This is a genomic window from Halobacteriovoraceae bacterium, assembly GCA_020635115.1.
Taxonomy (GTDB): Bacteria; Bdellovibrionota; Bacteriovoracia; order Bacteriovoracales; family Bacteriovoracaceae; genus JACKAK01.
This window is the reverse complement of record JACKAK010000003.1, coordinates 57,672-453,263: the sequence shown is the minus strand read 5'-3', so window position 1 is coordinate 453,263 and position 395,592 is coordinate 57,672. Positions and strand designations below refer to the sequence as shown.

326 protein-coding genes, 3 tRNA genes, 3 rRNA genes and 2 pseudogenes (1 of these 334 cut by a window edge) are annotated in these 395,592 nt (G+C 33.7%); 213 read left to right on the top strand and 121 right to left on the bottom strand.

The genetic code is table 11. The features are described 5' to 3' along the window. Together H6622_06500 and H6622_06495 are read right to left on the bottom strand one after the other, a co-directional pair. Nucleotides 1-725 (bottom strand): FecR domain-containing protein (locus H6622_06500; protein MCB9061153.1); only part of this gene is annotated, 725 nt, incomplete at its 3' end. Nucleotides 726-733: 8 nt separating this feature from the next. Continuing rightward, a complete protein-coding gene (locus tag H6622_06495) occupies nt 734-2,719 on the bottom strand; it encodes a transketolase (GenBank protein ID MCB9061152.1) in 1,986 nt (661 codons plus the stop codon). A gap of 195 nt (nt 2,720-2,914) precedes the next feature. On the opposite strand from H6622_06495, the gene H6622_06490 reads away from it, so the two are divergent. Further along, entirely contained in the window at nt 2,915-4,747 is a 1,833-nt protein-coding gene (locus H6622_06490; protein ID MCB9061151.1) for an adenylate/guanylate cyclase domain-containing protein, read from the top strand. Nucleotides 4,748-4,759: 12 nt separating this feature from the next. Continuing rightward, nucleotides 4,760-5,827, top strand: coding sequence for a response regulator (locus tag H6622_06485; protein MCB9061150.1), 1,068 nt, complete (start codon nt 4,760-4,762; stop codon nt 5,825-5,827). Between the two features lie 4 nt (nt 5,828-5,831). On the opposite strand, the gene H6622_06480 is transcribed toward H6622_06485, so the two are convergent. Further along, entirely contained in the window at nt 5,832-7,946 is a 2,115-nt protein-coding gene (locus tag H6622_06480) for a hypothetical protein (GenBank protein MCB9061149.1), read from the bottom strand. Nucleotides 7,947-7,976: 30 nt separating this feature from the next. Between H6622_06480 and H6622_06475 the strand changes: the two genes are divergently transcribed. Continuing rightward, nucleotides 7,977-9,707, top strand: a complete 1,731-nt coding sequence (locus H6622_06475; protein MCB9061148.1) for a hypothetical protein — start codon at nt 7,977-7,979, stop codon at nt 9,705-9,707. Between the two features lie 105 nt (nt 9,708-9,812). Continuing rightward, complete coding sequence (locus H6622_06470) at nt 9,813-10,007, top strand: hypothetical protein (GenBank protein ID MCB9061147.1); 195 nt, start codon at nt 9,813-9,815, stop codon at nt 10,005-10,007. A gap of 14 nt (nt 10,008-10,021) precedes the next feature. Here H6622_06470 and H6622_06465 read toward each other — a convergent pair whose 3' ends face one another. The 3 genes from H6622_06465 to H6622_06455 form a co-directional block, all read right to left on the bottom strand. Further along, nucleotides 10,022-10,549 (bottom strand): transcriptional regulator, encoded by a 528-nt coding sequence (locus H6622_06465; protein MCB9061146.1) that lies wholly within the window; start codon nt 10,547-10,549, stop codon nt 10,022-10,024. Between the two features lie 62 nt (nt 10,550-10,611). Then, a complete protein-coding gene (locus H6622_06460) occupies nt 10,612-11,355 on the bottom strand; it encodes a hypothetical protein (protein MCB9061145.1) in 744 nt (247 codons plus the stop codon). Beyond that, entirely contained in the window at nt 11,355-13,139 is a 1,785-nt protein-coding gene (locus tag H6622_06455) for a hypothetical protein (protein ID MCB9061144.1), read from the bottom strand. The genes H6622_06460 and H6622_06455 overlap by 1 nt, the downstream gene beginning before the upstream one ends. A gap of 173 nt (nt 13,140-13,312) precedes the next feature. Between H6622_06455 and H6622_06450 the strand changes: the two genes are divergently transcribed. Continuing rightward, nucleotides 13,313-14,437, top strand: a complete 1,125-nt coding sequence (locus tag H6622_06450) for a GHKL domain-containing protein (protein MCB9061143.1) — start codon at nt 13,313-13,315, stop codon at nt 14,435-14,437. Between the two features lie 9 nt (nt 14,438-14,446). Then, nucleotides 14,447-14,983 carry an NUDIX hydrolase gene (locus H6622_06445; protein MCB9061142.1) on the top strand — a complete coding sequence of 179 codons (537 nt, stop codon included), beginning with the start codon at nt 14,447-14,449 and terminating at the stop codon, nt 14,981-14,983. Here H6622_06445 and H6622_06440 read toward each other — a convergent pair. Further along, entirely contained in the window at nt 14,970-15,500 is a 531-nt protein-coding gene (locus H6622_06440) for an NYN domain-containing protein (GenBank protein ID MCB9061141.1), read from the bottom strand. The genes H6622_06445 and H6622_06440 overlap by 14 nt on opposite strands. A gap of 7 nt (nt 15,501-15,507) precedes the next feature. After that, a complete protein-coding gene (locus tag H6622_06435) occupies nt 15,508-18,408 on the bottom strand; it encodes a hypothetical protein (GenBank protein ID MCB9061140.1) in 2,901 nt (966 codons plus the stop codon). 241 nt (nt 18,409-18,649) lie between these two features. Here H6622_06435 and H6622_06430 point away from each other — a divergent pair, with 241 nt between their 5' ends. Continuing rightward, nucleotides 18,650-20,002, top strand: a complete 1,353-nt coding sequence (locus H6622_06430; GenBank protein MCB9061139.1) for a hypothetical protein — start codon at nt 18,650-18,652, stop codon at nt 20,000-20,002. Here the strand turns inward: H6622_06430 and H6622_06425 are convergent. The 3 genes from H6622_06425 to H6622_06415 all read right to left on the bottom strand — a co-directional run bounded on the left by H6622_06425 (nt 19,999) and on the right by H6622_06415 (nt 23,539). Beyond that, nucleotides 19,999-21,708: a hypothetical protein gene (locus H6622_06425; GenBank protein MCB9061138.1), complete on the bottom strand. Its 1,710-nt coding sequence runs from the start codon at nt 21,706-21,708 to the stop codon at nt 19,999-20,001. The genes H6622_06430 and H6622_06425 overlap by 4 nt on opposite strands. Beyond that, nucleotides 21,705-22,610: an ABC transporter ATP-binding protein gene (locus H6622_06420; GenBank protein ID MCB9061137.1), complete on the bottom strand. Its 906-nt coding sequence runs from the start codon at nt 22,608-22,610 to the stop codon at nt 21,705-21,707. Before H6622_06420 ends, H6622_06425 begins: the two co-directional genes overlap by 4 nt. A gap of 113 nt (nt 22,611-22,723) precedes the next feature. Beyond that, on the bottom strand, nt 22,724-23,539 hold the full coding sequence (locus tag H6622_06415) for an Fpg/Nei family DNA glycosylase (protein ID MCB9061136.1): 816 nt from the start codon (nt 23,537-23,539) through the stop codon (nt 22,724-22,726). A 304-nt stretch (nt 23,540-23,843) separates the two neighbouring features. Between H6622_06415 and H6622_06410 the strand changes: the two genes are divergently transcribed. The 5 genes from H6622_06410 (at nt 23,844) to H6622_06390 (ending at nt 28,520) form a co-directional block, all read left to right on the top strand. Beyond that, entirely contained in the window at nt 23,844-24,812 is a 969-nt protein-coding gene (locus H6622_06410) for a hypothetical protein (protein MCB9061135.1), read from the top strand. Nucleotides 24,813-25,290: 478 nt separating this feature from the next. Beyond that, nucleotides 25,291-25,701 carry a hypothetical protein gene (locus tag H6622_06405; GenBank protein ID MCB9061134.1) on the top strand — a complete coding sequence of 137 codons (411 nt, stop codon included), beginning with the start codon at nt 25,291-25,293 and terminating at the stop codon, nt 25,699-25,701. 140 nt (nt 25,702-25,841) lie between these two features. Next, nucleotides 25,842-26,339, top strand: a complete 498-nt coding sequence (locus H6622_06400) for a hypothetical protein (GenBank protein ID MCB9061133.1) — start codon at nt 25,842-25,844, stop codon at nt 26,337-26,339. Between the two features lie 75 nt (nt 26,340-26,414). Beyond that, complete coding sequence (locus H6622_06395) at nt 26,415-26,954, top strand: hypothetical protein (GenBank protein ID MCB9061132.1); 540 nt, start codon at nt 26,415-26,417, stop codon at nt 26,952-26,954. Nucleotides 26,955-27,083: 129 nt separating this feature from the next. Beyond that, nucleotides 27,084-28,520: a glutamate--tRNA ligase gene (locus H6622_06390; GenBank protein MCB9061131.1), complete on the top strand. Its 1,437-nt coding sequence runs from the start codon at nt 27,084-27,086 to the stop codon at nt 28,518-28,520. 17 nt (nt 28,521-28,537) lie between these two features. Here H6622_06390 and fbaA read toward each other — a convergent pair whose 3' ends face one another. Further along, on the bottom strand, nt 28,538-29,590 hold the full coding sequence (fbaA, locus tag H6622_06385) for a class II fructose-bisphosphate aldolase (protein MCB9061130.1): 1,053 nt from the start codon (nt 29,588-29,590) through the stop codon (nt 28,538-28,540). 411 nt (nt 29,591-30,001) lie between these two features. Between fbaA and H6622_06380 the strand changes: the two genes are divergently transcribed. Further along, entirely contained in the window at nt 30,002-30,556 is a 555-nt protein-coding gene (locus H6622_06380; GenBank protein ID MCB9061129.1) for a thioredoxin family protein, read from the top strand. Here H6622_06380 and H6622_06375 read toward each other — a convergent pair whose 3' ends face one another. Then, nucleotides 30,557-31,372 carry a hypothetical protein gene (locus H6622_06375; GenBank protein ID MCB9061128.1) on the bottom strand — a complete coding sequence of 272 codons (816 nt, stop codon included), beginning with the start codon at nt 31,370-31,372 and terminating at the stop codon, nt 30,557-30,559. A 183-nt stretch (nt 31,373-31,555) separates the two neighbouring features. Here H6622_06375 and pepN point away from each other — a divergent pair, with 183 nt between their 5' ends. Next, nucleotides 31,556-34,204, top strand: coding sequence for an aminopeptidase N (gene pepN / locus H6622_06370; protein ID MCB9061127.1), 2,649 nt, complete (start codon nt 31,556-31,558; stop codon nt 34,202-34,204). On the opposite strand, the gene H6622_06365 is transcribed toward pepN, so the two are convergent. Continuing rightward, nucleotides 34,201-35,877 carry a hypothetical protein gene (locus H6622_06365; protein ID MCB9061126.1) on the bottom strand — a complete coding sequence of 559 codons (1,677 nt, stop codon included), beginning with the start codon at nt 35,875-35,877 and terminating at the stop codon, nt 34,201-34,203. The two genes, pepN and H6622_06365, sit on opposite strands and share 4 nt — an antisense overlap. Nucleotides 35,878-36,026: 149 nt before the next feature. Between H6622_06365 and H6622_06360 the strand changes: the two genes are divergently transcribed. From H6622_06360 to H6622_06340, 5 genes are all read left to right on the top strand, one after another. Further along, complete coding sequence (locus H6622_06360; protein MCB9061125.1) at nt 36,027-37,850, top strand: hypothetical protein; 1,824 nt, start codon at nt 36,027-36,029, stop codon at nt 37,848-37,850. After that, nucleotides 37,847-38,512, top strand: coding sequence for a Type 1 glutamine amidotransferase-like domain-containing protein (locus H6622_06355; GenBank protein MCB9061124.1), 666 nt, complete (start codon nt 37,847-37,849; stop codon nt 38,510-38,512). Before H6622_06360 ends, H6622_06355 begins: the two co-directional genes overlap by 4 nt. 225 nt (nt 38,513-38,737) lie before the next feature. After that, entirely contained in the window at nt 38,738-43,180 is a 4,443-nt protein-coding gene (locus H6622_06350; protein MCB9061123.1) for a hypothetical protein, read from the top strand. Nucleotides 43,181-43,321: 141 nt separating this feature from the next. Next, the gene (locus tag H6622_06345; protein MCB9061122.1) at nt 43,322-48,814 is read left to right on the top strand and encodes a hypothetical protein; all 5,493 of its coding nucleotides are present in this window, start codon (nt 43,322-43,324) and stop codon (nt 48,812-48,814) included. Between the two features lie 165 nt (nt 48,815-48,979). Continuing rightward, nucleotides 48,980-53,131 carry a PPC domain-containing protein gene (locus H6622_06340; protein MCB9061121.1) on the top strand — a complete coding sequence of 1,384 codons (4,152 nt, stop codon included), beginning with the start codon at nt 48,980-48,982 and terminating at the stop codon, nt 53,129-53,131. Here H6622_06340 and H6622_06335 read toward each other — a convergent pair. The 4 genes from H6622_06335 to H6622_06320 all read right to left on the bottom strand — a co-directional run bounded on the left by H6622_06335 (nt 53,128) and on the right by H6622_06320 (nt 57,023). Continuing rightward, a complete protein-coding gene (locus tag H6622_06335; GenBank protein MCB9061120.1) occupies nt 53,128-53,481 on the bottom strand; it encodes a YbaN family protein in 354 nt (117 codons plus the stop codon). The two genes, H6622_06340 and H6622_06335, sit on opposite strands and share 4 nt — an antisense overlap. Nucleotides 53,482-53,517: 36 nt before the next feature. Continuing rightward, on the bottom strand, nt 53,518-54,468 hold the full coding sequence (gene cmoB / locus H6622_06330; GenBank protein ID MCB9061119.1) for a tRNA 5-methoxyuridine(34)/uridine 5-oxyacetic acid(34) synthase CmoB: 951 nt from the start codon (nt 54,466-54,468) through the stop codon (nt 53,518-53,520). Further along, nucleotides 54,468-55,199, bottom strand: coding sequence for a carboxy-S-adenosyl-L-methionine synthase CmoA (cmoA, locus tag H6622_06325; protein ID MCB9061118.1), 732 nt, complete (start codon nt 55,197-55,199; stop codon nt 54,468-54,470). The genes cmoB and cmoA overlap by 1 nt, the downstream gene beginning before the upstream one ends. Before the next feature lie 93 nt (nt 55,200-55,292). Then, nucleotides 55,293-57,023: a hypothetical protein gene (locus H6622_06320; protein ID MCB9061117.1), complete on the bottom strand. Its 1,731-nt coding sequence runs from the start codon at nt 57,021-57,023 to the stop codon at nt 55,293-55,295. A gap of 205 nt (nt 57,024-57,228) precedes the next feature. Between H6622_06320 and H6622_06315 the strand changes: the two genes are divergently transcribed. The 9 genes from H6622_06315 to H6622_06275 all read left to right on the top strand — a co-directional run bounded on the left by H6622_06315 (nt 57,229) and on the right by H6622_06275 (nt 68,840). Continuing rightward, a complete protein-coding gene (locus H6622_06315) occupies nt 57,229-57,966 on the top strand; it encodes a hypothetical protein (protein ID MCB9061116.1) in 738 nt (245 codons plus the stop codon). A 116-nt stretch (nt 57,967-58,082) separates the two neighbouring features. Further along, on the top strand, nt 58,083-58,772 hold the full coding sequence (locus tag H6622_06310; GenBank protein ID MCB9061115.1) for a response regulator transcription factor: 690 nt from the start codon (nt 58,083-58,085) through the stop codon (nt 58,770-58,772). Nucleotides 58,773-58,876: 104 nt separating this feature from the next. Then, on the top strand, nt 58,877-61,540 hold the full coding sequence (gene acnA / locus H6622_06305) for an aconitate hydratase AcnA (protein ID MCB9061114.1): 2,664 nt from the start codon (nt 58,877-58,879) through the stop codon (nt 61,538-61,540). A gap of 76 nt (nt 61,541-61,616) precedes the next feature. Next, nucleotides 61,617-61,985 (top strand): response regulator, encoded by a 369-nt coding sequence (locus H6622_06300; GenBank protein MCB9061113.1) that lies wholly within the window; start codon nt 61,617-61,619, stop codon nt 61,983-61,985. A gap of 179 nt (nt 61,986-62,164) precedes the next feature. Next, entirely contained in the window at nt 62,165-63,274 is a 1,110-nt protein-coding gene (locus H6622_06295) for an aminotransferase class V-fold PLP-dependent enzyme (protein MCB9061112.1), read from the top strand. Further along, entirely contained in the window at nt 63,274-64,464 is a 1,191-nt protein-coding gene (gene thiI / locus H6622_06290) for a tRNA 4-thiouridine(8) synthase ThiI (protein ID MCB9061111.1), read from the top strand. The genes H6622_06295 and thiI overlap by 1 nt, the downstream gene beginning before the upstream one ends. A gap of 78 nt (nt 64,465-64,542) precedes the next feature. Next, nucleotides 64,543-66,813: a carboxy terminal-processing peptidase gene (locus H6622_06285; GenBank protein ID MCB9061110.1), complete on the top strand. Its 2,271-nt coding sequence runs from the start codon at nt 64,543-64,545 to the stop codon at nt 66,811-66,813. 24 nt (nt 66,814-66,837) lie between these two features. Next, a complete protein-coding gene (locus H6622_06280) occupies nt 66,838-67,110 on the top strand; it encodes a hypothetical protein (protein MCB9061109.1) in 273 nt (90 codons plus the stop codon). A 125-nt stretch (nt 67,111-67,235) separates the two neighbouring features. Next, the gene (locus H6622_06275) at nt 67,236-68,840 is read left to right on the top strand and encodes a hypothetical protein (GenBank protein ID MCB9061108.1); all 1,605 of its coding nucleotides are present in this window, start codon (nt 67,236-67,238) and stop codon (nt 68,838-68,840) included. 25 nt (nt 68,841-68,865) lie between these two features. On the opposite strand, the gene H6622_06270 is transcribed toward H6622_06275, so the two are convergent. Beyond that, nucleotides 68,866-70,302: a C1 family peptidase gene (locus H6622_06270; GenBank protein ID MCB9061107.1), complete on the bottom strand. Its 1,437-nt coding sequence runs from the start codon at nt 70,300-70,302 to the stop codon at nt 68,866-68,868. Nucleotides 70,303-70,361: 59 nt separating this feature from the next. Between H6622_06270 and H6622_06265 the strand changes: the two genes are divergently transcribed. From H6622_06265 to H6622_06255, 3 genes are all read left to right on the top strand, one after another. Continuing rightward, the gene (locus H6622_06265; GenBank protein MCB9061106.1) at nt 70,362-71,357 is read left to right on the top strand and encodes a glycosyltransferase family 9 protein; all 996 of its coding nucleotides are present in this window, start codon (nt 70,362-70,364) and stop codon (nt 71,355-71,357) included. A 229-nt stretch (nt 71,358-71,586) separates the two neighbouring features. Continuing rightward, the gene (locus H6622_06260) at nt 71,587-74,007 is read left to right on the top strand and encodes an Ig-like domain-containing protein (protein ID MCB9061105.1); all 2,421 of its coding nucleotides are present in this window, start codon (nt 71,587-71,589) and stop codon (nt 74,005-74,007) included. Between the two features lie 266 nt (nt 74,008-74,273). Next, a complete protein-coding gene (locus tag H6622_06255; protein ID MCB9061104.1) occupies nt 74,274-74,486 on the top strand; it encodes a hypothetical protein in 213 nt (70 codons plus the stop codon). Between the two features lies 1 nt (nt 74,487). Here the strand turns inward: H6622_06255 and H6622_06250 are convergent, their stop codons facing one another. Next, nucleotides 74,488-76,569 carry a S9 family peptidase gene (locus H6622_06250; protein ID MCB9061103.1) on the bottom strand — a complete coding sequence of 694 codons (2,082 nt, stop codon included), beginning with the start codon at nt 76,567-76,569 and terminating at the stop codon, nt 74,488-74,490. Nucleotides 76,570-76,658: 89 nt separating this feature from the next. Between H6622_06250 and H6622_06245 the strand changes: the two genes are divergently transcribed. Continuing rightward, nucleotides 76,659-77,141, top strand: a complete 483-nt coding sequence (locus tag H6622_06245) for a YchJ family protein (GenBank protein MCB9061102.1) — start codon at nt 76,659-76,661, stop codon at nt 77,139-77,141. Here H6622_06245 and H6622_06240 read toward each other — a convergent pair. Genes H6622_06240 through H6622_06220 form a run of 5 tightly spaced genes read right to left on the bottom strand, consistent with a single transcriptional unit; the run spans nt 77,138 to nt 82,158 of the window. Then, nucleotides 77,138-78,319, bottom strand: a complete 1,182-nt coding sequence (locus H6622_06240; protein MCB9061101.1) for a hypothetical protein — start codon at nt 78,317-78,319, stop codon at nt 77,138-77,140. The two genes, H6622_06245 and H6622_06240, sit on opposite strands and share 4 nt — an antisense overlap. Next, nucleotides 78,300-78,992, bottom strand: a complete 693-nt coding sequence (locus H6622_06235) for an ABC transporter ATP-binding protein (protein MCB9061100.1) — start codon at nt 78,990-78,992, stop codon at nt 78,300-78,302. Before H6622_06235 ends, H6622_06240 begins: the two co-directional genes overlap by 20 nt. Before the next feature lie 5 nt (nt 78,993-78,997). Further along, the gene (locus H6622_06230; GenBank protein ID MCB9061099.1) at nt 78,998-80,200 is read right to left on the bottom strand and encodes an ABC transporter permease; all 1,203 of its coding nucleotides are present in this window, start codon (nt 80,198-80,200) and stop codon (nt 78,998-79,000) included. After that, entirely contained in the window at nt 80,201-81,403 is a 1,203-nt protein-coding gene (locus tag H6622_06225; GenBank protein ID MCB9061098.1) for an ABC transporter permease, read from the bottom strand. It abuts the gene before it with no gap. Continuing rightward, complete coding sequence (locus tag H6622_06220; protein ID MCB9061097.1) at nt 81,403-82,158, bottom strand: outer membrane lipoprotein-sorting protein; 756 nt, start codon at nt 82,156-82,158, stop codon at nt 81,403-81,405. Before H6622_06220 ends, H6622_06225 begins: the two co-directional genes overlap by 1 nt. Before the next feature lie 159 nt (nt 82,159-82,317). On the opposite strand from H6622_06220, the gene H6622_06215 reads away from it, so the two are divergent. The 8 genes from H6622_06215 to nqrM are packed head-to-tail and all read left to right on the top strand — an operon-like array spanning nt 82,318 to nt 89,372. Then, complete coding sequence (locus H6622_06215) at nt 82,318-83,658, top strand: Na(+)-translocating NADH-quinone reductase subunit A (GenBank protein MCB9061096.1); 1,341 nt, start codon at nt 82,318-82,320, stop codon at nt 83,656-83,658. A 5-nt stretch (nt 83,659-83,663) separates the two neighbouring features. Continuing rightward, nucleotides 83,664-84,869 (top strand): NADH:ubiquinone reductase (Na(+)-transporting) subunit B, encoded by a 1,206-nt coding sequence (locus H6622_06210; GenBank protein MCB9061095.1) that lies wholly within the window; start codon nt 83,664-83,666, stop codon nt 84,867-84,869. Further along, nucleotides 84,859-85,644: a Na(+)-translocating NADH-quinone reductase subunit C gene (locus H6622_06205; GenBank protein MCB9061094.1), complete on the top strand. Its 786-nt coding sequence runs from the start codon at nt 84,859-84,861 to the stop codon at nt 85,642-85,644. The genes H6622_06210 and H6622_06205 overlap by 11 nt, the downstream gene beginning before the upstream one ends. A 2-nt stretch (nt 85,645-85,646) precedes the next feature. Then, entirely contained in the window at nt 85,647-86,270 is a 624-nt protein-coding gene (locus H6622_06200) for an NADH:ubiquinone reductase (Na(+)-transporting) subunit D (protein MCB9061093.1), read from the top strand. A 1-nt stretch (nt 86,271) separates the two neighbouring features. Next, a complete protein-coding gene (gene nqrE / locus H6622_06195; protein MCB9061092.1) occupies nt 86,272-86,880 on the top strand; it encodes an NADH:ubiquinone reductase (Na(+)-transporting) subunit E in 609 nt (202 codons plus the stop codon). Between the two features lie 19 nt (nt 86,881-86,899). Then, complete coding sequence (locus H6622_06190) at nt 86,900-88,123, top strand: NADH:ubiquinone reductase (Na(+)-transporting) subunit F (GenBank protein ID MCB9061091.1); 1,224 nt, start codon at nt 86,900-86,902, stop codon at nt 88,121-88,123. Nucleotides 88,124-88,133: 10 nt separating this feature from the next. Then, complete coding sequence (locus H6622_06185; GenBank protein MCB9061090.1) at nt 88,134-89,123, top strand: FAD:protein FMN transferase; 990 nt, start codon at nt 88,134-88,136, stop codon at nt 89,121-89,123. A gap of 15 nt (nt 89,124-89,138) precedes the next feature. Further along, a complete protein-coding gene (gene nqrM / locus H6622_06180; GenBank protein MCB9061089.1) occupies nt 89,139-89,372 on the top strand; it encodes a (Na+)-NQR maturation NqrM in 234 nt (77 codons plus the stop codon). Nucleotides 89,373-89,384: 12 nt separating this feature from the next. Here the strand turns inward: nqrM and H6622_06175 are convergent, their stop codons facing one another. Continuing rightward, entirely contained in the window at nt 89,385-90,401 is a 1,017-nt protein-coding gene (locus H6622_06175) for a hypothetical protein (GenBank protein ID MCB9061088.1), read from the bottom strand. Between the two features lie 122 nt (nt 90,402-90,523). Between H6622_06175 and H6622_06170 the strand changes: the two genes are divergently transcribed. Beyond that, entirely contained in the window at nt 90,524-92,788 is a 2,265-nt protein-coding gene (locus H6622_06170) for a response regulator (protein ID MCB9061087.1), read from the top strand. 59 nt (nt 92,789-92,847) lie between these two features. Further along, nucleotides 92,848-93,558 (top strand): DUF1275 domain-containing protein, encoded by a 711-nt coding sequence (locus H6622_06165; protein ID MCB9061086.1) that lies wholly within the window; start codon nt 92,848-92,850, stop codon nt 93,556-93,558. Nucleotides 93,559-93,583: 25 nt separating this feature from the next. Here the strand turns inward: H6622_06165 and H6622_06160 are convergent, their stop codons facing one another. Then, the gene (locus tag H6622_06160; GenBank protein ID MCB9061085.1) at nt 93,584-94,846 is read right to left on the bottom strand and encodes a hypothetical protein; all 1,263 of its coding nucleotides are present in this window, start codon (nt 94,844-94,846) and stop codon (nt 93,584-93,586) included. A gap of 311 nt (nt 94,847-95,157) precedes the next feature. Here H6622_06160 and H6622_06155 point away from each other — a divergent pair, with 311 nt between their 5' ends. The 3 genes from H6622_06155 (at nt 95,158) to H6622_06145 (ending at nt 97,867) form a co-directional block, all read left to right on the top strand. Further along, on the top strand, nt 95,158-95,364 hold the full coding sequence (locus H6622_06155) for a hypothetical protein (GenBank protein MCB9061084.1): 207 nt from the start codon (nt 95,158-95,160) through the stop codon (nt 95,362-95,364). Nucleotides 95,365-95,373: 9 nt separating this feature from the next. Next, the gene (locus H6622_06150; protein MCB9061083.1) at nt 95,374-96,123 is read left to right on the top strand and encodes a class I SAM-dependent methyltransferase; all 750 of its coding nucleotides are present in this window, start codon (nt 95,374-95,376) and stop codon (nt 96,121-96,123) included. A gap of 151 nt (nt 96,124-96,274) precedes the next feature. Beyond that, the gene (locus tag H6622_06145) at nt 96,275-97,867 is read left to right on the top strand and encodes a hypothetical protein (GenBank protein ID MCB9061082.1); all 1,593 of its coding nucleotides are present in this window, start codon (nt 96,275-96,277) and stop codon (nt 97,865-97,867) included. 368 nt (nt 97,868-98,235) lie between these two features. Here H6622_06145 and H6622_06140 read toward each other — a convergent pair whose 3' ends face one another. Beyond that, the gene (locus H6622_06140; GenBank protein MCB9061081.1) at nt 98,236-99,144 is read right to left on the bottom strand and encodes a hypothetical protein; all 909 of its coding nucleotides are present in this window, start codon (nt 99,142-99,144) and stop codon (nt 98,236-98,238) included. Between the two features lie 167 nt (nt 99,145-99,311). On the opposite strand from H6622_06140, the pseudogene H6622_06135 reads away from it, so the two are divergent. Continuing rightward, nucleotides 99,312-99,437: pseudogene (locus H6622_06135) on the top strand (transposase). A 57-nt stretch (nt 99,438-99,494) separates the two neighbouring features. On the opposite strand, the gene H6622_06130 reads toward H6622_06135, so the two are convergent. Next, nucleotides 99,495-99,583, bottom strand: a tRNA-Leu gene (locus H6622_06130). Between the two features lie 98 nt (nt 99,584-99,681). Here H6622_06130 and nuoB point away from each other — a divergent pair. The 3 genes from nuoB (at nt 99,682) to H6622_06115 (ending at nt 102,381) form a co-directional block, all read left to right on the top strand. Next, the gene (gene nuoB / locus H6622_06125; protein ID MCB9061080.1) at nt 99,682-100,227 is read left to right on the top strand and encodes an NADH-quinone oxidoreductase subunit NuoB; all 546 of its coding nucleotides are present in this window, start codon (nt 99,682-99,684) and stop codon (nt 100,225-100,227) included. Then, complete coding sequence (locus H6622_06120; GenBank protein MCB9061079.1) at nt 100,224-101,885, top strand: NADH-quinone oxidoreductase subunit C; 1,662 nt, start codon at nt 100,224-100,226, stop codon at nt 101,883-101,885. The genes nuoB and H6622_06120 overlap by 4 nt, the downstream gene beginning before the upstream one ends. Nucleotides 101,886-101,976: 91 nt before the next feature. Next, the gene (locus H6622_06115) at nt 101,977-102,381 is read left to right on the top strand and encodes a 4Fe-4S binding protein (protein MCB9061078.1); all 405 of its coding nucleotides are present in this window, start codon (nt 101,977-101,979) and stop codon (nt 102,379-102,381) included. Between the two features lie 8 nt (nt 102,382-102,389). Here H6622_06115 and H6622_06110 read toward each other — a convergent pair whose 3' ends face one another. Both H6622_06110 and H6622_06105 read right to left on the bottom strand, forming a co-directional pair. Further along, on the bottom strand, nt 102,390-105,002 hold the full coding sequence (locus tag H6622_06110) for a hypothetical protein (protein MCB9061077.1): 2,613 nt from the start codon (nt 105,000-105,002) through the stop codon (nt 102,390-102,392). A gap of 90 nt (nt 105,003-105,092) precedes the next feature. After that, nucleotides 105,093-105,758 (bottom strand): leucyl/phenylalanyl-tRNA--protein transferase, encoded by a 666-nt coding sequence (locus H6622_06105; protein MCB9061076.1) that lies wholly within the window; start codon nt 105,756-105,758, stop codon nt 105,093-105,095. A 95-nt stretch (nt 105,759-105,853) separates the two neighbouring features. Here H6622_06105 and map point away from each other — a divergent pair, with 95 nt between their 5' ends. Both map and H6622_06095 read left to right on the top strand, forming a co-directional pair. Next, nucleotides 105,854-106,663 carry a type I methionyl aminopeptidase gene (gene map / locus H6622_06100; GenBank protein MCB9061075.1) on the top strand — a complete coding sequence of 270 codons (810 nt, stop codon included), beginning with the start codon at nt 105,854-105,856 and terminating at the stop codon, nt 106,661-106,663. Continuing rightward, nucleotides 106,650-107,477: a (2Fe-2S)-binding protein gene (locus tag H6622_06095; GenBank protein ID MCB9061074.1), complete on the top strand. Its 828-nt coding sequence runs from the start codon at nt 106,650-106,652 to the stop codon at nt 107,475-107,477. The genes map and H6622_06095 overlap by 14 nt, the downstream gene beginning before the upstream one ends. Here the strand turns inward: H6622_06095 and H6622_06090 are convergent. Further along, nucleotides 107,463-108,104 carry a hypothetical protein gene (locus H6622_06090; GenBank protein MCB9061073.1) on the bottom strand — a complete coding sequence of 214 codons (642 nt, stop codon included), beginning with the start codon at nt 108,102-108,104 and terminating at the stop codon, nt 107,463-107,465. The genes H6622_06095 and H6622_06090 overlap by 15 nt on opposite strands. 161 nt (nt 108,105-108,265) lie before the next feature. On the opposite strand from H6622_06090, the gene tatC reads away from it, so the two are divergent. The 3 genes from tatC to rfaD are packed head-to-tail and all read left to right on the top strand — an operon-like array spanning nt 108,266 to nt 110,450. Beyond that, entirely contained in the window at nt 108,266-109,003 is a 738-nt protein-coding gene (gene tatC / locus H6622_06085; GenBank protein ID MCB9061072.1) for a twin-arginine translocase subunit TatC, read from the top strand. An 11-nt stretch (nt 109,004-109,014) separates the two neighbouring features. After that, nucleotides 109,015-109,500 carry a DUF4149 domain-containing protein gene (locus H6622_06080; protein MCB9061071.1) on the top strand — a complete coding sequence of 162 codons (486 nt, stop codon included), beginning with the start codon at nt 109,015-109,017 and terminating at the stop codon, nt 109,498-109,500. Beyond that, a complete protein-coding gene (gene rfaD / locus H6622_06075) occupies nt 109,497-110,450 on the top strand; it encodes an ADP-glyceromanno-heptose 6-epimerase (GenBank protein ID MCB9061070.1) in 954 nt (317 codons plus the stop codon). Before H6622_06080 ends, rfaD begins: the two co-directional genes overlap by 4 nt. Nucleotides 110,451-110,687: 237 nt before the next feature. Here rfaD and H6622_06070 read toward each other — a convergent pair whose 3' ends face one another. Beyond that, the gene (locus H6622_06070) at nt 110,688-112,178 is read right to left on the bottom strand and encodes an ATP-grasp domain-containing protein (GenBank protein MCB9061069.1); all 1,491 of its coding nucleotides are present in this window, start codon (nt 112,176-112,178) and stop codon (nt 110,688-110,690) included. Nucleotides 112,179-112,551: 373 nt separating this feature from the next. On the opposite strand from H6622_06070, the gene H6622_06065 reads away from it, so the two are divergent. Together H6622_06065 and H6622_06060 are read left to right on the top strand one after the other, a co-directional pair. Continuing rightward, on the top strand, nt 112,552-113,082 hold the full coding sequence (locus tag H6622_06065) for an Rrf2 family transcriptional regulator (protein ID MCB9061068.1): 531 nt from the start codon (nt 112,552-112,554) through the stop codon (nt 113,080-113,082). Nucleotides 113,083-113,173: 91 nt separating this feature from the next. Next, nucleotides 113,174-114,316, top strand: a complete 1,143-nt coding sequence (locus H6622_06060; GenBank protein MCB9061067.1) for an aminotransferase class V-fold PLP-dependent enzyme — start codon at nt 113,174-113,176, stop codon at nt 114,314-114,316. On the opposite strand, the gene H6622_06055 is transcribed toward H6622_06060, so the two are convergent. The 6 genes from H6622_06055 to H6622_06030 form a co-directional block, all read right to left on the bottom strand. Then, nucleotides 114,313-114,615, bottom strand: coding sequence for a hypothetical protein (locus tag H6622_06055; GenBank protein MCB9061066.1), 303 nt, complete (start codon nt 114,613-114,615; stop codon nt 114,313-114,315). The genes H6622_06060 and H6622_06055 overlap by 4 nt on opposite strands. Further along, nucleotides 114,606-115,592, bottom strand: a complete 987-nt coding sequence (locus tag H6622_06050) for a hypothetical protein (protein ID MCB9061065.1) — start codon at nt 115,590-115,592, stop codon at nt 114,606-114,608. The genes H6622_06055 and H6622_06050 overlap by 10 nt, the downstream gene beginning before the upstream one ends. Nucleotides 115,593-115,909: 317 nt before the next feature. Next, nucleotides 115,910-116,479: an AAA family ATPase gene (locus H6622_06045; protein MCB9061064.1), complete on the bottom strand. Its 570-nt coding sequence runs from the start codon at nt 116,477-116,479 to the stop codon at nt 115,910-115,912. Nucleotides 116,480-116,491: 12 nt separating this feature from the next. Next, nucleotides 116,492-117,664, bottom strand: a complete 1,173-nt coding sequence (locus H6622_06040) for a hypothetical protein (GenBank protein ID MCB9061063.1) — start codon at nt 117,662-117,664, stop codon at nt 116,492-116,494. After that, a complete protein-coding gene (locus H6622_06035; GenBank protein ID MCB9061062.1) occupies nt 117,661-117,963 on the bottom strand; it encodes a hypothetical protein in 303 nt (100 codons plus the stop codon). Before H6622_06035 ends, H6622_06040 begins: the two co-directional genes overlap by 4 nt. Then, a complete protein-coding gene (locus tag H6622_06030; GenBank protein ID MCB9061061.1) occupies nt 117,960-118,277 on the bottom strand; it encodes a hypothetical protein in 318 nt (105 codons plus the stop codon). Before H6622_06030 ends, H6622_06035 begins: the two co-directional genes overlap by 4 nt. 210 nt (nt 118,278-118,487) lie before the next feature. On the opposite strand from H6622_06030, the gene H6622_06025 reads away from it, so the two are divergent. Together H6622_06025 and H6622_06020 are read left to right on the top strand one after the other, a co-directional pair. Then, a complete protein-coding gene (locus H6622_06025; protein MCB9061060.1) occupies nt 118,488-119,399 on the top strand; it encodes a hypothetical protein in 912 nt (303 codons plus the stop codon). A 7-nt stretch (nt 119,400-119,406) separates the two neighbouring features. Further along, entirely contained in the window at nt 119,407-120,297 is an 891-nt protein-coding gene (locus tag H6622_06020) for a hypothetical protein (GenBank protein MCB9061059.1), read from the top strand. A gap of 6 nt (nt 120,298-120,303) precedes the next feature. On the opposite strand, the gene H6622_06015 is transcribed toward H6622_06020, so the two are convergent. Then, nucleotides 120,304-121,008 (bottom strand): hypothetical protein, encoded by a 705-nt coding sequence (locus tag H6622_06015; protein MCB9061058.1) that lies wholly within the window; start codon nt 121,006-121,008, stop codon nt 120,304-120,306. Nucleotides 121,009-121,058: 50 nt separating this feature from the next. On the opposite strand from H6622_06015, the gene H6622_06010 reads away from it, so the two are divergent. After that, on the top strand, nt 121,059-122,363 hold the full coding sequence (locus H6622_06010; protein ID MCB9061057.1) for a hypothetical protein: 1,305 nt from the start codon (nt 121,059-121,061) through the stop codon (nt 122,361-122,363). Here H6622_06010 and H6622_06005 read toward each other — a convergent pair. Beyond that, nucleotides 122,353-123,213, bottom strand: a complete 861-nt coding sequence (locus tag H6622_06005; protein ID MCB9061056.1) for a transglycosylase domain-containing protein — start codon at nt 123,211-123,213, stop codon at nt 122,353-122,355. The genes H6622_06010 and H6622_06005 overlap by 11 nt on opposite strands. A 60-nt stretch (nt 123,214-123,273) precedes the next feature. Here H6622_06005 and H6622_06000 point away from each other — a divergent pair, with 60 nt between their 5' ends. Further along, nucleotides 123,274-123,852, top strand: a complete 579-nt coding sequence (locus tag H6622_06000) for a hypothetical protein (protein MCB9061055.1) — start codon at nt 123,274-123,276, stop codon at nt 123,850-123,852. A gap of 10 nt (nt 123,853-123,862) precedes the next feature. Then, nucleotides 123,863-124,672 (top strand): hypothetical protein, encoded by an 810-nt coding sequence (locus tag H6622_05995; GenBank protein MCB9061054.1) that lies wholly within the window; start codon nt 123,863-123,865, stop codon nt 124,670-124,672. Here H6622_05995 and H6622_05990 read toward each other — a convergent pair. Then, nucleotides 124,667-125,410 (bottom strand): 1-acyl-sn-glycerol-3-phosphate acyltransferase, encoded by a 744-nt coding sequence (locus tag H6622_05990; protein MCB9061053.1) that lies wholly within the window; start codon nt 125,408-125,410, stop codon nt 124,667-124,669. The two genes, H6622_05995 and H6622_05990, sit on opposite strands and share 6 nt — an antisense overlap. A 593-nt stretch (nt 125,411-126,003) precedes the next feature. Between H6622_05990 and H6622_05985 the strand changes: the two genes are divergently transcribed. Continuing rightward, on the top strand, nt 126,004-126,429 hold the full coding sequence (locus tag H6622_05985) for a ferredoxin (GenBank protein MCB9061052.1): 426 nt from the start codon (nt 126,004-126,006) through the stop codon (nt 126,427-126,429). 26 nt (nt 126,430-126,455) lie between these two features. Further along, entirely contained in the window at nt 126,456-126,884 is a 429-nt protein-coding gene (locus H6622_05980; protein ID MCB9061051.1) for a response regulator, read from the top strand. On the opposite strand, the gene H6622_05975 is transcribed toward H6622_05980, so the two are convergent. Together H6622_05975 and H6622_05970 are read right to left on the bottom strand one after the other, a co-directional pair. Continuing rightward, nucleotides 126,885-127,571, bottom strand: coding sequence for a DUF2817 domain-containing protein (locus tag H6622_05975; GenBank protein ID MCB9061050.1), 687 nt, complete (start codon nt 127,569-127,571; stop codon nt 126,885-126,887). Next, a complete protein-coding gene (locus H6622_05970; GenBank protein MCB9061049.1) occupies nt 127,571-128,071 on the bottom strand; it encodes a 6-carboxytetrahydropterin synthase in 501 nt (166 codons plus the stop codon). The genes H6622_05975 and H6622_05970 overlap by 1 nt, the downstream gene beginning before the upstream one ends. Before the next feature lie 169 nt (nt 128,072-128,240). Between H6622_05970 and rnhA the strand changes: the two genes are divergently transcribed. Continuing rightward, on the top strand, nt 128,241-128,903 hold the full coding sequence (gene rnhA, locus H6622_05965) for a ribonuclease HI (protein ID MCB9061048.1): 663 nt from the start codon (nt 128,241-128,243) through the stop codon (nt 128,901-128,903). A gap of 72 nt (nt 128,904-128,975) precedes the next feature. Further along, nucleotides 128,976-129,716 (top strand): FKBP-type peptidyl-prolyl cis-trans isomerase, encoded by a 741-nt coding sequence (locus H6622_05960; GenBank protein MCB9061047.1) that lies wholly within the window; start codon nt 128,976-128,978, stop codon nt 129,714-129,716. 1 nt (nt 129,717) lies between these two features. Here the strand turns inward: H6622_05960 and H6622_05955 are convergent, their stop codons facing one another. Next, nucleotides 129,718-131,274 (bottom strand): FAD-dependent oxidoreductase, encoded by a 1,557-nt coding sequence (locus H6622_05955; protein ID MCB9061046.1) that lies wholly within the window; start codon nt 131,272-131,274, stop codon nt 129,718-129,720. A 164-nt stretch (nt 131,275-131,438) separates the two neighbouring features. Here H6622_05955 and rpsO point away from each other — a divergent pair, with 164 nt between their 5' ends. The 6 genes from rpsO to H6622_05925 all read left to right on the top strand — a co-directional run bounded on the left by rpsO (nt 131,439) and on the right by H6622_05925 (nt 136,594). Then, nucleotides 131,439-131,705: a 30S ribosomal protein S15 gene (rpsO, locus tag H6622_05950; GenBank protein MCB9061045.1), complete on the top strand. Its 267-nt coding sequence runs from the start codon at nt 131,439-131,441 to the stop codon at nt 131,703-131,705. A 174-nt stretch (nt 131,706-131,879) separates the two neighbouring features. Further along, entirely contained in the window at nt 131,880-134,006 is a 2,127-nt protein-coding gene (gene pnp / locus H6622_05945; GenBank protein MCB9061044.1) for a polyribonucleotide nucleotidyltransferase, read from the top strand. 20 nt (nt 134,007-134,026) lie between these two features. Next, entirely contained in the window at nt 134,027-134,488 is a 462-nt protein-coding gene (gene dut, locus H6622_05940; GenBank protein ID MCB9061043.1) for a dUTP diphosphatase, read from the top strand. A gap of 13 nt (nt 134,489-134,501) precedes the next feature. Further along, the gene (locus tag H6622_05935; GenBank protein MCB9061042.1) at nt 134,502-134,783 is read left to right on the top strand and encodes a polyhydroxyalkanoic acid system family protein; all 282 of its coding nucleotides are present in this window, start codon (nt 134,502-134,504) and stop codon (nt 134,781-134,783) included. A gap of 17 nt (nt 134,784-134,800) precedes the next feature. Beyond that, nucleotides 134,801-135,346 (top strand): (2Fe-2S)-binding protein, encoded by a 546-nt coding sequence (locus H6622_05930; GenBank protein MCB9061041.1) that lies wholly within the window; start codon nt 134,801-134,803, stop codon nt 135,344-135,346. Nucleotides 135,347-135,352: 6 nt separating this feature from the next. Next, on the top strand, nt 135,353-136,594 hold the full coding sequence (locus H6622_05925) for a hypothetical protein (protein MCB9061040.1): 1,242 nt from the start codon (nt 135,353-135,355) through the stop codon (nt 136,592-136,594). Here H6622_05925 and H6622_05920 read toward each other — a convergent pair. Next, nucleotides 136,580-137,188 (bottom strand): hypothetical protein, encoded by a 609-nt coding sequence (locus H6622_05920; protein ID MCB9061039.1) that lies wholly within the window; start codon nt 137,186-137,188, stop codon nt 136,580-136,582. The genes H6622_05925 and H6622_05920 overlap by 15 nt on opposite strands. 56 nt (nt 137,189-137,244) lie before the next feature. Here H6622_05920 and H6622_05915 point away from each other — a divergent pair, with 56 nt between their 5' ends. Beyond that, entirely contained in the window at nt 137,245-137,670 is a 426-nt protein-coding gene (locus tag H6622_05915) for a hypothetical protein (protein ID MCB9061038.1), read from the top strand. On the opposite strand, the gene H6622_05910 is transcribed toward H6622_05915, so the two are convergent. Next, a complete protein-coding gene (locus H6622_05910) occupies nt 137,667-139,634 on the bottom strand; it encodes a hypothetical protein (protein ID MCB9061037.1) in 1,968 nt (655 codons plus the stop codon). The two genes, H6622_05915 and H6622_05910, sit on opposite strands and share 4 nt — an antisense overlap. 377 nt (nt 139,635-140,011) lie before the next feature. On the opposite strand from H6622_05910, the gene H6622_05905 reads away from it, so the two are divergent. Further along, the gene (locus H6622_05905) at nt 140,012-140,479 is read left to right on the top strand and encodes a TraR/DksA family transcriptional regulator (protein ID MCB9061036.1); all 468 of its coding nucleotides are present in this window, start codon (nt 140,012-140,014) and stop codon (nt 140,477-140,479) included. Nucleotides 140,480-140,488: 9 nt separating this feature from the next. Here the strand turns inward: H6622_05905 and H6622_05900 are convergent, their stop codons facing one another. Beyond that, a complete protein-coding gene (locus H6622_05900; GenBank protein MCB9061035.1) occupies nt 140,489-141,784 on the bottom strand; it encodes an aminotransferase class I/II-fold pyridoxal phosphate-dependent enzyme in 1,296 nt (431 codons plus the stop codon). 61 nt (nt 141,785-141,845) lie between these two features. Then, nucleotides 141,846-143,774, bottom strand: coding sequence for a molecular chaperone HtpG (gene htpG, locus H6622_05895; GenBank protein MCB9061034.1), 1,929 nt, complete (start codon nt 143,772-143,774; stop codon nt 141,846-141,848). A 227-nt stretch (nt 143,775-144,001) separates the two neighbouring features. Here htpG and H6622_05890 point away from each other — a divergent pair, with 227 nt between their 5' ends. The 6 genes from H6622_05890 (at nt 144,002) to H6622_05865 (ending at nt 150,820) form a co-directional block, all read left to right on the top strand. Then, nucleotides 144,002-146,386 carry a hypothetical protein gene (locus tag H6622_05890; GenBank protein MCB9061033.1) on the top strand — a complete coding sequence of 795 codons (2,385 nt, stop codon included), beginning with the start codon at nt 144,002-144,004 and terminating at the stop codon, nt 146,384-146,386. Between the two features lie 63 nt (nt 146,387-146,449). Then, on the top strand, nt 146,450-147,001 hold the full coding sequence (locus H6622_05885; protein ID MCB9061032.1) for an asparaginase: 552 nt from the start codon (nt 146,450-146,452) through the stop codon (nt 146,999-147,001). 98 nt (nt 147,002-147,099) lie between these two features. Then, the gene (locus H6622_05880; protein MCB9061031.1) at nt 147,100-148,683 is read left to right on the top strand and encodes a DUF3404 domain-containing protein; all 1,584 of its coding nucleotides are present in this window, start codon (nt 147,100-147,102) and stop codon (nt 148,681-148,683) included. A gap of 25 nt (nt 148,684-148,708) precedes the next feature. Then, the gene (locus H6622_05875) at nt 148,709-149,398 is read left to right on the top strand and encodes a response regulator transcription factor (GenBank protein ID MCB9061030.1); all 690 of its coding nucleotides are present in this window, start codon (nt 148,709-148,711) and stop codon (nt 149,396-149,398) included. Between the two features lie 86 nt (nt 149,399-149,484). Then, nucleotides 149,485-150,264 carry a thioredoxin domain-containing protein gene (locus H6622_05870; GenBank protein ID MCB9061029.1) on the top strand — a complete coding sequence of 260 codons (780 nt, stop codon included), beginning with the start codon at nt 149,485-149,487 and terminating at the stop codon, nt 150,262-150,264. 67 nt (nt 150,265-150,331) lie between these two features. Then, nucleotides 150,332-150,820 carry a dual specificity protein phosphatase family protein gene (locus H6622_05865; GenBank protein MCB9061028.1) on the top strand — a complete coding sequence of 163 codons (489 nt, stop codon included), beginning with the start codon at nt 150,332-150,334 and terminating at the stop codon, nt 150,818-150,820. Nucleotides 150,821-150,824: 4 nt separating this feature from the next. On the opposite strand, the gene H6622_05860 is transcribed toward H6622_05865, so the two are convergent. Further along, the gene (locus H6622_05860; protein MCB9061027.1) at nt 150,825-151,208 is read right to left on the bottom strand and encodes a hypothetical protein; all 384 of its coding nucleotides are present in this window, start codon (nt 151,206-151,208) and stop codon (nt 150,825-150,827) included. A gap of 225 nt (nt 151,209-151,433) precedes the next feature. Here H6622_05860 and H6622_05855 point away from each other — a divergent pair, with 225 nt between their 5' ends. From H6622_05855 to H6622_05845, 3 genes are all read left to right on the top strand, one after another. Then, nucleotides 151,434-153,365 carry a hypothetical protein gene (locus H6622_05855; GenBank protein MCB9061026.1) on the top strand — a complete coding sequence of 644 codons (1,932 nt, stop codon included), beginning with the start codon at nt 151,434-151,436 and terminating at the stop codon, nt 153,363-153,365. 63 nt (nt 153,366-153,428) lie between these two features. Then, nucleotides 153,429-154,169: a rhomboid family intramembrane serine protease gene (locus H6622_05850; protein ID MCB9061025.1), complete on the top strand. Its 741-nt coding sequence runs from the start codon at nt 153,429-153,431 to the stop codon at nt 154,167-154,169. 121 nt (nt 154,170-154,290) lie between these two features. Next, nucleotides 154,291-154,452, top strand: a complete 162-nt coding sequence (locus tag H6622_05845; GenBank protein ID MCB9061024.1) for a hypothetical protein — start codon at nt 154,291-154,293, stop codon at nt 154,450-154,452. A 6-nt stretch (nt 154,453-154,458) separates the two neighbouring features. On the opposite strand, the gene H6622_05840 is transcribed toward H6622_05845, so the two are convergent. After that, a complete protein-coding gene (locus tag H6622_05840; protein MCB9061023.1) occupies nt 154,459-154,935 on the bottom strand; it encodes a flagellar basal body-associated FliL family protein in 477 nt (158 codons plus the stop codon). Nucleotides 154,936-155,039: 104 nt separating this feature from the next. On the opposite strand from H6622_05840, the gene H6622_05835 reads away from it, so the two are divergent. Further along, nucleotides 155,040-155,957, top strand: a complete 918-nt coding sequence (locus tag H6622_05835) for a trypsin-like peptidase domain-containing protein (protein ID MCB9061022.1) — start codon at nt 155,040-155,042, stop codon at nt 155,955-155,957. Here the strand turns inward: H6622_05835 and H6622_05830 are convergent. Next, entirely contained in the window at nt 155,910-156,509 is a 600-nt protein-coding gene (locus H6622_05830) for a septation protein IspZ (protein ID MCB9061021.1), read from the bottom strand. The genes H6622_05835 and H6622_05830 overlap by 48 nt on opposite strands. Before the next feature lie 231 nt (nt 156,510-156,740). Between H6622_05830 and H6622_05825 the strand changes: the two genes are divergently transcribed. Beyond that, nucleotides 156,741-160,436 (top strand): hypothetical protein, encoded by a 3,696-nt coding sequence (locus H6622_05825; protein ID MCB9061020.1) that lies wholly within the window; start codon nt 156,741-156,743, stop codon nt 160,434-160,436. A 71-nt stretch (nt 160,437-160,507) separates the two neighbouring features. Here H6622_05825 and ald read toward each other — a convergent pair whose 3' ends face one another. Then, entirely contained in the window at nt 160,508-161,608 is a 1,101-nt protein-coding gene (gene ald / locus H6622_05820; GenBank protein MCB9061019.1) for an alanine dehydrogenase, read from the bottom strand. A gap of 85 nt (nt 161,609-161,693) precedes the next feature. Further along, complete coding sequence (locus H6622_05815) at nt 161,694-162,524, bottom strand: MBL fold metallo-hydrolase (GenBank protein ID MCB9061018.1); 831 nt, start codon at nt 162,522-162,524, stop codon at nt 161,694-161,696. A 94-nt stretch (nt 162,525-162,618) separates the two neighbouring features. On the opposite strand from H6622_05815, the gene H6622_05810 reads away from it, so the two are divergent. From H6622_05810 to H6622_05800, 3 genes are all read left to right on the top strand, one after another. After that, a complete protein-coding gene (locus H6622_05810) occupies nt 162,619-163,788 on the top strand; it encodes a hypothetical protein (GenBank protein MCB9061017.1) in 1,170 nt (389 codons plus the stop codon). Further along, nucleotides 163,785-164,885 (top strand): hypothetical protein, encoded by a 1,101-nt coding sequence (locus H6622_05805; GenBank protein MCB9061016.1) that lies wholly within the window; start codon nt 163,785-163,787, stop codon nt 164,883-164,885. Before H6622_05810 ends, H6622_05805 begins: the two co-directional genes overlap by 4 nt. A gap of 162 nt (nt 164,886-165,047) precedes the next feature. Continuing rightward, nucleotides 165,048-166,487, top strand: a complete 1,440-nt coding sequence (locus tag H6622_05800) for a GGDEF domain-containing protein (GenBank protein MCB9061015.1) — start codon at nt 165,048-165,050, stop codon at nt 166,485-166,487. Here the strand turns inward: H6622_05800 and H6622_05795 are convergent. From H6622_05795 to H6622_05785, 3 genes are read right to left on the bottom strand one after another with little or no spacing between them, the layout of a single operon-like run. Continuing rightward, complete coding sequence (locus tag H6622_05795) at nt 166,479-166,838, bottom strand: polymer-forming cytoskeletal protein (protein MCB9061014.1); 360 nt, start codon at nt 166,836-166,838, stop codon at nt 166,479-166,481. The genes H6622_05800 and H6622_05795 overlap by 9 nt on opposite strands. 11 nt (nt 166,839-166,849) lie before the next feature. Continuing rightward, on the bottom strand, nt 166,850-167,575 hold the full coding sequence (locus H6622_05790; protein MCB9061013.1) for a hypothetical protein: 726 nt from the start codon (nt 167,573-167,575) through the stop codon (nt 166,850-166,852). Between the two features lie 3 nt (nt 167,576-167,578). Next, nucleotides 167,579-168,655 carry a L,D-transpeptidase family protein gene (locus H6622_05785; GenBank protein ID MCB9061012.1) on the bottom strand — a complete coding sequence of 359 codons (1,077 nt, stop codon included), beginning with the start codon at nt 168,653-168,655 and terminating at the stop codon, nt 167,579-167,581. Nucleotides 168,656-168,800: 145 nt separating this feature from the next. Here H6622_05785 and H6622_05780 point away from each other — a divergent pair, with 145 nt between their 5' ends. The 4 genes from H6622_05780 to H6622_05765 are packed head-to-tail and all read left to right on the top strand — an operon-like array spanning nt 168,801 to nt 173,312. Further along, nucleotides 168,801-171,023: a hypothetical protein gene (locus H6622_05780; protein MCB9061011.1), complete on the top strand. Its 2,223-nt coding sequence runs from the start codon at nt 168,801-168,803 to the stop codon at nt 171,021-171,023. A 3-nt stretch (nt 171,024-171,026) separates the two neighbouring features. Then, a complete protein-coding gene (locus H6622_05775) occupies nt 171,027-172,040 on the top strand; it encodes a diguanylate cyclase (protein MCB9061010.1) in 1,014 nt (337 codons plus the stop codon). 7 nt (nt 172,041-172,047) lie between these two features. Beyond that, on the top strand, nt 172,048-173,127 hold the full coding sequence (locus H6622_05770; protein MCB9061009.1) for a metallophosphoesterase: 1,080 nt from the start codon (nt 172,048-172,050) through the stop codon (nt 173,125-173,127). Next, entirely contained in the window at nt 173,127-173,312 is a 186-nt protein-coding gene (locus H6622_05765; GenBank protein MCB9061008.1) for a hypothetical protein, read from the top strand. The genes H6622_05770 and H6622_05765 overlap by 1 nt, the downstream gene beginning before the upstream one ends. Here H6622_05765 and H6622_05760 read toward each other — a convergent pair. Continuing rightward, nucleotides 173,287-174,390 (bottom strand): hypothetical protein, encoded by a 1,104-nt coding sequence (locus H6622_05760; protein MCB9061007.1) that lies wholly within the window; start codon nt 174,388-174,390, stop codon nt 173,287-173,289. The genes H6622_05765 and H6622_05760 overlap by 26 nt on opposite strands. A gap of 157 nt (nt 174,391-174,547) precedes the next feature. On the opposite strand from H6622_05760, the gene H6622_05755 reads away from it, so the two are divergent. After that, a complete protein-coding gene (locus tag H6622_05755; protein MCB9061006.1) occupies nt 174,548-175,126 on the top strand; it encodes a hypothetical protein in 579 nt (192 codons plus the stop codon). A gap of 158 nt (nt 175,127-175,284) precedes the next feature. On the opposite strand, the gene H6622_05750 is transcribed toward H6622_05755, so the two are convergent. Together H6622_05750 and H6622_05745 are read right to left on the bottom strand one after the other, a co-directional pair. Further along, entirely contained in the window at nt 175,285-175,731 is a 447-nt protein-coding gene (locus H6622_05750) for a hypothetical protein (GenBank protein MCB9061005.1), read from the bottom strand. Between the two features lie 11 nt (nt 175,732-175,742). Then, nucleotides 175,743-177,482, bottom strand: a complete 1,740-nt coding sequence (locus tag H6622_05745) for an NAD+ synthase (protein MCB9061004.1) — start codon at nt 177,480-177,482, stop codon at nt 175,743-175,745. A 99-nt stretch (nt 177,483-177,581) separates the two neighbouring features. Here H6622_05745 and trmFO point away from each other — a divergent pair, with 99 nt between their 5' ends. The 4 genes from trmFO to H6622_05725 are packed head-to-tail and all read left to right on the top strand — an operon-like array spanning nt 177,582 to nt 181,938. Beyond that, a complete protein-coding gene (trmFO, locus tag H6622_05740) occupies nt 177,582-178,976 on the top strand; it encodes a methylenetetrahydrofolate--tRNA-(uracil(54)-C(5))-methyltransferase (FADH(2)-oxidizing) TrmFO (protein ID MCB9061003.1) in 1,395 nt (464 codons plus the stop codon). Then, the gene (locus H6622_05735; protein ID MCB9061002.1) at nt 178,973-179,869 is read left to right on the top strand and encodes a DMT family transporter; all 897 of its coding nucleotides are present in this window, start codon (nt 178,973-178,975) and stop codon (nt 179,867-179,869) included. Before trmFO ends, H6622_05735 begins: the two co-directional genes overlap by 4 nt. 8 nt (nt 179,870-179,877) lie before the next feature. Further along, nucleotides 179,878-180,834, top strand: coding sequence for a GDP-mannose 4,6-dehydratase (locus H6622_05730; GenBank protein ID MCB9061001.1), 957 nt, complete (start codon nt 179,878-179,880; stop codon nt 180,832-180,834). 9 nt (nt 180,835-180,843) lie between these two features. Next, nucleotides 180,844-181,938, top strand: a complete 1,095-nt coding sequence (locus H6622_05725) for a hypothetical protein (GenBank protein MCB9061000.1) — start codon at nt 180,844-180,846, stop codon at nt 181,936-181,938. A gap of 24 nt (nt 181,939-181,962) precedes the next feature. On the opposite strand, the gene H6622_05720 is transcribed toward H6622_05725, so the two are convergent. Beyond that, a complete protein-coding gene (locus tag H6622_05720; protein ID MCB9060999.1) occupies nt 181,963-182,451 on the bottom strand; it encodes a macro domain-containing protein in 489 nt (162 codons plus the stop codon). A 120-nt stretch (nt 182,452-182,571) separates the two neighbouring features. Between H6622_05720 and H6622_05715 the strand changes: the two genes are divergently transcribed. Together H6622_05715 and H6622_05710 are read left to right on the top strand one after the other, a co-directional pair. Next, nucleotides 182,572-184,002: a hypothetical protein gene (locus tag H6622_05715; protein MCB9060998.1), complete on the top strand. Its 1,431-nt coding sequence runs from the start codon at nt 182,572-182,574 to the stop codon at nt 184,000-184,002. Next, nucleotides 183,990-185,006 carry a succinylglutamate desuccinylase/aspartoacylase family protein gene (locus H6622_05710; GenBank protein MCB9060997.1) on the top strand — a complete coding sequence of 339 codons (1,017 nt, stop codon included), beginning with the start codon at nt 183,990-183,992 and terminating at the stop codon, nt 185,004-185,006. The genes H6622_05715 and H6622_05710 overlap by 13 nt, the downstream gene beginning before the upstream one ends. Before the next feature lie 6 nt (nt 185,007-185,012). On the opposite strand, the gene H6622_05705 is transcribed toward H6622_05710, so the two are convergent. Together H6622_05705 and H6622_05700 are read right to left on the bottom strand one after the other, a co-directional pair. Further along, nucleotides 185,013-186,410: a hypothetical protein gene (locus H6622_05705; GenBank protein ID MCB9060996.1), complete on the bottom strand. Its 1,398-nt coding sequence runs from the start codon at nt 186,408-186,410 to the stop codon at nt 185,013-185,015. Between the two features lie 140 nt (nt 186,411-186,550). Then, complete coding sequence (locus tag H6622_05700) at nt 186,551-188,659, bottom strand: hypothetical protein (GenBank protein MCB9060995.1); 2,109 nt, start codon at nt 188,657-188,659, stop codon at nt 186,551-186,553. Between the two features lie 81 nt (nt 188,660-188,740). Between H6622_05700 and H6622_05695 the strand changes: the two genes are divergently transcribed. Then, entirely contained in the window at nt 188,741-189,673 is a 933-nt protein-coding gene (locus H6622_05695) for a hypothetical protein (GenBank protein MCB9060994.1), read from the top strand. 78 nt (nt 189,674-189,751) lie between these two features. After that, on the top strand, nt 189,752-190,933 hold the full coding sequence (locus H6622_05690; protein ID MCB9060993.1) for a hypothetical protein: 1,182 nt from the start codon (nt 189,752-189,754) through the stop codon (nt 190,931-190,933). A 13-nt stretch (nt 190,934-190,946) separates the two neighbouring features. On the opposite strand, the gene H6622_05685 is transcribed toward H6622_05690, so the two are convergent. The 4 genes from H6622_05685 to H6622_05670 form a co-directional block, all read right to left on the bottom strand. Beyond that, a complete protein-coding gene (locus tag H6622_05685) occupies nt 190,947-191,585 on the bottom strand; it encodes a hypothetical protein (protein MCB9060992.1) in 639 nt (212 codons plus the stop codon). A 35-nt stretch (nt 191,586-191,620) separates the two neighbouring features. Next, entirely contained in the window at nt 191,621-192,931 is a 1,311-nt protein-coding gene (locus tag H6622_05680; GenBank protein ID MCB9060991.1) for a VWA domain-containing protein, read from the bottom strand. 351 nt (nt 192,932-193,282) lie between these two features. Then, nucleotides 193,283-193,552 carry a hypothetical protein gene (locus H6622_05675; GenBank protein ID MCB9060990.1) on the bottom strand — a complete coding sequence of 90 codons (270 nt, stop codon included), beginning with the start codon at nt 193,550-193,552 and terminating at the stop codon, nt 193,283-193,285. Between the two features lie 143 nt (nt 193,553-193,695). Next, nucleotides 193,696-194,802 (bottom strand): tRNA-dihydrouridine synthase, encoded by a 1,107-nt coding sequence (locus H6622_05670; protein MCB9060989.1) that lies wholly within the window; start codon nt 194,800-194,802, stop codon nt 193,696-193,698. A 257-nt stretch (nt 194,803-195,059) separates the two neighbouring features. Here H6622_05670 and H6622_05665 point away from each other — a divergent pair, with 257 nt between their 5' ends. From H6622_05665 to H6622_05655, 3 genes are all read left to right on the top strand, one after another. Next, nucleotides 195,060-195,266 (top strand): hypothetical protein, encoded by a 207-nt coding sequence (locus tag H6622_05665; GenBank protein MCB9060988.1) that lies wholly within the window; start codon nt 195,060-195,062, stop codon nt 195,264-195,266. 124 nt (nt 195,267-195,390) lie between these two features. After that, the gene (ffh, locus tag H6622_05660) at nt 195,391-196,833 is read left to right on the top strand and encodes a signal recognition particle protein (GenBank protein ID MCB9060987.1); all 1,443 of its coding nucleotides are present in this window, start codon (nt 195,391-195,393) and stop codon (nt 196,831-196,833) included. 142 nt (nt 196,834-196,975) lie between these two features. After that, nucleotides 196,976-197,839: a hypothetical protein gene (locus tag H6622_05655; protein MCB9060986.1), complete on the top strand. Its 864-nt coding sequence runs from the start codon at nt 196,976-196,978 to the stop codon at nt 197,837-197,839. A 6-nt stretch (nt 197,840-197,845) separates the two neighbouring features. On the opposite strand, the gene H6622_05650 is transcribed toward H6622_05655, so the two are convergent. Then, on the bottom strand, nt 197,846-199,483 hold the full coding sequence (locus tag H6622_05650; GenBank protein MCB9060985.1) for a hypothetical protein: 1,638 nt from the start codon (nt 199,481-199,483) through the stop codon (nt 197,846-197,848). Nucleotides 199,484-199,739: 256 nt separating this feature from the next. Between H6622_05650 and H6622_05645 the strand changes: the two genes are divergently transcribed. The 3 genes from H6622_05645 (at nt 199,740) to H6622_05635 (ending at nt 201,963) form a co-directional block, all read left to right on the top strand. Next, nucleotides 199,740-200,366: a carbonic anhydrase gene (locus H6622_05645; protein MCB9060984.1), complete on the top strand. Its 627-nt coding sequence runs from the start codon at nt 199,740-199,742 to the stop codon at nt 200,364-200,366. A 309-nt stretch (nt 200,367-200,675) separates the two neighbouring features. Next, on the top strand, nt 200,676-200,918 hold the full coding sequence (locus H6622_05640; GenBank protein ID MCB9060983.1) for a hypothetical protein: 243 nt from the start codon (nt 200,676-200,678) through the stop codon (nt 200,916-200,918). Nucleotides 200,919-200,991: 73 nt separating this feature from the next. Next, complete coding sequence (locus H6622_05635) at nt 200,992-201,963, top strand: hypothetical protein (protein MCB9060982.1); 972 nt, start codon at nt 200,992-200,994, stop codon at nt 201,961-201,963. On the opposite strand, the gene H6622_05630 is transcribed toward H6622_05635, so the two are convergent. Next, a complete protein-coding gene (locus tag H6622_05630; protein MCB9060981.1) occupies nt 201,924-203,045 on the bottom strand; it encodes a hypothetical protein in 1,122 nt (373 codons plus the stop codon). The two genes, H6622_05635 and H6622_05630, sit on opposite strands and share 40 nt — an antisense overlap. 67 nt (nt 203,046-203,112) lie before the next feature. On the opposite strand from H6622_05630, the gene H6622_05625 reads away from it, so the two are divergent. From H6622_05625 to H6622_05595, 7 genes are all read left to right on the top strand, one after another. Then, nucleotides 203,113-203,838: an MgtC/SapB family protein gene (locus H6622_05625; GenBank protein MCB9060980.1), complete on the top strand. Its 726-nt coding sequence runs from the start codon at nt 203,113-203,115 to the stop codon at nt 203,836-203,838. Next, on the top strand, nt 203,835-204,116 hold the full coding sequence (locus H6622_05620; protein ID MCB9060979.1) for an acylphosphatase: 282 nt from the start codon (nt 203,835-203,837) through the stop codon (nt 204,114-204,116). The genes H6622_05625 and H6622_05620 overlap by 4 nt, the downstream gene beginning before the upstream one ends. Before the next feature lie 88 nt (nt 204,117-204,204). Further along, nucleotides 204,205-205,485: a phosphopyruvate hydratase gene (gene eno, locus H6622_05615; GenBank protein ID MCB9060978.1), complete on the top strand. Its 1,281-nt coding sequence runs from the start codon at nt 204,205-204,207 to the stop codon at nt 205,483-205,485. 29 nt (nt 205,486-205,514) lie between these two features. After that, complete coding sequence (locus tag H6622_05610) at nt 205,515-206,789, top strand: ATP-binding protein (GenBank protein ID MCB9060977.1); 1,275 nt, start codon at nt 205,515-205,517, stop codon at nt 206,787-206,789. 89 nt (nt 206,790-206,878) lie between these two features. Next, a complete protein-coding gene (locus H6622_05605; protein MCB9060976.1) occupies nt 206,879-207,508 on the top strand; it encodes a hypothetical protein in 630 nt (209 codons plus the stop codon). A 16-nt stretch (nt 207,509-207,524) separates the two neighbouring features. Continuing rightward, on the top strand, nt 207,525-208,706 hold the full coding sequence (locus H6622_05600) for a hypothetical protein (GenBank protein MCB9060975.1): 1,182 nt from the start codon (nt 207,525-207,527) through the stop codon (nt 208,704-208,706). Between the two features lie 119 nt (nt 208,707-208,825). Beyond that, a complete protein-coding gene (locus H6622_05595) occupies nt 208,826-209,551 on the top strand; it encodes a hypothetical protein (protein MCB9060974.1) in 726 nt (241 codons plus the stop codon). Nucleotides 209,552-209,582: 31 nt separating this feature from the next. Here H6622_05595 and H6622_05590 read toward each other — a convergent pair whose 3' ends face one another. The 3 genes from H6622_05590 to H6622_05580 all read right to left on the bottom strand — a co-directional run bounded on the left by H6622_05590 (nt 209,583) and on the right by H6622_05580 (nt 213,687). Next, nucleotides 209,583-211,478 (bottom strand): hypothetical protein, encoded by a 1,896-nt coding sequence (locus H6622_05590; GenBank protein MCB9060973.1) that lies wholly within the window; start codon nt 211,476-211,478, stop codon nt 209,583-209,585. A gap of 86 nt (nt 211,479-211,564) precedes the next feature. Then, nucleotides 211,565-212,713, bottom strand: coding sequence for a hypothetical protein (locus H6622_05585; protein MCB9060972.1), 1,149 nt, complete (start codon nt 212,711-212,713; stop codon nt 211,565-211,567). A 356-nt stretch (nt 212,714-213,069) separates the two neighbouring features. Then, entirely contained in the window at nt 213,070-213,687 is a 618-nt protein-coding gene (locus H6622_05580; GenBank protein ID MCB9060971.1) for a ParB N-terminal domain-containing protein, read from the bottom strand. 315 nt (nt 213,688-214,002) lie between these two features. On the opposite strand from H6622_05580, the gene H6622_05575 reads away from it, so the two are divergent. After that, entirely contained in the window at nt 214,003-214,791 is a 789-nt protein-coding gene (locus H6622_05575; protein MCB9060970.1) for an RMD1 family protein, read from the top strand. Here H6622_05575 and H6622_05570 read toward each other — a convergent pair. From H6622_05570 to lexA, 4 genes are read right to left on the bottom strand one after another with little or no spacing between them, the layout of a single operon-like run. Further along, nucleotides 214,777-215,520, bottom strand: a complete 744-nt coding sequence (locus tag H6622_05570) for an alpha/beta fold hydrolase (GenBank protein ID MCB9060969.1) — start codon at nt 215,518-215,520, stop codon at nt 214,777-214,779. The two genes, H6622_05575 and H6622_05570, sit on opposite strands and share 15 nt — an antisense overlap. After that, complete coding sequence (locus H6622_05565) at nt 215,517-216,803, bottom strand: AMP-binding protein (protein MCB9060968.1); 1,287 nt, start codon at nt 216,801-216,803, stop codon at nt 215,517-215,519. The genes H6622_05570 and H6622_05565 overlap by 4 nt, the downstream gene beginning before the upstream one ends. A gap of 1 nt (nt 216,804) precedes the next feature. After that, nucleotides 216,805-217,926: a DNA polymerase IV gene (gene dinB, locus H6622_05560; GenBank protein ID MCB9060967.1), complete on the bottom strand. Its 1,122-nt coding sequence runs from the start codon at nt 217,924-217,926 to the stop codon at nt 216,805-216,807. Continuing rightward, nucleotides 217,916-218,530, bottom strand: coding sequence for a transcriptional repressor LexA (lexA, locus tag H6622_05555; protein ID MCB9060966.1), 615 nt, complete (start codon nt 218,528-218,530; stop codon nt 217,916-217,918). The genes dinB and lexA overlap by 11 nt, the downstream gene beginning before the upstream one ends. Nucleotides 218,531-218,591: 61 nt before the next feature. Here lexA and H6622_05550 point away from each other — a divergent pair, with 61 nt between their 5' ends. Continuing rightward, on the top strand, nt 218,592-219,422 hold the full coding sequence (locus H6622_05550; GenBank protein MCB9060965.1) for a mechanosensitive ion channel family protein: 831 nt from the start codon (nt 218,592-218,594) through the stop codon (nt 219,420-219,422). Between the two features lie 37 nt (nt 219,423-219,459). Here H6622_05550 and H6622_05545 read toward each other — a convergent pair whose 3' ends face one another. Then, nucleotides 219,460-219,660, bottom strand: coding sequence for a hypothetical protein (locus tag H6622_05545; protein ID MCB9060964.1), 201 nt, complete (start codon nt 219,658-219,660; stop codon nt 219,460-219,462). 1 nt (nt 219,661) lies between these two features. Further along, nucleotides 219,662-220,492 (bottom strand): hypothetical protein, encoded by an 831-nt coding sequence (locus H6622_05540; GenBank protein MCB9060963.1) that lies wholly within the window; start codon nt 220,490-220,492, stop codon nt 219,662-219,664. A gap of 266 nt (nt 220,493-220,758) precedes the next feature. On the opposite strand from H6622_05540, the gene H6622_05535 reads away from it, so the two are divergent. After that, nucleotides 220,759-224,511, top strand: a complete 3,753-nt coding sequence (locus tag H6622_05535) for an AAA family ATPase (GenBank protein MCB9060962.1) — start codon at nt 220,759-220,761, stop codon at nt 224,509-224,511. Here H6622_05535 and H6622_05530 read toward each other — a convergent pair. Beyond that, nucleotides 224,498-225,388, bottom strand: a complete 891-nt coding sequence (locus H6622_05530; GenBank protein ID MCB9060961.1) for a TIGR01777 family protein — start codon at nt 225,386-225,388, stop codon at nt 224,498-224,500. The genes H6622_05535 and H6622_05530 overlap by 14 nt on opposite strands. A gap of 186 nt (nt 225,389-225,574) precedes the next feature. Here H6622_05530 and H6622_05525 point away from each other — a divergent pair, with 186 nt between their 5' ends. From H6622_05525 to H6622_05515, 3 genes are all read left to right on the top strand, one after another. Next, nucleotides 225,575-226,072: a MerR family transcriptional regulator gene (locus tag H6622_05525; GenBank protein ID MCB9060960.1), complete on the top strand. Its 498-nt coding sequence runs from the start codon at nt 225,575-225,577 to the stop codon at nt 226,070-226,072. Nucleotides 226,073-226,141: 69 nt separating this feature from the next. Further along, nucleotides 226,142-226,525 carry a hypothetical protein gene (locus H6622_05520; protein ID MCB9060959.1) on the top strand — a complete coding sequence of 128 codons (384 nt, stop codon included), beginning with the start codon at nt 226,142-226,144 and terminating at the stop codon, nt 226,523-226,525. Between the two features lie 2 nt (nt 226,526-226,527). Next, nucleotides 226,528-227,454: a DUF523 and DUF1722 domain-containing protein gene (locus H6622_05515; protein MCB9060958.1), complete on the top strand. Its 927-nt coding sequence runs from the start codon at nt 226,528-226,530 to the stop codon at nt 227,452-227,454. On the opposite strand, the gene H6622_05510 is transcribed toward H6622_05515, so the two are convergent. Beyond that, the gene (locus H6622_05510) at nt 227,451-229,469 is read right to left on the bottom strand and encodes a HAMP domain-containing histidine kinase (GenBank protein MCB9060957.1); all 2,019 of its coding nucleotides are present in this window, start codon (nt 229,467-229,469) and stop codon (nt 227,451-227,453) included. The genes H6622_05515 and H6622_05510 overlap by 4 nt on opposite strands. A gap of 127 nt (nt 229,470-229,596) precedes the next feature. Between H6622_05510 and H6622_05505 the strand changes: the two genes are divergently transcribed. Next, complete coding sequence (locus H6622_05505; protein ID MCB9060956.1) at nt 229,597-229,995, top strand: hypothetical protein; 399 nt, start codon at nt 229,597-229,599, stop codon at nt 229,993-229,995. Between the two features lie 14 nt (nt 229,996-230,009). Here H6622_05505 and H6622_05500 read toward each other — a convergent pair whose 3' ends face one another. From H6622_05500 to H6622_05490, 3 genes are all read right to left on the bottom strand, one after another. Beyond that, complete coding sequence (locus H6622_05500) at nt 230,010-234,275, bottom strand: hypothetical protein (protein MCB9060955.1); 4,266 nt, start codon at nt 234,273-234,275, stop codon at nt 230,010-230,012. 106 nt (nt 234,276-234,381) lie between these two features. Beyond that, nucleotides 234,382-234,936, bottom strand: a complete 555-nt coding sequence (locus H6622_05495) for a hypothetical protein (GenBank protein MCB9060954.1) — start codon at nt 234,934-234,936, stop codon at nt 234,382-234,384. Between the two features lie 111 nt (nt 234,937-235,047). Then, entirely contained in the window at nt 235,048-235,359 is a 312-nt protein-coding gene (locus H6622_05490) for a hypothetical protein (GenBank protein MCB9060953.1), read from the bottom strand. A 65-nt stretch (nt 235,360-235,424) separates the two neighbouring features. Between H6622_05490 and H6622_05485 the strand changes: the two genes are divergently transcribed. After that, nucleotides 235,425-236,843, top strand: a complete 1,419-nt coding sequence (locus tag H6622_05485) for a hypothetical protein (protein ID MCB9060952.1) — start codon at nt 235,425-235,427, stop codon at nt 236,841-236,843. Here H6622_05485 and H6622_05480 read toward each other — a convergent pair. Further along, on the bottom strand, nt 236,825-237,997 hold the full coding sequence (locus H6622_05480; protein MCB9060951.1) for a hypothetical protein: 1,173 nt from the start codon (nt 237,995-237,997) through the stop codon (nt 236,825-236,827). The genes H6622_05485 and H6622_05480 overlap by 19 nt on opposite strands. A gap of 124 nt (nt 237,998-238,121) precedes the next feature. Here H6622_05480 and H6622_05475 point away from each other — a divergent pair, with 124 nt between their 5' ends. Together H6622_05475 and H6622_05470 are read left to right on the top strand one after the other, a co-directional pair. Continuing rightward, a complete protein-coding gene (locus tag H6622_05475; protein MCB9060950.1) occupies nt 238,122-238,835 on the top strand; it encodes a hypothetical protein in 714 nt (237 codons plus the stop codon). Between the two features lie 9 nt (nt 238,836-238,844). Beyond that, on the top strand, nt 238,845-239,474 hold the full coding sequence (locus tag H6622_05470; protein ID MCB9060949.1) for a 2-hydroxychromene-2-carboxylate isomerase: 630 nt from the start codon (nt 238,845-238,847) through the stop codon (nt 239,472-239,474). On the opposite strand, the gene H6622_05465 is transcribed toward H6622_05470, so the two are convergent. Continuing rightward, nucleotides 239,471-240,604, bottom strand: a complete 1,134-nt coding sequence (locus H6622_05465) for a hypothetical protein (GenBank protein ID MCB9060948.1) — start codon at nt 240,602-240,604, stop codon at nt 239,471-239,473. The two genes, H6622_05470 and H6622_05465, sit on opposite strands and share 4 nt — an antisense overlap. Nucleotides 240,605-240,698: 94 nt before the next feature. Then, nucleotides 240,699-241,076, bottom strand: coding sequence for a response regulator (locus tag H6622_05460; protein ID MCB9060947.1), 378 nt, complete (start codon nt 241,074-241,076; stop codon nt 240,699-240,701). Nucleotides 241,077-241,229: 153 nt separating this feature from the next. Here H6622_05460 and H6622_05455 point away from each other — a divergent pair, with 153 nt between their 5' ends. Next, a complete protein-coding gene (locus H6622_05455; protein MCB9060946.1) occupies nt 241,230-242,654 on the top strand; it encodes a PAS domain-containing protein in 1,425 nt (474 codons plus the stop codon). 136 nt (nt 242,655-242,790) lie between these two features. On the opposite strand, the gene H6622_05450 is transcribed toward H6622_05455, so the two are convergent. Then, the gene (locus H6622_05450; protein ID MCB9060945.1) at nt 242,791-243,219 is read right to left on the bottom strand and encodes a hypothetical protein; all 429 of its coding nucleotides are present in this window, start codon (nt 243,217-243,219) and stop codon (nt 242,791-242,793) included. Between the two features lie 3,005 nt (nt 243,220-246,224). On the opposite strand from H6622_05450, the gene H6622_05445 reads away from it, so the two are divergent. From H6622_05445 to H6622_05435, 3 genes are all read left to right on the top strand, one after another. Next, nucleotides 246,225-246,464 carry a hypothetical protein gene (locus H6622_05445; protein ID MCB9060944.1) on the top strand — a complete coding sequence of 80 codons (240 nt, stop codon included), beginning with the start codon at nt 246,225-246,227 and terminating at the stop codon, nt 246,462-246,464. Nucleotides 246,465-246,612: 148 nt separating this feature from the next. Further along, nucleotides 246,613-248,862 carry a hypothetical protein gene (locus tag H6622_05440; GenBank protein ID MCB9060943.1) on the top strand — a complete coding sequence of 750 codons (2,250 nt, stop codon included), beginning with the start codon at nt 246,613-246,615 and terminating at the stop codon, nt 248,860-248,862. 103 nt (nt 248,863-248,965) lie between these two features. Continuing rightward, on the top strand, nt 248,966-249,322 hold the full coding sequence (locus H6622_05435; protein ID MCB9060942.1) for a hypothetical protein: 357 nt from the start codon (nt 248,966-248,968) through the stop codon (nt 249,320-249,322). Between the two features lie 34 nt (nt 249,323-249,356). Here the strand turns inward: H6622_05435 and H6622_05430 are convergent, their stop codons facing one another. Together H6622_05430 and H6622_05425 are read right to left on the bottom strand one after the other, a co-directional pair. After that, nucleotides 249,357-250,127, bottom strand: a complete 771-nt coding sequence (locus tag H6622_05430; GenBank protein MCB9060941.1) for a Nif3-like dinuclear metal center hexameric protein — start codon at nt 250,125-250,127, stop codon at nt 249,357-249,359. Further along, a complete protein-coding gene (locus H6622_05425) occupies nt 250,105-251,205 on the bottom strand; it encodes a tetratricopeptide repeat protein (protein MCB9060940.1) in 1,101 nt (366 codons plus the stop codon). Before H6622_05425 ends, H6622_05430 begins: the two co-directional genes overlap by 23 nt. Before the next feature lie 333 nt (nt 251,206-251,538). Here H6622_05425 and H6622_05420 point away from each other — a divergent pair, with 333 nt between their 5' ends. The 3 genes from H6622_05420 to H6622_05410 all read left to right on the top strand — a co-directional run bounded on the left by H6622_05420 (nt 251,539) and on the right by H6622_05410 (nt 254,133). Continuing rightward, on the top strand, nt 251,539-251,934 hold the full coding sequence (locus tag H6622_05420; protein MCB9060939.1) for an acyl-CoA thioesterase: 396 nt from the start codon (nt 251,539-251,541) through the stop codon (nt 251,932-251,934). A gap of 8 nt (nt 251,935-251,942) precedes the next feature. Then, on the top strand, nt 251,943-253,199 hold the full coding sequence (locus H6622_05415) for an aldo/keto reductase (protein ID MCB9060938.1): 1,257 nt from the start codon (nt 251,943-251,945) through the stop codon (nt 253,197-253,199). Nucleotides 253,200-253,410: 211 nt separating this feature from the next. After that, nucleotides 253,411-254,133: a hypothetical protein gene (locus H6622_05410; protein ID MCB9060937.1), complete on the top strand. Its 723-nt coding sequence runs from the start codon at nt 253,411-253,413 to the stop codon at nt 254,131-254,133. Here H6622_05410 and H6622_05405 read toward each other — a convergent pair. Beyond that, nucleotides 254,130-254,816 (bottom strand): M15 family metallopeptidase, encoded by a 687-nt coding sequence (locus H6622_05405; protein MCB9060936.1) that lies wholly within the window; start codon nt 254,814-254,816, stop codon nt 254,130-254,132. The genes H6622_05410 and H6622_05405 overlap by 4 nt on opposite strands. 78 nt (nt 254,817-254,894) lie before the next feature. On the opposite strand from H6622_05405, the gene H6622_05400 reads away from it, so the two are divergent. Together H6622_05400 and H6622_05395 are read left to right on the top strand one after the other, a co-directional pair. Beyond that, the gene (locus H6622_05400) at nt 254,895-256,070 is read left to right on the top strand and encodes a hypothetical protein (GenBank protein ID MCB9060935.1); all 1,176 of its coding nucleotides are present in this window, start codon (nt 254,895-254,897) and stop codon (nt 256,068-256,070) included. A gap of 246 nt (nt 256,071-256,316) precedes the next feature. Then, the gene (locus tag H6622_05395; protein MCB9060934.1) at nt 256,317-256,517 is read left to right on the top strand and encodes a hypothetical protein; all 201 of its coding nucleotides are present in this window, start codon (nt 256,317-256,319) and stop codon (nt 256,515-256,517) included. Nucleotides 256,518-256,698: 181 nt separating this feature from the next. On the opposite strand, the gene H6622_05390 is transcribed toward H6622_05395, so the two are convergent. Further along, nucleotides 256,699-257,844, bottom strand: a complete 1,146-nt coding sequence (locus H6622_05390; protein ID MCB9060933.1) for an ISNCY family transposase — start codon at nt 257,842-257,844, stop codon at nt 256,699-256,701. A 150-nt stretch (nt 257,845-257,994) separates the two neighbouring features. Here H6622_05390 and H6622_05385 point away from each other — a divergent pair, with 150 nt between their 5' ends. Further along, on the top strand, nt 257,995-260,844 hold the full coding sequence (locus H6622_05385; GenBank protein ID MCB9060932.1) for a BspA family leucine-rich repeat surface protein: 2,850 nt from the start codon (nt 257,995-257,997) through the stop codon (nt 260,842-260,844). Nucleotides 260,845-260,904: 60 nt separating this feature from the next. Beyond that, a complete protein-coding gene (locus H6622_05380) occupies nt 260,905-262,710 on the top strand; it encodes a hypothetical protein (protein ID MCB9060931.1) in 1,806 nt (601 codons plus the stop codon). 2 nt (nt 262,711-262,712) lie between these two features. On the opposite strand, the gene H6622_05375 is transcribed toward H6622_05380, so the two are convergent. Further along, a complete protein-coding gene (locus H6622_05375; GenBank protein MCB9060930.1) occupies nt 262,713-268,415 on the bottom strand; it encodes a hypothetical protein in 5,703 nt (1,900 codons plus the stop codon). Nucleotides 268,416-268,754: 339 nt separating this feature from the next. On the opposite strand from H6622_05375, the gene H6622_05370 reads away from it, so the two are divergent. From H6622_05370 to H6622_05340, 7 genes are all read left to right on the top strand, one after another. After that, complete coding sequence (locus H6622_05370; GenBank protein MCB9060929.1) at nt 268,755-269,288, top strand: hypothetical protein; 534 nt, start codon at nt 268,755-268,757, stop codon at nt 269,286-269,288. A gap of 91 nt (nt 269,289-269,379) precedes the next feature. Beyond that, a complete protein-coding gene (locus tag H6622_05365; protein ID MCB9060928.1) occupies nt 269,380-270,078 on the top strand; it encodes a hypothetical protein in 699 nt (232 codons plus the stop codon). A 315-nt stretch (nt 270,079-270,393) separates the two neighbouring features. Continuing rightward, a complete protein-coding gene (locus H6622_05360; GenBank protein ID MCB9060927.1) occupies nt 270,394-271,005 on the top strand; it encodes a hypothetical protein in 612 nt (203 codons plus the stop codon). A gap of 244 nt (nt 271,006-271,249) precedes the next feature. Beyond that, a complete protein-coding gene (locus H6622_05355) occupies nt 271,250-271,945 on the top strand; it encodes a hypothetical protein (protein ID MCB9060926.1) in 696 nt (231 codons plus the stop codon). A gap of 6 nt (nt 271,946-271,951) precedes the next feature. Next, nucleotides 271,952-273,355: a hypothetical protein gene (locus tag H6622_05350; GenBank protein ID MCB9060925.1), complete on the top strand. Its 1,404-nt coding sequence runs from the start codon at nt 271,952-271,954 to the stop codon at nt 273,353-273,355. Between the two features lie 242 nt (nt 273,356-273,597). Continuing rightward, a complete protein-coding gene (locus H6622_05345; GenBank protein ID MCB9060924.1) occupies nt 273,598-275,139 on the top strand; it encodes a thrombospondin type-1 domain-containing protein in 1,542 nt (513 codons plus the stop codon). Between the two features lie 435 nt (nt 275,140-275,574). Continuing rightward, nucleotides 275,575-277,731 carry a hypothetical protein gene (locus tag H6622_05340; protein ID MCB9060923.1) on the top strand — a complete coding sequence of 719 codons (2,157 nt, stop codon included), beginning with the start codon at nt 275,575-275,577 and terminating at the stop codon, nt 277,729-277,731. Between the two features lie 85 nt (nt 277,732-277,816). On the opposite strand, the gene H6622_05335 is transcribed toward H6622_05340, so the two are convergent. Both H6622_05335 and H6622_05330 read right to left on the bottom strand, forming a co-directional pair. Further along, entirely contained in the window at nt 277,817-278,803 is a 987-nt protein-coding gene (locus H6622_05335) for an alpha/beta hydrolase (protein ID MCB9060922.1), read from the bottom strand. Between the two features lie 126 nt (nt 278,804-278,929). Continuing rightward, a complete protein-coding gene (locus H6622_05330; GenBank protein MCB9060921.1) occupies nt 278,930-280,978 on the bottom strand; it encodes a thioredoxin domain-containing protein in 2,049 nt (682 codons plus the stop codon). Between the two features lie 239 nt (nt 280,979-281,217). Between H6622_05330 and H6622_05325 the strand changes: the two genes are divergently transcribed. The 5 genes from H6622_05325 (at nt 281,218) to H6622_05305 (ending at nt 285,445) form a co-directional block, all read left to right on the top strand. After that, nucleotides 281,218-282,006 (top strand): lytic transglycosylase domain-containing protein, encoded by a 789-nt coding sequence (locus tag H6622_05325; protein MCB9060920.1) that lies wholly within the window; start codon nt 281,218-281,220, stop codon nt 282,004-282,006. Between the two features lie 93 nt (nt 282,007-282,099). Beyond that, nucleotides 282,100-282,789: a (d)CMP kinase gene (locus H6622_05320; GenBank protein ID MCB9060919.1), complete on the top strand. Its 690-nt coding sequence runs from the start codon at nt 282,100-282,102 to the stop codon at nt 282,787-282,789. Beyond that, a complete protein-coding gene (locus tag H6622_05315; protein MCB9060918.1) occupies nt 282,786-283,883 on the top strand; it encodes a glycosyltransferase family 9 protein in 1,098 nt (365 codons plus the stop codon). Before H6622_05320 ends, H6622_05315 begins: the two co-directional genes overlap by 4 nt. A gap of 16 nt (nt 283,884-283,899) precedes the next feature. Continuing rightward, nucleotides 283,900-284,922 (top strand): D-glycero-beta-D-manno-heptose-7-phosphate kinase, encoded by a 1,023-nt coding sequence (locus H6622_05310; protein ID MCB9060917.1) that lies wholly within the window; start codon nt 283,900-283,902, stop codon nt 284,920-284,922. Beyond that, nucleotides 284,915-285,445, top strand: coding sequence for a DUF4416 family protein (locus H6622_05305; GenBank protein MCB9060916.1), 531 nt, complete (start codon nt 284,915-284,917; stop codon nt 285,443-285,445). The genes H6622_05310 and H6622_05305 overlap by 8 nt, the downstream gene beginning before the upstream one ends. A gap of 40 nt (nt 285,446-285,485) precedes the next feature. Here the strand turns inward: H6622_05305 and H6622_05300 are convergent, their stop codons facing one another. Then, nucleotides 285,486-286,811, bottom strand: a complete 1,326-nt coding sequence (locus H6622_05300) for a VWA domain-containing protein (protein MCB9060915.1) — start codon at nt 286,809-286,811, stop codon at nt 285,486-285,488. Between the two features lie 1,224 nt (nt 286,812-288,035). Here H6622_05300 and H6622_05295 point away from each other — a divergent pair. Further along, entirely contained in the window at nt 288,036-289,706 is a 1,671-nt protein-coding gene (locus tag H6622_05295) for a GHKL domain-containing protein (GenBank protein MCB9060914.1), read from the top strand. An 8-nt stretch (nt 289,707-289,714) separates the two neighbouring features. Here the strand turns inward: H6622_05295 and H6622_05290 are convergent, their stop codons facing one another. After that, the gene (locus H6622_05290) at nt 289,715-291,193 is read right to left on the bottom strand and encodes a hypothetical protein (protein ID MCB9060913.1); all 1,479 of its coding nucleotides are present in this window, start codon (nt 291,191-291,193) and stop codon (nt 289,715-289,717) included. A gap of 49 nt (nt 291,194-291,242) precedes the next feature. Here H6622_05290 and H6622_05285 point away from each other — a divergent pair, with 49 nt between their 5' ends. Beyond that, on the top strand, nt 291,243-292,943 hold the full coding sequence (locus H6622_05285; protein ID MCB9060912.1) for a hypothetical protein: 1,701 nt from the start codon (nt 291,243-291,245) through the stop codon (nt 292,941-292,943). A gap of 3 nt (nt 292,944-292,946) precedes the next feature. Here H6622_05285 and H6622_05280 read toward each other — a convergent pair whose 3' ends face one another. Continuing rightward, nucleotides 292,947-293,123, bottom strand: a complete 177-nt coding sequence (locus tag H6622_05280) for a (2Fe-2S)-binding protein (protein MCB9060911.1) — start codon at nt 293,121-293,123, stop codon at nt 292,947-292,949. Between the two features lie 216 nt (nt 293,124-293,339). Here H6622_05280 and H6622_05275 point away from each other — a divergent pair, with 216 nt between their 5' ends. From H6622_05275 to tsaE, 6 genes are read left to right on the top strand one after another with little or no spacing between them, the layout of a single operon-like run. Further along, on the top strand, nt 293,340-295,313 hold the full coding sequence (locus H6622_05275; GenBank protein ID MCB9060910.1) for a sigma 54-interacting transcriptional regulator: 1,974 nt from the start codon (nt 293,340-293,342) through the stop codon (nt 295,311-295,313). Nucleotides 295,314-295,337: 24 nt separating this feature from the next. Continuing rightward, nucleotides 295,338-296,150 carry a TIGR00159 family protein gene (locus tag H6622_05270; protein MCB9060909.1) on the top strand — a complete coding sequence of 271 codons (813 nt, stop codon included), beginning with the start codon at nt 295,338-295,340 and terminating at the stop codon, nt 296,148-296,150. Nucleotides 296,151-296,153: 3 nt separating this feature from the next. Further along, on the top strand, nt 296,154-297,065 hold the full coding sequence (locus H6622_05265) for a YbbR-like domain-containing protein (protein MCB9060908.1): 912 nt from the start codon (nt 296,154-296,156) through the stop codon (nt 297,063-297,065). 27 nt (nt 297,066-297,092) lie between these two features. Next, a complete protein-coding gene (gene glmM, locus H6622_05260) occupies nt 297,093-298,454 on the top strand; it encodes a phosphoglucosamine mutase (GenBank protein ID MCB9060907.1) in 1,362 nt (453 codons plus the stop codon). Between the two features lie 7 nt (nt 298,455-298,461). After that, nucleotides 298,462-300,003, top strand: a complete 1,542-nt coding sequence (locus H6622_05255; GenBank protein MCB9060906.1) for an NAD(P)H-hydrate dehydratase — start codon at nt 298,462-298,464, stop codon at nt 300,001-300,003. Continuing rightward, the gene (tsaE, locus tag H6622_05250; GenBank protein ID MCB9060905.1) at nt 300,000-300,431 is read left to right on the top strand and encodes a tRNA (adenosine(37)-N6)-threonylcarbamoyltransferase complex ATPase subunit type 1 TsaE; all 432 of its coding nucleotides are present in this window, start codon (nt 300,000-300,002) and stop codon (nt 300,429-300,431) included. The genes H6622_05255 and tsaE overlap by 4 nt, the downstream gene beginning before the upstream one ends. A 6-nt stretch (nt 300,432-300,437) precedes the next feature. On the opposite strand, the gene H6622_05245 is transcribed toward tsaE, so the two are convergent. The 4 genes from H6622_05245 to H6622_05230 form a co-directional block, all read right to left on the bottom strand. Next, a complete protein-coding gene (locus tag H6622_05245) occupies nt 300,438-301,889 on the bottom strand; it encodes a glycerol-3-phosphate dehydrogenase/oxidase (protein MCB9060904.1) in 1,452 nt (483 codons plus the stop codon). A 12-nt stretch (nt 301,890-301,901) separates the two neighbouring features. After that, nucleotides 301,902-303,269, bottom strand: coding sequence for a hypothetical protein (locus H6622_05240; protein ID MCB9060903.1), 1,368 nt, complete (start codon nt 303,267-303,269; stop codon nt 301,902-301,904). Nucleotides 303,270-303,337: 68 nt separating this feature from the next. Next, nucleotides 303,338-305,893, bottom strand: coding sequence for a preprotein translocase subunit SecA (gene secA, locus H6622_05235; protein ID MCB9060902.1), 2,556 nt, complete (start codon nt 305,891-305,893; stop codon nt 303,338-303,340). A 17-nt stretch (nt 305,894-305,910) separates the two neighbouring features. Then, nucleotides 305,911-307,029, bottom strand: a complete 1,119-nt coding sequence (locus H6622_05230) for a M23 family metallopeptidase (GenBank protein ID MCB9060901.1) — start codon at nt 307,027-307,029, stop codon at nt 305,911-305,913. 273 nt (nt 307,030-307,302) lie between these two features. Between H6622_05230 and H6622_05225 the strand changes: the two genes are divergently transcribed. Next, the gene (locus H6622_05225) at nt 307,303-308,463 is read left to right on the top strand and encodes an NnrS family protein (GenBank protein MCB9060900.1); all 1,161 of its coding nucleotides are present in this window, start codon (nt 307,303-307,305) and stop codon (nt 308,461-308,463) included. A 16-nt stretch (nt 308,464-308,479) separates the two neighbouring features. On the opposite strand, the gene H6622_05220 is transcribed toward H6622_05225, so the two are convergent. The 5 genes from H6622_05220 to H6622_05200 all read right to left on the bottom strand — a co-directional run bounded on the left by H6622_05220 (nt 308,480) and on the right by H6622_05200 (nt 314,009). After that, entirely contained in the window at nt 308,480-310,144 is a 1,665-nt protein-coding gene (locus tag H6622_05220; GenBank protein ID MCB9060899.1) for a VWA domain-containing protein, read from the bottom strand. A gap of 1 nt (nt 310,145) precedes the next feature. Continuing rightward, nucleotides 310,146-310,931, bottom strand: a complete 786-nt coding sequence (locus H6622_05215) for a CbbQ/NirQ/NorQ/GpvN family protein (GenBank protein ID MCB9060898.1) — start codon at nt 310,929-310,931, stop codon at nt 310,146-310,148. After that, nucleotides 310,924-312,267 carry a cbb3-type cytochrome c oxidase subunit I gene (locus H6622_05210; protein ID MCB9060897.1) on the bottom strand — a complete coding sequence of 448 codons (1,344 nt, stop codon included), beginning with the start codon at nt 312,265-312,267 and terminating at the stop codon, nt 310,924-310,926. Before H6622_05210 ends, H6622_05215 begins: the two co-directional genes overlap by 8 nt. A gap of 11 nt (nt 312,268-312,278) precedes the next feature. Continuing rightward, entirely contained in the window at nt 312,279-312,968 is a 690-nt protein-coding gene (locus tag H6622_05205) for a cytochrome c (GenBank protein ID MCB9060896.1), read from the bottom strand. 297 nt (nt 312,969-313,265) lie between these two features. Then, on the bottom strand, nt 313,266-314,009 hold the full coding sequence (locus H6622_05200) for a Stp1/IreP family PP2C-type Ser/Thr phosphatase (protein ID MCB9060895.1): 744 nt from the start codon (nt 314,007-314,009) through the stop codon (nt 313,266-313,268). Nucleotides 314,010-314,272: 263 nt separating this feature from the next. Between H6622_05200 and H6622_05195 the strand changes: the two genes are divergently transcribed. The 25 genes and pseudogenes from H6622_05195 to H6622_05075 all read left to right on the top strand — a co-directional run bounded on the left by H6622_05195 (nt 314,273) and on the right by H6622_05075 (nt 340,804). Next, nucleotides 314,273-316,327, top strand: a complete 2,055-nt coding sequence (locus tag H6622_05195) for a serine protein kinase (GenBank protein MCB9060894.1) — start codon at nt 314,273-314,275, stop codon at nt 316,325-316,327. A 35-nt stretch (nt 316,328-316,362) separates the two neighbouring features. Beyond that, on the top strand, nt 316,363-317,481 hold the full coding sequence (locus H6622_05190; GenBank protein MCB9060893.1) for a DUF444 family protein: 1,119 nt from the start codon (nt 316,363-316,365) through the stop codon (nt 317,479-317,481). Nucleotide 317,482: 1 nt separating this feature from the next. Further along, on the top strand, nt 317,483-318,988 hold the full coding sequence (locus H6622_05185) for a SpoVR family protein (GenBank protein MCB9060892.1): 1,506 nt from the start codon (nt 317,483-317,485) through the stop codon (nt 318,986-318,988). Nucleotides 318,989-319,020: 32 nt separating this feature from the next. Further along, nucleotides 319,021-319,656, top strand: a complete 636-nt coding sequence (locus H6622_05180) for a hypothetical protein (protein ID MCB9060891.1) — start codon at nt 319,021-319,023, stop codon at nt 319,654-319,656. A gap of 586 nt (nt 319,657-320,242) precedes the next feature. Further along, on the top strand, nt 320,243-321,304 hold the full coding sequence (pheS, locus tag H6622_05175) for a phenylalanine--tRNA ligase subunit alpha (GenBank protein MCB9060890.1): 1,062 nt from the start codon (nt 320,243-320,245) through the stop codon (nt 321,302-321,304). Between the two features lie 15 nt (nt 321,305-321,319). Then, on the top strand, nt 321,320-323,746 hold the full coding sequence (pheT, locus tag H6622_05170; protein MCB9060889.1) for a phenylalanine--tRNA ligase subunit beta: 2,427 nt from the start codon (nt 321,320-321,322) through the stop codon (nt 323,744-323,746). Nucleotides 323,747-323,882: 136 nt separating this feature from the next. Further along, a complete protein-coding gene (locus H6622_05165; protein MCB9060888.1) occupies nt 323,883-325,094 on the top strand; it encodes a hypothetical protein in 1,212 nt (403 codons plus the stop codon). A 382-nt stretch (nt 325,095-325,476) separates the two neighbouring features. Next, nucleotides 325,477-325,908 (top strand): annotated as a pseudogene (tnpA, locus tag H6622_05160) (IS200/IS605 family transposase). Nucleotides 325,909-326,559: 651 nt separating this feature from the next. Next, entirely contained in the window at nt 326,560-326,769 is a 210-nt protein-coding gene (locus H6622_05155) for a hypothetical protein (GenBank protein MCB9060887.1), read from the top strand. Between the two features lie 162 nt (nt 326,770-326,931). Continuing rightward, nucleotides 326,932-327,099 (top strand): hypothetical protein, encoded by a 168-nt coding sequence (locus H6622_05150; GenBank protein ID MCB9060886.1) that lies wholly within the window; start codon nt 326,932-326,934, stop codon nt 327,097-327,099. Between the two features lie 201 nt (nt 327,100-327,300). Next, nucleotides 327,301-328,840 (top strand): 16S ribosomal RNA (locus H6622_05145). A 112-nt stretch (nt 328,841-328,952) separates the two neighbouring features. Next, nucleotides 328,953-329,029: transfer RNA gene (locus H6622_05140), tRNA-Ile, on the top strand. 109 nt (nt 329,030-329,138) lie between these two features. Beyond that, nucleotides 329,139-332,061 (top strand): 23S ribosomal RNA (locus H6622_05135). Between the two features lie 139 nt (nt 332,062-332,200). Beyond that, nucleotides 332,201-332,317, top strand: a 5S ribosomal RNA gene (gene rrf, locus H6622_05130). Together the 16S, 23S and 5S rRNA genes with 1 tRNA gene alongside form the textbook arrangement of a ribosomal RNA operon. A 206-nt stretch (nt 332,318-332,523) precedes the next feature. Next, complete coding sequence (locus H6622_05125; protein MCB9060885.1) at nt 332,524-333,507, top strand: hypothetical protein; 984 nt, start codon at nt 332,524-332,526, stop codon at nt 333,505-333,507. A 139-nt stretch (nt 333,508-333,646) separates the two neighbouring features. Then, the gene (locus H6622_05120; GenBank protein ID MCB9060884.1) at nt 333,647-334,744 is read left to right on the top strand and encodes a hypothetical protein; all 1,098 of its coding nucleotides are present in this window, start codon (nt 333,647-333,649) and stop codon (nt 334,742-334,744) included. A 149-nt stretch (nt 334,745-334,893) separates the two neighbouring features. Then, entirely contained in the window at nt 334,894-335,934 is a 1,041-nt protein-coding gene (locus H6622_05115) for a hypothetical protein (protein ID MCB9060883.1), read from the top strand. 64 nt (nt 335,935-335,998) lie between these two features. Next, nucleotides 335,999-336,529, top strand: a complete 531-nt coding sequence (gene rimM, locus H6622_05110; GenBank protein ID MCB9060882.1) for a 16S rRNA processing protein RimM — start codon at nt 335,999-336,001, stop codon at nt 336,527-336,529. Continuing rightward, nucleotides 336,529-337,257 carry a tRNA (guanosine(37)-N1)-methyltransferase TrmD gene (gene trmD, locus H6622_05105; protein MCB9060881.1) on the top strand — a complete coding sequence of 243 codons (729 nt, stop codon included), beginning with the start codon at nt 336,529-336,531 and terminating at the stop codon, nt 337,255-337,257. The genes rimM and trmD overlap by 1 nt, the downstream gene beginning before the upstream one ends. Continuing rightward, a complete protein-coding gene (locus H6622_05100; protein ID MCB9060880.1) occupies nt 337,257-337,823 on the top strand; it encodes an RNA methyltransferase in 567 nt (188 codons plus the stop codon). The genes trmD and H6622_05100 overlap by 1 nt, the downstream gene beginning before the upstream one ends. Before the next feature lie 122 nt (nt 337,824-337,945). Then, on the top strand, nt 337,946-338,311 hold the full coding sequence (gene rplS, locus H6622_05095; protein ID MCB9060879.1) for a 50S ribosomal protein L19: 366 nt from the start codon (nt 337,946-337,948) through the stop codon (nt 338,309-338,311). 75 nt (nt 338,312-338,386) lie between these two features. Beyond that, a complete protein-coding gene (locus H6622_05090) occupies nt 338,387-339,106 on the top strand; it encodes a ribonuclease HII (protein ID MCB9060878.1) in 720 nt (239 codons plus the stop codon). 118 nt (nt 339,107-339,224) lie between these two features. Further along, the gene (locus H6622_05085) at nt 339,225-339,629 is read left to right on the top strand and encodes a hypothetical protein (GenBank protein MCB9060877.1); all 405 of its coding nucleotides are present in this window, start codon (nt 339,225-339,227) and stop codon (nt 339,627-339,629) included. Nucleotides 339,630-339,686: 57 nt separating this feature from the next. Continuing rightward, a complete protein-coding gene (locus H6622_05080) occupies nt 339,687-340,418 on the top strand; it encodes a hypothetical protein (GenBank protein ID MCB9060876.1) in 732 nt (243 codons plus the stop codon). A gap of 20 nt (nt 340,419-340,438) precedes the next feature. Continuing rightward, a complete protein-coding gene (locus tag H6622_05075; protein ID MCB9060875.1) occupies nt 340,439-340,804 on the top strand; it encodes a CZB domain-containing protein in 366 nt (121 codons plus the stop codon). On the opposite strand, the gene H6622_05070 is transcribed toward H6622_05075, so the two are convergent. After that, nucleotides 340,801-341,187, bottom strand: a complete 387-nt coding sequence (locus H6622_05070; protein ID MCB9060874.1) for an STAS domain-containing protein — start codon at nt 341,185-341,187, stop codon at nt 340,801-340,803. The two genes, H6622_05075 and H6622_05070, sit on opposite strands and share 4 nt — an antisense overlap. 72 nt (nt 341,188-341,259) lie before the next feature. Between H6622_05070 and H6622_05065 the strand changes: the two genes are divergently transcribed. After that, complete coding sequence (locus H6622_05065; GenBank protein ID MCB9060873.1) at nt 341,260-342,090, top strand: rRNA small subunit methyltransferase 1; 831 nt, start codon at nt 341,260-341,262, stop codon at nt 342,088-342,090. A gap of 71 nt (nt 342,091-342,161) precedes the next feature. Continuing rightward, nucleotides 342,162-342,926 carry a 3',5'-cyclic-nucleotide phosphodiesterase gene (locus tag H6622_05060; protein MCB9060872.1) on the top strand — a complete coding sequence of 255 codons (765 nt, stop codon included), beginning with the start codon at nt 342,162-342,164 and terminating at the stop codon, nt 342,924-342,926. On the opposite strand, the gene H6622_05055 is transcribed toward H6622_05060, so the two are convergent. Then, nucleotides 342,927-345,668, bottom strand: coding sequence for a hypothetical protein (locus H6622_05055; GenBank protein ID MCB9060871.1), 2,742 nt, complete (start codon nt 345,666-345,668; stop codon nt 342,927-342,929). It abuts the gene before it with no gap. 186 nt (nt 345,669-345,854) lie between these two features. Here H6622_05055 and H6622_05050 point away from each other — a divergent pair, with 186 nt between their 5' ends. From H6622_05050 to surE, 5 genes are read left to right on the top strand one after another with little or no spacing between them, the layout of a single operon-like run. Continuing rightward, nucleotides 345,855-347,012 (top strand): hypothetical protein, encoded by a 1,158-nt coding sequence (locus tag H6622_05050; protein MCB9060870.1) that lies wholly within the window; start codon nt 345,855-345,857, stop codon nt 347,010-347,012. Further along, complete coding sequence (locus H6622_05045) at nt 346,997-349,390, top strand: hypothetical protein (protein ID MCB9060869.1); 2,394 nt, start codon at nt 346,997-346,999, stop codon at nt 349,388-349,390. The genes H6622_05050 and H6622_05045 overlap by 16 nt, the downstream gene beginning before the upstream one ends. Then, nucleotides 349,362-350,030, top strand: a complete 669-nt coding sequence (locus H6622_05040) for a hypothetical protein (GenBank protein MCB9060868.1) — start codon at nt 349,362-349,364, stop codon at nt 350,028-350,030. Before H6622_05045 ends, H6622_05040 begins: the two co-directional genes overlap by 29 nt. Further along, on the top strand, nt 349,957-350,649 hold the full coding sequence (locus H6622_05035; GenBank protein MCB9060867.1) for a hypothetical protein: 693 nt from the start codon (nt 349,957-349,959) through the stop codon (nt 350,647-350,649). The genes H6622_05040 and H6622_05035 overlap by 74 nt, the downstream gene beginning before the upstream one ends. A gap of 59 nt (nt 350,650-350,708) precedes the next feature. Continuing rightward, nucleotides 350,709-351,497, top strand: coding sequence for a 5'/3'-nucleotidase SurE (gene surE, locus H6622_05030; protein ID MCB9060866.1), 789 nt, complete (start codon nt 350,709-350,711; stop codon nt 351,495-351,497). Here surE and H6622_05025 read toward each other — a convergent pair. The 4 genes from H6622_05025 to H6622_05010 form a co-directional block, all read right to left on the bottom strand. Beyond that, nucleotides 351,480-352,064, bottom strand: coding sequence for a hypothetical protein (locus H6622_05025; protein ID MCB9060865.1), 585 nt, complete (start codon nt 352,062-352,064; stop codon nt 351,480-351,482). The two genes, surE and H6622_05025, sit on opposite strands and share 18 nt — an antisense overlap. 7 nt (nt 352,065-352,071) lie before the next feature. Next, the gene (locus H6622_05020) at nt 352,072-352,323 is read right to left on the bottom strand and encodes a hypothetical protein (protein ID MCB9060864.1); all 252 of its coding nucleotides are present in this window, start codon (nt 352,321-352,323) and stop codon (nt 352,072-352,074) included. Next, a complete protein-coding gene (locus H6622_05015) occupies nt 352,308-353,411 on the bottom strand; it encodes a hypothetical protein (protein MCB9060863.1) in 1,104 nt (367 codons plus the stop codon). The genes H6622_05020 and H6622_05015 overlap by 16 nt, the downstream gene beginning before the upstream one ends. A 326-nt stretch (nt 353,412-353,737) precedes the next feature. Then, on the bottom strand, nt 353,738-354,769 hold the full coding sequence (locus tag H6622_05010) for a hypothetical protein (protein ID MCB9060862.1): 1,032 nt from the start codon (nt 354,767-354,769) through the stop codon (nt 353,738-353,740). Between the two features lie 190 nt (nt 354,770-354,959). Between H6622_05010 and H6622_05005 the strand changes: the two genes are divergently transcribed. From H6622_05005 to H6622_04995, 3 genes are all read left to right on the top strand, one after another. Then, nucleotides 354,960-361,301, top strand: coding sequence for a hypothetical protein (locus H6622_05005; GenBank protein ID MCB9060861.1), 6,342 nt, complete (start codon nt 354,960-354,962; stop codon nt 361,299-361,301). A gap of 79 nt (nt 361,302-361,380) precedes the next feature. Then, the gene (locus tag H6622_05000; GenBank protein ID MCB9060860.1) at nt 361,381-362,253 is read left to right on the top strand and encodes a ParA family protein; all 873 of its coding nucleotides are present in this window, start codon (nt 361,381-361,383) and stop codon (nt 362,251-362,253) included. Between the two features lie 10 nt (nt 362,254-362,263). Next, the gene (locus H6622_04995) at nt 362,264-362,560 is read left to right on the top strand and encodes a hypothetical protein (GenBank protein ID MCB9060859.1); all 297 of its coding nucleotides are present in this window, start codon (nt 362,264-362,266) and stop codon (nt 362,558-362,560) included. Here the strand turns inward: H6622_04995 and H6622_04990 are convergent. Then, entirely contained in the window at nt 362,518-363,273 is a 756-nt protein-coding gene (locus tag H6622_04990) for an aspartate/glutamate racemase family protein (protein ID MCB9060858.1), read from the bottom strand. The genes H6622_04995 and H6622_04990 overlap by 43 nt on opposite strands. A 111-nt stretch (nt 363,274-363,384) precedes the next feature. Here H6622_04990 and H6622_04985 point away from each other — a divergent pair, with 111 nt between their 5' ends. The 8 genes from H6622_04985 (at nt 363,385) to H6622_04950 (ending at nt 370,235) form a co-directional block, all read left to right on the top strand. Beyond that, nucleotides 363,385-363,786: a hypothetical protein gene (locus H6622_04985; GenBank protein MCB9060857.1), complete on the top strand. Its 402-nt coding sequence runs from the start codon at nt 363,385-363,387 to the stop codon at nt 363,784-363,786. Between the two features lie 55 nt (nt 363,787-363,841). After that, nucleotides 363,842-364,870 (top strand): tRNA preQ1(34) S-adenosylmethionine ribosyltransferase-isomerase QueA, encoded by a 1,029-nt coding sequence (queA, locus tag H6622_04980; GenBank protein MCB9060856.1) that lies wholly within the window; start codon nt 363,842-363,844, stop codon nt 364,868-364,870. 2 nt (nt 364,871-364,872) lie between these two features. Then, complete coding sequence (tgt, locus tag H6622_04975; protein ID MCB9060855.1) at nt 364,873-365,988, top strand: tRNA guanosine(34) transglycosylase Tgt; 1,116 nt, start codon at nt 364,873-364,875, stop codon at nt 365,986-365,988. A gap of 9 nt (nt 365,989-365,997) precedes the next feature. Then, nucleotides 365,998-366,354 (top strand): preprotein translocase subunit YajC, encoded by a 357-nt coding sequence (yajC, locus tag H6622_04970; protein ID MCB9060854.1) that lies wholly within the window; start codon nt 365,998-366,000, stop codon nt 366,352-366,354. 19 nt (nt 366,355-366,373) lie between these two features. Further along, a complete protein-coding gene (locus H6622_04965; GenBank protein MCB9060853.1) occupies nt 366,374-366,574 on the top strand; it encodes a twin-arginine translocase TatA/TatE family subunit in 201 nt (66 codons plus the stop codon). A 149-nt stretch (nt 366,575-366,723) separates the two neighbouring features. Then, on the top strand, nt 366,724-368,427 hold the full coding sequence (gene secD / locus H6622_04960; GenBank protein MCB9060852.1) for a protein translocase subunit SecD: 1,704 nt from the start codon (nt 366,724-366,726) through the stop codon (nt 368,425-368,427). Nucleotides 368,428-368,438: 11 nt separating this feature from the next. Beyond that, entirely contained in the window at nt 368,439-369,341 is a 903-nt protein-coding gene (gene secF, locus H6622_04955; GenBank protein ID MCB9060851.1) for a protein translocase subunit SecF, read from the top strand. A 12-nt stretch (nt 369,342-369,353) separates the two neighbouring features. Continuing rightward, the gene (locus H6622_04950) at nt 369,354-370,235 is read left to right on the top strand and encodes a hypothetical protein (GenBank protein MCB9060850.1); all 882 of its coding nucleotides are present in this window, start codon (nt 369,354-369,356) and stop codon (nt 370,233-370,235) included. Here the strand turns inward: H6622_04950 and H6622_04945 are convergent. Continuing rightward, a complete protein-coding gene (locus H6622_04945) occupies nt 370,232-371,797 on the bottom strand; it encodes a hypothetical protein (protein ID MCB9060849.1) in 1,566 nt (521 codons plus the stop codon). The genes H6622_04950 and H6622_04945 overlap by 4 nt on opposite strands. Before the next feature lie 352 nt (nt 371,798-372,149). Between H6622_04945 and H6622_04940 the strand changes: the two genes are divergently transcribed. Beyond that, on the top strand, nt 372,150-372,455 hold the full coding sequence (locus H6622_04940; GenBank protein MCB9060848.1) for an integration host factor subunit beta: 306 nt from the start codon (nt 372,150-372,152) through the stop codon (nt 372,453-372,455). Nucleotides 372,456-372,771: 316 nt separating this feature from the next. Further along, complete coding sequence (locus tag H6622_04935) at nt 372,772-374,667, top strand: response regulator (GenBank protein MCB9060847.1); 1,896 nt, start codon at nt 372,772-372,774, stop codon at nt 374,665-374,667. Between the two features lie 13 nt (nt 374,668-374,680). Here the strand turns inward: H6622_04935 and H6622_04930 are convergent, their stop codons facing one another. From H6622_04930 to H6622_04915, 4 genes are all read right to left on the bottom strand, one after another. Next, nucleotides 374,681-375,430, bottom strand: coding sequence for a transporter substrate-binding domain-containing protein (locus tag H6622_04930; GenBank protein MCB9060846.1), 750 nt, complete (start codon nt 375,428-375,430; stop codon nt 374,681-374,683). Nucleotides 375,431-375,694: 264 nt separating this feature from the next. Then, on the bottom strand, nt 375,695-377,263 hold the full coding sequence (locus tag H6622_04925; protein MCB9060845.1) for a hypothetical protein: 1,569 nt from the start codon (nt 377,261-377,263) through the stop codon (nt 375,695-375,697). 349 nt (nt 377,264-377,612) lie between these two features. Beyond that, entirely contained in the window at nt 377,613-378,365 is a 753-nt protein-coding gene (locus H6622_04920; GenBank protein ID MCB9060844.1) for a Fic family protein, read from the bottom strand. 24 nt (nt 378,366-378,389) lie between these two features. Then, nucleotides 378,390-378,467: transfer RNA gene (locus H6622_04915), tRNA-Cys, on the bottom strand. Nucleotides 378,468-378,599: 132 nt separating this feature from the next. Here H6622_04915 and H6622_04910 point away from each other — a divergent pair. From H6622_04910 to priA, 6 genes are all read left to right on the top strand, one after another. Next, nucleotides 378,600-379,073 (top strand): hypothetical protein, encoded by a 474-nt coding sequence (locus tag H6622_04910; GenBank protein MCB9060843.1) that lies wholly within the window; start codon nt 378,600-378,602, stop codon nt 379,071-379,073. A gap of 111 nt (nt 379,074-379,184) precedes the next feature. Continuing rightward, the gene (locus tag H6622_04905; protein ID MCB9060842.1) at nt 379,185-380,477 is read left to right on the top strand and encodes a dicarboxylate/amino acid:cation symporter; all 1,293 of its coding nucleotides are present in this window, start codon (nt 379,185-379,187) and stop codon (nt 380,475-380,477) included. A 117-nt stretch (nt 380,478-380,594) separates the two neighbouring features. Next, a complete protein-coding gene (locus H6622_04900) occupies nt 380,595-381,512 on the top strand; it encodes a succinylglutamate desuccinylase/aspartoacylase family protein (GenBank protein MCB9060841.1) in 918 nt (305 codons plus the stop codon). Between the two features lie 116 nt (nt 381,513-381,628). Beyond that, nucleotides 381,629-383,176 carry a hypothetical protein gene (locus H6622_04895; protein ID MCB9060840.1) on the top strand — a complete coding sequence of 516 codons (1,548 nt, stop codon included), beginning with the start codon at nt 381,629-381,631 and terminating at the stop codon, nt 383,174-383,176. A 131-nt stretch (nt 383,177-383,307) separates the two neighbouring features. Further along, a complete protein-coding gene (locus H6622_04890) occupies nt 383,308-384,459 on the top strand; it encodes an HD domain-containing protein (GenBank protein ID MCB9060839.1) in 1,152 nt (383 codons plus the stop codon). 43 nt (nt 384,460-384,502) lie between these two features. After that, complete coding sequence (priA, locus tag H6622_04885; protein MCB9060838.1) at nt 384,503-386,506, top strand: primosomal protein N'; 2,004 nt, start codon at nt 384,503-384,505, stop codon at nt 386,504-386,506. Between the two features lie 16 nt (nt 386,507-386,522). On the opposite strand, the gene H6622_04880 is transcribed toward priA, so the two are convergent. The 3 genes from H6622_04880 to yidD all read right to left on the bottom strand — a co-directional run bounded on the left by H6622_04880 (nt 386,523) and on the right by yidD (nt 388,615). Continuing rightward, on the bottom strand, nt 386,523-386,825 hold the full coding sequence (locus H6622_04880; protein ID MCB9060837.1) for a hypothetical protein: 303 nt from the start codon (nt 386,823-386,825) through the stop codon (nt 386,523-386,525). Between the two features lie 72 nt (nt 386,826-386,897). After that, a complete protein-coding gene (gene dacB / locus H6622_04875) occupies nt 386,898-388,382 on the bottom strand; it encodes a D-alanyl-D-alanine carboxypeptidase/D-alanyl-D-alanine-endopeptidase (GenBank protein MCB9060836.1) in 1,485 nt (494 codons plus the stop codon). After that, entirely contained in the window at nt 388,379-388,615 is a 237-nt protein-coding gene (yidD, locus tag H6622_04870; protein ID MCB9060835.1) for a membrane protein insertion efficiency factor YidD, read from the bottom strand. The genes dacB and yidD overlap by 4 nt, the downstream gene beginning before the upstream one ends. A gap of 95 nt (nt 388,616-388,710) precedes the next feature. On the opposite strand from yidD, the gene nth reads away from it, so the two are divergent. The 7 genes from nth to H6622_04835 form a co-directional block, all read left to right on the top strand. Beyond that, on the top strand, nt 388,711-389,364 hold the full coding sequence (gene nth, locus H6622_04865; GenBank protein MCB9060834.1) for an endonuclease III: 654 nt from the start codon (nt 388,711-388,713) through the stop codon (nt 389,362-389,364). A gap of 1 nt (nt 389,365) precedes the next feature. Then, entirely contained in the window at nt 389,366-390,676 is a 1,311-nt protein-coding gene (locus H6622_04860; GenBank protein ID MCB9060833.1) for an alkaline phosphatase family protein, read from the top strand. Then, the gene (locus tag H6622_04855; protein ID MCB9060832.1) at nt 390,654-391,334 is read left to right on the top strand and encodes a hypothetical protein; all 681 of its coding nucleotides are present in this window, start codon (nt 390,654-390,656) and stop codon (nt 391,332-391,334) included. Before H6622_04860 ends, H6622_04855 begins: the two co-directional genes overlap by 23 nt. Beyond that, a complete protein-coding gene (locus tag H6622_04850) occupies nt 391,331-392,131 on the top strand; it encodes a DUF2797 domain-containing protein (protein MCB9060831.1) in 801 nt (266 codons plus the stop codon). The genes H6622_04855 and H6622_04850 overlap by 4 nt, the downstream gene beginning before the upstream one ends. Further along, nucleotides 392,131-392,700, top strand: coding sequence for a glutathione S-transferase N-terminal domain-containing protein (locus H6622_04845; protein ID MCB9060830.1), 570 nt, complete (start codon nt 392,131-392,133; stop codon nt 392,698-392,700). Before H6622_04850 ends, H6622_04845 begins: the two co-directional genes overlap by 1 nt. Before the next feature lie 126 nt (nt 392,701-392,826). After that, nucleotides 392,827-393,825 carry an NAD-binding protein gene (locus tag H6622_04840; protein ID MCB9060829.1) on the top strand — a complete coding sequence of 333 codons (999 nt, stop codon included), beginning with the start codon at nt 392,827-392,829 and terminating at the stop codon, nt 393,823-393,825. A 71-nt stretch (nt 393,826-393,896) separates the two neighbouring features. Continuing rightward, nucleotides 393,897-395,592 carry the 5' portion of a response regulator gene (locus H6622_04835; protein ID MCB9060828.1) on the top strand. The gene runs 1,019 nt beyond the window's last position, so the window shows 1,696 of its 2,715 coding nt (coding positions 1-1,696); its start codon is at nt 393,897-393,899; its stop codon lies beyond the right edge, outside the window.

The following is a 395,592-nucleotide window of genomic DNA, read 5'->3' as shown; positions in this document are numbered from 1 at the left end:
TCTGTTATTTCGATTGGTTTTTTTGAAATATTAAATTCGTTCGACTTTTTTAAAGCAACATACTGTTTGGGATTAATTTTGATTGGATTAGTTGCTTGAGTTGCCTGTTGTGAAACACCACTAAATCTACCTTTTTTGACGAGAACATTATTTTTATCGATGATTTTATCGTAATCTTCAAAGTTTTGAACCGGGGCCTTTGTGGGAGTTGTACTCGTTTCGATACTTTTTTTAAGAATTTCTTTATCACTTACTTTTTTCATGGCGACTTCACCATCAAATGTGACCAGAGAAGTATTTTTATTGGCCGGGTTATAAACAGTTTGAAAATCTGTTCCCCTTACCCCTAGTGCAGCATTTCTAGTTTTGATGATGAGTTTTGTTTTTTGTGAATCTCCATTTTTCATCACCTGCGAACGAATTTTTCCCTTAAGAAGTGAAATGAGTCCACTCCCTTTTTTGCTGGCCATCACTAAATTTACATGTCCTTTAGGGCCAATAGTTACTTGAGAACCATCAGAATACTTTACTCTAACAATACTGCGCTCTGCTGTTGCAAGAGAAGTATCCTCAGGTAATTTATCTCCCAACTTCACTTCTAGGGCCTTAAGCGTACCAGGATACAACTTAGTCACTTGTCCTTTGACAAGGATAACTTCTGCAACTGTGTCTCCAGCATAAATTCTAAATGAGAGGATTATTGCTAGGAAAATATGAAGAACCATAAGAATCCTTAATTGAAGTTTAACACCTCATTAATGATATCCTGGGTTGAGAGTTTATTCAACTTATAGAGGTCAAGGGCCTTATAGGCAGAACGGCCAAAATTTCCGTTGATCCCCATTGATCTAAGTTTAAATGTCGCACCTTCCAATAGAAGTTTATGGGCGAGAATTTGACCCTGTCCACCAATTATTTGATGGTCTTCTAGGGTAATGAGTTTTCCAGATGTTTGTTTAAGGCAATGGGTTATTGTATTTGTGTCTGGTTTATTAATTTGTGGAGAATTAATAACTGTGATTTCAATATTATGATTATTTTTGAGTAACTCATAGGCCTCAAGTGCATTTTGTACGAGAGGGCCACTTGTCACAAGTGTTACTTGATTACCAGATGTAAGTACTTGGGCCTTATTTATTTCAAAATTCTGATTTTGATATTTAGGTACAAAATTTTCTCTTCCAAGAAAAAATAGTGATGTTGGAGGAGTTTCTCCGCTAGCTACGGATTCTGAGTATTTTTTAATCACTTCGTACACGAAAAATTCTGCTTCCTCTGACGTACTCAAATTATAAACATCAGTATCTGGAATTGAACTCATTGCTGCAAAATAAGTTGTGGCCTGATGGGAAGCTCCATCGGCAGCATCTTGAAAACCTGTGTGACTAAAAATACCAATATATGGGCCTTGAGAAAGTGAGCTCATAATTGTAGGTAAATTTCCTTTTGTAATTGCAAATTGTGCAAACGTGTCAACTACAGGAATCAGACCAGCTTTAGCTAGACCAATTGATGAGTTAATCATATTTGATTCTGAAACTCCCAGATCAATGTATTTGTCTGGGTTTTGTTTATGCATTTCCTTAAGACCTGTTGATCCTTGTAAATCAGATGATAATGAAAAAACTGGATAACCTTCACTAATGGCCTTGTTTAGTGCAGCTGCTATTCCAATTTGAACTTTTTCTTTTTTTATCCCGGGTTTTTTGGATTCAGTTTTTTGTTGTAGATCGATGGCCCATTCTTTTAGGGGAGGAGGAACTTCACCTTTAAAAATTTCATTAAGGTAGTCATTTAATTTATCATCTCCGTAGGCCAGAGGATGTCCATGTCCACCACTCGCTGCTTTTTGGGTATCTTCGATTCCATAACCTTTTATTGTTTTACACCATAAACAGATGGGCCGATTAGAGTTGTTTAAAGATTCAAGTGATTTTTCGATGGCCAGATAAACTTTTTGAAGATCATTTCCCTCATCAACCTTAACAACATCCCATCCTAATAAATGTAAAGATTCAAATGTTTCTTTCATTGAATATGAGTCTTCAGAAATTCGTCCAGAAAGTTTAGTATTATTATCTGAAATGATCATTAAGAAGGGATTGATCTTTTTCTTTTGATAGAGGCCAGGAATGGCCGAAAAAGATTCTTTGGCCTCACCTTCCATTGCTGCGCCATCACTAATAACGCAAATTGTTTTACGTTTATTTCCTAATATTTTATCAGCTATCGCCAAACCTTGGGCCTGTGGAAGGCCGGAACCTAAAGGCCCATTGCTAATATAAACTCCTTCAGGGTTAAGATGGGCCTCCCCATGTCCTGTGAGTTTACTTTCTATTGAACGAAATTTTTTAAGAGATTCCAGTGTTAAATCGTCAAATCCCCAATTGGCCCTAAGTGCGTAAATGCCATTTTCTGTATGTCCTGCATCGTTTACAAAATTGAAGCTTTGGTACCATTCGTTGTTGTTTTGTTTTGATATTGAAAACATAAGAGAATGGGTCGCACTCATTATTTCAGCAAGTGCAGCTGGCCCACCCCAATGAGCAGCGGCCCCACCTTTTACTGCATATTGGTTCATGAGTAGAACGAGGCCTCTTGTAAAATTAGGATCGGCAAGTTCGATGTCCTGGCCTTTGTTGTTTTGGACAGTAGTTGAACAAAAAGGTTTGTTTAATGGTGTTTTTGCAAGACGGTTTTTGATAGGTAATACCTTCATATTTGACTCCGATTTGGGACAGGAAATTTTTGCTGGCAGTTTACTATTTGCTTTTTTAACTCGCAAACCTAATCTTTGCATACTTGTAGATTTATCGGAAAAAATGATCAGTTTTAATCTTTAGATGCTGTTTAATTTTAAACATTTTGAGTAAAACCGAATAAGTTTTGAATTGTTGCGTTATTTTGGAGTCCTATGAGAGGTTTACGCCTGCCAATTTTTGCAAAAATTACAATACTTTCTTTTATTCTTTTGGGAGTAATTGGAGGTGTCACAGCTTGGCAAAGTTCAACTTTTTATGAAGAAATGTCTTCGCAGAGGGAAGAGTTTAATAGCCTAAGTTTAACAACTTCAAAGCTTGATCAGGTGGAAGGAATTATAAACAATCACATTGATAAAATGAGACTTTTTGCCATTGAATCAATTAGAGAAGATCAAAGTGTGAATGAAGAGTTACCTGCAACTGATTCATTTGATTTTGAAAAAGATCTTCTTTATTTAGTTGTAAAAGAACATAAATTTGGGAGCTTTGAGTCATTGAAAGATAAATTTAATCATCGTCTTGCAAAAGATAATGGTCTTGAGCTTGAGGATATAAATGATGTACTTTTTAGAAATAATGTTAAGGATGTAGATACTTTAACTGGAAAAGTTTCAATTATTAATGCTTCAAATGAAGTGAAAAAAGCTCCATTGTTAAGAATAGATTTTCCAATTTTGAAAGAAAAAAAAACGGGCAATTATAGGCATATTGTGACGGCAATAATCTATATGGGTCAGTTGAAGAAAGCATTTAAAATTGAAGGTCCAATACAAATGTTTCTGGTTGATGGGAATGGAAGGGTTATTGGAGATAAAAACGAGGAAAATGTTGTAAAAAATGCAAAATTTCCCTATACAAAACTATATCAAGAGGCCAGTGAAGCAAAAATTAAGATCAAGCAAAAATATGTCACAATGAGTGATTCAAAAGAATACATTTCTACTCATGCTAAGGGACTAAGTGATCTCGTTCTTTTTACATTGACTCCTAAAAATCTAATCAAGGCCCCTGCGCAGTTTGTGAAATCCTATACTTTTTTTACTTTAGGAATAATTTTATCTGTGAGTTTTTTTGTCATTTTTATTTTTTCAACGGGTTTGACTAGGCCTATAGAAAAGCTTGTAGAGATTACAAAAAAAATTGCTGCAGGAAATTTTGATATTGAAGTTGAAAATGTTGTTTCTGCCAATGATGAAATTGGTGAGCTTGCTAAGTCATTTGATTTAATGCTTGAGGGATTAAAAGAAAGAGATAAAATAAAAAACATGTTCAGTAAGTTTCATGGATCTAGTGTAGCGGAAGAAATTCTGAGTAACCCATTAAATAGGGAAGGTGAGAAAAAAGAAGTAGTGATATTTTTTTCAGATATTCGAGGTTTTACGGATTACAGTGAAAATAATTCTCCAGAAGAAGTCGTGAATATGCTGAATGCTTATTTTGAGATTATGGTTGGAATTATTAACGAATATGGAGGAGTTGTAGATAAATTCGTTGGAGATGCAATAATGGCAGTTTGGGGAGTGCCAAAGTCGCACGAAGCTGATTGTCAAAATGCAGTAAGTGCTTGTTTGAAAATGAGAATTGAATTAGCAAAATTTAATCATTTAAGAATATCTACAAAAAGGAATCCAATCATTATGGGTATGGGACTTCACTATGGAGAAGTTGTTTCTGGAACGATAGGATCAAATGAAAGAATGGAGTATACTGTTATAGGAGACGTCGTTAATACTGCTTCTAGAATTGAATCGAGTACGAAAGCACACGGAACAGATTTTTTAGTGAGTGAGAGAATATTTCAAAAGACTGAAAAGAATTTTATTTTTGAAAAAGTTGGTGATACCTCAGTAAAAGGAAAAAAGGAAGCCCTTAAAACATATAAGGTTCTTGGTTATTATGATCAAAATAGAAATCCGCAAAAAGTTGAAACGAAGTACTCTTCTTATCAGTCCTCACAAACTGATAAAGTCAAATTGGGTGCATAAAGGAATCAAAATATGCAATCGCGAGTTTTAATAGTAGAAGATGAAAAGGATATAATAGAAGTATTAAGTATTTATGCTCAAGATTTTTTCGAAATTATTGATAGTGCAGTAAATGTATCTGATGGTATCGAAAAAATTAAAGAAAATTCCTACGATTGTATTGTATTAGATATTAGTTTAGGAAGTAATGAAAATGGTGCTCAGATTTTAAAATTTCTTATTGAAAATCAGGATAATCCTAATTATTTAGCTCCAATTGTAATATCAAGTGGGCATGTAAATGAAAATTTTATTAAAAAATACACAAAAAGATTTGCAGGTATTTTAAAGAAGCCTTATGACGAAAAGACATTTAAGTCTATAATCTCATTGGCAATAACTCCAGTTGAAGAAGTTATTGAAAACTATGAATCTAATGATGAAGTGCCTCTTGTTAACACGAGTCTACCATTTACTCAACCTGAGTTGAACGTCATGGTTGATGATATATTAAAAAGGATCTCGAAGAATCCAGAATTAAAGAAAATGCTGAAAACTATAAAAATTGAAAGAAACGCTGATAAATATATTCCTTCGCATGTGGGATTAATTATTAATATTTCAACTGCGATTTCAAAAAAATTAGATTGGAATACAAAATCAGCACTAGAAAAGTTTGTCATTGCGGCCTATTTACATGATTATGCAATAGATAGTAGACCAGACCTTGCTAGAATTCAATCGAGTGACCAGCTAGAGTTAATGAAAAAAGCAAATTCAAACGAAGAAATTCAGGCCGTTCGAGAGCATCCTTTTGTTGTGGCCAGTCTACTTGAAAAATTTCAGGATTTATCTCAAGATGTTTTAACTTTGATTAGGCAACATCATGAACGTCCAGATGGTTCTGGTTTTCCGAAAGGAATTCATCACTCCAGAATAAATCCTTTTTCAGCTCTCTTTATCATTTCACATGATTTGGCGACATATATCATTAATAACAAAGAATGGTCATTAGATGAGTTTTTGAAATTAAATGGAGAAGAGTATATGGGAGCAAATTTTAAAAAAATAATTCGCGCAATTGAAGAACTTTCAAAATAGGATATTATTTAATTTTAATCTTTTTGATAACTGGAGGACGAATCGAACTTCCTTCAGGGACGATGAGTTGTCTTTTTTGACTTTTTAGTCCACTTCTTCCTATTTTATCTATAGCTTGAACAGTAACAAAATATGTACCTGGCATTAAGGACTCAACTTTAATGATTGGTTTTTCTGAGACTTGTTGTCTTACCATGCGCCCTTTATCATTAGAAAATTCTAAAAGATAGGCCTGTGACTTCTCCACTGGATATACTCCAACTTTCACAATTCCTCTTTTATCTGAAATGATTGGAGAGGGAATTTCTGCCAAGAATTCTGGAGCTGGTAAAAGTGGTCTTTTAAAAACTTTAAATTTTTCCGTCTTGCTTTTTCCCACAAGAATTTCATCCATAGTATAGGCCAGAATCTTCACAAAATATTCTCCATCACTTGCAGGAATAAAGCTCCACTTATTTTCATAAGGGCGAATGATATTTGAGAGTTTAAGTGAAGGATCTTGAGACATGACAATTTCCCATTTCACATCTTTGATTTTTGCCCATTGGAGAGATACAGTTGGTTTTTCATCTGAATACTCATAGATTTTTTTGAAATCCGTCCAAGGTATGTTTTTAGCAGATACAATTGAAAATCTTCGGTTTTGTGAATTTGGAGTTTGTTTACCTGAATTGAGTACACCTACAACAAACCACTCATACTCACCAGGAACCAAACCTTTTATATAAAAGTTATTTTTCTTTACTTCCTTAGTAACCTGGAGATCACTTTTTTCTCCAAGACCTCTAAAAGTAACTTTATAATTTTTCACGTTAGTAAGTTGTTTCCATTTTAAATCAACATTATATGCAGAGTTATCTCCTAATTGATAGACCTGATCATGCTCTGGAGCAATTAAAGTTGGAGGAACTTCAATTTCTCCATAAAAAACTGAAAAGTGTCCAACATTTGAACTTATTGTAGAAGAAGATTTTTCTAATACTCCTTTTACTCTCCAAAAGTAATTACCCTCTTTCTCAATAATATTTACTTGATAATTATTGGTATTTTCTAAAAACTTTTGATGAATTTTATTTTTGAATAACTCATCTTTTGCTATTTCCAGAATCTGTTGTTCCAATTTTACAGGAGTGTTCCACAAAAAATTAATGGCTTGTGTCCTATCTTTTAAGTAAACTTGTTCATCATTGTAGGGTGAAACAAGAATGGGGCGTGATTTTAAACGAACCATAATCTTTGAAGTTTTTGAATAGTAAACTTTATTTTTATCACTTTCAGGTATTGCTTTTAATCTCCAATAAAATGTTCCAATTGAAAAAGGGATTGTAAGAAGACCTGTCGTCCCATCTACAATAAAATCACGAACGATTTCTAATTGATTTCGTTGTATACCTCGTTCTAGTACAATTTTATATCCAGGAACAAGTTTGGCCCAAGTTATATTGATAAGGTCTTGTTCTTTTGAAGAGCTGATATAAACAGTTTCATCATATGTAGGTCTAACATCTCGAAAAAAAAGTTCGTCTTCAGTGAACTTTTTATCGTCAATTTCTCCTGATGTTTGCCGCGTAAGTTCTATTGAACGTCCATTAATGATCGCCGTTGCTGCCCCCTTATATATTTCAACTCCCATTTTTCCACTTTTTTCCACAGATACAGACATCTCGGCATCTTCAATATCTAGTATTTTTTTTCCAGATTTGATTTTCATGCGTGCATTTTTAGATTGTCCTTTAATAAGTAATGAGCCTCCAATCACATCAATTGTGGCCTCATTATTTAAATCATCAAGAACAACGACTGTGTTAGGTTCTAATTCGATCTTAGTTCCTGATTTTAAAAATCTGATTAAAGTTGTTGAACTTTCTCCTGTTTTGATTATTTCTCCCTTGTATAAAGGAGCCCCTGTAGGCGCATCTTCCCAGATAATTTCTTGCTGAAATTTCTTTTTGACTTCATTATTTGCTGCCAAAATAATAGCGGTGAGTTCTTTTTTTTGAGCATATTCACTTTGAGGACGTTGTGGCCTAAAGAGAAAAGACAAACCAACTCCAATACTTGAAATGACAAATGCGAATAGAACTCTTTTTAACTTCTTGTTTTTAAAAATAAAATCCATGCCATAATTCTAGCAAATAAATTAAAGTTCATGTTAAATTCCATTAGGAAGGGAACAAATTTCTCAGGTATGGAAAAAATAAATCTTGATATAATGTTTATGATGGCCAATTTACACTTAAAAAATATAATTCTTTTAATCCTATTAGCGATAAATTCTTCACTTTGTTCAGAATTTTATCAGATTGAATTGGAATGGGAACCCGTTAATGAGGCATTCTCCTATGAGGTAGAAGTTGTAAAAATATTTAAAGGTACGAAAAATTTAGTAGATGTTTACAAATCTGTGAACTCTAGATGGAGTGATAGGTTTCCAGTTGGTTCGTATCAATTTAAGATCCGATCACTCGACTATAGAGGTGTTCCTGGCCCATGGAGTGATTACGTACCATTTGATGTGAATTTTCCAAGTCCAATGGTTATACGTCCCGTATCAGAAGAAAGAGTGAAATCAAGTTTTGAAGATTCAGAACTTGTTACTTTTCAGTGGAATCCAGTAGATGGGGCTGCTTTTTATTATATTGAAGTTTTTGATGATAAAGATCTTTCAATACATCAAGATTTTGTAAAAGGTTCCAAAGTAAAAATAAACCTACCTACACAAAAAAATTATAAATGGAGGTTAACTCCTCTAGCGTCTAAAGACGACAAAATTCCTCCAGTGATTGAATATTATAAATTTTATCTAGAAGGTCTTCCATTACAGGCACCTGATGTAATCGTTCGTTATGAAAATACTAAACTAAGAGTTTTTTGGAAAAAAATTCCAGATGCACAATTTTATTCGGTCAAAGTTTATAGGCAAGATAAACTTCGATGGCCCCTTATAAATCAAAATAGTCCAGTAGAAGGGACAAATATCTACTTTCCGGCAAAATCTTTAAAAAAAGCAATCTATAGAGTGGCAGTTCAAACTCACGCAAAAGGGCGGTTAGATTCAGAAACTAGTTTTGTCGAATTTGAATGGGATGGAGGAGGGGTTAAACTTATTGAAAAGTATAGACCTTTAGAAGAATCTCGTATGGCCAAGCTTGAAGAAGATTATATGACAAAATTAAGTAGAAGAGGACCTTTGAGCGCTTTTGTGAGTTTAGAGCTTCCAAGATTTACATACCAAGGTACTGAAAACTACTATGAATCAAAGATTTCAAGAAACCTCTCGGCACAACGATTTACTTTTGGATTAAATTATAGATTAGGGTTAAGTAGTTATTCAATTGGGACTTATAGTGAACTTACAACTTATCTAATTGATGATTTAGTTTCCAGAAATTTTCATATGCAGGCCCATCTCTATAGAGACTGGAAGAAAAATGATTGGTTGTATTTTGCTATGTTAGGCGGGTTTATAAGAAAAGCACTCTATTTAGAGGTTGATAATAACAATACTAGTGATAATAGTGATGATACAGTTTATATTCGCTCACATGTGACAGTGGGGCCTACTTTTACATTGGGAGTAAGATATACTCTTACAAATAGATTATTTCTCATTGGTAAATATGATGATTTTATTCATATGAGTGCTCTTACCACCCCTGACCAAACTAAACATGTCACTTCAAATGGTTTTGCACTCACAAGTTGGCTTTCTTATAACTATGACGCCGCGGCGCAGTTTAGAGTTGGTTATAGTTTGCTATATCATCAAAGTAGTCTTACTCAATTAAAAAACGCGTCAGGTCAAGTTCCGAACAACACGAGCAGTAATGGAGATATCTCTGGACAGGTATTCCGACTGGGCTTTGCGCTCCATTTTTGAAAAACATGATCATAAATATTTTGTCAAGTTTAATTAAGGTTAAATTTTATTTACTTTTTGTTTTAATGCGGTAAATTAAAAGTAACTCTGAACGGAGGAGAATTTATGGATAGGTGTGTAATTTGTAATCAAAAGATGGAAGCTGACGAAAGAGTATACCCTTGTAAGGATATGGTTTTATTCAAAGATGGGCACTCACATATTGAGTGCGCAAGAGTTGAACTGGCCAGACCTTATTCATTGTTTGTAATTGATGAAGATCCTCGGATATTTGAACTTAAAAAGTTTATTTCGAAGTAGCTGAATGAAGACTACTATTTCTTCATATTTTCTTTAATCAAATTGATAAGCTCATTAACACTTTTGTCATTGAGCTTATCATATTGTTCGAAAATTAAGCGCCCAGATTTGTCAAATAATAAAATATGGCTTTGATCATCCTGAAGGTTCCAAGTTTTAACAAGATGCTTTGTAAAATCTTTTACATAGATAGTGTTGGGATATTTTTTTTGTTTTTTACTAAGAATCGAATTCAAAATAAAATTTGGAGTCATTGTTGCATCCATATTGATGATGGCATAAGACTGATAATTTTTTAAATCGAATTGTTCCTTACTTAATGCCTCTCCAACATGTTCATTGACATCTTTTTTATCTGGATCAACATAAAAGACAATAGTGACTTTCTTTTGAAATTCAGTTGATTTCCACTCATCTCCATTTATTTTATGTCCAATATCGCCGGACATGCTTGTTGGAGGGAGCTTGCGAATTTCTGGAGATAATTCTTCAGAAAAAATAGATAAACTCATAAATAGGAGAAGAAGATGAACTAGACGCATAGATTTTCCTTGAATACAGTTTGTTTCATTATAAATTTAGTTTTTTTGAAATGGCAACTTGTTTAAGCACCCTGAACATGTAGGGAGTATTCATTTACTGCGAATTTTAGCAATTTATATTCTTGAGAGTTAAAATTCAATTTGGGAAGTAAATTTTTAAAAAAAGCAAATGTTCTTTCATCGATAAGAGGAGAAAGTCTTTCCAAAAAATAAACTCTTGAAAAATGAGGTCCACTCAAAATAAGTTGCTCTACTTTTTGAAGTACTTTTGGATCATCAGGATATTTAATTAAAAGTTCTATTAATGTTTGATAAACTATTTTAGCTTCGAAATTATCAGTTAAAGATTGAGTTAATAATTCTTTGATTTTTTCATCAGGAGGGAGTTGTTGGATAAGATCAAGAACTTTTTCGCGTACAAATGCATTCTCTATTTTAAAAATATTAAGCAGTTCTGAAATATCACTCTCATTTTGAATTTGGTCTATATTCAAATTTGATACCTCAAGAGCAAGTTTATCTCCAAGTAAAAAGTAATATTCTTTCGGGTCATCTGATGAGTACTGAGAACATTCATTATCCCAGCATTTCAATAGTTCATGAATTCTTTCGAAAGGTTTTAGTGAAATACTTTTTTCGATAACGGATTTTTGAGTACTTAATTTTGTGACATTTTTCAGCGAACTGGGTCCACGGTATGTTTTATTATCTCTTTTATGAGTAGATAAATTAAACTCCATACTGGTTCTAGTAAAAATAAATAAAGTTAATGCACCTATTGTTGATAGAAGTAATAATATTTTCATCAATATCCTTTAATCATTGATAGAGGTAAATATCCTGAAAGATTTCCTTTAACTGTTTCAATTTTGGCATTTGTACCTTGAATTTCGTTTATATAGAACTGATGAAAATCTTTTTGAGAAGCTGGGCCTAGTATATACCGATATGTTTTTTTACAAGATTGACTAGAGCAATCTAAAAGAAAAGCATAAAAGTATTGGTCTTTAAGTTCTGAAATATTTTTTTGTTGATTATCATCTTGTGTAATCGGTGATACCCAATTTGTTAGAGTAAACTCAGGTGTAACTTGACCTCCGTATATAAGTCCATTCTGATATTCATCTCCGAGTTGATAATAAACAGAGTTATTTTTATTCAATACGAAAAAATTAATAATTTCAATTTGTTCTCCAAAAGGTACGTAAGAAATGACATTTCCTCCAACTTTATCTCTTACATTAATTCCGGAAGGGTTTTTTACAACTGCATAATCTTTATTTTGTAGAATAAATGTCTCTGTTTTTTTATTGGATGGTATAGTCCACTGACTGAAATCATTTGCATTTCCGGCGTAGATAAAACCTTCATATTTTCCAGATCGAACCCTGTAGTATCTCTTTTGTGAATCACTTAGCATTGTAAAAAAATCCAAAATTTGAAATGTTGAAGATTTTTCTAAAACAGTAATAATTTGACCTGCAGGAGTTTGTCTGAGATTAATATTTTTTTGAAGTTTAATGAACGTTCCAGCTGAATAAATACTTCTGGCAAATCTTTCACAATATTTATGTCCATCGATATTTTGGAATTCATAATTCTTTTGAAAATCTTCACTCATATTTTTAAAATCATATTTTTCTTTTTGAATTGTAAAAACATCATAAAAACAACCAATAAACTTTTCATCATTGATGCATTCAAAGTTCTCGCCTTCAAATACGCAGAAGTTACCATTTTTTTGAGAGTAGACACTATTTTCTTGCGGTAAATCACCGCCAGGAGTTTTTGGCCTACAGTTTGTTTTATTATTAGCCAAACAGTCGATATCAATTGGAACTATTCGATTAAAATCTAAAATAAATTTTTCCCATGGTGTATTTTGAAATTTTTGCCAAAAATTAATATCATTTCTGGCCCATTTGTGTTTTGGGTTTGTCCAACGACAAATTGAACTCATCCCCCCGTTATAAGCAGAGTATGCTGACCTAGTGATCGATTCGTAGTTTGTTTCAGAGTCAACACACCATTGTGTTTTCGACTTTTGCCATGCACTGTAGTACATATCCAGGGAGAATAAGAAATGTGGAACCAGACCCCAGGCCCTTCCATCTTTCACATAATCAAAGTGCCATCGGTCATCGACTTGCATTATACCATGTCCATGGCCATAGTCACCTCGCATCACTTGTAGTTTATCCCCATTTTTTCTATAGTGGCTCCAAAAGCTTTCTTGGTTGGACATTGAGTAGACGGCCTTTTCCCATGCCTCAAGTTCCTGCAAAGTGGCCATAGGTGAACGTTTAAGAAAATAATAATGTGAGATATCCTTAAGAGTAGAGTACATTAGCTCCATAAACCTTGTTCTTTCTGTTTGAGAATATTCATTTTCGAAATAAATCAATGGAGAATAAATATTGAATGTAATTTGTTCATCTAGTAAAGTATCGACATCACAGGATTCTGCAAAATTTCCAAAGTTCCAACTTCCAAAATTTTTATTCTTACAGTTCCAATATTTCGGAGTAGAGTTGTAGGCAAAAGCGAAGTTGAGTATGATGATGTTTGTGAAAAAAAAATATTTAATCATGGCCCCTCCTTACTGATGAGTCTGGCTTATCGGCAAAATGATCGATCAATAAAGGCTTTTGGAGGTTTGTAAAAAATGGGCAAAAAAAACCAGGTCCTATTTATATAACTTAAGATTTCTTTTAGAAGGATATTTTTTTGTTGAACTAATTTATATTAGTGGGATAATGATCTATGGAAAATACTAGCGATAATAAAAGATTGATTTTTACAATAGCAAAGTTTGTAGGACTTTTGCTCCTTTTACTCATTTCATGTCTATATTTTATAGAAAAACAACATTACACAGGTCTGATATTTTTCTTCATTATTAGTCTGGGAATTATTTATGTTTTTCTAAGTTACCGTTTTGAAACATGGAATAAACCACTTGCTGAATTAGATCGGGGAATTTCAGATCTAATCGTAACTCGTGATATTTCAAATAGAGTTGAGTTGTTGAGTGACAGCAATATCATCAGTATCAATTCTCACTTAATGGATGTGACACATAAATTTGATTCCTTTCTTGAGGATATGCACGAAGAGTTTTTGAATATTCAAAACCAAATGGATGAAATCCAAATTCTTAATAAAAATCTCACTGGAGAAATTAAAGAACTAAGAAACCAAACAATACAAAGTGAGAAACTTGCAGCTATTGGGGAAATGACGGCCTCTATCATTCATGAAATTAACAATCCTTTGATGTTTATCCGTACATTGTTGAAAAAAAATTTAAAACAGTTAGATTCTGATAGTGAAATTTCTAAAGATCTTGATAAAGCTTACCTAATGACTGACAGAGTGGAGAAAATTATTGTTGGCCTTAAAAACCTTGCTAGAAACTCAGAGTTAGATGAGGGGGAAATTTTTTCAATCTTAGAAGTCATAAATCAATCAGTATTTTTGTGTGAGTACAAATTAAAAAAACACAACGTATCACTTGAAGTTTTAGGAATTGATGAGAGTTACACTGTTAAGGGAAATTCAGTACAAATTTCACAAATTTTTGTGAACCTTATTAAAAACGCCATAGATGCTATAGAAGAGCTTCAAGATAAATGGATTAAAATTGAATGTTCGAAAGAAGAGGAAATGTATCGAATTTTAGTTACTGATTCAGGTCATGGTATATCTGACGAAATTCGAGAAAAGCTAATGGATTCTTTTTTCACTACAAAAGGCAAGGAAAAGGGGACTGGATTAGGTTTGAGTATATCAAGAAAGATTGCCGATAGACATAAAGGAGATCTTTATATAGATCCAAACTGCAAGAATACTAGATTTGTGCTATTATTACCTATTCTAAAAGAATAGATCGTTTTTATGTTAAAAAAATGGATTACACTCTCACAAAAGGCCATCGCAAAAAGTATGGTTTTCAATCATCATCAATTCGAAAGGCATTCGGCGATTGATGAGAGTAAGAAGTCATTTTTTGATGTATTAAAACTAAGAGACTGCGTTATTATTATTCCAATAAATAATTTAAAAAAATTTATTTGTGTAAGACAGTATAGACATGGAATAGATGATTTTACACTTGAATTCCCTGCAGGATTAATTGATTCTGGTGAAAGTCCACTTGAAGCGGCCATTAGAGAACTAAGAGAAGAAACAGGTTATATAAGCGAAAACTGGCATTTTCTTGGAAAATATCAAGTCAATCCGGCCTTCATGAATAATTATTACTATTATTTTTTAGCAGTAGAAACCAAGAACGAACATAATCAAAGTCTGGACCCATTAGAGGAAATAGAAATTGAATTAGTAGACAGAGATAAAATTGAACAATATTCGCAATTCAACCACAGCGCGATGATGTTGGGCCTACAATTGGCCAGATCTTCTAAACTTTTTTAATATTCTTTTTTGTTGGTCTACTCATTTTTTTGGGAGAGTTTAATTTGAACCAATGTTCTTGAGTTATGGGGTGGAAATAATCGGCCTCTTCAATTAGTGCTTTTGCGGTTGTGCTTTCAATCGATGCGATTTCAACCCTTACACCTTCAAATTTGAGGTGGGATACAAGATCAATATAATCAGAATCACCTGACATAATGATGATAGTATCAACTTTTGATGCCAACTGCATGGCCTTAATCGTTAATGGTATGTCAGCACTTTTGTGGCAAGGAACAACACTGCCATGATAATTAACATGTAACCTTGCGGCCAGTTTTGAGGATATATTTTTGCCCTCTTTAAAATAAATCAATCGATTGAGCGATCTGTTGGTTACAAGCGTAGGGATGAGTGCATCGAAATTCAACATAGAATTATTGTCTTTCGTGATACCATGAATAGACCTTTCAATATTATTTCCATCAATGAGGATGGCAACGTTTTGACCTATATTAATTTCAATTTTATGTCCCATAAATTTCCTATTGTATATGCGATAAATCTTTATCTAAGACAATTGAACAGTGAGTCTTGTCCTTAGGTTTTCTTGGAGGAGGTTCTGGAATAGAATTATCTGGGCCTGCTAGGATTTCATCAAGAAATTTTGGTGCAGGGGGAATTCCGCCGGCCTTAACTAAGTAATCGAGTAGGGCCCCAATGCTCAAACGATCTCCGGGGACAAGTTCTTGTTCTGGTTTCATTTTTATGAAGTAAACAAATATGAGAGGATCAATCATAGAATCTTTAGCAGGTAATCTTCTATATTTAACCATATAATACATGGCCCATAGTGCATCTTTATTGTTTTTAATTTGTTTTTCTACTTGTTTATTGCAAAAAATAACCTTTTCTTCTTTTGACAATTCGTTTGGTGCCCAAAAATCAACAAGTAAATGTAAGCTAGATTGAGTTTTTTCTAAGATAATACTCCGGTAAACTTCAAATGCCGAAAGAAGTTCTTCTGGGTCAGCAACATTATCAGCATTGTCGTCAAAACGTATGAGAGTAGATTCTATATTGAGTAGACTTCCAATAAAAAGTATATTGTTTCTTGGAATCATGGGTTCATTTTCTCCGGCCCCATCTTTAGAGAATCCCTCTACACTTTTTAAGAAAAAATCAATTTTTCCTTGAGGAGTATTTTTTATATAATCGTTTAACTTTGGAAGATAATAGTTAAATCGTAATTCATCTAGAAAAACATTTGAAAAATGTTTTCTATAACAAACAATGTCATACACTTTTTCATTTCCTGAAGTATTAATTTTTCTGAGCAAGTCACTTTTCTTTTCAACAAACCTTTCTTCTGCTCTTTTTTTCTTAATTATTAAAAGATCATAGTATTTAATTTCTTTATTTTTATATTTAAAATCAAAGTCTTTAATATCTTTTTCAATATATTGGAGTATTTTTTTGGCGATTTCCTCGATTTCATCTGAATTAGCGTTATCTACTTTCTTTCTCCAAAATTGTTGTCTTGACTGGAGGTAGTTCCAGTATGAAATACTGCGAGTATTCTCATCTGCTTGATCAAGTCTGCTGATTTCATCTTGGATTAATTTAATTTTATAAGTATCTTCTTTTTCAATTTGAGCGAGTTGAGAATTTAATTTTGTAACATAGTCTTGTTTTGCCTTAATTTGTTCCGGGGCATTAAGAGAACAGTATCTTGGATCATCTAAGGTATCAAAAACCTTTTTTCCCATATGCAGTGCTGCGAGAACTAAAAGAGCGTAATCTGTTGCCTCATCTAGATCAATTTTTTGATCACCATTAGATTGAAATTGGAAAAGATCTGAGAGAAGGCGGGTGTTTTTTGCAAAAGTTTTAGGGTAAATTGTCCAAAGTCTGAATTCTTGTAGAAGTTGTTTAAATGAGTTTAGGGCCGTCCAAATACGGTCATCATCTAAAATATATTTAGGCCCTGGAATAATGTTATCTCTCATTGATTTTGGAGATAGGTAACCAAATTTTGGAAAGAGTTGACCTAGGCCCCATCTAATAACTGCCGTTTCAACGAGGCCTTTTTTAGTCCTTTTATAAGTGTCCCAGTAAAAGGGAACGAGGTCGTTTTTGTCACGGTAAAGTCGATTATTTGTAATAATGTGTAGAAAATTTAACCATAGTTTATTATTTTGTTCTGGTGTAAAAATATGATCAGAAAGAGAGCTGGGCATTTTTTTGTTAATAACTCTGTAAGTTGCTTTGTCTTTTGTTACATCAGTTGTAAGGGCCAAAGGCACAGACATAAGATCTTCAAATTGATTAAATGCTAATTTATAAAAATATTGTATTTCAAAATATTCTTTTGCTAAGGAAATTATTTTTTTAATATTTTTTAAACTAAATTTATTTGGATCTTCGGTATCTCTTTCTTTTATACTTTGGGTTAAAAGATTAATTTTTAAAGTACCTATAGTTTTAGCATATTTTTTTACATAGTTTTCCTTCAGACTTTCAAGCAGTTTTTCATTGGCATTAATAAGATCTTTGATTGTAAATAATATTTCATCTTCACTTCCTTGATGAATGAGACCCTCTATTTGATTCACTTTTTCTAAGAGAAAGCGATCTTTTTCTATTGCATGTGAAAAATCAGTATCCTTCACAAAATAAGTGTCAAAAAGGACAGTTAAAAGGTCAGGAGCTTTTTGAAAGAGCTCTTTGAGTTCAGTAGAAGTTAGAATATTTCTATCCCCTCCTAAAAAAAGTTTTTTGATAAAGTTTAAAGAAACAATTTTTTCAACTTTTAGATCTGTATTTCTTAGATTTTCATCTAACTCTTGAGCAAACTCTTCAATATTCAAACTAACTTCTTTTTTGCTGTCTTTTTGAATGTTGAGGCTCTTTTGAGAAATATTAGTGACAGATTGTATAAATTCAGCTCTGAGTCGCCAGAAACTTCGTTTATTATTTTCATTATTAATTTCTTTAAAGATTCGATTTAAATGAACTCCTTCTTTGTTTACAACCCTAATTATATCAAAGAAAGGTTTAATATTTTCGACTGATAATCTGTCTGCCTCGTCCTTTAAAAAAATACTATTGATTTTAAAAAGTAGGGAGAGTGCTTTTTGAACAATCAAGTGTCCATCAGCAGGAAGTAATCTGGTTGTTAATTTGAAGAGTTCATTTTTCTGAATATGTTTGCCGTTTTGGATTTTTACTTGCTGAGATACTCTTACAAAATTTTGCTCAATACAATCAATCGCTTCTTGAATATCTTCTTCGAGAATTTTCTGAAGTTTTGCAGTGTTCATGCTACATGTTGTTTCGCCAGAATACACATCTCTTTTTGGAGCTGAATCATTTATGACACCACAAGAACAAAGAATCGAAACAAATAGAGAGATAAAAAGAACTAAAATATTTTTTCTATACATTTTTTAACTACTTGATAATTAAAAGCTATTTGAACTTATCTGACCCATGTTCGTCAAGTAGTGCCATGTATAATAAGATTCGTTTAGGTGGCCCAAATATCTGTTTATAGGTTGTTTTAGAGAATTTTCACTAAATAGTACTTCCATTTGAAAAGTTTAAAATATTGGCAAATAGACAATATTTTGGAAAACTCCTTTGAATATTTTTTTCTGTTTTTGACTCTTGATCTAAGGAGAAGAGATGTTAAGATTTTGCCTTTTTGTGGTTACGATTACCATGGCAATTAATGTATATTCACAGACAAATATTGGCATTACCCAATTAAGCAATATAAATACTCAACCATCTGCAGGAAATTCTCCTGACAATAACCTTGTTTGGGCCAATTTTGAGTTTTTTGATACTAAGAAATTTTTTGAGTTTAACAATGTTAATCTCTCATACTTAGTTAATGCTAAAACCAGGATTCATTTTGGAAACACAGCGCAATTTTCTGTTCCCGAACTATATGCAAAATACGATTCTGCCAATACAACACTCTATCTTGGTCGTAAAATCCTTAACTGGAACTCTCATGAAGGTTTTTGGGGAATCGATCATATAGATCATATTCAGGCCATGGATTTTGCTTCACAAGAAAGAGAGGGCCTAGCAGGTATATATATTTCAACAAAATTTTATGGAATAAATTTTTCAGTTCTTAGTTCTCCTGTATATATTCCACAGCTAAATCCTGGTATGCGAGTCGTTGACGGCAAAGTCAAATCAAGTTCGGAGTGGGCACAATTACCCCCAACACACGCAGAAATAACTCCAGGTAATATTGAACCTATTGAATATGTTGTAAATAGACCCTCTAATTCAGAGATTCTACTGCAAAGGAGCTTCGGACTAAGAGTTGCAAAAGATTACCCTAAGGGAAGTGTCTCGGCCTATGGACTTTTCAAACCAGAAAACCAACTTCGACTTAATATTGATGGAAAGTATGATCCAAATAAGTATGTTGCTGAAGTGCAAGTTACACCAGTTGTCAATCATCATATGATATACGGTTTTGAATGGGTGCATAATCTTAGAGATTTGAGTTTTACAATAGGGTCGACTTTAATTGATCCTAATGACTCTTTTTTTTCTGGTGTCAGATTGTTTGATTTTCTTAAAATTGATAGAAGTGTTCGAGATGAAGTTGTTCAAACTTCCACTCAAAAAAGACCAAACTATGTCAAAGAAAGTTATTATTATTTGGGCGCGACAAAAGAGTATAAAAACTTGAAACTTGCACTTTTCTATCTTGATCATATAACTAAACATAATAACGCTGATGAATACTTATTTGATACTGTAAAATGGCATCAAGCTATTGGAACGAATGTTGCCTATTTTAGTAAATATAGATTTAAAATAGAGTCAACTTTTAAATATGATTTTAAAATGCGTGATTTGTTATCACAAATAGGTGTATCAAGAGAATTCAGCAAGGGTCTAACAGGAAAACTTATGACTACACTTGTGAGCTCTCCAAATGCAAATTCATATTGGACACCATTTAGGGCCAATGACCTCATCTATTCGCAATTGTCTTATACTTTTTAATAGACGTTATCTTGCCTTTTTAACTGACCCAATTCTTTAATGAGAGGGTTATTTTCATTCAAACGATTTTCATATGTGTACAGATTAGTATTTACAAGGGCCCCTCTATTTTCAGGTTTCGCCAATTTAAAGAGACATTGATTTAATTTTTGATAATCCAATGGATTTGTCGAAGATAGTTCAAAATTTTCAATATTTTTAATAATTTGTTCACAAAATATTTCTTGAGAAGATAGAGTTCTGCCTATTTTATTATTTTCTAAATTCTTTAAAAATTCATTTTGATCACTAAAAGTCTTTCCATATTGTGCTAACTGCAAAGTTCTAAACGAGTTCGGAAAATGAATAAAGCTATCCCAATTTAGAGCAATAGTTTGGTGAATACTTTCATCCTCTATAAATTTGGCAGCTTTTAAATAAAACAAATTCCCAAGCTCACTTTTGTGAGACAAGGCCACTTTCATTAATTCCAAAAGATCATTTCTCTTAAAAAGCTCATAATAATTAGAAAAATTAAATTTAACTAATTTGTTGAATTCTGTTGAATTGGTGTCGTCCTTAAAAGAATTATCTTTAGTTAAAATATTTAGAAATGTAAGAAACTCGTCTTGTTTGATGTTTCTAAGACTAACTTCTTTTATCCAACGATGACTGTAAGATTGATGCATTATTTGGGAAACTTCACTGAATGATAATCCTAGTTTTTCGAGTGAAACTTTATGATCCAATGATATTTTATATTCATCTTGATTCTTGTTGAGTCTATGTAATATTTTTCTTTTCATACTTAAGTAAACCTCTTTATCCCTAAGAAACCGAACAGAATCATCTTTGTTTAAACCAATTACCGGAAGGCCATCATAATCAAGTTTTGAGTACGCTTGCACGTTAGGATCATTTGAATTTTGTGCCAGAAATAATGAAAGAAGAAGAAATGATGTTATTGATATTGGCAAAAAGATTGTTTTTTTGAATATTTTTTTCTTAATCTCTGAGTGAAGAAAAAAACTTGAGTAATAATTATGTACAACGGCATAATACGTGAAAAAAAGCAAACCCGTAAATAAAACTAAATTGTATGAGATTATATTTGTTTTATAGAAAATCATAATTACAGCAAATATGAATAAAAATTTATTGACGATTTTTCTATGTACTTTTTTATTGTCAATTTCATCAATCTTTCGGTCGTCATTTATAAAAATCATTTTTTGATTAGCGTGAGATGGATTGCCAATGATGGTTAGTGAGAATAATAACAAAATCAAAAAAAAGATAGAAAGATATTCAGTAGAATAGAAAAAGTTTATAGTATAAATTGGATCTCCGAGAACCTCTTTTTTCGGGATATATTTTGTGCTTGGCCCCTGTATTTTTAAAAAATTTGGAAATAACTTATATAAGAAATAATATACAAAAAAATAAAATGAGTATACGAGATAGTTTATAGAATTCCATTTGATATAGAATTTAAAGATAGATTTTCTCGTAACAGGAAGTGAGAGAAGAAAGTCCAATGACTTGTTTAAGTATGAATTGCTGTAGATAACAATAAAAATACAACCAAACAAAAAAAGAGTTAGAAAGAAAGAAAAGTTTTCATCTTTCGTTATTTTAAAAAAGAGATCTATTGCAAAGAGAAACGCCATCACTGAGGCCAGCTTTTTATGAAAATCTATGAACATTTTTTTATATAAACTCTTCATTCATCACCTCTTGTGTTACCAGTGAAGTAGATGAATAAATCTTCAGCTGATATACCTCTACGATCAGATTCATATTCTATACTATCTAAAAGAGAGATATTTTCCTCTTTGAGAAGGTAATTAAAAGAAGAATCGCTGTTAAGACCAACTTTTTTTAGAAATTCATGACTCTCAAATTTCGTGATTGTCTGTTTATCTTTTATTCTAATTTTTCTAAAATGCTTTTCAATTTCTTCAACTGAGAGAGATAATTTTATTTTTGAATTATCAATGATCAAAATATGATCAACATAAAGTTGAATTTCACTCACAATATTTGTGGCCATTAAAACTGTTCCACCTTCTTGGACGAATACATCTAGATAGTCGAGTATATAATTTCTGGCATAGGCATCTAGTACGGAAGTAATCTCATCGAGTAAGACAAGTTTTGGGCGTGAGGACATTGTTACAGCGAAGAGAAATTGCATTTTTTGTCCTCGAGATAATTCTTCATAGGTCTTATTTAAGTTTAGATTTAAAGCAACACAGAATTGTTCAAAAAGTGATTGATCCCAGTTGTGATAACACTCTTTGTAGATATCAATATGACTAAGTAAGCTGATTTTTGAATTGAGATTAGTTGTCTCAGTTATGTATCCTGTGATGATGTTAAAATTTGGATCATCGTTCATAAGATTGACACCATCAATAAACACTTCACCTTGATTATAAAGACAACGTTTCATTAATATTTTCATTAATGTTGATTTGCCCGCACCATTTCTTCCAAGTAATCCATAAAAACGCCCGGAGTTGAGTTCGAGATCAATATTATCGAGAACACGATTTTTGGTGAATTTACCTTTGGCGTTTTGGACTATAAAAGTCTTACTTAGACTTTTAATCTGCACTAGACCCATAAATACTCCACTTTTTATTAGACTGTTCGGCATTTTAATCAGAATACTCAACTACCAGGTTATAAAACTGTAACTTCTTGATAATACTAAGTGCTGTAATAGTGGAGTTTGGTCTATTTCTGACAACTTTGACAATAATATGTGCTTCTTTGTGATTGGACTATTTTTTGAACAAATTGGCCACATAGTCCACAGTGAGTTTGGTGAAAGACTACTAAATTTTTTACTCCTTCTCCTTTGTTACCATAAGCGTCTGTATAGCCTCCTGAAAATGTTGTACCTCCTGTTTTGATAGAGTTATCTAGAAGTACTTTAGTGCTTTTGAGAATTGCTTTAAGCTCATTTATTTTTAAGTCTCCAAATTTTCTTGTTGGTAAGACATTCGCTCTCGCACAGATTTCACTGGCCATATAATTTCCGATTCCAGCAAAATACTTTTGATCAAGCAGAAATGGTTTTAATATTTTATGAGAATGATGTTTTTGGATAGACTGCAAGTATTTTAAATTAAAATCAGCAGAAGCAATATCTGGCCCTAATCTTTTCAACCAATTTTTTTGATTTTCTTTTTTTAAGAAGTGAATGCTCCCAAATCTTCTTGGGTCAACATAGGCCAGGTGAATCTCTTGATTGTTTTTATCAAAACCAGTGAATTGGATATGAGTATGTTTTTCACTCACTTTATTTTTTGAGATTCTCCAGCTTCCAGACATTCCAAGACCTGAGATAATTGTGAATTTATTTCCAATATTAAAAATGATAACTTTTCCAATTCTTTGGGTATTATAGATGACAAACTCTTTTGGATTAAACTCTTTGCTTTTAACTATTCTTTGACTAACCTTAGAAAATTCAACATTGTTAACTTTCATGGGAAAGGAAGAACTAATTTGCTTTCGAATTGTTTCAACTTCTGGTAGTTCAGGCATATCTTTTCTAACTTTTTTATAATTATTAACGCTATTAGAAACTATCACATTCTATGGGCCTCGATAAGCCCCTATTAATGGATTTTTGGTTATTCTAAGTTTGGTATCTATAGCTTCAACAAACAGCTCATCTTCAAGAAATTTATGAGTGAAAAGTAGTCTTAAAGTGCCTTAAAGGTGTGTCTCATGGGGTCTTTTGGCAAAAGATTCTACATTACTTGGAGAATCTAGGAACACTTTTCCTGTTTTGATACAAATGTGGAATAGTTCGTCAAAGTGATGAATAATTTGTCGATAATGATATGTGAAATTATTAAATTTACTCATTATTTTACTAATCTTTAAAGCCGTAATGTCACAGGAGCCTTGTAATAGTTTACAAGGTCTACCTATGACTGAAAATGAGATTGAGATTTTTGAGTCATACTCATCACATACAAAAATTAAGTTTGATTATAGTAAGATTGTAAACTGGACCAATGAAAGACAAAAGTTGGAACCCTGTTTTTCTCCTTTTGTAGCAGAGTATTCACAAAATGGTAGACAACTAATTTACCTCTCAGCTAAGCACGGTAATAAAACAGATAATGCAAATACTTTCTCTATGGTTGAGAATCAGATTAAAAATTTTAGGCCCGATATCGTGATAATAGAAGGAGTACCTTCTTTTTTAGGTGAAAGTCCAGAGGAAGTTAAAAAGTATGCCAAGACTTGCTCAGATAATGAATTTTCAAGATGTGGAGAGTCAATGTATACAGCTCACTTGGCGTCATCCAACGGTATTCCATTCATTGGTGGAGAGCCAGGTGATAACAAGGTATTCAAAGAGTTGACCAATAAGGGTATAAGTCGACTTGATGTAGAGGCATTTTTTGTGCTCAGAAACTGTACTCAATGGATTAGAAGTGGGAAATCGTTTGAAGAAAATTTCAAGAATTATCAAACTCGTTTTGATAGGTCAGAAGGTAGAACACCTTTAAGTATTGATGAGTTTAAAATTTGGTATAAAGTTAACATGAATACAGACTTTAAGTTAGAAGATGTTACGTCAGAAAGTATTATGCCACTAGAAAAAGGAAATTTTGGTCAACGAATGTCATATGCTGTTGATGAGATTCGTGAAAGAAATATTTTGGAAGTGGTCAACAACGAAGTCAATCGGAATCGAAGAGTTCTCATCGTCTATGGAAGTGGACATCATGTAAAACACAAAGAGGTTTTAAATGTTGCTTTTGCAAAAGTTCAATATCCTTGCAAAAGTCAAAAGAAGTAGAGGGTAATACTTTCTGATCCCCTATATACTCCGGACAATTTCCTCGTAAGGATTTTGTGTTTAAATTATTAAAAATGGAGTTATTTAATGAAGTATTCACCTGAACAAAAAGAAAGAATCTTAAAAGAAGTAGATGAAAATTTTTGTTTATTTTCTCTTCTTTGATGCAACAGTTGTCTATATCAAAGCTCGAAGAGAGGTATTTAACTCAAAAATAAAACAGATATTTTTAAACTTTTCATCAAAAATATCTATAAACAAATGAAATCTTTTATTCATACGAATTTATACCAATTTTTTGAGACACTATTTTTATTATTTTTTATATGTGAAAAAAAATGAAAACTCCTAGAGAGCCGATTTAATCGAGGGTTTTGATTGTCCTGTTTATTTTTATAATATTTTTCTTTGTAAAAAAGTAAGCAAAGTTTAAAATCGCCATTATCACAATAAAGAATTTATCCAAAAGGAGATCGTAATGGGATTGAAAGAAAAACGCGCTATAAAAGAAGTTGAAGATAGTTTATTTCCTGGTATTAAGGATCAGATTTGCTCAATTTTGGGATATGAACCTGAAATTAATGTACATTGGGAACAACTTGCTGAAGATGGAAAAGATCACCTCTATGCTACAAGTATCCCAAAAGTATATTTTGAACCACTTACTGGTGCCCTTCAAGAAATCTGTGCAGATGATATGGGTAAAGAAGCAATTGCTGGTTTACTCAAAAAAATTGTAATTAAAAATGAAGGAGAAATCTGGTCAGCTTCACAGTGGGTTTCTCTAGAAGGTGATACTTTAATATTGAACCACCAAACGTGCACTAATGTTGATAATATTGCAGATAGAAAAAAATCTCTTCTTACTCTACTCGAAAAGTCTCTTTAATATTATATCTCGTGGAGTGGGCCTATCAGGGTCCACTTTTCTCTTAAAAAAATACAAAATTTGATTATGGGCCTACATTTACATGACAATAAGGTCAATAATCTAAGGCATAAATACAGTCTATAAACATTTGGAGGGTTATGTTTAGAAGATTGTTGATACCTTATTTAATTATGCCTGTGGCCTTGGCGACTCAAATTTACTACCCACCTCAAAAAAAATTTATCCATCTCACAATCGAAAAAGCTGACCCCTCGAGTGATGTCATTTCAGTAAATGGAGGAAGGGTTTATGATCTGATGTCACTAAATGGCATCACACAAGTTTTGGCCTGTAGGTTTCAAGACGGCCCAAAAAGTAAACCAGAATCGTTCATCGAATATAAAAATTTTGCAAATCTCATAGTTGGAAGGTTTTATTTTTCTAATCACAAAGAATGTGACAGTTTTGTAAATTATAGTGATAAAATATTTGAGTTTATTAATGATGAAAACCCGATAAAAATAGTTTTAGATATAGACAAAAAACAGATTTCAAAAATTTATTTTCCTCATCTTGATCCCTATACAGATTATTTACCAGAATTGGGCCAAAAAACTGAAAAAAAATATAATCTTGAATCTAATATCCTGAATTAGTAAAAAACCGGAATACTTTGCTCTCTTAAGAAAACTTTCTCCCTAGGTAATAATTAAAACGCCTAAGGAGATTTTATGAAATACATTCTGGCCTTTCTTCTTTCTATCTACTCGGCATTTGGAGCAGATTTTTATACTGCTCTTGACTATACTCAAAATCAAGTAGTTTCCGATACAGGCTTCTACAATAAAGCAGAGGCGTATGCTCCAGGGATTGCAATGGGATGGCAGTGGACAAGTTGGTCAGTTGAGGCGTTTTGGCGTCAATCAAATTTAGAAAACACACATATAGAACAAGGGGCCCTATTCAATATCGAACTCAATACAACTCAATATGGAATTGGTGGAAGATATAGACTACTTAGTTGGTTAGATTCTAAATTTGGGGCACTTGCCCAAAGAGTCAAGGCCAGTTATACGACTTCGTCCAGTTTGACTTTATCTCAACTTATTAATGACACATACTATGCGTATTACGCAGGTCTTGGAATTTATTACGATTTTAACGATCGATGGACCACTTTTTTAAATTTGAGTTACTATGCAGGTGATAATATTTATTCTGTTCTTGGGTATGAGGCCGGAATTCGATATGTTTTTTCTAGTTTGTTCTAAATTATAAGTATCTTTCAATTCCTTGCCTTCAAAGAAGCTATCATTCGTCAATTGAATATAGACGCACCTTGGTATTTATACTTTTCAATATTTTGCGGAAATGGTAGATAGTCTGAAAAAGGAAAATTTATGACTATACGTGTACGATTTGCCCCTAGTCCGACTGGACTACTCCATATTGGTGGAGCAAGGACAGCTTTATATTCCTATCTTTTTGCTAAGGCAAAAAACGGAAAATTTATTCTTAGAATAGAGGACACTGACCTAGAAAGAAGTACTAAAGATTCAGAAATCAAAATGATAGATGATTTAAATTGGTGTGGGATAACATGGGATGAAGGCCCTGATAATGGTGGAGAATACGGGCCTTATCGCCAATCAGAAAGAAAAGAAATTTATAAAAAGTATGCTTTTGATTTGATAGAATCCGGGCATGCCTATCCTTGTTTTTTAACCACAAGTGAATTAGAAAAACTTACTGAACAAGCTAATACTGAAAAGAAGGCCCCACATATTTATCACGGAAAATATAGAGATCTTCCAAAAGCTGAAGCAAAAAAGAAAATGGATGCTGGAGATGAATACGTCATCCGTTTCAAGAATCCACAAAAAAAATATACTTTAAACGATATTGTCAGAGGGAACGTCACTTATAACGAAGACATGGTGGGAGATTTTGTTATTTTAAGATCTAATGAAATGCCAACGTTTAATTTTTGTTGTGCTATTGATGACCATCTTATGAAGATTTCACATGTGATAAGAGCTGAAGAACACCTTAATAATACTGTAAGGCAGTTAATGATTTATGAATCTCTTGGAGTAAAACCTCCGGAATTTGCACATGTATCTCTATTGGTTGGAGAAGATCGGCAGAAACTTTCTAAAAGACATGGGGCAACTTCTGTGGCCCAGTACAGAGAACAACATTATCTTCCTGAAGCACTCATGAATTATTTACTTTTGTTAGGCTGGTCTCACCCTGAAGAGAAGGATATTTTCTCCCTTGACGAGGTTGCAAATATATTTGATTTGACTCGTTTTAGTAAGTCCCCGGCCTTATATGACATTAAAAAACTAAATTATTTTAATGAACAGCATTTAAGAAAACTCACAACAGAACAACTTATCATGAATTTTGACCAGGTTGTTTGTTCTACTTCTCCCTATCATCAGCAGTCGATAGAGTGGAAAAATTCTCTCGCAGATTTGTTTCGTGATAAAATTCAAATTTTTTCCGATATTGAAGAGCATCTCAAATCAATTTTTAGTAATGTTATTGAAAAAAATGATGAGTACAAAGAAATTCTATCGTGGGAAACGACATTAAAGATTTCACAATACTTAGATGCACAATTAGAAAATACCACTGATAGAGTAACAAGTGTTCAAATGCAGGAATGGATGGATTATCTGAAAAAAGAATTAAAGATTAAGGGAAGGCCCTTATTTATGGGAACAAGAGTTGTCCTAACTGGACAAGGACATGGGCCTGACTTAAATAAACTCGTGCCTTTGATACCAATTGAAAATATAAAGAAGAATGTAAAGACCTCTCTAACTTAACAGAGAGGTCTGGCCAATTAAATATTGTTAAGATCTTCAAATGATTGTTTGAGTCTAGCTATAAATGACTTTTCACCTTCTCTTAGCCAAACTCTTGGGTCGTAGTATTTCTTGTTAGGTTTATCATCTCCTTCAGGGTTTCCAATTTGAGACTGTAAATATCCAGATTTTTCTTTTGAATAATTATTTACACCATCCCAAAATGCCCACTGCATATCGGTATCAATATTCATTTTGATAACCCCATAAGAAATGGCCTCTCTAATTTCTTCTCGGGATGAGCCTGATCCTCCATGAAAAACAAAATTAACTTCCTTCGCACTTTTTCCTAATTTCTTCTCAATAAACTCTTGAGAGTTTTTCAGTATTTTTGGAGTTAACTGTACGTTTCCTGGTTTATAGACACCATGAACATTTCCAAAAGAGGCCGCGATTGTGAAATTCTTGCCAACAGAACTTAATTTTTCATAAGCAAAACACACTTCTTCTGGTTGTGTATATAGTTTTGAATTATCAATATCAGTATTATCTACACCGTCTTCTTCTCCACCGGTAACGCCAAGTTCAATTTCAATTCCAATACTAATTTTATTCATTCTTTCAAAATAACTACATGAAATCTCTAAATTTTCTTGTAGGGTTTCTTCTGACAAGTCAAGCATATGTGAACTAAATAGAGGTTTGCCATATCGCTCAAAATGATCTTCTGAAGCTTCTAACAAACCATCAATCCAAGGTAACAAATTCTTTGCGGCATGATCTGTATGAATAACAACACTTACACCATATTTTTCTGCTAATAAATGAATATGCTGTGCTCCTGATATTGTTCCAGTAATGGCCGCATTTTGATTTTCATTATTTAATCCTTTTCCGGCCATGAAGTGACCTCCACCATTTGAAAACTGAATAATCACGGGACGGTTAAGGTTCTTTGCGGTTTCAAGAACAGCATTGATAGAATTCGTACCGACAACATTAACAGCGGGTAGAGCAAATTGGTTTTCTTTTGCATACTGATAGAGTTTTACGAGTTCATCTCCATAGATAACACCTGGCCTAAATTTCATCTTTCCTCCATAGGATAATTAAAAATGTGGGGTATGATATCTAAATGCTCGGACAGTGAAAAGGATATCTGCAAAAATCGACGTTATCCAAATCCTCTTTCAAACGTCGATCGTGTGTCAAAAATGACTCTATATCTTTATTCTAAAGGCCATATAAAAAATTCTAAAGCTTTTTTTTCTTACATTTTGTAGTTCTTATTAATTTAAACTTTAAATGTGTGGTATTGTGCGTTATTTGTAGCGGATGAAACATAGAAAATTAAGTATAGTAATATGTGCTAACAAGTCAAAAACCTCATTAAAATAAGTTGGTCAACATAAGATAAAAAGACTTAGAAACCACTAGTATATTTTCAAATTTCTGGCCATCATTATATATTCCAGCAAAATAATTTTTACACAGGGATTGTAATGGCCTTAACCTATACTGATTTAGAGAATCTTCCACAGATTTTGCCAGATTTTAAAATAACTTCTTCAGATGGAAGACAAACTTATACTAGTGAAATGATTGTCGGCAAAAGTGGGCTTATCGTATGTTTCATTTGTAATCATTGTCCATATGTGAAAAACATATTAATTGAGCTTGTAAAGGTATTAAATAGCGCAATAGAACAAAATTTTGCAGTTCTAGCTATTAATTCAAACAATATAAAGAGTTACCCTGAGGATCATCCCCATAAGATGCTTGAAATTGCTAAAAAAAACCAATTTGGTTTTCCTTATGTGTTTGACGAATCTCAAGAAGTTGCGCGTACTTTTCACGCGTCATGCACTCCCGAATTTTTTGTCTATAACCATAAAAAAGAGCTTTATTACGCAGGTCGGTTCGATGACTCTAGACCTGGAAATGAGGTGGAGGTTAGTGGAAAAGATTTGAAGTTTGCTTTAGAGTGTTTGTTGGAAGGGGTGAGCTATCCTGACAAAATTATTCCTAGTATGGGATGTAATATCAAGTGGAAATAACTAACTAGCTTTTTTATTAAGAAGATTTTTCTTTATGGCCTCTACGCGTGCGGCCTGGTTTATAGTACGGTAAAGTCCTTCTTCAACTTCTTTTGTAAGATTTAAAAATTTAATTCCAACTTTTTTTGTCTGACTTGTTGAAATACTACTTTGGTCCTTATTTAGACTACTATTTTGATAGGACCGCTGCCCCATAACTCTTAAATAGACAACTTTTTCTTCTTCTAAGAGATCCCAATGACCAACAATTTCAGCATTCGGGATAACAAACTTATCAGCTTGAAAATAAACCACACAATTCTCAAGAATTGTACCTTTAGCAAAAAAATTTATTTCCTTCTCATTTACAAATATAGATAAACCACCAGCTGAAATATCAAATACATTTATCTCTGAGTTATTTGCAATAAGTCTTACGTAATTAAAATTATTATTAATCCATCTATAATCTTGTCTTTGCTGACTTTTAAAAATTTCATGATCGATTTGAATCGTATAATCACCATTGTCAGAATTGAAAGTTAAATATCCTGCAGAAAAATATAAATATTTTTCAAAATTAATCTTCAAAAGTACCAAATTGTTCGTCAATGGAGACTTAATCAACTGTTTAAGTAATGGCCCACTTTTTTTAAGAATTAGGCCATTTTTGACTTTAGAAAGTTCTGCAACTTTAAATTGCTCAACGGAATCCTCTCTATCTTTATGCCAGATTTCAATTTCACAATGATTTTTTACGACTGATTTAAAGAGATTTTCATACTCATTTTTTTCGAGTTTATTAAAATAGAATTTAGAGTTGGCATTATCAAACATTGTTCATCATCTCTGGTGCTTTGTCTAACCTAATACCTTATCGGGTCTATATTTGATTAATTTAGTATTTTTTGCAAGTACCTGTAAATATATGAGGTTTGAACTAAATGTTTTGCATCATTAGTTTAAATTGTCTAATATTTTGCCCACTCGACTCACGTTTTGATTAATAAAAGGAAATTTATGAGTTCACCAAAAAATAGCACAATCAAATTAATAGATTATACAAAAAGTGACTTTGAAATAGAATCTTTAGAATTAGAATTCGAACTGGATGCTAAGAAAACATATGTTACGAGTAAGGCAGTGTATACTAAATTTAGTCATCAGAAAAAACTAGTCTTAAATGGTGAACAGCAAGATCTTGTGTCTGTGGAAATCAATGGTAATAAGCTTGATAAATCTTCATTTAAATTAACAAGTACAACTCTTGAAATTTTTGAAGTTCCTGAGTGCTTTACATTAACGATTAAAACAATCATTTACCCAAGCAAAAATACTTCTCTTTTAGGACTTTATATGAGTTCTGATATTTTGTGTACGCAATGTGAGGCCGAAGGATTTAGGCGGATAACCTATTTTTTAGATCGACCTGATGTTATGACAAAGTATCGTACAAAACTGATAGCACATAAGAATAAGTTTCCTGTTCTCCTGTCTAATGGCAATAAAGTTGATAGCGGAGAATTAGGTGATGGTAGGCATTGGACAATTTGGGAAGATCCTTTTAAAAAACCTAGTTATTTATTTGCACTTGTTGCCGGTGATCTTTCAGTTGTAAGAGATGTTTATGTAACTAGTATTAATAAGAAAAAAATAGATATTGAAATTTATTGTGATAAAGGTAACGAAGGAAAATGTGATCACGCGATGAGATCTCTAAAAAATTCAATGAAGTGGGATGAAGAAAAGTTTGGTCTTGAGTATGATCTTGATATGTATATGATAGTGGCAGTTAATAGTTTTAATATGGGGGCGATGGAAAATAAGGGACTTAATATTTTTAATTCTGCTTATGTACTTGCCAGAAAAGATACAGCAACAGATGATGATTTTCTAGGAATAGAAAGTGTCATTGGTCACGAATATTTTCATAATTGGACTGGAAACCGTATTACATGCCGAGACTGGTTCCAATTAACTTTGAAAGAAGGACTAACTGTATATCGAGACCAAGAATTTAGTTCTGATATGAACAGTCGCAGTGTACAGAGAATTAAGGACGTTCTGAAATTAAGATCGACGCAATTTGTAGAGGATTCAGGGCCGACTGCTCATCCAATTAAACCTAAGTCATATATCCAAATTGATAATTTTTATACAACTACAATTTATGAAAAAGGTGCTGAAATCATCAGGATGATTGAAAAAATTGTAGGAAAAGAAGGATTTCGAAAAGGAATGGATAAATATTTTGAACTCTATGATGGCCAGGCCGTAACGACAGATGATTTTGTCCACGCAATGGAAATTGCAAATGGAACTGACTTAACACACTTTAAAAGATGGTATGATCAGGCCGGAACACCAATCGTAAAAATTAATGAACTTTATGACGAAACCTCGAAAAAATATACTCTTGAGTTAGAACAAACTTGTGAAATGAAAACCTATGGAGAATCATGGCGGCCTTGTCATCTTCCAGTTTTATTTTGCTTATTTGATTCTCAAGGAAATGAGATATTTCCTGAGACTCTTGAAAGTTTACCAAACTTAGATAAAACAAAAAAAATATGGCATCTAAAAGAAAACAAAGAAAAAGCTACTTTTCTTAATCTCGAACACAGACCAATTTTATCTTTTAATAGGCAGTTCAGTTGTCCAATTATAGTAAAGCATGATCGTCCTGTAAGTGACCATATCTTTTTAATGAAAAATGATACAGATGAATTTAATCGGTTTGAATCATCTCAAATATTGGCCACTGATGCAATTATGCAAAACGTTGATTTATTAAAGGAGCAAAAAGAATTATCTCTAGATCCATTTTATATTGAGTCCTTTGGATCAATACTATATGACGATTCTTTAGGCCATAGTATAAAGGCCTCTTGTCTTGATTTACCAAGTATGGCCCTTTTAAAACAGGAAATGTCTAATAGATCACTTCCAATTGATATTCATAAATTGTTAATGGCCAGAGAAGGTTCAATCAAAACTTTAGGGCAGTCTCATCAAGAATTTCTTTTTAAATTATATAATGAGTTTAAAACAGACACTTTTGATTTATCATCTAAATCCATGGGGAAAAGGGAGCTTAAAAATATCTGTTTGAGTTTTTTAACAAGTACAGAAAACCCAGAGTATATAGACCTTGCTTATCAACAGTTTATCAATTCAAACAATATGACTGATGAATTGGCCTCTCTTTCTTGCCTGGCCAAAATTAAGTGTGACAAAACTGAATTAGCTTTAGACTCTTTCTATAAAAAATGGAAAGATGAACCACTTGTTATCCAAAAATGGTTCGCACTAAAGGCAACTCAAACTCACGATCCATCTTTAAAATTTTTAATTGATCTGGCAAATAATCCTGCCTTCGATAAAAAGGTTCCAAATTTTCTTAGATCTCTTTACACTACTTTTGCAAATCAAAATGACAAATTATTTCATCAAGAAAATGGACATGGTTATAAAATAATGATTGATAGAATACTTGAAATAGACAAGTACAATCCAGATGTATCTGCTAGAATGTTTAATGCTTTTAGAATTTTTAAAAAGTTAGAAATTAATTTACAAAATGAAATGAAAATTGAATTAGAAAGACTAAAGAATGAACAGAATCTTTCAAAAAATCTATTTGAAATTGTTTCTCAAATTACTTCTTAAAGTGTTTTGAGAAATTCAATGATTTCCATTTTTTCTTGAGATGAAAGTTTTTCGCTTCCATCTTCATTAATGAATGCTTTTGTATGTCCAATATTTCTTAGGCCAGGTTTAGAAGTGTCATAAAAAGCATTTTTCTTTTTCCATGACTTTGGGATTGCTTTTCCAAGGGGATATCCAACACATTTTGAATCGAAATCAGTATTTGGATTGTTGGCCGGCCCTTGATAAAAGGATTGAGGACGATCTTCAACTCTTGTCAGAAGTGCACATAAAGAAGGGATAGAATTGTTATGTAAATAAGGATATCTGGCCCAAATCCCATCGAGAGGAGGTGGAACATAACCCTTTTGAATTTCAATTTTTGTATTCATCCACTTACTTATTTTGAGATTATTAAGTTCATTTGCAAAATATTTCATGCCTATATATCTATTTGGATCAGTACCCATGTCTTTTACTGGTGTTTGTTCTGGATAAATGACTTTGTATGTCTTTAAAATTTCGCTAGAGTTAAATTCAGTGCTATCTGGAAGAGACCAATTTTTCTGATATTCACCATGACACTCTTTACAGTGTTTAAGATATAATTTCTCTCCACTCATCGCCATAGGAAGATCAATAGAATCAGCAGGAAAAAAATCAGTCCAGTGTGGAGGAGATGCTGAAAATGCAGCAACCGTAAGTTCATCAATTTTCTTACGATTGTTTTTCATCCAAATCTCTAGTTCATTGAGGTTTGTTCCTCTTCCAATCTCATTCCACAAAATATTGGTAAAAATTGGATTTCCTTGTACAATAGAGCCGTCTGAAAGCCATCTGGTTTTATATTTCAAATTCCACCAAACTGCAGGCTTTGAGTCTACAACAAATTTATTAAGCGCATTTGGCCTTGGAAACATTTCATAAAATTTACTTTTTGAAGCTTCTGAATCTGTTGATCTTCTCATGAGACTAAGACCAACTTGTGCCAATGAAGTGTCTAACCCCAATACCTGAGGTTTTTTGACCCCAACAGATCTGATATTTTGTTTAGATCTTTTAAATAATAATCTCTCTTGTTCAGTTGCCTCTGTTACATATTGAAATAAATGTGAATTTATAAAGGGAAGCCCTTTTTTTGCCAGTTCAAAAAATTCATTGGCCCTGACGACTTTATTTGTGAGTCCGAAAACAGTTTTTCCAAACATTTTCATAGAATGACAAGTCGTACAGCTAAAAGTTAACCCCTCTCCCCATTTTGTACTGACGATTCCTGCTCCCATTCTTAAATTTAATTTTTCATTAGGATTTGGAATTTTATAAATTCCCTTTTCAAATTTAGAGTTGTAAGTGTTGAGTCCTAACCATTTAAACATTTCATCCATGCTTGAAAAGGGAAGACCTTTTATTCCTGCTTCTTTTAATTTTTCAGTTATTGGATTTCTATGGTCTTTTTCAAAAAAATTATTAAAGGGATAATAGGGAATGAAAAGACCGCTTACTTCAACAGGATATTGTGAAGCATGAATTTGTCCCTGATATTTATACTCCTCAAAGTCTTCAGTATTTAAGTTGAAAATGTTTGAACGATTTAGTCCCTTTTCTATTTTTATATCTCGATTCCAATTTGCTTTTAATGGTTCATAGGCATAGAGAGGTAGCAGTAAGATGCTTAATAAAGCAATGAAATACATAAAACATCCTTGTTTTGGGGTCTATATTAGCATAGAATGAATGATTCTCATTAGTCATCAGATGTTAGCTTTCTTTAGGAATTTTTTTCCGAATTTAACAGAATTTATAAGAAATTGAATTTATACAGATTCACTCCGAATAAGTTTTTATGAACAAATCAACTCTTAAAGAGAAGACACAATTTTCATACAGTAAGTTTGACAATCTCGATGGCACTCATCCCTTGCAAAAAAGTGTACCGGAAAGTTGTGTTATGTACAATGTAAGAACCAGACATGGTGGAAAAGTTCATTTTTTTAACTTCAAACTAGCTAAAGAAATGGGTTTGATTCCAAATGAGCATCCTGATGTGCTTACTATTCAATTAGAAAAGAAAATTTTAGATACGTTTGCTCTGATTATCATTAACGAGTATGACATAGAAAATAATATTTCATTCATACCAGAGGATATAAAAAAGAATAAGTACATGGCCACGAGATATTTGCAACTTCAACATCCAAGTAAAATGGGAAAAACATCTGGAGATGGACGAAGTATTTGGAATGGGCAAATCGCGAATAAGGGTAGAATTTGGGACGTATCAAGCTGTGGGACTGGTGGAACGAAATTAAGTCCAGCAACACATATTTATGGAAAATATTTTCAAAGTGGAGATCCTACAATTTCATACGGTTGCGGGTATGCTGAAACAGAAGAAGGTTTGGCATCATTGTTTTTCAGTGAAGTCTTTAACAGAAATCAATTACAAACAGAAAGAGTCTTAGGCATTATTGAATTCGAAAAAGGCTATTCAGTCAATATTAGAGCACATGAAAATTTGTTGCGGCCTTCGCATATTTTTAGATATTTAAAAGTTAATGATTTGCAAAATTTAAAAAAAATAGTTGAATACTATATTGATTTTCAAGAAAAAGCTAACTTGTGGTTAGATGTTCCAACGAAGAAGAAAGAAAGATATGAATACTTTTTAGAAAAAATGGTCTATATTTTTTCTAGTTTGGCCGCAAAATTTGAAGACGAGTATATATTTTGCTGGTTGGATTGGGATGGAGACAATATCTTGATGGATGGAGGAATCATTGATTATGGATCAGTGAGGCAGTTTGGATTGTTTCATCACGACTATCGCTACGATGATATTCAACGCTTTTCCACATCGATAACTGAACAAAAAGAGAAGCTTCAATATACAATTAAAACATTTGCTCAAATTTATGATTACTTAGTTAAAGAGAAAAAAAGAAATATTAAAAATTTTGTTAAGCATTGGGCCGTGAAGTCATTTAATCAAAAATTTGAAGAATGCAAAAATATAAATATTTTAAAGAAAATTGGTTTCAATGAAGAACAAATTAAGTTTTTAATCAAAAATGAACACTATAAAATTATTAAATTTCGAAAAGTATTTTCATATTTTGAACGAGCTAAAAGCAAGACTGGTTTAGAGAATGTACCTGATGGGATTATGAGTAATGCAATATTTTGTATGCGAGATCTTCTAAGAGATTTACCCCAAATTTATCTGGCCCGAGATGAAGACTTAAAAGCTTCTGAATTCGTTGAAATTATGAGATCAAGTTATGCTATTAAAGATGATTTGAACCTCTCAACTTATAGAAGAAAGAAAATATCCGAGTTTCAGAAATATTATAAACAACTTATTCAGTCCGTATCCAAAAGCGAAAATGGGTTCAAAAATTGTATGTTAGAAGTATCTATGAGATCTAGTATTATCAATAGATATGACCGAGTTACGGGAGATTCAATTACCACTGTGGTTAATAAAGTATTTAACCATAAACCCAAGTTGAGTTATAAACAAATTTATGAAATCCTTACCGAATTTGTAGAATATCAGGACCTAAGACCTGTCGTGAAAAAAACAAAGGGATCCCACAAAAATGTATCACATGCAAAATTGATTCAAAAATTATTTTCCATAGTTAAAAATTATAGAGAGGGAATTTGAAACTTGTTTTTTACTCAGGAGAAGATGAAAATAATTTCGAACTTCATTCTTATCTTGTAGGAATGACAAATTCGACTTCTCCACTCATCACATTTATTCCTTCTTGTTCTCATGATTGCTATGAAGATTATCATGATTTTGTAAATTCTTTTCTTGGCTTTAACTTAAATCGTTTTCTCTATTTCCCAATAGATAATCCTATCGATCCAGTGCTTGAACATGAGGTTTTTAATTCAAATATTATACATCTTTCAGGAGGAAATACGTTTTATTTTCTTTATTATTTAAGAAAAAATGGATTACTAAAAAAACTTAAGGAATTTGTGAATAATGGAGGAATACTTACGGGGCTTTCTGCTGGAGCAATTCTTATGACCCAGTCAATTGGTACTGCAGGATTTCCGGATTTCGATAGAGATGAAAATGAAATGAATATTAGAAACTTAAAAGCTTTAGGGTTTGTTGATTTTGATTTTTTCCCACATTATAAAAATTCAAAGCGATATGATCTCGCTTTGCGAGAATATTCTCGCACTTCGAAACGACCTTTATTTGCTTGTCCCGATGGAAATGGGATTATTGTTGATGATCTAAGAACAATTTTTTTGGGACAAAGTGTTTGTTTTTTCGATGGGAAAAAGCTTAAAGTTGGTGGAAGTTAATCAATGCTCAAAAGAAAAATGTTTTTCAAACTTCATATTTACAGATAGTTAGATAATTTTATTAAAATAGTGGCACAAATTATTGTCATATAGATATCAAACAGATATTTTTAACTGTTTAAAAATACATTCTGAGTATAACTTTTAAGACAGATTTTTTGAAATCACCTCATGTTGAAATACAATATTTTAAGGGGAATTGGTGTTTTGGCCGATGAGGGATAAGTGATTAAATTAATAGGGATACGCATTCAATTTACTAAGCTTATTAATAAGAGCATCGCTTGTTTAAACATACTTGCTTTCTTATTTTTATTTTCTTGTATTCCAAAAGAAAGTGATACCGTAAAAAAAATCAAATCAATAAAGAATGAAGATACAATTTTAAAACCAGGTGAAGATGGTTATACATACGTTGAATGGGATATTTTTAACAATCCATATCAGAAGAATGATTATTTAACTGGTCAACATGATCTAAATTACTATCTCACCGAGTTAGGGTATATCAACGCTAGAAACATAAATTTCCTAGTCGCTCCGACTCAAGGACAAAATTGTGAGCAATGGATTGAATCTCAGCCAGAAGAAATTGAGGTTATAAATACGAGAGTAATTATTGGTACCGGAGGAGTTGCTATTCCACAAGCTGATCATTGTTTATATCAAGAACTTTTTAATGGACAGATCTCATGTGTTTATTTACCGAAAAATCATACTCAGGACATGGATTACCGAACACCTGTTTCATACTGTGAGGATGGGTATGGGCAATACACTCTCAATTTTCAAATTTTACCAGAAAGTAACGACTTCAATATGTTTAGTGCATATAATTGGGTTGAAAATTGTGATGATCTCTACGATTATACAACATGTGAAAATAATCAAACTCATTTGGATGCATTTCAAATACAAAAAGATATACTAATTGCTTCTGCATATGATTTTGGAATTCAAGCATTTATTTCAGAAAGTACCTATAATTATTATGCACTTAAAATCTATCAGCAATCAGAACTAAATTTAAAAACATTTACGGCCACAAATTTTCGAGAGGATTTCTATTCTTTTGTTGTAGGAGATCTTAAATATATTTTTATCGAATATCACAATAGGTTACCAAGTGTTGATGCAGAGAATCGAATGAAATATTTCTATATTAATGCACTACCAACTGAAAAAGGAATGAGGTCTTGGATCAGAGATACTTTTGTCTCTAACTCTGATTGTAGTGAAATTGAAAAAGTAAGGTGTCCAGAGTTTGGAAGTTTAAATGGGGCCTGGGGATATAATTATCCAATATGTGATTACAATGGTAAATTTACTAATTCATATTCAGAGTGTAGGCTCGAGTTTTGTGATAATTCAAATGAATTTCTCACACAGTATGGAGAATGTATAAATCCTTATATTGAACAAAATACTCCTGGGAATATTGTCAATGATCCAAAGCGAGATATTATAGAGGGGATCAATAGGTTTCATATCGATTATGAAATACCTTTAATGGCCAAAGATGATTTGGAAATGTTGGCCAACCAGTTTATGATAACAATTTCGACATTTCCGGCCCCTCTCGTATTGCAAGAATATAGAAAAGTTAAAGTTTTTGAAAACAAAAGCGCTATTCAAAGTTTTATTGCAAATAAATTCAATACAATTCATCGAATCAATTTGAACACATTTGAACCGGCAAAAAGTTTGAAAGATTTCCCTGAATATAAATCAAGACTTGAAAGAGAAATAGTAAATGGAAAGAAAAGTTATGAAATCATCGATATTATAGTTGGGGAGTTTTATGTTCCAGACATTTCTGTCATCGATGGAAGTGCAGCAGTGGTTGATGTTGATAATGACGATACAGGAAATTTCGAATGCAAATTAACTCAAATAGAAAAAAATGCTTGTAGCCCCTCTTCCCTTAACGCTATTTCTGGTGAACAATCTAGATATTGTTTACCTAATAGGATGTGGAGTTCTTGGCAAACATGTTTTGTAACAGAATGCCCTGCTAATAAAAAAATTAGTGGTGATAATTTAGATTGTGAAGATATAACAAATTCATCTAAGTCACCTGATCAAAGTTTAGGAATTGAAGATAAGATAAATGGTGGAGTTAACTTTGTCGATGCTGGCAATAGTGTAAGTAATGCTGATACAGTAACATTGATTGAAACAGGTTCAAATATTACGATTACTGGTTCAGTTGGATATGGAAATGACAGTTATGACTACTACAAAATCAGTTCTCCTCATAAATCCGGAATCATTGACATATCGTTAAGTAACCTATCTTCAGATATCAACCTTGTGCTATTAGATTATCCAGCTGGAACTTTAAAAATTGCTGAATCTAAACGTACAGGACAATCAAGCGAGAACGTGAATAATATATCAATGGGGCAAAATACTACGTATCTAATTGGTGTTATACCTCATACAAGTTCATCTTACACAAGTTATTCTCTAAATATTAAATTTAGGGTAGATCAAGGTGGAATTCCTGATCCCAGTCCGGTCGATGGTATTCTCTCAGAAATGAATTTGTCATCCAATGACTTTCCATCTCTTGGTGCGGCCTTCAGTCTAACTCTGGATGAACAAAATTCTAATTTAAAAATTATAGGTAAACTTGAATTCAATGGAGACGATGACAAAGATGCTTTCAAGATCAACCTTCCTACTAATAGTACTGGACTATGGAAAGTTATCACAAAATTTAAAAAAATAGATGAATCGTCAACTGATCTAGGGGTTCAATTTGGATTTATTAGTCCAGATGGATCGTGGGGAAGCAATCTTGAAGTGAGTGATTCAAATATCCATACTGTTGATAATGTTTTTTCATCAGGTACAACTTCATTTATATATGTAAGATCATATGATCATTTAGTAACAAATCTAGTCGATTACGAGTTAGATATAGAAATTGTTTCTATTTCAAATCTCACAAAAGAAGTTGATCGTGTAAATGGACAAGAAGTATTAGGGGGAGATATAAATAATGACATTGGAATTGGCCAGTCTCTATCTAATCTTCTTGATAATGGAAATTCACCCCAACAAGTTTCTATACAAGGTTCGACAGGGTTTGGAGATGATATAAAAGATGTCCTAGAATTCACACCTCAAAAAAGTGGAACAATCAATATCAGTATAAGTAATTTACAAACCAATAATGTGTTAATTAATAGTGGTGATCTCTATATATATTTCAAACACGGATCTGAATTTGTTTCAAATGAGAATGATCGAGGCCAAGAGATAAATTACTCCTATGATGTTGTTGCTTTTGAATCTCTAAAAATAGCGGTGATTCCATTTGTTGGAGCATATTCTTCCTATAAATTAGACATTTCTTATACTCCAGATGAAAACGGAGGTGGAAATGGTGTGGGATATTCTTATGTTAGTGAAGATCCTGCGGGATATTTTGTAGTCGGTAATGACAATTTAGCAACGACCAATGGATATAAGTTTAATTATCTCTCAAATACGGGTTTAGAGTGTTTTAACTTTTCTACGTTAGGTTTAAATGGAAAAGTTCCTAGACCAGTTGAAGTCTCGGCAAATGGACAAACTCTTCTGGCACTCAATGAGATAGACAACAAGGCGATTTACTCTGTTTTTAGAAAAGATGAGAACAATCTATTTCAATTCCAGAATTATTTACGAATCAATCAAACTTCTGCTGTTATGCCTGATCGGGCCAGAAATACAGAATTTGATATCTCTTCAGATGGCAATGTCATTGCAATCTCTCTACCAAAATATTCAGAATCAAATGATAGTTCTGATTTAGGTCTTGTATATGTATTTAGGGATGATGGAGATGGTTGGTTTTTAGTAGATAAGCTAGATAGAAAAACTGATAAACAATTGGCACAAATCGATACAAATAATAGTGCATCTGGTTATGGTAACTCAATCTCTTTGAATCAAAATGGTTCCAGACTAGCAGTAGGGATGCAAAGAGAAGGAGGACTAAACTGTTCTACTTGTAGATTATATGTTTATGAGTATGATGGTTCAAATTACAAATTAAAATACAATAAAACCCCTCCTGAACAATTAAATTATGTCTATACATATGATTTTGGTCGCTCTGTTGATTTTGATAGTTCTGGAGATACTTTAGTTGTTGGTAGCCCTGGGATGGGATATTTAGGAAGTCAAATATATTTCGATGAGGTTAAGGGAATTCAAATTTATGAAACAGGAGCTTTATTTACATTTGATTTTTCTAGTTCAACTTCAGCAAATTGGAATCGATCTCAATATATTGAACATCCCTATGCTGATCAATATTCTTCTGGAGATTATTTTGGAAATTTTGTTGGAATTGACCCATCTGGAACCTATTTATTTGCTGCTTTGACACTTGGAGTGGTTGATGTCAACGACACTATCGGAAATGTTCAGAGAAACATTATTTACAAAAAAGATTCAAACGGAAATTTTGTTTTAGCTCAAAGTTTTGATGGTAATACAGTTGGTAATTATGGAAAGTTTCATTTTTCTCCAAATGGTAGACGGGCGATGATTCGTATGAACGTTCATAAAAGCTCAACTTACAGCGATTATTTGTTTCAGTATGAGCTCCAGGGGAGTAGTTGGAGAGAAGTCACACAAAGCTATAATTCATGTGTTGGAGACTTACTCTAGCAATAATAATTGGCACATCTATTTTTAAGAAATGCTTAAAATCACATCAAAAGCTTCAATATTTTCATGAAATTTGGTGATAATACCTTATACATTTATAATGGTATTAGGGTTTTATGGGTTTTAACCGAATAGGGTAAAGTGGAAGTTTTAAAAAAATATAGCTATTTAACAAATGATTTTGATTCATTTTTTAAAAAAATGAGAAAGCTAAATTTTATATTTTTAATTTTGGTTCTTTTTCTAGGTTCTTGTGTACCTTCGGGAAGTGGTGGGAAAAAAGTTAAAAAGAAAAAATATGATTCTGGAGTTTTATCTACCGGAACAGGTGGTAATGGTACTGGTGGGTTTAATTTAGACCCTGATGGAACTGGATTTGGTAATGATTTTTATTTGTATGCCAATGCCGTGGGCATGATTGAGGCCTCAGTTGTTGATTTCGACTATGAAGGAGAGTTTGGACAGACGTGTATTGAATGGATACAAAGTCAAAATACTCCAGTTTTAGTGGATGGTACAAATGTAAACTTGAATATCAATGGTGAAAATTATGGATTTTCAAATGACTGTTTATATGTGCAAGTTTTTAATGGTGTACAGTCTTGTGTTGCTGTTGAATTGAGTGACACGAGCAATAGGGCATATAGAAAACCTGTGGCATCTTGTTATAGTGACGAATATGGATTATTCACTTTTCAGTTTGAAATTAATCCTATTGGAACAGTAGGGGGAGATTCTGAAGCTCAAAGTTGGGTAAGTACTTGCTACGATCTTTACAATATAAATTCATGTGATGCAAATACAGAGCATATGATCAATGTACAAGCATTGAAAAGTATATTGATGAGTACTGCTTTTGACTATTCTTTCAATAGTGCGGTGACAAGTTCAACATATTACTACTATGCTTTAAAAATTTATGGAGACAGTGAATTAACGACGAAGACATTTACTCGTTCTAATTTCAGAGAGGATCATTTTGTTTATGTTGAAAATGATATAAAAATTGCTTTCAGTGAATATCATAGAAGGTTTCCGACCGGAAGTGAAATAAGTCTCATTAAAGAAAAGTTTATAGATAACTTATATACAGAAACTGAACTCAGAAATTTTATGCGAGAGAGTTTTTCCAATTCAAGCGATTGTAATTCAGTACAACCTATTACTTGCAATGGAAGTAAATCTTCATATGGGGCAATTGGGCATCAATATCCTGTATGTAATGCTAGTGGAGGATTTACTTTTAGTTATGGAGCATGCCAATTAGAATCGTGTTCTGATCCTTCTAAAGTTGTTCGCAATGGAGTTTGTGTTAATCCAGATTCTAGTCCTTGTTCGAATGGAGATATACAAATAGCTACAGGATGTTCATCTAATGATTCTCATGCACTTGGAACTTCAATTGAAGAAGTTTGTAGTGATGGGAATTGGGTCCCCAAATCGGGTTCATACTGTCGAATAAACTCTTGTCGTGATAATTTTGAGCCAAATGATAGTGGTACTGCTTGTAATTTACCTCCCAATTGCGTTGAAGGAACTGGTCGAAATGCACAAGGTTGTGATTCAGGGAATCCAAATGCTACAGCAACTCAAATTAGTCAAACATGTACTAATGGGAATTGGGAAAATAATGCTGGAGCAGTTTGTGAGATTACAAATTGCGGAAACGGATTTATTCCAAATTCAGGAAAAAATAATTGTATTGAACCTCCTTGTTCGGACGGAGCGAATAGACCTGCGAGTTGTACTTCAAATGATCCAAATGCCAGCGTAGCATCTATTGATCAGATTTGTAGTAATGGAAACTGGGTTAATCAAACAGGAGCGAGTTGTATAATAACGTCTTGTTCTGGTGGACTTGTGCCAAGTAATAATGGAGGTAATTGTATTAGTCCTCCAAATTGTACAAATGGCAGCACTAGACCTGCGAGTTGTACTTCAAGTGATCCAAATGCCAGCGTAGCATCTATTATTCAGATTTGTAGTAATGGAAATTGGGTTGATCAAACCGGAGCGAGTTGTATGATAACGTCTTGCTCTGGTGGACTTGTGCCAAGTAATAATGGAGGTAATTGTATTAGTCCTCCAAATTGTACAAATGGCAGCACTAGACCTGCGAGTTGTACTTCAAGTGATTCAAATGCCAACGTAGCATCTATTAATCAGATTTGTAGTAATGGAAACTGGGTTAATCAAACAGGAGCGAGTTGTATGATAACATCTTGCTCCGGTGGACTTGTGCCAAGTAATAGCGGAGATAGATGCATTAGTCCTTCTGAGTGTACAAGTGGGGATACACAAATAGTAACAGGTTGTACGTCAGGTGACCTAAATGCTATGACAACATCAATAGAGAAAGTATGCAGTGGAGGAAGTTGGGTAAATGCGCCTGGGGCATTTTGTCAGATTAATTCATGCCGGAATGGATTGATTACAAATACTGCTAAAACGGCCTGTATAAACCCATCTCAATGTAATGACAGTAGTACACAAGTTTTTCAAGGCTGCGATTCAGGGGATCCAAATGCCACAGGGACTCAGATCAATCAAGTTTGTAGTGGTGGACAATGGGAAGCTAGTCCTGGTGCTTTTTGTGAAATTACTGCTTGTGGAAACAATTTAATTTTGAATAGTTCACATACGAGTTGCATTGGAAATTTAGACAAACTTTCAGGTTCAGGAATGAACTTTGGAGGAGGTGATGCTAGTAATACATTTAGTGGGGCAGAAGATATAAGAGCGTCCAATTTCGTTCCAACTTTTACTAGTCAATCTGGTCAAGTCGTTATTGAAGGTTCGACTGGGTATGAATCTGACACTCAAGATTATTTTTATTTTTCAGCACAAAGTAATGGGGAATTAGAAGTACTTTTGGATGATGTTGCAGAGAACATGAACTTGAGAGCATATGAGAACATTTTGAATAATGAAATAGGGTCATCCATCGGTAAGGGTATGTTAAATCTCAATAAGTTTACCGTATCTGCTGGTAATAATTACTATATAAATATTCAACCTATAGGAACCACGAAAACAAACTATACTCTTATTTTGAATTTTGAAAAAGATCAAGATATTTCAGGAGGAGAAATTATTTTTGGAAATATCACTAACGGAAATCTTAAAACTGGTACAGGCCCATGGAATAAAAGATCTATGAACGACCTTGTTTTGAATTACAGTGTTGCCCCGGTACAAAATGCGCAATCTTGTCATATAAAAGCAGAACTAAATATCCCTGGGATTACAAATATCCCCGAATATTATGCAGGGGATATACCTTCACTATCGAGTACTTATAATGGAAATTTAACTCTTTTTGTTTCTTTTGTAGATTATTGGCATTTGGTTTCTTCTGGGTCTAATGTTCAGTTTAAGTTACTCTGTAGAAAACAATCAACAGAGGATTATCAAGAGCATTTTAAGGCAACAAAAACGTTGCAAGATGTATTGCCTAACGATATGCGAGATTTAATTGCTCATCAGATTTCAGAAACTGACTCACTAACAGACGCAAGTGGTAATCGGAGTAATGAGTCTTTAGTAATATTTAGAAACTCAAATCACAAAGCTGAGATTTACGGAATAGTTGGATATAATGGAGACAATGCTGATTGGTATAAATTGAAAACTGATAATGGAGGAGATCTAAAAATAAGATTTGATTATTTGGATGGAGCTGATCACAAACTAAAATTTGAACTCTTTGGTTCAAGTGGAAACGCAATAAATCCAGATCAAGGATCTAGTCAGGTATGGAGGACAAAGAAAAATGAGGATATTACATGGAGTGGTGTTAACAAACTCCAGGCAGATAGAGATTACTATTTGAAAGTTACCCCAGAAAATTTTGGACCAGAGAGGTCGCCATATAGTATTGATTTAGAATTTACTCCTAATGTTGTTTACTCATGTCCTTCTATTTCAGGGATATCAAATGTTGAGTGGCATGCAAATGACAATATCAATCTCACACAACCTGTCAGCGAAGCTGTTTATCATGCGACCGGCACAACTTCCAAATGTGAGTATAAGTGTGATGAATCTCATGGGAGACATGGAGGGGAGTGTATTTCATGTGGGACAGCAGGAAAATCTAACTCTGGCGATGTTTGTAATTTTATTCTCGAAGAAACACTTGCTGATTCCTTAACTAATAAAGATGCTCCTATTGTTCCTAATAGTTTACAGGATATGAATATCACAAGCTATGTAGTTAACCCAAATGAGGGAGTTGTTATATACGGTCAGAGCGATTTGCCTAATGGTATAGAGGATGACTTAGATTCTTATTTATTTGAAGCTCCAGAAGATGGTGACTTGACAGTAGAACTTTCTAATTTTACTAGTGATTTAGATCTCTATCTTTCAAACTATGAAATAACAAAGGTTAATGCAGATGACCCGAATGATACTCCGCTCAATGCATTTGAAAGCAATGTGTTGGTATTTTCTAGAAACGATGGACTTTCATCAGAAAAGATTACACACTTTGTCCACCACGGAGGGAAGGTTTTAATTTCAGTAGGTATTGCATATGCGACACCAACTTCATATATGTTGAAGGTAAGTTTTAGTCCTAAAAATACGTCAGGTAATAGAATCCAAGAGGATATACAGATAGATGGAAATACAACATATCTTGGCGATTCTCCTGATATTTATTTTTCAGACCCCTATGGAAAAATGAATAATCTAGATGATTATTTTACAAATATAGATCAAGAAAATAATGCTTCTATTCACGGTTATCTTGGTCGAGGGCTAGATTTAAATGATATCTTCTATTTAAGACCCAAAAGATCTGGAGAAATTGAAATCAAACTTACTGCAAGTGATAAAATTAGTAATCTTTGTTTTTTTAATCTTGATACAACATTTGAAACTTGCGATATCGTGAGAAGTGGAAATCCTATTAAAATAAAAGTCGAGGAAGGAGAGGATTATCTTTTTTATGTATATACGTACATTCTATTGGAAGGTTCAGGCATAAAAAATGTACCTGCACCCAATTATTCAATTGATATAAAAATGAATTATGATTCCCCTCCTGGGGTGGCAGTGGATTTTGAGCTATTTAATTTTGCAGATTTTAACTTTGTAGAAGAGAAAGTTGAATCAATTGCTAATGATGGAACAAACTGCCACCTAATACTTTATCGCAACAGAGTGTCGATGACTTATATTTCTACAAAAATTAATACTTATAGTATAGGGCTTTTCCTATCAGATAGGAGATTAAACCCAAATACTACTTTTCAAGGAATACAAGGTTATAAGTACATTCTGAGCGCCAGTGATAGTGAATCTTTAGCTTTAGCTCTCCAAGCTGATGGAAACGTTGTGATGTATAAGGTAAATCCCGATTGGTATGATGCGATGTCGATTGAAAATATTATTGTAGCACCTGGTAGTGGAAATGGTGACGTTCTTTCAGCAGGTTTTTGGCAAGGTAGTGAACATTATGACTCCACAAAAACATTTGCGGATTTTAGAATTGCCAAAATTGTAGATCCTAATGACGAAAACAAAACTAAATGTGTTTTTGGACAGTTTGGCCTTGATGGTAAGAATATGTGGAAAGGTAGTAGAAATGGAACAAACTACTTTTTAGAAAAAGAAGTTGCTCCATAACTAATGAAAGGCAATTTAAATTGGCATTGATCTATTTTTCTATTTTTAATTAACTATCTGAAATTATTATACTTTTTATCTTACGATACCTAACTATTTTGATCAAAACTCTAAGTCATTTATAATGCTTTTAAGGGATTTATGGGTTTTAACCGATAGGGGTAAGTGATTAAAAATAAAGCTATTTTTAACATATTCACACTTGTCATACCTCTTGGAATGATTCTCCTTTCTAGTTGTATTGAAGGGGGGGGGAAGTCTGGAAAAAATAAATCTTCAAGCGATATTAAATCTGGAAGCAGTTTAGGAAATAACCAAAACTATTATGTCCCAGGTACACCTACAATAAATTCCTCATTAAATTATAGAGGAATTAAGTATCAAATCCACGAGTTAGTGAATTTTCAAGGATATGTTTCTGGTGCCGTTATTGATTTACCTCTCGTCGGAAGTTCTGGTAGTCATTGCTTGACATGGATTTTATCACAGTCCGATGAAATTTCATTAGTGAACTCAAGGCTGTCAGCACAAGTTGGAGGGAAAACAATTAGACTCGAAAATCACTGTCTCTATAAAGTGAACTTTAACAATGGAAACTACTGTGAGTATTTACCAACCAACAGTTTTTTAGTTGCTAATAAGGTTCCTGTATTGGAATGTCATGACTCATACGGAGATTTTGTAGTAGATCTTCAAGTCGAAGCAAATGAATATATATGGGATCATTTTTCAGGAAGTCCCTCAGAGTGGGTTTCTTCCTGTCATGAACCTTTAGTCGACTTTAGTTCATGTCCTCCTGATAGCGCTAACCGAAATGCTGTGAGATTCATTCTGGATAGTTTAAATGAATCCGTAGCAGAATATGAAGCTACTGAGGTGTACACTGAAAGTTCTTTATTTCTCTACGCCCTTAGAATCTATAATAATGAAGACAGTTATGGATATAAGGATTTTTATACAGAATTTTTTAATAATATTTCTGATGAAGTCAGAAATCTCTATAATATATACGCAGGTCAGTCTGTAGGAACTGTTGAGTTTGGATTAATACGAGATTTTTTTATCAATACTTTTCCTTCAAAAAATGAGCTCGTAAGTTATATTAAGCTTATCAAAGAAAATAGAAAAAATACCTGTGATCTTATTTCACCACAATTATGTAATGGGCCAACAGGAAGTGGTGCGATTGGGCTTCTTTCCCCAAATTGCAATGAAGCTGGAGAATTTACAGGCTTTGGAAATAACTGTGTACTCTCAGGTTGTTCAAAAGTTGGTTTTATTTTAAATGAAAATAATATATGCGTAAGTTCTCACGGATCGGGTAATTCAGTAAATACTCTTGAAGAATTTAATAATGCTGTTGAATCGTTTATCAACGAATGGACAATATCGTTTTCCAACAAAAACGCGATTGTTTCTCATTACGAAAAGGTCTTGTTAGTCAAAGGTTACACTGTAACTCTCTATCAGTTTAAAAATGATATGCTTCAAGAAATCGTGAGTGATGTGGCCAGTAATGATCCCATCAAAAATGTGACAATTACAAGTGGTGCAAGATCCTTTTTGCTCAGAGAATTTGCAAATGCTCATTCGTCAATTTTAGCGACTTATAACCCAATAGCGACACTTGATGATTTTGCTGCAATCAAAAGCCAACTCGAATCTCTTATCGTTGAAGGATATGCCCAATCAGTGATTTCAGAAAAAATTCGAACTGTCTATATACCTCCTGAATATGAAGAACCTATCGTCATTTTACCTCCAGAAGATCCCATCACTGCTTGTACTCCAGGTTCAAATGAAGTTCACGCCAGAGCTTGTACAACGCTTGAATATTCAGATCCTCATTATTTGGCCGGATCAGTCATTCAAGTTTGTTCAAGTGAAGGTGAATGGATAGATCCAACAGTTAAAGAATGTATGATATCTCGATGTAAAAGTGGTTGGATACCCAATGATTCGAGAACTGCTTGTATTGAATATGAAACTGATCCAGAAAATCCAGTATGTTATTTTGGAAATTTTGCAAGTGACCCTAAATATGCTGTCTATGAAGGGGATAATAAAAATTTAACAACTTCTAGTCCATGGAAACATAGTCTTGTGAATGATCCCAATGTTAAATGTGAATTTAGATGTTCTGCAAATTTTGGATGGGTTGAACAAGAAAGTAGTTGTACTCGTTGTGCTCATAGTAAGCACCAAGGTGATGATGTTTGTTTTTATAAAGATTTTGTTGGCAAAATTCCGGATAGTGAGTGGATTTCAGGGATTAATATTTCTCAAGAAGATATTAACAATCGATATATAGAATTTGGTAAGCCTAATGATGCTCCCCAAATCAAGGTTGAAACTTTGGAAACAGATGGAGAAAGTGGATTTGGATTTGAAGGACAAGATACTCCAAATACATTTCAACAAGCTAAGCAAAATTCAATAACGGCATTTAATTTAGGAAATGAAGAAAAAAATATTACAATTGCTGGATCTACCGGATTTAATAATGATCATAATGATTATTTTAAAATTAATATTTCAGAACCAGGTACGTTTTCAGTCAGTATTACAGGAAATCTAATGGATGTCGACCTAAGAATTTATAATGAGAATGGAGAGCAATTACAAGGTTCATTTAATTGGTGGTCTGAATCTGAAGCTATAGAGCTGACCATTCGAAATGAACAAAATATCTACGTAAGAATTGATCCATTTGAATATGCTACTCAGGCAACAGAATATAAATTAAACATTCACTATATTCCAGGAGTGAGCGAAGAAGAAAGAACCGATAAAATTAATGGTGTGGCCGTAACAGGAAATGATATGCCAAATGATATGTCGGATACAAAGTTTAATCTTGCAACTAAAATTTCTTCAGGCAGTGCTGCTATCACAGGTTCAGTGGGACATAGAGAAGATGGATTTGATTATTATAGGTTTGTTGTTGTGGAACCAGGAGCTACCATCTCTGTTTCAATGACTCCAGTTGATGCGAATTTGGATATCGGTATCTATGATGCCTCGGAAGGAATGAATAAAGATATTATCACCTCAGAAAATACTGGTCTTGCAACGGAATCGATTTCAGGAGAGTTTCTTAATGCAGGAACTTATTTTTTAAAAGTATTTCCTGCAGATGAGCAATTTTCAATCTATAGTATGGAGTTCCGTTTAAGTACAGAAGATCAAACGTCTGATAATGATACGGCCGCTATTGCAACATGTAGTCATGGAGAATTAGGTGGAGGAAATCCTGATACAATATTGAATATTGTCAAAAATGACGTGGGAGACACTTTCTCAAATGCTTGTTCAATTAATAATATTGAAAATGATATTACTTTTTCTGGTGGTGTTGGATTTGGATCATCAGACCCTGCTGATTATTATCGATTTTCGACAAATAAGAATGGAGACTTAAAATTTACGATGGATTATTCTGATGTATCAGGCGCAACCCCAATATTTGAAGTCCTAAATTCGAATGGAACAGTTATTAATACTGTTGATGGAAATAGATATAACACTGGGACTAATAATCAAATTTATGGAACATATAAAATATATGATAATACAAATTTAATTTTACATATTATTCCAGGTGGTAATCAAACTAATCCAGATGATGCAAATTATACAATTAGAACTGAGTTTACAGCTTCATTAATTCAAGAAGGGCAAAATCCCTATCCGAGTACTTGTTCTTTAACTTATTCACATCAAGATTATGGTGGAGCTGATTTCAAAGATATGGTTTTAGATATGAGCACTGGTGGTTATGTTTCATTTAAGTTTCGAAGCGAAATAACTGGTGATGACAGTATGAGATTTAAAGCAATGTGCCGATCAACAACAAGTGAAATTGATGCTTATTTATCACAGTGTAAATTTGGTTTTGGATGGGCCGATAGAACAGATCCTACAAATACAACTGAACATGCTTCTCCTTCTACCTATCAGTTTGAAGTCCCTTTTTCTCAAAATGGCAGTTTTGAAACCATTGATATGCCTAGAAATGGAGTTAATGGCGATGACTCATTTTATTATCGAATACGTTGTCCCAATGGAAGTGATTCTAGACTTAATACTTATATGAAAAATGATTGTCAATTTTGTATGGGATTTTCCTATGATGGAGAAGTCTATCCAAATAATCCATCTTGTAAGTATATTCAAAATAATGATGATGAGAGCTGGGGAAGAATTATGACTACTCAAAGAATAGTAAATGGAAATGATAGGTTATATATTGGTTTTTTCTGTGGAGAACCCCAAGATGAGTCTAATGTTAAACAGGATTTTTCGGGAGATTTCTAAATCTTCACTACTTTTCGTACGGACGGTCTACTTAATATAAATACAAGTACACTTATTCCAATTAAAGCGACAACTATTTTTATATAAAGATTCACTTGTACAAAAATTAAAGTATAGCTAAAAAGAACAATGATCATAATAGAGGCCAGTATTTTTGATTTTTTACTTATCACACCATATTGCTCCCAGTCATTGATAATCATTCCTATTTTTGGCAATGTTAGAAGCCAGTTATGCAGACGTTTTTGGCCCTTGGAAAAGAAATAAGCACTAAGAATGATAAATGGGGTTGTGGGAAGTAAGGGGAGAAATATTCCAATTACTCCAAGGGATAAAAAAATAAATCCCAAAACAACATATATTGCATTTAAGGATTTTTTGACCACTTAATTTCTCTCTTTCTTTTTTGCTTTCAAACAAAATCTTAAAGGGGCAGGGTAACCTTCGATAGTTTTTGTTTTATCAGAATTAAGAAAGTTTGCTAAGGAGACATCTCCTGACCACTCAGTTTTTCTTTGTTCTTTAATACTTTCATATTCAGTAGAAATAATTTCAATATCGGTAAATTTTGTTCTTTCTAACCAGTTGATAAGGGTGGGGAGTGTTGGGAGAAACCAGACGTTTTTCATCTTGGCATAACGATCTTGTGGAAAGAGACAGCTGTGATCATCCCCAGGTATTCCAATCGTTTCAAGTATAAGTTCTCCTCCAGGACTTAGGATATTTCTCAACTGAATTAGTTGCCCTATTGGATTGCGATGGTGATAAATTATACCCATTGAGAAAACTGTATCAAAACACTCCCCGAAGTATTGAAGGTCATCTACTCCCAAGAGCTCAAAAAAAAGATTTTTTTGATCAGCATATTTATTTAAAGCGCTAAATTGCGCCCAACAAGGTAGAACTGGATCAATCCCCAGGACAAATTCAGGCCTTTGTTCAAGCATCCGAAACATGAAATAACCATTGTTACAACCGATATCGAGTACTTTTTTTTCCTCTAAAGATGAAATTGAATTTTTCAGTCTCTTCCATTTGAAATCTGAGCGCCATTCAGCATCGATGAGATTTTCTCCAATTTGAAATGGACCTTTTTTCCATGGCCCTAGTTCTTTTAAACAATGGTGCAGTAATTTTTTGTCGTAAGAATTTTTTGTGTCTAGCTTTATAGTATCAGTGCTGAAGTCCTTTATCTCCATATTAATTTGAGGGAGAGAATTTAGTGTTTCAGAAAAATGGATATGTGCAGGATTGTTTTTAAGTTTATCCATTTGATTAATGATGTCGTTAATCTTTTCGATTTGAATTTTATCTTTAAGAAGTTCCTTCCAATTCATTACTTAATCCCTATGAAACTTGCAAAATTATACCATTTAAAAAGCATTTCCACATTTTTTAGTCCAGCTTCTTTAAGTAAGTTAATTTGTTTTTCAGGCGTATAGGGGATAAGTACATTTTCTAGGGCCTCACGCTTTTGTGATATCTCTAATTCACTATAGCCATTTCGGCGTTTGAAATCGTAATAAAGTTCAGTTTGCAATTGATGAATTTTTTGATTTGATGAATTTACTTTTTCTGACAAAATAAAGACCCCTCCCTTTTCTAAGGAGGCATATATTTTTTGTAGAAGATTCTTTCTTTTCTGTGGTGAAATAAATTGTAAAGTATAGTTCATGATTATGATTTGCGATTTTTCAAATTCGTGCTCTTCAATATCTCCACAAATAAGTTTGTAATCACTGACACCATTTTTTTTGAGTTTATGATCACATTTCTCAATCATCGGAAGAGAGTTATCTATGCCTATAAACTTGGGATGATGGCCTATTTTGCGGGCGAAGTGATCAATAAGGGAAATGGTCGTTCCCGTTGAGCAACCTAAATCATAGATAATAAGATCATCGCCAATGTATTTTGTTCTCACAATATCTAAAATCATATGATGGATTTCATTATAAAATGGGATAGATCGGTTAAGCATATCGTCAAAGACGTTTGCAACCTGGGAATTAAACTTGAATGCTTCAATTTTCTCTTTGCGTGATTTAAATACAGTATCTTTTGTCATAAGAATGAAATCTAACTGAGTTTACGCAATTGGCAAAGTTGTTTTTCTAAAAAAGATGAGTAAATTAAATATATTTTATAAGAAACAGATCAACTATTCAAAACGATCATCATCAGCAGAAGGTACTACTCCGGAAGAAGCTGCCTGTTTAAAATTTTGAGCAATTGCGCTTATATCTAAAGTATCATCTTTTCTTTTTTGATTTCGAGATGATTCAAATTTAAGCACTTGACCATGATTTGAAGGATGAGAATTATGATTACTGCTGTCACCTGTAAAACTCTTGGCCTTTTCTGTTTCATCGATGAGAGATTGTAGATCCATGATTGTCTGTGAAAGATCATCGATTTCTTTTTTCACAAGATTTGAAAGTCCAGAGGTGTCATTAGTAATTTTTAAATTATCTTGAGTTGCTCTCGAAATATCACTCATGGCCTCAGTTGTTTGGTCAACCCCTTTAGTTTGTTCATTACAAGCTATAGAAATAGAGTTTACAACATTTGTGAGGCCTGAACTGAGTTCATTGATCTTTCCAAAAACATTAACACATTCTGAACTTCTTTCCTGTCCTGTATGTACTCTGGTTTGAATTTTGCCAACGATTTCATCAACTTTCTTTGAAGACTCATCTAGAAGTGCTTCAATTTCCTTAGCTGATTCACCACTTAATCTTGCTAGATTACCAACTTCTTCAGCAACAACGGCAAAACCTTTTCCGTACTCAGCAGCTCGAGCTGCTTCAATCGAAGCGTTAAAAGAGAGGAGTTCTGTTTTAACAACGATCGAGTTAATAACGTTTGTTTTAGCAGAGATTTCATCAATGAGATTCACAATTGTTTTAAGCTCTGAGTTTGATTTATTAATTTCATTCATGGCCATATCAAGTGAACCAACAACTCTTTGCCCCTCATGTACTTTATCCTGACATTCTTTTGCAACTTCAAGTGAATAATTTCCATTTTCACTGGTTTGCTTGACCATGGACGCAATTTCTTCCATCGCCGCCACGGCCTCTTCCGTAGCTGATGCCTGTTTAGTTGAGCTCATTGAAAGATTACTAGAAGAATCATCCAGATCACTTACCGTTTCTTGTAGCTTGCTGTAGTTAGTTCCAAGTCTCGAAACAATATTTGTAAGTCTTTTTTCTAGGTTTTCTTTTTCTTCATTCAACTCTCTGGCCTGATTGGCGAGAACTGATCTAACAGAATTTAAAAGGAATTTGATCATTATGACTGCTGAAATCACACAAAAAATCATAACAAACATTGCAATTTTCCAAGCTTTTTCTGCTTCATGAATACCCATTAAAGTAGCATTTTTGACAAAGGCACTGACTGTTTCAGTACTTTTTTCAATATGCTCTTCCATTTGTTGAGAAAGTTTTTTAAATTCATTACCCTTTGTTGCACCTGTCTCTTTATCTTCACTGATATAAGCAAAGGCCATCTCTTCCCCAGTTTTATTTAAACTTTCATAAATTGTAGAGATTTCTAAAACTTCAGATTGTTTATCAGGTGAAGTAACTTCAAGCAATTTATCTTTTTGAGTCGTAAAGAGAGTTTTTGTTTGTTTAATTTTTTCTAGAAGCTCAATTCCATTTTTACCTTCACCAGCAAGAAGCTGAGCGTATATTGAAACTGTTTTTGCCGCTGTTGATTTTACGTTTCCGAACGCGATCAATTTTTCGGAAAGTTTGCCATTCTCATGACCCATATCTATTTTGGTTTTTGCGGTATACATTAAGAAACCTGTTACCATCAATAGAACAGTTGCCATTGTTGTCATGACCTTTATAATTTGGCTTTCAATGACTGACTTTTTCATAACTCCATCTTCTCTTGTTAGGGTTTTATAACAATTTGTTCGATTGACTTATCGGCCAATGATTTTTAATATTTAATTTTTTTCAGCTTGTGTTATTCTTAATATTATCAAAAGGTTAACTCTTTGCTTTTTTTGAATATAAAAATTTGCGTTCGCCACTTTTTCTAGCATAAAATGTAGATGGAAGTATTTAAAGGATGAAAATATGGCCTGGTTATTGGGTTTGTCTGTTGTAATAAATATTGTGTTGATAATTTTATTTTTAAGGAAAATTAATAATTCGGAGCTTTCTAGTCAGGAAGTAAGTAAATTTGAAAAAAGAAATTTCGATGAAAAACTTGCTGATCTAGGACAAGTTTCAACTTTAATGGTTCACGATATGGCTGGTCCTGTACATGTTCTTAAATTTATTTCAGAGGAGTTAGAAGACATACTTAAGGGCACTGAAGACATGGAATATATTGAAAGAATGAAGACTTCTATCCAAAAAATGGAACAAGTCATAATCGACACCAGAAACTATATTCGACCTTCTGATGATCATCATGAAAGACATAATTTTAGAACTGTTCATGATAAGGTCATCTCTGTTATACATGTCGATCACTGGGAAGGTTTTAAGCATATCCGATTTGAAATCGATGAAGATCTAAACACACTAGTCCTCGACCTACCAATGCACAAGCTCTTAGTAGTCCTCTATGGTTTATATAGTCCTCAACTGACAGAATTTGTTAAAGGACACTTAGGCCAGACAAAAATGACTGTTAAGAGACAGGAAAATAGTGTAGCAATCTGTTTTGATTCAGATGAAAATTTGAGTGACCATTGTATAATGAATCAAGATATTCAAAATGCTTTAGAGGTTGCGAAAATAGCACTTAAACAAAATGGATTAGAACTTAACGCAAATGACTGGCCTAAGAAAATTCTTATAAAATAACGTTTAACTATCTAATTTTTAAAAGGACCTAAGGTTCATAAGTCTAAATCATGTAGTAAAAGTATGAATTTTTACCTATAATGAAAGACTAAAACAATTTATGACTGGAGATCTGAATGGATCGCAAATTAGCTAACCATCAAAATGTATGGATCCTTGAGGATGAAGACGAATGTCGATTTGTATACGAAAAGATACTGTCTATTCGCTATGAGATTACATTTTTTGACACAGTAGAAGAATTTTCCAGTCAAATCTCAAAAGTTGAAAATGATGAAATTAAGCCCCCTGAACTTGTCATTGCCGATTTACTATTGAAAGATGGAAATTTTATAAACTATTTAACAGAGGCCAAATCAGAGGCCATCCTTGGTATACCTTTTATAATTGTTTCATCTATTGACGATATCGATGCTTTGAGATTTTGTTTCACAGAAGGAGCACTAGATTACCTCACCAAACCCTTCAAAAAAAATGAGATATTGGTAAAAATTGAAAATATCCTAAGTGGAAAAAATAGACCAATCATAGATGCTGGCCCCCGAACACTTACTCTTGATGGGCAAAAAATAGAAAACCTCACGTCTAAACAAATCCAAATGCTCTCTTTATTTCTTTCTGCTCCGGCCAGAATGATCAATAGGAGCGATATACTCACAAAAGTTTGGGGTGACACAACTGTTCATCCTAAGACAGTTGATGTACATTTATATAATTTAAGGCGTAAACTTCATCCATATGGTTACCTCATTCGCTCAGAGGGCGGAGGGAAATGGAGCCTACTTTCTGACAGAGTTCATTATTAATTTTATTGGTATCTTTCTCTCTAGTTTGCAAGTAGTCTAGTAACTTCACAAATCTTAAAGTATAATGCCTCATTCAAAATTTATTCAGAACAATGAGGTGAGAAATGGCCGACGTAAAAAGAACATTAACTGTTAACGGTAAAGATTATCAGTACTATGACCTTAAAGAGGCACAAAAGGCCGGTGCAAGTGACCTTGATAAACTACCAAAAAGTTTAAAGGTATTGGCCGAAAACTTACTGAGAAAAGAAAATGGAACGAGCGTGACTTGGGACGACGTTCTGGCCATTAACGAATGGGCCAAGACAAAAAAGTCTGATCACGAAATTTCATATTATCCGGCCAGAGTATTAATGCAGGACTTCACAGGGGTTCCGGCCGTAGTTGATCTTGCTGCCATGAGAGAGGCGATTGTTAAAATAGGGGGCGAGGCCAAGAAGATTAATCCACAGACTCCAGTTGATTTAGTTATCGACCATTCTGTTCAAGTTGAACACTTCGGAACAAAAGATGCATTTGAGAAAAACGTCGCAATAGAATACCAAAGAAATGAAGAGAGATATAATTTTCTAAAGTGGGGGCAACAAGCTTTCAAAAACTTTAGAGTTGTTCCTCCTGGTACGGGAATTATTCACCAAGTCAATTTAGAATACCTCGCAAACGTAGTTTGGACAAGTGAAGTTGATGGAAAAACTATGGCCTATCCAGATACCCTTGTTGGAACTGATAGTCATACAACCATGATCAATGGTTTATCAGTCCTTGGATGGGGAGTTGGCGGTATTGAAGCTGAGGCCGCAATGCTAGGGCAATCTGTAACAATGCTCATACCTGAAGTTGTTGGTTTTAAACTCAATGGCCGACTCAAAGAAGGAATGACTGCAACTGATCTAGTTCTCAATGTTGTCCAAAAGTTAAGAGAACATGGAGTGGTTGGAAAATTTGTCGAATTTTATGGGCCAGGTATGCGAGATTTATCTCTGGCCGACAGAGCAACTCTGGCCAATATGGCCCCTGAATATGGTGCAACCTGTGGGTTCTTTCCAATTGATGAGAAAACTATTGATTATCTAAAATTCTCTGGCCGTGATGACCAAACAGTTGCACTGGTTGAAGCCTATGCTAAAAAACAAGGTCTATGGGCCTATGAAAATGATCCAGACCCTGTTTTTTCAAGCATTGTTGAGTTAGATCTGTCTACAATCAATCCTTGTATTTCCGGGCCAAAACGTCCGCAAGATAAAATAGAACTAACAGATTCTGTAAGTGCTTTTAAACAGACGATGGATAGTGTTTTTAAAGTTAATGGAAATGATCTTACAAAAGAATATGATGTTGAGGGAGAAAATTACAAGATTTCACATGGTGATGTTGTCGTGGCCGCAATAACTTCTTGTACAAACACTTCTAATCCAAGCGTACTTATTGCAGCTGGTCTTGTCGCTAAAAAGGCCGTCGAGAAAGGTCTTACATCAAAACCTTGGGTTAAAACGTCTCTAGCTCCCGGCTCGCAAGTTGTAACTGATTATCTCGTAGAATCTGGTCTACAAGAATATTTAGACAAAATTGGATTTAACTTGGTTGGTTATGGGTGCACTACTTGCATCGGTAACACTGGCCCACTACCAACTCCAATTTCAAAAAGTATAAATGGAAATAACCTGGTGGCGACTGCAGTTCTTTCTGGAAACAGAAACTTTGAAGGAAGAATTTCGCCAGATGTAAAAGCAAATTACCTGGCCTCTCCTCCACTTGTTGTCACTTATGCTCTTGCAGGTAGCATGCTGGTTGATCTCAACAAACAGGCCCTTGGAAAGGATAAAAACGGAAATGATGTTTTTATGAAAGATATTTGGCCATCAAATGCTGAAATAGAAGAAGTCATTCACAAACATCTTAATTCAGAAATGTATAAAAAACGTTACTCAAACGTTTTTGATGGGGACAAATTGTGGAAAGAGATTGCAGCTCCTACAGGTGACAGCTACAAATGGGATGAAAAATCGACTTACATCCAAAACCCGACATTTTTTGATGATATCACAGAAGGTGCAAGATCCAGTTTTGAAGTTAAAGATGCACGCATTTTGGCCCTCTTAGGTGACTCTGTTACAACTGATCACATTTCACCAGCTGGTTCGATTGCCAAAAATGGCCCTGCTGGAAAGTATCTTACAGAGAGAAATGTGACTCCTGAAGATTTTAACTCTTATGGCTCTCGTCGAGGTAATCACGAAGTTATGATGAGAGGAACATTTGCAAATATTCGTATTAAAAATGAAATGGTTCCTGGTGTTGAAGGGGGATATACCAAGTACATCCCAAATGGAGAGACATTGTCTATTTATGACGCTGCGATGAAATATATTGCAGATGGTACTCCTCTTATTGTGATTGCGGGTAAAGAATACGGAACAGGATCTTCAAGAGATTGGGCCGCCAAAGGGACTCGCTTGCAAGGGGTAAAAGCAGTTATCTGTGAGTCTTTTGAAAGAATTCACCGCTCAAATCTTATTGGAATGGGTATATTACCACTTCAATTTCCTAATGGAGTGGATAGAAAAACTTTAGCTTTAAAAGGTGAAGAGATACTCTCTCTAAAGCAAGTTGGAGAGTTGGCCCCAAAAATGAAATTTGAACTCACAATTAAAAACAGCAACGGACAAACTCAATCTGTAGAACTGTTGTCTAGATTAGATACGGAAGATGAGCTGAATTATTTCAAAAATGGAGGAATTCTTCATTACGTTCTGAGAAATTTAAAATAGCATTAATATAAGATACCGGTTTTTGCCGGTATCTTATTTCTCTTTACCTTAAAACTATAAAAACATAAAATCAAACATGGCCAATATTTTAATTGTTGATGACACTATTGATATACTTGAACTCGTGAAAGAGGCTTTAGAAGAAGGCGGGCATAGAGCACTTCTTGCAGATAGAGCAGATGATTGTATTGAACTTTTGAAACAAGAAAAGTTTGATGGAATATTTCTGGACATATTTTTAGAAGAAGGTCCCTCAACACCGATTTTGCAGTTTATTAAAAGTGATGAAAACCAACTTAATCCAAATTTACCCATCGTTTTAATTAGCGGAAAAGTAGATGAAAATTTTGTTGAGAGAAACAAAATTAAAGTTGCAGGTATTCTTACAAAACCTTTTAACATGGATGAATTATTATCTACAGCAAACAAAATTTTTTACATCTGAAGAAAACCAAAATTCATTAACAGAAGAAAATGATGACGATGATGATTTGGAAGCTCTTCTTGATGGATTTGAAGACGATCTCTAGCTCTCCTTTATTAAATAATATTTATCTTGATCAATGAGAATTTGACAATAAAAGTATAATATTGCAGTATGTCCAATCAATTTTAGGATACGAAATGATCTATTTAGACCATGCTGCTGCTACACCAATTTTGCCAGAGGCCCTTGAAATATATTGTAAGTCTCTTAATCTAGATTTTGCAAATCCGGCCGCCAAACATTGCCTTGGAAAAAATCTTCTAAAAAAATGTGACACAGTTAGAAATCAATTCAAAAAAACAATATCAGCAGGACAAGGTGAAATAATTTTCACTTCTTCTGCCACTGAATCTAATAACTTTATTTTTTCACAAAAACACCTCTCAAAAGCTTGCATTCTTAGAGGAGATCATCCAGGCACTCTCAAAGCTGCACGACATTGGTTTGATGAGCTTATTGAAATTGTTTCATGGTCAAACCATCAAGAAATCATAAATTCCGTTGTCGAAAAAGGGCCTGATATTTTTACGATTTGTCATGTTGATGGACAATCAGGTTATCTCTACAATATTGAGCAGATTTCTAAAGGTATTAAGGATAAGTTGCCACATTGCCATATTCACGTGGATGCAGTCCAATCATTTTGCAAATATGATATTAATCTAAGAAAAATGAATATAGATTCTCTATGCGTGAGTGGCCATAAAATAGGGGCCCCTAAAGGGATTTCATCTTTATGGTTAAAAAATCCTGATAAATTTCACCCCTTCATTTATGGAGGAGGGCAGGAAAATGGACTACGTTCTTCAACCATAAATGCTCCCCTTATTTTTTCTTTTTCTAAAACTTGTGACGTGGCCAAAAACTTGTATGCAAAACATTTTAACCGAATCACAGAGTTAAATTCTCTCATGAGAGAAAATATCCAGCAGGCCATCTTTCCCTATAAGCTAGAAGAGACTTCACCTTTTATATTGATGTTAATTTTACCAATGGTAAGCAGCGATTTACTTCTTCGTCACTTAGAGCAAAAGGAAATATTTGTCTCCTCTACTTCTGCCTGTTCTTCCAGAATAAAGGGTGATAATGAAATTTTTCATTTTTATAAGATTGAATCTAAGTTTCACAAAAATGTTTTAAGAGTTTCATTATCACATCAAACGACAACTCAGGAAGTTGAAACATTTATAAGTGAACTTAATCAAATATATTGTGAACTAAAAAATTTAGCACAAAAGAGAAATTAATGAAAAGCTGGTTAGTTGTTAATATTGACGAATTATGGTTAAAGGGAAGAAATAGGGGATTGTATTTTACAGCTCTTAGAAATCATTTGGCAAAAAAATGTAGAGGTCTTTTTGACGGTGAGACGATAGTAAAAAAACTAAACCAAAGATTCATTCTGTCAATTAATGCTCAGATTTCTCGCGAGGAAATAGAATGTATCACTCAGATACCTGGGATTTCAAGTGTACAACCGGCACTCAAAACCCCTCTGGATAAAGATGAAATTGTCCAGGCCGCGATTGAGCTCTTCAAAAGTGTCAAGACTCCAACAACATTTAAAGTTGAGACAAAACGTTCAAATAAAAATTTTGAAATGGATAGTATGGAATTATCTCGTTATGTTGGTCATCATCTCCTAAAAAGTGTTCCAGATACAAGTGTTGATGTCCATAAACCTGAAGTCAGAGTGAATATCTTTATATTAGATGAAGGGGCATTTATGACCTGTGAAAAGTATCAAGGAATTGGTGGATTGCCCGTAGGTACAAGTGGAAAAATTTTAACTTTAATTTCAGGAGGGCTTGATTCTCCAGTTGCGAGTGTCATGATGTCTAAAAGAGGCTGCGCTCAAGATTATATTTTTTTCTATGCTTACCCCTATGTCGGAGATGAGGTGAGAGAAAAAATTATTGATATTTGCTCTCAGATTGGAAAATATCAATCTTCAAGCAATTTATATATTATACCGTTTGGAGATATCCAAAAGAAGATTTCAGAAACGGCCAGAGCTTCTTATCGCACGATGCTTTTTCGAAAATTGATGGTGATAATCAGCAATAAGGTTGCCAAAATAAAGAGATGCCAGGCCCTACTTACAGGGGATAACTTAGGACAAGTTTCTAGCCAAACAATGGGAAATCTTACCTTAATGGATATGGCCAGTGACTTGCCGATTTTTAGGCCACTTATTGGATTAAATAAGTCTGAGATTATTAGTCTCTCTAGACGTTATGGAACACATAAAATTTCTCTGATTCCCCATGATGACGCATGTGCGTTGTTCGCCCCCAAAAACCCCATCATCTCTCCAGATCATAAATATTGGGAAGATTTTGCTGATGAATATGATTTTAGTGTTTTAGTTAAGGAGGCCATTGATGCGGCCGAAAAGATTTCTATCGATGTCGTAGGAAATATTTTAACGGACTAAATTAACTAGCTCGTCACGTTAAGTCTTTGCTCTTCGATGATAAACGTTTATAAATACTAGAGTCACGCTGGAGAGAGAATGAAATTCAAACATACCCTTATTAATGCTTTACTGGTTCCCCTTGTCGCCTTTGGTTTTGATCCTGCAGATAAACAGATCAATAGTATCATTGGTCAAGAGCTTAAATATAACCTTGAACAAAAGCATTTTAGATTAATGAAGGTAGATGATGATCTTTCAAAGAAGGCATTTAATCAATATATTGAAAAGCTTGATTACGGAAAACAGTTTCTAATTAAGAGTGATATTGAAAAGCTAAGACAATATGAGCTTGAAATGGATGATATGCTCAAAAGTGGAGATCTTAAGATCGTAAAAAAATCGATTGATATTCTTGCAAATAGAGTTGCTGAGGTTCGTAAATATGAAATCGAATTATTTAAAAATCAAAAGTTTGATTTTAAAAAAGATGAGACATTAGAGCATGATCCAGACAAACGAAAGTACTTTGACAATTCAAAAGAACTGAAAGAATACTGGAGAAAAGCATTAAAGCAAGCGACCTTAAACAGATACATAACACTTTTAGAAGATCAAAAAGAAGAAGTAGATCAGTCAAAAGAAAACAAAACGACTAAGAAAGATAAAAAAAATGAGACCTTAAAACAAAAGAATATTAGTGTTGATAAGGGCAAAGTGACCACGATTCCAAAACAAAAGGAAGAAGAAAAACCAGGCCCAGACTTAAAAAATAAAGAAAATGGTTCTCTGATTGGCCTAAGTGAAAATGATCTACTCACTAAGGCCCGCGAATCAGTGAGAAAGAAATACAAAAGATTTTTTGATAGGATGTTAAAAGATCGTTTCGAAGATCATGCAGAGAAGTTCTACAATGCAATCACTGAAATTTATGATCCTCACACAAACTATATGCCACCAAAAAAGAAAGAAGATTTTAATATTGAGATTACTGGTTCACTTGAGGGAATTGGAGCTGTTTTAAGCGAAGATGGATCTTATATTAAGGTTGTTCAAATTGTCCCAGGTGGAGCAGCTTGGAAGCAAAAAGAACTAGAGGTTGATGATATCATCCTAAGGGTGGGACAGGGAGAAAAAGGTGGCGAGGACGTTGATTTAGAGGATATGCGCGTTGATGATGCTGTTAGATATATTAGAGGAAAAAAAGGAACAATAGTTAGATTAACTGTTAAAAAAGCAGATGGTACCAGAAAAATTATTAGAATTCTAAGAGACCGAGTTCAAATTGGTGAGTCTTTTGCAAAATCTTCAATTATTACTCATAGTAAAACAGGTGATAAAATAGGATATATTTATCTTCCAAAATTTTACCGAAATTTCCGAAATCCCTACGACCCTAATGCAACTGAGGATGTGAGAAAAGAGCTCAGAACTTTAAAAAGTAAAAAAGTAAAAGGGATTATTCTTGATTTAAGAAACAACGGAGGAGGTTCTCTTCCCGATGCTCAAATGATAACTGGACTTTTTATTAAAGAGGGACCTGTCGTTCAGGTAAAAAACTTTAATGGTTACATGCAAGTGTTGAAAGATTCAGATCCTGGAATTGAGTATGAAGGACCACTCGTAGTACTCGTAAATAGATTTTCAGCTTCGGCCTCTGAAATTTTGGCCGGCGCTTTACAAGATTATAAAAGGGCCATTATCGTTGGTGGAGAATTTACACATGGAAAAGGAACAGTTCAAGGAATTTATGAAGTAGGAACAAATCCTTTTATGAATATGTCTGTGGATAATTTAGGTTCATTGAAGATAACAGTTCAAAAATATTACAGGATAACTGGAGCTTCGACTCAGTTTAAAGGTGTTACTCCCGACGTTATTTTACCCGATTCCTATGGATATACAGAGAGTCGGGAACAGGATTTGGACAACGCTTTGCCATGGGATGAAGTTCCTGGACAGACTTTTGAAATCTGGAAGAACCAAAAATATAATATTGATGATTTGAGGAAAAAAAGTGAAGTAAGAACCAAAGATAACAAAAAGCTTCAAAAAATTGCTGAAAGTGTAACTTATCTCAAAAAGAAAAGAGATGAAACTGTTTCAACACTGAATATAGATAAATTAAAAAAAGAGATTGAAGAAAATAAGAAAATCAATGAAACCTTCAAAAAAACTGATCCGAGTGAAGATATAACAGTATCTGACTACGAAGATTCTCTTATGAGAAATAATCCGACTCCTAAAAAAGTTGATAAAAAAGCTTGGAAAGAAGAATTTGATCAGAGAAGAAAAGAGTGGGTTGAGGGTCTGCAAAAAGATGCCATCTTAGAAGAGGCCTTATTTATAATTCATGATATGCTTTCATAATTTGTTGTAGTGGAGAGAGTACAGATGAGTGATAAAAAGTACGATAAAATTCAAGTCGGTGGAGAGATGATTGATACCGCCGACAATGATGAAATCATGGCCATCCTTGAAGAAATGGAAGATCAACAAGAGGCAGTAAGACTTCTGAGAAATCTGAATGATCTTTCTAGAGAGCTTGGAACTCTCATTTTCAATGTTGATCCAAATCTGAAAAACAGCGAATGGAAAAGTAAATGTGATCAACTTCGAATGAAAATTGATGATCTTGTCATCTACATAAAGAGTTTGGACAAATAAATATATTGTATAGCTAAGAGTAAATATGAACAATATTGTCTAAATTTTAAGGCCTGTCTTGTCTTCCAGTCCTAGTAATTGAGTTAAATCCATGTTAGAAAAACTTGAAAAAATTGGGGGGAGGAATGCTCAAGATAGTTCTATTTATCAGTCTTTTTACGAATCTATTTGCAAAAGAATTTAAAGTTTTTAAAGGTACTTTTGAAGAACATATTTGGCCAGAAGATGAGCATTTCGAGAATAAGCAGCAATGGATTTTCAAATTTCATGATGAGAACAATCAAGTCTATTTTTTTAATTTTGAAGGGCAAAGTGATTCTTTTAAAAAGTTTGGATTTTTTGCTCAAAAAATGAATCTAAATATAGAATTTGCCGCTTTTTTTGAAGATCAACTCATAGGCAAAGTTGCGTACTTTAATAATAATTTGTCTCTGCCTGAATATATCAAAAATGACCTATTTTCACCGATTCAATCCGATGAGCAAGTGTCGAGTTCTTTCTACGAAACACTTTTCACAAAAGAGGGGAATCCATTTATTGTAAAAAAATCAAAATTGAATAAGAGAAACCCACTTGATTTTCCCCTTAGAAAAGTAGGCAAAAATATAATTACAGTACATGGAGAAATTCTTCCATTGGTTGAAACAGGAATTGTAGATGAAATTTATTATATTATCGATAAAACAACTGAAAATAAAAGATTATACTATCTCGACATGAAAGACTTCCCTCCTCACCTGTACGAATATTTGATCAATATGAGCAGTATTTCAGAACCTGTTACTCTAGATGTCCTCGCAATTAAAAATCAGGGGCAAGCTGAATATGAAAGCTATGATGTTCAAAAAATTGTAACTTATCAATACAAATTATCTGAGTTAAAGGAATTACAAGGAAGAGTATACTTTTTCCCTGAGAGTACAATATTTAAAACGATAGGAGATATACCAAGGACTTACTCTATCAATGTAACATTGAGAAATTCATCCAAAGCATATTTTCATGGAAAGGAGATAACAGTTCGTGGTAGAACTTTAGAACTGGCCGGAGAATCAAAATTATTTTTAGAAAAAATTGTAACGAAGAGACCTACCAAGTTTATCGCGACTGGAGTGTTGAGATTTGAAAGAAAAAATGAAAACTATGAGCAAGATAGATTTGACAATATTAGATTTGATCCTGTCCTTAATCAGATAATCATTTCACAACCTACTCCGTTTGTGTATTATTTAGATCTACCAAATGGACATCACTATCCACTTTTCACTTTTAATAAGGGTCTTAAGTTTTTAGTTGGTAAAAATATCACAATGGAAGTTTATTCACTCGAAGATCAAGTCATTCCATTAAAAATTTTAAAAATTAATGGAAAAAATTCTGAAATCAAAACTAACCCATTCAAGGAAATATCTTTGGAGGGTCAATATATACACACCAGAAATGAACTTCCAGAGATAAAACTAACAATTGATAAGAGTGGAAATTGGTCATATATTGGCGACGACCATTTTCCACATTTTTTTTCTTATGCATCAACTATAACAGGAAATAAAATACAACAAATTCATTCAATTGATGGAACTACATTTGTGTTAGAAACTCAATTGGATTCAGATTATAATTATTATGACGGGCCAGTTATTCAATTACCATTTACTTACCCCCATACCTGTGAAAATACTTTATTAGGACCTACCGGACTTAAACTTATTGAACTAAATTCTAAATGATTTCTTTCTGAAAAATATTCCTTAGTTAAATTCGTATCTTTTCAACGATGACAAAATCATTTCGCAGCTTATTTGCTTTTAGCCAGTTTTCAGTAACACAAGCATGTCCTCCCTTACCCCATCCTGATCCCCATGAATTGGCAATCATTAAGCAATAGTTTCCCTCAGTTGAATGCATAGATGAAGGAAGCGACATATGTCCAACAATTAGCATTGCATGCCCAGCTGCATGATTATCTAAATTAACACGATCAGAATTCTTATGAATGCCAACAATTCCATCGTTATCGTAAAATTGTGGAGTAAGTTTCATCCCTCCAATGACGGGTTTATTTTTGTTGAGTGCATCTAGTACTTGAGACATAGTTTTTGCATATGAGTAATCTACAACTTTAACAATCCCTTGATCACGGCAACCATTTTCCAGAGGAATTTGAGTTTGATTACCTTCCTTCGGAAAAATATTATAACTGCAGGAACTTTCCGTTGGGATATCTAATCCTGGAGAATTTTGAGAATGTTTAAAACCACTAACGACCCAAGATCCGTAGCTATTACATTTCCTTGATTGACATTCAGGCTTTGACGCCCAATAAAAATATTGTTCAGACAAATCTGCCTGTTTTCCATTTTGGGCCATCAAAATTTCAATTGCACGTACAGCTGCAAAAGAAGCACACGTCGGACGTCGACCTTGATTTCTGATGGGAACATTAAAAGCAGAATCAATTATTTTAAAATTTTTAGGGTTAGTCTGTTTAACTTTTACTTTTTCTGTACTTCCTTCTTTGACTAGTTTTTTCTTTTGAACTTTAGATTTTATTTTTTCAACAGAGACTGTGTATGAGTTTTGATCATTCAAAAAACTTTGTAGTTTTTTCTTACTTTCTTCAAAAGTTTTTTGAGCGTTTTCTGTAGTTTTTTCATTTGCAAAAGTATCTTCTGGTACCAGACCATCAACATAATCAGCAATTTTATCCAGATACTCCTGCCTCGCGGCCTTCCATTTAGCATAAGTTTTTTGAACTTGGTTTTTCCATTGTTTTAGTTGTTTTCGGTTGTGAATCTTAAGATCTTTCATGGACATATTTTTTAGATCAAGCTTTTCCATCTGTGGCACAGAATTATTTTCATCTTTTGATTGCAATTGCTGAATTTTTTCACGATTTAATCTCTTCAACCTCTCAACTGCACTTTCTCCCTGTGTTTTGTTTTTAGTTTTAACTTCTTTTTTAATTTCAACTTCTTCTTCATAATTTTCATATTGTGGAGCATGTTCAATAATTTTTTCGACTTCATTTTCTGACACCCATTCGCTCATACCAGCATCTTTGCGAATTGCATTTAAAATAAGCAGACCTTCTGGAGTGACAGTTTCATTTTTTTGTTTAATGGGCCCTAAAGTTCCTGCTCTCAGTGAAATACTTAACAGGGAAAGAAGGATGATTAAGCAAGAATTCATATACAGGTTCTCCTAAGTTTTCTATGATAGGAACTTCTTAATCATAAAGCAGTTAAACCATGAAGAAAATACTCATCATTCGCTTTTCTAGTTTTGGAGACATTGTGCAGGGCACTTATGTCCTCCCTTTTTTGAAAAATACTTATGAAAATTGCCAGATTCACTGGATTACCAAAAATGAATTTGCTTATCTTTTAGAAAATAATCCCAAAATTGATAAGGTTGTTTTGTTTGACAAAAAAAATGGGATACTTGGACTGCTTAAACTGGCGATTAATTTAAGAAAAGAACATTATGACCTAGTATATGATGCTCATTGTAATATCCGTTCTAAAATATTAAAAACAACTCTATGTTTCTTTTCACAAACTAAACTTATTACAAGAACTAAAGACAGATTAAAGCGAATTCTGTTATTTAAATTTGGTAAAAATTTATTTCCCTGGCCCTACAAAGGAGCTCTTTCCTATCTTAAACCATTATCGGATCATCTTCCGATTAGTGGGAGCTATGAGATTTGGGACCTATCCAAACAAAGTGATCAGTTTTTAAAAGCAAAATTTCAAGAATTGAAAAAAGGCACATACATTGTTCTTGCACCTTCAGCAGCTTGGGAAATGAAAAGATGGCCAGCAGAGCATTGGAAGCAACTCATTGCTCAAATAATCCACAACTCTTCTGTAACTATTGTTTTAATCGGTGGACCAAATGACACTTTCATAGAAGATCTTGTTTTAGATCAAAATCGGGTGATAAATTTAGCAGGTAAAACTACACTTTTTGAAAGTTGTCTCATTGCAATTGGAGCAAAAATGTTGGTGTCCGCTGACACCGGTATTATGCATGTTGCAGATCTATGTGGTATTAAGGGTATCGCACTTATTGGGCCCACGGCCTTTGGTTTTCCGACAAATGATAATATAAAAGTTATGGACGTAGAGCTTATATGCAGGCCATGTTCAAAAGATGGACGTGGACGATGTTCTCAAGCTATTTATCAAAAATGTATGGTTGATATATTACCTGAATCAGTATTGAGAGAGATCAGTAATTAAACTCTGCAAAACTGCAATCTTAATCAACTAGAAAACTTCAGCTTATAGGCACCTGTTTTTACATCGATGACTACTTTCTGCCTCGTCTGTGTGGCAATATACTTTGAGTCAGTTGTAAAAAAATTATTTCTAATCTATTGAAATTACTAAATTTCATCAGTCTCCTTGGCCATGATTTTGGCCAAATCTTGAGCTCCTTTATAATGTAGAAAAACAGCACGTTGGTACAATGAAAATATTTAACTTACACATATTCATCCTTCTTCTATTCGTTTCCTGTAAAGGTGGAGGAGGAGGAGCTTCTGCACCAGTTATTGATATTCCTTCTGTACCTGTTGATATTAAAAATGAGTTAGATGAACTAGCAAATAACACTGGTGGAAACACAATCTCTCAAAGTAAATTTCAGCTATCTATCAATGCACAAAATATTGTATATGGAGACGTCCTCATAAACTTGAATTCAGGTTTAGAATTTCTGTCCTTTTCTATGCAAGAGTCTAAAAGTTTTGCTCACGAATTTCAAAAAGATGACAACTTTGAACTTTCAATATCATCTCAAAATGGGCCAGTGAGTTGCTCTCTTTCAACTTTATCTGGCACATTTAATTCAAGTGATATTACTGTCGATTTAATATGCCCACTTCCATCAGTTATTCGTCTCAATTCGAATAAAGATTCTTCTTTTGTTGGCGATACAATTTCAGTTGGTATTGAAGGGGAAATCTCTGGAATTTGGTATGACTTCTCATCATATGCTCCCATTTCATTAGATTCACAAACCATTGCACTGTTTGAATCTGGAGTCTTATCTTTGCTTGCAGAGGGAAATCTCCAATTGAATGCAGAATTTAATGGTTTAGTAGATATTAAAACAATTAATATACGTGCTCCACAAACTCTCTCAATTGAATCAGGCCTTTCAGAGTTTGATATACAAGTTGGTCAATCTATCACAGTTGATTTTTTTGCCAATTATGAAGATGGACAAAGAGTACTTATCACTTCTGGACTTACTTCGACTATAAGTGATTTGGCCATTCTTAGTGGCCAAGGAACATATACTGGAGAAAGTGAGGGTAAAGCTACCATTACAGCAACCTTTGAAGGCGTATCAACTTCAATACAGGCCAACGTTGTAGCTGAACTTCCCACACATTTAGAAATTTCACCATTTATGATGAATGCAAATATCTCTGAAGAAGTAGATTTTAAGGTGATGGCCATCTTTAAAGATGGAAGATCTGAAGATTATACAGCTCAATCTAATTTATCTATCAGTGATTCAACTCTGGGCACTCTATCTGGAAAGCATTTAGCATTTATACAAGGTGGGGACCTTATTGTTTCAGCTCAATATAAAAATATAACTCAAACCTTACCGATAAAAATTAATTCATCACAAGTTAGTTCCTTGTCCATACAAACAAGCTCTTCATCGTTACCAGTTGGTTTTGATATGGATGTTAAAGTGATTGCGGAATATGAAGATGGTACGCAACAAGATATTACTGCACTGGTTGAAATAAATGTTTCAGATAACTCTCTAGCAACTTTAGAAAATTCAAAGTTAACCTCTTTAGGCGAAGGGACAATAACTTTGAGTGCAAGTTTCAATACTCAGAGTTCTCAAAAAGATTTACAAATGACTAATGAAAGTTTGCAAAATTTGAGTATTTCACCATCATCTGCCTTTTTAGGGAAAGATCTTTCTAAAAAATTTACGGCCTTTGCTACATTTGATGGAGGGAGTGTGATTGATATTTCACAAAAAGTGAACTGGAGTGTGGAAGATAGTACTCTGGCCACAATTGATAATTTGGGAAATGTTCAAAATATCAATAATGATACCAGTTTTGTGAAAAAAGAAGTTTACGCTATTTATTCTGGGTTCAATGCCATAAGTAGTATAATGATTAGTAATTCTATGCTGACTCAAATTGTCGTTACCCCAAACTCCGGAACATTGGCAGTTGGTGATCAGCTTCAGATGAAGGCCTATGGTGTTTTTGAAGATGGTGGAACCTATGAGATGACTGACAACGTGAGTTGGTCTTCATTACAACCAGCGATTGGTTTAATAGAAACACAAGGCATTTACAATGGGAGATTAAATGCACTTAGCTCCGGAGTTGTAGATGTTGAAGCTGTGTTAAATGGTTTTAAAGATTCAGTAAAATTAAACGTAGAAGACGGAGGCATTTCACAATTAGCAGAGGCCGGACTTGGTTTAAGTGCAGAATTTTTTAGTGGGACAAATTATCTTGATCCCAGCTCATCGGTTGGATCAAGAATTGATGCAGAGATTGATTTTAATTGGGATAAAGGGGATGCACCACTCGGAGTTGGAGATTATTTTTCTGTACGCTGGTCAGGACAAATTCTTAGTCCTGTTTCTGAAGATATTACCTTTCATGTACGCTCAGATGATGGACTTAGACTTTTTATTGATGGAAATTTAATAATAGATCAATGGAACACCCACTCACCACGTTGGGATAAGGGAGTTGTGACTTTAGAGGCCGGTAAAAAATACGATGTCACTATTGAGTATTTCGAGGCCTCGGGACGTGCAATTATAGATTTTGAATGGGAGTCTATAAGTATAACGCGTCAAAATGTTCCTCAATCGAACCTTTTCCCGTTTTAAATAATATTTAATTAATTTATTCTTGTCAGTATGAATCCATTTTTGTTTACTGTGTTTGTCTCTAAAAGGAGTGATCTGATACGAAGTCTTAAATCTATTCTTCTTTTTTTTATATTGATACAAAGTTTAAGTGCACAGGTTTATCCGAAATTTTTATATTTAGTGGCCCAAAAAGAGACGAGAAAACATTCTCAAATTGTTAAAAATTTAACATACATTAAAAAGAATTCTCCATCCAAAGGGTCAAAGCCTTGGGTGGAGATGAATTGAAAGATGACTTCAATTGGATTTTTGAAAAAAATCAGATTGAATCTCTAGAAAAAGGTTACAGAGGATTTGTCTCTATCACAGTATCAACATTTTATAATGAAGGTGGTAGAAGAATTATCCTGAATGATAAATCTCTCGAAATTGATTTTTTTTACTTTGAAGATAATTTGAACACAGAAGTAAATTTGTGTGAAAATAAATTAAAGTAAACTATTTATATGTCAAAATAAAAGCATATATGTAGGCAAGTTCTTTCAAGTAATCGTATCTTCCAGCTGCCCCTGCATGTCCTTTTTCCATTTCAGTTTTTAAAAGTATATAGTTTGGACTAGTATTGAATTCCCTTAATTTCGCTACCCACTTAGCAGCTTCCCAATAACCGACTCTTGTATCATGGAGACCTGAAACTGCCAGAATATGAGGGTAATTTTGAGATTTGATATTTTCGTAGGGAGCATATGATTTCATATAATTAAAATACTCTTTATCATTTGGATTTCCCCACTCTTCATATTCATTGGTCGTTAGAGGAAGTTTATCATCAAGCATTGTATTGAGAGAATCGACAAAAGGTACTTGCGCTACTGCTGATGAAAAGAGATCTGGTCTCATATTTAAAACAGCACCAATCAGTAACCCTCCGGCGGAACCTCCATGAATTGAGATTTTCTTTTTTGAGCTATATTTTTCTTGGATTAAAAACTCAGCACAACTTATGAAATCTTTGAAGGTATTTATTTTATTGAGTAATTTCCCTTGCATGTACCAATTCATGCCTAATGTCGACGATCCTCTAGCATGGCAAGTGGCAGAGACAACTTCTCTGTCAACTAATGAAAATAGTGAGATCCGAAATCCTGGATCAATATTCGCTCCATACGATGAATAACCATAGAGACTAAGAAAATTCATACTGTTTTGTTGCAAGGATTTTAATGCCACCATTGTAATTGGAATTAATTTTCCATCATGAGAGGGGGCCCATAATCTTTTTACTTGGTATAAAGATTTGTCATAATGAGGAACATCTTTGGTTTTTAAAACTGTTTTTTCTAATGTTTCAAAATCAATATCAATAACTGAGTAAGGGGTGATTGGAGACTCATAGTAGAAACGAAATTTGGAAGCAGTAAAGATATGATTTTCGGCCATAGATATTGAATAAATTTCATCTGGAAATTCTACAATCTTTTCATTACCAGTTTTTTTGTTTCTTATACTTAGGTACTGTTGGCCATTTTCTCTGAATATGATGGCCAGATGTGTTTTAAAGACCGAGATGTTGACAATATATTGATCTGGATTATGTGCTCTTAACACGGTCCAATCTTTTTCATCTGCACATTTTTTAGAGCAGGTATAAATAGCGAAGTTTTCGCCATCCTTATTTGAAAGGATGTAAAGTTGTTCATTACTCTCAAAAGGAAAATAGCGGTGGTCCTTGCGTCGATGATTGATGAGTGAAATATTATCATTCAAATCCATAATATGATATTCAGTTTGTAAATAGCTTTCAGATCCAATGAAATACTTGTCTTCAAAAATTGATTTTTCAATATAGACATAATACTTTTCATCCTTGTCTTCATAGATAAGTTTTTCATTTCCAGTGTTTAAATCGTATTTAAAAATTTGATAAGGACGTTTTGAGTGATCTTCTTTCAAGTAATAAATCGTTTGGTCATCATTTCCCCAAACAAAAGAACCAAAAATATTTTTAAGTTTTGTTTCAATTGTTTTTCCGGTTTTGATATTTTTGATATAAAGATCATATGTTTCGCTACCCGTATAATCTACGGTATAAGCGACAAGATTTTGAGAGGGTGAAATTTCTCGCCTTTTAACACTAAAGCCTTGTGATCCTTTGGCCAGTTTATTGTAGTCTAGAATTAATTCTATATTGTTATTTTTGTCTTTTCGGTAATAGGAGCGATGTTGCTCTCCATCTAAAATTGAATGGTAATAAAAATAATCTTTGTATTGATAGGGGTAGCTTTCATCTGATTCTTTTAAACGAGATTTCATTTCACTAAAAATTCGTTCCCTTAATGACAGAGTTTTTTCCATCATTTTTGAAGTATAATGATTCTCGGCATTAAGATAATCGATAATTTCTGAAGGGTGGTTTTTTGTAGTATGTTTCAGCCACGCGTAATTATCAATAAATTCTTGTCCATGGATTTTAGTTTGATGAATGTGTTTAGGTGCTGTTGGTGGAGCAAAACTCATTTTATCTGAACAAGAAGCTATAAAAATGACTCCAAATAAAATCCTCAAAATTATTATTTTCATCCAGCTAACCTTACCTTATATTGTATTTATGAAATTGTTTATCATTCTACTCATAATTGGGAGTGGTGTAAATCGAGAAGGAAGCTAATATGGAAACCTGTCCTTGCGGGAGCAAAAAAGAATATCAAAATTGTTGTGAACCGATAATTAACGGCACTCAATTAGCAAAAACAGCTGAGGCCTGTATGAGATCCCGATATACAGCGTTTGTAAAAGGTGAAATAGATCATATTAAAAATACATTTGATCCAAATTCCCAAAATGAGTTTGATAGTGAAGAAACTAAAAATTGGTCAAGCAAATCGCAATGGCAAGGACTAGACATTTTAAACGTTATTGATGGGATGGAAAAAGATGAAACAGGGCAAGTTGAATTTATTGCTCGCTATAAAATAAGTGGACTAGAACAACAACACCACGAACTGTCTGAGTTTAAAAAAATTGACGACAAATGGTATTTCATTGATGGCAAAGAAATAAAATCTCCATTCAAAAGATCTCAACCCAAAGTAGGTAGAAATGATCCTTGTCCCTGTGGATCGGGCAAAAAATTTAAAAAGTGCTGTGGTTAGAAATATTCAGTATATTTTAGATAGAACTGATTACCATATGTTCCAAACTCACTCTTATAGGTAAGATCTTTATTTTGCTTATCTCCTAAACCAAAAAGTATTCCCGCATCTAAATTAATTTCTTCTGAAAGTGACACTTGCCAGTTAAAAGCAAAAAGATTAGATCCATCATCAATGTTTTGTGTAGAGGATACACTCATCACATGTAATGCCGAAACTTGATAGGTTAAAATCAAACTTCCATAATTTTGAGCTAAATAGAAATTATTCGCTTTCACCACAGAAAATTGATTTAATATATTTATATAATCTTCTGCATTTTTACTACCAGATCCATTATAGTGATACTCTACAACTGTATAAAGATCTGAGTTTAATTGATACTCAAGACCTAAAGTATATCTCTGATAACTTTTTTCAGTTTCAGGGTTTGTGATGAAGCTTTCAAAATAAATATTGGCCCCATTCCAATTTGAGAGCAAATCTAATCCAAAGCTAAAAGCGTTGTAATGATAACTAAAAATAGGTCTTATCTCTATTCCACTATAGGAAAATAAGCTTTTGAAATAATATGCACTTTTATCGCTCATCAAGTTTTCACCAAAAACAACACCAATATCTATTTCAGAATTTATTCCTAAACTTTTCCTAAGACGAATAGCATCTACTCCGCTTCTTTCTTCTGTATTAATTGCATAAGGAGCAAAAGGGGCCAGAAAATCTGAGGGATTAATTATTTTAGCACTTCCAAAACTAATTTGCTGTCTTCCAATTGATAAATCAAAGCCACTAAAAGAATAATTTAATACAAGTCGATCTAGAAGCATGAATAGATAATATGAATCTTTACCGTCTTGATATTTAATGATTCGAGTATCTGGAGAATCTATTCTAAAGGGAACATTTTCTTCTGAAAAATCTTGAGCTAAATAGGCCAAATGTGTTAACTGATAAATTTGATTAATCTCAAAACCGGACTCAAATTGTAATTTATTCCATTCACTAAAAAAGTTAAATCGATTGATATGTTGATAACTGTACCTTCCTATTGATCGATTAGTTGAATCTACTCCTGGTGTTAATAAACTGAATTGGCCTATAGAATAACCTCTCCATTCTACTGAAAAAGATGATTGACTAAATAAACTTATAAATAAACTAAGAGCGAATAATATCACTTTGTATAACCCCATCATGAAGAGTAATTAATCTCTTTGCTCGGTCCATTATTTTTTGATCGTGTGTAGAAAAAACAAACGTAGTTTTAGATTCCTCGTTAAGTTTCATCATCATTTCAATAAGGTCGCCCCCTGTCTTTGAATCTAGGTTCGCTGTTGGTTCATCAGCTAAAATAATATCTGGCCGGGCCACTATTGCTCTGGCCACAGCAACCCGCTGTTGTTGGCCACCTGAGAGTTGAGAAGGTAATCGGTCCTCTTTGCCTGCAATTCCTACTTCTTCCAACACTTGTTTTACTCTTTGTGATTTTTCAACCTCACTGACTCCTTGCAGGGTCATAATATATTCTACATTTTCTTTGACTGTAAGCACTGGAATTAAATTATAGGATTGGAAAATAAAACCAATATGATCCCTTCTAAATTGAGAGAGATCATGGCCACTCATTTGATTGATATGTTGTCCTTTTAAAATAACTTCCCCTGTACTTGGATTATCCAGACCACTCATTATATTTAGCAACGTTGACTTTCCCGAACCAGATGGGCCTACAATTGCTGTAAATTCTCCATTGCCTATGGAAAGATTGATATTACCTAAAGCTTGTACGTGCGTATTATCATTATCACCATATTCTTTCGAAACATTTTTGATTTCAAATATTATACTCATATTCCCTACATTGTTTTTTTGAGTGCTCTACTTAAGGTTATTTTAGTTGTGTAATAGGCCGGATATATTCCAGTTAGAAGTGTAAATACTATTGCAAGTCCCGGGTAAAGAACCCATTGATGCCATCTGAAGATAAACCGTACTGGCTCAGAAAAGGTGACTTGGTTGAATTCAACTCCAGAATAGTCAACACCATAGATTGCCAAGGCCCCACCAATAATCAGCGAAAGAATGATACCGGCCAATGCGGCCCCAACTCCAAGTCCTAAAGTTTCAGAGAACATCATCAAAACTAAATGTTTATTTTCAGTACCTAGGGCCCTGGCAACTCCATATTCAAAAATTCTCTCAAATATTGCCATAAATAAGGCGTTCGTAATAATTAACGACATGAGGATCATCATGATGATTCCAATAATTCCCATCGACATTTTTGACATATCCATGATCGCTGCGATTCCTGGATTTATTTCTTTCCAACCACGGGCCTTATATGTTGAGGTTGAGTGTTTTTTCCAAAAAGGATCCGCAATAGATTGCAAGAGAAAAGGATTGCCTAAATTGAGAACGATTTCATGGAAATTGTCTTTTAGATTTAAAAGTTCTTGCAACTTTTTGATATGAAGAAATCCCAAACTATCAGAAACAGAATGAGTACCGCCTATGTACATGATGTCCTGTCTTATCTCTCCTGTATTAATGTCTGTCGTCGTCAAAACAATTTTTTCTCCAACCTGTGAACCTAGTTTTTGTAAAATCAAGGGGGGTAGGAAAATCTCAGAAAGATTTTCACCAGGACTTGTTTGATCAAATTTATTGCTTAAACTAGTCGTTTGAAATTCTGTCTTAGGATTAATTCCAATTAGTGATAAGTTTCGTGCGTTGCGAGCACTTGCAACCATCCCTAAACTATAGACACGTTTTGTCCAACTTTTGATTAACTTATCTTCATTTAATTCTTGTTCAAGCTTTTCACTATTGATGATAAAGTTTTCAGACTGAGGATTTTCTATATACTGTAAAGAATGAATTTGTCCATGACCAAGCACTCCAGATGTTGCTGTTTTTACCATGTTTAGCGACATGCCTTCCATGAAGCCATCACTTACGATTAATCCAGTTACAGCAACACTTATGGCCGCCATTGTAAGAAAGCTTCTACGTTTATTTCGGAAAAGATTTCTTAGACCCATTTTAAAAAAAATCATCTAAACCTCCCTCATCGCTACAACTGGAGATATTTGAGTGATTCGAAATGCAGGGTACAGACTTACTACAAATGTGCATAGTGAAACAATGATAAAAGGTGATAGAAAAACATTGAGGTCAATTTGGGCATACATACCAGTCATATACATTCCGCCATAGCTAATAGGCTGTGCAAAACTGATTCCAAATTTTTGAAAGTAAAAATTGATAAGAAATGAAATAAAAAAGGCAAAAAAACAACTGATGACCGCTAGAATCTGCCCTTCTAAAATGATTTGAAAAATTAAATGCAAAGGAGTCGTTCCAATCGCTTTCATCACTCCAAACTCTCTTGTTCTTTCTAAAGTAGACATTAATACAGTATTAAGTATCCCCAAAGAAACCACGAGCATTATAATCAAATAACTTATACGATTGCCTTTTTTATCTATTTCCATTGCCTTGAAAAATTCTTTTTCAACCTCTTGCCAAGGGCGGACAATATTATTTTTACCCGGAAAGAAAATTTTAGAGAAATGTTGAGAATCTTTTATATTTTTAAGTTTCACTGCATACTCGTGAATTTTGTCTGATGAGTAGAAATTTTGAGCTGAATTCATATCCATATATATTCTATAGTCATCTATTGAATTTCCATCACTTTCGCAAATGCCTTTAATAATAAAAATATCATTGGCCATCGATCCATCAGCACCTTGTGAAAAAAGCACGATTTCATCATTGAGGTTTACTTTTAGTATCTGCGAAATTTTTTTGCCTATAAGGACTTCATTATTTCCGATTGAAGTTGTCCACTGGCCTTGCTCAATTCTTTTTTCAATATTGGTGACTTTTTTTTCTCGCTCCCAGTTTAAACCCCTGACTTCTGCTCCTACTGTTTTGTTTCCAATAAAGGCCAGAGCTCCTGAAATAAAACGAGGAGCAAAAGAATCAACTTCTTTACTGTTAAGTAAATCTTGCTCTAATATTTTAATACTATTTACACCGTCATGAATGAGTTCACTTTGTGGATAATTCTTATTTTGAATTTTGACGTGGCCAGTGTCTTGAGAAGTAAAAAAATTTATTATACCAGAATACGAACCTTCTACTAACGCTAGCGAAAATGAAATCAGTACATATCCACCTATCATCATTAAAGCTGTTAATAATGTTCGTCTTCTTTGTCTTAACACATTTCGAAAGGCAATTTTTAAAAGCATCATCTCCTCTTTTGCAAATTGCTTCTTGTAAAGGTTTCTGGAGGAATAGGTGGATTAAAGGATATATTTTCATAGGTAATTGTCGTTTTATGACCGGTCTTTTGCTCTGTGTGAGGAACAATTTCAAGTCTCACCGGTATTTCGCGTCCATCTACATTTTTAACATCAAGAAAACTCATCGTTCTTATAATGGTATTTTTCTCATCATAAAAAAATTGTTTTCTTGGTATCAGTCTTTTTTTATCAATGACAATCTCAATTTTTCCCCATATCGAAATTGTTTGCTCCTTTGGAGTTAACTCGATTAAATATTCTTCGTCATTTTCAATTTTTAGCTTTGCGTTGTAATCATCCAGATATGTGTTTTCTTTGACCAAGTCATCATTTGTTAAATCAGATCCCATCCAAGACCCCATCATCATAGAGGGTGGAACTTTCATCACTTTATTTATTTTTGGAAAATAATTCCACATCTCATTATCACGTTTAAGAGTAGAAATTCCCTGATCTTTTTTAGGAGAGTGTATGGTGACAAAAGTAAGTTCAAGTCCCTTGGTCCAAATTGTCATGTTTAAGGTTCTTTGCCAGTTTGGAGTTTCTATTTTCATGGATATATTTGAAATACTTGTTTGGGCCCTATAAAGTTGGTCAACTTTATTTAAGATACTCGCAATGTCTACTGCATATGTTGATTGAGTAAATGTAAGGAGAGTTAATAAAAGAAATCGATTAAAACATTGCGTTGCATTTTTCATAATAACGCGATCCTTAAAAAAAAGCTAACACTTGGTGATGACGAAATGTATTGCTTAATGATAAATAGTATTTTCATATCAAAAGTTTAAACTGCAGGATTCAGATTGAAAAGAATTCTAGTTTAATTTTAATAACCCGTTAACAGGTTGAAACGATCTATGATTAAAGTAAAGAAAGGTCTGGATTTGCCTCTTCTTGGTTTTCCCAAAATGACTATTGAGAATGCAAAACCCGTAACTAAAGTTGCTCTGCTTGGACCAGATTATGTAGGTATGAAACCTACCATGAATGTTCAAGTTGGAGATGAAGTTAAAATTGGACAAGTGCTGTTTGAGGATAAGAAAGTGCCAGGTGTTCTTTTTACTTCTCCTGCTGCTGGTAAAGTTCTAGAAATAAATCGAGGAGATAAAAGAGCATTTCAGTCTATTGTTGTTGAAATATCATCTGATGAAGGAGCAATAGAATTTGACAAGCACCAGTCCTTAGATTCAATAAGACCCGAAAAAATTAGATCCCAACTCATAGAAAGTGGACTATGGACGGCCTTTAGAACACGGCCATATTCCAAAAGTCCGGGCGTAGATACTTTGCCAAATTCTATTTTTATCAATGCTATGGACACAAACCCATTGGCCGCTGATCCGGAAGTAATTTTAAGACAATATAATGAAGACTTCTCTAACGGAGTAAAAATACTCTCTAAAATAGGTCAGAAAAATACTTTTGTTTGTGTATCAAAAAAAGAAAAACTATCCTTAAACGATTTAAAAGATGTGAAAGTTGTTGAGTTTAATGGACCTCATCCTGCTGGTAATAGTGGAACTCATATGCATTTCTTAGATCCTGTGAGTTTGAAAAAAACCAATTGGTCAATCAATTATCAAGATGTCATTGCTGTTGGAAAACTTTTTACAACAGGTCAGTTGTGGACTGAAAGAATTGTTGCAGTGGCCGGCCCGAAAGCAGTTTCTCCAAGACTGCTTAAGACAAGACTAGGGGCCAAGATTTCAGAAGTTATTAATGGTGAGGTAAAAGCAGGTGACAATAGAATAATTTCTGGATCACCACTTAATGGACATCTTGCTTCAGGCCCTTTTGATTATTTAGGTCGATTTAATAATCAAATTTCTATCCTGGAAGAGGGGAGAGAGAGAGAATTTCTTGGTTGGCAAATGCCTGGTTTAGATAAATTCTCTGTTCAAAGAACATTTGTCTCGAAATTATTTCCTGGAAAAATGTTCAATCTTACCACTGATCGTAATGGCTCTTTTAGAGCAATCGTTCCTGTAGGGTCATATGAAAAAGTCATGCCTCTAGATATTCTTCCAACTCAACTTCTTAGAGCTCTTATAACAAATGATACTGATCTTTCACAGTTGTTGGGTGCTTTGGAGTTAGATGAAGAAGATCTTTCATTATGTACGTTTGTTGATCCTGGAAAGATAGACTACGGGCCAATACTCAGAAAAATTTTAACAATTATTGAGAAGGAAGGATAAGGATAATGAAGTTCATAAGAGATTTCCTTGATGGCCAGCATGCAAATTTCGCCAAAGGCGGTAAATTTGAAAAGTTCTATGCAGTCTATGAAATGATAGATACTTTTCTTTATACTCCAGGTGAGGTTACTACTGGAAAAACGCATCTTCGCGATGGGTTGGATTTAAAACGTTTAATGACAACTGTTGCTGTCGCACTTACACCTTGTATTTTGATGGCCATGTATAATACTGGACTACAGGCCAATTCAATTATGCTGAAACAAGGGATTTCAGAAATTGCAGGATGGAGAGGACAAATTTTTGCGGCCCTTGGGTTAACGCCCGATCCCCTAAGCATTTTTTCTTGCTTTATCCATGGAGCACTTTATTTTGTTCCTGTTTTCCTCGTAACAAACCTTGCTGGTGGATTTTGGGAAGCATTATTTGCGACTGTTAGAAAGCACGAAATAAATGAAGGCTTTCTCGTAACAGGTCTACTTTTCCCTCTCACTCTCCCTCCTACAATTCCATTATGGCAAGTTGCAATTGGAATTAGCTTTGGCGTTGTTTTCGGTAAAGAAATATTTGGCGGAACAGGTAAAAACTTTTTAAACCCTGCACTCACCGCCCGAGCATTTCTCTTTTTTGCCTATCCTGCGGCCATTTCAGGTGATGCCGTTTGGACCGCCGTTGACGGATTTACTGGCGCGACTTCTCTTGCTCAAGCTGCAGTAGGTGGAGCAAGTGCAATAACTGTCACTTGGAAAGATGCTTTTCTAGGATTAATTCCTGGTTCAATGGGAGAAACTTCTACTCTTGCCTGTTTGTTTGGGGCCTTTTGGTTGGTTTTAACTGGAATAGGTTCATGGAGAATTCAACTCTCAACCCTTTTGAGTATGTGTGTATTTGCTTATTTGCTTAATACAATTGGAAGTACGACAAATGCCATGTTCTCACTACCGGCCTATTGGCATCTAGTACTAGGTGGATTTGCTTTTGGGACAGTTTTTATGGCCACAGATCCTGTCAGTGCTTCGATGACATTTAAAGGCCAATATTTTTATGGAGCATTAATTGGTTTCATGGTTATTCTCGTTAGAGTTATTAATCCAGCTTTCCCTGAAGGGATGATGTTGGCCATTCTCTTCGGAAATATCTTTGCTCCATTAATTGATTTCTTCGTTATACAGAGTAACATTAAAAGAAGGGAGTTTAGAAATGCCCAATGATAGCGTTAAAAAGACAGTCATTGTCGCTGCGGCATTGTGTATTGTCTGTTCAATTTTAGTTTCAGGGGCGGCCGTAATTCTTAAACCCTTACAAAACGAAAATAAAATTTTAGATGTTAAGAAAAATCTTCTGATGTCTGCCGGGCTTATACAGGGAAAAACCAGCAAGGAAGAAATTCTTGAACAATTTAAGAAGGTAAAAACGATTGTGATCGACCTTTCTACGGGAGCTCCTGCAGAAGGTATTGATCCTGAAACTTTTGATCAGAGAAAAGCTGCTAAAGATCCTAAAATGTCCGTACAAATCCCAGGAGACAAAGATACGGCCAGTATTAAATCTAGAAGCAAATTTTCAAAAGTTTATCATGTGATGGATGGAGATCAGATTAAAATGATTGTTCTGCCTGTTCATGGTAAAGGATTGTGGTCTACCCTTTATGGCTTTCTCGCTCTTGCACCTGACACGAGAACAATCAAAGGTTTTGGTTTTTATGAGCATGGAGAAACTCCTGGTCTTGGTGGGGAAGTTGATAATCCAAACTGGAAAAAATCTTGGATTGGAAAATCTGCTATCAATAATAATAATTTTCCTGCGATTGAAATAGTTAAAGGACAAGTTGATCCAAATTCACCGACGGCCAATTCAAAAGTTGATGGCCTCTCTGGTGCAACGATAACAAGTAGAGGTGTTCAACATCTTCTACATTACTGGTTAGGCGAAGATGGTTTTTCCAAATACCTTGCTTATTTTAGAGCAAACAATGGAGGGATGTAGAAATGAGTCAGTTAAAAAAAGTTGTTTTTGAGCCCCTCTTTAACAATAATCCCATTGCTTTACAAATTCTGGGAATTTGTTCAGCCTTGGCCGTTACAACAAAATTAGAAGCGGTTCTTGTCATGTCGTTGGCCGTTACAATGGTAACAGCACTTTCAAGTATGTTTGTTAGTATCATTAGAAACCACATACCTTCTAGTATTAGAATTATCGTCCAAATGACAGTTATTGCTTCTCTCGTTATCGTGACGGATCAAATCCTTCGAGCATTTATCTATGATGTTGCAAAAAGTATGTCTGTGTACATTGGTCTCATCATTACAAACTGTATTGTTATGGGACGAGCTGAGGCCTACGCTATGAAAAATGGCCCCATCATGAGCTTTTTTGATGGTATTGGAAATGGGCTAGGGTATAGTTTTGTACTATTATTTGTAGGATTTTTTAGAGAACTCTTAGGAAGCGGAAAAATCTTAGGTTTTGAAATTATGCCACTAACTAATAATGGCGGTTGGTATCAACCAAATGGTCTCATGCTTTTATCACCAAGTGCTTTTTTTCTGATTGGTCTATTTATTTGGGCATTAAGAACTTGGAGAAAAGATCAAGTAGAGTCGGAGAATTAGGATGGAACATTATTTAAGCTTATTTATTAAATCAGTATTTATAGAAAACATGGCACTCGGCTTTTTCCTCGGGATGTGCACCTTCTTAGCAGTTTCTAAAAAGGTAAGTACATCAATTGGCCTTGGGATTGCTGTTATTTTTGTACAGGTCATTACAGTACCAGCAAATAACTTAATCTATAACTATTTCCTTAAGGCAAATGCTCTAAAGTGGGCCGGTCTTGAGGGAATTGATCTCTCATTTCTAGGACTCATATCTTATATTGCTGTTATTGCTGCAATTGTGCAAATTTTAGAAATGGGACTAGATCGATTTTTTCCTCCTCTCTACAACGCTCTTGGAATTTTTCTTCCTTTGATTACTGTAAATTGCGCAATCTTAGGGGCTTCACTTTTCATGGTTGAAAGAGATTATACTTTTGGAGAGAGTGTCGTCTTTGGTCTTGGTTCTGGTTTTGGATGGGCCCTTGCAATTATGGCCTTGGCCGGAGTGAGAGAAAAATTAAAATATTCTGATGTTCCTGCTGGACTTCGCGGTTTAGGCATAACCTTCATTACTGTTGGACTTATGGCCATCGGATTTTTAGCTTTTTCAGGAATACAACTATAATTAGAAAAGTGAGCATATAATGAATGAAATTTTACTCGGTGTTGGTATGTTTACGGCCATTATATTGGCCCTTGTTGCCATCATCTTGATTGCCAAAAGCAAACTTGTTCCAAGCGGAAATGTAAAACTTGTTATTAATGGTGAAAAAACAGTAGAAGTGCCCTGTGGAGGGAAACTTTTAAATGTTTTGGCCGATCAAAAACTTTTTGTTTCCTCTGCCTGTGGTGGTGGTGGAACTTGTGGCCAGTGCAAAGTTAAAGTCCATGAAGGTGGTGGTGAAATTTTGCAAACTGAACTTTCACATATCTCAAAAAGAGAAGCAAAAAAAGGCGAAAGGCTTTCATGCCAAGTAACAGTAAAGCAAGATATGAAAGTCGAAGTTGAAGAATCTGTTTTTGGTGTCAGAAAATGGCAGTGTAAAGTTCGCTCAAACAATAACGTTGCTACCTTTATTAAAGAACTTGTCTTAGAATTACCTGCCGGAGAAAGCGTTCCTTTCAGGGCCGGAGGCTATATTCAAATCGAAAGACCTGCAGGTCTATCAATTGATTACAAAAATTTTGATGTTGCACAAGAATATCGAGAAGATTGGGACAAATTTAATATTTGGCAATACAAATCTAAAGTGGATGAGGAAACCATTAGGGCCTATTCAATGGCAAATTATCCAGAAGAAAGAGGAATCATTATGCTAAACGTGCGTATTGCTTCTCCTCCACCTCGATTGCCCAACGTTGAACCTGGGAAAATGTCTTCTTTTATTTTTAATCTGAAACCAGGTGATGAAGTTACGATTTCAGGGCCATTTGGAGAGTTCTTTGCTAGGGAAACAGAAAAAGAAATGATCTTTGTTGGAGGTGGAGCAGGTATGGCCCCAATGAGATCGCACATATTTGATCAACTAAAAAGATTAAAGACTAAACGAAAGATGAGCTTTTGGTATGGTGCACGTTCAGTTCGTGAAATGTTCTACGTCGAAGATTTTGATTCCCTTCAAAATGAAAATGAAAATTTCAAATGGCATTGTGCTTTATCAGATGCACTGCCTGAAGATAATTGGACAGGTTATAAAGGATTTATACATCAAGTTCTCTTTGATGAATATTTGAAGAATCATCCAAGCCCAGAAGATTGTGAGTACTATCTTTGTGGACCTCCTATTATGAATAAATGTGTAATTGATATGCTCATTTCTTTAGGGGTAGAAAGAGAAGATATTATGCTAGACGACTTCGGCGGTTAATAGGTTAAGTATGAAAAATTGGGCCTTTGGCCTAGCTTTAATATCCGTTTTAAGTTGCAATAATACAGATTTAATTCATTTGAAAGGTCGTACCATGGGTACGACCTATAATATAAAGTTTAAAAAATCTGATAAATCAACTCGAGAAATTCAAGATGCAATTGATCAAAAGTTAGCAGACATAAATAATGTCATGTCCACTTATATTGAAAATTCTGAACTTTCCCGCATCAATCAGAGTCTACCTTCTCAAAGATTATCAATTTCTTCAGAGCTCTTTGCTGTCTTGCAAATGTCCAAAACGATATTTGAAAAAAGTGATGGGGCCTTTGATATTACAGTTGGGCCTTTAGTTAATTTATGGGGTTTTGGCCCGCAAAAAAAAATCGGGGCACCAAGTGATAAAGAAGTTTTGGAGACATTAAAATATGTGGGGATGAATAAACTTGAAATAAATGAAAATTTTTTGATAAAAAATCATCCCAAACTTTACATCGACCTCTCGGCCATTGCTAAGGGATATGGGGTTGATCAAGTTGCTAATGTCTTGCATAAGCAATTTGATATAAATGATTTTATGATTGAAATAGGTGGTGAAATGTCACTGCGAGGATTTAATAATAATCGTAAGTGGAAAATTGCTATTGAAAAACCAAGTACAATAAATAGGGATCTTCAACGAATTTTAGAAATAAGTGATATCGCGATTGCAACATCTGGAAGCTATAGAAATTTTTTTAAGTATAAAGATAAAACTTATTCACATACTATTAATCCCCATAGTGGATATCCTGTTAAACATAAACTAGTTAGCGTCACAGTTTTGGATACTCATTCGTGTATGAAGGCCGATGCTTGGGCAACGGCACTTAGTGTGTTAGGTCCTGATCAAGGTTTTGAACTGGCAACGAAACTAGGAATTGCGGCCTACTTTCTCTATGAAAGTGCTGGTCAAATTGTGTCTTCGCAAACTCCCGCATTTTCAAACGCTATCCAATGATGTAAGTTACGTCCCATGAAGATATTTATATTAACTCTTGGCGTATTTATATTAACAATCATTGCAATGGCATTAGGAGTGATTTTCAGTAATCGCAATCTGAAGGGCTCTTGTGGAGGGCTTGGCAAAATCATGGGGGAGGACTGCATGTTTTGTGAAAAAAAAGAAGAATGCGACAAAAATAAATGGTACAAACGTGGTGAAAAGGCCCCTGAAGAAACAAAAAGTTTATTAGATTTTGTAGAGTAATCTTAAAAACGTCTAAAGAGTAAATTTCTTGAGAAGAAGCTTTTGACAAACATAAAAGATCTTTTTAATGCCATGTCCAGATTCTCTAATATGCAATTTACGTCTAAGATTTCTGGATGACCGAGCATCTTGAACTTTGCTAATTTCTCTTTCAAATACCTCATAAGAAAAATAGTCTTGAGCGAGGAAGTTTTTTAGTAATTTCTGCCAATCAACCTTCTCATGAGAGAGAATCTTCATAAGATTATAGTTAAACATATCTATTCGACTCATTTTCATATTGAAAGGAATTAGCTCCATCAATTCAATTATTTCAACGAACTGATCATATGTATGAGGGATAATATCGAATTTCATTGTAAGTTCTTTATTTCGGGCAAAGTCATTTATGAATTTATTAATATGAAAATCTTGAATTTCTTTAGGGGCGTTAAAAAAGATTTCAAGAAGTAATGCGCTAAATCCTTCTTCACTTAGTAATCTTGGATTGATCGACTTTCCTTCTTTTTGAGATTTATGCAATCTGTCCATGTCCTTGTGATTACTTAGACCATTGCCTAAAAGAAGTTGCAGTTCAATTTTAGGAAGTAGCTCACGACTAACTTGAAATTTATTAAGAGCAGCTTCTAATGCCTGATTTCTTAAAACATTTTGGAATTTTTTGATATCTTCTTTAGAAGTCGATTCATTTATCACAAAAATAAGGTCAATAATATCTTCATTATGAATGCCAAGATAAATAAGATCATAGAAAGTTTTTTTATACTTTAAATCCATTAGATACTCATAGAAGCCTTCAGCATCCTCTATATTCGCATCATGATTTCTTAAAAAAAGCTCATATCGATCATAAGAAGTTGACCATAATTCTTGCGTATAAGGGTGCTTCCAAATTCGTTTTAAGATTTTTTGCCTATCATCTAGAAGGTGATTTTTACTTTTTTGCTTAAGTATAATCCAGTTTTCGTTTGCACTGGTGATGTTAATGAATATTAAACTGAGTAGTATGCTATGTATAAGTATTTTCATGGGAAATTGTTATCCTCGAGTTGAGTAAAAAAGTCAATTGGGAGCATTGCTGAAAATAAATAAAAATGTAATAAGTAGAAGAGTAAATAAAATTTATTATCTTAAATACCGTTAAGCTGTCTGTGAAAAAAATAAATCTACCAAAAACAACTATCCCGACTCTGTCGACGATCATTCTTTTGCTCGTTTATGGTTTTTTTATAAAACACATATTAATTAAAACAAAAGAAAATTTAGCACAATCATTACAAACTGTACTTAATACAACAAAGCAAGCAATGGACTCCTGGGCCACGGGTGAAAAACAGGTCACTCAATACTGGTCCACACAAAAAGAAATTCAAAATTTTGCAGTAGAGTTATTAGAGATTGAAAAAATGAATTCAAAGAATAATAAGTCCTTAAAATATAAACTGGTTGAAAGCAATGCTCAAAAGAAAACAAGGGAATTGATGCTGCCTTTTATTAAATCCAAAGGCCATAACGGCTATTTCATTATTTCACCAAGTTTTGTTAATTTAGCTTCCTCTCGAGATACAAATATCGGGGAAATCAACCCACTGAAATACAAAAAAAAATTAATTAAAAAAGTATTAAAGGGAGAGACTGTTTTTTCACATCCTATGAAAAATGATCTTTCTGAAAGTAATGCAAAAGATAGAACAATGTTTACCCTTGCTCCAATAAAAAATGATTCGGGTGAAGTTATTGCAATTTTTACCCTGAGAATTCATCCAGATTCAGATTATACAATGTTATTAGAAAGAGGGCGGATGGGAGAGACAGGAGAGACTTATTCATTTGATGAAAATGGACTTATGTTAAGTAGAACAAGATTTATTGATCAACTTAGAGATATAGGTTTAATAGATGAAAAAAGTAAAACAACTATTTCAACGATCTCTATACGTGACCCAGGGAAAAAATTAGGCAAGAATACCAGATCTCAACTCGTTGATCAGACGAATATGAAACCAACTTTAATGGTTCAAAATGCAATTTTAAAAAAATCAGGAATAAATTTAGAAGGATATAGGGATTATCGAGGGGTAAAGGTTATTGGGGCATGGACTTGGGAGAATCCTCTTAATATTGGAATTACAACAGAAATAGATCATGCAGAAGCATATGATATCTTTTACACGACATTAGTTGGTTCAACAATTTTCTGTCTTATTTCAATAATTGTCATTTGGATTATTAATATGGTTCTTAATTCAAGACAAAAAATTGAAAATGAAATTAGAGAAGTTGAAATTTCAAATGAGATGAAGTCGAAGTTTCTAGCGACAATGAGTCATGAAATCCGTACTCCTATGAATGGTATAATAGGTATGCTTGGAATTATAAGAGAAACCAATTTAACTGTTGAACAAAAAGAAATTTTAAACACAATAAAGATAAGTAGTGATAAATTATTGTCTATTTTGAATGATATTTTAGATTTTAGTAAGATTCATTCAGGTAAAATGACGTTTGAAATGATAACTTTCAATACTTATGATATTCTTAAAAACTCAATTAATCTTTTTAAAACAGAAGCGATGAAGAAAAAAATAATTCTATCCCAAGAAGTAGACTCAAATCTTCCTTCCTATTTGAAGGGAGACTACGTAAGAATTCAACAAATCATCAATAACTTAATCTCAAATGCTTTAAAGTTCACAACGAGAGGTTCTGTTAAGGTTAAATTTTTATGTAAAACTAAAAACAAAAATAAATGCGATTTAATAATTGAAGTGATAGATACTGGTTGCGGTATACCTGAGGAAAAAGTTAAAAATCTATTTACTCCTTTTACCCAAGCAGATGAGTCGATAAACCGAAAATATGGAGGTACAGGTTTAGGACTTGCAATTATCAATGAACTTGTTCACTTGATGAAGGGAGAAGTAAAAGTTGTCAGTGAGCTTGGCACAGGAACAACGTTTACAGTTTGTCTACCGTTAGACATCAGTCCCGAAGATCATATGATGAAACAACCAGATGAAAAGGTAGTCTATGATATTAATTTTGGAAGAAATATCAAACATAAAATACTTGTGGTTGAAGATAATGAAATTAATCAAATTCTTCTGAAAAAAATGTTATTTAAATTAGGTCTAACATGCGATATTGCCAACAATGGTAAAGAAGCGTTACAAATAATCAAAGATACAAAAATTCCCTATACTCTAATTTTTATGGATTTACAGATGCCAGAAATAGATGGTTTTGAAACTACAAGAAGAATATTAGCAATGTTTAATGAAAATGCTCCTCAAATTGTTGCTCTAACTGCAAATGCTTTCGTATCTGATATTAATAAATGTAAAGAAGTGGGATTGAGTGCATTTATCAGTAAGCCAATTGATGTCAATAAATTAAAGGAAGTATTAGCAGCGTAAAAAATAAAATGAAAAAAATAAATAATGATAAAAAGTATATGTTAAAATAATTAAAGCTTATGACAGATATAATTTTACGTCCTGAAAATAGAATTACATGGTCTCTCCTTGCTTTCCAAGGGGGATTTGTTAATGTTGGGGGACTACTTACCGTCCACATTTTTGTCTCACATATTACTGGTTTTTCTGCTCACTTTAGTATTCATACAATGAATGGTGATTTTGCCAATTCGATATATTTTTTGTTAGTCCCCGTCTTTTTTTTGGGGGGAGCATTTTTAAGTTCAATATTTACAGAAGTTAGAAAACAAAAAAACCGGCCCCCAGTATATATCCATATTTTGGTTATCCAAAGTATTTTATTTCTGGTGGTTTCCATATTGGGTAAATTTGGATTTTTTGGAAATTTTGGAGAAGAATTTCATAATTTTAGAGACTTTATCTTACTTTCCATCTTGGCGTTTTCTTGTGGAGCTCAAAATGCAATTTTCACCCATTATTCTAAATCGATTATTAGAACGACTCATTTGACAGGTATAACGACTGACCTCGGAATAGGATTGGCAAAATCAATCATTTCAAAAGAACATAGTGAAGATTATTTTAATAAAATTCGGATTAATTTGATAATTTCTTTTATTCTTGGAAGTCTTTTTGGGGTTGCCATCTTCCCCAAATTTCAGTTTCTTTCTTTTCTATTTCCTTCATTTTTTAGCATTCTTGTAGGACTAAAGCTCTACAAGTCAAGAAAGAATGCCATTGTAAAATAATCCGATCATATTTCTTCTTAAATTATTAAGAATTAACTTTAAAAAAATAAAATGTTTTTCGATGAATCTTTCTACTTTCAATAATTTTCATATCAAGACCTATTTTTAATGAGCGTTGAATTGTTCTCATACTGAGTCCAGTAAAGTCTTGAATATCAATTGTTCTAAATGATTTCTTTTCAAAATTATTTTTTAAAAGAACTAATAAAGGATCAAGCTGGGAAATTTCATTTATATGATCAGAATCTACAAGTTTTATTCTTACATTATTGATTTTATCAAAATCAATTTTGTGTCCATATCTCTCTTTTATAATAGGTATATAAAAATGATGTTCTTTTAGAATTTGTTTAAGTTTGTATATTTGTTGTCTCATGACTTGAGGAGAACTATCGAGATAATATTCATCAGGTTTAAGTAATGAAAAAAGATAAGGAATTGAAAATGGTCTGAAAAAATCGCTTAATAAAATATTTAATAATTTGTATGAATCATTTTTGTTGCTTAAACCTTTAAAATTAACATGGCCATTTAAGTCTAGCAATTGTCCATTTCGTGGACCTATTGGAGAGTGATCTAAGACGAAATCTTTTTGAAACATTAACTGATAAGAATTTTGTATTTTTTTTCGAAAAGTAGAAATAGGTGTTCCCTTGTAAACATATTGAATTCCTTTTTCATTTGATGTAAACAACGAATGATAAAAAAAACAATCTCTGATTGTTTCTGTGTTTTTTAAAAAAGTTGATTTTTTTAAGCATTCTTTCATATCACGAATGCCTTTTTTTTTGTTTCCCATGTAAAAAGTGGTATAGGCCAACCATTTATCTATCCATAAATCAGGGCCAGTCATCTTTTTTGTATACTCCTTGGCCTTTTTTAGTAATTCAACACTTTCCCTAGGATATATATCAACAATTGCCTGCGCTTTGAATATAAGAGTATTAGCTGTTATGACGGAACTATTTAATTTCTGGTTATCTGTAAGTATTGAATCAGCAAGTTCTACAGAGTTTTCCAGAGTTTCATACGAGAGATATGACTGAAGGAGATTTAATTTAGCAATTTGCTTTCTATAATTTGATATGGGAGATGAACTAATGAACTCTTTAAAATATTTTGCTGAGTTTTTACCATCCCACAAAGCAGTATAGGCCATACCTAAAGTGAAGTTGGCTTCAGGATATTGTTCAAAGTTTCTAGTTTGTAATAGATTGATGGCCTCATGTACAGCTCCTAGAGAAACGAGACATCCAGCATATTCAATGATTTCGAGTGAAGTTGCCATTTTTAAATCATTGAACCTATTTCTTACAAAAGGCCTAAGAACTGATAAACCAAGCTCCGGAAGCCCAACTCTTTTACATATATTAGCGAGAACTGTTTTTTTATTTCTAGAAAGTGAACCCCTTTTCGCAATTTTTTTTATGTTTTGCTTAACTAAAAGATGTTCGCCCTGTTGAATTAAATGTTCAATTTTGTCGAAGTCTATATCATTTATCCTGTTGAAATTAATATATTATATAGCGACATAAATATGACAAATAATATCAAGATAACATGGCAATATTAGAAAAACAACTAAAAGGTGTAACTTTTATGAAAGCATCAATATCAAAAAATACAATGAAAATGTGTTCGCGCTATGTGAATTGTAATACGACAACACATGAAAGCTTTATAGATGGAAGAAAAGAAATTTCTTGGAAGAAAACATCTGAAGTTTTTGCATTGATTTATTTCATATCAAGTTTGATTACATATCTAAATGAACAAATTTCGGATTTAAAAATTTTTAAGTCATAAGGAGTACATATGGAAACTGTTAGAGAGGAAAGAAATAATAATACAATCATTGTAGATAAAAAAGTCTTTAAAGAGAGTTCTCTGTCATCTACGCAAAAAATAGAAGACGTTGATCAAGCATACAATTCTTCTGGATTATTTTATGATCTCAGAGGTCTTTGTATTTTAGTTATTGCGTATAGAAATTTTCTATTTAAACAAATTAGATATTTTGCAAAAAATATTGGAACAAAACATTTAGAAATTGCAGTTGGAACAGGAAGTTTGTTTGAACTTATTTATTTCTACTATAGAGGTTTGAATTTCTTTCGAGGGAGTCTGCCAGAGATCCATGGACTAGATTATGCTACAAATATGATTAAAGAGGCCAGAAAGAGATTTTCAAAAAGAGGCAATTTCTTTATGGATAGAATGGATGCTTCGAATATGAAATACGAAAATTATACCTTTGATACAGTTAATATTGCGAATGCGGTTCATTCTTTTCCTAATCCAAAAGAATGTTTGCTGGAAATACATAGAGTGATGAAGGACGGAGGTGTTTTAAGAATGAATATTCTCTCAAATCCCTCAGGGCCAAGCTTCTTAAAATATTTGGCCAATAAGGTAAACACTTTTGGTCTTAAAAAGGGAATTTTATATAAACTCTATACTCTCACAGAAATAGAAAATTTAATGAAGGAATGTGGTTTTATTATTTCAGGAATAGAAAAACATGGGAATTGCTTCTATGTTGAATGTGTAAAAGGCAAAAAATAGACATTTAGGGCATAGAGATGACTCATTTATTTGCTAGGATCATATTTTAGTTCCAATTTAGAATTAACGTAATAACAGACACTTGGGTAGTGTAATATAAGATTTAAGTATAAGTTGATTTTACCGATCAGTTACTACTTAAAATAATATTATGAAATTACAAAAGATATTCGTACATTTATTAATTTTAGTTGTCTGTCTTTCTTGTCAGGTAGAAAGTACGACAGAATTTACAGAACAACTTTTTGGTAAAAATCGAATAGAAGGAAATGGTGAAGGTGTCTGGGGGTTAGTTGTCTCATCGAAACCTACGGCCACACCAGGTGAAATTTTTGATGTGAATGTATCAGGTGGACAAGGTCCATATCAATTAATACATGATCGAGAACATTTTGAAGTACTTTCTACTGATGATCAGACATTTAAGATAAAAGTTCTCGAAGAGATTCAAGTTAATAACGATTATCTATTTCAAGTTGTTGATTCAAATGGGTTGAAAGGTGAAACAACCATTAGGGTTATAGAAGTATTTTTAGATCAATCGTCACTAGTCTTACCCACTCAAAAAAGGGGGGCCGGTGTTTCGATAAGTAAAAATTTGATGTGCGTTTCCGCATCTAGCGACAAATTAGATTCAAACGAACTCGTTCAAAATAATGGTGCTATTATCTATCGAAAAATAAATGGATCTTGGAAATTTGCTCAAAGTATAGATCAAGAATATTTAGAGCAGTCTTTGAAATTGTTTGAAGGCCAAAAACCTGATTATTATGCGAGTGGCGGCGGAGGTTACCAAAGACTTTTAGGATTTGGTAATTGTTATGTAAATGGAGAGTTTCTCATTTTATCTGATGAAACTACCATTTTTAAGGAAGATTCAGGAATGATCGATAGTAGGGGAATGTTCTCATTGTTTAAATGGGATAGTGCTACTCAGAAATTTATTTTAAAACAACTAATTTATCCAGAATCAATCTTAGAGGAATTAGGGCAATATGCAAATTTGGCCTTAAGGAATAAAATTTATTTTAAAAACAATAAGTTGATTTTTCCCCTATATAGCGGAACTTACTCTTATAGTGATAAAATAATGATTTATAATTTGGAAAATGAAATATTAAAATTTGATCAGTTGATAAAAATGGATAGAACTTATTCTACTTTGGGAGATAGAATTGAATTAAGTGATAATTTTTTGGCCATCAGTGCAAAACCCAATAAATGGTATCAAGATAAAAAATATGGAGTTTTACCAAGATCTGTACTCATTTACAAAAAGGGAATAGATCAAATTTTTCAATTGCACCAGAAAATATTCCCACCTACAGGTAGTTACACTTGGTCAGAGAATTCATTTGGCAATGATTTGAGGTTCAATTCGAATAATGAACTATTTGTTTCGCATCCTAACTCTATTCAAAACGGAGTTGTTGGAAACATATTCTACAGATATAAACTTGAAAATGATTTTTTTCAAGTTTTAGAATCTATTCCTGTAAGAGCGGACCAATTTGTAATTACATCTGCAAAAAATTTGTTTATTGTTAATTTTCAGGACAAAACAATTGGTCTTTATGATTATTCTTCAAAGTTGATGAAAATTCATGAAGTTGACAATATTCTTTTTAAGTATAGTTACACGACGAATGGATTCTATAATACCTATTCTGTTATCGATTACAGTGATGGTTTTATATCAATATTGAGCGGGGAAAATCTGCTTCAGATGATTGGGCTTGAATAAATGAAATGACAATTTGTAAAAACAATTTAAAAAATAATTTGAAGAAAGCTGATAAGAGTTAATTGCAAAGACAGAAATTGCGAATTCGCATTGAAAATTTTGAATTATTTTATCTATTATTTTTTTAATTATAAAAATTAGACTTGTTCATAAAACTGCAGTCTGATGAATACTCTAATAGAATGGCAAGAGTCTAATCTAAAAATTATTGGGATGAACAAACAAACAATTCAAAATTTAAATAAGATGGAAAATGTTATCTATCTAGGTTAAAAAAGTACCATCTTGGCAAACATTTCAAAATGATACTAAAAATAATAACTTTGCTTTTTGAGAAAAAACAAGTTTGGCTAAACAACAAATACCGATTATGGATTTTTTTCGATCGTATTCTTTTCAATATATTCGATTTCTTTTAAAATCTTTTCCTTGGTCTGAGAAGAAATTTCAGGGAAAATTTTAAGTGAAGTGTGTTTTCCCCAAATTTCTTTCAACTTAGTGAGATTTTCTTTTGTAAATTCTGTTTTAATATTTTTTTCATTTAATAATTCAATTTCTTTATCAAGTTTTTGAAAGTATTCGGAAACTTCAGATTCAACTTGTTCAATTCTTGTAATTAAATTTTTAAAATCTGCTATGCTTGTTACTGCGTCGATTCGAGATTCAAGTCCATATTTGATTTCATAAATTGGAATGTGAAGCTCGCCTACAAATTTATAAAAAACTAAACTTATATCTAAACTTTTTAAGTGTTTTTCGGTTGTTTTAATAATTTGCAGCATATTATCAATATTGCCTTCAATTCTAGAATTTTCTTTTAGTTGAAGAGAATGGTATTCGTCTTCTTTACGTTGCAACTCTTGTTTCTTTTCAATCAATTGCTCTATTTTAGGAATCAATTGACTAGCAGTTTCCATATTTTTTTCAAGCTCATCTCGATGAGAAATAAACCAATCTTCAGAGCTATAATTATCCAAAAAATTTGAGATTGATTGAACAAAAACTCTCAATACTTGAAGTACTCTTTCATCTTTTTCAATTTCAGTGTTTGCACCATTGTATTGAACTGTAAACTTTGTATTATAAGATCCATAAGCACGATATTCAGTATCCTTTGAAAATCTAACACCCAAACCTTCAAGCTCTGTTCTCATTGCTGTTATTTCAGAAAGCTTTTGATCAGCATCTTCTTGTGATTGGTCATAACTATCACTCCCACATGAAACCAGAGATATGAGAAGTAAGATTGACAGTAAATTGTGTAACATTGTTTTCATTGGCAACTCCTTGTTTAGATGAACCACTTTTATACGCTGTATTAGAATGGAAAATAAGTGCGAAAAAATTTTTTTTCAAATTTAAAAAAACGAATTGTAAAAAAAATAGGTTCTCTACAATAAATAAGAAGAATTAATACTTGGGAGACAGGATTTTTTAATTTTTTGTAAATAGTCTCACAAATTCAGGGCCGGAGGGATTTAATAATAATGCTTCCCATGTAAGTAGAAGAGCTTATGGACATAAGAACCCAAATAACTATCGGTTACGTCTCTTAAGTGTCTGTGGTTGAAGGGCTTTGGATGGTTTACCCACCATCGATCGGGAAGAATCAAGAATCAGAGAGTAATGGTGCTGAGGGCGGGACTTGAACCCGCACGACCTGTTAAGGTCACAGGATTTTAAATCCTGAGTGTCTACCAATTTCACCACCTCAGCGTGATGTATATGATTGATTTGCTAGGAGCTGATAATGTACAAATTAGTTTTAAATGTCAATCTTCAAAAATCATTCATAAGTCTGTTTTTTTTGTGCAATGAGTACATTTCTAAAATCAGTGACAGGCCAAAGAATCTTTCCTAAAATACTTCCCATGATAGAATCTACAGAAACTAATGAAGAAACAAGTCAACTTGGTTCTACATTTAGAGCAAATAGCTTTTTTAAACGAATCGAATTGTGGGCCAATACAAACACGATTTCTCCAATGCCAATAGGAACAGCTTGTTGCTCCTTTGAATATATCTCAGCATGTGGGCCAAGATATCAAATGGATAGATTTATTCCAGCACTTCTGCAAGTCGATCCTTCTGAGTCGGACTTACTTATCATTTCAGGTCCGATAACCACCAAAATGTTGCCCTACCTCTTAAGAATATATGAAAAAATGGTCTCTCCTAAATGGGTTATTGCATTGGGTGCATGTACTTCTTGTGGAGGACCTTTTAATGGGCCAAATATAATTCATTCAATTGAAAAATACATAAATATTGATCTCTTTATTCCTGGTTGCCCACCATCTCCGCAATCTATTATCGAAGGAGTACTAACTCTTAAAGAAAAAATTAAGGCCGAACTGTGAACATCTTCCAACAATTAGAAAATGAGTTTGGCGACTCACTATCAACACAAGACAATTTTACAAAAATAAATATATCTAAAGATGTCCTCAGAGAAAAAATATTTATCTTAAAATCTAAATATAAATTAGATTATTTTGTAGACCATTTTGTTGAAGATCTAGGCAATTCTTCAACTTCAAGCGACTTGTTTAGAGCATATTATCAGTTTTATTCACTTGAACATGCTATCTACGTGCTAATTGTAGTAGAAATCAATGATGGCCAATGTCCTGGACTAAGAGAAATAATTCCAAGCATAGGGTGGTACGAAAGAGAAATGCACGATCTGTTTGGGGTTCAGTATGATACCTATGCAAGAGGTATACCATCTCTACTGATTCCTGATCATATCAATGAAAAAACATTTTTAAATTGCTTTAATCCGAATGGAGATCTAACAATTTCAGAAATTGAAAATTTTAAGACTAAAAGTCAAAAATCAGTGTTAGATATTCAATCAGATTCATATATAGGTCACATTTCTTTAAGAGGTCCTCATTCTCAGGGGACCTATGATATTGTATGCGAAATTGAAGAGGATAAGATAATTAGTGCGAGACCCAGAGCAGGATTTGTCCATAGGGGAATTGAAAAGCAACTACAAACGATTAAATATCAGTTTGCAAACCATCTTCTTGAGCGACTCAATTTTAATTCAGCATTTATAAATTCTGAATTATGGATTCAGCTAGTTGAAAAAGTTTTAAAAATAACTCCTACTGATTATACAATGGCCGCACGTATGGTCTTTATAGAATTTGCGAGAATAAGTGATCACTTACAAAGCCTGGCATCCATGTGTTATGAAGTTGGAGCTACAGATCTATCAAATGATCTTTACCTATCAAAAGAAATGATCCATGAAATCTATGAAAAATGTTCAGGTCATCGTTTTACGATGACACTGAATAGAATTGGAGGTCTTTCAAAACAACTCCCTAAGGCCTGGGTAAGTTCTTCATTTGAAGTACTATTTAAAATTGAAAATGTTGTAGCTTCTACCTACAAAAAGTTAGTAAGATCTCGTGGTTGGATGGAAATGACAAAAAGAGGAATTATTAATGCATCTGAAGCAGTTAAAATAGGAGCTTCTGGGCCCACACTTAGAGCAACAGGAATAAATTTTGACTTAAGGAAACAATTTCCTTTTTACTTTTATGACGATATTGATTTCGAAATTCCACTAGGTGTTTATGGATCAAGCTATGATCGGTTTTTAGTGAGAGTTGAAGAAATTTTACAATCAATTAGGATTATTTCACAAGTTCTAGATAACTTTCCGGCCACTTCACATGTCACAGAAAGTTTTTTAGATAGATTTTTCAACTATCACCAAACAAATGAACTTGATGATAGAATTGTCAAAAGTAATTATGTCATTAATGAGGCGATGTGTATCCCTGAGGGAATCTATGTACATCATATTGAATCAAGTAATGGACTTTTAGGCATGACGCTCATTTCTGACGGAAAAGAGAGTCCAAAAAGGGTAAAGATTAAAGCTCCGTCATTTGATCATTTTCAAACATTTAGTAAAATATCAATAGGACTTAACCCACAAGAAGTAAGATTGGCCCTAAATTCTGTTAATATAAATTCTTCTGAAATGGATCGATAAAATGATTATTAAAAGAATATTTTTTAATAAAAAATCAATAATTTCATCCATACTGTTTTTTTTTAAGGAGATAATTTATTTTACTTTTTATATGAGATTAAAACAAAAATCTCCTCTAATTTTTTACCCTTTTGAAAAATATCGTACATCAAATCGCTATAGAGGATTAATCGCACTAACAACAACAGAAAAAAGTGAATTAAGCTGTATTTCATGTGGAATTTGTCTATCAGTTTGTCCTGTCAATTGTTTATATATTGAAACAAATAATGTTTTAAAAAATGAACAGAGACCTCCGTTAGATTTCAAGATTGATATCCTTAAGTGTGTTTACTGTGGATTTTGTGAGGAAATATGTCCTGTGGATGCTATTCGTTTAACGAGTGAGCTCCCACCCATAATTCGCAAAAAAGAAGATGCCATCTGGGGAATTGAGGAACTTGCTTTTCGCAAAAGTTTAAATGGTGGTAAGGGACTAAGAGGACTCTTAAAGTAAAACTATACTTAATTTGAAATTTCCAGGTTTCCTAAGTGATACGATGAGACACGTCTTTTTGAAAGAAAGGTAAAACCATTTGAAAAAAGTATTTTAACATTTTTATTTACGCCAATGAATGAAGTTACAAATGAGTCAATTTCACATCGATAAGAAATTTCAAATCTTCCCTTTTTTGAAAGTGAAAACTTGTAATCAGTATGTTTCCCAGGTAGATGAATTTCTTCAACATTTCCGTCGATAATTACACTTGGATTCCCTTCAATTAATAAACTTTCATGGCCACTAGAACCATATACAGAAGCACTATGTTTAATTGTTGTTTGTGTATTTTTTCCTAAAAAAACATTTTTAGTATCTGAGAATTCAATTGGTACAAATTTTCCACTTGTAAGTGAAATTTTAGTACTGTTTAAGTTTATGGATGTTGGATGATCAATTTCAGCAGAACACTCTTTAATGTTTAAATGACGAAATAATAACTGATTGGGATCCCAATATTGAGAATTAGGATCTTTATAATTACTATTTAAGAAGATTATTGAATTTATTCCTGTTAAATTAACATCTGTTAAATCTTTAATTGAAAACCAAATCGCTGAGTTCGTTTTAACACTTTGATTTGTTTTAAACCAATACTCTATCGGTATTTTCACTGCCTCTCCCGGTCTTAATTTTATAAGTTGAGGGTTTTCGACAGCAAAATTTCTCTTATAGAATTCATTTTCGGTAATGATTGAAATATCTTCAGGGCCCAAACCTGTGCTGATTTTGTTATTTGAAAGGAGCGATAGGGAATAGGTCGATTCTCCACAAAACGAAGGTTTGTTATCGTGCAAATAAAAATGGGCCAATTTTTTATCACCAATCTCTCGTCCATTAAAATCATAGATTTGTGTTATTCCTGGTGTCTGTAAACATTCTTGATTGTAAATACAATCTTTACTATCCTTACAAGTTTCAGGTGTAACATTTTTAACGATTGATCTCACAAACCTATTGTTAATGAAGAGACTTAATTTTATCTTGAAATCAGAAGTTATTTTATATTCATCAAAAACAAATTCAAGCTCTCTTTTTAAAGAGCTACTATTATAATCGATGGCAAGCTCATTTTGATGCTCATTTTTAATATTTTGATCTAGATTATCTATTTCGACCCTAATTTGTTGATGATTACATTTTCCAATGACTTCTTCAGGGGTATAACTTACATAAAATGAACCTGACTTTGAATACGCAAATCTTTTAGGAAGAAAAACCTGTAACGAATCCGAATGATAGACATGCGTGCATTCTTCATAGTCTGGCTCATGATCACTTAATGTACTTCCTCTAAATTCGATTTCAAAATAAGGTATATTAATATTGTGAAATTTTTTTACAACCATTTCAAAATCAGAGTCTGGATCAGAATATATGTCTCCTTCCTTAAATCCTCCAATGAAATTAGAAGAGGGTTTATTTGTAGTATATCCAATATCATCTGTCGCATACTTATGAACTAAGACTTGATTTTTATATTGACTAGAAATAATGGGGTTTGCAAAACTAATAAAATGCCTATTCCAATAAATGACACTTGATCCATCGAAGACCTCATTTCCATTTTCAAATTCTTCCATAGAATATAATCTGAATGTTTTGTTCTTCACTGCCAACTTATAACCTCTTTCCGGAGAGAGAATGTCAAGATTTCTTAATTTAATTGGATTCATCCTATACTTTTGATTGCTTATTCCCATTATACAAGTATCATCACCGTAATTATAATTTATACTACCAGGAGGATTTCCTTTCTCTTTCCCTGAATGCGAAAGTCCAATCGTATGGCCTAGTTCGTGTATTGCAATGTCTAAATTCAAACCAGAAACAAGGGCCGTGACTGGATAAGTGATAAAACTTCCATTGACTAACTTTGCAATCGAATATTCATTGTACTTTGCAAGAAAAGCTATTCCACCCCAGCATCCATTGCCTGCACCATTTCCCAAAATCGTAACAACTCGATTAAACTGATTCGGACTATTTCCCACACTTGCAAAAGGACTGACATCATTCCCAATTCCATACCAATTTTGACAGCCTGGATAATTTTTATTAACTCTACCTTCTATAATTTCAACTTCGATATCAAAGTTATTCCAAACTGAATTTTCAAATATATTTTCAAATTGTTCCGCAAATTCTGGAGTGATAACTGGAGCTTGTAGATCGTTATAAGACAATGCAACGAGGGCAACTTTGTATTTTATAATCTCACCATCTCCAAGTAATGTTGCTTTCGAAAGTGTATTTTGCTGAATATCTTTAATATTTTCATCTTTTAATAAGATGTAATAATTTTCAGATTCATTTGTAGCTTCACTATTATTTAAGTAAATAATCGTTTCGACGTTGGGTAATAAGTTTGAATATTTCTTGGACTGGATTTTATATATCTGATTATTGCTTGATTGCAAAAAAACTTCCTGCTTCGGACCATTGTCACTTTCTATAATCGCGACTTGGGTTGAACCATAAATGACAGTCTTATCGATAAGATTCGTATTTATTATTTCTCTTTTTCCACATGATAAACTAAAAAAAATTATAAATAGATAAAACAAATTATTTTTCAAAATATATTCTCCCAATAAGATACATTTTCTTATCGGCATTTTTAAACAAATCTATGCGCTAAAAATCAAAAAGCAATATTGTCAGAAATATTAAAAAAGTTCATCTCGATCTATTTTTCGTTCAAGAGATTTGTTTAAAAGAGAGAAAAAATCGGATCTACTAATTTCTATCGCTCCAAGTTTATGTGTTGCCGGCGTCACCATCTGAGTATCAATCCATGTAATGCCACTTAGTTTTAGTTTTTCTAAAAGAAAATATAAGGCAAATTTAGAGGCGTTTGCTTTTTTATAAAACATAGATTCACCTGAAATAAAATAATTTATACAGACTCCATACAAACCACCTGCCAATTCACCTTTGTCGTAAACTTCAACTGAATATGCATAACCCATTTCAAACATATGACAATAGGCCTGGATCAACTCTGGCGTAATCCATGTTCCTGCAGGCCCAGAACGATTTTGGGTGTTTGCACAATTTTCTATCACCGAGCGGAAATCATAATTGAATTTTACCTCATATGATGTAGTATTCAGAAATCTTCTAAAGCTTCGAGAAACATGAAAATTATCTGCAAATAAAACGCCTCTTGGATCAGGACAAAACCAGGCCAAAGGAAACTCTTGCGAAATAGGCCAGGGAAATATCCCTTGCCTATAGGCAAAAAGTAGTGAGTTAACTTCTAAATCACCGCCTAAGGCCAAAAGACCGTCCTTATCAGCTAACTCTATAGGTGGAAATTGAATGATGGCCATATACACCCCTTAAATACTATTTAATATTCTAGTATAATCTACTTTCATTGACTAATTAGGAAATTTGAGGTCTATTCCTCTCTAAGGTGAGATTCATGATAAACTTAAAAACGAAAGAAGAAATTGAAATAATGCGAAAAAGCTGCCAGCTGGCCGCCAATACCTTGGTTTATGTTGAACAGTTTGTTAAACCTGGTGTTACAACAGGTGAACTTAATAATATTTGTCATAAATTTATAACTTTAAATAAGGCCTACCCGTCTCCACTTAATTATCATGGATTTCCAAAATCTGTATGTACTTCTCGTAATGAAGTAATATGCCATGGTATTCCTAGAGATGATGAATCTCTTTTTGATGGAGACATCCTTAATATTGATGTGACGACTTATTTAAACAACTTTCATGGAGATACGAATAAAACATTTTTGATTGGTAATGTTCGCCCAGAAATCCAAAAACTAGTAGAAGTGACAAAAGAATGTCTATTTGAGGCAATAAAAATAGTAAAACCAGGTGCCAGGCTCGGTGATATTGGTGCTATTATTCAAGAAATTGCACATTCTTATCAGTATTCAGTTGTCAGAGAATATTGCGGACATGGAATTGGTAGGGAGTTTCATGAAGCTCCTCAAGTTGTTCATTATGGAAAAAAAGGGACTGGCATAGAAATTAAAGAAGGAATGACCTTTACAATTGAACCCATGATTAATTTAGGAACAAGAAATTGCCATGTGTTAGAAGATGATTGGACTGTTGTTACTGATGATGGACTCATTTCTGCTCAATTTGAACACACTATCTATGTTACACAAGACGGGAATGAAATTTTAACTCAACCAACTATGGAGCTCGAAGAAATCAATTCACTTGTTCAAGAGCTTGAAAAAAATGTCACAACTTAATGAGATTTTTAGAAATTCAACATTTAACAAAACTCACGTTCAGTTTCCACATGCAAAAAGCTCACACAATCTGTGGGAGTATGACTATGAACTATCTGTTGAATTGGATAATTTAAAAAAGATTAAAGCAATTTCACATAACTCTGTAGATGAGCTTTGGACTCCTTACTTTGAATTATATTGTCAATTTTGCCTAAAAAAATCTATCGCCGAAACATTGAGATTTGATTTTTCTACACTCTACTTGGAGCAGATTTGCCAAGACTTTGAGTTCATTGACCTCTACGAAGAAGGGAATTTACCATTTCTCTTTCTGCCTTCATTTCTAATGAAAAAGATTCATTTTAAATTAAATGGGGAGGAGACAAATCTTTGTGATCTCGAAGGGCAGAGTTCAAATTCTCTTATTTGTCGTTGCTTTGGTGTTTTTAGAGATCAGATTGAAGAAAAAATAAATTCTGGTGAAGTAAAAAATACGAAGGACGTAACCGATCTTTTACTCGCTGGTGGTGGTTGTTCAAGTTGTGTTGAAGACATTGAAGAAATTATCGCTCAAACACTACCACAAGAAAATTTAGAGTTAAGTGAAGAAATTCTAATAAGTCTCAATAAATATCTTAAAGCATTGTATGTCAGTAAAATATTTTTTAAAGTTGATTGTCCGTCTATTTCATATACGTCAAACAGTGAAATCAAAATAATTTGCAAAGACAAATTTACAGATATTGAGAAAAGTAAAATTGAAAAGAAATTGAAGGAAAATTTTGCAACACAATTTAATCTTGATGTTAATGTAGTCTTAGTGCTTTTCTGAATTACATTTACGAACTATATAGGCAAGATTGATTTTTGTTGATTCATTTTCATTTTTTCTACCAAGTAATTTATTAAAAATCTTTCTGACTTTATCTTTATTATTTTCATTTAGCAAAAATTCTCTAGAGACCTCACTTTCTAAATCTCTAATCTGGTCTTGAAGTGCAACAATTTCAGGAATGTATTTATCCAAACAATTTGGATTATCGCCAAAATAAAGTTTAAGTGATGATAAATAATTCATAAAAATATGAGGAGCACTAGATAATAAATTATCAACTCCTAGATTTTTCCATTGTCCTTCAGGCAAAGTTTCATCATGAAGAATAAATAAGTCTTTTCCAATAATGAGAGAGGCCTCTAAAACTTTAACTGTTCTACTTGCTCCATCTGAGCTGCAAAACTTTTGGCAATATTCTTTTTTTAAACGAAGGGGATGATCGTTTTTAATGAGATTTATGATTTCTTGATTCAGTCTGTAATGAGGCCCGTCTTGTTTAGAAATATGTATTTCAGCTTCCTCATGGCCTAAACAATTCAGCAAAGAATTGTTTTCTTCACAATCCATAGAATATGAACGCAAACAGATGGTGCAAAATGTTAAAAAGATGGCCAAAACTTTCACAAAATTCTTCCTTTTCAAGTTACAAAGTGCATAAGACAATTATAGTATGTCATAAGGTCATGCGCGCACTGTATATTACACTTATCGACAATGACGTAAAGAGGTTGAATCGATTGTTTTCACAATTTTTACAATTAAAATCAGTGTCTTGAGAGGTAAATTTGAAAGAAATGGCATTAACTGAGCATTTAGAAGAGCTGAGAAGTCGGGTAATCAAGGTTGTCTATATTTTGACAATTTCTTTTTTTGCTTGTTACGCCATGGGGAGTGAAATTTCTGAAATTCTACTTTCTCCCTTAAGAGAAGCTATTGCACAAAGAGGTGAAGGGCAAATCGTTTATTTAGGGCTTCTCGATAAAATTCTTTCACAACTACAAGTGGCCTTCTGGAGTTCAATTTTAGTGAGTTCTCCTTTTTGGTTTTATCAATTATGGGGTTTTATCAAACCTGGACTACATGATTATGAAGTCAAAGTGATTAGACCTTTTATTTTTATAGGCTTTCTCTTTTTTTGTTTAGGAGTGAGCTTTGGACATTTTGTTGTCTTTCCATATACATTTCAAACTCTATTAGGATTTGGAGTAGATAATGTGCAAGCGACTATTGGATTAAAAGACTATCTCGTTTTAGCATCTAAAGTTTTGGTTTTTTTGGGAATTATCTTTCAATTACCTAATATTCTTTTAATCATGGGATACATGGGAGTAGTGACAAAATATTCTCTTAGAAAAATTCGTCCGTATGTACTTGTTGGTTTTGCTGTACTTTCGGCCGTATTAACACCACCTGATATTTTCACAATGGCCGCTCTATGGATACCCTTAGTTATTCTCTATGAAATTGGTGTTCTTGGTGTGGCCATTTTTGTACATCCTTTTTTAGAAAAACAATACTCATAAAAGGAGCAAGCGTGCCTATTGTTATCATGATGTTCGTTCTAAGTATGTGGCTTGGAACTACATTGCTTGTTGATTTTGTTGCAGTTCCTACAGTCTTTAGAACACTAAATGAACTCTATTCAGCAGGAGAAGTTGGGATATCTATTTTTTCAAAATATGTTTATGCAGAAATAATTCTATGTGCATTTGCAATTTTTACTGCATTTTTTCTTAAAAAAAAGTGGAAATATATTCTTCCTCTCTTAGTTCTAGGTACTGGTCTAGGTGGATATTTTTATATTATTATTCCAAAAATAACAGCATTTACAGGTGAACTTAAAAAGTTAGAAGAGATGAAACTTGTTGGAGAGTTAATCAAAACTTATGAAATCTCATCTCAGTCACTTGATTATTTTCACAGTCTCTATATTAAGATGGATTCGGGGAAAATTGTTTTTCTAGTGATTCTAATATTGTTTTTATTTTTTGATGCAAGAAAATTAAGGGAAACAACATGATTTTAATCACAGGGGCCGCAGGTTTTATAGGCAGTGTTTTGGCCAAAGAATTAAGCGACGCTGGAGAAAAACTTTTTTTAATTGATGATGTAGACAATACGAAGTTAAAAAATATTGAAGATATAAAGTATGAGAAATTAATTTCCATTCATGAAATGTGGGAATTAACTGATGATGTTTGGCAGTCATTTTCAAAAATATTTCATATGGGTGCATGTTCTTCAACAACAGAGAGAAACTGGAATTACTTAAAAGAAAATAACATTGAATACTCACAGAAAATATTTCAAAAGGCCTCACAGTTTCAAATTCCTTTAGTCTATGCCAGCTCTGCGGCAACCTATGGTGCTGGAGAAAAAGGATACGATGATGACCATTCAAAGATGTCTGAATTATGCCCACTCAATTTCTATGGTAAATCAAAACAAGAAATGGATCTGTGGGTTTTAGAACAAGAAAAAACTCCTCCTATTTGGTTTGGACTTAAGTTTTTTAATGTTTATGGCCCTCGTGAAAGTCATAAACATGAGATGAGATCCCTTGTTAATAAAGGACATCAACAGATTCTTGAGAGTGGAAAAGTCAAACTATTCAAATCTCACAAAGAGGGATTTGAAGATGGCAAACAGCTTAGAGATTTTATCTATGTAAAAGACGTAACCAGGGCCATGAGAGAGCTTATAGAAACTTCTAATCCCATATATAGTGGTATCTATAATTTAGGTACAGGTTGTGCCAGAAGTTTTTATGATCTGATTGTTGCTACGTTTGTAGCGATGGATAGGGAAGTTAATATTGAGTTTATCCCTATGCCATTAGAGTTACGTGATCAATACCAGTATTTTACAGAAGCAAAAATGGAAAAATTTAAAAAAGTCCTTCCTGAATTTAAATTTCATTCTCTCGAAGAGGGTGTAAATGATTATGTGAGAAAATATTTAAATAAATAAGATCAAATTATCAAATTATCAAATTAGACCTTTTTACTTTTGATGCCAATCGCTAATATTTTTTGCCATTGAGGTCGGTTTCAGTCTCTACGATTGGAATACAAGACATTTTTTCTAAAAGTGGGCCCTTGTTATTTGAAATTGTTCTTCCACTCATAGCTGTAACGATTATAAGTTTATTATATTCATGTTTTTTGAGTAAAAGAACTTGAGGGCCAGCTCAACACTAAAGTGTTACTATTCTTTTTTAAATATTTTTTTAAAAAGTTTGAAAATATAATATTCTTTTTGCAGAAACTTTTTCTTCTCCCACTTTCTTATTTTTTGATAGTCTTCCTCAAGTTGTTCTCGAGACTCATGTGCCAGAATTATTTCGGCAACTTGAGTTTCCATGTCTATCGTTTTATGAACTTTTTCACCATCTTTGTATTTTGCCCAAGAGTCTACATAAGAGGGGAGTTCTTTAACTTGATTAAAATCTTTTGCTGAAAAACGAAGCCCACTTGTATGAGAGTTCACTGTCACAAAAATCATGTTTTTTCTTAAATGGTAACCTTCATAATTATCGAGCATCTCTTCAAATCTCTCAGGGTGATCATATTTAATGACCATTAAATCGAGTTGATTTCTACCTTCTAACAAAGCTGGAGATGATTGGTGAGGCATATCAGAACCCATCATTCGAGCACCAACTTCAATCATAACAGGGCCTCTACCTGGAACTAATTTGAGCTCCATGTGTGAAGCACCTTCATCTAAGTGGATGGCCTTAAGTGCAGCTAAGGCATAAGGAATTATCTGTGATTGAAAATCTCCTTCGTACGGATGAAGTTTATCCAAATCATAGATATCAGTAGCACCTTTTTGATGTTTTTTAACATATTCCCAAATATCAGAGGTCATATGTCTTCCACCTTGTCCAACAGTGTTGTGAACAAATTCAGGGCCCTCCAAATACTCTTGGATAAGTAATTTATCAGGAATTTTATTGTAAACACCTTTACTAGAAAGCGCTTTCTTAAAATGCTTTCTCACTTCTGTAGGAGACATGCACTTTTTGACCCCAACTGTTCCACAGCCATCATAAGGTTTTACGATAACTGGATACTCTGTGTTTTCAGTAACCCACTCAAGGGCCTCATTTACATCAGCTGTAAGTTTTTGTTTTACGGCATCTAACCCCGCATCCCTAAGGGCCTCATTCATAAGGTATTTATTTCTTTTGAGTTCTGAATATTGCGTATCGTTATGTACAGTATTAAATCGTTCAGCAATTTTATCGGCCAGTAAAACTCCGGATTCACTTCCAGCTAGGACAAATGCAATATCTTGCTCTTCAAGCATTGAAATCATTTTGTCCCAATCTTTATCGTATATATAATTAATCTTAAACGCCGAGCGAAATTTTTCAATTGCATGTGTATAAATAGTGGGATGAGTTGGATTTGACTCAATGTGAAGAAACTTATAACCAAGATGTTCGAACATTTCAACAAGCCTATTTCCCGAACCATAGTGATCTACTCCCACTACAGTCTTTAACTTTTGCCCGAGTAGCTGCTCTTCACAATTAAGAAAAGTGTCTCCTTTCAAAGTAATTGGTTCTTTTTTGTAAGGTTCTTCTTTTGCAAGCAAAGATCGCAATGAATCTTTGAACGTCTTTTTTTGGTCACTAGTTTGAGCACATAAGAAGTTTGTTGTAAGAAGTAAGATAATAAGAATTTTCACAGCTATTCTACCCTTTTTATTTTGAAGCGACTGGTTTAACACGTGGTGAAGAGTTTGAAAATACGAAGATGAATAAAATATAGTAAAGAAGTCGGAATAAAATGCCGATGTATTTCATCAGATGTTAGGGGGAATAATAAATGATGGCCTAATTTTTAAACAAAATGCACCTATAAGTTGTTGAATATATGAGATTTTTGTATTTTTTTTTGTTGAGCGACAGAAAAACTCTATTAATAGCGTCATACGGTAGTTGACTTAGCTGTTTCTTCAGCATGATAATATTTTTGTAACTTAATTGTAGACACGAATAGTTTACAATTGTTGTGTCGCGGGAACTAAGGAAAGTAACCATCACTTTATGGAGGATATTATGAGACTTACATCTAAAGGCCGTTATGCAGTAAGAGCAATGCTTGATCTAACTGCTAAATCAAATGGAAACCCTGTCAGACTTCAAGAAATTTCAAACAGACAGAACATTTCACTTCACTATCTTGAACAATTGTTTAGAAAGTTAAGAAATGGTCAAGTTGTTAAGTCTGTTCGTGGACCAGGTGGCGGCTATGTTTTAGCTAGATCTATGGATGAAATTTCAGTAAAAGACGTTTTAGACTGTGTTGGAGAAAATATTAATCCGGCCAAAGACATAATTGGAACTGAAGCTGAAAGTGCAAATACTGTAGAATATCATTTATCTCGTGATTATTTTGAAAATCTTGGAATTATTATGAGAGAATACCTTACAACTACAACTCTTGGTGATTTAACAAGAAAAGCAAATACAATTGAGATACCACAAGTAGAAGAGACTGCTCAATCTGCAGAGATTGTTAGTGCTGCCAATTCTGAAAATATTTCAGAGTCAATTATTAGAGGACCTCTTGGCGAAATAAATCAATAATTTTGAAAATCTCAATTAAGGATGTCACTAAAAAAATGAGTGACATCTTTTTTTGTTTTTTCTTAATTTTTTTGATAATTTTGCGGACATGATGAAGACATACTATTTAGATTACAATGCGACCGCACCATTAGTAAGTTCCGTAAAAGAACTTTTAAAGAAAGACGAATTTCCATTTGCAAATGCTTCTTCCCTTCATAGGGATGGGAAATCATCTCGTAGGTCAATGTTACTATCTCAAGAAGCTATAAAAAAGTGCTTCAAACAAAATGAACATTTTCATCTATTTTTTCATTCAGGAGCAACTGAAGGTATAAATACTATTTGTAAAGGTCTAGCTTTAAAATATTTTAATGAAATTTCTTTTGTTTATTTTAGTAGTGATCACTCAGCAGTAAGATCACAGAAAACTTTTTTTGAAAAACTTGGCTGCAAGGTTCTTGAACTATGTCCATTGCCAAATGGCGACTTTGATATTCAGCACACAGTAGATTCAATTAAAAATCTTAAGACCACTTATACTCTGTTAAACTATACATGGGTTAATAATGAATCTGGTGTTGTATGGACATTGGATGATGCACAGAAGATCGTTGATGAAACTAATTGCTTTGTACATGTTGATGGGGCCCAAGCAATTGGGAAAATAGAAGATTGGAACAAACTTAATTCAAAGCTTCACTATTATACTTTTTCTGGCCACAAAATTGGTGCTTTAAAAGGTGTAGGGTTGAGTTTTGTCAACACTTTGGCCCCTTTTGAATCACTCATAAATGGTGGAACACACCAAGAGGGAAGAAGAGGCGGAACGGAAAATACTCTAGGTATAAAATCTTTACAGTTGGCCTTAGAAGAGATTTGTAAAATATATTCTTTTAATAAGCAGTTTGATTTAAAACAAAAGTTTTTGAATAAACTAAATTCACGCTTCAAAGATGAAATTAATATATTAGGGAATCAATCAAAATATCAAAACTCCAATACAGTTTTTTTTGAATTTCTAAAGGAGCGCTCAGATGTTGTGTTAACAGCATTGGACTTAGAAGGTATAGAAGTTGGTACTGGATCAGCTTGTTCTTCTGGTTCTATAAAACCATCCAGTGTTGCTTTGGCCTATGGATTGAGTGAAGAAGATGCAAAAAAGGTTATAAGGATTTCATTTTCACCGATAATTGATGAAAATGAGATTGAAATTATTTTTGAAAAAATTGAAAATGTCCTTTCAAGATTTTAGTAGCAGTAAGAAGATTTGAGTATCAAAGCATATCTAATTTCATAGAGAGAAAATCTAGGATTACTCTTAGTCATTTTTGTAATCGCTTCTTGGAGTTCTATCTCATTTAAATCAATAACTTTAAGAATTTTTTCTGTGAATTGTTCCTTGGTCATCCTTTTATAACCAGATTTGAGCTCATCAATAATTAAATGGTATTCAGTAGAAACAAGGTGACTAACTCCATGTTTGCAATATGAATCAATGGCCTTGACTTCACCTAGAATCAATATTGAAAGAAGAATTTTTATTAGATACATGAAATTTCCATTAATTCTATTTCTCTAAACAGCTTAAAATAACCTTTCGAAGTGTTACTTAAAAAACGCTTGAATTTATTTCGAAGTGAAGAATTGGCCTGTTTTGCCAAATAGAGTTTATATTTATAGAGGGTGTGGTAGTAGACCATCTGTCCTTCTTTAGAATGTTTTGCTGCTTCAAAAAACTCAGTATGAGCATGATCAAAAATTTGAATTAGTAAGTTTTTATTATAATCAGCAATTGCATAGGCAAATTTAATAGATTCAATAGGATCAAGAGTGCGTTGATCAATCCCTAAGTAATTGAGATGGTTGAGTTTCTGTGAGATGAGCTCTTTTTGTTTATTAAAAACTTTCGCAGTTTTTTCATAACTTTTAATCCCAAATTCTAATAGTTCTCGTCCTTGTTTATGTCGGAGTAATTGTGAAATTTCATCTGTAGCATTTGTTTCTTGTGCATACTGAACAGGATGGGACATTTTTCTTCCAAACTCAAAAGGTGAAATTGGATTTTTATATCTATCTATTTGATCAGCAAATGTTTCTAACATTTGACTCAGCTTTAGTTCTTGTTTCGTCGGTGAAATTTTTGAAAGTTTTTTTGAAATGATATGATTACCATGATTATTGAGCTTTTCTTTAAAATCAGAACTGGCCTGCTTTCCCCAATTACTATATATACCGGCCACGTTTTCTCTTTGAACTTTTTCTATATCATGAAGAGAAACGATTTGATCTACCCTCTGTCTAAGTCTAGAAATTTGAGTTTTAGTTAAATGTTTCAATTGATATTTTTCAATGAGAAAAGAATGGCCCTCAGGGTACTTTAGGAGTTCATCAAATAAGACAAGTGCAATTTTACGAACATTTACCCTGTGAGTTATATTGTGAATAAGTACATCACTTTGAGTTTCAATAGGTACTGCTTTTAAACTGAACACTGTGAATGAATAACTTAGCCAGAAGAAGATTCTCATACTTCGATATTGCCTTTAATAATATACATTTTAAAGTACTTTTTGTTTTGTGGTGAAGTTTAGATACTTTTTTAATGGTGCTATTTGACACCAGTATCTCTAGCAATACGTTAAGTCATAGTAAATATGTAAAGTAATTTGGCATTGAATTAGCACATGGTTGGCATATGGTTGGCCAGTATAAATAAATACCCTGACCGTTTAATACATAAATGTGTTCTCACTCTCACCGGCCAACACCTTTAAAGTTCGGAATCGAATTTTACCTGCACAAACCCTTTCAACAGTTCAATCGCTATATGTATAGGTCAGGGCCATTATTTAGTATCCATGACTTTCTTAATAACTCCTAGTCCCTCACTCACTTTGGCCAAAAAAGAGGATCTACTTTTGACTAGAATAAAATGTGGGTGTTGTGACCATACCTCTTGTAACTTATAATCTATTTCGATGGCCTTCTCATTATTTTCGTCTCGAATCGGATTATTAGTTTGAATATTTCCTCCAACACGAGCTGCAGTTTCAAAAAAGATTACAGCATCGTAACGTGCAATTTCTTTTTCTATAGTGGACTTAATACCATTTAAAAAAGTATCTTGAGAATCACTCCAGTATGCAATACCGTCGAGTCCACCACGATCACACAAGAGGGTCTTGTTCGGACACATTTTGCGGATAAGGTCTTCCAAATTTCGTTGGAGTCTGTATATGGCGACCTGTGTTTCATTTGGATAATGTTTCGCTTGCAATCTTGATACGCCGCCAGAAAACATCATTGTTGCTGCTTCGGGAACAACTGCGACTTGACCTTGAAATTCTCTTGAAAAGAGATCGAGAGCAGTGGTTTTTCCGCCCCCAGGGCCTCCAGTAAGTACAATTTTTTTCATTTTAATGCTCCATTAAAGTTTCATGACTTTGAATTTTAACACACCTTCCTCATATTTTTGAGTTACTTTTGAAGGATCAACTAATTCATTAACATTAATGGTTTGGCTTAATAGTTCTGATTTCCTGGATTGGGCATGTGTCCCATCTATATTATCAATTTGGTCAGAAAAACGACGTGACAAAGTAAGTTTAATATTTCTTTTGTTTGCCGCTATTTGAACCGTCTCTTTTTCATGTGGCGGGACTTTTAAAGATATCTCATAAAATTTTTCATTTTCTTCAATCGTTGGGTCAATCATTCGTACGTGATAAAAATCATCTTCCATTTTATCAAGTATGGTTTTCTTATTGTCTGCATGCGTTTTAACTATATTGTCAATTTCATTTTGAAATCTACTTTGGGTTCTTTCAATAATTCCATTGTGTAGTTCTACCATGTTTTTATACTTTTCTTTAAAGGATTGATCTTTTTGTTTAAGAATATCCTGATAGTGCTTTTGTTTATTGTCTAACTGTAATTTTTGGGTTTGATCTATTTCTTTTAATGTTTGATCTTGTTTATACCCAAGCTGTTTATAGTTAAATTGAAAATCTTTTTCTTGCTGTTGCAAGCTTCTTTCGTTCCGGTTTTTTGCTTTTTTAAATTCATTTTCATAAAGCTTTTCATTCGTATTATATCTATCAGCATTAAATTGATCTAATCCCTTTATTCGTTGTCCGGCCTGAATATCTTTTAATTTAACTTCACTATTTGTTTTATCTTCAAGATCTTTAGTAAATTGAACAGTTTGATCATGCAACTTTTCTTTTGTTTCAGCGTTTTTAAGATAATTTTCTTCAAATTGTTCTTGGTTAATCATATTTAATTCACGAATGGAATCCTTATGGTGATCATTAAGCTGAGAAATTTCTTTTGCCATCTGTTGTTGAGTTTTTTCAAGTTTTCCATATTGCTCAATTAATTTTTGTTCATTTTCTTGGATATCTTTTTGTAATTTATACTTATTCTCAGTTTTTTGTAGTGCTAACTCTTGGTCTCCTTCCTCTTTAAGAATTTTTTTCCTTTGATTAAATTCTTTATCAATGTTGGTTAGTTCCTTGTTCATTTGCTGAATGCGTTTATTGTGTTGCTTATTAAGTTCGTTGATTTGGGCCTGAGAATCTTTTGAGCTATTAATTTTCATTTTAAATCCTGCGTTTTAGAGGCAAGTTCATTTATGAGTTCGCTTGCAGGAGGAGGGCAAATTTTCTTTTTATTTCCAGTATTTCCAAAGCACATCCAAGTTCTCAAAAGATCAATTTTGACTGAACTCCTACCTCCATTGTAGGCAATAAAGCTAACAGGGTCTAGAGTTGAAATTTTTTTATAGCTAATAGGATCATTTGGCGGTGAGGTTCTAAGCTTTACGCTATATTGGTAAACTCTATATTCGGCCTGAAGAGAAAAGCTTAAAAATACACATAGAGGAAAAAGCAGTTTCACTGCAATTCCGGACTTTTGTTTAGAATATAGTCCTCAACCTGACTAAAAAACTCTCTTATTAAGAGAAATCGGTCTTCACATTCTAGAGACAGCATGAAAATTCTTTTTCTCTCGAGAGTTTCATATCTTTCTAATGTACGAAATAATTCCTTGATTTTTCTATTTTGAATTTTACTTGCAGGAGTATTGAGGTCGGAATTGAAATACTCTTTTAACCAATCTGTCATAAAAAGTGGAAAATGACCATTTGAACCCAACTCAATTAAAGATTTAAGCGTTGTTCTTTGTATTGTTTTTTGTACATTGTCTTGCAAAACAACCTCCTACAGATCAATCTTAATACAAACCTAAGGGACCTAAAGGGGGTAGCTTTTTCCAAAGTACGTACTTTAGGATACTTATTGATTTCAAAGAGGTAAATATTTGTTAACTTTATATAGGTTTAAAAAGTTGATTGAGAAGAATTTTAAAATGTCATAGAATATAAGAGGGATGGATTCCTAACTGGCCAACAAGGATGTTTTATGAAATTTATTCTTCTCTTTTCTTTAATTATTCAATCGGCCCTTGCTCTCGTCGACTACTCACCGTCAGGCCCTATGCCTTCAAGAAAAAGTGACAATCGAAAATTTGCACCAAAACAATATTCTGAAAATACAAATACTGCCAGTGCAAATTATACACCTAGTGGTATGTTTGTCTTAAATACGAGTTTTGAAGCAATTGATTCAAAAGGGGATGTAAACTTTAGAGCTAAGAAATTAAATTTTAGTGGCCATTTTGAAACACCCTATAAAATCTCGCTCGATTTTGGACATTGGATGGCCCAAACAGGTAGTGAAGACATTTCAGCAGATGGTTCGTTTTACCAAGGAAATCCTTATGTAAAAATGAACTTGAACTGGTTCACTTTGGGTGGAGGACAAGATAGTGCTCAATTTGATATTTTTGGACAGTTTACCTTTTCTCGAAATGAAAACAATAATCCATTTGCCTCAAGTAGAAGTGATACAACTCTTGGAATAGAAACGATCAAAAGATTTTATTCAATTGCTTTTGGAGTAAACTATGGCCTTACATTAACAGGAACTCCTGAAAATGAGGTCGAAACCCACATCGGAAATATTCAAAAAATATCAGCAGCTTTAGGTTGGGTAGTTTCTAATGATATTCAAATAATGATTCAAGCTTCAAATATTCGAGTTGATAACAAGGAATCTAGTAAAATGCCTAAGGTCTTAAAGGAGAAACTAAATTACGGAGTTCTTGAAACTTTATTGTCTCTTGGAATTTCACCTATTATCAAATTTGAATTAGGCGCCAAATTCAATACTACAAATGTAAGCGTAAGTGATACTTTGCGCAATGCTAGGCTATGGAATTTAGATGCTGTTTATGGTAATACAATTTCCACTGGTTTGAATATCTCAATATAGGAATAATATGTGCTTCAATGAAGTCGTTTATATATGTTCAGAGTGTAAAAAAATAATCGAAGAAATTGATGACGTTTATATTCTTGATGATTCAAATACGAGAGGATTTTGTTCAAAAGGTTGTTTAGATCTCTTTTATCTCAATATCGAAAACTTTTATCGTGAGAGTGAAGAACAATTACGAGAAGAACTTAGTCTTGAAAATGAAGAGTGTTTGGAGTTAGCGTCAACCGAAGATTATCTCAACGAAAATCTAAACAATCCAACTGAACTTAGAAAAATAACAAATGATTTAGGTGAAGAGCAATTTATTTTCATTTTGAATAAAACTGATGAAATAGGGCCATATGATCAGGTTTATTTTATTTCAATTGCGACCCTTATTGATGGACGACCAGGTAAAGTTCTCTTTACAACAACTACACAATCACAAAAATTATTAAAGTATTTTCAAGTTGGAGAAATTATTCCAATTGATAATTTCGTTGATCCGCAAGAGGCCAGTGGCACTGATGATAAAGTAGATGCTGATTTCTTTGAGTCTCTTGAGAGAAAAAAATCTGATATTCTAGCTAAAATTTTAGAAGTGCAGGGAGAAGATGATATCCCATTTCATGAGCATGGACAGTATGAGCAATATATGGGCATAACACTTGAAACCCCTGATGAAATTTATAGGCGAGAAGATTTAGATATGGATAGCAATTATGTGTATATTAAGGCACATCAATTCGGGTCCCAAAGTTTTTATTATATATCAATTTGTTTACTCCATGAAATAAATGAAACCCAGCAGGAAGAAACTGTAATACCCATTTATTCATTTCCAACAACTTCAAAATCAGTCCTTTCAATTTTTAGAAAAGGAGAGAAACTCACTGAAAGAGTAGAAAATTAATTACTATTAAAATGTAATGTAGTCATAAGTTCCTGCTTGTGAAAAAGAAGAACAATATCTCAAATCACTGTAAGGACAAGTTTGAGTATTTCCTTCTTTCCAACACATACATAAAAAATACGCATAGACAGGATAATAGCGATAATTTGGGTAGGGACTTGAATAATAATATTGTTGATCATCTCTCATCATCATAAGTCCATTCATTGAGTAACTCTCTCTTCCGGTAATTCGTGTCGAGCTAGTCATGATTGTTATTTTATTAATGCTAGGCGCTCCTTTCACATGATCAACATACATTGGCTCGCCTAAAAACATTGAATCAGAGCTTGTCGCTCTAAGGGGAACAAAAGCAACTCTTGCATTAAATTGATTTTTGAATTGTAAATAAATTGTTGCCGGATCTGTGCTTGATTGGCAAATATTATATGGCCCGAACTGGCCAGAATTATATATGAAACTACCAGACGCTGAATCTGCAAAATTGCAATGTGAAATTTCAGTATTCGTTTGGCCAGTTGATGTATCACTAGTTGTAGTATTATCTACTGTTGTTGTGGAAGTCGTATTTCCATTATTAGTGTTCGTTCGATTTGGATCATATACTGTTCCAGAAAGTGAGTTTGTTGTTGGACTATAGTTAGTTCTTCTTTGTCTTGGGGCCTCGCAAGAGACGATAAAAATGAGAAATATTATAAAGATTTGTTTCATAGACACCTCTTGAATTAATTATCGCCATTTATTATTAACAGTATAAGAAAATGAGTAGAATATTTTGCACTGGAAAAATTATCCATTACAATGGATATATGGGAAATAAAAGTAAGCGATTTTTGATTTGGAGCTTGAGTTTAATAGTCGTGTATTCGATTTACTCAATATTGAAGTATTTGCCTCAAAAAACTTATAACTCTATATTAGTAACCGGAGAGTTTAGAAATTTATATAAAATAGATATTGATAAACACACTCCACTTGAAACTTCAAAACTACAAGTTTTACATGATGATCGTACATATGGAGAGCCAGAAAAATTTTGGGCCAATTTGCATATCGGAAATTTCCAATTCGATATACCAATAGAGCATCCCTACTATAAATTACTACCAAATTTAAGTTATATAAATGAAAAGAAGTTCACAATCCTTACGTTAGAATTTTATGGATTTGATAAAAAAGTTGATTTTTCAATTAGTTTTCTCCCTCCACAATCTTTGCCTTTTTCTGTAAACCTACAACCGCTTTTTGAAATTCCCATTTTTCGAACAAATCTCGAAAAAATAAATTCAGAACAGCTTTGGATTGATATTTTTTCAAAAGACCTTAAACTCCCCACAAGTGAAGTTGAAAAAAATAAGTATACTTTAGATGATCTTGTTTATAATTTGTATGTACTATATTTTAGAAATCAACTTTTAAAATCTGATGTTGAACAAATAACTTATGGGCACGAAATGCAGTTAGGTCATGTTAAAAGTACTAGATCAACTGAAAACAATATCATTGAGTTAGTCTATATTAAGGATAATCAAACCGTTTATCCTATTGAAATAAAAACTCGTAAATACAATAATCACTCTATATATTTTAGAGATAGATTTTTACAATCCTTGAAATTAAAGATTTCAAACGAAGATGACTCTATAGAATATTATTCACAATTTAAGACAATTAAATACAAAGATCAAATTGGTCAAAGAGGTATGACTTTACTCTTGGCGAGTTGGTCTCATAAACTTGATGACGTTCGATACTTTAAAGAAATTATAAATTACCTAAGAAGAGGATATGGAAACCAGTTACAATTAGCAAAACTTGTTGAATTTGGTATCAATCGCTATGGCAGTGATTTTTCATATGATGAAACAAAAGAAACGCCCATGGAAAAAGTAAAACGAATGAGTCAAAAAGAACTCGAAGAAGAAATTGAGAAAGTAAAACGAGATGAAATTATGACCGATACAGATTTTAAATCTAAAGATGAAATGATTGATTACTACCTTAAAAAAGCAAAAGAAAGTAAAAAAAATATTGATAACACAACCAAGAGAAAAGTTATTGATTAGCTGAAAGATAGCGGTCAATTCCTTTCAAACTCATATATTCTTTATATTTATCAGGCCCAATCATTTCCTTATAGCGAAAGGTTTTTATGACGTTTTGAATTTTTCGGATTTGTTTTTTTGTGATGAATTTATTTTGTACAATTGAGTAGTAAAATTTTTTAGGTGAAGGTAGAAAAATCGCTAAGAAGGCCCCTTCAACTGCATTAATTTGACTTGGGTTTTTATCAAAATAAACACGTCCTGCACTATACACACCATAAATTTCAGGACCAAATTCAGCAAGGTTTAAATACAACTCTAAAATTTGGTTTTTCGTTAAATTCTTTTCTAAATCTTTGGTAATAAATATCTCTTTTAACTTTCGATTAATAGTTTTTTCTTGCGTTAAAAAAATATTTTTAGCAACTTGCTGACTAATAGTACTGGCCCCACGAGTGTAGGCCCCATCTTTTAAGTTTTTTGCAAAAGAATCTATAATTGCTTGATAATTAATCCCCTGGTGTTCAAAAAATGTTGTATCTTCACTAAAAACAATTGCATATATTAAATCCCGATTTATTTTATCAAGAGATATCCATCTGTATTTTGAATTACTTTTTGATAGATTATTCTTAATAACTTCTTTTTTAAGAGAATTAAAATTATATTCCCTTGCATCTGGTAAACTTGTAAAAAATAAATAGCTAACAAGTCCAAAAAGTACTAAAAGGGCCAATGTGATTGAACCAAGAACAAAAATGATAGATTTGATTAATCTAAATGGGGAAAATATAATTTCCTTAAATGATTGAAAATACTTTTTAAGCTTCTCTATAATTATACCAGAGCTTAATGATCGGAATAATTTCATACTTACTTTTCGGAATTTGTCTGTCATACTTGAGAAGAGAAACTTATCAAGGAAGAGTTAATGAAGAATGTATGGATTATGATTCTACTAATGCCACTTGTTTCTTTTGCGAACGATAGAGAAATTCATCTAGATAAAAGAAAATACTTATTAGAGAATGTTAAACAAGAAGAAGGCGAAGGTGTATTTGAAAGAATTACACTAGTAAGAGATGTTAATTCACCTAAGAAAATTGATATGGGTTTTTTCTATAAATTTAGAAGACTAGAGTGTACACAATGGGAAGAAAGAAGAATCTGGATACCTCCCAGATACGAGCGAGTCTGTCATGCAACAGGGCCTGATGGCAGAGTTGTTTGTTACGACAGAATGATTCCTGGTTTTTGGGAAACAGTGAAAGATTGTGTTAAAAGAGAATATTTCACAAGAAAGGCCAGTACGAAATTTAGACTTGATTTTACTGATGCAAACAAATTGAAAGGTGACCAAATTGAGACTTTCGAACTCATTCTTAATCAAGAGGATTTCGAATCTAAATCGATAGATATCTCAGCTGTACCCGATGAAACATTAACTGATTACGAAATTAAATTTAGAACATGGTTTGTTGAAGATGGACTATATTTTAAAGCAAAATAGAGGAGTTTAAATGAAGAATATAACTCTTATCTTTATCTTTTACAGTTTTACATTTAACTCCTTCGCAGTGGAGAAAGAACAAACAACGACCAAAAAAAAATATGAATATTGTGATGCTTCTAATGAATATGTCGCTGTCTTTTCTTATTTACAAGAACATAAAGAATTTGGTCTTCAAAAAAAAGAGCTCATGTCTATTTCAGACCAAGTTACGAAAGGTTGTTCTGGAGCTGCAAAAAGATTTATCATTGTCGTTGACAATCTCATACGTGCTCAACTTGATAGTGCAAGTGCAGTGAAAGTTGGACTTGAATTTGTTCAGGGAAACAATGATCAAACAGAAGCATTTATTGAAGTGTTTAAGCTTGCCTTTCTTTCAAAATATTTAGATCTTAATATTTTTAATTCTATTCAACTGGCCAGAGACTTAAGCATTAACTTTGAGGGAAATCCTAAAGTTGTAAAAAGAGATTTTTCCGAAATTACTAAATATTGCATTTTTGAGGCCAAACTTAGTAAGTCTCAATGTTCAATGATCGCTCAAGACATTGTAAAGTCTTCAGCTATTCATGATGAGCAACTTACTGAAAGTTTTGAACGATTTCAAGAATTTCTAACTGAAAAAGGGCCAAAACTCTCAAATGCTCAAGCTTTAAATGTTTCTCAGAAGATTTTAAAATATGGGCCAAAATCGGCCGAAAATTTTAAAAAGGCTTACCGCTTTGCTGTTGATGAAAACGGACTAAAGCTATCCTCTGAAGATGCCCTGAATTTTGCTGCAAAAATATCTGAAGAATCTCTAAGAGAAAAAGCATTATAAGGCCAAGTTAAAATTTTTACTCTTCTGTGTATTACCCTCAACATGGGCCTTTATGTTTTCGTATCCAATAAGAACTTGTTCCCAACAGTCCTTTACAAATTTATCTTTGTTGGAATAGTCTCTTGGATTGATCGCAGCTCCAATTTCAATACCTATTTTATTAAATGAATTGAGTTCATATTTTGGCGTACATACATTTTGAGTACCATAGAGGGAAAGGGGAACAACGTGAACTTTAAGTTCAAAGGCCATATCAATTAATTTTCTATGAATATCTTCAAAATTTTTCGGAGAACCTGACTTAGATCTTGTTCCCTCTGGGTAATATTGTATGGCCTCAGAATTTTTCAATCGTTTAACACATTCTTTAAGCGCCGTTGCACGACTAGAACTATCATTTCTTCCCACAGTAATGGCCTGAGCATATTTGGCCAATAATGAAATTCCTGGTATTTTTAAAACTTCTTTTTTCATTAGCGGAGAGATTCTAAAACAAGAGGCAATCAACGGAACATCAGCAAAACTATTGTGATTTGCAATAAACAATATTCCGCCCTCTGGTAATTTTTTATTATTGAGATTGTTGATTTTTGTAATCTTCGACAAAAGAAAAACTCTCAGATACAAAAAGGACATAAGTTTCCATATATAGAAGATTCCAATTTTTCGAATATGCTTAGAAAAAGGATAAAGAATTAAACCAGGTATATAGACTAAAAAAGTAGATAGTATAACCATGGGGTAACCCCAAATCAAAGTGATAAATTTACTGGCCCTATTGTGCATTTTGACATTCCCAATTTTATAGGACTTTTAAAAAAGACCTATGTTGTCAGCAATTCCGCTGGCAAAATCCTCTAAAAGGTCTTATAATTCCTGAAAATAATGGAAAGTCAAATCTTTAGAAGGAGACCCAAGTGAACACATCTGCAATTGCCATGGGTGTTGCCCTCGTTGTTGCTATTGGATTAGTTATTTCAATGGCCGGTTTAAGTTTAACTATTGGAGCAATAGAGTTTTTATTTGGAAAACCAAAATTTTTGTTTTTAAAATCTCAAAAAGGTCCCAATGGATTGGCATTTGCTTTGAAATGGAACTCTGCTAAGGAGCCGGCCAGCATAGATTATATAAAGGTAAAACTTTACAATCCGTTTGGGAAACCCCAACAGGTCGAAGTGACTTCGATTTTTCCAGGAAAAACAAATACTTTTGCTGAAGACTTAAACATGGGCCCTGGTATGGAAACACTACTGAAGGCACATGGAATTGAACAGGCCAGAGTTGTAATTGAAGTTGGATCAAAGAAAAATGGCGTTTCGCATCAGTTTGAGATGCCATGGCCAAAATTTAGAGAAAATTTAGCAAAGGCCAGGGAAACTGCAGAATCCTTTAATGCACAAAACGAAATAAAATCTAGTAGGCCCTACTTTGAAATTCCAAAAAGATCTTTCATTGCTGAGAATTTTGCAACCTCTAATAAGGCCCTTAAGATTGCCTCCAATCCTGAATTTGCAGGAGATTTTTCTTCAGCAGGCGGAGATGGACAGACCACGGTAGAAAACTTTCTTGTCTCCAAAGTTTGGATAAATGAGGGATGTATTGTATGTGATGCCTGTGAAGGAATTTATCCCGAAGTATTTGAAGTAAAGTCAGACACATGTGTTATTCGACCAGATGCACCACTAGACAATGGATTAAAAATTCAAGAAGCAGCAGAAGCTTGCCCTGTTGAAGTTATCAAGTATAATAAAGCATAGCCTAATAAAACAACAAGAGGTTGGGGATGATTAGAAGACCATTTCAGCTTTTATTAGTAGATGACAATGAAGGTGTAAGAGAGATTGTTGAGATTTCAATCCGTGAAAAATTTAACGAAGAATTCATTAATATTATACCTATGGAGACTGCGAAAGAGGCTTTGGCCTACGCAAAAGATCATACTGTACATATTGTCTTTACAGATATTCATATGCGCGGTTCATTTGGTGACTCCTTGATTAGAGAATGTCATAAACTTGAAAAAGGTATACAGGTTGTCGTAATGTCTGGTGACACAAAATTTACGACTGTCTCTAATTGCTATTTAGATGGTGCGCGCTTTTTTATCGTCAAACCTTTTACTGATAGTGATATTCAAGATTCTATTAGACACTGTTTATATGAACTAGAAGCTTGGGAAAAAATCTTTGCTCAAAAAATAACCCCCTCTTAATTAGGCCTTTTCATTCATTAAATTTGAAACCATTAATGATAAGAGACCAGGTTCATTTTCCTGCCATATTTCCTGCAAACTGGCACCTTCTTCTATTGTTGGACATTCCAAAGTCAATACAGGTGCAAGATATTTTTGAGGAGCATACTGACCCAAGGAACCTGGTGTAGGATGATTATGAAGATGTTTATCTATAGGATAGTTATTATGTTTGGCCAAGAAATTTGCAATATGCTCAATTTCTCCATCAAAATTTATAACTGGTTTCCATGAGTGAAATGATATAATTAATTTTGGTGGAAATTTCTCAAAGATTTTATCCAAAAAAATATTTTCAGGTTCACTCAATGGTTTTTTTCCAGGATTATATTTATCTTCTTTATAATCAGCACTCCATTGTTTTGAAGGAAGATTTCGATTGAGATCTATCATATGTGAATTGACTCTTGTTCCCGCTCGGTATCCATCAACATTGAGTACAGGAATCACGACAAGTGCATATTGAATTTTTGTATCTTCTTCTTTTAACCAATCAAAAAGTTTACTTAGTACGTAGACACCCTCTACTTCGTCACCATGAGTTCCTGCAATTAAATAAATGTATTTATCTGCTTTTTTATCTGTTCTAAATGCTTTGATCTCTTGCCCTTCAACACTTTCACCAGGTCGTAATTCAATAAACTCCATTAATGAATCCTTTTTTGATAAGAATAAATGGCCGACTGGCCAGGTGTTTCTTCAACTTCAATTTGTAGTGATTCAAATTCAAATTCAAACCTTTCCTTCACTATTTTTTTTACCTCATGACAAATATAAATCGCAATTCTTTCAGCACTTGTATTCTCTATAGGTAATATTAAAACATCGCTTGTGGGAAATTGAAAGATATCTCCATCGGGGCATTCCAATCTTAAGGTTCTATCCTCTTGAATAATATTGATTTGAGGATTTTCTCCCGGTAGAAGAAGCTTGTGGTCCAATGAATCACATACTTCTCGTACAATTGGTTTTATATCTAGAAAATCAAAAACCATATCACTTTCTAATTCGAGAGCATTGCCGCGAAATTCGACACGGTAATTATGTCCATGTAAGGGTTCACGTGTTCCATCTTTAAAAATTAGAAAGTGGGAACTTGCGAAATTAAAATACTGTTTATAAACACTGATTGAAAAAGGTGTACTCATGAATTTTATACTTTGTTAACTCAATGCACATGCATTTGTGCGGCAGCATCTTAACTTAAAATAATAAATTCGGAAAGTCTTTCTTTGGTGCCATGCATCTTTAAGAAGTGATTGTTTCTTGGATGGAGAAAGGCTATTATTCCCGCTTTATTTTAACGTTTTGGAAATTATGAAAATTACACAAAAATATTTCAAAAAGTTTTTAACTCAACTCAAAAAACGCTCTAACTCCAAAGAAGCTGAAAGTGCAATTGATAAAGTTCTTAAACTTGAAAAAAACATAAATTTCGATGATGACTCCGCTAAATCCTATTTAACTAAGGATGATTTCGAAATTCCATTAGAAATTTCTTCTCATCCTCAAGGATTTGCCTTATTTTCAGATGGAGCTTGTCGAGGAAATCCAGGGCCAGGTGCTTGGGGAATGGTTGGACAAAATTCTAAAGGAGAAGTTATTTTTCATGGATCTGGATTTGAAATGGGAACAACAAACAACCAAATGGAACTCACAGGGGCCATTAACTCCATAAAAGCTCTCTCTGAATATATTGATGATAACCAAGAAAATTCTATGCCATTAGTTGTCCTCTATAGTGATTCAAAATACGTTGTTGATGGAATTACAAAGTGGGTATCTAATTGGAAGAAAAAAGGTTGGAAAAAAGCTGATAATAAGGCCCCTGAGAATCTTGAGTTGTGGCAAGAATTCGATTATCTTGTCTCACAATATAAGTTAATAAAATTTGAGTGGGTTAAAGGACATAGTGGCCACCCGCAAAATGAATATTGCGATCAGCTGGCCAACGAGGCCATAGATGAAGCTGGTTTCTAAAAAAAAGATTTACGATTAATAAAACTACGGCCATCATGCCTGTATGATATTTTTAAAAAAAAGGATAGAATTGTGAAAAAAATTATCGCACCATTACTTGCTTTAGTTACACTTGTTTCTTGTAACTCGCAAAAAGATGTCAAACTTGGAAACGACGATCTTAAAACAATCTATACTGTCGGAACAATGTTCGGCGAGAGAATGAATTCTTTTGGTTTAAGTGATGAAGAAGTTGGTGCCTTAATAATGGGCGTCAGAGACGCCGCTAAAGGTGATAAACCTAAGGTCGAAGTTGCTGAATTTCAGGCCAAAGTTCCGGTGCTATTCCAAGACAGAATGGAAAGAAATAAAGAAAAAATGAAAAAAGAATCAGTGGAAATCAAGAAAAAAGGTTCTGACTATTTAGAAAACTTTGTTAAAAATGGTGGAACTAAAACAGCATCTGGTCTTGCTTACAAAGTGACTGTACCTGGTTCAGAAAAAAAACCAATGGCCACTGATGAAGTTGAAGTTCATTATCATGGAACTCTTATAGACGGAACAGTTTTTGATTCATCAAAAGACAGAGGCAAGACCGCCAAATTCCCTCTTAATAGAGTCATTAAAGGATGGACTGAAGGACTACAACTAGTTGGTGAAGGTGGATCTATTAAACTTGTTATACCATCTGAACTTGCATATGGAGATGAAAGAGCTGTTGGAAAAATTCCTCCAGGTTCTACTTTAGTCTTTGAAGTTGAATTAATTAAAATCAGTGATGCAAAAGAGACACAAGCTCCTGAAATGAAAATTGAGGCCCCTAAGAAAAAATAAATTATTTTAAATATCTTCCTGGAGAAAGGCGGTTGTCTGGATCAATCGCCTTTTTTATCTCTTTGGCCAATTGATTGTCTTCTATACGCTCGAAAAAATACTTAAAAGAATTCAATCCAAATCGATATGGAAAGAATTCTTGTTTTGCTCCTTCTGTGATTAAGCAATTATAAAAGTGATGCGCTTTTTTTACATCACTGTGATTCTCTTTGTTAAAAAGAATCGGAATTGTACTATCAATGTGTCTCGGATTTAATGCTGATAAAGTAATGAGAGGATCACTTTGACATTTCTTTGCAACTCGCTCAACCATTTCAACATACTCTTGCGCCCTATTTCCCTTTAGTTCAATAAGGGGTGAATACCAAATGATTCCACAATTATCTTTTGTTGGATCTAAATCCTCATCATTTTCAAAATGTTTTAGATTTCGCAGGTAGGCCAGTCTAAGCGCATTCTTATTTGGTGTGCCTTCTGTAAATTGCATTCCAGCTTCCAATTTGTGATAGATTTCTTTTAAATGAGTAAATCCAAATTTGATACCTAGATCTGCAATCGTTTTTATAATTTTTAACTTCTTTCTATGAATGAAAAAAGTACGTTTCGCAATTGGTCTAAAATTTTTCTTTATTTCCTTAGATATTACTCTCGCACAATTTTTTGATGAATAAACCGCTCCTACAATTGTCCAATCTGTGATCCCAAAAAGTTTTTTCGCCTTATCTAAAATTTTCCTATCAATAGGCCTTGAATTTTCTATTACATCACCTGATAGTTTATCTGCCATCATGGAATAAATTCTATAATCATTCATGATGTTGATACCGCCAATATTTCCCTCAAACTTGTGAAAGATTATTTTTACTACGTTTATGATTTCATGGATGCTAATATTATTTTTTATATGTATAAAGAACATTTCTGTATGCTCAGCTTTCGCGGCCAGAGCAAGAGAGATTTCTGTAACGACTCCAAAATTTGATTGAGTAAATATTCCATCTAAATATGGCCCGACCCCCCATCTGAACGTATCTGCCAATTTAGGAAAACCCATTTTTCTCAACGGTGACTCGTAAATTTTTCCATTAGGCAAAATTGCTCTTAGTGATTGAACTGAATGAAAATGATCAGTGTATGGGGTAATACCAAATCCTCTTTCGATCGAGTTTCCTAGTACGCTGCATTCTGGGCCTCCTCCATGTATGGGACAAAGCCATCGATCTCCATTGTTTTTTAAAAAATCTGCAAGCTGTTGGTAAGTAACTCCAGGACCAACTCGAAGAGTACCTAATTCATCATCAAAATCACTGATTTGATTCATTTGAGATAAATTTAAAATAATGGCATTATCTTGAGTAGGTGTTAGACAGCCATAACCCCAATTATGGCCTGTCGAGATTGGATAATATGATGCGTTGCCGTTTTCTTTAAGAAGCTCTATAATTTCTTTTTCTTTAGAAATAAAAATTATTTTCCTGTCAACCTCATTTAGCCCTAATGTGTTGGGGAAGAAATGAGTTTGCACCCTTTTTTTTTCAATTTGATCACTTTCAGACATATTACTTTCCTTAAGACAAAAAATCATAAATATCGCTTTTATTAATCCTTTTGATTATTTTAACTCATTTACATAGAGACAAAAGCTAGGTATATATGCCCCTTATTATTAACCTTATGCTCGGTTTCAAAAGAAGTATTTGTTGCTGGGGTTTGGAGACAACTATGATTACAAAAGAACAAAAGGCCGAGCTTGCTCAAAAGTTTGGGAAAAGTGCCACCGACACAGGATCAGCAGAGGTTCAGGTTGCGATTTTAACTGCGAGAATAAATGACCTTTCTGGGCATTTTTCAAACAATAAACACGATTATCACTCAAACCGAGGTTTGATGAAAATGATTGGACGTAGAAAAGCACTTTTAAAATATGTGCAAAACGATTCGCATGAAAGATATGCGAAGTTGATTCAAGAGCTCGGACTAAGAAAATAAAAATGAAGGGAGACAGAGTCTCCCTTTTCTTTTTGTGCTTTTGGACTAAAATTTTTTGAGGAAAAGGTAGGTTCATTTAAGGGATATTTGAATGCATGAAAATTTCTATGTTTTGAAATATCTTTTGAATACCTTCCGTTTCCTAGTGTTAATATTTTTAAAAAAGGAAACTAAATGAACGAAAACAAAAAAGTTTTTAAATTAGACTATGCAGGCAAGGAAGTAACTGTAGAAACAGGAAGAATGGCAAAACAGGCCGATGGATCAGCTCTGGTAACTTGTGGTGGAACTCAAGTATTAGTGACTGCCTGCTCAGCAAAAGAAGTAAAAGATGGACAAGATTTTTTTCCTCTTTTAGTGGAATACACTGAAAAATTCTATGCCGCGGGTAAATTTCTCGGTGGATTTCTCAAAAGAGAAGGAAGACCTTCCACTCAAGAGACTTTAAATGCAAGACTAATTGATAGACCGCTGAGACCACTTTTCCCCTCAGGATACATGTTTGATACAGTCATTTCTTGTACTGTTCTTTCATATGACGAAAAAGGTGATCCAGAAGTTCTAGCAGGGCTTGGAGCTTCTGCGGCACTGTCGATTTCAGATATACCCTTTAACGGGCCAATTGGTTCTTGTAAAGTAGGTAGAATTAATGGTGAACTTATATTAAATCCTTCATATTCTGAATGGGCGCAATCTGACATGGAAATTTCTGTTGCTGCTTCGAAAGACGCGATTTTAATGGTTGAAGGAGAATCTGAACAGATAACTGAAGATGAAATGCTCGATGCTCTTATGTTTGCTCACGATCAAATCAAACTCTACTGTGAAATGGTAGAAGAAATGGTCAAAGAAGTAGGCAGGCCTAAAAGAGAATTTGTTTCAGCTGAAGCAAACGGGAAATTAAAAGACAAAGTAAAATTTGACTTTACGAATGAGGCCAGAGCAGCTCTATCAATAACGGATAAATTGGAAAGACAAAATGCAATCAAAGCAATCGAACAAAAGGTCGCTGTGGCAATCAAAGAAAATCCAGAAGCATTTGGCCTGACAGAAAACGATTCTGCTGGAAAAGAGTCTTTTAAAGCTGTAGATGAACTTTTGTATGAAATGCTCAGAACTGATATTCTCAAAGAAAACAAAAGAATTGGCGGTAGAAGTCTCACAGAAGTTAGACCGATTGAAACTGAAGTGGATGTTCTTGTCCGTCCCCATGGATCGGCACTTTTTACAAGAGGTGAAACTCAGGTCTTATCAACAGTTACTGTTGGTGGATCAACAGGTGAACAGATGTCAGATCGAATTGTTGGACAATCTTATGATCGTTTTTACCTCCATTATAACTTTCCTCCCTTTTCAGTAGGTGAGGCCAGAGGAGTCAGAGGAGTAGGACGTAGAGAATTAGGCCATGGGAATTTAGCTGAAAGGGCAATTAAAAACCTTATGCCTTCTGCCGAAGAATTTAGTTATACTGCAAGAGTCGTTTGTGAAGTATTAGAATCAAATGGTTCTAGTTCAATGGGTTCTGTTTGCGCTGGAGCAATGGCCCTACTCGATGCAGGTGTTCCAATAAAAGCACCTGTTGCTGGAATCGCTATGGGATTAGTCACTGATGGTTCTGATTTCAAAATTCTTACAGACATTTTAGGAGATGAAGATCATCTAGGTGATATGGACTTTAAAGTGGCCGGAACAGAAAAAGGTATAACAGCTATTCAGATGGATATTAAAATTGAAGGTATTACTAAAGAGATTATTAGACAATCTCTTGCGCAAGCAAAAGAAGGTAGACTTCACATACTAGGAGAAATGGCCAAAACAATCACTAGTCCAAGAGAGCAAATGAAAGAAGGTGTTCCAAGAATTGAGCAGACTAAAATCGATGAAGATAAGATTGGAATGCTTATAGGTCCAAGTGGTAAAAATATTAAGGCTCTTCAAGAAGAATTTCAATTAACAATAGAAGTCGGAGATGGGGGAGTTGTTAAAGTTATTGGTACTGATAATGCGAAAATTCATGCTTGTTTAGATACCATTGAACTTCAAATTAATGGGCCAAAAATTGACTCTATCTATGAAGCAGAAGTTGTTTCACTCAAAGACTATGGAATGTTTGTTGATATTGCTCCAGGAGTATCTGGACTTGTACATATTTCAGAACTTGCTGATGATAGAGTAAATGATGTGTCAGAATACGTTAGTGCTGGAGATAAAATAAAAGTTAAAGTTATCGAAATTGATAGACTTGGAAGGCTTAAATTATCTGCAAAAGCTGTAGAACCACTTAAGAAAAAAGAATCTTAAGGTAATTTATAGTGAACATCATAGAAACACATACTGTAAAAGTTTTAAAGCTTCCTCATTTTGATGAAGATTTAGGACTTCCGCGATATGAGTCTGAAGGAGCGGCAGGTGCTGACATTAAGGCCTGCCTACCTCTGAAAGAAAAAATCATCATTAAGGGCGGACAGAGAACATTAATACCAACTGGAATTGCTTTTGAAATTCCTAAAGGTTTTGAGATTCAAGTACGTCCTCGATCAGGCCTGTCTCTAAAAAGCGATCTTCTCGTTGTGAATAGTCCCGGGACGATAGATTGTGACTATAGAGGTGAAGTTAAAATTATCATGGGTAATTTAGGTAATAGTGATATTGAAATAGAACATGGGCAAAGAATCGCGCAATTAGTCTTGGCCCCTGTTATCCAGGCATGCTTTCTAAACGTAACATCCCTTTCCTCAACAAAAAGAGGTGAGGGAGGCTTTGGCCATACAGGTTGCAAATAAAAAGGAATTTTAAATGGATATAAATGTTAGCTATAATAACGTTATGACAAAGGACGACGCGTATAAAGTTGTTGAAAATTATATCACTCCTGAAAATTTAAAGAAGTTTCAAGTTGATGCCGAGTTTGACTACAGCCCAACTGACAAAATTATTGCAAGTGGAACAGGGTTTACACTTACTATAAATTTTTTTGAAGACCGTGTAGAAGGTAAACTAGATTTGGCCTTTATATTAAAACCCTTGCGAAAAAAAATAGTTTCTGTCATAGAAAAAGAGATGATTAAGAGATTGTAATAAATGTGGATTATTGAATGCCGAAAATAACGATAAGGCCATCTGGCCAAATAATTGACGTTGACGAGAAGACTGATTTACTTTCAGCACTCAGAAGCAATGATTTATATGTTAAGTCTAGTTGTGGTGGACACGCCTCTTGTACAGATTGTGTGATTAAAATACTAAATGGGGCCGATGAAGTCACCACTCCAACGTTTGAAGAAACGCAATTATTAGGCAATGTGTTTCATCTCACAAAAGAGAGACTTGCGTGCCAAACATTTTGTCACGGAGATATAGAAATAGACATTTCAAAACATGATAAAGTCTCTGATCAAGTAAAACTTAAAAATAAAACACAGAGTCAGTTTAGATTAAAAAATAACTCTAATATAAAAAGACGTAAACAAGAAGAAGTTCAAGAAATAATGTCAGAAAGAGAAAAAGACTACCAAGAAAAAAAAGAGATGAGAGAGTCCTGGCAGAAACATTGGGAAAAAGATAAAGAACCAACAAAATTAAAAAGGTTGGGGGGAAATCGTCGTCCCAAGGGAATGAAGGTAAGACCAGATAAAGATTAATAAGTCATGCAAATTGTTTTTTCAGTTTTTTTCTTTATATATTTTTCAAGCTGTTTAAGCGCTGCCTACACTCCTGATGAGATTCGCGACTTCTATGAAAAAAATGTCTATCAAAGAATTATAGAATCAGATTCATCTAGAATAGAACAGTCTATAGAAAATTACGTGGCCTTGTTTTCTTCCAAGTTTTCTAATTTCACACTTAAAACGCTCAAGGGAGACTTTGAAATAGAAAGTTACCAGGGACGAGGTCAGAATGATCTTGTGTTTAAAATCAAGACAGATGAAAACTCTCTGCCACTGGCCATTAGGTTGTGCAATCATTTTTCATTCGAAGGGACAATGCTTCTCTATCCTATTTTTGAGGAACTAGATTTTCCTATTCCAAAAATTTACAAAGATTTAAGTAGTTATGAAGATCAGACAATCGTTGTTGAATTTGTAGAATTCTCACACTACCTATATGAGATGAAAAATGTAAGTGATCAAAATATTAAAAGAGAGATGGAGTTAGATCTTCTCCAAATCTCTCGCTTGTTTTCTATTATGGAAAATGTGAACGATGCAAATAGTGAAAATATTGTTTGGTCTAAAAACCATTGGGTTTTACTTGATTATTTTTTTTTAGAACCCATAAAATGGGCCACTAAAAAAACTTTCAACCACACCTTTGCACATTTACGAAACTTTAACTTTGACAGAACTTTAGTGCATAAAATGAATAAAGTCGTTAAGAAAACTAGAAAGGCCGGATATCTTTTTAAAAGAAAAAATATGAATATTTTGGATACAAAAGAGATAAAATTAGCTTCATTTTTAAATGTCTCTGATCAAATGTTACTACGAAAAAGGTTAGTTCAATTGTTTAATATTTTTACTTTTTTTGAATTTCCTAAAAAAATTGCAGATATGGAAATTCTATTAAGACTTGTTGTTTCCCAAAAAATAAATTTTTCTAATAAAGTTCTCATTAGAATCATTCTGAAACATTACCAGGATCTGGTTGAGGAAGATTTAACCGCAAAAAATGTGGAAGTTAAAGCGGGTCTTGGGAAGTTAAATGCAAATGATATATTGCAGAGGCTCAGTATTTTGAAGTTATTTAAAAAAGCGAAACTAGTAAACATTCCCTATATATTTGAACCTGAATTTTTTGGTTTGCCAGAAAATGAAGAAATTGATGATTTCCAAGATCTACGTCTGAATCTAATGTGCGAAGAAATTCTTTCAAAATCAAAATTGCGTTAGTAGTTGTTTGATTTTTATAAGATCTGATTTTCGTGAGTGTCTGTCTAAAAGAATCTTTTTTCCATTTTCATTGTTAAGAAAAAGTTGATAATAACCACGATTTTCAAATCCTTTTAGATCTGGGCTTTGTTTCATTTTGGCAATATTGGGAGAGTCAAGAAGATGTTCTATCACTAATTGAGTTTCTAAGTCACATTGAGTCATAGATTTTTTGAAGAGAGGTAAAAAGAAAAATCTGTGACATATCGTTATTTTATTACCATCTTTTATGAGCCATTTTTCATAAAATAATGCAGTCAATATAAAGAGAGGTATAAAAATCATAATAAAATAAACTGAATACAGCAGGACAAAATCCACTAGATTAGCGTTCTTGGCCAATAGATTTAAAGGACCTTTAATAATAATATACATAACACCAATTATGCTTGTAATCGCTAAAAAATAACCCCAAAAAACCAACGGAAGTCCATAGGATTTCAGAATAAGTCGATTGTTATTGATTTCAAGTCTATCAGTTTCTTCTTTCGAAACAGGTAGCATATACATTAGGCCCATAAGAGGTCTTATGCCTCTTTTTTGAAGAATAGTCAAATACAGTTGTCATTATGTTCCTGCTACGCAAAAATATTCAAACCAAGGAGAAATTGATGAAATTTAAAGGTGGAGTGAGTGAAGCAGCAAAAATGCTCTCAGGATTGGCTCCAAATGAGAGAAATAGAGTCTTGAGTGATATTCAAAAACGAGATCCTCGTATGGCCAAATTAATTAAAAAAAACATGATTACATTTGAAGATTTACAGTACTTGACTCTCTCTATGCTTCAAGAATTGCTTAGAGAAGTTAATATTGATGATCTCGCACTTTCCCTAAGAATTGGATCAGTGGAGTTAAGAGATTTTATTTTTAGTAAAGTCTCTTCTCGATTGAAAGAAGACATAAATTCAATTCTTAAGGGAGCACCCATGCCTGTAACTAAAGTTCAGGAGGCCAGAGAGCGCATAATGGAAATTGTACGTAGAAAAGTTGAAAATGGTGAGATCATCATTAATCGCGGTGAAGATGAATATGTTTAATGTATATTAAATTCTTTTTTCAGACTTTCAATATCAAGCAGTTGTTGTTCAATTTCTTCAAGAGTAGGCAATTTTCCGGCCTTGAAGGCCTGTATTTCTTCAAGTTCTGAAATCCTTCCATCTACGACCAAGTCGTGTTGCATTTCTCGGTACCATTCATCAACAATTGGATCATAAATTTTGGCCTCTTTCTGTTCAAACTTTTTGTTCAAAGATTCCGAGGCCATCAGTGAACCAAACATTGCGATCCCTTCGGTAAATAGAGAAACATTTCCATCCCACAAGGAATACGTAAAAGTGACCATTGGTAGGCCAACAACGGCAAAATTGTGCCAAACACTCATCATTTTATCTTTCCAAGTACTTTCGGTTTTTTCCCGAAAAAGATAGGTTAGCTCCTCTTCAAGTGGTTCAGGCATGAGACCTGATAAGATTGATTCAACTCTTTCTTCAACGTCGCTCAAAGTTGATTCTTTCCAAGTTGAAATCGAATCTTTCAAAATAACCTTTGTTTCTTCAGAAATATTTTCATAACCAGATACTTTTTTTATAAGAAAAGTATCTAGATTTTCAAGTCGTCCGGAGATCGTAAGTTTATTTTTTTCGATGAAGTCTTCCATCTTTTGGGTATCGACAAAAATTTTATCAAACTTCTTTTTAGAAAATTTAAAAAGTATCTTTAATGCAGACCAAGATAAATAATGTTTGATAAGTCCTAGGTACATGGATATCTTGTTTTTGGAGTTTCTCCAGCTTTCTTGGATTTTGCTGTCTAAAATATCCCGGGGAATTTCACCAAAAGACTGAAAAACGTATTTTTCTAAATCTCTGGCCAGCAATTTATTTGCCCTAGCGAGTTCTTCAACTCGCTTTTTGTGCATGAGAGCTTCTGCTTCAAGGAGCGCAAGATTTTTTCTGAGAGCGCTGCCGAAGACTTCTTTTTTGATGGCCATTGGGTCTTCAATGAAACCATTGATAAGCTCTTTAAAGGCCGGAGAATTTCCCCTGGCCTCTATTTCAACTTCCTTAGTTCGTAGCATCACTCCTTGTGATTCCAACATATAATATTCACCAACGATTGCTTCTTTTGAAATACCAAAACGTGTATGGAGTTGTTCACGAACAAAATCAAACTGTTCTTCGTACATTGTCTTAAGTTCGTTAATTCTTCCGTCAACTTCAAGTCTTTTATCATCAGGTAAATCGTATATTCTCTCTGGCATTAAAATGTAATCAGGAACCCTGTCCATGAGAATGATTTTCCTTTCTCCAATATCGGCAAGACTATTTCCAATATGCTCTAGATTTGAAAAGTTTTTATAGTTGTTTGGATTGAAAAGGTAGATGATAACTTCCGCTGTTCTCAAAACATCCATAGAACTTTCAAGATTATTTGCAGTTTTAGTATCGAAATCAGGGGCATCAATGGAAATTATCTCACTTGGGACATTCGAGTTCATATAGACTATTGCATTTCCGCTTTTAGTACTGTCCTCAGGAGATTGCCATAGTGTAGGTTGTGAATTTATTCTTTCTTTTATATTTGTGTCAATGATGTCTTCATGTACATCACTCATTAAAATCACGGGTCTTTTGGTCATTCCTGCCTCTGTTCCGGTTTTTGAAATTTCCAAAGGGCCATCTGTATAATCTAAAATATTTAAAAAGTGTTCCTGGAGAGTTGATTTTCCAGAGTTTCCTGCGCCAACTTTACCTATAATTATAAAAGGGCTATGAGAGGTAAAGCTTGGCAAAATGAATTGCTTGAAGACTTGGATTGAATTGTCATTTTTAACTGGATAAACTTCATGATAACGTCCAGTTCTCAGGAGGGTGAGCTTAATAGATTCGTCGCTGTACGAACTATCTTGTGTTACTTCGAAGAATTCTTCGCAAACAGAAAGTTCATTTGCGTTTGCAAAATTAAGACAGAGCAATAAAAAGATAAAAAACGTAGACTTCATAAGTTTCACCAAAGTAATCAATTTGACCAAACTAGTTCCAAAAAAAAATTGTGTCAATTGACCCTGTATAAAAGACTTGTTTTTTTGGTAATATATTGAAAAGTATAAGGAAAACGAACATTTAAATAGGTATTATTGACGTCAAATGTACACTATGATCTTTAAAAAAATAAGTTTGTTGCAGTTACTTTTTGTCACTGGTTTATTTTTTGGACCTAGGTCTTTGCAAGTAACCTCCTAATAATTCGTAGATTATAATTGGCATATTTTTAGCACTCATATTCTTAGGTCATGGAAGACCACTAATTCAAAAGGAGCTTGGCCATGGAAGGTAATGCTCCTTTTTAAAAAACTAAAAACCTCAAAAGGAGTTTGAGATGAACCATAGGGATTTGGAATATTTTAGAAATCGTTTTTTAACAATGCTCATCGATTTCCAACGGTATGAAGAATTGGAGGCCCAATTGAGTATAAAGCAATCAGGAGACGAAATGGATTTATTACAGGCAAATCAGGATAATGTTTTGATCTTAAATCTAAAGGGTCGAGATCAGAGATTTTTAACAAAAATTCATCATGCCCTGGATAAAATTGATGCTGGAGTTTTTGGTGAATGTGAAGAGTGTGGCGATGAAATCTCTATGGATCGACTTAAAGCTAGGCCAACAGCACAGCTGTGTATTCTTTGTAAAGAGGAACTTGAAAGAGTTGAGTCACATATCTCCTCTGATAGACCTAAAAACGGGGTAAAAGTTCCCATTTTAGTTAGCAAAAATGTTTTCAAACTTAGTTTTGGTGAAGAAGAAAAAGAAAACACAAGTTCAAATGTCATTCCGTTTTTGTAAGGTGGATGATCATTCCATGTTATTTAATAATTTTTCGACAGAAGCGAGTTTTACGCAAGTTACAAAAACATCAATTGCTTTTCCAAGGTCTTCTTTTGTGGGATATGTAGGTGCAATTCGAATATTGTTATTCATCGGATCTAGCATATTGGGAAATGTTGAACCTGCAGGAGTAAGTTTAACTCCGGCCTCTTGAGCTAATTTAACGACTCGATTGGCGAGGTTATCTAGTGTATTGAATGAAATAAAATATCCCCCCTTTGGTTTTGTCCATTCAGCTATTTCAAGATCAGCAATCGCTGAAAGTTTATCTTCAACCAGTTCAAATTTTGGACGAATGATTTTGGCATGTTTTTTCATATGAGTTAAAAGCGCTTCTTTATTTTTAAGAAAAACACAATGCCTCAACTGATTGACTTTATCTGGCCCAATTGTAATCGCAGATAAATACCTTTTAAATCCAATCAAGTTTGCACTTGAAGTCGCCATAAAAGCGATTCCAGCACCAGGAAAGGTGATTTTAGAAGTTGATCCAAAAATATAGAGTGAATCTAGGGTTCCATTATCAGCACATAATTCCCAGATACATTTTAATTTATCTTTCTCTTCATATAGATCGTGAACAGCGTATGCATTATCCCACATGATAGCAAAGTTCTCTCCGGAAATTTTTGGAAGTTTTGCAATCCTCTCAACGATTTCGTCAGAATAGGTTATTCCTGTGGGATTTGAATATTTTGGTACACACCATATGCCTTTTATCGAGGAGTCTTCCCTAACAAGAGTTTCAATAAGATCAATATCGAGTTGATTATTTTTAAGGGGAACCTTAATCATTTCAATTCCCATACTTTCACAAATGGTAAAATGACGATCATATCCAGGAACTGGGCATAAAAATTTGACCTCAAATTCTGCTTTCCATGAAAGTTCTTGGCCATTCATATCGCCATCTTTTCCATAGAAATTTAGCATTGAAATAACTTGATGCATAAGAGTTAGAGAACTATTACCACCAATAATGATATTGTCTTTAGGAGTTTCTAAAATAGCACTGGCCAATTCTTTCATCTCAGGAAGTCCATCCAGCCCACCATAATTTCGAACATCAACTCCACTTTTACTTTGGAAATTTCTATCAAGTATACCATCTAATTTATCAGAAAGGGCAACTTGCTCAGTTGAAGGTTTTCCTCTGGTGAGGTCCAAAGATAGTCCTTGCTCAACAAAATTTCTGTGTTCGAGCAAAAGATCCATTTCAAGTTTTTTGAGTTCATCTGAAGATAATTCACTATATTTGGACATGAGATTCTCCTTTCATTACAAAAGGAGAATCTCATAGCACTTGAGAAGTTTCAATACTAAATTAGAGGGCCAGACCAGTTAGTTTTTGAATAAGTTCTTGACTTCGCTGGACAAACAGATCTTTGTATTCATCTTTAAGTCCCTCTGAGGAAATGAGGGCCAAATCTTCTACATGATGACAAATTTTTTCAACGAGTTCATCATTTCCACCTTTCTGTGAAATTGTAAGAGCGTTTTGGATGAGAGGACTATTAGGGTTAATTACAAGTGTTTTTTTAATAGGAAAAGAGTCCTTATTTTGTCCCATGCTTTGGGCCATTTTTGAAAATCTCTTCATCTGTTCATCAACTTTGATATATGCTGGAGCTGTAGAGCCTTTTAGTTTTTGAATTTCAACTTCAAGTCCTTCAGAGACCAACTCTGTCGTTTTATCCTCTTTATCATTCTCAGTTTCTTTAGAAGGGGAGAGAAATTTCTTAAATAAATCTTTAATTTTTATATCGGATTCATCAGTTTTTTCAGATTCTAAAATGTTTTGAAATTCAGCATCTACAGAACTAAAGGTAATCTCTCCAATAGAGTCGAGTTTTTTTGCTTCAACGTGTTGCATAAAGTGAGGGTCGATATGATCATCTGTTTCAATGGCCTGAACACCCTGAGCAATTAATGTTTTTCTTAAGGCAGCGTCAGACTTACCTTTTTCAAAATAGATAATTTTGTTCTCAAGTTTTTCTTTAAATTTTTCAGGTACACTTTCCTTATACTCGGAAAGGGTCACAAGTTTTTGATCACTATTACTAAAAAGAATTCTCTCTCTCATTAAGTCATCAAATTTAGTATCTGAAATTGCACCATATTTGATAAAGAGTGAAATATCATTCCAGATAGTTTCATATTTTTCTCTATCTTTCTTAAAGAGTGTTTTTAGGGCCTCTGCAACTTTTTTAATAACATAATTTGATATTTTTTTTATGTTAGGATCTCCTTGAAGTGAAGATCTAGAGACATTAAGAGGTATATCCGTGGAGTCGATTGCTCCTTTAAGGAGTGAGAGAAAATCTGGAATGACATTTTTTACGTTTTCCGAAACAAAGACCTGTCTGCAGTAGAGTTTTATGTTGCTTTCTTGGACAGGGCGAGAGAGGTTGAGTTTTGGAAAATATAAAATACCTTGTAAGGTAAAGGGGTGGTCAACATTGAGATGAATCCAAAAAAGTGGATCAGATTCGAAAGGAAACATTTTTCTATAAAATTCTTTATATTCATCTTCAGTAATTTCTTTAGGATCTTTTTTCCATAGAGGAGTTGTGTCATTTATTGGAGTTTCATGATCAGATTTTTCGTCATCTTCTTTTTTCTCTTTGATTTCATGAACGAAAATTTCATAAGGTAAAAAAGTACAATACTTTTTAAGAATTTCATTTATTTTGTACTTGTTTAAGAATTCTTTATTTTCTTCATTTATTGTTAGAGTGATTTTCGTACCAATTTCATTTTTTTCTGAATCAGAAAAGATATATTCTGTTTCACCATCGCATTGCCACTTTGTCGCAACAGCATTTTCATTCATGGAAAGAGATTCTACAACGACGCTATCAGCAACCATGAACGAAGAGTAAAATCCAAGTCCAAATTTTCCGATAATATCATTTTCTTGTTCTATTCCTTGTTCCTTTAATTTTTCAACAAATTCTTTGGCCCCAGAGAAGGCCAACTGTGCAATGTATTTCTCCACCTCTGCTTCAGTCATACCTAAACCGTTGTCAGTGATGCTGACAGTACCTTTTTTAGAGTCTATTTCGACTTGAATTTTTCCACTTGGAATCTCTTGATTACTAGTTCTGGCGATTTGAGATCTTTTAGTAATAGCGTCAGTTGCGTTGGCAACTAATTCTCTTAAAAAGATATCGTGCTCAGAATAGAGCCATTTTTTAATAATAGGAAAAATATCCGTGGTTTGTACTGAAATTGAGCCTTTACGTTGTGTCATTTATACCTCCAATTTGATTCCAAAGAGAAGATGGGATCTTTAAAATCTTTGTCAAGGGCCAGAATTGATTTTCTCCTTAGAAAGGATAATGCGTTAAGTAATTTTTGAGTCCCATCAGAGTGTTAAAAAATTAATCAACCTGTATTTACTACATAAAAACCTCCTTTCGTTTGGATCAATTTTAAAATAGTGTTAAATCAATTCCAAACTAACAAAATTGAGATTTTATGAATTTTCTTAAGTATTTGATATCTGTAGTTCTTTTTTTCAATCAAGTGACTGTCTATGCAATTGGAAGTGAGTATGAAAAATTATCTTTAGAAGATTTTAATAAATTGTCGCAAGAAATCCTCGAAGATTTATCGGCCTCTAAGAGAAATTTTGATCAGGAGTTTCCAAAAATTTATGAGAAAAAGTTGAATGGTTATAAAAAAAAGTTATCAACACATGTTGATTCTGGAGGGGATTTTCCTGATGAATATAATTCTTTTGTTCATAAAATTCTAAATGAAATTGAACATCAACCACGTGAAGTCAAAACTTTCATAGAGCTTATATTAAGTAAAAATGGGCAAATTCCTTTGAGCGAAAAAACTTCAAAAATCCAAGAAAACACAGCAAAAATAAAATTTAAAAGAAACTCCCAAAAATTAATTTCAGAATTAAAACTATTAATTAACCAGGAAGCTTTTTATAAAATCGAATTAATGAACACCATATCTGATAAAATGAGAAAGCTTACTGAATTTGGAAAGAAATTCCCCGATTCCTATAAGTTATTCAAAAGAAAACTTGATGTTGTCATTTCTAGCGATATTTATAAAATAGTTCAACCAGAAATCAATGTCCCCAAAAAGAATAAACAGAATAAAGCTTCTGAAAAAGTAACTGAAGCTCACTTAGTTGGATTAGAGCAGTTTCAAAAACTTTCTGAAGAACTTATAAATTTAATTGAAGATTCTCCTCGGAAATTTGACGAATTACTTACAAAATTGGGCCAGGCGAAATTGAGTGAATTTCAATTAAATATAAAAAAATATGCAGATTGGGGACTAAAATATCCAAAGGAATATCTTGAATTTACAAAAAAAATAGAGAAGGTTTTAGTTTCTTTGTCACTAGATGAAGATTTTCTTTTTATGAGAGAAATTTCAGTTAATGACAGTGACGTTCAAGATGAAATTCCAATTGATTCAAAAGATAGGGACAAATTTCTTAGACATGGGGAAGTTATTTTTAATCAGTTTATAATGATAAGTAATAAGAATTTAATATTTCAAACTGAAATTATGAATATTTATATGGATAAATTAAATAGGTTATATGAAATAGGAAAATTTCATCAAGATGAGTATGAAAAATTTAAGAAAAAATTTAACACTATAATAAATAAACAATTTCCAACATTCAACGCTAAAGAGACATCTGTTATCGCAGGAAATGATGAAGAAGCTATTCGATCTTATCAACAATTCCAAGAAAACAATGCAATAAAATCTAAAGATGATTCTGGACAGACTTTTTTAGAAGGAACACAACAAACTTTACAAAAATTACTTAAGATCGATTTTTCTCACGAGAATGAACTGCAAGAATACTATTTAGATTTGAACGAAAGTTTAGTGAACCTTAATAAACTTGGGATAAAGCATCCAGACCTTTATAAGCAGTTTATGGTGCAATTTGAAGAACTTTTACACTTTAAATTATTGAGCTACTTTTCACTTCACACCACAGATCCTCAAACGCAATTAGAAAAAAAACGATTGATAGATAAAAATTTAGCACAGTTCAAAAAATATGTATTTGGAAAATATAAAAGTTTAAAAAATTCATCTCGAAAAGCATTTTTCCTTAGAGCTTCTGTTCTGGCCCTCATTATAAATTCATTCGTATTTTTGACTGGTACTATTCCACAAGGGATAGTAACAAGTTACATTACTCTGTTTGGTTTCCAAGTTGGAATGTCTAATGATTCAAATGTTTTTAATTCAAGAAATATCAACAAATGGTTTAAATTCGATGAAATTAAGAAGTCTTTTGACGAATTTAATATTAATGAAAACAAAACACTATTTGATCTTGAAAATCAAGTTAAAGACCTTATTGAAGATATTAAAAAATATAGAGGTAAAAATTATTATGAAAAGTTAGAAGAACTTCTCATGCTCATTAGAGGAGTTAAAAAAGAACAAAGATTTAATGATTATCAAAAAGACTATTATTCACAGGCCATGATGGTAAAATTTGTTAAGGGTCTTGATTCTATATATCAGGGCGAAGACCTTAAGAATGCTCAAAATGCAACAATCAAACGTCTCAATGCTTTTCATCTTTTTGATGGCCATAGAATGTATTGGATTGGGTTCTTTTTTAATACAGTTCTTTTTGGTCTGTTTTCGTATACTTTACTTCATTTTGAACTTTTAACTTTTGCAAATGGTTTTTTACTTTTTATGGCCTATCGTATGAGTGCATCTCTTTTTGATATTTGGAAAAATCGTTTCACTCAGAAGTCCCCATTTTCTCAAGGAAAAGACGGCCATTTTACACTTGATAAATTTAAACTTAATAAATATTGCCAAGATCAGTTTTTAGGAGAGAAATATTAATTTTTAGTGTATATGATCCTAGATATGTAAATGTATTACAACAATATTACTCCGGATAGTGCAATGCAGGAAAAAGAGAAAAAAGCTAAAAACATTAATTCAAAACAAAAAATTGTACTAATAACGACTGGCGGGACAATTGAGAAAACTTATGATGAATTTGATGGAACACTTGAAAACAGGGAATCCCAAATTAAAGAACTCATTACCAAAAAATTAAGACTTCATTATACACAACTGGATGTTTTTTCAGTACTTTCGAAAGATTCACTATTAATGACTGAAGACGAAAGAGATTTCTTAGTTAAGTCAATTAAAAACCAATTATGGAATGATTGTCCAATTGTAGTGCTTCACGGAACAGATAGTATGGTAAAAACTGCTTCTCTTTGCCTAAAGGAACTTGGAACCCCACAGGTTCCAATTATTTTCACTGGCGCAATGAAACCTATGGGATTTGAAGACTCAGATGCTACTCAAAATGTGACAGAAGCTCTTTATGCAGCTAAAATAGTCTCTCCTGGGGTATATATTTCATTTCACAATAGACTTTTTACAGTCCCCTTTGTTCGCAAAAACAAGAGCCTACGAAGTTTTGAAGGAATTTCTCGCTAAGTGTAAATTTTAACAGCAAATTGACAATTAACACATCATTAACACCTAAGATACACTAGGTTTATGAATTATTTCTAAAACCATATGGAAGGCCCCTGATGAAGGTTTATATTGTATTGACATTGACGGCGATTCTTATGGCCTTTAGCACCGGTTATTTTGCACTTTTTTTAAAAGGCTCATACCGTCCGACATATGATGATAGTGTTAAGATCGATAGACTTAAAATAGATTTTCAACATCAAAATGAGGCCATTGCAAAGGTTGATCTTTCCATGCAGGTTGTTGGACCCAATAAGATTTCATTAATTGAATCCAGCTATACTTTCCCAAAGGATGCTGCACATGCGGAAGATTCCATATTTTCTTCTGATAGGAGCTGTGAGCAAAAGGTCTACGATTTTGGTGCTTTCACTGGCATTCTACAGACTAAAGTCGAAGTATGGGAAGATTTTCGTTGTAATCGAAGACGCTTATTACCAAAGGGATTCTTCTCAACCGCACCTTATATTCACCCGAGTGGAAAAAGTTATGCCTTACTTGCCTATAGGATGTTGACTAAAGAGAAGAGAAGACTTGAATGGATAAAACGATACTTCTATTACTTTCACGCTGATGAGGTTGATTCGTATTTTAATGAACTTCCGCAACTTGGTGAGCCCTTTACCTTTTTTTATGACTTAGGCCCAGATGGAATTAAATCCCTTCTAAAAAATCAACGTTTTCTGGCCGGAACAAATTATGCTTTCATTCGTTCCTTTGGACTTTATGATGAATCCATCTATGATGTTTATCTTTTAAAAGATTTTAAAAAGTATGTGCAAAACTCTCCCTATCAACTTAAGGACTATCAATCTGGTAGAAAATGCTTTTATCGTGATGGAAATATTTGTTGGGAATACAATCTAAAACATCTTTATTCACTGGCCAATACATCAACGATAGTTTTTTTTATTGGATCTTTGGCCATTATTATTCTCGTTATTATCATTCTATTTACACGATTGAAATCAGCTCGATTAGAAGATGAAAGAAGGAAAATGGCCTTGCAGGTTTTGTCTCATGAATTTAGAACACCCGTTGCAAGTATGTTGTTGCAGATTGAGGAAATGAAAAAACATTACAACGAAATTGGAGAAAATGTTCAAGATAGCTTTTTTCGACTTTGCGATGACGTCTATAGATTGCAAAGATTAACAGAGAAAAGTAAGAATTATTTAAATGCCTCACGTGGCAAAGAATTAATTTTTTTAAATAAAACTGATGTCGAGTCTATTAATAAACTTTCAGAGTCAGTTTGTGCACCTTTTTTCGAAGATCACAATGAGAATTTCATTTTAAATCTTCTAAAAAATGATTTGCAGATGAAAATGGATACTTATTGGTTTGGAATATGTTTAAAGAACTTAATTGAAAATGCTTTTGCTCATGGTAAAGCTCCAGTTACTGTTACGATTGATAGTGATAAGAATCATTTAATTGTAAATGTTCTCGATAGTGGCCCTGGAGCTGAATATTCTTTGCAGGAGTTAGTTTCACCATTTGTAAAAGGAAATAAGTCTGAAGGTAGTGGCCTCGGATTAAATATTGTATATACTGTGATGAAAGAAATTGGTGGCAAAATTACCTACATAAAAAAACCTTCTGTATTCAAACTTTATTTTCCTTTGAAAGAAAGTTAACAGAAAAATATAAGGAGTAAAATAAATGAATCCAAGAATTCTAATAGTTGAAGATGATCAAAACTTAGGGCCTTCAATTCAAAAATACTTACAAGGTGAGGGAATGAATACAACTCTCGTTCAAGATTTGGATGCGGCCAATAAGGTAAATAGGGATAATTTTGATTTAGTTATTTTAGATTGGATGCTTCCTGATGGACAAGGAATAGATTTTTTGCGTGAAACTAGAAAATCAAACACGATTTTACCCTTTATTCTACTCACGGCCAGAACAGAACTTGTAGATAAGATTTTAGGCCTTGAAACAGGAGCCAATGACTATATGACTAAGCCTTTTGAACCTAGAGAGTTGGCCGCAAGAATTAGAGTTCAATTGCGAGAAGCTCAGCTAAAGCACACATTATCAACTCAAGAACAAGCTCCCAAGGAACAAATTGATCTGGGACCTGTAAGGATTGATCTTAGTACAAGAGAAGTTTTTCATGAAGATAAGTTAGTCGAAATGACAAAAATGGAATTTGATCTCTTGAGACTATTTGTTGATACTCCTAATCGTGTATTTTCACGTGAAGAAATTCTTAATAAGGTCTGGGGCTACGATAATTATCCAACAACGCGAACAGTTGACACACATATTTTACAATTACGACAAAAGTTACCGGCCCTAAATTTTGAAACTGTCAGGGGAATTGGCTACAGATTGAAATTTGATTAGTTTTTTTACAAGGATTTTACATTTGGCCAACATATTTATTTTACTTTCTGACAATATGATAACTGTGATTTTGCATAGGAGTAAATATGAAATTCTTCACAAATATTGTTCTCTTAATTTTTCTAGCAGTTTTCGTGGTTTCTTGTCAGACAAATCAGAGTTTTAAAAAACAACTTAAAGAAACATTGGCCGAAGATCCAACTTTAGTAAGTGAACTTATTAAAGAACACCCAGAACAGTTCATTGAGGCCTTTCAAAGTGCTGCAATGAAAATGCAACAAGTTCAAAGAGATACTCAAAAAGAAAATCTTTTGAAATCAATAGAATATTACGCAAAAAATCCTCTTAAACCAAATATTCGCAAAAATGAGGCCATTCGGGGAAATATTAATGCACCTATCACAATAGTAAAATATTCAGATTTTCAGTGTGGTTATTGTGCTAAAAGTTACCATACTATTAAGGCCATCTTGGAGAAATATCCTCAAAAAGTTAGATTCGTTTACAAACATCTTCCTCTTGAGTTTCATGAGTTGGCCATGCCTGCGGCAAAATATTTTGAAGCTTTAAGAATGCAAAGTGATGAGCTAGCTTTTAAATTTCATGATAAACTTTTTGAAGAAATGAGATCAGCCGAAAAGGGACAAAAATATTTTAATAAAATTGCCAAAGAATTAGGAGCTGATCTGAATAAATTGAATAAAGATTTAAGCTCAAAACAATTATTGATACGTATAAATGAGGACATTGAAGAGGCAAAAAAATTTGAAATTCAAGGAACTCCTGGATTTATTGTCAATGGTATACCTTTAAAAGGTGCTTACCCTCAAGAAATATTTGAACAGATTATTCAAAAATTTATTTAAATTGACTTTCGTTTTTTCAATGGCAGACTATTAAACATTATATATTCCTTTAACAATAGGAAATTGCATGTTGAAATATCTATTATTCTTGGTCTTTATCTCTGGGATTTTGGGAGCAGCAGATTTCAAAACAAAACTCTATCAGTATAAAAACCTTTATTTTTCAGGACAGATTACAGATGATGAAATCTCTCTTTTGAAATCAAAAGGCATATCCACCGTTATTAATATAAGACAAAAAAATGAACATGATGAAGCTTCTGAAAAGAAACTTGTAACGAAGCAAGGACTAGAATATTTCAATATACCTTTTAATATTAAAAATTTCAGTCAAGAAACTATCGATACAATAACTAATCAAGTCGTTGATAGTCGTAAAAAAGGTGGTGTACTTATTCACTGTGCTTCGGGAGGAAGAGTAGGTATATGGCTTGGGGCCCATTTTTATAAGGATCATAAATTATCTAAAGAAGAGGCCCTAAAAAAGGCTGAAGAAAATGGTCTGAGTGGTTCATATCCAACTAAAGTGCTTAAAGAATTTTTAAAAATGGACTAGATTCTCATCTTTTTCTCTTAAGCATTGTACAATCCCACATTGAGGAGGCGCTTCTGTACGCTGGTCCATCAGTATAAGCAAATATGATAAATGAAGGAACTTTTTCTTTGCTAAAAAGAATACTCTGGGTCTTTTTTGATTCATAGAGATAATCACCCGGATAGATGTTTTCTTTTTTTATTAGATTGTATCTCTCATTATCGTATATCACCTCAAGATCTCCGTTTTCTTCAATGTAAACAATTTCTAATTCACAAGGCTTACCATTTAAATACCTTAGAAATGGTGACATTTTCTGACCAACATACACTCCCATCTTGAAAGGATAAGTACTTGAAAAGACTGAAAATGAAAGAGTGAGTCCAAGGATTGCAGTTATCGTTTTCAAAATCTAAACTCCTTATTGCACCGATTGATGATCTATTACCATCAATAATTGGCACTCTCAAACAAATTTAATCTATAAGAGGAGATATCTAACTTGTTGAAAAGACAATTTTATGAGGAGCTTTCAACTACTTATAAACCGGGGAAATAAAAATGGGCTTAAAATAGAGCAAATAAGGCCAATATTCGTAAAGGCCATAAGGGGTTCGTCCGATAGGGGAAAGTGATGAGAAGAGCGAAGTCCAAAAATACAATTTTCCTTTTTTTCCAGATAAGTCTATTTCTTATTACATCTAATTCATGTGTGGATAGTGCAAGACAGGGAAATGGGAAGAAAAAAGCATCTGAAATCTTAGGTACAGTAGATGAGAGTAAAAATGTAGGAGACGGTTCAAATAATTCTTCAGGTGGAAATTCATCCGGCCCTACAAATGATGGTGGACTTTCGAGTTCAGATACAGGTCTTGGTAGTGTTCAATATGAAATGTCTAGTTTAGTTGATCCCTATGATGGAACCTATGTCAGTAAGTTAACAATTCCTAAAAATTATCGTGGTACTCTGGCAATCACTGGTATAAATCTAGGCTCACTTGTAGAAGAACTTGTGAGTGTGCGTTTTAACTTTGGTAGAGACAGATCTCCTGTAACTGTTGAAGCAACTGTTTCAAAGGGCTCTCTTCCAGGACTGACAAATTCTACAAGTACTGATGTGTTAATACTAGATCTTAATGAACAGCCGTTTGAGAATATTAGATTAATATATGATCTCTATGATTACAATAACTATGACTCCGATAGTGATGGTGTTGAAGATCTACCTGCTACTAATGACCCTAGGGATAATAAACTCTATTGTCGAGGGCTAAAACTTGTAGATGATCCAACTTTTACAAGTTTGAGTTCTACAAGTTGCAGTAGTACCGGAGATAAATGTCTTTATGCCTATGCAAAAGTAAAAGATTCTGGCCTATATGATAATGGTGTGGCCCTAACAGTTTCTGATCCTCAAATGGCCCTTAGTGCTGGTACTGGATATGCCCCAAGCGATGCTGAAAAATTGAGAAAGTGTTTACCTGACAATGTAGACATTAATAATCTGATATCTATTATTGTTCCTGATGATTCAATATCTTCTCTTTCTATCAACGGGCAGTCCATAAAGATTGGTGGTAACAACTATCTTTATAAAGGCCCCTATAGAACTTTAAACACCGATATCTGGGAAATCTCTGGAGACGCTCTTTATTCAGAAGTGTCTGTTGGAGTTCGTCCAACTGGTTTATTTCAAATATCTGCAGGAGACACAAGTGGCTTTAATGGTATCCATTCATTTCTCTTCCCACGAAGTGGTAAATTGAATTTAGATGCAAATATTAGTTACTTTGGAAGAAGCGAACCACATTTTTTAGGTGCTGGCGGGACAGATTATCCTTCCTCTCTTAAAACTCTTCCAATAGCTGGAGAAAGTGAGTACATGGATGGATGTAATCTAAGAATGCGCTATTATGATCAAAATACTAATGAAGGGATTCAAAGCTGTAATGTAAGTGCAACGATTGAGATAATAAAAATTGACCCGAGTACAAAACAAGAAACAATTCTCAGTACATCGAAACAACTTAAACTACAATTGATCACCTCTAGCGATGATAACGATGGTGAAGATGTTTTAAATTCTGCAACTCAGTATTGTTCAAGCGATGCAACATGTTCACCTGGTGACTGCTGTTTTAATGGAAGATGTTGGGACAAATCTCTTGTTGCTCAGTGTATGGGCGATTCACCTGCTCAAGGAAACCTTTCAATCGGAGAATCTTGTTCTTCTGATTTTCAATGTTCCTCTCTATGTTGTCATGAAAGTACTGGAAGATGTGAGGCACATAGAACCAATATAGATAATCCTGAATATTGTAATAAATCTCCTTCCATGACATGCATTGCAAAAGAGTTTTGCAGAAAACAAACTATTTCTGAATGTAAAGTATACAAGACAGGGACAAATAACGATGGATCGATTCAATGTAATTTGCTTTGTTTCAACAAGCAAATACATGGAGATTGTATTAATGGACTATGCGTACCTCCTGTGGCGCCTGATCCTGAGATTTTTGATGTGAGTAATCCAGACTGTACAAATGCACAATCATTACCCAATTAGTTAGTCTTGAAGAGTCTGTTCATCTCAACTAAAATGGTAACGATATTGGACTAAGGAAAAATTATGCAACAGCTTTATTTGCCAAGCTTAACTAAGACAAATAAATTTATCATCATTACCATTGTGGGAGTATTTCTACTTAGTGCTTTGTTTAATACTGCAGGCCTAGGTCTCGTTAAACTTTTAGCACTCTCCGCAGATGGAGTATCCCATGGTTTAATCTTTCAACTTTTTACATTTCCTTTCGTAAGTAATGGCCTTCTGGAAGTTATTTTTAATTGTTTGCTCATCTGGTTAATTGGTTGCCAACTGGAGTCTCTGTGGGGCCCAAAGAGGTATATAAAATTTCTTATGACTACAGCTTTAGGGCAAGGTGCTATCTATTTGGTAATCTCTTTGTTATTTGGTAGTCCAGTTCTGAAAACCTCTGCCATAATGGGAACAGCAGGTATAACTAATGGCCTTCTATTAGCGTACGCCATTTTATATCCTAACCAAATATTTAGCTTTATGCTCGTTATACCAGTTAAGGCCAAGTATTTCTGTATGATCATTATTGGTATACAGCTCTATATGGGGTTTTTTAGTTCCGCTGCTGCGCAATCTTTTGGACAATTAGCGGCAATGGGTAGTGCCTTTCTTTTTCTTTATTTTGCGGCCCAGGCCTCACTCAAGGCAAAAATATTAGAGGCAAAAAATACTTTTAAGAAAAAAACTAGAACAAAACCTAATCATTTGACACTATTAGACGGTGGGGAAGACAAAAATAGACCTGACAAATCCGATCCCAAATACTGGCAATAAGTTGAAATACTCCCCATGTCTAAAGTCAGTGGCCTTACGGCCAATCTTGGTAAAAAAAATTGCCTTTTTTGGCCACTAGTGCTAAAAATGCTCAGTTTTAATTCAATAAAGAGGATGGCCCATGAAACTTTCACAAGCACTGGAAGAGAAAATACTTGATGTTAGACTTAGAGATCGCTTACTTTCTGAGGGGACTCTTTCTCAGGCAGAATTACAAAAGTATATTGAAAGCATGCCAGACGACTCTCGCAACGTGTATAAAGATAGACGGGATGAGGAATAATTTTTCTTATTGTACCACAAATTTTGTAAAGAAAATCTCTTTGACTGCTGGGCGTTTGAAATAGTCATCAATTGCAGTTTTGATTTTATCTTCAAATATAAGCTTTCCTGAAATCGAGTTGAGATCTTCTGGAGACATATCTCCGGCCAGTCTTATGATCATATCTTGTATATAAGGTCGGTTGGTGTTATCTCCAAACAACTCAACATCATTTTTTTCAAATGGTACAATATTTACAGTTAAATTTAAAAACCTTAGTCTCTTCGTTTCACCACGCAAATTTATAATCATGTCTTCAATTGCTAAACCTTGAATGATTTCATGGGTAGCAAGTTCTTTTTCAAATTTTCTTCTTTCTATTTCTTCGATAGGCGATGGCCTTGAGAAGATCATATTTGTGTAGACATGAACACCCGCAGCGGCCACTGTGGCCAGCAGAGCAAGTATCAATATAATTTTATCTAAAACATTATTTCCCGTCACAGAAACATTATAGCACGAGAAAGTTTTACAAACCAGGCCAGAAAAGAATTATTATTTTGAAAATTAATTGACATAATTGCACGGTTAAAGAGAGTTTCAAATCCATGAAACTTCAGGCCTTGATTACATGTTTCATTTTTTCTCATGCGCTGCTCGCTTTTTACGGAGAGAATGATTCTAAAATAATCCCATTCACAGAAATTCACTCTAAAGAACTTGCTGTGGCATCCCTTATTTCTAGATCTAAACTAGTTGAAAATGAACAATACTTCACATCTAAAAAATATCTACCTTCTCTAAAAGATCGTTTCCAGGTTTGTGAAAGTGAAACGAGTATTTTTCCGTACTTAAATTACACTAGTCTGTCAGATTGCAGTGGTGTACTTGTAGATCATAATAAGTTAATTACCGTCTCCCATTGTTTAGAAAAAAAATTAGCTTCAGTCTGTGATCCACAAAACCCATCCCACTTCTGGATATTTGATTATATTTCTTATGGAGAAGAATATTTTTCAAAATATTTATTTCTCAAGGAAAATGTATTTACTTGCAACAAAATTATTAAAAGATTTGGGCATATAGTACTTCTTGAAGTAACTCCAATGATAGGCAAAAACTACAAAAAATTTTTAAGAACTTCTCACATATTAACTGATAAAGTTTATTCAATTGGTCATTCATTTGGGTTGGCAAAAATGTCTACAGGGAAAGTCAAAGTTGAAAGGGAATTAATTGAAGAGGGCAGTCGTGCTTATGGTGTTTACATGAATGTTTCCATAGGAGCTTCAGGCTCACCAGTTTTTAATGAAGATGATGAGATTATTGGACTAATTTGGAGAGGGAAAAACGATTTTGGGCCACTCAAATATTATCCAGGAGAAGGGATTTGTCGTAAATTTAATACATGCAATGAAGCTGGTCAGAATTGTAGCTATGGGAGCGAATTTGAACTGTCAATCGAGAGAGTTTTATCTCTAGATAAATTTCATGATCAATTCTTGGCCACCCATTTTGATGACTAGTGCACTTGCAATAGTTGAAAGAAATAAAAAGACATAAAAACCAATCCCTCTAATAGCAATCCACCACCAGTTACTCATTTTAAAAGCAGCAATTGCAGTAACTATTGCATGAAGATATAAAAATACTCCCAAGGTACAGGTAGAAATTTTTAGCTGGACAATGTACATGGGATTTCCAAAATTATTTTCAAAAAGTGGCATTGCTTTGATGATTTGGTCTTTATATTTCATCATAAGTTCATAAAGTAAGGGTTTTCCCATTAGGAATGAAGTTATTAAAACTGTCGCTAATATAAAACTCATAATGACTGGTTGCATTTTTATAAAAATCGGAGATTTCTTTTTGAATGAAATCCAGGCAAAAATGAAGACTGTTAGAAGAGTAAATATGGTTACACTATCTATTTCTCCAAACACAATATACGTGTAAATGGCCTCGGCCACAGCAAAAGCAATAGCAACAAAAAGTCCTGCTTTTAGACCTAAAAACGAGTCTACGATGACAAAAAATAGAAGTGGCAGGATTCCCATGAGTAAAACGGAGTAATTCATAAAGCCCTTAAAACGCTCAGGTAGCAAATATTGTTGGCATTCTACTCTTGTGGGCAAAAACCTGCAAGACACGGCGTAAAATATAGGTCCTTGAAATCACATAGTTTTCATCAGCATAGTGTTATCTTTTTATTTTTTGATATATAGGCCTGGTATAATAATAAAAGACTTAATATGTCGGACATGTGACCGATAAGTCGTTTAGGGTAAACAGGGGAAGTGAGGATTAGGGTGAGAACTGTTTGGTTAGTGTTATTTTTATCATTATTTACGGGTTGTCTTAAAAATGATGGGACACTTCAAGATGTAGAAAAATGTTCAGAAGGTTATAAAGAAGATCCTGCTTTAGGAGTCTGTGTTGCTTTAGTGCAAAACAGTTCAAATCATTTTCCATTTATTTCGACAGCATTACCAACAGATAGTATCATTCGAAGGGATGTAACCGACGCGAATTCAATTATATATCAAATATCAGTACTCGATCAGAGTGACGTTGGATTTAGAGTAGTTTGGAAGCTTGATAATATTATTCAAGGTGCCCCAACTAATAATGTATATTTTCCTTATGTTACTACTCCATCTGTAGTGGGTATTGGAAATCATAAAATACAAGTTCTTCTTTATGATCTTGAGGGTGTTAACCTTTTCTATACCTATGAATGGACTTTAATTGTTGATTACCCTAGAAATTATGATCCTGTCTCTACAGTATCTCCACTTACTTCTCAGCAAATTTTGGTGATTGATGAGAAGGTTCCAACTGCAAATAATTGTGGACTTAACAATAATGAAAATTGTTGGAGTCATAGGCCAGCAGTTCAGATTTCAAATAGAAATGGTATAGATGGAATAAGTGGTGTAGAGGTGATATATTCACAAGGCGGATCAGTCATTGGACGTAAGAACTTTTTGGAAGTTTCAGGATCTGCTCCGTATAGTATCAGTCTTACAGATATTTATGCTGGATACAATATAAATATTTCAGACAGTATAACGACTTCCACTACAAGTAAAATCAAAGCTGAACTGATAGATGTCTACTCAGGCCTCAAGCTTAAAGAATACGAGTGGGATATTATTGTAAGAGCAAAAAACACGGCCCCAATAATAAGTCGCGTAGGATCGGCAACTATTGAGATGATTGAGGGGACCCCTTCTCCAATTGCAGTTCATTTTTTTGACAACGATACTCCTTCACAAAATTTGGTAAGTAATGGTCAAACTACAAATTACGCTAGTTTCGAATTACTTGTAGATAGAAATAGTGATGGCATTTATACTAGTGCAGATCAATCCACTGATCCAGAATATATTTTTAATGGATGTACAGTTAACCTTTCTGATCAAATGAGCTGTAGTTTAACGATACTTTCTTATAGTGTTGGAGGTGGACCTCAAGATTTATCAACACCAAAAAAATATAGGCTAGTGGCCGTAATGAGAGATGATCCAGTTAATGGCTCAGGAGGTTCTGGTCTACCCTCAAACCAGCTATATTGGGATATAAATTTATCAGAGTCTCAACTAGCGCCTTCTATTGGTAGTTTTTCGTCGGCCAACCTAACATCTCCTGTTACAGTTACACAGATTAAAAAGGCCGGAGTTGTGATTGATCCTTCTGTGTTAGGCACAGGAAATTGTACTTCTAATTCTACCTATGTTCGAGAGGGAGATGTATTAACATTTGAGATTGCCGTGAATGAACCCGATCGAGATGCATACAATATTGATATTTCATGGGACAACGGAGATGGGATTGGTTTTGCTAGAAACGATGCAGATCGTTTTAAAGCTACCTATAATCAGGCAGGAAACAAAGATCTCACGACGATTACCGTCGTACCTGTTGAAATACTTGAAAAAATGGTTATGGGAACACCTGGTAGTGATGAAGGAAATGGTTTTGTCGATTTTAGAAAAGATATAACTTTCAGAATTTCTGTTACTGATTCTCCTACTACACAAACTCCCTTAAATTCTACAATGGATATTGTTATTAAAGGGGTTTGTGACAAAAATGTCCCTCCAGTTCAAAATAATAGTGGGGCCGACAAACCATCTTTTGCAAATAGACAAATTGTTCCTGTTGGTTTTCCAATTGAGATTTACCCTGGAGAGTTTACTGATAATTCAGTCGAATTGGCAGATCGTATTATAAAATATAACTGGTTTTACTCATACTATGACAATTTAAAATGTCATAATAGTTCAGGAGAATCAGGTTATGTTTGGTCAAGTGTTTATGCACTTTTCACAATGAAGGATTTAACGTTTATTCCTCACAAAACTTTACTTGTAAAAAATGATCCAGCTTACAAAGCTAAAATGTGCTTTAGGCTTGTCGTAGGTGATTCAGGAGTTGGAAATAAAAATCCAGCATCATGGGATCCTTTGGCCTCCTCAACACATTCTGATTCAACTCTTTCGAAATATGTCTACTATTTCACAGGTGGTGATGATATTACGGAAGGGGGCTCACAAAATGCGAATGTTTCTAACAGTTCCTATTATGTTGAAGTTATGCCAAACGAATATGTCGTAAATGACAGTAATTTATCTCTAGGTTTTACAAGTATTAGTGATGCAGAAAATGATATCAACCAAAGAGGAATGGGACAGGTTGCAACGTGGTTTGATAAAAATTCAAATACTGTCTTTACCGCTTATGTTTATAGAGTAGATGGAACAAATGAATATGCAATTAAGCTTTTTAAAACTCAGTTTGGGGAAAAAGCTCATGTGAAACCTCAAAAAATTGGTAATTATTTTCTCGCAAAAAATGATAATCAAAGTGAACCTATTTCTGATTTATCAATGACCGGAAACAGCAATGTTATCTTGCTCTCCTATATCTACAAAGACAAAGAGTTTATTGTCGGTAGTGAAATTAACAGGTTAATGGTTAGAGCAATAGATATAAATTCCGGACAAACTGAAATCACTGTAAGCAATGGAATTGCGAATCGGGCAGGAGATATAGCAATATTAAGTCCAGGTATTTGGAGTGTTCCTTATATTAATTCTGATGCTTCAAATAATATTAAACTCATGAAGGGAAGTGCAGCAGTTACATCTAATGGGCGGGAGAATAACGGAGAAATTGCACCTTTAACAGGAACTTGTGGCACCATCGAGGCCTCAACTATTGCTAGTACTGCAGATCTTTCTGATCATTACGTTGTTACAAATGATGTAAATGGTACTTCCGTGAATATTTATAAAATAGATGACACTGGAGCATGTTTACAGAATAATAACGACATATTAACAAGTTCATCTGTTCATCGAAAGATCGATATAGCAGTTGGAACAGGGGATAATGCAAAGGTTTTTGTATTAGCAGAAAAAGTTTCCACTCCAACAAATAAAATCTCGCTGGTGGTATTTGAAGATCCAAGTAATATTGAGGCCAATATTCGATCACACGATCCACTACCAGAAGGATCAATAAATCCAATTTTGGAATTCAATAATCCTGGAACAATGAGAATTAACGCTGGAACCATTGAAGGAGAGGCCCTCATCACTCTTACAAATGGGAATAATCTTTATATGATTAAAGTTCCTGAAGATCCTAGTGAACTTGATCGAATAAAACACCTGACGCCATTTTTAAACAATATAAAGGATAATGCTTATACGGGCGGTGGTACTAGTCCAGCACGACCATTTAAAACCTTTGATTTAACCCTTATTCAAAAAGACTTTAAACAGGGTTGTAGAAAATGTGGAGAGGCCATCCCTACCCAAAGTCCAATTGAAAGAGATGTGATTTTCTTGAGTTACTTGCACAAGGACTCACAAATTGAAGTATTGGTACAAATGATTAATACCGAAAATGAAACATCCTATTTGCCTAATGAGGTAGATGGCCTTGGAAATATGTCTCAAAAATGGAGAACACCATATTTCTACAAGGCACCTTAAAGGTTAAACTTCCATGTTTAATTAGACTCAGTCCATAACAAATCTTAAGAAGACTGTAAGATTTTTTATTTTTAAAACGTAGAATAAGGTAAGTCTAAATCATCAGCTATTTGCTTATAGACCAGCTTCCCCTTAAAAATATTAATCCCTTTTTTGAAGGCCTCATCAGATTGGGCCGCTTCTTCGACACCCATCTGAGCAATCATGCGAGCATATTTTAATGTGACATTAGTTAATGCATATGTTGAAGTTTGAGCAACAGCTCCGGGCATATTAGCAACACAATAGTGCGTTACTCCATCAACCAAAAATGTAGGAGCTTCATGGGTTGTTGGTCTACAAGTCTCAATACATCCACCCTGATCAACAGCAATATCTACTACAACTGAGCCGTTTTCCATTTTCGAAATCATCTGCCTTGTAACAAGTTTTGGTGCTTTTGCTCCAGGAACAAGAACGGCCCCAATAACAAGGTCAGAATTAATCACACTTTGTTCGATATTCTCTGGATTTGAGTATAGAGTTGTAATTCTTGAATCAAAAATATCATCAAGTTCAGCAAGCCTTTTTACACTTAAATCTATGGCCGTTACTGAGGCGCCTAGGCCCATGGCCATCTTAATTGCGTTTGTTCCAGCAACCCCGCAACCAATTACTGTAACATTTCCTCTTCTTACTCCTGGAACTCCACCGAGTAAGAGGCCTTTTCCACCTTTGTCTAATTGTAAATGGGATGCACCAACTTGAGTGGCCATTCTGCCAGCAACTTCAGACATTGGAAGCAAAAGTGGTAATGAGTTATCCTTTAATTGAATCGTCTCATAGGCAATGCAAGTTGCACCAGAGTTTAATAAACCAACAGTAAGTTCTTTATCGGCGGCCAGATGTAAATACGTATAAAGTATGTGATGTGGCCTAAGCATAGAGATCTCAATTGGCTGAGGCTCTTTTACTTTAATAATCATTTCCGCTGTTTTAAAAATATCGCTAGCTGTCTCTAAGATCTTAGCTCCGGCGTTTTTGAAATCATCATCACTAATATTAATTCCTAGACCTGCCCCTTTTTCAATAAAAACTTCATGTCCATCATGAACTAATTGTTTAACTCCACCTGGAACGAGACCCACTCTATTTTCGTTGTTCTTGATTTCCTTTGGGACACCAATTTTCATTATAACCTCTCTTAAATTTGAACTGCCCTCAAATATAATCTATCTCGCTGAAGAAAAAAAAGATTCATCGTGTCAAAACAATGAACTATTCACCATACTCCAAAGTCATCCCATCAAATACTGGAAAAACATGTTCTCCAAGTTCTTTTTTTGCAAAACTTACCCATTCCTGATGAGAATGTTGATGGGCCATATGAATAAGACCAGCTTTTTTAGGAGAGATTTCAAGTATATATCGGAAGGCCCTTTTCGCATTTAAATGCGTTTGATGATCAGCGTGTTTTAGACAATCGATTATTAAAATATCTAGTTTTCTCTTTTTTAAAAAAGCTACAATTTCATTGGATATTGCATGACAATCAACGATATAGGCCATTTTACCATGACATATTCCCATTGTTTTTGAATGACCGTGAGATAAGTTGAATAAATGAAATTCTTCCTCTAAAAAAGTTTGTTGAATCACTTTGGAGATGGATAGCTCTAATGGTTTTAATTCAAGTCGAGGAATTCCACCACCTAGAACAGGTTTCTTTTCGTTAAACACTTCATTTGTTTTAAATATATACGGAAAACGGTCTCTAATATTTTGGAAGTTATCCATATTGCAAGTGACAGGTATGGTTTGGTTCTGCATGAAACAAAATGGTCGAAGATCATCAATTCCATGCAAATGGTCAGCATGATCATGTGTGATGAACACATGGTCAATTTTTGAAATTTGATTATTTAACATTTGTTGTCGAAAATCTGGGCCCGTATCAATCTGAAAAAACTTACCTTTAGTTTTTAGAATGGAACTTGTTCTAAGCCTTTTATCATTGGGATCAGCAGAGAGACAGACATGACATTTACACGCTATTTGAGGAATTCCCGTACTTGTGCCACTTCCTAGAATTAATATTTCATTACTCATGTTGTCAATTCACCTCGTTAAATTAGATATTTATCTTTTATAATAAGTTGATTACCCACTTCTGCCTAGTCTACAATGATAAAAAGGATTTGTTGTGGTTAAAATAAAAAATGTTTTGTTTCTATGGCTGGTTGTGGGACAAATGATGTCTTGTTCAACTTCTTCACAAAACAAAACAACAACAGTTAAAGAAAATGATGAAAGGGAAAATTTCACAAAATTTCAGAGTCGTTTTGGGAAAGAATATTGGCAAAAAATATTAGATCAGGAAAAGAAATATCTAATTTCAGAAATTGCTCTATTTGAAAATACCCAAAAAGTACGCTTCGTTTTTTTTAATAACCCCCATTTGAAAGAATTTAAAATCTATTCACTTTCTACAAAGTCCTATGGTGAATTTGATCCAGCAGCTGCACAAATGCATTTTACCCAATTTGCGGGGGATAAAATTCATTTTCAACATGAAGTTTTTGATTCAAATCAATTCCTTTGGAAATCATTCAATGAAATTAGAGAAAATCTGAGCATTGATAGATCTGATAAAGTTCAATTAATTAAAGAATTGACGGAAGATAGAGATAATATTCATATCATAGTTGGCGATAATGTTTTAGGCCAATTTAAAGATGCTATTGAAAATCTAAATAGGGTAGAGGAGTTTTTTTGGGAAACTCAACCTAAAAGTACAACTTATAACCCAGGTAAAGGTCAATTTGATTTAAAAGGCGAAAATTCACTTTTTTGGGCAACAATGATTTCACCTGAATCTAAAATTAATTCTAAAGCATACATTCAATATAAATATTTGTTTACTGTTCTTTTTGCTGGAAAGTCTTCGTACTTGTATAAAGATTTCGTAGATGGAAAGAGAAAATATTTTCTGAATTTAGAACAAGGAGAATTGTCCTTAGGCCGCAATAATATTTTCTTTGTTTCTGGAAATTTGCAAAGTAAAAGTAAATTGAATTCCTTAAAAAATCACATTGCAAAAAACGCATTTGAAATCTGTGATGAAAGTATTACTTCAAGGCACTATTTAAGGGGGATGAATCAGTTAGGAATTGAGTTATTAAAAACTATAAAAAATGAATCTTATTGGAAAAGAAAAGTTTATTCGATACTAACTGCAGGAAGTGTGAAGAATTATATCGAAACATATGAAAATATGTTTTCACTAAGTATGGATGAATTGCGCCCTGTTTGTTCTCAATTTCTCACTGCTGCTGAACCTTTAATATATACATTATGGAAGAAGAATAAATGAAAAAAATTCTAAAATGCTTATTTTTGTTTAGTCTTTGCTTAATTACTATGAACATTATTGCCGATTCAAACATAGAATATAGTTATAGTGAGTTTGAAAGTGATTACACCCAATTTAATGTAAAGTTTTTAGATGGAGCTTCATCCGATAAAGGAATGTATGGTTTAACATCCATTCTTTTTAAATCATATTATTGGGGATCTATGCGTTATAAAGAAGACGAACTTTACAATCATCTTGATTTTTTTGGTGGAGACTTCAAAACAACTGTTTCTCGTCAATCTGTGGATTTAACGATCACAGGAATGAAGTTAGATTTGATTCCAAAAATTAAAAAAATGTGTCATATGTTTAAAAGATCTTCTTTTGAAAATAAAATTATTAATGTCAAGGTTTCTGAACTCAAAAATTTACTCACGACTCTCGAAAAAGATGACGAATTAAAATTCGATCGATTAACACTCATGCAGGTTTACAATGATAACTATTTAAGCATTCCTATTGAGGGATTATCCAGGACGGTCTCAAAAATTAAGGGACATATTTTGGAAAGTCATAGTTCATATTTTAACGATAGAGTGAAAAAGAAAGTACACTTTATGGGCTCAAAGAAAAGCTTTGAAGAACTTAAAAGTGTATTAGAAAGTGAATGTCGCTGGGGAAAGACAAGTGAAAATATTGAAAAAGAGGGTTATTCTCTCAATTTTGACTATTCAAAGAAAACTGCTTTTTTTGTTTCAAATCAAATCAGAAAACCAATTATCAGACTTTCTACAGAGGTTGATAAAAACGAGACTAATATCGAATGGGTTTTGACATATCTGCAACAAATTATTGATGAGAAGGCCGTGCCTGTCAAACGAGTATATTATAAAAAACTTTTAGATAATCTCGTGTCAATTGACTACGAGATATCACCGGAAAATGTCATTCTTTTTTTACAAGCTTTGTCAGAAGGCCAAAAGATGCCTGATCTTGGTCAATCAAAAAAAGACAAAACAGTAACTTTCAATGTATTAGTCATGGGTAAAAATGCTGATATGCGCAAAATTGTAAAATCAGGTGTAGATCTAGAGATTTCAAAAATAAAAATATAATCTAAATTTAATAATACCCGCCATAAATTCAATGAAAAATTTTAAATGGCATACATTTGAACCGGTATAAAATTTACAATTCTTTGATAGATGTTTAAACAAACATAGCAGTAACTGGTACAATCCACAATTGTTTAATTTTTCTTATGTTGAGGAAAGTTTGTGGCTTCGATTTTTGGACGTATAAAACATCTCATTTTTGTAGTGCTCCTTTCAGTATCTGCACAAGATAATATTTTCGCAAATATTCCCAATAAAGATTGCGATAAATTATTCGAAAACAAGACATCTAAGGCTCTTCATTCTCAACAAACATCCCTAGGACACGAGCGAGTTGATGAGACAAAAATATATCACTATATACCGATCAGTTTTACGAAGAAACAATTAAAAAATAAATTTATTGCGGAAAAATTAAAGAAAACGTTAAAGTTTTTACCAAATCTAAAAACGAAAGACAGATGGACTATTTATGGATCATTATTTGGACTTGTTTTTACTCATTTAAGCTCAGCAATAATCACACACTTACAAATCATTTCAAGTGATATTGAACTTTATGAATTTACTACTTTAGTTTTAGACCATTTAATTACACATGTGCTAGTGGATGAATTTGATGATGAGATTATAGTTTCAGCAATTTCAGGATGGTTAGGGAGAATTTATGGAAGTAAAGTTCTCAATTTGGAGGTTGCGAAATCAATTTTAAAAAATGCCAAGGCCGCTCCGTTTGCCCTTGATCTCAATGATAATTTTCAAGTCTCATCAGTTGAATTTGAAAAAATATTCAAACTTCCTTCAATTCAAAAAGATTTAAAATCATCTTTTAGAAACATACGGGATGTATTTCCACATGATTTAGTTAAATTCTTCTATAATCTCAAATCTAATGCTTTGATTTCTGAAGGGACAGTGTCTCAAGATTTGCATCTCTCAATTAACGGACATAGTTATCTCTATGAAGTTGAAATGACTCCAATTATAAATGAATCAGGTGAGCTGATTTCAGTTGCTGGATTTGTTCGCAACTTGCAACGTGTGGTAGACGTTGAGAAAAACTGGTATGAAAAATCTAAATATGATGTCATGTTATCTAAGCTTTATAATAGGGGCTATATTGAAATGATCATTGAAAGAAGTATTGAGACTTTTAACTTGGATAATAAAATGTTCTCAGTTATTTTTATTGATATTGATAAATTTAAAGATATTAATGATACATACGGACATGAAATTGGTGACCAAGTACTACATTCAATTGAGGATATTCTAAGCAATTTTTTTCGGGATAGAGACCATATTGGAAGATGGGGGGGAGAAGAATTAGTTGCCATCTTAGAAGATAGTACTCTTGAGAATGGTATTCGAGTAGCGCAAAGACTTCGTTTGGAAATTGAAAAGGCCGTTTTAAATATCAAAACAGAAAATAATGAATCAAAAAATATAAATGTTAGCGTAACCATTGGAGTCAGTGCTTTTTCAGAAGGAGATGATCTTAAAAGTGTTGTGGCCCGAGCTGATAAAGGACTATACAAAGGTAAGAAAAATGGGAGAAACCAGGTTGTTGGAATTTCTCAAGACGGGAGCATATCAAATTAGATTCGCACCTTCTGAATGCCCTGAAAAATCAATAATGGCCCCTGGCCTTATGATTAAATCTTTTGCGTATACTTGGCCCTTTACTCTACTTGAAGGGTGGATGATGACCTTTCCTGCTGAAAAAATTTCACCTTCAAACTCGCCCCTTATTTCAATATGATGACATTTTAATTTTCCTTTTATCAGGCCATCTCTTTCAATGATAAAAACTGGACAATTTCCCATCTCGACTGTACCGATAATTGTTCCAGAAACAATGGTTGGCCCATTAAAAGTAAAGTTACCCTCAAGCTTAGTTTCGCGACCAATATGTGAAAATTCTAATTCTTTCAAATCTATTTTATAAGACATAATACAACCATTTAATTAACATCTTTTGAGATGATTTGTTTATGAATGAGGTCACCTGTTCTTGAAAAGATAAGAACTTTAAAACTTACTCTAACTATATCTTGAGTTTTTATAAAATTTGCTTCAACTGGCCTAAAGCGTGAAGTTAGGAAAGATTCACCCTTATTAAAAATAAGTTGCATATCATCCTGAGGAAATGAGTCTTCAGGATAAATTTGTATACTGTTTCCAATCCTAGCGATGATATAGATATAACCAGTTAAAACTCTGTTGTTTTCGGTGACATTTACAAGATTAAATCTCAACGTAACTTTTTCTGTAGTGTATGGTACTTCTAAATCTTGAATGGCCAGAAGTGGCACCTTCGATTTATCAACTTGCCCTGGAATTGATCTAAAAATGGAAAGAATGTTTATATCAGGCACTTCTGATGAATTGAGTTTATTTTTTAACTCTGTATTTTCTAGAGTGACTTCGTTTATTTGAGCAGCAAGATCTTGGTTTTCTGTTTTGAGTTTTTCAATAATGACCGGCTCTTTTTTTTCGGCCATTGAAATGATTTCTTTAAAATAAATGGATCCACCAATGACTAAGATTATACAAAGAATGGTAATGGTTGGTAGACCAAAAAAAATACTTCTCAAAATCCTTTTTTCAATTGAAAAATATTTTGGAGGATGGCCACCCTCATAGAGAATAAAGGTCAAGCGATTTACATTTTTAGTTTGTTCTGACATGTATTAATTACTTTTTTGTTCAGGTCTCGTTTCATCATTTTCAAGAAAGAATCTCATAGATGGCCGAAAAACGATAGGATTTTCAATCTCTTCTTTAGTCAGTCTCATAAAATCTTCTGCTACAATTTTCCAATTATAAAATTCGTCTCTTTTTAAGTGAAGGGTTTTCTTACCTATGTCGTCGATTGTATTTGATTTATATTTCTGCTTCAGGGTAACAGTAATATAGTCAGAGGCCCCAAGTATGGAGATATCACTGATTCCTATTTCCGGTTTTCCTGGCCCAGAGAAAACGGCCTGTTTATAGTTTTTGAACTGTTTGTAATTTCCCCTATAGGTGTTACTAAATTCTTTTGGATCATAATGATCTATATATTTTTCAAGATCTTCATCTCTCCATGCCTGTGCCCATGTTTCTATAAAGCTAACAAGTTCATCTTTTCTTCTAGACCAAGCTTTTTGTGAAAGATAATTTAGGTCATGTACAACTACAATAGGTGTTTTATTTAGTTCAATATATTTTGAAATATCTTTGAGTTCGTTGTTTGCAATGACAACACATCCCCTTGAATCCTGCCCTTTGTCTATTCTGGTTTCATCATTAGTAGAATGCAACCAGATGCCACTTCCTGTTTTACCTTTTCTAGAATCAATAACATTAGGATAGTCCATAACAAAAGCGCCTACTCCGTATATTTGTCCGATTTCCTGTCCATACATATCCAGTAGTTTTTCATTTGGTATAAATTTGAGGAGGTTATAAACTCCCTCAGGTGTTCTGAAATCGCCTTGAGAAATTTTATCACCACTCATTTTCCCAGTGGCCATAGGGTATGATTTGATTAATTTTGGAGTTCCTTTATCGTTTTCAAAGAGAAAAAAAGTATTTGAGGATTTTTCAGCAACCATCACGTGATGGGAGAAAAAAGAATCCATTTGCACAAGTGAGGCCGGTAAGTATTGAAAATCCTGGGAATTAGCTTCAAAAGCAAATAACATGAATAAAATTAGAGTGTTAAAGCGCATATTTGACTCACTTTCTTGTATTTCATAGACTATTATAACATCAATTACCGCCATTTTAGTATGGACAGACCCAAATAATCAATATTCCTTTAACTTTTCGGGCAAAAATTAAAAGAGTTAAGCCTTTAATTTTTTGTGAATTCTTCCGATAGTGTTATTATGTAAGTATTTGATATTTATACCTTGTTCGGGAGGACCTTTGAGATTAGTACTTTACAGCAAAGAGAAATATTTCAATAATTTAGATGATGAGCTTCATGATCTGGGCCCTCAGTTTATAAAAAAAATTAGAGATCTTGAAAAAGTGGTTCTAGATGACTCATCAAATATTTTAATCTTTGCGCATTACGAGAATGGGGAAGATAAGTTAGACCTCCTTTTTAAAAAATATTCCGTCAAAAAACATGTCTTTTTTATAGTTGTTAGCGAAACTTTAGATTTAAAAGCTCTTAAAAAACATCAAAAGGGAAATAGTGCCGCTTCGGGTTATATTAAAGGGCCAGTGACTTCCCAATTTATTCGAGAAGTCGTTTCTGACTTTAGTGAGGGGATGGCGCATTTTGGTATTGGTGACTCTACAGAAATTCGAAAATCTGATAGTGTTGATTTTGAAGATCTTAGTTTTGCAAGTTTTGATAAAAGTGCTTTTGATAAAGTCAAAGATTTGCCATTGCAGCAGACTAATGTTAGCGAAACTGAGCTTTTCAAGGACGAAGAAAGTCATATTGAATCACAAATAAATACTAAAAATGATGGTTTTGAAAATAGTGTTGTACCTGATCTTGAAATTTCACAAACAAATCTTGAATTAGATCATCAAACCTCTGAAACCAATGAAAGTAATTTTGGAAATAAAGGTGTTACCGTAGAGAGAATGATTAATGAAGAAACAGGGGAAATTACTATTGATGATTTAGACTTAACTGGTGGGCATGATGACCAGACTTCAGATTTTAACACAGGTGGTAGTATTGAAATTTCAAAGACAAATATTGATGAAAATAATGTCATAGAGTTTGGTAATGGTGGGGAAATGGGTAAAAAATCTGAGGATAGCGCAATAGATTTAACACTTGGAGATAATCAAATAGGTGACATTGAGTTTTCAGGGCCACAAGGTGATGTAACTGATACTGGAGTAAACATAGATAATGAAGGTTCCATTGATTTTGATCTTAGCAGTGAATCAGCTATCAGTTCAGATAGTATGGATGACATAATTGTAAGAAATGAAAAAAGAAAAACTCACAAAGAACAAACTCAAATAGGTTCTAAAGGGGAGAAAATTGGAGAGGGACCAACAGCTCTAGAAAGAGTTGAAGGGGGCTCTATAGAGCAAGTTATTCTAGATTCATATAATCATGAAAGTACAACTGTCGGAGATTCGAGTGGTGATGATGAAGATAAAACGATTGTTGCCAATGTCGATAGAGGAACCGATCATACAACTGTTGGCGGGACTCAAAGTAGTTATACTGAAGAAGACAAAACAATTCTGGCCAGTTTAGTAGACAACACTGAGCCAGGTGGAAATTTAGGAGCTTTTCCATTTGAAATTAGAGATGAAGATACAAATAATGAAATTCAAGCTCAAAACAAACTGAGTAAGTCAAAAAGTTTTGATATAGATGATGATACAGGTTCTAGGACAATAATTGGAGGAGGCAGAGAAAATATAAATATTTCTGAATCTTTAGAATTTCAAAAAGCTTCAAATAAAGGATACTCCCCTGACAATGCGAGTAATCTTTCAAAACTAAATATGCAAAATATTTCAATGGAAATGATTCTTCCAACACTTAAAGATTTAAATCTTGATCCTTCTGAACTAGAAAGAGCATCGTCTACTATTTCACAATTGCGCTCAGATAGAGAGAAATTACTTAGAGAAGTCAAGAATGAAAGAACGAAAACCAAGGAAGTTGAAAGTGAAAATATTACTTTGAAAGCGCAGCTGGAAGAATTGAGATTAGAATTAGATATTATTAAGAGAAGATCAATTGAGCAGATACACCAAGCACAAACTGATCTTAAAGTAAATGAAAGTAAAAAAGTAATCTATGAACGAAAACTTAAGGATTATCAATTAGAGTTTGAAAAACTAAATCAAAAGGTTCGAGTTGATCTCAATTCAGTTAAACAACGCGAAAAACATCTTGAAAATCAATTAGAATTAATGGTGGTTGATACTGAATCACGTTTGAAAAGTAGAGATGCGAAAATATTAGAATTAAAACGCAAAATAGATGCTTTAGAATTTACAATGGAAAATTTATCAATCAAAGAAAAGAAATCTAGAGAGGAAAAGGCCAAATTAGAAAGTAGGTTAGGTAAGATTATGAATTCTCTCAAAGGATCTATACAAGTATTAGAAGATGATATTGATTTGGATGATGAAATTGAGAAACAAATGAATAGGTAAAAAATGGTAGGTGAAAATAATCTTAAGTTTTTAAAAGACTTGCTAGATTTTAATAATCTAATACGAGATTATGATGATATTAATTCCCTTTATGAGGATATAAATAGATTTGTAACTGATAAACTCAATATTAATGAAGCGATCATTTTTTCATATCCAAAAAAACGAGAACATGTTCTAGGTCGTCATATAGAACAACAGTTCAGGCATGTTTGGAATAAGAAAAATATTGAAAAATTTTATAAAGTTGAAGATATTCACAAATTACTTGAGAAAGTCATAAATAAAAATAATACTCATGAAGAAATTGTTATTGATAATCAACAATTGTTCTCTAGGCCTTTGGGAGAGGATGGCCATCAGATATACTTCATTATTTTTTCTTTACCGTTGAAGAGTATTGAAAAAAGAAAGTATATTGATCAACTCATGCAAGCTGCATGTAAAGAGTTTATTATATTTAAAAAAATTGAAGGGCTTGGAAAAGAGAATCAATTAATTCATATTGATGATGTCACAGGACTTTACAACCAAAGAAAACTTCAAATAGATCTAGACAATAGTATTACAAAATATAACAAATATAATGAAGAGTTTTGTATATTATTTATCGATGTTGACCATTTCAAAAGAGTAAATGATGGACATGGACATCTCGTGGGTACGTTTTTATTATCTGAAATTGCGCAAATTTTAAGAAATACACTCAGAGATGAGGATTTAATCTATCGCTATGGAGGAGATGAATTTGTCGTTATTATACCAAATTCAGCTGCTAATATTGGTAAAAGTGTTGGTGAGCGAATTTTAAAATCTATAAAAGAACGTGACTTTGAAATTAAAAAAGGCAATATTCTAAAATTAAGTGTATCCATAGGGGTTGCATCTTTTCCAAAAGATGCTAAAACACGTGAAGATGTTTTATCGATGGCCGATCAAATGATGTACCATGCCAAAGAAAGTGGTAGGGGAAAAGTTTGTCTGTCAAATGAAGCATTAAAAAAAGAAGAAGATTGAGACTATTATGCAAATGCTCGTACTAAGTGACCTCCACCTAGGAAAAGGAAAATTTCTTAGTAATGGCCAGCTTAACATATTGGAAGATTTTTTCGAGGATGAGCGGTTCGCCGAGATATTGGAATACTATTCGTCTGGTGACTTTTTGTCTTCACCTGTACATTTATTTCTGAATGGTGATATTCTCAATCTTATCCAGATAGATGTAGATGGTGCTTTTACTCATATCATTGATGTTGAACATACTATTAATGCTATTAGGGCCATAGCAAAGGGACATCCTAAATTTTTTGATGCAATTCGCTTATTTCTAAAAAAACCAAATAAACAGATTACTTACGTTATAGGTAACCACGATGCAGGAATGGCATTTGAGGGAGCACAAAAGTACTTTAATAAAATTGTAGAAGGAGAAGTTCATTTCACATTTTTTTATCAAGAGTTTGGTATCCATATTGAACATGGGCATAGGTTTGAAGTCATAAATACTGTTCCTCCGAAAGACTATTTTAAAGTTGGCCCAAATAATAAAAAAATACTTAATCTCCCATGGGGTTCACTTTTTTGTATATCCTTACTTCCCATTTTAAAAAAAGATAGGCCTCTTATCGATAAAGTTAGGCCCTTAAGTGCTTATGTGAAATGGTTAATATTTCATGACTTTGGCTATTATCTTAAGCTTTCTCTTGCCATCATTAAGTATATTCTTCAAACAAATACCAGTAGTTATACAAAACAAAATAGTAATTTTAAAACCAATATGAAATTACTTAAACAAATAACTATCTATCCTCGCTATGAAAAAATGGCAAAACGAATTCTACGTAAAAATCCATCTCTAAAAATTGTAGTGATGGGGCATACTCATGTCCAAGAATGGAGAAAATTTCCGGAAGGTAAATTATATTTTAACTCCGGAACATGGAATCATATACCCATTATTGATGTGGCCATGCATCCAGACACAAGCAAGTTGACTTATATACTTATAGATATTAATGAGAAAACAGAAATCATTAAAGATGCTCAACTTAATTTGTGGATGGGCGATTGGCGACCTTATAGAATAGAGGTAAACACAACCTGATGGATCAAGATTCAGAAATACTCAGAGCAATAGAGCTTGAAAAACAAAGAAATAAGCATTCTCTTAGAAATGCAATACTCGCCTTTCTTCCATTTATCATCATTATGATTTTTCTTGCAATCAAATACAACAAATTTCATCCTCTGAAGAGGCAGGATGCTAAATCTTATCAATTGGAACGTTAAGAAGCTTTTCAAAGAAAATTTTTATCTGCTCCCATTTTTTTATGATTATAGGGCCATTACTTAGTTCTTTGAGTCCGTTAAAATTTTCAAAAAGAAGTGCATTTGGTGGTAAACTGTTTAAAAACTGTGAACCATTTTTGTTACTTATGATAAATGAGTAATTAATTGAATTGTTTGAAAAAGCAAACGCATCACTAACTTTGTCTCCTATGGCCGCAAAAGGCTTTACATTCAAATTATTAAATTGTGTCTCAATTAACTGAGTTTTAAATACTGTATCTTCTTCTATATTTAATCTAAAATCTAATCCAAAATATTTTGAATTCCGATCTAGATTTTTTGAAGCAAGAAGTACCCCATCTGGAAACCCATGAATCTTTAACCATCTTTTTGTTCTATAATTGAAATGTATATCTCTTCCGCTAAAATAAACTATTGTAGCACCTAATTTTTTGTCGAGCCAATTGATTGTTTCTACAGAGGAAGGAAGAGGTGATATATAAAGATCGTCATTGGTAAAAAGAAATGTATATAAATTTGTATCCGCAACAGTGTTGTCGATATTGACTAAAACAATACCATTTTGATTGTAGGGAATGATTTCTATAGTGCTTGGCCAGTTATACACAGGAAGTTCTTTGTAAAGGCCATCTGAAAAAATGTAAACTTTATAAACGACTTTGTAACTACCTTCCTCAACGTTTTTTTCAAGGCCATAAGTTGCTTGTCCATCTCTGTTAGTGAACATGCTACCTTCAAAAATGATTTGATCATCCTTGAAAATGGTAAAACTAATTTTTGCTCCGTAAAATGGATTTAAAAGTTCATCAAGACCAAGCTCTTGTTGAAAAATTTTTAAAGTTGTTTGTCCAAGTAGTCCAAGCTTTGCAAATTGTTTCAGCTTCACACTAAGTGTAATTTGATTGTCTGTATGTGCTAGAATATCTTCTGAAATTAATAAATACTCTTTGATAGGATTAACTTTATCTGCAGTAAAAACTTGTTGTATGGACGGGTTGAAATCCGCTTTCGAACTAATAGAAAGAAAAATAAAAATAAAAAAACTGAGATAAGTCATTTTAGTTCCTTCCCGGTTCCACTCTTTATAATGAATTTAGTAATCTCTGACAATGAAATACTAAATTCTTAGTGAACTTAGAATTCACAAATATTTTATTTTTGTTAAGATTTAAATGTTTACAATTTTACCAAATATAATTTATATAAATCAGTCTATGCGAATTCTATTTATTTTACTAAATTTACTAAGTTTGAATCAGTTATTGGCCGAAAATTATACATGTGAGCATATGCTTAATGCTCAATTGAATAAACAAAAATTGATTGGTGCCACCGGAGGGCCCTACAAAACCTCCCCTGTTGTTGTTGATTTTAAGGACTATGAAGATTTTGGAGAGTGGGAACGTAGAGAATTTGAAGTTTTTGTTGACCCAAATGGATTATTAGTGGATCGACGAGGTCGTACACTAAATACTATTAGACATGAAGAGCTTTTAGTTATGGATGAGTCGGGGAGAATATTTCGGGCCCAAAAAGAATTTGGTTATTCTCACCATCCATCCTTTAATGCCGGTAGGCCTCTGGCCATGAGTGGGGGGAGTACTATACAACAAGGTTTCTTAAGAGAAATTGATAATGGATCAGGCCATTACAAACAAGGGGAAGAATTCTTAGATCAACTTTTAATTGAATTAGACCGTCGAAGAGCAATTCTTGTCAATGTTGATAAGTTTATAATAACAATTCAAAATAATAAAATAATAGAAGAAATTAAAATTAACTATGATCCTTAGATGTGTAAGTAAGTATCTTATCAGATAGTACTTAATTCACTTTAATATATAATTCTGACGAACAAACTGGTTGGTCTATACCAAATTCTTGTGTCAATCTTTCTCTCAATAATTCATAGTTCAAACGAGGAAGGAATACGATCCTTCCTCATTATAATTTATTTCTTCTTCGCTACTTTTTTAGTGGTTTTTTTTGCCACTTTTTTTGTCGTTTTCTTAGCTACTTTTTTAGTGGTTTTCTTTGCCACTTTTTTCTTGGCCACTTTCTTTTTAGCTGTTTTTCTTTTAGAAGAGTATTTGTTAAGTTTTTTCTGAAGTTTATCTAATTCCTTCTTTTGCTCATCTACAAAGTTTTTCGCCTTTTTAATTTCAGTCTGAATAATTTTTTCAACCATCTTTTCGATTTGCTTTTTTTCATCACTTATTCTTTTCTTAACAATTTTGATATCCTTATCAACTACTTTTGAAACATTCTTTTCTACCTCTTTCACGTAGTTTGATACAGATTTTTGAACTTTTTTGAGATCATTTTCAGAGACAAACTTGCTTATCTCATTTTTAACCACATTCAATTGCTTAAGAAAATCACTCACTGCCTTTGCCATATTGGCCTCCTTTATTTGTAAATGCTTGTCGACTTAGTAATTGGTAGCCTATGCCCAAAACCATAACCCTTACTTTTGAGCTTGATTATAGGACAAAATTGAAACCTTTTGAACTCTGAAATACTAAATAATTTCAAAATCTGATCAACATAATTTGAGCTAAAACCTAGAGAAATAATTTCATCTCTAGAGTAACTAGAACTTAAAAAACACTCCAAAATAGTATCCATTATTTCATAAGGTGGTAAACTCTGATCATCTCTTTGCCCCTCTCTAAGTTCTGCTGTTGGTGGCCTGTCAATAATCCCCACAGGAATAATGCCAGGTGAAACCCTATTTAGATAGCGACAAAGTGCATAGACTTCTGTTTTATACAAATCTCCTAGTAGTGAAATTGCACCAACACTATCTCCGTATTGAGTTGAATACCCAACTGAAATTTCTGATTTATTACTTGTATTGATGACCATCGCGCCCGTTTGATTTGATCTCGCATATAGAAGTGTTCCGCGAAGCCTGCTCTGAATGTTTTCATCACTCACTCCATGAAGTTCTTCTCCAAAATTTTGCTTATATTGAGTTCTTATTGTACTGTGTAAAAATTTTATTGGCATTATCTTTAATGCAACTCCAAGATGATCACACATCTCACGCGAAAGTTCATAACTAATGGGGGATGAATATTGACCTTGCATATAAATAGCTTCAACATTTGACTCCCCCAAGGCCTGTGTGGCCAAGGCGAGTACTAAAGCAGAGTCAATCCCTCCAGATAAGGCAATAACTACTTTTTTAAATCCGCTTTTACTCATATATTCGGTCAGACCAAACTCTAAAGCATCACATAAAACTTCACATTCTTTATCATTTAATTTTCTAAGCTGATGGTTGTCTAGATGTGGCAAAAATAAGGATTCCCAAGAACTTTTCTGACGATTCTTATTTAATAATTCTTCTTTACTCGCTTCTTTTTTTGAAAACTTACTTAAATCAATTTCAAAAACCTGTGCTTCAAAAATTTTGGCCTTGAAAACTAAATCTTCACCATCCATAACGAGTGATCTACCATCAAATAAGATTTCATCTTCTCCTCCTACTCGATTTATGTAAAAAAAGGGCGCCCCTAGCTCCTTTGAAATAATTTTACTTCTCTCTAATCGAGCGTCTTCTTTTCTAATATGGAAAGGAGAAGCTGATAGATTAATAACGAGATCAAACTCAATACCTTGGTTTTTCAAATCAAGTGCTGGGTCAAGATGATATTGTTCCGAATACCACATATCTTCACATATCATAAGAGCAATATTTAATCCCTGGTATTGCCAAACTCCACACTCTGTCCCCATCGCAAAATATTTTTTTTCATCAAAAATATCATAATTTGGTAAGAGTTTTTTTACATAGACTTTCTTTAACTTCTTTCCCAACTCTAAAGCATAAATACAATTTTCTATTCTCTCGGCCATTTGACTTGCAGATAAATCATAATGAAGACCACCCAAAAGTAAGCAAGTATTGGGAAATCTATCACCCAATGACTCAGACCATTCATTAATTTTATTAATAAACTGTTCGTATTTTAGAATAAATTCTTTCTGTAAACATAAATCTTGCAGAGGATAACCTGTAAGAAAGAGTTCTGGAAAAAGGTGTAAACCAGGTTGCTTAGTAGTAAAATAATTATGCAAGTAATTGAATATACTATCAAAATCAGCAATAGTATGATGTGTCTGATGGCCTATAACTTTCACGGATCCCCCTTGAACTCAAACATCTAGATAATAGACGAAGAATCGACAAACTGCTATATAAAGGCACTAAAAAAATATGACATAAGAGAGAATAATAAAGTGAATCAAAAAACAAAAGTACTCGTTATTGGAGCTGGTCTTGCAGGAAGTGAGGCCGCATTGTACTTAGCAGAGCGTAAAATTTCCGTCGTTTTATTGGAATGCAAAAGTATTAAACTTAATCCTGCACAAAAGTTAAATAGTTTTGCTGAACTGGTTTGCACTAATTCTCTCAAATCAATCAGACCTGAAACAGGACATGGGCTTTTAAAATATGAAATGGAAAAACTTGGTTCAATAGTTCTAAGTGTTGGAAAAAAACATGCTGTACCAGCTGGCGATGCACTGGCCGTTGATAGAGAAAAATTTTCTCGGGAAATAACAAATATCATACAAGATAATAAATTTATTCAAGTCGTAAAAAGAGAAGCTGGTAATCCAATAGAGCTTATGAAAGAATATGATTGTGATTATTGTATAATCGCTACAGGTCCACTTACAACTTCTGCGCTTGAAGAATGGATTAAACGTGAAATTTCAGGAGATGATTTTTATTTCTATGACGCAATTGCTCCTGTTGTTGATGCAGACTCTTTAGATCTCTCACAAATGTACTTTAAAGATCGCCATCACAATATTCCTCTGGACAAAGAAGCTGACTATTTAAATATTCCACTTAACAAAGAACAATACGAAAACTTTATCACTGAACTCGTAAAAGCTGAAAAAGTACCTTCTGCTCATTTCGAAGAATATAAATTTTTTGAAAGTTGTCTACCAATAGATATTATGGCCGAAAGAGGAATTGATACTGCACGCTTTTCATGCATGAAACCTATTGGGCTAGAACTTGATAATGGAAAATTACCATACGCAGTAGTTCAGCTCAGAAGAGAGAATTTACTTGGAAGCGCCTATAATATGGTTGGATTTCAAACCAGATTAAAATACCCTGAGCAAAAAAGAGTCTTTTCAATGTTGCCAGGTATGCAAGAAGTTCAATTTTTACACTTGGGTTCAGTCCACCGCAATTCATTTATCAATGCAAAAAAATTACTGAATAAAGATTTAAGTTCCAAAAAATTTACAAATATTTATTTTGCTGGCCAGATCTGTGGAGTGGAAGGTTATACGGAAAGTGCATCAATGGGACTTTATGTTGCAGACAATATATCCAAAAAAATAAGTGGTGAAAATTTTGAAAACTGGCCTCTCGAAACAGCGATCGGTGCTCTGATAAATTATGTCATGACTGTGCCCAAACCAACTCCTTCTAATATCAATTTTGGCCTACTGCCCCCTGTTGAAATAGAAAAAAAGCGTCGAATGAAACGACATGAAATTAAAAAATTGAAAAAAACACTAGTGGCCAACAGAGCTCGTGAGGTTTTCAATCAGTTTAGAAAAATTGAATTACCTCCAAAAGATATTTCAATACAGGAGGCATCCATTTGAAAGGAATTCTACTCATCATCTCTGGCTGTTTTTTTTGGGCCCTCGATACTTTGATTCGTTATCCCTTAGCAAAAGATATTCTTAGCTTTAAAAAAATCGTATTTATAGAACATTTACTTTTAAGTATTATTTTAATTCCCGTAGGCATTAAGTCTTTTAAGAAATTTATCAACTCCAAAATTTCAACACTAGCTTATTTCTTCATTATAGGCTGTTTAGGTTCGGCCCTTGGTACCTTGGCCTTTACAAGGGCCTTTACCATTATTAATCCTTCCTTGGTCATCCTCCTCCAAAAATTTCAACCCCTGATCGCTATTAGTGTTGCACATTTTTATCTTAGAGAACGAATCCAGAAAGAATATTTATTTTGGGCCATGTTGTGTCTTATCGGTGGTTTTTTAATCTCCTATGCTGACTTAGCACCACTTTTCGAATTTAAAAATTTAAGTAAAAACTTAGAAGGTGAAAAAATTCTTGGGTATGGACTTACTTTTTTTGCCGTTTTTGCATGGGGTATGTCTACAGTGTTTGGTAAAAAGCTAACGCTCGAAGGATTTGATCAGAAAGAAATTATGACGGGAAGATTTGTATTTGGTTTTTTGACAATGTTGTTCTTTTTAGGAAATTTTTCATTCATTTTTGAACTTAGCATAAATACTTGGTTAAAATTAGCAAGTATGACCATTTTGTCTGGTCTGTTTGGAATGTATCTCTATTACAAAGGATTAAGAATGGTTTCGGCCAGAGTTTGTACAATTGCTGAAATGTTTTTCCCACTTTGCGCCATAGTCATAAATTGGTTATTTTTACAAAAAAGTCTTTCTCCTGAGCAAGTTCTAGGTGGAATTATGCTATGCACAGGTGCTACAGTTATACAAATAAAACACTACTGAAGGTAAATATGGAACAAGATTTCACAGATAAATCAATTTTAATAGCTGGTGCGGCCGGCTTCATACCCTCTCATGTAAGTACTTACTATCTTGAAAGAGGTGCCAGGGTTATAGGATTAGATAATTTTATAACAGGTCAGAAAGAAAATATTGATCGGTTGTCTAAATACTCCGGATTTCATTTTTATCACTGCAATATATTCGAAGAACTTCCTGATTTGTCAGCTCAAAAAATTGATTATATTTTTTCTTTAGCATCCCCTGCTTCACCCATTGATTTTAAAAAAATACCAATGGAAATTATGAGAGTTAACTCTGAAGGGACTAGGAAACTTTTAGAACTTGCAAAAAATAAAAAGGCCAGATTTTTAGAGGCCTCTACAAGTGAAGTTTATGGTGATCCTGAAATACACCCACAGACTGAAACATATCATGGAAACGTCAACACTGTGGGCCCTCGATCATGTTATGATGAATCGAAACGTTATGCTGAGGCCCTTACAATGAACTATCATTGGCAATACGGAGTTGATACTCGTATTGTGAGGATTTTTAATACATATGGGCCAGGTATGCGAGCAGATGATGGCCGTGTCATTCCCAATTTTGTTAATCAAGTTCTCAAAGGTGAGAATATAACAGTCAACGGAGATGGCTCTCAGACCAGATCATTTTGTTATGTAGATGATTTGGTCAAAGCTATGCACGCAGTGATGATGAGTGATGAAATTTCTCCGGTTAATATCGGAAATCCTGATGAGTATACTATCAAAGAGTGTGCAGAACTTATTTTAAAATTTTTAGGTGGCAACTCAAAAATAACTTATCAACCTCTTCCTCAAGATGATCCAAAAAAACGAAGACCTAATATTGATAAATTGCAGCGAATAAGTACCTATCGTCCGACTGTTAGTTTCGAGGAAGGATTGAGAAAAACAGCAGAATATTTTAAAAGTAAATTATAAGGTGAAATAATGAATGTAGTAGTAAGCTGTGACCATATATTGGAAAGAGATAGCTCAATACCCATAGTAGAAGAAGTTGTTGAAAATCTTGTTCCTACACAGATTTTCACTCTGGCCCACAACCAAGGTCAAGTTTTGGGACATTTGGAACAATTCAAAATAAATTCATCGTTTTTATCAAATATTTGTAAACGAAAATCAGATTTATTTTTAAGGCCCTATCTTTTAAATTCTGCTGCAAAATCATTACATATTTGTTGCTCTACTGATCTTATTTTTAATGTTTCCTCAGGACTTTCTCAAGGTATAAAAAAATGTGATGGTGTCAGACAAATCACTTATTTAATAGATTACCCATTTATGTCCAAACCAAAACAGCTTTCAAAAAAAATATTTTGGAAATATCTACAGTTTTCATTCATAAATAGTCTAAAAAAGATTGATGAGCTTTGGGTTGCAAGTGAAGTCATTAAGGAGATCGTAGAACCATTTTATGATGGATTAATTACTGTTGTTAAACCCCATGTTGAGCAAAGAGACTATCCTTTGTTTCCTGTGGGACAATTTAAAAAACAGACATATATGGTTCTTGCAGAGGGATTAAGCGATGAATTTGCCTATCAGGTTGGGCAATTTCTTCTATCAACGAAAAGAGATTTCCGCTTCGTAGGCCGGGACGATCATTTAGTTGAAACAAAAAAGAAATTTGAGGCAAATACCTTCATCGGTTGGAAATGTGCTGGAGAGTTGGCTCCAATCCTTGCAAGTGCAAAAGGCACTATTGATTTTGAAAAATGTTCCTTTCCACTGATGGGTCTTCAATCGCTAATGTGTGGAACACAAGTTTTAACAATGAATGACCCACTCAAAGATGAATTCTATAAAAATGATCTCATTATAAAATTTGAAAAATATAGTAATGAAGAATTTGAAAGAAAGCTTGTTGAATTTGAGTCTCTTTATGTAAACACCGATCCACAACTCTTGAGGTCACATGCTCTGCAGTTTTCACAATCCACGCTAAAGAGAAAACTCGCAGGAATCAGGATAAAAATCAAAAGAAATCCAACCCAAAAAGAAGAAGTAGAGAGTCTGATAAATTGATTTCTTATCAAACTCTCTGATGATTTATTCTTCGTTTGCTTTTGTTCCTGCTTGGTATTGTTCATAAACAAACACTTTTAACTCTTCAACATCTTCCAGATGGTTTTGAATAAGCGGTTGAACCTCTTTCCAATCAAGACCACCTACACCTGTTGAAATTTTTGGTATGGCCAAAGTTTTGATATTCTTTTTTTCAACAAACTTTTTAAGTTCCTTAAGAGATTTATTAACGTAAGTTGTTGTGGCTTTTCCAGGCATTGAATTATGTCCTGGAGCATGTTCTTGTGTGAATAATGCTACAATTTTTTGGCCTTCTTCAGATTCCCATATCCACGATGTTCCTTCTTTAGGATGATTACTGTGAGAGAAATGTCTGAAACTCTTATACATTTCCGGAAATTTTTCTCGCAAAGATTTGGCCAGTCCATTTAGAAAATGATCATTTGGCGCCACACCATGTACAATACACTCAGCTTCAGAAAGAAGAATATCACCAGTTACTTCTACAATCATAGGTCCTCCTTTAATTATTTTTCAATACAATACACGCGTTTTTTATGAAGTGGCCGATATATATCATGTTTTACGATGTTTTTTGTTGGTAACTTCAAATTTAATAAAGAGAGGTTATTTATGGGGCAAGAAATCTATACCGACTTCTTCACTGAGAACGATTCAATAAAATTTAAAGATGCTGTAAGACAGGAGACTCTACAGCTGAAAAAATATTTTGATGAAAATTCATTCTGTGATGGGCCACCAATGTGTGGGCTTGAATTAGAGGCATGGCTTGTAAACGATAATTTTTTACCAGATCCAAAAAGTGATTTGCTTGTTGAAAAACTCAACAATGAACTAGTCGTTCCAGAAATCGCTAAATTCAATTTCGAAATCAACTCCGAACCATTTGCAATTTCCAAAAACTGCTTTGAGAAAATGGAAGAAACACTCCTTAACACCTGGAATGAGTGTTCTATAAAAGCAAAAGAACTAGGTTCTAAAACACTAATGATTGGAACATTACCAACTCTTCGCGATCACATGTTAGATATGGAATTTCTCTCAGGGAAAACCAGATACTTTGCACTGAATAGTCGCATTATGGAGTTACAACACAATCGGCCAGTGATTATTGATTTTGAAGGACGAGATTTTGTCCACATCGAACACAATAACGTGATATCAGAATGTGCTGCGACCTCACTTCAAGTTCATTTCGGAGTAACCCCAAAAAATGTTGTTGAAACATACAATGCCTCTGTTATTGCCAGCTCATTCGTTTCGGCCGTATGTGCAAATTCTCCCTTTTTCCTAGGCAAGGATCTATGGGATGAATCCAGAATTCCTATCTTTGAACAATCAATCAATATGAAATCATTTAGAAATAAAGATTCAACCTGGGCCAAACGTGTGACTTTAGGAAATGATTACGTAAAAAAATCGATATTTGAGCTTTTTTTAGAAAATCTTGATGGACATCCCGTTTTGATTCCCGATTTTATAGATGGAGACATTGGAAAGTTAGCAAATTTGCGTTTACACAACGGAACCATCTGGCGGTGGAATAGGCCACTTGTTGGATTTGATAAAGAGGGAAGACCTGGTTTAAGACTAGAGTTTAGAGTTCCAAGTGCAGGGCCCACTGTCAAAGATTCTATTGCGAATATGTTATTTCAGATTCTCATTGTAGAGTTCTGTCGGACAAAAAAATTATCTACTAGAATTTCCTTTAAAAAAGCAATGGATAATTTCTACTTGTCTTGTAAGGATGGGCTGAATGCTCAAATCAATTGGATAGATGGGAATACCAGAAATATTCGAGATCTACTCATTCATGAAATATTGCCTGAACTAAAAAAATTATATGGAGTATTAAATATTTGCCAAGATGATTTTGAATCATACATTACTCAAATAATTTATCCTCGAGTAAAAAGCTTACAAAACGGAACAGGTTGGCAAAGATCCTTTGTGGCCGCTTATGGCATGAGGTTTCAGGAACTTTTAGAACGATATTACCATTACCAAAACCTTAATTTGCCTGTACACTTATGGCAATTATGAAACTTAAGATTTTAAACACTATTCCTGAAGGATTTTTCCGTTGGCCAGTTAAAGATTTATTTAAACATTTTCAAGGTCCAGCAATTATTCATCTAGACCAAGATAAAGGAAACCCTCTATTTGTAAGTACTTTGTTACATGGAAATGAACATTCAGGTTTTCTGGCCATTCAAAAGATTTTGAAAAACTACCATGAAAATAAGAACCTTTTTAAAAGGTCCCTCATTGTCTTCATTGGAAATACCAAAGCAGCGGAGTTGAATTTTCGCAAATGTGAAGGTGAAAATGATTTCAACAGAGTTTGGAGTGGGGGAGAATGTGAGCTGTCACAAATCGCACATGAAGTAAAAAATTATGTCTTTCAATCGGCACCTTTTGCTTGTATTGATATCCACAATAATACCGGGATAAACCCGTTTTATTCTTGTATTACTCATCTAGGTTCTGATCATCTAGAATTGGCCAGATTTTTTGCAGAAAAAATTGTCTATTTTACCGAACCTAGTGAAGTGCTTTCAAATGCATTTATTGATATATGCCCAAGTATCACAGTTGAAGCAGGACAATCTGGAGAAAGAGAAGGAATTGAAAAGATATATTCAAAAATCCTAGAGTTACAAAAAATTGAAAGTTTGAATTTAATTAAGGAAAGATCTGATTATAAAGTTCTCCATACGATAGCGAGAATAAAAATTAGCAAAGAAATATCATTTGATTTTAATTTTAACCTACAATCACAAAGTGATCTATCTTTTCTATCGGATATTGATTGTTTAAATTTTAAAAAAATAAAAAAAGGCCATGTGCTTGCGCATTTAAGAAAAACATGTCCACTGGTTGTCGAGAATAATTATGGTGAAAATGTTTTAACTGATTTTTTTGAAGTTTTGGACAATAAATTAATTTTGAAAAAAGAGATCATTCCAGCGATGTTTACAAAGGATGTAAAAGTCATTCGAGAAGATTGTATGGGATATATCATGGAAGAGTATCCTCATAATTGAGATTTGCTAGGCCTGTAAAGACTTATATATAGAAAATTTATTAAGCTTTAAAATATTTTCAATCAGATATTTTTTAGAGTCTTTGGTTTCTTTTAGTTCTCTTGAAAGTTTTAAAGATCTCCAATATCGATAACAGGGGGAACGATGAGGGTCAATGATCAGTCCTGGAACTGGTTCCAATTCTTGATCGTCTACAATTTGACGACATTGCTGTTTTTCATAGTCATTTAGGTAAAACCAAAAATATTCAGCTGAAATTTGTGGATTCTTATTTTCTAGAATGATTTGAGCTAAAATGTCGGCCTCATCTTCCATCGTTATCGTTCGAATATTAGCAAAATTTAGATTCGTTTTAGAAAGTTTCCATTCAAGTTCTGCTTTTGCATTTTTGAAAAGATCTTTAATTATTTCAAGCGGGTTTTTTTCAGCATAAAGAATGGCAAAAAATTGTGCTTCAAATGAGTTTTTATACTCTATTGAGCCCTGATTATATTTTTTCTTGAGATCATCAAGATTGGCATCATCGAAAAAATAAAAACTAACGAGTTTAAGAAATTCTTGATTTTTATTTTTGAAACACTCTCCAGCGGGAGTCTCAAAATTATTAATAAGCTCAGTAATGTTTATAAGTGTATCTTTATCATGTATACATACTTGCAAACCAGCAGAACAAATGGATAAAATTTCATCACCGATCTGATCACTGATTTCAATCGCTTCTTTACAATTTTGATTGCTTGGATCTGATTCTTCTAAAAATGTCTGCATCACTCCTGTTAAACCGTTGGAACTAATATAAAAATCAAAAGGCAATACAAACTCCGGAAATAGATAAAATAGTCCTATCTTTTCAATTGTTCTATTGATGCTTATAAACTCTTCTGTATTTTGCGGTGTATAGTCGTTTTCCCAAATATGGGAACTCGCAATTGGTAAGCTATGCTCAAATTCATAGATTGAGTGAATAAGAAGTGATCTTTGAATTTGACTTGGGTGATTTAAAAAATAGTGTGCCATTTCATGGGCCAAAATGGCATAGCTATGTCCAGTTTCAAAAGATTCTTTATCAACTCGAATAATATTTTGCGTATAATTTATGCCTTCAAATACTGATACACCAATTCCATTAACCCCATTAAAATGACCTAGAGCTATGTGAGGAATTTGTGGAAGCATATCAAAATATGGGCCTAGTAATTCAGAATAACGATCATATAATTCTAGTGTATATTTCTCAAGTTCCTTGTAGATAAATTCGTTTTCATTACTCGGTTCAAGATAGTCATTACCAAAATTGTTTTTGAAATATTGCTTAATTTCATCATCATTGAAATAAATATATGAACCGACAAGCTCTGAAGCAAGTAATTTACTGAAAAAGAGAAGAACAAATAATATTTTCATAAGATTTTCCTTCGACTAAGAGCTTTTATCACGAGTACACCAAAAAACATCACTTTTGCTCAAATTTACAGGGTTAAACTCTAAATCATCTGGAAATTGAGCTTTTCAAAGAAATTTTGTTTTTGGTATGACAAATATTTTTATTCAGCGGAAACAGGCCTTAGATCAAGTTCTCTCCAGAACAAATTGCGATTGGTTTTCTCCAATTTCCAATAATCTGAATAAAAGCAAGGATCTCCCCATTTTATTGGGAGTTTGATTTCTTGATTTATTGAAATAATATCTAGATTTTGAAAACGCTTTCTACACTCAACAACAATAGATTTGAAATCTTTATATAAAAAATCAGAAAAAAGGGCACAATAATGTGCGGCCGTAATATCATCAAGATCAAAAAGGATCTGAGAATTTAATTTAAGTGAGTCTTCAACCATTGTTGCCAGTTCAGTTTGAAAAGTTTTTTTAAAGGATTTCATAATTGTTTCATATTTATTTGCACGATTGACTTTTCCACTTCCCATGAAAAGTTCATAATTTTGTATAACCTGATTTTCAAGAGCTTTTTTATTTTTGTAATCAGAAAAAGAAACATAGTTTGGATTAAGTTTGTTGAGAATATCTCTTTCTAGAAAAATTTTCTCAATAGATTTAAACGCCCATGAAAATCTATCTGAAACTTTTGCCCCTATTGTGAAGACTGATTGACGATTAAGTTGTGCTACAACTCCTCTAGACATCGCTCTAAAAAGTTCTGCCCCTTTTAAATTGACTCTATTTTCATAATCTTCTTGAGGGTTATCATGATGAAGATCATACTGGACTTCAAGGAAAGTATGGAGCTTTTCTAAAATTTCAAGGGCCGTTCTGATTGCTCCACTACTGTCTAAAGGAACCTTTTGTCCCATGGATTTGAAAACATCTTCCAAGTTTTCACTAAAGTACGTCAAAAGCTCTCTGACCCTTTTTTTAACTTGAGTTGATGAGCTCAATTTATTCTTAAGATCTACAAAAGATTTTTGCTCTCGAATTTTCTCTTCCATGGCCTGAATAAGGGCAATACCTTTTTCAATTTCTTCAATATTGTTTTTATACATCTCTATAAGTGGCAAAGGAGATCCATACATATCATATTTACGTAGAGTTACCCCTTGTGAATCTAAAAAATCTAACCATTTTTGTATTTTAAGTTTATCTGATTCAGATGGAGATTCTAAATTTTCTAGAATTGGTATTGTAGTTCTGAGAAAAACAGGGTTTACTTTCAATGCCGTTAAATATTCCTTGATTGTATCAGTATTCAAGGAAAGACTTGAACCCATTTGAGCAATGACTTGAAAAATTTCATCAGCTTCCTCTTTCGTTCTCAGAGCTTGAAAATATTTTTCATACTCTTTAACCTGTTCAGGTAATTGATCATATTCTTTGTAAATTATTCGACGAATTTCTTGAGTATCTTTAGCAATTGCATAAGCATCTCTCAAACTGCAGGCCGCATTTTTGGCAGTAAAATATGTGCAAGCGAGAATTTCACTATTTGATTGAGCAATTAAATCATTAAGCGCCTGCTTTCCACTATGATTAGTAAAAATTTGCATCAGTGTGTTTAAAACAACAAAACCTGATCCAATAACCCCTGCATCTCCAAATCCTGCAATACCGGCCATTGCTGCTGTTGTATGACTAAAAATGGGAGTCAATTGAGACCAGCCTCCTAATTGATCAATACACTCAATTGGCAATGATGAAATTCCACTGAATATTTGTGCTAAGTATTGAAAAGCATTTGTCTGGAGTTGGTTTTTTATATTATTTCGTTGATAATCTGATTGAAAGAGGCGATCAATTTTGTTTTCGATCAAATATTCATTTAATTGATCGCGTCGGCCTTTTTTGTATGCATAGTCAGGATCAGACTCAACTGACTTTAACAAACTAAGCTCCAGGTTTACAAGCTCATTAGAAAACACTTCTGATTCAATTCTATTTCTAAGAGATGGATCAATTTTAGTAGCATAGAGTGTTTCAATCAGTTCAAGTCCATTAGAAATTTGTAGTAAAGGGGCCCGACAGTTTTCATTGTGTTCAATTTTAACTTCGATTTGACTTTTAATCATTTTAGCAAGTCCATTGAATGAAAATTCATCTGTATGAATAAATGGACAATGACCTAATAAATTAGAATAACTCAATTCATAAGTTGCAAATAATGGTTTTAATATGACAAAAAGCAAGATAAATACAAAATTCATTTTTTTCATATTTCTGATCTACATATTCAGTTAAGACCTGACAACGTAAGAATTGATATGTGAGATTTTTTAAGGAAGTTCATGAAAATAGATAAAATAATTGTTTCTAAAATTCATAATCCTTGGATTCACCTAGGCCTAGAAGAACACCTATTACGTGAAGGAGATCCAAACGAATCTGTTTTACTTTTTTATATTAATAATCCATGCCTTGTGATAGGGAATTTCCAAAATCCTTGGCGAGAAGTAAATTTCAGAAAAAATAACCTTCCCATTGTTCGCAGGTTCAGCGGGGGCGGTACTGTTTATCATGATCTGGGAAATCTCAACTTTTCTTTTATTAGGAAAGATTCACAGACACATCGATGCCAGAATTTGACTCTATTAAAAGACGTACTTTGCGCGAAGAATATTCCAATTCATATTAACGAGCGTCATGATCTGATTGCAACTCAAAATGATAAGCAATTTAAAGTTTCTGGAAGCGCTTTTAAAAACACTAAAAGTAATTCACTTCATCATGGAACTTTATTAGTTCAGGCCAATATTGCTCAACTAAGAGGTCTACTCAATCCAACATATAAAAATATTGAAACCAAGGCCGTTGCCTCAGTTAAGTCAAAAGTTTGTAACATTTGTGAATTTGGTAAAAGGTATTCTACGCAAAATATCCTTAATTATTTAATTGAAGACATTAAATCTAAATATAGTGCTCAATTAATTTCTTTCGATGAATTAAATGATCTTTATCCAAAGGCGGTAGACTTAAGTGAAAAGTATTTAGACAAAACTTGGACTTGGAACAAAACACCAGTGTTTACATTAAAATTAAAAAATGCAACTCAATTATATGAACTAACATTTGATAAAGGAAAATTAAGAAGTATTCAATCATCAAGTGATTCTATATTTGAAAACACACCACCTTTAGATTTATTTGATGAACATCATGAAATCATCGAATATTTAAAATCGATAGGGCCTGTTTGGTTAGCAGAAGAATTCACTTCGTAGATACGCGTATCACTTTATATCTATTCAGAAGACTATTCTATTGACCTTACAAGTTTTTCCTTTAGACTTATGACGTTTATGGGAAAAAACTACGTATCTACAAACCAACTTGAACTCTTCAATTTCGATACCCTCAGCGCTCAAAGTGGGATAGGCCCTGTTGTTGAGCGAAATCAAAAAAAAAATCGCAAAAAAAAGATTCAACTGAGGGCCCCTGTAAAAGAAGAGAATTCATTTTTAGGCCCTGTGCTCACTGATTATTTTCAAGGACGCAAAAATCATAATATCAGAGCACTACTTGAAACAATTTTAAATGACGAAAAAACGACTTATCCATTTGCCATTTTATTTGGCACCTCAGGAAGTGGTAAGTCCCATACATGCCAATGTTTGGCCAATGAAATAAAAAAACGCTTTCCCATGAAACAAATATGTTTAAGGAATGGGAAAGAGTTTCTTTATGAATATAAAAACTACCTTTCACAGGGTAAATTTACTCAATTTTTTCTCCATTATACCGAAAATATTGACTATTTAATCATCGATGATTTTGATTTGGCCGTTAACGCAAATGATAAACAGTTTCAAGAAGACTTTTCCATCCTAATTGGGCATTTAAAAAATTATAAGAAACTAGTTTTGCTTACAATGAAGTCTCCTCCTGTCCATTTAAAGTACTTATATGAAAGATTAAAAAAGAGATTGGGTTGGGCCGTGATAGAGGGTCTCTCTCTAGGGGATGAACTATTAGTTGAACGAATGCTAAGTGCAGAATTAGATAAATATGGAATAACGCTAAAAGACGATGTCTATAGATTCTGTGTGAATTATATATCACAAGATTTGAATCTCTTTATTGGACTCATGGACAAAATTAAAATTCTCTTGGAGTCAGATGGGATTGTTGATTTACCAGTACTAAAACAACAACTTTCTACCCTCTATGATAATCTCGATGATGACAAACTAGTCATCACTTGTAATGAAAAGGTTTCAGAATTTTTTGGAATTACTCATGCTCATCCAAAAATGAGAGGTAGGGGACAAGGAATAACTTTGGTAAGACAGGTTGCTATGCATTATCTTTACCATAACAAAAACTATTCATTAACAAGATTGGCCAAGGCCTTCGATCGAGATCACACTACAATTCTACATAGTGTAAGAAAAATTTCAAAAAAAATTGATGAAAATAATTATTTTTCTAAAGACTATAATGATTTAAAAAATATTCTCAATGAACTTTTTGCAAAAAAGTAAAAACCATTCACTTTTATATAAGTCCGTTAACCACTGAAATCAAATTATGATTGATCTTATGACCACTATTGTAAACTTTGTGTAATGAAATTTTTTGGCCAGTTGTTCGTATTTTATTAAATTCTTCTTCCACTCCAGATAGAGGAATAATCAAATCATCCTCTCCATTAACAAGATCAATTTTGAAATGATAAGGGCCATCTACATACTTTGCTTTTGCCTTTGCATTGAGACAAATCAAATGATCGCAATTGGGTAAAGATTTGGCCAATTGAAGACCCATATAACCACCTTGAGAATAACCAAGAATTGTCAATGGATTATTTATGAGTTCTTGAGCTCTTAGGAAATTGCTTAAATATTCTGTTCCTGCTGTGTAATTAACTAAGTATTTATCGTTTTCAACATCGTAAAAATACCAAGAATATCCATAATACTGCTTGTTATTCTTTTTATAAGGCACAAAAAATGGGCCATTGGGAATGAGATATATCCCTCCACTAACCTTGAGATTGCTTGTGAGTTTATCGATGATATCAGCAGATTGCAAATAACCATGCAAAATAAGATAGACTCTTTTTTGAGAAGATTTTTCAAAATTTTTTAAAATATATTCACTTTCAATTGAGAAAGGAACTCTAGTAGAAACCATATCCATGTTCTACCAGAGTTCCTCAAGGATTGCCATTACTTTTGGATGTTATACTTCACCACAATCTCACTTCCTTGTAGAGGTATAAAACCGTCTTGAAACTTTATTGTATTAGAGTCTGCAAAATAATCATAAGAATCTTCAGATACTAGTGATCCATCAACAAGAACTTCTAAATCACCTTGATAAGGAATATCACCAAGAGCGAAACTTTCAGAAAGATGAACGATCTCTTCACCGATCTCTGTTAGCACTGTTGCAAAATTTTCCTCAATATCGGCAACTAAACCATTTGTTAGTTCAGATGCTTGGATATATTTCATACCTTGAACCTGTTGAATTCTATAATCATTTTTTACAGTTTGAAGAGCAACAACTGAGTGAATTTTGAGTAAACCCTTATTGGTTTTCAATTCTTGAACAGGCAAAATGTAATCTTCTACTGCAGTCGTTGAAGTGTTGTCTTCATCAGATACTATGATGACAATTGTATAAGCATCTTCTCTGAAAAAATCACTCTTGTAGTGAGAGGCAAATCTTTTCATTGACTCAAGTCCAACTTCAGTACCACTTCCGCTCGATCCAACTTTAATATATTTTTTAAAATCTTCAATAAAGCCTGCCCTATCATCGCGAGCTCTGTTTGATGTTAAAGAGTCAATTGGATTAACCATCATTCCATCAATACCTTTTTGCTGACAGTAGTCCCCATAATAGAGACATTGACTTGTTGTCTTACTCACATCTGTAGTTGTGATTCCCATTCTATAATCGAGATTTTTATCTGCAAATGCATTGATAAACATTTCAAAATTCTCCGCAAGCGCTGTTTGATTATCACTCATCGAACCAGAATTATCTATAACCCATACAATATCTAATTTAGCTGATTCTGATTCACCTTTTTGTACAAAGAGTTCTGAAGCGCTGTTGAATAAATCTTCTTGTGGTACTTCTGTAATTTCTTCATTAATTTGCGTATCCACTATATCTTCTTCTTCATTTATTTCTTCACCTGGAGTTTCTGCATCACTAGTACCTCCATCATTTGTATCTACTACTTTTGGTTCTTCTACTACTTCTGGTACTTCTACTACTTTTGGTTCTTCTACTACTTCTGGTACTTCTACTACTTCTACTACTTCTACTACTTCTACTACTTCTACTACTTCACTACTGTCTCCTGGCACTTCTATTTCACTTTGTTCAGGGAGACCATGCTGATCCTTTTTTGCCTTATTCAATGAGTAAATATCCTTTTCAAAGAACTCGGCCTCTTGTTGACAACTTGTGAGAGCTATTCCCACTGTCATTATCAATGTTAAATTTAATAACTGTTTCTTCATGTTTACTCCAAACATGAATGCAATGGTATAGGTTTCCCTAATCCATCATTCAGTTATCTTTTGGTTTTGATGTCCGATAACGTACTTAGGCCACTTACGTACTACACAATCCCAAAGAGACAAGATTGATCCTTTTCTTGACTACTATTGTGATATTTTAAAAAAGTTGGATCAATCGAAATTCACCTTTTTTTGAAAATCGAATTTTTTTGAAATCTTAGATGCGAAATCTTAAATCAGGATTGTTCTAAACTGCCTACTTTTAAAGCCACAAATGCACTAATCAATTGATTTTACTAGGGGCATTTCAATTGATAATTGGCGACAATCAAAACAGACAACTTTGCCCCGCTAGTCTAGGTATACCTTTTTTGCATCCCAAATCTCTTTCACACAATCAAGCATTTGATACTTAACATCCTCATAATCGAAATTTTGATCATACATTCCAGGGCGCACATGTGATAAACAATCTGATAAATTGAGCAGAACTTGGTTATCTGTAAATTCAGTATTGATCGTTTGTTCAATCCTTTTGGCCGCACATAAAGACGTGTTTTCTTTTGCAAGAAATCTTAAAAGCAAATTCTCAAGGTCTTGCATGGATCGTAATGATTTCATCGTTCACCTCTACTTGTTAAGATATACGATGAAGTATTTATCATCATTGTCAAAATTTATAAACAAATTCTTGTAGTAATCACTATTTATGAACTAGTTGAAAAATATTTATGCAGAGGCCATTTATAAAAAATAAAATAAACCTAGCCATGTCCGGACGACATAAATGATTCATCATAATTAATTTTTTTAAACGCATTATCTCCAAGAGACATAAAATAATCTCTCGTAATTCTCATCGTCTCTTTTAGATCAGGCGCCTTAAACAAATCATTTCTAAAAATGGCCACATTTTTCAACCCTGCCGCAAACCATACGATATGCTTTCTCATTTGCACTAAGACGGCCCTTTCTTTGAATGCATATTCTTTTGTTAATTCTAATAGGCACTCAATGATTTCAAGATAATCTCTTGGCCCAAAAGGAGAGACTTCTTGCTCACTAAGAAAACTTTCTAAAAAAATAAACGGATTTCTTAGGGGCCCTCTACCTAACATCAAAGCTTGACATGAAGTTTGAATCAATCTCTGCCTTGTTACTTTAGCACTATGTAAGTCTCCATTACCAATTATAGGAAGAGGCGATAATTGAGCTAAGGTTTCAAGGTAGTTCCAATTTGCTTGCCCTTTATATTGTTGCGTTCTTGTTCGTCCATGTACAGCAACAAATTCAATTCCTTCTTCTTTCGCTATGTGAATTATTTCATGAGCATTGATTGAAGCTTCATCCCAACCAGTTCTAATCTTTATCGTCAAAGGAATTTGGATTTCCTTTTTTATCGTCGAAAAAAAATCACCCAATTTACTAGTGTCTTGCAATAGCGCCGAGCCTCCTCCCTTAGATACAACCTTTCGCACAGGGCAGCCCATATTTATATCTATAAACTTTGGCCCAAAATCCTGAGCAAATGCAGCAGCATATGACATTGCATTTTTATCTTCACCAAAAATTTGAATACCAATATTTTTCTCTCTTGGGTCTATCTTTAGCATATGAAGTGTTCGATCATTTCTATGTTGTATGCCATGACATGAAATAAGCTCACTTACAGTTCCTCCTGCTCCCAATTTTTCCATCAGTAAGCGAAATGGCACGTTACAAATTGCCGACATCGGTGCGAGCAATAGAGGTGAGTCAAAATGAATTCTTCCTAAAGAAATTGAATTTCTTCTTTTTAGAATTGGATCTATTTTATTCTGTAACTGTTCGCTAAACATATCGTTATACTTTTTAAAATTAATATAAAACATATAAAGGTTTCGGAAATATTTGTCCAAAAAGAGAAAGTGTATCTATAAAAAATAATATCTTTTAAAAGTGTAAATGATTTATATTTTGAATGCTTGAAAATTTATGAGAGTCGCAGAAATACATGAATAAAATTTTACATATATTTTAAATAACCTACTCTAAATTATTAATTTTTAAAAAGAACTTGCCAACGTTAACCTTGCGTCTTAAACTTTTTTTATTGCGTAATATGACAGAACTTATATAAGGAGTTTTCATGAAAGGAATACTATTAACGCTTCTCTTTGCAACGAGCTTGACAGGATGTGCTAGCTATACTGCAGTTACTAAAGTTAATAAAGGTAAAGTAGCTATCGTTAGAAATGATGCTTTTTTAGGTGGAATATGGCCAGGACCTAAAGTTTTCGTATGTAGCGTTTCTCCTAATGGTCTTTCTGGTTGTCAAACTCAAGAAAATCCTTAAATTTATAATAAATGGGAGACGCATTGCGAATCCCATTCTTACCTCTGTACTTTACTGACAAATATAAATCATTCTGTTAGCATGTCCCATATTTTACCCACATGTAAAACTAAGGACAATTTCAATGTTTGATCAGCTCAGTGACAAGTTCTCAGATGCCTTTAAAAATATTTCTGGAAAAGGAAAAATTTCACAGAGCAATATCGAAGATACACTCAAAATAGTGAGAACGGCCCTACTCGAAGCAGATGTTAACTTCAAAGTTGTAAAGTCTTTTATTAACAACGTAAAAGAGAAGTCCCTTGGTGAAAAAGTAATTCGTGGAGTAAACCCTGGTGAGCAATTTATTAAAATTGTTCACGATGAACTGGCCCATGTTATGGGAGAAGAACATCAAGGCCCGAACCTAGATAGAGAAGGAATTCTTCCCTTTTTAATTGTAGGTCTAAACGGGCAAGGAAAAACAACTTTTTCAGGTAAACTTGCTCTTTTTTTAAAAAATAAAAAAAAGAAAGATGTTTTACTCGTACCTGCTGATAATTTTAGACCCGCTGCCAAGAAGCAATTAGAAACATTGGCCAAGCAAATTGATGTTGATATTTTTGACTCTGATCTTTCCATGCATCCTAAAGATATTGCGAAAGCAGGAATTGAAGAGGCGAAAAAATTACATAAAAAAATAGTCATTATTGATACTGCTGGTAGGCTTCATGTTGATGATGATCTCATGAAACAGATTGTAGAAGTTAAAAATGAAATTGCCTCCTACAAACCAGAAGTGATGATGGTGGCAGATGCAATGACCGGACAAGAGGCCGTAAATGTCGCTAAGACTTTTCATGAGGCGATAGGATTAACAGGCATTGTTCTTTCAAAAATGGACTCTGATGCTAGGGGAGGGGCGGCCCTTTCAATTAGACACGTAACAGGTGTTCCAATTTGCTATATTTCTACTGGTGAGAAGATGAAAGATTTAGAGCTCTTTCATCCTGATCGACTTGCAAAAAGAATTCTAGATATGGGAGATGTTCTTACTCTAGTCGAAAAGGCCGAAGAGGCCATTGATGAAAAAGAAGCAGAACGTATGATGAAGAAGATGGAGAAAGGAAAATTCACCATCGGAGATTTCATGAAACAAATGGAGATGATGAGCAATTTAGGGCCCATGGAGAATATTTTAAAAATGATTCCAGGAATGGGTGGAATGCTTAAGCAAGTAGGTGATCTCTCTCCGGCAAAAGAAGAAATGTCTAGAATGAAAGTCATTATTTCATCGATGACTAATCAAGAAAAAGAAGACTATAAAATATTGAAAGAATCTAGAATTAATCGAATTGCAAAAGGCTCAGGAACATCTTCACAGCAAGTTAAGGACTTTATTTCCAAATTTAAGCAAATGGAAAAAATGATGTCCGGCATGATGGGTATGTTTAAAGGAGGTATGCCTTCTTTACCTGGAATGGGGGGAGGAATGCCTGGAATGGGGGGCATGCCTGATATGAGAAGACCTAAAAAAGGAAAAGGCAAAGGAAAGAAAAGAGGCCCATGGGGAGGGGGATTTTTCTAAGTTGATTCCTAGAAAAAGTAATTAAACAATTCAACTTTACTTAATTCAAAATTAAAACCACGAAATTACTACACAGGATATTGTAGAAAATAATGAAAACTGTTAGTTAGATTCTAACAAATTCATTTTTGAGGGTATTCTCATGATCTATTCTAAAATTTCATTCATTACACTTGCTTCAATATTGTCATTTGGATCTTTTGCTTTTGACAGTGGAGATACCGATACATCAATTCAAGCTCCCATCTCACATGATGGAGGCCCTGTGGCCAGATCTGGTATCTTTATAGGAAAGATCGGTCTTCATAACAACAATAAGAGTTTTTTCTTCGATTCAAATGAATTGACCCTCTATTCAGGAGCGTTTGATCAAGTTGGTCAAACAGAATTTCCCGGAACACTCTTTGATTTCGAACTGGCCGAAGATGTTAAAAATCTTACAGATAAAATTGATTATTTAGACCAATATAAAACATATGCTTTTTCATATATTGTAGAATCAGGATTAGATTTTGATATTAATGAAGGTGATTACAAAATTGTGGCAGTAGAAGAGCTTAATCAATACGTAAAAGATAAATTACCTCTCGAAATGATGGAATCTTTGGATACCAGACAAGAAGGGCCATTAAGAACCAATTTTGGAAAAATTGCTAGAGTTGAAAGAAGAATTGGCCGTTGGGTTCGTTCATATGATGTAGATTGCGTTTTAGAATTAAACACTGGAGTAGTTAAGATTAAGTCGGATTTAAAAAAGAAAAATGAACAAGAAGTAAAAAAAGAAATGTTCAATATCTATGGTGAAAAAATGTGTCAGTACGCTGAGCAAGTTGTAAAAAGTGGAAGGCCAGTGAGAATTGTTTATACCGAGTCTACAAGTGACAGATGGGATGATTTTAGAAAAGTTGCTCACGGTATTAGGGTTTTAAATCCTGGTGATCCTGATCTAAGTCATTTTGAGATTATTGGTAAATTTGGATTGGGTAGCATAGAATTTAAAAATTAATTATTTTTAAACGATTTGATGCCCATAGATTATGTCTAATAGCTCAATACGAGGATTCATTGTTGAGCTGATAATTTGATGAAAGAATAGCTTTGGCATTTTCTGTTCAAATTCATATAAGCTTTGCAATTTTTTATTGGTGATTTCAGATTTTTTTACAGTGATTTCATTGCCAAGAATTTTTTCTAACCTCATAATGAAAAGTAGAGATTGATCTTTCAAGTACGGAGGAAGATTGGTTTTTATGGCCTTAAATTCTTCCAGTAGTCTGGCCCTAACTCTTCTGTGTTTATCGTGGATGAATTGTGAAACCAAAAAATAGAATTGAGCAATATTGTGAATCGGGAAATCTTCAAAATGCCCAATGGCCATTTGTAAGTGATGATAATTCTTATGTATATCATGAAGGTCTTGCGCTCTTTGCGCGTAGATGAGATCCATCATCCCCTGTTTATAATTAAGTGGAGTCCTCGAATTTTTTTCATGCATAAATTCCTGAATTAGGCCTGAAAAACATTTTGAAATTTTTATTGCATTCCCATTATAGATTTTAGGTGCACTTCCTGAAACAAAGTAACATTCTTCTTCTTTTGCATTGAAGCTTACACATAACATGGACGAAGGGGTTATGCAGTCAAGATTCCAATCTTTGTCTTCATAAAGAGGTGGTAAATAGGGAGAAGCAATTTCTGTAAAAAAATCTTTATGACATAATTTAGGAAATTGTTTAAGTTTTTCAATTTTTTGAATTGCACATGTTCGCCTCATGATATTATAGTCTTTTAGCCCATAGGGAATATATTGGCCTTGATCAAAAGAAGGATCTTCAGGCATATTATTGAAATAGAGAATATCACCAGGTTTTAGTGCATAAATATCTCCTCTAACCTCAGCTCCCATCAAATCACATGCTAACACTTTTTTGTCAGGGAAAGACATATAGATTCCCCAACTACTGAATGATTCAACAGTTTTTAAAAAATTTAAAGCATCTTCGGCCGAATTTGAATTTGTTAAAACTTCAAAAGCAATTTCAAATATTGATTCACCTTTTAAATTTAATTTATCTAAAAATTTCTGATGAATGGCCAGTGTGACGCCCTTATTTGTCATGGCCGTAATGGAAGGATAGGGAAGACCTGAAGTTCCTAAAGAAAATATTTCAAGATCATTTCTAACTTTCCACTTCACGACTCTTTCTTTTGAATCGTAACTTTGCGCCAAAGGAAAATCCAACACACGAAAATGTAGTGGATTTCCACTTTCATTGAGGGCAAAAAACGACGAACAACCAAACATACTTGAATGAACTGAAGGCATCCATTTTGATAAACAACACATCAGTTCGGGAATCAGAAAAGCAAAAAGTATATCTTCAAAAGGATGATCAAGGCCTTCGGCATAGGCAGATAAATTGTTATAAAATTTATCACGCGACATGGTTTTAGCGAGGACTTGTTTTATTGTTTCATGAATGATGGTGTTGAACGTTTTTGAACGAGTACCCAAAAGTGAAAAGATATGTCTGAGAATTTCTTTAACTCTTCCTTTATCTTTGAGACCTAATTGGTAAAAACACTCTTCTACATCTCCAAATAATTCTATAATGGGAAGTTTATTTTGTTCAACATTTTCTTGGATCATAAAACCAAATGTCTCCTTCACGTATGCACTAAAAGTTTCTCTCCATGATGGGCAAAACATTGTTTTACAAAAGAATTGTGCTTTGCAAACTTTAGGGGATCATAACAAATTTCAAACATTAAATCGAAGCAATTATGGTGAGTATTGAGTTGAGATTTGTTCAATTGACGAATTGGACACAACAGCGAATAATATGCTCGTAAATACGCCTAGAAGTTGCGTTGCAAAAAGATGACTAATAACAAAATGATTTTTTATGGATATAGATAAAATTTTAAAAAATAATAAAGATTGGATTGGACAAAAACTGGCACAAGACCAAGATTTTTTTAAAAATCTAGGGCGTGGACAAAAACCAAAAATTCTCTATATCGGTTGTTCCGATAGTCGAGTGACGGCCGAAGAACTTATGGGGGCAAATCCTGGAGAAGTTTTTGTTCATAGAAATATTGCCAATATGGTAAGTAGTATAGATCTGAATGTTATGAGTGTTATTGAATACGCGGTTATTCACCTCGAAGTTGATCATATAATCATATGTGGACACTATGGGTGTGGAGGAGTGAAAGCTGCTCTAGAAAGTAAAGATCTGGGTATACTCAATCCTTGGCTCAGAAATATCAGGGATGTGTATAGACTGCATCGAAGAGAGCTAAATTCAATTGATAACGAAGAACAAAGATATCAGAGATTAGTTGAGTTAAATATTCAGGAACAATGTGTGAATGCTATAAAGACAGCAAGTGTTCAGAAAGCTTTCAGGGGAAGAGGCCTAAAAGTCTACGGGTGGGTTTTTGATGTTCATACTGGAAAGCTTATTGATCTTAAAATTGACTTTGAAACCATCTTAAATAGTATAATGGAAATTTATCATCTTGATTGAAAATACTCTTGAATATAAATTTTAAGAATCTTATGAAAAATTCATGAAAATAATAAGATCGTAGCTCTTTAACACTCTGTAAAATCCGGACTACAATATAATAGCTTAGTGCTTCTTGGTAACCTTTAATTATATGTTAATTCCTATGTACTTTTAGACTAAACTCTAATAGATAAAACTTCTTCTTTTGTTTTCAGGGAACTCTTTGATCGACTAGAGCATGCCAGATATAGAAATTAATGCCGTTCATTTTTAAGTACTCATTACTACAAAAATTTTGACGAAAAGATTTAGACCAAGCGAGGTGTTATGGATCTTTACACGGAATACATTATTGGAGAAAATAAAGTCTTAATATTAGTGTGCCTTGTTCTGGCCGCAATTCGTATCTATCTTGAAATTATTGAATTTGATTTTGATAAACTACCCCTAACAAGAGCTTTGAAAAAATATTATGGCCCACAAAAAGTTCAAAAAATTCATCAGTTGGGTCTTAGATTATCAATTTTGCAAATCATCTTATTTGCCCCGCAATTTTTGCTCATGAATTGATTAAATTGACTTTATGTGACAGCTTCTCACATTCTACAATATATTGACGATAAACCTTAAAAGAGAGTTTATCATGATAAAAAAAAATATTTTAATCCTTTTAATTATTAAAGCTAATACACTCCTGGCCTCCAATTTATCGCAACTCGAACTTGAACGTAGATTATCAAAATTTGAGTACGATAAACGTGATGAACCATACTCAATACAACAAGTCAGTGATTCTAAATCTCATATACAATTTGAGGGACAACTTGAAACGATGGACCCAATAACTTCTCAACGTGATATTATTAGCTTTGGCCTCTATCGATCAAAACTAAGTGGGCGAAGACCTCTGATAATGATTATGCCTTCAATTGAAGGTGAAATTTTACTTGAACGAGATGTTGCCCGCTATTTTGCAAACCGCGGCCATACGGCCATCATTGCAAGACTCAATCAAAATATCGCCGATCCTAATAGGGAATTAGCTGATATTGATGATTTTCTCATTCGCTCCACAGTTTCTATTCAAAAATTAATTGATTACGCCTTAGCTCATGAAAATATTGACTCTCAAAATATTAGTGCTTTTGGTGTGAGTCTAGGGGGAATTCGAACCGCATTAGTCACCGGGGTAGACCTTAGAATAAAAAAATCAATAATTATTGTAGGTGGAGGAAATATTCCCCAAATACTAACCAGTTCACAACAAAGTATTATTGAAAATTATAGATCTATACGAATGGGATTAGAGGGATTTCAAAAAAAGAGAAATTTTGAAAACTATCTCAAAGAACATATTTTGCTTGATCCCTTAGTATTTGCCCAAAGAAGATCTAGAAATGATATATTCATGATGATAGGTAATTACGATAGTTCTGTACCAACTGATACGCAATATCAATTATGGGAGAGTTTTAACAGACCAAACAAAATTATCATTCACGCAGGACACGTCTTGACTGCAATTAGATATCGTCTCTATCTTTATCAATTTAAAAAATTCATTGATGAAGAGAATTATTTTATTTCTGAAACTTTAGCATCATCTTCACCATAACCATCATAGAGTTCAATCAAATGATGAAGTTCTGGAAAATAGTCTTTGGGAATATGAACTTCTTGTTCAGTTGATTTTCTACGAATAAAGATTTTTATTTCAATATTTAGATCATCCCCTCGATACTCTTTTTCTTGATTAAGCTTATTTTCTAATTGATAAATTTTACTTAGAAAGTACTGATCTTGCTTTGAAGATAACTTAAAAGATTCGAAATTTTTGAGTTTTTTCCAAATCGACCAGGGCCCTTGCGATTGAATGAGCAGTGCCGCAAGTGTCACATAGATTGTAGGATCAGATTCAAAGTTATCTCCCATTAATACAAGCTTCTGAGGTATGCCAGTCATTGAGAGGATTGAGAAGAGATGTCCCATCTTGTATAGTCCCTGGGTTTTTAAGTCTTTTGGAGAGAGTTCCCCCAGAGTTAAAGAAAAAATTTGTCGGTAATCTTTGAGAAAAATTCCAGCACTAAAAATCTTATGTTGATACAACCAATCCCTAATAGCTTCTTCATAAAAGTGAGGTGAGGCAGTTAAGATGAAGGGATGATAACCTTCATCAATAAAACGTTTAATCTTCTCTACACTTTTATCTAAAGTTGGGAAAACCTCAACTGGACTAGACAAAGACTTATAAACATCACTTGTTGTTGAATAACGTGTGTCGGCCAGCGTTTTATCGAAATCTGAAATGATTATATGTTTTGGATCTTGAATCGTGTAAATAAAGTAACTCCCCACTAATAATTCCATCCCTGGAGCGTAGGAAGTTTCATAGACTTGAATTGTTTTAATTTTATTCGTCGACTCATTCAGTGGAATTTTGAAATAAAAATTTCCAACAGAGTCTGAATCAATCGACTTTTTAAAAATTTCTGCCCTGTCCTCAGTCACTCCGACTAGTTTTATCGTAAAAAACTCATGGGCCATCAGAGAAAAACTTTGAATTGGAAAAGCAGGCATAGATTGTCCAAATTCTGATTTTTTCTTGAATTCATAATTTTTTAATGTAAGTGCTGCCCTAACTTGTATGGAATGGTTCGTTTTTATGGCCAAGAAGTGAACAATACCTGGTCTTTTCATAAACTCTTGCGTTAAAATGGTTAATTATCTGAATGATACGTAACTTTACTGCAGAAGGAAATGGGTGATGCAAAATATTCAAATTGAAATTTTAGGGTCCGTGTCCATCTATTTGGGGATGGGAATTAAAATAGTCGCAGCTATGGTTTTAGGCGGTCTGATTGGTATAGATAGAGAAAGGAAAATGAAAGATGCCGGGGTGAAAACAAATATTCTCATATGCCTTGGAGCTACACTCTATACAGCTGTTTCTCACTTACTCATGGATGGAGTGCATAACGTAGTTGATCCAAATAGAACATCCGCTCAAATTGTTTCTGGTATTGGTTTTTTAGGAGCAGGAGCAATTATTCAAGGAAAAGGGGGGGTTAAGGGATTAACTACCGCTGCAACAATTTGGGTTGTTGCGGCCATTGGTGTGACTATTGGGTGTGGCTATCCACTGATTGCAACTTTATTTACCATAACAATTTTAGTAGTGCTCAATCTTTTAGGGCCATTTTATAAAATACTCAAACTTAAAGAAACTTATCATTTAGAAGTTTTGTCTAAAACATCGGTTAAGGACTATGTTTTAAATATTTGTCAGAAAGAGGCCGACGAAGTCATTAAGGTATATGAAGAAATCTATTCAGATGACACAGGAAAAACACATCTCCATGTTTATATGGATATCAATCCCAAAAAGATAATTGATGTCACGAATAGGATCAAAGGATTATTACAGATTCACGCAGTCAAGTATCGAATGATCGATCACGATAATTGGCATCATCACGAGCAAAAATTATGAAGAAACTACACTTGAAAATAAATGGTATTGTGCAAGGAGTCTTCTTTAGGAAATCCACTTTAGAATTTGTTGAGAAAAATTGCAATCAACTAAAAGGCCATGTCAAAAATCTTGATGATGGAAGTGTCGAAGTATTTGCACTTGGCCCCCAGGAAGATATTCAAAAACTCATAGAATTTTGCAACCACGGCCCTCCTGCGGCCAGAGTTACAAGTGTCGAACACTTAGAATCTAATGAAAATACAAATAATCTGCAAAAGTTTTATATAAAGTATTAAATATTTTAAATCCTTTTTCCTTCGCTTGGCACCTTTTCATTATTTAGAAAATTCACTAGAATTCGCTTCTTTTACCTAGGAGTATTTAATGAGTAAAATTACAAATATTATAGCGCGTCAAGTACTCGACTCTCGCGGCAACCCCACCGTTGAAGTTGATTGCATTACTGAGTTAGGAAATCTTGGCCGGGCCTCAGTACCCTCAGGTGCGTCTACAGGATCTCGTGAAGCTCTAGAATTAAGAGATGGGCGAAAAGACTATTATATGGGGAAATCTGTACTTAATGCTCTGAAAAATATTAAGGATAAAATTGCGCCCGCTCTTCTTGGAAAAGAAGTCACTGACCTGAAGTCAATTGATCTGGCCATGATTGAGATGGATGGAACTGAATATAAGAGTAACCTAGGGGCCAATGCCATTCTTGCTGTCAGTATGGCCGCTTGTAGAGCTGGAGCTCTTGATGAGAAAATGGACCTCTTTACTTATATTAAAGAAAGATTAAACGTACCAAATCCGGTTGGACAATATCTATTACCAGCTCCCCTTATGAACATAATAAATGGTGGAGAACATGCTTCAAACAATTTAGATATTCAAGAATTTATGATCGTTCCTCATCTGAAGAAAAGTTTTTCTGAAAACCTCAGGGCCGGTGTAGAGATTTTTCATACTCTAAAAAAAGTTCTCTCAAACAAAAATTACTCCACTAATGTTGGCGACGAAGGAGGATTTGCTCCAAATCTCAATTCTCATGAAGAGGCCATCGAACTCATTTTGTCGGCCATTGAGCAAGCTGGCCTTAAACCCGGAGTTGATGTTTCTCTTGCGCTAGACGCTGCAGCTAGTGAATTCTACGAAAATGGTAAATACATCATGCAAGGTAAGACGCTAACTACTGATGAAATGATCGAATATTACTCAAACTTTATTTCTAAATATCCGATCTACTCAATTGAAGATGGACTTGCTGAAGCAGACTTTGAAGGCTGGGTAAAAATGACAAAGGCCATCGGTGATAAGGTCTTACTTGTTGGAGATGATCTATTTGTAACAAATAAAAAAATCTTCAAAGAAGGAATTGAAAAGGGACAGGCCAATGCAATTCTAATCAAGGTAAACCAGATTGGAACTCTCACCGAAACCTTTGAAACTTTGGAGCTTGCTTATAAAAATAATTATAAGACCATCATTAGTCACCGCTCTGGAGAAACCGGCGATAGCTTCATTGCCGATTTGGCCGTTGCTTGTGGTGCAGGTCATATTAAAACAGGTTCGGCCAGTAGATCTGACCGAATTGAAAAATATAATCAGCTACTAAGAATTGAAGAGACACTTGGTTCAAATGACAATTTCAATGTCATAAAATAAAAAATCAGGGGGTCTCGTATTGGGGCCCCATGAATTTTTTTAAGCGCTATACTTTTGTAGACGTCTATTTTCTTTTTTCACTCGCTTCTAGTGCATTACTTTGGACTAGCTTTTTTATCATAAATAACTACGAATATCATGAGCAATTTTATACGACTTCACTTCTAGGACTTAACTTCTTTTTTTTCCATCACTATTTTGGACAGTCTTTTCTTCTAAGAGGTACGCGTGGTACGACGATTCTGGCCCTCGGACAAACAATTTGTTATTTTGGACTTTTTTTTCAATTTAAGGATACAACATATATTCTCTTAGGCCTTTTGCCTTCTATATTTCTCCCACAACTCTTACAAAACACCCTGGGTAGCTTTTGGAGCTGGTTCCATGAAAAATCTCATTATTATATGGGTATAGTGCTTTTAATTTTTGCGACATTCTACTCACTTAATAGAACAATTATTTTTGAACCATATTCTGTTATCACTATAGTATGTATTATCATTTGGGCATTTGGTACAACTTATCTTGGGGGTGCTTGCATAGAAGCACAAACTTTGCGACATCTTTCTAAAGTTCTAAGAGGTAAAGGCACATTAAGAACTATGAGTTCTCACAGAGAGAGACTTTTTTTCCATGATCTCATTAATCATACTCATTCAATGGGTCTTTTTTTACAAAATAGAATTTCTATGAGAATGGGCCTTGATACAAATGAGAGCGAAAGTGTCTATAATGAAATCAAAATGCTTGAATCTCTTGTGAGAGATCATTTCCAATATTCTCACAAAAATTTAATTGGTCTTTATGAGTACGTTACATTTGAATTTGCTAAGAAAACACTCTTTAATCTTGTTGCAAACTTTTTACCACCTCATCAAATACAAACTAAGTTTATTTTTGAAGGACATATCAGTGATTCTGTTCCAATCTTAGAAAGAAACCAATACAAAGTCTATTTTCCCTATTTTTATAGGATTCTTACTAATTTACTCAAAAATATAGCAGAACAAGGCTCAAAACAAGTAGAAATGAAATTTGATTATCGTGATGATGTACTAAGAATCACAATCAAAAACAATATCACTGATCTGGCCGGCCAAAATAAAAATCTAGATTTAAAACTTCAGCAAACAATTCAAAAAATTTCAGGAGAGGGTGTTAAGTATTCTACCGGTCTAGGACTAGAATCTGTTCACGAACTTTGCCAAGAACTCGGAGGAGAATTTAAATTTTTTATTGAAGACTCTTGTTGGCACTCGCTTATAATTCTTCCAAATCCAGAAGTAAAAAATTTAGTGGCCTAAATTACCGTTTGACTTTTATTTCAAAAGAAATCACAATAAAGTTGAGTTGTACGCTCAAAATAAAGACAGACTTCCTGACCGGAGTAAAAATGGATTTTTTTATCGGTCTTACTTTTCATCAAAACCAATTTCAATTTAAGAAAATTGATCGTTTTCGTAAATGCTTCGATTCTAAAACAAATCACTCAACTATTTTGCAAATGACACTCTTGCCACCTTTTAAAATACCTTATCAAGATGTTGAAATGTTTATCGATCACGTTGAAGAAGATCTCGAAGTTCAATTACATAATATCAATACAAATAGTGAGATCGTTTTTAAGGGGTTAGACTTTTTTCAAGGTCAAAATGGGATGTTATTTCTTCGCCCTGAAATCCCGGATAATATTTTTCATTGCATGGAGTCCATTTGGGACAATATTAATTCTTTTAAAGGAAGATTTAGTAAGAAAAAACATGGAAAAGAATTTGATCAACTTGAAAAAAATGTAGTTCTACCCTTAGGACGATTTAATAATCCTCATCACCTTGAAGAGGCCCTACAAGAGGCCAAAGAACACTTTCAATTTCCGATGCGACTTATGATCAGAGAAATTGATTTATTTGAAAAAATACCTGGACACTGGCCACTTAGAAGAAGACTCTTTATTTTTCCAAAAAATTCAAAAAATTCATTGGAACATTTTGAACTTTCATTACCTGAGGTTATAATCGAATAAAAAAAGGATTTTTTTAATGCTTAAAATATGTGTTTTCATATTTGTAATGTATTCCTCAAACATTCTGGCCATGAAAGATAGGGTTCTCTACAATCCACAAAGTGGACATATTGGAGAAAGTGTTTTCAAACTCGATTTATTGGGGGATTTCCACCTCTCCAGTGGTGTGTATGATACCGATGGAACTGAAGTTGAATTCAATGATGAACAAGGCTATAAAAAATTTGATGGAGAGGCCAATATCCATTATGGAGTTAATAAATATATTGAAATGTTCACAGGAATAAGAGGAAGATATATTATTTCTGATACTGAGGCCAACCAAGTGACAAATGCTAATATTGAATCAGCTATGTTAGGTCTTAAAGTTGCTATGATTCCTACCAAAAAATTTGAAGGTTCTCTCTACACAAAATTCAGAAAATCGCTTTTTACGAACGAAACCGATTTAACTCTGATCGCTAATGGAGAAGCAATTTCTTTAGGAAATGAAGGTAACGAACTTACTTTTGGAGGGGCCGTCACTTATTATCTAGGCAATGCAATCAATATTTATGTTGATGGTGCATACAATTTACCTCCAGATGGATTGTCTGCAGAAGTCCTCTATAAAGGTGAAATCGCTTTTTTAGGAACTTCATTCGCAGGAAAAGTAGGGATGGACGGTATATATTCGATGAATCAAGAAGATGTAGACATTATAAAAACTCCCTTAGGGTCTGAACCTTCTCGCTTTTTCAATCAATCTATTAATAGATCTCGCATGAGACCCTATATCGGTTTCAATCTCAAACTAGGTAATCAGTGGAGGTTTGAAGCAAATGCTTTCAAAGTCATTTCGGGAACTTCAACAGATGCTGGAATAGGTGGATTTGGCGCCATTACATATTATTCAAAATCAGATAGGGCAAAATTAAGTAAAGGACGTGAAGCAAAATTCAAAGAATACGATACAGAAGGGACAATTCTTAAAGTTACAAGTTCACAAAAATTTGTAAAAATTGATCAAGGTGTCGGACAAGATGTATCAAAAGGAATGAAGGCCGATATATATTTGACTGACTATTTTGGCGGAAATATTCTCCTTGCAACTGGAGTCATCCTTGAAACTTCAGCAAATTGGTCAATTATTAAGGTTATAAGAAAATACCGAAAAACATTAATTAAAAAAGGTATGACTGCCAGAATTTACAAATAGAAATTAGAAAGAATTATTTAAAGCACTTAAAAAAATCTTGTAACATTTTTTACTTTCGATATCATAGAGTTAACGCAAATAAATATTAAAACAAGGATGTTTTTATAATGGCCCGTCATATGAAGAACTTTATTATTTTTCTTTTTTTATTTGCTGTGTATCAGAATATTTCTCACGCTGCTCTTTTCTCAAATCAATATTGTCAGTTTGAATTACCTCCAGGTTGGGAATGTTCTTTAGAGGGTGGAGAGTATGTTTGCCAAAGTGTAAACAAAGATAGACAGAAAGAGGCCATCATTGTACTGGCCGCAAAACTTAGAGGCAAACAAGACAATCTTCAAGATTATGAGGCATATTTAAAACAACCTAAAACATTTAAGCTTCCAGGTGGAAAAGAAGTAAAGTCTGACTATAAATATGCTAAAATGAAAGAAATTAATGGGCATAATTGGATTGATTCACTCCATCTGGCCTCTGAAGTTCCTGGCTTTTATACACGTTACTTAGCAACTGTAAAAGAAGATCTTGGTGTTGCTTTTACATTTTCAGTATCAAAAGATCACTATGAGGCCTATAAGGCAATTATAGATGCTCTTGTACAAAGCTTAAGAGTGTTTAGACAAACCAAGTCGCAAAATTGGAAACCTATTGCAGTCGAAGGTGAAGGTAAAAAATTTAATGCAAATGATACGACCATTATTCCGGATGGTGAACAAGTTGCAGTACAACGTGATCCAAATAAAGGCCCTGGTATTTTTGGTCTGGGTGAAAATGAAACAATGATTTTAGCTATAGTAGGTGCTGTTGCAGCTTTTATAGTCCTAAAAAAACTCAAAAAGAAATAAAAAGTTTAGAGATCCTCCTAGTCAATTCTTTTTACTTTTTACTCTTATTTTCGTTGAAAAAAACTGGATAGGCCGATTTGAAGTATCTAAAAGTGATGATTTTAAAAATATCTTCATTAGCAGATTTATTCACTTCGGCCTTATTCAGTTTGTAACCTTTGAATGCCTGAGCTGAGTCTACATTCTTCGAGGTAAAATCTGAAATTTTCTTCTTTCCATCTTTAAAATCAAAATTGAATTTTTTCTTTTCACTTTTTGGATCCATTCCTTTGGATATTTCAGGGGAGACTTCTGCGGTATCGATTGCACTTTTTTTATCTGTTTTTTCTACATTTACCGGAAAACCTCTGGTTGCTAAGGCCTGCATTTGGGCCTGTTGACTTGGGTTCATTCGGTTGTAAGCAGATTTTACATCATTTTCAAGCTCTTTTATAAAATCTTGTTCACCTTGACGAAAGTCTATTGGATCTAGTCCTTTTAAAATTTTATCCTTGTTAACTTTGTCTTCACCTTCTTTTTTAAATTCATCAATGATATCTCTCATAGCTAATAAATTTGAACCTTTTGCGTTAAGTCCTGCAATGTCACCTTTAAGAGTTGCGTTGACAAGCTCATTTGCTGTCGTTGCGGCATTTTGAAAATCTGTGGGTATATCAACTCCAGTAATATTAAATTTTGGAGGAGTTGGATTAACTGGATTTGAGGTTTTGCAAGATTGAATATCAAAATTGCTCACAGATCCATGTAAACATTCTGAAGGAGCTCGACTTGGATCAATATTTATACTGGTTTTAAGAGTGAGTTTTGGGGCCTTGGAGCGCTGAATTTTAAGTGTATTTGAATCAGGAGTAAGATTGTTGAGTTTCAACGAATCAGTTGTATTGTCATACAGATCGAGTAAATCTTGATAATCTTTTTCTCGTTTTTGATATTCGCTAATAACACCGTCAAGAGAACCCGCAGTTAACTCGGCCAGTAGGGCACTTCCTCCAAAAGTTACCGCTCTTCTTAGAGGATGTTGAAGTAATGTCCACTTATATTTTTCAGCTAAAAGATATCCACCCAATAGACCTATTCCAGCGCCAAGCATTTCACCAAATTTATCTTCCATACTGGCATGTGCTTCTGAAATTATCGAAAGCATGGAACTTAAGTCATGCCCAATTGCCAGTTTATAATTTTCTTCTATTTTTTTGTGATAATCGTATTCTGTTAAAGTCATATTCTGAACTTCATTTTGATTTAATCTTTCTTTTTCAACAATTTCAAAAATATTTTTACCCAAAGCATACTGGCCATAATCAAAAAATGGAATAGAGGGGTTATAACTTGTTGTAGCTTTTCCACATTCTGGATCTATACCAAATTTGTGCACATCAAAATATTCAGCTATCGCAATTCCTGCTGCGATTCCATAGATCGTTTCTGAAAGTCTAATAGCATCTTGTTTATCTTCAGTGGCCTCTCTGGCCTTTCTGGTTTGATTGAGAGCTTCAGCGATAGAGTCTCTTTGACCATCATCCTTATTTTTTGATAAATAAAAATCTAATGATCTTTTTGAACCTTCATCATAATTTCCCCAATTAAACAGTTCTTGGGCCAAATAAAAGGCCCCCCCTATCATAAAAAGTTTTGAACTACTTGATGTACACGTGGCCAGTGCTGTTCCACTAAAAATTCCAACCGCAAGTAGAGACATTGTAGACCAAAGCATATGTTTGTCTGCCTTTTTATTTGTTTCACCTACGCTACCACTTGAATGTCCGAGTGAAATTTTTGATCCTTTTTCTTCGTTATCGGTTGACGTCGTATCTGTTGTCGAATCTGTGGAATTTTCAGTTGTTGTTGTTTCTGTTGAATAAACAACATGAGAAAACAAAAGGGTGAATATTGTAAAAAAATTCAAAAAGGATTTAAAAATTGTCATAATGGCCCCTTAATACGTTCATCGACATGACCAAATGTCGTCTTTACTTAAACAAAACAAAAGGAATATATTTCCCATGAGTATATTTAGTTACTTATTAGGTAAGTAACCTCTATTTTACTCCCATCAGTTGGTAAAAAGTCTTTATCAAATATCAACTTCTTTTCACTCAAAGTGAATGTATACTCAGAGTTTGCAATGACTTCAGAATTAACTTTGACTTGAATCTGTCCGTCGATTGGCGTTTGAGTGAGTAAAAAATTATCAGCTAAATGTACAATACTATCAGAGAAATCTGATAATATTTCAGAAAAGGGTAGATCTATATCTCTTGAAATCCCATTTGTAAGTCTAGATGCTTCAATATACCTGTCACCATATGTTTCGTCATTATACAGAGGCGAATTTTTTTTAACAATGGAAAATATTTTTGTCAGTGAAGGATTACTCTTTCTATTTTTTAGAAAATTTACGTATTCAGAAACCTCAGTGTAAAAATAATTGTCATAGTAAGGAGCAATAATATGACTTTGATCTTCCTCATCTGAGATAACTATAAATATTGTATATGCATCATCTCTAAAAAAACTAGAATTTCTTTGGGCAAACCTTTTCATTACGTATAAACCCGATTCATAAATTCTAAAATTGTAAAGATCTGTGAGAATATATCTATCAAAATCGTTTAAGAAACTGTTCATGTCAGTTGCAGCTTGTTGAGATGTTAAAGTGCCAATAGGATTGAGCATCCCTCCATCTAATGAATTTTGAGGTGTCTGATCATATTCATCCATGAACAAATCATATTGTGTTTGATCTTTTGCTAACATAAAGATGAGGTTACTATAGAAGTTCCTGTCTGATGGCCTAGGGTCAATAGTTGTGATTGCCATCTTGAAATCAAAATGCTTTTGAATAAATCCATTAATAAAGCTATCAAAATTATTGGCAAGAGCTTCTTGTTCATCGTACATGGAAAGTGAATTATCGATGACCCAAACAATATCAATCTTGACATCTTCTCGGGTTGAAGTTTGATAAAAGGTTTCGGTGATATAATTTTTAGTGGGATCGTCTGGGTTTTCTTCATAGTGGTCGCTGTCATTAACATCTTGATTTTTATCTACGACCTTATTGAAGAAGCTTTCGTCTTTCTTAAAAAATTGTGTATCTTTACCACAACTTGTAACAAAAATAAGAAGAATGATCACACCGTTTTTAATTAAACGTTTCATATACCCATCCTAATTCATACTTATTCAAGCATGATGAGTTGTACTACTTGTTCATAGAAACGTTCAATATATTCGTATCACACCACTAGTCTATACTCTAAGCTCGAAATGAAATGGAGTAAATATAAAGTCAAGTTATTCTCGAAAAGAGTTCAATAAGTCCTTTAGATTAGAGTGCTTACCTCCAAAAATTAAAGATCAAAACTCCATTTAAAGGTGATAATAGATATTGGCGCTTTAAAAATCTTGAAAGGTTAAATCTACATATAATAGTGACTGTTAATGTCTATCATTTTGAATTTTTGAGTAGATTGGGAAACTTAAACATTGTCTGGGTTCGTTAGGATACGAATCAATCAATTCGGAAAAGTATTGCCTCGTTCGATAAAACTTTCAAAGCTACCATCAAAATGTGGTAGTTGTTTGGCATGATAATAAATCAAATACTCTAAAGTTTCTTTTTCAATGGATTCAGAATGATGATATGATTCAAGAGTAACAGGAACTGTAGTTTCACCCATTTCATACATCGCTCTAATTCGGTGATGTCCAGATACACATAAAAATGTTCCATTTGGAAGGAGCTTAATGACTATGGTTTGATCAAGATCAAATCCTTTTTTTTGTATACTTTGCTTTATATGATCAACATTTTTCCAGGAAGATTTAATATTCAATGGATTTGGTATAGGATGAAGAAATGTAATGAGATTGATCGGAAATTCAATATAAGCAGAGATTGTTCCGGAATTATCCCAATCATTAATTTTTCTTCGCCCATAAATTCTGTGGATTATATTTCCATATTTATTGAAAGGTTTGATTTTACTTTTGAGAGTTTTTCTCATTTCGAAAATCGAATCATGATTGGCCAATTTACTAAGTTGTGAAAAATATATCTCACATCCAATGTTTGCAAATATACTTGGGAGTCTAAAAGAAAAAAGAATGAATAGTAGAATCGTTTTTGTCATCAGCTTGCTATAGCATAATGTTTAAAAAAAACGAATTTATATATAAATCGCCAACAAAAGAACTAGAACTTACAAAGATGGCCAAACAGTTAGTGTTTACAACTTCCAATCTATAAGATAGATTAATAAAATTTCCAAATTTAAAAAACACTCTATATAATAGTTGAGAAAATAGCTTTTTCTTTGTGAAAATATTTTGGCATTCTACTCAAGTCTACTTGTGAATTAAAATTATTAATATTTTCTCTATTTTTTGAATATGACTTGTGTATAATTTAATAACTAATAAACTTACTTAGAATTTAAGGAAATTCAATGTTAAGTCGTGGCGTTTCTTTATGTGATTCTTTTAGCTTAACAGATATTCAAAACGAAGTTTTAAAAAGTAAACAAACCAAGTTCATTAGAGATGGATTGTATTATAAAGATTTAAATATGGATATTTTCGTATTTAAATATGGAGTCATTGTTCTTTGGGGAGAAGATGACTCTATCGAAAAATTTAACTATGAATTATTTGAAGAATATTCAACAAAATGGACTCCACCCGAATCAAGAAATAAAGATGATTTTTCTTATGCATTTGGAAATGATTCGTTCGCAGTAACTAAAGATCATATCTATTTAGATAAAAATACTTTCGAAATCAAACAAGCACTCTCTTATGTTATAGGACAATCACTTAAACTATCTCAATTAGAAGGTTTGATTCTTAACACGATAGATTCAACAAGTGAAATTCCTCAAGGGCTAGCGAAAAGAGGTAGAATTTCAAAATCTAAAAGAATGATCAATAAATTAAGAGGGGAACTTTACTTACTCCATTCCTCTATTAACTTGAAATTTGATCTTCTTGACCGTCCAGAATTTTTTTGGGAAAACCCTGAATATGAACACTATTATGATCGGCTGGAGGATTATTTAGAAATAGAACCTCGAGTAAGTGTCTTGAATAAAAAATTAGAGGTGATTGGAGAGCTTCTAAGCATGCTTTCTGAAGAGTTGAATCACAGACATTCTTCAAGGCTCGAGTGGATTATCATTTGGCTGATCACAATTGAGCTCTTTATATTTATTGCTCACGATACTTTAAAGCTTTTTTAAATTAAATTCTCGAATCAATATCTTCACAACTTCTTTTGGATTTTGAAAAATGACATTGTGTGAACATCCCGGAACAATGAAACTTGAAATATTAATATTTTTTGAGAGTTCACAATATTTTTTATCCATTTCTCCGCAAATATATATGATCTTGTTACGAGGAATAGGGATATTGTTTTGATAAAAATTCATATGAGACACACTCAAAAGATTAACTGCAAACTTTAACTCATAAGGATCATTTAGCATACGAGAAGCAATCCAATCGTCAAAATGCTCAGACTTTGTCAGTCCTTTAAAAATTGGCAGTTTTGCCCATTTTTTCAAAAACAATTCAAAATCTCTAAATTCAATAATGTTATTAAAAAGTTTTGAGTCTTTTTCAAAACGTTCTTGGCGCTCTTTTTTGGTTTGCAGTCCAAAGGAAGTACTAACAAGCGCCACATTGTTGATTATTTTTTTTGAAAACTGGTCTTTATCAAGTAGAGATAAAAGAACTCTTCCTCCCATTGAATAGCCAAGACAATCTAACTTCGTCTCTTGTGAAATATAGGTATGATAGAAGTCTTCAATAAAAAGTTGATAATCTTTCCAGGCAACTATTTTTTTTGAATGGCCTGGAAATGCAGGCGTAATAATATTATCATAATATTTTGATAATTTATTTTTCAGATAGTTGAAATCTTCAGGGAAACCCATAAAACCGTGTAAGAGTAGTAAGTTTTTCACGTTGTCCTACCTAGGAGAATGCCTGTCATAGATTGAAGTTCAGTAAGTGAATATTTTAATTGCTCTTCTTTTATATCAGGAAAATAGAATATAAAATCAGGAATTTTATATACAGGTAGAATATTTACAAGTAATTTTTTCAGATCTTCAGAAGTCGTAGCGTTGTTATTTACCCATGCTATATTTAAGTTTCCTTTTTCATCGTCTTCAAATGGAATGACTTGGCATTCAAAGATCTGTGGGAGTGTTAATATTGCATTTGACACTTCAAGCGGAGAGATATTTTCACCATTTCTGATAAAAACGTTATCTATACGACCTAGGATATTTAAATTCCTATGATTGAGAGTTACTTGATCTGAAGTTTTAAAAGGTGTTCCTAAAAACACTAGCTTTCTATTTTTCCAAATACCTCGAGCAAGAGTAGGGGAGTCTATTGAGAGAACCGATTGGTGGTCTGTTGTAGCATCAACTCCCTGAAATAATTTTAAATCCTTTTGACCACTTTCACTAAGAGCTATCATTGAACATGTCTCAGTCATCCCATAACTCAAACGGAAAGAAATGTTTAGTTCAATGAGTTTCCGAATGATTTCATCTTTGAGGGGACCTCCACCGATGATAACTTCAGAATAAGTTTTGAGATAATTTATTCCTTGCGACGATTTTAAATGCTTTAATATTTGTCCAGGTACTAGAGATACAATTCCATGCCCACTTTTAGCCACAATTTGCTGATCGATAATATTGACTCTATTTCGCATGAGATACTGCCTGAACAGTACCATTAGTCCCCCAATATGATTGAGTGGAAGAGTAAGATCCCAAGACAAATTGAAGTTTGAAGGGTTGAGGATAGAGTTTATTAATTTTGCAGATGAAAAAATTTGTTCTTGATCTATTTGTATGCATTTCGCTGTGCCAGTAGAGCCAGAGGTTCTAACAACTAAGGAAAAATCACATTGATCGAGTTTATAATAATGAGAATCGATAAGTTCTTGATTAAGCTTATTTTTATAATTTGAATCCCTCAGGTCGATAAAATGTTCAAAGGGGAAGTCTTTTTCAATTATATTTATATCAAACGGTGTGGACTTAAAACTAATTGGTAAAATGGTTTTGTTTTGGGATAAAAGCGAAAAGAGAAGTATAATGGACAGTGGTTCATTTTTATCAATGGTGATAAGAAAAAAGTTTGATTTCTTGTAAACATGTAGATAGGAGCTTAGTTTAAAGAGATCATTTTCTTGGAGGGTAAATTGAGAAGATTTAATTTCCAACATACTAAAGTTCAAGTGTTAATTGTGGCAAACTAGATGCCTTTTGTGGGTTTGTCGGAAATCTAACTCCAAGTCCGAAGAGTCTTATAGGAGCATTTCTACGATTTTGGGCGGACTTTATCAGTTCTTGGAAAAGAGATTTTATCTGTTGATCATCTTGAAATATTTCAAATCTCAAATAATCATAAGTCTGTTCCACACTAAGAGATTTAAAATCAAAAAATTTTAGTTTAACAAAGAGTTTTCGAGGACAAGATTCCTGCTTAGAGAATTTTTCTTCTTTTTCCAATCTTGATTTGAATTCATCAAAGATTTCATCGAAATGGTTCTGAGTCAAAATCATCTCAATATCAATATCTTCTTTGAAAGTATGTTCTACTGATAAAGATTTTCTTTCACGCTCACTTTCAACTTTTGTGAAGTCTTTTCCAAATGAAAGCTCATATAGCCTCTGGCCCCACTTTCCAAAATGCATGGCCAAGAGTGCATAAGGCATTTTTTGAATATCACCACAAGTTCGAATACCCAATGCATTGAGTTTTTTTGTCGTAACTTTTCCAACTCCATTTATTTTTGAAACTGGTAAATTGATAATAAAATCTTCAACCATATCAGGAGTTATGACGAATAATCCATTGGGTTTTTTCCAATCACTGGCGATTTTTGCAAGAAATTTATTTGGAGCAACTCCTGCTGATGCTGTTAGTTTTGTTCTTTCTAATATTTTTTCTTTGATTTCTTTGGCCATTAAAGTAGCTGAATTATTAAATATTAAAACATCGCTAACATCTAGGTAGGCCTCATCAAGAGATAGGGGTTCAACAATATCAGTGTACTCGTGAAAGATATTTCTAATTGTGTTGCATACTTGCTTATATTTTTGAAAGTTTGGGGGAATAAAAATAAGGTGCGGACAGAGTTTTTGAGCTTTTGATGAAGGCATTGCTGCTCTTACTCCATATTTTCTGGCCTCATAGTTGGCAGTACATAATACACCTCTACGATCAGCATTACTTCCAATTGCAACAGGTAGTCCCTGGAGTTGGGGATTATCTCTCATTTCAACAGCAGCATAAAAACAATCCATGTCAACATGGATAATCTTGCGAATTTTTTCAGTGTCCATAGTCCCTTATAAGACCGATAACAACACCTGCAATTGTGAAATCTCCAGAATGTACAAGAATGGGTTTCATCGTTTTGTTAGCAGGCCTAAGTTCAATATGTTTTGCTTTTTTAAAATATGTTTTAACAGTGGCCTCACCTTCGAGAACAGCTACAATGATTTGGCCATCTTTTACATTTTGTGTTTGACGACAAACGATGACATCTCCTTCTAAGATACCTTCGTCAATCATAGAAAGACCTTTTACAGAAAGTGCAAAACAATTGTCTTTTTGTTTTGAAATCATATATTTTGGAACTTCAATAGTTTCATAAGGATTTTCCATTGCCAAAATAGGATCTCCAGCTGCAACATGCCCCAAGAGTGGAATCTTTGATGAGTCCTTTGATTCAGGTCCAAGTTTAAGACCACGTTTCTCATTCCAATTGCTTTGTAGATAACCAGCAGCTGATAAATATTTTATATATTTCTGAACAGATCCAAATGACTTTAATTTAAAATGATCTTTTATTTCTTTTTGACTAGGCGAAATTTGATAATCACGGATATAATTCTTGATGAAATCGTAAACTTCTTTTTGTTTTTTTGTTATATTTTTTTTCATAGACGAAGGATAATACGCAAGATACACGTAAGTAAAGACTGGTAGCATTAGGGGTTTTTTTATGGATCAACTATTAGAATGGTTTAAAGAACATCTTATGGTCAGGCAAACAATGATCAATATCATTTTAGTTATTGCCCTGTTTTTTTTAAGACATTTTCTATTCGAGTATTCTAAAAATTCTAAATCACTTAATACAAATCAAAAACGTCGTTTGGATGTCAATATTCAAACATTTATTACTATTTGCATGCTCGTTGGAACAATTTTAATATGGGCCGAGGAGCTTAGAACTGTGGCCTTGTCGATCATCGCCGTGGCCGCTGCATTTGTCATAGCAACTAAAGAACTCATTCAATGCTTTACAGGGACAATTTACAAGGCTTCACAAGACCCTTTCTCCTTGGGAGACAGAATTGAAATTGATGGGATAAGAGGTGATGTGATTAATAGAGGACTTCTTTCCACCAAAATTTTAGAAATTGGCCCAGGAGATAAATCCCATCAATATACTGGGAGATCTATCACTTTACCCAATAGTATTTTCTTGAATAAAGAAATTATAAATGAATCATTTTTGCAAAACTATGTTTTACACATTTTCGAAGTCACAGTCTCTTTAAAAGATGAATGGCATGAGGCCGAGAAAATTTTAGTGGAAGAGGCCATAAAGGCAACTCAAGAATATTACCCCAAAGCATCCCGGACTATTGAATCATATTTAAGCAAGAGACATTTAGAAGTTCCTCAACTCACACCTCGTGTGCATTTAAGACCCTTAGATGGGGATAAAGTAAGCCTTATGATCAGAATCTCGGTACCGGCCAGAACTAAGGGGAGAATAGAGCAAGAAATTATTCGAAATTATTTAACACGATTTTACAAAAAATAGATGGGCCCAATCTCAATTTGAGAGAGGGCCATAATGTTTATTCTGGTTTTTTATCTTCTTCTTGGCCATGGTGTTCGCCGGCACCGCCTCCACATTTTGATTTGTCTTTCATTTTGCATTGTTTTTTATCCATAGAACATTGCTCTTTGCATCCGCAGTGTTTTCTTCCATAATGTGAACATGAATTAAAGGCAAGTGTTGAAATCATTAGTGTGGCCATCAAAAAAGTTTTAACCATCTTATTCTCCTAGTTTTATATAGATATATGGACTCCTGACGATTATACGGTTATTTTGAATTTTTGCAAATTCTCTAAAAAGTTTATCGCGAATATTAAAAAAACCGGCCTTGGCCTTTTTAATATTTACAATTATTTCATTTTTGTCTAAGTCCTGGGTGATTTGTCCCTTGATATTAATTTTGACACTCATGTCTAAATGTGTAGTCATATACATATCAAATTGATTTCCTCTCACTCTGCCACTCATGTCTGTAATTTTTGTTTCACCTTCCTGATTGTTTGAAAAATGTTCAGACAATACGGCATTCAAAATTGATTCAAGGCCATCAGTAGGCCCGTATGATAATTTTCTTATTCCATCAACTGAAATATCTGCAAAACTTAGACAATCACTAATGATTTGATTGATCTCTCTAGAGAAAAAGGTTGTTGATTTCCGACAATTCAAATTAACACCGTAAATCCATGCCTGTGAATTTTTTGTTTCAAAACTAAAATGTCCTAAAGCAAGTTTTAAGTTTTCCTCATCGAGATTTAAATTCTTCCAACTAATATGAGTTTCTTCATTAATAGGCATATCTTTGATTTTTGCTGAATAAGAAAATCGATCATTAAATACCTTTAAAACATTGCTTTTTTGTTCTATTTTGAAATCTTGCTCGGCCAGGTTGTTCACTCCAAAAAACGGTGGTCCCAATTTTAATGTGTAGGCCTTACCTTCACCATAAGGCCAACGAAACTCACCCCTAGACTGCACAATTTTATATGAACTTTGGTTTGCGTATATTATCGAGAAGACAATAAACACCATTAGAAAGATAGCTTTCATAGAATCTCCTTTGTGTGATTTATCGCCTTTCGGAAGGTACAGAGTTGTTGATAAGAAGTGCTGACGTGTAAAGGTAATCGCAAAAAATACCAGAGTGAAAAAGTAAGGAAATGTTATCTAAATATTGAAAAAATTCATAAATAAAAGTTATGTAAGAATTTGTAAGCCTAATTAAACTGACTTGAACTGTAAGATTATGACATAAAATCATAGCAATAAGCTCAGAAACCTGCTTACGGATAAGCAGGTGTCACTTAGGAGAATAGATGTCCATCATTCGTTTTATTGTAGGATTTATAATCACTGGACTATTGTTTTCAAATGCATTTGCAGACTTTGAAGATGTAGAAAGATTACGAAAAATTTTAAATTACAATGTCGATCAAGATCTTCAATTAGAATTTTTAAAAATAATTGAGGGGAAACGCTATTTAGAAATTTCAGAAGAAGCAGAGCTTTTATTATTTCTTCATGCTGATGAGAAAGACAAAAAAAGACAAAACATTGAACTCATGTATCAAACAATTATTGTACTTGGAAAATCTCTTAATAGAGACGCCGAGAGTCATTTTTATTCACTACAAACTGAAATTTTAAGTCAGTTCAGCAGTACTTCACCTGAGTATAAAAGATTGTCAGACGCATTTGAGAGAAGTTTTCTTGAAATTAATGACACCAGTTCTGAAATCCCCCTTTTAAAAAACTCGCCTCCAAATAGAATTCCAAAACTTGATCGACAACATATGAAGAAAGTTGAGCTTTTAGCAAGATCAAAACCTTCAATTGGGTCAGACGCAAATCGTATGTATGCGATGACCATTCAAGACTATGCAAAAGAAGCAAAAGATAAATTGAGTAAATGGATTATTGGGCAGCCAGAGCTTGTGAATAATATAGTAAAAATTGAAGTTAAAAATAGGGCCAAGGGCTATATGTCTCGTAAGAAACCTGTGATTTCTTATCTCATAGGAGCTCCGGGAAATGGTAAGGACACAGCTGCAAAAGCACATGTTAATTTTATTCATGATCGAATGGATGCTTATGAAGAACATTTTTTTGAAACACCTAGACTTCAAACAAAATCTGATTTGGCCCAATTGTTCGGTTCACCTCCAGGATATGTAAACTCTGATAATTTTCCAGAATTCTTCGACAGACTCATTAAACATTCTGGTGGTAAGTATAAAAAAGTTGAAATGAAAAAACCAAACGGAGAAATTATCTATAAAGTCGAATTGAATGATAAATTTAAAGGTGAGTGTTTAGACGATTATTTTCCACCAGAAACGATGGTCGTTTATTTAAATGAATTTCATGACTGGTCAAAATTCGCAAAAAATGAAATTAAAGATTTTTTAGAATATGGAAGAGTACATATTAAAAATCCAAACGGCGGTCTAACAACAATTGCTGTTCCAGTGACTATTTATATAGCATCAAACGAGGGGATTCATCTTACTACTGCCAGAGAAATAAGTGGAAAGCGCTTTGGAAAACCACTCACATATGAAGAAAGTCTGTCGCTTTGGGAACAGAACTATAAAAATAAAACGCTCTTAAAAGATACTCTCATGCAGTATAACAGTGCTTTGGGAAATAATGATTCTGAAACTGCAAAAGGAACTTCAGAAGAAATAATTAGCCGAATCCCTGCAACAAGAATTTTTCTCATGAGACCTCTTTCGCCAGGAAGTTTACAACAAATCATTCGTTTTAAACTTCATCAATTACAAATGGAGTATTTTGAATCACATACTGAATTTAGTCGATTGAAATTCACTTTTACAAATAAACTCGTTAAATTCATCCAGGAATATAATTTTAATGCCGAAGAAAATGCCAGACCCCTAGATGATAAGATTGGGATTTTAGTTGAAGAAACAATCAATATGGCCTTCGTAAAAAAAATTATAGTTGCTCAAGAAGGTTTAAAAATAAATATAGATGTTGAGCAAAGAGAAGATAAATCTTGGGAACTTGTCTTTAATTACAAGTATAAAAATCTGGAAACTGATGAGCTTATCACAAAAAAAGCACAACTTCTAATTGAACCAACTCTCTACGATATTCCACCAATGCCAATAAGTAGTGAAGAGATTGAAAATCTTCTAGGGTTAGAAAATCGACTAAAAGAAAAAATATTTGGAATAGATAAAATTGCACAAAAGATTGCCAAAGCGGTCTTACTTGCTGAAGAGGGACGCGTTGGTGGCGCTAACACAAAGGATAAAGCGAGAAGCTATGGCCTTTTTGGACTTTCCGGAACAGGGAAAACTGAAACTGCAAAGGTTCTAGCAGAATCGCTATATGGATCTTCAAAAAAATTAGTTATATTAGAAATGGGTAGAATCAAATCAGTTGATGATCTCAAAACAGTTATCACTGGCCATAAAGATCCAAGAGGTCTTGTGATTCCTTCCGAGTTTATGAAACACTTTGACAAACATCAGGGCCGTTTTATAGTTGTCCTTGATGAATTATCAAATGCTCCTCAAGAAGTTCAAACTGAACTATATAATTTTCTAGATGAACCTGTGGTGGAATTTGTTGATGGAAATGCAAGATCCATGGCCAATGTTACATTCATTATCACCGGTAATACCGGTGAAGAATGGTATAATGGTATACCTGATTGGCTTAGTGATGATCTAAGAAGAAAGGCCTTCCAGGATGTCTTCGAATTTAGCTTAGAAAATCCAAATTTTGTTCGATCAACTCTGGAGCAAAAATTTAAGCCTGCTTTTCTTAATAGACTTAACGGTGCCTTCTTTTATCCGCCTCTAGATTTTAAGGCCGCTAGACAGATAGCTGATCTTAAAATGAAGTTACTCATGGATAAGTTTAAGGCCAGTGAAAGTAAAAGAGGTTGGAATCTATTATTTGAAAACGTTGAAAGCTACAATAGATTATTGAACTTTATTGAAAGTGAGTCATTTGATACAGATAAACAAGGTAGGTCTATTGATGATTATGTCAATGGAGAAGTTTATGAAAAAATTCGTCTGGCCTTACTTGAAAATGATGTTGAAAGTAATACAGACATACTTATTTCAGTCGGAGAGGTAATCTCATCTGATAGTAACGGAGAAAAAAACCGACAAAATTTTAAAGAAATTACACTAGTTCTAGAAAGTGGTAGAGAAATACATGTGATTTTAGAAGGTAAGCTTCATCATGATAACCCTGTTACTTCTTGGAAAGATCAAGTTAAAACATCATTTCACGAAGCAGGCCATGAAATCGTTAGAAAAGTCTATTTAGAAGATTATTTTGAATCCAAATTTATATCAAGAATTCCTGGAGTCATGGAATTTAACGGAGCATTAATTGTCTATGCAGGTGTAGCTTCTTCAAAAGACATAAAAAGACCAACTCTAAATTATGAATACATTATCAGAGAAATGGCCGTACTCTCAGGAGGGTTTGTTGGTGAACAACTTATTACTCAAGGCTGGAGTGATGCTGGCGGAAAAAGCAATGATATGGAAAGGGCCAACTCTCTCGCAGAACAAGCAATTCTTATAAACGGATTATCCAAAGAATGGGGAAATAGAACTGTCCCTACAGGAATGACCATAAAAACCTATAAAGAAAATTCTCTCACTCAAGATGATTTAAAATTACTCAATACTATTAAAGCTAAAATGAGACTAGAAGCTGAAGAACTGGCCAGATATGCACTTTTAAGAAATAGAGAAACTTATTTGAAAATGGGACATGAACTGGCCATTAAAGGAAAATTGACTAGGCCTGAACTCGATCAAATCTATACAGAAACAAATGTGATCACAGACAAAGAAGAAGCTTTTAAGAAGAGATGGACAACGTATGTCGGAGGGGCCCTGGCCGCACGTTTGGCAAAATATAAAAAAGTTAATTCTATTTCACCTAAGTTTACGAGTGACATGACTTTGCAAAAAGATGAAGTCTTCAGCTTCGAAAAATATGTAAATGATGAAAAACAAAAGGCCTACGCTTCCATTCCTGATTGTCAGCACTACTTTATTAAAGAGAATTAAGCGCTGCTAAAATATTGGGATAGAGAAACTTATAATTTTTTTCAATTAATCTTTTTGGAACAATATTTTGTGAATCTAACATTAGGTGTGACATCTCACCAAAGGCCAGCTTAAGGGCAAAGGGTGGAACAGGAAAAAATGCTGGTCTTCCGAGTGATTGAGCGAGCGATTTGGTAAATTCTTTGTTTGAAATCACTTCTGGTGCCGTTGCATTATAACATCCTTCAAAACTCTCTTGTGAAATCGCTTCTACAAAGAGCTTAGCAATATCGTCCACATGTATCCAACTCATTAATGTGTCTCCACTACCTATAGGTCCACCTAGTCCAAGTTTAAAAATTGGCCTTAACTTACTTAACATTCCTCCATTTCCTACAACAACTCCCATCCGAAAAATAACTTTTCGAACATTTTGTCCTAAATTATTTAAGGATGACTCCCACTGTTCACAAACCTTGGCCAAAAAATCTTTATCATGCTCTGAATTTTCATCTCGGGATATTTGATCCTTTGGATAAATTCCTATTGCACTAGCACTAACAAACACTTTGAGAGTTTCTTTTGCTGATAGATTAAGTTTTGAAATTAATTCGCTAGTCTTATCGAACCTAGAGTTTATAATAAGCTTTTTTTGATTATCACTCCATCGTTTAGCACCTATGTTTTCTCCCATTAGGTTGATGACCCCCTCAATCCCCACAAGTGATTTAGCATCTAAATTGTCTGTCCATTCTAAAACATTGACCTTGCAGGGGAGTTTTGAAACGTCTAAATTTTTTCTACGTGTTGTAATAGTTATGTCATGGCCCTGTCCATTTAGATATTGCAGGACTCTATTTCCTACCATTCCAGTTGCTCCAGTGATTAGTAATTTCATAAATACCTCTAAGTGTTTAATTATACTTAATTATATTACCATTCCTAAGACTATTATGCTGCACAGAGTGAGCTAAATGCAATTTTAAATTTGTCGATAAAGCTAGATATAAGTTAGACAGACATAATAGTCTTATTTGTGATGTCTAGATCTGTGCTAATATTCTAAAAAAAGGATATTTCAAAAATGGAACAAAACAAAGACAATTTCTATAGCATTCAGATGGCCTCAAGATTATCTGGAGTTGGTGTACACACTATTAGAGCATGGGAGAAAAGATACAGTGCTATTGTACCTTTAAGGTCAAGTACAGGACGAAGAAAGTACTCCAAAGAAAACATTGAGAAATTGAAATTACTTAGTGATCTAAGTATTCTTGGCAATAATATAGGAAGTATGGCCCACTTATCAATTGAAGAACTTGAGTCTATGATTGGACAAGTAAATAAGCATTACGCAAATTCAAATCGCACTATACCTGAAAACCAAACGATCAACACCGATAACTCCTTAGATAAATTGCTTATGGCCTTACAATTTTATAAGCTCGATGTGATTGGACATGAACTTGAAAAATTAAAAATGTCCTTATCTCCCAAAGATATGGCCTTAAAGATTGTCTCTCCTCTGCTTTATGAAGTTGGTGTCAAAGTGGAAAAGGGAAATTTCTCAATATCACAGTAGCATTCACTCTCTTCTCTATTAAAGTTTCATCTAGGTCATTATCTGTTTAACTTTTCAAAAAATAATATTTTGCATGCTGAAAAAATAATCATTGCCGGAATAGAAGGGGACTATCACGAATTTGGAATTATGATGGCCGCATTGTTATGCAAACATCATGGCCTTAAGTTTTATTATCTTGGCCCAGGTTTACCGGCCAAATCTTTGATCGATACATTTCAATCCTTGAAAGCGAGCACAATTATTTTAGGAGCAACTTCAGCAATTGATAATGTAAAAGATCAGGGTTTTATTGATAATTATTTATCAACTATTACAAACCAACTTGGGCCCAATCAAAAGCTAATCTTTGGAGGAAATGCAAGTTACAATAGACGTTTATTTACAAATATTGAAAATTTCACACATTTTACTGATCTTACAGGCCTAGATGCCTATTTAGCAAAGGTATGAGAGTGAATGAAAAACCCAAAATTTTAATAAGTTCCTGTTTACTTGGAATGAAAGTTCGTCACGATGGAGGACACTGCAGTAATCGTACTGTTAATGAATTATTTTCTCGTTTCATCGAGTTTGTTCCCATCTGCCCAGAACAGTTTATAGGGTTAGGCACACCAAGACCTGCAATGCATTTAAGAATTTCAAATGGAGATATGTGCTTAGTCGACAAAGAAGGAAGGAATTACAAGGAAGAGCAACAGAGATTAAAAAATATTCATGATTCTATTCCTGTTGAGCAAATATGCGGAGCAATTTTAAAGAAAAATTCACCAAGCTGTGCATTAGATAGAATAACGTATACAGATGATGAAGGACGTTTTTTAGGTAAAACGGATGGAGTGTATGCTAAATTATTAAAGAAAAGTTTAGATATACCTCTCATTGATGATGGGCGATTGCATTCTGAGGTATTAGTAGAAAATTTCTTCGTTCAAGTTTTTGCTCTGAATGAGTTCAATCAATCAGTATTAACCTACAAAGATTTACAGAAATTTCATAAGAAGCACAAATTCTTACTCTATCAATATAATCAACACAAAATGCGTGTCTTAGGTCATATGGCCGCAGATGTTACTCGAGAAACATTTACAAGTATGAAGAAAGAATATATCTCTGTCTTTAGTGACGTTTTAAGAGGAGGTGTAACTCGAGAAAATCGAATAAATGCTTTCTATCATATCTTTGGTTTTTTTAAGAGTGTGCTAACTTCAGGGGAAAAAAGATTCATCATCCAACAATTTGAACTCTATAGAAAAAACATTGTTCATTTCATGGCCGTTCTCAAACAGTTGGAATTTCTGGCCTTCAAATATAAAATTTCATATTTAACTGAACAGTCTTTTTTTATTCCATTTCCAGAAGATCTTAGAATCGCTTGTTAGGCGGCCTCTTCATTTTTCTTAGCGACCATAGATAGTTGAAGGTAAAAAGCTGCACCTTCTCCCTCTCCATTACTTTCCACTTTCATTTCACCACCCATTTCTTTAATTGAATTAAAAGAAGCGTGTAGTCCAAACCCATGTCCAGTTTTCTTCGTAGTGAAGCCGTGTGTGAACATTTTTTCAAGGTTTTCTTTTGAAATTCCAATCCCATTATCTTTAATTTTAATAACACAAAAATCACCGCTTTCGTATGTTGAAATCCATACCTCACGGTTGTCAATAGCGTTTTCTTTGAGTGCTTCGATACTGTTTTTAAAGAGATTGAGTAGAACCTGAAACAACTTATTCTTATGACACCAAGGACTTAAGTTGGGAGTTAAGTCAAGATGTACTTTGACGGCCTCATTTGAAATAAATGTCGAATTTAAATCAATAATATCTTGTATAAGTTGTTCAACAGGGATTCTCTCACTTTCAACTTTAGTTTTAGCATAATTTTGTTGTGATTTGATAATATCAGCTACTATTTTGAGAGAATTATAAAGCTTAGATGTATGAATACTAAGTTTTTCTTTATAAGGAGACCGAGTGTCTTCATGATTTACTAGTGAAATGATTCTTTTTGCAAGAGCAAGTGTGGTTGTTAAAACATTGGCGATATCATGCAAAATTCCATTGGCCAGTTGGTACATTCCAGCTGTTTGTCCAGTTTGATGGAGTAGTTTATTTGTTTCTTCTAGTTCTGCCGTTGTGTCTTGCACCGCTTGTTCAAGACTTTGAGTCATATTTGTAAGTTCACCAACTAATTCATCATTTCTTCTATAGGTATCTGAATAGATGTAGATTGTGTAATAAATAATTGAAACGATGTAAAATAGTCCTCCAGTAGGAGCAAGAGCTCGTGAGACAATAACGTCCGTCGCTAAAAAGATATCATGTGTTGTTGTCATAAAGTAGGTCAAAAAACTGTAGAATAAAATTCTTGAACCTGTTTGTTTTGTTTTTGAGAATTGATAGCTTTTATAAACAGTATGAACAGAGGTAAGTCCGCAAGAAATGAAAACGAGTTTTCTCATTATTTGGAAAAGATCAACACTATCAATAAAGTATAAACTTGTAATCAGAACAGCAAGAAGAGTTTGTGAAATACCTAATACTGTAACAAATTTTTTATTAATTTTTCCATTTACCATTTGTGCAAAAATGTTCGTGGAAAAGGAAATCGTTATAAAACCATAGTAGTGAGTCAAAAGGACATTATATGAATGAAACATTTTATAGAAAAAATCTGTTGGTACTGAAAAGTAGGGATAGGAGACCACTCCAATGATTCCAGTAATGAGATAGATTTCTTGTTTTGTTCTTTTATAGACAATAAGAAAGAAAATCCCAAAAATGGTAAGAATTGTAGAACCAAATGCTTTAATGTCATTTGTCCATAGTTCAGTGAATAATGTGGTCAAATCAAATGGTTTTTTCTCGCGAATTTGAAAAGGAAGTTGATAGACTCCACGCATTAAGTACGTTTCAATTCTAAAGGCGACTGTATGTTCAATGCTTGTGACCGTAAATTCAACCGGTATTGGTCTGATTGAGTAATATGATCTGAAAGATTCACCCTCGGATCTTTTAAAGATACTTTTGCCATCAAGGTAAAATTCAAAGTCTGAAATATAAGTATCAATTAGAAAAGTTACTCTCGTTCCAATCAGATCTTCTGAAAATTTTAATTTAGTTTTATACCAACCAACTTTAAAGTTTACACCCTTGCCTTTTACTCCTTTCCAAGCTCCTGGAGTTTTAATATAGACCCAATCCTTATGAACATCTTCAGGAAGAGCATTAAAAGGAATATCAGTCGTTGTGAATTTCCAAACTCCAGTCATAGGCACTGGATGTTCAAGACTATCTATATAAACTTCACATTTATCACAATCACTTTGGGTGTAGGCCATCAGTCCCGATGAAATCAGGCCTGCAAAGAGTAGATAAAGAAGTAAATTTCTTTTTATCATTTTATAAATCCTTAGATCACCTATCGGACTAACAAGTGAGTATATTAATAAAAAATAAATAAAACTAAGAAAGTCAGGTACTTAAAAAAAAATACGATTTCAGGAGTTTATGGTTTAGACTAAAGGTATGAAACCTATAAATTTGATTTTATTCTTTATTCTCTTTTTTTCGATTCCAAATGGTTATGGAAAAGAGAATAAAACCATCTGTGAAAAAGAACCGAACAAGACAAGATATGGCCAAAAGCTTATTCTAAATAGTCAGTGTGCTATGAACCTAGCAGGTTGGGAATGTAAAGATGGTTTTATTCAAAGAAGAGATAAGTGTTTAAAATTACAAATTCCTAAAAATGCGGTTTTAAACGAAGATAATCACACATGGAGTTGTTTGAGTGGATACCGTAAATATCGCAATGTTTGCAAAAAAATTAAATTGCCTAAAAACGCCCATCTAACAGAAGATGGGCATGATTGGATATGTTCAGAAGGTTATACTCGCAGCAAACATCATTGCATTAAAAATTAAATATTAAGATCCTTTTAATAATGATCTACAGACTCGGCAGCTTCTTGTGTTTCAGCAAGTTTGTTCCATGCACTTAAGAAGTCACCTGATAAACCTTTAAGGTTCACTTTTTCTCTTTCTTCTTTTGGAAGGTTTAGAATGTCATAGAACGAATATTCTTTGTAAGACCACATGTCTCCTAAGTGTTTCTCAGCAATTTTTCTTTCGTAGTATTCAATTTCTTTTTCTTTGAGGAGTCGGATTTTCATGATTTCATTTTTTTCTTTAACGAGTGCATCATGAACTTGTTTCAGTTTTTCCTGTTCTACAAAAAGATCAGCTAAGACAGGTGAGAGCTTTTTGGAAAGTTCATCAATTTCTTCACTTGCTTCCTGTTTAGCCGTGAGATAATTCTGGTAGTGAATATTGTTAAAGGTAAGATTTGACTCATCAATTTCAGCAGATGGCTCAAGATCTTTGATTTCAATTTCGCGGCCTTCTTTCTCTGCCCTTTCAAAGTTTTTTAATATGTCATTAAAAGCAGCGAGAAGTTGGTCGTTTTTTCGAATTTTGACTTCTATTTCAGCGGCATTTACTTTAAGCTCTTGTTCAATAAATACATCAGGGTTTTGTTGGAGAAGTTTCTCTTTTTCTGCATTAATCCTTGCAGTCACTGATTTAAGTTCTTTTTCAGTTGTTTCCAAGGTTTCCTGAATTATTGCGTATTGTTCTTCCGCAGAGTTTCCAGATTCTTCTTTGGTCAGTTCGTTCGAATCTTTTTCATTTTTTGCTTTTTTAAGTAGTGCAAGCCACTCTCTTGCCTCATCACCTTCAGGGCCTTCAGGTATCCACACTCTGTTAACTTTAAGCCTACTTATATCGATTTCTTTTTGTATATCTTGTTTTCTTTCTTTTAGTTCCAAGATTTGCTTCTCTTTTGTCACGAGTTCTTGGTATTTTTGACTAAGGAGTTCAACTTCGTGAAAGTATTTTTTTTGCAGATTTTCATTAGAGGAGTGAAGGTCGACTCTAATATTTTGGATTTCAATCACAAAATGCTTTAAAAGACTTCTTTCATCTTTATCGAGAAATGGCATAATTTGCTTTTCTTTGATTTTAGCAGTGTCGAATTTTACAAATGTCTCAGCTTGAGGATCCCATTTGATGAATGTATCGATAAGAATATTATTTGCATCAAAACCAATATGTTCAGAAAGTGTTTGAGAAAGACCTTCTTTTTTCTTTTCCATTTTTGTAGAAATTTTCTTCAAGAGGGATTCGAGCTTTGAAATAATTTCCATTTCGAGAGTGAATAAATGTTCCTTAATAGAATGTCCACTAATGTTGGCCATTTCAGAAAGGGAATCGATTCCAAATTTTTTCAAAATATCATTGATTTTTGTTTCTATTGAACGTTTGTTTGGCAGAGTTGCATTGATTTCTTTAATTTTCTTATCAATAATTTCCTGTGCATGTTTGTCTTTTTCAATTTGTTTTTTTACTTTTTCAAGAAGAGTATCATTGATATCATTTGAGCCACTAGGGTATACAGGTCCTCTAACTGTTAATTTATATCTTTTTACAAATTCTCTAAAACTATGATCCATCATCCAAAGCGCCACCACTTTGTCTAGAGCACCCTTTTGATTTTCAGCTACATTTGTTTCATGGAGATTTATGCCAAGTCGCTTTTCAAAAAACTTAGTCATTTGCATAAAAGTTTCAACAGGCGCTGATTTGAATATTTTTATTCTCATTCTTTTTGCTGCATCAGCTATGAGAATATCTTGATTTTGTTCTATAACGTAAGCAATGCTTAATTGATCTCTTTCATAGATATGATCAACAATTTCGTTAATAAGTTGCTTATTTTTATTATCAACAATTTCACCTTTTTCTTTTCTTGCTTTGATTTCTTGGCCCAAAAGATTTTTTGTAATAAAAGATTTAATGATATTCTCATGTTGGTCAACAGTTGCATGCTTAGATTTATACCAAGTGAGGAATAGATTTTCATCAAAATGTAAATTCGCTCTTGAGAGTAGCTTCTCATCCGGAACGTTTATGCTTCCTGTTTCATTTTGGGCAAAGTCAATTAGTTTCTGACGGTTATAATCTCTTACAAATTGAATATTATATTCATTTTCTTCATACTTATTTTGTACGTATGCGGAAATAATATCAGGATCAGTTTCAGGGGATCCATTAATGAGAGGAAGACCATCTTCATTTTTTTCTAAATTTGAAAGAATAAATGTCTTAATAGACTCTTCAATTCGGTTGGGATGAATAGAATTGTACCAAGTTTCATAAAGGATATCTTGCTGAGCAAACTTCTCTTTGAATTCTTCTTTTTCTCGGGCGGGATGGTCTAGTCGAATTCCATTGTTTTTCGCTTCAGAGATAAGTTTTTTTGTCTCATTTAACATTTTTGCATCTAGCAAAGTGAGTCCAGAAAAGAATCTTTTAATGATAGACTTTTGATCCACATTTACTCGTTTTTCATTTCTATAAGTTTCTTTTTGCGATTCAATAAACTTTAATGCACCATCATACATTTTCTCATATGTTTGAAGTTGTCTTTCAATTTTGCTGGCAATTTGTTCATAGGTAATACCTATTTTAGATTTGTGATCAAGTACCATATGGCCAATTTCAGATTTTATTCCAACATAGGAGACTTTTCCCTTGTAAAAATTCACAAAATATTTCCTATCTGAATTTTTAAAATCTACCAGTATTGTTCTTGTATGATTTAAATCTTCTGGAGTAAGACCAGCATCAGTGATTCTTTTTAATCTAGCTTTTTCATGTGTTCCAAAGTTTAAAAAAGGTCTAAGATCATTTTCAGAAAGACCACTTCTAGCTAATTTGCTCTTTCTACTAATTTCATCAAGTTGTACTTGCTCAATGATGACTTGAATTTCTGGAGGAAGCTGTCTTTCTTCAAATTTAAACATTGATGAGGAATCGAGAGTTTCACGAAGACCTTTATATTCGATGACATCAAGATTCTCTAGAGAGTACGTATTTTTAATATAATCTTCTCGTTTTCCTTCCCCTTGGATTAAAAAGTCTTTAGCTCCCATGACAAGCATCGCAGGGGGATATTCTCTTCCTTTATGATCAGGAATCGCTCCATTCATGAGGACCATATCAGTAAGAATTTGTATTGCCTGCAGATATGTTGTTTTATTATTTAAGGTCATCGCACCAAAAAGAGTTTCATACTCGGTGAGTTGTTTGTTCATTTTTTGAACACGTAGTTTCTCCGGAGTAAGCGCCTTCAAGGTTTCTTCGTCGTTGGCCCAAATTGAAATATACTCCTTAACTTTTTCTACCGGAGACGCATTTTGATTAAGTTCAGCAGGAGGAGACAGTGAAATAATAAAGTCAAGTCGACTTTTAAATTGTGGTGAGTTTTGATATCTCATGAGCATTAGTGACCACCAAGCACCATAACTATGTCCAGTTGATCCTCTTAAAACTGGTTTGGCAGCAGGATTAGCATTTAGTCGGTCTTTATTAATCCTATCGATTGCTGGATCAATATATTTTTCTAAAAAAAGATCTACAAATAGCATTGCAGCACCTGGATGTTTTTTGAAAAAAGTCTCTGAATGAGCATTAGAAGTCATCCCTGCAAATTGAATTCCATCTTTTTCAAATTGCATTGATGTATTATAACCAACATGCGGGCCAGTAGATACTGTTCCGGCCCCACTCCAGTAGAAGGAAAATGCATTAATCCCCTTTTTGATAAAAGTATTTTTGAGGCCATCGTTATCCATTATCGAAGAGAGCATTGAGCCAACAACAACAGAAAATTTTTCACCTTTGCTTTCAATGACTAAATCAAATAGGATATATTCTCCCATTGTTCTACTTTTAACCGCGGCCTTTGCACCATCTATGAGAGTATGGTCAATGGCGTACATCCCTTCAGGGAAAAGATCTTTTATAAATTGAGGAACTTCTTCTAATGGAGTACTTGTTTTGTTTGCCAGTATGCTTTGATCTTCCTTATAAGTTCTATATTTTGGACGGGCGGAACCATCTTTTTCAATTTTAGCAACCGCCAAATCTGCATATTCATCTGCAATCCAAGGAATTTCATCAGTTTTTAAAGGTGAATCTTGACGACCTTGAATTTTAGTCATTTTTTCCTGACAAATTTTTAACTTTTCTAAAGCAAGTTTAGAAAAATGATATTGATGGTTGCCGGTGGTGTTAGCAAAAACATTTAAGCTAATAAAAAGATATAGAGAAGTTATTAAATAGAATTTATTTTCTTTTAACATATTTTTTCCACCTTGTACGCAACGGTCCAGAACAGACGGTCATATATAATAAAGAAAATTACATTTGTCTCTTAAAAATCTTACATCAATAAAAATAATATTGAACTTATAAATGAGGTCTGAAAATTCCAACGTGGAGCTTGTCTTGGAGAAGCTTACATCTAAGAATGAATTTCTTTTTTTCAAGGTCAAAGCTCAATAGCTTTCCTTTGATAACATAAACTTCAACTTTACCTGATTTCCCTGGACGGATTTTTGAAAAACGGAAACTCATTTCTTCAATTTCAGCAATTAGTCTTTTCCCAAGCTCAGGTGAAAAATTGGTTTTTTCTACCCTGGAAATCATCTCTTTTGCGAGATTACTAACCATTTCAAATAAATAAATTCTCTTATGTTGAATGGCCTCTTTTTTATCGAACTCTTCTTTTGCTTCTATATTTGTTTTCATATGTTTGTAGTACAGTCTATTGATTGCATAAACAAAAAAAGAGTAACATGTCTCAGCAGTCCATAGAAAAGGTGATTCAATTGCTTTGAGAAAATCATCATCACTTAGGTTTGACCAAGATTTTTCTAATAAATATGATTCGCTCCATTGGGTAGGCGAATTAAATAATCCTTTAAAATGCGAAATGATTCCGTCACTTTCTGTAGTGTTCATAAGTCCTCTTTTAATTGTCAAAGGTTTCAGAACATAGCTTAAGTGTGAATTCAGATCTAGAATTTTGAAGAGATAAGGAAATATTATATGATGCGTATAAATAAATTATTTTTACAGACAGATTCTGAAAAGTTTATTGTACTTATCCAATATTAATTCAGAATCAAAGTTAGGAAACTTAACATGTAAAATGCTAAGAATTTTTAAGATACCTTTTCTCTGTTCTTGTGTGAGTCCCATTTCAACTTTTCCTCTCAGATCAGGTTGTTGTTTCACCCACAGCATAGATTCTGCAATGATAGGCCCAGAATAGACATTATTTTTGAAGTTTGTCATATAATCAGAGCAATTAGTTTTAGTACTTGGCAGAGCAAGTTTCATGAATAAAACGTTAAGAAATATTATAAAAGACACCTTAATCATAACTTGTCCTCAACACACTTAGTATCTTCTGGTATAGGATACATTTGGACTCAAGGCAAAGATAAATGAGAGTATTTAAAAACATTATAGTGTTTTATGTGATTTTCCTATCGATGACATATGTTTATGCCGAGGATATGCTTCCTTTTGAACTAAGGCTCAGAATCCGAATGGAGACTGCCCTCATTGAGGCCAGTGAGTCAGCAGAGTTATTTTATGTCGATGAGAATGAATTTCTAGAGGATTTAAGGAGCAATAGTTTAAATAGCAAAACGAAGAGTTACTACAACAAAATTAGAGAAATTCAGCTTCATTATTATATGGATATGTTGAAAAAATTCGTCTCTAAAAAAAAGTATGACAAAATTAAGGGCAGTCTAAAAAAAACATTTGAAGAAATCACAAAGTGGGAGCGCAACAAGTTTATACTAGAAAAATATTATCAGATGTCTCTTTCAAAAGAGTTTTACAGGAAACAAATTGATTACGGGTCTCATCTCATCCGTAAACATGGAACTTCGATGAGTGTTGCACATGTTTCTTCGTCGGTCATACAAGCTATTGTTTGTGGATGGTTACTAATGAACAATATGCCCATTCTCTCAGCAATATTTTATTGGGCCTCAGGAACAATCCCAACATTTGGTTATTACTATTTTTTTGAATCTCTATATTATAAGTTTCATGCCTGGAAGGCCTTTGATAATAAAAACAAGATGAGGCAATTTTTCCAAACCCGAAAAACCGTACATGAGAAGCTAAAGTTTTCATTGAGATCAGATGATCTATTATTTATTTTTGATGATGAAAGTCGAAAAATTGTACTTTCTGTGCATGAAGAGGGAATAATCAATAAAGCAAAAAAATTTCTTGGACTCTTTAAAAAACAAGCAGAACTACACGAACTCATAGCTTTTGCTAAGAAAAATAATCTCATTAATCAGAATATTGAAAATATATTGAGTGAAAATAAATTTGATGAACAAATTAAAAAAGGATTAATCATTTTTGAAATCCTAAAACATGAACATGCTAATGGGCATTTTTTATTGGCCAGTGAATTTTCAGATAATTTTGTAGTAATAAAGAATTTTAAAGATGCTCAGTTTCTAGTCGAATGGGCCACCAAAGTATTGCAAGATTCTAAAAATTTGGATGATGTGTTGCAATTGTTTTTAATGTTACCAGATCAAACCAATCCCATAGAACTTGCTCATGTCTTAAATAAGGTGATTGTTCCAGAATTCGTGCATCGACCTGATCTATTTAACTATGTTCATTATCAAAGACTCAAATTTAATACCAAACTGCTGGCCTTGAAACTCTACAATACTAAATCCTTTAGAATGGATGAAAATGTAAAGGAGATTTTGAAGCACTACCTCATTAAAAATTTCACAAAATATAAAAAAATTGATTTCTCTAATGAAAATGTGGAATGTGTGAATACTCTAGAAGAAATACTTCAGTTTGTATCAAAATAAAAATACTTATCAATTAGATACAGTAAATGAAGTATATGTTTTTTTTGTGTGTAAACACCATGACCGGCCAATGTTTTTAACATATTGGGAATTTTGGAATTGTCTTCAAAGTCGACTAATAAATTCAGACCCTCTGGATGAATACGTTTTTTTTCTTTCAGTGCTTCCATTAAGTAAGCAAGATCATAACTGGCACCAAGGTGAGGAATGAATGAAGCATTTTTCTTTCTCAACTCTTCAATCTGTATATAAGCATCACTTCCAGCAATACCCATTTGTTGTACATAATCTCCATCTCTAGAATAAATCAACCCACTCCAATCTCCTCCATAATTTGTGTTTCCCCTATGATTGATAATATGCAAAAGACGTACATTTTTAACTTTTTTAAATTCATACCGAACGGGAGTACCAAGAGTCACTAAATCGATTTGAATTAACTTAAGAATTTTAATCGCCTGATTAAACTTTTTTAAATCAAAATTCTCAAAATTTTCTTTCAGCAATTCCACTGGAAAAGAATTTGCCAGAAATTGTGTGATGAGCGCAAAAAGTTGTCCTGCATGACTATGCCCCAAAAGGAGGATCCTTTGCCCATAGAGTTTTTCTTTTTTGATTAAATTCTCAATATCAAAAAAAAGATCGATGGCCGCTTCGACACGTGCATAGTGATGATTACTAGAAGACCAGTAAAAATTGCTAATGGAAAACTGCTTACCTAGATCACTATAGAGAATTTTTCGATATTCATCAGTAAAATTACCTATATCATCAAACCACTTTTCAGATTGCTTTAGACCAAAACTTTGCAGTTTACTCCCAATTTGTTCAATAAAAGGATTATCAAATCTCTCAAGGTATTTTACAAAATCAAAGGGATCACTCCCTACAAAAGTTCCGTGTATTAAGTAAATATGGGCAACTTTAAAATGTAACATATTGTTTATAATCTTAGTCTTATCAACTTGTTCAATATTTCTAAGTCTTAAAATTTTAAAGTTTAGTCCATCTGGATCATAGAGAGGTAGAGTTCTCGGAGACGTAAAACGATTAACAATAGTATAGTAATATGCTTTGATATTGAGCCAGAAAATTCTTACTAACCAAAGTCCAATTAAGAAGCAAATAAATATAATGATAAATATTGTATACATGGAAACATTCTAACAGATTTCATTAGTGTTGGTAAGATTGTGTTAGTTATTTCACCTGGCCATACAGCATCCCATTATCAGATACTGACGACAAGTACAGAATGTTCACAAGGATGAGGGCAATATGCATTTGATCAGAAAAGCACTAATTTTATTTCAATTAAATCTCATTTCTTTTACACTCCAAGCGAACTATGATCTTGAAAAGGCCCATGAAAAAGATCTTCCTTTTGATCAAGTGAATTTGGATCTTATAGACGAAGTTGAGTTTGATTTAAATGGAGGAATGTCTATCATGGGGCTTTTTGTAGATGGGGAACATTTATTTAGATTTACTCCAGTCCTTTCAGAATATAGTCACGGGCCTATTGTAGGGCCAGTCAATAAAACCTATAATCCTTTTCGCCCCTTTAGGTATTGGCGCTTTGTGACTTATTATAATTTATATTCAAAAGAAGAACGTGTTGTTGATTTGCCCAGAATTGCAGAAGAATGTTTAGACTCAGATCGCTTTGCAAGTTATCAGCATACATATAGGGTAGAAGCTTCAGTTGAAACTTCACTTAATATTGCAGATCTAGGAATTAGGGCCCGTCTTACTTTATCAAATACACTCTCAATAACCAGAAACCTTAAGGGGCAAAGTGGAGAAAGTGCTATCCACACTCCCTATATAAAATCGAAAGTACTTATAGGGCGAACTTTTATTCAGGCCGTTGATAAAAAAACAAACACAGTGAAGTTATATTCTATTGGCAAAGATTCTGATTCAATTAAGGTAGACTATCAAGATCCAATTCTTTATGTTAAAAGAGATGAGGTTCAATCTTGTCATTAAGGATGTCTTTTGAAGTTAGAATTTTTTTTTGATTTTCTCTCTCCCTATTCGTACCTTGCTTTCAATAGATTAAAGCAGTTTAATCTTTCATGTATTCTTACTCCCATACCTATGGGAAGGATCATCCATCACTATGAGACTAAAGGTCCCGCCGAAATCAGGCCTAAGGCAGATTATTTACTCAAAGATTGCCTCAGAAAATCCTATGAGCGTAATATAGAATTTAACTTACCATATAAATTGCCAATGAATACACTTCCACTTTTGAGGTATGTTATTGCTGCTCAAGGCCAGCTTCAATCGATGATTGTAGATCATTTATTTCACTCCGTATGGAGAGATCGAATTAATATAGAGGATGAGGAAATTCTTAGAGATTACTTATTAAGGGTAATAGGAGAGCGTGATATTGATGAAATGATGGAAAATTCAACATCTGCAGATGTGAGAAAACTGATTAAATTAAATACTCAAAGAGCTTTGGGGTTTGGGGTATTTGGAGTACCGACAATCGTTGCAGAAGATAAAGAACTCTTTTGGGGAGATGACTCACTTGAGTACTTAAGAAGATATCTTAGAGGTGAAGATCATTTCAACGAAAAAGTTTATAAGAGATATCTAGAGATCACTTCTCGTTAATTAGTTTTGATTTGTTTGGTAAGAAAAGTGAGATGTAAATATTCTGGGTTTGACATCAGTTTCATAAGAAATTTTCGATACTCTTTGAGAGGGTATACTGCATATACTTTAGACTCATAAAAACCATGATAGAGAAAAAATTCATAACGTTCTTCAATAAAATCAATACTTAGAACTTCTGAGAAGAATTCAGGACTTCTTTCGTAAATTTCTTTAAAAATATCATCTAAAGTTTTTTGTAAATGAAGCATTTCTTGTATTTCAGCTTTTTGATCGAGGTGATTTACGAAAAAATAATCCCGATCAAGATAAAGTCCAAAGAGTTCAATGAGCAAAATCTTTGCATGAGGGAAATTTTCAAAAATTTCTCTATATACATCTATAAAGGCCACTGCTAGCTTCAAAGTTGCGATAGTAGAGTTTCGGTCATTTTTTAAAGAATCAATAATAAAAGTAAATTCAACTTCACTGAGTTCTTTTATTTCAAGTAGAGCATTTTTTATTTGAGAATAACTATAATCTTTTAATTGAATTTCTTGGATGAATTTATGAACTTTTGCAAACTTTAAAACATAATTTAATTTGGAAGTTTGGTTATCTTTATTTCCAAAAACATTTATAAGTAGGGTTATAAACTCCCTAGAATTGTAAATGTTTTCAAGTGACAGATATTCCAGATAAGAAATAGGTTTGGACATGGCCAATAAATTAATTTTAAATTCCAGTTCATTGAATTGAGAGTAGTAATCTAAAAAATTTTTATACAAGTTTCCAAGTAGTGTATCGATTTCATGTTCACTTTTATATTTCTTATATATTTCTAAACTCTTTTTGAGGATTTCGAGAGAGTAGTGATCGAGATCAATATTTGATCTGTATTTAAAATCTACAAATGAGAAATAATTTGGTAAAAGAAAATCATCAAGAAAGGCGATAATTTGAGATGACTTATGCAGTTTTATGGCCCTGCTTAAGTCTTGAATTAACTTTTCTCTAAAGGATTTCACTTCTATTGAATTTGCTGGAAAATACGAAAAAAATCCCTCACATTCCATAATATTTTTTCTAGGGGCAACTGAAAATAATTTGAAAGAGATTAAAAAAAATACCCAAAATGAAATAGATTTCATTGTCCATCCAATTAAGCTTTATTGATTTAAAGGGCGGAGATACACTAAAAAATTCGTGAGTTCAATTGAAAAACTATATCTAGTTTGTAAAAAATTAACTTATCTTTTGTGATTGCTTAATCATCTCAATGATTTTGTCCATGTCAAATGGCTTTTCAACCAAACCCAATGCACCATTTTCGAGGGCCTGTTTTTCAGAATATTTACTGAATCCAGTGACGAGTAACACTACTGGAACCTCTTTGTATTTCTTTCTTATTTCTACAGTCAGCTCCATTCCATCAAGTTCTGGCATTTTAATATCACTGAGGACAAAATCGACATGATTATTTTCAAGGACCTCAAGTGCCTCTTTGCCATTGCATGCAGAAAGGACATTGAACCCCTCAAGTTCTAAATGCATAATAACTGTCTCTTTAAGTTGTTCTTCATCATCCACGACTAAAATTGTAATATTGCTGTACTGGTTCATTATTTTCTCTTTTTTTAAATCCTCTAAGTTAATAGTAACACATTTTATTTACATTTTTTAAACTTAATTTTTTCAAGTTTTTAATGATTTTTGTCAGCTTGATAAAACTTAAAGTTTTACTTAATCTTTTTAAAAATAATTCGAAAAGGTTGTATGGACTTAACCTGTATAAATGATGTTGTTATTTATGTGACACTAACGGCCGATTACAAAATAATCATGGCCAATGATCTATTTTGTCAGTTTATAGGAAGACCTGTAAATGAAGGTGAAAGTATATTAGACTTAAGTGCTGCCTACCAGTTAAGTGGATTTGTCAATGATCTTGAACTAGATGATATCTTTAGAAACGTCAATAGAAACCCTGATAAATTCTACCAATTTGATTGGTTATGGATAACAAAAAGATCTACAGATACATTTGGTCGGGTAAAGGTAAAAAAACAAAATGATGAATATGTTTGGATCATCCAAGATTTGAATGACATCGTTAAGGACTATAATATATTAAAAGACCAGTATTATATAGTAAATCAGTCACTTGAATCATTTCATCAGCTTTTCTATATCACAGATACAAAAAATTGCTTAATCAAAGCAAATAAGTTTTTTTTGAAAATGTTTGATATAGATGAAGCTGACGTTGGCGGAAAAACAATGGACGAATTGATGCTTAAACATTGTGATGAAATTATTAAGACATCAAACTTTACAATTCGTTTAGATACGTTTGAAAAAAATGATAAGAAATATTGGTTTAAAAATTTTTGCTATAATATCCTAAATCAAGATGGCGTTCCATATGCTTATTCAAATATTTCCATAGACATTACGAAAGAAAAAAATCTACAAGAAGAAGTTGATGTTGCAAAAGCACAGAATATTGCAAAAAGTAGATTAGCAATGTTAGGGGAAATGGCCGGCGGAATTGCTCATGAAATCAATAATCCACTGGCCATTATTGCAACAAAAACGTCCATGATCGAAAAATTTTACGATAAAAAAATGTTCGATGATAAAAGAATTCTAGAATCTACAAAAAGTATAAAAGATATAACAAACAGAATATCAGTCATCATTAAAGCACTGAGAAAAATTTCAAGAGACGGATCCGACGATGATTTTGAAGAGTTTCAAATCGAAAATGTTATTGACGACGTTCTTCATATATGCTTAGAAAAAATCAAAAAACATGAAATAGAATTAGATATTGATTTAGATGCCGCAAAAAATATCCCTCTCTATGGTCAAATTGTTCAAATGTCACAAGTTTTTATAAATCTCATTTCTAATGCCATCGATGCCATCGATGGGCCAGGAAAAATTGAATTGAATACAAAATTAAAAGATGACTTTCTCATCATTACATTCAAAGATAGTGGAAAAGGTATCCCGAAAGAAATTCAAGAAAAAATTTTTCAGCCCTTTTTTACAACTAAGGATGTAGGAAAAGGAACAGGCCTTGGACTATCTCTCTCAAAATCAATCATTGAAGCACATAAAGGAAGTCTTAATCTAGACTTAAATGATTCGAAATCTACATTCGTTATAACGCTTCCAGTCTATAAAAAAGAATAGAGTTAATCTTAATGCTTTCAAATATTAGGATAACTCCTCCTTGATTTTTTGGAATGTCTGAATATATCTAAACTTTTACAACTAAGTCTTCATTAAAGACCTTCTTAGGGTTATTCAGCGAGGGTGTAATCACTTTTTAGACTTGAAGCTCTGTATAACTGTGTCTAAGATCCTCTAAATCCATAACAAGCTCTTCTTCACTTCCAATATCTTTCAACTTTTTCTCTATATTTTGAATAACTTCTATGAATCTATGATTTTGAAATCGAAAATTTTGAATTTCTGTTAAAACTTTGGGGACAAGTTTTGGATCAATTTGTCTGATATCTTTGAAAATTTTTAGTGCTTTTCTAGTTGATTTTTCACTAAGCTCAAATTGGTGAGTTTGAGAATTCATTTCAACTGATAGTAGATTATCTTTCAAAGCTATTTTTTCGTTATTAACAACAATTCCAGAATTGTCTCTTTTTAACATCGCGAGTTCACATTTCTTTAAATCAGTTGTGAAGCCTGGACCTGAAAAAAAACATGACAATTGGCTAGGTTTGAGAGTTAATTTAATCATGCATTTCCATGTTGTTTCATTCTCTGAAATTATTTTTGTTTTCTTACGATTTTATTTAATTCTTTTTCCTCTTTATATGTGGTTGGGTCGTTTGCGCAATTCTTCCTGATCATTATTTCAATTTCTTCATTTTCTTTTTGTGCTGAGTTGCAATTTTTCGATTCGACTTGTTGAAATAGCTGCTTATGCTTAGATCTCTAACGTTCTAAATTTAATAAATGTTCACCAGAAGTATACTTTTAGTGCCTTCTAATTTCTTCTTTTAGCCAGCTGTTATATTGTAAGTGCCATATCTTTGAAATTTGAAGATATTTCTTTAACGATTGTACAAGCAGTCAAAACGATTCGTTGCTATTTTTGTAACCGATCAATAATGAGATAGATTAACATCCGGCGCATAATCCGCTCAAAGATAAGATTTTCGATTTCTTTACTACTGAAAGAAAATTCTTCAGAATGTGTTTTATCATAACCTTTCTTGTTTTGAAGGTGGTCATAATTAAAACCAAATTGCGATCGCCGCCCCAAAGGTAAGAAACACGGTAGAATATGCTGCGGTATCACGACAAGCATTCATGGGAGCTGATAATAACATTTTTATTTGTCATTGAATTGACTATTTTTTCTCAATTTTCGCATATATGGATTTTCATCTTTAGAATCGATTTTAGTATGTTCAGATGTTCGTAAACATTAAATCTATACCTTTTGTCATTTGATCAATTCTCTTCTAATTGATATTTACCATTTTCTATTTTTTGAGGAGAATGTGAAGTGAATTTTCAATAATTCTTCTTTGAATTGCTTTTACTAATATTGGTCGATCCCTTTTCTTTCACGGTTTTGATGTTCTCCGAATTGACTTTCATTTTCATTAAAGAAGTCAACGACCGTTTTATCTCGAAGAGATAAATTGAGTTCTTTTGAATGGTTTTGATGGAAACGAGAAGAAATTATCCCAAGGATCTGCCTATCAATAAATGTTTATTCAAATTTATATTGTTGTTATTTGATTTATTAACAGAGTAATTTTTGAAACAAATCAAACGTATCAAATATACTTTGAATTTCCTTTACCTCATCTTTGAGTGAAGGCAACTGCATTTTTAAGGTTATCGTAAATGATACCTGCAATTTTTCCAATTTCTTCTTAAACCATCTGCCATTACTTAAATTTTAAATTGGGATCAATCCTACATCAGTAAGTGAAATATCACCTGGTGCTGTTGGTAAGTAATAATAGGCATTAGTCTTAGAAATACTTGAGAAAGTCAGTATAATTTATCTTCAATTCTTTAGACAATTTTAACCCAAGATCTTTAAAGTTTGTTTAATAAGTAAATCTAAAAGATTGTAAAATGACAGAATCAACTGATTCATTTAATAATTGTTCTGGCAAACAGGAAAGTTAACTTCCGATTCAAATTTTGCAATTTTGTTGATTATTTTCAAACCTAGAGTCAACTAGTTCTTCGTTTTGTACATCATCTAATAAACTAAATTCTTCTTTCAGTAATTGTTCCATGGGTATCAACCCCTTGAAATATTGTTTCTATTAATACTCCAAAAAGCTATAGTGTATTTAACTTTTGATTGAATGTTTTTTTCAACCATTTGAATGATTTTGGCACCATCTCCAACTTCTATACTTGGATCTGCAAACCATCAAAAAAAAACAAATACACTTTTCCCTTAAGAAATCTTATCATATTCAAAATATCTTAATTGAGACATAAAGACTGTTTTCAATTGCCTCTAAATTCAAGCTTTTTTTTCCAGAAGAATATTTTATCTATCACTGGAGTAGACATATGAAGAAATACATAATCACTCTGATTTAAAAAGATTTGAAAAGTTTGAAAGTTCACCATTTCGTTCTAAAAGCAACAGAAAGATTTGCTGAGGTGCATTAAAAACTGACTCCTTTTGAAAAATCTTCATTTCCTATATAAATACCAAGTTTGAGTTACGTAGGACTCCCTCATCGAATGCATACCGTCGACGAATGAAAAGACGATCAATTTTATCACTATGCTGAATTTCCCTGAAAATGAAATGATTTTGGACGTTTTTTCGGATCAATACCTGCATTTTCTGAAGTGTAATAGACAAATGGGTAAATGTATTATCACTGCCTACCATTGCATCGGAATTTGTGAGTCTGTGATAAAGTTTGTCTTTATCAACGTCATTATTCCCCATGACAAATATCTTGAGACCCCAGCTCCATCGAATCTTGGTGATCCTCCAGTTCCTTGATAACGAGATCTTCCTCTTGCTCGTAAAATCTTATTTTGCCTAGCTTTAATCTCATATCATTTCCAATCAACACTTCAAACTCAGATGAGGACTAAGATGATCCTTATTGTTTCTTGAAACGATTGACTTATAGCATTAACTTTGTATCCTTTTCGACAAAATTTTCTTTACAGTCAGCCTGGCAGTTTTGCTGCAATTACAGGTGTAGATACTTTGAAAAACAATACAAAAGAATGAAATACTTCATTAAAATCTCCAAAAAAAAATAAAACCCAAAACCTGTTTAAGGGTCAAAATGACTTCACCTAATTCTTAAAAGTTAATATTTTTAAAGAATATCTATTAATCACAAATAACTTACTGAGTCAATTCAGATTCTTAGATATGTTCTTATTTACATGAATGTAAAAAATCAATTCAAACTGGCACTGAATAAAGTTTTGATAACATTATTTCTCCCTATTCTAGGTAAATATCGTATTCACATAGACCTTGTGATAGGAAGTCCTGTGTCGGGTCTCAAGTCTTATTTTGTGTTATTTGCGTGTAAGAACCTTATGAAAAAGTTTAAAAAACATGTCTATAGTAAATCAATTCTTGTTTTATTGTATATATTTTCTGTGATGCTAGCTTCTTCATTTTTCTACTATTCTCCAACTCTTTTAAAATAAGTTAAAAACCAATACAATAAATATATAATGGAACAACATTTAAGCATGATTAAAAATATATCATCACATCCTGATGTGGAAGTAGTAACCTATTTCTATAATGATTCAAATATTATTCATGGAAGTATCTCGCAGAATGAAGAAGTAATGATGTCAAAGAGAAACGGAGGTCGTTTCTCGATATTAGGTAGTATTGGTAGCAAGCTCTTAAACGGTATTATAACTGCAAAGCGTGATCGTTATTATTATGGATATGGATTTTTTAACTCAAAAGATTTAGACAGTTATTTCAAATTTTTCGTCAAAATCGGGTAGGACCCCAACTATGTTGTCATTTGGAATTAGTTCTTTTTTTTTACATAGATTAAAAAATAACATCGAGAGTTATGAGATGAATAATAATTGTTTGCCAACAAGATTTGTTTTATGCATACTAATTTTCCTAAAGGCCGAGGAGATAAGTATGATAAAGGGTTTCTTTATTTTGTTAATGTTCAGTTTTGTCCACCTGTTTGCTGCGTCACTAAGTAAAGAAGATCAAATTTTGGCCATTAAGGAACAGATAAGAGAACTAGAAACACATTACGGAATGATTGAATTCAAAAAGAAACATTTTGAAATCACATATGAGAAAATTCTTTCTAAATATATCAAAATCATTAATGAAAGTAATCTCGATAAAGAGGGACTTAGAACTCTACAAGTCCAGCTGGCCGGAGAATTTCAAGACGGACATTTCAATGTAGCTAAAAAGAGGGGAAACTATTACACTTTTGGAATTGTGGGAGCAGAAGTTGAAGGCCGGTTATTTGTAGCTGGATTTAACAAAGTTTATAACGCAAAAAATTCAGGACTACCCGTCGAAGTTGGTGATGAAATTATCTCTCTAAATGGTATTTCTATTCAAGAACTCGCTAAAAAAAACCTTCCCTACGCTAGATCTCTTGGTGGTACTTACTCCTCACAAAACTCAAGAGCACTAAGTTTCACTATAAATCGTCCTGAGAGATTTTTGCCAAATACCACCAAAAATGGTGAAACTGTTGAAGTTGCATTTAAAAAAATTTATTTTAATGGTACAGAAAAAATATATACAGGTGTTTACCAGTGGGTAGATCTAAATGAACTCTATAATGAACAGAACTTCTATACACGATTTTTACCAGGTAGAAAAAAAGTCATTGAAAAAGGACCTTACATTTATGGTGCCGGAGGAAATACTGAAACGCAGTTTTCTGAAGGACTTAATCATTTAGGACTTCCAACAGGTTCAATTATTGACCTTAAAGACCTCATCAATGTGAGTATCGAAGAACAAATTAAAGATACGATTCAATCAAATAGCGAAATTGGACGAATCGAGGCCATTAGAAAACTTGGATTAATGCCTATTAATCGCTTAGGTGCCTATATGGTGAAATACAAAAATAAAACAATCGGTGTTCTAAGAATTCCTGATTACTCACCTGGATGGGAAAATATAAAATATGAAATCAACTGGATAAACAAAGTTATTCAATATTTTAATCTGCACTCAGATATTTGGATTTTTGACCATAATGATAATGGAGGTGGAGCTCTTCATTATGCAGAACATTTCTTTCGCTTCTTTGCTAGTGAAACAGGCTTCAAGGGTGTGAAAGAAAATATGAAACTTAGCGATACTTTCTTCAATATGGTTGAAGGCGCTTTTGCCCAAAAAGATCTCAATGTAGAAAATATCGGCAATAATTCAGATCAAGATGTATACAACTCTATCAAGCAAAATTTTGCCGAGGCATTCTTAAATAAACAGTTTATTGAAAAATTAAAAGCAAAATTTGAAAAAGGAGAGGAATTCTCAGGTTTTTTTCCTGTCTTCTCAACTGTTGCAGACTTTAGGCAAGATGCCTCAGGTACAATCTATAACGGCAGTGCTGTGGTTAACCAAAGGCCAGTATTAACTCTAAACGATCACCATGCAGGTAGTTTAGGAGATATGGTTCCTTGGATTTTACAACTCAATGGCAAAACTGAAATTTTAGGAACCAATTCCTCTGGACTTGGAGGGCCAGTGTACAGAAGCAACGATAACTTACCAGCTTCAGAAAATTTTATGAGATGTACGTATGCCTATTGCGAGGCCCATAATGGATTGCCTGTGGAAAATGTAGGCGCAGTTGTAGATTACCACAGACCCGTTTATTTAATGGATCTTAAAACCAATTTTAAATACTATACAAAAGATGTTTTAGAAGTAGCTATTTTAAAACTAGAAAATAAATCTAAATCAGAAATCCAAAGTTTTTTACGTTCATCACAACTTGAAAGAGATCGTCAAAGAACAACAAAGGAAACTTCCGAGTTCATGGATTTTAACAATGAATTCTACTCGGAACTTGGAAATATTCCTGTAGATGATTTCTCTGCAATTACAGCACATTATAGAAAAAATCAGAAAAAGTTTTTAAAAATGTTGGAGCTTGTTCCAGATTCAATGAAAAAGTATGTCTACATTCCTGTTCCAATGGCCCTAAATGTGGATCTGATACTATCAACCTTACATCGTTCAGATAGTATTGTGGATAGACTTGAGTACATGTTAACAATGGATAAATACAAAGAATTGAGGCCAATGATCAGGGCCGTTCTACCTTATCACCGAGTTTCAACTCAAACCTACTCTACAAATAATTGTCAAACATATCTAATGATCCACTCTAAAACGGAATGAATTTTTTATAATTAAAGAAGAAACCCAAAGTATAGAGATGATTAAATATTGTTAAATTAAGTTTCTTAATATAAAGATCCCTCTTTTCAAAAATGGAGAAAAAGTGAAACTGTCCGTACTTATTATAATTTGTTTTATGTTAATCAATAACTCATATAGTTATATTTCTGGTGACGATTGGGCCTATTTGGAAGAAACATTTCAAGGTGTTATTAATATAACAGAGGTTAGAGATTGGAGCGACTATAATAAAGATGAAAGATGTGCAATAGCTACAATTGTCTACTACAACGCCATTGAATATGTGACCGATTTAATTGAAAAAAATGGAGCACAACATTTTCATGAATCCCACATATCTGGCCCCTATAGAGATATGAATCGCCTGTGCGCCAAAAGAGTGCGTTGCGGAGATCGTTGTATTGAAGAACAAATCCTAGACGGTACATTTGACCTTTGATGGAAAATTCTTTTAATAGATAAATTTTTTGTTATCAGGCCGGATTATTTGAATCAATAAAAAGACATTCCACTTTAAAACGTCCCTCTACCTCTTTCATAATGGCCTGAATACCAAATTTTTCCGTAGCATTGTGGCCACCAGCGTACATATGTATTTCACTCTCTTTTGCCTCATGCCAGTCATGCTCACTCATTTCACCAGTGATGAAGGCATCAAGACTTTCTCTATGAGCTTGTGTCCAACCAGAGTTTGCACCCCCCGTAATAATTCCCACAGTATGGACTTTTGCCAAATCATCAAATGTAGAGAGTAAAACTTGATGATTTAAAATTTTCTCAAGCTTGTCTTTAAGCTCAGTAACTTCATAACCTTTTACATAAATACCTTTCACTCCCGTTGGGGAACCTTTGTAATCTCCAAAAGGTGTAAGTTCAGTCAGTTCTAATTTATGTGCCAATATTGCAGCATTTCCATGAGTCGGATGTGCATCAAGTGGAAGATGATGTCCAAATAAACTAATCTCATTCTTAATCAGAGGAAGTATTCTTTTTGCAAATGGGCCGGTAATTGTTCTTACTCCATGAAAACTCCAAAAAAGTCCGTGATGAACAACCATCGCGTCAGCTCCAAAATCTATCGCCTTTTCGATACTTTCCCTTGTTGCAGAAACGGCAAAGGCCACTTTTTGAACGTTCTCTTTCCCCTCAATTTGCAAACCATTAGGGCAATAATCCTTAAATTCCCAAGGTCTTAAAACTTGATTTAAAAATGCGTCCAATTCAAAGCGTGTAATTGAAGTCATGTCCACTGTCTCCGCTGTGAGAGAGTTCTCCAGTTTTTTTAAGCTCACCCTCAAGCCTTCTAACAGTATTCCTAAGCTCATCATGATAAGGCGCCAAGGCCAGCGCCTTTTGAAATTCTTCTAATGCCTTTAAGTATTCTTTTTTGGCCAGATAAGCTCTACCTGAATTGATATAAGGATACTCTCTATTTTGATATTGTACAGATTTTTTTGCCAAATTGAACCATTTGAAACTTTCATCTATCTGACCATCATTTAATAAATAAGTTCCTAGATCATTATAGGGAGGGCCATAATCCGGTTCTAATTGAATGGCCTTCAGACAATAACTCTTGGCCACTTCAAAATGACCTAAAAGTGAGTTGGCCCAACCAACAAGAGTGAGTGCCTCAGCTGTTTGTTTAATAGATAAAGCTTTAGAAAATTTATCTAAGGCCTGCTTGTGATTTTGAAGATAAATTGCATGATGGCCAGAAGAGAGATAGTCATTATATTTTTTATCTCTTTGCCAATCCAGAGATGAAATCTTTGCTTCTCCAAAATTAATAATCTGCTCAACTTTATTTCGGTCAAGTTGAAATTGCGGAAGAACTTCCATTTCTTCTTCATCTTCACTAATCCGTCCATAATCAACATCAACAACTGCAAGTCTTGGGTATTGAACTTCTATTTCAGATCCCTCAAAACAAATCTGGTGAAACAAATACGCATAGTCATAGGTAAAATTGATATAATCTACGACCATATCCAAAACTTGAAAACTGTTAAAATTCATAACAATAAGACCTTCTATCAAGTTGTTGGCCGCGTTTAAGAATTGAATTGCATTTTTGGTTGAGATTTTAGAATTTGGCAAACCACTAAAAGTGAGTGTTCTTTGCAGCACTTGCTCTTCTAGAAATTCATGAAGATCATTAACATAGTTTTGCGTTAGGTCTATCGTCCTAGGAAGGTGTCCCAAATCTGTAGTTTCCGTCAATGCATGAAATATCCTATCTAAATAAGATGTACTACAGTGTAATTCGCCTTTAAGTAAGTTTTTGATATTTTTATCCATAATCCGTGGAATAGTTATCATCCATTTTTTATGCTACGTTCCCAATCAGGATTACGCAAGCGGTTTCACTTCTTTTTTCTAACTTCTTCTTACCTTCCGTTTTATGCCGAAAGCAAAATGATTATCGCTCCAATTAAAATGAGCTGTATCGCCTTAAAGGCAATCATCTGGAAACTTAACGACCTTAATACTGTTTGTTTGCTATAAAATTTCATATCCATCTCCCTTGGAATAACACAAAACGAATATCTTCAAGTTTGATGCCAAGTTTTTGGTTTAAATTTACTTTAAAAACACGTAAAATCCCCAAACAAGTGTCAAATTGCCTCTCGAGCAGGCAAAATTGGGGAATAAATGGCCCACGAATATAAAGTATTAATCAAAGAATTTCATTTGGATTTTTTAGGACATGTCAATAATGCCCGCTATTTCGACCTTTTTGAAGAAGCAAGATGGGATCTCATCCAACATAACGATTGGGGAGTGGAGAGAATTAAAAAAGAAAAAAAGAGTCCAGTCGTTTTAGATGCTGAAATTATTTTCAAAAAAGAAATTCTTCTTCGTGAAGAAATAAATATTGTCACAACATGGCTTGGCATGAAAAATCGACTTGTCTTTGAACTCGAACAAATTATGTATAAACCCAATGGTGATTTGGCCTGTAAGTCCATTTTTAGAGTTGGTTTTATGGATCTTAACGAAAGAAAATTAATTGTACCGGCAGATGATTTCTTGGCCGCCGTTCAATAGGAATAAATATGGGTGTGATTGGTTTTGGGGCCTATAGGGTAAGCGTCACCTCTAGAGGACACTATGAAGCATTAGAGCTGGCCATAAAAGACGGTGTCAAATTAATCGATACTTCCTCAAACTATACAGATGGAGAATCAGAGGAATTAGTCGGGGCAATCCTGAATGATTATCCAAACATTCCAGTAAAAGTTATTTCAAAAGTTGGTTACATCCAAGGAAAAAATCTCGATGTAATTGAAGAACTAAATAAGAATGGAAAAGCTAAAGATGATTTAGTCGTGATAAATGAACATCTTAAACATTCCATTCATCCTGAATTCATTGAAAACCAACTTGAATTATCCCTAAAAAGAATGGACCGCCCATATATTGATTATTACCTCTTGCACAATCCAGAATATTTTTTAAAAACTGAGGCCGCAACTCAAGATGAGTATTATCGTCGCATTGAAAAAGCATTTATCAAATTAGAGGAGCTATGTAAGACTCAAAAAATTGGGGCCTATGGAATAAGTTCAAATACCTTTGTTTCCAATTCTGATGATTTTGAATTTACTGATCTTACTAAAGTCTTAGAAATTGCTAAAAAGATTAAGGCCAAAAATTTTAAGATGATTCAATTTCCAATGAATCTCATAGAGCTTGGAGCTTTACACAGACAACTTGAAGGGAGAAATCTTATTGAAGTTGCTAAAGAAAATGGTCTCATCACTGTTATCAACCGACCACTTAATGCTTTTTCCGATCATGGACTTGTCAGACTAGCTGAATATGATAAGACTCATGTTTTCCCAACATTCAAAGAAGTTAATGAACTTTTTGAATTATGTAAGAGTAAAATTGATGAAAAGTGGAAGACGAAACAAGATGGAGAAGGAGAAGATATTTGGCAAATTCCACTTCTAAAACAAGTAAAAGATATATGGACAAATCTCCCAACCCCGGATGCCGTAGACCAAGTTTTTCATGGACATTTTTTTCCATTCCTGGCCAACCTATGGGGTGAAAAAGGTCTTAGCGCCAAAGAGGCCGAACCTTTTTTTAAAATGTATGAAACGGCCGAAATTCTTTCTCGAAAAGTTATGGATACCAAGGCCAAGGAGTTCCGTAGACAGGCCATCCAAGGCAATCTCATCCCGGACAATCCCAATAAAACTCTTTCCCAGCTAGTGATAGAGAAGTATTTCGAGATTGGAGTTGATTACGTACTAGTTGGCATGAAGAAAATGCCTTATGTTGAGCAATTAAAGACTTATTTTTAAATTCAGCATGTTATAAGGATCTGATTTTTTAACCACAAAAAGTGGGCACAAAAATTTTTTTTGTTAAGAAATATAACGGATTCAAATCTTTAGATTCAAAGATGTAAGCTCCACAAATCACTGAAATATAAGACTAATTAAGTATTTATAGGCCGTATAGATTTTTTGTAGGACTATAATGGAAAAATAGAATTTGACGAGGTAAATACAGGTGGAAACTCAAACAATGGAAAGCTTTTCTGAATATCAAGAAATAGAAAATGGTATCCAAAACCCGCTTTATCACAATTTGTATATTGGGACTATCTTATGGGTCGTTATCGCAGTCTTAATGGGTTTGTTTTTATCTCCCGAGTATTTCTCTGTTGATTCTTGGTCCATCATTGTTGTATCAGATATTGTTTGTATCTATGTCATCAGATTTAGAGGGGCAAATGTTAAAAATGTTTATCTCTATTCAATGATCACTGGACTTATACAAATGACTTATCTTGTTCATCGTTATGATTTTCATTTGGCCTATATATTATTACTTATCGGTACCAGTGCTTCGACTGCTGGTTCAATGATTCATGCTGATAATAAGCATATCTGGAGTTATGGGATTTTCGCCACTATATGTTCACTTTCTATTTTGTTTATTGATAACTCTAATTCTGAACTGGTGGCCTTTGGTTTTTCTTCGGGAATTATCTTCTTTACAGCAACTACTTTTGCAAACAAGAAGCTTAAAAATGAAAACATTAGAATACGTACTCAATTAGAAGAAGCAAAAAAGTATGCTCACGATATCAATTCTCCGTTATCTGTTGTGAAAGGTCGAATTCATCAAGTTTTGCGTGAAGAAAATTTAGATCCAAGAATTCGCAATAAGCTCGAAAATGCAGATAAATCAGCTGATAAGATAGCCAGTATTGTGAAGGCCGTAGATTAGACTCTCAAATTAATAAATGTTTTAAAGATATAATCTAACTCTTCAAGTATGACATCTTTGAGTTCAATTTCACTACTCCTAATAAGTTCTCTAGCATATTTTACAGAAATGAGTTTTGAATATTCTTTGGAAACAGGGTAATAGCTTAAATGCCATCTTTCAGGAGAAACTCCCCCATGGTCAAACTCATAGGGCCTAAAAAAACCAAAGGCCTTATTTGTACTTATCCTTTCACTAAGCCAAAAATGCAATCGAGAGAATATTCCATTATCTGAATACTCATCAGGGGAGAGTTTTAATTTATAATCCTTTGACGGGAGGGCATTTGCGTCAAATACATCTATTTCGCTGCCCCAATGGTGACGACTAAGGCCCGGCAGCGCACTAAAACGTAAAATCTTGAATATCAATTCTCTATCCGTGAGATTTTCTCTTTCAATGATTTTCCCTTGATCATCATGAATCTCTCGAAGACCTAGAATTTTTTCATTCCAAATTTTAAGTTGCCGATCAAAGGATCTAAAAGCACTGGCAATTTGTAAATCAATACCCTCCGAAGCTGCCGCAAGTCTAAGACTAAGAAAAGGACTAAGTGCATTTTTGTGAATTTTTCCGTAAACCTGTTCGTGTACGTCCAAATGTTCTTCACTTTTTCCACTAAGTATTGCTAAAATCTTATTCATAGGACAAGTATATCAAAATAATTTCAAACGGCGATAAAAATATAGAGATGTGCCGACTTCTCAAAAAGAAGAATTTATATGTTTAAAAAAAAAGAACTTATAGAATATATTCAAAAAGTAAAAGAAGAACTTGATCATTTAAAAAAGAGCTTTGCTAATGATCCAATCAAATTATATGAACATTTTTGGCAAACGAGAAGGGGACATGAAAAAAAATTAAATTCTGCAGATGAATGGAATGATACAAATAATGAGAGATGGGATTTTATTAACCCATTTAATGATGAGTTGGAAATTTTAGAAGAGGAAATAATTCAGTTAGCTCCAGTCGTCGCGATCAAAGATAAGAGTAAGACAGATGATCTAAGAAACTTTCTCTACCATCAACATTTGAAACGATTCGATTTAATAGGCAAAATTGGCGATGACAAAAGTTTTGAAATCATCAAGAAAGCAACGATAGAAGAATTTACAAAAAAATACTATGATGCTTCTCCATATATCGTTCAGGGATTAATAGAAATTGGGAGAATTGAAAAATATCACGCAGGCGTTGTAGATCTCTTTAAAAAAAGTTTTGATGAATTTTATCTAAATGCGATAAAGGATGGTGAATTAATAAACAGTGTATCGATGCAATCGTTTGCTTTTGGTTGTGCAAACCTAGGAGAAATTGAACTGATTGATTCACTCCTAAAAGCATATAATTACTGCTCCTCAGAATACTCTCATTATGAGATCAATAAAGTTACTGGCCCCATTGCATTAGCGCTTTGTTTTCTTGGATATAATGGGAAAGTAAAGTTTATTTCGAAATTTCTTGGTAAATATGAAGAACTCTATGAGGGTAGTGATTTTGTGATGGATAATCTCTATGCATTATGGCTTCTAAAAAAGGATGAAGATTCTGCGTTTGAATATTTTCAAGATCATGAACAAGGTCTGGGAAAATCTCTCTGCGCACTTGCTGATTTAAATGCCAAAACCTACCTCCAAGAGATAAAAAATAGAATCAGCAGTGTAACTGATCCAATTATTTTAGAAGTCTTTAAAGAGGCCATCAAGCGTCTTGAAACTCAAACAGAATTACCTCTACCAAGTGAACGAATGATCTGGTTATACGGGAAAAAGTCAACCACGGAACTAGTCTTAGGAAGTGAAACCGATAATGAATTTGTCCGAAGGGCCAGAAAAAATTCAAATAATAACAACATCTTTGAAATCACAGAAACAGATGAAGACATTGATTCATGAAGTTCCATAGAGCTCAACGATTTCGCTAAGTTGTAATGTTGCCCATAAAAAGACTCACGCTAAAGAGCTGATAATTGAATGGGCAAAAATGTAACTTATTAATATTATTAAAAAATAAACTTTTATTTAAGCTCATCTTTGTCACAGCCTATAATGCTTAAATGAGGGGAAAATTGACAAAATAAGTATAGTTAATAAGTCAATAATCCGAAAAATATGGTGGACAGTATTTATTAGGAATTACATATGGGTGATATTAAAAAGTACATTTCAATTTTATCCGTTTTAATTTTGTTTTTTTCTTCGTGTGTTCCTTCAAGTGGAGGGAAAAAGAGAGAGAAAAAATCGACAGACTTAGCACAAACTTCCGGACAAACTCTGATTGATGATGACGCAGAGATTTTTAATAAATACTCAAATGGAGGCACATTAGATCTTTCTCTGTAACTACCTGAGAAAAATGTCCTATTTGATGTTAAGCGATTTTGACCAACACCTGCTTAATGTAATTAGTTTTACGGACAGATTTCCATAAATTGTAACCTTTTTAAATCTTTTTTTAGTTTCCTCATATTTACTTCCCCTTACAAACTACTTTTTAAGGTAATTTGACCCTATTATTTTTTCATCATGCGACCCTTTTTAAATCCTCAAAACATTCATAGGCCAGTTTCACTCCATTTAATAAAAACATTTCCAACTTTCCATCTCTGTATCGCCTAATCTCCACTGTTTTTCCAATAAGTGAATGGCCATTTTCCCTTGAGACAAGGTATTTATGGCCTTCAAAACTTAATATTTCCCCTTCACCTATTTTTCTATGATCTCTAATCGTCAAAACTTCATTGAGATCTATTAGTTCTTCAAGTTTTCTATAAGCTGGTCTTTGATCTTTTGCAGATACTGAGAACTTCAGGTTGTAGGCAGTGATAAACTCTTCTAAGTACCTATTTGCAGCTTCAATATTCTTTATCCCTCTAAGCCTAATTTCTGAACAAAGCCTGTCCTGAAGGGTTTTAAATAGCCTCTCAATCCGTCCTTTCGCTTGAGGACTGTTGGCCTGAATAGAGATAATTCCAAGCTCGTTCATGGCCCTATTCATATTTGTAAAACCCTGTCTTTTCCCGCCACCATAAATTCCGGCCTTATCAGAATAAAGCATTTGGAAGACACCATATTTATTAATTATTTGTTCCACCACATCCATCGCTGCAAAAGTTGTCTCTGTAGGAGTAAATTTCGCAGCTAAAATCTTTCCAGTGGCATCATCAATGGCAGCAGTCAGACAAAAAGGTGAACAGTCATGAATCCAGCGATGAGGGCTTCCATCAATTTGAACCATTAACCCTTCTTTCTCATAACGCTTTCTTCTAGGGTGAGATTTTCTTTTTGCTTTTTTCTGGTAGGGAATAATCAGGCCCTCTTGTAGTAAAAGGTTTCTAATAGTGGTGTAAGTAGGGATGCTGTCAAATTCATGAGAATTATTTTCGCGTAGTTTTTCAATAAAGTGAACGAGATTAAGGCCGTTATATCTTCCAAGATAAAGTTGAATAATTTTATTGGATACTTTCATTGATGTTTTATTGTGAGGTATTCGACCTTTATTACCATGTATTAGAGAAGCAACACCTTGTTCTCTAAACCCTTTCACAAGCCTCCTAAACTGTCTTTCACCAATTTCTAAAGCACAGCAAGCATCTTCAGATCGAAGTTCACCGTTAAGATACTGAGAGATAATATCTATCCTAATCTGTTGTTTTGTTTTAAAATTCATAAGACCGACCTCCTTGTTGGTATTTGATTGTTTTTTTGTTTAATCAAATAATACCAACATTGCAGGTGGTCGGTCTTTTTCGCTTACTAAATAATGCGTGACATCTTTGAGTAGTATCTACACACATTAGATCTTTCTCGTTGGGTTGGAATGGGGGAAAAGATTGAACTCGATGGTTCAGAAGTGAAATTTCAAAAAGAAAACACTCTGGGAATTTCTTGTCGTCAGTGGTTATTAAGTCAGGATGAAATCAATTCACTTGAACAAGTATCTGTGGAACAAAGTATTTTGGATAGTAATCACAATATAAAAGAAACATTTGTCAATATTGGATCTTGTCCATACGAATCTTCTTTCAACGGACAGAAAGTTTGTGAATACTTACCCATGGATGCAGTTAAATCTACTGCAAAACCGGTTGGAAATTGTGAAGAGTCTAGCTATATACGTTTAAAACTTCTCTTTAAAATTGGGCAAGTGAATAGAGAAATTGTAGAGAACATGAATAAGGATAAATCTTGGGAAGCACCTCAGTGGCTGATGACTTATTTTCGCGGAGTAGCTTTGAAATACTCTTCTCTAGGTATTGATCCTGAAGCATATGCTCTTAGGCTCGCTAGAGGATATGGTGTTGAAGGTAGCTATACTGAAAGTCAATTCAAAGATGAAATGAATTTATTGGCAAATGGGGGATTGGAAAGTAATCCAACTAAAACGATTTCAACAGGATCAACTACTGGAATTGAATACAAAAATAAAAACGCTTCAATCACCTCTAGTGATATTCCGATTCCCAATGAGCAAGCACAGTGCATAGGAACTGATGCACATGAATCAGTTTGGAAAATAAACTCTGAATACAATATTGTTGAGTTACCACTCAAAAATAAAAGTGAGTATTCCTATGATTTTACGGTCTGCTGGGGAGATGGAACGTTTGATGAAATCAATTCTCCAACAGATCCCAAGAGAATTCACACATATGACTCTAGTTATAACGGTAAAAAAGTGACAGTGAGAATTAAAGGTAAACTAGAAGGATGGGGAAATGAAAAGGTGGCAGGCAATAAGACTCTTAGAAATATTGTCGCCGTCAACAACCTTGGTTCTTTAGGATTTAGAGATTTAAGTTGTGCTTTTTACAACGCCCAATTTCTTGAGTCATTAAAAGGTGGAGATCTTTCAAAAGTCACAGATGTCAACCATATGTTTGCTTGGAATGCTCGTCTTCATACAATCGATTCTTCAAGTTGGAACACTTCAAATATAACAAACATGAGTGGGATGTTTGCCGGAGCAATATTTTTATCAACTTTAGATTTTTCTAACTGGAATACATCAAAAGTAATCGATATGAGTTTTATGTTTTCAGGTGCAAATCAACTTAAATCTTTAGATGTCTCAAATTGGAATACTTCAAATGTAGTAAAGATGCATCAGATGTTTTCTTATTTATCTAATTTAAAGACCTTAAATTTAACAAACTGGAAAAAGTCAAATGTAAAAAACATAGATGAAATGTTTCATGACTTAAATCCAAATTTAATAATTTATTGTTCTGAAAGTGAATTTGCAGGTAGGGCATGTACCAAAATTCCTGTATATGAATGGGCGGCCTCCGGATGGGGTGAGTGTAGTAAAAGTTGTGGTGGTGGTTCTGCTTTTCAGGTAGTAACGTGTAAGGATATAGCAAATAATGAAGATGTAGATTTCGAGTATTGTAAAACCCTAGGATCACAACCTCCAAGCTCCATATCCTGTAATACACAGCAATGTGAGGAAATTTCAACTTATGAGTGGAAAGAAGGAGGATGGAGTGGATGTAGCAAGACCTGCGGAGGGGGAACTAATTCTCAAACAGTCAGTTGTGTTAATAAACTTACTATGGGTGTTGTGAATGATAGTTTTTGCAATAATATACCTAACAAACCTGCAACGAGTATAGTTTGCAATACTCAAGCTTGCATTGAAGATCCAACCTATAAATGGTTTGAAGGGGGATGGAGTGGATGTAGTAAAACTTGCGGAGGAGGTACTCAATCACAATCCGTTACTTGTGTTAATAAAGCTACAATGGGTGTTGTAAGTGATAGTTATTGCAGCAATATTCCTAATAAACCTGCAACAACTACAACTTGTAACATTCAATCTTGCGTAGAAAATACAGTTTATGAATGGCATCAAGGCGGATGGGGTGATTGTAGTGCAACCTCAGGCAGTGGAACTAAAACTCAAACTGTGACCTGCATCAATAAATCAACCAGTGCAACTGTTGCTGACAGTTATTGTCATAACTCTGGGACAAAACCTGCAACGACAACTATATGCCAACCACCAGCAAGCACTGTTATAAAAACATATGAATGGTTTACTGGTGAGTGGGGGAGTTGTTCTAAAACATGTGATACTGGAACAAAGACAAGAGATGTCCGTTGCGTTGAAGCTGGAACACAAATTACAGCAATCCAAAGAAGTTACTGTGAAGGACTACCACCTGTTAGTGAGGCCAACTGTAATATTCAGTCCTGTGAAATTCAATGTGATGAAAATGAAAATGGGCCAGATGATAAAATTAGTGGAGGGAGAAGATATATTGGAGATGCTGCAGAAGATTCTGACTCGGCCACTGTGATTGAGTCAAAATTTGAAATGGAACATACAACAACCCTAAACGGCTCAACTGGTTATGGTTGTGATTCCCAAGACTGGTATTTTTTCGTTCCTCATGGGCACGATGATTCAATCTATACAAATGTTACTGTCAAAATTTCAGGAATTTTAAAAGGAAGCGATTTAGATCTTTATCTTTATGATGATGATTCTGAAAAAGAACTTCATGAAATTGGAAAATCTACCAATTCAGGAAATGGGGATGAAAACGTAAGTCTAAAATTAAATAATGGACATCTCTATTACATCAAAATCATTCCTAAAACCCCTGGAAGTAAATCTACTTATAAATTAGATATGTCCCATTCAGTGATTCTTCTTGAAAATTAATAAATCTGGGGATTTTTTACTGCCTAGAGTTTATTTTTGTAGTCTTTTAAAATTAAACTCATGTTTAAAAATAAGTCGACGTTATTGTTAGAATTCTTTTACTTCATCATCTTGATTTTGCTAGTCATCTTTTTAAATAATTGTGTCTCTCAAGGCCTGGATACGTGGTGGCATTTAAAACTTGGCCAAATAATGAGCGAAACTCGCTCCATCATTCGGGAAGACTCCTTTAGCGTTTTAGCACAAGGTAAACCATTTATTGCTTACCAATGGTTAGCTCAAGTTCTCTTTTTTCAACTTTTTGACATTGGTGATTTTTACTTAAAAACATTTGCTCTTGGTATTGTTTTATCAACTTTATTTGTCCTCCATAAGAAAATCCTTTTTGCTTTAAAAGATAAACTCATTCATTTTGCCTATTTTTTTATGACGGCCTTTGTAATTGGTATGCGCTTTGAAATCAGGCCCCATCTGTTTGGAATATTTTTTAGTGCAATTTTAATTGCTACTTTATGGGACTGGATAGGGGATCAAAAAATTAAAAAACTTGTGATTATCCCGATAATTCAGGTTTTTTGGGTGAATACTCATGGAAGCTTTATGTTGTCTCCCTTTTTTATTTTTATTTTTGCTTGCCTCTTCTATCTTACGAAGTTTGGCCTTTTAAAAGGCGACCTTCAAATAAACTATTCCCATAAGTCACTAAAACAATTATTTCTTCTTTTTCTCATAACTTTTCTTGTCTCATTAATTAATCCCTTTGGTTTTGAAATGCTAAAAAAATCTTTTCTTATGTATTTTCAAGATCAATATATGCGCCAAAACATTGTCGAATGGTACAGTCTTATCAAAGTTAAATGGGGTTTTTGGACCTATATTTGGCTGATTTTTAACCTTTCAACATGGGGAATTTTATATAAGTATAGAAAAAAGATAAGCACAATTGATTTGGGAATAGTCATTCTTGCAACTTATTTTCCTTTTTCTGGAATTCGCTATACACCTTTATCTTGTATATTGATGTTGCCAGTTGTGGTGAAGTTTTTAAAAGATAAAGAGATTAAAAAAATAAATTTTCCGGTTTTATTAAGCCTACAAGTTGTCATCACTCTGTTGATTGGAATCTATGGATACCCCTTGTGGTTTGGGGTTTATCGTCCTAAAGGCCTTGGTTTGATGTATAACAATATCCCTAAGGGAATTATTCAACATCTAAAAGTAAATCATTATGAGGGGAATATGATGAATACCTATAATCATGGAGCATTCATTACTTATTTTCTCTCACCTAAGATAAAACCTATTATAGACTCTCGGACTGAAATCTATGGAGAAAAACTCTACTTAGAACATAAAAATGCTTTCGAGCATCCAGATTTATTTTTCCCATATCTAGAAAAATATAATATTGATTTTATTATGGTTCCAAACAATCAAATTCATGTCAGAAATATTCTTTTCAAGCATCCCGAATGGAATTTCGAAAAGTCTGATCTTGGCCACGATCTTTTCGTAAGAAGAAAGGTAGCAAAAATATTTGAAAGAAAATTTTCAAAACAAGAAAATATACAAATAAGTCAAAAAAAGAAAAGATGCCTTATCTTAAGTTGGAGTGGAAACTGTGAACAAACAGAAGACTGTCAGGAAGAGTGTAAAATGAATATTGATCAAATTGCGCAAGAGCTAAATTTGGATTCTAACCTTTGTCTGTTTTTTATGTCATCTTGTATGAAATTGCAGTTTGCCTGTGGAAATTGCCGTGATTTCTGCGCCCATTATAGTGACGTTTATCAGACGATAGATGAACCGTTTAAAACAAAACTATTTCCAAGTATTAACCCTAGATTGTGTCCTGTCGCTAAATAGTCTTAATTATCATAGATGTGCTTCAGACCTGAGACAATATAACGTTTAGAGATGATTTCAAAGATATTGCGTCCAGTATCCTTACTAATATCATTTTTTGTATAATTATATTTTTTATTCATCACCTTATCGTAATTTGTAACCCTCGCAGGTTCTTCACTGCTCTTTTTACGATAGTTGAAGTTAAACTTATTATTTTTACCTTTTTTAACGAGTCCCTTTCCACCTTTAGGAGCAAGCTGATCAATTTTTTCAAGTACTTTTTCAACAGCTTGTTGTTTTGCCGGACTTAGTCCTTCTGTGGTAATCTCAGCAATCTGTCTGCCCATATCTCCACCATACTGAGGGACATCTTCTGGTAGAAATTTCTGCAACATTTCTTTATGAAATTCAGGAGTGGTTGGAATCGGGTCTTCTCCATTTTTTATTCTTTCATCATTTACTTTTTTAAGCTGATCGTTGTGTGCATTTTTCATACTGGCAGCAAGTTGTCCAATTTTACCAGCGTCTAAATTTCCTCCAGTCACTCCACCAGAATAGATCTTATCCAACTCAGTATTAAGTTCTTCCATGGTTGTATTACCTTCAAAATCACCTAGGGCAACACCTCCAGCAATCTTATCACATCCATTCATACTTGCTTTCATGCAGGCATTTTGTCCGTCACTATTAGTCACATTTTTACATTCACATGTTCTATCAAAATTGCATGAAACGGTATAACATCCTAGAGCATTAGTTTGATCTGTGGTTTCATAATTTGTTGACTGCTCAAAATAATTATTGGATCTTTTTTTCCATAATGCCTGACATGTCTGAGAATTACTTCTCTCAGTAACGTTCGGTTCTCCAGTGTCTTTATAGCAATAACATTGAGGATCTTTTAGGTCATCATGTCCATTTGGACAATTGGGTTTATTGGTTTTTTCAAAGACAGATTTAAGCTCAGTGAGTGTTACAATATTGCCTTGTGCTTGTTTAGCTTGATCCCCTGCGTGTTTTGAAAGTCTGAAGTTTAGGAATGCTTGTGAACCACTCATTGCCATTATCGCTAATGGTGTATTAAGGCCAGATGCCCAAGATGCCATATATGGAATATTTGCATAGAGAAAATGTGAAATCTTTCCAATCGCCCATCCTTGCATCATTGAAATTGCTTGTCCTTTACCCATATCAACGAGTTTGTCTTTCATTTTAGGAACTTCGGTTTTTCTTTTTTGAGATCCATCCGCTGCAAGTGCACTTGGCATAAAAGTATCGACAAAGATTTGAATGGCATTCAGACTATCCTTGAAACCTTTTACTTTTTCAGGATCATTTTCAATTTGAGTATAAAAATCAATATTGGGAGACCTAAGAAGAGAGAGTCTATACATTCTGTATTCTTCAAAATTTATAAAAGCTTCTTGATCGTTCAGAGAGCGTTTGAGGATTTCACGGATGCCAATTTCAGCAATAATATTTTTTTCTAGTTCATGATTGATTTCTTTTAGAATCTTGTCACTGTTAATTTTTAATTTGTCCAGAATATAAGCTGAATTTTGCTGTATGATTGTCTCCCAATATTGGATATATGCTTTGGCGTCAGTTGTGTTTTTTTCGTCTCTAAGTTTTTCTGCCTGATCGAGGACTTTTTTCCATTCTTTAAGTGCTTTTTGCGCGTAAGTGAGATCCTTATCCTCTTCAACATCTGTTTCAAGTTTGCATTGAGGACATTGAATTGCGGTGTTTTGGGCAAGCTTTGCAGTTTTTATAAGGTTATCGAGAACGATCTTGGGATTTTTACTGAGATCTTGTTCTGAAGCAGGTCCTCTGCCTTCGGTTGCTTTGGCGTACTCTTTTTGAGCTTTTTTGTTAATTCCATTACCTCTGTTTGCTGCTTGAGTCCAGTTGTCACCATCTGAAAAGTGGTCTCCTATAGAGGAAGCAATGTCTTTATAGGTTTCGGCATCAGTGAGATATTCTGCTACTGAGCTGCCAATTTCGGAAATTTTGTTAGTTATTTTAGAGCCTAGAGTTTCTTCTGGTTGTCGAGATGAAATTTGGTCTGCAGCTACTTCTACAGGAGGTGGTTTTTGATTGTTCTGATCTTGATCTGAAGATGTATTTTTTGAAACACTTTCTTCTAGAGGAACTTTATATCCATACTTTTTGTCATATTCTCTTTTTTCAGTTATGTCTGGGTTGTTAAAATCAGGATTTTTTCGAATTTCTCCTTTTTCAATTGCAGCTTTTACATTTTCTTCCCTTGTTTGATCTAATAGTTCTTGTGTTGCTTTTATCTCTTCTTTTAAGTCAGATATTTCTCCTTGATTTTGTTGTGCGGGAGATACACTTTCTGCAGCTGTAAGGGCCAGTTTTTGTTCGTTTAGGGTTCTTCTTAGTTTAACTTCGTTTTCTGGTAAAGAGTCAGGGGGCAGTGCTTCACTTATAACTCCAGAAATTTGTTCTGAGGTAAGTGTGGTTGGTGTCTCATTATTTCTTGGAATATTATCTCTTATGTTTATATATTGATCAGTTAAATCATCTACTTGTGTTTTTAAATTCGGATTATTTTTTAAAGCTCTTTCATTCTCTGCTAGCTGTGTTCCAAGTTCCCGAAGGGCAGAATCTCTTGCCTGCTGGACTGTCTCATGGTTGAAATTTTCTGATTTAATCTCTTCAATTTGAGCTTCCTTTCTTGTTATGATTAAGACCTTCTCTTTTGCGATGCTAGCATTTTCTTTGAGCAAATTTATTTCTTGTTCTAAATCTTTAATTCTAGCAGAAGAATTAATGTCATGTTGAGCAATGATTGTGTCTTGTTTAGTTTTGAGAGAATCACTTGCATTTGGATTAAGGTTTTTTTCTTTTTCAAGAACTGCAACTTTTTCGAATGCGGTTAATTTATTAAAGTTATCTGAATTTGAGTCTGTCCTTGAAATATCTACAAGACTTTGGGCATCTTCTATCGTAACTTTTGATGGAGGGGGGTCACCAAAATTTCCTAAAATCTTTTTCTTCTCTTCTAATTCTTTTAAGTTTTTTTGTAGTACGTCCTTTTTTAGAGTAGAATCTTTATTTTCCTTCTCTTTTTGAAGTTCTGAAATTTCATTTTCCATTTGAAGTCTTGTGTCGTTTGCAACAAGTAGGTTAGGATTGTTTTCGTTCGAGTTTAATGCTAGGTCATTCTGTAACGCATCGAGCTTTTCAAGTTCATTAATTTTTTCAGTTTGATTGGAATTAGGGGTATTGACAATTTCTAATTGATTATCAATTCTGCTTTGTAATTCTTTTTGAATCGAAGCTTTTGCTTCTGCTCCTGCAGTTAATTCTTTAATTTTTTCCAAGTCTTCTAAGTCTGCAGGAACTGAGGTGTCTTTAATTATATTGTTTCCCGTGTCTATTATGTCTTGATTGTTACGTTGAAGCTCGTCGTTATTCGCAGTTAAATTATTTCTATTATTTAATACTTGCAATTTTTGAAGAGCAGATAGATTGAAGGGAGGGTCATTGATTTGAGAATGATTCACAAGAAGGTGTGAATCATTTTGAATATTTGTTAATTGTGTTTGGTTTTCGAAATTTCCAATAAAAGCAGTTTGTGAATCCTGTCTTAATTCAACTTGATTCCTGAACGCCAATGTTGCAACTTTTAAACGATCTTCCTGTCTCGTTAGATACTGTGTTGAAGCTTTTAAGTGTTGTTCTGCATCCTCAAGTTTTTTTGTTACATTCGTTAAAGCAGTATTATCGATATTATTCTCTCTCTCTAAAGCTGTTATAGATTCATTTAATTTTTTTGTTTCACTTTGAGCTTGTGTTAATTCTTGTTTTAATTCATCTAATGATTCAGGTTTGGCATCCTTTACTTTTTCCTTTAGTTCTGTTTCCTTGGCTTTACTCTCTTCTAATAGTCCCTTAGCTTTATCAAGATCCTTTTTTGATTTGCTTACTTTGTCCAGAGCTTTATCTTTCTCTGCTACAATCTTATTCCTTTCGTCTGTGAGATTTTTATTTGTTTCTGTAAGTTTTTCAATTGCAGTTGATCTTTTGATTACTTCAGTTCTTGCACGATCGAAATCTTTTCGAGCAATTTCACCTGAACTTGACGCGCCTCTTTGTTGAGTTTCCTTGATATTGTTGATGTGATCATTGATCTCTTCTTGTATTTTACCTTCTGTCGCTGTGTAATACTCAATTTTTCCCTGTGTTCTGGCCAGATAATCTCTGGCAGAAATTTCTCTAGTTTTTGTAGTTGCTGCAGAATCAGCACCATCGGCAACACCATTGGCATTTTCGTATTGCTCCGTACCATAGTAAGTTATAAAACTCTTGGCATATTCTGAAGTGTTTATGGCAAGTCCATTCTTTATAATAACGTAATCACTATCTAATCCAGTGTTCGCCTGACCTAAAAGAATCTGACCTTTTAAAGTGTTATCTCCTAATTTATCCAAATTAATTTTTTTTGTGGATTTATCATATGCTTTATCAAGCTTTTCATCTCTGTATAAAAATTGACCTGATGTGAAATTTGAGTTTGAATTTAAGTTAGTATAATTGTTATATAAGTTTTTATATTTTGTTGAAGCAGTACTTGTTTTAAGGTTTTCATAGACGTTATTTGATGTGTTGATTTCATTGTCTCTTTTTGTATAGAGATTCTTTAATGCTGATTGTTTTTCAGCTTTTAACTTTTCAAGTGCTTTTTGCTTTTCTACTACCAGTTTAGAGTTTTGTGCTCCAGGAGCAGCTTCCGTTGCTTGGTTATAAGCTGCTTCTGCCTGAGTAATTTGAGCATCATAATCATTTGTTGTTTTTGTGATTTCTGATTCATACTTATGTGAAATCTCTTGTTTTTTAATCCCATTTTCGGCGTTTATTTGATCAATTCTTTTTTGGTCTAGTTTTTCTTTAATGTCTTCAGTTTCACTTCCCTCAAATTTATCCATTGCTGCTTGGTGGAGGTAGTTTTCTGGCGTTGGGTTATTTTCACAATGTACTCCCCCTGTTAAACCTGCTGTGGCAATTTCATATCCAGCATAAACCGCTGAGGCAGTATAACCCGCTGCGATTGCTTGGTGTAGGATCTCCTTTTTTTTAGCTAAACTCTTGATTGCCTTTTGCTCTTTGATGAGAAAATCATATACTTCTGCTTGTCCATCTACTGCTCCTTCTTTAAGAGTCGCATTTTCAAAATCAGCTCTAATCTTTGCTGCTTCATCTGACAGAAATAATGTTAGCGCAACACTCCCAACCATGCTTGCTTTACCCGTCCAAGAATTAATATTCATAGATGTACAAGTCGACTGCGTTCCCGAACCCCAAAAACTAAGAACCAGATTTATCGTATCCATCGATTTTACAAATTCATCATCCTGCGCACCATCTGTATTTTCGATCGGTTTATCCATTTGATTTGCCATGGACAATGCCATATTCTCAAAACAACTTTTTCTCTCGTCTTGATCTTCCAGGTCATTACATTGAATTGATTCTTGCTGCTGTTGAATTGCCTCTTGTTTTTTGACACAAAAATTTCTGGCACTGTTCCACTCATAACCCGTTTGCTCCGTACATTCTTTGATTTTTGCACTTAGTGCATCATCGGCTAGAGCTGAATGCAGAGGAATTAAAGGCAATATACTTGATGCCCACAAAAAGAGCAGGGAATAACAAAAGGATAAAATCCTATAGATGTATGCATAAATATTTCTTTTCACTGGTCGCACACCTCAAAAGACTTATCGGCACTCTAAGTGGATAAGATGAGTCAATTATATCGCGAAGTAGAAGACAGAAAATGTCTATGAGCGAAAATAAGTATCTTGAAATGAGTAATTTCAATACGTTAGAATGTGGATGCTGTAAAAAGATCAATTAAAGAACTGACTTCCAAACGTGGCAGATTTCACTAAAATTCAATAAGTTAGAGGAAATACCCCCATTTTGTCGACTTACAGTTGGCGTCGGCAGTTTTCCTTGTACCCAAGTAGATTCATAAAAATGGCCAGTTACCTTTTTTTTACTATGTGCTTTATGATTCATGTTTATAATAAACTATGTATAAAAAAATATTTGCTTTTGTACTCTTTTTCTTTTCCATGGAGGCACATTTGTCACAAGTCGATGCTATGTCCACTAAGACCACTCTTGAAGATTTAGTTCAAAACTCAGAACACATACTTGTTGTAAGCAATTTAAATAAACGCAAAACTTACAAAGAGGTAAAATTCCCAAAAGAAAATCATTATGCAAAAAAAGAAGAAACTGTTTATAGGGAATATATCGATGAATATAAAATAGAAGAAGTTTTATATTCGAAAACATTAAAAAAGGATCAAAATTTTTGGGTTTGGCAAATGCCAAACTACAATGAATATGTGATGAGAATGATGCATGAAGAAGGTGTTTTAGAATCACCATTCGTTTTTACCTACAAATCAAAATTTGAAGTAAAGGGAAATAAATACATCCTCTTTTTGTACAATATGGAAAATGCACTTCATGAAAAAACTTACGAAAATCGTGAAGGGCAAAGTGAAGGACTTGAAGGGACTCAATTAATCAAAGATTTACTCAAAAAAAGAAAGTAAAAATTCTCAATTTATCTCAATCTTAAGATGAACGAAGTTGACAAAAAATAGTATTGAGACTATTCGGGTGTTACCAACATCTGGAGGAGTAATGCAGACAGTTTCAATAAAATCTATTTTCTTCTTTCTTTTTCTATCCACCAATTTGTTTTCAATTGAAATGAAAGCAGAAGAATTTATGAAAAGCTATAATGAAATTCTAAACGGTTTTGCCCCCGGTAGAGAAATGATCATGACTATCTTTTTTAAAAATGAAGAATTTGAAAAATTCATCGATACTGAGTATCTTCAAAAATATAACTGCAGCTATTCAGTAAAAGTAAAATCTGTCAGATTAAATGAACAGTATGTTTTAGATTTTAAAACGCCAGAGAATAAGTTATTTGAAGAGTCAGCACAGAACCTTGATTGCATTGAGTTAATAGATTCACTCAATCAAGAGAAAAAAGAAGTCGTACTAAGTAAAATAGAGAATTCACCGTTTTTTTATGACAATATAAATGAAATAATAAAACACCACGATGTCGAATATTTTAAAACAAAAGAAAATGATTTTGGAATTAAATTCACCCAAGATGATGAAAAATTTGTGTTTCAATTTGAAAAAATATCAGAAAACAAATATTTATCCTTTGTTTCTCTCACATTTGAAGATGGTGAAAAAGAAGAATTCACAGGTGAAATGTTATACGTTGATGTAGACGTAGAAAAATATTTTGGGCAAGAACTTACTCATATTGAAGATGTTCAGGTCAATAAAACTCTCGAAAAAAGCGATATAACTAAATAGATCGTATTCATATATCTTAAGGAGGCGTGCAGCTGTCGATCGTTGTGCCTCCTCTTTGTCTGGGTTTTACTTAAAAAAGATGAAAGTCTTCTGGTTTTGGTGTGAAAACAGTAAATTTTTAACGATCGAGTAAAATTCAAATTTACAGTAGGGAATCTTTTCCTAACTCCATAAAAATTTCAATCAAGTGATTTTAGCTGATTAAAATATTGTCTTGATAGTTCTCTCTCGCTTTTGTGGCGCAGTTTGACTTGATGAATTTAGAGCACTATAAAATTATTCATGTTGAAATTTATTTTGCTTATACTTCTTTCAATGAGCGCATATTCAAAATCTGCTGAGCTTACTTCCAATCTAAAAGTAGGCGATGTCATTTTATTACCTCTCGATTGTGGAGAAGTCTGTGATGCCATTAGTTCTGAAACTGGAACTCCTTATTCTCACGCTGGATTGATCCTTAAAGACCCTAAAGGCGGAATCGTGATCGCTGAAGCTCTTAGTGAGGTGCAGATTACATCTCTGAATCGATTTCTATCCAGAGGAAAAAAAGAACAAATGGCAACCGTTCTACGCTTCTATGAACTTGATGAATTATCCTTAGACTCCAAGCGCTTTAAAATTTTTGAAAAACACATCTGGGATAGATTTATGAAAAGTTTCTATGGCCTAGGTTACGATAATGAGTTTCTTTGGGACAATAAGGACGACCAAGGAAGAGAAAAACTCTACTGCACTGAACTCATCACAAAACTTGTTAATCTTTATCTTAAAGATACTTTTCCAACCTTTCCTATGAGTTATGATAAAAGAAAAGAATTTTGGGAAAGGCAGTTCAAGGGAAGAGTTCCTGAAGGTCTCCCCGGAAATTCCCCATCAGACTTTTTCAGATCATCCCTTCTTAAAATCATTGGACAATACCAACTATAATCCAACTACGTGTAAGATTATACGCAAGCATGAGTGCAAAAAAATTTAAGGAGAATATTTCCTTTGATTTTAAAACAAAAAATAATTCTTATAAAAATGAATAAACTTGTTGAGTTATAAACATATATATTACGCGACTATAAATGTCGGGTAATAATGATCAAATTTTCCGCATGGAAATAAAACTCTGAGCATTCGATAATTGATTAGAATGGTGTTCTTTACACTTATCAATGAGGCCCATATGAAAGAAATAATCAGAGAGATTATCCCACGTCAACAACAACAAGATCGTAAAAAAGTAAGAATGAAATTTAATATACCCGTTGAAAAAGTAGATACCAAGGGCGGAAATTCTACCGTCATTGATGAATTCAAACAGAAAAGAGATGTTAGAAAAAGAAAAATACGTACAGAACTACGAGAACAACTTTCTGCAGAAAAGTATATCTCAAATATTGTTGGCGAACATACTGAACATCGAAAAAAACACTTTCTAGACTACTATGAATCCAAACTCCAAAAGATGTTTCCTCACATACTTCTGGATGTCAATATTGCCTTTGGGGCAGAATGGCACAAGTATTATAATCATCTCAAAATTATTGAAAGAATTTGTTCTACCTATCTAGCACTTTATCCAGTAGGAAGAGATAAAAAATTCGCACTAAATTTTGAACTAAAAGAAGATAACAAAAATATTGTAGGGACTTTTTACGCCAGAAAACTCAAAGGTGTTAATGAAAAGTGGATCAAACGTGTAATTGCTCCGGCCTTCAGTGAAATTCGAACCAATCTCTCTAAGTTTGGTCTGCAATTACAATATACCCTTGAGTGGGACCTCTACGGAAATCTTGAAGAATTTAAATTTACTTTTGCAGTTCCAAAAGATTTACAAATAAAAAGATATAGAAACAACAAGGTCATGATTAATAGGTGATAAATAATGAAAAAAAAATTAGTAGATGTATTTAAAAATGTATTAGTCGCAATATTAGGTATTACATTTTTTTGCTCTGTGGGCCTTGGATTTTTTCAGTATAAAAAATGGGAAGAACAAAATAAACAAAAAACAGATCAAGTTGCAAAGGTAACAACAAGACTAAAAGTTTATGATTTTAAAACGTTAAAGGAACGTAAAAATTTCTTAGAAAGTGAACTTAATTGGGGAAAAAACACTCAAAACGTTTTAACCAATCTAAAAGATCAAAATAAAGGACATCAAGGCGTTAAGAGTGCTCTAGAGAATTATATTCTAAAAACTAAAGATTTAATCCAAGTTATAGATTCAAATGATGTATTTGCTAAAGCTGAACAGAAAATGAGAGAATTTTATCTCTTTGGTCTAAACCGCAATTACAAAAATGTCTCTGAAATTGCCGAGAAATATTTTAACAAGTGGAAGATAATTAAAAAACATATTTTAAAAACAAGAATTCTAGATCTCAAAAACTGGAGCGTCCTTTTAGATAATGCAAAAGAGCAAGTAGATGAATCCAATTTGAGAGTGCAAAACAAAAGAAGAATTCTTTCAATGATCGAAGAATTAAAAGGTCAAGAAGAGAAATTAACTGAAGTCATCTCAAAATCGAATTCATATATAGAGGCCAGACAATCAGTGAATTTATTTGCAAATCAAAAAGTTGAAGAGAACAAAATTTCAGGGATGATGGTTATTTTATCTATGATCGCCTCTGTACTGGTCGCATTTTTATCTCTCTTAGGGATGGTCAAAATTATCGGTGTACCTGAAAAATCAAAAGAAATCTTTTCTTCGCAAGTTACTGATAAGAAGAAAATGGAAAATATATTGGATGCTATTAATTCTCCCACAGAAATTCCTGAATTACCTCTTACTGACGAGTCGATTGTAAGCTTTGAGGAAGAGACATTTGAAGTGAATGAATTACCTACAAATAGTTTTTCCGATACAACGAACTTAACCTCTGTGGTTCAAGAAATTATTTTTGACTTGTCTCCCTTAACAGAGAGATTAGATCTCAATGTTCAATTCAATAATTTAGCAACCCATATGGTAAAAGGTAACCATATGGAAATCTATGATGCCTATGAGGCAACACTCTATGAAATATTCACCTACATGGATAATGTTGGAGCAAGCAAGGATTTTAGAATTGATATAAAAGAAACTAATGGTAAGACTGTCTTAGAAGTGAGATTTCATACACCTGGATTTAATGCAGGATCAACTCAACTTCATCATACCCTTGGACCTATTGATAAGAAGTTAAGAGAAAGTGGTGCTCAGATTGGACTTAAAAACGTTTATTCTGGAAAAGCCGACTTAATGTATTCTTGTGTAGATTTACGTTTTGAAAAGGCAGCATGATTTCCAAAAATCTTCTAGCATTATATATATCTTGATTTGAATCCTATTTGTTAATACCCTTATGCCTCGAATAGTTGTCAATGCTAAATACCTGAAAATTATGACCTCTATTTGTAACCTATTGTAAATGGAGAAGCTAAATATTTTTAAATTGATTCTAGGACTTGAGAACAATTAAAATATAACCGAGATGTTAATATTAATTGAGATGTACGTTGACTGTAAGATTTCTAGGAGTAGTTATGTTAAGGATTTTTACAATCATATTATTTACTTCTTTTCTCACATCCTCATGCGTCCCAGGAGGCGGAAGTGGTACCGGTAAAATTAAAAAAAGTAAATCTTCCATAAAGAATTTAGATGGTACATTTCTAGAAAATGAAGATAATTCAGGAAATTTCAATCAAAATTCAGAAACATATTCTTGGGAAATTCAAAGTATTTATGGAGAATGTTCAAATAAATGTGGAAGTGGAATCAAAACAAAAATTGTACATTGTAAATCTTCATTTGGAGCAATAGTTGGTGATCAATTTTGCACTTCTTTAGGTAATAAACCCATAGATTCAAGTTCATGCCATGATGAAAGTGAGTGTGGACCTAACGGATCAGGAAATTCTCAAATCGAAACTCATTGGGTTGAAACTGATTGGGGAGATTGTTCGGCCACTTGCGGACATTCTGGCCTGAAAACAAAAACAGTCTACTGTGCCAGTGTTGCAGGTGTTCCGTTGGATGATGGAAAATGCGATATTGATATAAAACCTCCTACAGAAATGACTTGTAGTGGTGCATGTGACGGGCAAGGAAGTGGAAGTACATCTTCTGGTTCTAACGGGCAAGTTGGAGTTGGTTACACTTGGTTTAAAGGGCCCTATGGATCATGTGAAGGGCCATGTGGAATAAACAGAGGAACACAGACACGTGTCGTTTACTGTAATAGCCTAAATAATCAAGCAACCTCAGACAACTATTGTCGTTCAATCACTAGGCCAAGCTCTACTCAATCTTGTACTATTCAATGTGAAGATAACGGAGGAGGAAATGGTGGAGATGATAACGGAGATGGAACTGGTAGCGACGGAGGAGATAATTTAGAAAGCTATACTTGTACCGGAACAAAACCATCTAACACAGTAGCGTCTACTATAGATAGTGGGCCAATTGATGCTAATTATTCTTGGGTTTTTGCTGACCCTCTTACTTCTAGGCCATGCGAGTTTCAATGTGTGCAAGGTAAAATTTGGGACCCAATAAATTCAAGCTGTATCAATCCTCCAATAGCTTATGAGTGGAATATATTTTTAGATTGGAATGCTTGTACAGAGCAATGTGGAGGAGGAGTTCAAACAAGAACTTTCAAATGCTATGAATCTGGAACAAATAATCGTGTTGATGATTCCCTTTGTGCTGGAATTGAAATGCCGTCTAATCAAAGAACATGTAATACACAAACTTGTCCAATAGATCCTCCTCTTACGAAGAGACATTGTTGGAATGCAGGGAGTCCTGCAAAAATAATAGAAACCACAGCAGACGGTGAGTATATAAGGGATTTAGAAATATGCCCAATACATGAAAACGGTGGAATTATGTGTATTGATGACAGATCAGGGGATAATGGTACTTGTTGTAAAGATGGCGAGGCCGCTATTAATGGATTCTGTGTGACTAGACAGGGAGTAGGGGGTCCATGCTATGCAACCAATGGCTGCCAACAAGGGCTTGAGTGTAAAAATTTAAGTTATGACTGGAACGCATCTAGAACTTGCCAGCCAAAATAGAACATCATTTGATAAAGTGAAAGATGTCATTGGAATTTTTCGAAAGACATCTTTCCTCATAATCTTAAACTAATAATTATTAAAATTTAGAAGATCAGGTAAGAGAAATTAATTTCCATGAACCGGTATATGGACTTCTTTATAAGAACGATGATATCCAAGGAGTGAAACAGCTTTCAAAGGCGAATCTATTTTAGCACCGGTCAAACTGCCAACTACAGGTCACTATTAAAAAAACTATGAACTTTATAGTATCGGTTTAACTATCTGAATTTATATAGTTAGTTATTCTCTTTGCAAGTTAAATGACAAATTCAATTACAATTTAACTATATCATAACAAAGAGATATCTTTTGAATAAGCTGTTTGTCATTCTGATCCACCTTTTCAGTCTTCTTATTTTGAGTACATCCTGCTCAAAATCAAAATTTAATATGGAATACAGTAAGGAATTTCTAGAAGAATTAAAACAAAAAAACAAAGGAGAAACTCCTAAAATAACTGTGGTGAGCGTAAATAATCATTCCAATTCTCTAGTTTCAGAAATTGGCACATCTTTATCAATCAAATGGATAGATTCTGATGATGATAGTGATGCCAAAATTTCAATATTTTTAAAAGACAACAATAGTGGGCCTTGTTCTCAAGGGACTTTGCTCATTTCTGATATAAGTGAAAATGATAAAAACGATTCATACTCTTTCAATTCATCGGGTGTTAAAGATGGTTCTTATTATTTTTGTTTGAAGATTGAAGACGAAAAAAATAATACCACAGAATCAAATTCTTCAAAAATTATGTTTTACCAAAGGGATGTTTGTAGCTGGCATGGTTCAGTTGATGATGATTGGTTTAACCAATTGAATTGGATCGGTTGTACAGGAGGCATCCCTAATAGTGCAACTCCTATTATTGTGCTAGAGGGAGCTGATCAAATGCCACTAATCAATTCAAATATCGACATAGATAGCTTTGCCCCTGGTAGAGGAGGTGGAACGATCTATATGTCAGGGGTTTCAACTCTAAAACTTAGGAGTACTTCTGCCAATATTGGATCCAAAATAACAATTGATGGTGACAGTGCTTGTACTAATTGTTTATTCACAGGAGATGGTTTAAATAACATGTATATCTATAACCAGGCCACTTTAGAAATTAAAAATAAAGTGAAAATCAATGTGGGGTATTCAAATAATATATATGTTGGTCTTGGAAATTCTCCAGGACATCTTAAATCGAGTAGTCAGTATTTACAAACTGAATATTGGCCAAATTTTGTAGGTCACTCTAATTCTCGGATTATTATAGACGGATACGATACTGATCAGATGAGTTCAATTGAATTTGATCGAGTGATGATAAATGATGTTACCTGGTGCTGTGGAACAGATGGAAGAATCATATTTCAAGACCATTATGAAATAAAACAATTCGATAATGTGCATTTCTTTGCAAACCAAGGTCATTACGTAGACAGTACACTCAAGTTTTATTCTTGCGAAACAGCAGAATTCACAGATAAAAATTGGGACGGTCTAAGGTTTTATAATGGCAGAGAGAAAAATGATTCTATCAATGCCTCCAATTGTAGTGGAGTCCGACCTGGCATAGTGACTATTTCAGAAGACTTAGTCCACAATGGTGAATATCTTGAAGATGATCCCAATGATGTTTTCAACTGGTCACAAACTTCAACCATATCGTACAATTGCAAATTTACAAATGATGGCGGTGATAACCAATGGTACAATCCTCAAAACTGGAGCGAATGTAATGATCGATCAGGCATTCCAGATATACGCGATTACGTTTATATCCCTCTAAATGAAAAAGTAAAATTATCTCTGCCAGCATCTATACAAGGGTTTGATGGTGGTGATGGTGGTGGTGTCGTCGAATTAAGACCTGGTTCTCAATTGCTATTGGCCAATCAAGAAGCAAATCAAGTTAAAAGTGATATTAATATCAAATCATCCGATCCAGTGTGTACGACATGTCAAATTTGGGCCGCTAAGGATTTATATATACTCAACTCTTACTTATCACTCTATGATGGCGTGGTATTAAGATTGTATTATACTAGAAATCTCTATGTAGGAAGATCTGATGACATTGGTGGTGAATTTAAAACAGATGTTCTTAAAAGTGGAAGCGCTCCCCAAATCACTAAATATGGGGAGAATATGTATAATTTTGGTAAAATTATTGTGAGTGGGACTCAACTTTTATACTCCAAAATAAATATTAATGGACTAAGAATAAATGATGGATACTTTAATAACACTCTAATTGAATTTAATGATTATTTTCAAATAGACAATTTTAATGGATTCAATTTTTCAAGCTCTAGGGATCAGAATATATCACCTCTTATTAAATTTAACGACTGCACTCATTCAATATTTTACAGTAAGAATTGGTCTAATTTCTCTATTAATGCAAATTTCACATCAAACTACAATTTAGATTTTTCTGGCAATAATTGTCTTGGCAATGGGTTGATCACTATTTTTGGAGAAGGATTAGGTTTTAGTGATATTTTTGCAAATGATCCAGGAGCAGATATAAACTGGCAAGCTAACACATTATAAATTTAAAATAGATGTGTTTATCATAAGTTTACTTAAAATCACCGTACTTTACCGCAGTAATATACGCATACGCCATCCGGGTAGGTCATTCAACTCTCTTGATGTTTTGTTCAATGAAAAAAGGTACCATCTTATCTAAGAGTTTAACGATCACTTTTTTCTCAAAACCATGGCCCATACCTTGAATAATTTCAAGTTTTGAATTAGGAATAACTTTTGCCAATTGAATACCATGCTCAACAGGTATCAAAGGATCTTGTAAACCATGGATAATTTGAGTCGGGATTTTCACTTGCTTTAAGTTGTCAATCCGAGGACCTGAACTGATGGCCGCTAGAAACTGGCGATGTTTGCCATCCCAATCATGTGAACGTTTGTAAGTCTCAATAAGGTCTTTTTTTAATTCTTTCTCATCATAGGAATAAATTGGACTGCCAATTGTATTTAAAAAATGTGTTCCATATTCTACAAATGAATCTACTCCTCCAGATAAATCAGGAGTCATGAAAGCTATTTTTATTATATCAAAATTTGGCCAAGCAAGAGTAAGATCTCCAGAAGATGTCATGATGAGACTCATGGATATTACCTTTTCAGGATATCTAATCGCTACTTCTTGAGCAATCATTCCTCCGAGAGAAACACCTGCAAGATGGGCCTGCTTAATTTTTAAGTGATCCATTAATCCGGCAACATCATAGGCCATATCTTTTAGAAAATAAGCTGGACCCATTCCTGTTAGGCGATAAAAAGGAGTAATATGTTTAGCTAAATGCTCATTTGTTGCCAACATACGGTCAGACAATCCAACATCTCTATTATCAAATCGAATAACTCGAAAATTATTTTTAAGTAATTTTTTTACAATTGGATCTTTCCAAGCAATAAGTTGCCTACCTAAACCCATGATGAGAATAACGGCAGGATATTTTTTGTTTCCAATATCTTGATAGGCCATTTTAAGCCCATCTATATTTGCCAAACGTGTTTCATAAGGGCCAGTTTTTTCTATCGGTGTATCATTTGATAACACTCCAAAAGACATAAATAAGAAAAAAAAGATCTTTTCCACTTTGTTACCCTTCTGAATACTTTGCTCATTGGGTCCTCAAACTAATTATGAAAGAGACAAAATCTTCTCGTTAATATTTATTGATACTATGGGTTTGATATGTAGATTTTCTAAACTAAAATTAACTTATTCTTCTTTAGTCCCTGAAAGTGTTTCAATCAACTCATTCAGAGATTTTCCGCTTAGCTCACAAACCTCTAAATTGCATACCTGCCAAGATTCATCTTCTCGATCATGATAATCAACGACAAATCTCGTAAGTAGATTCGATGTGAAATCTCTAAAGACTTTCGTCTTCGACCATGACCTAGGTACCTTAAGACAACGAAAAACAAGATCTGGATAGGTCAGTGCTCTTAAACCTTCTCCAGCGCTGAGTGGTTGCTTTAAAACAGAATTTGTATGTTTATAAAAAATTTCAGAATACTCTTTCAATATATCCCTATTTAAAGTGAGAACTGCATATCTTTTCACAGTGAGAATAAAAGTAGATGCTGGAGATTTGAAGGATAAATCATAAGGATCTACTAACTGATTAGGGTAAAGCTGAATACCATCATCACTCACCATACGAGTTGTAAAAGAATTATCTCTAACGAAATTTTTTAGAATATAAGGAACAAGTAAATCTAACTTCTGTTTAAAATTTTGATCTCCAGAAATTTCATAAGATCTTAATAATAATTCAGCAAAAAAAGAGTAATCTTCGAAAAGTGCATGCTGAGAATCTAATGTTGTAGAATGCTTAATCTGAATATTTCTTTCAGACATTTCATGAAAATTTGTGAAGGTTTTAAGAACAGGTCCCAGCATCTTGTTATACAAATCCATCGCCATTTTTGAAATGACTTCAATCTTACAATACTGAGCAACGTCTATGAGTGAACTCAATAAATTGAAATTCCAAGAAGCTACCCCCTTATTGTCAGTTAAAGGTGGGATACGCAGTTTTCTCTCTTCTAAAAGTGCTGCTTTTACAAACCTAACGACTGGCCAGTTCTCTTGAGTCAGAAACTCTTCCTTATACCTCGATCCTAAAGAAACAACATTAAGACTTCTTTCAAAATTTCCCTTCTCTGAAATTCCAAACCACTTGATGATCTCGCTGCGTTTTTTTTGTAAAATTTCTTCTTCACTGTCGTGAGTGTTCAGTGCATCTTCAAATTCTGAATGTGTAAAACAATGATAGAGTCCTTCGACTCCTTCACTATCTGCATCTTGAGCTGAAAAGAAATGACCTTCTTCAAAGGACATTTCGGCATCGAGGTATTCAATCGTTTGAATCATTGAATCATAGACCTCAGGTGCTCCAAATAAAATAGACGTTTTGGCGAGCAAACTTAACATTCCAGCTTGATCGTAAAGCATTTTTTCGAAATGAGGAACTAACCATTCTTGGTCAGTTGAATAGCGATGGATTCCACCCCTAACTTGATCATATATTCCACCAAAAAGCATCGATTCAATGGTTTTTATAGTATGATTTGCAGGATTTCCATCTATCATGCCCTCAAGCATTTGTTCCACTGACCAGAGATAATAGGAAAATTGAGGAAACTTAGGTTCTTTTCCAAATCCCCCAAACTCAACATCCATATATTCCTTAATGGCCTCACATATGGCCGAGGGGTGTGGAAAATGTCCTTGAAAATCTACTTTACCTTCTGGAATTAAACCTTTTGCTAATGTTTCACTTACTTGTTTAGCGTTTTCATCAACTCTTGAGCGTTCGTTGTGAAATGCTCTATCCATCTCTAAAAGTATTTCTTTAAGGCCTGGTCTGTCTTGTGTTCCCTCTTTTGGGAAATATGTCCCAACAAAAAAAGGTGCAAGATCAGGTCTTAAAAAAGCTGACAATGGCCAGCCTCCAGATCGCGTGAACAATTGACAGGCCTGTTGATAATAATGGTCAATATCTGGAAATTCTTCTTTATCAACCTTTATCGCAATAAATTTTTTGTTTAATATCTCCGCTGTTTCATGATCTTCAAAAGACTCATGGGCCATCACATGACACCAATGACATGTACTATATCCAATAGATAAAAATATTGGTTTGTTTTCCTCAACGGCCGCCGTAATGGCCTCTGGGCCCCACGGCCACCAATTTACAGGATTATTTTGGTGTTGCTTTAAATAAGCAGACTTTTGTGCTTTAAGTCTATTTGTTGACAAACGGGTCTCCTTAGTTGATTTCACCACTTAATTTATCAAAACTGACACAGAAAGTGAGAAAATATTTCAACGCTTTGTTGCATGATTTGTCATTTCGTTTGCGGCCAGGTATACCCCGCTTCATGAAATTTGAAAGACTGCAACATTACCAGCTCGCGGGCCAGGAGTGGCACTTTTTGCGTAAGTACCATCCTAGAAGGTTTATACGCGTTTTTTCACTATTGTTTCTCAAATTCATTTTGTTACTCAGCACCCTTATTTGTTCATACAAGTTTGGCAAAAGAACACTTTGCCCGTTAGTAGAACATTTCCCAACAAAAATTATTAAAAATGAATTATTGCTTCTTAGAAAATATATAAAATTCAATTTTAACCAAAATAATTTAAACCAAAAAATTACTCATAAAAAACATAATTATTACCAATTCAATGCTCCTGAAGGTAGCTTCAATAAATTTAACTTAGAGGCCCTTTCAGAATTTGATAAGAGTGAGCTTAAAATGGCCATTGTAAGCGCACTGCCAAATGTTCTCAAGTTTAGGGCCTATAAATATATTCCCAAACTGCTAGAGGAATGCGAAAAACAACAAGTCGATCCCCTGTGGGCATTTTCAATTATGTGGGTTGAAAGTCATTTCAAAACACTGGCCTTAAGTCATGTTGGGGCCCAAGGGCTTATGCAAGTGATGCCCTATACTGCAAATTATTTAGCAACTAAAATAGATTCAGAACAACTTAAAATAGATAGAAGATCCTTCAATCCATTTACCAACATAGAGATGGGTGTGCATTATCTCAAAGAACTCATCAATACATTTGAAGGGAGCTATCGTTTTGCTACAGTTGCTTATAATATGGGCCCCTTTCGAGTAAAAGATCGCCTCAAAAAGAAACTTCCAGTTGGTGTTCGCAATAAATACTTAAGTAAGGTAAGACTTGCTCACAAGAAAATAGAAGGTGCCCTAATCGAAGCACACATTGCAAAACGTCCGAGAACATCACAAACTTTATATATGGCAAAAAAATAGCTACTTAGATTCAGTAATATCTTAACAAATTTAGCTTAAATTCAGCACTTAAACATGTTAGAAAGCTTCTTTAACTTAAGAAAAGGTTAAACTGTGATTGAAAAAGTTGTTGCGATAGATGGGCCAGGTGGTTCAGGTAAATCGACAATTGCAAAAAAATTAGCTGATTCATTGAAATTCATGCATGTTGATACAGGAGCTTTATATCGAGCGCTTGGTCTTGTCGCAAATAGAGATAATATTCCCTTTGAAAATGATCAGGTTCTTCAAGATTTCTTAAACAATTTAAAAATTGAGTACTGTCCAACTCCTGAAATACTCATTCGAGTAAATGGAGAAAATTTGACACAGTTAATTCGAGATCATGAAGTTTCTTCACTGGCCTCTCAAATTTCACAATTGCCATTAGTTCGCGAGTTTCTCTTAGAATTTCAACGACAACTACCAGGTCTAAGAACTTGTGTTATGGAAGGAAGAGATATCGGAAGTATCGTTTTTCCAAATGCATTTTGTAAGATATTTTTGACAGCGAATTTAGAAACACGAACAGAAAGACGCTTTCTTGAATTAAAAGATAAAGGCGAGCTTGATATTGATAGAGAAATGATTAGCGAAGATATCAAAATTCGAGATCTTGCTGATATGAATCGAAAAGTTGCACCACTTGTACAAACCGATGATGCAATATATCTAGATACAAGTGAATTGAACGAGGAGCAAGTTTTGCAAAAGCTTAAAGAATTTGTCAAAATGAAGGCCCTGGAGCACAATCTAACTTTATGAATGAAGTTTTTATAATAAATAGAACTGACGCCATTGGTGATACAGTCTTAACAATGCCGGTTTGTAAGGCCATCAAGGATAAATATCCTCAGGCCAAGATATATTTTTTGACTTCAAAAAAATGCATAGATTTATTTGATAATCACCTCTACATCGATGGACATTTCTTCTATGGGAGAGGGCGAAATTTTTTCACTAAATTTTATTATGTAAGAAAGATATATAAAGAAATCAAACCAACTCATTACATTTATTTTGGTGGAAGTCATTTCCCAAGTTTTATGGCCTGGTTTTGCGGCATAAAATTTAGGGGTGGGCTTGTCTCTAGATTTTTATCTTTTTTATTTCTTAATAGGGGAATAAGACAACAAAGATCTATGGTTGAGATGCATGAGGCAGAATACAATATGAATTGTCTTAGGCCTCTAGGCATTGAGTACACTTGGGAAATGAGAAATACTCTCGATTGTGGGATTTTCCTGACAGAAGAAGAACTATCTGCTTGTCAATCCGATTTTCGAAAAACATTAGATGAAAATGGACTTGATGGTAGTAGGGAATATGTCTTTATCCATCCCGGAATGGTTGGTCATACGCTTAACTGGTCTTCTCGAAATTATGGGCGACTGATTATTCGTTTAAGTAAATTCTATGGAGATCGATTTAATTACATTATTTCCTATACTCCTTGGGATAATAAATATTTACTTGGTTTGAAGGAAGTTTTAAAAGAAGAAAATTTCAATAAAAATGAAGTCTTTTTCTTTAATGGACTAACTAAAGGCCTTAGGCATTATATGTCTATTCTGAAAAATGCGGCCGCTTTCATTGGCCCAAGCACTGGAACAACACATCTCGCTAACGTTCTTGGAGTCAATACCGTGGCCATTTATTCTCCAATAAAGGTTCAATCAGCACTTCGTTGGGGACCACTGCATAATAATGATCGACTTGAAAAAACCATACCAGATGTTGTCTGTGGCGAAACAAAAAAATGCGCAGGTGAATCTTGTCCATATTTCGATTGTATGAACAAAATTGAAGTCGCCGATATCTTTGATAATGTTTATGAATTGATCGATCGAAATCACTAAAGACGACGGAGGAAGAATGAATATTATTTCAAAAGAGCGTTTAAATGAAATAACCTCAAAATTTAAGGATATCCGGCCTCTGATGGTCGTAGGAGATGTTGGGGTAGATAAATATACATTAGGAGATGTAAATAAAATATCTCCAGAGGCACCAGTACCTGTTGTTGAAGTTTTTAAGGAATGGAAGATACTAGGTCTAGCTGCGAATATTTCAAACAACCTAATCGAATTAGGTGTTGAAGGTACATTATTTGGAATCATTGGAAATGATTCTGCGGCCACTTTTTTTGAATCCTTGCTTGAAGAAAAGGGTTTAAAAACTTGGGGAATTGTTAGAGAAGATGGCCGTCCTACGACTTGGAAAGAAAGAGTTACAACAAATATGCAACAAATTTGTAGAGTCGATTTTGAATCAAAAGAAGCAATATCAGAGGATACCTTAAAAAAGGTTGTGACAAAAATTAATGAACTATCTTCGCAACATGGTGCAATCATTCTTCAGGATTATGGCAAAGGTATGATCACAAAAGAACTTGCTCAGAATCTAATTGGACTAGGTCGGGAGCAAGGAAGACTAGTTGCAGTTGATCCTAGTAGAACAACCGGCCCTTTGGTCTATAAAGGCGCTCATCTACTAAAACCTAATCGTTTAGAATCGAAATTAATGATCGAATATCTTGGTTACCGCTATGAATCTGTACAAAAAACAGCTGAAATTCTGGCCGATAAACTTGATCTAAATAAAGTCGTCATTACTCTTGGAGGAGAAGGGATGGCCCTTTATGATAAAGAAAAAGGCCAAAATACTCACTTTATTCCAACCGTGGCCAGTGAAGTGTTTGATGTCTCTGGCGCTGGTGACACAGTGATTTCGCTTTTAGTGTCTTCTCTAGAAGCTGGTGCAACTCTAGAAGAAGCAGCTTGGGTAGGAAATTGTGGTGCCGGAGTAGTTGTTGCCAAAAAAGGTACTGCTACGGTTTCAAGAGAAGAATTGAAAAATTACCACGATCTTTTGATCAAAAAAATTGAGCATGAGTGAACTTATCAAAGCTCCAAAATGTTTTTTTTCTGGAAGTATCTTATACAATTCCACTCATCTCAGTGAAGTTGATATAGTCAATATTTGGATTGAAGAAAATGGCCCAGGAGAAAAACATATTGTAGAGCACTTTCCTATGAAAAAGTATTACTCAGAGGAAATGGGCGAAGAACATTCACTTAAAAGGATTATTTACTGCTCACATATTCTTGTTGATAGAGAAAAGTTTGCAGACATTAAACTATGGGCCGATAGAATCGAAAAAAAGTATTCTATCAACTCTAAACGGATAGTAAATATCGATCCTGGACTACTGTGTCTAGAGAATTTTCAACTAGCAACGGGAAAACCCTATGCACATAGAGTTTATCTGAGAGATGGGGTCTATAGTGATCTTACATACCAGTTCCAAAAAAAAGAGGCAGTTACGTTTCCATGGACATATCCTGATTATTTGGAACGAGATGTAAAAAACTATTTTCTAAATCAAAGAGAAATACTAAAGAAGAAAGGCCCTATTTAGGGCCTTTCAATTCACCACCATAATTTTACGCAACGATTATTTATTCTTTAATCTCATATTTAACTTCAATCTTACTTCCCACTCCAGGTAGAGCGTCATCATGAAATAATATTGTTTTATCTTCTAAGGATAATGTGTAACTTTCTGAAGAAACTAATTTACCATCAACTATCACACTTACAGACTCTAAAGAGAGAGGTACTTTAGTAAGTAAAAAACTTTTTGAAAGTTCAACAATTCCCTGTCCCAAATCCTTTAAACTATCGGAAAAATCTCCTGTTAGACTGATTTGTTTACCACCAGTAACTCTCGACGCCTCTAAATAAGCTCTTGCCTTGTCTTCATCTGAATATTCAGGTTGAACAGGAGCTTCCAAATGTACAATCGAATGGACTTTTGCCAAATTTTTGTTTGGTTTTAAGGCCAGTAGAGATGATAATTCTTGTTCTACATAGACCTTCGCAAAATTTGCATTTTCACTCTTATTCAAAATTCTTTTTATTTCTTGTTGTTTGAAATCTTTTAATAATTCTTTTATATCATCATTTTGTTGTTCACTACAGTCAAAGTACTCCTGTCGATACCAATTCTCTTTTATTTGACAAATCTCCTGTTTCAATTCGAGTTCTTTTGCATCCATTAAACCATTTTCAAATAAATTTTCAGCTTTTTCTTTCAAAGTAAATGCTTCTTCATCAGATAAGATGATAACCAATGTATAAGCATCTTCTCTAAAAAAATCTGTATACTTTTGTTTATCTAGAAAACGATTCATGGTTTTTAATGCTTGCTCACTCCCACTTCCATTTGTCCCAACACTTATATATTGTTGAAAATCACTAACAAATTGATCTTTATTTTCTTTTGCTTTTGCGAGAGTAAGACTACCTATAGGATTGACTTGATTTCCATCTTGTTTGAGTTCTTCACATTTAGAACATGACATACTTGTTGTTGTGATTGCCATTTTAAAATCAATGTCAGAATCGACAAAATATTTCGCAAGAATTTGAAAGTTTTGAGCTAGTCTTTCTTGATTGTCGGCCATTGAGCCAGAATTATCAATGACCCATAAAATATCAAATTTGGATTTAATTTCTTGAGAAGACATTAAAAATCTATCAATTTGGATAATTGGAATAGGACTCTTTTCGTCATCAATAGCTGGCTCTTCAATAACTACTGGAACTTCGTCATCAACTTGTTTACTATTATCAGAGGGGATGGTTTCATCCTCCTTCTCAGCGACTTTTTCTTTTTTTAATCCAAACGTTTCTTTCTGAAAGAATTCACCATCTTGTTGACAACTAACTAAGTAAGTTAAAGCTAGTGACATTAAGATAAGTTTTGTAATTTGCCTTTTCATCTCTACTCCAAACATGTTTGGTTAGTTTTCATAAAACGTACAACCAATAAGTAAATATCCCTGGGAGTAAAAAACATACGTACAACAATGAACAGACGTACAACGAACCCTATGGATTTGTTATCTTCACCCTTTTATTTTCTTGTTAGTCTTTATTTCCAACAATGAATTAAAAAACTATGTTCTAATCCGTCCAGATATCAATAAGTTGCAATTATGAAATACCTAGAAAGTTTTCTCAACAGTCGCCAATTTATTTTGCTATAGGTTATAAGATGTTGATTTTAAGTTATAGCCCATAAATATGGTCTAATTTTAAAAAGAACCTTCATAGTGAGTGAATGAAAACATTGATTTAAGGACTCTAAATTCCTATAAATAGTTAGTCTGAACTCAATGATATTTTTAGCTTGTATTACTTGAGTTCTGTCTTAGAATAGTGATACCAAGGACAGGCGCCATAGGATTGGTTGAAAACCCGTGTGACAAAGGTGACCAGTGAGCGAAAGCCCTGGGAACAAAGTCCCGCTCTAAGTAGATTATATGAGTTTGGGATTGCCGTAGCGGTAAAAAGATCACTTTCTTGTCGGGCAGACCGACATTATAAACTTAACGGGTCAAGGATTTGTGGAGAACAATTCTTTGAAGGAAGTGGATCTTTTTCGGAGGACGCCAATGGGGCCTTAAATGGCCAACTCACCACTTTCAAAAATTAAAAATTTAAAATTGATATAAATCATTATGAAGTATTGCATTTCATAAAATGTTTGGAGGATCGGGAAGTCGCGCGCCCTTGTATCCTCCTTTTTTGTTCTAGTTGACATATCATTAGGAAAACTGTGAGATTCAAAATATCATGATTTTTATCAAGTTTTATCTTTCTGGATGTCGAGTAGATTGGAACTTCTATGTATGATCCGATAGTGAAAAGTATTTATATTGCTTTCACTTGTAGGAAAAATGCAAAAAAACTCCATAAATCACCTCATATCAAATAGTTATTTTATGAAATAAGTTTTCTTTTTTTAGTTTGATAAAAATTAGACAAATGCGATTAAAAATTATGTTCATTAAATAAACCATGTAAAAAATTGATGGACCAAAAAAATATAAGTTAAATTATTAAAAGCTGGTATATGATGTGCTCTTTATTAATATGAAATCGGTTTAGTTTTGGTCAAGAGTTGTTTTTATATTTTCTTCCTTTGTTCTATCTTATTAGGTATGAGTTCGGTACATGCAAGTGAAAATATAAAAATATGTGAAAATAAACACCTTACAAATCTTGAGCAAATATTTAGTAAAAATATGGCCTATGATTTACTTAATCAATTGAATATAGGCGTTGTCGTTGTAGATAAAAATGGAATAATCGTAGATTTTAATGAAGCATTTTTAAACCAAAAAGGTCTTTCTCTACAAAATGGAAATCTCATAGGTAAATCCTCTCAAAGGTTGAAAAATGACAAAAACCGTCTTTTGGCCCTAGGAAATAATGCTGATTCAAATATTGGAATTTGGAATAGCTTAAATAGTTTTTCATTCTGGAGTGGGCTCCATTTAGATTATAGTCCTAGTGGGATATTTAATCTTCAAGGTACAGTCGCCAACACTTTATATTTTGAAGGTGAGAAATATTATGTTCTCTATTCTCAGCTCTTAAATAATTTACTTCTGGGAAGTGAGACGGATTATTCAATGTGGGTCTGGGGGCATGATCTGAATAATGCTGCCTCAATTCTTGGTAATGTGCTCGCTGTTTATTTCTCTGAGCAAAATTTACCATTAATAGGCCAATTGAATGTGCAAATTGAGAATTTGATAAATAAAATTAAATGGCTACAAGATAGTTATAGAAAAGTTCAACATATCGTTCCTCAAGACCAATTAGAGCGCAGAACAAGTTTGAAAACTAATACGGAAAAGGTATTTAAAAAATCAGGTCTATGGATTGCGATAATAGAAAAATCACCATTTCCAATTTCGATAATAGAAAAAAATAGCTTCATATTTAAAAATGAAGTGTTTAAAAAAAGTTATTACTCAACTGAAATCGATTCAATGTTATTTGATGAAGTTCGAAATATTATGAATATTTCATCTTCATCCAAAAATTCAAGACCTTTCATTTTTAATGTTTATTTAGATGAAAGTTCTAACAGAATAATTTTATATAAATCTCTTTCTAGGCAATTTATTATATTTTCCCAGGATATGATGAAAAATCTTTTAGAAATAAAAAAGTTAACCTCTGAAATAGATCCCAAGGGGGAGAAGGAAAACAGAGGATTTAATATATTGGATCACACAATAAATCGAATGATTGAAATGGTTAATGAGATGATTTTAGTTGCTCAAAACAATATGATTCAGAAAAATGGTGAAATCCATCACATTAAAAAAGTTATTGAATATTTCAATAAACATCTATTCGAACTAAAAATTGGAGATTATCCAGTTTACTTTGAGTCTGATATATCAAATAGTTATTTAAGTTCAACTTGGCAATGGGTTGGGAATTTATTCGATTTAGAACGTGTGATTGAAAATTTAATTAAAAATGCTCAAGAAGCTCTGAAGGATTCAAATGAAATGGATGGGTATGTAGATGTCCATTTTTCTATTGAAGAGACTGGTGGAAATGAAAACGAGAAAAAATTAAAGATTACGATAGAAGATAATGGACCTGGTATTTTGAGAGAAATAATAGATAGTAATGAATTTGTTTCCAATGGGTTTACAACTAAAAAATACGGGACTGGAACTGGTCTTGTTAATGTCAAAAAAATTGTAAAGAGTTTGAATGGTACAATCAAAGTCGAAAATAAAGTTATCAAAGGAACAAGATTTACAATAACATTTCCAATTAGCAAAAAATATTATGCACAGGAGTAAATTTGTTTTTATTCATCGATTTTATTTGGTGGGATGAAGTTGTTAAAATCGCTATGACGAATTCTTTGATTTACTGTATCACTGTCCAATTCTTCAATATCTCTTTGGTCTATAAGTTGGGCCTCCAAAATGGGTTTAACTTCTTTTTCAGTTTTTAAATCACCAACAGTTCTTTTACTATCCCAAACTTTGTCTGTTCTTTTAAACGTTTTTCCAAGATTTTCCCACCTCTCATTTTCCATGAGTAACCAACAACTCAATCCATCATATTGCTTACAAGTTTTATCTGCATATTTGAAAAATTTATCTTTTTCACCTTTCAATATTGAAATAAAAGCAAACATCATATCTACTTCAAAAGGAGGAGTGTTCCGAAAAAGCTCGAGTAAGTAATTTAGATCTTCGATCGCGGCCTTATAATCCTCTTTGCGAATTTTAAAGGCCGCAATGAGCGAGAGTTTAGCTCTTTGGTTAATGTGTTCTTGTGTTTTTCTCTTTAAGAGTTCTAGCCCATCATTCCATTTGTCCAATTGCCAAGCTAGTGGAACTGATCTTTCAAGTGCATTTAATGAATTTCTTTTACTTTTAAGAGCTAACTGAAAATGTCCGTAGGCCATTTCATATTTACCTCTAATCAAGTTAATTGCACCTTTTATATTTTCAGCGTTTGGCCCGTCAAGATCTTCAACAAAACTCAAAGCACGATCAAAATCTTTTATATGATAATAAACCAAGGCAATCATTTCTCTAATCTTATTTGACTGGTAGGCCTCTGCTGGTAAACTAGGAATTAGTTTTGCAAGGATATTATATTTATTCAGATAGAGCCCGAATTTAAACCATATTCTTATACTATCAAGTGTGGTGAAATTTGAGTTGAAAATATTAACAGAGGTGGCCGAGAGTATATCACGATTTTTCATGAAGATTTCTTTAAGATTTCTAAACCAAAGTTGATCGTTAGAAGAATATTTTTCAGTAATGGTAAGACATTTTTTAAAATAGATAACAAAATCTTCTTTTTTATTAAGGATGAGCTTATTAAGCATTTGCAATTGACAAATTTGAGCAAAATAGTTCTCTCTCAAGAATTCTTTTCGATCTAAAATATCATAGGATAGTTCATAGTCCCCATTTATAAAATGTATGAGGGCAATATATCGTTTCTTAACTATAGAAAATGAACTTTTATATTCATCTATTCGATCAAGAATATAGAGAGCTCTTTTAGTATCTCCTGATAAAATTAATTTTTTGGCATCATCAAATTTATCTAATTCCGATTTTTTTAAATCTCTTTCTTGTTTGTTTAGAAATTCAATAATTTCATCCTCGGTCATCATCGTCCAAGACTTTCTTCTAATAATTTTTTTTCTTTTATCTTTTGCTATTTTTTCTCGAATTATATCTTTTTTTGTGACATAGGGAGTTGCCCCAAAAACTAGGCCTGGTAAAATTTGCAGCAATATTAAGAATACTGAATTCATACTAACTCTATCGGTACTTTTACCGATAGTTTTTAAAGGAGTCATTTAAATGATAGGAACGGCAAAATTAACCACTTTATTATTGTTGATAATTATTAATCATGCGTACTCACTTGTTCCGGTTGAGAGTCTCCTCTTGGGTGACATAGCACAGTTTGAAGAAGAAAGAAAAAGAGATCCTGTTAACTATATTTTTAGAAATGTTGAGCGAATTGAAGACTTCTCTAAAAATTTAGACAAACGAAGAAGAGTGGCCTACCTCAGATCTCTCGTCCAGCAAGGCATAACTCTTAAGAACTATTGCAAAGATGCCAGAGAAATTGAATATACTAGTTCATGGCATAAAAGCCAGGTTGCGAGGGCCACCGCATCGGCCTTACAGTGGATTGGGCTAGACTTCTCCACTAAGGCGATAGCAAAATACGCTGATTATTTTAAGTTTTCAAAAAGTGAATATGAAAATCTCGTAAATGATCTTATCTCAAATAAATGTTCTCAAAATATTACTGTGATCTCAATAGACCAACTAAAAAAAAACATGCTATCATACTACGACTCTGTTAATGATAATGATTTTTACAAACTTCCTTCGATTAAAAATGATCCTTTTCTTTCTCCAAAACTAGATAAATTTATTTCTGAAGAAAAATGGATGGAACGAGAATTTCTCTATACTGTAGATATCTTTAGAAATATGTGTTCATGGGGTTTAAGTACAGAAAATTATCGATTGATGAGTATGTATTTACGTGATCCATTTATAATGTCATTAGTAATAAATCAAATGAGTTCTAATCAATACTATTGGAACGAAAAAACTAATGAGAATTTTTTAATCAAAGATGAAAATACTGTAAAAGTTAATTGCGAAAATTTAATTTGCCGAAAAGTTGACCAGCTCAATTTCGATAAAAACTTCATCAGATCATTAGGATCAATAAGTGTTAAAGATGACTTATCAAGACTATACTGTTCTGAATTTAGAGTTGCTGATTTTCGGTATAAAACCATGCCTGCTGAACTTGCTAATATTGCCAAATCATACTCATTTGAAGAGATGTATTTGAACACCTCGCACTTTGTGTCTCTTATTACGGCCGTACCAAATTTTTTCTTACGAATGTCTAGCTACAGTGAGGGAGATAATTTGGCCAGAGCAAATCTAGACACTCTTTGGGACAGATGGGCCAAAGATCAGAATGATTTTTATTCGAGAGATCTCTACTTTGAAGAGCCACTCAGTATAGAAGTTGTCGACCGAAAATTTTATTTTGATCGAAGTAAAAGTAATTTCTCAGTTCACTTTGATATAAATATGGGTGAGTTCGATAGAATTTCCCAACTTGCTGGCAAAGTTGGTGCGTATTTTAATTTGAATATTTCAAGACCGTTTTTAAAATGGGTAAGACTGGCCATCACTGGCCGAGATCCAAAAAAGCAAAACATGCCCTATGTAAGGTGGAGATTAAAAATCAAGATAGAAGATGCCCTAAAAGAAGTACATAATAAGTTCTTAATTAAACCATGGCACGGTGATATTTCAGATCTTCTCGTCGATGAACTACTAGTTCAATTATCTAATTACAAGGGAGAATATTTCTTGGTTGATGTAAATGAAATGTACCAAATTCCAATTCATTTTAATTTTGGGCCCTTTGCCCTGAAATATATCCGCTACGAATATTTTCATATACCTAATAAAATATCTGGCAAACTTAAAAAAAGAAGAGGCGAATTAGTTTATAAATAGAACTCATTTCGGTTTTTTTTGATCCTTCGCTGCCTGTTTTAAAACTGTATGTTCATACAAACATATTCCGCAGTCATCTCCAACTCCCAATCTCTTGAGAGCTTCAGTTGGATTATTTGATTGCTTGATGGCCTTCTCAAGCATTTCTTCCGTGATGCTTTTACAAACGCAAATATACATTTAAGACTCCTATTTGCTATATAATCCTATAGTTAGGTATATCAAACTATCGTCTTGAAGGCCATACACCTTTAGGGTAAAAAGATAATTTGTCGTAATTACTTATACTTAGATAAAACCGCCTATTTTAGGGCCGACACTTTTTTTTGGCACAACTCTAAAGTTGCTAACAATTTCTGTCGATTAACAGATGTAAATTACTGATAGGAGTCAAGTATGCTGGCAAGCTTTTCAGAATTCAAATTCTTCCAGTCCTTTAGAATCCCTGTGGAAAAGGGGGACGATTTACGATTTCTTGTGCAATTTGATGAAAGCTACAATAAGTCAGAGTATGTTGAAGATGCAACTTTAGTAGATATTTCTGTTACCGGATTGGGTTTTTCTACAAAATCTAGATTATCCGTGGGAAGTGATCTCACAATTTCACTGAATTTTAGAAAACATCAAATTGAGCTATCAGGAATTGTCGTTAGATCATTTTCACAAAGTGTGGATGATGAAGAAATTATTTATGGAGTAGAATTAGACGAAGATAAAAAACTTTCAAAATTCTTACAGGCCTATATTATGAGTTTTTCTCCAGAAAGACTTAAAGAATGTCTCATTCAATCAGCTCTTAAAGAAAAATATACAAAGGCCTCAGATGGTTTTGAAATGTTCTCTTTGCTATTGTCCCTTTTTAAAGATATTACAAATTTTGGAAATAAAGAGGGCTTTCTAGATAATATGGTTGAGGAAGTGGTGAGAATATTAAATGCCACAAGGGCCTCAATCTTTTTGATAAATCCAGATAGTAATGAACTTGAGGCGATATCTGCCATGGGAGTAGAAAAAGATTCACTTAAGTTTGACTATCGTTTAGGAATTGCAGGTTCGGTTTTTACGACTGGTGTTGCTTTAAATATTGATATTTCACAAGATAGATCTCGTTTTAACAATGCTTTTGATAAAAAACTAGGATTCGAAACCAGGTCAATCATTTGTTATCCAATTCAAAACAGAGAAGAGAAAATTATAGGAGTCATAGAAGTATTGAATAAGAAAAATGACGATAGATTTAATGTCGAAGATGAAAAAACAATGAAAGTAATGGCACTTGTCTTTTCATGTGTTTTTCATGACTATAACCCAATGTCTGAAAAATCTCAGATTAGAAGATTTTCCGCTCCTTCTGATCGAAAGCATGTCATTATTGGAAGAACGTCCCATATTTCGCATCTTAGAAATACAATCATAAAAATGAAAGATTTAGATGAGCCTGTATTAGTTTCTGGTGAATCAGGTGTTGGAAAAACTTTATATTCTATTATTTTACATGAAGAAGGCAAAAGAGGACTTAATCGATGTGAAATAGTAAACTGTGGAGATAAAGATATCGAAACACTACAAATGAAACTCTTTTCTATTAACGAAGAAGAAAATGTATTTTTGAAGAGTCGTGGTGGAACAGTTGTACTTAAAAATATTGAAAAACTTAGTGATGCTTTCCAATCTAAACTTTTTAAACAACTTACTAACTCAAGAGTAGAGGGAGCTGTTTATACATTTGATGCTAGAACAATAGGTACAACAAGTGTCGATTTAGGAGAAGAAGTTGATGAGGGAAATTATCATTCTGAACTTTTTGAAATGTTTTACCGGGCCTATGTCCATATTGAACCTTTAAGAAGAAGACAAGATGATGTTCCACTTTTAGTAGACTATTTTTTGAAGGCCGAATGTAAAAGAGAGGGACTACTTCTCAAAAGCTTCTCTGAAAAAGCAATGCAAAACCTTATGAATTATGACTGGCCATTAAATATTAAAGAACTTAAAAGATGTGTAGAGCGTGCTGTTCTCTATAATCCCAAAACTCATGTTATCACAGAAGTTGAAATGGAAAATTCTGCTGCGCCACTGCTTGATACCGATGTGAAAAAAAGAATATTTGGAGATCTTCCCTTTGTGAGTGATTTCAATGTAGCATTAAAAGATAGACTGGCCATTGTTGAACGTGAAATGATTATTGGAGAAATCAAACGCAATAATGGAAATAAATCTAAGGCCGCCAAGGAAATGGGGATTAGTCGAGAAGCTCTGCGTAAAAAACTCCTCTATAGCCAAGAAATCTTAGATAGTTTATCTAATACAAATAATGAACCTAAAGTGGCGACTCTCACCCTTATCAATGGACAGAAGAAGGCCGCTTAATTTCAATATAAAGGGGCCGAAGAAGTGGAATATTTCTCCACACTCTTTAATCAATTTACCATCAAAGATCTCATCGATATCTTTATTGTAAGTGTGCTTTTTTACCAGATCCTATCCATCATTAGAGGAACGAGAGCAGTTCAGGTATTAGTTGGAGTTGCTGTATTATCAGCACTCTATTGGATTGGAATTACCTATGATCTTTTTGCATTAAACTGGCTCCTCGATCATCTGTTTTCTTCTTTTCTGATATTGCTTATCATTATTTTTCAGGAAGAGTTCAAAGCTGCGCTTGCTAAATTTGGTTCTGGTGGCCATATGTTTGATAATGCAAAAAAGGATGAAACAATAGTCGAGCTCACTGAAATTATAGAGTCTTTAAGATTGCTTTCCCGAGAAAAAATAGGGGCAATCATCGTAATTGAGAATCATCAAGGACTCTTAAATTTTATCCGCTCTGGAACTAAACTTAATTCCAATTTACACTCTGATCTGATTTATTCAATATTTCAATCAAAGTCGGCCCTGCATGATGGAGCAATTATTGTCTCTGGTGGCAAGATTGCTGCAGCTGGATGTTTTTTACCTTTATCAAATAGTTTAGGAATAGATCGTAACCTAGGAACAAGGCATAGGGCGGCCTTAGGATTGAGTGAACTCACCGACGCTCTTATACTTACTGTAAGTGAAGAAAAAGGAACGATATCTCTATGGAAAAATGGAGAGAGGGAAGTTTACGAAGAATTATCTCTTCTGTTTAATAGGTTAAAATCAATTCTTTCGAGAAATAAAAAAAATAGCAAAGTTATCAAAAAACAACTTATGGCCGGGAAATAAAAGATGGCCATAAAAATAAAACTTTACAAGAGAGTAGGATTAAAATTTATTTCAGTCTTTACAAGTTTTTTAATATGGTTTCATGTTATAAATTCAGAACCAATCGAACAGGGACAGCAAGTTAAGTTCTTGGTTTATCCTCCTAAAAATCAGGCGATTGTAAGTGAAATACCTCTTCATCTTTACTTCACCTTAAGAGGTCCAAGAGCTTTTTTAAATGCCACTACATTGCAAAACCAAAAAATCATTGTGAATCTAGAGTCTATGGAGCAGAGTAGTAAGAACAATTATCGCATTCAATACAATTCAAGTATGCTTAATTTACCTTTTGGAGTACAAGTCGTAGGCATGAGTCCGCCTTTTATTGACATCTCTGTTGACAAAAAAATCCGAAAATTGGTTGAACTCAAAGTAAATACTGCTGGTAAACTTGGTAAAAATTATGAATTTGTGAATTCTAGAGTAAATCCAGATAAAGTTTGGGTAACAGGGCCTAAAAAAACGCTTAAGAAAATCAAATTTTTAGAATCTCAAATTGTAGATGTCACAGGTTTTCAGGAATCTGGCAAAGTAGAGTTAGATTTTCCTGATTTAAGTGAGACGATAAGTTTTGAATCAGAGGAGAAAGTTTTTTTTGAATTTAAAATACGTCCAACAAAATCAAATTATCGCTTAGATAAGCTTCCGATCTATTTTTTAGGAACACAGCGTAATTTCACTTCTGAAGCGAAATTTGCTTCAATTTCTGTTTTGGTTCCAAACAAGGATTATATTCTCAAAAGCGACCAGGTCCAGATAGTAGCGGAGATTCCTGACAATCTTCACGGAAAGGCCAGAATAAAACTCAAGGCCAAGCTTCCCAAAGAGATTCATCTTTTACAGATTCACCCTGAATATATTATGGTAAACCTATAAAAAACTACTCAAAATGAAGGTTTATTGATGTCGAGAACATTATTTGGGACAGATGGGATGCGTGGCAAGGCCAATGTCTATCCAATGACCGCACACATGGCCATGAATTTAGGTCGGGCCGTAACACAATATTTTAAGGACCATATTAAAGGAAAAGAACACCCATTGATTATATTAGGTAAAGACACTCGTTTAAGTTGTTATATGCTAGAACAAGCTTTTTCAGCTGGAGTTCTTTCACAGGGGGGAAAAGTTGTACTTACCGGCCCCTTACCAACTCCGGCCGTTGCCTTTATCACAAAATCAATGCGGGCCAATGCTGGGGTGATGATTTCGGCCTCTCATAATCCCTATTATGATAATGGAATAAAAATCTTTGATAAAAATGGACTTAAACTTTCTGATGATATTGAGGAGACACTCGAGCAAATGATTCTCAATCCAGAGTGCATTGGTATTGTTGAGGGGGAGAAACTTGGAAACGCAAAAAGATTAGATGAAGTTATTGGAAGGTATAATGTTCATGTTAAATCAACGTTTGATTCTTCGTATGAACTGAGTGGAATGAAACTCGTTATTGATTGCGCACATGGTGCTTCTTATAAAGTTGCCCCAATGGTTTTCTCAGAACTTGGAGCAAGAATCTTTAGCTTAGGTGTTCGACCAAATGGTAAAAACATTAATGATAAATGTGGGGCCTTGTATCCTCAGAATGCTGCATTAAAAGTGATTGAAACAAATTCTGATTTAGGATTTTGTTTTGATGGGGATGCCGATAGGTTGATCGTTTGTGACAATAAGGGACAAGTTGTTGAGGGAGATCATCTCATCGGTTTATTTGCAAAACTCCTTTTAGATAAGGGAATTTTGAAACAAGGAGATGAAGTTGTAGGTACGATTATGACTAATCTAGGTCTTGAAAAATACTTAAATGCCCTTGGACTTAATTTATATAGAGCAAAAGTTGGTGATAGATATATAATTGAAAGAATGCAAGAGTGTGGAAATGTACTTGGAGGAGAACCATCAGGTCACATTATTTTTTCAAACTATAGTACTACTGGAGATGGTCTACTTGCTGCCCTGAAAGTTATTGAGGCCATTAAATTTTATGGCAAAAGTTTATCAGACTTATGTGGTGAATTTAAATTGTATCCTCAAATACTAAAAAATGTGAACGTTAAAGAAAAAATTCCGCTCTCAGATTTACCAACAGTTCGCAAAATGATTGTTGATGTTGAAAATCAACTTGGCCAAAAAAGTAGGGTATTACTTCGTTATTCAGGAACTGAAAATAAACTTAGAATAATGGCCGAAGGAGATGACGAAGTTAAAGTTCAGGAAGCTGTGGATAAGCTTTATGAATTGGTAAAAAGTGAACTGAGCTAGGTTTAAGATGAAAGTTTTAAGCAAACAGGAAATGATTACTTTTGAACAAGATTTATTTGCTAAAGGTTTTCTAAGCGAAGATGATGTTATAGAAAACATTGGTTTCGAAGTTTCAAAAATTATCAAAAAGAAATTCCTTAAAAATATGAGTGAAGTTATTGTACTCATGGGACCTGGTAATAATGGATCAGATGGATTATCAATTGCAAGATATCTGCATCATTTCAAATTTGATGTGAGTGTTTTTAGAATGTTTCCGGATAAAAGTCCAAAGGCACATTTACAAAAACAAATTAAAATGTGTGAAGACCTGGGAGTTAAATTTTTAAAAGATAAAAACATGAGTGCTCTTAATGATTTATTAAGAAAGCCTGATCATAAATATCTCATTATAGATTCAATATTTGGTACCGGTTCCAATAAACCTCTACCAAAAGATTTGCAAATCTTGGCCAAAACTTTAAACGAAAGTCAGCATAAACTAATTGCCATTGATATTCCATCAGGAGTCGATGCTGATACTGGTGAAATAAATCAAATCGCTTTTAAAGCTGATACAACTTTTACTATTGGATTTCCCAAAATTGGGTTATTTATAAATGATGGAAAATTTCATTCCAAACATATAGAAGTAATAAATGCACGCTTTCCTCATTATGATAAATTAACCAATATCAATTTTATTACAGAACATGAAATGTCTTCAGTGATTCCAAAAAGAAATCCCTTTGCTCATAAAAATAATTTTGGACATCTCCTTATCATTGGAGGGCAACTTGAGATGCTTGGGGCCTCATGCTTGTGCGCTCAGGCCGCTTTAAGAAGTGGAGTAGGTTTAGTAACTGTCGCTGTTCAAAAAGAACTTTTACACACTCTTCAATCAAAACTACCCATAGAGGCGATGTGTATTGATTTAGAACGCATAAACGAATCAATGAATTTTTCAACTATTATTATTGGCCCTGGTTTGGGACAAAATTTTAAATCAAATATTTTGCTTATCGAAAATATTCTTAGCAAATTCAAATGTCCCATACTATTTGATGCTGATGCTCTGAACACTCTTTCTGAAGATAATAATCTTTGGAACACTCTGACTCATTACCCTGGAGAAGTCATCCTAACTCCTCACGTGGGTGAATTTGCAAAACTAAGTGGACTAAGCAAAGATGAAATTTCAAAAAATACACTAGATTCTATAAATAAGTTAAAAGAAATCGATAAGGTAAATATAATTCTCAAAGATACTGCAACTGTGTTGATTCGACCCAAAGATGGAATAATTTTTGTCAATTTTTGTGCAAATAGTGCCTTGGCCAAGGGAGGAAGCGGAGATACATTATGCGGTATTCTTGGATCTCTTATAAGTCAATTTGAGGCCAAAAAGGAAACGTATATTTTATCTGATGTTCTTTCATTGGGAGTATTTATACATTCACTGGCCGCAAGATTGGCCGCACATAAAAAAGGCGAGTATTGCATGCAAGCAACAGATCTAATTGCAAAATTACCAAAGGTTTTTAAGAAACTCGACAGGAACGTCTCATGAGCATCATTAGAACATGGAAAAAAGTTGATAGAGAAGACATTTTATTAGTGGCCAAGGAGGTTGGCGAGCATGTTGACACTCCTTGTGTGCTTTTTCTTGAAGGAGATGTAGGCGCCGGTAAAACTACATTTACTAAGATTTTTGTTGCCGGCAAAGATGTTGAAGTGACCTCTCCAACATATTCAGTGATAAATGATTATAATGAAATCTTACATGCTGATTTTTACCGTCTTGAATCACCTGAAGATATCATTCATCTAGAACTTCCACTTTATTTAGAAAATAAAAAATACTTTATCGTGGAGTGGGGAAAAAAATTTGTAAATCATCTTTCTCGTGAGTTGGATTTTGAATTCAAATTTTATCAACTCTCTATTGAAATCCAAGATAATAATACGAGAAACTATACTCTTGAAAAATTAGATTAATCCGACCTAATAATGAGTGTAGTTAAGAATATCTTCTTTGGTGATGAGTATCTTTTTTTCCAACTCAGGTAGAAGTCGTAAGAAAAAATCATCAAAATTTTCAAATAATGGCCAGTGTTCTTTACTGGGAATTGAGAGTCTTCTATAAACTAAGTCTTCAAAAGTTCTTACTTTTTCCTCTTCTACGATTTTAAATACAAGCTCCTGGGTTATTTCATGGCCAGAGAACGAATTGTATAAACATGTCCTGTGTAATGGGGATTCCGTCAATCGAGAATTATACCTTCCACCTACTGAATTAACAATTGCTCTGGTTATTCCTTGGGCCATTACTCTGAAGGTTGTGTATTTTCCACCTGCAATCACAAATGTGTTTTTATTAATCTGAAAGACCTTATGTTCTCTGGCGGTCTTTCCAAGTGTTGCACTCGAATCATCTATGACCAATGGACGTACGCCCGCAAATGATGAAAGAACATCAGAGCGGTTCAAATTCGCATTTGGAAAATATTCATTTACTGTTTTTAGCAAATATTCGACCTCTTCATCAGTGGCCTTAAGATTAAAGAAATCCCCATGAATTTTTCTTTCTGTTGTTCCAACTAAAATTTTTCCTTTTTGTGGGACGACAAAAACAACCCTATTATCTTTGGTTTGGAGCAACATAGGATTTTCAATTTCAAGAGAAGTGTCTTGGATCCAGATGTGAGTTCCACCTGATGGAAGAATCTTTGAGGGCCAATGATAGGTTTTAGAATTGTACAGTTTTCTAAGAACAATATCCGTGAAAGGGCCTAATGCATAAATGATATATTTACAAGTAATCGTTTTTTCTTGGCCCTCTAAAGTATCACGAATCGTACATGTATTGAGAAAATCTTCTCCTACTTCTACTTTGAATAGTTCAGTGTAGTTTCTTGCCTGACAATTTTTGTGAGTTAGTGCATCAAATATAACGGCCAAAGTGAGTTGAGCATCATCCATAACAGCGTCATAGTAAACTCCACAACCACTTAATCCATCAAACTTTAGGCCAGGCACTTCATTTATTGCCTCATTTGGATTTAAAATTCTATGTGGGGAATTTTTAAAACCACTTAAAAGGTCATATAAGAAAAAGCCTATTCTTAACATCCAAAACGGACGTTTTGAATTATTATAAACTGGAAAATAAAAAGGGCGCTCCTCTGTCAGATGAGGGGTTAGTTTTAGCCACAAATTTTTTTCATGTAGTGCCTCCCAAACCAACTTAAAATCAAAATTTTCTAAATATCGAATTCCACCATGCAACATCTTCGAACTACTTTGGGATGTTTGAGAAGAAAAATCAAATTTATCAATCAAAAGGCAATTCATATTATGCATGGAGAGATCTCTCAAAAGACCAGCTCCTGTGATTCCACCACCTACAATGAGTACATCGTAATAATTATCAATTTCAGAAAATCTATTTTGCATATGTTTCTTCTATCAATCTTCAGGGTTTTTGGCCAGAACGGCGTTGCCTGTACAAGTTATTTTATAGCGAGACTCTTTTGAATCAATACTCTGAATAGCTTGAAGTGCACTTAAAGGTGTTAATTGAAAATTAATATTCACAACGGCCGTGGCCCCTAATTCATAGGCCTTTTGTCTTAGTTTATATGTCAATCCTTCGTAAATTTCAGCGAGAGTTCCTTGATAACGTCCGGCCAGCGTTGACTCAGCTATTTCATCGTCAGATAATAATTCTTTAATTTCTCTAGTAATATTTGTAATTTCAAATTCATTTTCACTTAAATTTTTATCTTGATAAAGTTCATGTTCATGCACTAACTCATGTTCAGTAATAACACCAAGATATTCAACTATGTTTTTATTCTCTAAATTTGGAGTCGTTGTAAGTTGAACGTCTTCGATAACAAATTCTTTTGGCCTTTTATAGAAATGCAATTCCTTGTTTTGTCGAATATTTCCTCGATGAACAAGTCCTCTTTCTTCTCCACTATATAAGTCTGAAGGATGAATTTTTTCAGATAGTCCCATTTCTATATCAAATGTATTGTTTCTCAGTTTATGACAAATTTGAACGGCCAGATATTCACCCAATTGAGACACAATGACATTACCTGTTTCAATACTTTTTTCAAAAGTCGATCGGTTGTCTTGATCTAATACTCCAAATTCACTAAGAATTCTTAAAATTTCCTGGCCTTCTTCTTCATAAGAAATATTTTTTATAAGTAAAGTATAGGGCGGATTCCCAGGAGCAGCACTTTGAGTTGGTGAAATTGTTTTTCCAAATTCTGCTAAATCTTTGAAATTTTCTTTAGGTACTACAACGGGTTCATTTATCTCTTCTACTACTTGTGAATTTTCAAAAGATTCATAATTATCAGTTTCAGAGATATGAGTTTCTGGAAGAGGATCTTCGGCCATTGAGGTAAACATTTCTTCTTGGCCGGATTGAATTTCAAATGAATCCGTCTGACCTCCAATCGATTGCAAAACAGATAAATCTTCAGATTCAAAAGACTCATCCTCTAAATTGACTTCAGAGGTTGAGTCTATATTTTCATCTGGATCCCATGGAGCTTCTCCAATATTATCTTCATGCTCATATTCTTCATCATTTGATGAAAATTCACTCACTTCTACGATCTCACTGGCCTGCCCAAACTCTTCATGAAGTGCCGAAGGTTCGTCTTCAATAAAATCATCATCTTCAGGCATTTGAGGAAGATCTTCAGAACTGTGATATGAATCTAATTGGGCATCTATTTCAGGATCATTCGTATGTATAAAATCCGAAATATCCTCTAATCTTGTGAGATCTCTTTTTTTCTTAGAATCGCTCATATATCATCCTCAATTGACTCTCGTTTCATTTTACCATGAAAGTCATTTGATACAATTATGAACTTAAATTATTTACCATGACAGTGTTTAAACTTCTTGCCTGAACCACAGGGACAAGAATCGTTTCTGCCAACTTTTTTACTTGTTCGCTTTACTGGAGCGTTTTGCCCGGTTTCATTTAACTTCTGTGCTCTTTTATGGGCCTCTAGTTGTGCATCGAGTTCTTCTTGTTGTTTTCTGCGCATTTCCTTGATTTGCTCAATCTCTTCCCTTGTGTAAAGTTGAACTGAAAACATATTTTGGATAATATTTTCTTTTATTCTAATCCTCATGTCCTCAAATGCTTGATACGAAGCACGCTTGTATTCAGTGAGCGGATCTTTCTGTGCATAAGCTTTTAAATTGATTCCCTCTTTAATATGATCCATTCCTAAAAGATGATCTTTCCATTGATGATCAAAAACAGAAAGGAGGATCTCCCTAAGCGCAATTTTAATTTGTTCTGCTTCGTATTTCGAAAATTTTTCTTCAAGAATCTCCTTTGCTTTAGTGGAAATATAATCAGTAATCTCACTATTGAATTTCTGGTTACACTCTTCTGGGGAAATTTCCATTTCCGTAAAAAATGTTGACCTGAAATTCTCTCTAAGTGCATTCCAATCCCAAGACTCAATAGGTACTTTTCTCTCAGGCCTGTAATTTTCGACAAGCATTTCTGCGACATCTTCTGTCATCTCTTGCACTATTCCCCAGTTATCCTCATCCCCCAAGATTTCACGACGAATTCGGTAAATAACACGCCTCTGCTCATTCATCACATTATCGTATTCCAAGAGATGTTTACGCATTTCAAAATTATGACCTTCAACTTTTTTCTGCGCTTTTGCTATCGCATTTGTAATCATTTTATGTTCAATAGGCTCATCCTCTTCCATTCCTAAAGTGTCCATAACTTTATAAATTCTATCACTCCCAAATACCCTCATAAGATCATCTTCAAGTGATAAATAAAACTTTGATAGACCAGGATCACCTTGTCTTCCTGAACGACCTCTTAATTGATTATCAATTCTTCTTGATTCATGCCTTTCTGTTCCTAATATACACAACCCTCCAAGGGATTTTGTTTCCTCTGTGAGTTTTATATCTGTCCCACGTCCGGCCATATTTGTAGCAATGGTAACCGAACCTTTTTGTCCGGCCTTGGCCACGATCTGGGCCTCTCTTTCATGTTGTTTGGCATTTAATACTTCATGAGGAATGGCCCATTTGTTCAATTCTCTCGCTATGATTTCAGAACTATCAATAGAGATTGTACCCACAAGAACAGGCTGACCCTTTTCGTGAAGATCTTTGATCTTATGGCAAATGGCCTTATATTTTGCTTTTTTATTCTTATAAATAACATCAGCTTCATCAATTCTTGTTATTGGTAAATTTGTAGGTATTACAACTACATCCAAATTATATATTTTTCTAAATTCCTCAGCTTCTGTTTCGGCAGTTCCTGTCATACCTGAGAGTCCACCGTATAACTTAAAATAGTTCTGAAATGTAATAGATGCCAAGGTTTGATTCTCAGACTTAATATCTACATTTTCTTTTGCCTCAACTGATTGATGAAGCCCATCACTCCAGCGAGATCCTTCTTTTAAACGACCGGTGAATTCATCAACGATAATGACCTTGCCATCCCGAACCACATAATCAACGTCTATCTTAAATAAATGCCAGGCCTTTAAAGATTGGTTTAGATGATGTAAAAGCTCTGTGTTTTGAATACTGTAAAGATTGTCTAGCTTTAACAAGTCTTGAATCTTCACAACACCTTCATCGGTCAGAGTGATATTTCTCGCTTTTTCATCAACTTTAAAATGAACCTCAATTTCTAGTTTTGGAATAATCCTGTTGGCCACATGATATAGCTCAGAGCTTCCTTCACTTGGGCCTGAAATCAATAAAGGCGTTCTCGCTTCATCAACAAGAATTGAGTCAACCTCATCTACGATGCAATAATTATGTCCTCTTTGAACATAATCTTCCAACGTGAATTTCATATTGTCTCTCAAATAATCAAAAGCAAATTCATTATTTGTTCCATAAGTAATGTCTGACTTGTAGGCCACCTGTCTTTGTTCATCACTCATATCATTGACAATCGCTCCTACTGTTAGTCCAAGCCAATTGTAAAGAACACCCATTTCCTCAGCATCACGAGTTGCTAGATAATCATTGACGGTTACAAGATGAGCACCTTTTCCACTAATACCATGTAAATATAACGGGAGAGTGGCCGTTAGAGTTTTTCCCTCTCCAGTTTTCATTTCAGCTATTTTGTTCTCATAGAGGACAATTCCTCCCATAATTTGGACATCAAAGTGTCGCATACCCAAAACTCTTTTTGAGGCCTCTCTAACTGTTGCAAACGCTTCCGGAAGTATACTGTCCAGAGTTTGCCCATCTTGTAATAATTTTTTAAGCTTAGGAGTTTGAGCTTGAAGTTCTTCATCACTCATTTTTCGCATCATTTCTTCAAGTTCATTAACCTTTACAACCAAAGGTTTCATGGTCTTCAAATCTCTGTCGTTTTTTGTTCCGATAACTTTTTTAATAATGTGTAACATTCTCTCCCCTTAGCAACTTAATCTAAAATAAAATATAATGGATCGACAGTTGTACCATTGACACGAACTTCATAGTGCAAGTGAGGGCCTGTAGAATAACCAGTGTTTCCTACCGTGGCCACAATTACACCGCGTTGTATGCGTTGACCTTTTTTAACTTTTACTGAATTAGCATGTGCATATATAGTTTCAAGTCCGTAGCCATGATCCAGCTCGACAACATTTCCAAAACCAGGTTTTCTACCTGAATAGGTTACAATTCCATCGGCAGGAGCTATAATAGGAGTTCCTGTTTTAGCTCCAACATCCAAACCTTCGTGCATTTTTAAACGTCCTGAAATGGGGTTTTTACGAGGGCCATAATATGATGTGATCCAGCCATTAGAAGGTAGTAGGGTAGGCATAGATTTCAAAAAAGAATCTCTATCTAATAAAAATTGATCTAGCTCATGAACTTGAACTTCCAAATCCTTAAAGACAGATTTTAATTCATTGAACTGGAAGTCAAAGAGTGCAAAATCTTTCGCAAGCAAGAAACTTTGATTTGTGAGTGTTGACCATTTTTTTGTATATGCGTAAGAAGTTTGTAATCCAAAAGCGGAAGCAATTTTTTGTTCATATATATTTACTAAAGTCTTATATTCTGCCTGCGTTTCAAAGGCATTTAACTTTTCTAATGGATTCCCTAGGACATCATTTTTTTTGGGTTTTGGATTATATGAGTGTCCCTCATCTTTTGGGATCTCACTATCAACTCCTCCTTCACCTGAATGATTATGTGATGGTGGTCTTTGATCATCCATCAAAGGTCTAGATAGATCCATTTCATCTAGGCCTGTAATAATTCTCAATTTTTTTTCAAAAGTATGAATTCTTTCTAAGTCATCAGTGAGTGTATTTATTTTTCTTTGAAAGAGTTGAATCTGATCTTTTAGTTGGCGGTTTTCTATTGTTAGATGTTTATTTTCGTAAACTTCGCGTAAAATTTTCCAATAGTCATAACCTAGAATACCAAGCATTATTACAGAAATTACTGCAATAAAAACAAACGAGTGAAATATCACCCGTGGAATTCTAAAAGTTTTTACGCCTTTCTCCCTTTCAGGGATTACCATTACTGTTAAATATTTATCCACATATGACCCTTCGTGTATAAATGTACGACCATTCTAGACTATGGCCATCAAGTTCGTCTAGTTATCTTAGGTAGACAATAAAAAAAGTAATTTTATGCTGCTTAATGTAAGACATTGTGCTTTTACTTGATTAAAAATCGTTAAAAAATTTAAGGTTCTTTTTATGCCATTTCATAATATAAAGAATAAATTCATATATTTTTTATGAGAAGTATTATGAGTCATATTTATAACCTTAAATGAGTAAGTATAAAAAATAGAGAATGAGTTATGATGAGTTCAGTTTGTAAAGATCCTTTTCGTTTGTGTTTTCCTGTAGCACTTTTTTTTGCTTTTTATGCATGCATTCTATGGATTGGCTTTGCTCTTTTCGATATCGGGGAATATCCAGGGACAAGACATGCTGAGCTTTTCATCGGAGGATTTATATTGTTTTCTATTCTAGGCTTTCTAGAAACAGCAATTCCTAGATTTACCCAAACTGATTTTGCAAAAAAAAGAGATATAATAATGCTAGTGATTCTAACATTTTTAGCTGTATTAAGTACCATTTTTAATCAAGAAAAAGTGTTTTGGGTTGCAAACCTTCTTGGTCATTTACAGCTGTTTTTCTTTGCTTTTTCACGTTTTCGCAATAGAAAATCTAATCCTCCATACACTTTTGTCTTTGTAGGTCTGGGTCTAGTTCTTGGGCTTATAGGTTCTCTTATTGTAACGACTTCTTTGTTTATTAATCTATCATGGGAAAATGCGAGTAAACTAGGAAAGGTACTTTATTATGATGGGCTCCCAATGGCACTAATATTTGGTGTTGGAGGAAGGCTCATTCCAGGAATATTAGGACATACTCAAATTGTAAATAAACAAAGGCAAATCTATGAAAGACCTATTTCTTTTTTAGATACGATACCGTTATCTCTATATTTAATGGGTATACTCTTCATATTTGGTCTGAGTTTTGATTTTTTTGGTAAGATTGTTATTGCTTATATTTTTAAATCAATCGTCATTGCATTCATCGGATTTAAATACTGGAGAGTTCATGAAGATCCAAGTGAGTCAAAATGGCACGGTCATATTATTAGAGCATCTTGTTGTTTTATGATGATTGCAACTTGGACAGTCGTTGTTTTTCCTGACTATGCTCTTAGTATTAGACACCTTATTTATATTTCAGGATATTCACTTATGACTTTTCTTGTGGCCGGAAGAGTGGTCCTGGCCCATAGTAAACAAGCGAATATGGAACTTGAAAAAAGAGTTTTTCCTTATGGAGTGATTGGGTTTATCTTCATTCTCGCAGCACTAACTAGGGCCAGTGCTGAGCTTGTAGAGAATTCATTTATCTTTCATCTAGGATATGCAGGGTTAATGTTTCTAATTGGGTTGTTAATTTGGACATTAGTATTCGCCAAGAAGATATTAGAATTTTAAAAAATATTCAATTCTATTAAAGCTGATTTTCAAGAAAATAAAAAAAGCATTCTAAGAGTTTTTCTTCGTCGAATACATATGTGAAATTTTGCTTGTCAAAGATTTTGGTTATTGTTCTTAAATTTGATTTACAGAAAGAAAAAACATGACCATTTATTCCATCTTTACTAAGTTCTTGAACGGCCTTCCTTACATCTCTTATTCCATGCTCACCTTCATATTGATCATAGTCTGTTGGTTTCGCATCACTTATTACAATTAAAAATTTTTCTTTTGCCTTACAATTACTTAAGATTTCACGACTATGTCTAAGAGCTGCACCTATTCTTGTGTACCCTTTTGGGATTAAGCTCGCAATTGACTTTAGTCCATATTCAGTTGAGTCATTAAAACCTTTCAATTCTTCAACAACACAACGATTACGTGTATTACTGTAAAATGAATAGCACGCAACTCTATCTTCAATTGTTTTGAATACTTTGAGTAAAATAGATCCAACATTTTGTGCCATATCAAGAACTTTTCTATTCTCTATATAAGAGTCTGTCGACAAGCTTGTATCTATTAAAAATAAAAAGGCAACATCAAGACTTTTTTTGTAGTCTTTGGTGAAAATTCTAGGATAGTCTTGTAAATAAACTTTTCTTTCTACTTGATATCTAATGACTTCGTCTAAATCGATCTCTGGCCCTTCAAGCTGTTTTTTAAATTTTTTATTCTCATTGAATAGATAATAAAAGCGATGCTCACATTTTTTATACAGCTTAATGTCAAAATTGAAAGGGAGCGAGTTATTGTGCTCCATTTTCACTTCCTTAACTCTACACCAACGTTCTCTGTAGCGGGCCTCTTTGTAAAACCACTCAGGATAAGTGAAATAATTTTGGTCACTATTTTCATCCAATGTTACAATCGTTGCATTTTCTAAAATAGCATCAGATTTTACAACAGTGTTTGTAGGAGTGTTTGAGCGAGTCACTGAATCAAGTTTTAGCTCATCAAGTGCTTCCTGTGATACATCTTCATCATTTCCATCTGTATCTCGGTTACCTCCTGAAAAATCATCGAGGGTTTTAACTTTTTCAAAATTATGCAAAACAGGATTTACTTCGTCTTGCTCTAGCTCTTTATAATCTGGTCTTCCAGATGTATTTATTTGGACTTCTTCCTTTTTGTCGTATCTCTGAATGTCGAGTTCACTCTCTTTTGCTTCATTTGCCTGAAATATTGATGTTTTATTTTCTGGTAATATAGGTGCAGGGAAGCGACCAATCCCAAAAGGCCATTGGCTAAAATTAGAGTACTTTTTTAGAATTAACTTACTTATACCATCTGATAATTCATTTTGTTTCAAGAAATAATCTTCATTTTCTTTAATAAAAAGTTTTCTCTCACATGCTTCGTAATGAGTAAGTATGAGATATTTATAGTGATGAAAATTGTCGATTTCATTTTCATGGAAATTCAATTTTGTTGGCAGAAATATACAATCAATTAGAGACAATGTATGGACATCCGTACCTATTATCATAATTTTTTTCTGATGTAGCATGGAGGCCAACATCTCAAGTCTATGTTTAACATCTTCAAGTAAGCAAGGAGTGTTGTTTCTAAAAGGATCTTTTTTAAGTCCTTTAAGCTTTTGATTTAGAAAACTAAAGATTAATTCATCTAAACTCATTTTAAAATTTCAGGTTTGCCAGATCGTTTAAAGAGCTTATTATATCATTATCTTCGCTTAGGGGATTTATTATACAAACATTTACTGCTCGTCTTTCAGATACTCCAGAATGAATCATTTTTGCAGCATTCACTATTAATCTAGTAGACGCTGATTCTGCCAAATTGTATTCGGATAATGTTCTGATATGCCTAGCAAAATTAACAAGTTTTTTAACAACAGAAAGATCTAAAGAAGATTCGTTTGCTACGATTTCTATTTCAATATCCTTTGGTGGATAATCAAAATTGAGTGCAACAAATCTCTGGGCCGTAGATGGCTTCAGTTGTTTGTAACCTCTTTGATATTTGGGGTTATAGCTAATCACAAGTTGAAAATTCTCAGGGGCCCTCAACTTTTCATTAGTTTTATCAATAAATAGAGTTCTTCTATGATCAGTAAGGGAGTGAATAAGTACAGTAACATCTTCTCTGGCCTCTGTGATTTCATCAAGATAGAGGATTGCCCCATTTCTAACGGCCTTTGAGACAGGGCCATCAATCCATTCCACCTCATTATTCTTGAGAATATACCTACCAATGAGATCTGAAGCTGAAGTGTCCTCATTACAGGACACTGTGATCAGCTCATTTTGATTTTTATTTGCGCAATACTCTATAAAGCGAGATTTTCCACAACCAGTAGGACCTTTAAGCATAAGAGGAAGTTTATTTTTTTTAGAATGGTCAAAAATTTCTTGCTCAAAACTAATTGGCCTATAATAAACTTCCCCTATTTTGTTATTCATAAATACTTGTACCTACTAATTCATTTCTAGGGATGCCATGTCTAACAAAGTTTACAATGAAGCATATACATCCAGTTATGAATACTGTCGCGGCAAGGAGTAATCCAAAGAAATGTATCTCTATCTCACTTTGTACTTGCAAGAACTCAAGTCCGCTTTTTCTTTCTAAATAAACTTGAGAAACACCTGCAATTCCAAACGCGATAGTCATAAGAATCATTCCTATGTTTGAGCTCCAGAATGAAAAAACACCGAGTTTAGAATCATGTAATCTTCTTCCTGTAAGTTGTGGAAGGGCATATGTAATTATCGCAATCACTATCATGGCATATGCTCCCCAAAAAGCAAGGTGTCCATGCATAGCTGTTACAAGAGTTCCATGTGTCCATAGGTTTACTTGTGGTAATGTATGAGCGAAACCTAAGAATCCTGCTCCTACAAACGATAATATTGCACAACCTATAGACCAAGATAGTGCCATTTTATTTGAATGATTTCTCTGGCCCATACTTTTAATTTTTAGTGCATAAATCGCCATACCTAAAAATGCAAGTGGTTCAAGAGCAGAGAAGACACCTCCGACCATAAGCCAATATTTTGGAGTCCCTATATAATAGTAGTGATGGCCAGTACCTAATATCCCTGAAAGAAATGTAAACCCAACAATAACATAAAGCCATTTCTCTGCAATTTCTCTATCCACGCCGGTAAGTTTAATGAGTAAGTATGAAAGAATTGCTCCCATGATTAATTCCCAAACACCTTCAACCCATAAGTGAACAACCCACCATCTCCAGAAAGAATCCATGGTTTGAGAGTCTGTATTAAGCATTCCTGGAAGGTAAAGCAATGCGGCCATCAAAAGTCCAAAAAAGAGAACAATAGATGTAGTTGTATATTTTTTTGCCTTCCAAATTGTCCCTCCAATTACATAGATGAACATAAGCACATTAACCACAACTAGGAAATCTAGCTGTCTAGGAATTTCGAGAAATTTTCTTCCTTCCCACCAATTAAAATGAAAACCTATTAGAGCAGTTACTCCAACAACAACAAGTGAAACAAATTGTAGGAGAGCAACTTTTGGTGCTATAAGCTCTCTCTCACATTCATCAGGGATGATGAAATAGGCTGCACCCATAAAGCCAGATAAAAGCCACATAACGAGGCAGTTTGTATGTACAGCTCTTGCTGTGTTAAACGGGATCCAGTAGTGTAGAACATCATAACCCATATGAGCAAAGGCCATTACAAGTCCGTACAATAGTTGGATACTAAAAAGCAACATGCTAAGAGCGAAAAACCAATATGCTATTTTTTGTGATTGATATTTCATGTTAGTATTCCTTAATTTTTAATTTTTGATAAATAATTTACTAATTCTTCAATAACTTCTGGTTCTAATTCAAGGTTTGGCATTTTTGCATCTTGTTTAACAGAAGCCGGGTCTTTCAACCAATTTCTAAGATACTCAACATCAAATTTTGCACCAATTCCATCAAGCGCTGGTCCTGGGCCCTCAACACTTCCTTGTCCTCTAAGAGTATGACAGGCCATACACATATCTTGAACAATTTGAGGTTGATTTGGTGGAAGACTTGAAACTTGAGCTGATACAACCTTTAGATTTGGTTTTGGTGGGAAACCATTTAAATCAATTTGTCCTACCCACTTAAAAAACTGAACCAGATCTTTTTTCTCCTGATCAGTAAAATTGTATTTAACCATCTTTCTTTTACCTGGGAACATCTTCTCAGGATCAGTGAGCATCATTTCGATGAATTTTTCACCACGTCTCTGATAAACCTTAGTTAACTCAGGGGCGTAGTATGCTCCTTCTCCAAGAATTGTATGACACCCCATGCAATTGTTCTGATCGAACAGATGCTTTCCTCGAATTGCTGATTCGGATAAATTCTGTTCATTTGTTTGAATCGGTATTCTTTTCAAAGTGTCCATGGTCAGTAGGATAAAACAACCAAAACACAGAAAAGTACCGACTAGAAAGAAAGTTCTTGCCGACTTTTTACTTAACATGTGATTTCCTTTTGAAATGTAACTAACCCTAGAGGTGTATCATAGAAAATAAAAAAAGAAATTGAAAAATAAGGCTATTTTATACTTTTTTTTGAAATATGATTTAGATCAATTTTTTTTAAAATGAAGGTTAACATCTAGATTAGTTTCTTTCTAAACTATGTAGAAATTTCAAAAAATTTAGAGTTATTTTGCTTTACATGATTTGTCGGTGGCGCTTGTTTACTTCACCACAGCTAACTATGGTGTTTTACACTAATTTATAAATGTAAAATAAAGAGCGATAATATAAAAAGACTATTGCGCAGATAAAAGTATTACTGAAATATTATCTTGACCACCATTTTGATTTGCCTGGCCAATCAAAACATCTACTGCCGTATCAACCATTTCTTGAGTGTGTTGTTGATTTTGAGGTAAATATTTCCTTACAAGATAAAGCATATCATGATCACTGACTTTGCCATGAAGCCCATCAGAGCAAATAAACAAAATGTCATTTCTACTTACTTTATAGGTAAAAATATCCACATCTACATTTTTTTCAAACCCAATAGTTCTCACTAAAACGTTTTTTTGGGGGTCAGCAGCGGCCTCTATTCTACCGTAAAGACCTAAATTTAACTTTTCTTGAACAAGTGAGTGATCTTGAGACATTTGATAAATATTGTTCCTATTAATTAAATAGCATCTTGAGTCACCTACATTTGCAATATAAAGTGTGTCACCTTTGAAATAAAGACCGACCGTTGTAGTCCCCATTCCTTTTAATAGAGGTGTATCTAAAGATTTTCTAAAAATACACGCATTGGCATGTTTCAATGCATTTATAAGAGTGATTATAGGATCTTCTCCATACTTCGTGAAAACATATTCAGGGATTGTTTTTACGGCCATTGCTGAAGCGATATCGCCTCCATTATGTCCACCCATCCCATCAGCAACAACATAAAGATGTTTTTCGCGATTCATAAATATGGAATCTTGATTGGTTTTTCTTTTTCGTCCAATATCAGTCTTTCCTGAACTTAATAAACCCAATTTCGAACCTCTTCCATGATTGTAATAAAAACTTATAAGTGAAATTATCCGGTAGCTCTGCGCAAAAGTCAATCTGTCAGAATTTAGTGAAGTAGAATATTCGTATATTATGCTTTTAATTCTAGGGACAAAATGCACCCTATAAAAAGACACAAACAATTAATTATTAAAGGAAATGACTTTAATTGAAAGCTAGAGAAGGTTATAATGATCTAGAGGTGATAGACCTCACTACTTTGTATTTTAAGGTTCGAGGAGGAAGCATGGCCAACATTGATATTGATAGTTTTATGAAGGACAATTACAAACGTGAAGATTTTACTCATCTACATTGGTCTGGAACTTTCCAAGAATATCTCGATTTTGTTACAAAAAATCCCAAAGTAACCAGAAACGCTTTTCAAAGAATTCATGATATGATCATGTCATTCGGAACAAGCAAATATTTAGAATATAAAAAAGAAATTACTAGGTATCACTTCTTTGACGATCCTGTAGGAAATGGTAAAGACGCTGTGTTTGGGATTGATGTTCATCTAATGAAACTTGTAAACTTTTTCAAGTCAGCTTCGGCAGGGTATGGAACTGAAAAAAGAGTCCTTTTGCTTCACGGTCCTGTGGGGTCAGCAAAATCTTCAATTGCTAGACTTCTTAAAAAAGGACTTGAGCATTACTCCAGAACAGATGAAGGTTCAATGTATACCTATGAATGGGTAGATGATGAAGAAACAGAAATTTTAGGAGGACAAAAAGTTTTTATTTCTCCAATGCATGAAGAACCACTTAAATTGATTCCTTTAAGCGTTCGAAAACAATTTCTTCAAAGTTTAAATAAAGGAATTGATGGTTTCAAAATAAATGTACGTGGCGAAGTAAACCCAGCAGACAGATATATATTTTCAAAATATATGGAAAAATATGATGGCGATTGGTCTCGTGTGATGTCACATATCAGAGTGAAAAGACTTCTTCTTTCAGAAAAAGATAGAGTTGGAATTGGTACATTTCAACCAAAGGATGAAAAAAACCAAGACTCTACCGAACTTACTGGTGATATAAACTATAGGAAAATTGCCCAATATGGTTCAGATTCAGATCCACGAGCATTTAATTTTGATGGTGAGTTCAATATTGCAAATAGAGGCATTGTCGAGTTTATTGAAATGTTAAAACTTGATGTCGCATTCCTTTATGATTTATTAGGGGCCTCTCAAGAACAGTCAATTAAGCCCAAGAAATTTGCTCAAACCGATATTGATGAAGTTATTTTAGGCCATACGAATGAGCCAGAATTTAGAAAGCTTCAAAATAATGAATTTATGGAAGCGCTAAGGGATAGGACTGTTAAAATTGACGTTCCCTACATTACAAGACTCGATCAAGAAGTTAGAATTTATCAAAGAGATTTTAATGCTGAGAAAATTCCCCACGTTCATATTGCTCCACATACACTTGAAATGGCATCTACTTGGGCCGTTTTAACGAGAATGGAAGAACCAAAGAAAACAGATCTTACAAAATTGCAAAAGTTAAAACTATATAATGGAAAAACTCTTCCTGGGTATAATGAAGACAATGTGAAAGAATTAAGAAAAGAAGCTGTAAGAGAGGGGCTAGATGGAATTTCTCCAAGATATATTCAAGATAAAATTTCAAATGCACTAGTTAAAAATTCACATGTAGGTTGTCTTAATCCTTTTATGGTTTTTAATGAGCTAGAGGCCGGTCTCAAGCATCATAGTTTAATCAATTCTTCTGAGAAGCAAGACTCTTTCAAAGAGATGCTCAATACGGCAAGACAAGAGTATGAAGATACCGTGAAAAATGATGTTCAAAAAGCAATTAGTGTAGATGAAACGGCCATACAAACCCTATGTGCAAATTACATAGATAACGTGAAGGCCTATACTCAAAAGGAAAAAGTTCGAAATAAATATTCAAATAGATTAGAAGATGCTGATGAAAGATTCATGAGATCGATTGAAGAGAAAATTGATATACCAGATTCAAGAAAAGAAGATTTTCGACGTGAAATTATGAACTACATTGGAGCATTGGCCATTGAAGGAAAATCATTTGATTATAAAATGAACGAACGACTTCATCGAGCACTCGAACTTAAGCTCTTTGAAGATCAAAAAGACTCAATTAAGCTGACCACAATTATTTCGAAAGTTGTGGATAAAGAAACACAAGAAAAAATTGATGTAATTAAATCTCGGCTCATTAAAAACCATGGATATTGTGAAATTTGTGCTACAGATGCTCTCAACTTTGTTGCCAGTATCTTTGCCAAAGGCGATTCGACGAAGTCGTAATCACCAGCATTTAATTCACTAAAAGGAGCTCCACCATGGGACACCCCATTAAACAAGACCATTCACGATTTAAAAAAATTGTGAAAGGTAAAATTAGAGAGAATTTAAAAAAATATGTTTCAGGTGGAGAGATGCCTGTCCCCAAAGGGGATGGCGTTTTCAAAGTTCCTATGCCTCAAATAAATACTCCAAGATTTAAGTTTGGCGGCAAACAACAAGGTGGTGTAGGACACGGTGAAGGTCAACCAGGGGATCCCGTAGATGGACAAAAGGATCCAAATGGACAACCTGGACAAGGTGAAGCAGGTGAGGGAGAAGGAAATAAAGAACTTGAAATAGAACTTACTGATGTTGAGCTTGCAAATATTTTAGGAGATGAATTAGAACTTCCTAAAATCGAGCCTAAGGGACAAAAATCCATGCAATCCCAATCAGAGAAATATACCACAATTGGGATTGTTGGGCCTGATTCTTTAAAACACTTTAAGCGGACTTATAAAGAAGCTTTAAAACGAGAAATTTCAACCGGAACTTATGACCCAAATAATCCCATAATTGTACCTAGAAGAAGTGATTTTAGATATCGGTCATCTGATACCACAATAGAATATGAAAATTCGGCCGTAGTCATTTATATGATGGATGTTTCTGGATCAATGGGTGATGAACAAAAAGAAATTGTTAGAACTGAAAGTTTTTGGATCAACATTTGGTTAAAGTCGCAATATAAAGATATCGAAATTCGATACATCATCCATGATGCTACAGCTAAAGAAGTAGATGAACAAACATTTTTCAACACTCGTGAAAGTGGAGGAACATTGATTTCATCGGCCTATAAACTTTGCCATGAAATTATCAAAGAAGACTATAACCCAAGTGAATGGAATATTTATCCCTTTCACTTTTCCGATGGTGACAACTGGTCTTCTGATGATACAAAACTTTGCTTAGAACTTCTCGAAAATGAAATCATTCCCGCTTCAAATGTTTTTTGCTACGGACAAGTTGAAAGTCGATATGGTTCTGGCCAATTTTTTAAAGATTTAAAAGGAAAATTTTCTGAAGAACATGAGGAAGTCATCCTATCTAAGATTAAAAACAAAGACGCCATTCTCGATTCAATAAAAGACTTTTTAGGCAAAGGGAAATAGTATGGAGAGATCTAAGCCAATTAGTGGTGAATTACTAGCACTAAAAGAAGAGATCGAGGCATACGCCAGAGGATATGGACTCGATTTTTATGAAGTCAGATTCGAAGTTTGTGACTATGATACTATCAGTATTTTAGCTGCTCAAGGAGGTTTTCCTTCTCGCTATCCTCATTGGCGCTTTGGTATGGATTATGATCAAATTCATAAGGGATATAAATATGGTATGTCAAAAATTTATGAAATGGTCATCAATACAGATCCATGTTATGCCTATCTTCTTAGGGCCAATAATCTCGTTGATCAGAAACTAGTAATGGCCCATGTCTATGGACATGCCGATTTTTTCAAACATAACTCTTGGTTTCGTTCTACTAATAAAAAAATGATGGATGTAATGGCCAATAACGGAACTAAAATACGACGTTATATGGAAAAATATGGTCAAGACAGAGTTGAAGTTTTCATCGATAGAGTTTTATCACTGGAAAATCTCCTCGATATGAATGTCCTTTTTAATTCTTCTGAATCCCAAAGAAAAAAAGATGAACCTAAAGATTTAAAAGATGAAAAAGATGATTTAGACGATCGTTCACACGCCTTAAAATCTTTTATGCGCTCTAAGAAAAGATTTGAAAAAAGTAAACGAGAAGAAGAAGCGGTTGATCCAGAAGCACAAGATCTTTTAATAAAAAAAGAGGAATTAAAAACTAGAGATATTATGAAATTTCTCATGGAAAATGCCCCGATCGAAGAGTGGCAATCTGATATCATTGGAATGTTAAGAGAAGAGGCCTATTATTTCTTACCTCAACGTTTGACCAAAATAATGAATGAAGGTTGGGCCAGCTATTGGCACTCAACGATGATGACCCAAAATGTTTTGAAATCAAGTGAAATTATAGACTTTGCTGATAAACATGCTGGGGTAATGGCCATGGGTAGACAAAACATCAACCCATACAAAATTGGAATAGAACTATTTAGGGATATTGAATATCGCTGGAATACAGGAAAATTTGGTAAGGAATACAATGATTGTGAAGATATGCATAAAAAAGAAAATTGGAATACACACACAAATTTAGGGCGTAATAAAATATTTGAAGTGAGATCTACTCACAATGATATTACTTTTATTGATGAATTTTTTACTCCAGATTTTTGTAATCGAATGCAACTTTTTACATATAAATACAATCCTCGAACTGGAAGAAATGAAATTGAAACAAGAGACTTCCTGGACATAAAAAATAAACTCCTCTCTCAACTTACAAATTTCGGTTCTCCAATAATTGAAATTGATGATGACAATTATATGAACAGAGGCGAACTACTATTAAAGCATGTTCATCAAGGTGTAGATTTAGATCTGGCCCAGGCCGGCGATACAATGAGAAATATGCATGCAATTTGGAAGCGCCCTGTAAATCTTGAAACCACATATGATAAAAAAACTGTTGTTTATATTTACGACGGTAAAGAAATGAAACCAAGACATACCCAATAGAAAATTATTCATTTTTAAAAAGGAGTTTGAAAGTGAAACTGATACTGTTGATTCTACTTAGCATTTCAAATGCGATGGCACTTGTTCTAGTTGAACCTTATGGTTATATTAGTTTTGGAGATGAGGATTTTCAAGAAGTTATTTCAGGCACTACCCGCGATCACGACGCTATACTTTTAGGGGCCGGTATAGGTCTTAGAGTTGGGTTTGAAATTACACTCTTTGAATTTGGACTAGTTGCTGAATATGCTAAAAACCATCTGGAATCCAGTTTAGAAGATCCAAATGCACCAGTTACAGGAACAAAAAGATATGACAACACTCTCAAAACAACCCATTATGGATATTGGGCCGGTATAAAAATTCCAACTTTACCACTCAGAGCATTCGTGGAGTACTATCCTGAAGTAAATGGTAAATTTACCTATGCCGGTCCTGACAGTGCAAACCCTTTTTCACAAAGTGACAAGCTCAGAGGTGGGCAAGGTTTTGGAGTTGGTTTATCTATAGGTTCTTTTCCAGTAAGGGGGACAATCGTTTTAAGACAAAGAACTTTTGATCAGGCCATTTTCAGCGGGACAAAAACAGCTCTTTCAAAAGGGGACTATCCTGAAGATTTTGTCATCAGTGAATTTTTAATGATGGTATCTATACCGATAAGTATTTAGAAAACGGGCCCAGAGAGGTGCTCCCCTCTGGGTTTAGTTTGACCCCAACCCCTCAAGGTCAACATTCCCTCGGCCCAACTTTTGATTTATTCAAATCAAAAGATGCTTAGGCCCATTGATTTGCTGACACGAAAACTTACCTTTCGTTACCCTCAGAACCTATTAAACCAGTAAAAGGAAAATCTACTTAGAAAAAAATCAAGCATTTTCTTTCCTACTTATTATTTCAGATAGTTATACAAAAATTGCCAATAAAAATTGTGCCTTTTATTTGTGGAAATCTAATACAATCACAATGATTACAATCATGTAAGATGATTAAATTTAGAAGTCCATTTATGACCAATTCGGCCCAAAGTTACCAAATATAATTAATTGAAACTTTGGAATTGGAGCATTATTTTTTTAATTCACTTGCAATTTAGACTAACCGCACTTTTTCAATGAGCTACATTGATAACCAATGTTTCAAAAATTCATGTTCTATGCAGCTGACTATGACGTAAATGGAAAATCATTTGATTCATTTTGCCGTTATTGTAAAAAAATGATAGATTACTCGACAAAACTTTCTTAGGTAAGCGTCATGATACAAAAACTAGATGAATTATTTAATGCCTTTCAAGGCGAAATTGATTTGCTTGGAACTCAAGCTGAAATTCTCAATCTTAAATCAAAGTATTTAGGGAAAAAAGGTGAAATTTCAGAGATTTTGAAATCTATGAAAAATTCAACCCCTGAACAAAGAAAAGAGATTGGCCCCAAAGCAAACAGAATTAAAGAAGATATCTCAGAGATCGTAGCAGATAAACTGAAACGAATTGAAATTGAGATCATAAATGAAAATCTTGAAAAAAATAGAATTGATACAAGCTTTAGGCAATCTTTAAAATCAAATGATGACCAACATGGAGGTTATCATCCTGTTACTTTAATTAGAGATGAGATTGAGGATATTTTTATATCGATGGGTTTTGAAGTATTAGATGGCCCTCATATTGAAAATGAATTCTACAATTTTGAGGCACTCAATATACCCGATGATCACCCTGCTAAAGATACGCACGATACATTCTGGTTTGCAGATGATCAATCTCCTCAGGGACGTAAACATTTACTCAGAACTCATACCTCTTCTGTTCAGGTACATGGTATGTTAAATCGTAAACCTCCATTTCGTTTTATCGCTCCAGGTAAGGTTTTTCGTTGTGAAAGAACTGATGCATCTCACGAAATGGTTTTCCACCAACTTGAGGGAATGATGGTTGGTAAAGATATTTCAGTTGCTAATCTGATATATTTTATGAAAACACTTCTATCTGAGATTTTTAAAAAAGAAGTTGAAGTAAGACTTAGACCAGGATTTTTTCCATTTGTTGAACCCGGTTTTGAATTGGATATCAAATGCCTTATATGCAAAGGATCTGGATGTTCAGTCTGTAAAAAAGTTGGATGGGTAGAATTACTTCCCTGCGGAATGGTCCATCCTAATGTTTTACGTGCTGGCAAAATTGATCCTGATAAGTTTAATGGGTTTGCCTTTGGACTAGGTTTGGACCGTTTGGTTATGATGAGATATGGAATTGATGATATTCGACATCTTCATGGTGCTGACACACGATTTATTTCTCAATTTAATGATTATTAATTTAAGGATACTTCTATGCTCATTTCAATAGATTGGATTAGTGATTTTGTAAAACTGCCCGAGAACCTTTCTTCTCAAGAAATTGGAAACCGCTTTACCATGGCGACTGCTGAAGTCGAGGATATTTTCGAAGAAGGAAAAGTTTGGGAGCAAATATATGTAGCAGAAATTATTGAATTTGAAAAACATCCAGAAGCTGACAAATTAAACATAGTTACCTTCTCAATTGGAAATGAAACGAAAAGAGTTGTTTGCGGGGCCAGTAATGTCAAAGTAGGTCTGAAAACCCCATTTGCACCCTTAGGAGTAACTCTACCAATAGGATTTACTCTTGAGCCAAAAAAAATTAGAGGTATCTTATCCGAAGGAATGCTCTGTTCGGAAGAAGAACTCGGACTTAAGGAAAAATCATCAGGTATCATGGAATTGCCAAATGATGCACCTGTAGGTTATACACTGGCCCAATATTGGAATAAGAAAAAACAAGTCCTACTAGATATTGACAATAAATCTCTTACTCATAGACCAGACCTCTGGGGACACTTCGGTATGGCCCGTGAATTTGCGGCCGCTTTTGAATGCAAATTAAATAATCCCTTTGACCTCGATTGGGAAACAAAAGTAAAAGCATTATTCAATAATAAAAAAGCACCAATAACTCCAATCATGGAAGATGGATCTGCTGGAAAGATCTATTTAGGTCTCACAATCGAGGGTGTAGAAGTTAAAGAATCTCCCTCTTGGATTAAAGATAGACTTGAAGCATGTGGCCTAAGATCAATTAATAATATTGTCGATATATCAAACTATGTTATGCTCGAATTAGGAATTCCTAACCATATTTTTGATAGAGATAAAATTTCTGGCGACAGAATTTTCATTAAGAGGTTAACTCAAGAAACCGAATTTATAACTCTGGATGAAGTGGAACGCACCCTTATACCAGGGGACACTGTCATCGCTGATAATCATGGTCCTCTCGTTATTGGTGGACTTATGGGGGGATTAAAATCTGGAGTTACTGAAAATACAAATTCTGTATTTATTGAAGTTGCAAATTGGCACGCTTATCCAATTCGAAATACTTCAAATCGATTAGGACTTAGAACAGATTCTTCTCAAAGGTATGAAAAATCCCTAGATAGTCTACTTTGCAGAAGAACAATATTGCGACTAACAGAATTAATCGTTCAACAATGTCCAAAAGCTAAGGTTATCGGAAATATTGTTTCTGATGGTGAAGATCTAAATCAAATCCCTATTGTTGAACTAAAGTCGAATGTCACTCATATCGAAAAAGTTCTGGGAAAAAGTATTGGCAGACAGAAAATTATATCAATTTTAGAGTCGCTAGATTTTAAAGTTTGTGGAAATGGAGACGATCTTATCGTTCTTGTCCCTAGTTATAGGGCAACAAAGGATATAGACTGTGAGGCCGACCTTGTTGAAGAGATTGGTCGAATAATTGGTTATGATCATATTTCTCCAATTTCTCCTAAACTTGATATCTTTCCAGTTAAACTAGATTCTGTGAAAAGCTTGCATCGAAAAATCAGACAATTTTTAGTTAATAATGGACATTGCAGTGAAGTTTTAACCTATCCAATGGTAGGAGAAAACATGTTAAAGAAAGCAATGTGGCCAACATTCAACAATCAATTGAAACTTGTTAACTCAATTTCAAAAGAGGCCGACCGTATGAGGCCTTCTTTATTACCTTCAATGCTTGAAGCGTGCGCAAAAAATGTTAAATATAAAAGTGAATTTGGTCTCTTTGAAATTGGAAGAACCTATCATCCTGATGAAAAAAACTTTGCCACAGAAAAAAACAATCTCATCATTGCTAAATATCATGCCAGTGAAAACCAATTTCTAAACACTGTAAACATTACAGAAAGACTTTTAAAAGTAACAAATATACCTGGAAATATTGTTGATCCTCTAGATAAATTCCCATGTTCTCTCATCGACACACAATGGGCCGGTTATCACCCCTTCGAAGTACAAAATATTCGCATTATGGGCAAGATGCATGGAATAATTATGTCAATTCATCCCATAGTCCTAAGGGAATATAAAATAAAAGGTCAGCTTACAATTGCAATTATTGATTTTTCATCATTCGAAAGTAGACCTTTGAAGGACAATTTTAAGTATTCTCCATTGCCCAAATATCCAGGATCTACTTTTGATTGGACAATAGTGGCCAAGAAATCAGAAAAAATTGAAAATATTCTAAACGCTGCAAGGAAAGTTAAAATAAAAGAGCTGCAAAGACTTTCAATCGCTGATCTCTTTAGTCCTGGAGGAGATGATAAATTTGTGACCTTGAGAGCAGAGTTCCTAGACCCAGATAAAACTCTTGATAGAGAATTTCTTGAAAAATCTACTCGTAGCTTAATAGAAATGATGAAAAGTAGCGGATATCCATTGAAAGAATAAATAAAAAGGTGCTACTCAATCTTACTTCTTCGTTGTAATTACTTCATCATGAAAGTTATCCATTCATTTTTTTTTGAATATCTTGTAAATAGGAATCTTTAGCTATTTATGAGTAAAATTGAATGAGGGCCCCAAAATGAAGTTTAGTGTTTTTAAAAAATTGTTGAGTTTTACTTTTCTCTTCCTGAGTTATTCTTTGTATGCAAGCTCTACTCAACCAGATCATCATAATTTTGAACGTTGTCTGAAGATATTTGACCAGAAATTAAAAGATTACAATTTTTTACCTAAAGAACATGGAATTGGCGTAAGAGGTCATGTTGGTTTGTTTTTCACTGTAAAACTGGAAGATGTTCCTAGGCTAAAAACAGAAGGATTAATGAATTGGGAAAGTTGGATTTCTCCTATCAAGTCATTTGAAGAAGCTCTTGAAGATGATAAAATGAAAGAAGACTTTAATCGTATGGTTAAGAGAATATATTATATATCTAAAAAGAATTTTGAAGAAAATAAGATTGAAGAAATTATTGAGGATTTCGTTTCTCAAGAAAAACCAGATATATTCTGGATTGATAATGGCCAAAAAATTCAAATCACTCAAGAAGAGTATGAATCACAGTTAAGGCACAAAGGTCTGCTAAAAACAAAAGAATTTATGGGAGAAAAATTACTTTTCATAGATTCATGGGCCATACCAAAAAACAAGGGAGTTATTCGATTTGAGGCAATTGCGAGTTCTAAGTCTATCGTTAAAGATGCAAAAAAACTCTATGAATTAGGGTTTAAATTTAAATTTAATCATAATTTAGAGCAATCAGCTTTATATCTTAAAAATCAAAACAGAACTTTTTTTAATAAGGAAACTCAGCAAAGAGAAAGTTTAGGAGAATCTGGTGGAAGGTATGCTGATAATAATGGAAAGGAATCTCCTTCAATGCAAATTTATAAGAAGGCCATTGAATTAGGACAGGCCGTGACTGTTGAAATCTATGATCCCAATGGTGTTTTTGTGGCCGGAAATAATGGGTTTTATGTTAATGGTAGATTTTATGGAGATTCTGTTTACTATAACCAAGATTGGGAGGCCCCCGAATATTTATTAGATGGCCAAAAGTTGGATATACCTTCAAGACTAAAGAAGAGTCCAAATATTAGAAAAACTGCTGAATACGTTCTGGCCCATAGGTTGAATAAATTTGGAATAGATATGTATGACATTGGAATGATAACAAATTATGGTAATGACGTTAAGGCCCAAGTGATTCCAATTGATCAGTATATTTACGAAATTTCAGAAAGAAATGATGTCGAAGTAGATTTTTCTACAGACTGGTCACCAATCGATTAAAGAGATTTTCATATTTTGAGATAGATATGTTTATGTGTGCAACTTTTTTTCTCGAACTAAATTTTTAGTTCGAGGAAAAATATAAAATTTCAAAGTTAAGACTCATATTGATTGTAAAAATTTTCATTTATCGTTTATATAATTTTATCGTCATTCATTTGAATGCTTTTAATCCTTTAAGTTCTATAAATATTTTTACAAAAAACAATTATGAATTTGAAATAAATTCTCAAGTACATCTTTGAAAAATTATTTAATAAAAGAATTCAATGAAGACATTTTTGAATGAAATTAAAGTTAGATACAGTTCATATAGTAAAAAGTTTTTTCAATCTAATAATTGTAGCAAAATTAAAGTAAATAGTGCAACAAGTTTAGAACAATGAGTATAACATACAAGAACAACAATCACATTTCATATTCGTGCAAGTATCATATTGCTTGGTGTCCAAAATACTTGTTGGAATCGTTTAAAAAAGGCTTTTTAAAATAATTCAATATACACGTAAAGAGCTAAAATGTGATTATTTGAAGTCTAATGTAACAAAACCCATATTCATCTTCTTGTAGAGTGAGATTCTCAATTTAGAGATCACAAGTTAGTAAAAACTTTAAAAAAAAGAAGTTCTAAAATTTTAAGAGAAGAATTCCCTGAGTTAAAAAGAAACGTCCCACTTTATGGACAAAAAGTTATTTTGTAAGCACAGATAGTGGAGCACCACTTGAAAGAGTAAAACAATATGTGGCAAATAAAAAAAACAGATACCCAGATATTAAAGAACAAGGTTGGAATAATAACAGAAGAGGAAATTAAAATCTCTATCATATAATATATGATAGAGATTTTAAGTACAAATTATTCAATAAGAATAGAAAAGAAGAACAAGGACACTCGAGCAAGAGTTGTTTCTATTTAATCAAATTTATAATCACAGCTTCGAGCTGATAAAACGACATTGTAAATTTTTTGAGGTAAACCCATCAAAAAATAAACTTCAAAAGCATCTTAAATAATTAATGGACAGAGGCAAAAGACCGCAGTGGAAATACCTTGGATATTATTAGGGGATTCAAGATGTAACTGATAGACTCTATAAATCCTACGATGCATTTTTTAAGTGGTGCAAGCGTCGATAAGGAGATAGATTTGCTCCTCTAAAATTTAAACCTTTTAAAAAGCAAAAAGTTTCACACTTAAACAAGCAAGCTGGAAACCGGATGAAGAAAAAGGTCGAGTTGAAATCTGAAAAACTTGGTATCGATATAACAATTCTAGAAAAATAATTGGAACACCCAATACTATCACAGTTCCAAGAGACTCAGTTGAAGATTGGTCTATCTTAATTAATAGTGTGCTTGAAGAAGGATTTATTCCTATAAATATCAACCAGCGACGGGTAAAAGCGCGGGTTTTGACTTTTGATTAAAATCCTTTTCTAACTGCGAGTTTTGCGGAGAGATTTGTATGATCAAAGTTTATAAAAGTTCACCTCGAAGAACCATAAAGCAAATCGAGAAAACATTCAAAAAAGATGAAAGCAGCATAGATGAAGTAGGAAATGAATACCAGAATTACGTGAGTAGTTTTGGGTTGGTTTTATTCAACGCAAGTATGCCAAATATTTTGCTTTCGTATGAATTGCACGGAGTGAAATGTTTAAAAGTTAAGCTTTGAATTGTGATGAGCTAGAAGATTCAATAATTTAGAAAATGAATTATTAGGGTTGATGTTTTCATTTTTGCTTTTATGTCCCTTGCTTCTATAGTATTTGAGTTTCGCTGATTAACCTGCTTAGATTCGAGAGATAAAAAAAAATGCAATTTTATTTCATTTTTGATGAAAAAAGTGTTGACCAACCCAAAAGGAATCCGTAGTATCCGTTCTCATCTGATGAGTTGTTCCTGCCAAGTGGTTGAAGTTGTAGGAGAAAGTAGTAAGAAACTTTTCTCCCCGGGAACATTTGCTCTATCAGGTAGTTCTTTAAAATTCGAATATGATAAATAAATTTGCCCTTGTGGCAAAAAAGATGAGAAGAAACCGACGTTAAATAAAGATCGGCGTAACTAGATGACTACTTGTTAGAGTGAAAGTTGTTTATGTTAAAGTGAATGCGATACAGTAGTATGCCGACGCCTGGAAAACCACCAGGACACATCTAGACCGTCAAAAATTTACCTAATTAAATTTTAGAATATGTTTTTAGCTTGGAGAGTTTGATCCTGGCTCAGAACGAACGCTGGCGGCGTGCCTAACACATGCAAGTCGAACGAGAAAGCTCTTCGGAGTGAGTAGAGTGGCGCACGGGTGAGTAACACGTAGGTGACCTACCATATAGAGGGGGATAACCCAGAGAAATTTGGGCTAATACCGCGTACGATCAACAAATCTGAGAGTAGTTGATGATAGGATGCTTCGGCATTCACTGTATGATGGGCCTGCGGGACATTAGCTTGATGGTGGGGTAATGGCCTACCATGGCAACGATGTCTAGCGGATTTGAGAGAATGATCCGTCACACTGGAACTGAGACACGGTCCAGACTCCTACGGGAGGCAGCAGTGGGGAATATTGCGCAATGGAGGAAACTCTGACGCAGCAACGCCGCGTGAGTGAGGAAGGTTTTCGGATTGTAAAGCTCTGTCAACGTGGAAAAATGGCAGTTGGTCTAATAGGCCTTCTGTTTGATGGTACACGTAAAGGAAGCACCGGCTAACTTCGTGCCAGCAGCCGCGGTAATACGAAGGGTGCAAGCGTTGTTCGGATTTATTGGGCGTAAAGCGCGCGCAGGCGGATTTATAAGCCAGATGTGAAATCTCGGGGCTCAACCCCGAAACTGCGTCTGGAACTGTAAATCTAGAATCTCGGAGGGGGAAGGGGAATTTCGCATGTAGGGGTAAAATCCGTAGAGATGCGAAGGAACACCAGAGGCGAAGGCGCCTTCCTGGACGAGTATTGACGCTGAGGCGCGAAAGCGTGGGGAGCAAACAGGATTAGATACCCTGGTAGTCCACGCTGTAAACGATGAGCACTAGATATGGGGATGTTGACCATCTCCGTGTCAAAGCTAACGCATTAAGTGCTCCGCCTGGGGAGTACGGTCGCAAGACTAAAACTCAAAGGAATTGACGGGGGCCCGCACAAGCGGTGGATTATGTGGTTTAATTCGAAGCAACGCGCAGAACCTTACCTAGGCTTGAAATCCTGAGAATCCCTTTTAAACGAGGGAGTGCCCTTCGGGGAATTCAGTGACAGGCGCTGCATGGCTGTCGTCAGCTCGTGTCGTGAGATGTTGGGTTAAGTCTCGCAACGAGCGCAACCCCTATTTTTAGTTGCCAGCATTTAGTTGGGCACTCTAAAGAGACTGCCAGTGCAAACTGGAGGAAGGTGGGGATGACGTCAAGTCCTCATGGCCCTTATGCCTAGGGCTACACACGTAATACAATGGTTAATACAAAGGGATGCCAAACCGCGAGGTGGAGCCAATCTCAAAAAGTTAATCTCAGTCCGGATTGGAGTCTGCAACTCGACTCCATGAAGTTGGAATCGCTAGTAATCGCGGATCAGCACGCCGCGGTGAATACGTTCCCGGGCCTTGTACACACCGCCCGTCACACCATGGGAGTTGTTCTTACCTGAAGTCGTGGCCCTAACCTTTTGGAGGGGAGCGCCTACGGTCGGAGCGATGACTGGGGTGAAGTCGTAACAAGGTAGCCGTAGGGGAACCTGCGGCTGGATCACCTCCTTTTAATGGAGTTAGAGCAAAATCAGTTGAAGTTGAATTTAAATGTTGAAGTTGAGCTCAATTCTGGTCAATAACGTCGGTTTCTTTCTTTATCTTTATAAATTTTGTACTAACTGGGTCTGTAGCTCAGCTGGTTAGAGTACGTCCCTGATAAGGACGGGGTCGGAGGTTCAAGTCCTCCCAGACCCACCATGATGTAGTACATGATCTTAAACAATCACATAACAGGATCAGAAAGTAGACGAGAACCCGAATAAGTAAATTAAATTCTTTAGATTTAAATCTATATATCTGTGTAGTAATTAAAGCTACTAAGGGTATACGGTGGATATCTTGGCAGTAAGAGGCGATGAAGGACGTTTGTATGACGACGATATCTTCGGCAAGTGGTCAAACACACATTAAGTCGGAGGTTTCCGAATGGGGTAACCCGTTTACTGGAAACAGTAAATACTGCATAGTGAGTCAAGTAGCTATGTAGAGTGAACGTAGGGAACTGAAACATCTAAGTACCTACAGGAAAAGTAATCAATTGAGATTCCGCTAGTAGCGGCGAGCGAAAGCGGAAGTGCCCAAACCAGTCAGCTTGCTGACCGGGGTTGTAGGACTTGCATAATGGGATTGTGAATAGGAGAAGTGTCTGGGAAGTCACACCAAAGAGAGTGAAAGTCTCGTAACTGAAATTCATATGAACTGGCGAGTATCCTGAGTAGGACGGGACACGAGAAACCCTGTCTGAATCCGGGAGGACCACCTTCCAAGGCAAAATACTACTTACTGACCGATAGTGAACTAGTACCGTGAGGGAAAGATGAAAAGAACCCCGATAAGGGGAGTGAAATAGAACTTGAAACCGTATACTTACAAACAGTGGAAGAGCTATTGTAAAGCTTGACCACGTACCTTTTGCATTATGACTCAGTGAGTTACGATGTGTAGCTAGGTTAAGCCGTTGCAGGTGTAGCCGTAGGGAAACCGAGTCTGAATAGGGCGTTTAGTTGCATGTTGTAGACCCGAAACGGGATGAGCTAACCATGAGCAGGTTGAAGCGGGGGTAAAACCTCGTGGAGGACCGAACTCGTTGTAGTTGAAAATACTTGGGATGACTTGTGGTTAGGGGTGAAAGGCCAATCAAATTCCGTGATAGCTGGTTCTCTCCGAAATGCATTTAGGTGCAGCGTCTGATATTACTAACGGGGGTATAGCACTGAATTGGCTAGGGGGCTCACCAGCTTACCAAACCATATCAAACTCAGAATACCGTTAAGTACAGTCAGGCAGTGACACTGCGGATGCTAAGGTCCGTAGTGGAAAGGGAAAGAGCCCAGACCAACAGTTAAGGTCCCTAAATTGTCGCTAAGTGGGAAAGGTTGTGGAACTACTTTGACATCCAGGAGGTTGGCTTAGAAGCAGCCATCCTTTAAAGAAAGCGTAATAGCTCACTGGACTAGTGGTTCTGCGCCGAAAATGTAACGGGGCTAAAGCGACGTACCGAAACTTTGGACGTATTAATACGTGGTAGGAGAGCATTGTGTTTATCGACGAAGGCATACCGTGAGGAGTGTTGGAGATACCACAAGAGCTGATGCTGAGATAAGTAGCGATAAAGGGTGTGAGAATCACCCTCGCCGAAAATCTAAGGGTTCCTGGGCCAGGTGACTCCGCCCAGGGTTAGTCGGATCCTAAGGTGAGGCCGAAAGGCGTAATCGATGGATAACAGGTTAATATTCCTGTACTTATTTATTGTCGCTTGACATGATGGAGTGACGGAGAAAGGTAGCAAATCAACCCGTTTGGTCGTGGTTGTCCAAGAGTGTAGGGGGAGGAGATAGGAAAATCCGTTTCCTTGTTAACCCTGAGGCTCCAGTGGGAAGGCGTAAGCTGGACTTTGTGATCCTCTGCTTCCTAGAAAAGCTTCGCATGGAGATAATAATTAATCCGTACCGTAAACCGACACAGGTAGATAAGATGAGAATTCTAAGGCGCTTGGGAAAACTCTTGTTAAGGAACTCTGCAAAATTGTGCCGTAACTTTGGAATAAGGCACGCCCTTGCTGGTGACATCACTTGCTGATGGAGCTAACGGGGGCCGCAGTGAAAAGGGGGTAGCGACTGTTTATCAAAAACATAGGTCTATGCAAACACGTAAGTGGAAGTATATGGACTGACGCCTGCCCGGTGCTCGAAGGTTAAAAGGAGGGGTTAGGGTAACCGAAGCTCTGAATTGAAGCCCGAGTAAACGGCGGCCGTAACTATAACGGTCCTAAGGTAGCGAAATTCCTAGTCGGGTAAGTTCCGACCTGCACGAATGGCGTAACGACTTCCCCACTGTCTCAACTCGAGACCCAGCGAAATTGGAGTGCGCGTGAAGATACGCGCTACCCGCGGAAGGACGAAAAGACCCCGTGAACCTTTACTGTAGCTTGGCATTGGCCTTCGAATAACGATGCGTAGGATAGGTGGGAGCTGTTGATCTGTGCGTTCTGGCGTACAGGTAGGCATCCTTGAAATACCACCCTTCGTTATTTGGAGTCCTAACCTACGATCCTAAGCGGGTCGGGGGACAATGTCTGGTGGGCAGTTTGACTGGGGCGGTCGCCTCCTAAAGAGTAACGGAGGCGCGCAAAGGTTCCCTCAGGCCGAATTGAAACCGGCCGTAGAGTGTAAGCGCATAAGGGAGCTTGACTGCAAGGCAAGCAAGCCGAGCAGGTGCGAAAGCAGGCGTTAGTGATCCGGTGGTTCCGAGTGGAAGGGCCATCGCTCAACGGATAAAAGGTACTCCGGGGATAACAGGCTGATCGCATCCAAGAGTTCACATCGACGATGCGGTTTGGCACCTCGATGTCGGCTCATCGCATCCTGGGGCTGGAGCAGGTCCCAAGGGTTTGACTGTTCGTCAATTAAAGCGGTACGCGAGCTGGGTTCAGAACGTCGTGAGACAGTTCGGTCTCTATCCTCCGTGGGCGTAAGAAGTTTGAGGTAATCTGTCCTTAGTACGAGAGGACCGGGATGGACGAACCTATGGTGAATCGGTTGTGACGCCAGTTGCATTGCCGAGTAGCTAAGTTCGGAAGGGATAACCGCTGAAAGCATCTAAGTGGGAAGCCCATACCAAGATAAGACTTCTATTAAGACAACTTGTAGACTACGAGTTTGATAGGTCACATGTGTAAGTGCAGTAATGCATTGAGCTGAGTGATACTAATTTGTCGTTTTGCTTTTTTTACATCTTGCATGGATATATAAACTTATTCGGGTTCTTGTTTTATTTTCTGGTTCTGTTTTGTGATTGTTTGAACGTAAGCAGAGGTTGAGTAGAACGTTTGTTAAAAAGAAGACCTCTCCACTAAATTGAAATTCAGTTTGGTGTCTCGATAGCGCAGTGGAAACACCCGATCTCATCCCGAACTCGGAAGTTAAGCACTGTAGCGGCGAAGGTAGTGCCAGGGAGACTTGGTGTGAGAATAGCAAGAGGCACCTTTTTTTATATTAAAGACCACCCCTAGGGTGGTCTTTTTTTTTTACATTTACGGAAAGTAGGTTACAGGTTTCTTAAAATATAAAAAGTACCCGTACTAAATAATAAATGTTTTTAATTTTCAATTTAATTCAAATTTGTTCTAAATCACTTTGATAATTTTGCAAACTTATCTATATAAATACATAAAGCTAAAACAGGAGAACAAAATGAAACTAAATTTATTTTTTACATCTTTTATTTTGCTATTTCTTACCTATCAAAACGTATTTGGATTCAGTACGACCCGTAATGATTACAAAAACTTTAGAACAGGCGGTGAATATGTGCCTGAAGGTACAGCAGGCTATGTACTAACAAAACCAGGTTTGTTCTCCATGCTGAGCGCGGGTGAATTCAAAGAAACAGTTATTGGGCCACACCAATATAGTCCAATTCATTTCAAATTTTATGAAATCATTCCCGTCGACATTAGAAAAAATACTTACACAGAATCTTTCGAAGACATTATGGTAAAAGATAGACTTACAGTCGACTTTAATGCCCACTTTCAATTAAGAATACGAATTAGTAACGATGGAACGGATAATTTAAATACACTAGAAGATAGAGTCACTTATATTGTTGAAAAGCAAGGTGGAAATAAGTGGTATGAAACAAACGTTAAGGAACCTCTTCGAAATATCGTTAGACAAGAAGTTGAAAGATATGGTGCTTTTGAAGTTAATCCAAGTAGAGGTACTATAGTCGATTCCATAAAAGAAAGAATTGATAACTTCTTAGAAAAATCTCCCTACGAATGCCTTCAAGTTGATATCGGTAAATTTGATCTACCAGACAAAATTAAACATCAAATTGAAGAAACAATGAGAGTCGAACAAGAAAAAGAAACTATAGCGGCCCAACTTGAGGTTGAGAAAGATAAAAGACAAGTCACAGAAATGCAGGGGCAAAATAAAGTCATCAAAGCACAAAAGGAAGCAGACGCCCTTAAAATTCTTAACGAAGCACTCTCTGCTGAGATTCTCAAAAAAGAAGAAATTGATGCTCTGAAAGAGTTGGCAGCTTCTGCAAATTCGAAAATTGTTTTCATGCCAGGTTCAATCTTAGGAAGCACAGGAAATCTTCCGCTTGTAATGGATCCAGTTAATGTTCTCGAACAAATTAGTAGAGCAGAACAGAATCAGAAATAAACTAAAAACATTTTAAAGAGTGGCCTCACGGCACTCTTTTTTTTAGAAAATAATACACACCCAATAGTAAAATTAAACTATTTCTGTTATTGCGTTAAGCTAAGATAATTATTTAATTAATAGTGAGGATACTCAAGCTATGCGAGACAATAAATACTGGGCAGTTCTTTTTATTTTAATATTAAACTTCTCGAATTGTTTTGCTGTAAACAGTGGAGATAATTCTACGAGTATTGATACACCAACTTATTTAAATGAATCGTATCGGGCAACTGGAGTTATGATTGGAAGATTTGACGATATCTCACCTGAAGATGGTTGGATAATTAAAACTCCTGAAGTTTATATTAATGTAGGTGAGTTAAAAGATGAAGGTCGGTTTTCTTTCAAAGGAAAAGTCGAGCATTTTTCTGTAGCACAAGAAATCGATGGTATTGTTAAAAAACTCCTTGATGCTCCTAGCTCAAAACCTTATGTTTTTCACTTTGTTCATAAATCTTGGTATGATTTGGAAATTGAAAATAGCAAAGTTCAAATTGTAGACGCTTATCCAATTAAAACACGTTCTGAGCTTAATCTACCTATAGAAATGGTTGAACATTTAATGAATAAAGAAAATTTAACAACGATTAGTGGAAAAATTATTAAAGCAGAAAGGCGATCTAGTGATTGGGTTGGATCCTTAGATGTTGATTGTCAAATCGTAGTATCTCAAGGTTTCGAAAATAGAGACATGAGAGATTTACAGCAAGGACTAAAAGATAGAATAAGACAAAAAAATGATTCGAATGATAGAAAACAAATCCTTAAAACTCTTGGAATTTATGGCGAGAACATGTGTACATATGCGCATGACGTTGCAAAAACTGGTGCCACTCTTGAAATTGAATATTACGAATACAAAGATCGCATGATTAATTGGGATAAAAATAATTTTGTTGCTCACAGAATTAGAATTCTTGAAGGTAATGACCTTATCAATAAGTTTTATAAGCATAAACTAGACACACAAATAGTTGATCTAATTAACGGAATGAATAACAACGCTAGTAATTCTAACAATTTTAATAATAGCAGCAATTCTATGGTCATGAATTCAGGCAACAATATGAATTATGAAATCATTGCTAGATATGTGGAAGATAGACTTTTATCTAATCGTGAATTTCTTAACAGCTTAAAAGATATTATGGATCAAATGTATGAAGAGGAAGCTCGTTTAAAAATCAGAAAATAGTAATCCTAAATGCATTCAATCATATCTTTCGTAAGATTGATTCAAATGGTCATTTATCGCTTCAAATTAATTTTTATACACCCTAGAGCTCTCGAAGAAATTAAGTCATAATGAAATTGGTAAACTCAAGTTTCAATGCAAGGATCGCCATGAAACAGTTCATCTTCTACTTTTTCATTATTTCTAATTGCTTCGCAAACCCCTTTTCAATCGGAAACAGATCCTATGGTACAAGCAACACAACCATAATCGCTCAAATTGATTCACTATTTGATCAACTTGAAGATGATATAAATTCAAAACTTCCCGATGCCGACCAATCTTCTTATTTAAAAGGGATGGCCAACGCCAATCTGATGGCCGCAAAACTTGTCACATCTGAATATTACAATGATATAGAAATCGGTCAGTTTCGCTACCATTTTTCAGCTGGTGCCGACATCGGAGAAAATTCAATGAAAGATGTTCTCGAGGGAAATATTGATCCCGAACAATTGAGAGGTGCTTCGTTCTTAAGAGGTTTAACATTCGGTGTATCACTCGAAACATTTGGTTCTTCTAACACAGGAATATTTGACCCCAAAAAAACAGATCTTTTTTTACATTTTAACAATACAGATATGAAAATAGACAATCTCACAATCAAATCGACTTCATTTGGATTTATGATAAGATCATTAATTGGAGAGGGGGGGGATTTGATCCCATTTGGTACACTTCGATTCAACGGAGTGTATCTGGCCTCAGGCCTTGAATACCACTCAATGATTTTAAAACTTCTGCTAGATCTAAATGTATCACAAAATATAAGTGGTCTCGGAACTGCAACTATCTCTGGTGATGTTCAGGCCGGTGTAGACGTAAGTACATACTCTATACCAATTGAAATAGGAACAAGTTTTCAATGGTTATATGTCATGACGACAATGATGGGTATTGGACTAGATTTTAATTTTGGAAGTGCAGAAAGTTTGGCCAGCTCATCAGCATTATTATCAACTGATGTTTCAGGTGCAAGTGGCACTGCCGATATTGATCTAGGTTCCAAAGATGTACCCTCTCCTGTACTCTTTAGATGGTTTCTAGGTCAACAAATACAACTTAGTGTTGCAAAATTTTCATTAAATGTCACTCATGTACCCTGGCGTGGACATTGGGGAATTAATTTAAGTGGTGCGATTTCATATTAGGGTTGACCTTGTAATTTTTTAATATTCATGGACGCACGTAGATGAATTTGGTAGATAGTGGCCCATGAATAAAAATACAGAACAATATATTTTATTAGGCGGCTGCCGTAAGTCTCACGCTCTTCGAGGTCAGTTCGATGTGTTTCTAGAAAACCCTGAAAATTCTATTTTAAAATCTGGAATTGAAGTACTTGTTAAACCTCAAAATATTGATTCAAATCTTCCTGTCACAGGCAAAATATATAAAATAAATTATTTTTCACAAGGAAATAAACAAATTTTAGGATTTGAAGAGATTTCTAATCGCAATCAGGCCGATTATATCATCCCATTTGATATCTATGTACAAAGAAAATTTTTTCCAAAAATCAATGATGATGAGATATATCTTGTTGATATCATGGGGTTTAAAGCAATTGATTTTAAAACTAGTGATAATCTCGGATTTTTAGAAAAATATTATGACAACGGGGCACAAATTGTACTTGTGATAAGTGGAGATGAAACCATGGAAATTCCTTTCATCGATCAATTTGTGAAAGAGATTGATTATGAAAATCAAACGATCATAATTAACAAATTGGAATTTGTTTGATGAACAAAATATGGGTAATCACACTTTTTCCAGAATATTTCAATCCTTTTAAAGAAAATGGAGTCGTTGGACAAACATTAAGTGGAAACCGAGGTAAAAAAATCGAATTAAATACTGTTCAACTAAGTGACTATTCACCCAAAAAATTTAAGGGAGTCGATGATTCGCCATACGGAGGAGGCGCAGGAATGGTCATAAGAGCAGATGTTTTGAAAGATGCCCTATTCGATGGTGTTATCAAACCAGGGAACTACAACGACTATAAAAAAGAACTTCATATCGTCTATCCTGCGCCAAGAGGATATACTTGGTGCCATGAGCAGGCCGTTGAGTTTGCTGAAAAACATTTTACCGAAAATTCTCCAGATCTCGTTTTTATATGTGGTCGGTATGAAGGAATCGACGAGAGATTTTTAATAAATTATGTCGATGAATATATTTCAGTGGGTAATTTTATTCTAACAGGAGGCGAACTCGCCGTAATGACGATCCTAGATTCTTCCCTTCGATTTGCACCAGGTGTTCTTGGAAATAAACTCAGTTCAAAAGATGAATCTTTTTCTAGACATGGACTTGAGTATCCTCTTTATACAAGACCATCTGAATTTGAAGGTTTAGGCGTTCCGTCAATTCTCACAAGCGGTAATCATCTGAAAATTGCTGAATTTAAAGAAAAAAGTGCTATAAAAATGACTGAAAAGTATAGACCCGATTTACTGGAGAAATAATGACCCTTCCGAATATGTACTTGGCCCTTGTACATCACCCCATTCGCAATAAAAACGGCGAAAAAGTGACTACGTCTGTTACCAACTTAGACATACACGATATAGCTCGGACATGTAGAACATTTGGAGTTAAACAATATTTCATAGTGACTCCACTTGAAGCTCAACAAGAACTGGTCTTAAGAATTTTAGGACATTGGGAAACAGATAAGGCCTCTGCTTACAATCCTGACAGACAAGATGCCCTAGGAATTGTGTCTCTCAGAAATTCAATAGAAGATGCTGTAGAACAAGTACGTCAGATAGAAGGACTAGAACCGGAATTAATTGTCACAGGCGCAAACTTTAAACAATCAAACGGAGATGAGGCCCAACTTATTGAGAGGTTAGTAAGTACAAATAGGCCTGGTTTAATCCTCTTTGGCACAGGTTGGGGCCTACATGATGAAGTTTTGCAAAAAGCTCATTATTTTCTTAGTCCTATTTTGGGAAATTCACACGATAATTATAACCATCTTTCAGTTCGTAGTGCTGTCGCAATTTATTTATCGAAAATAATGCAATAAGTTAATTCTTGACGTATGGATAAATATTTCATAAAACTCAAACACTTTTGCAAAGGAAAGAGCTTTGTTTAAGGGCCCATTGGGGGTCCCTCTGAAAAGGCCATTTGTCCAGGAGACCAAAGATGTCTAAAATAGTAGATTTAGTAAACCAGAAGTATGCAAAAAAAGAAGTTGAATCTTACCCTGTATTTAGAACAGGAGATACACTTGCTGTTCATTGTAAAATTCAAGAGGGAAATAAAACACGTACACAGATTTTTCAAGGCGTGTGTATCGCTGTCAAAGAATTTGGAAAAATCTCAGGACATTTTCGTGTAAGAAAAATTTCAAGTGGAATGGGAGTTGAAAGAATTTTTCCATTTCATTCTCCAAATGTTCAAAAAATTGATGTTGTTCAAAGAGGAAAATCTCGAAAATCAAAACTATACTATTTAAGAGATAGATCAGGAAAATCTGCCAGAATAGCTATCGATTATGATAGAAAATAATTAAAATTTCATAAACATATTGGCCTTCGTTTCGAAGGCCTTTTTTTTATTTCATGATTATAAAGAGGTAATCATATGAATGAACTGTACTTAGATGGATTTTTACGCCCAAAAAACCGCGAGTATCTACAAGTTTTAGGAGTTGATGAGGTTGGAAGAGGCCCCCTGGCCGGGCCAGTTGTTGGGACTAGTGTTGCAATAGAAGGTGAATGGATTGATATAAAATCAATTTGTCTGAACTTAAAAAATTTAAATGTTACTGATTCAAAAAAGCTTACACCTAAAAAGCGTTTGGAAATTTTAGGTAAGTTAGGAATCGAAGTTAACGAACTTAGAGCAAATCAAAGATATGAAGTTGAAGCATTTAAAAAATGTAAGCTATCTTTCTCAATCTCTGAAATTTCAAATACGATCATTGATGAAATAAATATTCTTCAAGCATCTTTACTGAGTATGAAAGAAAGTATCGAGACAGTAACTCAAGGGCAAGGAACTTGGCTGGCCCTTATAGATGGAAATCAACGAATTGTGAATTTAAATAATCATTACCAACAACAGTGTGTTGTGAAGGGAGATTCTAAAGTTATCCTAATTGCACTTGCATCTATTATTGCCAAAGAATATAGAGACAATCTCATGAGTATATACAGTGAAAAATATCCAGGTTATGGCCTTGAGAAACATGCAGGCTATCCAACTCCGACTCATAAAGAATTTATTAGATTAAATGGGCCAACTCCGATTCACCGTAAGTCTTTTAAGGGAGTAAAAGAATACAGTGGATTTTACCAATAATTCATAAATAGTATGTCTAAAAGGTCAGGTAAAGGGCCTTTGAACAGGAAGGAATTTCCGCTTATTTCAATCTACATAATACCTTAAACTAATATAGGACAACATCTGTTGGGTGATTATGAAAAAACTAATTCTTTTAACTTTCTTTACAACAATACTTTTACAAAATGCATATTCAGCGGATGCGAAGTTCAGAACTTTAGCTGTTACTTCGGCCTATGGAACAGTAGGGGGGCTGTTATTAGGAACAGCTTCTCTTGCCTTTGGAACGAGTGGAAGAGCTGTTGCAAAAGGTGCTTCACTTGGACTATATGCAGGTATTCTTTTCGGTGGCTATATAATCGTTTCACATTCCTTGAGATCAGGGGAGTGGGACAGATATTTTGAAAATAATCACAATATTCCGTCTTCACCATATGACAATACAAATTATTATGATTTTAATTATTCGAATATTGAAAGTTCAAAGAAAAAAGATTCAATTGCACAGTTCTATATGAATATGGTCAACTATACTTTTTAGTAGATTCTCCTAACATTATATAGCAATTTTCCGAAAAACATCATACAGGGGAGTTGTATGAAAAGTTTTATTGCAAATCTTTTAGGTTTTGGTCAGTCAGAAGAATTATTGAAAGTTAAAAATGAATTAGAAATTCAACTCGAAAATTCAGCGATTGAATTCAAAAAAATCAATCAAGCACTCTCCGATCGCGATGAAGAAAATTCACTTTGGGAAAAGAAGTTTAAACTACTAGAAGCAGAAAATGCGCAGTTGAAAAAATCACTGTCTAATATCCAAGATCATTTGGCATCTTCTGTAGAATCAAATCTTATTGCTATAGAGCAAGCTGAGAGTATTGGAGAACAGTTTTCTGATGTTATCAATTCATCAAATAAGTTGACCTCAGATATCAAAGAACTTGGAAATGTAATCTTAACTGCTAATAATACAGTTGATACTGTTAACAGAAGAACGCAAGAGGTGATAGGCATAGTGGATCATATCCAGGATATTGCAATGCAAAGTAAACTTCTTTCTTTTAATGCTTCAGTTGAGGCCGCTAGAGCAGGTGAAGCTGGTAAAGGTTTTGCTGTAGTAGCAGAAGAAGTTCAAAAACTCTCAGGAGCAACCTCAACAATGCTTGAAAAAATCAAAGAAGGCATGGAAGGTATCACCGAATCTTCAGAACAGTTAAGAGAGAAAATGATTGAGACAAAACAAAATAGTGATCTAATTGTGAATAAAACATCAGAGTTCAATTCAACCATTCATTTAACAGTACAGGAAAATCAGCTTGCACTTGATTGATTTCAAGCACTAATGATAAAGTGTTTGTTACTCTTGCAAAAATCGACCATATTCTCTGGAAAATTGGTACGTATCAATCGATAATTAATCAAAGACCAATGATTGAATTTGTAGATCATAAAAACTGTAGATTAGGAAAATGGTTTTTGCATGGAGAAGGAGCAAAAAATTTCTCTAAAATACCTTTTTATTCATCACTAGAAGGTCCACACGCCTTAGTGCATGAAGGTACACGAAAAATTCTAAGACACGTTACAGATATATCTAAACATATTCATGATTTAGAAATTGGTGTCAAAGAAATGGAAGAGGCCAGCGATCAAGTTTTTAATATTTTAGATAGAATTTTGGATGCTAAAAGTAATCAACCTAAAAAAGCTGCCTAATTTTCAAAGGTTCTTCTTCTGGCCGCAAAATTTTGAGATAAATGTTCGGTCTCATCTGTATCAAATTGAATTTCCATGAGTTCAAAGGCATCTAAGTCGTATAACTTAAAAACTTTTAAAAATTCACTTTTTACATTGGCAAGTTGTATAGTTTTCTTTTTTTCGTTTAGGATACGAATTGTATCGACAAATTGTCCTATTCCACAAGAGCCTACAAAGTCTAACTGATTCATATCAAGAGTTATTATTGAGTAGGGATTATTTTCAACCAATTCAAATAATTCACTTTTAAAAGGAGAAGTATTTTCAAAGTCTAAGTCTCCTTGCATCTGAATTGTAATATTTCCTCGAGAATCAGTTCTTACATGGGCCTTCATTGACATATTTTTCTCCTTTAGATAGCACTAGATAAACAATATCTACATTGCATTTTAACATTATTAGAGGGAGTAATCATGGGGGAAAAAACAGCGAAGTTAATCCTACTATCTGTACCTATTGGTAACTTGGAAGATATTACCCAGAGGGCCTTAAAAACACTGAATGAAGAACAATATTTTTTTGTAGAAGATACTCGTAATTTCTCAAAATTACTTGATCTTCTTAAAATTGAAAAAATAGGCAAAAAATTCTATTCCTATCATGACCATTCAAAAGAAGATGTTTATGAAAAAATCTTTTTAATACTCGAAGAACAAAATGTAGTGATAGCTTCTGATGCTGGTAGTCCAATTATTTCTGATCCGGCCTATCCACTCGTTAAGAAGGCCATCGAAAAAGGTATCACTGTAACTTCAAATCCTGGAGTGAGTTCCCCCTTAGTTGCTTTAGAATTGTCAGGGCTACCTGCCCACCCATTTATGTTTCATGGATTTTTAGGCAGAGACAAAAGTTCCCTTAATAAGAGTTTTGACCTATTTGAATCAATTGAAGGGGGGCACTTTTTTTTCGAATCACCCAATAGACTAATGGGAACATTGGAGATTTTATGTGCTCGATTTCCAAATGAAAATATTGTCGTTGCGAGGGAACTTACAAAATTTTATGAGTCAGTTTATCGATTTAAGGGCCATGAATTTCAAGATAAAAGGGAAGATATTCTTGAAAAGGGTGAAATAGTCATAGGACTATCGATTTCAAAATCAAAGAAGCTCTCAGAAAGACAAATTGCCCAGTTAGGGGAGGAGTATTTGCAATCTCCAACTCCCAAGGCCTTGTCAAAATTATTATCTCTTATACTTGATCGTCCAACTAAGGAAATTTACAGTTATCTTAATAAAAAATAATTTCACTCGAACGTTTGAGTCTCAACTCGTTTAGGGTTAGAATATTATTACTTGTTTAAAAAGGATAGAACATGCTTGTAAGGATAATTGGTGGCCATGGTGGAGTTTCTCCAGGATTTAGGGCAACTTCATACCTCATTGATGGGAAACTTCTTATAGATGCAGGATCTTGTGCAACGGGCATTTTAATTGATGAACAGGTTTTAATTGAAAATATATTAATTTCACATCCACATTTAGATCATATTAAGGATTTAGCATTTCTGTCAGACAATTGTTTTGGGCTAAAGGACAAACCGTTTGAAGTATACTCAAACTCAACAGTTAAAAAAGCAATTACTGACCATTTAATGAATGAAATCATCTGGCCAGATTTTTCGAAATTGCCTAGTCCTAAAAATCCAACCATTCGTTTTCACGACATTCAACCCGAACAAGAACTCACTCTTGGAGAGTACAAAATTCTTCCTGTCAGAGTGGCCCATCCAGGAAATGCCTTGGGATTTATAGTAGAAAAAAAGGATACCTCAGTTCTTTTTACTCAAGATACTGGTCCAACAGAGAGAATTTGGGAATTGGGAAAACAAAGAAAGAACTTGAAGGCCATTTTTACTGAAGTTAGTTTTCCAAATGAATTAGAACAAGTCGCAATTGCTAGTGATCATCATACTCCGAAGTCAATAGCTGAAGAGATTAAAAAAATGCCAAAAGAAGTACCAATTTTTTTGGGGCATTTAAAACCTAATTACCAGACTCAGCTCTACCATGAAATTGAAGAAATCGGAAATGAAAGAATCGTAATTATTGGATCGAATGATACGAGCTATGTTTTTTAATTATCCATTCATAAAAAATGTTGGATCTATCTGTCCAATCAAATCAACTGATGATCCAGCATATGTAAAATTCGGAAATACTTGTCGTTGAATAGGTTGATCTGTATAAGTGTTATTTGGGAAATAGTTTTGCTTATCGTTCATTTTATTCGTACATGTATTTGTTTCTATGAGTTCATCAGATGTTGAACAGACTTCTTCTGTGTCATCTAAAAGACCTTCATTTTCTTTAGAATTTTCATCAGGGCAGCCCGTGAGGTCGTTATCATCACATTTTTCTTTTTCATTATTAGCAGTACATTCAGGAAATTTCTTATTCGAATCATTACACGCAAGACAACTTTCTTCAATTTTATGTAAATTACTAAGGCACTTTTTGCAATTTTGAGCAGAGTCTAGATAATCATTATCACAAGTTTGAGAAAGAGGAGGCGTTATATAGGCCTTTAAGAGAAGTGCAAAATTTTCTTGAGCAAAGTTTTCGATTTGATCAACAGGAGTTTCACTTAGTTGAGTACAAAATGCTTGAAATGAACTTAGTGCTCCAGTATTTGTATCATCAAATTGTGATGCCATATACAGTATGGTTGAGGAGATGTTTTCTTTGTTAAAACATTTTTTAAAATAATCTTCTTTTAAAAAATCAAAGAATTTTGTCTTTAATGTTGCTGTTTTTTCCTTAAATTCGTTATAGATATTATCTCTTTTAGTATCAATTTCAGCATATTTAGATGGATCATCAAATTGATTTAAAATTGCTTTTTTTATAATATCAAAAAATTGATCTTTGGAATTGATTTCTTTATCGCTTAAGAAGGTTCTTAAAAATTGGCGGTCAATTGTGTTGAGGGAAATATTTCTTTTTTCCGAATTTGCCCCATCTGCTTTTCTTAGTTCGTATTCATATTTAATTTTAGAGATGGCGCTAAGAAATGGTTCAATAAAATCATTAACGTTTTCTGATGATAAAAAGGTTTTAAAAAAATCCTTCATAGAATTATTTAAATCTTCTTTTGCTTGAGAGTTTAATTTAATATTGTTCAGATGTTCTGAACTTGTTAGATATGTTTGAATATTATTAGTGATATTTTTTTCTATATCGATTTGTTTATATAAATCAAAGAGATCATTTGTAGGTCTTTCGTTCTTATGTTCATCAATATATTCTTTCATCGTTTTTGCAGCGACTGATAAAAGCATTCCAGTTTTAGCAAGAGCATGATCTTGAACAATCTTGAATGTATTTTCTATTTCACCTCTAAAAGTTCGATTTTGATCTTTTCCAATATTTTCTTTTATGGCACTATGCAAGTTTTCTTGACAGTTTGGTTCTTGTTTAGAAGTAGTTACGGCCGCAGATGACGGGGCCTTTGAAGTTGTATTTCCTTGGGGTTGATTGGCCCCATTGTTTTTAGGATTGTCCAAAAACTCGTTATACTCTTTAGTCTTTGTTTCTAAATCATCTTTACATTTCTGAATTTCCCTTTCACTGGTCCAATAAAACCTATCTTGATCAGTGCAGATTTTATTAATTTGCTGGGTACAATCATTCTCTGTTTGATCTATTCCATCAATTTGAGGCATTGCTTTACAACTCTTAAGATATTCATTAGCTTGTGAAAGCGTATCTATCATCAGTTGAGAATAAACTTGGCACTGAGCTGTTTTTTCTCCAAGACAATATTGTATAAGTGTATTCATTTTTTTTTGTAGAATTTCTTTAGGTGAATGTGATTGTTTTGCATCATTTATAAGTTTGTGCTTATATTCGATAATATCAGAAATTGACTTGATATTGGGAAGTTCTTTCACACAATTATCGTCAGCTGAGTTGTTTTGACAGTTTTGAATAAATTGATTGAGCTTACTATAACTGAGCAGTTCGCATTTTTTAGGATAGAGATTGTACTCTTTGCATTCTTTGATTAGATTTTGAGCTTTTGTTTTCAAATCTTCGAAAGAATTAGTAGCGCTTTTTAAACTTGCTGTTAGATTTATTATTTTAGTACCACATCGAGCGAATTCATTAAGCGTAAAATCATCACACCAAGGTTTGAAATTATTTTTTAAATCTTCGGAACATTTTGTGGAATCTATGCTTTTTTCTTCACAAGCTTTTGTATAGTCAGCGACGATATCTCTAAAATTTTTAATTAAAATCGCTTCTTCTTCACACTTCTTATGAGTTAGACCATGTTTACAGGTTAAGAAAAAATCAATATATCTCTTCTTAAAATAGGTATTAGCAAGTTGTATATTATTTTTTTGTTTTGTAGAATCTCGATCTTGGACTACTGACCCTATAATATCTAGATTTCTGTCAAGTTGCTCAGTTAACTTTTTTATCTTTTCAAATTCATCTAAACATAAATCTTTAAAATCACTACTTTTATTCTCATCATATATATAGGCATTTGTACAGTTATCCCAATATAGCATTATTTCAGAGTAGTTATTGAGTGGCACACGACTATAATCAAAGGGAATCATCGATTTTCTGAATTTTGTTAGACAGGCAAATTTTTTTTCTTCATCTTTCATTACTTTATTTTCAGGATTTTCCATTTCTATATGAAGCTTCTTACATTTAGAATAAAATTTTAAAATTTGTTCGTTAAGATCTTTAACTTGTTTCTTTTGAGCTTGAGTAATTTCAGCATAGAGATGATGACTAAAAATAAGAAAAATTATAGGAATTAACTTTAATTTGACCTTAATTATTGGACTTAATATCTTAATCATCTCTCCCCCAATCAACTCTTCGGAATTTCTACATATATCTGAACAAATTTCTTCACAAAAATGTTCTCTAAGTATTTAAAATTAATAGATTTTGAAACATTTTTATGTCGCTACGAGCATTGGCAAGTTCCTAAAAATTCAAGATTATGGCCTTTAAATTGAATTGAACTCAACAGGCGAATCATCTTGCATATTGAACAACAAATAAGTTCAACTTTTGGTAAAGAAATATTTTCCCCAGGTTTTGAACGAGTAAAAGGCATTTTTGAAGATTTTCATAGGTACTTTGGGCCCGAACAAATTATTACTATCGCAGGTACAAATGGGAAAGGTGAAACAGCTCTATCAGTAGAGTACCTCCTGCTACGAGAAGGTAAAAAAGTAGCTGTTTGGACTTCGCCTCATATCCATCATATTAGGGAGAGATTTCGATTTAATGGAATGTATATTGATGAGGATGTTTTTGAACAAACATGCTTAGAACTGATGCCTTATTTACATGGATCTTTATCCTATTATGAGTTTCTTTTCTATGTTTTTTGTACTTTTTGCTCGCAAAAAAAACCAGACTATATAGTTCTAGAAGTAGGGCTAGGCGGAAGACTTGATGCAGTAAATGTCTTTGATGCAAAGTACGCGGCCATTACTTCTATTGGTCTAGATCATCAAGAATTACTAGGGGATTCGGAAGTTGAAATCCTAAAAGAAAAATGGGGCGTGACAAGGCGAATGCAGTACATTTTTAGTGGAGTACAACAGCCTGATCTCGTTGATCTTATCAAACAAAAATCAGAAAAATTATCAGCTCGACTTTTCCAAATCAAAGAACATAAAAATGACTATTCTTTGAGAAATCGCCACCTGGCCGTTAAGATTTGTGAATGTGTCTTGGGCCATAAAATTTCAGGAAGGGCCATTGAATCTCTTGAAAAGAAAGTTTTTCAAGGACGTATGGAAAAGTGGAAGTCAGGTCAAGTAAGGTTCACTTTCAATGGGGCCCATAATATCGATGGAATCGAAGCACTTGTCGAAAAAATAAAGTTCGAAAAATTAAAATTTGATCAAATCATAGTTTCATTTTCAGACCGTGACTTTTCTCAAATCAAACGTATGTTGGATACACTACTCAGATACACACAAAATAATGTCATCATTTCTTTGTGTCACTTTGAGCATAACAGGGCCATTGATATAAATAAATTGAATCTTTTAAGAGATATTTATTCAGCTAAAAACAATGTTGAGCTTTATTTGGATTTTAACTCGGCCGTAAAAGGAAAAAATATTTTAGTAACTGGTTCTTATTATTTTATTGCTGAGGCTCAAAAGTGCATTGGATTCTAGTTCTATTATTTTTAGTCTTAAATTTATATTCTTCTCGTGGACTAACTCGTATCAAACATGAAATTAAATTTAAAAATAAAATCCAAATTTTATCAGATAAGGCCATTAGAAAAACAAGTGAAAATTTCTTTGAGGCCGTTGGAAATGTTTTTATAACAAGTCAGGACAATTCAATTTATGGAGATAAAGCTTCTTTAGATATGACAACAGGAGATATCGAAGTTAAGGGAAACGTCAGATATGTATCATCAGGACTTCAGTTGTTTGGATCAAAAATCCTCTACAACTCTAACACAACCCTTTTTACGATAGAAAATGCAAGAGTGGTTTCCCCTGAGTTTTCTGTTTTTGGAAAAATAATAACGAAAAAAGAAAATGGAAATTTTTATGCAAAGGATGCCGAGTACACTAAATGTCGAGATTGCCCTGAATTATGGTCTCTAACTGGTGAAGAAATTGAAATTGAAATCGGCCAATACGTTACAATCAAACATGCATACGTGAAAGTTAAAGAGTCGATTGTTGCTTATGTTCCCTATATCTTTTTTCCAATTAAAAAAAGTAGAGAAACAGGACTATTATATCCTTCATTTTTTTCAAGACCTTCTCAAAAAGAAAATGATAAAACATTTAATTTTTATCAGCCTATCTATTTTGTAACGGGCCAGACTAGTGATATAACTCTCACACCAACATTCATGGAAGAAAGAGGAATTGGCTTTGATGTAGAGTATAGAAAAGTTTTTACCCCTTTTAACTGGGCCGAATTCAATTACTTCTCCCTAAATGATAATCTTTATTATTTTGAAAGCGGCCTTTCTGAACAAAAAAATAGAGAACACTACAGATTTTTTGGGCAATGGGAGCATCATTTTCAAAGATCAAATTATTTAAATCACCATTTAGTTTATAATTTTCTATCAGATCTAGATACAGTTGATGATTATTCTGAAGTTGCCACAAATGATAGTGTAATAGGTGGTGACTTAGGTTTGTATACCTATTTTGATTTACATTTTTTTGATTTCAGTTTTATTACCGAAGTTGGAATGAGAAAAAATATGATCACCCCAGACCGTTTTACATTAGATCATAACTATGTTCAAATGCTTCCTCGTTTAACCATCAAGTCTTATCCAATTTCACTTTTTAGCTCTCACAAATTTTTGATTAAAGACCTTTCTTTCAAATTTCACTCAGAAGGAACAATTTTTAAACAAAACCGTATAAATGAAGTTAATTATCTAAGAAATGCTTACCGTTTAAATACACAACCGGAGTTGGAACTACAATTGAGACCATTAGGGCCATTTCTATTTAGTACAAAAACGATCTTTGATGGGCAATATTATAAGTTCTTCCATTTAAAAAATGAAAAAAACACTTTTTCTAAAAATGCTTTTCTTCTCGAAAGTCAAATCCAATTAGGAATAGACAAAATATTTGGCCATGCTTATGTTGAAAAGTATCTGCCAAGTGATATAAATCTTGAGCGTCAAAAAACAAATGAGAAATCACCTAATAGTGAATATATTGGAGACGTGCCACAGAAGGGTATTGAATATCAAGATAATGTTGTCTTAAAAAATGTCGATTCTTATATGCATTCTCAGGATTTCTTTTTAAGGCATTTCTATCTATTTGATGAATCTATGAATGGTAATCAACGCTTTGCAAATCAAATTAGTGATGAACAAGGACTATTTGATGAATACGATGCAATTCGCTCAAAACAACACGAAAGTATAAGTATCACAACTTTACCGAAAAAAAATACACTTGAACTCTTTTGGCAAAATAATCTTATTAGAAAATCTGTCAAAGTATATAAACCATTTCAGGATAAAAATTTTCTAAGAGATCAGTTTTCTTATTCTGAAGTTGCCTATTTTAATGTTTCACAAGGGATATTACTTAACAGTAAGAGCTCTGATGATTTAGATCAAAAATTAACAAGACTTGCTATTTTTACTGGATTCAATCTAGATAATTATTCTATTTCGATCTCTAATTATTATTACTATAGAAAAAAAACGAATATTTTTAGAACAGATTTTTTAGCAGATTATAAAACCTTTGATTTAAAACTCTATTTCTATAGAGACACTGAGCAAGTTCCTCAACAAAAGACCTTAGGAGGAAGTGTTGTGTATGATGTTAATGATAATTTAAAATTGGGGTTTGCTCTAGAATATGATTATAATTTGTCTAAAATGTATAAACAAATCTATTCAATGCGCTTAAGGCTGTTTAATTGTGTGAATCTAGCATTTGATATAGAGCCATTACCCAACACTAACGAATATAAATTTTCAATATCTCCAATGCCCTCTATTGGTGAGACTGACTATGATAGACACCATCAAATTGCCTTCTAAAATATTCATTGTTGATTTTGAAGATAGTTTTACTTTCAATATTTCGAGTGAAATACAGAATTACTCAAATATAAGACCTGAGATCATTCATTTTAATTGTATAGACCAACTTCATATCGATAATAACTACAAAAATGTTTTCATTCTTGGGCCAGGGCCTGGTCATTCAAAAGATTATCAAAATAAAATATTTCCGTTTCTTAATAATTACCTATTTAAAGACAATGTATTCGTTATGGGTATATGTCTAGGACATCAAATTATTTGTGGTTTTTTGGGTGCACATATCAGTTATCTTAAAAGACCTATTCATGGACAATCAATTGAACTCCCGATTTTTCTAGCTGAACAAAAAATAAAAAAAATAGTGCGCGTTCAAATGTATAATTCCCTCTATGTGAAACATTTTTCGTATCCTGGTATAAGTTTACAAATGTATAAGAATCAATGTCTTATCGCAAAAGGTAGTGGGTTAATAACATACCAATTTCATCCAGAATCGGTAGGAACTTCCAGACGAAGAATATGGTTTCAACCTATGCTTAATTTTATGTATAATAAAGCTGATGATAAGCAGGTTAAAAGTCAACGGTATTTACGATCTTCGAACTCTAGACAAACTAGAGGAACTTTCTATTAAAGACCTCTCATTCGATTTTTATACCAAAGGCCCTAATTTTTTACAGCTTCATAAATTTTTGGAAATAATCGAAAACAATTTTGGGCCACATGCGAGATATTATTTACATTTCAACAATGAAGCAGATTTTGTTGTTGAAAAAATTATATCAGACCTCAAAGAGACAATCCAAAAACTGCCCTTTCCTGTAGATTTTTCAAGACAATTTTTTCTTGAATTTTCTGATAGTAAAAATTTGTACGACTATGATCAGTTTGATTTGTGGCACTACAGGTACTATAACTCCAACTTGAAATTACCTGAAATATTTAAATACAAAAAATTAAAAGGAATTATATTAGATTACAAAGAACTTCTCAAAATTTTTCGAAGTGGGGTTCTTTCGCAATTCATTCAAAATTTATCTCAAGTTTTATATGCAGGTGGTCACCAAAGTCGCTATGAATTGGGTATCAACTTAGACTGGGATGACCCTATTTATCAAATTTTATTTGATTATATAGATTTCGATTTTATCTCACTTTCAATAAACTCAAAAATTGAAGTTTGTTACCGCAATCTGGACCTTGAGCGCTTTGATACTGAATTACGACATATTGCAAAAGCAATTGGTCGCTAATGGCCATATCCGATTTCCTTATGTAGTGTAGATTTCTTTTTATTAGAGAGGAGAAGGATTTGAGAATTTTGCTTTCAAACGATGATGGAGTCTATGCTCCTGGAATAAATACACTTAAAAATAGGTTAAAAGCTAAATATGATCTAAATGTTATAGCTCCACTTGAAGAAAGATCAACTACTGGACATACTTTAACACTTGATCAACCTCTACGTCTTGAGGCCATAGAAGAAAATGTATATGGATGTTCTGGACATCCTGCTGATTGTGTTCTCATGGGAGTGGGGCATCTCTTTGTTGATAAACGGCCTGATATTGTGGTTTCTGGAATAAATAGAGGAGCAAACTTAGGACAAGATATCTATTATTCCGGTACATGCGCAGCAGCTAGGGAGGCCGTTTACAGAGGACTCCCGGCCATAGCTGTAAGTAGCGCTATGAGCTTTTATCCAAACCCAAATGAAAAAGAACATTTTCATGTTGCTGCTCTCGTATTGGATATTTTCCTTTCAATGATAGATTTATCGCAAATTCGTCCATACCTATTTTTAAATATCAATATACCCAATATTGATATTGAAAAGATTAAGGGAGTCAAATTAACCAGACCTGGTTTTAGATATTATAGTGAACAAATTGAAGAAAGAACTGATTTTCGTGGCAGATCGTATTACTGGATAGGTGGTGTTTATGAGGGCTTTAGAAAAATTGAAAATTCAGATTGTGATGCAATTGATGATCAGTATGTTTCTCTATCAGTTATTGATCTTCTAAATCATGAGGTTCTTTTTGAAAATTACTGGCAAGAACTCTGTGAAAAAGTGCAGAGTTCATTGCACATTTGTTAGAAGTTTAAGGTACATAATTGCCGTATTCTGAGCATCTTCTAGTGCTGTGTGAGCGACATCACCCATTTTAAGATATTCCATCAATTTACTCCCTGAAATACATTCAGAAGGAATTTTGCCTTCATCAATTTTTCCAATAACATATGAGGTTAAATCCAGTGTTCGATGTGAAAAATGAGTTCTCATATAATCCCAACCGAGATCTCGATTCATAAAAGGCAAATCAATGGCATTTAATGATTTTCCAAAGAGGACTATTTGTTCTTGCTGATTAAAATATTTTTTAGTTTCTGGAGATTTTAAATACTGATCAAAATCTTTTTTAAAATCTTCTTTTTCAATGCCTTCTTCATTCGCTTTGATGATGAGATCTCTATTATTCTTGGCCACCCATTCATTTAGCCTTGGTTTTAACTCCTCAAATGGTGGACATTTAATATAACGATGAAACTTGAGATCGTGTTCTAATGTTCTGGATTCTGTACAAAATGGGATCATAGCAAATTCTATCATTAGATCGTTTTCGTCCAACCCTGTTGCTTCGATATCAAAAGAGAGATATTTCATAAGAACCTCATAAATAAGAAATTTTAATTCTATCTAATCCCATGGATTTAATCAATTCTAAACTAACTTGACAAGTCAGTAAGTTACCATTCACAACACATTTTTTACAGATTCCTTCTCCTTCACAACTAGAAGCTATAGGGAATTTTAATTCTTGTAATAAACTTAATAAGTCTTTTTGAGGAGAGTAAGAATCTAAATCAATTTGTAAAAGAGTTCTTCCTGATGCTTCCCCAAGAATATCTAATCTGTATGACATGAAATTTCCAAAGCAGAGCGTTCATCTAAAATAGGCCCGCTGTATTGTGAACTATTGTAAAGAAGATTGATTTCACCAATTGAATTTAAATGAAAAATGGGTAGCCTTTTAGACATAAATTCAACATAGAGTTTTTTTTTGTCAATTTTTTTTGTTTCGATCAAGTATCTTTTCGGAGAATCAAAATAAGTCCATCGACCTGAAGATAAAACATCAAGTGTGTGATTTAAATTTGCATCAGTTTTTTCTATTCTCTGAATAAACTGACTTTTCACTTGGTCAGATTCTCTTCCTTTGACTGATGAAATAAAGAAATCAACTCCGTTTTTCTCCAAATAACACAACCTTGGTGTAAAATCTTTCAAAGTCTCACCTAAAAAAATATTTTGATTTCCAAGGTTTAGTTCTGAATGAAAAAGAATAATGGCGCTTAAGAATTTACTTTCTTGGTAAAAAAGTTGGGACGTACTCTGTGATGAATAATATTCGTGGTCAGAATTTGAACATTTATTATTTTTTGCTTGAGTATCTAATCTTTTTTCGTCGACAAATGAAATGGCCTTTTGATTTTTGTAAAAATTTAGGAAACTTTCTAATAATAGTTGTCTATTTAATATATCATCTTTTCGAACGATATCAATCCCTCTACGATAGAAGGGATGAATATCTTTATATTTGATATTGGCCTTTAATTGATAGACATGTTCTTCAAAACTCTTTGAGACTATAATTTGATTGGGTATGATTTTATAAAACTTTTTTAAAAAAACCTCCAGATCACTTTTCTTAGAACTTTGAATCAAACTTTGTGCAATTGATTTTAAATTTCCCAATAGGTATGTGGCATTTTCAATTTTGTTGTTTTCATAATAAACCATTTCTATATTGGCGTTTGGTGAATAGAAATCTGGTCTTATAAGAATATTTAAAAAAATCCAAGCTAGAACTCTCTCTGTCTGGTCAAACTCACTAATGAATTGATCATTGCTTTGGAAAAATTCAATAATTTTTTTGTCTATAGAACTAAGTATTTTGTTCGTCAATGGACAATGGACTGGATGAGGCTTGGGATTGGAAGGAGCTATCATATCTCTTTTAAATAAATTAAACTGGCCGCAAGAAGATATTAGAATAACGGATAATATGAGTCGGAAATATGTTTTTAACATCAGTAATCGCTTTTAAAGTAGTAAAATAAGTGCATTCTAATAAAAAGAACTCTCTTTCTCAAAATAAAAATGACCTTTTTAGGTAAGTTTTGCCCTTTGAAAATATAGTGCAAACAAGTATTGAATTAAGTTATAATTTAAGTGTAGTGACAGGATGTTACTACAGCGTGTAGGCAGGAGGCCAAAAAGAGGGGTCCATTTGCAGGGGGCCCCTTTTCTTTTTTATATTTTCAAGATTTGATCAATTAAAATTTTATCCCTGTCGAAAATAAAGTATTGATGAGACCTGTCTTTAATTCTGATCCATCACTAAAGGCCTCAGTGATAGAAATTGCTTCTCCACTGAATTCCACAAATAATGTGAAGTATTTTGAAACATCTGCAAAATAGCCTATTTTAAAACTTGGTGAAACAAATGCGTATCCCGCAGAAATTATTCCCTCTGTTGAAGATTCTGAATAACCTGCACCAATCCCTAATCCAAAATAAAAATTTCCGAAATCATCTAAAATTTTATCAAAATTATAATACACATCTGCCATTAAAAGATATCGATTAGAAGGAATCACAATGTTTGCTGTGTCCACAGAAAGTGTATCATAGTCATATCTTAGTCCCCAGCTCCAAGCAAATGCATCTGTGATTTGGTAGTATCTGTCTATTTCTCCTCTTAGTCCTTGTCTTTGATTGGTCTGACCCTCAGATGTCGTTGAGACAGTTTCTGATAAAGTAAAGGCGTACCCCCCCCTAAGGAGCCAAAAATTATATAGATTAACTCTTAACTTTCCAAGTTCTGCTATTTCCTGCTCTTCGCGATACTTTTTAAATTGTTCAAAAGACTCTCGTAACTCTGGAGTTTCCGTCCAAAGTGTATCTAGAGTTTTATCCAGGGATTTTTCAAATACAACAATCTCTTTTCTTGAAAAAGGTGCCATCCCATCAGGTTCATTTACTTGCCAAAGTGAGTGATCACTTGTTGCTTCAATACAAGTGGCCACAAGGGATAAATCTGGTGTACTAAAAAGTGACTCTTGCCCAATAAGTATTCCAGTCTTTTTTCCACGTCTGATGACAAAACGTTTTTTTGTCGTTGATACACTTTGCACGACAACTAATTCATCTGCATAAGCACTGATTATTGGTACATAGGCCATAAAAGTATTGAGTAGAAAAATGATTACGTAACTATTTGTTTTCATATAATTTATTCTAATTTGCTCTAGAACTTTATGCACCCCGGACAAAGATACCTCTCCTGTGGCAAATATTATTGTCATTTTTTTTTACTTCCATAACAGAATAACTTATGAGTTTGCGGCCTAACTATCTGTAACTTATGAAAAATCCTTAAAAACCTGATAGTTCGCATATAAATGCAAGGGATAATAGAAAAGTCGAAGCGGAGATTAATCATTTAAAACGCTTAGACGATAAGAAAAGGGTGCATTAGGGGAGTTAAAGAGATTCATGACTAAAATTGTTAGAAAACTATTTCAACAGTATTTAATTGCACTAGGCCTACCAGTATTGGGCCTAGTTACTTCTTGTGTGAATCCAAGTGGAGGAGATGCTGGTGCAAATTGTGGCGCAAAGGCCGCATTTGATACAAAAGCAAGGAAATGTGTCCAAGTTGTCGCAGAGGAACAACCACCCACTTCAAAAAATGGAGGGATCATCATCATCGAGGGTTCTCCAAACTCACAAAATGAAGTTGTCTTAAATTATGAGGATCCTAATGGTGATAGCGCGACACTTTGTTCAATTAAACAGGTAAGCTCAGGTCTTAATATTACCACTGGTGGTAGCTGTTGTATTGCTGGTATCTGTAAAGTTTATATAGACACCGCAGATATTGAGTATCCTAATAAAAATGCTTTTGGATTTATGGCCTTCACTTTTACCGTTACAGATAACGATGGTGAATCAAATGAAGCTCGCATTGATGTTCAAGTACAACCTGTGAATGATCCACCAGTTCTGACTCAGTCACTTTTAACTTTTGGAAGTATCGGAAGTCCAATCAGTGATGAAGTTGCTTACTTGAATACAGTGGCATCCAATGCAACTGATCCCAAAGATTTAGGAGATGAAACATCCTTTACTTATACAATTACTCAAGACCCTGATCCAAATTATGCAACTGTTTCAATGGTTTCTGCGACAGGAGAATTTACTCTTGTTCCAGTTAAGGATGCACAATCATCAGGAACCAAAGTTGTTTCTTTCAAATATAAAGTTATTGATGCAGGAGGTTTGGATGTAGAGGGTGATGTAGACATTGTTTTGGGTTACCAGAATAATAAACCTATACTTACGACCACTCCTTTACCCAATGTCATTGATGAAGATGTAGAAACCTTAATTTCATTCGGATATGATGATCCTGATTCAATATTAACAGCTTTTGACACTTGTCATATTCCAGCTCAAGTTAAAGTTACAACCAGAGACTGTAGCTGTGATCCGATTTTGAAAAAATGCTCAGTCTACGTTAAAAGTTTTGAAAACGACAATGGTTCTGCTAGCTTTGACTATAGGGTCACAGTAGATGGTCAAACTTCAGATACTTCTAGCTTTGGATTTATGATAAATCCTGTTAATGACAGGCCATACGTTATTAGTTATGATGCGGGAGCTGGAGCAACATTTTTTGAAAGTGCAACTGCTGTTTCTCTCAATTATTCATTTAGCGTTCCCAATTCATTAGATCAGGAATCTTCGACAGGTGATCTAACTTATACTATCGTTGCAGGGCCATTTAATGGATCTTTAACAGATGCATGTATGCAGTCAAATTCAGACCTAAATTGTACTTATACTCCAAATGACGGAAATATGTATGGAACAGTAACGAAGGCCTCTATTAGTTCCGAAGATGTTACCTATACCGCCAAAATGGGAGGCTCTTTCGGAAATAAAATCAGAATTATTTTAGATAATACAGCTTTGGCCGGAAGTGAAGTTCTTGAAAGTGTAAACTGGGTGGATGATTCTACTCCACAAGGTAGATATGATATTAAGTTAAAAATTGAAAGTGGAACGACTTCTAATATAACAGTTGCAACTTTGATTTCAACACACCCGATGGCCAACAAATTAATCTCTGTTTCGGCCTTAGGCGGGCCAACAGCTCAAACATCAGGAACTCTTGATCTTGTAGGAGGTACTGATGGAGCAGATTATTTTATATTTGAAGTGACAGATCCACAAGGTGGTAAGAATCGAGGAGTTGTAAACATTGATATCGTTGGGGTTAATGATAAACCTGTGATATGTGATTACACTTCAGACTCTGATAAAGCTGGCATGTCTGATTGTTCTGGAGATTGTAGAGGTTCTAGTTCTCCAATTGGAAATATTACTCCAGTATCTCATAAAAGTGATTTCTCACTCTATTATTACCAAGAAGGTTCTGCGATTTGTTGGAAAAGTACGGGAACAACAAATTCAGATTGGGAAATCGTAGACAGCTATATGGGAAATTATTCTTTTAATGAAGGTGATTCATATCAAATTACAGGTATTGCTGTGGATGAAGGTGGTGCATCGGGAAGTGGTACAAATGAAGATGCTCAAACAGTTTCAGTAAATATATTAAGTTCAAAGAAAGAGGGTTCTTCTGATAATAGTATTGTTTTACCTGCAGCAAATATTATTCCCGTAGCACTATCTGATGGAATCAACTCTGCAGATCAACAAAACTTTGTCATCAATCTTTCTCCAGATCCAGGTCAAAATGGAACGAGTGATATCGTCCTTGAAGTTGTAGATAGTAGTGCAGCTTCAAACCAAGTGACATTTCAGATAACCATAAACTCTGTTGCTGCAAATCACGGAGGATGGAAAGATATTATCGCCGTAGGGCCAAAATATGACCGTTACTCCCAAAAACTTAAAGATGGTTTCATCACACTCGAGTGGAATGATTTCAATTTTATAGGAAACGTAGAGGGATCATCAGTTTCGATTGGAGGGTGGGCCATCTTTAGAAGCACAACTAAGAATGGCTTTGACTATACAAAACCAACCTTAGTCTCAAATGTTGCTTCATTAAGAAAATTTACTGATACATTTACTGCAGATAAAACTGTTGGTACGACTTGTGTAGACAACAATTGCCACCCAAATCGCGGGCAGGTTTTTTGGTATCAAGTTATGCCTTTGGATTCACTCAACAATCAAATTGTCCCAACACGAGAGCCTTATTCTCAACTAAGAGTCATCCTCCCACCAAAAAATAAAGTTTGGGTTTCAAGATTGATCATGAATAAAGAAATTTGTGGAAAAATGAGTCTCAATATTGAAAAAGGAAAAGGGAAATATTACAGATGTGCTTACAATGGTTTTGGACAAAGAAGATGTGATTACTCGAAAAGTGAATGTTTTACAGCTAATTCAGAATGTACTGGAAATGGATCTCCTCTTGGGTCTGGACTCAGTATTACTGCAAAAAGCGTAGGGGCCTTGTTTTATGACACTTCAACTAAGTCTTGTTACAAGTCCAATAGTACGACTCCAGGAGATTGGACTATTATAGATTCTTCAATTCAAGATCCTTTGGATAATTATTTTGATATTGGCCATGACCTCATGGTAGATGCGATGGAAGCTGGGTGTCCTTACACTCTTGCGGCAAACGATGCTAACGGAGACTGTGGTGGAGATAGCTGTGTCGGTCAATCATTGCCCCCAACAGGAACAGCTGGACTCATCTTCTACGACCGAAACGATGGACAGTGTTACCAATACAATCGAGGAGGATGGAGAGAATTTGGAGGATGTCCCTATCAATCAATCGGAAGTGCAAAACCAGCTGATGGGACTTTGCCACTAAATCAAATATTTTACGATCAAATTGCTGATATTTGCTATATAGGTGACTCTAGCGCAAATGCTCAAACTTATACAGTTGAATCTTCTTTTGTTGATAATTTAGTCCACGCTTATCTACCTCCTCTTGTCAATGTGAGACAAAAAACTGCGCAGAGATTATGTACTAGTAGAAGCGACATCGATGATTCATTGATTTCAGGACTAACCACAACTGCAGCAGTAAAATCCTCATTGCCAAATAGAACTCAGCAAGTTGCTTATTCAGCTTGGCCAGAAGGTGTTGACAGCGTAACCTTAACGAATAAAGAGACTGGAACTAGTTTGAATGTCTTGTCTCGTTGTAACTCTTCAAATGCCTCTGGACTTTTAACTGGATACACTGAAAGTGATATACCCCCATCGAGTTATTCTTTTTCACTTCCTGGAACTCAAAGCTCAAATATTCGTTCTCTATACACGGGATCGGTTAGTAATAATATTTTTAAATTCACTGAACTATGTACATCTCGATATGGAGTACAAGATGCCATCGGCAACGTTGCTGAATGGGGACTTGAAAGAGTTAAATGTTATACTGATAAGACTTGTAAAATGTCGACTTCTCTGGATGATTCTCGTCTGTTTCTATTTGATGAAGATTATAATAATAATAGTCTCTTTGATGACGTCTATACGATGGATGGAAATATGGGCCCATGTAATGAGCTCGATGGTATAGATAAGTGTTCCAAAGCTGATCGATATTTAACAACTACAACCATTTCAGATAGACTAAATGGAGGAAACTATTTTTCTGTACCTATTGGTCTACCCATTAACGATTTTTATTTCACAACTCCAATTGCATCAAACTCTTATTTTTCAGATTTTTTTAAACAAATAGGCCCTGGAATTTCAGAAGATGAACTTAGAGATGATGTACATGTCTATAATGCAGAAAATATTGCAAATACAATTGAAGGTATTACAGTTAACAACCCAAATGATTTTATGTCTCAGGCCGCAGGACTTGCCTATGGGGGAAGTTATCTTAGTGGAACAGGAGCAGGACAGTGGGCATTGGAATTCATACCAGCTTCTAGTTACAAACCAGATGGTAGGGCCAAACGTACTCTAAATAATAATGGGCTTCTCGTTCAGGCCGTCGAAGTTGGAAAACTAGGAAATAATATTTGTATTGCAATTAGTGATGAACAAACAGGTCCTGCGAGCGTATCAGTTAATGAATCAGCAGATTGCAAATTTAATGGTAGTATCATTAATACAGATGTGCTTGTCACAGTAGATATTGACCCAGAATCAACAACTGTAGCTGATATTCAAAATGCAGTGAATACACATCCCATTGCCAGTAGATATCTAAAAATCTCACAAGGTGCATCTAATTTTGATCTTGCTCAATTTGAAAATAGATCAGTTTCCTTTTTCAATAGTGCAGGGCTAGAATATGCAAGAGTCCATAGATTATTTGAAACAACTCCTTTTTGCATGGAGTTTACTTTCGGAGGTTCTAATACAGGTTCGATTAAAAATACAACCTACGATTGTGATGGAGATGGCGATACAAGCGAAAAGAGATATACTTATGATGCGCCTGCTGGTGTGAGTAGTTTGGCTGCAAATTTTGGGTCAGTTTCAAATTTTAATACTAATGTTTCTGGAACTAATGTGCGCCTTATTGGAGTAGAGCAAGTTGATGGTCTAGTCACTCCTCCTTCTGGTACAGTTGAATTATTTGAAAAAGAAACCACAAAGGCAAACGCTGTTGCAAGTTTTGGACTAACAGATACTGACCCAATTTCGAGTTCAAATGGAATTTATATCAGATCAACTGGATCAGACTTTGGGGCCTATTTAAGCAATGATATAAACATCAAAATCTTTAATAATACAACCGCAACAGATTATGTCTTAAGTGCTTGTCCTAATATTGTCATCAGTATTGGTTCTAATACTTCAGTAAGTGGGCTCGTTGATTTAATAAATTCTGGTTCAGGTCTTGATTGTGTACAAGCTAAATTAATGTCTCCATTAACTCTGAATAATGGTACAGCTCAAGGGGTTGTCTTTCCTACTGAAGATAATGCTCCTACTTTTTATTTAAGTGAAGGAGAAAAGGTTTTTAGAACCTTCAACTACATTGAGTACAAGGGTGGTAGCGAGGATGTGAAGTTAAAAGTTGAAGCTGCTTTTGGTGGAAAATTTCTTGATGGGTACTCTCTAAATATAACTGCAAATGATGGAATAAACGTTTTTGGGGCCTCTAAAAGCCCAACAGATGCTCCTGGCGGACCTATTTGTTACATAGGGGCCTTAGGCGTAGACTACACAACTCGAAGACAAATAGATATCGACTGTCATTCAAATGCTAAATGGAGTGATGTTGTTGCTATTTTAACTGATCCAGATGAACCATTAAGTAAACTCTTTAAAAATGTTTCTACTTCCACAGGAAGTAGCACTATAGAGGATATAGGACTTTTAAATTTCACTCGTTCTGAAGAGAGTACCACATATTATTTTGCTGATGCTAATCTTGATAGTTACATGGGACCTATTAAATTTGAAGCAATAGAACCTGGTACTGCAGGACGACAAATTTCGATTGAATTTATAAAAGGCGAAAAAGGCCTAGTTAGTGGAACTGAAACTGATACACACTTCGTTTGGGGTGTGGATGATTATACCGGTACAGTTTCAATTGCGAACGCAATCAATGAAAATACAACAATTAATAAATTTTTATACGCCAATGTACCTGCTGTTGACTCGACAGTTGATCAACTCCCGGCCATAAAATTGGGACAAGAAAGAATAGAAGGAGTTCAAAGTGGAAGGGGGGGAATAGTAGGCTCGCCGATGCAACTGATTGGAGGGACAAATACTCCAACAGATTATGGCTATAACCGTCGCTCCGATATTGGTATGCGTTGTGTTGCTCCTATCATTGAGAGTGACTATCTAGAAAATTACTAAATTCAAACAATCTTAAACTTGGCACTCTAGTTTTTTTATCACACAATGTGATAAGATTTCTCGATCTTGGAGGTCAGGGATGGGATTCTTCGGTAAACGTAAAATCATTGACAGTGAAACCATTAATGAAAAAATGGGGAAAGTAATAACTTTTCTCAATCAGAAAGGTGGAGTTGGAAAAACCACACTGGCCTTCAATACTGCTCATGCTCTGGCCAAAAAAGGCGCAAGAGTGCTTTGTATTGATATGGATCCTCAGGCCAATCTATCTCTTCTTTTTGAAGTGGATTGCGATTTGAATGAACAAAAAAATATTCATCACTTGCTTTTGAACTCAATTCGAGAACTCAAAGTACTCCATACAAGTAATAATTTTGCTGACGTCGTCGTTAGAGGTGAGGTTGATCTACTTCCCGCTGGACAAGAGTTATCTGGATTTGAATTATCAGTTGCAGGTATCTCTGCTCCACGACAACTTATTCTTAAGAAATTTATCGAAAAAAATCATCTCTTAAACATGTATGATTATATAGTAATTGACTGTCCTCCAACTTTAGGACTTCTTGTAGTTAACGTTCTTTGTGCGGCCCAGGGAATTATGGTCCCATTTCGGCCGGATGATTTCTCAAGAAAAGGACTATCACACTTCTATGAGGTTTTAGAAGACATTGAGGATATGGGAATAACTGAAGGCCCACAGGTTCTTGCTCACATTCCGAATTTAGTTGAGATTCGGCGAAAGCAAGAAAGTGATGATCTAGAACGAATAACAAATGAATTAAAAGAAGAGTTTGGCCATGACAACATCGTCTCTCCAATGCCCAATAGAATTCATCTTATGAAATCTCAATCCGCACGCAAGTCAGTTTATGAGTTTCATACTAAAGATTTTAAACAACTCCAAAACCAATTTGACGAATTGGCCAATATAATTACAGACTGGAACCGCTAAAGGATGATTCATGAGTGAAAGTTTAAAAAAGAAAAAAAAGAAAAAAACAAACCCACTTTACGCAGTCTCTGAAAATGGAAAAACTGTAGAAGAGGCCTCTGGCCCAATTGATTTTATTATAAAATCTCTTGGTTTAACAAAAACAGTAGAAATACTTTCCGAAATTTTTCAATTTATTTGTACTCAAGTTGAAACCTATGCAGGTCTTAAGTGGCTTAATGAATTTGTCGTAGAATGGATAAAACTTCTTCGGACTGGTGTTTCTCAATTTACAAAACTCTTTAGTGCCGCTCTGGCGACAAATTGATTATTTCTTAATGTCGTCCATTTGTCAGAAAGTACTTCTTTGAAGAATATCGTATTTTCTTTATAAGATTGAACAGAATTAAAATTCAGTATTTTTAAAATTTGCTTAACAACAGGTATTTCCGTAGAGTGACAAATTCCCCCTAGAAAATTTTCGAGCTCATCCTTAATCAGGCCATAATGAGTACATCCTAAGATGTAGTCACTAAAGTGTCCTTTGACAGTTGATAGATCTTCTCTAATTATCGCTTGTAAATCTGCATAATTTTGATCTATCAAAAATTTTTCAATTGCACTCGCTAGATTTAAACAGGGATGTATAAAAATATCGGTATCTTTGATTTTATTAATTAAAGTAGGCGATTCACAAGTCCTTTTCGTGGCCAATAAACATACTGAATTAGTTTTTTTGTGTTTAACTATATTGAGATAGGGTTCAACTCCTACAAAGGGAATTTTATAATTAACTCGTAGTGATGAAATGCAATTGACCGTTGCCGTGTTACAGGCCACCACAATCAAATCAGCTTTAATTTTATAGAAATGATGCGCAATATTATTAGTTCTTTCAATTAGTTGTGATTCTTTTAATTGGCCGTAGGGATGAAATTCTTTATCAGCAAAATAGAAAATTTCAAAACCATATGAATATTTATTTAATTCATTTAAAACGGACAACCCACCAAGACCTGAATCGAATAGAGCAATTTTCATTTTCATCCCTGTAAAAAATATCTATACATACTTACTTCTGTTTGCAAAAGCAATGGCCTTCTGTTAGCTTTCTGATCAACAAGGATTTCAGGTGGTTATCGGAGGTCATTTATGAAAACAGCACTATTTCTTACATTATTAAGTTTCTCAACATTTGCAGCAGGTGAGAAAATCGAAATCTACGTCGATGGGCTACAACCAACTGACACTATCAATCTTACTCAAAAAGATAAAATGATCTTAGAAGATGCTGGTGTATATATGAATTTTGCAATTTATGCTGATGGCGGGCCAGTACCTGTAGATGCAATATATGCTGATGGTGATATGGTTCCTGATATCGCACAAAAAATTGATGAACAGTGTGAGCTTTATCAAGTTGAAGATAAAATCAGTCTGTGTCAGGTAAATAAGAAAGTGATGATCGGACTTGATCCTTTTGATTATAAGGATATTTATGGTGACGGTGGACAGACTGCATACTGTATAAAATGTGATTATCCTCTATTTTAATTTTTTATTATTAGTTCAATACTTTGGCCTCACTCAGTGAGGCCTTTTTAATTTTATGGCCGACTTACTGCTTGATTCATACGACTACGCCCTTCCTCCTGAATTAATTGCCATTAGACCACTGGCCCGTAGAGATAATTCTAAACTTCTTGTCTTTTTTCAAAAAAATAATGAGATCCTGCATACAACATTCTCTGAATTACCAAATATCTTACAAAAAAACGATCTCATTGTGAGAAATCAGTCAGAAGTCTTCTCCTGCAGAATAAAGGCCAGAAAAAAAAGTGGTGGAAGTGTTGAAATATTTTTTCTAACTCCTTTTGCAAATAAATCTGGAGAATTCAGGGCGCTTTTGAAATCTAATGGAAAAAAAAGAATAGGCGATACTCTATATGCACATGAATTGACCTTTGTCATTAATGGGAGAAATGAGTATGGGGAGTTTTTCCTAAAAAACGCACAGAATGATCTCTCTGATTTTTTAAAAAAACATGGACTTGTTCCTATTCCTCCTTACATCAGAAAAGGTGCAGCTGATTTTAATGACGAGCAAGATTATCAGACCCATTTTGCTAAGTACACTGGATCAGTTGCTGCTCCCACAGCTGGACTGCACTACACTAAACATCTAGATCAAAAATTATTAGACAAGGGTATTGAGATCGCAAATGTCACTTTGCATGTAGGGCCAGGCACATTTTCTCCTGTAAGTTCTACTCATTTAACTGATCATAAAATGCACACTGAAGAATACTTTATAGAAAAAAAAGATTTGGAAAAAATCCGAGAGCATAGAGGAAGAATAATTGCAAATGGAACCACAACGCTAAGAGTATTAGAGTCAATTTACAATCAAGAAATCCTCCCAGATACTATCTATTCAACTAATATATTTCTACATCCAGGCAAAGATATAAAATCTGTTGATGGACTTATTACTAATTTTCATCTACCAAAATCAACATTACTAATACTCGTTAGTTGTTTGATTGGTAGAGAAAAAACCTTAGAACTCTATTCAGAGGCCATAAAACAAAAATATCGCTTTTATTCCTATGGCGATGCTATGTTGATTTTGAGGTGATTATGCAATTTTTTAAACTTCAGGCACAAAGTGGTCAGGCCAGGGCAGGACTTATTAAAACGAATCATGGTGAGATTGAAACCCCAATTTTTATGCCAGTTGGTACGAGGGCCAGTGTGAAAACATTATGGCAAAACGAACTAGAGGATCTTGGTGCACAAATCATCCTTGGAAATACATATCATCTTTACCTTCGTCCTGGACATGAACTTATCGAAGAAGTTGCAGGCGACTTACATGGATTTATGAGTTGGAATAAACCTATTCTAACTGATAGTGGAGGCTATCAAGTATATTCATTATCAGATATTAACAAAATATCAGAAGAAGGTGTCATTTTTCAGTCTCATATCGATGGTTCTAGACATTTAATTGGGCCTGAAAAATCTATGGAAATTCAAAAGGCGTTGGGTAGTGATATTGTCATGGCATTCGATGAATGCCCCGCTCTACCGGCCAGTAAAGATAAATTAAGGGTAAGTATGGAGCTTACTCTTCGATGGGCAAAAAGATGTAAAGAGTATCCTTTAAAAGAACATCAGTTTCTTTTTGGAATCATTCAAGGTGGACTTTTTAAAGATTTAAGAACTGAGTGCCTGGAGAGATTAGATGAGATGGACTTTCCTGGTTTAGCATTAGGTGGACTATCTGTTGGTGAAAAAAACGATGAAATGGTTGAATTTTTAACTAGCTTCACACCGCTAATGCCTTCTCATAAACCAAGATACCTCATGGGAGTTGGAACGCCTTTGGATATACTTAATGGAATCAAGGCCGGAATCGATATGTTTGATTGTGTATTACCCACAAGAAATGCTCGAAATGGTCAGTTTTTAACAAAGTATGGGCCACTAAATATTAAGAAACTAGTTTTTAGTAAAGACACAAATGCGCCAGATCCCGATTGTAGTTGTAGAGTTTGTGTTCGGTATTCGCGTTCTTATATACGACATTTATATACAGTAGGTGAATATTTAGCTGGTCAGATGATTTCATATCACAATATTCATTTTTATTTAAATATGATGAGAGAAGCGCGTCAATCAATTCAAAATGATTCATTTGACCTTTTTTACCAACAATTTTATAAAGATTACACATCGAATAAGTATCGCTAAGGAGTGAATATGTTAGAGTTCATTATTTCAAGTGCAATGGCCGAAGAGGCCACAAAAGCTGCGGCCCAAAATCCCAATCCCATTATGCAATTTGCCCCATTTATCTTAGTTTTTGTCATTTTTTATTTTCTCATGCTTAGGCCACAGAAGAAAAAAATGGAAGAAGAAAAACAATTACTCGAATCCCTTAAGGCCGGTGATGAAGTCTATACAAAATCAGGTATTATTGGCGAAATTAAAGGGCTCACCAATAAAATAGCTACAATTGAAACTACTGAAGGTGTAAAAATTAAAATTCTTCGTTCTCAAATAGGAGGACTGGCCAAAACGATATTTGGGCAGGAAAATAACACAGCAAAGAGTTAAACCGATAAAGGAGATATCTATGTTTGGTCTTGGCGCTGGAGAGATTCTCATTATTTTTGCATTGGCACTTATTTTCATTGGTCCAAAAAAATTACCAGAACTTGCCAAAAGCCTTGGTAGGGCCGTCTCTGACTTTCAGAAGGCAAAATATGACCTTCTGGATGATGTTGGTAAAGGCCAGGATCTTATTGAAGAACCTAAGGAAAAAAAACAGTCTTAGGTTTTTTCTCATTTTTCATTCATAAGTCTCATCGTTGATAATGCATAGTGTGTATTTTTTCAGTAAATTACACACTTGCCATCAGCTATTAGTCAATTTATCATAACGGACTAGATTCTTAGGTTTTTTTCTTACAAATGGGGTTTTTGATGAAGAGAAGCTGGTGGACTCGTTTTATTTTTTTATTACTTTTTACATGCCTATCCATCGCGGCCATCTTGCCAACAATTTTTGATTTTAATGAAAATAATAACAATTATTTCATATCCTCCAAGATAAATTTGGGCCTTGATTTACAAGGTGGGTTGTATATGGTTCTTGGGATCGACTTCAAAAAAGTTTATAAGGATGAGGTCGCTACATACGCTAAAAAAATTGTAGACCTCTTAGGAGATTATGAAACTAAAGCAGAAATAGGAAAACTAGATTTGGCCGATCCTCTTGATCCTAAACATACTATAAACCTTCTAGATCCAAACAAACTTAAACAAGCTGTAGACCAAATTAAAAAATCATTTCCAGGTTTGCTGAGAATAACTGGTGAAAATGCTGGAGAAATACAATTTGCACTCTCAAATGTACTTAAAACACAAATTGAGGAGCAATCTGTAACGAAGTCGATTGAAGTTATTCGTAACAGAATCGATGAATTTGGTGTCACCGAACCTGAAATTGTTTCTCAAGGAAATGATCGTATCGTTGTCGCGCTACCTGGTGTTAAGGATATTGAACAGGCCAAATCCCTTATCGGTAAAACTGCTCAGTTAACGTTTAGGGTAGTCAATGATAATGTCGGCCTTGGTGAAATTAATACTTGGCTAACCAAAGCAAAAGAAGCCGGAATTGAATATAAAAAAGGTGAAAAGTTTTCTAATTACCTTGATAAATTAAATTCTTTCTTAAAAGATGATTTACCAAAAGGTTTTAGCCTTGCTTTCAAAAAAACTTTATCTAGGTTGAATAACAGCGTTGAAAACATGGAACCTTTTGTTCTCAATAATGATGTAAAACTCACTGGAGATCTGCTGCAAGATGCATTTACAACTTTCGGACAGGAAGGAATGCCAATCGTTTCATTGTCTTTTAAAACCCGTGGTAGTAAAGTTTTCGAAGAATTGACAGGTAACAATATAGGCAAACGTTTAGCAATAGTATTAGATGGTAATGTTTATTCAGCTCCATCAATTAGATCAAGGATTTCAGGAAATGCACAAATCGAATTAGGTCGAGGCAACACTCAACAAATTCTTAAAGAGGCCAGGGAACTTGCAATGGTTCTTAGGGCCGGTGCTCTTCCTGTGCAACTAGATTTTCTTGAGCAAAGAACCGTTGGACCAAGTTTAGGGCATGACTCTATAGAGAAAGCTCGATTGGCATCAATCATCGGTTGTGCACTTGTATTTATTTTCATTTGCTTTTACTACAAAATTTCTGGATTCATCGCCCTTACAACATTGGCCCTCAACGTGCTTTTCATTTTGGCCGCACTCGTCGGACTAGAGGCCACTCTCACTTTACCAGGTATTGCAGGGATTGCCCTTACTATCGGTATGGCCGTTGATGCCAATATTATTGTCTATGAGAGAATTCGTGAAGAAGTACGAAAAGGTGTGGGAAATTATAAGGCCGTTGAAAATGGTTTCGCACAGGCATTCTGGACCGTTCTAGACGCTAACTTTACAACCGCCATGGCCGGTATCTGCCTTATAAATTTTGGTACAGGCCCTATTAGAGGTTTTGCTGTGACATTACTCATTGGAATAGCCGCCACTGTGTATACCTCATATTTCGTAGGAAAAATGCTCTTTGAATTGTACATGAACAAAGTTGAAGGTGAAGACCTAAGTATTTAATGGAGATAAGAATGATTGATTTCGCACCAAAAAAACAATTTAATTTTGCATCCATGTTTGGGATGACTTCGACTGTTTCATCAATACTTGTTGTACTTTCACTTATCGCTCTTTTCTCCAATATGAAATACGGAGTAGACTTTAGTGGTGGTGCAGAAATACAAGTAAAATTCAATGAAAAAGTACCCATGGGTGATATTAGAAAACTCATGGATAGAGAAGGGTTAAAAGGTACTCAAGTCCAGTCCATTGGAGAGGCCAATGAAAATGAAGTCCTCTTAAAGTTACAAGGGGATGAAACAAATTTGAATCAAATTTCTGAACAAGTTCAGCAAGCACTCGCAAAAAATTTCTCAGAATCGGGTGCAAATATTAGAAAGGTTGATATCGTTGGTCCCAAGGCCGGATCATCCTTGAGATTGTCTGGATTTCAGGCCATGGCATGGGCCCTCATTGCGATTATGATCTACATTGGACTAAGGTTTGACTTCAAGTATTCACCTGGCGCCATTATTGCCTTATTTCATGACGTAAGTATAATTCTCGGTATCTTTGCTATCACTGGCACAGAATTTACTCTACAAGTTGTAGCTGCTTTACTTGCTGTGATAGGTTATTCAGTCAACGATACGGTTATTGTCTATGATAGAGTTCGAGAACATGAGCAAAAACTCCCGGAGGGCAAACTCTCTGATCACATAAATTTGGCCGTGAATGAAACCCTATCCCGTACAATATTGACTTCTGGAACGACGTTGTTTGTTTCTTTATCGATGTTCTTTTTTGGAGGACAGGCCATCCGAGGCTTTTTCTTTGCAATTACATTAGGTGTTATAATTGGAACATATTCTTCAATTTTTATTGCAGCACCCATTACTTTATTTTTTGATAGACTGAAAAATAAATCGGCCTAAGGCAATTAGGAGATGATATTTCCACTTCTTTTTGTCTTGTTATCTGCTTGTTATCCAATACAATCATGGGCCAAACAAGATACAAGATACAATTCTGACTTAAGTGAAGAAGAAGTATATCAAATAAAAAGAAGAGAATATCTCAAAAAATATCTCAAAAATCCCAAGGATTTAGATGCTCTTGGAAAACTTCAAGAGCATTCTCAAAAAAACAAAATGCAAAAAGATTCTGAAGGAAGTGGTGAAACGTCAGATTTTGAAAATATTGATGTTGAAAAATTAAGAAGCTTATCCCCAGAGCAAATTCAAGAAATGCTCAATCAATTAAACCAAAAAAATGCCCTAGTTCCTCAGAATGAAAAAGTACCAAATATTAAACAAATGGAAAGTAACCTCGATCAAACTCTGCAAAAATTAATGAATTCTCAAAATCTTCTGGGTAACAGCGAAACTAAAGGAACTCAGGATATGAAAAACTTAGTGTACGCTTCTCTTCGTACATTTCAAAATTATTCAGAAAAAGATCTCAAGAAACTCATTCTTGAGAGATCTGAGGGTTCACAACTTCATAAGATTTTCCTTAAATGTGATAAATGTTTAACTTTTTCTGCCAGATACTTAAAAGATAAAGAAGCTTTTCCAAAAATTGCTGAAATTCCTGGCCAAAGAAAATTGCTAACCTATTTTTTAATCGCAAATATTATTCTCTTTATTCTCAAATTTTTTATAAAACGTAGAGACAATAAAAAATACTTCAGATGGCAACAAAAATTTGTTGCAAGCTTAAGACGCTCCTTTCTCATTGTTGTGGGCCGATTTGCACTCTTTATCTATTTTTTAGGGCCGTTTTTTAAACCCTCTTACGATGTTTTCAAAAGTGTTTTTTTAAATTAATTTCCAATAACATTCGGGATACAACCAATTCTTTTGTCTGGTGGAGGGAAATTTGTCCTGATCCCAGAATCATTCTGATTCTGGGATGAAAGCTCGCTGAATGACTTAATTTTGTAAACTTTTTGATGCGCCTGTGCCTGAGTAGGATTATCACTCGGTGGCCAATGAAAATAGATCGTTCTTTGCGTGGCGAGCTCTTCATTTGGAGTTTTTAGTTGTCCATTCTCATAATAAAACCAAATTTTTTTAAGAAGACCCTCTCTAATAAAGAGATAGTCAGGGCTTGCAAGTTGGGGGACTCCATTTTCATCCAATATTGGATCTCCATTCTCATCTGATATATATTCTGGCTCTCTTTGAGCAATATAGAGGGCCTCTGTTTCCACGGAAATAAGCTCTCCAAGAATCTTAAATATGGGTCTTGTTTCGTCTTGGTAATCTTCATACTTTGGACAATATACTTTTGTTTTTAGTAAACCATTTTCGCTGAACTGATTTACAAATGGTTGCAAAAGAAATCCCAAGCGACTTGAGGACTCTTCTACTGGAGAAGTAAACCACTTGAACTCTTGAAAATAAGATGGTGTTCCGCTTGTGGACTGGCCATATCTATTGAGAAGCTCATCTGATATAAACTCATTGATATCTAAGACATTTGTTTGATCCGTATCAAAAAAACGTGGATCGGATGAACTCCATAAGTGAAATCGCCACTCAAATGGCGTAAGTTCAAATCTTGGAATTCCGCTTGAGTCGTTTTCTCCATAAATTCTTCGATCATGACAAACTCTATAATCAGAACCAGGTGGCATAGGCGTAGGCTCATTGTTTGAAGGAAAATAAAAATGCACCCGACTCGCATAATTATAATAATTATCTGACGATTGTTGAAAACCTTTAATATCTAAACAAGAGTATTGAGAAATCGGTGTAAAGGGAAGCAGAGCATATGATGTCGTATCAATATCAGGATTTTTCCTTCTAACTTGCACGATATCTGAACTTGCACCAGATTTTATTTCAATTAGTGAAATTTTGTAAGTTTCATCGTATTTTAATTGGTTAGATACATCAAATTTTACCTTGTTATTATCACCATAAAATACAGGAACATCTGCATACGAGGCACCATCATTTCCTTCAACTTTTAATTGGCAAGTTGGAGTCGTTACTCCATCATTGATTTCTTGAGTACACCAATTAGATACAGTTCCAAATTTTTGAAGAACATTTGCGCTTAAATCAAAGCTCAAATATATCGTCGCTTTTGAATCAGTTTTATCTGAACAAAACGATTCACAGTTTTTTAGTGTATCATTCTTACCATTTAAACAAACACAATAATCCTCACGAATAAGAATTTCACCACTTGGACGTGTTTCAACTATCGTCTCTTCAGTTTCTTCGACAGGAACATCATCGGTTGTGTTGGTATCTTCAATATATGGTTTAAAAGTTTCACGTCTATTTGTACTACGATCTTGAAGGTCAACCAAACAAGAGTTTAACAGACAGAGAAAGACAAAATGTAAGGGTAAAAGTTTAGATATAGTTGTTCTCATAGTCCCCTAATTCTCCCCAAATTCATATCATTCTACTCGGCATTATGGGCCCTAACTTGACCTAAATACCAGGTAATCATAGCTAATATTGTACCTCGATAGCGGTTATTTTATGGGAGGACATTTTCTTCGTGAGATTTTTGTTGTAGAATCAAGGGGTTACATGTGCCCAAGGTTTTTTTTAGAAACCTTGGGGCCAAGAACTCTGACCATTATTTGTGGCAATGGAAAGAATTTTCTTACCCTTTTGAAACGTAAATTTATGATATATTTAAGAAGTATTATAAATTAAGAGCTTAGCGGTTCCCACCGATAGGTAAGTCAAACGTTTTGAACACTTAAGGAGTAAACGATGACTAAGGCAGATTTAATTGCAGCGATTGAAAAGCAGGCCAATTTGACTCACAAACAAGCTGAGCAAGTGGTAAACATCAGCTTTGATAGCATGATCAAGTCTCTCTATGGAGACGAGAGAATTGAAATTAGAGGATTTGGATCTTTCGCCAATAGAAACTATAAGGCATATGAAGGAAGAAATCCTAAAACCGGAAAAATTGTAAAAGTTCCACCAAAAAAAGTTCCATTTTTCAAAGTCGGAAAAGAACTTAAAGAAATGGTAGATGCAGGAAAAGATAAATACGTAATTAGAGAAGCCTAATTATGTATTAATTGATAGTATTGTTCCAGTATAATATATAAAGGTGGGACAATATCAACCGATAGGGGATTAAGCTAAGGATTCCCCTATGGGTTTAAAACGAAATGTAAAAAAATTATTTTTTCTTTATCTTACTTTTTTTAGTAGTCGTAAAATTTTATTTCAAGAAAAACTCTTCAAAATGGTCCTTATCAACATTTTTAGACAAAAAGTAAAATCTGTCATTTTTATAAAAACATATCAACAATTTGGGAAAAAAAAATTTTAGAAAATATTGAAACAATTCAGCACTTTTTGAGGCAATCGAGCTCTAAAAATGAAGTTTAAAAAAATAAGAAAAACATTGAGTTTTCAGTTATTAAAATCAATATTTGGTTTATATTTTGTTCTGGCCATATTAGTAACATTTTTTCAAATATATTTAGAATATAAAAATACAGAAAGAAATATCCAAAATGAGTTAGATAGAATTTCATGGACATTTAATTCTTCATTAACAAATGCTTTATATGATTTAGATGAAGATTTAGTTAAATTAATTCTTGTTGGAACTACAAAAAATAGTGTCGTAGTCGGGGGAAAAATATTAGATGAAAAAAATCAAATTATCCATTCAGTAGGGGGGACAGATTTTAAAAATAACAAAAGTTTTTTTGAAAAAAGAATTAAAATTGAAAAAAACATTGTTATGGAAAGAGAAGGAGTTACCTTCCATTTAGGGAAACTGATATTATTTTCAGACAATAAGGTTATATTTGAAAGAATCCGCTATGGAGTATTTTTAATAATTATATCATCAATAGTAAAAACAACTCTTCTATGCTTGGTTTTGGTGTTTTTTCTAAGAAAATATCTCAGTATTCCACTATCAAAAATGACAAATGAATTAGATAATCTAGATCAAAAACACTTGCGTTTGATTGAAAACTTACCTTCCTCTGATAATATCGGTGAAATTTTAAATCTAAAAGAAAGCTTTAATTCTCTTATTATGAGACTTAGACAATCCAATATGGAAATTGAAAACTACAAGGATCATCTTGAAGATACTATCAAAGTTCGAACTCGTGCTCTAGAGAGGGCATTAAGTGTGAAATCACAATTTCTGGCCAATGTCAGCCATGAAATACGAACTCCATTACATGCAATAATGGGAATGGTTGAACAGCTTGGAGATACAAAGTTAGATAATGACCAAAAAGAAATGCTCGAAATTGTAAAGGGATCTTCATCTGGTCTATTGGGTATCGTAAATGATATATTAGATTTTAATAGTGTGGAAAAGTCTGAATTAAAAATTATTAACACCACAACAAATCTTAAAATTCTCATTCAAAATATTGCAACGTTATATAAAATGGACTGCGATAAAAAAGGTCTTCACTTAATTATTAGTATCAGTGAAAGTTTTCCAGATTCAGTGAGTATTGATGCTATTCGAGTGAAACAAATTCTCAATAATCTTATAAGTAATGCAATAAAATTTACTAATGAGGGGGAAATAGAAATCTCTTTAAACAATCGAAAAAAACAGCAAGGTAATGAGATCGTAATATCTGTAAGAGATACTGGAATAGGAATTTCACAAAATAATAAGAAAAAACTATTTAATATTTTTACACAAGAGGATGGAAGTCTGACTCGTAAACACGGAGGAATGGGAATAGGACTAAGTGTTGTCTCCAAACTTGTTCATTTAATGGGAGGGAGAATTCACTTTGACAGTGAAAAAGGAAGTGGAACCGAGTTTTTTGTAATTTTTCCTATCGTTGAAGAAGAGATATTAGAAAAAAATATTGATCACAATTTATCTGAAGACCTTAGTTCAAAATTCTCAGTGTTAATAGTTGAAGATAATTTAGTGAATCAAAAATTGGCTAAAAAAATGTTGGATAAATTAAATATTCGTTTTGAAATAGCAGATAACGGTCAGAATGCCATTGAGTTGGCCCTAAAAAATTCTTACACACATATTCTAATGGATATTCAAATGCCTGTTTTAGATGGAGTTTCAGCAACAAAAAAAATTATCTCAGAATTAGGTCAAAAGAGTCCTATTATTTTGGCATTAACAGCGAATGCATTCAATGAAGATAGACAGAAATGTCTAGAGGCCGGAATGAAAGGTTTTTTAACAAAACCATTAGGAATGAATGAGTTAAAAATTGCCTTAACAGAAAGTTATAATAATGAGATGAAAAAAGTTTCGTAAATGCTTGTAAAAATTATTTCCAATCCTTAAGGCCATACTTTTTTAATATCTTTTTCAATGAACCTGAATTTCTCATTTTTCTGATAGAAATATCAAAATCTCTGGCCAGTTCTTGTGATAGTTTATGGTTGTTAGGATTAAGACCTAAATAGAGCAATTGTTCAGTCACACAGCCAAGGTTTTTAACTTTTGAGTTTTTGTGTTTTTCAGATCGTGAAACTTTGTATTTAAAAACTGTAGGTTCATACCAAAAAGCGTCGTAGCGATTTAAGTTAATCATCCTCATGACCCTGTCAAAGTATTCGTCATCTATGGAGAACTCTTTAAACGTTTTCTCATATTTTTCTTTGCCCCATTTACTTATATATTCGTTCTCTAGGCCCCAACCATTAAAAACGATAATATGTTTTCCTTCAAATGAATCAAGTTTATCAATTTTCCAATTATTTTTTATTCCAAAAAAACAATCTTTTTGGACAGCAATTTCTTCACGAGGAAATATAAGTCCTGGAGCTTCTGATTTTGCAGTAGAAATTATACCATCAGTTGTTCCAGATTTAACGCTATTTACAGCTCTGGCCCAAGGCATACTCACAAATTTTACTTTATGTCCGGCCATAGAAAGTGATTTCTCAGTGATGTCTGTGACAAATCCTTTTTCTTTACTATTTGTGCACATAAAAGGACAGACCTCTGTGATACTAATTGTTATATCAGCAGTATGAAGAATCGGAAAATAAAAAAAAATTAAATACTTTAACAATATCGATCTCCCTTGATTAATTATATTTTAAAAACTATCTAATATAAAGTAAATATACCTTATTGAAAGATTGAGATCATCTAGATTTTGAAATTGTATGTGATGGATATGATTTCAAGTATTGATAAAATTTATGTCTATATTTTGTCTACAACGTAATGAATTCATTAAACATAATCTATATCTAACTTTTTAAAACATATATTTTCCAGGTCTAACATTCACAACGTTTATAATAAAATTGTGAATGTTAGATTTATTGATTTAGAGTAATAGTCCAGCAGTTGAGGGATAAGTTCTCTTTTGAACTGAAAAATCACTATTATAATAGTCAGAACCTCTTCGTTGAACTTTGTAAATGATGAAATATTCATCATCTTTATCATCTGATTTATAATCAGTTTTAAACCGAGACGACTGTTCACCTTGAGCTAATTCTAATGTTGATGAGAAAATTATCTTATCTAAAAAATCCCAACCGAATAGTCCTTTTTTGTATATTTCTAACGTTACAAAGGTTCGAGCATTTTTGTTAGCTAAAAAATCATGATCAGTAATCTGTATATCGAGTGAGTCATCTTTATTCAAGATGGTGTTTATAGTTAAGGAATTAGGAGGTCTGTTTTTAAATCTCGTTTGGCCCTCAAGCATCACATATATTGCATCATTCAATTTTTTAGCATGAGGAATCGTTTTGTAAGAATTAAAATTTGATTTAAATGAGAATCCATTTTCTTCATGAGAATTATATGAAAAAGTAAAATTTTCTTGTTCTCCTTTCAATAATGGAGCGTTTGTAATATTTAAGAATACCGGAACATTTATTTTTTTCGAGAATATTTTTTCTCCAGTAACAATCAGTTGATTGTAATAATATGTTTTCTTTCTAGGAAGGCAAACTCTTGCACTCACTTGTAGCCCTAAAAGTTCTTGATTTGTTTTACTATGAATTCTAGTAATAAGATTTAACTCTTCTTTTGAAATGACATCATTGTTCCTTAAATCCTGAAATATTTCTACAAACTCTGTCCAGGATTTGGGAGTTCCTCTATATTTAGAATAAATATAGAGTGCATTATTGACTCTACTTACTAAATTTTGATCTATACCTTTTATCGTCTCAATTTTTCTGTCTCTTCGATATCTTGGCAATGAAATATCAAAAATGTCCGCCAGATATGAGTTTCCACTACTTATGGTATACTGTGCTCTTGGATAGCTGATAAGGCCTAATGATTCCTGGTTATCTTGAGCATATTTTGATATGATACTACTAGCAAAAGATATCTCTAGAGTTGATTCACTCTGAATTTTCTTGATAATACCGACAAAATCTTTCCATGTGTAAACACCATAAGAATCAGTGAAATGATCTAATTCATAGATAAATATCTCAGCGGCCTCTAATTTAGTATACTTTATAGAATCGTATTCTACATACTTAGAAAAAATTTTACTTCGTTCTTGCAAAGGGATTCTTTTATCGAAGAAGCTATAGAAAGTACTATTACCTAGACCGTTTGCTGTATTACTATCAACATTTTCACAAACGGTTTCAGTTACATTGTATGGTGTTTCAACACATTTATGGTGTTCTAGATGGTCAAATAGTTCAACCTGTATAGTATTTTCAGAAGTAAAATTTGAATCTGTTGAATCACCTTTTCTAGTAATGGTAAGACTTCCAGTACCATAATCTGATTTAGTTTTATAAGTGTTAACATTTCCAGGAGAATGACATTGGTTTATGTATTTATCGCTATTGGATAGTGATAGTGAAGAATAGATTAATAAAATAGTCGTCAGTATTTTTTTGTTTGATAGTAAACTCATTTTGAAAACCTCAGAATTTTTGTTGTAAACACACGAAAAATCTAAACCACAAATTAGTTTATGTGACAAGTTAACTGTGTTGAGTGTGTCAAAAATATATGTAAAAAAATTATCTACTGTTATGAAATTGTGAGTATTTTTGAAATTTTTTTTATTATATAATGAAATTAGTTATTAAATTTTTTAGATTCGACTTAAATATAAATTACTTTCAGGGATTATTTTTGAAACCAATATGGATAATTTATACACAATATTCAGAACTTGGATTAATTATATGCTGTTAACTTCATATTGTAGTTCAAGTAATTGAGTTTTTATTTAGACAAGATTCTACTTTTTAAAAGAATTATCCTTGATTTAAGAAGCTTAAGTATTCCTTCTGACTTTCATAGACCATACATGAGAGCATATTAATGAAAGGAAGATGATTGCTTTTATTGCCTTGATAAGCACACTCGATATATTCAGATCTATAGATCGGAGGAATAATTGTAATCGTAAAACCGCCTCTCATCAGAATAAGGTTCATGAGTAAACGAGCAGTTCTACCATTTCCATCCATGTAAGGATGAATAGTGACGAACTTATTGTGTATAGTTGCCGCAAACTCAATAGGGTGAGTATTTTTGCTCAATTTAATGAAATCATTTTCAAGTTCATTCATTAAATCGATAATTCTGTTTGGAAGTGCCAATTCAGAATCTAGTCCAGAAATTTTTACAGGCACTTTCCTAAATACACCTGCATTTTGAGCATCAATATTACTGTAAAAAATTTTGTGAATTTCACAGATATCATCTGTTAAAATTCTATCTTTTTCTAGTAGAGAAAAAATGAAGTCATAGGCCTTTCCATGTCCTGTTGCCTCTTCAATTTCAGTAATTGTTTTTCCTCCGATTGTAAGGCCATCCTCAATAACGACTTTAGTTTCGATGAGAGTAAGCGTATTTCCCTCGAGGGCGTTAGAAGAATAGGTAAGTCCTATTTTAAAATGGTCTTTTAACATTTGGCCTTGTATTTTTGAAAAGGGACGGAACTTATCGATTTGCGCCTTTTGAATATCACATTTTTTGATCTTATTATCGAAGTTGCTCGCCATTCCTAGCTCGTCTGTGAAAGAAAATGGAGGAGACGAGCGGATTTGAACCGCTGGCTGTACGGTTTTGCAAACCGTTCCTTTGGACCACTCAGGCACGTCTCCCCAAGTCAGTAGACTTATAGCACTTTTATAAGTGGCCGTAAATAATTAGAATAAAATGAGACTAAAAAAGTCTGACATACTGGGTAAAAACTTCGATGATTTATTTAGAGAGTTTGCTGGTATACTTGAATGGTGAAAAGGGTTATTTTTACCATTCTTATATCATTTATTACGTCCAATCTCTTTGCGGCAAAATTTCAATTTGATCTTTTAGGAGGTTACGATACTCCTCAGGCCGATGATGAAAGAACCGCTAGTGCTGCACTTTTAAAGTTTAATCTTTCTACAAAACCAGCAATGTTTAGATGGCAGTCCGGTTTTGCTTTGGCATTTGCTTCTGGCCTAACCCAAGGAGAATTCTCTTTTGGTTTTAATTTTTATCCCCTCACTCATCTACAAAAAACTCCCGCTCAGCCTTTTCTTTTTGCTGAAGGCGTATTTGGACTTGGTACATATGATGAACTTGTGAGAATGGATACTGGATATGGTTTAGGAGTGGGTATAAATCTAAATTTTTGGAAATCATCTGGCATGACTGTTGCTGTAGAGCAACACAAAGCAACTGAAACTGCAACTCGCTTATGGTTTGGCCTCTTTTGGTTTTAAGAATTTTTTAAATCTAAACAAAAATCTTTACTTTCTATTTTCACTTTAATACTAGATCATAGATAGAGAATATTTCAAAAAACTTATCCATCAAAATGCCGGAGAGTATCAGTGAAAAAAATTACGCACAATCTTACCTTTTGGGTAATTTCATTCGGGATATTGGGATATTTATCTGCAAATCTATTCGGTGAAAAGGTATGGGCAACCAGCAATAATCCTCCTGAAATCTATGGAGTCATCTTGATGGTGAAAACATTGTTTATCAATATGTTAAAAATGCTTGTTGCTCCGATAGTTTTTTTCTCGCTTGTTGGTGGTTTGATTAATATTGGCAATGTGAATACTTTGAAATCACTTGGGAAAATAGCAATCACTTACTACATCTCGACTACAATAATTGCAATCGCTATTGGTCTTGTGGCCGTGTTTTTTATACACCCCTGGGAAGGTTCAAAATTAAAAAATAATGGTGACAAAAATGTAATTATATCTCCCAAAATGCAAGTTTTAGAGAGTTCAAAGTTTATTGATGTAAACTCAAATTCTGCTTCTAAAATTATTGGAAAGATCCTAGAAAAAACATTTGTAAATCCATTCGAAGCACTCAGTGAAAGAAATATCCTTGGAATTGCATTTAACGCTTTTTTAATTGGGCTTGGTATTTTGTTAGGAGTACCTGGAAATAGTCCACTTACAACAGCTATTACCCATATAAATTTGGCATTAAATAAAATTCTTTCTTGGTTTATTTTATTTTCCCCTCTTGGCATCTTTGCCATTGTATTTGATTTTAAATTAAAAATGTCTGGAAATATTTTCACTGAACTTCTTTCATTTGCTGTCCTCGTATTAGGAGCAACACTGTTTCATGGTGTAATTGTTCTACCATTCATTGCTAAAATATACACAGGAATTTCACCTGTAGAGCTTTTCAAGAAAATTGGCAAACCCTTAGCAATTGCATTTTCAACCTCATCCAGCTCAGCAACACTGCCTGTAACTATGAAAACATGTGAAAACGAACTTGGTATTAACCCTGGAGTTTCTGGCTTTGTTTTTCCATTGGGCGCCACAATGAATATGGACGGAACAGCTTTATTTGAAGGAGTCGCTGCTATTTTTTTAGCAAATCTCTATGGAATTGAACTTACAACAGTATCAATTCTATCCATTTTTTTTATGGCCATGATTTCATCAATTGGTGCTCCTGGAATGCCTTCAGGATCAATGTCTGGTATGCAAATGGTCCTTTTAGCAGCTGGAATTCCTCTTGAGGCAATTGGTCTCTTGATGATTGTCGAAAAACCGCTTGATACATTTCGAACTGCGGTGAATGTTGAAGGTGATATAATTGGAGCTTTAATAGTACAAAAATCTATTGATAAAAATAAAAAAGAATAAATATATTCTTTATCCATGATATAAAAATATATTTATCTCTAACTACTTAATAATTCGTGATACCCACTAGACACAAATTTAACATCGTCCTATTATAGAAAAAAGGGTGGAGTATTTATGCGTAGATTACAATTTTGTTTAATCTTTTTGTTTTCATTTACGGGTGTATTTGCCCAAGAGCAATTTACACAAAAAAATAACTCTAAAAGTGATGATATTAGTTCAATTCATTCTTCTTGCATGAAAGGATTGAAAAGTTTTCCAAAAAAATTCGATGAGGAAAGAATAAGAAGTCTTTGTACCCAAGTGCAAGTTTTAGATGGTTGTTATTCACAAACTAATAAAAGTCCAATTTTTCATTTCGAAAAAGTATCTCAACTCAATAGACCTTTAAAGATTCTAACTTTCGCCCTCATTCACGGAAATGAGCCTGAAGGTGGCACCTTGGCCAGAAAGTGGATGGATAGACTACAGTCGATTAATCCTCGTAGTACATGGAGGATTGTTCCTCTACTTAATCCAGACGGACACCAAGCAAACACGAGAACCAATTCAAGAGGTGTAGACCTTAACCGAAATTTTCCAACCGATAAATTTAACCCTAGAGCGATAGATTTTTGGAAAAAGAGTTATAAAGGACATGAAAGTAAATATCCAGGACCTGCAGGAGCTTCGGAGCAAGAAACAAAGTGCGCTATTTCACATATTGAAGATTTTGTTCCTGACTTTATCATTTCCTTGCATACCCCTTTTGGAATTCTAGATTTCGATGGCCCAACTTTTAAATTTCCTAGGTTTGAGAAAATGCCTTGGAGACGCCTAGGTAACTACCCTGGTAGCCTTGGAAGATATATGTGGCGCGAAAGAAAAGTTCCCGTTTTAACCATTGAACTTAAGGGAGATGAAGTTATCCAAAGTTTTTCGCAAATTGATACTTTGCAAGATATTTCAGGCCTGGTCGCTTTGATGAGTCAACAAATCCTCGAGAAAAAAAGTGAGAAAAACTCAGACAGTAAAAAAAGTAAAACTAACTGATTATTTTTTTTAGGATTTGTTTCAAGAACAATTTTGTAGCTAAATATTTTCTCTTTAAAAACTGAAAAAGTAGGTGTAGATTCCCTATTCACATGATTTTAAGAGTATTTGCCTTCATGGCGTTGTTTATTTCTCTGAATGCAATTTGTGAGGAGAAAGATCCTCAGTGTCAGCAGTATATGCAAATTGATGATAATATTATCAAGTTACTAAACCACAATAATGATCATAAAAAAAATTTGGCATTAATACGTACTTCATTGAATAAAGGTTTACAGGTTTTGGATGAGAGAGAATCCTTAACTGTTAAAACCTTTACTTTAGACTTTGTTTTTCAAAATATTAAAAGTCTTTGGTCTTCCAAAAGCAAAGAAGAGTTTACAGTTTTAAATGAATATATTGTGCATTTTATGACCATGGTCGAATTAGACTATGAAAGTGAATATGTTAAAAAAATTAAAAAAAATATAATTACTAAAAGTAGTGCTATAGAAATTTATAATCAATCCTTAGAATTTGAAACGATGATTTATTTATTTCTTGAAAATAAAACGAATGAATTTTTCGAATATTACAAAAAAATTGTTGAACATAAACACAGAATAAGACTAAGGAAATTTTACTTTCTAAGTATATTTTTTGAAAGACATGAATTTTTTAGAGGTCTATTAGAGATAGATATTAATCTTTTAAAAAATTATAATTTTGAAAACGGAAAATTTGTTGCTGGTATGTATGATTTTATTAATGAAAGTTTGTATATACTTACAGAGCAAGAACGCAATGAGATTTGGGGCAATATATTATTAAATTTAATTATTATAAATGACATTGATTCTTTTATTTCTATCTTGGAAAGAAATGAACAAATTCTTAGCGTTGTATTTGTAGGACTAGGTAAAGGACTCTTGAATAATTATAAAATTTCAAGCAAATATACTTTGCTAGATCTATGTTTGGAAAAAAAGAAGGAAATAGGAAATCTAACAGATAAATATTTAAACAAGGAAAAAGAATTAAAAACAATCAAGGTCTTTATCTCCAAATTGAGAGAACTAGGTGCAAAACAAGTTAATGATCTTCCTCCATCATTTTCTGATATTTATAAATTAAAGCATGAATACATTGACGAGGCATTCAAGTATTACAAGAGCGTTTTTTTGTACTTTCTTAAGAATAAAGATTGGAATACGTTTTTTGAAATGGCCTCAAAACAAACATTGCGAACAGAATACCCCTATGTGTTTAAACCTAATATAAATTATAACGACATGCTTAAAATGATAGAAAAATATTCTCCAATTGAAGGTTCTAGAGGGCTATTAAATACACTAAGAGAAGATGAAGAGCTTCCTCTTATCCCACGAACGTTTGTATCAGACATACTTATTGAAAAACTAAAAAAAGAAAGTTTTGAAATACAGTCAAAATTAGTTTTTCAATTTCTTGTAAAAAATGATTTAGAGCAAGTATATCACCTCCTAAAAAAAGGCCATTTTTTTAGTAAAAAAATATTAGAGGACCATCTTACAAAAATAAAATACTTTCTGTGGACTAAATCAAAACGTGGAGAACGCAGAGGTCCAGAAGTTATCTCCAAACTTAAGTATATACAAAAAATTAATGAGTTAGAAATTCCTGGCCATGAATTAAGGCAAGAATGATCCTCTTTACCGGCCACAACTATCTGAAATTATAAGCTCAAAACATGAGTTTTTATTTGCTGTTATGGGCCTCGAAGAAGCGATAGAATGCTTATAGGGTGAAAAAACGGGAATAAAATATGTCTTTGAATATGAACTTTTTTTCAGTGAGCTCCCATCTCATAAATGTGGAGTGTGAATTAGACTATGATCTCTATATAAATTCTTCTGCCTTAAAAACTAAGGAGAAATTTATTCGAATTTTTCCTAAGGGTGAATTTTTAAGTGTTGATGACCTTACTACATTTGTTGGAAAATACAATCGTATCTATATTCCAGAGGAACAAAGAGGAGATTATTTACAATCTCTAGTTTCAAATGATCAGGCCAGTGTCATGGCCAAAACTGAAGTTATTAAGGATTCTGCAATTCATTATCTATCGGACATTTTTAGCGAAGATAGAGAATTTAATACAGAAGTACTTTGCGATACGCTTGTTGGATGTCGAGAATCTGTTGAGTGCATGGTAGATGTATTACACGACTATAATATTAATCAAATTCAGGAATTAATAGGTGAATTGAGCTTTCATGATTTTTATACATTTGATCATTCAATCAATGTCGCGATGTATTGTATTTCAATGTATAAAACATGGAAACCAAAAGCTTCTAAAGATGAACTCGTTACGGCCGGACTTGGAGGTTTACTTCATGACTTAGGTAAAATTAAAATTCCTACAAGAATATTAAATAATCCAGGAAGATTAGAAGAAGATGACCAAAAAATTGTAAATAAACATCCAATAATGGGGGCAGAGCTTTTGGATGATAAAATGTCAAAGATGGTTGGAATGGATTTTGCTGCAGTTAGGAGAGTTATTCTAGAACATCATGAAAATTGGAATGGAACCGGTTATCCTCAAAAAATTAAAGGAGAGGATATACATTTTCTGGCCAGAATAACTGCAATTGCAGATTTTTTTGATGCTGTAACCACTAAAAGATCTTATCACGATGCAATGTCTACAGATGAGGCATTGGCGCTTATGGAAAAAACATCCGGAAAAAAAATTGATCCTAAATTATTTGATTTACTTGTAAAAAATGTCCGAAAAGTTATCACCAAAACACAAACAAGAAAAAGGCTTCCAGATGACTTTGATGGTGGCAGACCCTATGAACAATTACCATTTATTGAGGAAAAGGCCAATATTATTAGTTCTGACTTCACAAAATCGGAAGATAATGCAAAGGACCATGGGCGTGTTCAAATGACCGGGCAAATTAAAAAGGCCCAATAAAAGGTAGCTTTCCAGATCTTTCAAATTTTCGTAAAATGCCCAAATGAACTTTTGCAAAGTGGCAGTGGATTTTCCTGTACGACAGTCAGTTTTAACCTATTCAATTGAGTCAGATAAAGAATTATCAGTTGGCAAAGTTGTTGAAGTGCCTCTAGGAAGAAGAAATGCTTTAGGTGTTGTGCTTGAGACGTTTCAGGAGGATGAAAAATATTCGCAACAAACAGATTTTAAAGTCAAAAACATTTTAAAAAATGAAATCGAGGGATCATTTGATTTATCAGAAAAAGAAATTGAACTTTATTCTTGGATGTCAAAATATTATCATTACTCTTTAGGACAACTTGTATTCGATTGTTTACCTAAATTTATGAAAAGACCAAAGGATGTAAAATTCTTTTCAGGTCAAGGGGAAGAATTTCCATTCCAATTAAATCATCTCCAAAAAAATTATTTCGATACTATTTCAAATCAGCTGAAAGATGGTTTTAACAAATTTCTTATACATGGTGTAACTGGAAGTGGAAAAACCGCAATCTATCTCAAATTGATAAATAAAGTTCTAAAGGAAGGTAAGTCAGTTATTTTTTTATTACCTGAGATAAACTTGACACCTCAATTTATTTCAACTTTGTTAAGACATACTCTTGGCGAGATTTTGCCCTATCATAGTGCACTTTCAAATTCTGAAAAATACCGTGTATGGGACAAACTAAAAAAAGAAAATGGTCCCTTTGTCGTGTTGGGAATGAGATCGAGTGTATTTTTACCGGTTGAAAATTTGGGACTCATAATTGTTGATGAAGAACATGATCAAAGTTTCAAACAAACTGATAGATGTACTTATAATGGGAGAGATGTTGCGATAAAGAAGGCCCAAATATTTAAAATTCCAATTGTTTTGGGATCTGCAACGCCATCCCTAGAAAGTTTTTATTCCTTTAACTGTCAAAACAAAGAAAATTATTTTTCTCTCCCAAATAGAGTTTCTACTGGAAAACTTCCAAATATTGAATTGATCGATGCAAGAGAAAAATCAGTAAACGAACTGATCTGGCCTTTTCATGATAAAAGTATAGAAGCTATTTCAGAAGCTTTAAAGAAAGAAGAGCAGGTTCTCGTTTTTGTAGGAAGACTAGGCTATGCATCCTATGTACAATGTCATGGATGTGGTTATAGATTTTTAGATCCGAATTCAGACACTTTACTAAGATACTTCAAAGAAAAAAGAGAGCTTGTTTCTGCCTATAGTGATTATAAAATTTCAGTACCTGAATCATGTCCAGAATGCGGAAATTTACATCTCATTCAAAAGGGTTTTGGGACAGAAAAGGTTGCTGAAATATTACAATATGTTTTTAAAGATTCTAAAGTTGATCGTTTTGATCGTGATGAAATCAAGAATCATGATCAATTAGTTAAAAAGTTAAGAGATTTTAACAACGGAGAAATTGATATTCTTGTTGGCACTCAAATGTTATCTAAAGGACATAATTTTGAAAAAGTGAATCTTGTTATTGTGTTGGGAATTGATTCAATTCTAAACTTTCCAGACTTTAGAGCGATTGAGAAAGGTTATCAACTCTTAAAGCAAGTATCGGGAAGATCAGGACGCTTTGGACATCATTCAAAAGTTTTAATACAGACACTTAATCCTGAGAACAAAATATTTGAATATCTTACGGCCCATGATTTTGATCAATTTTATCATGATGAATTAAAAATACGTGAATTAGTAGACTATCCTCCCTTTTCTCGATTGATTGCATTTTTCATCACATCCAGATTTAGAGATAAACTTATGGCCGAGGCCATTTCAATGAAAAACAAATTAGAAAATGTTTGTAGAAAAGAATTATTACCAATTCAAGTATTAGGCCCTTCTCCATGTATGATTGAAAAAAAAGCAAATCGCTTTACCTGGATTATTCTTTTAAAATCGAACAACTTAGAGATGTTGCACAGAATGACGGAATTCTTTTTGATGCATTATAAATTACCCAGTGATTTTTCTTTAAAAGTAGATACTGATCCGCAGCTAAGTTTGTAATTTGATAAAATAGTTTCTATTCATTTTCAAACTGACTTTGTTCAAGTTTATCAAATTCATTCTTTAGTTTGTGGAAGATTTCATTTTTTTCGTGAACTGTAAGAAAGTCACTTTTTAAAAGTTCTTCCATTCTAGAGGTTAATGAATCAATTTCTTTTTGTATATGTGCCATTTTAATTTTTTGATTGGCCTCTTGTTGACTTAAATATTTTAATTCTTCAAAGACTAGATCTTGTTGTTCGTTACCGTTAGTAGCAGCATCTTCAGCAAAAACTACAAAAAATATCTGAACAGATAAACTGAGTAAAAGAGCTTTCATCGTAATAGTCCTCAAATAATTAAACCTAAAAATCACAGTATGGTTTTGGTGTTATTGTGTCAAGAGCGACAGCTAATAACGATTTATCCAGTGAGTTAACAAATCATCCATAAAATCATGTGAACGATGTCGCCATTTTAAAGCGGAATTTTTTAAGGAGTAAATTTCTTTTTCATCACCATTGTCTGACTTGTTGCGTTTTTCAAAATCATTTACTATTAATGCAAAGCTGTATAACTTACCTGATTTTGCATAAAAATATCCGGCCAAAGATGAGACATAATCTATGGCACCTGTCTTGGCCCATACGCGATGTGATAAATCTGGAGTGTTTAATCTTCTAATCAACCAACCACTTTGACCTGAAATACTTAATGTACTCCTAAAAAAGTGGTTGCCAAATTTTTCAGAAACTATATTTTTTAAAAAACTTGCTATTAGATCTGTACTCACTTTTGAATTTGATGACAGACCAGAAGCATTTTTAAAGGAAAAACTGCTCCAATCTAATTTTGGAAATAATTCTTTCAGAGCAATGAGCAATTCATTCGCACTCTGTTCAATAGTTGTGATTTGTTTTCCTCTGTGCAAATGTGCAGCAACTACAATTGCTTCAGCGAATAAATTATTACTATATTCATGTGTAAGCTTTACTAACTGTATCAATGGTGCAGATTGATTGAGAGCAAGAGTTTTGTAGGCCAACGGATTTGGAACAGGTGAGGGAAGTTTTTCTATCAATGGTAAGTCAATTCCTTCTCTTTGGGCCATCAATTTAAAAAGTGAGGCCGTCCAAAGTGCAGGATTGCGAATAGGTATTTCTTCAACAGTGTTATAACGTAAGTGATTGCTGATTAGCCAAATTTCTTTATTCTCATTTACCTCTGCAAGTTTGAACCTTTTACCCAAGTGAAATTTATCTTTAGAATTCTCAACACTAAAGGTATCTAAATCTGGAATTTCTATAAACTTATCTTTCCAAGTTGTTCTATAGTTCCCATATCTCCATATTTTGACTCGATTGTATTCACTTGAAAGTGCTGATAGTCCAGGATTATAAGTTTGATCTCCCAAACCTAAGTCACTAATTTTTTCTAAATAAGCAAAGTGTGAATCATCATAATAAAATTTTCCAGCAATTTTTGTAATTCCTAATGATTTGAGTTGTAAGACAAGATTGAATAAATGTGAATTGTTCAAAGATGGATCCCCTGTGCCACGCAGATGAAGATCTCCCTGGAGCACACCTTCTTTTACTATTCCGTTAGATCGTAGAATTGTTTGGAAACGAAAATCAGGCCCTAGAGTTTTTAAAGCATAAAAAGTTGAAAAGACTTTGGCCACTGATGCAGGGATAAAGGGCCTAGTTTGATTGAATTCTCTATGATTTAGTTTTTGTTCTTCCAGAGAGCTAATTTCTTTAAACGTAAAAGAAATTTGGTTTTCTTGAAACTTATATTTTTCGAAAATATCTTTTTCTAATTTATCTACACCTTGAGTGAATTCGGATGCATAAATGACCGAAATAAGCACTAATGAGAGAAGGAAATATTTCATTTATAGTCCTTTCGTTTTGGTGTATCTGGAACCGGATCATAACCTCCCTTTGAGTAAGGTTGGCATCTTAGAATTCTCCAGATTGTTAAAGCAAAGGCCTTCATGGGGTGAAATTTTATGAAACATTGTTTCGCATACTCTGAGCATGTCGGCGAAAAACGACAATTCGTCCCAAGAAATGGCGATAAAAAGTACTGATAAAATTTTATAAGGCCCAAAATAATACTTTTCATAAAACTCAATTCTATGTGCAAGAACATTAATGATCAATGGCCAAGTTTTAGTTGGTTTGATAGTTTCATATCCCATGAGAAGGGAGAAAACTAAAATGAATAAAAGTGAAAGAGTGGAATATCTGGCCATGAAGTTAGAAGAGTTTTTTCCAGAGACTCCCATCCCACTTGATCACAGGGATTCATATACTCTGCTTATAGCGGTTTTACTTTCTGCACAATGCACTGACGAAAGAGTAAATAAAATTACTCCTACTCTTTTTGGTATAGCAAGTTCTGCGGAAGAAATGCTCAAGTTAAGTGTTTCAGAAATCGAAGATATAATTCGGCCATGCGGTTTGGCCCCAAGAAAAGCTAAGGCCATTTATAATCTTTCAAAAATTTTAATTGAAAAATACGATGGAGAAGTTCCTAATCAAATTGAACTCCTTGAAGAATTACCAGGAGTTGGACACAAGACAGCTTCGGTTGTTATGGCCCAGGCCTTTGGGCAACCGGCCTTTCCAGTTGACACTCATATTCACAGAATTGCCCAACAATGGGATCTTACAAATGGTAAAAATGTAGTTCAAACGGAAAAAGATCTTAAAAGACTATTTCCTAAAAATTTATGGAATAAACTTCATTTACAAATTATTTTCTACGGGCGCAAATATTGTAGCGCTCGACAATGTGATGGTTTAAGTTGTGTTTTGTGTAAGACTTGTTTTCCTGAACGCAAAAGGCCAAAAACTTATAAAAAGGCATAATATGTTAAAAATTTTATTATTTTGTTGTTTTGTTATTTCATCATGCGCAAATATTTCAATTGTGCCAGGAGGTGAGGGGCATCTATCTATACTTCAAACTTCAACAAATGAAACAGAGTCGATAATCAATATTTTAGCAACTAAAACTTCAAATTATGATTACATGATTTTCAAAAATGGCCTCCATGGACAGAGTGTTGAAGATTTTAAAATTATCAATCATACTGTTGCATACTCAGATTGGATGATAACTGAAATTCATCTGAACAATTTAAATAAAGATAATACCTATTTGCTTGTTGTAAAAGAGGCCGATAAAACAATTGATATAAGAAAATTCAAAGCTTTGGATACAACTAAAAAAGAACTTAGATTTTTATTAACTTCTTGCATGTCAGATATGTTTCCTGAAATTCAAAGTGATATTTGGGGACAAGTTTTCAAGCATGACTTAGACATGTACCTTCTCATTGGAGATAATGTATATGGTGATTATGTTGATGGAAAATGGATCGAAAACGGGGCATCTCCACAACAGTTATGGCAGCGTTTTGTAGATGGTAGACTAAATTTCAGATTATACAAAAAAAGAGAATTAGTTCCAGTTTATGGAATATGGGATGATCATGATTACGGTAAAAATAATGGGGATAAAAATTTTAAGTATGCGAGAGAAAATGCAAATATTTTTAAAGTTTTCTTTCCCAATGGCCAATTAAGTAATGAACACAAAGGTTTTGGGGTTGGATATAGTTTAAATTTCGTAAATGCCAATTTCTATTTTTTAGACAACAGAACATTTAGAGACTCGGCCAATGACGTGCGTGGGACTCATTTTGGGGTATCTCAAGTCCAATGGCTTAAACAAGAACTTGATCAAAGTGAAAAGCTTTCATTCTTAATAAGTGGCGATCAGTTTTTTGGTAACTTTCATCCATTTGAATCATATGAAAGACTTCATCCAAATAGTTTTATGACTTTTCTTGAGATTTTAAGAGATAAACCAGTGCTCTTTTTATCAGGAGATAGACATCTTTCAGAAATTCAAAATATAGATAAAAGTTATATTGGTAGACAAACATTTGAAATAACTAGCTCTGGTATACATGCAAAAGTTTTTCCCGGTAGTTTTGAAAAATATCCAAATCCCAATCAAATCGTAGGAATAGATGGACAATATAATTTCACGATTATTGAACTAAAGAGTTTGAAAAATCAAAGCATTATTAATGTTAAGAATGAAGTTTATGGTGGGAAAACTTCTTTTCAAAAAAAATTGGTGTTATCAAATGAAAAAAATAAAACAAATTGAATTTCGGGAATATTTAAATAATTCAGCGACAGCAGTAGTGTTGCTTCATGGATATGGGGCCGATTGTAATGATCTTTTTAATCTTGGGGGTTATTTAGACTCTCAAGGGCGCTTTGATTGGTATTTTCCGAATGGAATACTTGAAGTACCAATAGGGCCTTTCATGACAGGAAGAGCATGGTTTCCAATACGAATGATGGATTTTCAAAATGCAGTCAGCTCTGGAGAGTTTCCTGAATATTTTGCCAATCAAAATCCTGAAGGTTTAGATATGGCCAGTGAAAAAGTTCAGGGCCTTTTGAATGAATTATCTAAAAACTACGATAAAATAATTATAGGCGGTTTTTCCCAAGGGGCCATGATGGCCACAGATATTGTTCTCAATAGTGATTTAAAACCAAAACAGTTACTTATACTATCTGGAGCATTCACAAAAAAACAAAACTGGAGTGCAAATCAAGGTAAAATCTTTGAACTTGAAATATTTCAATCTCATGGGCAGCAAGACCCTGTTCTACCATACTCGACTGCTATATTGCTTCGAGATTTTTTTATAAACTCAGGCTCCAAGTTAACATACCGGCCATTTATTGGAGGCCATGAAATACCTCCAAATGTTCTTGGAGAACTAGCTAACTTTATAGGAACACTTCCATGAAATTCTCCGGAAATATTTTAAAAATGAAAACAACATTAAATTCTCCTGTTAGCTATTCTTTGCCTCTTGGTGACAATTTAGTTCCAATGAATCAATTTATTGGTAGAAATATCAAACTTGAGTACAATGGCCAGATCAATTGTATTGCTACCGGTGAGAAAATCAAAAAAACATACAATCAGGGATATTCATATAAAGCATTTATGCAATTACCTGAATGCGATGTTTGTATCGTTAAACCTGAATTGTGTCATTATAGTAAAGGAACGTGTAGAGATAAAGAATGGGGAGAAAAACACTGCTTTATTCCACATTTTGTGTATCTCGCAATTTCTTCTCATGTGAAAGTTGGGATCACACGACACACACAAATTCCTACAAGATGGATTGATCAAGGCGCCACAGAGGCCCTACCTGTTGTAAGAGTTAAAGACAGAAAAAGTGCTGGAGAAATAGAAGTTGAGTTAAAATCAATGTTTAGTGATAAAACGAATTGGCGGAAAATGATAAAAGGAGAAGTAGAACAAGAAATTGATCTCTATGATTTAAGAGAACAAATTTATAATGATTTTGCTGATCTTTTAGATCATATGGATGCTGAAGATTTAGACGATGATCTTACATTAATCGAATATCCCATTTTAAGTGTTCCAGAAAAAATTAATTCAATTAGTTTTGATAAAACTTCAGTTGTGGAACAAAAATTGACAGGAATTAAAGGACAATACCTCATATTTGAAAAAGGCGTTCTTAATATGAGAAAGCACCAGGGATACTTTATAACATTGGAGACATGATGAATGAGCTTGTTTTAATTGGAACACACCGTTCCCCCTATACCAGAAAGTTAAGACTCTTTTTACATGGCCAAGACTTTAATTTTAAATCAGTTGATTTTGAAGATGAAAAAGATTTGACCTATATTGAATCCCTCAATGTATTAAGAAAAATTCCAATATTAATCCATGGTGAAATGACTATATTTGAATCAAGGCAGATATATGAATATCTCAATAATGTATATCTTGCTCAAGCACGTGAAGATGAAATATTTCAAAATACTTTATCTGTTATAGATGGTATTACAGATGCTGGCTTCTTGGCCTTTCAGTTTATGAAATATATCCCTCAATTCGAACAAAATAGTTTTTATAAAATACAAATCAATAGGATTGAGAAATCTTTAAGTTATTTAGAAAAAAACCATTTAGTAAAAAAATGGGATTTTTTAGGCCATGGACTTCTAAGTTGTATTGAGTGGTTTCAATTTCGATCAATTTATGATTGTTCTCAGTTTGAAAAAATTATGAATTTCATTGCTGAAAATGGAAACAGACCAGAAGTAAAAGAATCAAGACCATTCTAGATATCAGTAGTTGATAAAAATGCTTTTTTGTTGTTTTTAATTTCGATTTTATCAAGATAAATAATTATATTCTGCTATAATAAAAATGAATAAGTCAGTATAGATCTTGAGGAGAATTGTGTAAATATGGATAGGAATCAGCAAAGATATTCTATTATCTTAATACTTCTTCTTTTCTCATTAACTGGCGTTGGAACTCTAGGTTACATGTATATTGAAGGTTGGAATTTAAATGACTCCTTCTATATGACAATTATAACCCTAACGACAACCGGGTTTTCTGAAGTCAATAATCTCTCAAGTGTTGGCCGTCTATTTACAGTAATTTTATTACTCGTAGGAATGGGAGTTGTAGCCTATTCAGTAACAGGATTAATGAGCATATTTTTTAGTATGGATTTATCACAAAGTCGGAGGAAGAAAATGCAAAAGAAAATTAATCAACTCTCTGGCCATATTATTGTCTGTGGATTTGGTCGAATGGGAAAAATTATTTGTAAAGAACTTGAATTTAAAAAAAGAGAATTTGTAGTGATAGAAAAATCAGAAAACTTAATAAGTGATCTTCAAAAGAGTGATTATCTTTGGCTTGAGGGAGATGCCACACACGATGAACATTTAATCTCAGCTGGTGTAGAGAGGGCATCGTTCCTAGCGGCCATGGTTGATAATGATGCGGACAATTTATATTTATCGCTCGCAGCAAGAGGTCTTAATCCAGATATCTATATAATTGCTAGGGCAAGTGAAGAAGAGGCCAGACCAAAAATTATTAGAGCTGGTGCAAATAAGGTAGTACTACCAATTTCAATGTCAGCACACAAAGTTGCTCAAACTCTAGTTAATCCAGATCTTGAAGAAATAATTAGAATTGAAGGAATTCGAGGAGGAGATACAGAAGTAGAGCTAATTGATCTACCAATAAAAGATTATTCAAAACTTAAAGGGAAAAACTTAGTTAATTGTGGATTAAAAAGAGATGGTATAATCGTTGTTGGTGTTAGAAAATCTGATGGAAGTTTTATATTTGCCCCACCTTCCGACTACGAATTTGCTAGTGGTGATGTATTACTCACTTTAACTCATAAGGAAACATTTAATAAAGTTTTATCCTGTCTAGAATAGTTCGTTAATCTTTATATTCTTAAAAATCTAAACAATCTATCCGATGAAGAATATATTATTGGACAGGATTTATGGAAGAAAAATTCTTGAAAACATTTAATAACTATCGGATTGTCGCAAGAATATTTATTCTCGCAACATTGTATTACTTTTCATCAAAACTAGCTTTTCTCCTGGCCATACCACCAGGTTATGCTTCGGCCATTTGGCCAGCAACTGGAATAGCAACCGCATTTGCATATCTCTATGGGCCAGGAGTCGCTCTTGGATCTTTGATTGGATCTTTTCTAATTAATATAGATATAACATTAAACTATAATAATTTATTAGAGGTGGGGCCATTAAGTGCTCCATTATTTATTTCTTTTGGGGCCTATACACATGCTGTATTTTCAGCATTTCTCATAAAACAATTCTGTAAATTCCCATCATTTATTGAAGAACCCTTTAAAATTATGAAATTCCTCATCATTACAGGTCCTATTAGCTGTTTAGTTTCTGCAACAATTGGAGTGAGTACCCTTTATTTTTTTAATGTCATTCCTATTGAATCTTTTGCTACTAACTGGCTAACATGGTGGATTGGTGATTCTATTGGAGGCGTTTTAATCACTCCTCTGGCCATTTTAATAATTAAACGTCCAACAAGAATAAGAACTATTATCATTCCAATAGTGATTGTACTTACTACAGTGATTACAACATTTTTTATAATAAGCCAGAAGGAAGAAGAAAAAATAGAAAAAGAGTTTAATAAAGAAAGTCGATACTTTGCAAAACAGATAGAGAAGTCATTTGAAAATTATATTGAAATCATTTCGAATATACAGCGTTTATTCGAAAGTAGTCAAAAGGTAACTTTACAAGAATATAAATCTTTTACTAAAAATCTCATAAATCGTGAAATAGGAGTTCTTCAGTTAGCTTGGGTTCCAATCGTAAAAAAAGAAGAAATTAATGATTTTAAAAAAGATCTACAAAAAAATGATGGTTTTAAAATAAACTTTTATGAAAAAAATGAACTTGGAAACTACGTTCCTATTTCAAAAAGAGATCTCTATTTCCCTCTCACTTATGTTACTTCTCTTGAATCCGAAAATTATCAATTAGGTTATGATTTAGGATCAACTCCATTGTTCTTGAAAAAAATGACAGATTCCATTAACAAAAATAAAACTGTATTAATATCCAATTTTTTACAAAAAAATTCTAATGAAATTATATTTGAACTTTTTGTTCCCATTAAACATATGAATGGAAATACAATAGGTCTTGTAAAAGGTGTATTCGATTTTTCTAAGCTTTTAATTGTACTAAAAGAAGATATGCAAAAAAGTGGAATAGAATTAAATCTATATAAATCTTTTTCTGATTACAAAGAACAAGTTCAAATTTATAGTAGTTATGATAAAGAGAATCCTAAACTTCCGATTTACACTAAATATATGGATCTTAAATTAGTTGATACAAATTTAAGATCGTTATTCTTCATTGACCAATCCTATTTGAAAGTTCATAAAAGTTGGTACACTTGGACAATTCTGGCCGCAGGGTTGTTTTTTGTTATTTTATTTGAAATTATATTACTCATAATATTAGGACAAGAAAGGCAAATTAATAGATTAGTTGATCAGAAAACATTTGAATTAGAAAATGCCTTAATTGAAATAAAAAAATTATCTAAATACAAATCTGATTTCCTTGCAAACATGAATCATGAAATTCGCACTCCTATGAATGGTATTCTAGGAATGTCTGAACTTATTT

What these genes read in the sequence shown, in the direction of transcription:
- H6622_05415 (MCB9060938.1), top strand. Translation starts at nt 251,943, where the DNA reads ATGGGTGTGATTGGTTTTGGGGCCTATAGGGTAAGCGTCACCTCTAGA.
- thiI (MCB9061111.1), top strand. Translation starts at nt 63,274, where the DNA reads ATGAAAAGCTGGTTAGTTGTTAATATTGACGAATTATGGTTAAAGGGA.
- H6622_06295 (MCB9061112.1), top strand. Translation starts at nt 62,165, where the DNA reads ATGATCTATTTAGACCATGCTGCTGCTACACCAATTTTGCCAGAGGCC.
- H6622_06225 (MCB9061098.1), bottom strand. Translation starts at nt 81,403, where the DNA reads ATGCTTTTAAAAATTGCCTTTCGAAATGTGTTAAGACAAAGAAGACGA.
- H6622_06220 (MCB9061097.1), bottom strand. Translation starts at nt 82,158, where the DNA reads ATGAAAAATGCAACGCAATGTTTTAATCGATTTCTTTTATTAACTCTC.
- H6622_06365 (MCB9061126.1), bottom strand. Translation starts at nt 35,877, where the DNA reads ATGTATTTCATTGCTTTATTAAGCATCTTACTGCTACCTCTCTATGCC.
- H6622_05575 (MCB9060970.1), top strand. Translation starts at nt 214,003, where the DNA reads ATGTTAAGTCGTGGCGTTTCTTTATGTGATTCTTTTAGCTTAACAGAT.
- H6622_05775 (MCB9061010.1), top strand. Translation starts at nt 171,027, where the DNA reads ATGGTAGGTGAAAATAATCTTAAGTTTTTAAAAGACTTGCTAGATTTT.
- H6622_06280 (MCB9061109.1), top strand. Translation starts at nt 66,838, where the DNA reads ATGAGTGATAAAAAGTACGATAAAATTCAAGTCGGTGGAGAGATGATT.
- H6622_05355 (MCB9060926.1), top strand. Translation starts at nt 271,250, where the DNA reads ATGAAAGAAATAATCAGAGAGATTATCCCACGTCAACAACAACAAGAT.
- H6622_05490 (MCB9060953.1), bottom strand. Translation starts at nt 235,359, where the DNA reads ATGATTAAGGTGTCTTTTATAATATTTCTTAACGTTTTATTCATGAAA.
- H6622_05365 (MCB9060928.1), top strand. Translation starts at nt 269,380, where the DNA reads ATGCAGACAGTTTCAATAAAATCTATTTTCTTCTTTCTTTTTCTATCC.
- H6622_06060 (MCB9061067.1), top strand. Translation starts at nt 113,174, where the DNA reads ATGAAGACATACTATTTAGATTACAATGCGACCGCACCATTAGTAAGT.
- H6622_06200 (MCB9061093.1), top strand. Translation starts at nt 85,647, where the DNA reads ATGAGTCAGTTAAAAAAAGTTGTTTTTGAGCCCCTCTTTAACAATAAT.
- H6622_05000 (MCB9060860.1), top strand. Translation starts at nt 361,381, where the DNA reads ATGGGATTCTTCGGTAAACGTAAAATCATTGACAGTGAAACCATTAAT.
- H6622_05060 (MCB9060872.1), top strand. Translation starts at nt 342,162, where the DNA reads ATGCTTGTAAGGATAATTGGTGGCCATGGTGGAGTTTCTCCAGGATTT.
- H6622_04965 (MCB9060853.1), top strand. Translation starts at nt 366,374, where the DNA reads ATGTTTGGTCTTGGCGCTGGAGAGATTCTCATTATTTTTGCATTGGCA.
- H6622_05495 (MCB9060954.1), bottom strand. Translation starts at nt 234,936, where the DNA reads ATGAACACTACAGAAAGTGACGGAATCATTTCGCATTTTAAAGGATTA.
- H6622_05285 (MCB9060912.1), top strand. Translation starts at nt 291,243, where the DNA reads ATGATAGGAACGGCAAAATTAACCACTTTATTATTGTTGATAATTATT.
- H6622_05480 (MCB9060951.1), bottom strand. Translation starts at nt 237,997, where the DNA reads ATGTATACAATATTTATCATTATATTTATTTGCTTCTTAATTGGACTT.
- H6622_04855 (MCB9060832.1), top strand. Translation starts at nt 390,654, where the DNA reads ATGAAAAAAATAAAACAAATTGAATTTCGGGAATATTTAAATAATTCA.
- H6622_06300 (MCB9061113.1), top strand. Translation starts at nt 61,617, where the DNA reads ATGGCCAATATTTTAATTGTTGATGACACTATTGATATACTTGAACTC.
- H6622_06175 (MCB9061088.1), bottom strand. Translation starts at nt 90,401, where the DNA reads ATGAAAATACTTATACATAGCATACTACTCAGTTTAATATTCATTAAC.
- H6622_05080 (MCB9060876.1), top strand. Translation starts at nt 339,687, where the DNA reads ATGAAAAGTTTTATTGCAAATCTTTTAGGTTTTGGTCAGTCAGAAGAA.
- H6622_05705 (MCB9060996.1), bottom strand. Translation starts at nt 186,410, where the DNA reads ATGAAAATATTATTTGTTCTTCTCTTTTTCAGTAAATTACTTGCTTCA.
- H6622_06495 (MCB9061152.1), bottom strand. Translation starts at nt 2,719, where the DNA reads ATGAAGGTATTACCTATCAAAAACCGTCTTGCAAAAACACCATTAAAC.
- H6622_06230 (MCB9061099.1), bottom strand. Translation starts at nt 80,200, where the DNA reads ATGATTTTTTTTAAAATGGGTCTAAGAAATCTTTTCCGAAATAAACGT.
- H6622_06095 (MCB9061074.1), top strand. Translation starts at nt 106,650, where the DNA reads ATGTCACAACTTAATGAGATTTTTAGAAATTCAACATTTAACAAAACT.
- H6622_06250 (MCB9061103.1), bottom strand. Translation starts at nt 76,569, where the DNA reads ATGAAAATAATAATTTTGAGGATTTTATTTGGAGTCATTTTTATAGCT.
- H6622_06480 (MCB9061149.1), bottom strand. Translation starts at nt 7,946, where the DNA reads ATGGATTTTATTTTTAAAAACAAGAAGTTAAAAAGAGTTCTATTCGCA.
- H6622_05400 (MCB9060935.1), top strand. Translation starts at nt 254,895, where the DNA reads ATGTTTAAAAAAAAAGAACTTATAGAATATATTCAAAAAGTAAAAGAA.
- H6622_06275 (MCB9061108.1), top strand. Translation starts at nt 67,236, where the DNA reads ATGCTCAAGATAGTTCTATTTATCAGTCTTTTTACGAATCTATTTGCA.
- H6622_06050 (MCB9061065.1), bottom strand. Translation starts at nt 115,592, where the DNA reads ATGAGAATCTTCTTCTGGCTAAGTTATTCATTCACAGTGTTCAGTTTA.
- fbaA (MCB9061130.1), bottom strand. Translation starts at nt 29,590, where the DNA reads ATGAAATTTAGGCCAGGTGTTATCTATGGAGATGAACTCGTAAAACTC.
- H6622_05525 (MCB9060960.1), top strand. Translation starts at nt 225,575, where the DNA reads ATGGAACAAAACAAAGACAATTTCTATAGCATTCAGATGGCCTCAAGA.
- H6622_06205 (MCB9061094.1), top strand. Translation starts at nt 84,859, where the DNA reads ATGCCCAATGATAGCGTTAAAAAGACAGTCATTGTCGCTGCGGCATTG.
- H6622_06235 (MCB9061100.1), bottom strand. Translation starts at nt 78,992, where the DNA reads ATGAGTATAATATTTGAAATCAAAAATGTTTCGAAAGAATATGGTGAT.
- dinB (MCB9060967.1), bottom strand. Translation starts at nt 217,926, where the DNA reads ATGGACACTGAAAAAATTCGCAAGATTATCCATGTTGACATGGATTGT.
- H6622_04985 (MCB9060857.1), top strand. Translation starts at nt 363,385, where the DNA reads ATGAAAACAGCACTATTTCTTACATTATTAAGTTTCTCAACATTTGCA.
- eno (MCB9060978.1), top strand. Translation starts at nt 204,205, where the DNA reads ATGAGTAAAATTACAAATATTATAGCGCGTCAAGTACTCGACTCTCGC.
- H6622_05485 (MCB9060952.1), top strand. Translation starts at nt 235,425, where the DNA reads ATGAGAGTATTTAAAAACATTATAGTGTTTTATGTGATTTTCCTATCG.
- H6622_05695 (MCB9060994.1), top strand. Translation starts at nt 188,741, where the DNA reads ATGAAAATAGATAAAATAATTGTTTCTAAAATTCATAATCCTTGGATT.
- H6622_05025 (MCB9060865.1), bottom strand. Translation starts at nt 352,064, where the DNA reads ATGAAATATCTCTCTTTTGATATCGAAGCAACAGGGTTGGACGAAAAC.
- H6622_05880 (MCB9061031.1), top strand. Translation starts at nt 147,100, where the DNA reads ATGAAGGTTTATATTGTATTGACATTGACGGCGATTCTTATGGCCTTT.
- H6622_05585 (MCB9060972.1), bottom strand. Translation starts at nt 212,713, where the DNA reads ATGAAACGTTTAATTAAAAACGGTGTGATCATTCTTCTTATTTTTGTT.
- H6622_05240 (MCB9060903.1), bottom strand. Translation starts at nt 303,269, where the DNA reads ATGAGCGATTCTAAGAAAAAAAGAGATCTCACAAGATTAGAGGATATT.
- H6622_05580 (MCB9060971.1), bottom strand. Translation starts at nt 213,687, where the DNA reads ATGACAAAAACGATTCTACTATTCATTCTTTTTTCTTTTAGACTCCCA.
- H6622_06270 (MCB9061107.1), bottom strand. Translation starts at nt 70,302, where the DNA reads ATGAATTCTTGCTTAATCATCCTTCTTTCCCTGTTAAGTATTTCACTG.
- H6622_05070 (MCB9060874.1), bottom strand. Translation starts at nt 341,187, where the DNA reads ATGTCAATGAAGGCCCATGTAAGAACTGATTCTCGAGGAAATATTACA.
- H6622_05315 (MCB9060918.1), top strand. Translation starts at nt 282,786, where the DNA reads ATGAATGAAGTTTTTATAATAAATAGAACTGACGCCATTGGTGATACA.
- H6622_04900 (MCB9060841.1), top strand. Translation starts at nt 380,595, where the DNA reads ATGCGTAGATTACAATTTTGTTTAATCTTTTTGTTTTCATTTACGGGT.
- H6622_05255 (MCB9060906.1), top strand. Translation starts at nt 298,462, where the DNA reads ATGAAAGTTTTAAGCAAACAGGAAATGATTACTTTTGAACAAGATTTA.
- ffh (MCB9060987.1), top strand. Translation starts at nt 195,391, where the DNA reads ATGTTTGATCAGCTCAGTGACAAGTTCTCAGATGCCTTTAAAAATATT.
- H6622_06155 (MCB9061084.1), top strand. Translation starts at nt 95,158, where the DNA reads ATGAAAGCATCAATATCAAAAAATACAATGAAAATGTGTTCGCGCTAT.
- ald (MCB9061019.1), bottom strand. Translation starts at nt 161,608, where the DNA reads ATGAAAATTGGTGTCCCAAAGGAAATCAAGAACAACGAAAATAGAGTG.
- H6622_05630 (MCB9060981.1), bottom strand. Translation starts at nt 203,045, where the DNA reads ATGAAAAGACCAGGTATTGTTCACTTCTTGGCCATAAAAACGAACCAT.
- H6622_06315 (MCB9061116.1), top strand. Translation starts at nt 57,229, where the DNA reads ATGGCCTGGTTATTGGGTTTGTCTGTTGTAATAAATATTGTGTTGATA.
- H6622_06005 (MCB9061056.1), bottom strand. Translation starts at nt 123,213, where the DNA reads ATGAAATTATTCCGATCATTAAGCTCTGGTATAATTATAGAGAAGCTT.
- H6622_06395 (MCB9061132.1), top strand. Translation starts at nt 26,415, where the DNA reads ATGAAATACATTCTGGCCTTTCTTCTTTCTATCTACTCGGCATTTGGA.
- H6622_05405 (MCB9060936.1), bottom strand. Translation starts at nt 254,816, where the DNA reads ATGAATAAGATTTTAGCAATACTTAGTGGAAAAAGTGAAGAACATTTG.
- H6622_06320 (MCB9061117.1), bottom strand. Translation starts at nt 57,023, where the DNA reads ATGAAAAAGTCAGTCATTGAAAGCCAAATTATAAAGGTCATGACAACA.
- H6622_06390 (MCB9061131.1), top strand. Translation starts at nt 27,084, where the DNA reads ATGACTATACGTGTACGATTTGCCCCTAGTCCGACTGGACTACTCCAT.
- secF (MCB9060851.1), top strand. Translation starts at nt 368,439, where the DNA reads ATGATTGATTTCGCACCAAAAAAACAATTTAATTTTGCATCCATGTTT.
- H6622_05115 (MCB9060883.1), top strand. Translation starts at nt 334,894, where the DNA reads ATGAAACAGTTCATCTTCTACTTTTTCATTATTTCTAATTGCTTCGCA.
- pheT (MCB9060889.1), top strand. Translation starts at nt 321,320, where the DNA reads ATGCTCATTTCAATAGATTGGATTAGTGATTTTGTAAAACTGCCCGAG.
- H6622_05990 (MCB9061053.1), bottom strand. Translation starts at nt 125,410, where the DNA reads ATGGTTATACTATCTACTTTTTTAGTCTATATACCTGGTTTAATTCTT.
- H6622_04945 (MCB9060849.1), bottom strand. Translation starts at nt 371,797, where the DNA reads ATGAGAACAACTATATCTAAACTTTTACCCTTACATTTTGTCTTTCTC.
- H6622_05760 (MCB9061007.1), bottom strand. Translation starts at nt 174,390, where the DNA reads ATGACTTATCTCAGTTTTTTTATTTTTATTTTTCTTTCTATTAGTTCG.
- H6622_05390 (MCB9060933.1), bottom strand. Translation starts at nt 257,844, where the DNA reads ATGAATTTTAAAACAAAACAACAGATTAGGATAGATATTATCTCTCAG.
- H6622_05975 (MCB9061050.1), bottom strand. Translation starts at nt 127,571, where the DNA reads ATGGAGTTTATTGAATTACGACCTGGTGAAAGTGTTGAAGGGCAAGAG.
- H6622_06215 (MCB9061096.1), top strand. Translation starts at nt 82,318, where the DNA reads ATGATTAAAGTAAAGAAAGGTCTGGATTTGCCTCTTCTTGGTTTTCCC.
- H6622_05890 (MCB9061033.1), top strand. Translation starts at nt 144,002, where the DNA reads ATGAATTTTCTTAAGTATTTGATATCTGTAGTTCTTTTTTTCAATCAA.
- H6622_06400 (MCB9061133.1), top strand. Translation starts at nt 25,842, where the DNA reads ATGTTTAGAAGATTGTTGATACCTTATTTAATTATGCCTGTGGCCTTG.
- H6622_05220 (MCB9060899.1), bottom strand. Translation starts at nt 310,144, where the DNA reads ATGAGTTTAGATGAATTAATCTTTAGTTTTCTAAATCAAAAGCTTAAA.
- H6622_05590 (MCB9060973.1), bottom strand. Translation starts at nt 211,478, where the DNA reads ATGACAATTTTTAAATCCTTTTTGAATTTTTTTACAATATTCACCCTT.
- H6622_05300 (MCB9060915.1), bottom strand. Translation starts at nt 286,811, where the DNA reads ATGAAAAGGCAAATTACAAAACTTATCTTAATGTCACTAGCTTTAACT.
- nqrE (MCB9061092.1), top strand. Translation starts at nt 86,272, where the DNA reads ATGGAACATTATTTAAGCTTATTTATTAAATCAGTATTTATAGAAAAC.
- H6622_04935 (MCB9060847.1), top strand. Translation starts at nt 372,772, where the DNA reads ATGAAGTTTAAAAAAATAAGAAAAACATTGAGTTTTCAGTTATTAAAA.
- H6622_06310 (MCB9061115.1), top strand. Translation starts at nt 58,083, where the DNA reads ATGGATCGCAAATTAGCTAACCATCAAAATGTATGGATCCTTGAGGAT.
- pepN (MCB9061127.1), top strand. Translation starts at nt 31,556, where the DNA reads ATGAGTTCACCAAAAAATAGCACAATCAAATTAATAGATTATACAAAA.
- H6622_05865 (MCB9061028.1), top strand. Translation starts at nt 150,332, where the DNA reads ATGTTGAAATATCTATTATTCTTGGTCTTTATCTCTGGGATTTTGGGA.
- H6622_05305 (MCB9060916.1), top strand. Translation starts at nt 284,915, where the DNA reads ATGAGTGAACTTATCAAAGCTCCAAAATGTTTTTTTTCTGGAAGTATC.
- H6622_04880 (MCB9060837.1), bottom strand. Translation starts at nt 386,825, where the DNA reads ATGAAAGCTCTTTTACTCAGTTTATCTGTTCAGATATTTTTTGTAGTT.
- H6622_05875 (MCB9061030.1), top strand. Translation starts at nt 148,709, where the DNA reads ATGAATCCAAGAATTCTAATAGTTGAAGATGATCAAAACTTAGGGCCT.
- H6622_05715 (MCB9060998.1), top strand. Translation starts at nt 182,572, where the DNA reads ATGGGGCAAGAAATCTATACCGACTTCTTCACTGAGAACGATTCAATA.
- H6622_05185 (MCB9060892.1), top strand. Translation starts at nt 317,483, where the DNA reads ATGGAGAGATCTAAGCCAATTAGTGGTGAATTACTAGCACTAAAAGAA.
- H6622_05450 (MCB9060945.1), bottom strand. Translation starts at nt 243,219, where the DNA reads ATGATTAAATTAACTCTCAAACCTAGCCAATTGTCATGTTTTTTTTCA.
- yidD (MCB9060835.1), bottom strand. Translation starts at nt 388,615, where the DNA reads ATGAAAAGTATTATTTTGGGCCTTATAAAATTTTATCAGTACTTTTTA.
- nqrM (MCB9061089.1), top strand. Translation starts at nt 89,139, where the DNA reads ATGAAGATATTTATATTAACTCTTGGCGTATTTATATTAACAATCATT.
- H6622_05015 (MCB9060863.1), bottom strand. Translation starts at nt 353,411, where the DNA reads ATGATAGCTCCTTCCAATCCCAAGCCTCATCCAGTCCATTGTCCATTG.
- H6622_05385 (MCB9060932.1), top strand. Translation starts at nt 257,995, where the DNA reads ATGGGGGAAAAGATTGAACTCGATGGTTCAGAAGTGAAATTTCAAAAA.
- H6622_05380 (MCB9060931.1), top strand. Translation starts at nt 260,905, where the DNA reads ATGTTTAAAAATAAGTCGACGTTATTGTTAGAATTCTTTTACTTCATC.
- rfaD (MCB9061070.1), top strand. Translation starts at nt 109,497, where the DNA reads ATGATTTTAATCACAGGGGCCGCAGGTTTTATAGGCAGTGTTTTGGCC.
- H6622_05640 (MCB9060983.1), top strand. Translation starts at nt 200,676, where the DNA reads ATGGATCTTTACACGGAATACATTATTGGAGAAAATAAAGTCTTAATA.
- H6622_06145 (MCB9061082.1), top strand. Translation starts at nt 96,275, where the DNA reads ATGAAATTACAAAAGATATTCGTACATTTATTAATTTTAGTTGTCTGT.
- H6622_06460 (MCB9061145.1), bottom strand. Translation starts at nt 11,355, where the DNA reads ATGAAAATATTATTACTTCTATCAACAATAGGTGCATTAACTTTATTT.
- H6622_05150 (MCB9060886.1), top strand. Translation starts at nt 326,932, where the DNA reads ATGAAAAAAGTGTTGACCAACCCAAAAGGAATCCGTAGTATCCGTTCT.
- H6622_05055 (MCB9060871.1), bottom strand. Translation starts at nt 345,668, where the DNA reads ATGATTAAGATATTAAGTCCAATAATTAAGGTCAAATTAAAGTTAATT.
- H6622_05655 (MCB9060986.1), top strand. Translation starts at nt 196,976, where the DNA reads ATGATCTATTCTAAAATTTCATTCATTACACTTGCTTCAATATTGTCA.
- htpG (MCB9061034.1), bottom strand. Translation starts at nt 143,774, where the DNA reads ATGACACAACGTAAAGGCTCAATTTCAGTACAAACCACGGATATTTTT.
- H6622_05165 (MCB9060888.1), top strand. Translation starts at nt 323,883, where the DNA reads ATGAAGTTTAGTGTTTTTAAAAAATTGTTGAGTTTTACTTTTCTCTTC.
- H6622_06105 (MCB9061076.1), bottom strand. Translation starts at nt 105,758, where the DNA reads ATGGCCATCATTCAATTTCCACCTATAGAGTTAGCTGATAAGGACGGT.
- H6622_05475 (MCB9060950.1), top strand. Translation starts at nt 238,122, where the DNA reads ATGCATTTGATCAGAAAAGCACTAATTTTATTTCAATTAAATCTCATT.
- H6622_06405 (MCB9061134.1), top strand. Translation starts at nt 25,291, where the DNA reads ATGGGATTGAAAGAAAAACGCGCTATAAAAGAAGTTGAAGATAGTTTA.
- H6622_05510 (MCB9060957.1), bottom strand. Translation starts at nt 229,469, where the DNA reads ATGATAAAAAGAAATTTACTTCTTTATCTACTCTTTGCAGGCCTGATT.
- H6622_05065 (MCB9060873.1), top strand. Translation starts at nt 341,260, where the DNA reads ATGGGGGAAAAAACAGCGAAGTTAATCCTACTATCTGTACCTATTGGT.
- H6622_05420 (MCB9060939.1), top strand. Translation starts at nt 251,539, where the DNA reads ATGGCCCACGAATATAAAGTATTAATCAAAGAATTTCATTTGGATTTT.
- H6622_06260 (MCB9061105.1), top strand. Translation starts at nt 71,587, where the DNA reads ATGAAAATATTTAACTTACACATATTCATCCTTCTTCTATTCGTTTCC.
- H6622_05915 (MCB9061038.1), top strand. Translation starts at nt 137,245, where the DNA reads ATGAAATTTAAAGGTGGAGTGAGTGAAGCAGCAAAAATGCTCTCAGGA.
- H6622_05425 (MCB9060940.1), bottom strand. Translation starts at nt 251,205, where the DNA reads ATGATAACTATTCCACGGATTATGGATAAAAATATCAAAAACTTACTT.
- H6622_05665 (MCB9060988.1), top strand. Translation starts at nt 195,060, where the DNA reads ATGAAAGGAATACTATTAACGCTTCTCTTTGCAACGAGCTTGACAGGA.
- H6622_05725 (MCB9061000.1), top strand. Translation starts at nt 180,844, where the DNA reads ATGAATGTAGTAGTAAGCTGTGACCATATATTGGAAAGAGATAGCTCA.
- H6622_05125 (MCB9060885.1), top strand. Translation starts at nt 332,524, where the DNA reads ATGAAACTAAATTTATTTTTTACATCTTTTATTTTGCTATTTCTTACC.
- H6622_05885 (MCB9061032.1), top strand. Translation starts at nt 146,450, where the DNA reads ATGCAGGAAAAAGAGAAAAAAGCTAAAAACATTAATTCAAAACAAAAA.
- H6622_06000 (MCB9061055.1), top strand. Translation starts at nt 123,274, where the DNA reads ATGAAGAATGTATGGATTATGATTCTACTAATGCCACTTGTTTCTTTT.
- tsaE (MCB9060905.1), top strand. Translation starts at nt 300,000, where the DNA reads ATGAGCATCATTAGAACATGGAAAAAAGTTGATAGAGAAGACATTTTA.
- H6622_06040 (MCB9061063.1), bottom strand. Translation starts at nt 117,664, where the DNA reads ATGAAAATTAATAGCTCAAAAGATTCTCAGGCCCAAATCAACGAACTT.
- dacB (MCB9060836.1), bottom strand. Translation starts at nt 388,382, where the DNA reads ATGAAATATTTCCTTCTCTCATTAGTGCTTATTTCGGTCATTTATGCA.
- H6622_05535 (MCB9060962.1), top strand. Translation starts at nt 220,759, where the DNA reads ATGTCCATCATTCGTTTTATTGTAGGATTTATAATCACTGGACTATTG.
- H6622_06020 (MCB9061059.1), top strand. Translation starts at nt 119,407, where the DNA reads ATGTGCTTCAATGAAGTCGTTTATATATGTTCAGAGTGTAAAAAAATA.
- H6622_06140 (MCB9061081.1), bottom strand. Translation starts at nt 99,144, where the DNA reads ATGAAAACAATGTTACACAATTTACTGTCAATCTTACTTCTCATATCT.
- H6622_05545 (MCB9060964.1), bottom strand. Translation starts at nt 219,660, where the DNA reads ATGGTTAAAACTTTTTTGATGGCCACACTAATGATTTCAACACTTGCC.
- H6622_04895 (MCB9060840.1), top strand. Translation starts at nt 381,629, where the DNA reads ATGGCGTTGTTTATTTCTCTGAATGCAATTTGTGAGGAGAAAGATCCT.
- H6622_05805 (MCB9061016.1), top strand. Translation starts at nt 163,785, where the DNA reads ATGAAAAAAATTCTAAAATGCTTATTTTTGTTTAGTCTTTGCTTAATT.
- H6622_05100 (MCB9060880.1), top strand. Translation starts at nt 337,257, where the DNA reads ATGACCCTTCCGAATATGTACTTGGCCCTTGTACATCACCCCATTCGC.
- H6622_06435 (MCB9061140.1), bottom strand. Translation starts at nt 18,408, where the DNA reads ATGTATAGAAAAAATATTTTAGTTCTTTTTATCTCTCTATTTGTTTCG.
- H6622_05710 (MCB9060997.1), top strand. Translation starts at nt 183,990, where the DNA reads ATGGCAATTATGAAACTTAAGATTTTAAACACTATTCCTGAAGGATTT.
- H6622_05210 (MCB9060897.1), bottom strand. Translation starts at nt 312,267, where the DNA reads ATGAAATATCAATCACAAAAAATAGCATATTGGTTTTTCGCTCTTAGC.
- H6622_05845 (MCB9061024.1), top strand. Translation starts at nt 154,291, where the DNA reads ATGAAACTTTCACAAGCACTGGAAGAGAAAATACTTGATGTTAGACTT.
- H6622_06265 (MCB9061106.1), top strand. Translation starts at nt 70,362, where the DNA reads ATGAAGAAAATACTCATCATTCGCTTTTCTAGTTTTGGAGACATTGTG.
- lexA (MCB9060966.1), bottom strand. Translation starts at nt 218,530, where the DNA reads ATGAAAAAAAATATAACAAAAAAACAAAAAGAAGTTTACGATTTCATC.
- H6622_06450 (MCB9061143.1), top strand. Translation starts at nt 13,313, where the DNA reads ATGGAAAATACTAGCGATAATAAAAGATTGATTTTTACAATAGCAAAG.
- H6622_05295 (MCB9060914.1), top strand. Translation starts at nt 288,036, where the DNA reads ATGAGTTCGGTACATGCAAGTGAAAATATAAAAATATGTGAAAATAAA.
- secA (MCB9060902.1), bottom strand. Translation starts at nt 305,893, where the DNA reads ATGTTACACATTATTAAAAAAGTTATCGGAACAAAAAACGACAGAGAT.
- H6622_05650 (MCB9060985.1), bottom strand. Translation starts at nt 199,483, where the DNA reads ATGATCCAAGAAAATGTTGAACAAAATAAACTTCCCATTATAGAATTA.
- H6622_05995 (MCB9061054.1), top strand. Translation starts at nt 123,863, where the DNA reads ATGAAGAATATAACTCTTATCTTTATCTTTTACAGTTTTACATTTAAC.
- H6622_06150 (MCB9061083.1), top strand. Translation starts at nt 95,374, where the DNA reads ATGGAAACTGTTAGAGAGGAAAGAAATAATAATACAATCATTGTAGAT.
- H6622_05290 (MCB9060913.1), bottom strand. Translation starts at nt 291,193, where the DNA reads ATGAATTCAGTATTCTTAATATTGCTGCAAATTTTACCAGGCCTAGTT.
- H6622_05020 (MCB9060864.1), bottom strand. Translation starts at nt 352,323, where the DNA reads ATGTCATACAGATTAGATATTCTTGGGGAAGCATCAGGAAGAACTCTT.
- H6622_04845 (MCB9060830.1), top strand. Translation starts at nt 392,131, where the DNA reads ATGAATGAGCTTGTTTTAATTGGAACACACCGTTCCCCCTATACCAGA.
- H6622_05530 (MCB9060961.1), bottom strand. Translation starts at nt 225,388, where the DNA reads ATGAAATTACTAATCACTGGAGCAACTGGAATGGTAGGAAATAGAGTC.
- H6622_04890 (MCB9060839.1), top strand. Translation starts at nt 383,308, where the DNA reads ATGAACTTTTTTTCAGTGAGCTCCCATCTCATAAATGTGGAGTGTGAA.
- H6622_06470 (MCB9061147.1), top strand. Translation starts at nt 9,813, where the DNA reads ATGGATAGGTGTGTAATTTGTAATCAAAAGATGGAAGCTGACGAAAGA.
- H6622_06360 (MCB9061125.1), top strand. Translation starts at nt 36,027, where the DNA reads ATGAACAAATCAACTCTTAAAGAGAAGACACAATTTTCATACAGTAAG.
- map (MCB9061075.1), top strand. Translation starts at nt 105,854, where the DNA reads ATGATAAACTTAAAAACGAAAGAAGAAATTGAAATAATGCGAAAAAGC.
- H6622_05155 (MCB9060887.1), top strand. Translation starts at nt 326,560, where the DNA reads ATGATCAAAGTTTATAAAAGTTCACCTCGAAGAACCATAAAGCAAATC.
- H6622_05635 (MCB9060982.1), top strand. Translation starts at nt 200,992, where the DNA reads ATGATAAAAAAAAATATTTTAATCCTTTTAATTATTAAAGCTAATACA.
- H6622_05855 (MCB9061026.1), top strand. Translation starts at nt 151,434, where the DNA reads ATGAGAAGAGCGAAGTCCAAAAATACAATTTTCCTTTTTTTCCAGATA.
- H6622_05980 (MCB9061051.1), top strand. Translation starts at nt 126,456, where the DNA reads ATGATTAGAAGACCATTTCAGCTTTTATTAGTAGATGACAATGAAGGT.
- H6622_05870 (MCB9061029.1), top strand. Translation starts at nt 149,485, where the DNA reads ATGAAATTCTTCACAAATATTGTTCTCTTAATTTTTCTAGCAGTTTTC.
- H6622_05790 (MCB9061013.1), bottom strand. Translation starts at nt 167,575, where the DNA reads ATGTCAGAACAAACTAAAAATGTAAATCGCTTGACCTTTATTCTCTAT.
- H6622_04940 (MCB9060848.1), top strand. Translation starts at nt 372,150, where the DNA reads ATGACTAAGGCAGATTTAATTGCAGCGATTGAAAAGCAGGCCAATTTG.
- H6622_05935 (MCB9061042.1), top strand. Translation starts at nt 134,502, where the DNA reads ATGGATATAAATGTTAGCTATAATAACGTTATGACAAAGGACGACGCG.
- H6622_05090 (MCB9060878.1), top strand. Translation starts at nt 338,387, where the DNA reads ATGAATGAACTGTACTTAGATGGATTTTTACGCCCAAAAAACCGCGAG.
- H6622_05770 (MCB9061009.1), top strand. Translation starts at nt 172,048, where the DNA reads ATGCAAATGCTCGTACTAAGTGACCTCCACCTAGGAAAAGGAAAATTT.
- H6622_06425 (MCB9061138.1), bottom strand. Translation starts at nt 21,708, where the DNA reads ATGAAGAGTTTATATAAAAAAATGTTCATAGATTTTCATAAAAAGCTG.
- H6622_05345 (MCB9060924.1), top strand. Translation starts at nt 273,598, where the DNA reads ATGTTAAGGATTTTTACAATCATATTATTTACTTCTTTTCTCACATCC.
- H6622_05910 (MCB9061037.1), bottom strand. Translation starts at nt 139,634, where the DNA reads ATGAAGTCTACGTTTTTTATCTTTTTATTGCTCTGTCTTAATTTTGCA.
- H6622_05765 (MCB9061008.1), top strand. Translation starts at nt 173,127, where the DNA reads ATGGATCAAGATTCAGAAATACTCAGAGCAATAGAGCTTGAAAAACAA.
- H6622_05670 (MCB9060989.1), bottom strand. Translation starts at nt 194,802, where the DNA reads ATGTTTTATATTAATTTTAAAAAGTATAACGATATGTTTAGCGAACAG.
- H6622_05120 (MCB9060884.1), top strand. Translation starts at nt 333,647, where the DNA reads ATGCGAGACAATAAATACTGGGCAGTTCTTTTTATTTTAATATTAAAC.
- H6622_05310 (MCB9060917.1), top strand. Translation starts at nt 283,900, where the DNA reads ATGAATATTATTTCAAAAGAGCGTTTAAATGAAATAACCTCAAAATTT.
- H6622_06415 (MCB9061136.1), bottom strand. Translation starts at nt 23,539, where the DNA reads ATGCCTGAACTACCAGAAGTTGAAACAATTCGAAAGCAAATTAGTTCT.
- H6622_06455 (MCB9061144.1), bottom strand. Translation starts at nt 13,139, where the DNA reads ATGATTAAATATTTTTTTTTCACAAACATCATCATACTCAACTTCGCT.
- H6622_05565 (MCB9060968.1), bottom strand. Translation starts at nt 216,803, where the DNA reads ATGTTGGAAATTAAATCTTCTCAATTTACCCTCCAAGAAAATGATCTC.
- H6622_05350 (MCB9060925.1), top strand. Translation starts at nt 271,952, where the DNA reads ATGAAAAAAAAATTAGTAGATGTATTTAAAAATGTATTAGTCGCAATA.
- H6622_05455 (MCB9060946.1), top strand. Translation starts at nt 241,230, where the DNA reads ATGGACTTAACCTGTATAAATGATGTTGTTATTTATGTGACACTAACG.
- H6622_06185 (MCB9061090.1), top strand. Translation starts at nt 88,134, where the DNA reads ATGAAAAATTGGGCCTTTGGCCTAGCTTTAATATCCGTTTTAAGTTGC.
- H6622_06055 (MCB9061066.1), bottom strand. Translation starts at nt 114,615, where the DNA reads ATGTATCTAATAAAAATTCTTCTTTCAATATTGATTCTAGGTGAAGTC.
- H6622_06160 (MCB9061085.1), bottom strand. Translation starts at nt 94,846, where the DNA reads ATGGCAACTTCACTCGAAATCATTGAATATGCTGGATGTCTCGTTTCT.
- H6622_05750 (MCB9061005.1), bottom strand. Translation starts at nt 175,731, where the DNA reads ATGGCAAAGGCAGTGAGTGATTTTCTTAAGCAATTGAATGTGGTTAAA.
- H6622_06010 (MCB9061057.1), top strand. Translation starts at nt 121,059, where the DNA reads ATGAGTAGAATATTTTGCACTGGAAAAATTATCCATTACAATGGATAT.
- H6622_05430 (MCB9060941.1), bottom strand. Translation starts at nt 250,127, where the DNA reads ATGACTTCAATTACACGCTTTGAATTGGACGCATTTTTAAATCAAGTT.
- H6622_05680 (MCB9060991.1), bottom strand. Translation starts at nt 192,931, where the DNA reads ATGAAGAAACAGTTATTAAATTTAACATTGATAATGACAGTGGGAATA.
- nuoB (MCB9061080.1), top strand. Translation starts at nt 99,682, where the DNA reads ATGAGTACATTTCTAAAATCAGTGACAGGCCAAAGAATCTTTCCTAAA.
- yajC (MCB9060854.1), top strand. Translation starts at nt 365,998, where the DNA reads ATGTTAGAGTTCATTATTTCAAGTGCAATGGCCGAAGAGGCCACAAAA.
- H6622_05500 (MCB9060955.1), bottom strand. Translation starts at nt 234,275, where the DNA reads ATGTTAAAAGAAAATAAATTCTATTTAATAACTTCTCTATATCTTTTT.
- cmoB (MCB9061119.1), bottom strand. Translation starts at nt 54,468, where the DNA reads ATGAATTGGAAGGAACTTCTTAAAGATAAAATTCAAATCGAAAAGATT.
- H6622_05605 (MCB9060976.1), top strand. Translation starts at nt 206,879, where the DNA reads ATGGATTTTTTTATCGGTCTTACTTTTCATCAAAACCAATTTCAATTT.
- H6622_06475 (MCB9061148.1), top strand. Translation starts at nt 7,977, where the DNA reads ATGTTAAATTCCATTAGGAAGGGAACAAATTTCTCAGGTATGGAAAAA.
- H6622_05195 (MCB9060894.1), top strand. Translation starts at nt 314,273, where the DNA reads ATGGCCAACATTGATATTGATAGTTTTATGAAGGACAATTACAAACGT.
- H6622_05970 (MCB9061049.1), bottom strand. Translation starts at nt 128,071, where the DNA reads ATGAGTACACCTTTTTCAATCAGTGTTTATAAACAGTATTTTAATTTC.
- H6622_05205 (MCB9060896.1), bottom strand. Translation starts at nt 312,968, where the DNA reads ATGTTAAGTAAAAAGTCGGCAAGAACTTTCTTTCTAGTCGGTACTTTT.
- H6622_05340 (MCB9060923.1), top strand. Translation starts at nt 275,575, where the DNA reads ATGGAATACAGTAAGGAATTTCTAGAAGAATTAAAACAAAAAAACAAA.
- H6622_04840 (MCB9060829.1), top strand. Translation starts at nt 392,827, where the DNA reads ATGGATAGGAATCAGCAAAGATATTCTATTATCTTAATACTTCTTCTT.
- H6622_06380 (MCB9061129.1), top strand. Translation starts at nt 30,002, where the DNA reads ATGGCCTTAACCTATACTGATTTAGAGAATCTTCCACAGATTTTGCCA.
- H6622_05850 (MCB9061025.1), top strand. Translation starts at nt 153,429, where the DNA reads ATGCAACAGCTTTATTTGCCAAGCTTAACTAAGACAAATAAATTTATC.
- H6622_05720 (MCB9060999.1), bottom strand. Translation starts at nt 182,451, where the DNA reads ATGATTGTAGAAGTAACTGGTGATATTCTTCTTTCTGAAGCTGAGTGT.
- H6622_06420 (MCB9061137.1), bottom strand. Translation starts at nt 22,610, where the DNA reads ATGGGTCTAGTGCAGATTAAAAGTCTAAGTAAGACTTTTATAGTCCAA.
- H6622_05005 (MCB9060861.1), top strand. Translation starts at nt 354,960, where the DNA reads ATGACTAAAATTGTTAGAAAACTATTTCAACAGTATTTAATTGCACTA.
- H6622_05550 (MCB9060965.1), top strand. Translation starts at nt 218,592, where the DNA reads ATGGATCAACTATTAGAATGGTTTAAAGAACATCTTATGGTCAGGCAA.
- H6622_05440 (MCB9060943.1), top strand. Translation starts at nt 246,613, where the DNA reads ATGATAAAGGGTTTCTTTATTTTGTTAATGTTCAGTTTTGTCCACCTG.
- H6622_06490 (MCB9061151.1), top strand. Translation starts at nt 2,915, where the DNA reads ATGAGAGGTTTACGCCTGCCAATTTTTGCAAAAATTACAATACTTTCT.
- H6622_05690 (MCB9060993.1), top strand. Translation starts at nt 189,752, where the DNA reads ATGGGAAAAAACTACGTATCTACAAACCAACTTGAACTCTTCAATTTC.
- H6622_05675 (MCB9060990.1), bottom strand. Translation starts at nt 193,552, where the DNA reads ATGAAATCATTACGATCCATGCAAGACCTTGAGAATTTGCTTTTAAGA.
- H6622_06045 (MCB9061064.1), bottom strand. Translation starts at nt 116,479, where the DNA reads ATGAAAAAAATTGTACTTACTGGAGGCCCTGGGGGCGGAAAAACCACT.
- H6622_05395 (MCB9060934.1), top strand. Translation starts at nt 256,317, where the DNA reads ATGGGTGATATTAAAAAGTACATTTCAATTTTATCCGTTTTAATTTTG.
- H6622_04850 (MCB9060831.1), top strand. Translation starts at nt 391,331, where the DNA reads ATGAAATTCTCCGGAAATATTTTAAAAATGAAAACAACATTAAATTCT.
- H6622_05930 (MCB9061041.1), top strand. Translation starts at nt 134,801, where the DNA reads ATGCCGAAAATAACGATAAGGCCATCTGGCCAAATAATTGACGTTGAC.
- H6622_05730 (MCB9061001.1), top strand. Translation starts at nt 179,878, where the DNA reads ATGGAACAAGATTTCACAGATAAATCAATTTTAATAGCTGGTGCGGCC.
- H6622_04920 (MCB9060844.1), bottom strand. Translation starts at nt 378,365, where the DNA reads ATGGCGAGCAACTTCGATAATAAGATCAAAAAATGTGATATTCAAAAG.
- H6622_05245 (MCB9060904.1), bottom strand. Translation starts at nt 301,889, where the DNA reads ATGCAAAATAGATTTTCTGAAATTGATAATTATTACGATGTACTCATT.
- H6622_05265 (MCB9060908.1), top strand. Translation starts at nt 296,154, where the DNA reads ATGGCCATAAAAATAAAACTTTACAAGAGAGTAGGATTAAAATTTATT.
- secD (MCB9060852.1), top strand. Translation starts at nt 366,724, where the DNA reads ATGAAGAGAAGCTGGTGGACTCGTTTTATTTTTTTATTACTTTTTACA.
- H6622_05985 (MCB9061052.1), top strand. Translation starts at nt 126,004, where the DNA reads ATGCCATGGCCAAAATTTAGAGAAAATTTAGCAAAGGCCAGGGAAACT.
- H6622_05925 (MCB9061040.1), top strand. Translation starts at nt 135,353, where the DNA reads ATGCAAATTGTTTTTTCAGTTTTTTTCTTTATATATTTTTCAAGCTGT.
- H6622_05610 (MCB9060977.1), top strand. Translation starts at nt 205,515, where the DNA reads ATGAATTTTTTTAAGCGCTATACTTTTGTAGACGTCTATTTTCTTTTT.
- acnA (MCB9061114.1), top strand. Translation starts at nt 58,877, where the DNA reads ATGGCCGACGTAAAAAGAACATTAACTGTTAACGGTAAAGATTATCAG.
- rpsO (MCB9061045.1), top strand. Translation starts at nt 131,439, where the DNA reads ATGATTACAAAAGAACAAAAGGCCGAGCTTGCTCAAAAGTTTGGGAAA.
- H6622_05955 (MCB9061046.1), bottom strand. Translation starts at nt 131,274, where the DNA reads ATGTCTGAAAGTGATCAAATTGAAAAAAAAAGGGTGCAAACTCATTTC.
- H6622_04950 (MCB9060850.1), top strand. Translation starts at nt 369,354, where the DNA reads ATGATATTTCCACTTCTTTTTGTCTTGTTATCTGCTTGTTATCCAATA.
- H6622_05835 (MCB9061022.1), top strand. Translation starts at nt 155,040, where the DNA reads ATGAAACTTCAGGCCTTGATTACATGTTTCATTTTTTCTCATGCGCTG.
- H6622_06465 (MCB9061146.1), bottom strand. Translation starts at nt 10,549, where the DNA reads ATGCGTCTAGTTCATCTTCTTCTCCTATTTATGAGTTTATCTATTTTT.
- H6622_05815 (MCB9061018.1), bottom strand. Translation starts at nt 162,524, where the DNA reads ATGAGTAATGAAATATTAATTCTAGGAAGTGGCACAAGTACGGGAATT.
- H6622_05360 (MCB9060927.1), top strand. Translation starts at nt 270,394, where the DNA reads ATGAGCGCATATTCAAAATCTGCTGAGCTTACTTCCAATCTAAAAGTA.
- H6622_05460 (MCB9060947.1), bottom strand. Translation starts at nt 241,076, where the DNA reads ATGAACCAGTACAGCAATATTACAATTTTAGTCGTGGATGATGAAGAA.
- H6622_06285 (MCB9061110.1), top strand. Translation starts at nt 64,543, where the DNA reads ATGAAATTCAAACATACCCTTATTAATGCTTTACTGGTTCCCCTTGTC.
- H6622_05600 (MCB9060975.1), top strand. Translation starts at nt 207,525, where the DNA reads ATGCTTAAAATATGTGTTTTCATATTTGTAATGTATTCCTCAAACATT.
- H6622_05465 (MCB9060948.1), bottom strand. Translation starts at nt 240,604, where the DNA reads ATGAAATCTATTTCATTTTGGGTATTTTTTTTAATCTCTTTCAAATTA.
- H6622_04995 (MCB9060859.1), top strand. Translation starts at nt 362,264, where the DNA reads ATGAGTGAAAGTTTAAAAAAGAAAAAAAAGAAAAAAACAAACCCACTT.
- H6622_06190 (MCB9061091.1), top strand. Translation starts at nt 86,900, where the DNA reads ATGAATGAAATTTTACTCGGTGTTGGTATGTTTACGGCCATTATATTG.
- H6622_05280 (MCB9060911.1), bottom strand. Translation starts at nt 293,123, where the DNA reads ATGTATATTTGCGTTTGTAAAAGCATCACGGAAGAAATGCTTGAGAAG.
- trmD (MCB9060881.1), top strand. Translation starts at nt 336,529, where the DNA reads ATGAACAAAATATGGGTAATCACACTTTTTCCAGAATATTTCAATCCT.
- H6622_05755 (MCB9061006.1), top strand. Translation starts at nt 174,548, where the DNA reads ATGCGAATTCTATTTATTTTACTAAATTTACTAAGTTTGAATCAGTTA.
- H6622_05830 (MCB9061021.1), bottom strand. Translation starts at nt 156,509, where the DNA reads ATGAATTACTCCGTTTTACTCATGGGAATCCTGCCACTTCTATTTTTT.
- H6622_06065 (MCB9061068.1), top strand. Translation starts at nt 112,552, where the DNA reads ATGAGACTTACATCTAAAGGCCGTTATGCAGTAAGAGCAATGCTTGAT.
- H6622_05035 (MCB9060867.1), top strand. Translation starts at nt 349,957, where the DNA reads ATGATAAGCAGGTTAAAAGTCAACGGTATTTACGATCTTCGAACTCTA.
- H6622_05620 (MCB9060979.1), top strand. Translation starts at nt 203,835, where the DNA reads ATGAAGAAACTACACTTGAAAATAAATGGTATTGTGCAAGGAGTCTTC.
- H6622_06440 (MCB9061141.1), bottom strand. Translation starts at nt 15,500, where the DNA reads ATGGGACATAAAATTGAAATTAATATAGGTCAAAACGTTGCCATCCTC.
- H6622_05795 (MCB9061014.1), bottom strand. Translation starts at nt 166,838, where the DNA reads ATGTCTTATAAAATAGATTTGAAAGAATTAGAATTTTCACATATTGGT.
- pnp (MCB9061044.1), top strand. Translation starts at nt 131,880, where the DNA reads ATGAACGAAAACAAAAAAGTTTTTAAATTAGACTATGCAGGCAAGGAA.
- H6622_05785 (MCB9061012.1), bottom strand. Translation starts at nt 168,655, where the DNA reads ATGGCGGTAATTGATGTTATAATAGTCTATGAAATACAAGAAAGTGAG.
- H6622_05595 (MCB9060974.1), top strand. Translation starts at nt 208,826, where the DNA reads ATGAAGAACTTTATTATTTTTCTTTTTTTATTTGCTGTGTATCAGAAT.
- H6622_05370 (MCB9060929.1), top strand. Translation starts at nt 268,755, where the DNA reads ATGTATAAAAAAATATTTGCTTTTGTACTCTTTTTCTTTTCCATGGAG.
- H6622_05645 (MCB9060984.1), top strand. Translation starts at nt 199,740, where the DNA reads ATGGATATAGATAAAATTTTAAAAAATAATAAAGATTGGATTGGACAA.
- H6622_06210 (MCB9061095.1), top strand. Translation starts at nt 83,664, where the DNA reads ATGAAGTTCATAAGAGATTTCCTTGATGGCCAGCATGCAAATTTCGCC.
- cmoA (MCB9061118.1), bottom strand. Translation starts at nt 55,199, where the DNA reads ATGACAAAAGATACTGTATTTAAATCACGCAAAGAGAAAATTGAAGCA.
- queA (MCB9060856.1), top strand. Translation starts at nt 363,842, where the DNA reads ATGGCCGACTTACTGCTTGATTCATACGACTACGCCCTTCCTCCTGAA.
- H6622_05215 (MCB9060898.1), bottom strand. Translation starts at nt 310,931, where the DNA reads ATGAATAACAAAATAGGGGAAGTTTATTATAGGCCAATTAGTTTTGAG.
- H6622_06025 (MCB9061060.1), top strand. Translation starts at nt 118,488, where the DNA reads ATGAAATTTATTCTTCTCTTTTCTTTAATTATTCAATCGGCCCTTGCT.
- H6622_05010 (MCB9060862.1), bottom strand. Translation starts at nt 354,769, where the DNA reads ATGACAATAATATTTGCCACAGGAGAGGTATCTTTGTCCGGGGTGCAT.
- rimM (MCB9060882.1), top strand. Translation starts at nt 335,999, where the DNA reads ATGAATAAAAATACAGAACAATATATTTTATTAGGCGGCTGCCGTAAG.
- pheS (MCB9060890.1), top strand. Translation starts at nt 320,243, where the DNA reads ATGATACAAAAACTAGATGAATTATTTAATGCCTTTCAAGGCGAAATT.
- H6622_05700 (MCB9060995.1), bottom strand. Translation starts at nt 188,659, where the DNA reads ATGAATTTTGTATTTATCTTGCTTTTTGTCATATTAAAACCATTATTT.
- H6622_05540 (MCB9060963.1), bottom strand. Translation starts at nt 220,492, where the DNA reads ATGAAAGCTATCTTTCTAATGGTGTTTATTGTCTTCTCGATAATATAC.
- H6622_06015 (MCB9061058.1), bottom strand. Translation starts at nt 121,008, where the DNA reads ATGAAACAAATCTTTATAATATTTCTCATTTTTATCGTCTCTTGCGAG.
- H6622_05905 (MCB9061036.1), top strand. Translation starts at nt 140,012, where the DNA reads ATGAACCATAGGGATTTGGAATATTTTAGAAATCGTTTTTTAACAATG.
- priA (MCB9060838.1), top strand. Translation starts at nt 384,503, where the DNA reads ATGAACTTTTGCAAAGTGGCAGTGGATTTTCCTGTACGACAGTCAGTT.
- H6622_05085 (MCB9060877.1), top strand. Translation starts at nt 339,225, where the DNA reads ATGAAAAAACTAATTCTTTTAACTTTCTTTACAACAATACTTTTACAA.
- H6622_05040 (MCB9060868.1), top strand. Translation starts at nt 349,362, where the DNA reads ATGATAGACACCATCAAATTGCCTTCTAAAATATTCATTGTTGATTTT.
- H6622_05190 (MCB9060893.1), top strand. Translation starts at nt 316,363, where the DNA reads ATGGGACACCCCATTAAACAAGACCATTCACGATTTAAAAAAATTGTG.
- H6622_04925 (MCB9060845.1), bottom strand. Translation starts at nt 377,263, where the DNA reads ATGAGTTTACTATCAAACAAAAAAATACTGACGACTATTTTATTAATC.
- H6622_06115 (MCB9061078.1), top strand. Translation starts at nt 101,977, where the DNA reads ATGAGATTAAAACAAAAATCTCCTCTAATTTTTTACCCTTTTGAAAAA.
- H6622_06485 (MCB9061150.1), top strand. Translation starts at nt 4,760, where the DNA reads ATGCAATCGCGAGTTTTAATAGTAGAAGATGAAAAGGATATAATAGAA.
- H6622_06165 (MCB9061086.1), top strand. Translation starts at nt 92,848, where the DNA reads ATGACAGATATAATTTTACGTCCTGAAAATAGAATTACATGGTCTCTC.
- H6622_05225 (MCB9060900.1), top strand. Translation starts at nt 307,303, where the DNA reads ATGAGTTCAGTTTGTAAAGATCCTTTTCGTTTGTGTTTTCCTGTAGCA.
- H6622_05275 (MCB9060910.1), top strand. Translation starts at nt 293,340, where the DNA reads ATGCTGGCAAGCTTTTCAGAATTCAAATTCTTCCAGTCCTTTAGAATC.
- H6622_06375 (MCB9061128.1), bottom strand. Translation starts at nt 31,372, where the DNA reads ATGTTTGATAATGCCAACTCTAAATTCTATTTTAATAAACTCGAAAAA.
- H6622_05625 (MCB9060980.1), top strand. Translation starts at nt 203,113, where the DNA reads ATGCAAAATATTCAAATTGAAATTTTAGGGTCCGTGTCCATCTATTTG.
- H6622_04990 (MCB9060858.1), bottom strand. Translation starts at nt 363,273, where the DNA reads ATGAAAATTGCTCTATTCGATTCAGGTCTTGGTGGGTTGTCCGTTTTA.
- rnhA (MCB9061048.1), top strand. Translation starts at nt 128,241, where the DNA reads ATGAAAATTACACAAAAATATTTCAAAAAGTTTTTAACTCAACTCAAA.
- H6622_04860 (MCB9060833.1), top strand. Translation starts at nt 389,366, where the DNA reads ATGTTAAAAATTTTATTATTTTGTTGTTTTGTTATTTCATCATGCGCA.
- H6622_06445 (MCB9061142.1), top strand. Translation starts at nt 14,447, where the DNA reads ATGTTAAAAAAATGGATTACACTCTCACAAAAGGCCATCGCAAAAAGT.
- rplS (MCB9060879.1), top strand. Translation starts at nt 337,946, where the DNA reads ATGTCTAAAATAGTAGATTTAGTAAACCAGAAGTATGCAAAAAAAGAA.
- tgt (MCB9060855.1), top strand. Translation starts at nt 364,873, where the DNA reads ATGCAATTTTTTAAACTTCAGGCACAAAGTGGTCAGGCCAGGGCAGGA.
- glmM (MCB9060907.1), top strand. Translation starts at nt 297,093, where the DNA reads ATGTCGAGAACATTATTTGGGACAGATGGGATGCGTGGCAAGGCCAAT.
- H6622_06245 (MCB9061102.1), top strand. Translation starts at nt 76,659, where the DNA reads ATGGAAACCTGTCCTTGCGGGAGCAAAAAAGAATATCAAAATTGTTGT.
- nth (MCB9060834.1), top strand. Translation starts at nt 388,711, where the DNA reads ATGAATAAAAGTGAAAGAGTGGAATATCTGGCCATGAAGTTAGAAGAG.
- H6622_05900 (MCB9061035.1), bottom strand. Translation starts at nt 141,784, where the DNA reads ATGTCCAAATATAGTGAATTATCTTCAGATGAACTCAAAAAACTTGAA.
- H6622_06430 (MCB9061139.1), top strand. Translation starts at nt 18,650, where the DNA reads ATGTTAAGATTTTGCCTTTTTGTGGTTACGATTACCATGGCAATTAAT.
- H6622_05505 (MCB9060956.1), top strand. Translation starts at nt 229,597, where the DNA reads ATGAAACCTATAAATTTGATTTTATTCTTTATTCTCTTTTTTTCGATT.
- H6622_05685 (MCB9060992.1), bottom strand. Translation starts at nt 191,585, where the DNA reads ATGGTTTCTACTAGAGTTCCTTTCTCAATTGAAAGTGAATATATTTTA.